The sequence below is a fragment of the Streptomyces sp. NBC_00690 genome (genome assembly GCF_036226685.1).
Lineage (GTDB): Bacteria > Actinomycetota > Actinomycetes > Streptomycetales > Streptomycetaceae > Streptomyces.
This window is the reverse complement of sequence record NZ_CP109009.1, coordinates 4023849-4485221: the sequence shown is the minus strand read 5'-3', so window position 1 is coordinate 4485221 and position 461373 is coordinate 4023849. Positions and strand designations below refer to the sequence as shown.

The following is a 461373-nucleotide window of genomic DNA, read 5'->3' as shown; positions in this document are numbered from 1 at the left end:
AGGCGCGTCGTCCCATCGCCTCGACGACTTCCCTGTTCGGCCCGGGTGCGATGACCCGCGCCAGTCCCGCCGCCTTGTCGGAGTCACGGAGGAAGAAGAAGATCAGCAGCAGGGCCAGCACGGCGATGGCGATCGATTCGCCCACCACGCTCAGCCCGCTGATCACACCGGAGGCAGCGGTCCCGCCGAACTTGGTGAGCAGGTCCTTCGCATTGGTCGCGAGGTCGTCGAGGGAAGTGCCCGCAGCCCCGAAGTGCTCAGCGAGGCCCTTCGCGGCCTCCCGCAGCGAGGAGACGATCTGGTCGCCGCTGTCGATGAGCGCGCTGACGACGATGTAGGTGGCCCCACCGACCACCGCGACGACGGCCGCACAGGTGAGCCCGGCTGCCAGTGAGCGGTGCATACCCATCCGTACGAGCCACCGGTACAGGGGCCCGAGCAGCGCGGTGCCCAGCAGCGCGAGCAGTACGGGGGTGACGGCGGTCCGCAGATACCCGATCAACCAAATCGCCACCGCCGCCACCCCGGCGACCAGCAACAACACGACACACCAGGCGGCAAGCCGGCGCACGGGCTCGGGCAGAAGTCTCGACCGCTCTGGGAACTGCACACGTCCAGCGGACCACGACCAGACGCGGCCGTCGCGCGCTCGGGGGCCGGGCGGGTGACACTCCATCAACGGTTCGCACCCTCGGGCAGGTGGCCCCTAACCCGTACAGATCATCTCGCCGGGAGTCGGTCCCGCATCGAACTCGGGGAAGCAGTCGGGGCACGCGTACAACGTCGTCCGTCCGGGCACACCGGCGCTCCCGACCGACCGAACAATGATCGGCGCCCAGGTGAGCCGGCCACAGTGACAACAGAAGGCGGACGGATCGGGGAAACCACCCTCAGGGCTCATGTGGTCACCCCCTGGATGGCCCGGGGGTCGACGTCGCTGGGCGAGTCCCACTGTTTCGTATAGCACTCGAAGAACAAGTAGCGACGGTGCCCGGTGCGTCTGAAGTGGACTTCCGTCCACGCTTCGGCATCGTCGACGCAGAAGTCCTCGGCACCTTCTGGGACCGCCCTGCACCCGGACTCGCCCGAGGCACACGCGACGTGCACGGAAGTCCCGTTGGCTTCATGGAGCTTGAGCGTCCAGATGACTTCCCTGAAGCGACGGGTCAGCTCCATGTCGACGCCTCCTGAACGCCGTTGTCGCTGACGATGACCTCCGCCACACCCGGACGATCACCACAACTCCAGACACTCAGGCTCTCGCCGCTCACACTCCACTCGCGCCCTCCCCCGAGAGGACGAAGGAAATAGCTCCTCAGGGAGAAGTCCATGACCACCCCCACCCTCTTCGCCTCGGCATCCCGAACCATGGCCCCGACCGCGAACTCCTGACTCATGCCGCCCTCACGATCCGGGCGGGTGGGTGAACACATGGACCACACCTCTCCGTAGTTGCTCAACTACCAAGTGAAGTCAGCGTGGTCTAGAGTCGAGAACCATTCAACTTGTCGGGAGAGAGGGAAAGGTTCGTGATCGACATTTGAACCGCAAGGAGTTGACCCCAGGGGCGTCGCCGCAAGCAGCATTCGGTGCAGAGATTCGCAGCTCGCGAGAGAGACATGGGTGGACACAGGAAGAGCTAGCCGATCGAATGGGATACTCCAGCACGCATATTTCATCGGTTGAAACTGGACGCAAATCCCCGACCTTGCGTCTTTCGCGAAGCGCTGACCTGGCCTTAAGCACGGGAGATCTGTTCGAGCGCAAGTGGCGCGAGATTCGCCATGGCGCGCTACTGGAGGGCTTCCCGGAGTACATCGGGTACGAGGCCCGGGCAGTAGAGATCAGACTGTTCGAGGTCGGGATCATTCCGGGGCTCCTTCAGACCCCCGACTACGCGAGAGTGCTGACAGACAGCGCTATACGACGGGGAGCCATCACACCCGAACAAGCAGGCGAGCGGATCGAGTTCTTGGCAGAACGGCAGGCTGGAGTACTAGAACGCCCGCGTCCGCCCATGCTGCTCGTGGTCATGGACGAGAGCTGCATCCGCCGCCCAATCGGAGGCGCCGAAATCATGGCCGCCCAACTCCAACACCTGGTGGATTTCGCGGCACTTCCCAACACCTGGCTGCACGTTGCGCCGTTCGACATAGGAGAACGCCGCACGTTCAATCGACCGGTCAACCTGCTAACGCTTGCCGACCGCTCCATGGTTGCCTACGTCGAGTCTCAGACTCAGGGGCACCTGGACCGCGAAACCACCTCTGTGGTGCCTCTACTGACGGCATACCATCAACTACAGGCCGAATCAGCTTCACAAACATCATCCGTGGACATGATCAATCAGGTACGAAAGGGCGCCCTGTGATGATCGAAACTCCTTCGCTCCGTTGGATCAAGTCCAGTTACAGCGACAACGGAGGCACCTGCGTCGAGTGGGCACCCTCCTACGCATCTGCCAACAGTGTCGTCCCCGTCCGTGACAGCAAGAACCCGACCGGCCCGACCCTCGTGGTCAGCACCTCCGCATGGTCAGGGCTCATCGCTCTCGCCCGCACCAGCGAGCTGTGAACGCATAGACACAAGTGACGCCTACGGGGCGGGTGCGGCCCCCCCGGCCGCACCCGCCCCGTTCGGGCACTTCCCGCTACCCGCGCCCCTCCGGCGCCGGGAACTGTTCGTCCAGTGTTGCGTTCAGCAGCGCCCGTACGTCCTCCCGTTCCATTCCCGTCGCGCGGGCGCTGTCCATCCAGGTGATCAGTTCGGCCGTCAGTCGCTCGCTGTCCTTGGAGGGCGGGCGGGCGAGGGACTGGCTGACGAAGGTGCCGACGCCCGGGCGGGGCTCCACCAGGCCCTCGCGCTCCAGTTCCCGGTACGCCTTGAGGGTGGTGTTGGGGTTGACCCGGGTGGTCGCGGCGACCTGGGCGGCGGTGGGGAGGCGGTCACCCTCCACCAGGACGCCCAGTCGCAGAGCCTGCTTGACCTGCTGCACGATCTGGAGGTACGTGGCCATCCCGCTGCGCCGGTCGATCCGGAACTCGACCACGGTCACTCCTTCGTTCTTCCTTCGGGCCGACTCACAGCGACTTGCGTCGCATCCACCACACCGTGGCGGCGAGCATGGCGACGGTCAGTGCCAGAAGTATCCCTGTCATGGACCACTGGATGGCCGGAAGCTGGTCGAGCTTCACGTACTCGACCACGTCGTTCACGATGCCGTGCTTCTTGACACAGGCCGTGCTCTCCGCCTCGGTCATACGGACGCAGGTGCCCCAGCCGTAAAGCTTTCCGTCCGCGGTGCCGACCCAGTTGTCGACCTGGACTTCACCGGGCTTCAGACCGGCGCCACTCTCGCCGCCCATCGGGTACGAGATCCGGTGGGGGGTGACGAAGAAGGATGCCATGCGGTCCTTCACCATCATCGCCCCAACGGTGAGGGTGATGAAGGTGACTCCCATGGCGGCCACGGAGCGCTTGAGGACCGCTCCGGCGAGGATGCCGAACGAGGTGGTGAAGAGGGAGAGCGCCACCAGCACCGGGCCGGTGGTGTAGATGACACTGTTGTTCCACCAGTCCCCTCCCGAGAAGTAGGTATCCACCGGTCGCCAGGTCCAGGTGAAGACCACCGTGATCAGGGTGGTGAGGGCCGCGATGACCAGCAGCGGCACGGCCAGTGTCGTCCCGATAACGCGCAGCCGGGCAAGGGACTGGGTGGTGGTGAGCCGCAGCGTGCTGTTCTCTTGCTCGGCCCCGAGCAGTGGGGCGCCGAGGAACACACCGAGGATGAGCGGCAGCGAGGAGAGTACGAAGAAGGCGTTCGCCAACTTGTCCTCGTCCTGGGGCAGGAGCTGGCTGAGTTCGGCGGCCTTCGGTGTGTCCAGGAAGTCGATGAGCAGACTGCGCTGGTAGACGCAGTACGCGATGAACAGTGTGGTGCCGCCGATCAGCAGCAGCAGGCTAGTGCGGTTGCGGCGCCAGGCCACCCAGCTCATCCCGCGCAGGAAGGTGCGACCGGGGGTGGCGGTCGAATCGCTCGGCGCCTCGGTCTTCGTCAAAACGTTCATGCGGCCATTCCCTCCTTCTGCGAGGCCGGCGCGGTGGCGGTGATGTCGGCTCCGGGAGTGATCAGGGCGGGTACATCGGCGGAGCGCAGATAGGCGAGCAGCACCTCTTCGAGGTTCGGCTCCACGCTCTCGTACGAGTCGCCCAGCTCCGCGCCGGGGCGGATCAGTGCGGTGAACTGCCGTCCGGTGACACGGGATTCGACGACGGCGTGGCGCTCGGTGAAGACGGCGGGAAGGACTCCGTTGTCGTTGGCGCCGGTGCCGGGGCCCGGGTCGGCGAGTCCGGTGACAAGTCGGTGGGCGGGGACCAGTTCGTCCACGTATCCGGCCATGCGGAGTCGGCCGCCGGAGAGGACGACCAGGTGGTCGCACATCTCTTCCAGTTCAGACAGGAGGTGGGACGACATCAGTACGGTCAGGCCGTGTTCGGCTGCCTCCGAGAGGAGCAGCGCGGAGAGTTCGTGCCGGGCCAGCGGGTCGAGGTCGGCCATCGGCTCGTCGAGGAGGAGGAGTTCGGCGCGCTTACCGAAGGCCAGGGACAGTGCCACGCGGGTGCGCTGGCCGGAGGAAAGGGTGCCGATCCGGGCGCCGAACGGCACCTTTCCCGCTTCCACGATCCGTTCGGCGGCGGCCTGGTCCCAGTGCGGGTTGAGTTCGCGGCCCAGTCGCAGGGTTTCGGCGACCGTGAACCCCTTGTAGAGCGGGCGTTCCTGGTCCACGAACGCCGCGCGCTGGAGTGCGGCCGGGTCGCTGACCTCCATGCCGAAGAGGCGGAGGCTGCCGGTGGTGGGGCGGAGCAGACGGGCGGCGATGCCGAGGAAGGTGGACTTTCCGGCGCCGTTCGGCCCGACGAGTGCGCTGACGCAGCCTGCGGGCAGTCGGAAGGAACATTCGCGCAGGGCCCAGCCCCGCCGGTACTTCTTGCCCAGATCCAGAGCCTCGACGGCGTACGGATGGGAATCGCCGCTCATCCAGATCCCCCCTTTCACTAGTTAGTTAGTGGAATGATGGTGAGTATGGGGGTGCGTCGGCCCGGGAGTCAAAGGCACTGTGCGGCGATTCGGAGCGGGGCGGCCCACAGACGGAGGCAAAGATGCAGGTCAAGTTGCCTGTACTGGGGCCTCGGACGCGTTTTCGCCAGCCGCAGGAAGCAGGGCAGCGGGAACCCCCGTACGGCTAGTGGAAGTCCCCTACAGGTAGGGAAAGGGCCCGTACAGGCAGGAGAAGTCCGGTCGGAGCGTGGAGAGATGGCCGCTGTGGAGTGCCGGGGGGAGCCGCTTGTTACGTCCCCACCATGTGCTCATTCAGCCGCCGTCACACAAGATCGCAACAGTGGCGCGCATGAACACGAGCACCCGTGTGAACAAGCCCCCGGACCGGGGTCGGCGAGCTCTGGCCGTACTCCTCGCCCTCTCCGCGTCCACCGTCGCCCTGGCCGTCCCCGGTCCGGCAGCCGCCCAGCAGCCTGCCGGTGTTGCCGCCGCCCCTCCCCCGTCGATCCGTTGGGGTGCCTGCCCCAAGGGCGATCCGCCCTATCCCGACCCCAGCCCGAAGGCGCAGTGCGCAACGATCAAGGTGCCGCTGGACTGGTCGAAGCCCAAGGGCGCGAAGATCGGTATCTTCGTGGCCCGCCACCGGGCCACCGATCCGGCGCGGCGCATCGGCGTGCTGATGTCGAACCCGGGCGGCCCCGGAGCGCCCGGAGCCGACGACGCCCTGTACGCGGACGACCCCCTCTCGGGCTACACCCCGGCGATGCTCCAACGCTTCGACATGATCGGCTTCGACCCGCGCGGCATCGGCCGCAGCCAGGGCGCCCGCTGCGATGAAGCGATCCTCGACAAGATCCCCAACCGCCCCCGCAACGCGGCCGAGTTCGAGCGGCTGCGCACCCTCAACGGTCGGCTCGCGGACAGTTGTCTGAAGCTGACGGGGCAGCTCGCCGCGCACATGGACGGGGAGAGCGTGGCCCGTGACATGGACGCGATCCGGGCCGCCCTCGGCGAACGCAAGATCAGCTTCATCGGCCACTCCTACGGCACCTTCCTCGGCGAACGCTATGCGCGCCTGTTCCCGAACAGGCTGCGCGCGCTGGCCCTCGACAGTGCGATGGACCCCGACCGCCCGAACGCGGAACGCTTTCTCACCGACGGCAGCACCACCATCAACAGTGCGCTGAAACGGCTCGCGACCTGGTGCGAGAAGGACCCGACCTGTGCGCTGAAGGGCAAGGACCTGACCGCCGTCACCAAGACCCTGTTCGCCCGCGCCGACGCGGGAACGCTCCGTGACCCGGGCCCGAACGGACCGACCCGGACCAAGGTCAGCGCCGACAGGCTGTCCGACTTCCTGACCTTCGCCCTCGGCAAGTCGGCCCCCGACATGGCAGCGGAACAGCTGGCCGCCCTCCACACCGGAAAGGGCGAGGTCCGCTGGATCCCCGTCGGCTCCAGCTTGGAGTCCCGGCTCGTGCTCTGCCGGGACTACGACTTTCGCATCCGCGACTACGCCCAGTACCGCGCCATCCGGGAGCGGGTCGCGAAGGCCGCCCCGCACGTCCGCTACAACTCCCAGGCACTGGACACCATCCTCGGCTGCCAGGGCTGGAGCATGCCGCCCAAGCCCCGACCCGCTCGGGCGAAAGGCGACCTCCCGCCCGTCCTCGTCGCCAATGCCACCCATGACCTCGCGACGCCCTTGCCAGGTGCACGGCGCATGGCACGCGCCTTCCCGGAAGCGACCCTGTTCACCATGGACGTCGTAGGCCACTGGCTCTACCGCAGGGGTGGGACGGAAGAGGCGATGCGTGTGATCGACGCCTACCTCACCCGCCCCCGAGGCAAGTAGCGACGCCTATCCCACCCGTCCCTGGGGAAAGCAGCGCAGGACACGACAGAGCCCCGCACTCACCGAGCTGAGTGCGGGGCTCTGTCGTGGGGTACTGCCAGCCCGTACGCCGAGGTCACATACCGTGCACGGCCGGAATCGTGCCCAGCCGGCCGGCCTGGAAGTCCTCGAACGCCTGGCGCAGCTCGTCCTGGGTGTTCATCACGAACGGCCCGTAGTGCGCCATCGGCTCACGGATCGGCTTGCCGCCGAGGAGCACGACCTCCAGATCGGGGGTGTTGGAGTCCTGGGACTCGTCCGCCCGAACCGTCAGTGCGCCGCCGTCGCCGAAGACGGCCGTCTGCCCCTTCTGGACGGGGCGGCGGTCCTCACCGACCGTGCCACGACCTGCGAGGACATAGGCGAGACCGTTGAAGTCACTGCGCCAGGGCAGTCTGATCTGTGCACCCGGCCGCAGCGTCGCATGGATCATCGTGATCGGGGTGTGCGTGATGCCCGGCCCCTCGTGCCCGTCGAGCTCTCCCGCGATGACACGCATCAGTGCGCCGCCGTCGGGCGAGGTCAGCAGCTGGACCTGGCCGCCACGGATGTCCTGGTAGCGCGGTGCCATCATCTTGTCCGCCGCCGGAAGGTTCACCCACAGCTGGAGTCCATGGAAGAGTCCGCCCGACATCACCAGCTGCTCCGGGGGAGCCTCGATGTGGAGCAGACCGGAGCCGGCCGTCATCCACTGGGTGTCACCGTTTTGAATGGTTCCACCGCCACCGTTGCTGTCCTGGTGGATGAAGGTTCCGTCAATGAGGTACGTGACGGTCTCGAAGCCGCGGTGCGGGTGCCACGGGGTGCCCTTCGGCTCTCCCGGCGCATACTCGATCTCGCCCATCTGATCCATCATGATGAACGGGTCGAGGTACTTGTAGTTGATCCCGGCGAACGCTCGGCGAACCGGGAATCCTTCCCCCTCGAATCCGGTGGGGGCGGTCGTCACGGCGAGCACCGGGCGGTTCGCGGCCTCAGCGGGCGCGGCGACGCGCGGCAGAGTGAGCGGGTTCTCGACAGTCACTGCGGGCATGGCAGTACCTCCTTGTGCGACCAGTTTAGTTGAATCCTGAACTTCCTGCTACTCGGGAAACGAGAAAGGCCCGGGAGGAATTCCTCCCGGGCACTCGCAGGAGCCGATTTCGGCAGCCGCACCTGACCTACATGCCTTGTGTGACGCACGATGCACGGCGCCGCACGCGCCACGCATCACGCATGACCCGCTACCCGTACATACGGCGCATGGCGAAGTCGACCATCTGCTCGACGGCCTTGGCGTCGAAGACCATGCGGTGCTCCCCCTCCATGTCGAGGACGAAGCCGTAACCCGTGGGAAGGAGGTCGATCATCTCGGCGCCGGTGATCACGAAGTACTTGGACTCCTTGCCCGCGTACCGCCGCAACTCCTTGAGCGAGGTGAACATGGGGATGACCGGCTGCTGGGTGTTGTGGAGCGCCAGGAAGCCGGGATTGTCGCCGCGCGGGCAGTAGACCTTCGAGGTCGCGAAGATCTGCTGGAAGTCCTCGGCGGACAGGGAACCGGTGGTGAAGGCCCGTACGGCATCGGCGAGCGACGGCGGCGACGGCTCCGGGTACAGCGGCTGCCCCTGCGTCTGGCCCCCGTATGGCTGCTGGGGTGCGTACTGCTGGTGAGCGCCCTGACTCTGGTCATAGCCGTACATGCCCGCAAGAGTAACCAGTCACAGTTAGCCCAAGAGGGGTTGCATCTTATTACCGACGGGTAGCATCATCGTAGCTACTTGCTGGTAGGTAAGAGCAAACTGACTCCCGATCCTTACGGAGCCGTCGCCATGGGGCACTACAAGTCGAATCTCCGCGACATCGAGTTCAACCTCTTCGAGGTCCTCGGTCGCGACCAGCTGTACGGCACCGGCCCGTTTGCGGAGATGGACGTCGAAACCGCCAAGAGCATCCTCGCCGAGATCACCCGCCTCGCGGAGAACGAGCTGGCGGAGTCCTTCGCCGACTCCGACCGCAACCCCCCGGTCTTCGATCCCACGACCGGCACCGCCCCGGTACCCGCGTCCTTCAAGAAGAGCTACCAGACCTTCATGGACTCCGAGTACTGGCGGCTCGGCCTGCCCGAGGAGATCGGCGGCACCACCGCGCCCCGCTCCCTGATCTGGGCCTACGCCGAAATGCTGCTGGGGTCCAACCCCGCGATCTGGATGTACTCGTCGGGCCCGTCCTTCGCCGGACTCCTCTACGAAGAGGGCACCGAGGAGCAGAAGAAGGTCGCCGAGATCGCCGTCGAGAAGCAGTGGGGCTCGACGATGGTCCTCACCGAGCCCGACGCGGGCTCCGACGTGGGCGCCGGTCGTTCCAAGGCGGTCCAGCAGGAGGACGGCTCCTGGCACATCGAGGGCGTGAAGCGGTTCATCACCTCGGGCGAGCACGACATGTCGGAGAACATCCTCCACTACGTCCTCGCCCGCCCCGAGGGCGCCGGCCCCGGCACCAAGGGCCTCTCCCTCTTCCTCGTACCGAAGTTCCACTTCGACTGGGAGACGGGCGAGCTCGGTGAGCGCAACGGCGTCTACGCCACGAACGTCGAGCACAAGATGGGTCTCAAGGCGTCCAACACCTGCGAGATCACCTTCGGCGACCGCCACCCGGCCAAGGGCTGGCTGATCGGCGACAAGCACGACGGCATCCGCCAGATGTTCATGATCATCGAGTTCGCCCGGATGATGGTCGGCACCAAGGCCATCGCCACCCTCTCCACCGGCTACCTCAATGCGCTGGAGTACGCCAAGGAGCGCGTCCAGGGCCAGGACCTGGTGAACTTCATGGACAAGACCGCTCCCAAGGTCACCATCACCCACCACCCCGACGTACGCCGCTCGCTGATGACACAGAAGGCGTACGCGGAGGGAATGCGCGCCCTCGTCCTCTACACCGCGTCCATCCAGGACGAGATCGCCGCCAAGCAAGCTACCGACAAGGCCGCTCAAGACGGCCAGGACACCGAGCACGCAGAGAGCACAGAGGACGCCAAGGCCCTCGTCGCCCTGAACGACCTGCTGCTGCCGATCGTCAAGGGCTACGGCTCGGAGAAGTCCTACGAGCAGCTCGCCCAGTCGCTCCAGATCTTCGGCGGCTCCGGGTACCTCCAGGAGTACCCCGTCGAGCAGTACATCCGGGACGCCAAGATCGACACCCTCTACGAGGGCACCACCGCCATCCAGGGCCAGGACTACTTCTTCCGGAAGATCGTCCGTGACCAGGGCCAGGCGCTGAACGCCCTCTCCGAGGAGATCAAGAAGTTCCTCGCCATCGGCACCGGCGGCGAGGACCTGGCACCCGCCCGGGACTCGCTCGCGCAGGCGACGGTGGACCTGGAAGCGATGGTCGGCGTCATGACGAACGACCTGATCGCCACCGGCGATGACGTCAAGAACATCTACAAGGTCGGGCTCAACACCACCCGGCTGCTGCTCGCCTCCGGCGATGTGGTCGTGGGCTATCTGCTGCTGCGCGGCGCCGCCGTCGCCGCCGAGAAGCTCCCCACCGCGACCCCGAAGGACGTGCCCTTCTACAACGGCAAGATCGCGGCGGCCAAGTTCTTCGCCGCCAACGTCCTGCCCGGCGTCTCCGCCGAGCGGCGGCTCGCCGAATCGGTGGACCTCGCCCTGATGGACCTCGACGAGGCCGCCTTCTAGACCATCCCCGTCCCCCATGGCCTGCTGCCCCCGGTGAGACCGCCGGGGGCAGCAGGTCGTCCAGGTGTCCGAGCCGAGCGTCGAGGGGTCAGTCGAGGGACGGGCAGGGGCATCAGACCCGCCCCTGCCCGCTGGAACCCCCGACGAACCGGCCCACGGCACCCCCGCCCCAGTGCCGCCGCAAGCACCTTCGTCCGAGCTTCCGACCACGGCCCACGAGCCCGTACGAGAACGGCGGTACTCAGCCACGAACGCCCCGCCCCGCCTCGTTACAGTGGCTCCATGAGCACCAACGCATCCCTCCGGTTCGATCGTGGGCACACCGACGACCTGATGACCTTCCTGGCTGCCGCGACCTCCCCGTACCACGTGGTGGCCGTAGCGGCGGAGCGCCTGGAGAAGGCCGGCTTCCGCCAGGTCAAGGAGACCGAGGCATGGGATGCGTCGACCGGTGGCCGATATGTCATCCGCGGGGGCGCGCTCATCGCCTGGTACGTGCCGGAGGAGGCCCCCACACACACTCCGTTCCGCATCGTGGGCGCCCACACCGACTCGCCCAACCTGCGGGTCAAGCCACTGCCCGACGCCGGCTCGCACGGCTGGCGACAGATCGCCGTCGAGGTCTACGGAGGCCCGCTGCTCAACAGCTGGCTCGACCGCGACCTCGGCATCTCCGGACGGCTCAGCCTGCGTGACGGAACGCATCGACTGGTCAAGATCGACCGTCCGCTGCTGCGGGTGCCGCAACTCGCGATCCACCTCGACCGCTCCGTACACGCCGACGGCCTCAAGCTCGACAAGCAGCGCCATATGCAGCCCATCTGGGGTCTGGGCGAGGTCCACGAGGGCGATCTGATCCGCTTCCTCGAACAGGAGAGCGGACTTCCGGAGGGCGAGGTCACCGGCTGGGACCTGATGACCCACTCCGTCGAGGCCCCCGCCTACCTCGGACGGGACGAAGAACTCCTCGCCGGGCCCCGCATGGACAACCTGCTCTCCGTCCACGCCGGCCTTGCCGCGCTCATCGCCGCTGCTGCCACCCCCGCACTGCCCTACATCCCGGTGCTGGCCGCCTTCGACCACGAGGAGAACGGCTCCCAGGCGGACACCGGTGCCGATGGACCGCTGCTCGGATCGGTGCTGGAACGCTCGCTGTTCGCCCGCGGCGGCGGGTACGAGGACAAGGCCCGGGCGTTCGCCGCGACCGTGTGCCTGTCGTCGGATGTCGGTCACGCCGTCCACCCCAACTACTCGGAGCGCCACGACCCCACGCACCACCCGCTCCCCAACCGCGGCCCGATCCTCAAGGTCAATGTGAACCAGCGGTACGCCACCGACGGCAGCGGCCGTGCGGTGTTCGCCGCGGCCTGTGAGAAGGCGGGGGTGCCGTGGCAGACGTTCGTCTCGAACAACTCCATGCCGTGCGGCACGACGATCGGACCGATCACGGCAGCCCGGCACGGCATCCAGACGGTGGACATCGGCGTCGCGTGCCTGTCGATGCACAGCGCCCGAGAGCTGTGCGGCGCCCAGGACCCCTATCTGCTGGCGAGCGCGTTGACCGCGTTCCTGGAAGGCGCCTGATCCGCGTGGCCGTGGGCGGCACCCGCCCACGGCCAGGGCCCCGCTCTCGCTGACCGCCCTTCGGCGATCTGACCGGAAACAGGCGGGAAACGGACGGTCCGTGAAGGTGGGGCCATGAAACGGAACAACGCCACCACTGCCGGTTCAGGATCCTTCCCCCGCGTGCCCGCCACCGTGTACGGAGCAGCCGTACGCGATCCGGAGTGGGACCCGGGGTGACCGAACACCGATCCCGGGGCCCGGCCGCAATGACGGCCGGGCCCCGGGATCGCTGCCAAACCAGTCAGTCCATACCCGCGAGGACGAGCGGCAGCCGGGAGACACCGTCCGCGCTCACCCGCACCGGCACCCCCCAGTCCTGCTGGTGCACATGGCAGGCCGGGTACTCCTGCGCCGGATCGTCGTCGCAGGACGCGGCCATCGCCGACACGTGCAGCACCCCTTCGCCCACCGCGGCATCGATCTCCACCTCACGGAACAGGTCCGTGCCCGCGCCGGCGCCGGACAGCAGCAACTCGGGCGGCGTGGAGGAGACCAACAGCCGGGTCGAGGGCCCGTAACGGGTGTCCAGCTTCTGACCGGCCGGCGCCTGGAAGACCACATCGATGCGCAGCGCGCCCGCCGCCACTTCGGTCGCGGCGCGCTGGGTGCGGTGGGCCACGGCCTCCACCCGCACCGCCTCATCGGGCAGCCGCAGCCGGGTCAACCGGTGTCGGGCGGACTCGACGACCACGATGTCCTCGCCGACGAGCACGGCGTCCGACGGTTCCCGCAGATCCGTGGCCAAGGTGGTGACCTGGCCGGTGGCGGGGTCGTAGCGGCGCAGCGCATGGTTGTAGGTGTCGCTCACGGCGACCGAACCGTCGGGCAGCGCGGTCACCCCCAGGGGATGCTGGAACAGGGCCTGCTCGGCGTCCCCGTCGCGGTGCCCGAAGTCGAAGAGGCCCGTACCGACGGCCGTGCGCACGGTGTGGGCGGGGTCGTCGGCTTCGATGTAGCGCAGGGACGACGACTCGGAGTCGGCGATCCACAGCCGCTCGTCGGTCGCGGCCAGACCGGAGGGCTGTGCGAACCACGCCTCGGTGGCCGGCCCGTCGACCAGGCCCTCATTGGTGGTGCCGGCCGCGAGCCGCACGGTCTGTGAGGCCGGGTCATAGGTCCACAGCTGGTGCACTCCGGCCATCGCGATCCACAGCCGCCCCTGCCACCAGGCCACGTCCCACGGCGACGAGAGGTCGACCTCGCGTGCGGGGCCCTCGCTGGGCGCCCCCTGCCACCACTGCTTCCCGGTCCCGGCGAGCGTCTCGATCACACCGGTCTCGGGGTCGTACGCCCGGATGGAGTGGTTGACGGTGTCGGCGACCGCGATCCGGCCGTCGGGCAGCGGCGCCAGGCCCTGCGGCTCCTTGAACGCACCATCCGCACCGCCGTCGATCCGCCGTACGACGGACTCGCCGTCGGGTGACAGCTCGACGAGTTGGTGCCGGGTGGTGTCGGAGACCAGGAAGTTCCCGGACGGCAGGACGACGGCCTTGCCGGGGAAGCGCAGATCGGTGGCGACGGGCTCGGGCGGCACATAGGGCCCGTCACCGCGACGCAGGGTGCCCTTGGCCGCGTGCTCGGTCTCCAACTCCGCGACGAGCCGCTCGATGGCGTGGGCGTGTCCCTCACCGGCGTGCTGGGCGACGACGTACCCCTCCGGGTCGATGACGACGAGGGTGGGCCAGGCCCGTACGGCGTACTGCTTCCAGGTCGCCAACTCGGGGTCGTCGAGGACGGGGTGGTGCACCTGGTAGCGCTCGACGGCATCGACCACGGCCCGGTGGTCGGCCTCGTGCACGAACTTCGGCGAGTGGACGCCGACGATCACTACGGTGTCGCGGTGCTTCTCCTCCAGCTCCCGCAGCTCGTCCAGGACGTGGAGGCAGTTGATGCAGCAGAAGGTCCAGAAGTCGAGGATCAGAATGCGGCCCCGAAAGTCCGCAAGCTTCAGATCCTTGCCACCGGTGTTCAGCCAGCCGCCCTTGCCGATCAGCTCGGGGGCACGGACACGGGCACGTCGGCGGGGCGCGGGCGCGGGGGTGGGCGCCGGGGCGGCATCGTTCATGGTTCAAGGGTGCCATCCCGGAGGAATCGGACGCTGCCCGTCGGGTGTGTGGACCCGGCCACTTCCACACCGTCGAAGCAGCGGTATCAGCCGGGCCGAAAGAGGTGTGAACCCGCCCCGTACGCCCTCACGACGGGCCGTCAGTCATTTCGTACGGATATGAGGTGACCTGGTGGGACAGCCTGCCCCCACCTGCGATGCCATGGTTTTCGGCCTTCGGACACGGGCCTACGATCGTCATAGGAAAGCACTGCCGACGCGCCGCGCGGCAGCGTAACTTAATCGCCGAACCTCCCACGCAGCCAAGCCGTCCGCCGCCAGCAGTAAGCAGCCAAGCCCGCGTCCACGCAGAACCGCCGAGGGGTCCCGTGACCGTCCATCCCAGCCTCCAGACCTACGCCGATGCCTGGACCCACGCCGTCGAGTCGATAGCCGAGCTGGTGCAGCCGCTCGTCGAGGGGGAGTGGAACCGCGCCACCCCGTGCCCTGCCTGGTCGATCCGCGACGTCGTCTCCCATGTCATCGGCATGGAGACCGAGATGCTCGGCGATCCACGGCCCATCCACACCCTCCCCCGTGATCTTTACCATGTGCAGAGCGACTTCGCCCGGTACATGGAGATGCAGGTCGATGTCCGTCGGCACCACACCGCTCCGGAGATGACATCGGAGCTGGAGTACACGATGATCCGGCGGGCGCGCCAGCTGCGCAACGAGAACCGTGCGCCCAACACCATGGTCCGCGCGCCCCTCGGCACCGAGCAGACCCTCGAAGTGGCCATGCGGATGCGGGCCTTCGACACCTGGGTGCACGAGCAGGACCTGCGGGTCGCCCTGAACCAGCCCGGCAACCTCGACTCCCCCGGCGCCCACATCACCCGTGACTACCTGTTGGAAGCCCTGGCGAAGGTCGTCGCCAAGGACGCGGGCGCACCGCCGAATTCGGCCATGGTGCTCGATGTGCACGGGCCGCTGGAGTTCCTGCGGACGGTCCGGGTGAACGCGGACGGCCGCGGTTCCGTCGACGGCTCGCCGTCGCTCGGGCCCTTGGTGAGCCTGGCGATGGACTGGGAGACGTACTACCGACTGGCCTGCGGCAGGGTCCGGGCAGCGGCCGTCGCCGACCGGATCAAGGTGGACGGCGACCAGGAGTTGGGGGCCTCGATCCTGCGGCACTTCGCCGTCACCCCCTGAGGCTTCGTACCGCCCGCCGTGTGACGTAGGGCCGGTGTCCGTGGGGCTCGTAGGTGGCCGCCGGTGCACCGGAGCTCGGTCCGCTCACGCCGGTACGTGTACCGCCTCCACCCGGCTCGCCACCAACCTCTCGCGCTCCAGTTGCGCCGTACGTCTGCGCAACCGCAGGATCTGGGCGATGCCCAGCGCCTCCAGTACGAACACGCAGGAGAAGGCGATCCGGTAGTTGCCGCCGGTGGCGTCGAGCAGGAGACCGATCGCCAGCAGGGTCGTCATCGAGGCGGTGAAGCCGCCCATGTTGACGATTCCCGATGCGGTGCCCTGCCGCTGGGGCGGGTTCGCCGGACGGGCGAAGTCGAAGCCGATCATCGAGGCCGGACCACCGGCGCCCAACACCACGCACAGGGTGACCAGGAGCCACATCGGGGCCTGTTCGCCGGGGTAGGCGAGGGTGATGGCCCAGATCAGCGCGGTCGCGGCGATCGAGCCCAGGGTGAGTGGCAGCCGGGCCGCGTGATGGCGTGCGATGACCTGCCCGTACACCAGTCCTATCACCATGCTGACCAGGACGTTCAGGGTGAGCAGGGCGCCTGCCGTCGCGCGGGTGAGGCCCTGTGCCTCGATCAGGAAGGGCATCCCCCACAGCAGCATGAAGACCATGCTGGGGAACTGCGTGGTGAAGTGCACCCACATGCCCAGCCGAGTGCCGGGTTCCCGCCAGGACAGGGTGATCTGCTTCCGTACGAAGGCGCCGCCGCGGTGGTGGGACGGCGGGGGTTCATGGCCCGGGGGGTGGTCCTTGAGGAACAGCAGCACCAGGGCGATCGCGACCACTCCGGCCACCGCACTGCCCGCGAAGGTGGTGGTCCAGCCCACACCGTGCAGCAGTCGTGCGATGACCAAGGTGGAGATCAGATTGCCGGCCATCCCGAACAGCGCGGCGACCTGCGCTATGAGCGGCCCGCGGCGGGCCGGGAACCAGCGGCTGCCGAGCCGCAGCACGCTGATGAAGGTCATCGCGTCCCCACAGCCGAGCAGGGCGCGGGCGGCGAGTGCGGTCTCGTACGAGGGGGAGAGCGCGAAGCCCAGCTGTCCCAGGGTGAAGAGGACGGCCCCGAGGGTCAGGACCTTCTTGGTGCCCAGTCGGTCGACCATCAGTCCGACGGGTATCTGCATGCCGGCATAGACGAGGAGTTGGACGATCGAGAAGGTCGAGAGCGCGGAGGCATTGATGTCGAAGCGGTCGGCGGCGTCGAGCCCGGCGACCCCGAGTGAGGTACGGAAGATGACGGCGACGAAGTAGACGGCGACGCCTATGGACCAGATCGCCGCGGCACGACGTCCGCCCGGCGGGTCTCCCGGTAGGGCGGCCGGTCGGTTCACCTGGCCTCACCCCGAGCCAGTGCCCTGACCCAGCTCACATGGCGGTGCACCAGTTCGGCGGCGAGGTCCGCGTCACCGGCGCGCAGGGCGTCGAGGATCTCGCCGTGCTCGGTGACGTTCTTCGCGATCCGGTCGGGGTGGGCGTGCATCACGGCGACTCCCATTCGCAACTGGCGGTCTCGTAGCTGGTCGTAGAGCCGGGAGAGGATCTCGTTGCCGCCGTTGCGGACGATCTCCGCGTGGAAGGCCCGGTCGGTGGCGGCGACGGCGGCCAGGTCTCCGTCCTTGCCCTGGCGCTTCTGCTGTTCCAGCAGCTCGGCAAGGCGGTCCAGCAGTCGCGGGGACGCGGGCACCGCCTTGCGGGCCGCGTGTTCCTCCACCAGGAGCCGGGTCTCCACCACATCGGCGATCTCCTGTGCCGACACCGCGAGCACCAGCGCGCCCTTCTTCGGGTAGAGCTTGATCAGCCCTTCGACCTCCAGCTTGAGCAGCGCCTCGCGCACGGGGGTGCGTGACACCCCCACGGCGTCGGCGAGTTCGCCCTCGGTGAGGAGGGTTCCGCCCTCGTAGCGGCGGTCGAGGACGGCTTGCTTGACATGGGTGTAGACGCGTTCGGCTGCGGGCGCGGTGACGGGAGCTGCGGCGGGCATGCACACAGCTTAGATACAACAGAGGTACATCAGAAGCGGGCGTCCACCATGCAGGACCGGACCGCCCGGGCGACCTCGATCCGGGGCCACCGCCACCCGGGCCAACCGCTATCACGGGGCGATGAGGGCACCGACTCCAGTTCGATGCGGTGCAGGGGAACCAACCACCGGGCCGCTGGAGTGTGAGTGGTCAGTGGGGCACCCGGATGCAGATGGGGCGGTCCGCCGAGTCAGGGCCGGCCCTGATGCCAAGACTGACCCCTTGGCACGGATGTGGGCCGGGAGACGCAAAAATCTCCCGAGATACTCCTGATTCGCGTACATCCTTTCCTGACTCTCGCGTGTCTCACTCCGGGGCCCTCGATCCTTCCTGGCGCCCCGTCCTGACTTCTCGATGGATGTGCGAACTCGGAGCGTTCCTTTGATACTCAACAACACGAGCGTGCGCAGAGCCGCCACGGTTGTCATCTCCGGTGGTCTCCTGCTCACCGTCTCCCCACTCGCCGCACCGGCGCAGGCCGCGGCCCGCCCGGTCCCGACGGTCAGCGCCAAGGGCGCCTTTCTGATGGACCAGGCGTCGGGCAAGGCGCTGTACGGCAAGGGCAACGACACCCGCCGTCAGATGGCGAGCACGACCAAGGTGGCGACCGCCATAACGGTCCTCACCATCCCGGGCGTCAGCCTCAGCAAGAAGGTGACGGTCAAGCAGACCTACCGCGACTACGTGACGCGGGAGAAGGGCAGCACCGCCGACCTCAAGACCGGCGACAAGGTGACGGTCCGCCAGCTCCTGTCGGGGCTGATGCTGCCGTCCGGGTGTGACGCCGCGTACGCGCTGGCCGACACCTTCGGCACCGGGACCACCACCGCCGCGCGGACCAAGTCGTTCATCGGCAAGATGAACGCGAAGGCCAAGTCCCTGGGTCTGAAGAACACCAACTTCGACTCGTTCGACGGCATCTCGCAGGGCGGGCGGAACTACACCACCCCGTCCGACCTGACCAAGATCGCCCGGCATGCGTTCTCCAGCGCGACCTTCCGCGAGGTCGTGAAGGCGCAGAAGTACGTCACCAAGGCGACCACCAGCACGGGTGGCACCCGCACCTACACCTGGTACAACACCAACAAGCTGCTGGGCACCTACAGCGGCGCCGTCGGCATGAAGACCGGTACCGGCAGCGTCGCAGGACCCTGCCTGATCTTCGCGGCCACCCGCGGTTCCAAGACGTACGTCGGGGTCATCCTGGGCGCATCCAGCGTGGACGCCCGCTTCAAGGACGCCGGCAAGCTGCTGGACTACGGCTTCGGCTCGTCGACCGCCAAGAGCATGAAGCTCCGGTCGCTGCCGGTCGGCGCCCAGCGGGACTGAGCACGTCAACCGCAGTACGCAGCAACTGAAGCGGGGGTCCGTGGCACTGTGCCGTGCCACGGACCCCCGCTTCATATTCGTCGCCCCGAAGGCCCTGCTTCACAGGCCCCGGTGATCAGCGCCAGGACATGTCCGACGATCTCCGGAGGCCCTCAGGCCCAGGTGATCAGTCGACGGGGGTTCTCCAGGACCGCCGCCACGTCCGCCAGCACCTTCGAGCCGAGTTCCCCGTCGACGAGGCGGTGGTCGAAGGACAGGGCCAAGGTGGTGACCTGGCGGGGCTTCACCTTGCCCTTGTGGACCCACGGTTGGAGCTTGATGGCCCCGACCGCGAGGATCGCCGATTCGCCCGGGTTGAGGATCGGCGTACCGGTGTCCACTCCGAAGACACCCACGTTGGTGATGGTCACCGTGCCGCCCTGCATGGCCGCGGGGGAGGTCTTGCCTTCCCTGGCGGTGGTCACCAACTCGCCCAGACTGCGGGCGAGCTGGGGCAGGGTCAGTTCGTGCGCGTCCTTGATGTTGGGCACGAGCAGACCGCGCGGGGTGGCCGCTGCGATGCCCAGATTGACGTAGTGCTTCTGGACGATCTCCTGGTTCACCTCGTCCCAGGCGGCATTGACCTCGGGGTTCCGCTTGATCGCGACCAGGAGTGCCTTGGCGATCAGCAACAGGGGGTTGACCCTGAGCCCGGCCAGGTCCGGATCGGCCTTCAATTCGCCGACGAGCTTCATCGTGCGCGTCACGTCGAGCGTGATGAACTCGGTGACGTGCGGTGCGGTGAACGCGCTGCCCACCATCGCCGCCGCCGTGGCCTTGCGGACGCCCTTGACCGGGACGCGGGTCTCCCGCGCACCCATCTGCACGGGTGCGGGAGCCTGCGGCTCGGTCTTCTTGCCCTCTTCCGAGTTGCTGCTGACCGATTCGGGCACGGTCACCGCGGCGTGGACGTCATCGCGGGTGATGACCCCGTCGGGGCCGGTGGCGACGACGGCCGCCAGATCGACGCCGAGGTCCTTGGCGAGCTTGCGCACGGGGGGCTTGGCGAGCGGGCGGGCCGCCGCCGGAGAGGCTGCCGGAGGCGCAGCCACGGGCTCGGGCGATGCAGCGGCGCTGCGGCCGTTCAGCTCGGACTGGATCGCCGCGGTGGGCTGCTCGGGCACCTGGGCACCCTTGCGCGGACGCCGCTTGGTGGAACTCTCGGCGACCCCATAGCCCACGAGCACCGGCTGTCGACCCTGAGGCTTCTCGTCCGCTTCCGGTTCGACGGCCGGGGCGGTCGGCGCCGTGGCGGACTCGACGGGTGCCGCATCGGGGGTGACGTCCACCGAGATGATCACCTGACCGACGTCGACGGTCGTCCCCTCCGGGAAGCGGAGTTCGTGCACCACCCCGTCGTAGGGGATCGGCAGTTCGACGGCGGCCTTCGCCGTCTCCACCTCGCAGACGACCTGTCCGTCCGTGACCGTGTCACCGGGCTGGACGAACCACTTGAGGATCTCGGCCTCGGTCAGGCCCTCGCCCACGTCGGGCATCTTGAACTCGCGGTAGCGGAGTGTCGTGTCGTGCGTCATGTTCTCGGCACCCCTTCAGTACGCGAGCGAGCGGTCTACGGCGTCCAGCACCCGGTCCAACCCGGGGAGGTACTCCTCCTCCAGCCGGGCCGGGGGATAGGGCGAGTGGAACCCGCCGACCCTCAGCACCGGGGACTCCAGGTGGTAGAAGGACCGCTCGGTGATGCGGGCGGCGATCTCCGCGCCGGAGCCGTAGAAGACGGGGGCCTCGTGCACCACGACCAACCGGCCCGTCTTCTCGACCGACTTCTGGATGGTGTCGAAGTCGATCGGGGACATCGAGCGCAGGTCCAGCACCTCAAGGGACTTGCCCTCTTCGGCCGCCGCGGCGGCGGCTTCCGTACACACCTTCACCATCGGCCCGTACGCGGCCAGCGTGAGGTCCGAGCCCTCCTTGACCACCCGTGCGGTGTGCAGGGGGCCGGGGATGGCCTCGGTGTCGACCTCGCTCTTGTCCCAGTAGCGCCGCTTGGGCTCGAAGAAGATGACCGGGTCGTCGCTCTGGATGGCCTGCTGGAGCATCCAGTACGCGTCGGACGAGTTGGAAGGTGAGATCACCTTGAGCCCGGCGACGTGTGCGAAGAGGGCTTCGGGGGACTCGCTGTGGTGCTCGACCGCGCCGATGCCACCGCCGTAGGGGATGCGGATGACGACGGGCATCTTGATCTTGCCGAGCGCCCGGGCGTGCATCTTGGCGAGTTGGGTGACGATCTGGTCGTACGCCGGGAAGACGAAACCGTCGAACTGGATCTCGGCGACCGGTCGGTAGCCGCGCAGCGCGAGGCCGATGGCCGTGCCGATGATGCCGGACTCGGCCAGGGGGGTGTCGATCACCCGCTCCTCGCCGAAGTCCTTCTGTAGTCCGTCGGTGACCCGGAAGACGCCGCCGAGCTTGCCGACGTCCTCGCCCATGATCAGTACCTTGGGGTCGGTCTCCAGGGCCTTGCGCAGCGACTCGTTGAGCGCCTTGGCGAGGGAGAGTTTCTGTGCGGCCATGGTCAGTTGCCCTCCTCGGCGAATGACGCCTGGTACGCGGCGAACTGCGCGCGCTCCTCGTCGACGAGCGCATGGCCGTCGGCATACACATGCTCGAAGATCGCCATGTGGTCGGGGTCGGGCATGGCCCGAACCGCCTCCCGCACCCGCTTGGCCAGTACGTCGCTCTCCTCGTCCAACGCGGTGAAGAACGCTTCATCGGCGTGCTCTTCGGCGGTCAGGAGGGTGCGCAGCCGCAGGATCGGGTCCTTGGCCTCCCAGGCGGCCCGCTCGTCGTCGTGGCGGTACTTCGTCGGGTCGTCCGAGGTGGTGTGGGCGCCCATGCGGTAGGTGAACGCCTCGACGAGCGTGGGTCCCTCTCCGTTGCGGGCCCGTTCCAGGGCCCACTTGGTGACCGCGAGACAGGCGAGGACGTCATTGCCGTCGACGCGGACGCCGGGGAAGCCGTAGCCCTGGGCGCGCTGGTAGAGCGGTACCCGGCTCTGGCGCTCGGTCGGCTCCGAGATCGCCCACTGGTTGTTCTGGCAGAAGAACACCACGGGTGCGTTGTAGACCGCCGAGAAGGTGAAGGACTCGGCCACGTCACCCTGGCTGGAGGCGCCGTCGCCGAAGTACGCGATCACCGCGGAATCGGCGCCGTCCTTGGCCACACCCATGGCGTAGCCGGTGGCGTGCAGCGTCTGGGAGCCGATGACGATGGTGTAGAGGTGGAAGTTGTTGCTGTTGGGGTCCCAGCCTCCGTGGTTCACCCCACGGAACATCCCGAGGAGATTGGTGGGATCGACCCCGCGACACCAGGCGACGCCGTGCTCACGGTAGGTGGGAAAGACGTAGTCGTCGTCGTCGAGGGCGCGGCCCGAGCCGATCTGCGCGGCCTCCTGGCCGAGCAGCGACGCCCACAGTCCCAGTTCGCCCTGTCGCTGGAGAGCGGTGGCCTCCGCGTCGAAGCGACGGGTGAGGACCATGTCCCGGTAGAGCCCGCGCAGCTCTTCCGAGGTCAGATCAATGCTGTAGTCAGGGTGCTCGACGCGCTGGCCTTCCGGCGACAGCAGCTGTACGAGTTGGGGCTCGGAACTGAGTGGCTTCTTCGCGGCGCTCACCCGCTTGCTGCTGCGTCGCGGCTTGCGCGCGGCAGTGCTCTCCACGGTCACGTGCGTGCTCCTCCGTCTATCCGGTCCCCCGGGTTCGCCGGGAGCCTGGGGTCGCCCCTGCCGAAGACAGGGGGAGGCTCGCCCCTTCGTCCGCTCCCGCACGGGGTGGGTGCGGCAGACGGTTGAACGGGCGTGACAGGTGCCCCGACGAGACCCTGTCAAAAGGCACGTTACCCAGTGCAGCACATTCCTGCGAAACCCCATTTGACCTGCGTTTTTGCTTGGATTTCCAAGTAAACGGAGAAAATGGTGAATCACTGCTGGCAGGAGCCCTGATCAGCACCGGTCACGACCCAGTGGGCCGCCGAGACATCGGCACGGTATACCGGCCACCCGGGGCACGGGAAGAGCTGGTGTGTGAGACTGCATTCGTGCGCGAAGAACGAAAAATCACCGTATTCCTCTTGGACGACCATGAAGTCGTCCGACGTGGCGTCCATGAGCTGCTTTCGGTCGAAGACGACATCGAGGTCGTCGGCGAAGCCGGTACGGCGGAGGACGCCATGGTCAGGATCCCCGCCACCCGACCCGATGTGGCCGTGCTGGACGTACGACTGCCGGACGGGAGCGGGGTCGAGGTCTGCCGGGAGATCCGTTCCCAGGACGAGAACATCAAATGCCTGATGTTGACGTCATTCGCGGATGACGAGGCGCTTTTTGACGCCATCATGGCCGGTGCATCCGGTTATGTCCTTAAGGCGATCCGTGGAAATGAGCTACTGGAGGCGGTGCGCGGAGTAGCGGCCGGAAAGTCCCTCCTCGACCCGGTGGCCACCGCCCGCGTACTGGAGCGACTGCGCGACGGGAACAACCCCAAGAGCAACGACAAGCTCGCCGGGCTGACCGAGCAGGAGCGCAAGATCCTCGACCTGATCGGGGAGGGGCTGACCAACCGGGTCATCGGCGAGCGGCTGCACCTCGCAGAGAAGACGATCAAGAACTACGTCTCCAGCCTGCTCTCCAAGCTGGGAATGGAACGCCGCTCGCAGGCCGCGGCCTACGTGGCCCGGATACAGGCCGAGCGTCAGCACCACTGACCCTTCGCGGTACGCATGGGAACGCGTACCGACCGGGGCGTCGAGGTCCATGAGTGCGCACCGATCCGATGGATCACGGGACCTTCGGCCCCCGTCGAGGAGGGGCGGCTGCCCCTTCCCCGCGACGGCAAAGTAATCGAAAGTGGACCTATGTCCACCGAGGAACTCCGCGCCATCGAGCTGCTCACCCGGGTCTCGTACGGCCGACTGGCGACGAGCATGCGGGCCATGCCCTTCGTGGCTCCGGCCCGACACATCGTGCAGGACGGCCGGGTGCTGCTCCGCATCCACCGCGGCTTCGGCTACCACCGCGCCTGCAACGGCAGTGTCGTGGCCTATGGCGCGGACAACTTCAACTCGGGCGGCACGACCTTGTGGTCCGTTCAGTTCACGGGCATGGCGGAGATCGTCCAGCCGGCGGACGAGGTGATCCGGCTCTTCGGCCATGAGCCGATCCAGGCCGACGGCGAGAACTTCGAGGCGGTCTTCATGCGGGTCGAGCCGCAGTTCGTGACCGTGCACACCCTCGATTATTGCGAAGAGCTGCACGACGGACACGCTGCGTGATCTATCATTTGGTGAGTGCTGCGCTCATCTGTCCTCGCGCCGCCGGTCGGTGCCCTGTTGCACCGCTACGAGGATCCCGGTGCACCGCTCTCCTGTGAGCGGGTCACCCAGGGCCTCCTGAACCGCGGCTACCGTCTCGTCACCACCAGGGGCACCTACTTCCTGAAGCATCATCTCGACGGCGATCACGAGGCCATAGCCCATCAGCACCGCGCCACACAGCGACTCCAGACGCTTGGCGTACCGGTCGCCCCGCCCGTCCAGGACGCGCACGGCGACACGGTCGCGGTGATCGGCGGCGACTGCTACGCCCTTCACCCCTGGGTCGAGGGGCGGCATCGCAACGGGGCACAGCTGAGCATGGTCCAGTCGCGGCGCCTCGGTTCCCTGCTCGGGCTCGTCCATGTCTGCCTCGAACGGGTGATGGACTCCACCCAGCGCCGGATGTGCGAGAGCGCCGACCCCGCCGAAACCTTCAACCAGATCGACGAGCTCCTCGCGCTCTCCCGGTCCGCCCGGCCTCACGACATCTTCGACACCCTCGCGGAACACCGTCTCCTGGAGCGCAGATCGCTCCTGGAACTCCACGCCGACCGCAGACCGCCGCCTGCTTCGGCGGGCGGCTGGGTGCACGGGGACTTCCACCCGCTGAACCTGCTCTACCGGGGCGCCGAGCCGGCGGCCATCGTGGACTGGGACCGGTTGGGGGTGCAGCCCCGCGCGGAGGAGGCGGTGCGGGCAGCCGCGATCTTCTTCGTCCAGCCGGCCGGAGAACTGGCTCTGCCGAAGGTACGGGCGTACGCCCGGGCGTATCGACGGGCGGCGGGAGCCGACGCGGCAGAGCTGGCGGCGGCGGTCCACCGGGTGTGGTGGGAACGCCTCAACGACTTCTGGATATTGCGTTGGCGGTACCAGTTGCACGACCGCAGGGCCGACCCGCAGTTCGGTGCGGTGTCAGCCCTGGCGGTGTGGTGGACGAGGGAGTACGAGGCGGTGCGGGACGCCTTCACCGCATAGCACCGGAGCCCGGCCCGTCCTACGGGCCGGGCTCCGGTCGTGCTCACTCCAGCGGATTCGTGCCGCCGGGGCCCTGATTGGCGCCACCGGGGTCGCCACCGGGCTCACCGCTCGTACCGGGATTGGGTTCATTGCTCGGACCGGGCGGCTCCTCCGACGGCGAGTTGCCCGGCTCGGGCTCACCCGTCCCGGTGTCCGTGTTCGACGGCTGCACGGAGTTCGTGGGCTCCGGGTCGTAGCTGGGCTCCCACGACTTGGACGGCTTGGGGTCCTTGGTGAACGGACGCGAGTACGACTGCTTGGGATTCTCGTCCGGCTCGTCGTCGGGCTCGTCCTCCTGCTCGGAGCTCTCCGCCGACGGCGAGTTGGAGACGGCCGGCGCGGACGGGCTCTGCGAGGTCTTGGTGTCGTCCTTGCCCTTGCCCGCGGGCGGATCGGTCTGGCTCAGCGCATAGGCGACCCCGGCCACCACGGCGACCAGTGCCAGCGCGGCCACGATCCATCCCTTGTTGCCGCCCCGGCCGTCGCGACGGCCACCGTCGTACGCCCCGTCGTCCGGGTTCATCGGCGGCAGGATCGGCGCCTGCGAGGTGTCCCCGTGGACGGGGTGGTGCATCGTGGTCGCCGCAGCGGCCATCCCGAGCCCCGGCCCCGTCGGACGGCTGTCCTGGGCGCGCACGGGCCCGGTGTTCCAACTGCCGTTGTGGCTGCCCTGCTGCTGGAGCATCTGCAAGCCGTACTGGACCAGTCCGCGCATCTCCTCGGCGCTCTGGAACCGGTCGTCCGGGTCCTTGGCGAGCGAACGCATCACCAGACCGTCGAGTTCGGGCGGCACCACGTCCGAAGCCTCGGACGGCGGCAGCGGAATGTCCTGGACGTGCTGGTAGACCACCGAGAGCGGGGTCTCCCCCGTGAACGGCGGACGCAGTGCGAGGAGTTCGTAGAGGAGACAGCCGGTGGCGTAGAGGTCGGAGCGGTGGTCGACGGCCTTGCCCAGCGCCTGCTCGGGCGAGAGGTACTGGGGCGTGCCCATGACCATGCCGGTCTGCGTCATCGTCGTGGAAGCGCCGTGCAGCGCCCGGGCGATGCCGAAGTCCATCACCTTGACGGCACCGGAGTTGGTGATGATGACGTTCGCGGGCTTGATGTCCCGGTGGACGATGCCGTGCTGGTGCGAGTAGGCCAGTGCCTCCAACACCCCGGACACGATGATCAACGCCTGCTCGGGCGGCGGTGCCTCGGCATTGATGAGGAGATCGCGGATCGTGCGGCCCTCGACCAACTCCATGACGATGTACGGCACCGGCTGGCCGCCCACCTGGTCCTCGCCGGAGTCGTACACGGCGACGATCGCGTGGTGGTTGAGTCCGGCGACCGACTGTGCCTCCCGGGTGAACCGGGCCTTGGCGATCGGGTCCTCGGCGAGGTCGGTGCGCAGGAGCTTCACTGCGACCGTACGACCCAGTCGTACGTCCTCCGCCGCGAAGACCTCGGCCATGCCGCCGCGCCCCAGGCGGTGCGTCATGCGGTAGCGGCCGTCACCGACCACTTTGCCGACACCCCAGGAGTCCGGTGCATCGGGCACGCCGCCGCCGGCTTCGGGTTCGGGTGCCATCAGTCCTCGCCGTCTCATCTGTGTATCCGTTGCGTGGCCTCACGCTACAGCCTTCACCGGACAGGGCTGGCTGGGATCGACCGGTCATCAAACCCGCTGTGAGCCAGACCACGCAAATTCCATGGATCTCTTGTAACGCTTGCAGGACGCTTCTTGTGCGTACGGTCACGGATCGGGCACCTGGCTTGACGTGCTGGACCCCTCGGGCAGACTTGCCCCGTAATGGGGATCACTGATCCCAGTTTCACAGGGCACCGGTCCTCATGGGAACGGGTCTTAAGGAACGAGACACCAGGAACCTGGGGTCATCGAACTTCAACGGGGGCACGGAACACGGATCGCCAGGAAATGAACACCTTTCGCACCAGTCTGCTGCGTAAGCCGAAATTTCCTGTTCTCCGTAGCGTCCGCGCCGAGGGGGAAGCACAGTCATGAGCCAGGACGGCGCGCAGGGCCGCTATGCGGGCGGTTCGCTGGCGGGTGGTCGGTACCAACTTCGCGATCTGCTCGGCGAGGGCGGCATGGCCTCCGTCTATCTGGCCTACGACTCGGCGCTCGATCGTCAGGTGGCGATCAAGACACTCCACACCGAACTGGGACGCGAGCAGTCGTTCCGCGAGCGGTTCCGGCGCGAGGCGCAATCCGTCGCCAAACTGTCACACCCCAACATCGTCTCCGTCTTCGACACCGGCGAGGACGAGTTGGGCGGCGCCCTGATGCCGTACATCGTCATGGAGTACGTCGAGGGGCAGCCGCTGGGCTCCGTACTGAACTCCGATGTCCAGCAGTACGGCGCGATGCCGGCCGACAAGGCGCTCAAGGTGACGGCCGATGTGCTGGCCGCGCTGGAGACCAGCCATGAGGTCGGGCTGGTCCACCGGGACATCAAGCCCGGCAATGTGATGATGACCAGGCGCGGTGTGGTCAAGGTGATGGACTTCGGCATCGCGCGGGCGATGCAGTCGGGCGTCACGTCGATGACGCAGACCGGCATGGTCGTGGGAACGCCCCAGTACCTCTCTCCGGAGCAGGCCCTCGGCCGCGGGGTGGACGCGCGCTCCGATCTGTACTCGGTCGGCATCATGCTCTTCCAGTTGCTCACCGGACGGCTTCCGTTCGAGGCGGACTCACCGCTGGCCATCGCATACGCACACGTACAGGAGGAGCCGGTCGCGCCCTCCACGATCAACCGGTCAGTCACGCCCGCGATGGACGCCCTGGTCGCACGGGCACTGAAGAAGAACCCGAACGAGCGGTTCCCCAGTGCCGCCGCGATGGCCGACGAGTGTGCCCGGGTGGCGAACGCCGGACAGAGCGCCGCACCGGTGATCGTCAGCGGGGCTCCCACGGCCCACGGAGCGGGGGTGTCCTCGACCGTCTTCCCGCCGCTGGACCAGTCGGCACCGCCGCCTCAGGGCGTACAGCCGTCCTACCAGCCGGGACCGTACGGCACTCCCACACCCCAGTACGGCTATCCCCAGGCGCCTCACACTCCCGCCCCACAACCGACCGGGCCGCCCACACCGGGCCCCGGATACTCGGCGAGCGGTCCGCTGGCGGGGGTCCCGCCGCACTCGTACACCATCTCGCCGGCGCAGAACGCGCCCGCGCCCCGCAACACCGGGCGCAAGGTCGTGATCACCCTGGCGTCGGTCTTCCTCGGACTGGTGATCCTCGGCGCAATCGTCTCGGCGATCGAGGACCGCACCAAGGGCGACGGGACCAACGGGACGACCACGAAAACCCCGTCTCCTTCCGCTTCGGCCGACACGGCGGGTACGGACACCGCCCTCCCACCGGACCGCACCCGGACCATCGAGACCAGCAAGTGCACCGACGCCTACGAGGACAGCGGGGACCCGAAGAAGGTGCAGGCGCCCGACCTCATCTACAAAGACGTGATGTCGGTGAAGGAGTGTCTGCGCGCCGCGGGATGGACCTGGACGGTGCGCGAGGAGAACAACCCCCAGTGGCCCAAGGACGCGGTGATCGACCAGTTCCCGCGGAAGGACTCCGCGGTGGAGCCGAAGAACCAGGAGTTCGAGTTGACGATCTCCACGGGCAAGTCCGACTGACCTCCTCGGGAGGCTCCCCGCGCCGCGGGTCCAGGTCCGCCGTCCGCGCGGGGGGTCATTGCCCGGCCGGTCGGACAGGTAGCCGCCCGAGATGCCGGATCCATCCCTGCATGTGACGCTGGCTTCACTGACTCAGCGGCTCGGCACGGGAGGGGTTCCGGGTGACTCCAAGGCTCCGCGGGCGGCGGTGTGTGATCGCCGCTGCCGCCGCGATGGTGCTCTACGCCCCACCCCTCGCCCAGGCGGTGGAGCAGGAACGGCCCGCAGAGCGCCCCACCCCCACCGCCTCACCCACCGCATCTCTCGCCGGGCGGGCGGCCGGCGAGGGACGGACCCGGCCGGGGCGCTCGGCGGCCGAGGAAAGCCCCCGTACGGACGAGACATCAGCTGCCGTCTCGGACTCTGACCCTGATTCAGCGACCCGCAATGGGTCCGCACCGCCTACGGACGCCGCGTCACAACATCGTCCCAACTCGTCGGCTCCCGATGCCCCTCCCGCGATATCCGCGGACCCGTCGGGCCCCCTTCCCGAGGAGGACATGGCACCTGAGGCGGAGGAGCCCGGCACGGCCATGGACGACCCGCGGGGTACGGGGGCGCCCGCAGCGGCACGTCAGCACCCCGGCCAGACCGTCCCCGCGCCGGCGGCGCAGCAGATCTCACCGCTCTCCCTGGGCATCGGGATGGCGCTGATGGGGTTGGGGATCGGCTTCCTCGGGGTGCGGATGCGCCGCCGATAGGCCCTGCCCGAGGCGGTGGCGCGGGGGTCCCACTCTCTGCAACGCCCCGGTGAACTACGCCGGGTCCCCCTTGAGATGGACCTCGCGGTTCCCACTATCGACGGTTGGCCCGCATGGGCATACCCGGTATACATACCGAGTATGTCCATCCGTCACGGGCTTCTCGCCCTTCTAGAGCACGGCCCTCGGTACGGCTCACAACTCCGTACCGAGTTCGAGTCGCGCACCGGGGCCACCTGGCCGCTCAACGTGGGCCAGGTGTACACGACCCTCAACCGTCTGGAACGCGACGGGATGGTCGAGCAGTCCGGCGAGGACGAAGCCGGCCATGCGCTGTACGGCATCACCGAAGCGGGGAAGACCGAACTGAGGAACTGGTTCGAGCGCCCGGTGGACCGCAGCAACCCACCGCGCAATGAACTGGCCATCAAGCTCGCGATGGCGATCGGGGCCCCCGGCGTGGACATCCGGGCCGTGATCCAGTCCCAGCGCCACCACACCGTGAAGGCGATGCAGGACTACACCCGGCTCAAGGCCCAGGCCCTGAAGGCCATCGAGCACGGCGGTACGGGGGAGCGGGACGACGTGGCCTGGCTGCTCGTACTGGAGCAGCTGATCTTCCAGACGGAGGCCGAGGCCCGTTGGCTCGACCACTGCGAAGTGCGGCTCATCAGACTCGCGGCCAAGACCGGACCGGGCACCGCACCCTCCGCGACGGGCTCGCCGAACACAGCGCACGGCACATCCGGGGCCGCTGATGCGGAACCTCACTCGGATGGACCAGCGCGACAGCCCAGCGACCGCACCGAACAGGCGAGGGCCTCCACCTGAGTACAGCGAACGCCAAGCCGTGAACCCCGCGCTCCGAGACGTACGGGGGAACTGACCGGCCTCAGAGGGTCTCGGAGCCGCCGACATCCGTCGCAGCCGACGGGTACCGGCCCTGGGCGCACCCCTCAAGGGTTTCGCTGCGCCACCTCTCACACCGTACGGAGCGACAGTCCCGGGCCCGGTTCGCGATCCGGACCCGACCATCGCGCCGGGGTCGGTCGATGCCCCGCTCTCGCGCCAGTCGGAGCGGACGGCCCGGACCCGTCTCCGCCTCCACAGCCCCGGTCCGCCCTCGGACCACTACCGCGGCACCGAACCCGCCGCCCCGCAGCAGCAGTCATCCGGCCGCGAAGACCGCTCGGTCGCCGGCCCACCGCTCGACCACCAGCCCTAGGGGGACGTTACCCATGTCCGCATCCGCACCACTTCAGCCACAACAGTCACGGCGACCCGTGCTGCAACTCCAGGACCTGACGCGCGTCCATGGATCCGGGGCCACCGAGGTACACGCCCTGCGCGGAATCAATCTCGACGTCTTCCCAGGTGAACTGGTGGCCGTGATGGGGCCGTCCGGCTCCGGAAAGTCCACCTTGCTCACCATCGCGGGTGGCCTCGACATGCCCACCTCGGGCCGGGTGATCGTTGAGGACACCGACATCACCAACGCCAACCGCAAGAAGCTCGCCGCACTGCGTCGGCGCAGCATCGGCTATGTCTTCCAGGACTACAACCTGATACCGGCGCTCACCGCGGCGGAAAACGTCTCCCTGCCCCGCGAGTTGGACGGGGTCTCCGCCCGCAAGGCCAAGGTCGAGGCCGTGGCCGCACTGGAGGAGATGGACCTCGGTCATCTCGCCGACCGCTTCCCGGACGAGATGTCCGGTGGTCAGCAACAGCGCGTGGCGATAGCCCGCGCACTGGTCGGTGACCGCCGTCTGGTTCTCGCGGATGAGCCGACCGGTGCACTCGACTCCGAGACGGGTGAATCCGTACTCGCCCTGCTGCGCTCCCGCTGTGATGCGGGTGCTGCCGGAATCCTGGTCACGCACGAACCCCGATTCGCCGCCTGGGCCGATCGTGTGGTCTTCCTCCGCGATGGCGCGGTCGTCGACCAGACGGTACGCAGCCAGGCCGACTCGCTGCTGTCGGGCGCCACGGCCGGCGCCCCTGGGCAGGACGGCTCGGGCCGAGGAGCGGACCAGCTGTGAAGAACTGGTACCACTCCTGGTGGGCTGCGATCCGCATCGCCCGCCGTGACGCCTGGCGCTCAAAGGGCCGCAGTTCGCTGGTCCTGGCGATGATCGCCCTCCCCATCCTCGGTGTGAGTGCGGCGAATGTGACGCTGCGCAGTTCGGACGTGTCCACCGAGCAGAGGATCGAGATCACCATGGGCGCCGCGGATGCCCTGGTGATCGACCCCGGTATGGGGGGTGAGCCCGTCCTCCAGACACCGGACGGCGAGGGCTACACCTCGACCAAGGACGAGTCGGACCCCTCCCTGCCGGGCGAGGGCGGGAGCGCGGACGTCAAGAAGGCTCTGCCTGCCGGTGCAAAGGTGCTGGCCGACAGGTCGGGCAACGCCAAACTGCGCACCAAGCACGGTCTGCTGGCCACCGAAGTGCGTGAGTTGAACGCCACGGACCCCATGGCCAAGGGCTTGTTGACCGTCCTTCAGGGACGGCCCGCGCAGAAGCCCGACGAAGTGATGGTGACCACGCACTTCCTGGAGGAGAGCAAGCTCAAGGTGGGGTCGAAGCTCAGCGCCAGGGGCTTCGACCGGGAGTACCGGATCGTGGGCTCCTATGAGCTGCCCGGAGCGTTGGAAACGGATCAGGTCACCCTGCTGCCCGGTGCTTTCCTCATGGCGTTCGACAAGGCCCAGGAGAAGGCCGGACTGCGCGGCAGCGGGTCCTCGACCAGCTATCTGGTGGACGTCGAGGGACGTTTCACGTGGAACATGGTCCAGCAGGCCAATGCCAAGGGTGCGGTGATCACCTCACGGGCAGTGCTGCTGGATCCGCCGCCCAAGTCCGAGGTGCCCATCTACGAGCGGGACGGCTGGGGCACGTTCGACATGAGCACGGCCGGCCAGGCAACGGCGATTGCGGCTATCGCCACCGTCGCGGGGCTGGCCATCCTGGAGATCTGTCTACTGGCGGGCCCCGCCTTCGCGGTCGGCGCCAGGCGCTCCCGTCGTCAGCTGGGTCTGGTCGGGGCCAACGGCGGAGACCGTAGCCACATCCGAGCCATCGTCCTCTCCGGCGGTCTGGTCATCGGCGTGGCCGCGGCCATCATCGGCACCACCCTCGGGCTGCTGCTCACCTTCGCGCTCCAGTCGACGCTGGAGGAGTGGATGGGCGCACGCTTCGGCGGTCTGGACATCCGGCCGTTGGAGCTGCTCGGTATTGCACTGCTCGCGGTCTTCACGGGTGTGATGGCGGCGCTGGTACCCGCCATCACCTCGTCCCGGCAGTCGGTCCTCTCCTCGCTCACCGGACGTCGCGGTGTCCGCAAGAGCAACCGGGTCCTTCCGTTGATCGGCCTGGTCGCGATCCTCATCGGCGGCGCGATCGCGCTCTACGGCTCCACCATGAGCGAGGAAGTGACGCTCGTCGGAGCTGGCAGCGGCCTCGCGGAGCTCGGCATCATCGCCCTGACCCCTGCACTGGTCGGACTGTTCGGCCGGGTGGGTCGCTTCATGCCGCTCTCTCCGAGGCTCGCCCTGCGGGACGCGGTCCGCAACCGGGGGCGTACGGCTCCGGCCGTGGCGGCGGTGCTGGCAGCCGTGGCGGGCACGGTGGCGGTGGCCACCTATGCCGCGAGTGAGGACGCCCAGATGAGGGCCCAGTACGCGCCCCAGCTGCCCACTGGCGCGGTCTCGCTGCAACTACACGAAGGCGGCGGCAAAGACGTTCCCTTGGCACGCGCCGCGGTGGTGCGGAACCTTCCGGTCGATGTGCAGGCCGATGTGGCACGGATCGTGGTCGGCAACATCAACTGCGACTTGTACAGCTATACGAAGGGTTGCGGCGAAATGCAGCTGCTGCTGCCGCCGGCTCATGAGTGCCCCCTGTGGAAGGTCGATCCGGCCAACCCTCAGGCGTCGCCCGAGGAGAAGTTCAGCAAGGCCGAACGACGCAAGCTCTCCAAGGACTGGCGCTGCGCCAACGGCGGCCCCTGGGGCGGCAGCGACAGCGTGCTGGTCGGTGACCACAAGCTGCTCACGGTCCTCGGCATCAAGGACGCCGCCGCGGAGCGCGCCCTCAAGGAGGGCAAGGTCGTCTCGTTCGACCGTCGCTTCATCGAGAGCGGCAAGGTCGGACCTGGCGGCAAGGTCAAGATGACCCTGATCACCGACCGCGAGGCGAGCGAGAAGGCCCGGCAGGTGGGCAAGCAGCCGCCCGGTGAAGTCAAGACCTTCGACGCCTACCAGGCGCCTCAGGCGACGAAGTCCTACGCCGTGATGATGATCATTCCGCCCGCCACCGCCAAGGCGTCGGGCCTCACGACCGTCCCCTTCGGCTCGTACTTCACCACGGAGAAGGCTCCCAGCAGCGAACAGAAGCAGCGGCTCGACGGGCAGCTGGACAGAACGGGCACCGACGTCGCTCTGTACGTCGAAGACGGCTACAAGAGCCCGAACGACATCGTCCTGCTCGCCCTGACCATCTTCGCGGGCCTGATCACCATTGGTGCCGCCGGTATCGCCACCGGTCTCGCCCAGGCGGACGCCGAAGCGGACCTGAAGACCCTCGCCGCCGTCGGAGCCCCGCCCAGGGTGCGCAGGACGCTCAGTGGGTTCCAGTGTGGGGTGGTGGCCGTGATGGGTGTGGTGCTCGGCTCGGCAGCGGGCATCCTCCCCGCGATCGGTCTGCGGCTGGCTGAGGAGCGCCAACAGATGAAGTGGTACCAGGAGGGGTTGGACTCGGGTTGGGATCCCGGTTCGGTGCCGCACCTCCCGCTGGTGCTGCCGTGGGGCACGTTCCTCCTGCTCCTGGTGGCCGTACCGCTCGGTGCCGCACTGCTGGCAGCGCTCGTCACCCGCTCCCGCGGCGCGCTGGCCCGCCGCGAAGCGACGTGATCAACGGCTGAGACACCGGCCGAAATACGCCTGCCCCGGTACCAGAGTGATCACTCTGGTACCGGGGCAGATCCTTGATGACGCACATGTGCGAGACAATGGCGACATGGAGATGCCGAGGAATGAACGGTCGCAGGACAGCCCCCACGTTCTTGTCGTGGGGCAGGACGGGATGGCACTCGGCGGCGGTGGCAGTGACGACGAGTCGCGCGAGATCCCAGTGACGGAGATGGTCGAGCAGCCCGCGAAGGTCATGCGGATCGGCAGCATGATCAAGCAGCTGCTGGAGGAAGTGCGGGCAGCCCCCCTGGACGAGGCGAGCCGAGTCAGGCTCAAGGAGATCCATTCGAGCTCGGTGAAGGAACTGGAGGACGGCCTCGCTCCGGAGCTGGTGGAGGAGCTGGAGCGGCTCTCCCTGCCCTTCACCGATGAGGCGATCCCCTCCGAGGCGGAGCTGCGCATCGCCCAGGCACAGCTGGTGGGCTGGCTCGAAGGGCTGTTCCACGGCATTCAGACGGCGCTGTTCGCCCAGCAGATGGCCGCGAGAGCGCAACTGGAGCAGATGCGCAGGGCGCTGCCGCCCGGTGCGTCCCACGATGACGACGACCACCCCGAGCACGGAGCGATCCGGTCCGGGCCCTATCTGTAGGTCTCGCACGCGGTGGATCCGTAGGTCCTCGCACCTGGTGGTTCCGTGGGGTTTCGCACGTGGTGGATCTGAAGGGTTTCGCTCGATGCCTGGTGAGCCGTTCGATGCCTGGTGACCCGATGTGTCGGCGCAGGCCGCACGGGTGATCTACGAAGACGGTGGGCGGCTGCCCGAGGAACAGCAGCAGGGCCGGTCGGGCGTTCAGCCCGACCGGCCGCTGTCGTTTCCGGGTGGCGCTCGCTCTGGTACTTGGTTCGCCGGTCGGGCCTTCACGCCGGTCGGGCGTTCAGTTCGACCGGCCCGTTCAGTTCGACCGGCCTTCCTGCGCCGGGAGGCGTTCCCCTCAGTTCGCCTCAGTCCCGAGAGGTGGTCCCCTCCGCGACGAGCAGGATCTTCCCCACATGTCCGCCGAGCTCCAGCACCCGGTGCGCCTCGACCGCCTCCGCAAGGGGCAACCGTCGATCGATCACAGGCCGCACCCGCCCTGATTCCACCAACGGCCACACGTGTTCCCGTACGGCAGCCACGATCGACGCCTTCTCGCCGAGCGGACGGCCGCGCAGGGAGGTCGCGGTCAACGCCGCACGCTTCCCGAGCAGGGTCGCCAAGTTGAGCTCACCCTTGACCCCGCCTTGGAGCCCGATCACCGCGAGCCGACCGTTGACCGCCAGCGCGCGCACGTTCCGGTCCAGATACTTGGCGCCCATGATGTCGAGGATCACATCGGCACCAGCACCGGCCGTGGCCTTGCGCAGCTCTTCGACGAAGTCCTGTTGGTGGTAGTCGATCAGTATGTCCGCGCCCAACTCGGCACAGCGCGCCAGCTTGTCGGGGCTGCCCGCGGTCACAGCGACCGTCGCCCCGACCGCCTTGGCGAGTTGGATGGCCATGGTGCCGATGCCGCTCGCACCGCCGTGGATCAGGATCGTCTCGCCAGGACGCAGATGCGCGATCATGAAGACGTTCGACCAGACGGTTGCCGTCACTTCCGGGAGCGCAGCCGCGGAGACCAGATCGAGGCCCTTGGGCACCGGAAGCAACTGCCCGACGGGTACGACGACCTGCTGCGCATAGCCACCGCCGGCGAGGAGTGCGCACACCTCATCGCCGACGGCCCAGCCGGACACTCCGCTGCCGAGTTCCACGATGCGTCCGGAGCACTCAAGCCCGGGATAGGGGGAGGCGCCAGGCGGCGGATCGTAGAAGCCCTGTCGCTGGAGGAGGTCAGCCCTGTTGACCGCACTGGCCGCGACCTCGACGAGGACTTCCCCCTCGCCCGGCTTTGGATCGGGCACCGCCGTCCACACCAGTGCCTCGGGACCACCGGGTTCGGGAATCGTGATCGCATACATGGCGGCGAGGGTACTCCCGGGTGATGGCCGGCACCGCAGGGCCCACGACACGCACGCCGAAGACCGCACCGTCCAGCCGAGACCGCCCGACCGTCAGCTACGAGTCCGGCCGTTTTACAGACATCGGGATCCACCGGGTATCCACCCTGTATCCACCCGGACGGGGCTCGATGACCCACGCCACGCCCAGCAACGCCCGACTCCGCTCCGACTCCGCTCCGGCTCCGGCTCCGGCTTCGGCTCCGGCTTCGGCTCCGGCTTCGGCTCCGGCTCCGGCTCCGGCTCCGGCTCCGGCTCCGGCTCCGGCTAAACGTCGCGTGCTGGCAGGACGTTGCTGGCGCGCACGATCGTGATCAGACGGTCCGTCAACTGGAGCGGACTGGCGGACGGGTCGTCGTAGCCGATCAATCGATGGCCCCGCAGCACGCTCACCACGAGATCGCTGGTCTCTCGCACGCTCAACCCCACTTCGGCCTTTATCACCGGCCGTTCGACGAGATCGAGCCCGCTGCCCTGCTGAATCAGATCCTCCATCACCGCACCGGCACTCGGACTGAGCACGGAAAGCCCCAACAGCCGGCCGGCCGCACTGGCGCTGGTGATGACCGCATCGGCACCCGACTGCCGCAGCAGGGGTGCATTCTCCTCCTCGCGGACCGCCGCGACGATCTTCGCTTCCCGGTTCAACTGCCGTGCGGTGAGGGCAACCAGGACGGCTGTGTCATCGCGCTGAGTGGCGATGATGATCCGTCCTGCCCGCTGGACCTCGGCCCGGATGAGCACATCACTGCGGGTGGCATCGCCCACGACACCGGCGAAGCCCTCGGCGGCGGCGGCCTCGATCACCTTCGTACTGGGATCGACAACAATGATCTTTTCCTTCTCCAGCCCCGTGGCGGTCAGCGTCAAAATCGCGGAGCGGCCCTTCGTACCGAATCCGACGATGACGGTGTGCTCTCGCAAGCCAAGCCTCCAACGGTTCTGGACCCCGCCCAGGAGCTGGCCGCTACGGTCTGCGCCAGGGGGCGGCCGGACCCCACGGCCCGAGTGACCGACGCTACCGCCAACGCGGCCACCGAGGACGCCTTCGTACGTCCCGCGCCGAGTGTCCCGCGCCGACAGCCGATCTCTGCCACCGAGATCTGACATTCGACGATCGGCCGATCCCCCGAAGCCCGCGGCTCGACTGCCATCCGCTCATTGCCCCGCAAGGGTTCAGGAGAAGAAGCGGCTGAAGAGGCTACGGGGTCATCCCTAGCGGGTCACTGTCCCGCTAGGCGCCCGCCCCGCGCCCACCCACTGGCCCCCCGACACGCACCACGGACAACGACCTTCCTTGCCCTGTGAGTGGCATCTCTTCCTCGACAGTGCTCGTAAGTGCTCGTGAGTACTCGTGAGGGGCACCGCGACAACCTCTCTCGTACCCCGGCGCGGTATCCAGAGTTACCGCCTCACCGCGCAAGATCGGGGACCATGGGCACATGCCTGAGCGATCGACCGGGCAACCGCCAGAGGGGAACACCGATGAGGGCCGAGAAACCGCCGACCAAGGCAGGGAGACTCTCGATCCTGCGATCCCTCTGGTACCGCTCGCGCAGTGAGGCCCGGGACGATGACGAGGCCGGGCGCGCCATCACCATGCCCGCACAGGCGAGTGTCCCGCCGCTCCAGCAGGTGCTGCGCCGGTTGGCCATGGCCCTGCTCGTCCTGATCGTCACCACACTGCTGGTCTGGTTCGACCGCGCCGGCTACAGCGACAACGCTGATGGAAAGGTCGACTTCCTCGACGCCGCGTACTACACGACCGTCACGCTCTCCACGACCGGCTACGGCGACATCGCCCCGGTCAGCGACGGGGCGCGACTGACGAACATCTTCATCATCACCCCGCTGCGCGTGCTGTTCCTGATCATCCTGGTCGGCACCACGCTGGAGGTGCTCACCGAGCGAACCCGTCAACAGGTCCGTGTCCACCGCTGGCGCTCCCGGATGCGGAACCACGTCATCGTGGTCGGTTACGGCACCAAGGGGCGGCACGCCATCGAGACGCTCCGGGGTCAGGGCATCCCCAAGGAGAAGATCGTCGTGGTCGATCCCCAGCAGAAGGCTGTCGACGCTGCGAGCGCCGATGGACTGGTGGCGGTCCTCGGGGACGCCACCCGCTCCCGAACCCTCCTCAAGGCGGAGCTCCAGACCGCGGCGCGGGTGATCATCGCCCCGCAGCGGGACGACACCGCAACCCTGGTCACTCTCACCGCGCGCCAGCTCAACAAGAGGGCCGCCATCGTGGTCGCGGTGCGCGAGGACGAGAACGTACCGCTGCTGAAACAGAGCGGCGCCGACACGGTGGTCACCAGTTCCAGTTCCGCGGGAAGGCTGTTGGGCGTCTCGATGGCGAGTCCCCATGTCGCCGACACACTGGAAGATCTGATGACGCGCGGCAGCGGGCTGAACCTCACGGAACGCTCCGTCACCAAAGGTGAAGTGGGGCGATCACCCCGTGAATGCACCGATCTCGTCGTGGCCGTGGTCCGTAGGAAGAAGATGCTCGACTATGCCGACCCCGAGTGCGCCCAACTGCAGTTCGGTGACCAACTGATCACGATCAGCCGGGAAGAGACCGACTTCTCCGCTGACTGACCATGCCCGCTGAGCCGCTAGGAGTGAGGCTCGGCCGTGAGTGCGTCGTCGGACATGCCCAGAGCGTCACGGAGGGCTGAGCGGCCGGCATCGGTGAGCGCGATGGCGCGTCCCGTTCCGATCCGTGTGATCCAGCCCGAGTCGAAGGCATGACGACATACGGCGGCACCGGCGGCACCGGCCAGATGGGGCCGACGCTCCGTCCAATCCACGCATGAGCGGACGGGGGAACGACGGGTGGCGGGCGGCAGTGTGATGCCAAGCTCGCCCAACCAAGCGGTTCCGTCGCCGGTGAGCCTCAGTCCGTGCTGCCAGTCCAGAAGTCCCCGCTCGGTCATGGCCCTGGTGATCGCGACCCCCAGGGCCCCGGCAAGGTGGTCGTAGCAGGTACGAGCACGGGCCAGGGCCCGGCTGCGGTTGACAGCCGGCAGCGATCGGGGCGGGGCGGTCTGCCGAGGGGCCATGGAGGCGAGGGTCTCGATCAGTTCCGCCGTGGCGGGATCGGCCAGCCGAACATAGCGATGGCGGCCCTGGCGCTCCTGGGTCAGCAATCCTCCGGCGACAAGGCGGTTCAAGTGCTCGGTCGCGGTCGAGGCGGCCACTCCGGCATGGCGAGCAAGCTCGATCGCGGTCCAGGCCCGGCCGTCCAAGAGGGCGAGACAGAAGCCCGCTCTGGTGCTGTCGGCCAGCAGGCCGGCCAGAGCTGCCAAATCCGGACCCTGAAGATATGCATCACGGCTGTTCATGGTCCTCCATCTTGCATCCGCGATCGTTCGGCATGGCCCGAAGAGTCCCCGCCCTACCGTCGAGCTCCATGAACACCACCGTGCCACCCAGCGCCAAGCCTGCCGACGTTCCTTCCACCGCGCCTTCCAATCACCTGACCATCACGCCGAGCGTCCTGTACTTCGGAACACCGGTCGTGCTGCTGTCCACCGAGAACGAGGACGGTTCCGTCAACCTTGCCCCGATGTCCTCGGCCTGGGCACTGGGACAGACGATCGTCCTCGGTCTGGGAGCCGAGGGGCAGACCGCGTACAACCTCCGCGATCGCCCAGAGCTCGTGATCAATCTGCCCGCGCCCCCTCAGTGGCAGGCGGTGGAGAGACTCGCACCCCTCACCGGCCGTTCCCCCGTGCCGGTGAACAAACGCGGCAGGTTCCGATTCGAGCGGGACAAGTTCGCGGCTGCCGACCTACGGTCCATGCCCTCCGAGCTGGTCCGGCCGCCCCGAGTTGCCGGCTGCCCCCTCCAGCTGGAAGCCCGTGCCGTCAGGGTCCAACCCGATGTCTCCGGCGGATTCCTCATCGTCGAAGCCCAAGTGCTCAGGGTCCACGCGGATCCACGCATCGTCGTCCCTGGTTCCCAGCACATCGACCCGGCCCGGTGGAGCCCGTTGATCTACAACTTCCGCCACTACTTCGGGCTCGGCCCCGAGCTGGGCCATAGTTTCCGTTCCCAGACGCCTCACTGAAGTTCAGGCAATCCAAAGCGAGCAGCGTGGACGGCCGGATCGAGGCAGCGTGGACGGCCGGCGCAGCCCAACGTCTCCCAGGGTTGATCGAAGCTCTCAGCCGGCGAACGACCGAGGCCCGTGCTGACTACCCAACGGCAGTGAGGGAACGGCGGAGTGGAGTGGCATGGGCGCAATACATGACCCATCTGGCACGTTTCACGTGAAACATGGCGACGCGGTCTGCGCTCCCAGGGCCCAGGGAAGACCCAAAAGCTCCACAACCTCTCCGGAGCGAACACCGCCCGGTGGCACCACGGCCAGGCCGTCAGCAGCGACCACACCACGCAGCATGGCGGGTCCGCCATAGCGCAGCGGTACCAGCTGGCCTTCGCGGAGGGCAGCGGGGACGAGTCGGGTGTCCTGTGGGTGGCCTGACAGTGGCTCCCTCATCGGTGCACGGTGGGGGTCGGTCAGGGGCAGCCCCATGAGTCCCCTCAGCAGCGGCTGGACAAGAGACAGCAGTCCAGAGACCGCGGCGAGCGGATTGCCGGGCAACCCCACCAGATAGCGCGGGCGACCACCATGCTTGCGGAGTCCCCAGGCCGCCAGCAGCATCGGATGCCCCGGACGGACGGCCACCGAATCGACGAGTAGCTCCGCGCCCGCCTTGTGGAGCACGGGGTGGACATGGTCGACCGGGCCTGCCGCAGTACCACCGGTCGTCAGGATGAGATCGGCTTCGGAGGTGGTGACGGCCTGGTAGAGCGCATCTGCGTCATCACCGATGAGCCGCGTACCGATCACATCGGCACCGAGCGCGGCAAGCCAGGGGCCGACCAACGGGCCCAGGGCGTCCCGGATCAACCCGTCGTGTGGCAGCCCCTCGGTCAACAGCTCGTCTCCGAGGATCAGCACCTCGGCACGTGGTCGCACGACGATCGAGAGTTCGTCGTATCCGGCGGCGGCAGCCATCCCCAGGACTGCGGGGGTGACCCGGGCGGAGGCAGGAAGCAACTGGTCGCCGGAGCGGCATTCCTGCCCTCGTGGCCTGATGTCCTGCCCGGGGCTGGTGGAACGGTCCGTGCTGAGCTGTCGGTGCTCTGCATGCGTGCGGGCGTGTTCGGTACGGATCACGGCGGTGGCCTCGGGGGGAATACGAGCACCGGTAGCGATCCTGACCGCTGACCCGTCCTCCAAGGGAGTCGTGGCGCCCTGTCCTGCCAGCAGAGAACCGCCTCCGATGATCTTCCAGGGCCCCGGTCCGGCAACCGCCCATCCGTCCATGGCGGAGGTGTCGAAGGGGGGCAGATCGCAGAGTGCGACAAGCGGAGCCGCAAGGAGGTGGCCCAACGACTGCTCCAGGGAGACCTGTCGGATCCGCGGCGGGCAGGCTCGGCCGGCACGTGCCGCCATGGTTCGAGCCGAGTCCCACGACATGGGTCGCGGTCCGCCTGTCGGATCAGCAGCGTCATTCCGGCTTCTCCCAAGAACAGCGGCGGAGGGCTGCTGGCGGCCCACGAGGGCGAGTGCCTCCGCAAAGCCATCGGGCTCGCCCACCGGCAGCTCGCCTTGCTCGGGCTCGGGGCGATGCACCGTGTTCCCACCGTCGTCGGAGCGATCCGCCGTGTCGTTGCCCTTGCCGTCAGGGGCTTCGGAAGGTTCGGGGGCCGCTGCTCGGAGAGATCGTCGGGCGGTGCTCCTGGTCGTCGGCCGAGGCTGAGACTCATGACTCTCGGTCGGCGATTCGTGCGCGGGCGGAGAGCTTCCGATGGTTTTTCCACCGGCTTGGGGTGCGGCACCGGCTCCTGGTGTACGCGCTCGGGGTGGGGCTTCGGTCCCTGACCTGACATCGGCTCCTGCCGCGGCACCGGCCTCTGGCGTGCTCACTTTGGGCGTGGCTTCAGTCGCTGGTGAGCCCGCTCCTGGAGTGGTCTTGCGAGGTCGACGATTCATCTGGCACCCGTCTCTCCCGGACCGGACTCGGAGGCAGGGGGAGCACCCCGGCCGTTGTCCTTGCCCTCACCCGGCGCCGGCTGATCAGCGGCAGGACGTGACTCGGCGGCCTGAGGTTGGCTCGCGGTACCAGTGGTGGTGGCCTCCTCGGCCCAGCGGCGAGCGAGCGCCTCGGCTTTCCGGGTGGCTTCCGCAACGGCCTCTTCGCCTCGATGTGCTGCTGCACCGGCCGCGTACCCGACCAGGAAGGTCGTCAGGGGCGCGGCAGGCCGTGCCACCCCATGGGCGGCGTCCCGGGCGAGGTCGAGCAGCCCGGAGACATCCACATCGAGTTCGATGTCGAGTTCATCCTTGACCGCGGCAATCCATTCATCGAGCACATGTCCATGCTCCCTGATGCGGGCCCTGGCAGCGGAGACGTCCTCCCAGGTGTCGCAGTCGAATGCGGCCGATGGCTCACCAGACAGCCGCCCGAGGTCCAGTTCTCCGGTGAGCAGCCGTAGTGACAGTCCGGACAGGCTCCCGTACTCGGTGGCCAGGAGCGCGATCTCCCGACGCAGCGATTCGGCCCGGTAGACGGCGACCAATGGCTGCTCACGCCCTGCGGCATCGGTGAGCAGCACTCCTTCTCGGCCGCTCCCTTCATCCTCCAGTGCGCGGATCAGGCCCTGGACGGTCGGTTCTCGCAGGAAGGGCAGATCCGCCGAGAGCACCAGGACGTTTCGAGGCTCGCCCGGCTCCTGGCCCCCGGCTCCGGCTCCGGCTCCGGCTGTCGAACGTGCACTGCCCGCCCCGCTCCGACCGCGTCCGTCCTCCTCGCTTCGGCTCCCCGCCACGGCTCGATCGTTGTCCCCCGTGCGGCGGGTATCGGCGGTCGACTGCTGCCACTCCCTGGCCAACTGTCGAAGCCCCGCGTCCAGAGCGGCCACCGGACCGCCACCCGGAGGGTTCTCCTGGGCCCAGACCACCGGACGCTCGGTACCCCTGCGCCCTCCGACGACCACCGTGCGCCGCGCACCCCGGCAGGCGGCGAGCACCCGGTCGAGCAAGGTGCGCCCACCCACACTGAGCCCTGGCTTGTCGGCCCCGCCCAGTCGTTGTGCCCTGCCTCCGGCCAGCACGATGGCGTCGAAGGCGTCCGTGGATGTCGTGTCGGTCATGGCTGAAGTATCGTGCGCCCGCCTCGGTCGGCGAAGCGGCCGGAGCCGCTGCCCGATCCGTAAGGCTAGAGACCGCGTCCGTATGGCTAGAGACCCCGTAGGAGGACCGCCGGCTGCTCCACACAGTCGGCCACGTAGCGCAGGAACCCTCCCGCAGTGCCTCCATCGCACACCCGGTGGTCGAAGGTGAGCGAGAGCTGAACCACCTGTCGTACGGCGAGCTCGCCCTGGTGCACCCATGGCTTCGGCACGATCCTTCCCACTCCGAGCATCGCGGCCTCGGGGTGGTTGATGATCGGGGTGGAGCCGTCGACGCCGAACACACCGTAGTTGTTGAGGGTGAAGGTGCCGCCGGTGAGCTCTGCGGGGGTGAGGGCACCTTCCCTGGCAGCTTCTGTCAGTCGCGCGAACTCCGTCGAGAGCGACTCGGCGGACCGCAGATGAGCGTCCCGAACCACCGGTACGAACAGTCCGCGCTCGGTCTGTGCGGCGAACCCCAGATGTACTTCGGGGAGGACCACGACCTCGCGGGCCTCCAGATCGACCGTGGAGTTGAGCTCCGGGTGTCGGGCCAGGGCAGCGGTGCAGATCCGGGCGAGGAGGGCCAGCAGTGAGACCTTGGGACCCCCGGCCGTGTTCATGGCGGCGCGGGCCGCCATGAGTTCGGTCGCATCAGCGTCCACCCAGCAGGTCGCGTCGGGGATCTCGCTACGGCTGCGGGACAGCTTGTCGGCGACCACCCCCCTGAGTCCGCGCAGCGGTATCCGCTCGCCGCGGGGAGCACTGTCGACCGAGGCCACGGCCACGGGGGCCGGCTGGGGGACCAGCTTGGGTGCGGGCGGGGCCGAAGCCGTGGCGGCACTGGCTGCCCGCAGGGCGTACTCGACATCGGCACGCAGGATCAGTCCATCGGGACCCGATCCGGGCAGTTGCCTCAGATCCAGCCCGTTGTCCCGGGCGAGGCGCCGCACCAGGGGTGAGATCACGGGCAGGGGCCCGCTCACTCCGTTCGGATCGGCGGAGTCGCGGTCCATGGCCCGACTTCCCGTGGTGGAACCCTGGGAACCGGGCTGTGAGGTCGCCATCGAATGGGCGGTTCCCGCACGGGTGGCGGTCAGTGCCGGTGTCGTGGCGTTCGTTCGAGCAGGCGCCACGGACCGATCCGGGCCGTGCGGCGCCGCTCCGGGAGCCGTCGGCCGGATCCTGCGGCGCCGTGCAACCGGCGCCCCCGTGCCATAACCGACCAGGACATTCCCCGAGCCCTCCGTACGCCCGTCCGATGCCGATCCGGTCGACCCCGATCCGGTCGACACGTCCTCCGACCGGGACCGGCCCGCATCCGCGGTCGTGCCGGCGACCTCGGCCGAACCCGTCGCGGTAGTGCCCCCGGCGGCAGGCGCGGCATGGTCCGCGGGCTGTCCCCCGGACGTCCCGGTAGCTTCCTCGCCGGCTGTCGCACCCACAGCGACCATCAGTAGGGGCGCCCCCACCGGCAGCTCGGAGCCCTCTTCACCGAACCGGGCGGTCACCACACCCCCGTAGGGACACGGCACCTCCACCATCGCCTTGGCCGTCTCCACCTCGACGACAGGCTGGTCGATCGCCACCACGTCACCCACGGCAACCAACCAGCGCACGATCTCCGCTTCGGTCAGTCCCTCGCCGAGATCCGGCAGCTTGAACTCCAGTACCTGCGCCATCAGCTCCCCGCCTCCCACTGCAATCGCGCCACCGCGTCCAGCACCCGGTCCACTCCAGGCAGATGGTGCCTCTCCAGCATCGGTGGTGGATAGGGAATGTCGAAACCGGTCACTCGCAGTACTGGCGCCTCCAGATGGTGGAAGCAGCGCTCGGTCACCCTGGCGACGATCTCTCCACCGGGTCCGCCGAACCCGGTGGCCTCGTGGACGACGACCGCGCGACCCGTGCGTCGAACGGACGCACAGACCGTTTCATCGTCGAACGGAACCAGCGACCGGAGGTCGACGACCTCAAGGTCCCAGCCCTCGGCCTCAGCAGCCTGTGCCGCCTCCAGACAGACCGGCAGGGAGGGGCCGTAAGTGATCAGAGTGGCGCTGCGGCCCGCCCGCCGGACCACAGCCTGGCCTATGGGCTCCACAGCAGCCGGCTCCTGCGGTGACCAGGCCGCCTTCGACCAGTACAGCCGCTTCGGCTCCAGGAAGACCACCGGATCGTCCGAGGCGATGGCGGCGCGAAGCAGCCCGTAGGCGTCCTCGACGGTCGCCGGGGTGACGACCTGGAGCCCCGGAGTGGCCATGTAGTAAGCCTCGGACGAGTCACTGTGGTGCTCGACCCCGCCGATGCCGCCGCCGTAGGGCACACGCACGGTGATGGGGAGCGCCAGCCCTCCCCGGGTGCGGTTGCGCATCCGTGAGACATGGCTGATCAACTGCTCGAACGCCGGATAGGCAAAGGCGTCGAACTGCATCTCGACCACCGGTCGCAGGCCGTACATCGCCATGCCGACCGCCGTGCCGAGGATCCCGGCCTCGGCCAACGGGGTGTCCGTACAACGGTCGTCGCCGAACTCCTTGGCGAGCCCGTCGGTGATCCGGAAGACACCGCCGAGGGTGCCGACGTCCTCACCGAGGACATGGACGGTCGGGTCCTCCGCCATGGCGTCGCGCATCGCACGCTGGAGCGCCAATGCCATGGTCGCCGGTTTGGCGGGGGCGGAGTGCGCCGCGGCCGTGGTCATCGCTGATCCCCCTCTGCTTCGAGCTCGGCGCGCAGCTGCGCCTCCTGCTCCCGTAGCTGACTGCTGCGTTCGGCATAGACATGGGCGAAGAGATCCATCGGATCGAGCACCGGATCGGCGTTCATCCGCTGCCGCAGATCGGCCGCCATGGCTTCGGCCGCCTCCGAGGCGGCCTCCTTGACCGTGTCGTCGAGGAGTCCGCGCCGGGTCAGCTCCTGCTCCATCAGACGGATGGGGTCATGCTCCCGCCAGGCGTCGATCTCGCCGGAAGCGCGGTAGCGGGTGGCGTCGTCGGCGTTCGTGTGTGCGTCGATGCGGTAGGTGATTGCTTCGATCAGCGTGGGACCGCCGCCCCGTCGGGCCCGCGCAACGGCTTCGGCCAGGACCTGGTGCACAGCGGGTGCGTCATTCCCGTCGACCAGACGGCCCGGCATTCCGTACCCGACGGCCTTGTGGGCGAGGGAGGGCGCCGCGGTCTGCTTGGCCAGCGGAACCGAGATCGCGAAGCCGTTGTTCTGGACGAGGAAGACGACGGGCGCCTGCCAGACCGCCGCGAAGTTCAGTGCCTCATGGAAATCACCCTCGCTGGTACCGCCGTCGCCGACCATGGCGAGCGCGACGACGTCGTCCCCCTTGAGCCTGGCCGCGTGAGCCAGCCCCACCGCATGGGGCAATTGGGTGGCCAGCGGGGTGCACAGGGGCGCTATCCGGCGCTCACGCGGGTCGTACCCGGTGTGCCAGTCACCCCTCAGCAGGGTGAGCGCATCCACCGGATCCAGGCCGCGCGCCACGGCCGCGAGCGTGTCCCGATAGCTGGGAAAGAGCCAGTCCCGCTCCTCCAGCGCGAGCGCGGCGGCGATCTCGCACGCCTCCTGCCCGGTGCTGGAGGGGTAGACCGCGAGCCGGCCCTGCTTGGTCAGCGCCGTCGCCTGGGTGTTGTAGCGACGGCCGCGAACCAGTTGCGCGTACAACGTCAGCAGCAGTTCCGGGTCGACATCCGCGGCGGCCTTCGTGCCGAGCACGCGATGCGGCTCCGGGTCGGGAAGCAGGGGGGCGGGGTCGATGCGGGGCTTCCACGCCGGGGGCGGGGTGGGTCGGTAGGCGGCGGCACCGGGCAGCTCCTGGACCGTCATGCTGCTCTTGCGCAATGCGAGCACCTCCTCGTGGGAGCGATGACGAAGCGGCCCGAATGTGGCGCGCCTCACCTACCGATTGTTCGGTCGTTGGCGCAATTTGGCTACAGGCACCTTCAGCCTGTGGACAAACGGTTCTCCACAACCTGTGATGGAAACCGGTCGTCCATGCTGGGGAGGCGGGGGGATATGGCAGCTGAACAAATGGCTGAAGGCGGGGACCACGGCGGACGGGTCCCTCCGTCTCGCGCGCTGGACCCCATCGACCGCGACATCCTGCGCATCCTTCAAACCGACGGCCGTGCCTCAATTCGTTCGGTCGCCGAACGCGTCCACGTCTCCCGCGCCAATGCGTACGCACGGATCAACAGGCTCATCCACGACGGCGTGATCCGCGGCTTCAGCGCCCGGGTCGATCATGAACGGGCGGGGCAGGGAGCATCCGCGTACATCACGCTCAAGATCGTCCAGAATTCGTGGCGTACGGTCCGCGAACAGTTGGAGGCCCTACCGGGCGCGGCGCACATCGCCCTGGTCAGCGGCGACTTCGATGTACTGCTCCTCGTACACGCCCCGGACAACCGCACCCTGCGCGAGCTGGTGCTCACCCGTCTCCAGGCCATCCCCGAGGTCCTGTCCACGCGTACCCTGCTGGTCTTCGAGGAGACGGACCTGCACCCGATGACGCCCACCCTCTCCACATCCGGCGAGGAGCCCGTCTGAGACCTCTCAGGGCAAGCGGGAGCGCTTTCAAGAGAGCCCTCGCACCTGCGGTCCGGCCCTGGACGACGCAGCAGCCAGCAGCGGACACTCCGCTGACCTGCGGAAAGTCATCTATGGAAAGCCATTCGCGCCCGGGCGCCACATCGGATCAGGCGTGGCCGGCGGTCCCGTCCGTACGCAGCCCGTCGAAGGCCAGCCGTACGACCGTCTCGGCGAGCTGGACATCATGACCGCCGCCCGGGTGGGGTCGATACCACTCCACCAGGGAGTTCACCATCCCGAAGAGCAGCCTGGTCGCCAGCCGCATGTCCACGTCCCCCCGCAGATCGCCCTCGGCTGCCGCCGCCTTCAGTAGATCGGCGACCCGCTGGTCGAACTCCCGGCGCCGTTCCAGGGCCCACCGCTCGGTCTTGGTGTTGCCCCGCACCCTCAGGAGCAGCGTCACATAGGGCAACTCCGCCATCAGCACCTCCACGGTACGGCGGGTCACGTACTCGACCCGCTCGATGGCCCGCCCCCGCTGGGCGCCCGGCTCCTCCAGCACGGCGAACAACGAGTCGAGCGCCCGGCTGACCGCCCTGCGCAACAACTCCTCCTTGCCCGACACATGGTGGTAGATGGAGGACTTGGAGATCCCGGCCGCCTGGGAGAGGTGCTCCATGGACGTGCCGTCGTAGCCGCGGTCGTTGAATATCCGTACGGCGACGGTCAGCAATGTCTCCGGGGTGTACGTGTCGCGCTTGGCCGTGGTCATCCGTTCGCTCCTCTGTTCCCGCTGCGCCCGGGACCTGTGTGGCCCGCTTCGTCCCCCCACCGGCCACCGGTCGTCGGGCCGCCCTCCGCATGCCTGCCGGCACCGGTGTGAAGGTGCTGGAAGAGTGCGAGACCCGGCCCGTAACGACCGCTGGGGATCCGGGTGTGCACATTCTGCAACAGGGTGTGCACCCAGTCCGGCGGGAGCCTTCGGTGCCAAGCGAGCGGGCCGAGTGGATAGTTGGCGCCGAGTTTCATCGCCGTGTCGACGGCGTCCTCGGTGGCGACCCCCTTGGTCACGGCGTCGGCGGCGAAATCGATCAGCATCGCCACCGTGCGGGCCACGATCATCCCAGGTGCGTCACCGATGACGCTGACCTGCTTCCCAAGGGCCTGGAAGAGGCCGATCGCCTCACGGAGGGTGCGTTCGGAGGTACGGGGAGAGGGTGCGAGCGCGACACGGGTGGCCGCGCGGTAGTCGAGGGCGAGGTCGAAGTGGACCAGATCGTCGAACTCTCCGGACATGGATCCATCGGTGAGCGCCAGTCGGCCCCCGCCGGGAAGCACCAGTTGGCTCCGTACGCTCTCGTCCTGCCGACGCAAGGGGACGTCCGACTCGGCGATCAGTTCCAGCAGTGCGGCAGCCGCACCCAGTCCGCCTTCGGCTATGACGTACGCGGGCGGCTGCGCGGACGCTGCCACCTGCGGCTCGGGGCTGGGCGCACCCTCCGTGTGGTCGTACCAACCACGGCCGGTCTTGCGCCCCAGCAGGCCGGCGTCCACCAACCGTCGTTGACTCAGCGAGGGCGTGAACTTCGGGCTCTGGAAGTTCGCTTCCCACACGGAACGGGTGACTGCCGCATTCACATCCTGACCGATCAGGTCCGTCAGCTCGAAGGGACCCATCCGGAATCCGCCCGACTCCCGCAGCACGGCATCGATGGTGGCGGGGTCCGCGATCCGGTCCTCATGGAGGGCGAACCCCTCCGCATAGAACGGCCGCGCCACCCGATTGACGATGAAGCCTGGTAGATCGGCGCAGCTCACAGGGTTTTTTCCCCAGGCTGCGACGGTTGCCAGGGCATCGGCGGCCGATTGCTGTGCCGTGGCGAAGCCGCTGACCACCTCGACCAGCGGAAGCAGCGGTGCCGGATTGAAGAAGTGGAGGCCCACGAAGCGGCCGGGGAGACGAAGAGCACCGGCGATGGCCGTCACGGAGAGGGAGGAGGTGTTCGTGGCGAGCAGACAGTCGTCCGCGACCACGTCCTCCAATGATCGGAACAACTCCTGCTTGACGGTGAGATCCTCGACGACCGCCTCGATGACCAGCCCCGCGCCGGCGAGTTCGGACGGTTCCGACGCCGCGGTGAGCCGGGGCAGGGCGGCATCCCGTTCGGAAGGGGCCATTCGCCCCTTGGCCACCAGCCGGTCGATTCGGGCGCCGATCGCGGTGGCGGCTTCGGCCGCTCGTCCCGGCGCGGTGTCGTAGAGGTGTACGGGATGACCTGCGGCAAGGGCGATCTGAGCGATTCCCTGTCCCATGGTCCCCGTACCCACGACGGCGACGGGGCGGGCGGGGTCCAGTGGGACGCCCACCGGGGCGCGGCCATCGCGCGAGGCGGTCGGGCGCGCAGCAGCCGGTTCCGAGCCCGCCGGGGGCAGGACCGTCTGTAGTGGGTCGGCGTTCGGCGTGCTCGGGGTCGTTCGGCCGAGATCGCCGGGCAGGGTGCGCCCCTCCGTAGGGACGGCACGTGCCGAAGGAGTTGCGCTCTGCTCGTCGGCAGTCATGGGAGTGATCCTCCCGGATGAGTTATCCACAGGTTTGACAGGCCCCCTTGTACCGACCGATCGTTCGGTTACTCTAACTCTGTCCTTCCGTTCCTGCCCAGCTCGACGAGGAGTTGGTCCGTCATGCAGCTGACCGAGACCCGGCTGACCGAGAGCCACCGGGCCACGCTCGACCAGGCCCTCGAAGCCATCCGCACCCGTGCCTATTGGTCCCCTCATCCGGAACACCCCAAGGCATACGGCGAGAGCGCGCCCGCCGATGGGATCGCGGCCTTCGAAGCGCTCCGCCACACCCGATTCGACCTGGACCAGCCGGGCACCGACGGCTGGACCGGCGCCGAGACCTCCCCCTATGGACCCGAGCTGGCCATCGAGTATCCCCATCCCGACATCGAGGTGCTCCTTCCTGCAATGCGCGCGGCGATGCCAGCCTGGCGGGCTGCCGGGCCCGAGATCCGGGCTCTGCTTTGTCTGGAGGTCCTGGCCCGCATCAGCGCCCGTACGCACGAGTTCGCCCACGCCGTGATGCACACGAGCGGCCAGGCGTTCATGATGGCGTTCCAGGCGGGCGGTCCCCATGCACAGGACCGTGGTCTGGAGGCGGTTGCGTATGCCTATGCGGAGCAGACCCGGACTCCAGCCGCGGCTGACTGGTCAAAGCCCCAGGGCAAGCGGGACCCCCTGAAGCTGGGCAAGACGTTCACCACGGCGGGTCGGGGCATCGCCCTGTTGGTCGGCTGCAACACCTTCCCCACGTGGAACGGCTATCCCGGGCTGTTTGCCTCGCTGGCCACCGGCAATCCCGTGCTGGTCAAACCACACCCCCGGGCGGTGCTGCCGCTCGCCCTCACCGTGCGCGTGGCTCGTGAGGTGCTCGCCGAGGCCGGGTTCGATCCGAATCTGGTCTGCCTCGCCGTGGAGCGACCCGGTGAGGGCATCGCCAAGACCCTGGCCACCCGCCCCGAGATCAAGATCATTGACTACACGGGGTCCAGTGCCTTCGGTGACTGGTTGGAGGCCAACGCCCGTCAGGCCCAGGTGTACACGGAGAAGGCGGGGGTCAACACCGTCCTCATCGACTCCACCGACGACTACAAGGGCATGTTGTCCAACCTGGCCTTCTCCCTGTCGCTCTACAGCGGCCAGATGTGCACCACCCCGCAGAATCTCCTCATCCCCCGAGAGGGGATCTCCACGGACGTCGGTCCCAAGTCCTACGACGACGTCGTCAGCGATCTCGCTGCCTCGGTGAGTGGCCTGCTCGGTGATGACGCCCGAGCGAACGCCCTGCTCGGTGCGTTGGTCAACGAGGACGTACGAGGGCGTCTGGAGGGCGCCGCCAAGCTGGGGGAAGTGGCGCTGGGCTCCCGGGCGATCGTGAATCCGGAGTTTCCCGAAGCGGTCGTGCGGACGCCCGCGATCGTGAAGCTCGACGGGGGCAAGCCCGAGACCGAATCCGTCTATCTCTCGGAGTGCTTCGGTCCGGTGTCATTCGCGGTGGCGATGGACTCGACCGCGGACGCGGTCGAACTGCTGCGGCGCACCATTCGCGACCAAGGCGCCATGACGGTGGGCGCCTACACCACCTCGCCGGAGGTGGAACGGGCGATCGAGGACGTCTGCCTGGAGGAGTCGGCGCAGCTTTCGCTGAATCTGACGGGCGGGGTGTATGTGAACCAGACCGCTGCGTTCTCGGATTTCCATGGATCGGGAGGCAACCCAGCGGCGAACGCCGCCCTGTGCGACGGGGCGTTCGTCTCGAATCGATTCCGCGTGGTGGAGGTCCGGCGGCAAGCCTGAGCATCGTGCGGGGCGGTCACCACTGCCCCGCACGACCTCTTGCGCCGGACTGCGCTCCCCCGTCGCCCAGCCCCTCCGCGAGCAGCCGGCCCCGTCTCACCGGCGCCATGGGTCGCCGCCGTGGGCACATCGGGGCCTCGGGGGCCTCACGGTCCCGGTACCTCGCTCAGTGGCCCGCTTCGGCGTCCGAAGTGGTCTGGAGTGCGGGGCCACCCCAGTGGAAGAGGGTCATGGCGACGCTGGTCGCGAGGTTGTAGCTGGACACCTGGGGCCGCATCGGCAGAGCGAGCAGTTCGGTGGCCTGGTCGCGGAGTTCGGGCGAGATGCCATGGCGTTCTGACCCGAAGGCAATCAGGGCGTCATCGGGAAGGGACACCGACCGGATGTCCTTTCCCTCCGGGTCGAGTACGTAGAGCGGACCAGGTGGAAGCCCGTCGGCGGGAAGGTGTTCGACGGCAGTGGCGTAGTGCAACCCGGCTCCGGCTCGGACGGCATTCGGGTGCCAGGGGTCCATGTCGCCGGTGGTGACGACCCCCGTGACGCCGAAGCCGGCGGCGAGTCGTACCACCGCGCCGACGTTCCCCAGATTGCGCGGATTGTCGAGGACGACCACGGGCGATGTCCGCGGAAGCCGCTCCAGGGCGCTCACGTTCATCGCACGGCTGGGCCGGGTCGCGAGCGCAGCGACCCGAGTGGGATGCACGCGTGGGAGGAGTTCCCGCAGGGTGGCGGCTGGGACTTCCCGTACCAAGTCCTGCACCCGTTCCCTGACGTCACCGGCCAGGTCCTCCGCGAGAGCGAGGACCGCGCCCTTGTCGCTGGAAAGGGCCATCTGCACCTCGGCACCGAAGCGCAGAGCGTGCTTCAGGGCGTGGAACCCATCGAGCAGCACTGCGTCCGGCAGGGTCTCCTGCCAGCGCCGTACCGCTTCGATGGTGTCGTCGTCGCTCATCCGCCCAGGTTACGGGGGTTGGGGCGATCGCTCAGGCGCCGCCTTGGCCATGACCTCGTGCCCCGCGGGGGGCGCCCCCTGCGGGCTGGGATGCTCCTGCCCCTCCCTGTGGTCGGGCACCCGGCCCTTCCCGAAGCGGGAGCTCACTCGGGACCGACCTCGGGCCGCCCTGGCCCCGAGCCACACCAGGAAGGCGGTGGGAAGGAACACCGCATCAGCGGCGATCATCGCGAGCGAGAAGAAGGGCAGCCCGAGCAGCACGGCGATGGCGGCGTGTTCCAGCATCATCACCGCGAGGAGCACGTTCTTCACCCGCCGGTTGAAGAGGGTGAAGGGAAAGGCGACCTGCACGATGACGGTGCCGTAGGTGAGCACCAGCACCATCACGCCCCCGGATGCCAGCAGATCGGAGAGGGCGGGCCAAGGCGTGAAGTAGTCGAGTTGGAGCGGGTAGTACAGCGCGGTGCCGTCCTGCCAGCGGGACCCCTGGACCTTGTACCAACCGGCGGTGGCGTAGATCAGGCACACCTCCGCCATGACGACGAGCAGCGCGGCGTTGTGGCAGAGGTTGGCGATGGCGTCCAGCAGGAGGCGCGGCTGACCGTTCGGGGCGTACCGCCCGAGCAGCCACCACACGCCCTGTACCGCCCACAGGGCCCACAGGAGCAGAAGGACGTGCCAGCCGGTCTGGTTGAGGAAGGTCCCGATGAGGAGGAAGGTGCCGAGGATCATCCACAGGGCGGGGCCGACGTCGTCGGAGGAGTGCTTGCCGGGCGGTGCCTCAGCCGTGCGGGCAGCGCGCCGGGCGTCCAAGGACCAGACCTGCCCACAGCGGGTGAAGACGAGGTAGATGGCCACGAGATGGATGACGTTGTCGCCGCCGTCGCCGATGAAGATCGAGCGGTTCTGCAGGGACAGCACGCCCACCATGAACACCGCGGACATGGTGCGGGTGCGCCAACCGACCATGAGCAGGGCGCTGGAGAGCACCGACATCACATAGACGGTCTCGAACCACAGTCCGCCGTCCGACCACATGAGGGTGGTGAAGGCGTCGTTGCCGGAAATGAGCTGGCGCCCCATCTCCCAACTCCAGGGCGCGTCCGGGCCGTACATCGCCTGGCGGTTGGGAAACTCGCGCAGGAGGAACAGCAACCAGGTGGCGGCGAACCCGATCCGGACGATGGCCGTCTGGTAGGGCCCTATCGCCTTAGAGGTCACCGTCTGCACGGCGTCGGCGATCCGGCTGCGGGAAGGGTAGGTCATCGGACCGCCTCCGTACGTTCGACGCTCTTCTCGCCGTCATCGCCCGGACGGTCATCGGCGGAGATCGTCCACCACGGCAGTTCTCGATGGGACGGCCGGGTGTCGGTCTGCTCGTCGCTCCATTTCGGCGCTTCGACCAGGACGGTCGTCGCACGGAAGCGGACGCGCTCGACCACTCCGCGGAGGTCGTGTGCTTCGAGGCGCACCAGGGCGATGCGTTTCAGATAGCTCTCGGAGAGCCGACCACGAAGCCCGTTGGGACGGTTCTGGTCATCGTGGGAGTTGGAGTAGAGGTCCCAGGCCCGCCGCAGCTTGTTCTGCTGGACATGGCTGGGCAGCAGATTTCCGCGTATCGACGCGCTGTCCTCGGCGGTGAGATCGATCCACTCGGTGACGATCCGTCCGCCGTCCGCCCTTCGTACTTCCGCCTTCACCTGTACGGAGACGTTCTGTTGGAGCGGGTTGGGAGCGAAGAGTTTCCAGTTCTGCTCGAATTCGGGGTAGATCCAGGCGTCGACGGCCTTGCCGTACTCCTTGGTCACCGTGTTCGAGGGTGCGACATGCAGAAAAACCATGGCCACGTGCGTGGAGGCGAGCAGGGCGATCAGCGCGAGAGCAGCACCGAGGACGGCCTGGTAGGGGCGGGAGAGGGCCGCCAGGCCACTGGTGCCGTCCATCGGCGGCTCAACGGCACCGGTTGTGCCGGGGGGAGGTATGGGGCTCTCAGGTACTGCGGAGCCTGGTGGAGGCGGACGGGTCGCCTCCAGTGACGGGACGGGTGCCTGCGCCTGCTGGGATGGGATTGCACTCCATGCCCCGACAGAGGGCGGCAGGGGGCGAGGAGCGCCGGGCGCCTCCCGCCAGGAGCCATCATCGATAGGGGCTGAGCGCTGCGGAGTGGTGGCGCCGCCGCTGAGGGACTCGGGCACAGCAGCCCCGCCCGAGGGGGCCCGTACGGTGTCGAGGTGGGCCGTGGAGCTGTCGGCCAGGTGGAGATCCGCCGCCGGTATCTGGGCCCCGGACTCGCCAGCGGACGGATCGGCAGGGAGCGGATCGGCAGAGACACCGCCCGGTCCGGCGCTGTCCGGGGGATCCACACCATCCGCGGCGCTCTCTTCCGGGGCGGCGGGGCTCCCCGGCTCCGACTCGGTGTTCACAGGGGGCTGGGGCTCCACAGGGCTCCCATGGGAGTCCAGGCGTCCATTCAGCGGGCGTTTGTGCTGCTCAGCAGGGCTCGAAGGGGGCCCGTCCACCCGATCGGCCGAATCTCGGGGCCGTTGGCCGTCGGCGCCCTTGGTGCCACCGCTGTCGTACGAGTGCATCCCGCCCCGATCCCGCGTCGCCCCACCCTCGGTCATCCACAGGGTTGACACCCTAAGGGGCAGCGACTCACCATTGAAGTCAATGAACCGAACGATCGGTCGGTAGGGGGTTCGGATGACCGCAGTGACGATGGATGCGGCAGACGGCTATGAGGCGGTTTTCGACCAAGCCGTCGCTGCCGACGAGCGCATCGAGCCACGCGACTGGATGCCGGACGCCTATCGGGCGACCTTGATCCGTCAGATGGCGCAGCACGCGCACTCCGAGATCATCGGCATGCAACCCGAGGCGAACTGGATCACGCGGGCGCCCTCCCTCCGCCGTAAGGCGATCCTGATAGCGAAGGTCCAGGACGAGGCAGGACACGGGCTGTACCTCTACAGCGCCGCGGAAACGCTGGGGGTCAGCCGCGACGAACTGCTGGACAAGCTCCACGCCGGCCGTCAGCGATACTCGTCCATCTTCAACTACCCCACGCTGACCTGGGCCGATGTCGGAGCGATCGGCTGGTTGGTGGACGGCGCGGCCATCACCAACCAGGTGCCGCTGTGCCGCTGTTCGTACGGCCCTTACGCCCGTGCGATGGTCCGCATCTGCAAGGAGGAGTCCTTCCACCAGCGCCAGGGCTACGAGTTGCTTCTCACGCTCTCCCGAGGGACTCCGGCACAGCACGAGATGGCGCAGGACGCGGTGAACCGCTGGTGGTGGCCCTCCCTCATGATGTTCGGCCCGCCGGACGACGAGTCCGCCCACTCGGCACAATCCATGGCGTGGAAGATCAAGCGCCACTCCAATGACGAGTTGCGCCAGCGCTTCGTGGACATAGCCGCCCCCCAGGCAGAGGCGCTCGGGCTCCGACTGCCCGACCCCGATCTGCGGTGGAACGAGCAGCGGGGACACCATGACTTCGGCCCGATCGACTGGGCGGAGTTCCAGGCCGTCCTCCGGGGAAACGGACCGTGCAACGAACAGCGCCTCGCACAGCGGCGCACGGCGCATGAGCAGGGCGCATGGGTCCGTGAGGCCGCTGCGGCCTACGCGGACAAGCACTCGCCCCGCGGTAGGGACTCCGTGCGCAGGCCCCAACCGCCGCAGATGCCTCAACCACAACAGGGCCAGGCAGACCGGCCCGTACAGGAGGCGACCCCATGAGCGGCTCGACCGAGTGGCCGATGTGGGAAGTCTTCGTCCGCCCCCGCCGCGGACTGTCCCACACCCACGCCGGCAGTCTCCACGCTCCCGATGCGGAGATGGCCCTGCGCAATGCCCGTGACCTTTACACCCGGCGTGGCGAGGGCGTCTCCCTCTGGGTGGTTCCCTCCGCCTCGATCACGGCCTCGTCCCCGGACGAGAAGGACCCGTTCTTCGAGCCCGCCGCCGACAAGGCGTACCGACACCCGACCTTCTACGAGATCCCGGACGGGGTGAAGCACCTGTGACCACCACGGTGAACGCCGCGGCACTCGCCCTCGGCGACGACGCGCTGGTGCTCTCCCAGCGGCTGGGGGAGTGGGCGGGTCACGCTCCGGTTCTCGAAGAGGACGTGGCACTGGCCAACATCGCACTCGACCTCCTGGGCCAGGCCAGGGTGTTGCTCTCTCTCGTGGGGGACGAGGACGAGTTGGCCTATCTGCGTGAGGAGCGCGACTTCCGCAATCTTCAACTCGTCGAGCAGCCGAACGGCGACTTCGCCGACACCATCGCCCGTCAGCTCTACTTCTCCGTCTGGCAGCACCAGTTGTACCGGCAGCTCGTCTCCGTGGAGGGAGAGTTGGGCGGCCTCGCCGCGAAAGCCGTCAAGGAGGTGGCGTACCACCAGGACCACGCCGAGCAGTGGACCCTGCGCCTCGGAGACGGCACGGCACACAGCCATGAGCGGATGCAGCAGGCGTGCACGGCGCTGTGGCGCTTCACCGGTGAGATGTTCGAGCCCCTTGAGGGGCTGGCCGTCGACTGGGACGCCCTGGAGACGGCTTGGCTGGGGTCGGTGTCGGCCACCCTGGAGCGGGCGACCCTCACCGTGCCGTCGGGCCCGCGGTCGGGGGGCTGGGCGGCAGGGGCAGGCCGTCAGGGTCTGCACACCGAGCCGTTCGGACGGATGATCGCGGAGATGCAGCATCTCCACCGAAGTCACCCGGGGGCGTCATGGTGACCGACACCCGGCTGGAGGCAGAGCTCCGCAGTCTGGCGGGCTCGGTACCGGATCCCGAGCTTCCGGTGGTGACACTGGGCGAGCTGGGAGTGGTGCGCACAGTACAGCTCACCGGCCCCGGCAAGGTCATGGTGGAGCTGACGCCCACCTACACGGGCTGCCCGGCGATCGAGGCGATGACGGCGGACATCGAGCGGGTCCTCCATGAGCACGGGATGGCGGAGGTCTCCGTGGTTCGGGTCCTCTCCCCCGCTTGGTCCACCGACGACATCAGTGCCGAAGGACGACGAAAGCTCGCCAAGTTCGGGATAGCGCCACCGCGGCCCCACGCCTTGGACGAGCCCGTTCCGCTCGTTCTCTCCGTGCGCTGTCCCCACTGTGGATCGGCCGACACCGAACTGCTCAGCAGGTTCTCCTCCACCGCCTGCAAGGCTCTGCGGCGCTGTGTCTCCTGCCGTGAACCCTTCGACCACTTCAAGGAGTTGTGAGATGTTCCATGCGCTCCGTGTCAGTGCGGTCGAGCAACTCACGGATGACTCGGCGGCCGTGACCTTCGCAGTGCCCCCGGAGCTGTCCGAGACCTTTCGCCACACCCCCGGGCAGCATGTGGCACTACGTCGTGTGGTCGACGGCGAAGAGATACGCCGCACCTACTCGATCTGTTCCCCAGCATCGACAGCAACTGCCGCACCGTGCCTGCGGGTGGGTATCCGCATGGTGGAAGGCGGGGAGTTCTCCACGTACGCACTGAAGGAACTGGCGGTCGGGGACACCGTCGAGGTGATGCCCCCGATGGGTCGCTTCCGTCTCACCCCGCGTCGTGGTCACTTCGCGGCGGTGGTCGGTGGCAGTGGAATCACGCCGGTGCTGTCGATGGCGGCAACGCTGTTGGATCGCGAACCCGAAGCCAGGTTCTGTCTGATCCGCAGCGACCGCACGGTGGGGTCGACGATGTTCCTCGACGAGGTCGCAGACCTCAAGGACCGTTTTCCCCAGCGCTTTCAGCTGGTCACCACGCTCTCCCGGGAGGAGCAGCAGTCGGGCTTGCCATCGGGGCGCCTTGATGAGGCACGACTCGCCGCGCTACTGCCCGCCCTGCTTCCGGTGGCCGACGTGGAGGGTTGGTTCCTCTGCGGACCCTTCGGGCTGGTCATGGGCGCCGAGCGAGCGCTACGCGGACTCGGAGTCGAGCGAGCCCGTATCCACCAGGAGATCTTCCATGTGGACGATGGTTCTTCGCCCGCTCGTACACCGGTAGCGACGCCCACTCATGCCTCCCTCACGGCGACCCTCGACGGTCGGTCGGGCACCTGGCCCGTGCGCGAAGGGGACTCGCTGCTGGAGACCGTCCTGCGCAGCCGCTCCGATGCGCCCTATGCCTGCAAGGGCGGAGTCTGCGGCACGTGCAGGGCATTCCTCGTCTCGGGCGAGGTCCAGATGGACCGCAACTTCGCCCTGGAGCCGGAGGAGACCGAGGCGGGCTATGTGCTGGCGTGCCAATCCCACCCGGCAACACCAGAGGTGGTGTTGGACTTCGATCGCTGACGTCCGGGGGACCCCTCGTAGTACTGAAACGCCTCAGGCTTGATCTGCTGACCCCGTCGTCCAAGCCAGTGCCTGCGGCACACGGCCCATGTGCTCGGACCTCTTGGGGCGCACCTCCGGAACCACCGCCACCGTCGTTCCGCAGCTCACAAGACGTGGGCCTCGGTCCCGTTGTCCGTGACCATCGGGCGGCCCGCGCCGTCCCAGGCGAGCATGCCGCCCTCGATGTTCACCGCATCGATCCCCTGCTGCACTAGGTACTGGGTGACCTGTGCGGAACGGCCTCCCACCCGACACATCACAAAGGCCCGGCGCCCGTCCGCAACGGCCTCGGTCACCTCACCGAAACGCGCCACGAAGTCGCTCATCGGCACATGCAGGGCTCCGTCGACATGTCCGGCAGCCCACTCCTCGGCTTCCCGGACATCCAGCACCAGCCCGTCGGACGGCACCGCCGCGACATCCACCGAGGGCAGCGGAGCGAAATTCATGGTCAAGCCTTCTCTCGTCGAAACGCAGCGAAATGAGAACACCACGCAAGGTGCCGAACGGACCGGCCACCTCTGGGAAAACTACTCCACCAGCCGCGACAGTTCCTTCTCCCGTTCAGCGACCTGTGCGAGGAGTTGCTCAGCGATCTCTTCCAGCAGTCGGTCCGGGTCATCGGGAGCCAGACGCAGCATTCCGCCGATCGCGCTCTCCTCCAACTCCTTGGCGACAGCGGTGAGCAATTCCTTGCGCTGCGACAGCCATTCCAGCCGGGCGTACAGTTCCTCGGCCTCGCTCTGCCGCTCCTCGACGGGGGCAGGACCTGCGTCCCACTCCTCGGAAAGCGTCCGCAGCGCCTCGGCATCGCCCAGCGCATAGGCGGCGTTCACCCGGGTGATGAATTCCTCCCGGCGCCCGCGCTCGGGCTCGTCCTGCGCAAGATCAGGGTGCGCCCTGCGTGCCAGCTCGCGGTAGAGCTTGCGGGCCTCCTCGCTGGGCCGTACCCGCTTGGGCGACCGCACAGGCTGGTCGTTGAGCATCGCCGCAGCCTCGGGGGGAATGCCCTCGGAGTCCATCCACCCGTGGAAGAGCTCGTCCACACCAGGCATCGGCATCACCCTGGCTCGGGCTTCCTGAGCCTTGCGTTGATCATCCGGGTCACCCGTGCGGGCAGCCTGAGCCTCGGCGATCAAGGCATCCAGCTCGTCCAGCCTGGTGTACATGGGGCCCAGCTTCTGATGATGCAGTCGAGAGAAGTTCTCGATCTCCACCCGGAACGTCTCCAACGCGATCTCAAATTCGATCAGCGCCTGTTCGGCAGCGCGCACCGCCTTCTCCAGCCGGTCTTCCGGCCGTGGTCGCGTGTCCTGCACTTCGTCATTCCGGGACGTCTGCCCCCCGGAGGCACCCTGGGTCACCCGCCCAGACTAGGGCCTCCCTTTCCGATCTTGCAGCGCTGCCCTTCTCACCCTCCGTCGAAAGACGCTCGGAACACCCCGATCCCCTTGCCGAGGGGGGACGAGAATTCCTCGGAACCGCTCCTCGCCGCCGCAGACCACCCAGTGCACTGGTGGCCGGCCACCTGTCGGGAGCCGGGTTCTCGCCCTGCCCCTGCTGCTGCCTCCACCCCGAGGCGCTCAACCATGGGCCCCAGCCTCAACACAGCGAACGTCGCGGGCAAGCCCATAGCCCCACGGGCTTGCCCCGACCACACCCTCAGCGCCGACTCCTCAGGACGCTCCCATGTGCCGGCTTCCCCACCGCGCCGATCCCTGGAGTCGCCCGGCCAGGTGCCGGCTTACTCACACACCCAACTCGGCGGCTATTCGTCCGCCCTTGATCGCCGTCAGCAGGTCCGCGTGATCCTCTTCCGTACGGTCCGCGTAGACCACCGCGAACCGAGCCAGCGCCTCGTCCAGTTCCTCGCTCTTCCCGCAGTAGCTGGCGATCAGCCGTGGGTCCGCGCTGTGGGCATGCGCGCGGGCCAGCAGGGCACCCGTCATCCGTCCGTAGTCATCGAGCTGAGCGGGGGTGAGCGCGGCGGGATCCACACTGCCCTTGCGGTTTCTGAACTGCCGCACCTGGAAGGGCCGCCCGTCGACCGTCGTCCAACCGAGCAGGATGTCGCTGACCACCTGCATGCGCTTCTGCCCACACACCACCCTGCGACCTTCATGGTCCACTTCAGGCGTCTGGAACCCGGAGGCGGCGAGGTGGGGGAGCAATGCCGAAGGCCGCGCTTCCTTCACCTGCAACACCAACGGATCACCGAGGTGGTCCAGGAGCAGGACCACATAGGACCGCGTACCAACACTGCCCGTGCCGACCACCCGGAACGCGACATCGTGGATCTCATAGCGGGCGAGGAGGGGAAGCCGATCCTCCGCGACCGTGGTCAGATACTGCTCCAGAGAGGACGCCACAGCCGCCGCCTCCGCGTCCGAAACCCTTCGCAGGACCGGTATCGCATCGACGAACCTTCTGGCCTCACCCGCGCGGTCGGTGACCACTTCCGTCGCCTTGGCTGCGAACCGTGCGCTCGTGTTGTTGCGCGCCTTCTCCGAGACTCGCTCCAACGTACCGAGCAGATCACGCGCATCGGTGTGGGAGACCAGTTCCTCATCGGCAATCGCGTTCCAGGCTTCCATCGCGGGAAGCTTCGCCAGCAGCCGCATGGTCCGTCGATAGGCACCCATGGCATCGAAGGCGGCATCACGGCAGACGCCCTCATTGGCCCCCGCGACCCGTCCGGCAAGAACGAGAGAGGCAGCGAGCCTCTTCACATCCCATTCCCAAGGGCCGACGACGGTCTCGTCGAAGTCGTTCAGATCCATGACCAGGCGCCCGCGAACATCCCCGTACAGACCGAAGTTCGCAGCATGGGCGTCGCCACAGAGCTGGGCGGATATACCGGTCATGGGCGTGCCCACGAGGTCATGGGCCATCAGACCGGCGGCCCCACGGAGAAAGGCGAAGGGGGAGGCAGCCATCCTCCCCACTCGTATCGGTGTCAGCTCGGGGACCCGCCCCTGGCTGGACTCCTCCACGGCCTTCACCGCATCAGGACGCCCCACGGCGAGCACCAGGGAATCATGTGACGCCCGAGGCACACGACTCCGCAGCCCCTTGCCCTCCTGCTTGGGCGATGGCCGAGCCTCCACTCCGGCCCCGTCGGTGGACGGCTCGCTACCGGTGCGCCACGAAAAGCCCGGGACCAGCGGAATGCGCCCATCTCCCACCACGGCAACACCCTGAGCATCGCCTTCCGCGACCCTCGCACCCTCGGTGGAGCCTGTCCGCTTCCCAGGAACGCCCTTGCCGTCGCCCATATCGTGCGATCCCCCCTATGTCGTCACACTGCCAACATCAATCGAGCTGACCGTACCCCCGGCGCCCGGGGACCGTCTCCCCCTGTGGATAACCATTGACAGGTCCCCTTCACCACGGTGATCAGCCGGCCAGAAGTCCATGTTCTCCACCCTCGATCCGTCAGCGTCGCTCTACGCCTCACATCCCGAGTGCCGATCCCACTGCCTTGGAGCGGCCAACAAACGTTTCACGTGAAACAGCCAGCATCCGCCCCAGAGAACCCAACGCGTCCCGAACCCAGTCAAACCCCGGATGAGGTTCTCCACCAGCCGTCCGTCCACAGCCGACCCACGGTGACACCGACCGGCTCCTGACGGTCGATCGAAGACCATGCAGCTCAGCTGGCCCCGCCAGAACCCCGCCCCGGGCGATGCGTGCCGACGGAACCGATCAGCGATCAGTCACCCAGTCCGGCGTCGCGCGCCAGCAAAGCGGCCTGCACCCGGTTGTCACAGTCCAGCTTCGCCAGAATCCGACTCACATAGGTCTTCACCGTGGCCTCACTCATATGGAGGCGCCTTCCCGCATCCGCATTGGAGAGTCCTTCTCCCAGCAACGCGAGGACATCCCGCTCCCGAACGCTGAGCCCGGCCACCCTCAACCGAGCCTGTTCACCGCGAGCCGCGGCCCGACCGGTGGCGAGTTGGTCCACCACATGCCGGGTTGCGCCAGGAGAGAGATACGCATCTCCCGCTACGGCCGCCCGGACGGCTCCGATCAGTTCGGCAGGCGCGGTGTCCTTCAGGAGGAAGCCCGCGCCGCCTGACTCCAGGGCCCGCAGTACGTTGTCCCGCTCGCCGAAGGTCGTCAGGATGATGACCCGGGTATCGGGAACCGCTCGCCGCAACTCGCCCATCGCCGTGAGCCCGTCCATGACCGGCATCTGGATGTCGAGCAGCACCACATCGGCGCTGTGCAGTCGGGCGAGGTCCACCGCCTCCCGCCCGTTCGACGCCTCGGCAACGACTTCGATCTCGCGGTCGGAGGTGAGGATCATTCGAATTCCGGCCCGGATGAGCGGCTCATCGTCAGCGATGACCACCCGGATCGGCGCCCCCGTCATATCCAACCCCGTACTCTCCGCCGGAACGCAGCAGCGCCGACCTTCTCCACGGATCCCCAGGGCATCGGCCAAGGGCACCCCTGCCGGCTGCTCCCAGGATCGCGGCAGGACCAACCGGGCCCCACGGTATGCCCCGGTCCCACCGGGCCCGCCCCGTGGGCCACCCCTCAGATCGACATCGTCAGCGATCGAGGAGGGTGATCCGCCACTTCCCACGCCACGACCCGAGCGGGTGCCCCACTAGCGTCCGACCTCGTACCCCTTCTTCTCCACGAGCTTGCCGTCCTTGAAGCAGAAGCGGAACACGGGCTCGGAATCGATGTTGTTGCCCACCTCGGACGACATCAGCACCAGACAGTCGGAGCCTTCCGGAGGCTTGGGTCCCTTGCCGTCCAGCCCCAAGGTCGCGATGGTGTCGCCACTCGGCAGCTGCTTCCGTACCGAGTCCTCGTCGTCCCCGACCCGGACCTGCTCGTACTGCTCGGGGTCGATCATTCCCTCGGTCACCGTGCTCAACAGGAAGAAGACCCCCACCACGGCCACGACCACCAGGACCAGAAGGGCTGCCAGGGATATCCCGCAGCCCAGCCCGATCCCCCCGGCGCGCCCCCTACCCACTCTGCCGTCCAGTTTGCTCATCATCGGCGCCATTCCCCCGGCGCTCCAGTCCTGGACCGGAACACCGTCCACGCCTACGGCCTTCGGCGCCTGCTGGTGGAAGTCGTCCTCCACCGCGACCAACGGTGTCGCCTCCACCACTCCGTACGGCAGGACACCTGCCACCCGGAACCCTCCGTCGTCGAGGGCGCCGGCGTGCACCATCCCCCCGACCAGCCGGGCCCGCTCGCGCAGACCGGTCAGCCCCTGCCCACCGCTGACCACCTCGTCGGGCTCCTGCGGTGCGGCGGCGCTGACAATCTCCACGACCAAAGAATCTGGCTCGTATCGCAGTTCCACGGCGATCGGCGCACCGGGGGCGTGCTTGTAGGCGTTCGTGAGCGCTTCCTGAACGATCCGATACGCCGCGTGATCTGCCGCGGCGGCGAGCGGGCGAAGCTCCCCCTTGGTCCGCAGCTTCACCGTGTTGCCCGCTGCCCGGGCCGCTTCCACCAGGCTTTCGATCCCCGCCGTGCCCCGTACGGCCCGCCCTGATTCATCCACGGGTTCGGTGGGAGCGTGCACCCCGTCCTGCAGGATTCCGACGACCTCCCGCAGTTCGTGCATGGCGGCCACCGAGGCCGTCCGCAGCACTCCGACCCCCTCACGCTGTCGCTCGGTGAGCTCCGGGTCCACCTCCAGCGCGCCCGCATGCACCGAGATCAACGCCAGTTGGTGCCCCAGGCTGTCGTGCATGTCCTGGGCGATCCGCTGGCGTTCCAGAAGCCGGGCCTGCCCCGCCACCATCTGGCGCTCCCAGAGCAGTTGCGCATTGCGTTCCTGTAGGGCGTGCAGCAGAGTCCGCCGCTGGCTCCAGTAGCGGCTGGCGAGGGCCGGTACGACCGCGGTGGCCAGGAAGTAGAGCGTAGTCAGCAGCGCCAGGGTCAGCGGCATCTTCTCCGACCAGGCGCCCAGGAGTGAGGAGCCGACGAACAGGACGTAGGCGATCGTGAAGGCCACCAGTGCCCGTCCCGCGCCCACGATCCGGCGCCCGGCCGACCAGGCGACCACTGTCAGGAGCAGCGCGAAGCCGGCCGCCAGGCCGCCCACGGCAGCCGTGATGATCAGCACGAGGGTGGGCAGCCGGCGGCGCAGCAGGCTGAGCGCAGCTGCCCCGACCGCGGTGAGCGCGAGCAGCAGCCCGTCGGTCTGGACCAGGTCCTCGATCCCGGCGGCCACGAGCGAGAGCACCACCGCGAGCACCACTTCGCCGGCGGTGCGTCGCCGGGTCACCGACGGTGCGCCTGTGGGCGGAGCGTGTAGATCGGGCCCGATGAGCCAGATCCAACCAGCCCTCAGGGTGGCCAGAACCTTTCCAAAGACAATCACCTCCGCACCATAGACAAGGGCCCGGATCGCCCTCGGCCGACTTTCGTCCCCTCCCCCATAGACGAACGTCGCGCTGCCGAGCCCTGATCATCGACGTGGATGTGTGCGGTCGGTGGAGCGGTCTTGGATCACGTGCCCCCACCGCGCTTCAGCCGCCTCGCCGCATGACGTGGCGCTGTTGTCAGCTGTTCATCCCGCCAGGTTGCCCCCGTACAATGGCGGCATACGAGAAACGGGCCTCCACCGCGACTTTCGTCACTGTGGAGACCCGTTTCATCGAATCTCATGGTGCGCGAGGGGGGAGTTGAACCCCCACGCCCTTTCGGGCACTGGAACCTGAATCCAGCGCGTCTGCCTATTCCGCCACCCGCGCATTGGGTGTTTGCCACTCGGATCTTCACCGGCCTGGTGTGTCCCCTGGCGACATGCAGAAGATTAGCACGGTGCACAGGGTGGATTCGAATCCGATTGTTTGACCTCCGGCATGGGCGAACAGGCGGTGGCGGAGTAGGCCAGCACCGGGCACCACCAGCGGTCGGGACGGTGCAGGCGCTGAGCAGAGCGCAAGGAAGTGAGGGCCTCGCACCCGCTCGCAGCCACTCGTGCACAAGACGAAAACGGCTCCTGGCGCAGGGCCCGCAGCTGGCGTGCACCGACGCCTGCGCGCAGCGGCGGACCCTGGTTGGAAGACTGATTCAGGAGAAGAGCGCCGTCGGCGCCAGCCCGAACCAAAAGCCGGAGACCGGGAGAGCCGGGGGAGCCAAGAGCCGGGAGCCGGGGGAGCCGGGGGAGCCGGAAACCGGGGGAGCCAAGAGCCGGGAGCAAAGCATGTGCGCAGCGGACCCGGGCGGTCCCCCGGAGCGGGAGAGCGCTCGGCGATCTTCGGCACCGAGCGCGCCGCATCGAGTGCGCTGCCCGGGGCACCTGGCAGGGCGACCGATTCGTCACGGTCCCCACAACCGGGGCACAACCGTGGCACGAACGGGAAACAAGGCGCGGGGGCGAACAGGTCCCCGACCACGGAACCCGTCCCCCAGAACGAGCTGGGCCCAGAGACCGGAGAGGTGAGAGAGGTGATCCCGCGGGCCGGACGGAGTGCGGGCGAGCGGTGCATCCGTGGCCCGACAACTACTGCCGGCAGCGGGCACCGAAAAGGCGCCGACTTCGACCGACACCCGCCCAGCAGGCTCTGACCAGCCTCTGAGCGGGCATACCGACGAAGGGGAACCGGGCGGGATCAGCGGCAGAGCAGTGGATGCATCGAGTACCGGACAACGGAGAGACTATGGAAGACGGCAAGCGACACCGACGCCGCGGAAGGTCGGGCACCCGCTCCTCCTCGGCGTACCCCGGGTGCGGGACACTGTCATAGAGCCGCCTCTACGATCCGTGTGAGAGGTGACACTCATCGACGGTGCAGACAAGGGGAACCAGCCGATTTCCCGACGCGTGGATACGATCAGTAAGCAGTATCAGGACGGCAGCAATGGAGGAGGTGCCCGATGGGAGTCCTGAAGCGTTTTGAGCAGCGGCTCGAAGGCATGGTCAACGGCACCTTCGCCAAGGTGTTCAAGTCCGAGGTCCAGCCCGTCGAGATCGCCGGTGCCCTCCAGCGCGAGTGCGACAACAACGCGACGATCTGGAACCGCGAGCGAACAGTCGTCCCCAATGACTTCATCGTCGAGCTGAGCACACCCGACTTCGAGCGGCTGAGTCCTTACTCGGGCCAGTTGGGCGACGAGCTCGCCGGACTCGTCCGCGACTACGCCAAGCAGCAGCGGTACACCTTCATGGGCCCCATCAAGGTCCATCTGGAGAAGGCCGACGATCTCGACACCGGCCTCTACCGGGTGCGCAGCCGCACCCTCGCGTCGAGCACCTCACAGACTCCCGGTGGGCCCGACACCGACGCTGGCGGCTATCCGCCCCGCGCGGTCGGCGGCGCCCCTGCCGGAGCACCGCCCATGCCGGACGCCCCGCCTCCGGGCGGCCGTCCAGGTCCCACGCCGATCGGGGACCGCCGCCCGGCGAGCAACCCCGGACCGCTGCCCGGGGGGCAGGTGCGGCGCTGGATCGAGATCAACGGCACCCGCCATCAGATTTCCCGCTCGACGCTGGTCCTCGGTCGCAGCACCGACGCCGATGTGCGCATCGACGACCCCGGCGTATCGCGTCGCCACTGTGAGATCCGGACCGGAACGCCCTCGACGATCCAGGATCTCGGGTCCACCAACGGCATCGTGGTAGACGGACAGCACACCACCCGCGCTACGCTCCGCGACGGCTCGCGGATCGTCGTGGGCAGCACCACCATCGTTTACCGGCAAGCCGAAGGGTGAAGCGGGGGCAATGTCAGAGCTGACCCTTACGGTCATGCGGCTAGGTTTTCTGGCCGTTCTGTGGCTTTTTGTGATCGTGGCCGTTCAGGTCATTCGTAGCGATCTGTTCGGTACGCGGGTCACGCAGCGCGGTTCACGCCGCAATGCCGACGCGCGACCGCAACAGGCGCGTCAAACCGCCGCGCCACCGCAGCAGCGGCAACAACCGAGTGGACGTCAGCGCCGCGGGGCACCGACCAAGCTGGTGGTGTCCGAAGGCACCCTCACCGGTACTACGGTGGCGCTACAGGGCCAGACCATCTCCCTGGGTCGGGCCCACGACTCAACAATCGTGCTGGACGACGACTACGCGTCCAGCCGGCATGCCAGGATCTACCCGGACCGTGACGGCCAGTGGATCGTCGAGGATCTCGGGTCCACCAACGGCACCTATCTCGACCGGACCCGGCTCACCACTCCGACGCCGATTCCGCTGGGCGCGCCGATCCGCATCGGCAAGACCGTCATCGAGCTGCGGAAGTAGTAGGACATATGACAGCGCGCGAGCGGAGCGAGCGAGCCGCCGCGGTCCCGAAAGCGGACCTGGATCGGCTCCCGACCGGAGGGTGGGCAGTGTGGCGCGAGACCGGCTGTACCCCGAGCCGACGGGCGAGGTGCGCATGAGTCTGTCTCTGCGCTTCGCCGCCGGATCGCACAAGGGCATGATCCGCGAGGGCAACGAGGACTCCGGCTATGCCGGGCCCCGGCTGCTGGCGATCGCCGACGGCATGGGCGGTCAGGCGGCGGGTGAAGTCGCCTCGTCGGAGGTGATCTCCACGCTGGTGACGCTCGACGACGACGTGCCCGGCTCCGATCTGCTGACGTCACTGGGGATGGCCGTACAGCGGGCCAATGACCAGCTGCGCCAGATGGTCGAGGAGGACCCCCAGCTCGAAGGCATGGGCACCACGCTCACCGCCTTGCTCTGGACGGGCCAGCGGCTCGGCCTGGTCCACGTCGGTGACTCGCGCGCCTATCTGCTGCGCGACGGTCTGCTGACGCAGATCACCCAGGACCACACCTGGGTGCAGCGGCTCGTCGACGAGGGCCGGATCACCGAGGAGGAGGCCACCACCCATCCGCAGCGTTCGCTGCTGATGCGTGCGCTCGGCAGCGGTGACCACGTCGAACCCGATCTGTCGATCCGTGAGGTCCGTGCGGGCGACCGCTATCTGATCTGCTCCGACGGCCTGTCAGGCGTGGTCTCCCACCAGACGATGGAAGAGACCCTCGCCAGCTACCAGGGCCCGCAGGAGACCATCCAGAACCTGATCCAGCTGGCCCTGCGGGGCGGCGGACCGGACAACATCACCTGCATCGTCGCCGATGTCCTCGACACCGACTCCAATGACACCCTGGCCGGTCAGCTCAGTGACACGCCGGTCGTCGTCGGTGCGGTCGCGGAGGTTCAGCACCAGCTGAACGACGGTGGAGCGATGCAGACCCCGGCGGGGCGCGCGGCAGGGCTTGGACGTCCCGTCCCACCGCAGAGCGGGGGATTCGGCCCGCCCGGCAGTGGTGACGACCCGGGATACGGCGGAATGCCTCCGGGTGGCTCGTACGACGCTTACAACGACGACGACTTCAACAAGCCCAACCGTGGGCGTTCCTGGTTGAAGAGATCGTTCTTCATCGGGCTCGCGCTCGCGGTGGTCGGCGGCGGTCTGTACGGCGGTTACCGCTGGACGCAGACGCAGTACTACGTCGGCACCGAGGGCGAGAATGTCGCCCTCTACCAGGGCATCAGCCAGGATCTGGCCTGGGTCTCGCTCTCCAAGGTGAAGAAGAACCACCCCGAGATCGAACTCAAGTACCTCCCGCCCTACCAGCGCAAGCAGGTCGAGGCCACGATCACCCAGAAGAGTCTCGGCAAGGCACGCTCCAAGATCAGTGAACTCGCCGCGCAAGCCTCCGCCTGCAAGAAGGAGGAGCAGCGTCGCGATGCGGCCGATCGTGTGAGTGCGGCGCCGCCCGGTGAGGGCGAGGCGGGCGGCACGACCGGAGTGCCCGCCACCCAGGCCAAGCAGAACACCGAGCAGAACGTCGACCAGACGAACGTCAGCACGCCGTCCACGGCCTCTCCGTCTCCTGCGCCGGGCCCCACCCTGTCGGAGGACGAGCAGAAGCTGGCCTCGAACTGCGGGAAGCAGTAATTCAGCCGTAGGGGGCCCTCTCCACCATGAGCGTTGTGACCAACACCACCACGATCGGCGCGATCGACGCACCAAGTCGCCGCAACACCGAGTTGATGCTGCTCGGTTTCGCGGTCGCCGTCCCGGTGCTCGCGTACATCAATGTGGGGCTCGCCCTCGACGGCAAGCTGCCCGCCGGTGTCCTCGGCTACGGGCTGGGGCTCGGGCTGCTCGCGGCCGTGGCCCACCTGGTGGTGAGAAAGTTCGCCAAGTACGCCGATCCCCTGCTGCTGCCGCTCGCGGTGCTGCTCAACGGGCTCGGGCTGGTGATGATCTGGCGGCTCGACCAGTCGCCCCGGTTGATCCAGCGCGCGGAGGGCGCCTTCGGTTCCTTCACTCCGGACGCCCCCAAGCAGATGCTGTACTCGGCGATCGGCATCGCCCTCTTCGTGGGCGTCCTGCTGCTGTTGAAGGACCACCGCATCCTCCAGCGCTACACGTACATCTCCATGGCCCTGGCGCTGGTCCTCCTGGTCCTGCCGATGTTCTTCCCCGCCCGCAACGGCGCGAAGATCTGGATCAGCCTCGGTCCGATCAACATCCAGCCCGGCGAGTTCGCGAAGATCATCATCGCGATCTTCTTCTCCGGCTATCTGATGGTGAAGCGCGATGCGCTGGCCCTCGCTAGCCGTCGGGTGATGGGCCTGTACCTGCCGCGCGGGCGAGACCTCGGTCCGATCCTGATGGTCTGGGCGATGTCCATCCTGATCCTCGTCTTCGAGACGGACCTCGGTACCTCGCTGCTGTTCTTCGGCCTCTTCGTGATCATGCTGTACGTGGCCACCGAGCGGACCAGTTGGATCGTCTTCGGTCTGCTGATGTCCGCGGCCGGTGCGGTCGGCGTCGCCACCTTCGAACGCCACGTCCAACAGCGCGTCGAGTTCTGGCTGAACCCCTTCGCGGACAAGACCTGGGCACAGAGCGAGCAGATCGGCCAGGCCCTGATGTCCTTCGGCGCGGGCGGCACCCTGGGCACGGGCCTGGGGCAGGGCAACTCCGACCTGATCATGTTCGCCGCCAACTCCGACTTCATCCTCTCCAGCTTCGGCGAGGAGTTGGGGCTGGCCGGGATGATGGCATTCCTGATGATCTACGGGCTGATCGTGGAGCGCGGCGTGCGTACGGCACTCGCCGCCCGTGACCCCTTCGGCAAGCTGCTGGCGATCGGCCTCTCCGGAGCCTTCGCCATCCAGGTCTTCGTCGTCGCCGGTGGAGTGATGGGCCTGATCCCGCTGACCGGTATGACGATGCCGTTCGTCGCAGCAGGTGGTTCATCGGTGATCGCCAACTGGGCGCTGATCGCGATCCTGATCCGCATCAGCGACACCGCCCGCCGGCCAGCGCCCGCACCCGCCCCGTCCCCCGATGCCGAGATGACCCAGGTGGTCCGACCGTGAACAAGCCCCTGCGCCGGATCGCGATCTTCTGTGGACTGCTGATCCTCGCGCTGCTCGTGCGCACGAACTGGCTCCAGTTCGTCGAAGCGGAGGAACTGAACACCCACGACCGCAACCGCCGTGTCCTGATCGACCGGTACGCCAGCGAGCGCGGCAACATCATCGTCGACGGCAAGCCCATCACCGGCTCGGCGAAGACCGACGACACGGACTTCGCCTTCAAGCGGACCTACGTCAACGGCCCCATGTGGGCGCCGGTGACCGGGTACGCGTCACAGGCGTTCGGCGCCAACCAGATCGAGAACCTTGAGGACGGCATCCTCACGGGCAACTCCGACCAGCTCTTCTTCGACCGCACGATGGCCATGTTCACCGGCGACAAGAAGAAGGGCGGCAATGTGGTCACCACCCTCAACGGAGCCGCCCAGCAGGCAGCCTTCAAGGGCCTCGGCTCCAAGAAGGGCGCGGTCGCGGCGATCGACCCCAAGACCGGCAAGATCCTGGCACTCGCCTCCACCCCTTCGTACGACCCCTCGGCCTTCGCCGGTTACGGCGCGGCCGACGAGAAGGCGTGGAACGCGCTGGAGAAGGACAAGGACAAGCCCACGCTGAACCGCGCGCTGCGCGAGGTGTATCCGCCCGGCTCGACGTTCAAGGTGGTCACGGCCGCGGCGGCGCTGGAGCACGGTGTGGTCAAGGACATCGACGAGCCCACGGACACCCCCGAGCCGTGGAAGATCCCGCTCTCCACCCAGCCGATGAAGAACCACGCCAGCGGATGCGAGAACGCGACCCTGAACCGGGCCATGGAGGTCTCCTGCAACTCCGTCTTCGCCAAGCTCGGCGATGAGGTGTCGCGGGACAAGATGCTGGAGACGGCCTCGAAGTTCGGCTTCAACGCCGAGCACTTTGTACCGGTTCGCGCTTCGTCCTCCACCTATGACAAGAACATGGACCGGGGTGGCAACGCCCTGTCCTCCATCGGCCAGTTCAACACCACGGCCACTCCCCTCCAGATGGCCATGGTCACCGCGGCGATCGCGAACGACGGCAAGCTGATGAAGCCGTACATGATCGACCAGCTGGAGGCTCCCAACCTCGATGTGATCGAGAAGACCGAGCCGCAGGAGCTCAGCCGCCCCGTCTCCCAGGAGAACGCCCAATTGCTCCAGAAGATGATGGAGAACGTCGTCCAGAAGGGCACGGGCGGCAATGCGCAGATCAACGGGGTGACGGTCGGCGGCAAGACCGGTACGGCGGAGAACGGTTTCAACAACGAGGGCACGCCGTACGCCTGGTTCATCTCGTACGCGAAGACGGGTGACGGCTCTCCGGTGGCGGTCGCGGTCGTGGTCGAGGACAGCGACGCCCGCGGCGGTGACATCTCCGGTGGCGGACTGGCGGCACCGATCGCCAAGGCGGTCATGAAGGCGGTCCTCGACAAGAAGTGATCGACCGGGGGTGCCCGTGGTTCTCGTCCCTTGGCCAGGAGCGATCTTCGGCGGCAGAGCGAGAACCCGGGCCCCTTCCGTCGGGGCCCGAACAGATCGGCCGAACCGAGCTGCTCTCCGGGCCGGCTTCGATGCCGCTCTGATCCGACCGCCCGTCCTGGCCGTCCCGGAGGCATTCACCCCTCGATTCCGTGGGCTACGTCACAGACGTGATCACCCGTGGAGAGCGTTCCGGCTCGATTCGGCTCGTTTCGGAGGGCAGTTTTCCGGGTGATTCACCACGGTCGGATTCCGAAGGCCCTCCCGCAGTTCCCCCACTCCCGCGTACGAGTGGTGAAGTGCGGTCCGCCGTCATCATTCCTGGCAGCCCGCCCGAAAAGGTCGGTTCGATCGGCTGGAGCACCCGGTTCTCGACCAGGGATTCACCATGGCCCGGTCAGCCCTGGTGAGCTGCTCGCAGAGGGATTCGGAACTCGTATACCGGTCGGATATCGGCTACCCGGGAGGGCCGGGTTACATCCGACGCGACGGGTACCGTATCCCAGGCAGCCACAACTGGTTCAGGGAGAGGTTCACCGCTATGGAAGAGCCGCGTCGCCTCGGCGGCCGGTACGAGCTGGGCTCGGTGCTCGGCCGTGGTGGCATGGCCGAGGTCTACCTCGCCCACGACACTCGGCTCGGCCGCACCGTCGCTGTCAAGACGCTGCGGGCGGACCTCGCCCGCGATCCGTCTTTCCAGGCCCGGTTCCGCCGCGAGGCCCAGTCGGCCGCCTCACTCAACCACCCGGCGATCGTCGCTGTCTACGACACCGGCGAGGACTACGTCGACGGTGTCTCCATCCCCTACATCGTGATGGAGTACGTCGACGGCTCCACACTCAGGGAGTTGCTGCACTCAGGACGCAAGCTGCTGCCCGAGCGCACGCTGGAGATGACCATCGGCATCCTCCAGGCACTCGAATACTCCCACCGCAACAACATCGTGCACCGGGACATCAAGCCGGCGAACGTCATGCTGACGCGCACCGGTCAGGTGAAGGTGATGGACTTCGGCATCGCCCGCGCCATGGGCGACGCCGGGATGACGATGACGCAGACCTCGGCCGTCATCGGAACGGCCCAGTACCTCTCCCCCGAGCAGGCCAAGGGCGAACAGGTCGACGCCCGTTCCGACTTGTACTCGACGGGCTGCCTGCTCTATGAGCTGCTCACCGTGCGTCCGCCGTTCATCGGCGACTCGCCGGTGGCCGTCGCCTACCAGCACGTGCGCGAGGAGCCGCAGGCCCCCAGCTCCTTCGACCCCGAGATCACGCCCGAGATGGACGCGATCGTCTTGAAGGCCCTGGTCAAGGATCCTGACTACCGGTACCAGTCCGCCGATGAGATGCGCGCGGACATCGAGGCGTGCCTCGACGGCCAGCCGGTCGCCGCGACCGCCTCCCTGGGCGCGGTCGGCTACGGCGGCTACGGCTCCGACGACCAGGCCACCACGGCCATGCGTCACCAGGACCCGGCCGCCGCCCAGACATCGATGCTGCCTCCGATGAACCCGGACGACGGCGGCTACGGCAGCTACGACGACCGCAGGGGTGATCGTCGCCGCCAGCAGAAGAAGTCCAACATGTCGACGATCCTGCTGGTCGCGGCGGGCATCCTGGTGCTCATCGGCGCGGTGCTCATCGGCCGGTTCATCTTCGACGACGACAAGAAGGTCGGGGACATCGCGGTGCCGACCTTCGTCGGCAAGACGGTGGAAGAGGCCCAGGGCCTCGCGACCAATGCCCGCGTCAAGATCGCCCAGTCCGGTTCTCAGCGCTGTGACCAGCCCAAGGACACCATCTGCAGCCAGACCCCGGCCAGTGGACGGATGCAACAGGGCGAGACCGTCCAGTACGTCCTGTCCGAGGGTGCGCCCAAGGTCGAGGTGCCCGACGTGACCGAGAAGTCACAGGAGAGCGCCGAGGAACAGCTGGGGCGCAAGGGCTTCGTGGTCGACGTGAAGCGGGTCGAGTCCGACCAGGAGCCCGGCACGGTCATCAAGCAGGACCCCCCGGCCAACAGCATGGCCGAGCAGAAGTCCACGGTCACCATCACGGTCTCCAAGAGGGCGCAGGTGACGGTGCCTCCGCTGGTGGGGAACCAGTTGGCGAGCGCTCGACAGCAGCTCACCACCTTGAAGTTCCAGGTCCGTGAGCAGTACGTGGACTCGGACAAGCCGAAGGACGAGGTTCTGGAGCAGGATCCGCCCGGCGGCACCACGGCGGACCCGAACAGCACCGTGACGCTGAAGGTGTCCAAGGGCCCCGCACAGCAGAACACGCCGGTGCCGAACCTGTTCGGCCAGACGCTCGCCCAGGCCAAGGTCATCCTGGAGCAGTCGGGCTTCCAACTCGGCGACATCGACGGCTCCGACGACGACAACGCGATCGTCATCTCCCAGGACCCGCAGGGCGGCGCCCAGGGCACTCCCGAGCAGCGGGTGAACCTGAAGACCGCGGGCGGCGGGGGCGATGGGAACGGCGGCAGCGAGGGAGCCATCGAAGGACTGGTCGGCGGGGGCATCGGCCGCAGCGACTGATCCACCGGAAGACCTCAGGACCGCATCGATCGAACGGTCTCCGTAGCGCCGAAGTCCCGGCCCCTGTCATCTGGGGGTCGGGACTTCCGTCGTCGCAGGGCCGCCGTTGCCCATGCGATCGGGGTGCTCTTCTCCCGAGGGGGCGGACGGACGGACGTGTGCCCTTGCCCTGAACGGTCAGACGTCAGGCGGGTCGACGGTCCGGGGGCGGTGGCAAGGGCTGGCAGGTGGAGGAGGCGCGGATCGTTCAGCGCAGCTCAGCGGGCCGGGTCCGGTCGTTGTCGACCTTGACCTCACGCACCAGTTCGCCCCACACGATGTACCGGAAGTCCGAGGTGAAGACGGGTGTGCAGGTGGTGAGCGTGATGTAGCGGCCCGGCTTGGTCTTCCCGGATTCCTTGGGCACCGGCTGGAGCACGTCCACATTGAACTTCGACGTCTTCGGCAGCGTCTTGTAGACCTTGTAGACGTACCAGGTGTCCCGGGTCTCGAAGACGACCGGGTCGCCGACCTTCATCTTGTGGATGTTGTGGAACTTCGCCCCATGGCCGTCCCGGTGGGCGGCGAGAGTGAAGTTGCCCTTCGTATCCGCCGGCAGCGCGGACTTGATCGGCTTGGTGTAGTAGCCGGCGGTGCCGTCGTTCAGGTCCTTGGATTCGGTGCCCTTCTTGACCAGCACCTCACCGTTCTTCATGGCGGGAACGTGCAGGAAGCCTATGCCGCCCTTGGTGTCGAGGTCGCCGGGTCCACGACCCTTCGCCCAGTCGTCGCGGATCTCGTTGCCCTGGCGGGAGGACTCACGCTCGGCGAGGACGTTGGTCCACCACAGCGAGTAGACGACGAAGAGTCCCAGCACCACGCCCGCGGTGATCAGCAGTTCGCCGAATACGCTGACGACACCGGCGATCCGGCTGCGAGCACGTGACACTGCTTCTCTTCCCGTCTGGCTGACTGGACACCTGGAGTCCCTAGCCTACGAGCGCGTCCGGCTTGCCCTTGCTGCGAGGTCGTTCCTCGACCATCTTGCCCCATACGATCATTCGGAAAGTACTCGTGAACTCCGGTGTACATGTGGTGAGCGTGATGTATCGCCCAGGTCCGGAGAAACCGGACCCCGGGGGTACGGGCCCGATCACGCTGACGTTGGACGGCGGCGTCTGCGGCAGGATGCTCGCCATCTCGTAGGTGTAGTAGGCGTCCTGCGTCTCGACCACGATGGGATCGCCCGGCTTCAGCCGGTTGACGTAGCGGAACGGCTCACCGTGGGTGTTGCGGTGGCCCGCGACGGCGAAGTTGCCCGTACGGGCCGACGGCAGCGCCGTCTTCAGCCCGCCCTCGTTGTAGTGGCCGACCATGCCCCGGTCGAGCACCTTCTCCTTGTCGATGCCGGCCGCCACCGGAACGACCACGTCCAGCTTGGGGATGTGCATGATGGCGAAGCCCTGACCCGGCTGGAAGGCATCGGGTTTGCGTCCCTCGGCCCAAGCGTCCTGGATCTTGCTCGTCTCGCGGTCGACTTCCTGACCGGCTCGGATGTTGGTCCACCAGAGCTGGTACGTAACGAAGAGCAGCATCAGCACGCCGAAGGTGATGAACAGCTCCCCAATGGCCCGGCTGGCGATCACGGCCGGGCTGTCCTTCGCCTCTCGTGCCGCACGACGGGCCTCGACACGGGTCATGGGACGACCGGGAGGCCCGGAGGCGGAGGCGCTCGCGGCTGGCGCTCCCGGGGGCGGAGCGGCCCGTTTGCGACCGCGGGACTTGGCGGCCCTCCTACGCTCGGCGCGGCCGGGCCCTGGAGGGCGTTCGGCCCCCGGGGCAGCCGTACCGGGCCGTGCGCCACCCGGGCCGTTGAAGTCGATGACGGGCATGGGGGCCGTGACCGGTTCCGCGGAGGACACCGGGCGGGCGCCGGGCGTACGGGGGAAGGCGGTCGTCGCGTCCATCGGTCCCACCGGCCGATGGCCCTGCGGAGCCCGTCCGCCCCGGGGTCGAGGGCCGCCGGCCGGCGCCGATCCTGGCAGCCCCGTGCCCGCTCGTCCATCGGCGGGCCCGGGCCGCCCTCCGGGTCCGGCCGGCCGTGTTGGTGGTTGCGGACGGTCGGACCAACCCTGTTGGTAGTTCTCCGTGTAGGCCCTGGCCCCTGGGGAGGGCTCTCCCGGATGTCCGTACTCCGCCCGCCCCGGCGGCTGCGACCCGTGGACCGGCCGCCCCCGCGGCCACGGCTCCACGGGGGGTTCCGGGTCCGCCAGGGGGTCGTACTCATCCCCGGGACGCCGGGCGGTCACGCCAGGGCCTTGCCCACCACTGGCGCGAGCCCTGCCGAACGGCCGACCGCCCCTGTGTCGCCGCACTGTTCCAGCCAGTTCGCGAGCATCAGATGGCCGTGCTCGGTGAGCACCGACTCCGGATGGAACTGCACTCCCTCGACGGGCAGTTCACGGTGGCGCAGCCCCATGATGATCCCGTCGGCGGTGTGTGCGGTGACCTCCAACTCGGCGGGCAGTTCCTTCGGCTCCGCGGCGAGCGAGTGGTAGCGGGTCGCGATGAACGGCGAGGGCAGCCCCGCGAACACGCCCTTGCCTCCATGGGTGACCAGGGAGGTCTTGCCGTGCAGCAACTCGGGCGCACGGTCCACGACCCCTCCGTACGCCACGGCCATCGACTGCATCCCCAGACAGACCCCGAACACGGGCACTCCGGTGGTGGCGCAGTGGCGCACCATCTCGATGCAGACACCCGCCTGCTCGGGGGCGCCGGGGCCGGGGGACAGGAGTACGCCGTCGAAGCCGTCCTGGGCGTGTGCGAGCTCGACCTCGTCGTTCCGTACGACCTCGCACTCGGCTCCGAGTTGGTAGAGGTACTGGACGAGGTTGAAGACGAAGCTGTCGTAGTTGTCGACGACCAGAATGCGTGCACTCACCGGGCCGCTCCCTCTCTTGCCGCCGTGTCCACTGCCGCTCCCGCTCCGTCGACCGTCACATCGTTGAAGGGAAGCAGCGGCTCCGCCCAGGGGAAGACGTACTGGAACAGCACATAGACGGCCATCAGGACCAGCGCGAGCGAGAGAAGCGCCCGCAACCACGCATTGCCCGGCAGATGCCGCCAGATCCAGCCGTACATGCCGTCCCTTTCCATTCGGTGCCCGCTCCAGACTAAAGGGCGGCAGGGGCCAGTGGGTCGGCTGCGCGAAGCTTGCGACCAGCGGTCCGTCACGGTCTGGGTGGTGCGCGCTCGTCCCGCGCCCAGGGCGGGGGCGCAGTTCAGGGTCGGTCGGAGCTCGAAATCCCGTCCCACCGCCGGGAGAATCGTTCCGTCCGAGCGGCGTCGGCTGCTACTCCGCGAGCTTCGCGTGGTGGAGGTCCACGGTGCCCGAGTAGCCGGGCAGGGTGACCGCCTTGCGCTCGTCGACCTTCCAGCCGAGGCCGTACGCCTTCACGTAAAGCTGGTAGTTCTGGAGCGCAGGGGACGCGTCCAGCGCCTTGCGTAGCCCGTCCTGGTCCCCGACGGCCGTGATCTTGTACGGCGGCGAGTAGACCCGGCCCTGGAGGATGAGGGTGTTGCCCACGCAGCGCACCGCGCTGGTGGAGATCAATCGCTGGTCCATGACCTGGATGCCCTTCGCGCCGCCCTGCCATAGGGCGTTCACCACGGCTTGCAGGTCCTGTTGGTGGATGACCAGGTCGTTGGCCTGCGGCTCGGGGTATCCGGGCGCGGCCTGGGCACCGGGGGGAGCGTCGTTCAAGGTGACGGTCAGTGCGCTGCCATCGACCTTCTGGGTCCCCGCGGCCCGCTCCAGGGCGCCGAGCCGCTTGTCCTCGGCATCGGTGAGATCGTGCTGGCGCTCGGCGAGACCGTCGACGTCGTGGCGCAGCGCGGCCGTGGACTCGTCCAGGTCGCCGTTGCGGGCGCTGCGCTCGCGGATGAGATCGGAGAGCTTCAGCAGCGAATCGTCGGTGCGGAGATTGGTGCCCTTGGCGGTGTTGAAGCTGGTCACGAAGATCACTCCGGCCAGGGCGAAGACGGCAGCGGTCAGCACCCGGCCCGTGCGCCGTTTCAGCGCGCGGACCGTCTCATGGCCATGACCAGCCCGGCTGTCTTCCGGCCCGTGCCGGGAGTCGGCAGAATTGCTCAACGTACCCTTATCTCCTCAGGCGCCGCGGAAGCACTACGCTAACGGACGCCCGGGGGAGGCAGTGATCCCCGTCGCTCCAGCCCCGGCGCCAGCCAAAGTTATCTGCGCGGTCACGCAGCGCATCGACAGGAGAGTCCCTCGTGCCGAAGTCACGTATCCGCAAGAAGTCGGAGTTCACGCCGCCCACGGCGACGAAGCAGGCGACCAGCATCAAGCTGACGAACCGGAGCTGGGTTGCTCCGATCATGCTGGCGCTGTTCCTGATCGGCCTCGCTTGGATCGTCATTTTCTATGTGACCGAGAGCAGGCTGCCGATCGAGTCCATCCACAACTGGAACATCGTCGTGGGCTTCGGCTTCATCGCCGCGGGCTTCGGCGTCTCCACTCAGTGGAAGTAGCTCCACGGAAGTCGCGTCACGGTGGGAGCACACGCGTGAGCGGGGCTGATGCCTGCGCGAGCGCCCTTGTGCGTGTTCGCGCCGTTTCGCTCGTCCGGCGGGCACGAAGGAGTGCCCCTCGGCGGCCCGTGAACGTCCGCGCGGACGGATTCCGCTCGGAGCCGTGTCCACAGGGCGTCTTCTCCCGTTAGGCGGCTGGGCAGCCCTTGGCGGCCGGGTTTCTCGACAGGTCCGAACGTCTGAACCTGTGAGGTATCCGCGTCGTGCGTCTTGAGCCGCCCGCGGCCTCTTCGTCATGCCCTGAAGCGGGTGGTGCGGTGGCCGCTCAGTGCCGTTGGCCCTTTGTCGTCGAGCTCTACCCCCAAGTTATCCACAGAGTTGTCCACAGTGGGGAAAAGGTCAGACGATCTGTGGATAACCTTCAATGTGTTGACGCCGGTGTGACTGCCGTGTGACCGACTGGGTCATCCTGGTGACGCCTCGGGACCCTTGTCCCTACTGGGGAAACACATCTGCGCGGGCGAGCGGCCGGCCCTGCCCGACCCCCTGCGCAGGATCGGGCACACACTGTGGACAACCGGTGGATCAGATGAGCGCAGCGGTCCTGCCGACCACGGTCACCACGAGCAGCAAGAGCACTGATGCACAGGTGGCCAGCTGGACCAGGGTGCGCCGATCCCTCGGTGCGTAGACCAGTCCGAGCGTGATCAGGACACCCGCGACCAGGCCGCCGATGTGCCCCTCCCAGGAGATGTCGGGCCGGGTGAAGGTCAGCACCAGGCTCACGGCCAGGATGATCAGGACCGGCCGCATATCGAGGTTCGTGCGACGCGCCAGGACGGCGAAGGCACCCATCAGACCGAAGATGGCACCGGACGCACCCAGCGAGGGCTGGTTGGGAGCCGCCAGCAGATAGGCGAGGGCGCTTCCTCCCAGGCCGGACAGCAGATAGACGGCGATGAACCGGCTCCGCCCGAGGGCCGGCTCCACGATCCGGCCGAGGAACCACAGCCCCAGCATGTTGAAGAGGATGTGCGGGAGCTCCTGGTGCAGGAAGACCGCGGTGATCAAGCGGTACCACTGGCCGTCCGCGACACCGACGACCTCACCGAGCTGGGGGCTGAAGGCCAGTCCGATCAGCTCGGTCTCGGCGAGGAAGCGCTCGCCGAGGGCCAGCACCAGCACGAAGACGGCGACGTTGATCCCGATCAGCACCTTGGTGACCAAGAACGAGTCCTCGGCGATGCTGCCGCCCGCTATGGTGCGCGGACGATTGGCGTCCGGCGCGTGTCCCGTACCGGAGCCGGTGCGCACACAGTCGGGGCAATGGAACCCCACCGAGGCGCTGATCATGCAGTCCGGGCAGATGGGACGCTCGCAGCGGGTGCAGCTGATGCCCGTCTCACGGTCCGGGTGCCGGTAGCAGGTGGGCAGGCTCGGACTGCCCTGTGGCCGCTGCGGACTGCCTGGCGCCTGGTCCATGAGATCCCTCAATCCTCCCGAAGCAACACACCGCCCCGTCCATCCAGACGGATGGGCGGGGCGGAATTGTTCCCCAGATCACCGGGAACACGTCCGACCGGGTCGCGGTGCTCAGCCGCGCTTGTCGATGACGACGGACTCGATCACCGCATCGCTGGTCGGGCGATCGGAGCGCGGATCGGTCTCGGTGGTCGCGATCAGGTCCACGACCTTCTTGCTGGCCGCATTGGTGACCTCACCGAAGATGGTGTGCTTGCGGTTCAGCAGGGCTGCGGGCACCACGGTGATGAAGAACTGCGAGCCGTTCGTCGCCGGGCCGGCGTTCGCCATGGCCAGCAGGTACGGCTTGTCGAAGACCAGCTCCGGATGGAACTCGTCCGCGAACTCGTAGCCCGGGCCGCCCATGCCGTTGCCCAGGGGATCTCCGCCCTGGATCATGAAGTCCCGGATGACGCGGTGGAAGATGGTGCCGTCGTACAGCGGGGTCTTCGTCTTCTCGCCGGTCGTCGGATTCGTCCACTCACGGGTACCGCTGGCGAGCTCGACGAAGTTTTTCACCGTCTTGGGTGCGTGGTTCGGCAGGAGCCTGATCTCGATGTCGCCGTGGTTGGTCTTCAGGGTGGCGAAAAGCTGCTCGGCCACGGTCACGTCCTTCGTCGATGAAGCTCGATGCGGCCTCGATCCTCGCACGAAGCGGACGCGCTCGGCCAAGTCCCGGGGTGTCCGTGCCACCCGAGCCGCCGACGCCCGGGCCGTCCCGTCCCAGCAGGGAAATGTGCGCACCCCGGATGGGCACCGAGGTCCCCGGGTAGGGGTGGGAGACATCGCTCCACCGCCCGGATTGACCCGGATGCCCGCCCCGCATGCCGGGACGCCGGTCAGCAGGCATGATTTCGGAACAGGCGGAAAGGCGAGAAATGCCGCGCTGGGGACTGCCCCAGGGCTAGGAACGCCACCGAGGAGGAGGATTCCCGTGACCCGCATGGACAGCGTGCGCGCCGCGACCGATTCGGCGAGGGAGAGCGTGCTGCACGCCGCGGAAGTGGTGGCGCCATACGCCGGAACGGCCAAAGACCAGGCTGCGCTCTACGCACACGAAACTCGCGTACGGATCGCACCCAAGGTCAACAAGGCCGCGAAGCAGGCCCGCTACCAGGCCCGTACTCAGTACGACGCACTCGTCGCACCGCATGTGCCGCCGAAGGTCGACGAGGCTGCACACCGAGCCGCACTGCAGACCCGGAAGGCCGCTCGTCAGGCGGCGGAATACACCAAGCCGCGCATCGAGCACGCGGTTGCAGCCGCAGGTCCCGTACGGGAAGAGGCTGCATCTCGCTCCGCTGCCGCGCTGGCCGCGCTACGCGGACAGGTGACGGCGAAGGAAGTTCATCGGCTGATCAGAAAGCACGAGCGACGTTCGAAGGCTGCACGCTTCGGCAAGGGGCTGGCGATCGTCGGAGTGGTCGCAGGGGGCGCCTTCGCCCTCTGGAAGTGGTGGGACCGGCAGGCCAATCCCGATTGGCTGGTGGAGCCGCCCGCGGCGACCGAGGTCTCGGAGCGCGATCCGCTGGCTGCCGTCGACGGCAGCCCGGAGGCGCTGGATCCCGAGGTCCAGGCGAAGCAGGACGAGGCGGAGGCCAAGGGCCAGGACGAACGCTGACCGCCGTGTGAGGTGCCGGGAGGGCAGAAGTTCTCCCGGTGCCTCATGCTGCCTTCAAGACGCTCGATGTGCCCGGGTCGTCCTCGTCGGTGCCTGCCTCGGCGTTCGGGGCACGGAACCGGTCCAACTCCAGGACCCTCTCCCGGCGCACGGACGCACGGTCCGAGCACTGGTCGATGCCACGGACGCGATCCGGACGAAGGGTGCCCCCGTGCGTCGAGTCCATGGCGCGGTGGCCGTTCTGGTCGAGCCAGTCGCCACAGCGGGCAGCGGGCGCGACGGCGGGTGACGGCTCGGCGGGCGAGGTCGCATCGATCGTCAGGGGTGCATCAGCGCCGACGCCAGTCGCCGGGTGGACACCGACACTGGCCGGGGCAGGGGCAGGGGCAGCGGAGGTCGAGCGGGGGGTGGCACCCGCATCGACGGCCGATCGGGCGTCGGCACCACGGCTGAGCCAGCGGGCCCTACCGAGGCCGAACAGCGAACCCAACCGGGATCCGGAGGTCGTCGCTGCGTCGGACTCCGCTTCGAGTACGGGCAGTTTGCGCACCGACGGGGACGAGCCGTGGGCTTCGGCTCTGATGCGCTGCTTGATGGTCGGCGGGAGCGACCGTTCGCGCACCGCCGGGCGCCAGCACCTCCGCTGGGCCGGGACCAGTGCCCGTGCGGCTTCGGTTTTGGTTCTGGTGCCGACAACGGCGGCGCTGTCGTCGGGGCGCTCCTGCTGCGGGAGCACCGGCAGCGCGGACGGCCGGGCGGTCGGCAGTACGGCGGCGGGGGCGTGCTTCTTGGTGAGTCCGATCGACGCGAGCAGCGCGAAGAATGCAGTGATGAAGGTGGTCCACAGATCTCTGACCTTGACGACGGCCATGATCCCTCACTTCCCATATTTCGTGTTGGGCGATCTACTACCTTCCTTATGATGTGTACGCATCCCGAGTTGCGAAGGACCGACGCAGCCGCTACGCAGTTCTTCTGATGAACACCACCCGGTCGGCTCAATCGAGGCCCGGGGACGGCCGCCGAGAACGGCGAATGACCGTGCGTCAGCCGAAAGCACCCACCGTCAGAAAGCACCGAGAGTAGTTGTCTTGCGATCGCCGGAACCGCTCTGGGAATGAGGGCTCCAGGCCATCTCTCCAGGGCTCTCCGGGGCACGGAGCACGGCCGTCCTCGCGTATCGCGCCCTGTCTCCGGGGCATAGCTGATCACTTTCGGTCATCCCCCGGACCGCTGCCATAGGGCCGCGCGGTACGCAACCGGAGCGAGCGCATGAAGTCCTGACTGCCTTCCGGGATCGCATCGCTCCCCTGAGCTCGATGGGCTCCGTGAGCGGCTCCGTACGGCCGAACTAGACCGGTTCGGGGTAATACCACCGACCACGACCGGAATGCCTTCTGGAATTCGACGGGTTCTCGGAAGGAACCGAGCCCGATCCCAGCGATCCCGTGCCGCCCCCGTCCGTCCGACCGATGGGCGCGCACCCGACCCGACCGATGCGTGCCCACCCGGAGAGCCGATCGCGGCATTTATCGGCGTCATTCTCAGGGTGCGGCTTTGCTCATTCTTCAGAGGTATTGGAAGTCATTCCCCGGTTGTACTCGCCATGCGCTATCAAGTCAGTTGCCAGAAATTCGGACAGCTGTCGGAACCGGCTCAACCCTGCGACTCCTCACAAGCTCCTCCTGGTCGAAAGGCAAGCGATCGAGGAGGAACCCTTGGGTATCCAAGGCTGGAGAACTGCCGCAGCGGTCACCGGTATTGCCGGTGTCCTCATCGGCACGGCCGTCATACCGGCCGTTGCTGCACCGACCGCCGCACCGAAAACGGATCTGCGAGCGGACGTCAACCGTGACGGCAACGTCGACACCACCGGAACGACCGACACCGCGGGCGAGGACGGCTGGACCCGCCACCGGGGCGCGGTGGTGCTGCCCAACATCGACGACGACACCAAGCGCTGTCCGATCCGCAACGCCGCGGGCAAGCCGCTGACGGACGCCCAGCTCGCCGCCTGCCACGATGCGGCGGACACCGTGCTGAACGGCGCGAGCGACGCCGCTGACCTGGCCCGGTTGAAGACCGTGCCGGCCCCTGACGTCTCCCGTCAGGCCACCGGCGCGGTCACGATCGTGGGCGGGGGCAAGGCCAGGCTGTTCGTCAACCGTGGCGGGAAGTGGCAGCACTTCAAGCCGTCCGACCGGCTCACTTCGGCGGAACTTCGCTCCGGCGTCGAGCTGGGCATCGAGGCGACCGACGTGGTGCGGGACGCCAAGGTGTGGGACGGCAAGGTCCGCGTCCGACTGAGCATCACCGACGGCACCACCACCGCTTCGGACGAGGTCCTGCTGAAGACCGCGCCCGTACTGACCCACCATCACCTCCAGAAGGCACAGGAGGTCCTGGTCACCAAGATCGGCCCGGACGTCACCTACCCGGAGCTGGTTGCCGAGCAGCACAAGTTCGTCGCGAACCTGGAGCGCGAGGTCAAGGCGGCGGGCATCACCAAGCCGGTGAAGAAGTTCACCAAGTACGGCGACCCGTGGGCACAGGACTTCGTCGAGCCCGGCTACGTCAGCATGACCGGCCCGGGCGGCAAGACCCACGCCATGCGGGTGCTGATCCGCTCCGCCCAACTGGACCGGGAGGCCGGACGCGAGCTGTTCGAGAAGCTGCGCGGCAGGGACGTCGGTGTGGTGCAGGTCGCCGACGCGCTGAGCAGCGAGGAATGGACGCTGAACTCCATGGGCAACCTGGAGACCGTTCCGCCCTACGCCCACCAGGGCAAGGAGTACCCGGCCGGCCGGATCATCATGGGGCACCGACCCGACTCCAAGTCGCTGCCCGCGAAGTCGATGCGGACCTTCCTCGCCTCGCAGGGCATGCAGTCGCCGCTGCTCCTCGACACCTCCTGGCTCGCGGTCGGCCACGTGGACGAGTTCGTGCAGTTCCTGCCAGCGAAGACGGCGCGCGGCTGGCGGATCGGCATCACGGACCCCCAGGCCGGGGTGGCTCTGCTGAAGAAGGCCAAGGCCGATGGCCACGGCAAGAAGAAGATGTTCTCGGTGCCCGGGAAGTTCGGTTCGCCCGCGCCCCCGGAGACCATCGCACAGGTGCTCGCCAGCAAGACCTTCCAGGCGGACAACAAGCTGGCCAGCGAGCGCATCGAGGCCAATCTGCGGACGCTGAAGGCCGAGACGGGTGTCACTGACGCCGAGGTCGTACGGGTGCCCGGCCTGTACTACCGCGGCTCGCTGGACGGCACGACCGCCGCGGGGCAGCGGGACAGGAAGCTCCAGCGGCTCGGCGGCGACTACTTCAGCAAGTCCAAGATGGGGCCGCAGGCCAAGCAGTCGGCCGCGGCCAAGGCGGCGCCGGGGGTCTGGCAGAACCTGGCCTATGTGCCGGGCGCGGTCAACGGCGTGGTCCTGAGCGACTCCCGCTATCTGTCGGCCAAGCAGTGGGGGCCGGTGATCGGCGGGAAGGACATCTTCGGCACGGCGGTCTCCGCCGCCTATGCGAAGGCTGGCTTCACGACGGCGTACATCGATGACTGGTACACGTACCACATGGGCGCCGGTGAGGTGCACTGTGGCACCAACACGCTGCGGGACATGTCCCGGGCCTGGTGGAAGCGTCCCTGACGCAGCCGCTCGCCCGGCTCCGAGGAATGTCGAGGCCCCCGCACCCGAAGGTGCGGGGGCCTCGGCCCGTAGCGGAACAGGTCACTTGGTGAGGGCGGCCTGGAGTTCGTCGAGGATCTTGTCGGCGCCGCTGTATCCGATGCCCTGGATCCACAGCTCGTCCTGGACGGAGAAGACCTTGCCGGCCTTCACCGCTGCGAGGTTCTTCCAGACCGGCCCGCCGAGCACCTCGGTCGCCTTGGCCTTCTTCGGGTCACCGATCGTGGAGTGGAAGATGACATCGGCATCGGCCATGTTGATCTTCTCGGGGCTCACATTGAGCATGAAGCCGTCCTCGGCCTTGTCGGTGACGGCCGGGCGACCGAGACCGACATCGGCGAGAACCGTACCGATGTAGTTCTCCTTGCCGTAGATGCGGATGTCCGCACCCTCGACGAAGCGAACCATGTTGACCTCGGTGGCGGCGGCCTTCTCCTTGCCGCCCAGCGCCTTGGTGACCTCGGCGACGTGGGCGGTGTAGTCCGCCACCGTCTTCTTCGCCTCGTCCTGCTTGTTCAGCGCCTCCGCGTGCACCAGGAAGTTCTCCTTCCAGGGCAGGCCGGTGCTCTCCGTCATCACGGTCGGTGCGATCTTCTTCAACTCGGCGTACTTGTCACCGTGGCGGAGCTTGCTGGTGAGGATCAGATCGGGCTTGAGCGCGGCGATGGCCTCCAGGTTGGGGGTCGTCATCTCGCCGACGAGCTTGACGTCCTTCAGCTGGTCAGCGGGCAGGTGGGCGGGGAAGCCGGTGGCCGAGTCCGTACGGGTGGTCCCGACAGGCTTCACCCCGAGGGTCATGACGGAGTCGAGCTCCGCGGTGTCCAAAACGACGACCCGCTGCGGCTCGGCAATGACCTGCACATCGCCCATGACCGTCTTCAGGGTGCGCTTCTCCGCGGCCTTGGCGTCCTTCTTCTCCTTGGTGGTGCCCGAGTCGGAGTCGGAGCCGCAGGCGGTGAGGGCGAGGGCGCCCGCGACCACGGTGGCCAGGGCGGCGGCGCGACGGCGCCGAAGGGAGTTGCTGATCATGGCCTTGCTTTCGGTTCGGGTGACAGAGGGTTGACGAGGGAGCAGCAGGGCTGACGGCGAGTCAGCCGGCGTCGGGATGCCGGGGTCGATCGGATCGAGGAGGCGCCTCTGACACCGGGGCGGGAACCGGGGCGAGGTCTCGGTCCGTTTGCGTACCGGCTCGGGCGCTGCGACGGCGCGGCGGTCCCGGCACCACCAGGGGCGAGCCGGTCACCGGGTCCGGCACCACAACCGCCTCCAGGCCGAAGACCTCCCGGACGAGGTCGGCGGTGACCACGTCGGACGGGGGTCCTTCGGCGACGATCCGGCCTGCCTTCATCGCCACGAGGTGGTCCGCGTAGCGGGCGGCCTGGTTGAGGTCATGGAGTACGGCCACGACGGTTCGCCCGCGTTCGTCGTTGAGTTGGCGCACCAGATCCAGCACCTCCACCTGGTGGGCGATGTCCAGGAAGGTCGTCGGCTCGTCCAGGAGCAGGAGTTCCGTCTCCTGGGCCAGGGCCATGGCGATCCAGACCCGCTGGCGCTGGCCGCCGGAGAGTTCGTCCACCGACCGGTCGGCCAGTTCGGTGACCGATGTGCGGTCCATGGCATCGGTGACGGCTCGCTCGTCCTCCTGGGACCACTGCTGCCACCAGTGCTGATGGGGTTGGCGACCGCGGGAGACCAGATCCGCGACGGTGATGGACTCCGGCGCGACGGGCGTCTGGGGGAGCAGTCCGATCGCCTGGGCGACCTTTCTGCTCGGGATGCGGGACAGTTCGCGACCGTCGAGGAGCACCGAGCCGCCGGCGGGCTTGAGCAGTCGGCCCAGCGCGCGCAGGGTTGTCGACTTGCCGCAGGCGTTGGGGCCGACGATCACGGTGACCCGACCGTCGGGAACGTCGAAGTCGAGCCCTTCGACGACGGTGCGGTCGTCGTAGGAGAGCGTCAGCCGGCGGGTGCTGAGCCTGCTGTCCTTCGACGCCTTCGCATCGAGGTCCGCACCACCCGGGCGGGCGCTCGCCGTGACGGGGGAACCGGTGCTGCCCATGCCCTACGCCTTTCCTGCCGCGGTACGCCCGCGAATGATCAGCCAGATCAGATACGGCGCGCCAACCGCTGCCGTGAGCACTCCCACCGGGAGCTCGGTGGGGGAGAACAACCGACGCGCGGCGAGGTCCGCGAGGACCACGACCAGCGCGCCGATCAGCGCCGAGCAGAGCAGCGGGATCTGTGCGGTGCGCGTCAACCGTCGGGCGGTCTGCGGGGCGAGGAGCGCCACAAAGTCCACCGGGCCCGCCGCACCCGTCGCCACCGAGGCCAGCAGCACTCCGACCGTGACCAGACCGAGTCGCACCCGTCCCAGCCGTACGCCGAGCGCGGTGGAGGTGCCGTCGTCGAGCGATACGGTCCGCTGTGCTCGGGCGGCCCAGAGCACGGCGGGGATGAGGGCGAGCAGCACCCAGGCGAGGGGTTGCACCTCTTCCCAGCCGCGGCCGTTGAGCGAGCCGGTCATCCAGATCTGGGCCTGCTGGGCGACGTGCTGGTCGGCCTTGGTCATGGCGAGTTGGGTGATGGAGCGCAGGGCCACCCCGATGCCGATGCCGATGAGCACAAAGCGGATGGCGTTGAGTCCGCCGCGCCAGGCGAAGAAGTACACGAGTACGGCCGCCGCCAGTCCACCCGCGACGGAGAAGTAGGGCAGCACGGTGTACGAGGTGACCCCGAAGGTCAGTCCGACGACGGTGACCGCGGTGGCGCCCTGGCTGATGCCGATGATGTCGGGGCTGGCGAGCGGGTTGCGGGCGACGGTCTGGATGAGCGCGCCGGCGATGCCGAACGCGGCGCCGATCAAGAGCCCGACGACGAGTCGGGGCAACCGAAGCGTGCCCACGACGAGTTCGTCGGGGGACGGCTGGCCGAGGAGTACGCGCAGGACTTCGGCCGGTGCGACGGTGCTCTCGCCCAGGGAGAGGTAGCAGACGCAGGCGGCGGCGAGCAGTAGGGCGAGGACGGTCGCGGTGATGACCGAGCGCCGGTGGATCAGGAAGGAGGCTCGGTGGCCGATGCGTACGAGGCTGTAGCCGGCCGGACGGACTCCCGACTTGCGAGAGGGGGACGTGAATGCCGGGTCCGGGTGGTCGGGTGCCCGGTGCGGCGGCGACTGGGTGGGGGAGATGCTCATGCCGGCACCTCCTTGCGCCGGACCAGGACCACGAGGAACGGCACGCCGATGAGGGCGGTCATGACTCCGGCGGGTATCTCTCCCGGCGGGAAAACGATTCTTCCCACCACGTCGGACGCCAGCAGCATCACGGGCCCGATCAGCGCCCCCAGCAGCATCACCCGGCCGTGGGAGGAGCCCACGAGCCGACGGGCCATGTGGGGTACGGCCAGTCCGATGAAGGCGAGCGGCCCGGCGACGGCCACCGCGGCCCCCGCCAGCAGGGTCGCGCCGACGCCGCCCACGATCCGTACGGCGGCGACATTCCGGCCGAGCCCCTTGGCCATGTCCTCACCGAGGGCAAGAGCGTCCAGCCCCCGGGCGACGGAGACCACCAACACCGCACCCACCAGCAGGAACGGCCAGATGCGGTGGATCACTTCGGCGTCCCGGCCGGCGATGCCGCCCACCTGCCAGAAGCGGAACTCGTCCAGGGTGGCGACCCGGGTGCTCAGCACCCCCATGGTCACGGACGCCAGCAGGGCACTGATCGCCGCACCTGCGAGCGCCAGTTTCACCGGGCTGGCCCCGCCTCGACTGCTGTGGGCGACGGCGTACACCGCCACGGTGGCCAGCGCCGCGCCCACCAGGGCGAACCAGACGTATCCCAGGATGGTGTGGATGCCGGCGAAGGTGATCGCGAAGACCACGCCCGCGGCGGCTCCCTGGCTGATGCCCAGGATGCTGGGGTCGGCTATGGGATTGCGGGTCAGTCCTTGGAGGACGGTGCCCGAGAGCGCGAACGCGGCACCGACCAGGACGCCGATGATCGTCCGCGGTATGCGCAGGTCCCGGACGACCTCGCCGTCCTCACCGCCACCGCCTTGGAAGAGTGCTTCGAAGACCACCATCGGGGAGATGTGACGGGCGCCGACGGCAAGGCTCAGCAGCACCGCGGCGCAGAGCGCGGCCAATGCCGCCAGGAGGACAACGGCCGTCACCGCACGGCTGCGCGTCGATTCCGGTCCGGCCGGTGCGGAGGATTCCTCACCGGTGGGCGCGGTACCGACCAGAAGCGGTACTGGGGCTGGCATCTGACACTCAATCGGACGGTGCGGCCGTCGACGCCCGGTGCCCAGGGGCGGTTTCCGGACGCCCGAACCAGCGCGCAAGGTTTGGTTAGGCTTGGCTAACCATAAACGTCCCATCGCAGGTCAGAGGCACAAAAGGCGCACACCAGACATAAAATTTGTATAACGCAACCGCTCTGTATGGCTGGTTCCATGCCTCGACCACTCCCGAACCCGGCGCGAACAGATCGCCCGACGGCCACCAGGAGTGCCATCGGAAGCTCCCTCCTCCCTGGTTGGGCCCCTCCTTGGATCGAGGTGCTCAGCCGGTCGCCGATCCACCGTTCGACGACCTGGAAGCGCGTTCCTTCAGTCCGAGCGCCAACTCGCGCCAGACGAGGTTGTGCAGGACGGGCACCTCATCGGAGGGGCAGTAGAGCAGGAGCGTGTCCAGGAACTCCGTCGGCAGCCAGTCCCGGGAGGCGGCCAACTGCCGCAGGAAGCGGCCTACGCGCTCCGCAACCGCATCGCCCGCCAGAGGCTTCTGCAGAGAACGGAACAGCCAGCAGGCCACCTTGATCACACGTTGGCCGTGCAAGGTCCAGAGGGATTCGTCGTCCGGTGGCGGCGCCTCCAACAGAAACCGGCGATCGAGCAGCAGTCCACACAGGGTCTCCGACTCGTCCTCCGTACGGGACATCTCGGCGAGCTTCCTCAGGACCATGTTCTGCGCCTGGTACGACAGGAGCGCGTGTTCGGCGATGACCGCGAGCAGATCCTCGTCGCTGCATCTCTCCAGGTCCTGGAGCACCTTCACCTTCAGGTCCCCGCCCTCATGGTCCCCCGCCGTGGCATAGCTGAGGTCCTGGTGCAGTTGACGGCGCTGGGGCGCGGTCAAGACCTGTCTGGGCTTGCGCTTTCCCACCCACTTGGTGGTGCGGGGGAAGGGGGAGGAGAAGCCCAGCAACTCCTCAGGTTTCACGTGAAACATCTGGTTCTGATGGCTTGGCTGGGGACCACTCTGGGGCGGTGGAGATGTCGGTCGTGGCGGGATGCTTGCTTCCGCATGCTCAGTGGCACCGACCGGGTCGGCCCCGACAGCCAGGTCGAAGCCCGATGGCGGCGCCGGGAGGGCCGCGGCGACCGACGGCGCATCGGATGCGTACTGCCTGGAAGCGTCCTGCTCGGGCGGATAGGAGCTCGCTGCGCCTGATGATGCGTCTGGTGCGTCTCGTGTGTCTGGTGCGTCGCGTACGGAGCCCTTGGCGAAGAACCCCCCGTCAGCGCCGGCGTCCCACTGCTGCCCGGTGGACGACGAGCGGGCCGAGGACGAGCCGTGCACCAGGGCGTCCGAGTTCCAACCGGCCGAGCCAGGGTCGGGCTCGGGCGCCGCCATCGAACCGGAACCCGTGGTCGACGCTCGGCCCGCATCGTGCCCACCCACATCGTGCCCACCCGCCGCGGACCCGATCGCGAAGGTTCCGGAAGCCGCCCCGTCGTCGAACCGGGTCGAGGTGCTACCACCGGCTGCCGCACCACCACTTTCGATGCCGGTCCGCGGCGACTCCACCGCACCGCTGCCGTCCACCTGAACAGGGAGGCCCCGATGGCCTCCCGTACCGGTGGACGAGCGGTTCGAGCCGGTCGCCGGCTCGGTACCGGTGACCGGCCGCCCACCCGTACCGGAGTGCGTCCCGGCATACCCGGCAGCCGGTCTCCCCTCGTCCGCCCGGGGCCCGGAGCCGGGCAACTGCCCGCCCGTGCTCCCCGATCGGGATGGTCCCGTGCTCCCCGATCCGGACGGTACGGAGTGCGTCCATGAACCCGAGTGCGAGCCCCCGCCCCGCTCGTACCCCTGCTCGTCGTCGTAGCCGGGGTGACCGTCACGCCGCGCCGCACCCGTCGACCGGCCCGATGGTCCCCCGGTGCGCCCTTCGCCGTGCGCACCCGCGGTAGTGCGCCGGTCCGTTCCCCGCTGGGGGCGTACCGTCCGGTCCCGGGGCGGCAACCCCCTCAGCGCACGGTCGACGGCCTCGTACCGCTCCTCGTCGTCCTCGATCTCCGCCAGCGCACCCCGCAACCGCTCCAGGGGCCGCTCGTACTTCTCCCGGGCGCCGTCCGCCGCCACTCCCCCCGCACCGATGTGGTCCAGGTAGTGCCGAACCAGTTCCCGTGCCAACTCGGCCGCCCGGTCGGAGCCCTGTTCGGTCAGATCGATGCGGCGCAGCCGGACGTCCTCCTCGTGGGACGCACGCCAACTGGGCACGAAGGTGACCCGCAGTGGATGGGAGTCCACCGTCGCGTACGAGGCATAGGTCCAGCCCTCCCCGCCGAGCGTCGCCCCGAACACCTCGCACAGCCCTCGTAGCGCCACGAGCGCCGGGTCGGGCGCCTGGTCGGAGCCGACCGTGCCGGCGCCTTCGAGGCCACGGGTCAGGGCGGAGATCCGTCCCGAAGGAGTGCGCAGCAACTGCGCTACGAGAGACTCCAGCGGCCCGACCAGCGAGAAGACCGCCTCGTCCAGCCGCGGTATGGCGTGGTTCGCCATCGCGTCAAGCCGGTCGTAGGGGATGGGGTTCAACGTTCCGGACGCCTGCGTCCAGGTGTCGTCGCCCCAGGGCGAGGCACCGAGCCCCAGACAGAAGCTCGCCGTGAGGAGCCTGGTCGGACTGATCAGGGCGTGACAGACCGTGCTGCCACGGCCCTGGGCGTCCGCCTTGGGCCGACGCCTGACCAACACCGCCCGGTCGTTCCAGATCACCCGGACGATGCTGCGCTGATCACCGCCGCGGACCCGCAGGATCGGGCCGAGTTGCTCCGCCATCTCGCGTGCGTCCCGCTCCCCGCAGGACTGGGCGACGGCGGAGATCCCCGCGCCGGCACCGCTTCGGTTGCCCGCCCATCGAAAGACGATCTGGTGGATCTGGGCGTCCCCCTCGTCGTGCGGCACGGTCACATCCCCACCGCTCCCGGGCCGTCGCCGCCGGCGTCACCGAGCACCCCGCACATCGACAGCACGGACACCAGCGGTTCGAGCACCCGCCGTGGCCGGGTGCCGTGCGGAAAGCTGTCCTTGTGACCGTGGCTGCCCGTGGCGGACGCGAAGTGCAGGGTGCAACGCAGTACGCCGTCGAAGGGCTGCACCCAGGCGGGCCCGCAGTGGTGCCGCAGGAAGGCGTAGGCGTCCCGGCTCTCGTCCCGCAGTTTGGTCGCGGACAGCCGGGCGGGGGGTGGCTCGGCCAACCAGCGGTCGACCGGTGGTTCGAAGCGCAGCAGATCGGACTTGTTGATCACGACGGCCGCCGCGACACCGTGGTAGGGCCCGCTGCGCGGCAGCCGGTCCAACACGGTCTGGAACGCGGGGTCGCCACCACTGGCGAGGCCCAGTTCGCCGCGCAGCGGGTCGAGATGGGGCAGGGGCACCGCCCGCAGCGGATCGACGACGAAGACCAGGGCGTCCACGCCCAGCATGAACCGGAGCATGGCGTCGGTACGCCGCAGGTCCTCACCGCTGAGGTCGAAGAAGGCCACCGGCCGGGTGCTGCCGTCGGGGCCACTCAGCAGCAGGGCCGCCACGAAGGAGGCGAACGACTCCGGCGGGGTGTGCTCCAGCATTCGACCGGAGCGCAGCCGGGTGACGTGCTCCTCGATGAAGACCCGGTGGTCCTGGGGATTGACGGACTGCCAGGTGATTCCGTAGCGCTCCAGACCGCCGTCGATGATCTCGGCGATCATCTGGGTCAGCAGATGCGTCTTGCCCGTCGCGGAGTCACCGACCATGGCGACCGTCAGCGGGTCACCGTGGGTGAGGTAGGGCGCCGGGATGTAGTGCTGCGGTACCCCGTCGGTGTTCCGGCAGCGCTGGTAGGCGGAGCGCAGGGTGTCGGCCCGGCGCAGCGGACTGTTCTGCGTGGACAGGTCCAGGGCCGCGTACTGCTGTCGATCGTCGCGGACGAACAACTGCCGCTCGTCGAAGCCGATGGGCTCCAGGCAGTACGGGCAGAGCGTCTCCCGGGAGGGTGCCTGGCCCGGGGGTGAGGCGGAGGTCGTCATCGGTGCTGGTCTCCTCGGGAGCCTGGGCCGGGGTTCTTGGGGGTGGCGCTACCGCCGACGTGCCAGGCGTCCTGCTCCCTGCGGTCTTCGACGCGTCGACTTCCGGTCCTGCGGCCACCGCCGGGCGGGTAGTCGGGCGGCGGCGGACCGCTGCTCGCGCCCCGGGCGGCCCGCACCAGCGAGGCGTGCTTGCGCCGCATGGCCTCGTCGAAGTCCCTGCGGTGCGGCTCCAGGGGGTCGGGGAGCGCGGTGGTGAGCGTCTGGGTGTCCGCGTCCGGCATCAGCCGGGAGAGCAGGGCAGCGGCGGACGGTCGATCGGCTGCGAGGGGGGCGAAGACGGGGGTGAGGGTCTGTGCGAGCGACCGGTGCCGGGCGAGGTCGGGCGAAGGTCCGTCCGCACTGCCCTGACGGCCCGTCACGATCTGGTGGAGCACCTGCCCCACGCTCCACAGCGCATCGCGCGCATCGACCTCGCCCACACCCGCCCGCTGCTCGGGCGAGGCGTAGGGAGGCACTCCACAGGGGGTGCGCGCCCGGCCGATGCGGGTGATCGAGCCGAGGTCCCAGAGTTGGGCGCCCTGCCCGTCCCAGCGCACGGCGGCCGGCACGATGCCCTGGTGCACCAGCCCCACGGCCTCCATCAGCCGCACCGCGAGCACCAGATCGCGTTCGATGATCCGCTGTTCGCCGGTGGACACACCCTGGTTGAGCCCGGACACGGGACGGCCCCGGGGGGCCGCGTAGAGGATGAAGGGCTCCGGCGCATTCATGTCGTAGCCCACGGGCATGGGGAACAGACCCCGAAAGCGCGTGCCGCCGTAGGCCCGGTTCAGGGCCAGTGCGGCGGCGGTCTCGGCCTCCAGCAGGCCGTACGCGGTGTGGTTGCCGTTCTCCGATGCGGGCAGCCGCACCTGTACGCCCTTCCAGTCCTCGCTCTGGACCGGGCGGGCGAGAACGGGCGGGCGCACCAGGCGCGGCCGGTCGGGGCCCAACTGCACCCGCAGGGTGTGGTGTCCCCCCTGAGGGGTGACGAAGCCCAACTCGTGGCGGACCCGGGCGCCGCCGCTCTGGCCCGCACCGTTGTCGCCGGGGCCGGCACGGCCGCCCCGGCCGACGGGGTCGTCGAAGCGTCGCTCCCCCGGTCCGCCTTCGTGGCCGCCCATGGGGCCCTCCGCCGAGGAGCGGCCCGGTGCGAACGGATCCCGCGGTCCGGCTCCCCTCGCCTCTCCGTACGCCCCGGGTGAGTGGTCAGTCGCCATGGCGAGGCCCCCTGTGTCGCTGGTCCGGCAGTTCCCGGGCGAACTCATCGGCCCGGGTCCACACCGTCTGTACCGTTCCCGCACGCAGCGGGGTGAGTTCCAGGACGCCCACGAACCGACCCGAGGACATCCACACCGCGTCGTCCAGCGCGGTTTCGCCGTCGCCGCCGAACTGGCCCGATCGACCCGACCGATCGGACTCCAGCACCGGCCGGACGGCTGCGGGGGCGAACCTCAACAGGCGCGCCGCCGACGGGTCGCGGCTGAGGAGCGCCAGTTGGGACGGTGAGCACAGCGGGCGCAGCCTTCGCCCCGCCAACTCCGGGATGAGCGCCTCCCACACCCGCTGGGGTCCCACCCCGAGCAGCGCCATCGAATCACCGCGGTCACGACCGCGGCGGGCGAACGCGGGCACGGGCAGGACGCCGTTGCTGCGCAGTTGGCGGTGCACCGATTCAATGCCCCTGCGGACGGCCTCGTCCGTGGTGGCCGGGTGGTCCTGTGGCGCGGGCACTCCCGGCACCACGGCGCCCCAGTGGCGGCGCAGGGCGTCGACGGTCGCGTCGGCGAGGTCGGTGAGGAGCGTCCGGTCCAGCTCGGGACCGCCTTCGCCGCCGCCCTGGTCGAGCCATGGGGGCGAGCAGCCGTCGGCGTACACGGCCTCCTGGTCGGCGAGGCCGTGGGGACGGCCGGTGCGCCTGCGCTGACCGGGTACGCCCGCGGGGTCGGCCTGCGGTGAGTCGTCCGGCCAGGGGTCGGCGGACCATTCGTCGTCGTCCCAGTCCTGGACGTCCCAGCCGTCGGCTCCCCAACCGTCCTCGGCTCCCCGTGCACCCCAGTGCGCCTCCGGGTCGCCCTCGCCCCACTCGTCCGACGCGCCCTCCTGGGAGGTGCTCGCCGGGGCGAGGCGGACGGCCGAACGCAGCGCACCGGCCAGGGCCCGTGCGCCGTCCGCGGTACGGGTCCGTTCCGCGGCGGCCCACCACTGCTGGCGGACGATCTCGGCGACCAACCGGTCCACGGTCTCCAATCCCACGTCGAGCCGCTCCACGCCGGTGGCGTCCCACCAGTCGTCGACCGCCCGGGCCCAGCGGATGCAGAGCAGCAGCAGGGTCCAGGAAGTGGCGAGCAACAGGGTGGTGAAGCCCAACCAGGACGGCGGTTGCAGTGTGTGACCGAGTGCGCCGCCGCCCGCCACACCGGTTGCGGCGGACATGATTTGAGTGCCCGTGGCCATCCGCAGGGCGCCACCGCGGGCCCGGTTGGGACGGGCGCGGGCGGCCAGCACATGCCCGACGAACAGGATCGACAGCGGCAACAGGGCCAGCAGCGTGCCGGGCCATGACCAGAGGGAGCCCAGGGATGACAGCGCGGCCACGGCGGTCCAGGCTCCGGGGCGGGCCCGGGCGAACCGGAACGGATTCGCGATGGTGACCGCCGCCACCTCGGGACTGCCCTGCTGCAACTCGGCGATCCGGCCCTCGGCAGGCAGGGGAGCGATCTGTTCGGAGAGGGCGGTGAGCCGCTCCGCGACGGTGTTCAGATCGAACCCGTCCTCCAGCATGGTGAGGGTGAAACGGTTGATCTCATCGTCGACCACGTCCCCACGTGGGCGTTTACCCACCGATCCCAGCCCGGCGTACCGCTGCCCCTCCCCTGGACGTCCTCGGTCCTCGGCGGGCGGGAGCGCAATACCCACTTCCGCCAGCAGTCCTTGGGCATCGCCCGGTGCCAGATGGGGTGAGGCGCTGGCGCGCAGTGCCCCCGCCACCAGGGTCCGGTAGCGGCGGAGCTCCTGTGCGGACTCCTCGATCGCGCGGCTCAGTTCCTGCGCCGGGCGTCGCCCCACGAGGATGCCCACCGGACGGGCCAGCTCAGAACGGAACCGTCTGGCCCGCATCAGGGCCTCCCCGTACGCCCGGTGAGCCCGCTCGGCGGGACCGCCCGGCACATGGATGCGAGCCGGGGCGGGCGGCGGCCCCTCGCCGGCGAGTTCGGCCAGCCGAGCCGGCAGGTTCTGGGCGCTCAGCCGTGGCCCGGTCGTGCCGGGCTGACCGGTGAACCGGGTGAGCGCACCGAGCCAGGCCCGTTCCAGCGCTGGTGCTGCCAGATCGTGTTCCAGGGCACGCAGCGCGGGTGCGGCGGTGGCGGACGGACAGTGACGCAGGGCGCCGAGGACGCGGTCGAAGAGCTCCCTCTTGCGCAACAGGTCGACGAGGATGCCGAGCGCCGCGGTCCGCGCGGTGTCCGAGCCCCCCTGGCCGTTGTCAGCCGCGGCACCGGCAAGGGGGTCGGCGGTCCAGAGCACGCCCACGCCCTCGGAGTTCAGGGCGGACACCAGACGGAGCCTGCTGGCCGAGCGATCCTCCTCCTGCCCGGCCGCCCATGATGTCTCGTCGTCCCACTCCGAGACCTTTGCGGAATCGTCCAGTTCACCGACGGCCAGGCACACCACCTCGACCGTGCCAAGGGTGGGGTAGCCCATGACGAGTTCATAGGCGTCGGCGTGGGCCGTGAGCCCCTGCGGGGTGTCCACGAGGAGGAAGCGCAGATCCCGCTCCGGCGCCACCTCCCCTTCCTGACGCCATTGATGGAGCACCAGGTCGCGCAATCGCGCCTGGTCGACGGGGCGTTCGTGCTCGGAGCGGAAGTCGAGTACGACGACGATGGAGCCGCTCACTCGGGGTCTCCGTCCCAGACGCCGCGGCCCTTGCCCTCGGAGTCCCGCTCGCCGTCCCACTCGGTCTCGCCGTCGCTGTCGGCGAGCCCCCAGGGAACGGGCGATTCACCACCGGGCCAGCCGGGGTCCTGGAGCGGTTCGTCCGGGTATGGGGCGTAGGCCGGCTCGGAGGACGCCTGGTCGGGGATGAAGGCCGCGGCCGAGGCCACTCGGCCCGCGGTGGGCGCGGTCACGGGTCCATCGGCCCGGGGCCCTCGGTTCCGGTCGGGCTCGACGGCCCCTGCGGGCTCGTCGGGATCTGCGTGGTCGGCGGGATCTGAGCGGTCGGCCGGGTCGGTCAACTGCCCGTTGGTGTGGTCCGCGCGGGCCTGTCGGGGCCGGCGGGCGGCTCCGGCAGGATCGGCGGGCGGCTGGCCGTGCCCCGCCCGGGGCGGTACGGGCCAGTCCGGATCGGCGCCGCCCGACCGGGGGCCTGGTTCCCGGCCCGCCCCGCTGTCGTACTCGTCCTCCCTGGCGCCCTGTTCCTCGCGTGCCGACTCCCTGCGTCGGCGCCCTTCGGGGGCTCGGGACGACCCCTCCGTCCGATCGTCGCGGCGGGCCCCGGCTCGACCGGCCTGCGGCCCGGACGGTGCCGAACCCCTGGCGCCCGCAGCGGAGCGCGGCGAACCGCGGTCAGGGCCTTGGCGCGGCACGTCTGCATACCGGTCGGCCGGCGACGGCTCGTCGTACCGCTCCCGACGCGGCCGGTCCGACGCATACCGCGCCTCACCGTCCGTGGTGTGCCGGTCCGCGCGGTCGTCAGCCTCTACCCGGTCGTCACTGTCGAGGCGGTCTTCGTACCGGTCCGCGTGGCCGCGTCCCGCCGGCCCTTCATGACGCTGACCGCCCGCCCGTTCACCGCCTGCCCGTTCACCGCCGTACCGATCGTCCCGTGAGCGCTCCTCGTACCGGCGTTCATGGGTCGCGGCGTCGGGCTCGGACCAGCCCTGGTCCCAGTCCTCGTCCCGACCGCGGGGGCTGCGCGCCGGTTCGCCGCGCCGGACCGGAGTGTGGTGATCGCGCACCCACTCCTCCAGCAGCCGCAGGTTCGGCTGCACCGGGCGCTTGCCCTCGGGGAAGGGGACTTCGAGTGCGCCGACGAGGGTCTCCTCCCAGAACTGGCGCAGGGGACGCACCCACTCGGCGACCCGGTCCCCGTACTGGTGCTCCCGCTCCTCCAGCAGCCGCAGTTGACGCGGCGCGATCTCGTTGACGAAGCGCCGGTACAGCTCAGACGGCTTGCTACCGGAGGTGGTCAGGTCCTGCGGCAGGACCCGCATCAGCTCCCGGCAGTAGTCCTCCACGATCGAGCCGTCGCCGTCCCCGTCGCCCTCGCTCAGCAGCGCCCAGTGCTCGTAGGCCCGCAGCAGGCTCGCCCAACTGGAGATCTCGTCGTGGTGCTCGTCGAGTTGCAGCGTCATGGCGGGCACGTCGTTGCCGACCCGGTCGTGCAGACGGATGCGGACCTTGCGCGGCGACGCCGGGTCGCCGAGGCAGTCGAGCTGCCCGTTCCACATGGCGCACAGCAACCGGTGCAGGATGTGCTCGCGGTCCTCCTCTGTACTGGCCAGCCAGTCGTCCTGGTAGCCGAGGCGCTGCCGCCAGCGCAACAGGTCATCGTCGCGCTGGTCGTCCTGTGCCCGGGCCCACTGGCGCAGCACGGCCCGCGCCTCCGGCACTTCGGTGACGCTCATCTCGCTGCGGAACAGCACGACCGTGATCGTGTCCGAGTCCACGCCGCGGCACTCGATGGTGCGCTGGCTGTCGCGCGGCAGATGCAGCGCGCGCTTGAGGTAGGTCTCCGCCGCGTCCTTGCTGTGCGCCTGCGGATAGGTGATGAGGATCTTGAGCGGCCCACTGCCCTCAGGGGTGAATCCCGCGGGCAGCAGCCCGGCCACCTTGAAGCCGAACTGACGCAGAGCACCGGAGCTGACCTGCTCCGCCGACTTGGAGTCACCCGCAGCCGCGGACAACAGGGTGCCGAGGCTCGGCATCAGTGGACGGGAGCGCTGCTGGCGCCCGCTCTCCGCGAACAGCTTCTGCACCCGCTCCTTCAGCACGCCCTTGACCCCGGACACCGCGGCGGCCGGATTGCGCCGCCCCTCCGCGAACGTGCTCTGCCAGTGGTCGGAGCTGACGAGGGTGAGCAGCAGCGCCGTCTCGTCGTCGCTCCCGCGCAGTGCCTCGCTCTCGATCAGACGCTCCATCAGGTCCTCGTAGAACTCGCCGAGGCTGGACTGCGGCGGCAGGAAGTACGAGACGCCCGTACGGTCGTCGTACAGCTCCTTGACCTTCGCCGCGTCCGCGGTGCGCTCCTCCTCGACGGCATCGCGGAAGGCGTCGATGAGCTGGCCTAGTTCGTCCTGGAGGTCATTGGCGGCGGACCGCCAGCGGGGCTCCTGCTCGTTCCAGGCGCGGTGCCAGACCGCCCGGGCGCTCAACTGGTACCAGTCGTTCTGTTCCTGGATGACCGTGGCGACTTCGTCGTCGGCCCAGCGCGGCCGGGACAGACCACCGATCCGGCCCCGGATGCGTGGCACGATCGGCGGCGGGAGCGCTCCGCTCTCCAGCCCGGCGGGCGCCTGCCGACGGTTCTCCAGCACTCCCAGGAAGCCGAGGCCCGCCACGGGGTCCGCGTCGTCCGGGATGCCGCGGATGACCCCCTCCAACTGGAAGAGGTCGATGTCGCGGAGCATCCGCTCGGCGGCGGCGCGGGGCTCGAATGCCTCCGCGAGGGTGATCACCTTGCGGCCCACCCGGCGTTCCAGATCTCCGAGTTGACGCCGCATCGTCTCCAGCCGGTCGCGCAGCGCCTGTTCGATGTCGCTGCTGCCCTTGGGGACCACCGTGGGCTCCGGTACGGGAATGGCCTCCCGCCGCCAGAGGTCACCCAGCCCCGCGGCCTCGAACATCTGACGCACCAGCGGGGCGTTCTCTGCGGTCCGGGGCACCCTGCGGTCCAGCAGCCGGGGCACCGCCCTGGCGAGCATCCGCGCGGACACCAACTCGGCCAGTTCGTCGAGGGGCGCGGTCATGGAGGCGACCAGACTGGTGGAGACCCCTCGGTGGCCGATTCCACTGGCGGCCCTGGTGCGTCGGGTCACGCCCCGGTTGATGAAGTTGGCGGCGAAGGTCTGGTAGTCGTCGTCCGCGTGGGCGGGGCCTTCGCGCAGTTCCGTGCCGATCAGGGACAGCACCAGCGAGACCATGGATCGACGCAGGTCGTCCGGCCTGATGCCGGCGGTCAGACTGAAGAGGAACCCCGTCGGTACGGTTCCGTTGTCCAGCCGGATCGGATGCATGTCCGGGTAGCGGATGCGCAGGGCGTTGAGCTGCTCGGTCGCCCCCAGGTCGGCTTCGGCGTCCGGTACGTTCTGCCGGTCGACGAGCCGGAACAGGTCCACCACGGCGCGCGCCGCGTTCAGCTTGGCCGCCCGCCCGCCGCCGTTGCCCTCGGGGAAGGCCGATGGCATCACCACCAGCGGATAGATCCTGGCGCCGGTGAAGTTCTTGTCCTTGAACGTCTGGCCGATCAGGTGCAGATAGTCCAGGAAGATGCCGGTACCGGTGCCGCCCGCGACGGAGAAGGCGACGAACACGTCGCAGCCGCTGATCGGACCGCCCTCCAGCTCCTCCAGTTCACTGCCCGACCGGCTGATGATGTCGATGGCCTCGCGCAGCGGCTCCACGACCGGGGCGGTGCCGTTGCGCAGGGTGCCGAACAGGGCGGCCCGGCCCACGGTCGGCCACTGGCCCGCGCCGTTGCGCAGCGGCACCACCTTGGGTTCGCCCTCGCGCGGCGGCAGCCAGTCGGACACCTCGTCACGGAGTACGGCGCGCAGCATCCGGGTCACGTCCGGGGAGCTGAGGTAGCTGGCGGGCAGCAGATCGTGCGTGGCGCGTGCGGTACGGGCGTACGCGTCGCGCAGGGTGCGGTCGGCGTTCATGTGGGGAAGCCTGGCGAGTTCGGACTCGCTGTAGTCGGCGTACACGAACTGGAGGCAGTCGGGCAGCTGGTGACGTTTGCGCTGGCTTCCCGCTGTGAGCGCATTTCCATCGGGCCCGCACAGTTCGGCGCGCAACCGCCGTTCCAGTTCAGCGCCGACCAGACCGCCGGTACCACCCAGGCCGACGAACAGCATCGGCTGGAAGATCCTCATGATTTCTTCTCTCCGCGAGGGCCGGAGCACCCGGCCGGTTGTGGGTGAGGGATGTGCAGTGCCGTGCTCGCGTGGGGGATGTGATGCCGGCGTGGCCCGGGCCCGCCGAGGCCCGGGCCGCGCCGGTCAACCGCTTCGGCTAGAGGTCCGGATGCGGCGAACCGCCGCCTGAGGAAGCCCCCACACCGCCCGATGAGGACGGATAGGCCGATCCATGGGTGGCGCCCGGGCGCTGTTGGCCGCTCCGGTCGCCCGACTGGCCGCCCGGCCCACGGCGTCCGCTGCCGTCCAGCAGCCGGACCAGGCGCCGCAACGCGCCACCGCCTGACGCACCCCGTCCGGATCCGGGCTCGATGCGCAACTGGACCGTGCTGCCCGGCAGCGTCACCGCGGTTCCGATCCGTACCGACTCCTCGGCCCGACCCGGCATCCGCAGCAGCCCGCCCCGGGGTCCGCGCCGCAGGTAGTAGCCACCGCTGGTGGGACGCGGCTCCAGCCGGGGATCGTCACTCTCCTCGTCGACCACTTCGAAGCGGTACGGGACCACCCCGCCCGTGCTGACGGGCAGCGAACTGCCCTCCCGGTGGCCACCTCCGTGGGGCACCAGCAGCCTCAGCACCAGCCCCGAGGGGTCGGCGCGCATCTTGCGGGCGCGCCAGGCCCAGATCACATAGGCGATCAGGGCGACCAGCAGGATCGCGCCCGGCACCACGGCCCACCAGTAGTCCCGCCACACGCGCTCGGGCAGGGACGGCACGGGCACCACCTTGATGGTGACCAGCTTCGCTTCCAAGACCTGTTCGTCCGCGGCCGTGTCGACGACGCGGATCTTCCCGGCCAGCGTGCGTCCCTCGGTGTTGTCGCCGACGCGGAGGGTGCCGTACTCGGTGATGGACTCCCCGGGATCCAGGGCGTATTCGCGGCGCGAGAGCGTCAGATCGCCGGGGGCGGCATCCTCGACGTTGAGGCTCAGTGTCCGGGCGGTGGTGGTGTGGTTCTCCGCCTTGAGGGTGAAGCGGGCTCCCTCGCCGGGGTGGACGGTGGTGTCGGAGACCTTGATGTCCGCCCGCACCAGTTCGTTGACGCCACCGATCCGGGTGGGGAAGGGCCGGTGGTCAGCTGTCAGGCCGACCGCACCGAGCACGCCCACGGCCTTCAGTGCGCCGGTCGCGGTCTCGGGGACCTTGACCGTGCCGGAGAAGATCCCGTCACGCGCCTTCGTGTCCTCGCCCTCGCCGTCGTCACTGAGGGAGATCGGTACGGGGTCGAAGCCGTCGCCGGTGAGGGTCGCCGAGACCCGTAGGCGATCGAGGTCCTCACGGTTGGTGATGGACTCGTGGTCGCGGGTCTGGAGTTGGAGTTCCACCACCGGGCTCTCGCCCGGACGCGGTGCCGTGGGCTTCATGCTGATGGAGGAACGCAGCGAACCGCGCCACTGCACACCGACGCTGGCGAGCTTGTCCCGGTGCCCTTCCGGGGCGTCGAGGTGCACCGTCCAGTTCCCCGGCCGTGGATCGGTGACCCGCAGCGCCTCCACGTTCTTGCCCTCGCCGGCGAGGGTGAAGGTCGACCCGTCGCGGTGCTTGCCCGGCTCGACCTTCTTGCCGAGCGGATCGATGTACGTGACGGTGACCTTGGGATCTCCCTTGGAGACAACGATGCTCGCGAGTGTGGCGAGCGGGGAGATCCGCAGCTTGACATCGGTCGGCGGGGTGCCCTTGACCGGCTTCTCCGAGACCAGGCAACGCGCGCCGGCGAAGGCGGCCTGAAGGGCATCCCCCACCGCCTCGGCGTCCGGCACCGTACGAGCCTGCGGCTTGGCCTGCGGCAGATTGACGCAGGAGCCCTGGTGGGCACCGGCGGCCATCTCCTTGAGCTTGGCGGGATCCGCCTTTCCGAACCCGAGCGGCCAGATCTGCACCTTGGCGGCCTTGGCCTCCGCGAGCGCTTCCGCCAGTTCGCGCTTCCCATTGGCCTCACGGTCCTTGGGGTCGCCGTATATCGGGCTGTCCTCGACGTCGAGGAGGCCGTCGGTGAGCAGGAACAGGACCCTGGGCACATTCGGTTCGCCCTCGCCGAGCCGGTCCACGGCCTGGCGGATGGCCGACGGGAAGTCGGTGCCGTTGCCCTCGTTCTGCTCACGGCTCTTGAGCTTGCCGATGCAGTCGCTGAGCTTTTCCCGGGCCACTCCGCTGAGAGTGGTGGCCGGGCAGACCTCGTCCACGGGCGACTGCCGGTCGTTGTCCGCGCTGGCGAACCCCAGCACGGTCATCCGGGAGAGGTCCGACATCTCACCGACGACGATGCGCTCGGCGGCGTCCCGCTCCCGCTCCACATCCTTCTGGGCCAAGGACCCGGAAACATCCACCACGATGGCGGCGTTGACCGGGTCCTGGGTCTCCGCCTTGGCGAGTGCCGCCGAGTCGAAACCGCTGCCCGCGCCCTGGACGGGCGACGGGGACAGCGTCAGGGCCGCCAGCACCAGGGCGCCGAGCGCCGCGCCACCGCCCAGAACCCGACGGCGACCCGCGGTGCGGGGCGAGTGACGGCGCGCACCGAGCCCATCCGAGGCGGGCCACCCAGCGGAATCCCCCGTATCGATCCCGCTGGGCGTGCCCACCCGGCCCCCCGGCTCATGGCCCGCGTCTCCCCGCAGGCCGGCTCCCGTCGGCGCCGGTGCGCCGCGGGCTGCGCGGCTCTGGTCGCCGCTTGGGTCTGTGCTCACGTCTCCACCCCGTCTTTCTTCCTGCCAACCACTCGTGCTCGTACCTGCCGCCGTCGCGCTCCGCTGCGCGTCTCCGGCCCCGTCCTCGGCCCCCGCCCGGGCCGCCCCCTGTCGCGGTCAGACCGTCAGCAATCCGGCCGTCACGCACACCACCCCCAGGAGCAGCCAGCCCACGCCCCAGCGGATGCACCGGTACTTCCGGGCGAGGATGCTGCTCAGGTCGACCGTCTGGGTGACCAGCCAGGCGGCCGGCTGCCCGCCCGCGTCCGTCACCGCGGTCAGGACTCCGGCGTGGCCCGACTCACGGTGGATCGCGAGCACATCCGCGTAGAAGGTGATGCCGGGCCCGTCCCGTTCAGTTCGAAAGCGGGGGAGTATCGCCCGAACGAGTGACATGGCACCGAACACCCATACGAGACCGCCCACCGCGAGCAGCCCCATGCCCGCGGTGGACGGCCGGTCAGAAAACCTCGCATTGCTCGCCACGAGTGCGGGCAGGGCGAGGACGAAGGAGAGCAGCACGGACGCCTTGGTGTCGGCGCGCGCCAGGTCCTCCCGTACGAAAGTCAGCAGACGGCTGGCCGCATAGCCGGCGCCGGAACTCTCGACGGTGTCGACGAGCGCGGGGGCGGTCATCCTCGACCCCGTTCGTCGTCGGAGACGGACCAGTAGTCGCCGCCGCGCTCCTGTCGGTCGTCGGAACGTCGGGAAGGCTCGTCCCGGTCACGATCCCGATCCCGATCCCGGTGTCGGTCGGCTGCGTCACGGCTGTCCCTGCCGCCGCCGTCCCTCGGGCGGTCGTCCCTTGTACGGTCGTCCCGGTACCGGTCCTGGCGTGAGGAACCATCACGCCCTCGGTCGACGTCGGACCGGCCGCTCCTGCCACCGTCCGCGCCCGGGCGACCCGAGCCCGGTCGGCTGTCGGGCCCGTCCCACGAGCGGTCGTCGCGCCTTCGGTCGTCCCGTCCCGCATCGTCGCGCGACCATTCCTCACGCCCCCGGTCACCGGCTCGCCGGAATCCGCCGGAACGGTCCCGCTCCTCGTCGTCCCACGACGGGTCGCGGTGTGTGCGCGCCCGCTCCGGCCGCTCGTCCCCGGCGCGGGCGGCCTCACCGCGGCCCCCCACCGGCCGTGGCCCACCGGGTCGACGTGATGCGTCCCGGCCGTCCTGAGGACGGTCGTCGCGACCCGCCCGAGCGGAACCGCCCCGGTCGCCCCGGTCCCGGCTGCTGTCGCTCCAGTCCCGATCACGGTCACGGTCGCGGTCGCGGTCGCGATGACGGTCCCGATCACGGTCGCCGTCACTGTCGCGAACAACTCGCGGGCGGCCCTGCCACCCCTGGTCGTCCGAGCGCCCGCGCTCCGATCGACCGGAGGAGGACCAGCGGTCCGCGGTACGGGAGTCGGCGTCCTGAGCGGCACCGGACCGACCGCGGGAGCCCCGATCCGATCCGAACCGATCCGAACCCGAGCGATCCGAACCCGACCAGCCTGAATCGGAGCGATCTGGTCCCGACCGGTCCGGTCCCGACCTATCCGAACCCGAGCGACCGGGCGAGCGCTCGCCATCGGACCGCCCGCCCTGCGGTCGACCACGGGAAGGACCGCCGTCCCCCGACCTTCCTCCGGACGAGGTTCGACCGCGCCCCGGTTCGTCCCCAGGCGGCTCAGCCCGAGCCGAACCGTAGGAATCGTCGTCGTCCCAGAGATCGCGCTCCGGACGCCGGCCTGATCCGGCCCGTCCGCCACCGGCGTCAGCGTCAGCGACGGACACCCCGTCCTCGTACTCGTCCACCCAGGAGCCGTCGTTCCAGACCCGCCCCTCGCGCGGCGGTCCGCCCCTCGATCCGGCATCCGCACTGGGCCACGGCGGCTCCTGCCGGCCCGTACCGCTCCGAGGCTGCTCGCCGCCACCACTCCCCGACGAACCCGGCGGCAGGGAGAGCCGAGGCGGCGGCGCGGGCGACAGTGCCCGCTCGGCGAGAGCCACGTACTGCGGGTCGGTCGACCGCTGCCCCGGCAGGATCAGCGAACGCAGATGCGCCTCCAACTCGGGGCTGGTGATCCGGTCCTGCTCCAGCATCCGGAGGAAGAAGTCCCTGGTGTCGCTGCGCCCTTGGGCGTCGTCTTCCTGCATCATCGTGATGACGCCCTTGACGTCCTGCTTCGTACCGGACGCCATCAGATAGGCGAGCCGGTCCGAGGCCGATCCGGCGGCCAGCTTCGAGTACGCGGCGAAGCGCCGCCCCACCCGCTGCTCCTCGCCCTCGTCCGTACGGGCCTCCCGGACCTGGTCGAGGATCACCTCATCGGTGCCCACGTCCACGAACAGCTCCGCGCTGAGCCCCACTTCGGCACCGAGGTCCCGCCAGCGCCCCGCCCGGATGTCGGCGCGGATCGCGGTGTTGGCCTGCTGGGCCTCCCGTACCGGATAGCGCTCAGACACCTCCCGCAGCCGGTCAACGATCTCCTCGCCGAGGTCCCTTTCCACACTGGCGAGTTGGTTCACGGCCACGCGTTCGTAGTCCGTCACCTGCCACCGCAGAGTGATCTTGGTGACAAAGAAGGTGGCCGCCCCCGCAGCGGGAAGCCTGACCTCGAAGGTGGTGATGTGCCGCCCGCACGCCACATGACACACACTCAGCGGACGTGCCCACCAACGCCGTTCCCGGACCTCGTGGGGTCCGTTCACCGTGTAGACGGTGCAGCCGCCGCCCTCGTAGAAGACCACCGACGCCGACTGGGCCCCGCCGTCGTGGCGATAGCCCCGGCCGGGGAGCGGTGTCTCCCGCAGGAACGGTCCCGGAATGCTCTCGGGAAGCCTTCGGCTGTTCTCCCCTGGCTTGTCGGGCAACTCCGCTCCGTTCTCCTGCCCCGGTTCAGCGACCGCTTCGGGCCATTCCGCTTCCATCTGCTGCCCGTCTTCTTCCGGGTACTGGGTCAACTCCGCTCCTCTCTCCGGCCGGGCAGCCCGGCCCCCACTACGTCCCGCACATGACTCGCGAAGGCTTCGTTCAGAGGTTCATCGGGGGCGTCCGCCATGGTTCGGAGCAGCCACAAGAGCCGGTCCCAGTCCCGCCTTTGACGCATCAACTGAGGCAGGAACCACAGCAGGGCACGCAGGACCTCACCGGGCACCGGATCGAGTTCCGCCCCCGTGGCGGCCTCATGGTCCTCGAAGACATAGATCCGCTGCCGTCGATCCGGCCCCGGCACCACGGCGTCCTCCTCGGCCACCCGCAGCCAGTCCCGAAGGGCGTCCATGGTCCCCTCGCTGGACAGATGGGTGTCCGCAGCCCGCCACAGCAGATCGGCCAGCGGGGCGTCCGCACCTGGGACCGCCACCGCGACGGCGAGCGCCAGCGGCCAGTGGGCCCGCAGCTCCAGTTCGCGATCGGTCTCCTCGGTGGACGCACGGGGAGCCGAAGAGAGCGTGGTGGAGCGCCAGCGCAATGAGGGAGAGCGCCGGTTCGGTCGTACCGCGGGCGGCAACCGGTGCACGGGCGGCCCCGACGACGAGGGTTCCGCACCGTGCAGGCCCGGGTCCTCGCCCTCCGTGGTCCCCGGAGCTCCGCTCTCCGGCTCCCACAGCTCGTCGGTACGCGCCCAGGCGATGCGCAGCGCACTCAGCAGGGCGAGATTGCGGAACTCGCCGGTGAGCTCCGCCGCCCACTCCTTCAGGACGGTGAGCACCTCCGTGGCCCTGCTGCCCGATGCGAGCCTGGCCAACGAGAACGACGCCACCTGGAGGTGCTTGCCCTCCTCCCGGCTTCCGATGTCGCCGAGCAACTCGACCGCGTGTCGGGTGTCATGCTCCGTACGTCCGTAACCGAGGACGATCGCGGCCGTCCAGCACAGCTCCGATTCCGTGGCCTCCGCCCAGTCCCGTACGACCGAGCGCACGGCTGCCCGGTGCGGCTCACGGCCGCCCATCTGGTCCAGGGCCGTGGCCGCGAAGAAGCGGCGCCGTGGGGCGTCCGCCGCGGCCAGTGGACGGATGAGTTCGGCGAAGCCGTACCCCACGTCGGCGGCGCAGAGTTCACCCGCGACGACGGCGGCCCGTGTCCACACCTGGGGACGGGGGTCGTCGGCGAGCGACCGCAGCCAGCGCACCACGGGCCCCCGAGCCGAGTGATGGCGCTCCCAGACCTCGGCCAGTACGGCTCCGGCCAGGGCCTCGCCCCGGTAGGCGACCGTGCGCACCGGCAACGGCACCCCGCCGAACGTGTCGTCCTCCTTGACCGAGAGGTCCGCCCGGCAGGCGGCTAACAGCCCCTCCAGGTTCTCGGTGAACACCGGCCTGCCCGGTGCCCTGGCGGGATCGCGGGCCTGCAAGAGCTCCCACGCCAGCAGGTCGGCGGCGTCGGCGACGGCACTGAACGCCTCCCCGTCCAACACGGCGAGCGCCACCCGGAAGGCCATCTCGCGCAGCCAGCCGTCCATGTTGTCCGCCGACTGCTCGCCGCCCCGGCCGGACTCGTCGGCGAGAACGGGTACGCGGGCACCTCCGCGTCCGGTGAACCACTCCCTCGCCTGCCCCCGGGCCACCTCTCCGCACGAGTTGAGGAGTTGTGCGCGGCTCAGCCCGCCGCTGACGTGCTGGACGACCAGCCGCGCGACGTGCTCCGTCTCCCCCGGCCGCAGGGAATCCAGTCGAATCCCCAACGCCTGCTGGAACAGGGCGTGATCGAGGATCTGGTTGCCGGCGTCGAGCGCGGACTCCGCCGCCGCCGACTCACGGGACAGTCCGCGTACGAGGTGCCAGGAGAGCAGTTCGCGCGCCGGCGCCGGCGGACACTGACGTCCGTAGCGGCCGGTGAGCAGGCCGCCGCCGGGTGAGGACGGCGATGCCACCAGTACCGCGTAGGCGGCTCGTTCGGCCAGGGCCGACGACAGGGCATCGAGGTGCAACTCCTGTGGAACGGGCCAGTCCCCCGCTTCCTCGGGCAGCTGGATGATCATGCCGCCGCCCTGCGGCACACCCGCGACGATGGCCGGGAGATCGCGTACGAGATGGGCGGCGGCCGAGGGATCGAGCCGGGTCACGCGCCCGCCGCTCGGTGTCCCGTCCGCGCCCTCCGCACCACGGGTCCTGCTGGCCGTGGTCAGCTCGTCGAGCAGGCACAGGGCCGTGGTCGACCGTCCGGTTCCGGGCGGTCCGCCGAGCAGCAGTACGCGTCGGTTGCGCAGGACGTCCTTGAGCAACTGGTAGCCGGTCGGTGCCCGATAGACCTGGCGGAGACGGGCCAGTTCCTCATCCGGAACGATGCCGAAGACGGGTGCCCTGGTCGTGCCGCTCCCGCCGACGTACACATCGCCGAAGTGGGCGTGACCGAACCTGCTGCGGTCGAAGACCCCGCTGTTGCCGCGGACCTCGAACCGGACCTGGGCCTCACGGCGGGCCCGGGTGGAGGCCCGGGTGCCACCGGACGCCCCCGTGTCGGCCAGGGGATCTCCCATGGCCTCCCGGAAGCGCTCGCCCTGTCGCTGTTCCCGTTCCGCGCGCTCATTGCGGGAGCCATCGGCATCGTCGTCCTGCCCACCTGCGCCGGGGGAGTCATCGCGGTCGCCGCGCTCCTCCCGCCCTCGATGGTCATCGCCCCGATCTCGATCCCGGTCCCGGTCCCGATCGCGGTCCCGGTCCCGATCGCGGTCTCGATCCCTGTCCCGGTCTCTGTCGCGGTCTCGATCGCGGTCCCTGTCCCGATCGCGGTCGCGCTGGCCTCGCTCTCGGTCCTGTTCCCGGTCACGCTGCCCACGCTCCCGGTTCTCCCGGTCCGGCCCCCGCTCCCGGCCCCGGTCGGCGTTACCTGCGTTTCCAGCGTTGCCGGGGTTACCAGCGTTTCCAGCGTTGCCGGGGTTGCCGGCGTTCGGGGCGGCGGGCGCCCGGACGGGTGCGGCCCCCGCACCAGGGGCTTCCGCACTCACCGCTCCTCCTTGGGCGGTGCCGTATGACGGCCACCGAAGTGGGTCGTCCCGTAGCGGAAGTCACCACGATCCACGAAGATGCTGTCCCCCTCGGCCTGCACCTCGAAGTGGGCGCCTTCCCGGTCCCGGTCGGACTCCCCCTCCACCGTCGGATCACCGACCAGCCAGGGGTCCGACGAGGCGCCGAACCCCTGTGCGTCCCCGTCCGCCCCCTGCTGTCCGTCCGGTCCGGCGGCGGCACCGGCAGCAACGGCCCGTGCGTCCGTACCGAGATCCGAACGGGACGGTGCCCGGGCCCCGTTCCGGGCACCCCGTCCCCCCTCGGGCGCGGCACCGGCGCCCCGAAACGCCCCGAACTCCGCGTCCCCCGGCACGGCAGGCCGCGTCTCACCGGGGATGTGGTACCAGGCGGTGAGGGGGCCTTCCTTGAGCATCAGCCGCGCCGGACGGTAGGTCGACGGCTCCATGAACCGACCGCCGTGCTTCACGATCGCCTGGTAGAGCGAGTCGGAGACCACACAGACGAGGTCGCGGCCGGAGTGGGCGAGCACATCGCGGGTCACATCGGATTCGGCCAACCGGCAGACCTGGTCGACGGCTTCGCCCGCCAACCCGTCGTCGTCGTGCTGAACGGGTCCCACGTGCATGCCGACCCGCAATCCGAGCGGTACGGAGAGTTCCTCGTTCCCATCGCGCAGCACCTGGTACAACTCGGCCAGCCAAGGGCCGATCAACTGTGCGGGTGGCACTCGGGCGTCCACGGCGGCGAGAAATCCGTCGCCCCGGTCCTCCCGATGGATCAACGACCTGCCCACCCCGCTGGAGTCGAAGGCATCGTCAGCACATGCGTAGATGCGCCGACGCATCCGCAGCTTGGCGTTGTCCAGATAACGACCTGACCCACGGGCATCCACACTCATCAGGAACTTGTAGACAGCCCCGGCACCCATTGCGCCTCCCCTGGTGTTCACGGATGCAGGTCAGCATCCCCGCCCCCAGGGCTTTGGCATGTGGTCGTTTACACATCGTTCTGAAGCATTGGGATCTCCTGGTGGAGGCGCACGCCCCCTGCGCACCACCCCACCACTGAGCGCACGCCCCCGCGCCCCCTGCTCAGAACCGCTGCTCCCACCGCCCGTCGGAACCGATGAACACCGATGGAACACCGATGAACATCGAGCTCAGAGAGCGAGAAGCCGCCACTCCAACGGGGTGCGTCACCCCTGGATACGGCCGCGACCGGAATCCGTCTCAGCGCCACACCGAGCCGAGGCACGACTACGTTCCATCAGCCCACACCGATACGGAGAAATCCTCAGGACGTTCGGCTGCGAAAGTCGAAACTGCCGCCGGAGGCGAGCAGCTGAAGCACCGTCGGGTCGACGAGTTCGATCCGACGCTGCCCGGTACGGACGACATCGGCGTCACGCAGCAACCGCAAAGCCTTGGCCACCGCCTCACGGGTGGCACCCACAGCATCGGCGAGATCGTGCTGCGCCAGATCGACCAGCACCACCTCGGCAGCCGTCTTCGCCCCACGCGAGACCGTGGCCGGACCAACCGCGGGCAGCTCCAACAGCCGTTCTGCCAAACGCTGGAGCACGGTCAGCGAAGCCAGTGATCTGCGCTCCTCATCGGCGCTGCGCAGCCGGGCCGCGAGTTGGGTCATCAGCAGGCCGTTCGCCTGTGGGGTGCCCGCGACGAAACGTCGAAACCGCTCGTTCATGATCACCCGAGCGGACACCGGACCGAGGGCGGTGACGGTGGCACTGCGTGGCGAGCCGTCCAGCATCGCCATTTCACCCACCAGCTCCCCGGGTCCGCGAAGGGCCAGAATCAGTCGGGAGGACGCCCGCTCGGTCGCGGTGGAGACGACGGCCCAGCCCGTGAGGATCACCAGTACATGGCTGCCCTCTTCGTTCTCCCGCAACAGATGTTCCTGAGCAGCGAACTTGCGTTCAGCGCCGAGGCCCAGCAGTTCTTCCCTGGCCTGCTTCCCCAGCCCATGGAGAAACGGCCGTCCTCGCCCCACCAGGCTCATTGCTCGCGCCACCCCTCGCCCTGTGCGTCGCCCATCGAGCGTAGTGACCCCCTGGAAGGGGCGGAAGCGATCGAGCGGATGGACATCAGCCGAACCACGGGCGCAACCGCCCTCTCCACCACCGGTCAGAGTGGCCGGGACCGTCCGCACCCGAGTGCAGCGATCTTCAACCAGGACACCGTGTCGGGGTCCCCGGTCGCCGAGTGGCCCGAACCCGTCGCCAGACTGCTACGAACCCTCTCTCCGCTCAACCACTTTCTCCGGCAGTCTGCGTCGAAACCACAGCATCCGCACACCGGCTCGACCATCCACCCGACCCATCCCCGATGGGCAGCTACCGGACCTCTGGCCGCTGGATGCCCGGGAAACCGAGAACGATCGCCCTGCGCCGGCACCGGGGACGATCGCCCGGCCACACTCGGCAACGGCGTACGGCGCCACTGCCCCGGAGCCCCCAGCCGGCTACGGGAGCCTGCGGGCGAGGTACGGAGACCACGTCTCTCTCTCAGAGGGAGACAGTCGTCCACCGCCCAGCCCAGCCCACACAGCCCAGCCCACACAGCAAAATGCCCTCCGACCGGCGATCACCAGGTCGAAGGGCATTCATCGTGTGGAGCCTAGGGGAGTCGAACCCCTGACATCTGCCATGCAAAGACAGCGCTCTACCAACTGAGCTAAGGCCCCTCATGGGAGGACAAGACCGATTGGACCATGGGCCCGGGCCACATCCGCAGACCCAGAGTACCGGGTGTTTCGGGTGATCCTGCAAAACGATTAGGACTCCCCGTGGGCGACCACTCTCCGTAAGATGCACGACGAGGTTCGCAGCAGCGAAGCCCGCTTTGGGGAAGCGATGGGGAGACGCACATGGACGCCGTGCAGCAGGAGACGACCGCAAGAGCCAGGGAGCTCCAGCGAAGCTGGTACGGGGAGCCATTGGGGGCGCTGTTTCGGCGGCTGATCGACGACCTGGGGCTGAACCAAGCCCGGCTCGCTGCCGTTCTCGGTCTGTCCGCTCCCATGCTCTCCCAGCTCATGAGCGGCCAGCGGGCGAAGATCGGCAATCCTGCGGTGGTCCAGCGGGTCCAGGCGCTCCAGGAGTTGGCGAGTCTGGTCGCCGACGGAAGCGTCAGTGCCGCCGAGGCCACCGATCGCATGGAAGAGGTCAAGAAGTCACAGGGAGGCTCCGTGTTGACCGGTACCAGCCAGACCACCAGCAGTTCGGGCGCCCCCACGGTGCGCCGGGTGGTGCGGGAGATCCAGTCCCTGCTGCGGTCCGTCTCCGCCGCGGGCGACATCATCGACGCCGCGGACACGCTCGCCCCGACCCATCCGGAACTGGCAGAGTTCCTCCGGGTCTACGGAGCCGGGCGCACGGCGGATGCCGTCGCACACTACGAGTCGCACCAGAACTGATCACCGAGGCTGAACCAGAGCACCACCTGACGCCTCACGAGGACGGGGAGCGGGCGCAGCGCCATGGGTGAGGTCTTCGCCGGTCGGTATGAGCTGGTCGACCCGATCGGACGCGGTGGCGTCGGCGCTGTGTGGCGCGCCTGGGACCACCGGCGCCGCCGCTATGTGGCGGCCAAGGTGCTCCAGCAGAGCGATGCGCACACCCTGCTGCGCTTCGTCCGCGAACAGGCCGTCCGCATCGATCATCCCCATGTCCTGGCCCCGGCCAGCTGGGCCGCGGACGACGACAAGGTTCTGTTCACCATGGATCTGGTGAGCGGCGGGTCGCTGGCGCATGTGATCGGCGACTATGGCCCGCTGCCTCCCCACTATGTCTGCGGTCTGCTCGACCAACTGCTGTCTGGACTGGCCGCGGTGCATGCCGAGGGGGTCGTGCACCGCGACATCAAGCCCGCGAACGTCCTGATGGAGGCCACCGGCACCGGACGTCCGCATCTGCGGCTGTCCGACTTCGGCATCTCGATGCGCAAGGGCGAGCCCAGGCTCACCGAGACCAACTATGTGGTCGGTACGCCCGGGTACTTCGCACCCGAGCAGATGACCGGTGCGGAACCGGACTTCACCGCGGACCTGTTCGCGGCCGGCCTGGTCGCCATATATCTCCTCGAAGGCCAGAAGCCCGACTCCAAGGCACTCGTCGACCACTTCGTCGCCCATGGCACTCCGGGGGCGCCCCAGAGCATCCCCGAGCCGCTCTGGCAGGTACTGGCCGGACTTCTCCAGCCGGACCCCGAGGACCGCTTCCGTAGCGCCACGGGAGCGCGCAAGGCGCTCGCGACTGCGGGCGAGATGCTTCCGGATCTCGGCCCCGACGACGAGCCCGTCGAGATCTTCGACCAGCTCGGTCCCCTGCCGATGGGGTTCGGCCCTGACGGCCCGGAGAGGCCGAAGGCGCTGGGACCGGCCCGCCGCCCGACCGGCTCGGTGCCATCCGCTCTCCCGGCAATCGACGGCAGCCCTCCCCACCCGACCGGAACCGAGCCCGGGGCTCCCCACATCGCCGCCCCACCGCTCGCCGGCTTCCCCACCGCGGGGCCGCCCTCTGGCCCATCGGTCGTCGAACGCCCCGGCGTGGCCCCGCCCCCCGCGGGACCCTCCACTCCGGCCGAGGCCGCCGAACCGCTGCCGCTGCCCCCGCAGCCACCCAGCACGCCACCACGGCCTCTCCAGCAGCAACCCGGCCTTCTCACCCACGGCTCCGAACCCGCTCCGGGCGCGCTCCCGGCGCCACACCCCCTCACACCACCGCAGTTGCCCCCGGTGCCCACGAACGGGCCGGTGCTGCCTCCACCGCCCACCCAGCCGCCGACTCCCACACCACAACCGATCCAGCAGCCGCCCGCACCTCCGGCCGCTGCCGAGTCCACCCCGCCCCCCGTATCGGACCTGCTGACGGATCACAGCGTCGCCCCCTTCTACGCCTACGCTCCCGAGCAGCTGCCGCAGTCCCACACCACGCAGACCGCGCCGACCTCACCGGTGCACTACCAGCCGCCCCTCACTCGTACATACACCGCTCAGAGCCCTCGGGTTCCCCTGACCCGAGCCGAAGCCCGGCGCGCGGCCAAACGCCCCGGGCCGCCACTGAAGGTCGCCGCCCCCGTGCTGTTCCTGGCCCTGATCTGCTACACCGTGGGCGTCTGGGCGCTTCTCCAGCTCTGAAACGAGCCCCCCACAGGCTTTTTGCTTGAGCAATTCAAATATTCACTTGAGTGAATGCAGGCCACCCCGATCACCGCGCCGAGCACGAGGTGAGGATGCCAGGGCAGCAGAAAGCCCCGGTCGCTTCGTGCGACCGGGGCTTCGACCAAGATTGCTGCGACTCACACACCCGAACCTGCGGGCACGGAGTCGGTCGCCTCCGTCCACAGATCCTGCTCGGCGCGATCCGCCTGGATCTGGCGGTACACGAGGAGCCCGCCGATGGCGGCCAGTGCGACCAGGAGAAGCTTCTTCACCGCGCGACCTCGTCTTTCCTTGACGTATGAGGACTTCTGCCGCCCGACTATACACACCGACCGATACCGATCGGTGACCTACGTGGACGCTCGCCCTCAGCTCAACTTCCGCAGTCAATAATGCGTTCGGCCCGTACGAAGTCACTCCGTACGGGCCGATTCAACACTGTGGGGCTAACAGGATTTGAACCTGTGGCCTCATCCTTATCAGGGATGCGCTCTAACCAACTGAGCTATAGCCCCGCCGCGCTGCGCGCTGACCTCTGAAGATTAGCGCACGTCGGGCGCAGCTCCCAAATCCCGGGGCCAAAGGCCCCGGACCTGGGACTACTCGTCCTCTGCGAGCGTCAATTCCACACCGCCGACGAAGCCGGCGGAGAGGTTGTAGATGAACGCTCCGAGGGTCGCCAACGCGGTGGCGAGCACAACGTCGATCACCGCGATGATCGAGGTGAAGATGAGCACCCGCGGCAGCGAAAGGAACGACTGCAAGTCGAACCCATTGCTGTCGGTCGAGCCCGTGGCTTCGCTGATCGTGCCGCCGACGGTGGAGAAGACGCCCATGGCGTCCATCACCATCCACAGCACCGCAGCAGCGATCACCGTACAAATGCCGAGCGCGATCGAGAGCAGAAAACTGACCTTCATCACGGACCACGGATCGGCCTTGGCCACCCGCAGTCGCGCCTTACGGGTGCGCGGTGTGGTCCGCGCACCCGTGCGGGGCAGCCGCACGCCGGCCTGCGTCCCCTCGTCGCCGTGCGGCGACGGGTAAGCCTGGGGCGGGCGGTAGGGCTGCCCGCCCTGGTGGGGCGCCGGCTGGTCGCCACTGAACGTCTCGTACGGGGGCTGCTTCCCCCGGGTGTCTGTCACCGTAACCCCCTGGGAGTCCGTGGCTGAGCCACGGGCACCGCTCGCTCCAGAAGCTCCGGCAGCGGCCGAACCGGCGCCCGTGGCTCCACTCACGCTCTACTCCTCGTGCTCCCCGGCCGAAGGCTCGGTGCCCTCGGCTGCCGCTTCGGCCGAAGCGGCGAAGGTCTCATCGGTCCCCACGGCCTCTTCGGCCCCTTCGACCTCTTCAGCCTCCCGACCAGCCTCGGCGTTACGAGCGATACCGACCACGGCATCGCGCTTGCCCAGGTTGATCAGTTGGACGCCCATGGTGTCACGGCCGGTCTCCCTGACTTCATTGACTCGCGTACGAATCACACCGCCGCCGAGGGTGATGGCGAGAATCTCGTCCGTCTTCTCGACCACCAGAGCGCCCACGAGCGATCCACGGTCCTCCACGATCTTGGCAGCCTTGATGCCGAGGCCGCCACGACCCTGGACGCGGTACTCGTCGACAGCGGTCCGCTTCGCGTAACCGCCATCAGTAGCAGTGAACACGAACGTACCGGGCCGCACCACATTCATCGACAGAAGCTCGTCTCCTTCGCGGAAACTCATCCCCTTGACACCCGATGTGGCACGCCCCATCGGGCGCAGGGCATCGTCCGTCGCGGTGAATCGGATCGATTGCGCCTTCTTGCTGATAAGTAGCAGATCGTCCTCGGCCGACACCAGTTCTGCGCCGATCAGCTCATCATCGGTTCCCGCCTCGGTCTCCCGGAGGTTGATCGCGATGACACCGCCGGAGCGAGGCGAGTCATAGTCCTTCAGCGGGGTCTTCTTGACCAGACCGCCCTTGGTAGCGAGCACCAGATAGGGCACGGCCTCGTAGTCGCGGATCGCCAGGATCTCCGCAATCTGCTCGTCCGGCTGGAAGGCGAGCAGATTGGCCACGTGCTGACCGCGTGCATCACGGCCGGCATCGGGGAGCTCGTACGCCTTGGCGCGGTAGACCCTGCCCTTGTTGGTGAAGAAGAGCAGCCAGTGGTGGGTGGTGGAAACGAAGAAGTGGTCGACGATGTCGTCTTCCTTGAGCTTCGTCCCCCGGACGCCCTTGCCGCCCCGCTTCTGCGACCGGTAGTCGTGGGTCTTCGTGCGCTTCACATAGCCGCCGCGGCTGATCGTGACGACGATGTCTTCCTCGGCGATCAGGTCTTCGATGGACATGTCACCGTCGAAGGGCACCAGCATCGAACGCCGGTCGTCGCCGAACTTATCCACGATGACCGCCAGCTCATCGCTGACGATCTGCCGCTGCTGGGCGGGGGAGGCGAGGATGGCGTTGTACTCGTTGATCTTGGCTTGCAGCTCGTCGTGCTCGGCAACGATCTTCTGGCGTTCCAGTGCGGCCAGTCGGCGCAGCTGCATCTCCAGGATGGCGTTGGCCTGGATCTCGTCGATGGTCAGCAGTTCCATCAGACCCGTGCGGGCGATGTCGACGGTGTCGCTGCGCCGGATCAGCGCGATGACCTCGTCGATGGAGTCCAGCGCCTTGAGCAGACCGCGCAGGATGTGCGCCCGCTCCTCCGCCTTGCGCAACCGGAAGCGTGTGCGCCGGACGATGACCTCGATCTGGTGGTGCACCCAGTGACGGATGAACGCGTCGATCGACAGCGTCCGCGGCACGCCGTCCACCAGCGCCAGCATGTTCGCGCCGAAGTTCGTCTGGAGGTCCGTGTGCTTGTACAGGTTGTTCAGGACGACCTTGGCGACGGCGTCGCGCTTGAGCACGATCACCAGCCGCTGACCCGTGCGGGACGAGGTCTCGTCCCGCACGTCGGCGATGCCGCCGACCTTGGCGTCCTTCACCAGGTCGGCAATCTTCTGCGCGAGATTGTCCGGGTTGACCTGGTACGGAAGCTCCGTGACCACCAGGCACTGACGGTTCTGGATCTCCTCGACCTCGACGACCGCGCGCATCGTGATGGAGCCGCGACCGGTCCGGTACGCCTCCTCGATGCCCTTGCGCCCCACGACCAGGGCGCCCGTCGGAAAGTCCGGGCCCTTGATCCGCTCGATGAGGGCGTCGAGCAGCTCCTCATGGGTGGCGTCGGGGTGCTCCAGCGCCCACTGGGCGCCCGCGGCGACTTCCCGCAGGTTGTGCGGGGGGATGTTGGTGGCCATGCCGACCGCGATGCCCGCGGATCCGTTGACCAGGAGGTTGGGGATACGGGCCGGCAGGACCGTCGGCTCCTGGTTGCGGCCGTCGTAGTTGTCCTGGAAGTCGACGGTCTCCTCGTCGATGTCCCGGAGCATCTCCATCGACAGCGGCTTGAGCTTGCACTCGGTGTACCGCATGGCGGCGGCCGGGTCGTTGCCGGGGGAACCGAAGTTTCCGTTGGAGTCCACCAGCGGCAAGCGCATCGACCACGGCTGGGCCAGCCGGACCAGGGCGTCGTAGATCGAGGAGTCGCCGTGCGGGTGGTAGGTGCCCATGACGTCGCCGACGACGCGGGCGCACTTGTAGAAGCCCTTCTCGGGCCGGTACCCGCCGTCGTACATCGCGTACAGCACTCGACGGTGGACCGGCTTCAGTCCGTCCCGCACGTCCGGCAGGGCGCGGGAGACGATGACGGACATCGCGTAGTCGAGGTAGGAGCGCTGCATCTCCGTTTCGAGCCCGACGGGCTCGATCCGCATGACCGGCTCTTCTTCGGTGGTGGCAGGGTTAGGTGTCTCGTCGGCCATTGCTGGTCTTCGGTCCTTTCGTACGGTCAGCTGAGACCGACTCAGATGTCGAGGAAGCGGACGTCCTTGGCATTGCGCTGGATGAAGGAGCGACGTGCTTCGACGTCCTCACCCATCAGCACGGAGAAGAGGTCGTCGGCCTGGGCCGCGTCGTCCAGGGTGACCTGGCCGAGGACGCGGTGCTCCACGTCCATGGTGGTGATGCGCAGTTCCTCGGCGTTCATCTCGCCCAGTCCCTTGAAGCGCTGGATCGAGTCTTCCCTGATCCGCTTGCCCTGCTGCTTGCCGAGCTCCACCAGTGCGTCGCGCTCACGGTCCGAGTACGCGTACTCGAAGTCGTCCCGACCCCACTTGATCTTGTAGAGCGGCGGGCGGGACAGGAACACGTGCCCCGCCTCGACCAGGGGGCGCATGAAGCGGAAGAGGAACGTCAGCAACAGCGTGTTGATGTGCTGACCGTCGACGTCGGCGTCCGCCATCAGAATGATCTTGTGATAGCGGAGCTTCGCGATGTCGAAGTCCTCGTGGACCCCGGTGCCGAAGGCCGAGATCAGCGCCTGGACCTCGGTGTTCTGGAGGATCTTGTCGATCCGGGCCTTCTCGACGTTCAGGATCTTGCCGCGGATGGGCAGGATCGCCTGGTACATCGGGTTCCGACCGGACTTCGCCGAACCACCGGCGGAGTCACCCTCGACGATGAAGATCTCGCACTTGATCGGGTCGTTCGACTGGCAGTCGCTGAGCTTGCCGGGCAGTGAGGCCGACTCCAGCAGGCCCTTGCGCCGGGTCAGATCGCGCGCCTTACGGGCGGCCACCCGGGCGGTCTGCGCCTGGATCGCCTTGCGGATGATGTCCGCGGCCTCGTTCGGGTTGCGGTCGAACCAGTCGGTGAGGTGCTCGTGCACGACCTTCTGGACGAACGTCTTCGCCTCGGTGTTGCCCAGCTTGGTCTTGGTCTGGCCCTCGAACTGGGGCTCGCCCAGCTTGACCGAGATGATCGCCGTCAGACCCTCGCGGATGTCCTCGCCGGAGAGGTTGTCGTCCTTCTCCCGCAGCAGCTTCTTGTCGCGCGCGTAGCGGTTGACCAGGCCCGTGAGCGCGGCGCGGAACCCTTCCTCATGCGTGCCCCCCTCATGCGTGTGAATGGTGTTCGCAAAGGAGTAAACGCCCTCGGTGTACTGGGAGTTCCACTGCATGGCGAGCTCGACCGAGAGCATCCGATCGCGGTCTTCGGCCTCGATGTCGATCACGGTCGGGTGGATCAACTCGCCCTTGCGCGAGTTGAGGTACTTCACGAAGTCGACGATGCCGCCCTCGTAGTAGTACGTGACCGTGCGGACCTGCTCCTGCTCGGCCTCCTCGGCGGTGTCGGCGCCGACCGTGGCCTTCGCGGACTCCCGCTCGTCGGTCAGCGTCAGGGTCAGGCCCTTGTTGAGGAAGGCCATCTCCTGGAAACGACGGGAGAGCGTCTCGAAGGAGTACTCGGTCGTCTCGAAGATCTCGCCGTCGGCCCAGAACGTCACCGAGGTGCCGCTCTCGTCCGTGGCCTCGTTCTTGGCGAGGGGCGCGGTCGGGACACCGAGCTTGTAGTCCTGCGTCCACCGGAAGCCGTCGGCCTTGACCTCGACGGCGACCTTGGAGGAGAGGGCGTTCACGACGGAGACACCCACGCCGTGCAGACCGCCGGAGACCGCGTAGCCCCCGCCGCCGAACTTGCCGCCGGCGTGGAGGACGGTCAGGACGACCTCGACCGCGGGCTTGTTCTCCGAGGGGACGATGCCCACCGGAATGCCTCGGCCGTTGTCGATGACGCGAACGCCACCGTCGGCGAGGATCGTGACCTCGATCAGGTCCGCGTGCCCGGCCAGGGCCTCGTCGACGGAGTTGTCGACGACCTCGTACACCAAGTGATGAAGCCCACGCTCACCGGTCGAGCCGATGTACATGCCGGGGCGCTTGCGAACCGCGTCCAGCCCCTCCAGGACGGTGATCGCACTGGCGTCGTACGAGGCAGTGACCTCTACGCCGCCATTGAGGGTGGACGGGGTGATCTCGTTGGGGTTGCCGGAATCGGCCACGAAGCGCCCTTTCTGGCACAGCACAAGCCGTTCTCCGGACAGGCGGGGACGGCTGCGTCGTTCGACATGTTCCGCAAGGTGGCGGGATTGTCCATCAGTCTACCGGTACCGCCGACACTCATGGGGGTTTGCCGGTGCTTGAGTCCGCATGTGCCGCCCTAAACACTGACGGTCCGACTCCCCATATGCGGGAAGGGGCTACAGGAGGCTGACACCGGCATTGAGCGCTTTGGACTGTCAGCGAACGGCTACGGTGAGGGACGGATCATGAAAGGCCCCATTCCGGGCGCTGGAACGGCCCCGCGATCAGGGCTGGGAAGCGGCGGGGGAACGACCCCAAAACCGGTGCGGGGACGAAGCAGGAGCGGGCGCGTCCCCGCCCTGCCGCCCGGCGCCCGCCCGGCCTCGGCACCCGGAGCGGCCGACCGCGTGGGCCGGGCGGGCGCCGGGCGTCCGGACACCCCCACTGCTCGGGCGCCGCATCCAGGAGGCCCTGAGCGGCGCCGGGTCGATCGGAAAGGCTGAGCCGTGGGCGGTGGAGCACACAAGGCGCACCACAGCGGTTCTGCACGGAATTTTCACAATCCAGGGCGGGGTCCACGACCGATCCGACAGTGGTACCGGAATCCGACGGTGGTACCCGAGATCGATCCGAACCGCCCTATCCGTAGGTGTCGCCCGGGCCGGTGCTCCCGGGCGCACGGAGCGGCCCGTACCCCTTCCAGGGGCCTCCCGGTCCCAACACCTTGATCAGCCTCACGGTGCCCTGCCCGAGGTCCTCGTTGAGCCGAGCCACCAGGCGTGGCGCGAGCAGCCTCAGCTGGGTCGCCCAGGCCGTGGAGTCGCACTGCACCGTGAGCACCCGTGCGTCAGGGGCCTCGTCATAGCGCAGCGGCACACAGTGATTGGCCAGGTGCTCACCCACGATCTGCGGCCAGCGACCCATCACTCCGCCCACCGCGGCCGGGGTCTCCCAGCCGCGCTCGGTGATCAGTCGATTGATCGCCGCCCCCAGGGGCAACGGGTCACGACCGTCGGCATGGGCTCCGGAACGAAGCCCCCCACCCCTTCTGGCCTGTTTCTTCTCCTGCGCGGCTGCACCGCGGGCCCGGGCTTGCTCCTTGGCCGCCCGCAGGGCTACGCGTGCCAGGTCCACGCCGGAGACCTCGGCCGGCGCAGGGAGCCCGGCAGCCACAGGGAGCGGCAGTTCCGCGCTCATGCCCGCTTCACCTCGCCACCGGCGACCTCGTAGCGCGTCCCGGCCAACACCCCGGGTACGTCGTCGTCGACGGCCGCGGTCACCAGGACCTGTTCGGCGGGAGCCACCAACTCGGCGAGCCGTTCCCGACGCCGGGCGTCCAGCTCGGCGAATACGTCGTCCAGGACGAGCACAGGTTCGTTTCCTTCGGTGCGCAGCAGATCGTAGGAGGCCAGCCGTAGGGCCAGGGCGTAGGACCAGCACTCGCCGTGACTGGCGTATCCCTTGGCGGGCAACTGGCCCAAGCCGAGCACCAGGTCGTCGCGGTGCGGTCCGACGAGTGTGACTCCCCGCTCGATCTCCTGTTTGCGGGTCTCGCCGAGCGCGGTGAGCAACTGTTCGTAGATCTCGGAACGGTCGGGGGACTCATCCGGGTGAGTCACGGTCAGTCCGGCGGAGGAACGGTACTCCAGGGCGATCGGGCCGCCACCGGGTGCGAGTGCCTCGTACGACTTCTCGGTGAGCGGCTGGAGGACCCGGATGAGCTCGAACCGCTGGGCCAGCAGTTCGGCGCCCGTGTGGGCCAGGTGCTGGTCCCACACGTCCAAGGTGGAGAGGTCCGCACCGGAGCCGCCGCGCGTGCCGGAGTCATCGGGCTCGCCCGGTGGTTCCGCAACCGCGCGGCTCGACGCGCGGCCCGGCTTGGTCACTCCGTAGCGACGGGCTATCGCCGCCGATTTGAGCAGGGAGTTTCGCTGCTTGAGCACGCGCTCGTAGTCGGCGCGCACCCCCGCCATGCGCGGTGAGCGGGCCGTGACCAGTTCGTCGAGGAAGCGACGGCGATCGCCGGGGTCGCCCTTCACCAGGGCCAGATCCTCGGGGGCGAACAGGACCGTACGGACGATCCCCATCACATCTCTGGGCCTGACCTGCGACGACCTATTGATCCGGGCCCGATTGGCGCGCCCCGGGTTGAGTTCGAGCTCCACCAGTTGCGAGCGTTCGCCCTGGGTGACGGCGCCCCGGATCACGGCGCGCTCAGCGCCGGCCCGCACGAGTGGGGCGTCGGAGGAGACCCGGTGGCTCGACAGCGTGGCCAGGTAGCCGATGGCCTCGACGAGGTTGGTCTTCCCCTGCCCGTTGGCGCCCACGAACGCGCTGACGCCCGGGTCGAGTGGGACCTCGACCCGGGCGTACGAGCGGAAGTCGGCCAGTGACAGATGCGTGACGTGCATGGATGTAGGCCGACCTCCCCCGGCTCAGGGCTTACTTCTTGCTCTCCACCGCGTGGCCACCGAACTGGTTGCGCAGTGCGGCGATCATCTTCATCTGCGGGGAGTCGTCCTGACGGGAGGCGAACCGGGCAAAGAGAGATGCGGTGATGGCGGGCAACGGTACGGCGTTGTCGATGGCGGCTTCCACCGTCCAGCGGCCTTCACCGCTGTCCTGGGCGAATCCACGCAGCTTGTCGAGGTGCTCGTCTTCGTCCAGCGCATTGACCGCGAGGTCCAGCAGCCAGGAACGGATGACCGTGCCTTCCTGCCAGGAGCGGAAGACCTCGCGCACGTCGGTGACCGAGTCGACCTTCTCCAGCAGCTCCCAGCCCTCGGCGTACGCCTGCATCATGGCGTACTCGATGCCGTTGTGAACCATCTTGGCGAAGTGACCTGCACCGACCTTGCCGGCGTGGACGGCTCCGAAGTCGCCCTCGGGCTTGAGCGCGTCGAAGACGGGCTGTACGCGGGCGACGTGCTCGGTGTCACCGCCGTACATGAGCGCGTAGCCGTTCTCCAGGCCCCACACGCCGCCGGAGACTCCGCAGTCGACGAAACCGATGCCCTTGATGCCCAACTCGACGGCGTGCTTCTCGTCGTCGGTCCAGCGGGAGTTCCCGCCGTCCACGACGATGTCGCCCGGGGAGAGCAGCTCAGCCAGCTCATCGATGGTGGACTGGGTCGCGGCTCCGGCCGGGACCATCACCCACACCACCCGCGGGCCCTTCAGCTTGTCCACAAGCTCCTGGAGGCTGTGGACATCGGCGAGGTCGGGGTTGCGGTCGTAGCCGATGACGGTGTGGCCTGCGCGGCGAATGCGCTCGCGCATGTTGCCACCCATTTTGCCGAGGCCGATGAGGCCGAGCTCCATCTTGACTGTCCTTAAGCGTCGAATGCCGATGCGTAACCGGTTCCGAGCCTACGCCGGAGTGACGTAGGCAGCCTGACGGGCCTGCTCGGGGTCTGAGCAGGCCCGTGGGAGGACACCGGGAGTGCCTGGCTACAAAGAGGCGGGAACTCAGCCCGAGAGCCGTACAGGCATGATCAAGTACTTGTACGCCTCGTCCGCCTCGGCATCAACGGCGGGCTTGCCACTCAGCAGCGCGGGCTTGGTGGATGTCGTGAACGACAGCTGGGCGACCGGTGAGTCGATCGCGCTCAGCCCGTCCAACAGGAAGTTGGGGTTGAAGGCGATCGAGATGTCATCGCCCTCCAACTGGGCGTCAACACGCTCCACAGCCTGTGCATCGTCGCTCGATCCGGCTTCCAGGATCAGGACGCCCTGCTCGAAGCTGAGTCGCACCGGGGTGTTCCGCTCGGCGACGAGCGCCACGCGCTTGACTGCCTCCACGAAGGGGGCGGTCTCGATCACGGCGACCGAGTTGAACTCGGTGGGGAACAGCGTCCGGTACTTCGGCAGATCGCCTTCAAGCAGCCGGGTCGTCGTCAGCCTGCCCGCGCCCTCGAAGCCGATGAGGCCCTCGCCCTTGCCCGAGCCGGCGAGTGCGAGCGTGACGGTGTCACCGCTGGTCAGGGCCTTTGCGGTGTCGAGGAGCGTCTTGGCGGGCACCAGCGCGACGGCAGAGGTGTCCGCGTTCTCCGGCTTCCACAGGAACTCGCGGACGGCGAAGCGATAGCGGTCGGTGGAGGCGAGGGTGACGGTGTCGCCCTCGATCTCGATCCGTACGCCGGTGAGGACGGGCAGGGTGTCGTCGCGCCCGGCGGCGATGGCGACCTGGGCGGCGGCGGAGGCGAAGACCTCACCGGGGACAGTCCCGGTCGCGGTCGGCATCTGCGGCAGGGCCGGGTACTCCTCCACCGGCAGGGTGTGGAGGGTGAAGCGCGAGGAGCCACAGACCACCGTCGCCCGTACACCGTCTGTGGAAATCTCCACCGGGCGATTGGGCAGGGCACGGCAGATGTCGGCGAGCAGACGGCCGGAAACGAGGACGGTGCCGTCCTCGTCGACCTCGGCTTCGACGGAGACCTTCGCGGAGACCTCGTAGTCGAAGCTGGAAAAGCTGAGCGCTCCGTCCTGGGCCTTCAGCAGAAGGCCAGCGAGTACGGGCGCCGGCGGACGGGCCGGGAGGCTTCTGGCCACCCAGGCCACCGCCTCCGCCAGTACATCGCGCTCAACCCGGATCTTCACCGGAACCGCCTCCTGCTGTTGCTGACTCGCCGTTGCTGGCCTCTGTCGTTGGCTGTGTTGCCGGGGACCAGTCTGACGCACGCCACCGACACTCGGTGCGGCTGCGGGTCAAGTCGTGACCACAGGTGTCGCGGGCTGCCGAGCCGAGTTGTGCACAGGGCCCACTTCCAAACCAATTCCCCGCTAACTATGTGTGGCAGTAGTAGTAGGGCCTGTGGAAACGGTGGATAACGTCGTTATTGCAGGTCAACGCCTGTTTTTTGTCCACCGTGCCTGTGGGTGGAACCGGTGGACAACTCCGTGTTCCTGTGGACACCGAAAAGTTCTGCACACCCCATGCACAGGTTGGGGTCAGTTCTCCCCAGGGCCGTCCCCAGCTTTACCCAGGTTCCCCACAGCCCAATCCGCCTCCTTGGTGTGACGGCTTTCACTCGACACGGTGAGAGGGGGCGTTCTGTTGCCGAACAGTGGACAGCGGTGTGGAGAAGCTGTGGGCAACCCACCTTTGCCTGTGGGGTGCCGGTGGACAAGTTTGATCAAAGCCTGTGGATGAGTTTTTCATCCACAGGCTGTGGATAACAGTTGACCACAATTCCACAACCGAGTGACCTGGGATGATCGTCTCCTGAGCCTCCAGCCTGTGGATGCAATCTGGACAACTTGGCAGTCCCCAGGCTGTGGACGGTGAATTCTCCCCTGATCTGTGGAGAACTCCCTGCGGAGCGGCGGTATTCGAACACTTCAGAGCCTGTCCGGTCGGGTCTCCACCGCCGCGAACGACCTCCCGAGAGCTCCGTACGGGCCGGGAAGCCCTCCACCCGCGGCTCAGGAGAACGCCACAGGGACCAGATTCCACGGCGATCGGCCCGCGGTATGCATCGCTGACCCCGCATCGCTGGCCCACTGGCGCCGGTCACTGGGCACCTAGATCCCTGGTGCTAGTCGCAGGTATGGAGAAGGGCCCTGGAGCATGCTCCAGGGCCCTTCTCCATCGATTGGCCGCTGTCCCGCCGGGGCGTGGCGCACCCCGCACTGCGCGGGTCGGCTAGCCGTTCTTGATGCGGTTGGTCAGTTCCGTCACCTGGTTATAGATCGACCGTCGCTCCGCCATCAGTGCCCGGATCTTCCGGTCCGCGTGCATCACGGTCGTATGGTCCCGTCCGCCGAACTGCGCGCCGATCTTCGGCAGAGAGAGATCCGTCAGCTCGCGGCAGAGATACATGGCGATCTGCCGGGCGGTGACCAGAACCCGGCTCCTGGAGGACCCGCACAGGTCTTCCACGGTCAGCCCGAAGTAGTCGGCCGTCGCGGCCATGATCGCGCTCGCCGTGATCTCCGGCGAGGAGTCCTCGCCGCCGGGGATCAGGTCCTTCAGCACGATCTCCGTCAGTCCGAGATCCACCGGTTGCCGATTGAGCGAGGCGAACGCTGTCACCCGGATCAGCGCACCTTCCAACTCGCGGATGTTGCGCGAGATGCGGGACGCGATGAACTCCAGTACCTCCGGCGGGGCGTTCAGCTGCTCCTGCACCGCCTTCTTGCGGAGGATGGCGATGCGGGTCTCCAACTCGGGTGGCTGCACATCCGTGGTCAGACCCCACTCGAAGCGGTTGCGGAGCCGGTCCTCCAGCGTGATCAGCTTCCTCGGCGGTCGGTCGGAGGAGAGCACGATCTGCTTGTTGGCGTTGTGGAGCGTGTTGAAGGTGTGGAAGAACTCCTCCTGCGTCGACTCCTTGCTCGCCAGGAACTGGATGTCGTCGACCAACAGGATGTCGACATCGCGGTAGCGCTTGCGGAAGGTGTCGCCCTTGCCGTCCCGGATCGAGTTGATGAACTCGTTGGTGAACTCCTCCGAGCTGACGTACCGCACGCGGGTCCCCGGATACAGGCTCCGCGCGTAGTGCCCGATGGCATGGAGGAGGTGGGTCTTGCCCAGCCCCGACTCGCCGTAGATGAAGAGAGGGTTGTACGCCTTCGCCGGGGCCTCGGCGACCGCGACGGCGGCGGCGTGGGCGAACCGGTTGGACGCGCCGATCACGAAGGTGTCGAAGAGGTACTTCGGATTCAGTCGGGCCTGCGGCTCACCCGGCCTCGCAGCCGGGGACGGCTGTGCCCCCAGTGGACCAGGGGCCCCCGTCGGGCCGCGGTGGGACTGGGGGGACTCGTTCCTCTCGTGGCGCTCCGGCCGACCCGACTCGTACGGCTGTCGCTCCGACGGCTGGGGCGAGCGGTAGTCGTGCGACGACTGGTGCGATCGCGGCGAGGCATAGGGGTCGCGGTCCTGGAAGCCACCGAGGCGCGGCTGTTGCCAGGACAGGTCCTCCTGTGAACGCGGCCAGGCGCCGGGTTCGGGCCGCTGCTGCTGCTGCTGATACTCCGGGTAGGCGGGCCGGATCTCCGGCAGCCCGTCCTCTCCAGAGCGGTGGCCGTATCCGCGATAGCGGTCGTTCTGATAGCGGTCGCCCGGTGCGTCGTCCCGCTGCGGGCCTGCGTACTCGTCCTGCTGTCCTTGGTACTCGTCGCGCTGCGGTCCTTGGTATCGCGGTGCCTGGGACTGCTGTGCCGAGGGCCGCGCGGCCGGCGGTTCGCCCACCGAGTCGTCGACCGTGATCGCGATCCGAATGGGACGTCCGCACTCCCGGCTCAACGTCTCACTGATCAGTGAAGCGAGCCTGCCTTCCAGAACCCGCTTGCTCCACTCATTGGGCGCGGCCAGTAGCGCGGTGTCGGAGACCAGCGCCAGCGGCTGGCAGCGTTCGACCCACTGCTTGTCCTTGGGCTCGATGCCTGGCTGGCCATCGGCGAGGAGTTGTTCCAGCACGCGTGGCCACACTGCGGCAAGATCGGCAGGTACGTCAGCCACAAGGCACGCTCTCTCACAGGTCCCACGAAGGTGTGGTTCTCGGGACGGGGATGGGAAGGACAGGCAAGGACAGAAAGGAAAAGGTTCGGAGTTCAGCCAAGGTAGTCAGGGCGACCCGCGCGGTTCAAGTTGTTGTCCACAGCCTGTGCATAGTGGCTGCGGGTGTGACCCTGGTTTGACCGGATGGCGTAGCCGCGCGTACCGTAAACAGGTCGAGTTGTCGATGGCTGCTGCCGCCTGCCTCCGATGGGCAAACCTCACACTCTGTGATGGTGAAGCGGTGCACTCGGGCGAAACGCGAGCTACTCGTGGGCGCACGGTGACAGCCAGGCGATGTCCCGCCATCTACGAATCATTTCTGGAGCCCCCGAGTGAGCAAGCGCACCTTCCAGCCGAACAACCGTCGTCGTGCGAAGACCCACGGTTTCCGTCTTCGCATGCGCACCCGTGCCGGCCGCGCGATTCTCGCGTCTCGCCGTGGCAAGGGTCGCGCAAGCCTGTCCGCCTAATCGCGTACAGGTCATGACGTGCTGCCTACCGAGAATCGGCTGAGGCGGCGCGAGGACTTCGCGACCGCGGTACGACGGGGTCGCCGGGCAGGTCGCCCGCTTCTCGTCGTCCATCTACGCAGCGGTTCAACGGACCCGCACGCGCCTGGGGAGAGCGCTCCCCCGACGTGTGCGGGTTTCGTCGTAAGCAAGGCTGTAGGCGGAGCGGTCGTGCGCAACAAGGTCAAGCGCAGACTGCGGCATCTCATGCGTGATCGGCTCGCCGAGCTGCCCCCCGGTAGCCTGGTGGTCGTACGGGCGCTGCCCGGCGCGGGTGACGCCGCTTATGAACAGCTGGCCCGAGACCTGGATGCCGCCTTCCAGCGGCTGCTGGGAGGGGGCGCGCGATGAAGTACCCGCTGCTGGCTCTGATCAAGCTGTACCAGTGGACGATCAGTCCCCTGCTGGGACCCGTCTGCCGGTACTACCCGTCGTGTTCCCACTACGGATACACGGCCATCGACCGACACGGTGCGGTGAAGGGCACGGCTCTCACCGCTTGGCGGATCCTGCGGTGCAATCCGTGGTCGCCGGGCGGTGTGGACCATGTGCCGCCCCGTAAGCGTCCGCGGTGGCACGAAATGCTGCGCGATGCCGTACGTGGCAACAAGGGCGGGCACTCCGCCGCCGAAGTGCCTTCCCAGGGGTCGACGTCCAAGCCCCTGGAACCGGCCGCAGAGACCTCGCCCAAAGCTCAAGGAGCCTGATTAGTGGACACGATTGCCAGTCTCTTCAGTTTTATCACCACACCTGTTTCGTGGATCATCGTCCAGTTCCACAAGCTCTACGGGGCGGCCTTCGGTCCTGACACGGGCTGGGCCTGGGGACTGTCCATCGTGTCGCTGGTGGTCCTGATCCGCATCTGTCTGATCCCGCTCTTCGTGAAGCAGATCAAGTCGATGCGGAACATGCAGGCGCTTCAGCCGAAGATGAAGGCGATCCAGGAGCGCTACAAGAGCGACAAGCAGCGTCAGTCCGAAGAGATGATGAAGCTGTACAAGGAGACGGGCACCAACCCGCTCTCCTCGTGCCTTCCGATCCTCGCGCAGTCGCCGTTCTTCTTCGCCCTGTACTACGTGCTCTCGAACATCGCATCCGGCAAGACCGTCGGTGTGATCAATGAGTCGCTGCTCAGCAGTGCCCGTGAGGCACACATCTTCGGTGCTCCGCTGGCGTCCAAGTTCACGGACAGCCCGGGCAAGGTCGAGGCTCTCAACGCCACCCTGCTCGATGTGCGGATCGTCACGGCAATCATGATCATCCTGATGTCGGCGTCGCAGTTCTACACCCAGCGCCAGCTGATGGCGAAGAACGTCGACCTGACGGTCAAGACGCCGTACATGCAGCAGCAGAAGATGCTGATGTACATCTTCCCGGTCATCTTCGCTGTCATGGGCATCAACTTCCCCGTCGGCGTCCTCGTCTACTGGCTGACCACCAACGTGTGGACCATGGGCCAGCAGATGTACGTGATCAACCAGAACCCCACCCCCGGCAGCAAGGCGCAGGACCAGTACCTGGGGCGTCTGCTGAAGAGCGCCACCACGCGCGGTGATGTGCGGTCCCGGCGCAAGCGCAATGTCGTGGCGGCCATCGTGGCCAAGGGTCCGGATCGCAATGACAACGAGCGTCGGTTCATCTCCGGTCTTGCCAAGGCAGGCTTCGCGGCCCAGGCCGACGGCAATGTGGCGAAGAGCGACACCGCAGTTGCCGACGTCGAGGGCGGCGGAGCACCGCACAAGCGCCAGCAGCCCAAGCGGCAGACCAAGGCCAAGCGGCATACGGCAGCCACCCAGCCGGGTGCCAAGACCAGCGATGCCGCTGAGCCCGATGCGAAGCTTTCGCTTCGGAAGGACACCCCGCAGGATTCAAAGCCGAAGACGGCTGGCAAGTCTGCCGCACGCCAGCAGCCCAAGGCGGGACAGCGCAAGGGCCAGCAGCGGCCCAAGCACCCGTCGTCCAAGAAGTAAGAAGGAGTCCATCCGTGACGGAAGGCACCATCCCCGCCGCCGCCGAGGAAGGCGACACCCTGACCCGCCTTGAGCAGGAAGGGGAGATCGCCGCCGACTACCTCGAAGGTCTGCTCGACATCGCCGATCTGGACGGTGATATCGACATGGACGTCGAGGCCGACCGGGCTGCGGTCTCGATCATCAGCGATTCGAGCGGTAGGGATCTTCAGAAGCTGGTCGGCCGGGACGGGGAGGTTCTGGAGGCACTCCAGGAACTGACTCGTTTGGCCGTGCACCGGGAGACCGGCGACCGCAGCCGGCTCATGTTGGACATCGCGGGATTCCGGGCGAAGAAGCGCACGGAGCTCGCCGAACTGGGTGCCAAGGCCGCCGCTGAGGTCAAGGGTTCCGGAGAGCCGGTCAAGCTCCAGCCCATGACACCCTTCGAGCGCAAGGTCGTCCACGACGCGGTCGCCGCCGCGGGGCTGCGCAGCGAGTCCGAGGGCGAGGAGCCGCAGCGCTTCGTCGTCGTGCTCCCTGCTTGACCTTTGTTGTTCCATCGGCCCCGTCTGTTTCGCAGGCGGGGCCGATCTTTGTCAGCCTGATAGTCAGCCACCACGGTCCATATTGCGACCCAGCGGTACGGAAGGACGGTCCCCGTGACGGAGGCAGCAGAGCTTCCCCTGGCGCCTGAAGCGGCCCGGAGGGTTTTCGGAGAGTTCTATCCGGAAGCCGTGCGGTATGCGGAACTGCTCGCTGATGCCGGAGTCAAGCGTGGCCTGATCGGTCCTCGCGAGGTGCCACGACTCTGGGAGCGCCATCTTCTGAATTGCGCCGTGCTCTCCGAGGTGGTCCCTGAGGGCGTCACGGTCTGTGATGTGGGCTCGGGGGCAGGGCTGCCAGGTATTCCTTTGGCATTGGTCCGACCGGATCTGAAGATCACGCTGCTGGAGCCTCTGCTGCGGCGTACCAACTTCCTTCAGGAAGTGGTCGAGCTGCTGGGGCTGGATCATGTGACGGTGGTGCGTGGTCGGGCGGAGGAGGTCTTGGGGACCCTTACGCCGGTTCATGTGGTGACGGCGCGTGCGGTGGCACCGCTGGACCGGCTTGCCGGCTGGGGTGTGCCGCTTCTCCGTCCCTATGGAGAGATGCTCGCCCTCAAGGGAGACACCGCCGAAGAGGAGCTTCAGGGGGCCCGGGCGGCCCTCAGTAAATTGGGTGTGGTGAGCAGCTCGGTGCTGCATGTCGGGGAAGGGCTGGTCGACCCGCTGGCCACCGTGGTGCGTGTTGAAGTCGGTGAGAGTCCGGGCGGAGTGCGATTCGCTGCGAAGCGAGCCAAGGCTGCACGGGTCAGCCGTACACGCCGGAGGCGATGACCGACACGTGACCGGCCGGTGGAACCTGCCCGCTGTGATGGATGTCTCCTGGGGTGGGCACTGGCTCCCGTTTGCTGCGAGATCGGCGAGCGGAGCTGCTCGACCGGGAGCGTTCGGGGGCGATGAGACCGCACCTTTCCTGGCTCCGAACCCTGCCCCGTCTTCTGCTCTGGGATCGGATGACTGTGTCTCCGATAGTTGCGAGGGCGCCCTGCTTCGGTTGAGTCGTCCCTGGATTCCTGGGCCAGATGCTCCATACAAGCTGCCATACGTACACATTTCGGAGTGTCGCCCTGGGGTCGACGCGGTACCCGATGCATCGTGTTTCACGTGAAACGTCGCTCACTGCTGCAGGGAATCATCAGCCGCGGGCGGGCAGCCGCCCCGATTCGTAGCCGTAAGCCCCTCGTTGGGGTTAGGGCGTTGTCCACAGAGGTGGATTCATCCACAGAAGCACGGGCCTCGCTGGTTCATGACCCCGAAAGCATGGCAGGCTCTGTTCATCGCGAGCCTGAAGTCGAGGAGAGTGAATCCTTGCGGTCCGACGCCAACATTGCGGGACCGATGACCGATCCGGTCCCCGGTCCCCGTACCGAGTCGGGGGGAGAAGATGTTTCACGTGAAACACCGCCCCCGATGGACGACACCCCCATTGGTCGAGCTGCCCAGCTGGCCGTGGAGGCGCTGGGGCGTGCCGGCGCGGGCCTGCCCCGACCTGAGCAGACCCGCGTCATGGTTGTCGCCAATCAGAAAGGTGGCGTTGGGAAAACCACCACCACCGTCAATCTCGCAGCCTCACTCGCCCTGCACGGTGCGCGTGTCCTCGTGGTCGACCTGGATCCTCAGGGCAATGCCTCAACGGCCTTGGGGATCGATCATCACGCGGAAGTTCCCTCGATCTACGACGTCCTCGTGGACAGCAGACCTCTCTCTGAGGTTGTGCAGCCGGTCCCCGATGTGGAAGGTCTCTTCTGTGCACCCGCCACAATCGATCTCGCCGGTGCGGAGATCGAGTTGGTGTCTCTGGTGGCTCGGGAGAGTCGGCTACAGCGAGCGATCCAGGCGTATGAGCAGCCTCTGGACTACATCCTGATCGACTGCCCTCCATCGTTGGGTCTACTGACCGTCAATGCGATGGTGGCTGGCGCGGAGGTCCTGATTCCCATCCAGTGCGAGTACTACGCACTGGAAGGGCTGGGGCAGCTGCTCAGGAATGTGGATCTGGTGCGTGGTCATCTCAACCCCACGCTCCATGTATCCACGATTCTCCTCACCATGTACGACGGCCGTACCCGCCTCGCCTCACAGGTGGCCGAGGAGGTCCGTACCCACTTCGGTGAGGAAGTGCTACGGACCAGCATTCCGCGTTCGGTCCGTATCTCGGAGGCTCCGAGCTATGGGCAGACGGTTTTGACTTACGATCCCGGTTCCAGTGGATCTCTGTCTTACCTTGAGGCAGCACGCGAGATTGCACTCCGCGGGGTCGGAGTCCACTACGACCCGCAGCACGCCCATGTGGGCGGCCAGAAAAGTCAGCAGAACGTCTCGGAGGGGATTCAGTGAGCGAGCGACGTAGAGGGTTGGGGCGTGGGCTCGGTGCCTTGATCCCTGCCGCTCCCCAGGAGAAGCAGCAGGCGTCTTCCAGTGTGTCCATGGGGCCTGTTGGAGCGCCACAAACGCCCACCACTGACCGTGGGGTGGCAGCCGCAAAGGTGACGGCGCTGGCAGCCGTACCCGAAGTTATGCTGCCCGCACAGTCTTCGGATCGTTCATCCGAGCAGGCTGAGTCAACGGGTGCGTACTTCGCTGAAGTGCCGATCGACGCCATCACCCCCAACCCGCGGCAGCCCCGTGAAGTCTTCGACGAGGACGCCCTCGCCGAGCTCGTCACTTCCATCAAGGAAGTCGGACTTCTTCAGCCGGTTGTCGTACGGCCGCTGGGCCCGGATCGCTTTGAACTGATCATGGGCGAGCGTCGCTGGCGGGCCTGCCGTGAGGCCGGACTGGAGCGGATCCCCACCATCGTTCGGGATACGGACGATGAAAAGCTTCTGCTGGATGCTTTGCTGGAGAACCTGCACCGCGCTCAGCTGAATCCGCTGGAAGAGGCAGCCGCTTACGACCAGTTGCTCAAGGACTTCAACTGCACTCATGACCAGTTGGCGGACCGTATCGGCCGCTCTCGGCCTCAAGTCTCCAATACCCTTCGGTTGCTGAGGTTGTCGGCGCCCGTTCAGCGCAGGGTCGCTGCTGGTGTGCTCTCCGCCGGCCATGCGAGGGCTCTGCTCTCTGTGGATGATTCCGCGGAGCAGGACCGCTTGGCGCATCGGATCGTGGCCGAGGGTCTGTCAGTCCGAGCGGTTGAAGAGATCGTGACCCTCCTCAACTCCAGCTCTGCGGCAACGGCCAAGCCCAAGAGCCCCAGGGCCGGAACACGTGTGTCGCCTGCCCTGGGCGATCTAGCAACCCGCCTTTCGGACCGCTTTGAGACTCGGGTGAGAGTCGACCTCGGTCAGAAGAAGGGCAAGATCGTCGTGGAGTTCGCCTCGATGGAGGATCTGGAGCGCATCTTGGGCACCCTGGCGCCGGGGGAGGGCAGGGTTCTGGAGAAGAGTCTTGATGACGAGGACTCCCACGACGCGAGCTGACTGAGGCTCTCTGCGGGAGTCATGAGGCGGGCCATGTTCGGGAGAACGACCGGACACGGTCCGCCTGTGTTTCTTTCTCCCCTTCCGCGTGGGGACGCGCTCGATACGATGCTGGTGGATGGTCACTGCGCCTCATTGCCTGACTGCGACCCTCTACCAGTGACCACTCTGGAGTTGCCAGGTAGCCGCAGTCTTCAGCTGAGGGAAGCAGGGTCTGTAGGGCCGGCGAACAGGGTGTCGTGCATCTTGCGAGCCAGGGCAGGAAGCGAGGAACAGCCTCCATGGGGCGTCGGCTTGTACCTCTCACATTGGACAATCTCTCGGACCTGCCCCGGCCTTGCCGGGCATGCGTCTTCTGGGAGCTCGACCCTGTCCGGGGAGACGCCGCAGTTCGAGCGGGGCGATCGGAGCTGGAGAAGGAGTCCTGGATCTCGGCGGTCCTGTTGGACTGGGGGTCCTGCGGCAGAGTGGTCTATGTGGACGATGTCCCTGCTGGGTTCGTTCTCTATGCGCCCCCTGCCTATGTTCCGCGATCCCAGGCATTTCCGACGAGCCCTGTTTCAGCGGATGCCGTGCAGCTGATGACCGCGTGGATCAGCCCCGGGTACCAAGGGCAGGGCTTGGGTCGTGTCATGGTGCAGACAGTCGTGAAGGATCTGCTGCGCAGAAGGTTCCGGGGGATAGAAGCATTCGGTGACGCCCGTTGGAAGGAACCTGCTTGTCTTCTACCAGCTGATCATCTTCTCGCAGTTGGCTTCAAGACCGTGCGGCCTCATCCCTCCTATCCACGGTTGAGGCTGGAGCTGCGGACTGCTCTCTCCTGGAAGGAAGACATGGAACTCGCGCTTGATCGATTGCTCGGCGCCGTTCAGAAGGAGCCGGTACTCAGACCGCTTTGACCATGGGGATGTCTATGAGCGCGAAAGAGGGGCTCATCCCGTACGGGATGAGCCCCTCTTTCGTTTCACATCCGATGTTTCACGTGAAACATCGGCCCATGTCACTTGTGGGTGAGGAACGGCTCCAGTTCACGAAGAATCGCAGCCTTGGGCTTGGCGCCGACGATCGTCTGCGCCACCTCGCCGTTCTGGTACACATTCAGCGTCGGGATGGACATGACGCCGTACTTCGCCGTGATGGTGGGGTTCTGATCGATGTTGAGCTTCACGATCTCGATCTTGTCGCCATGCTCGGCGGCAATGGCCTCCAGCGACGGCGCGATCTGACGGCACGGACCGCACCACTCGGCCCAAAAGTCCACGAGTACAGGCTTGTCGCTCTTGAGGACAACCTCTTCGAAGGTGTCGTCCGTAACGGTCTTCAGGGCGCCGGCCACGGCGGCCTCCTTAGCTTCTTCTGGGGGTGGGAAAGGACGGTCGAGGAATCAGACCGCAGGGGTCTTCTCGGGCTCGGCGACCTTCTCGCCATCGGCGAGGGCCGCGAGGAACCGCTCGGCGTCCAGAGCTGCGGAGCAGCCAGTACCAGCGGCAGTGATGGCCTGACGGTAGGTGTGGTCGACGACATCGCCCGCGGCGAAGACACCGGTGAGGTTGGTGCGGGTCGAAGGGGCAGCGACCTTCAGGTAGCCCTCGTCATCGAGGTCGAGCTGCCCCTTGAAGAGCTCCGTCCGAGGGTCGTGACCGACGGCGATAAAGAGACCAGTGGCCGCCAGCTCGGATGTCTCGCCCGACTTGGTGTTGCGCAGGGTCAGTCCGGTGAGCTTCTGGTCGCCATGGATCTCGGCAACCTCACTGTCCCAGGCGAACGAAATCTTGGGGTCGGCGAAGGCTCGGTCCTGCATGGCCTTCGAAGCCCGCAGCGTGTCGCGACGGTGGACGATCGTCACCGACTTTGCGAAGCGGGAGAGGAAGGTCGCTTCCTCCATCGCAGTGTCGCCACCACCGATCACCGCGATGTTCTGGTCCTTGAAGAAGAACCCATCACAGGTGGCGCACCAGGAGACGCCTCGCCCGGAGAGCGCATCTTCATTGGGCAGACCGAGCTTGCGGTGCTGGGAGCCGGTGGTCACGATCACGGCCTTGGCGCGGTGCACGGTGCCCGCAGTGTCGGTGACGGTCTTGATGTCACCGGTGAGGTCCACGGAGACCACATCGTCCGGAACGAGCTCGGCACCGAAGCGCTCCGCCTGGGCGCGCATGTTGTCCATAAGGTCCGGGCCCATGATGCCGTCACGGAAGCCCGGGAAGTTCTCCACATCGGTGGTGTTCATCAGTGCGCCGCCGGCCGTGACGGCACCTTCGAACACCAACGGGTTCAGCGAAGCCCGTGCGGTGTAGAGCGCCGCCGTGTACCCGGCTGGCCCGGAGCCAATGATGATCACGTTACGGACGTCGCTCACGGGTTCTTCCTCGTCTCTGAAGGCTGCGCTGCTGCCGGGGTGCCGGGTCAATGACTCCTCACCCCACCCAACGGATACTAAGGGGCTCGCATTCCCGGGACGGCATACAGCGCGAACCAATGCGTCAGCGACGAGAGTAGGTCTCTTCCAAGAGCAGCTTTCCAGCGGCCGGCGGTGAGCTGTTCACACAGACGGCATCGACGACATACGCCTGAACGAGCCCCGTGTCAGAGGAGTGGGGGAAGACCATCAGATAGGCGTTGCCGCCTTCGTACGTTCCCTGCTCCACGGCAATCGGAGAGTCGAGGCGTCCTGTTCCTTGCTGGATACAGGTCGGTGCCGCGGCGCCCTTCAGGGCCTGTGGCGAAGACGGTGCTTCATGGGTGCGGACGCCATTGCTGTTCTCCGGCACGGACCGCCTGGCGGAGGCGTTGCCCCCGACGAGCGACTGCACGGTGCTCTCCAGCGCTGGGCCCGCGAAGTCATCAGGCGAACCGAGGTCGGCTACGCCAGCGCTGGTGGAGCGTTTCTCCGAGGCGCCGTCATCGGTGGATCGAACCATTTGAAGGAGAAGCACGCTCATGCTGATGGCGGCGATGGTGAAGACGGCGCCCAGGGTGGCTGTGCGTCGCCGCCGCTTCGTCCGAGTGCGCCCGGGACCAGTGGTGCCGCGTGCATGACCTGAAGGGCGCTCCGCTGCGGGGTGGGTCTCCTGCTCTGACGAGACAAGCGTTGTTTCACGTGAAACATGCGTCGTGCGTTCGGGAGCTGTGGAATCGAGTAGCGCTTCGGCGGCGAGGGCTGCGTCAATGCGCTCGGCGATGTCTGCCGGCATGCGCGGCGTTCCGGGAAGCGTGCCGAGCATGCCCCGGATCTCTTCCAGGGAGGCATGGACATCTGCACACAGCGCGCAGTCGTCCAGATGCTGTCGGAGATCGCTGCTCTGGGCAGGGGAGAGCAACCCTTCGGTGAGATCGGAGATCTCCGAGACGTCCGGGTGCTGAGTCATATCGGCCGTGGATGTCACGCGCGCCCACCTCCGCCCTTCGCAGCAGCCGAGCCGTTTGGCTCTGTGTCTCGTGGTCCCGATGCCGATGGGACGGAATCCCCCGGCGTCCGGTTCCTTCCCCCGCTGGGCCCACGGCTATCCCCAGCATCAGCGCGCAGATGGGTGAGCATGGGCAGCAGTCTGGCCCGGCCTCGGGCGCATCTGCTCTTGACCGTTCCTACCGGCACATCGAGGACGAGAGCGGCCTCCGCCACCGGGTATCCCTGCATATCGACGAGGACGAGTGCGGCTCGCTGATCCGGGGGAAGCTTGGCCAGTGCCGCCAGGAGTTCTCGGTTGAGGTCCTGGCGCTCAGCCGGCGCTTCCGCCGATTCATGCGGTTCCAGTAGCTGCTCCAGGCGCTGTGCGTCATCGATGGGAGACGTTTTGCGGGTCGCTGCCTTACGCGCACGATCCAGACAAGCGTTCACCGTGATGCGATGAAGCCATGTGGTCACGGCGGACTGACCCCGAAAGGTGTGAGCTGCCCGGAAGGCGGAGACAAGAGCGTCCTGGACGGCGTCGGCCGCCTCTTCGCGATCCCCCAGGGTCCGTAGGGCGACGGCCCAGAGCCTGTCACGATGCCGACGCACCAGCTCACCAAAGGCGTGTGGGTCCCCCGCGACATGGCTGGCCAACAGGTCTTGGTCGCTGGTGTCGCGAGGTATCGCGTCGTCCAACGGTGCAGCCCCTCCCCTGGTGCCGTCAGGTGGTGATCTTGATTTCTGAGACCTTGCCTCGGAAATCGCCCTCGCCGGTTGACGGAAGATTGGTCAGCCAGACCAGAACGTACCGCGACTTCAATGGCTTGCCAGGCTTAAGGGAGACATTGGTTCCGGACCCCTCGGCGACCTTGGCGTATTCCTCGAACGTGTCGGGCTCCGATCCGGCCGATTCGGACGCGGCCCGCAGTTCCACGGAGGTGGTCCCTCCGAGGAAGGACACATCGACAGTGCCGATCGGCTGCACCTTGCCGAGGTCCAGAATGAGGCCGACACCGGCCTTCAGTCCGCCGAAGTCGGACTTGCCGCGGTAGCCGTCCGTGTTCCAGTAGGTGCTGCGGTCTCCGTCGAAGCTCTTCTGTATCCCCGCAGGCTTCTCCGACCTGTCCTGGCCGAAGGGGTCGAAGTCTCGCGCCGACTCGATGGTGATCGGCTTTCCGGTCTCGGGAAGGGGATTGGCGCCTTCGTTCTTGTTTCCGGTCTCTGACTGGGTGGTGCCCGGGTCGACTCGTTCCTTGCCGTGGTCGATCAACCTGTCGGCGACCTGCCAGCTACCAAGTCCCAGAGCGGCGATCAGCAGGGCGGCCACTCCCCATTTCAGCACCTTGCCCGTACGACTTTCGAGCGGTGCGGGAGGAGTGGGGATCGCCTGCGTGGTCATGACGCCGGGGCGAGGAGGACGCCCGTAGACGCCCTGTTGGTAGGTGGTCCGCTGGTAGTCGGGTGGCGAGGCGAAGGCCGGTTCTGGAGGGCGGATCCGTGGCATCGACGCGACTGCCTTGGCCAGTTCTTCCGGGGTGGTGCAAGGGGGCTCCTGTCGGGAAGCCGTTGCACCCTCGTTGACCAGTGCCCGCATGGCGAGTTCGGAGAGTCCTCGATGGACACCGGCCCTGACCTGGTCGGGTGGGAGGAGTCCGATGCCCTTGGGAAGCCCGGAGAGGCCGTACGCATTGCTCTCGTAGGGCCAGCGATGGGTCAGGGCGGCGTAGAGAAGGGCGCCGATCGCCTCGGTGTCGGCCCGCTGGGGACGGTCGGTGGTGATGCCCCGTAGCGCAGCATTCACCGCCAGCCCACGGATGCGGTACTGGCCGGACGAGGTCCGCAGTACGGCCCCCGGCGTGAGCCTGAGATGCGCCAGCCCTTCGCGGTGCGCGGCGGTCATGGCCTGGGAGAGCTGATCCACGAGGTGGTAGGCGTCATGCGGCTCCATGGGGCCGAGCGCCAGCACCGCCGTGAGCTCTGTGGCGTCCGGCAGCCACTCATGGACCACATAGACGAGGTCGTTCTCCTCGACCGCATCCAGCACCTGGACGAATCGCGGATCTCCGAGGAGGGCCGCGGAGCGCGCCGCAGCCAGGACCGAGCGGGCTCGTGGGTGGTCGGCGGGGAGGAGATGGACCCCGACAGCACGGCGCAGCTTCTCGTCCACGGCACGCCAGCTGCTGAAACCGTCCAGACGGGTGACGCACTCCTCCAGGCGGTAGCGTCTGGCGAGCTTGTGGCCGCTGTGCAGCTCGGGCGGGGCGATCGAAGGCTCGGCCCTCTGCCGCTCAGGGCCCGTCTCCGGCGTTTCGCCTTCCGCCGTGTTCTCCGTCTGGGCCGCCCCGTCGGTCGTGGCCTTGTCCGCCTGCGCGGTCAGCGGTTCGTCTCCGCTGTTGTCGGCCACGTCGACGGCAGCCGTGCTACGTTCCGCCACCGTCGTTCCTGCCTCCCCATCCGTTGCGCATGAACAAACAGCCATGCCAATTGTGCCCACAGTCCGCCGCTATGCACGACACACAGCGGACAGCGATGGTTGTGCGGTATTGCAGTCGACTAGCGGCCGAGACGCCCGCGAACCATTCCGACCATGGAGTTCAGCTCCTCGATGCGCATCCGCTTCGCCGCCAGGAAGAACACGGCCAGGAGCACGATTCCACCCGCCACCAGTGCGGCAAGGGAACCTACGGCTCCGCCACCGAGGGTCTTGAGGATGGCGTACGCGGCTGCCCCGCCCAGGGCTGCGGCGGGAAGAGAGGCCAAGCAGAGCCGGGCGTAGGTCCGCAGTACGTGCGGACCGTCGAGATCTCCGCCCAGGCGCTTGTTCAGCCTGGACCAGGCGACACCGACGCCGACCATGTAGGCGAGCCCGTACGAGGCCGCCATGCCGACGACCGCCCAGCGGGCTGGCAGTACGACAAAGCTGATCGCGGAGGCCAGCGCGTTGACGAAGGCCACGATCACCGTGTTGTAGAAGGGCGTCCTGGTGTCTTCGTAGGCGTAGAAGCCACGGAGTACGACGTACTGCACCGAGTACGGGATCAGCCCGAGACCGAATGCCATCAGGATGAAGCCGATGTTTCGGGCACCTTCCTCCCCCGATCCGGCGTACAGCAGGCTGGTCATCGGTACACCGAGCGCGAGGAAGGCGAAGGCACAGGGCACGATGGCGACGGCAGAGGTTCGTAGGCCGTGGGAGATGTCGTCGCGTACGGCCGCCGAGTCGCCATCGCTGGCGGAGCGGGAGATCCTCGGGAGGACGGCCGTCATGACCGATACGGTGATGATCGCCTGCGGCATTTGCCACAGGAGCAGGGCGTAGTTGTAGGCGGTGATGCCGGCGCCCGTGACGCCCTCTTCCCTCTCGGCCGTGCCTCCGGCCCAGGTGGCCAGCTGGGTCACGACGATCATGCCGAGCTGGTTCGCCAGCACGAAGAAGAAGGTCCACTTGGCGAGGCCGGCGGCCTTGCCCAGGCCCTGCCCCTTCCAGTCGAAGCGCAGCTTCATCTTGAAACCGGCTTCGCGCAGGTACGGGATCATTGCCAGCGCCTGAACGACCAGTCCGAGCAGGGTGCCGATGCCGAGCAGTCGGACACCTTCGGGAGTGATGGTCGAGCTGTCCACTCCGGTCTCGGTGAAGCTGCCGAACGCCCAGATGAAGGCACCGAAGGTAGCGATGATCACGATGTTGTTCAGGACCGGGGTCCACATCATCGCGCCGAATCGACCGCGTGCGTTGAGGATCTGCCCAAGCACCACGTGCACGCCCATGAAGAACAGGGTCGGCAGGCAGTAGCGGGCGAAGGTGACCGCCACCTCCATCTGCTGGGGGTTGGACGCGATCTCTTCCGACATGATCTGGATCAGGATCGGTGCCGCGAGAACGCCGAGCGTGGTGACACCCGCGAGCAGGACGATGACGAGGGTCAGCAGCCGGTTGGCGTACGCCTCTCCGCCGTCGTCGTCGTTCTTCATGGCCCGCACGAGCTGGGGGATGAAGACCGCGTTGAGGGCGCCACCGCCGACCAGGACGTAGATCATGGTCGGGAGGACGTTGGCGACCTGGTAGGAGTCGTTGAGCGTTCCCACGCCGATGGCCGCTGCCATGACCAAGGTCCGGAGGAAGCCGGTCAGCCGCGAGACGATGGTGCCCGCAGCCATGATGGCGCTGGACTTCAACAGCCCTGCGGTCTTGTTGGCCGGCTTCTGCGGCGGTGGCGCAGGCAGTGGTTCTGCCGCTGGTGCCGGGATCTGCTGGGGAGATGCCTGCTGGTCCCGGAAGAGATGGGCGAAGGCGTCCGGCTCCGGCTCCCGATCGCCCGCCCGGGTGACCAACTCGTCGACACCGGTGAACTGAGTGGTCCTCGCGTCGTCGCCGTAGGGCAGATGCCGGGAAGGGCCTTCGGGCTCGGGCGGCGGGGTCTGGGCCCAGACCCGGGGATCGGGTGCGTACTGCGCAACAGGCGGCTGCTGGTACAGCGGCTGCGGCTGCTGGTAGGTGCCAGGAGGGGGCGGTGGGTGGGCAGCCCGGTCGTAGAGGGCCTCGGCGACCGGATCCTGGGCGGACAGATCATGGGTCCGGTAGGGGTCCTGGGCATAGGCGTCCTGCGTATAGGGATCCTGCGCGTAGTGCTCCTGGCCGAATCCCTCCTGGCCATAGCCCGCAGGTCCGTACCCCTCGTGTCCATAGCCCTCTTGAGGGGCCGGGTGCTGTGCGCCGGGGTCAGGTTCAGGCTGCGGCGGAACCTGACCGTCTGGGCCCACGCCCGCGCCCTGACCGCGGTCACCGTCGTACGGCGCGTTCATTGCTACCCCACCTCATCGTCCCCGGCCGGCCGGCCACGACATCGCTCAACGGTCCACTTTCTCACCCGGGCCCGATGCGTTGCCGCTTTCCGGTTCGGTGTCCGGTGTCGGGTCACTCGCCTGCCCGGGATCGGGCTCGCGGATGTCGCCCTCAGGGCGCTCGGTGGCCCCTTCCCCTTCTCCTGCTGCTGCCTCGTTCTCGTTCTCGTTCACGGGCCGTGGCGTCTCGGCGTCGTCCTCGTCGGACGTCGCCTCAGCGGCGGCAGGGTCCAGCAGAGCCGCCCGCTTGCGCTGCGTGTACATCCGCACACCGGCGAGGACCAGCAGCAGCACCCCACCGGCGATGACGAGCATCACGGTGGGAGTGATCTCCGAGACCTTCACCGTGAACTGCATCTTCTCGCCGTATGGCTTGTTGTCCTGTGTATAGAGCTGGGCGGTCATGCGGACCTGGCCGTTGGCATTCGCCAGGGCGTCGAACTTCACCGACTGGCTGTGTCCGCCCTGCACGGTGACCGGCTGTTCAGCGGTGCCCTTGTCCTCGCCGAGGCTCAGTCGCGCTGCATTGTCCGAGCTGAGCCGGAGAACCAGATTGTCGACGCCCTGCACCAGCCGGTTCTGCACCGTGACCGGGATCGTCGCACTCCGTCCGGAAAGGGTGATCTGCGACTTGTCGATCAGCTCCACTTCCTCAGTGAGGGACTGGAGGTTCTTCTGTACGCCGTCCCGGTACGACTGGGCCCCGACCGGGTTCCCACGCCACGACGTGGACATCTCACGGTCGATGGCCCGCCCGAACGGCGTCTCCACCCGGTCCATCTGCGTCAGGATGACCGTGAACTTATCGAGGGCGTTCTGCGTGGCCCGGATGTCCTGGAACGCCCGCACGGGCAGCTCCTGCTTCCGCAGGCTCTTGGGGTACCGGGACGAAGGCGCGACCGTGGTCGTCGCCCCCGCATCGGGCTCGACCGCCGCGGCAGACACCAGGTCCAGCGGACGGGTCCAGCGCTGCGCGTCCAGGGCCGTGAGCGCGCGGGCCATGGACTGGGCCTGGGAAGCGCTCGGCATGCGCTGGGGGGCCACGACGATGCTGCGGGGGTTGCCCGGGTCCTGAAGTGTCACTGCCAAGGTCTGGGCGAGGAACTGCTGAATGGCGAGCGTCGAATCCCCGCTGTTCAGCATGGGGCCCTGGAAAGCCTTCGAGAGCCGGACGTCACTGACCACGGCGGTCGTTCCACCGCCGATCGGCCGGGCGGCCGTCGCGGTGTACTCCAGGTTGTCGCGCAGGCTGTCGCTGCGCGCGATCACCTTGCTGGCGCCCGCCGAGGTCGCCACATCGACGATCGACGAGTCCACGGCACCGTCGACAGGCCAGGCGAAGTCAGTGGACGGCTTCTCATGAATGATCGTTTCCACCGTCTTGGCGGCGACGTCCGTGGCTTGCTGAAGGTGACTGAGGGAACCGGACACATGCTTGCCGCGGTGTGCCAAAGAGGCGAGATCTGGATCGGCGAAGGGTAGCGCGACCACCTTGCGGCCCTCGACGGCTGCTTCGACAGAAGTCAGCCATTGGTTGGCGACCGCCTGGTTCCGCCCCGCGACCGTACGGTCCCCGCTCTTGACCCGGTAGTTTCCCGTCATCGCGTCCACGGTGGCCAGGAGGTCGGGATCCACCACCCAGGTGACCGGAAGCCCTTTGCCCAGGGCGACCATCTGGCCCAGCCGACCTTCGGGCGCCAGTTCCTTGGCCAGGGACTCATCAGCGAAGACCGGTGTCTGGCGTTCGTCCGAGCCCGTCTCCGTCTCTGACGTGAGGTGGGTCGAGGAGATCAGAGGCCAGAGGTAGGTGAGCTGGGTCCGCTTGTCCAGGGTGTCGGGTTGCCACGGCAGAAAGGTCCGCTCCATGCCCAGCACCTGGTCGATGGGCTCTGCCGGAGTCCTGCCCTGAAGCGCGACGCCCAGTTGGTAGACCCCTCCGTCCCCCAGGTCCAGTTCTTCCACCGGGACGGAGAGGGAGAAGTCCCTGCTGATGCCGGCGACGAGTTCGGGGAGCTTCAGGGTGTACTTGTCGTTGATGGGGCGCCCATCGACACCCGGGGTGTAGCCGGTCCGTTTGGCAGCTCGATCAATGGCCGTCCTGCCCTGCAACTGGGATCCGACGTACAGCTCAAGTTCGACATCGGTCACGGTCTGTTTGCCCTGGTTCAACACCGTGCCGGAGATCGTGAGGGTGTCGTCCTCAACCGGTGCGGCCGGTGTGAAGGAGGAGAGGGACACCGCGACCGTGCGCGAGCCCGAAGGCGCTTCGTCGGCATGGGCAAGGGAGGCTCCCGGCCCGCCGAGGAGACCTGCCACCAAGGGGAGGCCGGCCACCAGGGAGGCTGCACGACCCAGTCGTCGGCGGGCAGGGGAAGGGAGCGCCCCTTGGAAGTCTGCCGCCTCGGCCACGCGCACGTCCGTCCCTGTTGTCTGTCGCCATTGGTCGCTGTCGCATATCGCGTCCACGCATGGTAACGAGGCACGCTGTGCTGAAGTGCCGCGGAGTGTTTTACAAGATCGCAACGGTTAGCCGAATGTGCTCTTTCCGCGAGCTGGGATCTTGCTCCTGTTGTCTGTGTGGCCAGGCGGGCATCGTGGGGCGCAAGTAAAGACGGGCGCTTCCGTCGCCGGGGCCACGTACCCTCTTCTGTTGTGCCGAACGCCAACGAAGACATCTCCACCGCGCTGAATCAGGTGCAACACCGCGCGGTGACTCAACTACTGCGTGTAGCCCCCGTCGCCGACGATCTTGCCCGCCTCTTTCGGGATGCGGGATTCAGTCTTGCCCTCGTGGGAGGCTCGGTCCGGGACGCGCTACTCGGTAGGCTCGGTAACGATCTTGACTTTACGACGGACGCCCGCCCCGAGGACGTACTGAAGATCATCCGCCCCTGGGCTGATTCGGTATGGGACGTGGGCATCGCCTTCGGGACCGTCGGCGCTCAGAAGGACGGCTATCAGATCGAGGTCACGACCTATCGGTCCGAGGCGTACGACAGGACTTCGCGCAAGCCTGAGGTCTCCTACGGTGAATCCATCGAAGAGGACCTCATCCGCCGTGACTTCACGGTGAATGCGATGGCCGTTGCCCTGCCGGAGAAGGAGTTCATCGACCCTCACGGCGGTTTGGAAGATCTTGCGGTCCGAGTGCTGAGGACCCCGGGTACGCCGGAGGATTCCTTCTCGGATGATCCGCTGAGGATGATGAGGGCCGCACGGTTCGCGGCTCAATTGGACTTTGAGGTGGCCCCGGACGTCGTTTCCGCGATGAAGGACATGTCCGACCGTCTGGAGATCGTCTCGGCGGAGCGGGTTCGGGATGAACTCAACAAGTTGGTTCTCTCCGCGCATCCACGCAAGGGGCTAGCGCTCCTCGTCGATTCTGGTTTGGCCGACCGAATGCTGCCCGAGTTGCCTGCGCTGCGACTGGAGAGCGATGAGCACCACCGGCACAAGGACGTGTACGAGCACTCCCTGACCGTGCTGGAACAAGCCATTGATCTTGAGGAGGATGGGCCTGATCTGGTGCTCAGGCTGGCTGCCCTTCTGCATGACATCGGTAAGCCGCGGACTCGACGCTTCGAAGAGGACGGGCGGGTGTCTTTCCATCATCACGAGGTGGTGGGCGCCAAGATGACCAAGAAGCGGATGACCGCTCTGAAGTACTCCAATGAGATGGTCAGGGACGTCTCGCGGTTGGTGGAACTGCATCTGCGATTCCATGGATACGGTGCCGGCGAGTGGACGGATTCCGCAGTGCGTCGGTATGTCCGTGACGCTGGGCCTCAGCTGGCCCGACTGCACAAACTCACCCGCTCGGACTGCACCACCCGCAACAAGCGCAAGGCGAGCGCCCTGTCCCGCACATATGACGGGCTTGAAGAGCGGATCGCTCAGCTACAGGAGCAAGAAGAGCTCGACTCCATCAGGCCCGACCTCAACGGCAACCAGATCCAGGAGATCCTCGGCGTGGGGCCCGGGCCGGTGATCGGGCGCGCCTACAGCTTCCTGCTGGAGTTGCGCTTGGAGAACGGCCCAATGGATCAAGAGGCAGCCGTCGCCGCACTGAAGGACTGGTGGGCAAGTCAGGAGTAGTGGGGGTGGGGCTTGATGTTTCACGTGAAACACCAAGCCCCACCCTTGGGCTCACTTTCGGCAGGGCGATGTTTCACGTGAAACATCGCCCCGAGTGCTTGGCGATCCACGGCGTCCCTGTCATGCGGATCGCGTGTCCACTCGATTCCACCGGGCCAGGGTGATGGCGGTTGCCCCATAGATCAGTGCGACCAGTACGAGAAGCTGTAGCGATCGCCCGTCCGGGGGCAGTATGAGTGCGGCCACTCCGGCCGCCCCTACGAAGGCGACGTTGAACAGCACGTCATAGAGGGAGAAGACGCGCCCTCGATAGGCGTCATCCACCGAGGTCTGAACGACCGTATCGGTGGTGATCTTTGAGCCTTGAGTGATGAATCCCAGGATGAACGCAGCGGCCAGCGTGGGGCCCGGAGTGAAGGAGAGCCCCAACGCAGGGACGAGCAAGGCCGCCGCTCCCGAGCAGATGGCCATCCAGCCCACGCGGCCGAGTCGGTGAACTGCCCAGGGTGTCAGTACTGCCGCCGCGAAGAATCCGGCTCCGGAGATGCCTACGGCGACCCCCAGGAGGGCAAGGCCGTCCTGCTCGTTCTCGTACCAGGCATAGCGGCAGAGCATCAGGACCATGACGGTCAGTGCCCCGTAGTTGAAGCGCATCAAGGTCATCGCGGTCAGCACTCGGGCGGCTGCGGGACGTTCCACGAGATGGCGCAGCCCCGCCCTGAGTCCCCGCGCCGTCGAGGCGAGGGCGGCGCCCAGGCGGGGTTGGATCTGCTCTGGATCTGGGCCGAGGAGCTGTTTGTCCATACGGAGCGAGGCCAGTGCGGAGCAGAGGTAGAGCACCGCCCCTAGTGTCACCACAGCAGCATCGGAGTCTTCCGAGATCAGTCGGACAGCGAACGCCAGTCCGCCACCTGCCGTGGCCGCCAAAGTGCCCGCAGTCGGTGAAAGTGCGTTGGCCGTCACCAGACGCTCCTGATCGACCACCCGCGGAAGCGCCGCGGAGAGCCCGGCCAGAACAAAGCGATTGACCGCAGTGACGGACAAGGCGGACGCAAAAAAGATCCAGTCGGGCACCGACGCAAGGATCAGCACGGCGGTCACTCCTGCGAGGAGCGCTCGCAGGAGATTGCCGTAGAGAAAGATCTGCCGCCGCCGCCAGCGGTCGAGGAGTACTCCAGCGAACGGCCCGACGAGGGAGTAGGGCAGCAGGAGTACGGCCATCGCCGAGGCAATGGCCGCCGGAGAGGTCTGCTTCTCCGGGGAGAAGACCACGTATGTAGCGAGGGCAACCTGATAGACACCGTCGGCCGATTGGGAGAGCAGTCGCACGGCAAGCAGACGACGGAAGTTGGTCAGGCGGAGGAGTACGCGCAGATCACGTACGGCAGACATGCGATCAAGGGTCACACATGCGAAGGGTCCCCGAGTGGATGACCCGGGGACCCTTCACGGTCGTTCAGCTCAATGGAGAACGCTCAGCGAACTTCGCCGCATTCAAAAGGTGTCGACTGATCGGCGACACCGGGATCCCGTGCCATGGAGCGGCCGGGCTCTGAGCGATGCTGAGTGACGAGGAGCGTCTAGCGCTCGACCTCACCCGCGATGAACTTCTCGACGTTGTCACGGGCCTCGTCATCGAAGTACTGCACGGGCGGCGACTTCATGAAGTACGAGGAGGCGGAGAGGATCGGGCCGCCGATACCGCGGTCCTTGGCGATCTTCGCAGCCCGCACGGCGTCGATGATGACACCGGCGGAGTTCGGGGAGTCCCAGACCTCAAGCTTGTACTCAAGGTTCAGCGGAACGTCACCGAAGGCACGGCCCTCAAGGCGGACGTACGCCCACTTGCGGTCGTCCAGCCAGGCCACATAGTCCGACGGGCCGATGTGGACATTGTCCTCGCCCAACTCGCGGTCGCGGATCTGCGAGGTGACGGCCTGCGTCTTGGAGATTTTCTTCGACTCCAGACGCTCCCGCTCCAACATGTTCTTGAAGTCCATGTTGCCGCCGACGTTCAGCTGCATCGTGCGGTCCAGGATGACACCCCGGTCCTCGAAGAGCTTCGCCATCACCCGGTGGGTGATGGTGGCACCGACCTGGGACTTGATGTCGTCACCGACGATCGGGACGCCCGCCTCGGTGAACTTGTCCGCCCACTCCTTGGTGCCGGCGATGAAGACCGGGAGAGCGTTGACGAAGCCGACCTTGGCGTCGAGGGCGCACTGGGCGTAGAACTTCGCCGCAGCCTCGGAACCGACGGGCAGGTAACAGACCAGAACGTCGACCTGCTTGTCCTTGAGGATCTGGACAACATCGACCGGGGCCGCGTCGGACTCTTCGATGGTCTGGCGGTAGTACTTGCCCAGACCGTCCAAGGTGTGCCCACGCTGCACGGTGACGCCACTGTTCGGCACATCGCAGATCTTGATGGTGTTGTTCTCGCTGGCGCCGATGGCGTCCGCCAGGTCGAGGCCGACCTTCTTGGCGTCCACGTCGAAGGCGGCGACGAACTCGACGTCCTTGACGTGGTAGTCACCGAACTGGACGTGCATCAGACCCGGCACCTTGCCGGCCGGGTCGGCGTCCTTGTAGAACTCGACGCCCTGCACCAATGAGGCGGCGCAGTTGCCCACGCCGACGATGGCTACGCGAACCGAACCCATTCCGGTTGCTCCCTGTTTGTTCTCGGTATTCCGGATGAGACCCTGCGGACCGCGGGGTCTCAGTTGACGGTGTCGTTGGACGGATTCGGAGGGGTGTCCGGTCCTGAGGGCATGCCCTCGGTGGACTCGGAGCTCCCGAGCCGAGGCAGGCCGTCCGCCGACCCAGTTGTGTTGTCGTGTTGAGGCGAGCTGTCCAAGGAGGGCCGCCGTTGGTCCCGTCCCGCCCGCTCGCTCTCGATGAGCTCGTTCAACCAGCGCACTTCGCGTTCCACGGACTCCATGCCGTGCCGCTGGAGCTCAAGGGTGTAGTCGTCGAGACGCTCGCGGGTTCGTGCCAGGGAGGCGCGCATCTTCTCCAGCCGTTCCTCCAGCCGGCTGCGCCTACCTTCCAGCACGCGCATCCGCACCTCGCGCTCCGTCTGCCCGAAGAAGGCGAAGCGAGCCGCGAAGTGCTCGTCCTCCCAGCTGTCCGGGCCGGTGTGGGAGAGCAGTTCCTCGAAGTGGTCTTTACCTTCCGCCGTCAACCGGTAGACGATCTTGGCGCGGCGCCCTGAGAGTGAAGCGGCCAGGGCGTCCTCTAGAGCGCTTCCCGGTTCCTCGATCAACCAGCCGTTGGCGACCAGCGTCTTGAGGCAGGGGTAGAGGGTCCCGTAACTGAAGGCCCGGAAGATTCCCAGTGAGGTGTTGAGCCGTTTGCGCAGCTCATACCCGTGCATCGGGGCCTCGCGGAGCAAGCCGAGCACGGCGAACTCAAGGATGCCGGAGCGTCTGCTCATCATCCTCGCCTTCGTTCGCCCGGCTGCTTATGTCGTGCTGATGTATCGAGTCGATACATCAGCACGATATGACGAGGTCTGGCGTGCGACAAGGGGGCTCATGGTGAACGGCGTCACATCCCCAAATGATGTTGAGCAACTTGCCTGTTTTGGGATGAACTTCAGTGCTAGAGGAGCTTTGACCGTGCGTAGTCTGTGCGGATGCCGACCACCGGGAACCATGGGATGCCTGCAGACGTCAATGCCGTGGGTGCTCAGAGGATGAGACCTTTGTCTGGTCTGGTCCGTATCCATTCCGGGGGCCCGGAACACAACTGCCGCTTCCAGGCGTCTCGCCTGCCCGAGGAGTAGTCGTTCGATGAGCGAGCACCGTCGCAAACCGCCACAACCGCAGGGTGGCGGGCGGGCGGCTGCCAGGCGCGCCGCCCAGCAGCCATCCGGCCGTCGCGCAGCACCGCCACGGCGTAGCACTACGGAGCCACCTTCCGCCCCTTACGGGCAGGACTCTCCCCCCGGTTCCCCCGCGGAGCCCACGCCTCAGGGGGATGACCGCACATACACCAGCCGGGCCGAAGCCCGTCGTGCCGCCCAGCAGCGCGGCTCCGGCCGTCGGCGGGTCGACGGTGGCGCTGGTGGGGCTGCGGGTGGCCGTGGCGGTCGACGTGGTGGTGGAGGCGGCGGCGGTGCTCGGGGGTCAGGCCACGGCGGCGACCCCGGCAAGAGGCGGTTCATCGACTACCCGCGGGGTGGCAAGGACGGCTGGCGCCGTTGGGCGCCGTCCTGGAAGCTCGCCACCGGCGTCAGCCTGGGCGTCATCGGTCTCATGATGGTCGCGGGCGGAATCGGCTACGCGCTGGTGGGCATCCCCGACCCGGACAAGGGCGCGACCGCACAGAACAACGTCTACCTCTGGGACGACGGTTCTCAGATGGCCGCCACCGGCGGCGAGATCAACCGGCAGAACATCTCCTTCGAGCAGATCCCCCTGCACATGCAGAACGCGGTGATCTCCGCGGAGAACAAGACGTTCTGGGAGGACGAGGGCATCGACCCGATGGGCATCGGTCGAGCCCTGGTGAACATGGCCAAGGGCGGCCAGACCCAGGGCGGCTCCACCATCACCCAGCAGTACGTGAAGAACAACCGGCTCCGGGACCAGTCGCAGACCCTGAGCCGGAAGTTCAAAGAACTGTTCATCTCGATGAAGATCGATAACGAGGTGGACAAGCAGGACATCATGGCCGGCTATCTGAACACGTCGTACTACGGACGCGGCGCCTACGGCATCCAGGCCGCCGCCCGTACGTACTACGACAAGGACGCCAAGGACCTCGACGCCAGCCAGAGTGCGGTGCTCACGGCGCTGCTCAAGGGCCCGACGTACTACGACCCGGCCGGGGCCATCGACATCGACCCCGCGGCCACCCGGGAGAAGAACCTGAAGCGGGCCACCAAACGGTGGAAGTGGATCCTCGGCGAGATGGTCAAGGACGATCACCTTGACTCCGCCGATCGTGATAAGTACCTCCAAAAGGGCTATCCCATGCCCGAGTCCGTCAAGAAGGCCGCCAACCTCAGCGGACAGGTCGGCTATCTGGTCGACCTCGCCAAGGCCAGCTTCCTCAGCAAGAACGGCGGCAAGCCGACGGCCGACGAGCTCGCCCAGGGCGGGTACGAGATCCGCACGACCTTCAACCAGGACAAGGTCAACAAGCTCGCCAAGACGGTCAAGGACGTCTATGACGAGAACATCGACCCCAAGAAGCGCCCGGACACGGACACCTTCGTGCAGTTCGGCGGCGCTTCGGTGGAGCCCGCCACCGGGAAGATCGTGGCGATTTACGGTGGTGAGGACGCCACCAAGCACTTCATCAACAACGCCAATGAGACCGGCGCCCAGGTCGGATCGACGTTCAAGCCCTTCGTACTCGCATCTGCGATGACCGACGGGGTTCGCGATCCCGAGCTCAGCGAGAACCAGTCGCTGGAAGAGCGCAAGATCGTCGACCCCGACAAGAGCGTCTACAGCGGCAAGAACAAGCTGAAGATCAAGCGCTACGACGGATCGATCTGGCGGAACGAGGAGGGCAAGGAGTGGTTGCAGGTCAACGACCGGGACAAGTCCTACGAGGACCTCAATCTCCGTGAGTCGATGGTCGTCTCCGCGAACTCTCCCTTCGTCCAGCTCGGCATGGACATCGGCATCCCCCAGGTGCGGGATTCCGCGGTCAAGGCCGGTCTGCTGGAGACCTCTCTGGACAAGTCCAACGTGCCGTCGTTCTCCATCGGCATCTCCACCCCGAGCGCCATCCGGATGGCGGGCGCGTACGGAACCTTCGCGGCCAACGGCCAGCAGCGCGATCCGTACTCGGTGCAGGAGGTCAAGAAGGAGTCCGTCACCATCTACAAGCACAAGGACGAGCCGACGGGAGCGTTCCCCGCGAACGTCGCCCATACGGTGACCGACGTGCTGAGGGACGTGGTCGACGAGGAGGAGGGCACCGGTAGGAACGCCCGTCTCCCGGGGCGTCAGGTGGCGGGCAAGACCGGTACGACCGACGGCAACAAGTCGGCGTGGTTCGTGGGCTACACCCCTCAGCTGTCGACTGCGATCGACATGTTCCGCCTCGACTCGGACGAGAAGAACAAAGAGCGTTCCTTCGAGATGATGTACGGCACCGGTGGCAAGAAGAAGGTCCACGGATCGTCCTTCCCCTCGGAGATCTGGAAGCGCTACATGACCAAGGCGCTCAAGGGCGAGCCGAAGCTGACGTTCCCGAAGCCCGAACCCATCGGTGAGGCTGTCTGGGGCGGTGGCGCCGAGAGTCCGGCGCCGACCCCGCAGCCGGAACCGACCGAGTCGGAGTCCGAGAAGCCCGTCGAGAGCCCGTCCCCGTCGAAGACCCCGAAGCCTTCGCCTTCGCCGTCTCCTTCGGCGAGTGAATCGTGTGACCCGTGGGGACTGGACTGCGGTGAACCGGGTGGCTCCGAAGGCGGTGATCCGGGCGGTTCCGGCAACGGCGGTTCCGGAGACGGCGACAGCAGCGGAGGACCGGGTCCCAGCACCAGTCCCTCGCCATCGGGCTCGGGTGGGCCCGGTAGCAAGGGCGGTGGATGGCTCGGAGGACCGGACGGCTGATCGACGGTCGTCGGATGGCAGTGCCCCACACCGGTGGTGATCGGTGTGGGGCACTTCTGCGTGGTGTCATGGCCACGGGCGCCTGTCTTGGCGGACCGTGACGGCGCAGTCGGTGCCGTACGGCAGGATGAGCACCATGCCCAGCACAGAGAAGACCACCGTGCCCCAGGACCGGCCGGACGTACGTCCCACCCGGCGGGACTCCATCGCAGCCGCCGGCAGCGAACTGATCGGTGGTCCCCTCGGTCGCTGGGCCCAGCGCCGTAGCACCGGGCCGTTCACTCCCGTACGCGTTGTCGCGCTGGTCGCCCTGGGGATGTTCGCCCTGGGGATGGTGCAGAAGATGCCCTGCTACAACTGGGCCTGGTTCCGGGGAGCCAGTTCGCAGTACACCCACGCCTGCTACTCCGACATTCCGCATCTGTATCTGGGACGCGGCTTCTCGGAAGGGCTCATCCCCTACTTCGACCGGTTGCCCGGCGACATGGAGTTCCTGGAGTACCCCGTACTGACGGGGCTCTTTATGCAGGTCGCCTCCTGGCTGAATCTCGCCGAGGGGTCGATCCAGCACCAGGAGCAGGTGTACTGGATGATCAACGCCGGCATGTTGATGATCTGCACCGCGATCCTTGCGGTCTGCGTCGCCCGTACGCACCGCCGACGGCCCTGGGACGCACTGCTGGTGGCCCTGGCGCCGGCCTTCGCGCTGACCGCGACCATCAACTGGGACCTGCTGGCCGTGGCGCTCACCGCCGCGGCGATGCTCATGTGGTCGCGGAGCAGGCCGCTGGCCTTCGGCATCCTCATCGGGCTGGCGACCGCGGCCAAGCTCTATCCCGCACTGCTGCTCGGCCCGCTTTTCCTGCTGTGCTGGCGGACGGGGAAGTGGCGCGAGTTTGCCACTGCGACCCTGGGGGCGGCAGGGGCCTGGCTGGTGGTGAACGTCCCGGTGATGGTGTTGGCGCCCGAGGGGTGGAAGAAGTTCTATACGTTCAGTCAGGAGCGGCAGATCGACTTCGGCTCGTTCTGGCTGATCATCACCGAACGCACCAAGTCGCCCATCGCGGTCGAAACGGTCAACACCTACGCCACGCTGCTGATGCTGCTCGCGTGCGCCGGGATCGCAGCCCTCGCGCTGGCAGCTCCCCGCAGGCCCCGGTTCGCCCAGCTGGCCTTCCTGGTGGTGGCCGCGTTCATCCTCACCAACAAGGTCTACTCGCCGCAGTACGTGCTGTGGCTGATCCCGCTGGCAGCGCTCGCCAGGCCGCGCTGGCGCGACTTCCTGATCTGGCAGACGTGCGAGGTCATGTACTTCCTGGGGATCTGGATGTACCTCGCGTACACGACGGGCGACAAGCACCAGGGCCTGCCGCCCGAGGGATACCAGGTCGCCATCGCCCTGCATCTGTTGGGGACGCTGTATCTGTGTGCGCTGGTGGTCCGCGACATCCTGCTGCCGGAGCGGGACGGGGTGCGCCAGGACGGGTCGGACGATCCGTCCGGTGGAGTCCTGGACGGCGCTGCCGATGTCTTCGCGCTGGTCCGGGACACCGGGAAGGTCGAGGAACCGGTGGACGGCGTCAAGGTGGACTGGGGCGTGGCGCCCGAGCAGCCCAGCGGCTGGGGTGGCGGGGGCGGTTCGCGACTGCTCTAGGTCGTGTCCGACCAGGAGCGGCGTCCGTCCGCAGGGCGTCGCAGACCAGACGGGATGTGTCTGACAAGCCCGGTTCTGCCGGTGTTCTCGCCTGGACGGCACCGGCCCCGGGTCTCAGCGCCCGAGGCCGATGTGCCCTGGTCAGGGCAGGTACGAGGAGGTCAGCGGTCGACGATCCGGTCGAACTGGGTGGTGGTGTGCCGCAGATGGGCCACCAGTTCGTCGCCCACGCGGGGTTCCTGGGCGTCCGAGGGCACGAAGAGGATCGACACCTGCATGTGCGGAGGCTCGGCGAACCAGCGCTGCTTGCCCGCCCAGACGAAGGGGGCCAGGTTCCGGTTGACCGTCGCCAAGCCGGCCCGGGCGACACCCTTGGCGCGGGGCATCACACCGTGTAGGGCCTTGGGGGCCTCCAGCCCGACTCCATGGGACGTTCCGCCTGCGACGACGACCAACCAGCCGTCGGACGCCGCCTTCTGCTGCCGGTATCCAAAACGGTCACCCTTTGCGACGCGCGTGACGTCGAGTACGGAACCGCGGTACTCGGTCGAGTCATGGTCGCCGAGCCATAGCCGAGTGCCGATACGGGCGCGGAACCGGGTCTGCGGGAACTGTTGACGCAGCCGGGCGAGCTCTTCAGCGCGCAGATGGCTGACGAACATGGTGTGCAGCGGCAGCCGTGCAGCTCGGAGCCGGTCCATCCAGCCGATGACCTCTTCGACGGCGTCGGAGCCGTCCGTCCGGTCCAGCGGCAGATGGATCGCGAAACCCTCCAGCCGTACGTCCTCTATGGCGGCGGCCAGTTGCCCCAGGTCCTGCTCCAGGACGCCGTGGCGCTTCATGGAACTCATGCACTCGATGACGACGCGTGCTCCCACGAGGGCGTGCACGCCGTCAACGGAGGAGACCGAGCGGATGACCCGATCGGGTAGCGGAACGGGCTCCTCGCCGCGGCGGAACGGGGTCAGGACCAGCAGATCGCCGCTGAACCAGTCCTTGATCCGGGCGGCTTCGTAGGTGGTGCCGACGGCCAGCATGTCGGAGCCGAATCGGGATGCCTCTTCGGCGAGCCGCTCATGGCCGAAGCCATAGCCGTTTCCTTTGCAGACCGGCACCAGACCGGGGAACTGGTCGATCACAGACTTCTGGTGCGCCCGCCAGCGCGTGGTGTCGACGTAGAGGGAGAGCGCCATGTGCCGGCCCGGAACCTTTCTGGTGGCTGCGGTGTATCAGAGGTGTGGACAAGAACTACGAGGTTACGGCGTGGGTGCGCAGGACGTCTGCGGCGCGGGACGCGTCAGCGGCGCGACATATACATGTCGAGGGCCTTGTGCAGCAGTTTGTTGAGCGGGAAGTCCCATTCGCCGACGTATTCGACAGCCTCTCCGCCCGTGCCGACCTTGAACTGGATCAGACCGAAGAGGTGGTCGGTCTCATCGAGGGAATCGCTGATTCCACGCAGGTCGTAGACGGTCGCACCCATGGCGTAGGCGTCGCGCAGCATCCGCCACTGCATCGCGTTCGAGGGCCGGACCTCCCGCCCGATGTTGTCCGACGCGCCGTACGAGTACCAGACGTGGCCGCCGACGACGAGCATCGTCGCCGCGGACAGGTTCACACCGTTGTGGCGAGCGAAGTACAGCCGCATGCGGTTGGGGTCCTCGGTGTTGAGGACCTGCCACATGCGCTGGAAGTAGGACAGGGGGCGGGGGCGGAACCGGTCGCGGATCGCGGTGATCTCGTAGAGCCGCTGCCATTCCTCAAGGTCCTGGTAGCCGCCCTGGACGACCTCGACGCCGGCCTTCTCGGCCTTCTTGATGTTGCGACGCCACAACTGGTTGAAGCCCTTGAGGACATCGTCGAGGGACCGGTTCGCCAGCGGGACCTGATAGACGTACCGGGGCTGGACGTCGCCGAAGCCGGCCCCGCCGTCGTCGCCCTGCTGCCAGCCCATCTTCCGCAGCCGGTCGGCCACTTCGAAGGCCCGGGGCTCGATGTGCGTCGCGTCCACGTCCCGCAGCCGCTTCACATCCGGGTCCTGGATACCCGCCTTGATGGCCGGTGCGTCCCAACGCCGGATCACGACCGGTGGCCCCATCTTCACGGAGAACGCGCCCTGTTGCTTGAGGTGGGCGAGCATCGGCCGGAGCCAGTCGTCCAGATTGGGCGCGTACCAGTTGATGACCGGACCCTCGGGCAGATAAGCGAGATACCGCTTGATCTTGGGGAGCTGGCGGTACAGCACCAGACCGGCACCCACGAGCTGGCCGTTCTTGTCGAACCAACCGAGGTTCTCCGAGCGCCATTCCGTCTTCACATCGGCCCATGCCGGGACCTGGCAGTGACTTGCCGACGGCAGGGACTGGATGTACGCCAGATGCTGCTCTCGGCTGATGGTCCTCAGGGTCAGGCTCATGTGGGGCGCTCCTCAGCAGGTATGTCCCCATGGGTCAGGGGCTCCGGCTCTCGGGCCGAAGCCTACTGCGCTGGGGGAGCGCCCCGAATGGCCGTGTGCCGTCGCCTAGGAGGTGGCCGGCGGCTTTGCTCGCGGCTTGAGTCTCCTCTGCTCAGCCGTCGCTCACCCGAGGACTCCGCCGAAGAGGCCGCCGTGCGCCATTCCGAGGAAGAAGCCGAAGGCGGATGCGCCGAGTCCGATGATCAGTGCGGTCCGTTCACGCGTGGTGACGGAGATGAACTGTCCGTAGCCACCGGTCAGGATCCCCACCAGCCCGGCCCATGAGCTGAGCAGATGCAGGCTGTGGAACATCGCGGTGATGAAGGCGACGACCCCGAGGACCAGAGTCACCGCGACGAGGGTGTCCTGAAGGGGGTGGGGCTTGCCATCCGTGGCGAAGAGGGAATTCGTGGACGGATGGCGTCGCATTGCTTGTGCCATGGAGCACCTCCTGGCGTAGCCGGAGCGCGGCGCTTCGTAGCCCCGCGCACACCCGATGTGTACAGATTGCGTCTCCTCCCCACAGGATTTCAACCGGACGCACCTCTACGGGTACTCTGTACGGTCTGCACCAGTGTCTGTCGAGTCTCTGGCCAGTCCGGAGGACGATCGCCCGCGATTGTCAGTGGCGACTGGTTGACTCAGTCACTGTTGCAACGCATCACGACCCTCCTGCCACGGAACGACCGTGGCCGCTGAGTCCAAAGGAGGTGGGTTCTACATGCGTCACTACGAGGTGATGGTCATCCTCGACCCCGATCTGGAGGAGCGCTCTGTCTCCCCCCTGATCGAGAACTTCCTCTCCGTTGTCCGTGAGGGCAGTGGAAAGGTTGAGAAGGTCGACACCTGGGGCCGTCGTCGTCTCGCTTACGAGATCAAGAAGAAGCCCGAGGGCATCTACTCGGTCATCGACCTGCAGGCCGAGCCTGCGGTCGTCAAGGAGCTCGACCGCCAGATGAACCTGAACGAGTCGGTCCTCCGGACCAAGGTCCTTCGTCCCGAGACCCACTGAGCATCTAGCTCAGAGGTCATCGGGTTCGAGTAGCAGCAAGCAGCCAGAAGCAATCCCCGCCGAGAGGTTCACCCATGGCAGGCGAGACCGTCATCACGGTCGTCGGCAATCTCGTCGACGACCCCGAGCTGCGCTTCACCGCATCCGGTGCGGCGGTCGCGAAGTTCCGTATCGCGTCCACTCCCCGCATGTTCGACAAGCAGACCAATGAGTGGAAGGACGGCGACAGCCTGTTCCTGACCTGCTCGGTCTGGCGTCAGGCGGCGGAGAATGTCGCAGAGTCGCTGCAACGCGGTATGCGTGTTGTCGTGCAGGGCCGTTTGAAGCAGCGGTCCTACGACGACCGCGAAGGCGTCAAGCGCACGGTCTACGAGCTGGACGTCGAGGAAGTCGGCCCCAGTCTCAAGAACGCCACGGCCAAGGTCACCAAGACCACCGGTCGAGGTGGCCAGGGCGGCTACGGCGGTGGCGGCGGTCAGCAGCAGGGCGGCGGTAGCTGGGGTGGAAACTCTGGTGGCCAGCAGGGCGGCGGCGGGGCAGCACCCGCAGACGACCCGTGGGCCACGAGTGCTCCGGCCAGCGGCGGTCAGCAGCAGCAGGGCGGCGGCGGAGGCGGCTGGGGCGGAAGCTCCGGCGGTGCTTCCGGTGGCTCTGGCGGCGGCTACTCGGACGAGCCCCCCTTCTAGGGGATTCCTCCAGGGGAGCTCGTTCCCCACTTCTTGATCACACAGGAGATACACCATGGCGAAGCCGCCTGTGCGCAAGCCGAAGAAGAAGGTCTGCGCATTCTGCAAGGACAAGACCGTATACGTGGACTACAAGGACACGAACATGCTGCGGAAGTTCATTTCCGACCGTGGCAAGATCCGTGCCCGCCGCGTTACCGGCAACTGCACGCAGCATCAGCGTGACGTCGCCACGGCCGTGAAGAACAGCCGTGAGATGGCGCTGCTGCCCTACACGTCCACCGCGCGCTAAGGGAGGGTGACCGAATCATGAAGATCATCCTCACTCACGAGGTCACTGGCCTCGGTGCCGCCGGCGATGTCGTCGACGTCAAGGACGGATACGCCCGCAACTACCTGGTCCCGCGCGGTTTCGCGATCCGCTGGACCAAGGGCGGCGAGAAGGACGTGGCGCAGATCCGCCGCGCCCGCAAGATCCACGAGATCGCGACCATCGAGCAGGCCAATGAGGTCAAGGCCAAGCTTGAGGGCGTCAAGGTGCGTCTGGCTGTTCGCTCCGGCGACGCCGGCCGTCTCTTCGGTTCCGTGACTCCGGCTGACATCGCCACGGCGATCAAGTCCGCCGGTGGCCCGGAGGTCGACAAGCGTCGTGTGGAGCTCGGTGCGCCGATCAAGACCCTGGGCTCGCACCAGGTGTCCGTGCGTCTGCACCCCGAGGTCGCCGCGAAGCTTGGCGTCGAGGTCATCGCCGCCTGAACGCGGTAAGCGACTGAACAAGGAAGAGGGCCGCACCCCCTGGGTGCGGCCCTCTTCTACTGTCTGCGCTCCGGTGGGCTGCCGTGTTTCACGTGAAACCGTGAAACACGGCAATCCATGGGAGCATCCGGTCACGATCCGGACGGCCGCAGCTGGGGTCAGCGAGTCGCCCCGACCACAATCCACCGGCCGGATCGCATGCGCAGCCAGAGGGTCACCAAGCGCATGGTCATCATCAGAGTCATAGCCCACCACAGCGCGGTCAGTCCGCCGCCCAGGGACGGGACGAGCAGGGCGACGGGTGCGAACACTGCCAGAGTCGCGAGCATGGCCCAGGCCAGATACGGGCCGTCCCCCGCTCCCATCAATACGCCGTCGAGGACGAAGACCACACCGGCGATGGGTTGGGAGACGGCGATCACGAGCAGTGCGGGGAAGAGTGTGTCGTGTACGGCTTGGTCACCGCTGAAGAGCGGGACGAAGAGGGGACGCAGGGCCATCAGGAGAATGCCGAGGACCACGCCGGAGGCCACCCCCCACTGCACCATGCGACGACATACCTGGCGCGCTCCTTCGGCATCACCAGCCCCCAGGTAGCGGCCGACGATCGCTTGTCCGGCTATGGCTATCGCGTCGAGGGCGAAGGCCATCAAGCTCCATAGGGAGAGCACGATCTGATGGGCGGCGACGTCGGTGTCGCCGAGCCTGGCGGCCACGGCCGTGGCGATCATCAGAACCGCGCGCAGCGAGAGCGTACGGATGAGCAGAGGTGCTCCTGCTTGGGCGCTGGCCCGGATTCCTGCGGCGTCGGGCCTGAGCGAGGCGTTGTGGCGTCGGGCACCGCGTATCACGACGGCCAGATAGGCGATGGCCATACCGAACTGTGCGAGGACGGTGCCCCAGGCGGAGCCCGCGATGCCCCAGCCGGCTCCGTAGACCAAGACCACATTGAGGATCGCGTTGGCGGTGAAGCCTCCAATGGCGACATAGAGCGGGGTCTTGGTGTCCTGAAGCCCGCGGAGAACGCCTGTGGCGGCAAAGACGATCAACATCGCGGGGATGCCGAAGCTGGAGATCTGTAGATAGGTGATCGCGTAGGGGGCGGCCGTGTCGGAGGCGCCCAAGACGTCGATCAGCCAGGGAGCGGACGGGAAGGTGAGAGCGACCATGGCCAGGCCCAGGAACGCCGCGAGCCAGATGCCGTCCATGCCTTGTCGGATGGCAGCGGGGAGATCGCCCGAGCCGACCCTTCGGGCGACGGCGGCGGTTGTCGCATAGGCGAGGAAGACGAAGATGCTCACCGCGGTCAGGAGGAGCGATGCCGCAATGGCGAGACCGGCGAGTTGGTGCGTTCCCAGATGGCCCACGATGGCGCTGTCGACGATCACGAAGAGCGGTTCGGCGACGAGCGCTCCGAAGGCGGGGACGGCGAGGGCGACGATCTCTCGATCGTGCCGTCGGCGAAGCGCTTTCGGAGCCGTGGGTGCCTGTGTCATGCGCCCAATGTAATCTTCCACAGGTAAGAGCTGCAATATGACATTGATCCTTACTTTCGACCAGGAAGTCGACTTGGCTGTGCGTCGATTGTTCTGATCTTGGTCCGGTTGGAAAAGTTTTTCTCCCCCACAGCCGGTGGATGGAGAAGTCGCAGGTCAAGGTGTGTGCGTCGCGGCGAATGGGATGTTGTCCACAGTGCTGTCCCCCGGTCCGTGCACAGGTTACGACGAGTTCTCCACAGCATCTGGTCGGTCATCCACATGGCCTGTGGATAACCAGATTGGCTGACGGTGGTGAGGGGCCTACCGTGGACCGTCGCTCGACGCGCCGGAAGCGGGGCCGAGCCGCTCGTTTTGTCAGTGCCGTGCCGTAGAAAGAGAGGGCACGGCGAGGTCCGCTCAGCGGACGGGAGGAGGTGGCCCGGTGAGCATTTCCGAGCCCTTGGACGACCCGTGGGCGGCCGAAACCGGCCCCGGCGATCGTCTGCCCGTCTCCCGCCAACGCCGCAACGACCAGCGCGGCGGTGGCCGCGAGGACCAGCACGAGCGCGGGCGGGACAACGGCGGTTGGGACGGAGGCTCCTCCGGCTTCGAGCGGGTTCCCCCGCAGGACCTCGACGCGGAACAGTCCGTTCTCGGTGGCATGCTCCTCTCCAAGGACGCGATCGCCGATGTCGTGGAGATCATCAAGGGCCATGACTTCTATCGGCCCGCGCACGAGACCGTCTACACGGCCATCCTCGACCTCTATGCCAAGGGCGAGCCCGCGGACCCCATCACCGTGGCGGCGGAACTGGTCAAGCGGGGAGAGATCACCCGTGTCGGCGGTGCCCCCTATCTCCACACCCTCGTGCAGTCGGTGCCCACCGCAGCGAACGCCTCCTACTACGCGGAGATCGTCCATGAGCGGGCCGTGCTGCGGCGGCTGGTGGAGGCAGGCACCAAGATCACACAAATGGGATACGCGGCCGACGGTGACGTCGACGAGATCGTCAACTCCGCCCAGGCCGAGATCTACGCGGTCACCGAGCAGCGCACCAGCGAGGACTACCTCCCCCTCGGCGAGATCATGGAAGGTGCGCTCGACGAGATCGAGGCGATCGGGTCCCGTAGCGGTGAGATGACCGGTGTGCCCACGGGCTTCACCGATTTCGACTCGCTGACGAACGGACTGCACCCGGGCCAGATGATCGTGATCGCCGCGCGTCCGGCGATGGGCAAGTCGACCCTGGCACTGGACTTCGCCCGAGCCTGTTCGATCAAGAACAATCTGCCCAGCGTGATCTTCTCCCTGGAAATGGGACGCAACGAGATCGCGATGCGACTGCTCTCCGCCGAGGCCCGGGTGGCACTGCACCACATGCGGTCCGGCACCATGACCGACGACGACTGGACGCGCCTGGCGCGTCGGATGCCGGACGTCTCCCAGGCTCCCCTGTACATCGATGACTCCCCCAACCTCTCCATGATGGAGATCCGGGCGAAGTGCCGAAGGCTGAAGCAGCGCAACAACCTCAAACTGGTGGTCATCGACTACCTTCAGCTGATGCAGTCCGGCGGCTCCAAGCGAGCCGAGAGCCGACAGCAAGAGGTCTCGGACATGTCCCGTAACCTCAAGCTCCTCGCGAAGGAGCTAGAGGTCCCGGTCATCGCCCTCTCCCAGCTCAACCGTGGCCCTGAGCAGCGCACCGACAAGAAGCCCATGGTCTCCGACCTGCGTGAATCGGGATCCATCGAGCAGGACGCGGACATGGTGATCCTGCTGCACCGCGAGGACGCGTACGAGAAGGAGTCCCCCCGGGCGGGTGAGGCAGACCTGATCGTCGCCAAGCACCGTAATGGCCCCACAGCGACGATCACGGTTGCCTTCCAAGGGCACTATTCGCGGTTCGTGGACATGGCGCAGACCTGAGACGACGGTGAGACCAGCGCGTGGGTGCTGCTGCTCAGTGCCTTGTCTCGTACCTGGTCAAGATCACGCCGCCGGGAAGGGTGCGCGTCTCCACCAGGTTGAGGTTCACCCAGTTGTCCAGCACGGTGAAGAACGGCGTGCCGCCGCCCACCAGGACCGGCGCGGTGGCCAGCACGTACTCGTCGATCAGCCCGGCCCGCATGGCCGCCCCGGCGAGCGTCGCGCCGCCGATGTCCATCGGGCCGCCGTCCTCGGCCTTGAGCCGGGTGAGCTCGGCGACCGCGTCGCCGGTGACCAGGCGGGTGTTCCAGTCGACCTTGTCGATCGTCGAGGAGAACACCACCTTCGACATGTCCCGCCAGCGGCGCGCGAACTCGATCTCCGCCGGGGTGGCGCCCGGCTGCTGGTCGCCGGTCGGCCAGTAGGAGCTCATCGTCTGCCACAGCTTGCGCCCGTACAGCGTCAGGTCGGTCGCCTGCAACTGGTCGGACCAAAACTGGAACAGCTCGTCGCTCGGTACGCTCCAGCCGATGTCGTCGCCAGGCGCGGCGATGAAGCCGTCCAGCGTCAGGTTCATGCCGTAGATCAGTTTCCGCATGGCCTAGCCTTCCGTCCGTGGGTGTCCGGCCTATAGGACCTGCGTGGTGCGGGGAACTCATCGGTGCGCGATCTGGGCTCGCCGGCAGTCCTCGTGCTCGGGGCTCAGCGTGGTGTACTCGGCCGACACGGGCAAGCCGCCTGATCTCGACTTCGCCCTCGCGAGGAAGTGCCACGTATTTGAGGCTGATCATGGGTGACAAGGCCGTGAGACAGCCAAGAAGGCCCAGGTCGGGCAAGGTCGACATATCGCGAGCGGCGAGACCTTACAGACGCCCGCCGGCCAGGTCTCAGCATGCATGTCGGCATCCCACGGTTGGTGTCGGGGGCTGGGAGTCTGAGCCGCGGTGGGCTGGGACATAGCTGGGACGTACAGGTCGCGTCCGTACCTCGTTCGCGTTGAATGCCGACGTCCGAAAGGCCAGACGACCGCGCCGGGAACAGTCGGTTCGGCTGGAACCGTTGCATCGATTGACGGCCGGGCACCGCGGGGGCGGCGACACGGCGACCACCAGGCCATACGCCCCACCAGAACGCCAGAACGCCAGAACGCCAGAACGCCAGAGTCCGAGGCCCGGGATCGCGGTATGCCCGCCGCCCACTCGGACCAGCACTTACTTCTGTAGGAGGACAGTTTCATGACTGACCGGCCCTTGACGCTCATGGCCGTACACGCACACCCCGACGACGAGGCCACCGGAACCGGAGGGGTCCTCGCGCGGTACGCGGCGGAAGGCATCCGCACGGTTCTCGTGACCTGTACCGACGGCGGTTGCGGTGATGGACCGGGGGGTGTCAAGCCGGGCGATCCAGGGCACGATCCGGCGGCGGTCGCCTCGATGCGCCGTCAAGAACTCCAGGCGAGCTGTGACGTCCTGAAGATCAGCGATCTGGAGATGCTGGACTATGCCGACTCCGGAATGATGGGTTGGCCGAGCAACGAAGCCCCCGGATCCTTCTGGCAGACCCCCGTGCAGGAAGGCGCGGCCCGACTCGCGGAACTCATGCGGCACTACCGACCTGATGTGGTTGTCACCTACGACGAGAACGGCTTCTACGGCCATCCCGACCACATCCAGGCCCATCGCATCACGATGGCGGCGCTGGAGATGACCGAGCTGACACCGAAGGTGTACTGGACCACGATGCCCCGCTCGGGGATGCAGCGGTTCGGCGAGATCATGCACGAGTTCCATGAGGACATGCCGGAGCCGGATCCTGCCGAGGCCGCCGCGATGGCCGAGATTGGCCTCCCCGACGATGAGATCACCACCTGGGTGGACACCATCGCGTTCAGCAGTCAGAAGTTCGACGCGTTGGCCGCGCACGCCAGTCAGGGCGAGAACATCTTCTTCCTCAAGATGGGCAAGGAGAGGTTCGGCGAGCTGATGGGCATGGAGACCTTCCTACGCGTCCAGGACGCCACCGGCGCCGCCATACCCGAGAACGATCTCTTCGCCGGACTGCGCTGATCCGCCCACCGGCCCGGAGCCCGGGAAGCGCATCGACCGTGCGGCGCAATTGAGCCGGTCATGCTTTCCCGGGGCTTGTCCATGTGGGGGCCGCTCTGGCAGTCCGTGCCCAGGCCCTCGCCGGTGGCGTCGACGCAGGAGCCGGTCAGCTGGTGCGGGTCAGCCTCCACACGTTGTCCGCCCGGGTGCCGGGCTTGCCGTCGGGGGACGGAGAGGGTCTTTCCACGGTCTCCAGGGTCTCCACCCGCCAGCTGGGTGGGAGCGCGAGCGCGGCGAGTACGTCCTGGAGCGTGGGGAAGGCGGCGTCGAACGGGTACTCGTGCTCCTCCATCCACGTCGGCCATCCGGCGTGCATGACGACGAGGAGGGTACCGCCCGGTGCGACCGCTTCCGCGGCCTGCTTGAGCACGCCGTCCTGGTCCAGAGCCACAGGCGACTGAAGGAACTGTGCGCTGACCAGATCGAAGCTTCCCTCCGGGAAGGTCACTCCGAGTTCGTGGCGCTCGAACGTCACCCGCTCGGCGAGACCGGCCTCCGCGGCATGGTACGCCGCCCGCTCCAGTGCCGTGGGGGAGATGTCCACACCGGTCACCCGCCATCCGAGGGACGCCAGCCATACGGAGTCGGCGCCTTCACCACAGCCCAGATCCAGGGCGCTGCCCGGTTCCAGAGCACTGATCTCACGTACGAGGAGTGCGTTCGGGTTGCCGCTCCAGACACGCTCGCTGGAGCGGTAGCGCTCCTCCCAGAACTGTGTCGGGCCGGTGGGCAGCGGTATCGACATGGAGATCCCCTTCGCGACGACTGCGCGGTGCCAGCGGCACCTGGGCTCAGGGTCGCCGGGTGGGAAGAGTGCGTCAAACGTGGTTGCCGGTTCGGCAACAAGTGGAGGCCGAGCCATAGCCAGCCTCCATCTTGGGCCGTACGCCACCTGGGTTCCTCCCGGCTGACACCCTTTGACCTTCACGTTGGTTGAACGTCGACAATCGGCGACATGGACGAGATCGAAGGTCTGTTGAGCATCGGGACATTCGCCCGCCGGGTGGGATTGGCGCCGAGTGCCCTGAGGTTCTACGACGACTGCGGAGTGCTTCGGCCCACCCGGGTGGATGCGACGACCGGCTATCGCTACTACGACGCGGATCAGGAACCGCGCGCCGCTCTGGTCCGGCGCCTCCGGGAGGCCGGCCTGCCGCTCATGGATGCCTCACTGGTCCTGGACGGCACCGCCGAGGAGGCGCGGGACGTGCTGGAGAAGCATGCTCGGCGAACGCGCGTCACGGCGGCTGCCGCACAGTCGGCGATCGACGACATCCTCAGTGACCTTCCGTTGGGGCGGCGCAGGGCACAGGCGCTCGTCGGCGGGGCGGAGTTGTCGAGTGCCGTGCGACAAGTGGCGTTCGCGGTCGCCACGGCCGCGACCCGAGAGAGCTTTCCGGAACTCGGCTGTGTACTGCTCGAACTCGGCCATCAGGAGATTCGCTTGGTTGCCACCGACCGTCATCGAATGGCCGTGCGGGTGCTGCGCCCCCACTCCCAGCCCTTCGAGTGCGAGACCTGCCAGGTACTGATCGACCTGGCCGATCTGAGAGACGCTACCTCGTGGGCGCTGTCCCAGGCGCTTGTCACCGTTGAGGTCGACGGTTCGGTCGTACGGATGCGGGGCGAAGGCGAGGTCCGCCTCCTGAACGCCTTCGACGGGGTGTTTCCCGACTACCGGATGGTTCTGGACGGTCTTGCCGCAGCCCGGCACCGGCTGGTCATCGACCGGGAGGCCCTCCGGAGGGCCCTGGCCATGAGCTCGCCGGGGGAGACGATCACCCTGCACACGAATGAGCAGCAGCAACTGGTGCTCTCCAGCGCTGGCCCAAGCCCGCTCCCCGAGGCCGGGGGCCTCCGGGCCATCTGCACCGGGCCGCCCCTGCGCATCGCCTTCGATCCAGCGGTGCTACTACCTGCACTGGATGCCAGTGTGGGGCCCGATGTCCTGGTGGAAGTCTCGTCGGCGACAGAGCCGGTCGTGGTTCGCTCCGCCGACCAGGGCAGCTTCACGACCCTGGTCATGCCGGTCCGCGACACCGTCTCGGACGACTGAGCCACGACCCTGCGACCCCCGGGCGGGCCGAGCATTCCGCGGGTCGCGAAATGCCCAAGCGAACAGTCGACTTCTCACGATCACACCCGATAGACCTGCTCCATGACCGCACCTCTGACAGCACTTCTGCCCACCACCGAACGGGCGCTGCTCCACCGCATCGCCGCGGCACAGTCGGAGGGGCGAGCTCCTTCGTTGACCGGTGCTGTGGCCCGCGATGGCCAGCTCGTATGGACCGGGGAGCGCCCCTTTGCCGAAGGGGATGAGACGGGCGCCAACACCCAGTACCGGATCGGCTCGATCACCAAGACGTTCACGGCTGTTCTGGTGATGAGGCTGCGTGACGACGGGCTGATCGACCTTCAGGATCCATTGGAGAAGCATCTTCCCGGTACGGGGATCGGCGAGGTGACGATCGCCCAACTGCTCGCTCATAGCGCGGGCTTGGGTGCGGAGACTCCGTCGCCATGGTGGGAACGCTCGTCCGCTTCGCTTCGGCCCGGCCTCCCCGACGTCCTCGGGGAGCAGCCGCGCAAGCATCCTGTTGGCCGCCGCTTCCACTACTCCAACCCGGGATACACGGTTCTCGGTTCCCTTATCGAGGCGGTGAGGGGCGGTTCGTGGGAGGAGGTTCTCCAGCGGGAGATCCTGGAGCCACTCGCCTTGACCCGTACGAGCATGGAACCCCAAGCTCCCTCCGCCCAAGGGTGGGCGGTGCATCCGTGGGCCGATGTGCTTCTGCCCGAACCCGCAGAGGACCTTGGACTGATGGCTCCTGCGGGCCAGCTCTGGTCGACCGCCACCGACCTGTGTCGGTTCGGCGCATTTCTCGCCGAGGGAGACGACCGCGTACTCAGCGCGGCATCGGTACGGGAGATGCGGACGCCCGCCGTGCCTGCCGAGAGCGGGGAGTGGGATACCACCTATGGCTTTGGGCTTCAGATCATCAGGCGAGACGGTCGTACGTTGGTCGGTCACGGAGGCTCGCTCCCGGGATTCGTCGCCGGGCTCTGGGTTGGCGTCGACGACGGGGTGACCGCCGCGGTTCTCGCCAATGCGACCTCGGGCCCTCTCCCCAGCCTGGTTGCCACCGACCTCATTCAGATCGTGGCTGAGGCAGAACCGCGTCTTCCTCTGCCCTGGCGCCCGCTATCGGAGGTCGACCAAGAACAGCTGGAGATCACCGGCCCTTGGTACTGGGGGACCTATGCCTTTGGTCTGCAACTGCTCCCCGACCGTGTTCTCGCCCTTCAACCTCTGACCGGGCCTGGTCGTCGGGCGCGGTTCACTGATGCGGAGGACGGAACCTGGATCGGGCAGAACGGCTACTACGCGGGGGAGACCCTGCGCGTAGTGCGCCGGACGGACGGCTCGATTGCCCATCTCGACCTGGGGTCGTTTGTCTTTACCCGCGAGCCCTATGAGCCGGACACCGGGATCCCTGGTGGTGTGGACAAGCAGGGATGGCGCGGGCTTCCCAGCTGATTCTGCTGACGTCATGGGCTTCCCACTCAACGTGCCGACGAAATCGCTACGAGGAGCTACGAGGAGACATGAGGACTGTTTCACGTGAAACGTCACCTCCGATCAGCAGGAGGCTCAGCATGTTTCACGTGAAACAGTCGATGGAGCACGGGCGCGAATACCGAGGGTGGCAGCCTCGAACTACCCATCCCTGGCCCTGGGATCAAGATCGGGTACGAGAGCTGTCTAAGGGGCTGCTTCCGGTTCGGACTCCTGATCGTCAGGAGTCATGGTGGGCCCCATGGAAGGAACCTCGGATCAGAGCGGCAGTTTGAAGCCGATGTGAGAGGCGACAAAGCCCAACCGCTCATAGAAGCGATGGGCGTCAACGCGGGAGACATCCGATGTCAACTGGACCAGTTGGCAGTTCTGGCGGCGCGATTCTTCAATAGCCCACTCGATCAACTGCCTTCCGAGGCCGCTGCCGCGCTCATTGGCGTGTACCCGAACGCCTTCGATCAGAGCTCGGGTGGCGCCGCCTCGGGAGAGCCCCGGAATGATGGTGAGCTGGAGCGTCCCCACCACCGTGCCCCCGCGTACCGCAACGGTCGGGTGTTGATGTGGATCGGCCTTGAGTCGCTCGAACGCGCTCCTGTACGGAGTGAGGTCGTGGGGAGACTCCCGTGTGGCTCCCAGCACATCATCAGCGAGCATGGCCACGATCGACGGAAGGTCGGCGTCCTCGGCGGGGCGTATCTCAAGATCGCTCATGACTCACACTCTAGGCAGGGACTCGAAGCTCCTCGACGGTCCGTACCAGGGACGTCAGAGTGGGATCTGTGGCTGCCTGGTCGAGAGCCGCACGCAGCGCTGTGTCATGCGTGGGGCGGGCCGCAGCTAGCAGGGCCAGACCTGCGTCCGTCACATCCGTATAGATTCCACGGCGATCGGTGTCACAGAGATAGCGGCGCAGCAGCCCACGGCTCTCGAGACGGCTGACCAGGCGGGTGGTGGCGCTTTGGCTGAGGATGATCGCTTCAGCGACCTGCTTCATCTGAAGATGGCCGCGAACATCGCCATGCTGACGGCTCAGGACCTCCAGCAAGGAGAACTCCCGCACGCTCAGCCCATGGGCTCTCTCCAGAGCCCGTTCGATGTCGGCCTCGATTCTGCCGTGGAGCAAAGAGAAGGCGGACCAGCCCTGGGCGAGCCAGGTGTACGAGGGTTCGGTCTCGGCCATCGGTCTTCCTCCTTCGTGCCCAGCGACCTTTCCCCGATGGCGATGGTCAAGCACTGGCACCCCGGGGAAGGTGGGGGCCGCAATATACCGCGCCCGCAACCATCGGGTTCGCTTGGGGCGTGTCCCCGATCCTTCCGGGATGCCTGCGCAAGAGCCTTGCTCACAGCGGGAGTTGGGGGTCAGCCGGCTGCCACCGAGAGTGGTGCGAAGCGGCGGGACCAATCACCGGGCAGCTCGTCGATCCCATGGGTCATCACGGTGTTGAAAGCGACGGAGTGCAGACCATGTGCCTTCAACCAGGTCAGAAGTTCTTGATGACGATCGTCGATATCGGTGCGGAAGGGCCGGTCCGTGGCCGGGGCGAGCGAAGTGATCAGTGCCTGTGCGGTTCGGGTGTCCCGGGCGATCAGAGGTCCGATGACATGGGTTTCCATATTGGGCCAGGCTGCGGCGTAACCCGTCAGCTCGCCGTTCTCCTCGGCCACACGAAGATGGTCGGCGAAGGCCGGTAGGCGCGTGATCATATGGGTTCGGTCCGGACCGAACACTTCTGTGTCGAGACGTACGATGCTGGGCAGATCCTCGGCGGTTGCAGGCCGGGTGATGGAAGCAGCCCAGGCGACATCCGCCGGGGGCCGGAAGCGTCCGCGGACCATCTCTGCCCGTCCCACGGCCGTGAAGCCCAGCCCCTCATAGAGCAGTTGCCCTTGCGGGGTGGCATGCAGCGTGAGCGGTGTGCCGCTCGCCTCCTTGAGGACATGTTGCATCAAGCGTCGGCCGATGCCTTGGCGCGCATACTGCTCGGCCACCAACATCATGCCGATCGCAGCCAGTTCGGGACCGTAGGACATCACGGTGCAACAGGCGGCCAGTCCCTTGCCGGAGGGGTCATCGATGCCGTAGGCGGTTCCCGCGGTCAGCAGCAGGGACCACTTGTGCTCTTCCCTGGGCCATCCGCGATTCTCCGAGAGGTCGGCGCAGAAGAGCAGATCCTCCCTGGTGAGACGACGAATATGCGGTGAGTCTGGGAGTGAGGTCGGCATGGGGATCAGGCTGTCTGACGCAGTGATCGTTCGTCTAGTGCTTTCCGAGAAGTGACCCCGCCCCGCAGTCTTCGCCCACGGCGGGTCAATCCCCAAGGCTTGAGTACGGAGAGAGCCATCATCAAGAGGTAGGCACACAGGGAGACAGCGGGGCCCATCACCAGATCGAGAGGTGCGTTCAGCGATCCTCCCCCAGAGGTGATCTCCGCTGCTTCGTTCACCCCTGGACGGAGAGCGAACACCGAAGCCGTCGTAGTGGCGGCTGTCAGCAGGAGCTTGGTCAAGACCCAGCGATGCCGGGCAAGGCCCCATGCGGTACCCAAGGACAAGACCACGCCGGTGACGAAAGTCAGCAGTGCCGACGGAAGAACCAGCCAGTCCGTGAAGACCTTCATCGACTGGACGCTGGATTCGGTGGTGGCCAGAGACTTGGAGGTACTGGCATTCAGCGCCAGAGCCAACAGCCCCAGCGTGACCCCCAACCAAGATGCGGCTGCGCAGACATGGACGACAAGAAGTGCTCGCCGGGTTGGTCGCTTCAATGGTTTCACGTGAAACACCGTGCCGAACCAACCGCTTCGCCACATCTGACGGCGGGAGTAGCCGCTGCTACGCGCCATGGCGTACGAGCGCTGTCGGCGCCGCTCCACAGAGGGAGCGGCACTGTAAGGCAAGCGGCTTGAGATAGGAGGAGTTTCCTTGCTTTGAGCCACCCGAGGCCCACTCCCTGTAATGATACGACTACGGAGATGGCGAGTCGTGCCGGAGATTGTGGCTGACAGCAGTCCTGGGGCAGGAGCACTGAAGTGAGGCACGTTCCGAGCAGATGGAAGTGCGGAGACCGAACAAGAGATGTTCGAGGCGAGGCAGACAATGGACGCTCCGACAACTACCGTGTCGGCCAGCAGATCAGGTGACAACGGTTCCGACGAAGGCATAGCCATCCCGCCGGAGCCCTCCCCGGATGACCTCCGGACACCACCGGCCGAGGCCGCCCGGCGGCAAACCACTCAGCGCTCCGGGAGCATGGGTGGCGAACGGATCGGTGAGGAGCGCACGCAGCGTTCGATGGACGACCCGCCCCGCTTCTATCCCGTCCACCCGGCCGAAGGCCGCGCCCCGGCCCGAGATGAACTTCCCTGGCCGCGCGAGGCGGTCAGCCCCCTGGGCACCCCCACCCGACTGCGCCTACCCGGTCAGCACCAGGCCCTTGCCATCGAGCAGGGACCCGTAGCCGAACCGTCGAGGCCGACCCTGAGCCCCGCCTCGACATCCGAAGTGCCCTCCGACGCCGAACTTGTTCGACGCACGTTGGCCGAGATCGAGCCGACGGCCGACCGGGTCACCTCCTACTTCTACGCCCTGCTGTTCGTGGGGCACCCCGAACTACGCCCCCTCTTCCCGGTCGCGATGGACACTCAGCGCGACCGGCTGCTCAAAGCGCTGCTCACTGCCGCCGAGCATATGGACGATCCGGCCGTCCTCACCGAGTACCTTCAGCATCTGGGGCGTGGACACCGCAAGTACGGGACGCAGGCCGCCCACTACCCGGCCGTGGGCGAGGCCCTTCTCGGCGCCTTGAGTCGATATGCCACACAGACCTGGGGGCCCGATACCGAGGCTGCCTGGGTGCGTACATACACCACGATTTCGCAGATCATGATTGATGCCGCAGCGGAGAACCAGGTGCAGGCGCCTGCCTGGTGGCATGCCGAGGTGGTCTCCCACGATCTTCGAACGCCCGATATAGCCGTTGTCACGGTGCGCCCCGACCAGCCCTATCCCTTTGTCGCCGGGCAGTACACCAGCGTGGAGACGCCCTGGTGGCCACGGGTCTGGCGTCACTACTCCTTCGCCAGCGCACCGCGCCCCGACGGGCTTCTCTCGTTCCATGTGAAGGCGGTGCCCGCCGGCTGGGTCTCGGGGGCACTGGTTCGCCACGCCCGCCCCGGCGACATCCTGCGGCTGGGTCCACCGGCCGGCTCCATGACGGTCGACCACTCCACCGACAACGGTCTCCTCTGCCTCGGTGGAGGAACGGGAATCGCCCCCATCAAGGCGCTGGTCGAAGACGTTGCCCAACACGGCACCCGGCGGCCGGTCGAGGTCTTCTACGGGGCGCGCACGGACTTCGACCTCTATGACATCGACACCATGTTGCGGCTCCAGAAGACGCATCCCTGGCTGTCGGTGCGTCCCATTGTCGACGACCGGGCGCACTTTCCCGATGCGGTGAGGGAGTTCGGCCCCTGGCACGAGTACGACGGATATCTCTCCGGACCTCCCGGGATGATCCGTAGCGGAGTGCACGCCCTGCGGGGCATCGGCATACCGCCCAACCGCATCCGCCATGACTCCTTCGAGGACCTGATCACCGTCGGGAGCTAGCGGGCGGACCGACTGCACCAGGTACGTCGTCGGTGGGACAAGGTGACGACAGGAGGCCAGGGGCGGGCGCGGGTCGGTCCAGCAGTGGACCGGATCGTTCTGTTCGATCCATCAGCCCAGGTCATGGGCGTGCAATGCGCGCACTCCCTCGATGTTGCCGTCCAGATAGTGCCGCAACGAGAGCGGTACGAGATGGACCGCGGCGATCCCCACCCGGCTGAAGGGGACCCGGACGATCTCGTACTCCCCACATGGCTCGTCGATCTCCGGGCCGTGTCGGAGGGACGGGTCCATGGACTCCAGACGGCAGACGAAGAAGTGCTGCACCTTGACCCCGGCGATGCCACCGCCCGCGATGTGCTCCACGGTGTCGACGAAGCAAGGCACCACATCGGTGACCTTCGCACCCAGCTCCTCGTCCAGCTCTCGGTGCAGAGCAGCGATCACCGTGGTGTCCGTCGACTCGACCCCGCCGCCCGGCGTCAGCCAGTATGGATCGAGCCCTGGCTTGGTGCGCTTGATCAGAACGAGATCGTCGCCATCGAGCAGGACGGCACGTGCGGTGCGCTTGACCACGGGACGTTCGGTCATGGCTAGAAAATGGCCCACGACGGCGGTTCTGAAACTCCTGGGACGCGTTCGTTCACCAGTCGCCCGCTGCCCGCAGCAGCCACTCGTGCGCCCGGGCGATCGGAGGAAGCGCCAGCGTCCCCGTCCTCACCACGAGGAAGTACGTCCGCAACGGGGGTACCGGAGGGTCCAGCAATGCCACAAGGCGACCCCGCTCCAAGGCGTCCTCACAGAGGTATCGCGGCAGCACCGCGAGGCCGGCCCCGGCCGCCGCGCTCTCCAGCACCGCCCTGAGGTCCGGCGCGATGACGGCCCCTGCGGCGGCTGGACGCGAGTCGAAGACCGCGGCCCAGTAGCGGGCCACCAGGGGGAGCGACTCATGGACTTCCACCACGGGCAGTTGCTCCAGCACCACATGGCCGCGGCGTAACACCTCCGGGCCCAGTCGGGCCCCCCACCGCGGGGAGGCGACGAGGACATGCTCCTCGTCACAGAGCGGAGTCGCGGTGAGGAGGCCGCCGCGGGGACGGGCCGTGGTGATGGCCAGATCATGATGGCCGGCGGCCAATCCTTCGAGGGTCTCCTCGGCGTTCCCGAACGAGGCGCGCAGGGCCAGCCCCTGGGAGATCAGCGGGGTGAGGGCGGGCAGGGCGCGCAGGGATGTGAATTCGGGTGGTCCGGCCAGATGCAGGGTCCGTACGCCGGATGTCTCGTCCAGTCCGGTCTCGGCGATCTCGACCAGGGCGTCCAGGTGGGGAGCGGCGCGATGGGCGAGCTCGTCACCGATGGTGGTCGGGGTGACGCCACGTGCCTGTCGAAGGAAGAGCGGACGGCCCAGTTGGCGTTCCAGGGTGCGGATCTGGCCCGTCACCGCTGGCTGGGAGAGTCCCAGCAAGGCGGCGGCGCGGGTGAAGGAGCCTGCGCGGTGGACGGTGACGAATGTGCGTAGCAACGCCAGATCCATGTCGAGCGCCCCTCTCGACCGACGATGCTCGCGGATCGGACAACTATAAATAAGTCGATAGGTCGCTGTCGTTACTGTGATTGGACACTGACGCAGAGTCAACTAGCCTTGGTCACGAGGTTCTTCGGGGGGATGAACCGGGGCGGTCCGAGCCACGAGGGGGGAGGTTCGGACCGCCCACCAACGGCTTCGGACCTTCTGTCCTTGACGGGCGCGCCCGCTTTGACTGCCCGAGGATCTCCGTCCGTACCCATGGGTGCCCCCGTTCTCGCCGCCAAACCGCATTCACGTGTGACCGTCCTGTGGAGCCTTTCCGTCCGGGCCTTGATGTGCCGCCGTACGACGGATGGATCGCCGTCAGCGCAAGGGTCGTGTCGCCGGCTCGTCGACTGCCTCGTCCAGCGCTCGCAGCACATCGGCCACCAGGTCCTCCGTGTCCTCCGCGCCCGCCGAGAGCCGTACGAAGCCCTCGGGCACCGCATCCCCGCCCCAGCGGCCCCTGCGCTCCGCCGATGAGCGCACTCCACCGAAGCTCGTGGCGTCGTCCACGAGTCGCAGGGCGTCCAGGAACCTTTCCGCGTGGGCCCGGTCGGGCAGCACGAAGGAGACGATCCCGCCATAGCGCTTCATCTGGAGCGAAGCCATTGGGTACGAGGGATCGGTGGGAAGCCCCGGATACCGCAGCCCACCCACTTCGCCGCGCTCGCTCAGCGCCCGAGCCAGTGCCAGGGCGTTGGCGCAGCTGCGCTCGATCCGCAGCTGGAGCGTGGCGAGCGAGCGGTGTGCGAGCCAAGCCTCCATCGGCCCGGGAATCGCGCCGACCACCTTGCGCCAACGCCGTACGCCTTCCGCCAGGTCGGCATTGCGACAGCTCACATGGCCGAGGAGGAGATCGCCATGGCCGGTCAGGCCCTTGGTGTCACTGGCGACCGAGAAGTCCGCGCCCAGTTCCAGCGGGCGCTGTCCCAACGGGGTCGCCAGGGTGTTGTCGACGGCGACCAGTGCGCCCGCCCGGTGTGCCGCCTCCGTGAGCCGGCGGATGTCGCACACGTCGAGCCCGGGATTGGACGGGCTCTCGATCCAGAGGAGCCGTGCCCCGTCCAGGACCGACAGCTGGCGGTCCTCACGCGTGGGTGCCGTTCGCACCTCGATTCCGTACGCCTCCAACTGTTCCCGCACCAAGGGAAGCGCCTGGTAGCCGTCACTGGGCAACACCACCGCGTCCCCGGTTCTGAGCTGGGAGAAGAGCACGGCCGAGATCGCCGCCATCCCGGACGCGAAGGTCACGGTCTCGACCGGGACGCCCGGCGCCTCCAGCTCACCGATCGCCCTCTCCAGAAGGGTCCAGGTGGGATTGGAGTCCCGTCCGTAGGTGTACGGTCCGGTCGGTTCGCCCGGCAGATGGAAATGGGCGGCGAAGACCGGACCAGGCAGGGTCGGCTCGTGCTTCACCGGCTCGGGCAATCCGGCCCGTACCGCCCTCGTCCCGTCTCCCGGGCTCTGTGCGCTGTTCATCGTGTGGTTTCGATCCTCGTCGTGCTCGGCTGAGTCCTGCTCGGCTGTGGTGGGTGGTGGGCGGGTCCGGCTCCGAAGGAACCGAAAGCACCGAAGGGCCCGAAAGTCCTGAAAGTCCCGGAGCGCGGGGTCCGTGCGGCCTCAGTCCTTGTCGGGCAGGGCGACGCTGAGCGCCCAGGAGACCAGCGAGATGATCAGGCCGCCCAGTACGGCGGTCCAGAAGCCTTCGACGTGGAAGTTCAGATCGAGCTTGTCGGCGAACCAGGACGTCAGCAGCAGCATCAGCGCATTGACGATCAGTGTGATCAAGCCCAGTGTGAGAACGAACAGCGGCAGGGTCAGCAGTTTCACGATCGGCTTGACGACCGCGTTGACCAGCCCGAAGATCAGGGCGACCACGATCAGGGTCGTTGTTTTCTTGCCGGTGCTGTCACCGGTCAGCGTGATGTCCGAGAGCAACCAGATGGCGATGGCCAGGGCCACAGCATTGGCGATCGTCTTGACGAGAAGATTCATCATGCGTCTGATCGTGGCAGACGTGATCGGACCAATGGCAGGGGCGGATAGACGATGAAGGCATTCCGACTGGACGAACTGGAGGTCGAGAGGGCCGCCAACGACGGCGCCTACCTCCAGTTCTTGCGCGAGCGGAACATGTCCGTCGGCCTCTATGCGCTGGACTCCGGCGATCTCGATCCGCAACTTCCCCATGCCGAGGACGAGGTCTACTTCGTCGTCAGTGGCCGCGCGGCGATCACGGTCGGTATGGAGACGACCCAGGTCGGTCGCGGCAGTGTGGTCTACGTACCTGCCGGGGTGCCGCACAAGTTCCACCACATCACCGAGGACCTGCGGGTGATGGTGGTCTTCTCTCCTCCCGAGAGCTGAGGCCCCCGCCCAGGATTCCTGCTCCGAGCGGAGTCGGGTCCACCACGGTCCCTAGGGGGTCGGTCAGGGGAGAGCAAGGGCTGTCGGGGCCCCGCTCACCCCATGGGTCCGCCTAGCATCGAAGGCAGAGGTCAGGAGGTTCAGCAGACCCCTTCTGGGACACCTGGGGCGTCCGGTGGACCGATGATGCACAGAGGAGAAAGAGGTAAGGCGATGGCCATGCGGGAGATCTTCGCTGGACTGCCCTGGTGGGTGAAGTGGGTTGCCGTTCCGGTGGTCGTCCTGTCCGTCTTCGGAGGGCTGATCGCCAACGTCCTCGGATTCGTGGTCAGCCTGCTCTTCAACGTGCTGCTCTTCGTCGCCCTCGTCGCCGGACTCATCTTCGTCGTACGGAAGTTCACCGGTTCCCCCAGTTCGCGCGAGGATTGGTAGGCGCTCTCCGCAGGGGTGTTAACCCGGCCGGGGGAACGGCCGGCAAAGGCCAGGTCCCTCCAGTCTGACGGCCATTACAGTGGCAAGCCGTCCCTCGGCCCCCGGAACTTCTCCCTTCAGGTAGGTTCCGGGGCGGCCGTGCGGCGGGCGCGCGGGGGCGGCCCCCGCGGGCGGGCACGGCGCCCGTCACCATGCCTGGGGGTTGACCTATGGCCACAGCTCCGCACGCTGCCCCAACGCTGATCACTTCGGTGCAGCGGGCCCTTCGACTGCTGGAGGCCGCTGCCTCCCATCGGGACGGCGCGCCCGCGAAGCAACTGGCGAGGGAGGCGGGCATTCCCCTTCCCACCGCCTACCATCTGCTGCGCACCCTGACCCACGAGGGCTATCTGCTCCGGGAGAAGGGCGTCTTCGTCCTCGGTGGCGCGGTGGAACGACTCGCGGTCGGCGGCGCTGTGCAGAATCGTCGCAGCAGACTTGAAGAGTCCCTCCACCACTGGCGGGACGCGCTGGGCGTCCCCGTCTACTTCGCCCTGTACCGCGAGGGCGAGATTGAGCTGGTCGCCTATGCCGACAGCCCTCACGCCCCGGCCGTCGCGGAGTGGGCGAACTTCCGGGAGACCGGCCACGCCCACGCCGTGGGCCAGTGCCTACTGAGCCAACTCGACGACGCCGCGCTCGGGGACCACCTCGATCGTCATCCCGTGCAACCCGTCACGCGGTACTCCGTGTCCGATCGCCGCGCACTCGTGGAGCGGCTCGCCGCCACGGGTCGTACGCAACCGGTGGTCGAGCGCCAGGAGTACGCCTTGGGCACGGTGTGCGCTGCCATCCCCATGATGGTCGGCTCCAACGCAGCCGCGATGGCCATTTCTCTACCCCTCCACCAACAGGAGAGGTTGCTTCCCGCAGTCGAACAACTACGCAGCGGAGTTGCCGGGCTGCTCGACGCGCTGGCATTCTCTATCAGTATCTGAAAAATCACTCCTTGTAGTCCTCTAGCGTGTGCAGCACGATTACGGCAAGAGCGCCAGGGGGATCATTCCTGGCCGTTTTCGGCAGGCTTTCAGCGGGTTTCATTCACTGCGGGGTAGACGATGCGCGAGTCGGTCCAGGCCGAGGTCTTGATGAGTTTCCTTGTCTCCGAGGAGCTGTCGTTCCGGATTCCGGTGGAGCTCCGGTATGCGACGGACGATCCGTACGCTCTGCGGATGACCTTCCATCTACCTGGAGACGCGCCTGTGACCTGGGTCTTCAGTCGCGATCTCCTCCTGGACGGGGTGCTGGGGCCAAGCGGTGACGGTGATGTGCACATCGGCCCCACGGGCCCGGAGGAGCTGGCCGACATCGCCATTCGGCTCCAAGTCGGCGCGGACCGGGCCCTGTTCCACGTACGCACCGCACCGGTCGTGGCCTTCCTCGACCGCACCGACAAGCTGGTGCCACTGGGGCAGGAACGAACCTTCGGAGACTTCGAAGGGAATCTGGACAAGGCCCTCCAGGAGATCCTGGCCGAGGAGAACGCCGGCTGAGGCCGCGGTCACCTGCGGAGGGCGGCGACGGGGTCTCCCCCAACGCCTCCTCCACTCCGGGGCCGCACAGGCCACGGGCCCCCGGGCCGAAGCACGGGCCGAAGCACGGGCCGGAGGAGCTGCCCACCCCGCTCCGACGCTACTTCTTGCGGCGTCGCCCCTTGCCCCCACGCGTCAAGACCCCGCCGCCGCCCGGCAGTCCGCCCTCGCCGCGTCGCCCGGTGGGCTCCGCCGTGCCGTCCCCGGCCGTACGGGGAGCACCCAGCCCGCCGGGAGCGCCGCCTCTTCCCCTGCCCGCTTCGTCACCGGCTGCCGTGCGGTCGGCGGACACCACCAGAGCTGCGAGTGCCGTGGTGACCGGAACGGAGGCCACCAGACCGATCGAGCCGATCAGGGTCCGGACGATCTCCTCCGCCACCAGTTCGCTGTTGGCGACCGTGCCCACACTGCTCTGCGCGATCGAGAAGAGCAGCAGGAGGGGCAGCGCCGCGCCCGCGTAGGCCAGCACCAGCGTGTTGACCACGGAGGCGATGTGGTCGCGTCCGATCCGGATGCCGGCGCGATACAGCGCGCGGGGCCCCATCCTCGGGTCTGCCTGGTGCAACTCCCAGACCGCGGACGTCTGGGTCACGGTGACGTCGTCGAGCACTCCGAGCGAGCCGATGATGACACCGGCCAGCAGGAGGCCGCTCATATCGATGTTCGGGTACAGCCCGTGGATCAGACCGGTGTTGTCGTCCGTGTTGCCGCTCAGATGCGCCCAGCCGATGTAGAGCGAGCCGAGCAGACCGATCAGCAGAAGGGAGATCAGGGTGCCCAGAACGGCGACCGAGGTACGAGCGGTCAGTCCGTGGCACAGATAGAGGGCGACCAGCATGATCGCACTGGCCCCGACCACCGCGACGACCAGCGGATTGGACCCGTCCAAGATGGCGGGCAGGATGAACAGGGTCAGTACGGCGAAGGAGATGACCAGCGCGATCAGCGCCATCACCCCACGCATCCGTCCCACGAGCACCACGGCGAGGGCGAAGATCCCGGCGAGCAGGGTCATCGGGAAGCCACGGTTCACATCGATGACGGCGTACTGGAGGTCGCGCGGGGCGTCGGGAGCGTACGCGACCACCACTTCCTGGCCCTGTTGCAACTGCCGTGAGGCATCGGGCTGGATGACTTCGGTGAAGACGCGCCCCATGTCCTTGCCCGAGGTGAGCTGGACCTTCGCCTTCTTGCACTGGCCCTGCTGGGCGTTGACCGCCTCCCGGCCCTCCGGAGTGCTGGTGTCTCCCGTCGGCGGCACCTGGGCGACGTTCACGTCCTTGCAGTCGACCCGCTGCACGCTGGTCACCTTGCCCTGCTCGGTCTGCCGGTCGAACCCGACGCCGGTGCGTTCATGACCCGGCGCTGAGCCGGGCCAGAGCACGAGGAGGCCCACGACGACCGCGGTGGCGAAAGGAATCAGCACCGCGGCGATCACCTTGCGAAGGTGACGTGAGACGGGCATGGCGGGGCCATGACTGTGCGAGTGGGAGTGACCGGACGGGGCGGCGGGAGAGGGACGGCCCGGAGGATGGTCGTGGTCGTGGCCAGGGGCGGTGGAAGGGACGGGCGTGGCGAACTGCCCGTTGGGCTCGTGGCCCCGGGCGCCGTGTGGGACGGGCCGGTCCCGCAGCGCCGCGTCCGGAGGGCCGTGGTGGCCTTGAGGGCCGGGGGCGTACGGCGACTGGGCAGCGCCGTAGCCATGGGCCGGCGGATGCGCGGGGACGCTTCCCGAGTCGTCTGCGGGGCCCGGGGGTTGGCCCTGGGGCTCGGGCCACGCGGGCATCGGCCGCTGGCGCGGTGGGACGGGGTTGGGGGGAGAGTCCGGTGTCTCCTGCGAGCGCTCCAACGACTCCCGTGGCGGACGATGGGACTCCGGAGAGACAGGTCCCCACTGGGGATCGAGCCCTTGCTGGGGGTCGGACGGCGAAGAGGTCACCGACCGATCATCGCAAGAACGGCAGGGGGCCTCTGTTCAGCGCGCCAGAAAGGGCGCTAGCGTGGTGGCACCTTTGCACACGCGGGAGCTCGGAGCACCGGGCTGAGAGGGCGCTGACCTCCGTAGAGCCGACTGGCCTAAACCAGCACGGCAGTGACGGAAGCCGCTGCGTCGACCGCCGAACCTGTTACCGGGTAATGCCGGCGTAGGGAGTAGGTCTTATGACCGTTCAGGATGCACGCACGCCTGCCGTCGACCAGGTCGGATCCACCGAATCGGGCGACGCCATCGAATCCGCCGCTTCGACCGGACGGAAACCGGGCTGGCACAAGGGGTACGTCGAGGGCTCGCGTCCCGACCTCCGGGTGCCCGTTCGACAGGTGCACCTCACCAACGGGAAGGATGTGACGCTGTATGACACCTCCGGCCCGTACACCGATCCCGTCGTCGACACCGATGTACGGCGTGGGCTGGCGCCGCTGCGGGAGAACTGGATCATCGCTCGGGGGGACACCGAGGAGTACGCGGGCCGTCCGGCCCGTCCCGAGGACGACGGACTCAAGCACACCTCCCCGCGCGGCGGACTGAAGAATCTCGACGCGGTTTTCCCCGGCCGACCGCGTCAGCCCCGTCGAGGGCGCGACGGACAGCCGGTGACGCAACTGGCGTACGCGCGCCGTGGCGAGATCACTCCTGAGATGGAGTACGTCGCGATCCGCGAGAACGTCTCCCCCGAGGTCGTACGGGAGGAGATCGCCGCAGGTCGAGCCGTGCTGCCCGCCAACGTCAACCATCCGGAGATCGAGCCGATGATCATCGGCAAGCGATTTCTGGTGAAGGTCAACGCCAACATCGGCAACTCGGCGGTCACTTCCTCCATCGAGGAGGAGGTGGACAAGATGACCTGGGCGACGCGGTGGGGTGCCGACACGGTCATGGACCTGTCCACCGGACGCAACATCCACACGACCCGTGAGTGGGTGCTGCGCAACTCCCCGGTCCCGATCGGGACGGTTCCGCTCTACCAGGCGCTGGAGAAGGTGGACGGCCGGGCCGAGGAGCTGAACTGGGAGATCTACAAGGACACGGTCATCGAGCAGGCTGAGCAGGGCGTGGACTACATGACCGTCCATGCGGGGGTGCTGTTGCGGTACGTGCCCCTCACCGCGCGCCGCAAGACGGGCATCGTGTCCCGTGGCGGCTCGATCATGGCCGCCTGGTGTCTCGCCCACCATAAGGAATCGTTCCTCTACGAGAACTTCGAGGAACTGTGCGAGATCCTCGCCGCCTATGACGTCACCTACTCGCTCGGCGACGGGCTTCGGCCCGGGTCGATCGCCGACGCCAATGACGAGGCGCAGTTCGCCGAGTTGCACACCCTGGGGGAGCTCAACCGGATCGCCAAGCGGTTGCATGTGCAGACGATGATCGAGGGCCCCGGCCACGTTCCCATGCACAAGATCAAGGAGAACATCGACCTTCAGCAGGAGATCTGCGAGGAGGCCCCCTTCTACACGCTCGGCCCGCTCACGACCGATGTGGCGCCCGCCTATGACCACATCACCTCCGGCATCGGAGCGGCGATGATCGCCTGGTGGGGGACGGCGATGCTCTGCTACGTCACCCCCAAAGAGCACCTGGGGCTCCCCAATCGAGACGATGTGAAGACCGGTGTGATCACTTACAAGATCGCAGCGCACGCCGCCGATCTCGCCAAGGGCCATCCGGGTGCCCAGGAATGGGACGATGCGCTCTCCGATGCGCGTTTTGAGTTCCGCTGGGAAGACCAGTTCAATTTGGCGCTCGATCCGGATACCGCAAGGGAGTTCCACGACGAGACGCTGCCGGCGGAACCGGCGAAGACCGCCCATTTCTGTTCCATGTGCGGCCCCAAGTTCTGCTCGATGAAGATCAGTCGCAGCATCAATGAGCAGTTCGGTGGCGATCAAGCGCAAAAGTCCGACGAGGAGGTCTCGGCGGGCATGCTCCAGAAGTCGAAGGAGTTCGCAGCCAGCGGCAATCGGGTCTATCTGCCCATGGCCGACTGATCGGGCAGCGGGCTGACTTCCTCCCGAGCCGAGTCACGTCGGTACGGGGCCTGGGGTCGGCCCGCTCGGGCCGGGCGAATCCCCTGTGGGGTACTCGCGGGGCCGCGGGTGGACCAGGCTGGCGTGGGGGTTCCGGGGGCTCGATGCCAGTACCTCGGCGCGGCCACTGTGGGTGCTCGCGCGGTACCACGCCCACGTTGTCCCGCACTTCACCCGGACTCACGCTTCCTGCCCGTACCGCGTTCATCTGCCGGGCCCGGATCGTCTCCACGGCACCGGCGTTCGGCCGGACCGTGGAGACGACGGGTCCCGCGCCCGATGGTCGGCATCCCGCACGGACCATCGGACGGGATGGTCAGTCCGGCTGGTGCTCCGGACCGCCGAAATCAGGGCTGGAGAAGTCGGGGCTGGTGAAGGTGGGGCGCTGCCCCTTGGTCGCGCCCTTGCTGGGACTGGAGTAGTCCGGTCCGCTGTAGCCCACCTTGGGGATCCGGCCCAGAGGGCGCGGAGGAGTGGTGGAGGCGGGGTCGACGCTTGGGTCGTTCAAGGCCGTCTGGAGGAAGGGCAGGACGCCGCGCTCCACCAGGGCGTGTCGCCAGGCGTCCTTGGCGCGGGCCACCTCGTCGGGCAACTCGTCCGGCGCCTCCGCCGCGTGTACCTGTGTTGCCCCGTTGCGCAGGGCTGTCACCAGCAGTCCGATGCCCGCGGCGAGGATGGCGACGGCGGCGAGTGCGCCGAAGAACCAGCCGGCGGACACCAGTGAGCGGGCGATGGTGGGAACGGGCTCCAGCATTCTGAGGCTGTAGCCGATCAACAGGAAGATCACCGCTGCCGTGCCGGCGAGCACCGGTGCCAGGGCGCCGATCACGGCCGCGAGTCCCGCACCCCGTTCGGCCGGCCCGTCCGGTGCCTGTACGGAATCATGGGTGACCGCCGCCGCTGCGGATGCGCGGGTTTCCTCGCGGATCTTCACATAGTGCTCGTACTCGGCTGCGGCGGCGCCAGTGATCGACGCCGTCGCGTTCAAGGCCATCGTGCGTAGTTGTGCTGCATTCAGTCGTTGCCCTATGGCAGCGAGATCAGGTCGGTCCGGCGCATTGCGCAGTGCCTCTTCGAGGACCCGCTCATATTCGGCGCGGTCCTCGTTCAGCAGGTGCGGAGCGCTTTTCATCTGCATCCCCCGATGCTCCGTAGGGCCCGAATCGCCCGCTTTTGACGGACGGTTGGGCGGAAACGGAGGAGAGCCTGCTACGGATATGCAGATGGTAGAGCGGTTACCGCACGGCGTGACAGGGGGTTTCCATAAATCGGGGTCGCGCTTTGCTAATCGGGCAGGGGAAGTTGGACGACCAGTAGCTTTCCGGCCATGGTCACTCCGCCGTCCATGGCGATGGCGAGCCCGTCCGCGTACACATGGGGGCCGTCGATGACCGTGCGTTCGGTCTCTTCCCCGTCCTCGTTCCCGACCTCGCCCAGCAGATAGGGAATGGGGCTGTGACCGTGCACGATGCGCTGGCCGCCGTAGGCCGCGAGCAGGTCTCGCACGGCTTGGGCGCCTCCCTCGTCACGGAAGGCGAACCGCTTGGTGAGCTTGCGGAAGAGGTCCCAGCACTCGTCGGCGTCATTGCGGGTGAGGATCTCGTGAACGGCTTCGTTGACGTCCTCGATGGTGGAGCCGTAGTCGAGGTAGGCCGTGGTGTCCGAGTGCATCAGCAGATGCCGGTCCTCTTCGACCACGGCGTCGAGCCGGGCCATCCACTGCACATGGACGTCCTGGAGCCGGTCCATATCGACCTTCTGCCCGCCGTTGAGCAGCCAGGCGGCCTGGAAGGTGGCGGTGCCCGCGCCCGAGTTGACCGGGGTGTCGCCGAAGCGTTTGGCACCCAGCAGGAGCAGTTCGTGGTTGCCCATCAGGGCCTTGCAGTAGCCGCCGGCCGCTGCGGCCTCGGCGGAGAGCCGCATCACCAGGTCGATGACGCCGATCCCGTCGGGACCGCGGTCGGTGAAGTCGCCGAGGAACCAGAGACGGGCGTTGCCCGCGGCCCAGCCCCCGTCACCGTCGATCAGCCCCTGGGCGGTGAGTGCGTCGATCAGTTCGTCGAGGTATCCATGGACGTCGCCGACGACGTAGAGCGGGCCGAGGCCGTCGGAGGTGGCCGCGGCCCCCGACGTGGTCGGCATCTGGAGCGTGTCGTTCTCGGCACTGCGCCGGATCACCGGCAGGTCGCGCTCGGTGGGGGTGTAGTCCTCGGGCATTTCGTCCTCGGGAATGGCGTTCCCGGGGTGGGTGTCGTGCGGGGGCAGGCGGCTCGGCTGTTGGTGCAGGGGCTCCGGTGTGGAGGACGGCTGCGGTGGGACGGGAGCCGGGTGGGGCGAAGGGCGCTGCTCCGAGGCCGCGGACCGCTGGGGCATCGGTGACATGGGGTAACTCTGCGGTGCGTGGGGTGTCTCATGCTCTCGGGACACCTCAGGAACCTGAGCAGCCTGCTGTGCCTCCATCTGTGATGCGGATTCTGAGGCCGTGGAGGGCTGGGGAGCCGACGGGGGCTCCTGCTCCTCGGCCAGCTGCGACTGTACGGGCACCTGTGCATACGGTGGTACGCGGAAATCACGCAATGTTGCCGTCCGCACCACGGGTCCCTGACCGGCCCCCTGAGTCATCGACCCCTCCACCACCGTCGCGCCGCCGTTCACCTCTCGGCCCAGCCTGGTCAGGGTGGTCCGCGGTGTCGTGCGCCCATCATAGGAATGAGGTCCGCGCTCTGTGACGCACCAGGGGTGGTGAATCCGTCCCCACCCCTGACACGACGGTTGTTTCGTCCTGATTGAGGAGTTCTATTCCGAAGAAGGCGAGCGGGGGGCACTCACCGTCGTTCGGGGGGAGCGGCGCTGCGAGGAGGTCCGAACGATCAGTTCGGTCGGTATTACCTGCTCGACCGGTCGGTCCTCGTTGATTCCCTCGATGGCGTCGATGAGTAGCTGGACGACTGCTGTGCCGATTCTGCGCGGCTTGAGCGAGAGGGTGGTGATGGGTGGTTCGGTGGTGGCGTAGACGGTTGACTCGCTGCAACAGACGAGAAGAAGATCTTCGGGTACCCGCAGCCCGTAGCGACGGGCGGCGGCGAGCAGATCGGTGCCGTTGGGGTCGAAGAGCCCGTACACGGCGTCGGGGCGGTCCGGTCGGGCGAGCAGCCGATCGGCTGCGACGGCTCCGGCACACGGATCGTGTGCCGGGTAGGACTCGTAGACGGGATCCTGGCCCACCCGTTCGCACCAGTTCAGGTACGCGGTTGTGGAGAGGCGCGTGTACGTATCCGTGGTGGTACCGGTCAGAAGTCCGATCCGGCGGGCGCCTGCGTCCGCCAGATGGTCGAGTAGGTCGAGTACGGCGGCTTCATGGTCGTTGTCCACCCAGGCGGTGACGGGCAACGTACCCGCCGGGCGTCCGTCCGAGACGACGGGCAGGCCCTGGCGGACCAGCTCGGTCACGACGGGATCGTGGTCCGATGGATCGATGACGACGGTGCCGTCGAGGGCGACGTTCGACCAGACGTCGTGACGAGAGGTGGCGGGGAGGATCACCAAGGCGTATCCGCGTGCCAGAGCCGCCGAAGTGGCGGCTCTCGCCATCTCGGCGAAGTACGCGAACTCGGTGAAGGTGAAAGGTTCATCCCCGTACGTCGTCACCGTCAGGCCGATGAGCCCCGACTTTCCGGTGCGTAGAGTGCGGGCCGCTGCCGATGGGCGGTAACCCAGTCGATCGGCGACCTCTCGGACATGTCTGCGGGTGGCGTCCGGTAGTCGCCCTTTTCCGTTGAGCGCATCCGAGACAGTCGTGATGGAGACACCGGCTGCGGCGGCGACGTCTCGGATGCCCGCCCGACTTTGCCGGCTCCCCCGGCGGGATGTGTCCGTCCGGCTCACCTGGTGCTTCCCTGCTGCTGTCATGGCGAGCCGATAGTAGGGCTCGCGTGGGCGGTTGGACTGGTCGCATATTCAGTCGTTGACAGGCACGTTTATGCATGATCATAACGCATCAACTGCCTTGAAATGTAAGGAAGTTACACGTTGTGCCTACGCCATTTCGGGTGTCTTACGCTATTGACCTAGCGGGTGGTCGATGTTTCGAAGAGGTCTCAACTCACCTCTACGGGGGATGCGCGCCACGGAGTGAGCCACCGGCGTACGCCATGGAAGCGAGCGCTCCCCCCATTTCCGTACTCCGCCCATACGCTCCGGGCCGGAATCCTCATAGGGTGAGGAGCATTGGTTCCGGAGTATCCGAAATGCTGGTTCCGGAGTGTGGTCGCCGCGGTGACGGAAGGGCTGTTGCCCGCGGTGACGGACGGTCGAGGAGGACCTGCGGTGAGCGAGACGAGTCCCAAGCTGCGCGCCGAGCTGGACGGCATTCCCACCTACAAGCCCGGCAAGCCAGCCGCGGCCGGCGGCCCGGCCGCGTACAAGCTGTCGTCCAATGAGAACCCCTATCCGCCGCTGCCGGGAGTGATGGAGACGGCGATCGCCGCGGCACAGGGCTTCAACCGCTACCCCGACATGGCCTGTACCGGTCTGATGAACGAGTTGGCGGACCGTTTCGCCGTGCCGCTGGAGCATCTGGCCACCGGTACGGGGTCGGTGGGCGTCGCCCAGTCGCTGGTGCAGTCGACCTCGGGCCCGGGCGACGAGGTCATGTACGCCTGGCGGTCCTTCGAGGCTTATCCGATCATCACCCAGATCAGCGGTGCGAAGTCGGTGCAGGTGCCGCTGACCTCGGGCGATGTGCACGATCTGGAGGCGATGGCCGCTGCCGTCACCGAACGGACCAGGCTCATTTTCGTCTGCAACCCCAACAATCCGACCGGTACGGTCGTCCGCCGCGCGGAGCTGGAGCGGTTCTTGGACCGGGTGCCGTCCGATGTGCTGGTGGTTCTGGACGAGGCGTACCGGGAGTTCATCCGCGACGCCGATGTGCCCGACGGCATCGAGATCTACCGAGACCGCCCCAATGTGGCGGTGCTCCGGACGTTCTCCAAGGCGTACGGGCTGGCCGGGCTGCGCGTGGGGTTCGCCATCGCACATGAGCCGGTGGCCGCGGCGCTGCGGAAGACGGCGGTTCCGTTCGGCGTGAGCCAGTTGGCGCAGGACGCGGCCGTGGCGTCCCTGCGGGCCGAGGACGAGTTGCTCGGCCGGGTCGGCTCGCTGGTCTCGGAGCGTGCTCGGGTCCATGAGGGGCTGGTGGGGCAGGGGTGGACCGTTCCCGAGACCCAGGCGAACTTCGTGTGGTTGCGACTGGGGGATCGGACGCTCGACTTCGCCGCCGCGTGCGAGAAGGCCGGAGTGGTCGTGCGGCCGTTCGCGGGGGAGGGCACCCGCATCACCATTGGCGAATGCGAGGCCAATGACCTGCTGCTGCGGACGGCCGAGGAGTTCCGCAAGACTCTTTAGGGCCCGCTGCGGCCGGTGGTAGTACGTCGGGAAGGCGCTCGGCCTTGTGTGCCCCCGGTGTTGATTCCGCCCTCGCTCCTTGATCGTGCTGCCCCGGACCGGTTCTCGGTCCGGGGCAGTTCTTCGTCCGCAGCGCCCGCAGGAATGCCCTGGCGAACCCTCCGGTCGTGGCCCGCCCCGACGGTCCGCGCTGTGAGGTTGGAGACATCGACGGCACCTTCATGAGGCATTATCGGGTGATTTGCCAGGTCGAGGTGGGACTCATGTGCCGGGGTGCCCTGCTCCGCACGTGCCCCGGGTACACCTTGGGCCCCACCGGCCCCTCCCGCAGTCGGTGCGTATGGCCCCTCCTGAGCCGTTCGGCCCAGGCGCCCCAAGGGCTCCATTGGGGGGTCCGTATGGCGACCCGGCCGGATTGTCGGGAAGAGGACCCCCGGGCATTGGTGCGGTTTTCGTATGAGTCATAATCCTTGTGAATGTGAACGCGTTCACAAGCGTGTCCTGTTCATCCCGCGATAGATGGGATTAATCGGGCAAACTGCCGCACGACCTCGTCGATGTAAGGAGATGACGACGTGGACTTGGCTCTGGCGCCGGAGACGTTGGCGCGATGGCAGTTCGGCATCACCACCGTCTACCACTTTCTCTTCGTTCCCCTGACGATCTCCCTGGCCGCCCTCACGGCGGGCCTCCAGACCGCCTGGGTGCGGACGGAGAACGAGAAGTACCTCAAGGCCACGAAGTTCTGGGGGAAACTCTTCCTGATCAACATCGCCATGGGTGTCGTCACCGGCATCGTGCAGGAGTTCCAGTTCGGAATGAACTGGTCGGACTACTCCCGCTTCGTCGGCGATATCTTCGGCGCCCCGCTCGCCTTCGAAGCGCTGATCGCGTTCTTCTTCGAGTCCACCTTCATCGGGCTGTGGATCTTCGGTTGGGACAAGCTCCCGAAGAGGATCCATCTGGCCTGCATCTGGATGGTCTCCATCGGCACCGTCCTGTCCGCGTACTTCATCCTGGCCGCCAACTCCTGGATGCAGCACCCGGTCGGGTACCGCATCAACGAGGAGCGCGGACGGGCCGAACTGACCGACTTCTGGCGTGTCCTCAGCCAGGACACCGCCCTCGCCCAGTTCTTCCACACCATCACGGCGGCCTTCGTGGTCGGCGGTGCGTTCATGGTCGGCATCGCGGCCTACCACCTGGCACGCAAGAAGCACATCCCCGTGATGCGGACCTCGCTGCGCCTGGGACTGGTCACCCTGATCATCGCCGGTGTCTTCACCGCGATCAGCGGCGATGTCCTCGGCAAGGTCATGTTCCGGCAGCAGCCGATGAAGATGGCGGCGGCCGAGGCCCTGTGGGAGGGAGAGGCCCCCGCGCCCTTCTCGATCTTCGCCTACGGCGATGTGGACGAAGGCCACAACAAGGTCGCCATAGAGATCCCCGGGTTGCTGTCGTTCCTCGCCAACGGCGACTTCGACTCGTTCGTCCCCGGTATCAACGATGTGAACAAGGCGGAGCAGGAGAAGTTCGGGCCCGGCGACTACCGGCCCAACATCCCCATCGCGTACTGGGGATTCCGCTGGATGATCGGCTTCGGCATGGCGTCCGTCACCGTCGGACTGCTGGGGCTCTGGCTCACCCGCAAGCGGTTCCTGCTTCCCGAAGCACTGCGGACTGGTGAGGAGGAGGTGCCGAATCTGGTGCTCTTCCGCAAGAAGCCGCTGGGTGCCCGATTCAGCAACTGGTACTGGAAGATCGCGCTCTGGACCATGACCTTCCCGCTGATCGCCACGTCCTGGGGCTGGATCTTCACCGAGATGGGGCGTCAGCCCTGGGTCGTGTACGGAGTCCTGCGGACCAAGGACGCGGTCTCCCCCGGAGTGTCCCAGGGCGAGGTCCTCACCTCCATGATCGGCTTCACCCTGCTCTACGCGATCCTCGCCGTCATCGAGGTCAAGTTGTTGGTCAAGTACATCAAGCTCGGGCCGCCCGAGCTGACCGAGGCCGACCTCAACCCGCCCACCAAGATCGGCGGCGATGACCGTGACGCCGATCGTCCGATGGCCTTCTCGTACTGAGGCCCTGAGGAGCTGCTGAGGCATGGAACTCCACGACGTCTGGTTCGTCCTGATCGCCGTCCTTTGGATCGGCTACTTCTTCCTCGAAGGGTTCGATTTCGGGGTCGGGGTCCTCACCAAACTGCTGGCCCGCGATCGACGTGAGCGGCGGGTGCTGATCAACACCATCGGCCCCGTCTGGGACGGCAACGAGGTCTGGCTGCTGTCCGCGGGTGGTGCCACCTTCGCTGCCTTCCCGGATTGGTACGCCACCCTCTTCTCCGGCTTCTATCTACCGCTGTTGATCATCCTGGTCTGTCTGATCGTGCGCGGAGTGTCCTTCGAGTACCGGCACAAGCGGCCGGAGGACCGTTGGCAGACCAACTGGGAAAACGCCATCTTCTGGACCTCCCTGATCCCGGCCTTCCTCTGGGGCGTCGCCTTCGGCAACATCGTGCGGGGCGTCAAGATCGACGCCGAGATGGAGTACGTGGGCAACTTCTTCGATCTGCTCAACCCGTACTCGCTGCTCGGCGGGCTGGTGACCCTGTCCCTCTTCACCTTCCACGGGGCGGTCTTCGTCGCACTGAAGACGGTCGGGGACATCAGGACCAGGGCACGCGCCCTCGCCCTGAAGCTGGGTCTGGCCACCGCCGTACTGGCACTCGGGTTTCTGATCTGGACCCAGCTGAACCACGGCGACGGTACGAGCCTGGTGGCGATGGTCATTGCGGTGGTGGCGCTGGTAGCGGCCATCGCGGCGAACCAAAGGGGTCGCGAGGGCTGGTCGTTCGCCTTCTCGGGGGTGACGATCATCGCCGCGGTGGCGATGTTGTTCCTGACGCTGTTCCCGAACGTCATGCCCTCCACGCTGAACGACGCCTGGAGCCTGACGGTCACCAACGCTTCCTCGACCCCCTACACCCTCAAGATCATGACCTGGTGTGCGGGTATCGCCACCCCGGTCGTCCTGCTCTACCAGGGCTGGACGTACTGGGTGTTCCGCAAGCGCATCGGTACGCAGCACATCGCCGATGCCCACTAGTGGGGGATGTTTCACGTGAAACCGATCGATCCGCGCCTGCTCCGATATGCCCGGGCCACCCGGCTCTTCCTTCTCGCAGTCGTACTGCTGGGACTCGTTGGGGCGGCGCTGGTCGTCGCCCAGGCGATGCTCATCGCCGAAGTGGTGGTCGGAGCCTTCCAACAGGGGCTTTCCGTCTCCGATCTGACGACACCGCTGCTACTTCTGGCGGGGGTCGCCGTTGGTCGGGCGCTTGTCTCCTGGTTGACGGAACTCGCTGCCCACCGGGCCAGTGCAGCCGTGAAATCGGAGCTGCGAGGTCGACTGCTGGCCCGGGCCGTGGAACTCGGCCCGGGCTGGCTCAGCCGCCAACGCACGGGATCACTGGCCGCCCTCGCCACCCGTGGGGTTGATGCGCTGGATGACTACTTCTCCCGCTATCTCCCGCAGTTGGGGCTCGCGGTCGTGGTCCCCCTCGCGGTACTGGCGAGGATCGTCACCGAGGACTGGGTTTCCGCCGCCATCATCGTGGTGACCCTGCCGCTGATCCCGCTCTTCATGGTGCTGATCGGGATGGCGACCCAGACGCGGATGGATCGCCAGTGGCGGTTGCTGTCCCGGCTATCGGGCCACTTCCTCGACGTGGTCGCCGGGCTGCCCACCCTCAAGATCTTCGGTCGGGCCAAGGCCCAGGCCGAGTCCATCCGCACCATTACTTCCGAGTACCGCCGGGCCACCGTGCGAACCCTGCGGATCGCGTTCATCTCCTCCTTCGCCCTGGAACTGCTCGCCACCCTGTCGGTGGCCCTCGTTGCCGTCACCATCGGTATGCGGTTGGTCCACGGCGACATGGACCTCTACACCGGACTGGTCATCCTGGTCCTGGCCCCCGAGGCATATCTGCCGATCCGCATGGTGGGAACGCAGTACCACGCGGCTGCCGAAGGGCTCTCGGCTGCCGAGGAGATCTTCGAGGTCCTGGAAACCGACCCCGCGCGGTCCGCGAAGAGCGACTCACGGAAGGTGCCCGCCCAGACCCTGCGGGCAGCGCTCGGACCAGATGAACCCATCGGGGGCAGCCCAGCAGGGCAAGCGTCGATGGCTTCGGGCGGTGCCCGGCCCTCCGTGGGTCTGGCACCACGGCTGGAACTGGAGGCGGTGACCGTACGCCATCCCGGGCGCAGCGAACCGTCCCTGGATTCGACCTCGCTCGATGTCCACAGTGGTGAGACCGTCGCCATCGTGGGACCGAGCGGCATCGGGAAGTCCACGCTGCTCGATGTGGTGCTCGGGTTCCTGGAGCCGACCGAGGGCCGCGTACGGATCGATGGAACCGATCTCCAGGACCTGGACCTCTGCCGTTGGCGTGAGCAGATCGCTTGGGTGCCGCAGAGTCCCTACTTCTTTGCGGGCACGATCGCCGAGAACGTAAGGCTCGCCCGTCCGGACGCCGATGACCGTGCTGTGCGGGACGCCCTGAGGGACGCGGGCGCGGATGGTTTTGTGACCGCGCTGCCCCAGGGGATCGAGACCGCCTTGGGCGAGGACGGGGCCGGACTTTCGGCCGGTCAGCGTCAGCGGCTCGCTCTGGCCAGGGCGTTTCTCGCGGACAGGCCCCTGCTGCTGCTCGACGAGCCCACCGCGGCGCTCGACGGGGAGACGGAAGCCGCTGTTGTCGATGCGGTGAGGAGGCTGTCGATCGGCCGGACCGTGCTCCTCGTGGTGCACCGACCGGCCCTGCTCGCCGTGGCGGACCGGGTGGTCACCCTGACGCGCAGTGCAGAGCCCACCGTGGAGTGCCGTCGACCGGCGGTGACGAACGACCGCGACACCCAGCCGACCACTACCAGGACCGTGATCGGGGTCACGGACTGGGAAGCACTCGGAGCGTCGGCGGCCGACGACGGATATCGGCTCGCCGAGAGTTCTGGCCCCGGAGTCTCCGTCCTCACCCGGGTACGGCAGGCTGCCGGACGGCAGCGCGGGCGCTTCGGCCTCGCCCTGGTGCTGGGCAGTCTGGCCCTGGGCTCGGCGGTGGGGCTCATGGCTGTCTCCGGATGGCTCATCTCGCGGGCGTCCGAACAGCCTCCCGTGCTCTATCTGATGATGGCGGTGACGGCGACCCGCGCCTTCGGTATCGGTCGGGCGGTCTTCCGGTACGCCGAGCGGCTCATCTCGCACGACGCCGTCCTGCGCATGCTCGCCGAGCTGCGGATCTCGGTCTATCGAAGGCTGGAGGCGATCGCACCGGCCGGACTGCGGCGCAGCCGTCGCGGCGATCTCCTGTCCCGTCTGGTCACGGATGTGGACGCCCTCCAGGACTACTGGCTCCGCTGGCTGCTGCCCGCCGGTTCCGCGGTCCTCGTCTGTGTCGGGTCGGTGGGCTTCACCGCATGGTTGGTGCCGGAAGCGGGTGTGGCCCTGGCCGTGGGCCTTCTGTTCGCCGGCCTCGCGGTGCCACTGCTCAGCGGACTGATCGCACGGCGGGCGGAACGGCAACTCGCCCCGGTGCGCGGTGCGCTCGCCACCCGGGTGGTCGATCTCCTGCGCGGCACGGCCGAACTGACCGTTGCCGGTGCGGTGGACACCAGGCTCGCCGCGGTCAGGGAGATCGACGGGAAGCTCACTCGGATCGCTTCGCGCGGCGCAGCCGCCACTGCCGTCGGCGGTGGGCTCTCCGCGCTCGCCTGCGGATTGACCGTCGTCGTGGCCGCGATGGCCGGTGTACGGGCGGTCGGGGACGGCACGCTGAGCGGAGTGGCCCTGGCGGTCGTCGTCCTCACCCCGCTCGCCGCGTTCGAAGCGGTGACCGGACTGCCGCTCGCCGTGCAGTACCGACAGCGTGTCAAGCGCAGTGCGGAGCGGGTGTACGAGGTGCTGGACGCCCCCGTACCCGTAGTGGAACCGTCCTCACCCGTGACCGCGCCGACGACCGCCTTCCCTCTCGAAGTGCGTGGGCTGAGGGCACGGTACGCGGACGGGGACCACCCGGCGATCGACGGTCTCGACCTGACCCTCACACCGGGCAAGCGGGTCGCCGTCGTCGGACCGTCGGGGTCGGGCAAGACCACGCTCGCTCAGCTACTGCTCCGGTTCCTTGACGCCGAGGAGGGGACGTACACCCTCGGCGGTGTCGATGCCGGGACGATCGAAGGAGATGACGTCCGACGGCTGGTGGGGCTGTGTGCGCAGGACGCCCATGTCTTCGACAGCTCGGTACGCGAGAACCTTCGGCTCGCCCGTACGGACGCCGACGACGATGAACTGCGGCGGGCGCTGGCGCAGGCCCGACTGCTGGAGTGGGTCGACGGACTGCCCCAGGGGCTCGGCACCCTGGTGGGTGAGCACGGGGCGCAGCTCTCCGGAGGCCAGCGCCAGCGTCTGGCGTTGGCGAGGGCGCTGCTGGCCGACTTCCCGGTGCTGGTGCTCGACGAGCCTGCCGAGCACCTCGATCTGGCGACCGCGGACGCGCTGACGGCGGACCTGTTGGCGGCCACCGAGGGACGGACGGCGCGCGGATCGGCGACCGTACTGATCACCCATCGGCTGCGCGGGTTGGAAGAGGTCGACGAGATCATCGTCCTCGCGGAGGGGCGAGTGGTGCAGCGCGGGACCCATGCCGAACTGCTTTCGGTGGACGGGCCGCTGCTGCGGATGTCGGAGCGGGAGCGGGCCGCGGATCGGTTGGGGGCGCAGCTCGCCACGGCCAGCGGCTGATGGAAGCGACCCTGCCCGGACCCTGGAAACGGGTCCGGGCAGGGCCGTGCTCTGGTTAGCGGGCCGGGCGGACTCTCTGACGGGACCGGATGGATCGCAGCGCGGCGGAGGGAAAATGTCGCAGCGCGATGGAGGGAAAGGGGAGGTCCGCGCCAGGCGCATCCCCGTACCGTCACCACGGAGACGCTGCGCACGACGGGCCGCGATGAACGGGGTGCTGGAGGCCACCCCCAGCACAGCCGACTTTCCTCATGAATTAGGTATTACTAGTCTCAAAGGCATGAATGTGGATCCGGACGACTCCCACGACCCGCTCGAAGCCGCCACTCAGGCGACGCGAAGCCTCCAGGGTCTTTCCACGGAGTTGACCGCCCGTGTCCCCCAGCTGTTGGAAGCCATGCGTTCCGTGGGGACCGGTCTGGAACTCCACTCCACACTCGACCGGATCTGCGAGACCGCCGCGGAACTCGCGGATGCCCGCTACGCCGCCATCGGAGTCGTCGACGAGGAGGGCAAGGGGCTCTCCGACTTCGTCACCTACGGGGTGAGCGACAAGGTGGCCGACCGCATCGGACACCGTCCGGACGGCCACCGGGGACTCCTCGGAGCGCTCATTCACGACCCGGCACCCGTCAAGCTCGCCGATCTGACCTCCGATCCGCGGTTCGCCGGTTTCCCTCCCGGACATCCCCCGATGCGGACCTTCCTGGGAGTGCCGATTCGGGTGCAGGGCGAGATCTTCGGCAATCTCTATCTGACAGAGAAGAACGGCGGCGGCGATTTCAACGACTACGACCTCCACATGGTGCGGGTGCTCGCCACCGAAGCCGGGATCGCCATCGGCAACGCCCGGCTCTACGAGGCGGCCCGTCAGCGCGAGCGCTGGATCGACGGTTCGGTCGCGGTGACCACCGCGCTGCTCTCGGGCGGTGACGCGGATGACGCACTCACGGTCGTGGCCGAACAGGCGCGTCGACTCGCGGACGCGGCGGCAGGGATCGTGATGCTGCCCGCCGCGGAGGGCGGGCTGGAGATCGTCGCCGTCTCCTCCGCCCAACCGGTGACCTCGCTCGGTGCCGTCGCCCCACCGGAGAGCCCTGTCGTCGCCAAACTCCTGGCTGGCGAAGCGGTCTTCATGACGGACGCCGCCACCGACCCCCGAGTGATCACCAGGCTCGCCGCCCGGTACGGACCGAGCATGATGCTGCCGTTGCAGAGCGGAGGCAGGGTGCTCGGCGCTCTGGCCACCCCCCGGGCTCGTGGTGCCCGCCAGTTCAGCGAGGCCGAGCGGACCCTGGCCACCCAGTTCGCAGCACAGGCCGCGCTGGCCCTGATCATGGCGGAGGCGCAACGGGACCGAGAGCGCCTCGCCGTCTATGAAGACCGTGACCGTATCGCCCGTGACCTGCACGATCTGGTGATCCAGCGGTTGTTCGCCACGGGGATGATGTTGGAAGGCGCACAGCGCCGCTCGCTGGTACCCGCGGTTCAGGACGGGGTCGGCAAGGCCGTCGATGAACTCGACGTCACCATTCAGGAGATCCGCACCGCCATTTTCGCTCTCCAGCAAGGCCCCGCCGAGGCTCCCTCCGGGCTGCGGACGCGGGTGCTGCGGGAGATCAACATGGCGGCGGTCCCCCTTGGATTCAAGCCGGGGCACCGATTCCACGGGCCCGTGGACACCGTCGTCAGCGAACTCACCGGCAAGAACCTGATCGCAGCGCTGCGCGAGGCACTGTCCAACGCCTTCCGCCATGCGCAGGCGTCCCGCATCGACGTCGTCGTCGACGCCACCGTGAAACTGCCCGACGGAACGGACGGGGTACGGCTCACCGTCGCCGACGACGGGGTGGGCATCCCGGACGGCGGTCGGCGCAGCGGGCTGCGCAATCTGGCCCGGCGGGCCGAGTCCCTGGGCGGATCCAGTATCTGTGAGCCGGGCATCGGGGAGGACGGACAGGGGACGACCGTGCGCTGGGAAGCACCCCTCTGAAATGTCCGCTCTGTACGCCGCGGCAGTCGTGATGTCCACCGGTGACCCTCAGGTAGGCAGGTAGGCAGGTAGGCAGGTAGGCAGGTAGGCGGGTAGGCGGGCAGGCCGCTGCTCCTGCGCACGAGGGGCATCCGACGTCCGGCACGTTCTGGTCCAGGTGGCCGTACGACACACGGACGGTCCCCGGATTCGCCCCCGCTCCGGGTGACGATCCCGGCATGAGCTGGAAACGCTTGAGGTTCCCGGGTCGGTCATCGCTCGGTCCGGTGGCGGTGGGCGCGCTGCTGCTCACGGTGGTGCCCTCGGTCGCCAGTGCCTCCGAAGGGCCGGAGATCCCCGCTGGCGCCGAGGTGGTACGGCTCTATCAGGCGGCGGCCCGGGCTACCACCGCCTATGAACGGGGGCGGCGCGCGGCGAACGCACAAGAGGCGACGGCAACCACCCTCCAAGCCCGCCTCGGCCACCAGAGGCAGGAGCTCACCGCCCTTCAGGACGCCATGGGAGCGGTCGCCAGCGCTCAGTACCGTACGGGCGGTCCCTTGGCCCAACTGTCGCGGCTGCTCATGGCCCGGGACCCCGAGGAACTCCTGCGCGCCCGCCGCTACGCCCGGCAGGCCGAGGAGCACGTGGGGCGGTTGATCGAGCAGGCCCGACGGGTCGAACGGCGACTCTCCGCCGACGAACGGGAGGCGCGGGCTGCCTGGCGCGATCTGGAACGTCGTAGGGCGGAGTTGGCCGTGGCGAAGCGGCACATCGAGACGACGTTGGAGAAGGCGCAGCGGACGCTCCAGGAGGAGGCGGACCGCAGCGCCCTGGCCGGTTCCTGTCCGGGCGCGGTACGGCTCGACCAGCACGACACCGTGGCCCTGAAGGGCAAGAAGGCGCCTTGGGTGACGCCCGTCGAGCACTATGAACTGTCCGCGGGTTTCGCCAGCGCAGGGGAGCGGTGGGCGAGCCGGCATACCGGACAGGACTTCGCCGTGGGCATCGGGGAGCCGGTCCGCTCGGTCGGTGCGGGACGGGTGGTGTCGATCTCCTGTGGTGGCTCGTTCGGCATCGAGATCGTCGTACGGCACGCTGACGGCTACTACACCCAGTACGCGCATCTTGCGTCGATCACCGTCGAGGGCGGGGAGCGGGTCGGTGCGGGGCAGTGGATCGGTTTGGCGGGCACGACCGGGAACTCGACCGGTCCTCACCTCCACTTCGAATCGAGGCTCACGCCCCATCTGGGGTCAGGCGTCGACCCCGTCGCATGGCTGCGCGAACGCGGGGTGAAGGTGGCGGCCCCGGAGGTCGGCACCGGTGCGGCCGGTGAGAGCGGCTGATCCGGGTGCTTCCCGGACGGGGGCTACTGCCTCGCGTGGAGATCGCGCAGGATCTGCTCGATGACGATGGCCACACCGTCCTCGTTGTTCGCGGCGGTCCGCCCGGAGGCGGCTGCGATCACATCGGGGTGGGCGTTGCCCATGGCGTAGGAGGTCCCCGCCCAGGTCAGCATGTCCACGTCATTGGGCATGTCACCGAAGGCGACGACTTCGTCGGCGGAGATGCCGCGCTGGGCGCAGCACAGGGCCAGTGTGCTGGCCTTGCTCACACCGGGGCCACTGACCTCCAGCAGTGACGAGGGGCTGGAGCGGGTCAGGGAAGCCATTTCGCCGGCGACCGTACGCGCCAGGGTGAGGAAGGCGTCCGGCTCCAGTTCACGATGGCGGACGAGCAGTTTGATCACTGCGCTGGCGGGGTCCGAGGCGTCCTCGGAGAGCAGTTCCTCGGCGCTGCCGACCGTGGTTCCGGGGTCGTAGAAGTACGGGGGCGGATAGTCCGGTTCATGGTGGAAGCCGGTCGTCGTTTCGATGGCGAAGGTCACCCCGGGGGCGGCGGCGCGGAGTGCGTTGACGACGGCGAGGGCGGTGGGCCGCTCCAGCGGGCGGACGTCGAGCAGCTTTCCGCCGGCGCGGAGATCGACCACGGCCGCCCCATTAGCGCAGATGGCCAGGCCGTGACCGTGGACGTGTTCGCTGACGGCATCCATCCAACGAGCGGGGCGGCCGGTGACGAAGAAGACTTCGATCCCGGCCTCTTCCGCATCGGCGAGGGCGGCGATCGTGCGCTCCGAGACGGACTTGTCGTCCCGCAACAAGGTGCCGTCGAGATCGGTGGCGATCAACCGGACGGCTGCGGGCAGCTGACGGGCATCGGTAGCTGAAGTCACCGTTCCATTCTCCCGTACGACTCGCACGGGCGTGCGGAAGGGCGCACATTTGAGGGATTGACCGGGGGGTCAAGGTGGTAAACGGGTGGTCAGGTGAGTGAAGAGGGGCGCATGAGGGGCACGTGACACCTGCCTGGCGCTCTATGGCGGCGGGAAGCGGGCGGGAAGGCGACTGAATCCGACGCGTTGATCCAGGGCTCCCGAGCCGCTCCGAGGTGGGGTACCCCCCTTCGGAGCTCCCCCGTACGCTCAAGGCATGCGTCTGAGCACCGTGATTCTCCCGATCCGTCCCTGGCACGACGGTGGCCGTGACGAATGGCTGTGGGCCGAGCAGCTCGGTTTCCACACCGCGTACACCTATGACCATCTGTCGTGGCGCACCTTCCGTGACGGCCCCTGGTACGGCGCGCTGCCGACGCTCACCGCGGCTGCCGCCGCCACCTCCCGGATGCGCCTGGGCACCCTGGTCACCTCGCCGAACTTCCGCCACCCCGTGACCCTCGCCAAGGAACTGATGTCCCTGGACGACATCTCCGACGGTCGTTTCACCTTGGGCATCGGAGCAGGTGGCAAGGGTTTCGACGCCACGGCGCTGGGCCAGGAGGCATGGACCCCCACGCAGCGGGCGGATCGGTTCGACGAGTTCCTTCCGCTGTTGCACCGGCTGCTGACCGAGGAGTCCCTGACCGAGGAGGGGGCCTTCTACTCGGCGGTGGAGGCCCGCAACGTTCCGGGCTGTGTGCAGCGCCCGCGACTGCCGTTCGCGGTAGCCGCGACCGGGCCACGGGGGATGCGACTCGCAGCCCGGTACGGCCAGGCATGGGTGACGACGGGGGACCCCGCCATCTTCGAGACGGGGACGCCCGAGGACTCGCGTGTCGCGTTGAAGGGGCAGCTCGATCGATTGGGCAAGGCATGTGCCCAGATCGGACGGGACGCGGCGGAATTGGAGAAGGTCCTGCTCACGGGCTTCACACCGGACCGGGGGGCACCCCTGGAGTCGGTCGATGCATTCGTGGACTTCGCAGGGACCCACGGTGAGCTGGGCTTCACCGAGATCGTGATCCACGCCCCGATCCCGGACTCGGACTTCGCGTCGGACCGCGGGGTCTTCGAGCGGATCGCCACGGAAGCACTGGGTCAGCTGGGGATTCCCAGCCAGGGCGATGACTTCCCCGCTCGATCCGGTGAGCAGGAGCGGCAAGACCGATCGGCACCACTCGGCTCCTGAGAGCGCCGAGAGCGGCGAGGGTAGCGAAGGTGGTGAGCGCCGGCGGGTGAGAGGGCAGACACGGGTAGTCGCTATCAGCCGGGAAACCGTAGGTAATCCGGTGGGACCGTGTCGGTGAGCCACACCCCGTTGGCGCTGACGAAGAAGACATGGCCGGCCCGGTGCATGGCCCCGGAGTCCACGGAGAGCACCACCGGCCGCCCCCTTCTGGCGCCGACACGGGTGGCGGTCTCCCGGTCGGGCGACAGATGGACATGGTGACGGTTCATGGGCCGTAGCCCTTCCCCTCGAATCGCTGCCAGATGAGCGGCGACGGTGCCGTGGTAGAGGTACGCCGGTGGTTCGGCCGGCGGCAGTCCCAGGTCCACCTTGACGGTGTGTCCCTGGTTGGCGCGGATACGGGGGCCGTCGATGGTGAAGCGGCGCTTGTCATTGACGGCGACGACATGGTCCAACTCGGATCGGGTCAGCGGGAAACCATGCTCCGCCGCCGCCCGCATCAGCACGTCGATCGGCACCCAGCCCCCGGCGTCGAGCGTGATGCCGATGCGTTCAGGACTGTGGCGCAGATGCCGGGAAAGGTACTTCGATACTTTTACCGTACGCCGCTCGTCAGGGGTCTTCGGAAGGGCTTCCGCTGTGGGCGGCGGGGGTTGTGAAGCTCTACTCATGAGCACAGCGTGCCTCTCCTCTCCTGGTCATCGCCACGGAAATTTTCTCCCGTACCGAGGTTTGATCCACAGTCAACTTGATTTATCCACAGGTCAATTGAGAATCCTGTGGACAACTTCCCTGTGTATCAGTCGCTTTGGCCAAAATCCCTAGCTGGATGCTCCCTTGCAGCCAGAGCATCCAATGTCCTTGTGGAAAGCTCCCGTTCCGTGGCCACGGTGATGAATTCCGACGTCGCCTCCTCGCCGACAAGCCTCTGCACGGCCTGAATTGTGCGCGCGGGAAGGGCCACCGGACGGGTCTTCCTGCTCATGGGGAGGGCAGCGTCCGAGGTCAGATGATGCCGAAGGTGGCGGGCGGACAAAGTGCGCATGGCGCGGGCCAGTTCGGCATCAACGGTCTGCTGGGCCAGCGGGCGTAGTCGCCGTACCAGTTCGGCTGCCTCGACCGCATCCGCATCCGTGGGTGGACGACCGCCCAGATAGCGGGCGAAGACATGCTCGGTGGTGAACTCAAGGAAGCGCGCGGCCATGTTCTCCACCTGAATGCGAAGTTCCCTCAGCTGCTCAGATATTGCCGCCATGGGGACTCCGGCAGAGTGCAACTCCACCGCGACCGAGAGTTCCTGGGGGCTCGGCACCACGAACTCCCCTTCCCTGTCCGGTACGAGCTCCAGGACTCCCAACGCGACAGCCTCCGCGATCGTCGTGGTGTCCGCTGCGCCACCGAACCTCTCGACGAGTTCCTCTCGGGTGATGCGCCCGGCTTCCTCGTCCGACCAGGGCCCCTGCACCTCGGCGACGAGCCCCAACAGACCGCCGAGCCCTCGCCCGGCGTCCCACGCTTCGAGCAGTTCCTTGATCGAGGCGAGGGTGTAGCCGCGCTCCAGTAGATCCGCGATCTGACTCAGCCTGGTCAGGTGCGCAGAGCCGTAGACATTGGACCGCCCGCGCCGCTCGGGCTTCGGCAACAGTCCGCGGTCCTGATAGGCGCGGATCGTCCTCACCGTGGCACCGCTGTGGTGGGCCAGGTCCTCGATCCGGTACTCGGCTTCCTGCGGGGCGCGTTGGTCCACTCGGCTCGGTGACTGCGCCGACCGTGGTGGTTCCATCGAGAGGCTCCTTCCTTCGCTGGTGTTCGGATGCAGACATAGCGCCGGGCGCTTCCTTCCCGTCAGTACCGGGGCAGCCGTTCGGCGATCGTCGACCTGCCGAGCTGATCACTGGCCGATCTCGGTGTCCGTGCGATGCGCCGCACGGACACCGGACGAGATGAGACAAGACAAGACGGGAGGTGACGAGGAACGGGCCCGGGTCGGTGGGCCTACGAGCGCCCCCGCGCCCCCGATCTCGGTCAGAGTGGCGGATCGAGCCGGGCGAAGCGCCGCACCACACGGGGTGCCAACCGCGACAACAGCAGTCCGCTCCGGGCCTCCGGTGTCACCGGCACCACGGCCTCATTGCGCAGCGTCGCCCGCAGTACGGCATCGGCCACCTTCTCCGGTGGATAGTTCCGCAGCCCGTACAGTCGGTGCGACTTCTGGCGGCGGCGGCTCTCCTCGGCCTCGTCCACCCCGACGAAACGAGCGGTGGACGTGATGTTCGTGTGCACGAAGCCCGGGCAGATCGCCGAGACCCCGATGCCCTGCGTCGACAGTTCTGCCCTGAGGCACTCGCTCAGCATCAGCACCGCGGCCTTTGACGTGCTGTACGCGGGGAGCGTCCTCGAAGGCAGATAGGCCGCCGCGGAAGCGATGTTGACGATATGGCCACCCTGGTCCCGGTCCGCCATCTGCCGGCCGAAGAGCCGACATCCATGGATGACGCCCCAGAGGTTGACGTCCAACACGTCCTTCCACTCCTGGGCCGTGGTCTGGAGGAATGGTCCGGACATGCCGATGCCCGCATTGTTGACCAGGACGTCCACCACGCCATGTTCGCCGGCGACCTTCTCGGCGAGCTTCTCCATGGCATCCGCATCGCTGACGTCCACCACCTCGCTCCAGGCGCCGGAAGCACCGATCAGCCGTGCTTCATCTGCCGTGGCCAGCGCGCCCCGTTCATCCCGATCCACTGCCACGACCCGCGCTCCGGCCCGCGCGAACGCAAGGGCCGTGGCCCGTCCGATGCCGCTGGCGGCGCCGGTCACCAGGACCAACTGGCCACCGAACCGTTCGGCGTGAGGACTTCGAGAGCCGGTCTTCGACCGCGGCGCCCCGATGCCCGTGCCAGTCGGATCAGCCTTCTGAGCCTTATCAGTCGGCCCAGTCGGCCCAGTCGTGACAGTGCTGTCGACCGCCTTCTCATGGGTCAGTACGAAATCGGCGACCCACGCGGCCACTTGATCGGGTCGGGTGCGCGGAACCCAGTGCTTCGCCGGCAGAGTCCGCCTGGTCAACTGCGGCACCCACTGGGCGAGGTCGTCATAGAGCCGCTCGGAGAGAAAGCGGTCGTGGAGCGGAGTGATCAGCTGAACGGGCACGTGTGCGTGGGCGTCGGTGCGCGGACGCCTGCCGCGCGCACGAACGTTGTCCCGGTAGAGCCAGGTGCCGTGCGCCGCATCGGTGGGCAGCGACGCGCCCGGATAGTCCTCGTCGGATAGCCGCTCGGCCCGCCGGATCAGCGAGGGCCACCGCTTGCCCAGGGGACCCCGCCAGGCGAGTTCGGGGAGAACGGGGGTGTGCAGGAGATAGACGTACCAGGACCGGGCGCTCTGATCGATGAGTTGACCGATCCGCCCGGGCGTGGGCCTGGTGAGCCGCCGCTTGTACCAGAGCGCCAAGTGGTCCAGGGACGGCCCCGAGATCGAAGTGAAGGACGCGATGCGCCCCTCGGTCCGGCGTACGGTCGCGAACTCCCAGGACTGCACCGACCCCCAGTCGTGCCCGACCAGGTGCACGGGCCGGTCAGGGCTGACGGCGTCGGCCACGGCGAGGAAGTCGTCCGTCAGCTTCTCCAGGGTGAAGCCGCCCCGCAGCGGCTTGGGCGCCGAGGAGGCGCCGTGGCCCCGGACGTCGTACAACACCACGTGGAAGCGGTCCGCCAGCCGCTGGGCGACGGGGCCCCACATCTCCTTGGTGTCCGGATAGCCGTGGACGAGCACCACCGTCGGACGCTCGGGGTCGCCCAACTCGACCACGCACAGGTCGATCCCCCCGGTGCGGACCCGGCGCTCCCGTGCTTCTTCGAGACTCACGTCTGCTCCCATTCCTGCACTTCGGTGTCCGTCCGTCCCCGTCCCTCCGGTGGAGGGCCGACCATGTGCTGAAGTACCAGGGCGGTCCCTCTTCCCCGAGGACGGCGACGGGGCCGACGGAACCTCCTGCCTGCCCCGACCGTTCACCCACCGACAAGCATCGGCATCGACAGACACCGACAGACACCGACAGATATCGGCACCGACATCGCGCTCACCTATCGATCGCGGTACGCAGCCGTAACGTGACACTGATGAATGTGACAATGCCTGAAGGCTGCGTCAAGGGTCCCGTCCCCGCCTGTGGAAAACCCCGATTCACCTCCCGGAGCCCACAGAGCCGTACGAAGGTCCGGAGGTAGGTCCGGAGGTAGGTCCAGAAGGTCGACGTCGAGCCGGCTGGTTGTCCTCTTTCGTATGGACCCCTTACGGGCCCGTCACCCTGGAGTCGGACATCGATCCAGCCGCCAGGGTTGACGCTCGATGTGCGGCGCGCCACTACCGTCGAACTCGTGACTGTGATCGCGACCGAAAGCCTGAGCATGCGGTTCCCCAGGGTGACCGCTCTTGACCGGCTCTCTTTGGACATCGGACCGGGTGTGACCGGTTTGGTGGGTTCCAACGGAGCTGGCAAGTCCACATTGATCAAGATCCTGCTGGGTCTGTCGCCCGCCACGGAAGGCCGGGCCTCGGTGCTCGGGCTCGACGTCGCCACCAGCGGTGGCGCCATCCGCGAGCAGGTGGGCTACATGCCCGAGCACGACTGCCTGCCGCCCGATGTGTCGGCCACCGAGTTCGTCGTCCACATGGCGCGCATATCCGGGCTGCCGCCCGCCGCGGCCCGGGAACGGACCGCGGACACCCTGCGACACGTGGGCCTCTACGAGGAGCGGTACCGCCCCATCGGCGGCTACTCCACGGGCATGAAGCAGCGGGTCAAACTGGCCCAGGCTCTGGTCCACGACCCCAAACTGGTCTTCCTGGACGAGCCGACCAACGGCCTCGACCCGGTCGGCCGGGACGAGATGCTCGGCCTGATCCGCCGCATCTACGCCGACTTCGGCATTTCGGTCCTGGTCACCTCACATCTGCTGGGCGAGCTTGAGCGCACCTGCGACCACGTGGTCGTCATCGACGGTGGCACCCTGCTGCGGTCCAGCTCCACCAGCGACTTCACGCAGAGCACGGCCACCCTCGCGGTCGAGGTCACCGACACGGACGAGCACCCCGACGGCACCACCGCCCTGCGGAAACGACTCACCGACGCAGGACTCACCCTCCACCAGGGGGTCGAGGACGGGCTCCCCGGAGCCGGACACATCCTGCTCGTCGAGTCGACCGGTGAAGAGACCTACGACATCGTGCGCGACACCGTCGCGGACCTCGGGCTCGGACTCGTCCGCATGGAACAGCGGCGCCACCACATCGCCGAGGTCTTCCGTCCGAGCGGCAAGCAGACCGCCACGAACGGCACCGGGCAGGCCATGGAGGTGCAAGCCGGATGAACACCCAGAAGACACAGGCCCCCGCGGCCACGCGCATCCACAACATCGGATACCGGAACTACGAAGGGCAGCGCCTCGGCCGCGACTACGGTCGCCGTTCGCTGTACTCGCAGTCCCTGCGCGGTGCCTATGGACTCGGCCGTTCGGCCAAGTCCAAGGTGCTGCCGATGATCCTCTTCGGCGTGATGGTTCTGCCCGCGGCGATCATCGTCGCGGTCGCCGTCGCGACCAACGCCGGCAAGCTCCCCGTGGACTACACCGACTACGCGATCATGACCCAGCCCATCATCGGGCTGTACATCGCCTCGCAGGCACCGCAGTCCGTCTCCCGCGACCTGCGGTTCAAGACGATGTCGTTGTACCTCTCACGCCCCATCGAACGCTCCGACTATGTGCTCGCCAAGTACGCGGCGATGGCCTCGGCGCTGTTCATCCTCACCGCCGCTCCCCTGGTGGTCCTCTACCTGGGTTCCCTGCTCGCCAAGATGGACTTCTCCGACCAGTCGAAGGGGTTCGGCCAGGGCATGGTCTCTATCGCGATCCTCTCCGTGCTCTTCGGCGGGATCGGTCTGGTGCTCGCCGCGCTCACCCCGCGCCGCGGCTTCGGCGTCGCCGCCGTCATCGCCACGCTCACCATCAGCTACGGCGCCGTGTCCACCGTGCAGGAGATCGCCCGCGCCTCCGACTCGGAGGGCGTCATCCAGTGGTTCGGACTGTTCTCGCCCGCCTCGCTCATCGACGGCCTCCAGACGGCGTTCCTCGGCGCCACCTCCACCTTCCCCGGCGGGGCCGGTCCCGGCGCCGGCGTGGGCGTGGTCTATCTGCTGGTCATCTCCGCGCTCATCGTCGGTTCGTACGCCGTGCTGATGCGCCGCTACCGGAAGGTCGGGCTGTGACCACCATCAACATCGAGCACACCTCGCGGTGGTTCGGAAACGTCGTGGCCGTCAATGACGTCACGATGACCATCGGCCCGGGTGTCACCGGTCTCCTCGGCCCCAACGGCGCCGGCAAGTCCACCTTGATCAACATGATGGGTGGCTTCCTCGCTCCCTCGACCGGGCAGGTCACGCTTGACGGCCAGCCGATCTGGCGGAACGAGTCGGTCTACCGGCAGATCGGGGTCGTACCCGAGCGGGAGGGCATGTACGACTTCCTCACCGGCCGGGAATTCGTCGTCGCCAACGCCGAGTTGCATGGACTCGACGAACGGGCGGCCCAGCAGGCCCTCGCCACCGTGGAGATGGAGTACGCGCAGGACCGCAAGATCGCCACGTACAGCAAGGGCATGAGGCAGCGGGTCAAGATGGCGTCCGCGTTGGTCCACGACCCTGCCGTGCTGCTGTTGGACGAGCCCTTCAACGGTATGGACCCCCGTCAGCGGATGCAGTTGATGGATCTGCTGCGCCACATGGGGGCCACGGGACGGACGGTGCTGTTCTCCTCGCACATCCTGGAGGAGGTCGAGCAACTCGCTTCGCACATCGAGGTGATCGTCGCCGGTCGACACGCCGCTTCCGGCGACTTCCGCAAGATCCGTCGACTGATGACGGACCGCCCCCACCGCTATCTCGTGCGCTCAAGCGACGACCGTGCGCTCGCCGCCGCACTGATCGCCGACCCCTCCACGGCCGGAATCGAGGTGGACCTCGTCGAAGGCGCGCTGCGCATCCAGGCCGTCGACTTCGGCCGGTTCACCCAACTCCTGCCGCAGGTGGCCCGTGAGCACTCCATCCGGCTGCTCACCGTCTCACCGTCGGACGAATCCCTTGAATCGGTCTTCTCGTACCTCGTAGCGGCCTGAAAGGAGCTGTGACGTCATGTACAACCCCACAGTCGCCCGGCTCACCTATCGGGCCGTCCTCGGCAGGCGCCGGGCTGCGATCCTCTTCATCCTGCCCGCACTTCTGCTGTTCATCGCCATCGCCGTCCGCATGTTCAACGGTGTGGACGACCAGATCGCCGCCGACCTCCTGGGCGGGTTCGCCCTCGCCGCGATGGTGCCGCTGATCGGTGTCATCGCGGGAACCGGATCGATCGGCCCCGAGATCGACGACGGATCGATCGTCTACCTCCTCGCCAAGCCGGTGAAGCGCTCCACGATCATCTTCACCAAGTTGATCGTGGCGATCGCCGTGACGATGGCCTTCTCCGCCATACCGACCCTGATCGCCGGCTTCATCCTGAACGGCAACGGCCAGCAGGTCGCGATCGCCTACACCGTGGCGGCACTGGTCGCCTCCATCGCCTACAGCGCGCTGTTCCTGCTGCTCGGCACGGTGAGCAGGCACGCGGTCGTCATCGGACTGATCTACGCCCTGGTCTGGGAGGCCCTGTTCGGCAGCCTGGTGCCCGGGGCGCGCACCCTGAGCGTGCAGCAGTGGGCACTGTCGCTCGCCGAGCGGATCGCGGGCGATGGACTGATCGGCTCGGACGTGGGACTGCCGCTGGCGGCCTCGCTGCTGGCCGGGGTCACGGTGGTGGCCACCTGGTACGCGGGCCAGAAGCTTCGAGTGTTGAAGCTCGCCGGCGAGGAGTGAGCGCCGGCCGCGGCGGTGACCGCGGCACTTCGACACTGGATCGGCCCCCGTTCGGTACACCCGATGAACGGGGGCTGATCCATGTCCGGGAGCGGCGGTGGGTACGGGGGGTGAGTGCCCGAAGGGACGGTCGTCGAGGCGGCGTTGGCCCTGGAGCCCGTCGTTCGAGATGTATGTCAGGGGCACCCAACTCCTCGACGGCACATCACGATGGGGTAGATCATCGCTGCTCAGCAAGGTGGACGGCGGCCAACGCCCCGGCCCACCCCTGGTCCGTCGGGCTGCCCGGGCCATGTCCCGGACAGTCAGCCGGCGATCTGCATGGACCCACAGCCCTAGAACCTTTCGCCCCGGCAGTCTGGTCCTCCCGCCCGATCCGACACTCCGCCCCCGCCCCTAGCGTCATCCGCATGACCAGAATCGGATTCCTCGGTACCGGCAATGTCGCTCGGGCCGTAGCCGCTGGGGCAGCGGCTGCGGGCCATGACGTCGTGCTCGGCTCACGCGATCCCCGCACCAAACCGCCCGGCTCCCTGCCCGTGGTGTCGCTCGCCGACGCCGTCGATCACGGTGAGGTGGTCGTCAACGCGACCCCCGGCACCGAGTCCATAGCCCTCCTCACCCCCTTCGCGCCGCAGCTCGCGGGCAAGGTGCTGCTCGACATCGCCGTGGGGCTCACGGAGAGTTGGGAGCTCGCCCACCCCAACTCCAGCATCGGTGAACAGATCCAGGAGGCGTTCCCCGATGTCAGGGTCGTCAAGACCCTCTGCACCATGGATTCGACGGTCATGATCGCGCCCGAGAAGCTCGCCGGACCCAGCACGGTCTTCCTCTCCGGCGAGGACGCGGATGCGAAGGCGCAGGTCTCCGCCCTGCTCAAAGACCTTGGCTGGCCGGACGCCACCCAGCTGGACCTGGGGGGCATCGAGAGCTCCCGCGGGCAGGAGCACCTGGCGCTCCTCTTTATGTCCGTCGCCACGGCGCTCGACTCGCACCTGTTCAACTTCACCGTCGTACCCAGCCGGGGAGCCCCCTCGACGGCCTGACACCATGCCCCGGCAGGCCCGGCGCAGGGAAAGAAAACTCGGTGGCGCCGAACCGCGGGCAAAGGCAGAGTAGTTACATCGGACGTACACACGTACGACCGATGTCACCTACCGGGAGAGGAGCGCGACGATGTCGGGGTACATCAGTCCGAGTCCGTCGAGCTCCCCACAGGGCAGCGACGCGGGGCAGGCAGCGGAGTAGCCGGCAAGGCTCCGCGGAGCCGCTCGCGAGCAACTGCCCAGGGGGCGGTCGCTTCGAGCGCGCGAAAGCGCGGACCGCCCCCTCCCGGAGGATTGGCCGAGTGGTAAGGCACCGGCTTGCTAAGCCGTGGTCGGGGAATCCCCGCGCGCGTTCGATTCGCGCATCCTCCGCAGAACCCCGAAGGACGATCGACGGCTCTCCCCTTGCGTGCCCGCACGATCACCGAAGGGTTGGCCCGGGTGGCTCATCGGCGGCGGTCAGCCGACGAGCAGCTTCTCCAGTGTCTCCGCGATGCCGTCGTCCTCGTTGGAGGTCGTGACGTCGTCGGCGACGGCTTTGAGGGTGTCGTGTGCGTTCGCCATGGCCACCCCGTGGGCCGCCCAACCGAACATGGGGATGTCGTTGGGCATGTCACCGAAGGCGATGGTGTCGGCGGCGCGCAGCCCCAGCCGACGGGCGGCGATGGAAAGACCGCTCGCCTTGGAGAGCCCGAGCGGAAGGATCTCCACTATCCCCGGCCCCGCCATGACCACGTTCACCAGACCGCCGATCGTCTCCATCGCGATCGCGGCCAGCGCATCGTCGTCCAGCTCGGGATGCTGTATGTAGATCTTGTTCAGAGGTGCGGTCCACAGCTCGGCGACGGAGCCCAGGGGGATCACCGGAAGGGGCCCCTCCTGCACGGCGTAGCCGGCGCTGACCAGCACTTCCCCGGCCAGCCCATCCCGACTCGCGGCCAGTGCCAAGGGCCCGATCGCCCCTTCGAGCTTCGCCAGGGCGATCTCGGCGATCCGCCGGTCCAGGGTGAGGGAGGTCAGCAACCGGTGCTCCCCCGCGTGGTAGAGCTGGGCGCCCTGACCACAGACGGCCAGCCCCTCGTACCCCAGATCGTCCAGGATGTGCCGGGTCCAGGGCACGGAACGCCCGGTGACGACGATGTGCGCGGCGCCCGCCGCGGTGGCCGCGGCGAGCGCGTCCCGAGTCCGTCCCGATATGGTCTCGTCGCCGCGGAGCAGGGTGCCGTCGAGATCGGTGGCGATCAGGCGGTACGGGAATGGGGCAGCGGGGCTCACTTGGTGATCGGCTCCAGGATCTCCCGGCCACCGAGGTACGGCCGCAGCACGGGCGGCACTCGGACCGAACCGTCGGCCAGCTGGTGGTTCTCCAGGATGGCCACGATCGTGCGCGGTACGGCGCACAGGGTGCCGTTCAGCGTCGACAGGGGCTGGACCTTCTTGCCGTCGCGCATCCGGATGGAGAGCCGGCGGGCCTGGAAGCTGTCGCAGTTCGATGCGGAGGTCAGCTCGCGGTACTTGCCCTGGGTGGGGATCCACGCCTCGCAGTCGTACTTGCGGGCGGCGGAGGCGCCCAGATCGCCGGTGGCCACGTCGATCACCCGGAAGGGGAGCTCAAGAGCGGTCAGCCACTGCTTCTCCCACTCCAGCAGCCGCTGGTGCTCGGCCGCTGCCTCGTCGGGCGTGACGTAGGAGAACATCTCGACCTTGTCGAACTGGTGCACCCGGAAGATGCCGCGGGTGTCCTTGCCGTACGTCCCGGCCTCTCGGCGGTAGCAGGGCGAGAAGCCCGCGTACCGCAGGGGGAGCTTGTCTGCTTCCAGGATCTCGTCCATGTGGTACGCGGCGAGCGGCACCTCGGACGTGCCCACCAGGTAGTAGTCGTCCTTCTCCAGGTGGTAGACGTTCTCCGCGGCCTGCCCCAGGAAGCCGGTGCCCTCCATGGCCCGTGGGCGGACCAGGGTCGGGGTCAGCATCGGGATGAATCCGGCCTCGGTGGCCTGGGCGATCGAGGCGTTGACCAGGGCCAGCTCCAGCAGTGCGCCGACGCCGGTCAGGTAGTAGAAGCGCGAGCCGGAGACCTTTGCGCCGCGCTCGACGTCGATGGCGCCCAGCGCCTCGCCGAGCTCCAGGTGGTCCCTGGCCTCGAAGCCCTCGGCAGCGAAGTCGCGGACCGTGCCGTGGGTCTCCAGGACGACGAAGTCCTCTTCGCCGCCCACGGGCACGCCCTCGTGGACGATGTTGCCGAGCTGGAGGAGGAGGCGGCGGGCCTCTTCGTCCGCCTCGCCCTGTACGGCGTCCGCAGCTTTGACGTCGGCCTTCAGCTGTTCGGCCCGCTTCAGCAGCTCTGCCCGCTCTTCGGGGGTCGCCTTGGGGATGAGCTTGCCGAGGGACTTCTGCTCGGAGCGCAGCTCGTCGAAGCGGACCCCGGAGGACCTGCGTCGCTCATCGGCGGAGAGCAGGGCGTCGACGAGGGCGACGTCCTCTCCACGGGCGCGCTGGGAGGCGCGAACACGGTCGGGGTCCTCACGGAGCAGGCGAAGGTCAATCACCCCACCAGGCTACCGGTGCGGCGTCGCCGCTCGGCCACTGGATTACGGCACCGGCCGACCTTTTGTCGCTATTGGGTACTTTTTGGGGTAATTGCTACCTTTAGTGGAGAAAAATAGGCAACGCGTCACACAAGCGCATCCCATTCGCTGGAACGAGCTACCTGACCCGGCTGGCATTGACTCATATCCCTTCTGTGGTGTGCGACTTGACGTTCGGTTGTCCACAGGTATGTGCACTTCCGGAAAGTTATCCACAGGCTGTGCGTGTTTTCTGTGGATGGTCGTTCAGTTCTTTCCACGACGACCGTCGAAGCCGTGGGAGTCGCCTCTCAAACCCGCCTCATGCGCGCATTTAGGGGTTAATTGCTCCCCATTTAGAGTTGATCAATGGAATCAAGGTGACGTCTGGGTGATGTGGTGCGCGCGGTGTTCCCCGGGGTTGGGGCGGCAACGGTGGAGCGATCGGACCGATTTATCGACCGAGCGGGAGTGAGTTGTCGACTTGTCCCCAGGTCGAGAACGATGCCTGTGGATAACCCTGTGGATGATGAAAATCGGCAGGTAGGACTGTCCTCGACGGCGGGTTCCGAGCCGGTCCTGTGCCGGTCCGAGCCGGTTTCGTCCCAGATCTGAGCGGGCTCTGAGCCGGTTTTGACTCCGTCCCCTGCCGACCCTGCCGATACCAGCCGATCCGGCCCGTCCACCCGAGTGGCGCGGGAACCGATCCCGAGCCACCGCCCATGCTCGACCCCGGTCCCGTACCCCGCCCCCCGTACGCCGGCACGACGGAACCACCCCGTCGCCGATCGCAGACAGGGAACACCAACGGGAGCACCGACGAGAGCACCGACGGGAAGAACAACGCAACACCGACGGAGAAGAAGGGGAGAGGTCGGTCAGGACCGTCCGTCCTGACAGCGGGCCAGCCAGTCCGACGCCGCCGTGAAGTCGCCGTCAGAGGTCCCGGCCCGGGGCTCCTGCACCTGAGCGGGCGAGACCCCCGCCCGCGGGTACGAGCCGAGGAACCGCACCTTCGGACAGATGCGCTTGAGACCCATCAGGGCCTCGCCCACCCTCCGGTCGGAGATATGGCCCTCGGCGTCCACCGCGAAGCAGTAGTTCCCGATGCCGGCGCCCGTCGGCCTGGACTGGATCAACATCAGGTTGACCCCGCGCACGGCGAATTCCTGGAGCAGTTCCAGCAGCGCACCTGGGCGGTCGTCGCCCAACCAGATGACCACGGACGTCTTGTCCGCACCCGTCGGCGCGGCCGGCCTGGCGGGGCGTCCCACCAGCACGAAGCGCGTCTCGGCGTTCTCCGCGTCATGGATGTCCGTCACCAGCGGTTCAAGGCCGTACGTCTTCGCGGCGAACTCACCGGCGAACGCAGCGTCGAACCGTCCCTCCTGCACCAGCCGGGCGCCGTCCGCGTTCGACGCGGCGGACTCCCAGACCGCGTCCGGCAGATGCGCACGCAGCCACTGGCGCACCTGGGGCTGGGCGACCGGATGCCCGGTCACCGTCTTGATCGCGGACAGTTGGGTCCCCGGACGCACCAGCAGCGCGAAGGCGATCGGCAGCAGCACCTCGCGATAGATCATCAGCGGCTCGCCCGACGCCAGTTCGTCGAGGGTGGCGGTGACACCGCCCTCCACGGAGTTCTCGATGGGTACGAGGGCGGCGGCGGCTTCCCCGTTGCGCACCGCGTCGAGCGCGGCGGGCACGGACACCATCGGGACGAGCTCGCGGGTGGCTGCCTCGGGCAGCGTGCGCAGTGCGGCCTCGGTGAAGGTGCCCTCGGGACCCAGGTAGGTGTAGCGCGTGGCTGACATACCCGTCACCCTAATGCGCCGGGCCGGTGGCGCGGGCCGACCGAGGCGGGGCGCACACCCCGCCCGTACCGTCCCCACCGGGATCGGGCGGGGAGACGGTCATGACTCCAGCAGCCGCTGTCCCACGTACTCGCCCTTGCCCGCGCCGCCCGGCACCGCGTACAGGCCGCTCGCCTCGTGCCGGATGAAGTCCGACAGGGCGTCCCCCCGGTCGAGCTTGCGCTGCACCGGCACGAAGCCCCGCAACGGGTCAGCCTGCCAGCAGATGAACAGCAGCCCCGCGTCCGGAACACCGTCCGGCCCGATGCCGTCGTGGTACGAGAACGGGCGCCGCAGCATCGCCGCACCGCCGTTCTGTTCGGGGGCCGAGATACGGGCGTGCGCGTTGTCCGGGATCACCAGCTTTCCATCGGACCCCCGCGCATCCAGTACGAGCTTGGTGGTCTCCGTCCCTCCGGTGAGGGGGGCGCCGTCCGACTTGCGACGGCCGATGATCGCCTCCTGCTTCTTCAGCGGGAGCCCTTCCCAGCCGTCGAGGAGCATGCGGATGCGCCGTACGACCGCGTAGGAGCCGCCCGTCAGCCACTCCTGATCGGACCCGGCCGCCACGAAGATCCGCCGGTCGAAGTCCGCCTCGGCCGGTTTCGGGTTGTTGGTGCCGTCGACCTGCCCCATCAGATTGCGGGTGGTCATCGGTCGGGCGGTCGCACCCGCCGCACGGTTGAAGCCGTTCATCTGCCAACGCACCCGGGCGGTGCTCCCCGCCGCCCGCTGCACCGCGCGCAGCGCGTGGAAGGCGACCAGGGCGTCGTCCGCGCCGATCTGCACCCAGAGATCACCGTGTGATCGCCGGGGGTCCAGTTGGTCAGCCGAGAAGGCCGGCAGCGGATCGAGCCCTGCCGGGCGCCGTGCGACCAACCCCGTCCGGTCGAAGAAGCCATGGCCGAAACCGAAGGTCACGGTCAGCGAGGAGGGGCCGGCGTCCAGCGCGATGCCCGTGTCCCTGCCCGCCTGCTCGGCCGTGTCGCCCGCCATCAGCTCCGCAGCCAGCGCCGACCAGCGCCGCATCAGCGCCGCGGCCTGGCCGCGACCGGCACCGGCCGTCAGATCGAACGCGACCAGATGGCCGTGCGACTGCATCGGCGTTGTGATCCCGGGCTGATGGTCACCGTGGAAGGCGACCTCGGTCGAGCCGACCGTCGACAGGGCGGTCGGCCCGGGGCCTGCACTCGCGGCGTGGGCCATCGCCCCACCCGCCGCCCCCAGCGTCAGACCCGCGGCGCCCGCGGCACCGGCGGCGGTCAGCAGTCGCCGCCGCGAGACCCCGTCCGCAACGGCGTCTGCGGGGTCGGTGGTGGATACCTGGGCCGCGATGTCTGCTTCTACCGGTTTCACTGGCCTCAGCCGATCTTCACGTTCTCGTCGACGGTCACCTGGTCGAAGTCCGAAGTGCGCACGGTCACCTGGACCTTCCAGTCGCCGGGCATCGGGATCTGCACCGACGGCGCTGTCCAGTGTCCCGCGGCGAGCCGCTGCGGGGTCGTCGGCAGCGGACCGATCTGCTTGTCCTCAAGGGTGAAGGAGACCGAGATCTCCGGGGCGTCCAGCGGGGCGCCGGCCGGGTCGTCGATCCACAAGTGCAGGGCGTTGGCGCCCGGGCTGGCCGGATCGAGGGTGAGTCGTATGGTGCCCTTGCCGTTCGTCCCGCCGGTGTCGAACGGGATCTTGAGCTCGGCGGGCCCCTGTGCCACCGCACCCGCGGCAGAGCTGCCGGTCGACTTCGCGGCCTCTTCCTGGGTGCGCCCCGGCTCGGTGGTGGTGAGCACCGTCGTCACCGCGAGGAGCACGACGGCGATGGAGGCTTCGGCGAGCACCGATCGGCGCAGCCCCGATCGGAGCGGGTCGGCGTCCCGGGCCTTCTTCCGGCCGGCGCTGGCCACCGCGGACCGCTGGCGGGCCAACTGGGCCTCCCGTACCGGGTCGGCCGCGGCAACCGTTCCGCCGGCCGCCGTGGAGGCGCCGACCACCGCGGTCTCCGTCTCGGTTTCCTCTGCTGTCTCTTCTGTTGCGTCCGGTGCGTCGTCGGATTCGGTCTGCCGGCCCAGCCGCTGGGTCCAGCGTCGGGACAGCCAGGCGACGCCGAGCATCACGCCCACCAGCGCCACCTTCAGCAGCAGCAGTCGCCCGTACGAGGTACCCGTCAGCGCCGACCAGGAGCCGACCTGCCGCCAGGACTGGTACAGCCCGGTCGCGGCGAGGGCGACGACGCTGACGAAGGCCACCTGGGAGAACTTCCGTACCGCCCCTTCCTCGATCGAGGGGCCCCGGTACAGCGTGGTCAGCAGCGCGGCGAGCCCACCGAGCCAGGTCGCGACGGCCAGCAGGTGGATCACGTCGACGGGCATGGCGACGCCGGGCTGGATGCCGGTCGAGGCGTGTTCGGACAGGGCCCAGGTGGCGGCGATCCCGGCGGCGACGACCGTACCGCCGACAGCGAGTCCGAAGGTGAGGTCCTTGCGGGCGACGCCCGACGCGTCATCGCCACCGTCACCGGGCGTACCGTCCGGTTCCGCATCCCTTCGGGCGTACGACCCGAAGAGCACCGCGATGAACAGCGCAGCCGCCCCGAGCAGCAGCAGTCGGGAGACCAGCGCCGCGCCGGTCTTGGATTCCAGTACGTCCCTGAGCCCGCTCAGCTCGAAGGCGTCCGCGAGCTTCCCGGAACCGGTGTACGGCGAGCGCAGCAGCAGCATGGCCAAGGTGGCGGCGGTCAGGGTCACCCACCCGTGGATGATGAGCCGCTGCACCGGACGCACCCCCGCCCCGCGCTGCCAGCACAGAAGGATGAAGGAGGCGCCGCCGACCATCAGCACGAAACCGGTGTACGCGGCGTAGCGCGCGATGTCGTAGAGGACGCCGACCACCCCCGTGCCCGGCTCCTGCGCCGACAGCGACACCTCCGTGGAGGAGGGGGCGCCGATGGAGAAGGTGAACGCGCCCGAAATCGGGTGGCTGTCCGCCGAGACGGCCCGCCAGGCGACGGTGTAGGTGCCCTGGGGCAGGTCGGGGAGGAGTTCGACGCCGTAGGCGACCGTCCCGCCTGCGGAGAGATCGCGGACCGTCGCACGGTCCGCGCGCTTCCCACTGGGTTCCAGGACGCGGATCGAGTCCTTGCCCATGGCGATCTGTTCGGAGAAGGTGAGCTTCACCTCCGAGGGGGCGGTGGCGACCACCGCCCCGTCCTGCGGATTGCTCCCGGTGAGCGCGGCGTGTGCCGATGCCGGGGCCGCGCCGAAGAGCAGCAGGCCGAGGACCGTGCCGAGCAGTACGGTCGCGGCGAGCACGCGTCGGTGCAGCGGGCGCCGGGTCCCCGGGCCGGTGCGCGGGTGCAAAGGCCCGGACGGGAGCGCTCCGAGGAGCGGGGCGATGGCTGTCATGACTTAGTCAGTCCCCTCGGTACTCAGTGCTTCGCCGGGTTGTACGTGGGTTCCTTGACCGGGAGCTCGACCGTGATCGGGTCGGACTTCTCGAAGTGCAGCTTGATCGCCACCGTCTGGCCCTTCTTGGGCTGTTCCTTGAGCTGCATGAACATGATGTGGCTGCCGCCGCGCTCCAGGTTGAGCTCGCCGTCGGCCGGCACGGCGACGGATCGCAGCTGCCGCATCTTCTGGCCCTTCGACTCGTGGATCGTCACGTTGTCGGAGAGCGCACTGGTCACGGCGGTGAGCTCGTCGGCCGCCGAACCGCTGTTGTGCACGGTCAGAAAACCGGCGGCCATGTCGTTGACCGGCTGTGGCATAAAGGCGCCGTCGACCTTGAGCTCCGGCTCCTCAGGGGCGCTGGAACACCCGGTCAGGGCCACGGCCGTCCCGAGGGCGATGGCCCCCGCGACGGCCCTGAACCCGCGCGGTGCCCGGACGCTCGCACGACCCGGGCGCCGTGCCACCGCTGTCCGCTCCCTCATGCGCCTCGTACCCCTCACGGGTTCTCACCGCGTACGAGCTTGGGCAGATCCTTGGCGTACTCGTCGGCGCTGGTGTCCTCGCCGTACAGCACATAGCCCTCGTCGGTCTTCGGGGAGAACGAGATGACCTGGGCGCCGTGCATCGAGATGACCGTGCCGTCCTTCTCCTTCGTGGCCGGATCGATGCCGATGCCCATCTGCCGCGCCCCCGCCTGGATCGTCGGGAAGTCACCGCTGAGCCCGATGAACGACGGGTCACCCGCACTCGGCAGCCACTTGCCCAGCAAAGCGGGGGTGTCCCGCTCGGGGTCCGTGGTGATGAAGACGACCTGGAGTTTGTCCTGGTCGGCCTTGGGGAGCTGCTTCTTGGCGATGGCGATGTTGCTCATCGTCAACGGGCAGACGTCCGGGCACTTGGTGTAGCCGAAGAAGATCAACGTCGGCTTGCCCTTGGTCCGCTCCCGCAGATCGAACTTCTGCCCCTTGGTGTCCGTGAGCACCAGATCGGGCTTGGTGAACGGACGGTGCAGCACGGTCCCCGGCTTGGTGTCCCCTTCGGCCGATACCTCGGCGACGGAGGACTTCGACGTGGGCTTCTCGTCGGAGTCCCCGCTACAGGCGGACAGGGTGAGTGCGGCCACGACGGCCATGGCCGCCAGTGCGGTCTTCTTGCGCATGAGAGAGATCCCAGAGGTGGTGTACGGGTGTGTCAGGCGACGCGACGGCGGCCCGCGAGCACACCGAATGCGACTCCGGCAGCGCCGACGACGATGCCGATGACCGCGAGGACGCGAGCGGTGCCATCGGAGTCATCACCCGATGCTGCCTTGCTCTCGCTGCCGGCCGTCGAGCCCTTGTCGTGGTGCGCGTCCTTGGCTGTCTTGTCAGTTTGCTCGGCCTTCTCGTTCTTGGCGTCGCCGGTACCGCCGTGGTGGCCTTCCGCAGCCGCGGTGAGCTCCAGGACGGGGGCCGGCAGCGCGGCCTCCTTGCCTTCCTGCGGCACCTCGATCCAGCGCACGACCTCCTTGTTGTCGTAGGTCTGGATCGCCTTGAAGACGACCTGGTCGGCGTTCTCGGGCAACTGGCCCAGGGAGACGGGGAACTGCTGGAACTGACCGGGGCCGATCTTGCCGCCGGCCGCAGTCCAAGTGATCTTGGAGACTGCCTCAGTGATCTTGTTCCCGTGCACCTCAAGCGGCTTGGCCAGCTTGGACTTGGTCACCTGGACGGTCCAGCCCGGTACGGGCTGCGGCAGCACCGAGGCCAAGGGGTGCTCGGTCGGCAGATTGACCTCCAACTTCACCGTGGAGGCCGTGTCGCGCTCGTTGGGGACCTTGAAGTTGACGGTCGCATAGCCGCCCTTCGCGGCCTCGCCCTGCGGCTGGACCGACACATGCGCGAAGGCGGTGCCCGAGAGCAGCAGCACGGACAGGGCACCGGCACCGGCCAGGACCGTGACGGCACGCGAGACGCCCATGGAGGACGTACGGCGGGAAGCGGGGGCGGAAGAGGACGTACGGCGGGAAAGGCTCATGGCGAAACGCTCCACAGGGTGATGAGGAGAACGAGGGCGTGTCGGCGCAAACGGATGCGCGAACACCACGGCCCCGCTCCCGTCGAGTGGGCCGTGTCAGGCTGCGAGGACGAGTCGCGCCGGCGGCCCACGCCTGATCACCGTGTGCTGGAGCGTTTCTGCTGTGAGGTCCGCGGGACGGTCGTCCGCGGCCCGCGGTGCGCGAACCGCAGGTCCCTGCTCGCGTACGAGACCGGCGCACAGGGCCCGGACGAGCGCGAGGGCTGCCCGCAGCGGACACAGCCGGGCCACGCGAGCCATCTCCTGCGCCGCCCCGGACGACAGCCGGACCAACCGGCCCAGCGCCAGGTCTCCGTGTCGCAGCAGCCAACCGGTCACCAGGGCGGCCAGGAGATGGCCCAGCAACATGGCGAGCGACGGCAGCAACGACGGCTGGGCGACTGTGTTCTCCACCACATGGGAGCCGGCACCGTGCGACGGCGGGGCGAGACCCGCGGTGGTGACGATCCGGTGCGCGTCGGTGGGGCTGAGGGAGGCGCCGCCTGCCCCGCACACCAACTTCGCGGCCATCTTGACGAAGACGTCGTCGGCGGTCGGCGCGAGGCTCAGTCGGTGCTGGCCGACGCCGAAGAGCAGATGCAGGGCGAGTTGGCCGCCGCCCAGTGCGCCGGCGACCGCCGGCAGCGAGCGCACCCGGCCCGTGAACGGCATCACCAGGGCGAACACCCCGACGAGACCGGCGACCACGGTCCACCCGGGGACCGTCGCACCCGATGCGAGCGCATGTCCCGTCGCCGCCAACACCACGCAGACCGCGGTGAACACCGCAGCCCTCAGCAACCGCGGACCCGTTCCGGCAGGGACACCGGACAGGAGCGGCACGGGCGGCAGCGGCCTCGGGGACGACATGGCCGGCCCATCATCCCACTGGGCGCCCGACCGTGGTGAGGCAGGTCCGGAAGGTCCTCTTCGCGGGTGCGAAACGTCCCGCGAAGGGGGGTTTTCCTACACCCCGCTCATGACGGCGCGCGTCGGCCGAATGAGCGCAATCACATCCGCCCGGTGCTTACGGACCCCGTCCGGGGGCAATACGTAACGGTATGTCGAGCCGCAGCCAGGAGGCTGGAGCATGAGCATCTGGTGGTCACTCCACTTGCGGCGCGAAGCCGCGAGCATTCCGCTCGCACGGCGCCTGTTGCTCGGCACGATGGAGACCGCGGGAGTCGACCCCGACATCTCGTTCGACCTCTCCGTCGCGCTCAGCGAGGCGTGTGCGAACGCCGTCGAACACGGGGGCGGCCGTGGTCCCGGAGAGACTCCCGGGGCCTATCGGGTCACCGCGTATCTGGATGGCGAGAAGTGCCGTATCGAAGTAGCCGATTCGGGACCAGGCTTTCCGTCCCGTCAGGGCAGAGCCAGGATCCGCCCGCGCGTCCAGGCCCCCACGACGGCCGAGAACGGTCGCGGGCTGTGTCTGATCGAGCAACTTGCCGACCATGTGCATTTCGGCAACAGGCCCGGCCGGGGGGCCGTGGTCAGCTTCGACAAGGTCCTCAAATGGCGTGAGGGCGCGCTGCTCAAGGTCTCCTGAGCCCCTACGGGTCCCAGCAGCCTCGGCAGCGCGCCCTCAGGCTCCACCGGCCGGGGTCAGTCCCCCGATCCGGGCACGCATCGCGGTCCGTACGCACCAACCCCTGCCAGCACGTCAGGACCGGGCCGTTCGACTACGCGGTGAGCGCGGCCATCCATGCCTCGACCTCGTCGGCCTGACGCGGCAGCGCGGCGGAAAGGTTCCGGTTGCCGTCCTCGGTGACCAGGATGTCGTCCTCGATCCGGACGCCGATGCCCCGGTACCCCTCGGGCACGGTCAGGTCGTCCGCCTGGAAGTAGAGCCCGGGCTCCACGGTCAGGCACATGCCCGGCTCCAGCGTCCCGTCGACGTACGCCTCGTTCCGCGCGGCGGCGCAGTCGTGGACGTCCATGCCGAGCATGTGGCCGGTGCCGTGCAACGTCCAGCGGCGCTGGAGACCGAGTTCGAGCACCCGCTCCACCGGTCCCTCGACCAGACCCCACTCGACAAGCCGCTCGGCGAGCACCCGCTGGGAGGCGTCGTGGAAGTCGCGGTACTTGGCACCCGGCTTCACCGCGGCGATGCCGGCCTCCTGGGCGTCGTACACCGCGTCGTAGATCTTCCGCTGGAGCTCGGTGTACCGGCCGTTGACGGGCAGGGTGCGGGTGATGTCCGCGGTGTAGAGCGAGGCGGTCTCCACACCGGCGTCGAGCAGCAGCAGATCACCGGAGCGGACCGGGCCGTCGTTGCGCACCCAGTGCAGGGTGGTGGCGTGCGGGCCCGAGGCGCAGATGGAGCCGTAGCCGACGTCGTTGCCCTCGACGCGGGCCCTCAGGAAGAACGTTCCTTCGATATACCGCTCACTGGTGGCCTGAGCCCTGTCGAGGACCTTCACCACGTCCTCGAAACCGCGGGCCGTGGAATCGCACGCCTTCTGGAGCTCGGCGATCTCGAAGTCGTCCTTCACCGCGCGGGCCTCGGAGAGGTAGACGCGCAGTTCCTCGTCGCGCTCGGCGGTGACCTTGTCGGTGAGCGCGGTCTCGATGCCCGCGTCGTGCCCTCGTACGGCACGCACCGGACCCGTCGCCTCGCGCAGCTTCTCCGTCAGTTCGCGCACGTCCTTGGCGGGCAGCCCGAGCAGCTGCTCGGCCTCGGCCAGCGAGTGCCTGCGGCCCACCCACAGCTCACCCTGGCCGGACAGCCAGAACTCGCCGTTCTCCCGGTTGGAGCGCGGCAGCAGGTAGATCGACACCTCGTGGCCGTCGGCGGTGGGCTCGAAGACCAGCACACCGTCCTCGGTCTGGTCACCGGTGAGGTACGCGTACTCCGTCGAGGCACGGAAGGCGTACTCCGTGTCGTTGGAGCGCGTCTTCAGATTGCCCGAAGGGATCACCAGTCGCTCGCCCGGGAAGCGCTGCGACAGGGCGGCACGACGGGCGGCGGTGTGCGCAGCCTGAGCTATGGGCTTCAGATCGCTCTGCTCGGTGTCCGCCCAGCCGCCGGCCATGTTGGCCGCCAGTTCGTCGGACACGCCCGGATACAGGCCGTTCTTGCGCGGCTTGACCGTCTGCTCTTCTTCTTCCGGGGTACTCGGGGTGAGCTCCTCGGCCACGTCTGCCTCCTCGATACAACACTGGACCGGAGTCCATCGTATGTGGGACGTGAAGACCGCCCGGGGCTCTGTGAGAAGCACCCCAAAACGGGCAGGGCCAGATGGTGGACGAAAACCGACCCGTAGCCGAAAAACGGTGGTACCGGAATCAGCCGGCAAACTTGGCGAGGATCAGTCGAAACACACTGCGAGCAGCACGATGTCCTCCTCGCTCGCCCCTTGGTCCAGACCTTCCGGAAGGAGTTCTCGCAGTACGTGGTCGGCGATGGCCCCCGGGTTGCCCCGAGCCGCTTTGGGGACGCCCGCAGCCGCCGTGTGCAGTCTGGCGAAGGCCCGGTCCATGGTGCCCCCGGTGCGTCGCAGCAGGCCGTCGGTGTAGAGCAGCACCGTTTCTCCGGGTGCGGGGGAGATCTCCACACTCGGGGCCTCCCAGCAGGCGAGCATTCCCAGCGGCGCGGACAACGAGGTCTCCACGAACTCCGTGCGCCGCTCGCCGATCACCAGGGGCGGGGTGTGCCCCGCGCCCGCGAGCACCATCTTCCTGGCGGCGGGCTCGGCATAGGCGAAGAGCGCAGTTGCCGTACGGGCCGGTTCGGTCAGCCGGAGCAGCAGCTCAAGATCGGAGAGCACGGCAACGGGGTCCTCGCCCTCCATCACGGCGTACGCCCGCAAGGAGGCCCGCAGCCGCCCCATCGCCGCCAGTGCGCTCGGTCCCGAGCCGCTCACGGACCCGACGGCGAGCCCCAGCGCGCCTTCCGGCAGCGGTAGTGCGTCGTACCAGTCGCCACCGCCGAGCGGGCCCGTGCGGTGGCGGGCGGCCATGGTGACCCCGGGCAGCCGGGGAAGTCTGCTGGGCAGAAGCTCACGGGCGATGGTCGCCACCGTCTCGCGCGCCGCATCCAACTCCAGCAGCCGGGCCAGATGTGTCGTGGCGAAACGCAGATAGACGTCGATGAGCCGGCGCTGTCGTTCCTGCGGGGCGGCGGGCTCGTCGTACAGCCAGACGGTCGTGCCGAGGGTTCCGGCCGCGGGGGACGTCAGGGGCTGGGCGTAGCTGGCGGCAAAGCCGAGGTGGGCGGCGACCTCGCGGAGCCGCGGATCGAGCGAGGTGTCACCGAGGACGTCGGGGTGGCAGACGGGAGCCGGCTCGGGAGCGGGGCGATCCTCTCGGACGTTCGCCACGGCCGCTCGTGCTTCCCGCTGCTCCTGGCCCTGGTCGTGCTTCTGGTCCTGTTTCTGGTCGTGGTCCTGCTTCTGCTCTGACCGACCCCGTGCGGGCGCATCGCGGTCGTCCCATGGCGGAGGCAGCGATCCGTACGCATGGGCGGCGTACGGAATCGTCTGGAGGTGACCGAGTTCGGCATGGCTGAGCCCGTGGCCCCTGATCCGGCCTGGCCGGCGATGGGGGTCGAGGTCCGGGCCGGAGCGGCACGTCCGATCCAGTGGACCGGTTCCGAGGTCGACCGCGGTCGTCGGTGGTTCGAGCACCACCATTCCGCGCCGGGCGCCGAGCAGGGCGGCACCGGCTTCCAGCAGTTCCTCAAGTGCGGCGTCGAGCGTGTCGGTTCCGGCGAGCCGCTCGGTGAGCCCGTACAGCGCGGTCAGATCCGCCACTCGGCCGTTGAGTCGGTCCCGGAGTGCCGTATCGGGCGGGGCGGTGGATTCACGCGGTGCGCTGGTGCAGGAGTTCGGGCCGCAGTGCGGTCCTTCGCTGTGCCCGCTGTGGTGCCCGGGGTGCTGCCCCTCGTGCGCGCCGGGGCCGGAACAGCACTCCGTGCCTGAACCCCCCTCCGACAACGCCTCCCATGCCTCGGGGGGTTCTTCGAGAGGGGCGGGAACGGCAGGCATTCCCGAAAGCGCCGCCGGAGTGTCCGTGGAAGGGGAAAGTGCAGAGTCGATTCCAGCCACTTTCGGCACGTGAGGGGCGCTCATGGCAGTCGACTTTTTGACTGGTGCATTTCGCTCAATAGCATTGCAAACCCCCAGGTGATTCTGGGCCGCTACCCATGTATCCACATGTACACGCACGAGTAAGGGAATGTCCAGCATTGCACCAGTGGGATTGATGGTGTCTGGGGGAGCTTGAACGTTCCTTGAACAATTCTTGAACTTGGCCGAAAAATGCACCTGATGGAGGTCAATTGAGGTCGACTGAGGGCGTTCGGCAGTTGATCCCCTCGATGGATCGCTCCAGGGTGGGAACCCTGAAGGGTGCATCGGCGGAAGCGTCATACCAAGCGTGGTGGGTACGTAAACGGTGATGGCCAGGGGCAGTTGGCACCGCCCCGGAACCTTGCGACCGGCTTAGGCGTCTCTATCGACGCAGGGCGCGCCAGGAGTCCACGGCAGATCCCCACAGCGGTGGGGCTGATCCGTTATAACGGGACAGAACGGCAGGCGCTGACAGCGAGCGCCAGGCGCGCGCCATGCTTGGCCGCGCGTTCACGGAGCACAGCCCACGTTCGGCCCCCGGCGGCGATCCTGTCGCAGGCGAAGCGGGGGTGGCCCGTGCCACATCGGCAGCGGGCGGTGATACGCCGACCAGTTCTCTTCGTACACCCAATAGACATGTGTACGCCCGGTGAAGCTGCACACATGGTCTGATGTTTACCTCGGCGTTCAACGGAAAGGAACGAGCGCTCATGCGCGAGATCCTCGGAAGGCGACGCAGGCTCCGGTTTCGGCGCAAGAGGGGACCTGTACAGCCGGCACAGCTGGAAGCGGCGCTCACCTGCGCCACCGAGTGGCAGTGGCCCGTACTCCCCGGCGTGGGACCGAAGGCAACCACCACTCGCGGTGGCGGTGACGCCCGTGGCTGCGGCTGCCCTGACCCCGATTGCGTGGTGCCCGGTGCACACCCCTTCGAGCCCGGACTGCTCGCAGCGACGACGGACGAGCGGATGGTCCGTTGGTGGTGGACGAACCGTCCCACCGCCCCCCTCATCCTTGCCACCGGCAAGAACGCACCCTGTGCGGTGAGCCTGCCGGCAGTGGCCGGGGCCCGCGCGCTCTCGGTGCTCGATCGCATGGACCGGCGCTTGGGACCGGTGGTCGCCACCCCCACGCGATGGTCGCTGCTGGTCGCGCCCTACAGCCTGGAACAGCTCGGCGAGCTCCTCTACGCCAAGGACTGCGTGCCCAGCTCGCTGCGGTTCCATGGCGAGGGTGGCTACCTGGTCCTGCCTCCCTCGGAGACCGGGCTCGGCCAGGTCCGTTGGGAGCGGGCACCGCTGGCCGGTTCGGCCACTCCCTGGTTGCCTCCGGTGGAGGCTGTGGTGGACGCCCTGGTGGAAGCAAGCACCAGCGCGCCCGACGGTGGAAGCCGTCTCTCGTACTGATCCCGTTCGCCTTGCGTGACCCGCGCACAGTTGTCGTTGACATCGGCTCTGGCGGTGCGACGCAGTGGGAACGATCGGGTGCCGCAGTTGTACGGCCGCCAGTGCGTTGTGCGGGATGCGACATCGATCCGGCGCTCCGCCTGGGGCCGGCGGGCATATGGCCCCCGGCAGTCACCTCCCGTCGACGGGAATCGACCCGTCCCGGGCTCACCGGTGCGACGGAGTCGACAGCCGGCACACGGAGAACGGCCAGAAGGACCGGCACACCGAGAACGGCCGGAAGAAATCGACTTCGCAGCCGTCCGCCCGATGCGATGCGGGCAGTGGGGTTCTCTTCAGGACAGGCACCGCTGGGCCCTGCGGGGTGTGGGGCGGTGGCCTCTGGAGCCGTTCCGCCACTGCAATGCCATGGGCCGGAATTGCGTTCCGTAACGGCGTGGAACGTCACGCCCAGCAACAGCCTGGAACATCACCCGAGCGGCATGCCGTGCAGATCATCCACCGGTTCGACGCGGGCGACGGGCGCGGATCGAGTAACCGCGGAAACATTCCGGTGGTAGGGCCAACGGTAGGGCCATGCACTTTTGGTCCGTTGCGAAGTGCGAACGGTTCATGATCTCGACTTCGCCGGACTCCCCGCAGAGCGGGGCAGCAACTCCGTTGCACCACAGGGGCGTTGGCGTTTGCTGACGCACTGTCACTGGAGGTGATCCCTCCGTGGAAAGACAGACGCCCGGTCGCTGGCGACGGGGGATGCACCAGCGACCGGGCTTATAGAACGGTAACAAGAGATCTGCTGTTCGCAAATTCGATCTCGGGTATTCGGACAATGATTCAGTACGGCTTAGCGGGAGTTGTGACTGGAGTCACTACGCTTGTTCTGCCTCTTGACGAGGCAGAACCAAGCTCCTAAAGCGTCCGCTCTGAACGCGGTTTCCCGCCATGGCTCCCTCCCCGCCGAGGTGGCAAGGACGGGCACCGGCCGGGTGCGGTCCCGCCGAGCGGAGTGACTGCGGACGCTGCCGGGCCCGGCCGTGGTGTCAGGAACCTCAGCTCAAGGTGACCTGACGGTTGGTGAGTCCGCTGCGGGCCCGACGCTCGGCGGGCGACAGGGGCGCGTCCTCGGTGAGCGCCTTCGCCAGCCGGTCCGCGAACTCGGCCGCGGGCTTCTCGCACTCCTCGGCACTCATCGTGGTCGGCAGGTCCCAGACCGGGACCACCAGCCCGTGGGCGCGGAACGAACCGACGAGCCGGGTGTCCTCGCCGAGCGATGCCTCACCGGCCGCGTACAGCCGGGCGAGCGAGTCGAGCAGCTTCTCCTCCGGGTGCGGCATGACCCAGCGAAGGTGGTTCTTCTCCGGCGTCTCGCACCAGTACGCCGCATCCACACCGGAGAGCTTGATGGTGGGGATGGCGGCGGCGTTGGCCCGCTCCAGGGACGCGGCCACCTCGGGGGCGGACTCCTCCGACGACTGGGGCACCCAGAACTCGAAGCCGGAGTGGACCTTCGGCTCGAAGGGCGCGTCCAGGTCGAGGAGGTCCTGAAGCCGCGGAGCGTCCCCCTGGTCGACGGCCCTGGCCGCGGGGGCAACGGGGTTACCAGGCTCGATCGCCAACGCCCGATTGAGGGTGTCGGCGAGATCGCGGCTGAGGTCGCCGCTCGCCGTGTCGTTTTGGAGTCCCAGCAGCACCGAACCGTCATCGCGGCGCAGCGCCGGCCAGGCCATGGGCAGTACGGTCGCCAGGGTCACGGAGGGCACGCCGTCAGGCAGTCCGCCCTTGAGCGTGAGCTCGACCGTCGCGGCGGGCACCAGTTCGCGCAGGGCGACCCAGTCGCATTCGCCGGGGAGGCCGTCGAAGGGTCGCTGGACCAACTCGGTGACGGCATGGGCTGCGGCGCGACCGTGGCACGCCTTGTAGCGGCGCCCCGATCCGCAGGGGCAGGGCTCACGTGCTCCGACCACGGGCACGGGCTCGTTGCCACTGCGGCCCGAGTGGGGCTGAGGCTTCGATGCCTTGGTCTGGGGGCGCTTCTTGGCCATGGTGCGGCTTCTCCCGATAGCGGCGGAGGTGCTGTGTTTGCGCGAGCCTAGTCGTCCGCCGCTCTGGTGCCGGCAACCGGCCGCCCGCACACACGCCGCCGCGGGGTCTGGTGGTCCGAGTGCCGTACGAGCACCGAGTGGGCGCCGTACGACCACGGGCGAGTGCCGTACGACCACCGGGTGGTCCGGGAGACCGGTCGGGCAACGGGAGTGCCACCGCCCGGGCGTCGGATGCGCGAGTGCGCGCAGAGCATCAGGAGGGGCCGAGGAGCCGAGGGGCCGCAACGGAACCAGCAGAACCAGCAGAACCAGCAGAACTAACGGAACTAGCGGAACTACGGGAATGCCCCAAGAGAAAAGTAAAGGGAGAATAAGGGAAATGCCCTTGGGGGATTTTGGCGGGCCAAAGCCATGGGGCGGGGAGCGAACACCTGGTGATTCGCCCGTCGCCCTGCCCCTGAGAGGTCGGGCAGCTGGTTTTCGTCGCTCTCCGTCATCCTGGGTCAAGGGTGACGCTCGCACAGCGGGTGTCGGCTGACCGCCCATATCTGTCTTGCTCGTGTTTGGCCGACGGCGGGAACGCGGGGAGCACTCCTGTACCGCGTTGCCGCATATGCCAAGGATCTATGTCATAGGTCTGGCGCACCTCGCTCATCAGCTGAGATCGTCATAGACCTCCGAGAAGTTGAATCCGGGCCCAGTGACGCGCGTAGCAAAATCATCATGGCGGTGACCCTTAGTGACGACCACCCATACGGTGACTTCACCCGTGGAGCTGTCACGCACGCCCCACTCCTGGGCCAGGGCACTGATGATGTTGAGCCCGCGACCACCCCTGGCGGTGACCGAGGGCGTGGCGGGAACGGGACGGGTCGGACCGCCTCCGTCCGTCACCTCGACCGTCAGCCCACCGGTTCTGTCGAAGCGCCACGCGGCGCGAATGTTTCCGTCGCCCACCTCCGCATGTCCCAGTGGCCTGCCGTGTCGGCAGGCGTTGCTGAGCAACTCGGAAAGAATGAGAACCGCATCGTCGACGACCGATTCGGGCACCCCGCCGCGGCGCAACTGCTCCCGCATCCGGTGCCTTGCTTCACCCACGCCTGCAGGGCCATGGGGTACGGCCATGCTCGACGACGTGGGCACTTCTTGTGCCACCACCAACGCCACCCCCGAGACCTCCTTTGCCCCACGCCACCGTGTGGATGCCCCATTGGACTGGACCGGAAACCGGTCGGAGGCGGGCCTGTGGCGCACTCTTGGCTGGTGAGCACGGTCCGAACGCGCCGGGGCACACCCTGTGATGCAAGTGGCAGCTGCTGTCTCTGATGACAGGTGTCAGTTGGTTCGGCCCAGCTGGCTCAGCACCTGCCGCGGCCGGTTGGTGATGATCGCTTCGACGCCGAGTCGGGTGCAGAGCTCCACGTCCTCGGGCTCGTTCACGGTCCACACATGGGCACGGTGGCCCGCCTGGTGCAGCCGCTCCACATAGCCGGGATTGCCGCGCAGGATCCGGATGCTCGGACCCGCGATCCGCGCCCCGGCCGGAAGTCGACCGTCCCGCAGTCGGGGGCTGACGAACTGCATCAGATAGACCGTGGGGATCGTCGGTGCCGCCGCCGCGATCCGATGCAGCGAACGGGCGGAGAAGCTCATGATGCGTACGGGCGAATCCTCGGGTGCGCTCGGCCCGGCGAGGCCGAACCTGCCGAGCAACTGGAGCAGCTTCTCCTCCACCTGGCCCGCCCAACGGGTCGGGTGCTTGGTCTCGATCGCCAACTCGACCCTCCGCCCCGAGTCGGCGACCAGTTCGAGCAGCCGTTCCAGCGTGAGCACCGACGTGAGCGACGGATCGCCCCAGTCGGGGCTCTCCATGGAGTCCTCGCGGCCCTTCCAGGTACCGAAGTCGAGGGTGGCGAGGTCGGCGAGTTCCAGGGCGGAGACGGCGCCACGACCGTTGGAGGTGCGGTTGACGCGGCGGTCGTGAACGCAGACCAGGTGGCCGTCGGCAGTGAGGCGGACATCGCATTCGAGTGCGTCGGCGCCGTCGTCGATGGCCTTCATGTAGGCGGCAAGTGTGTGCTCCGGGGCGTCTTCGGACGCTCCTCGGTGAGCGACGACCTGAATGTGGTGCTGCCGTGCTTGAGTCACCTGGGTCATGGTGTCATCGAGAACGGGAAGGCGTGTGCAGGGGCCCGTCTCCGGCACTTGTCGACAGCCGGCGACGAGCTCGCTCGGCCGCCCCGCAGGTGCGCCCGCTTTGTCGGAAGTAAAGGATTGCTGGAATACGCACAGGTCCTGCTTACAGTGGCCTGACGAGCCGTGGGAAATGCTGACCTGGACAGACTGGGCCGGCTGCCTAAGCGGACACCCTGCTGAAGTGAGCAACCGCGGGCGACCGGGGCCGAGGGATCTCGTACATCCCGAGCATCTCGTCGATCTGCAAAACCTGAGGAGAAGAGAGCTGTGAGCACTGAGAACGAGGGCAACGAGGGCACTGCGCAGCCGGCCGCCCCGTCCGTACCTCCTGTGCCGGCAGTGGCTCCCGGTGGATCTCCCGCGTCGGCTGCGGCACCGGAACCCCCCGTGGCCGGGGGACCCCAGGGAGCACCTGCGGCACCCGTCTCCGACGGCCCGCCCGTTCAGCCACCTGCCGCCGCCCCGGCGAGCGTTGCCGGCCAAGGCGCCCCGAGCCCCGGCCATGAGCCGGGCGCCGGTGCCTTCGTGGCGCAGCCGGACTACCCGACCGCCGCACAGCACGGCGGGCCGACCCCAGGTCACGGTGGCCAGCCTCCTCAGGGGGCTGACTGGCCGCCCGCCCCGCCCACCCTGCCCTCGTACGGTGCCTACGGCGCGGCCCCCGCGGGCGGTTCCGGAGGCCATGACGGTTCCGGCTGGGGAACCCCGGTCCCGCCGAGTGGCGGACCCCGGCGCAAGAGGTCGGGCGGACTGGTCGCGGCGGTGCTGGTCGCGGCGCTGGTCGTGGGCGGAGTCGGCGGTGGCATCGGCTACTGGGCGGCCGAGCGCAACGACGACGGCATCAACTCCACGACCGTCTCCGCGGCGGACACCCCGAAGGACCTCAAGCGCGATCCTGGCACGGTGGCTTCCGTCGCCTCGAAGGCACTGCCGAGCGTGGTCACGATCGAGGCGAAGGCCAGCGGGGGTGGGGGCGGGGGCGACATCGAAGGCGGCCAGGAAGAGGGCGGTACCGGCACCGGCTTCGTCTATGACCAAGAGGGTCACATCCTCACCAACAACCATGTGGTGGCCTCCGCCGCGGACAGCGGCACGCTCTCGGTGACGTTCTCCAACGGCAAGGAGTACGACGCCGAGGTGGTCGGCCGGGCCCAGGGATACGACGTGGCCGTCCTCAAACTGAAGAACGCCCCCGCAGGATTGGCACCGCTGGCCCTCGGCGACTCCGAGAAGGTGGCGGTCGGGGACTCGACGATCGCCATCGGCGCCCCGTTCGGCCTGTCGAACACGGTCACCACGGGCATCATCAGCGCCAAGAACCGCCCGGTCGCCTCAGGGGACGGCTCCAGCGGCAAGAGCTCCTACATGAGCGCGCTCCAGACGGACGCCTCCATCAACCCGGGGAACTCGGGCGGCCCGCTGCTCGACTCCCGCGGCGCGGTGATCGGCATCAACTCCGCGATCCAGTCCACGGGGGGCGGCTTCGGCCAGACCCAGGCCGGCTCGATCGGTCTGGGCTTCGCGATCCCGATCAACCAGGCGAAGAACGTGGCGGAACAGCTGATCAAGTCCGGCGAGCCGGTCTACCCGGTCATCGGAGCGACGGTGGACATGGCGGGCAAGGGCGCCGGCGCCAAGATCGCCTCCCAGGGAGCCGGCGGCACGGCAGCGGTGGTCGCGGGCGGCCCTGCCGCGAAGGTGGGCCTCAAGTCGGGCGATGTGATCACCAGCTTCAACGACAAGCCGATCGACAGTGGCCCGACGTTGATCAGCGAGATCTGGAACCACAAGCCGGGCGACAAGGTGACGGTGACGTACGACAGGGCCGGCAAGGAGAACAAGGTCACGCTCACCCTCGGCCAACGCGAGGGCGACAGCTGACCCTGACCCTCCCACCAGCCGCCAAACGAAAGGCTGCTGCGTGCCTCACCCCGGGGCCGGTACTCTGTAGGCCGCTCCACGCCAGCCGGCAGGGGCACTGGTGGGTTGCCCGAGCGGCCTAAGGGAACGGTCTTGAAAACCGTCGTGGCAGCGATGTCACCGTGGGTTCAAATCCCACACCCACCGCAAGATGGATTTATGTGCAGGTCAGAAGGGGTGCCCCTCGATGAGGGGCACCCCTTCTGTGTTCGGCTTGTCTCACCCTGACTCGCCCGTATCCCACCTTTGACCAGTGCGTATGGGCCATGTGTGGGCCAGTCGGCTCACTCGTCGCCGTTGAGTCCCCTGGCAATGAGCTGATTGGTGCGCGACTGATCGCCGCTCAGGATCTTGGCGTAGAGCCGAAACAGCGTTCGCGATGCGGTGTCCGACCCGCTGCCGCCATGGCTGACGCCGTCCTCGTACCCGGGCGTTCGTGCCGTCGGGCGGGCCCTCAGTGGTGGGCCAACCGTGCCGTGTGTCGGTGTTCGTGTAGCGGTCGGTACCTGCCTCAGCTGCTGGAATGTCTCAGGCTTCCCGTTCGCATCCCTCGACAGCACGCGCTACTCTGCTCGAACAGAAGTTCGATGACACTTTTCGGGGTGATTCGTACGAGACTGGCAAAGGGGGTCAGGTTGGGAGGTGCGGCATGGAGGGTTTTACCCATCTGCATGTCGCGTCCGGCTACTCGACCCGCTATGGCGCCTCGCACCCCCGTGACCTGGTGGTACGCGCTGCCGAGCGTGGGATGGCGGCGCTCGCGCTGACCGATCGGGATGCGGTCACCGGGGCGGTTCGCTTTGCCAAGGCGGCGCTGGAGCACGGTGTGCGTCCCATCTTCGGGGTCGATCTCGCCGTGGAGCCGCTGGCCCCGGTGCGCCCCGACCGTTCGCCCCGTCGTCGTACCCCCGTACGCGGTGGAGCCCATGTCCCCGAGCCTCCCCTACGCGTCACCCTGCTCGCACAGGACCGGGTCGGGTGGGCGGCGCTGTGTCGGCTCACGTCCGCGGCCCATGCTCACCCCGTCGCCGGCAATCCCGTCGTGTCCTGGGAGGCGCTCAGGCAGTACGCGGGGGGTGGTACGGGACTGTTCGCCCTGCTGGGGCCCGTGTCCGAGCCCCTGCGGGCGCTCGCTGCTGGGCGTTCGGACCTTGCCGAACGGCTGCTCGTTCCCTGGCGCGAGGTCTTCGGTCCTTCGCTGCGGCTGGAAGCCGTCTGGCACGGTCATTCCGGAGCCGGAGCCGGAGCCGGAGCCGGAGCCGGAGCCGGAGCCGTGGCAGGAGCTGGGGCAGGGATCGGAGCCACGGCCGGCGCAGGGACCGGGGCGGGGTCGCTGCGGCTTGCCGCTCGGACGCTGGGGTTCGGCGGTCGGGTCGGGGTGCCGGTCGTCCTGGCCAATGCCGTCCGTTACGCCGATCCCGCCCAGCACCGCCTCGCCGACGTGCTGGACTCGGCCCGGTTGCTGCGCCCCATCGACCGCCGTCGGTTGGACTCCGGAGAGCGCTGGCTCAAGGGCCCCGATGCCATGAGGGCCGTTGCCGAGCGGATCGCCCGGGCCGCGGGTGAGGAGGGTGATGCCTCCCGACTGCTCGCCGTCACCGAGGACACCGCAGGGGCGTGCAGGTTGGACACCACCGCCGACCTCGGTCTGAAGCAGCGGCACTTTCCCGAGCCCGGGACCGTCGGGGCGAAGGATGCCGTCGATGCCGCGCGGGTGTTGCGGGAGCGCTGTGAGGCCGGGCTGGTTCGACGGGGGCTCGACGGTGACTCGGCCGCTCGCACTCGTCTCGAAGAAGAACTGGCCATTATCTCCGAACTGGAGTTCGATACGTACTTTCTGACCGTCGCTCAAGTGGTTTCCGATGTAAGGGAGATGGGCGTTCGGGTCGCCGCTCGGGGCTCCGGTGCCGGCAGCATGGTCAATCACGTGCTCCACATCGCCACGGCCAACCCCCTCGACCATCGACTGCTGTTCGAGCGCTTCATGTCGCGTCGCCGAGCGGATCTGCCCGACATCGATCTCGATGTGGAGTCCGCTCGTCGGCTCGATGTGTACGACCGGGTCATCGAGCGGTTCGGACGGGAGCGGGTGGCGATCACCGGGATGCCCGAGACCTATCGGGCCCGCCATGCGCTGCGTGACACGGGGCTCGCCCTCGGCATCGCCCCGGCCGAAGTCGACCGCATTGCAAAATCGTTTCCTCATATTCGAGCGTCCGACATCACGACCGCCCTCGCCGAGCTGCCCGAGCTACGCCAACTGGCCGCCGAAGCCGCCCCGTACCGACTGCTGTTCGAACTCGCCGAGGGTCTGGATGCGCTGCCCCGTGGGATCGCCATGCACCCCTGCGGAGTGATCCTCACCGACTCCTCGCTGCTCGACCGTCTCCCCGTCCAGCCCACCCCCACGGGCGGCTATCCGATGGTCCAGGCCGACAAGGAGGACGTCGAGGACCTCGGAATGATCAAGCTGGACATCCTCGGGGTGCGGATGCAGTCCGCGATGGCCCACGCCACCGCGGAGATCGAGCGGGTCACGGGTCGCCATATCGATCTGGACGACCCCCGCCAGGTGCCGCTGGACGACCACTTCGCCTTCAAACTGATCCAGGCGTCGGACACCCTCGGCATGTTCCAGTTGGAATCGCCGGGGCAGATGGACCTCCTCAGTCGGCTGCAACCCCGCGATCCGCAGGACGTGATCGCCGACATCAGCCTCTTCCGGCCCGGCCCGGTGGCCGGTGGGATGCCGGAGCAGTACGTTGCAGCCCGCCACGGCCGGCCCGTACCCAGTCCGCACAAGGATCTCGAACCGATCCTCTCTGACACCTACGGAGTGCTGATCTGGCATGAGCAGATCATCGAGATCTTCCACCGGTTCACCGGCTGCGACCGGGCGTTCGGCGATCTGGCCCGGCGGGCCCTGGGTACTCCGGGCCGGTTGCCCCGGGTCCGTGACTGGTTCCATCGGGAGGCGTCCGCCCGCGGCTACTCGTCCGATGTGCTCACCGCCGTGTGGAAGACCATCGAGGGCTTCGGCGCCTACGGCTTCGCCCGGGCCCACGCGGTCGCCTTCGCCGTGCCCGCCCTGCAATCGGCCTGGCTGAAGGCGCACTACCCCGCCGCCCTCTACGCGGGGCTGCTCGAACACGACCCCGGGATGTGGCCCAAGCGCGTCATCGTCGCCGATGCCCGACGCCACGGCATCGCCGTACTCCCCGTCGACATCAACCACTCCGGCGCGGACCACACTGTCGAAAAGGCACCCGACGACACCTGGGGCGTACGGCTGTCCCTGTCCGAGGTGCGGGGCATCAGCGGCGATGAGATCACCCGGATCGCCGCCGCCCGTCCCTACAGTTCGCTGTCCGACTTCTGGCAGCGGGCACGCCCCAGCCGGCCGACCGCCGAACGGCTCGCCGACATCGGTGCGTTCCATTCGGTTCGTGGTGAGATGACCCGCCGCGATCTGCTGCTCCAGATCGCCGAACTCCACCGCCAGTACCGTGGTCGCCCCCTCGACGACGGCCAACTCCCGCTGCGTACGGATGAACCGCAGGCCCAAGGCACGGGACTGCCGGAGATGACGAGCCGGGAGGAGTTGGGCGCCGAACTGCGGGTCCTCGGCATCGATGTCAGCAGGCATCTGATGGACCATCACCACCAGTTGCTGAGGGAGCTCGGCGCCACCGACGCCCGGCACCTCTCGGAGCTGAAGGCCGGTGAGAACGTCCTCGTCGCCGGTGTGCGGGCCGCCACCCAGACCCCGCCCATCGCGTCCGGCAAGCGGATCATCTTCGTCACACTCGACGACGGTTCGGGCATGGTCGACCTCGCCTTCTTCGAGGACAGCCATGACGACTGCGCCCATACGGTCTTCCACTCCGGACTGCTGCTGGTCCGCGGCACGGTCCAACGCCGGGGTGGACGCAGTACGGTCGTCGGGACGATGGCCTGGGACCTGGAGGCCCTTGCCGTGGCCCGTCGTGACCAGGGTCCGGAGGCGGTTTACCGGTTGCTCGGCCCTGCCGTCGCCCCCGTGACAGGAACGTCCGGAGCACGGGATTCCCGCGGTCGCCGCCCCCGGCGCACGATCGAGCAGGAGACCGGGGCGAGCCTCCATCCCTGGGCGGACCTTCAGCCCGCTGGTGATCTCAAGACGCCCGATCTGTCCTCGCTCGGATACACCAGTCCGGGGAGCGCGGGATGAGTGCCTGGGGTAGCGCGCCGTACACCGGACCCGTTCCGCGGGGCGGTCGATATGTGCTGCGCATCCACTACCACTTGGGGGACCGTTTCCACCATGCCGACGGCTGGGACGACTCCGAGCGTTACCTACGGCTCATCGAGCAGCTCCACAGGGTCACTCCCCGGGTCCAGGCGATTCCTCCCACCGCTGTCGACTGCGACATCTCCGGTGCGTTGCGGTACTTCCACCGCGGGCCCTATGAGCTCGCCCAGATGGTCCAGATGCGGATCAGGGCGCTCCATGATGTTGACACCACCATGGGCCTGGCCGGCAATCGGATGCTGGCTGCCATGGCTGCGGATGCCACCGCACCTGGTGAGCTCACCTGGCTCCGACCCGAACCGGAAGCCATTGCCGGGTTCCTTCGTCCGCGTCCGGTGGGGGCGCTGCACGGTGTGGGTCCGGCCATGGCGGGTCTTCTCGTACGGCACGGGCTGCACACCATCGGGGCGGTCGCCGACACACCCGTGGGCACTTTGCAGCGAATCCTCGGTCGTACGCAAGGCAGAAGGCTCCACGAACGGGCCCACGGTGTGGACGAGCGTCCCGTGATCCCGCAGGCCCCGGCCCGTTCGGCCAGCGCCGATCACGCTTTCGTCCGTGATGAACTCGATCCGGATCAGCACCGCCGGGCGGTTCTCGCGCTCACCGAGCAGTTGGGCGTCCGGTTGCGGTCCGAGGGGCAGATCACGGGGCGGATCACGCTGAGCGTGCGGTACGCCGACGGCTCCACCACCACGCGTACGCGCACATTGTCCGAGCCCACCCAGCACGGCGTCGCGCTGGTCCGGGTCGCGTACGACCTCTACGAGACGCTGGGACTGCAACGGGCCAGGGTCCGGGGGATCTCCCTGCGGGCCGAGGAGCTCCAGCCGGCCGAGTGCGCGATCACCCAACTCACCTTCGACCCCGTCGACGACCGGGCCCGACGCATCGAGGCGTCGGCCGACCGTGCCCGAGCCCGCTTCGGTCCGTGGGCGGTGCGGCCCGGGACGCTTGCGGATGTGTGAGCCACGGCCTCGGCACCCGGTCCGTGCACAGGGCCGATCCCGTGCGCAGGTCCGGTTCCATGCACGGGCGTCGTTCAGTGGCGGGGGCTCGATGTGAGTCGGGCGGCGGACGCGATGGTGGCCCGCGCCTCGCGTTCGGTCAGACCGGTGCGGACGGCCGCATGGGTGAGCGCCGGCGCCAGGGCATTGCCGATGCCGTTCTCGTACGCCCGACAGGCGGCCCAGAACAGCCGTGCGTTGCGCTGGCCTTCGGGTGCGGCGAGTACGAACTGGACCAGTCCGCGCCCGTGTTGTCGATGGGCCCCTGCGGGTGCGGTGGGCAAGGGACGTACGGGGGGTGCGATCAACTGGAGGAGTGCGGTGGGGCAGGGGGCGGGGGAGAGTCCGGCCGTACCGGGGGCGAGCCGATAGGTGCCCTGGGCGGTGACCGAACCGGGGCCGACCAGATAGCCGCCGGCCCCTCGGACGTCGATGCCGGGGGCGATCCTGCTGGCCGAGTTCGGTACGACGACGTCGGACGGACCGGTCAACCAGAGATGGCGGCCACCGCTCGGAGTGAGGACCGTGATCGTCTCCGGGATGGTGAAGAGGTGGCGCAGCGCCAGGTGATGGAGTGCGGCAAGGGAATCGGTGGTGGATTCCTGTGTCTCCATCGTGCCCAGCACCTCCATGGCGGCCAGGGCCGCCAGCGAGCGGGTGGAGTTCTGGGAGCGGCTCGGCGCACTGTTCGACGAGGCGGAGGCGGGGGCCCATGTGCTCAGTGGCCCGCGGGTCGGCGGATGTTCCCTCGCCCGCTCCGGTGGCCCGGTCGAATCCGGGGCGCCCGGTGGGTGGGTTCCCGCAGCCGGCGTCGCGTCCGAGCGGCGCTTCAGCGGCTTCACATCAAGGTCCACGCCGATCAGATGGTGTGGGGGTCTGCCGCAGGCGATGCCGTAGCCCGTCGCCCAGGGTGCGGCGGCGAACAGCGCTCGGATTCCGGCCGGGTCGACGGTGGCGTCATGGATTCCGTGTCCCGGCAGGCCGCATTCCCCGCGGCAGTGCGTCGGCTCGACGTCGTCCCGGTGCGGTGAGCGCAGGGCGGGCAGCTTGTTGGACGAGAGCGGGATGACCGGAAGTCCGCGCTCGGCGGCGAAGAGGGCATGGGCGAGGGCCAGGGCGGCGGTCTGCCGATCGATGGTGGCCATGGCTCTATTTTCGTACGAATGTTCGATGAAGGGAAGAGGGGGAGATTGTCCTTGGAGGTGTGGTGGTGCGGTGGTGCGGTGTCGATCCAAGCGGCGGAGGGATCTCTTCCGGGTCCCTTCCGGGTCCCTTCCGGGTCCCTTCCTGGTTCCCTTCCGGGTCTCCGAGGTGCGTTCGGGGAGGGAAAGCGGGTTTATCGAAGACTCCTCACGCTTGAGGGGGAATCAGTGGTTCTCAGATGGTTCGTCGGCAATCCCCTGGGCAACTCTGAGGTCGCGACGTCGTGACCGCGAAACCGGGACGGATGGCCATCCGCCCGGGACGAGCCGTACTTCTGTGTTCTGGTTCCTGGAGGAATTGAATGGCAAGCATCCGTACCGCCCGCATCACCGCCGTTGTTGCTGCCCTGCCCCTGACGTTCGCCCTTCTCTCGGGTGTCGCGGCGGCGGACAACGGCTCCTTCGCGGACAACGGATCGAATGCGACGGCGGCCTCGATCAGCGGTAGCGGCGTCGCCGGTGTGAACCTGGGCAATTCGACCACCAGTCAGCAGGTCGCGAGCGGACCTGGAGCGAACAACCAGAGCAACATCGCCAGTGCGAGCGGCTCCGCCTTCACCGCAGTCGAGCAGACGAACGCCGTGGTGAACTTCACGAACCTGTGGTGACGACCGGCCCGTAGGGGGGATCGATCGTGGGGTGAACGACCGCCTGTGCGGTGGCGCTTCGGTGCCACCGCACAGGCGGTTTCGCGTGTACGGGCGCGGCCGGGGCCTCGCCCGGGCCCATCAAGACGGTGATCAAACGGCCGGCCACCCCGTACACCTTCGGCTGTACGTCTCCACCGAGGTCCCCCCGGCCGGCACCGGGCACGGCTGCCGGGGATCGGAGCCGGGCGCGGACCGTACGACAGCCGCCCCTGGAGTCCTGGCTCCCGTAGCGCGCCTGCCCGCGAAGCCACACACCGCTGGCCCCTGTCGGCCGGCCGGTCCAAGAGCAACAACAGCGGAGGAAGACGAGGTCAGCCGGTGAGAGCAGGGGTGGTCCTCCGCCCACCCCTGCCCACTCGAAGCCTTCGGACCGCTCGCCGTCGAAGGGCCGCCCTCGATCCCACCCGCCGTGCCGGAACCTTCTCTTCCGAGGTGGCGGGGCATCGGCGCCCCCGTCCGCGGAGGCGGAACACCGCTGCGGCGGCCCTGAGAACCAGGTCATCGCCTCTGAGGGTCTCCTCCACCTACAGGAGGTGACCACGACCATCCCACTACAACCTGAGAGGGACATGTCTTCAGGACCTGTGGCCGATCCCCGCGGGTGCGCCCGCTCCTAGCGTGGAGCCATGACTACGCCAGTCTGCACAAGCGCTTCGAAGGCTGCCGTGCCGGTGCCTCCGTCGTACGGGGCCGACGCACGGTATGCAACCCATGCTCGCTACTCGTCGTTCTCGTCGTACGTACGGGCGCGGGGGCCCGTACTGCTGCGCACGGCACGTTCGCTCACCGCCAACCCGAGCGATGCGGAGGACCTGCTCCAAACCGCGCTCACCAAGACCTATGTCGCCTGGGAGCGGATCGAGGACCATCGTGCGCTCGACGGCTATGTCCGCCGGGCCCTCCTCAACACCCGCACCTCGCAGTGGCGCAAGCGCAAGGTGGACGAGTTCGCCTGCGATGAACTGCCCGAACCCGACACCGTGCCCGCGCCCGACCCCGCGGAGCAGCAGGCCCTGCGCGACGCGATGTGGCGAGCCGTGATGAAGCTGCCGGACAGACAACGGGCCATGGTCGTCCTTCGGTACTACGAGGACCTCAGCGAGGCCCAGACCGCCGAGGTGCTCGGGGTCTCGGTCGGCACGGTCAAGAGCGCGGTCTCCAGGGCGCTCGGCAAACTGCGCGAGGACGCGGAGTTGGCGCCGGTGCGCTGACCAGCGTCAGGGCACCTCGATCGGCTCGATGCGTCTCACTCCCATGGGTGAGCGCGTACGGCCGTCGACATCGTGCCCGGCCGTGCCCGCCAAGGCCCATCCGGCACCGCTGCGGTGCCCTGTCCTGCCACCCCGCACGTCCGTTCTGCGGCGGTGCGCGGGTTCTTGGCGCCGGCCCTTTGACATCACACCGGGAGGCCGCGGTAGAGCTCTTCGCCGTATCCTCCCGGTCGCGCGAGACCCTGCTCAGGCCGCACGGTGAAGGTCCCGTGGCGCTCATCGAGGGGCATGTCGATACTCCTCTGGCAGTAGTGACATACCACTTGGTATGTGCGCAGAATCTGCACACCGTTACTGCCACGTAGCGCCAGCGCCCATCAGGAGGACGCCGTGCTGAGCACCATGCAGGACATACCGTTGACCGTCACCAAAATCCTGCGCCATGGGATGACCATCCATGGGAAGTCGCAGGTCACGACGTGGACGGGGGAGTCCGAACCGCAGCGCCGCACCTTTGCCGAGGTAGGTGGACGAGCGACGCAGTTGGCCAATGCGCTCCGTGACCAACTGGGCGTCGACGCCGATCAGCGGGTGGCGACCCTGATGTGGAACAACTCCGAGCACGTCGAGGCGTATTTGGCGATTCCCTCGATGGGCGCAGTGCTCCACACCCTCAACCTTCGGCTGCCCCCCGAGCAGCTCGTCTGGATCGTCAACCACGCGGCCGACCGAGTCGTCATCGTCAACGGGTCGCTCATTCCCCTCCTCGCACCCCTCCTGCCGCACTTGCCGACGCTTGAGCACATCGTCGTCGCGGGCCAGGGTGACCGGTCCCCGCTCGCCGAGGCCGCTGCCCAGGTGCACGAGTACGAGGAACTCATCGCCGACCGGCCCACCACTTTCGACTGGCCCGAACTGGACGAGCGCACCGCCGCCGCCCTCTGCTACACCTCCGGCACCACGGGCGACCCCAAGGGCGTCGTCTACTCCCATCGGTCCATCTATCTGCACTCGATGCAGGTCAACATGACCGAGGCGATGGGTCTCACCGATCGCGACACCACCTTGGTCGTGGTGCCGCAGTTTCATGTGAACGCCTGGGGACTGCCGCACGCCACCTTTATGACCGGCATCAACATGCTGATGCCCGACCGCTTCCTCCAGCCCGCTCCCCTCGCCGAGATGATCGAGAAGGAACGGCCCACGCACGCCGCGGCCGTACCCACCATCTGGCAGGGCCTGCTGGCGGAGATCACGGCGAAGCCCCGTGACATCAGCTCCATGAAGCAGGTCACCATCGGCGGATCGGCCTGTCCGCCTGCGCTGATGGAGGCGTACGACCGGCTCGGCGTTCGGCTCTGTCACGCCTGGGGCATGACGGAGACCTCCCCGCTCGGGACCATGTCGCACCCTCCGGCCGGGCTGACCCCCGAGGAGGAGTGGCCCTACCGCATCAGCCAGGGCCGTTTCCCGGTCGGTGTGGAAGCCCGACTGATCGGCCCCGCCGGCGACCTCCTGCCGTGGGACGGCACATCCGCCGGTGAGCTGGAGGTCCGTGGACCCTGGATCGCCGGTGCGTACTACGGGGGCGCGGGCGGCGAGGACTTCAAGCCCGAGGACAAGTTCAGCGAGGACGGGTGGCTGAAGACGGGGGACGTGGGCGTCATCGCCCCCGGCGGGTATCTGACCCTGACCGATCGGGCCAAGGACGTGATCAAGTCCGGTGGTGAGTGGATCTCCAGCGTCGAATTGGAGAACGCCCTGATGGCCCACCCCGAGGTCGCCGAGGCGGCCGTCGTGGCGGTACCGGACGAGAAGTGGGGCGAGCGCCCGCTCGCGACGGTCGTCCTCAAGGAGGGGGCGACCGCGGGATACGCGGAGCTGAAGGAGTTCCTCGCCGAGAGCGTCCCCAAGTGGCAGCTGCCCGAGCGGTGGGCGGTGATCGCCGCGGTCCCCAAGACGAGCGTGGGCAAGTTCGACAAGAAGGTGATCCGCCGTCAGTACGCGGACGGCGCACTGGACGTCTCCGAGGCGTAGCCGTACGCCCGCGAGGGCCCGACCGGCCCTCGCGGGCACATCCGCGGGGGCCGTACGCCGAGTACCACGCGCGGCACTCGGTAGCCGGTCCGTTCGAAACCTTCTGAGGCACCCGGTCGAGCACCCCAGCCGATCCTGTCGGTCAGTTCGTGCCGATCTTCGCCAGCAGATCCACGATGCGCGCCTGCACCTCGCTGCTCGTGGACCGCTCCGCGAGGAAGAGCACCGTCTCGCCCGAGGAGAGACGCGGCAGATCGGCCCGGTTGAGGCCCGCCGAGGTGTAGACGACCAGAGGAGTGCGGTTCAGCTGGCCGTTCGCCCGAAGCCAGTCGATGATGCCCGCCCGGCGGCGCCGGACCTGCATCAGATCCATGACCACCAGATTCGGCCGCATCTGGGCCGCCAGCGTGACGGCGTCCGTGTCCGCCCCGGCCCGAGCCACCTGCATGCCCCGCCGCTCCAGCGTCCCGGTCAGCGCGAGGGCGATCTCCTCGTGCTCCTCGATCAACAGCACCCGCGGCGGGTGCTGCTCACTGTCCCGCGGCGCCAGGGCCTTGAGCAGGATGGCCGGATCGGCGCCGTAGGCGGCCTCCCGGGTCGCCTGCCCCAGCCCCGCCGTCACCAGCACAGGCACCTCGGCCGCAACGGCCGCTTGCCGCAGGGACTGGAGAGCGGTACGGGTGATGGGACCGGTCAGCGGGTCCACGAAGAGCGCTGCGGGGAAGGCCGCGATCTGGGCGTCAACCTCTTCTCGGGAATGCACCACGACCGGGCGGTAGCCCCGCTCGCTCAACGCCTGCTGGGTCGAGACGTCGGGGGCGGGCCACACCAACAGCCGGCGCGGGTTGTCCAGCGGCTCGGGCGGCAACTCATCGTCCACGGGATGCGGCTGCGGGCGGTTCGCCACCTCGACAGCGCCACCGGGACCGTCCAGCGGCTCGGGCCCTTCGGCCCCTTCGACCGGTGCGCCTATGGCGTAGGCCCGTCCCTCGGACCGCTCGACGGGCCGCCGGGCGCCCTGCTGAACAGTCGCGGGCGGCTGCGACGCGGGATGCGGCCGGGCGGCCGGTTCCGAGCGCTCACCATCCGGGGGCGTACCCAACTTGCGCCGCCGACCCGAACCGAGCCCCTGGCCGCCCTGCTTGTCGGGGTGGGACCTGGGCTCGCCCGGCTGCTGGTCCGCCTCGGGGGGCTGGGTGAAGGAAACGCCCTGCCCGAGCGTGCGCACGCTGAATGCCCGCCCCTGAGAGGAGTCAGCGGGCAACGGCTCCTCGGCGGGCAGCGGCTGTGCGATGGACTGCGGTCCCGCGGAGTGCGGCGCCACATGCTGTGAGCCGGACGACTGGGCCTCGCCCGGCTGCGCCGGCACGCTCGGCGGCTGTTCGGTGGCGGGTGCGCCCGGGGTGACGTTGTCAGGCGGGCCCGACTCTCCGAAGACGGGAATCGGCAGGGAGAGGGGCCCGGTGCCCGGCTCGGGCATCGGGCTCTGACCCGGCGCGGACTCGTCCGCAGCCGCCGTGTGCTGCCCGACCGCCTCCTCGGCGGGTACGGGAGTGAAGGCCGTGCCCATCGCACCGGGCTCATGCCAGCCCTGCGGCTGCGCCAACTCGGCGGCCCGGCGACGGCCCGTCGGCGTCGGATGCGGCTGCGGCGGGGTGTGTCCGGCACTGGGATCCGTACGGACCAGATCGTGTTGACCGGCCGGTGAGACGTCCGGCTGTCCGGGCCCGACGGGCGCGCGATCGGCATCGGCCGGCGGCAGGGCGAACGCCGTACGCCCGCCTTCCTGCGCCTGCGCTGGTGCGGGGCCGAGTGCCCGCCGCGCTCGGCGTCCGCCCGGCGCGGCCTCGGCACCACCGGACAACTGACGCGCCGGCACCGGTGCGCCCGTGGGCAGCTCGTGCCGCACGCCCTGTGGCCTGCGCTGGAGCCCCTGGGCGTCAACGGGCACGCCCTGCGGCGGCACGGTCTGGCCGAATGCGGGGCGCCCGGTCGACGCGGCACCCTCGGCGGCCGTGACCACGGAACCCTCGGTCGGCTTACCGCTGCCCGCGGTCACCGCCATGTGGCCCTCGCCGGAACTGGGACGCCCACGCCGCCGCCCGGTCCCGTCCCCGCCGTTCGTCTCATTGCCGTCCCCGGAGTCCTGCGCGGGGATCATGCTCCGCCCGGCCACAGCCGGCAGTTGAGGCTGGTCCAGATGGGCCCTGCGTCGACCCGTCGGCGGTGCGTCGGGCGACTCATCGGCGCCCTGGGCCACCAGCGGGCTCTCCAAGAACGCATCCGTCGAGCCCCTGCGAGCCCGTCGGCGCCCGCCCCCGGCTGTCTCCGGAGACAGCTGCTGTTCCGGCAGGGCGACTTCGCTCCCGGTCGCGGCGTCGTGAGGAGCGGCGGCAACGGGTTCGGCGACCGGCGGAACGTTCCCCGTACCCTCGCCCAGCGGCACTTCCAGAACGTATGCGCTACCGGTCATGCCCGGCACCTCGTGCGTCTGGAGCACACCGCTGTGCGCCTGCACGATCCCCCGCACGATCGGCTGGTGCACCGGATCGCCACCGGAGAACGGGCCCCGAACCTCGATCCGTACGACCTCGCCGCGCTGCGCCGCCGCGACGACGACCGTGGAGTCCACATAGCCGCCGTTGGGCAGCAGCCGGGCCTTGCCGGTGGAGTCCACCCCGGCGACATCCGCGATCAGATGGGCCAGAGCGGTCGCCAGCCGAACGGCGTCCACCTCGACCTCCATCGGCGGAGCGTGCACCGCGAACTGCACCCGCCCGGGGCCGATCAGCTCCACCGCACCCTCGACACCGGCGGCGACCACCCCGTCGAGCTGGACCGGGCCCTTGTAGAGCCGCTCCACACCCGCGTCCAGCCGCTGGAAGCCGAGGACGTTGTCGATGAGCGTCGTCATCCGGGCGTACCCGGCGGCCAGATGGTGCAGGATCTGGTTGGCCTCGGGCCACAGCTGACCCGCCGGGTCGGCGGCCAGCGTGCCCAGCTCGGAGCGGAGCTCCTCCAGAGGCCCGCGAAGCGAGCCGCCGAGCACCGCGGTCAGTTGCTCATGGCTGGCAGCCAGCTCCAGATAGCGCTCGTCCTGCCGCTCGATCTCCGAGGTGTAGCGCTCCGCCTTGTCCGCCAACTCGATGGTGAACTGCTCGGTGGTCTCGGCGAGCTCCTCGGTCAGCCTCTCGGTGGTCTCCGCGAGCTTCTTCTCCAGCCCCTCGGTGGTGCTCTCCAACTCGGCCGCGTGGGCCTTCTCCAGCTCCTCGTACGGCCGCCGGTCGGTGAAGGTCATGACCGCGCCGACCAACTGGTCCCCGTCGCGCACCGGTGCGGTGGTCAGGTCCACCGGCACCTGCGAACCGTCCTTCGCCCACAGCACTTGCCCCCGCACCCGGTGCTTGCGCCCCGACTTGAGGGTGTCCGCCAACGGCGACTCGGCGTACGGGAACGGCTTGCCGTCCTCGCGCGAGTGCAGGATCAGCGGATGCAGCTCCTGGCCGCCGAGGTCGCTGGCGCGGAAACCGAGGATCTGGGCAGCCGCCGGATTGACGAGCACCACCCGACCGTCGGTGTCCGTCCCGACCACGCCTTCGGCCGCGGCCCGCAGGATCATCTCGGTCTGCCGCTGAGAACGGGCCAGTTCGGCTTCCGTGTCCACGGTCCCCGAGAGATCGCGCACCACGAGCATCAGCAGTTCGTCGCCGGTGTAGCTGGCGCTGTGCATGTCGTACGCCTTGCGCCCGTCCTCAAGACTGGCGCTCGTCACCTCGACGGGGAACTCCCCGCCGTCGGTGCGCCGGGCGACCATGCGCGTCGGCTTGGTGCGCCCCCGCTCGTCCGCCGCTTCGGGGCGGCGCATCGAGCCGGGGATCAACCGCGAGTCGAACGCGGGCAGCAGATCGAGCAGCCCGCGCCCGACGAGCGCGGTGCCCGGAGTCTCGAAGAGCTCCAGGGCAATCGTGTTCGCGTTGACGACTGTGCCATTGCAGTTGACGAGCACCAAGCCGTCGGGAAGTGCGTCGAGTATTGCCGCGAGGCGAGCAGCGCCTCGGGATGGCCTGCTGCTCACGACGACGGTTCCTCCCTGACCTACAGCGTGTGTAAGGGACATTCGGTTCCCCTCGTGCTGCTTGGGTCTCCGCCTGTCACAGGAGGGAGTCTAAAGGCAGCAGATGAGAGTGGGGCGGTGGATCGGGGGGAGGGCTGCTCCAGGTTTCGTGTACATGCCGTGACCTAGGCACTGTCACCTGGTGCTGGGCAGTACCGGCTCCATGGTTCGCCAGCGGGAGATTTCACATCCGTCCGTCCGGCTGAACACGGCGTCCACGGGCCGTCCCTGCCAGGTTCCGGTCACCCGGGCGGTGGCGGGTCCGCCCGACTGCTGGGTGCACATCTGCCCTTGGGGCACCGCAGCGAAGGGGTTGCTCCCCTCCCGCGCGATCTCGTCGAGTCGGCTACAGGCCCGCTCGGCCGCGGGGTGGGTGCCGCCCGCGCCGCCCGATGAGCTGCACTCCAACTCATACCGTCCGTCCGCACGCGTGTACCCCGTCTCGGAGACGATCACAGTGAGCCGATCGGCCTCCGACGACAGCAGCGGGGAGGAGAGCAGCGGCAGCGGGAAGGGCAGCGTGGTGGCTCCCGCGACGGGGACCGCGGCGATGAGTGCGGCGGCCGACGTGGTTGCGGTGAGGATGATGCGACGCAGCATGGACGCTCCTGGATCTCGGTCGAGGGGCGGCGCCCGCGACGACCTGCGCCGCATTGGCGACGGGCTGACGCCCGCCCGCCGACCTCGGCGAGGGTCACCGCGCGGGAACCGCCCGCGACCTCCGCGCACGGTTCCCGGCCGGGGCGGGTGCCCCGGCGTCCCCAACGCTTCTAACGCTCAGCGCGCCCACGCGTTGCGCAACCCGACCGCAGCCAACCGTGCACGTCCACCTGCGCGGCCAGCGCTTTGCCCTGTGGCCGACCTGGCTAGTACCGTGGTCCGTGATTGGTGACACCGCGCTCGTCTGTGTCATCATCTGCACACCACTCGCGCGCTGTGAGTGTGCTGGAGGCGTCGCCTAGTCCGGTCTATGGCGCCGCACTGCTAATGCGGTTTGGGTCTTAAAGCCCATCGAGGGTTCAAATCCCTCCGCCTCCGCCAGCTTGATCACTGAAGCCCCGTCCGCATGGACGGGGCTTCTCTGCTGTTTACGAAGATCACCCAGACCGGCCCGCCCCGCTCCTCGCGGCCTGCCACTAGCTCACTCGATCGACACGTTTCCGCAGGTCAGAGTGCGTTTGCTCAATGGATTTCACCTGACGGCGCAGGTCATGTAATGTTGTTCCCGCAACGCCGACCGGCCGAAAAGAACCGGAAAGCCAAGCACTCGTAGCTTAACGGATAGAGCATCTGACTACGGATCAGAAGGTTGCAGGTTCGAATCCTGCCGAGTGCACACAGGTGAGAGCCCCGCTGGATCATTCCGGCGGGGCTCTTTCGTGTGTCGCCCCCCGTGTGGTGAAGCGTCCGTGGGCACTCGGGTCGGTCGGGGTGTCAGCGGAGGCTCGCCGTTGGGTCTGATCGAGACGTGCGCTGCGACCCTCGGTAGAAGCGCTCGGCCATGGCGTGGGGGTCAGACGGTCGCCGTGAACAGGACTGCTCGACGGGTCCTCGACGCCAGGGTGAAGAGTTCCCGTACCTCCGTCAGGCCCTCGCGTGCCCAGTGGAAGTCGCCCCGCAGGCCCAGGCCGGAGAACTTCCCCCACAGCCAACCCTCTTCCACCTCCGCCAGCGCGTCCGCGGTCAGGGACACCTGGCCCGGGGTGACCAGGCGGGTCAGATAGTCGCTGCCGTCGGTGAGGGAGTGGCCGCCGAGGATCGCGTACCGCAGGGGTGTCGGGCCGGTCAGCAGGCAGCGGTGCAGTGGCTCCCAGGTCCTGTCGGTGTCCGCAAGCCAGGGGGGCTCCCACTCGGCTTCGATGTGCGACACGTACGACGTGACTTCCGGCCCGTCCGCATGTGTCAGTCGGTATGCGTCCTCGGCGGGGATGGCGAAGTGGCGGCCCAGACCGGTCACTCGGAATCGTCGGATGCCGCTGTCGGACGTGGCCACTTCGTCCAGCATCGCCCGGCAGAGCTCCCTGATCAGCAGGTCCGTGCCGTGCGGTTCAGTGGACATGGACTCCCCCGGTCAGTTGCGGCTTTCCGCGCGGGACCAGGGCGACGCAGAGGGCCGCGCTGATCGCCGCGGTCACGGCGAGCAGGGTGTACGCGCCGGTGAATCCGGCGGACGTGCCCTGGGCTATGCCGGTCGCCGCGGCCGTCGACACCATGGCCACACCGACCGAACCGCCTACCTCGTGGAAGGTGTTGACCACTCCGGAAGCGAGCCCGGCTTCCTCCTGGGCGACCATCGCGAGCGCGGTCGTGGTCGCGGTCACGAACACCGCGCCGATGCCGAGCGAGGCGACGGCGAGGCCCGGCAGCAGGGTGATGTACACGTTCGCGGCCGTCGGGGCGAACGTCAGCAGGGTGCTGCCGGCCGCCGCGACGGTCAGGCTGCCCACCGCGCTGGCCCGGCTGCCGATCCGGCCGACCAGGCGTGACCCGAGATGGGCGCCCAGGGCGACGGCCACCGCCACCGGGAGGAAGATCAGTCCGGTCTCCATCGGGCTGAAGCCCCGGATGTGCTGGAGGTGGACGGAGCTGAGGAAGAAGTACGAGATCAACAGGGCGGTGGCGATCAGCATTAGAAACGATCCGGCCACCACCGGACGGCGGGTCAGCATCGTCAGGTCCATCAGCGGTTCCCGGGTTGACCGTTCGACCGCTGCGAACCCTCCGTACAGGGCGACGGCTCCGATGAGCGCCAGCAGTGTCAGCGGGTCGCTCCAGCCGCTGTCGCCCGCTCTGACCAGGCCGTAGATCAGTGTTCCCGTTGCGGTGGTGACCAGGAGCGCGCCGGGGACGTCCAGTCGGACGGGCCAGGGTGCCCTGGCCGGTACCAGCGCGGGCAGGGCGGCGAGCAGGGCGAGGCCGACGGGGACGTTGACGTAGAAGACCCAGGGCCAGCCCGGCCCTGCGGTCAGTGCGCCGCCGAGGAGTACGCCCGCTGCCGAGCCGGTGCCGCCGATCGCCGCCCAGACCCCGAGGGCCTTGTTGCGCTCGGCGCCGTGGAATCCGGTGGTCACGATCGCGAGGGCGGCGGGGGAGAGCAGGGCCGCGCCCACTCCTTGGGCGACCCGTCCGCCGATCAGTGCGGGGGCGTTCTGGGCGAGCCCGGTGAACAAGGAGGCGGCGGTGAAGATCGCCAATCCCGCGAGCAGGGTGCGGCGCGCACCGAGGGCGTCGGCGAGTCGGCCGCCGAGGAGCATCAGTCCGCCGAAGCACAGGGTGTACGAGGCGACGACCCAGGTGAGCGTCGCCCGGTCGAGTGCGAGGTCCGCGGCCATGTCGGGCAGGGCCACGTTCACCACGGTGACATCGAGGACCAGCATGAACTGGGCGACGCAGATGAGGGCGAGCACCGTCCAGCGCCGGGGGTCCGGGGGCGGGTGGTCGTGGTGGGGGTGCGTGGGGTGGACGGGCGCACAGGGCACGGTTGCTCCTCGCTCGGCGGTGGGCCGCGGGTGCGGCTCGACGAATAACTGAACCGTACAGTTCAGTACAGATGAACTCAACAGTTCAGTTCAGATGTGGACTAGGCTCGCTTTCCATGAGCGTGGACAAGGAGATGAGCCCGCAGCGGCCCGCACCCAGCGGCCCCCGGGCCGAACGTAAGCGCGAGGCCATCGTCAAGGCGGCCCGGGACCTGTTCCTCAGTGAGGGGTTCGGGGTCGGCATGGATGCCATCGCGGCCGAGGCGGGCGTTTCCAAGGTCACCGTCTACAACCACTTCGGGAGCAAGGAATCCCTGTTCACCGCCGTGGTCGCAGGCGCGCTCGACAGGCCCGTACAGCAGGACTCAGCCGCTCCGCTGGCCCGGCTCGCCGATGCGGAAGACCTTCGCCCGGCATTCGTCGATGCCGCGCGGGCCTGGATCGAAGCCGTACGCAACGACCGCGAGGTCGCCGCCCTGCGCATCCTCGTCGCCGCGGAGCTGCACCGCTTCCCGGAGCTGGGGAGGGCCTGGCACCGCGACACCCCCAGTGGTCATCACCCCGTGGTCGCGAACACCCTCCGGGCGCTCGCAGACCAGGGAAGGCTCGTCATCCCCGATCTGGAGGTCGCCACGCTCCAGCTGTACGCCCTCCTGGTCCATCCGCACATGGTGTTCGGCCACTACGGCACGGTCATGGACGACGACCTCACCGAGCGACTGCTGATCAGCGGCGTCGATATGTTCCTGGGCCAGTACGCTCCGCACTGATCACCCCGCGCCGGGCGGCCTGAAGGCCGGCCTGGAAGCGCGTACGGGCACCCAGTACGTCCATGATCCGCCGCATCCTGCGTTCCACCGTGCGCTGGGCCACTCCCAGTCGGCGGGCGATGGCCTGATCCGTCAGGCCCGAGGCCGACAGTGCCAGCAGGCGTTCGTCGTCGTAGGACAAGTCATCGAGCGGGCGGTACTCCTGCGGACCCTGGGGCACCGCGCGTTCCCACAGCAGCGTGTGCAGGGCGACCAGTCCGTCCAGCAGGGTGGACGGCGGGACGACCAGCGCATCGCCTGACCGGTCCAGGGCGACGACCGCGATCCGACGGTCCGCGATCACCAGGTTCAACGGCGCGTCCAGCAGCGCACGGCTCTCCTCGCCCCCGTCGGAGCGCAGGTCCGCAATGCGGCGATCATGGATCGTACGTCGGCGGACACCCGCCGGTGCCGTCTCGCACGGTACGGCGTACGGCGGGCGGTCCACGATGAGCAACTCCTTCCGGGCGGACCGCTGCACCAGGGCCACCTGCTGCGCCACCTGCTCCGACTCGCTGAGCAGTTGTAGGGCGGGCAGGCCGTCGACCTGGTGCCGCGCGGCTGATCGGAACGCGTCGCCGAGCGCAGCGGCCGACAACCTGGCCCGTTCGAGCTCTCCTCGGCGCTGGAGAGCCAGTACCTCGATCGCCGCGTCGGGGGGTGCGGGACGGAACCGCACCGGGCGACCGGGAAGCCTGGTCAACAAGCCGCGCTTCTCCAGCGCGCGGGTGCGGCGGCGCACCCGCGCCGCGTCCCAGCCGGTAGCGGTGACCAGTTCGGCGATGGTGGCGCGGGAGCGGGTCAACAGCGCCCGGTAGAGCCGCTCCTCATCCGCGGGAACACCGAGGGCGGCCAGCAGTCGATCCGGAACGCCGACGATGTCCGCGCTGCCCGTCACTGCGCCTCCTGAGGCTGATGGGGTACTGACGGTAGGGCGGTCACCCATGACAGGTACAGACCTCTGCCGGACCTTGGACGGATGCGGCGACGGGCCGGTGTGGGCGGGTGCCGGGTTGGTGTGTGGCCGGTGCGGACGGGGGCTGGCAGGTGCCGATGGGGCGGGTGGTGAACGGTTCGGTCGGCGAGCGGGCTCGTCGCGATCGGGGTGTCGGGAAGGCGACAGTGGCGGACATCCGGCGTCCGGACCCCTTCCGCTTTGGTCCAGACCAAATACCGTCGAAGTTTGTCATGTACGCCGCGCTGTAGGGCCCCGCCGCCACATATCCAGCCCCCCACACCCCCCACGCCCTTCCCCCCACCAGTTCATCCCCCCACGGCTCGCCCCCCACGAGTCCCCCCACTGCCCGAACACCCCGTAGGTGCCCGCAAGTCCCTGTCACTCCCGCCGCAGACCAACAACCGGACCCCACTCACCCACCGGCCACCCACCCGCCGCCGACCGCCTAGAACGCCCACCTAGCACCCCCACCCCCACCCAGCCCCGACAGAGATCAACGGCCGGGGCAGACAGCCGCCCCGGCCTTCAGAGCACCCAGCACGGACTGAGCACGGCCACGCACCCCCTACCCCCTCAGGGAGAGCCATGTTCAACCGACGCAAGATCACCCCAAGACGCACCCGGCACAGACTCGTCGCCCTCCTCGCCGTACTCCTCCTCCCGCTCGCCACCCTGACCGGCCTGGCCTCCCCCGCCCAGGCAGCGGGCACACTCACCGCGAGCTTCACCACGCAGAACCACGGTTCCTGGTGGCGTGGTTCGTTCGTCATCCGCAACAGCGCGCCCACCCCCGTCACCGGCTGGACACTGGCCTTCGATCTGCCTCCTGGGACCACGCTCGGTGGCCACTACCACGGTGACGCGACCGTCAGCGGCAACCGGGTGACCGTCACGAACGCCTACTACAACGCCACCGTCCCGGCCAACGGCACCACCGAGCCGTGGAGTTACTGGTTCCTGGCCACCGGCGCTGCCTTCACCCCGACCAACTGCACCGTCAACGGGGACAAGTGCGACGGCACGCCGGATGTGCCGCCGGGTCTGCCCGGCCAGCCACAAGCGACGACGGTGACCGCCCGCACCATCTCGCTGAGCTGGGCGCCCTCGCCCGTCGGCGACTATCCGGTCGCCTCGTACGACGTGCTCAACGGCAGCGCCGTGGTGGCGACGACGGCCGGGCTGAGCGCCACCGTGAAGGGTCTGACCCCGGCGACCAGCTACACCTTCACCGTCCGGGCCAAGGACAGCCGCGGCAATGTGAGCGCAACGGGCCCACCGCGGACCGTGCAGACCGTCGACCCGGCCAGTGATCCGGTGCCGCCGACCGCCCCCGGAAACCTCCGCTCCACCGGCAAGAGCGCATCCACCGTGGCCCTGGCCTGGAACGCATCGACCGACAATGTGGCCGTGGCCGCGTACGACGTGTTCCAGGGAACGACCCTGGTCGCCACGGTGGCCACGACCTCGACGACCGTGACCGGACTGTCGCCGGCCACTGCGTACACCTTCACCGTCAAGGCGAGGGACACCGCGGACAACTCGTCGCCCGCCTCCAACGCGCTCCCCGTCACGACGGATGACGTGGCCGGCCCCGGCAACTACTACAAGGTCGGCTACTTCATCCAATGGGGGCTCTACGGCCGCCAATACTTCGTCAAGAACCTCGACACCTCGGGGGCCGCGGCCAAGCTCGACGTCATCAACTACGCCTTCGAGAACGTGGACCCGGTGAACCTCACCTGCCAGGCCGGGGTCACCAAGGGCATCTCCGGCAACCCGCAGGACCCGAACGAGGGCACCGGCGCCGGTGACGCGGACGCGGACTACGCCCGTCCGATCTCCGCGGCACAGTCGGTGGACGGGGTCGCCGACGACGGTTGGGGCAAGCTCCGCGGCAACTTCAACCAGATCAAGAAGCTCAAGGCCAAGCACCCGCACCTGAAGTTCGTGGTGTCGCTCGGCGGCTGGACCTTCTCCAAGTACTTCGCCGACGCGGCGGCCACCCCGGCGTCCCGGGAGAAGTTCGTCAAGTCCTGCATCGACGTCTGGATCAAGGGCAATCTGCCCGTCTACAACGGCGCGGGCGGCCCCGGGACCGGCGCTGGCGTCTTCGACGGCATTGACATCGACTGGGAGTGGCCCGGCTCCGAAGGCCACCTGGGCAACCACTGGGGGCCGGCCGACAAGAACAATCTGACCGCCCTGCTGGCCGAGTTCCGTGCGCAGTTGGACGCGCTCGGCGGCGAACACAAACTCCTGACCGCCTTCACCCCCGCCGACCCCGTGAAGATCGAGGCCGGCTGGGACATCTCCAAGATCTTCAACTATCTGGACTTCGCCAACGTCCAGGGGTACGACTTCCACGGCGCTGGCAGTGACAACTCCTGGGAGCCTCTGCGCGCCGGGCACCAGGCCAATCTCCGCCGCGATGCCCAGGACCCGTACACCTTCGACTTCAGCGTGGAGAAGGCGATCCAGACCTATCTCGACGCCGGAGTGCACCCAAGAAAGTTGACGATCGGCTTCCCGTTCTACGGGAGGGGCTGGAAGGAGGTCGCGAGCGGTCCCGCCGGCACCAACGGCGAGTGGCAGAGCGCGAACGGCGCGGCACCCGGGCAGTTCCCGGAAGAGGCCGGGACCAGGGGCTACCACAACCTGCTCAGCAGCTTCCCGAGCATGACCGTCTACCACGACGAACAGTCCATCTCCACCTACGGCTACACCGGCCCTGGTGGGCAGTGGTGGAGCTTCGACGACGCCTGGTCCATCGGCAAGAAGGCCGAGTGGGTCAGATCGAAGGGGCTGCTGGGGGCGATGGTGTGGGAGATGTCCGGAGACACACCCAGCGGTACGTTGATGAACGCCCTGCACACGGGGCTGCCTTAGAACGGCCCGGTGTCGATCGGCCGAGCGACTGAACAACTGAGCAGTTGACCGGGTGTGGGGGCGGCGAGTCGGTGGCCGCCCCCACACGCGCGTGTCTCTGAGACCCATCAACACAAGGCAGCGAGCGCGCGTCAGGGGTTCAGGGCGTCTCCCAGTGGGCATCGACGAACCCCAGCGCCCGGTTCATCGCGATGGCGCGGGTGTTGGCCGGGTGGTGGACGGTGCGAACGATGTGGACGCCGTGCAGCCGGGCGAAGTCCAGACCGAAGGTCTTCATGGCGATGGAGAGGCCCCGGCGCCGGTGGGGCGCGGTCACCCCCGTCATCTCGTTGAACACGAACCGCCCGTGGTGGGAGGTCGCCGCCATCCCGATCCAGGTGTCTCCGTCGAGGGCGATCACCACCCCGCGCGGGTCGAAGGAGGCCACTTCCAGGCGCTGCTTGACGTACTCCTCGTAGGAGTAGAACTCGCCCCGACCCGGTATGTCGGCAGAGCATTCCCTGTTCAGCTCGTACAGCGTCCGGCGGTGCTCCGGCGTATCCCCCAACTCGGCCAAGGTGGTCAGAACGAGACCCTCTTTCCGACACTTATCCACCCGGCCGTTGAAGCGTTCCCTGTCGAAAGCGCGCACATCGAGTTCGAGTCGCACCCACTGCTGGACCATGCATTGCCTCCGTCTTGCCCTGATCGTTTCACCGCCATCCTCCTGGGGCGCGAACGACAAGGGCAACGAGGTCCCCCGACGGCTCGATGGAATCGACAACGGGATGCTGCGGTGGGGGAGAAGTCCGCTCATATGGGTGGAGTACATGCGGACAAGCCCGGCAGATGGGTGCGGGACAGCAATCTCTCAGTCATGACCCATCACCTTGGACGCGTCCTCGCCGTACTGACCCTCGCCGTCATCCCCATCGTCCCCGGAATTCCGGTCCTCTCCGGGGTCCCTGGCATTCCCGGAACCCCTTCGGTGCTCGCTCAACCCGCTTTCGCCGCTGCCGCAGAGGTGGCACAACTGGAAGACGCCATCTCGATCATCCCGACCGAGGACGAGAACCGCGCCGGATATCACCCCAGTTCCTTTCGGCACTGGAACAAGGGCAGAGACACCGCGGACGGTTGTGCCACCCGGGAGGAAGTGCTGATTGCGGAGGCGGTCGAGGCGCCGGAGGTCGGCGCCGGCTGCAAGCTGACCGGAGGCCGCTGGGTCTCGTACTACGACGAGCAGTCGGTGACCAAGCTGGCCAGCGTGGAAGTCGATCACGTCGTGCCGCTCGCGGAGGCTTGGGGCTCGGGTGCATCCGCCTGGACTGCGCAACGCCGGGAGGCATTCGCCAACGACCAGGGCGCCCCGGGCACGTTGGCCGCGGTCACGGTCCGTAGCAAGCGCGAGAAGGCGGATCAGGATCTCACCGGCTGGCTCCCCGCCGCCCCCTCCCAGCAGTGCCGATACATCGGCGACTGGGTGGCCACCAAGCTCCGCTGGGGGCTCACGACCGACAAGGCGGAACTCGAAGTGCTGAAGCTGTTCGCGGACGGGCCGTGCGAGACCATCGTCATCTACTACACACGAGTGCCGGAGTAACCCACATGGGGGAATGATCTGCTGAATGGCCCGGTAGCCGTGACCATCGGGTCGGTTTCGTGGATACACCGTTCGTCGACGTACACAACGAACAGGTGGACGAAACGGATATGAAGGTCAAATTCCCCCTTACGGTGCTGGGCGCGACGGTTCTGGCATCGGTACTCCCGGTAACCGCGGCAATGGCCGACGAGACCAATATCGACTCCCACAACGGGCCTCGGATCTCGGTCATCCACATCGGGCAGATCGATGACCCGATGGAAGACGTGCTGGAACACGCCACGATCTTCGGCACCAACGACGTCCTGGACACCACGCACGTCCTCAACTGAGACCCAGCGGGCGATCGTCACATTCCGTATCCGCGTCGGCGAGCAGAGGTGCTCCGCCGGCGCGGTTTCGTCTGCCCGGGCCCGGCCATGCGCATCCGCCCCGGGGCCGGTGCCGCTCGGAACCCCTCGATTGCGGAGAGTGACCCTCATGGTGGAGAAGCGCTCTCCCGCCCGCGCTGCCCGGTTCACTGGCGGGCTCGCCGCGGCCGGGTGATCATCGAGCTATGAGTCCCAACGGTCCCACCATTCACCTCGCCCAGCAGCCCGAAGCCGATGAGCTGCTCGCGCGCAGTCCGCTGGCCGCACTCGTCGGGATGCTGCTCGACCAGCAGGTTCCCATGGAGTGGGCGTTCTCGGGCCCGTACACGATCGCCGGCCGGCTGGGTGGTGATGACCTCGACGCGGCCGAGATCGCCGCGTACGACCCCGATGCGTTCGCCGAACTGCTGAAGCAGAAGCCCGCCGTCCACCGCTACCCAGGCAGCATGGCCAAGCGGGTGCAGGTGCTGTGCCAGCACCTCGTGGACGAGTACGGCGGCGAGGCGAGCGCCGTGTGGCAGGGCGTCGACAGCGGTGCCGAACTGCTGGCCCGCCTCAAGGCGCTGCCCGGCTTCGGCGAGCAGAAGGCCAAGATCTTTCTCGCTCTGCTGGGCAAGCAGTACGGGGTCCAGCCCAAGGGGTGGCGTGAAGCCGCCGGTGCATATGGCGAAAAGAACTCCTTTCGCTCGGCGGCGGATATTACGGGACCAGAATCACTGGCCAAGGTGCGCGCCCACAAACAGGAAATGAAGCAGGCCGCGAAAGAGGCGAAATCCGCCAAGGGTGGCTGACATTGGGTGTTTTTACGGCTGCCGCCGCAGCTCATCCGATGGCAATGAGATGAAATTCGGCGTGAGTTGGGGCACAAGCATTCCCAGATACCCGGCATTGTCGCTAGCTTCCCTTCGACCCAGTCCATTCCGGGAAGGAACTCTGTGAAGGCATCCCGTCGCAGAGCCGTGGCCACCCTGGCCGCCGCCACACTCGCGACCCCGCTCCTGCTGGCATCTGCCTCCCCCTCTGCCGCCCATCGCCAGGACCCGGGCGGGCAGGCGGCGCAGAAGGCCGCGAAGCTGGCAAAGAAGTTGGTGGCCAAATCGGACGTCGACGACGCCCATGACCACCTGGAGAAATTCCAGCAGATAGCCGACACGACCGGCGGCCACCGGGCCGCGGGCACGCTCGGTTATGACGCTTCCGCCGCGTATGTCTACCAGCAGTTGAAGAAGTACGGCGGCTATGACGTCCGGTACGAGTCTTTCGACTTCATCTACACCGAAACCCTCGCCGAGAAGCTCTCGGTCGTCACGCCCACGCCGCGTGACATAGCCATCAAGGCCATGACGTACACCAAGTCCACTGCGGTGGGCGGCGTCAAGGCCGATCTGGCTGCCGTTCCGGCGGACGCGACCACCGGTTGCGAGGCCACCGACTACGCATCCGGGACCTTCACCGGCAAGATCGCGCTGATCAAGCGCGGTGGCTGCACCTTCGCCGAGAAGCAGGCGGCGGCAGCGGTGGCGGGCGCCACCGGAGCGATCATCTACAACAACACCGCGGGCACACTCGGCGGCACCCTCAGCGATCTGACCTCGGCCAAGATCCCCACGGGTGGAGTCAGCCAGGACGAGGGCGAGAAGCTGGTCGCAGACCTCGCCGCCGGACCGGTGAACGTCTCCTTCGAGATCCGCCAGCTCCAGCAGAAGCGCACCACCAACAACGTCATCGCGGAGACTCGCTCCGGCAACGCGGCCAACACCGTGATGCTCGGCTCGCACCTCGACTCGGTGATCGAGGGCCCCGGCATCAACGACAACGGCTCCGGTTCCGCCGGTCTGCTGGAGGTTGCCGAACAGCTGGCCAAGGCGGAGAAGCGGCCCACCAACAAGATTCGCTTCGCCTGGTGGGGCGCGGAGGAGAGCGGCCTGCTCGGCTCGAAGGCGTACGTCGCCGGCCTGAGCTCCCTCGGCAAGAAGGAGATCAAGCTCTATCTGAACTTCGACATGATCGCCTCGCCGAACTACGGGCTGTTCGTGTACGACGGCGACAACTCCGACGGCGTCGGCGCCGGCCCCGGGCCTGAGGGCTCGGCGCAGCTGGAGCGCGACATCAACGAGTTCCTCGACAAGCGCGGCACCCCGCACGAGGGAACCGACTTCAGCGGTCGTTCGGACTACGGCCCGTTCATCGAGGTCGGCATCCCGTCCGGTGGCACGTTCACCGGTGCTGAGGGCATCAAGTCCGCCGCTCAGGCAGCGAAGTTCGGTGGTACGGCCGGTGTGGCCTACGACCCGAACTACCACGCCAAGGGCGACGACATCAACAACATCAGCCTGAAGGCGTTCAAGGTCAACATCGGCATCATCGCCAACGCGGTGGGCACCTACGCCCACGACCTGAGCTCCCTGCGGAAGCCCGTCGTCTCGGTCCCGACCGAGCCCGGCACCGGTAGCGGTGGTGGACTGCACGACGGCCACGAGGACGTCACCGAGTAGCCTCACCCGCTGATACGTTCCGGCTCCGCCCGACGCATGACGTGCGCCGTGCGGAGCCGGAGTGCGTTCGGGCCCTCATCCACCAGGGCGCCACTGGGGGTGAGTGAGCTCGAACCCCAACCCGACCAGGGCGGCCGTACGCAGACGTTCCCGTACGACCGGGAGCTGAAGGGTGGTCTCGGCCCGGGCGTAGGGCCGCACGATGGCACTGTCCTCGCCGCGTAGCAGCTCTTGCCGCTCCCGTACGTGCGGTGGAGGCGGGGTGGGCCAGGCGATGGTTGCCCGCGCCAGGTGGAGGCTGCCGCGGTGGGTCCGGGTGGGCCCGACGGCCGGCGGGGCCTCGCGGCGACATCCGCCGCCCACCCGCAGCAGTTGCATGGTCCGGGCGAGCACCCGAGTGATGGCGTCGAGCATGGATGGCTCCGATCCTTCCGTGCTGGTGTGGTTGCTCAGGGGGCGATCATCTTGACCGCGCGCTCGCGCTGTAGAAGGCCCCAGCTGTCCTCCGGATGCTCGTCGAGCGGGAGCAGTCGCCCCTTCTTCCGACACCGCGGGCAGGCGTACAGGGTCCTGCCGGGACCGGAGTTGGCGTGCTCGATCGCTACGGCGATGGCGTTGTCGGTGCACTCGTCACACCATGCGCAGTGATGGTTCGTCCGTCTCAGGGGCTTCCCTTCGGTGATTTCCGCCCAGATTGCGTTGCTGTCTTCGGTGCGGACATGGCCGTAGCGGTCAGCTGCTGCGAGAGCGACGAGGGTCGCGGTCCGAGCCGTGGGACTCAGCACGTCCGGTAGGTCCGCCTCGATGCGTACGCCGTGTTCGGTCGTTTCGATCCGCGGCCGGTTGCCGGTGGTGGCCGCGATCATGCCGGCCAGTGCTGCGACCCGCGCGTGCATAGCGAACAAGCAACCTCTCGGTAGGCATGTGATCACCCTTAGTAAAGCTGAGTATTCAGCTTCAACCTGATGGGTTAGCTTTGTCAATGTCGACGTACAACCCCGGAGTGGCCCATATGCCTCGTGAGACGCCGTACTTGCAGGTGGCCGACGCTCTGCGCGTCCGCATCAAGGCGGGTGAGTGGGTGGTCGGCGACAAGTTGCCGTCCCGGGCCCGGTTCGCCGAGGAGTACGGGGTCGGTCAGAGCGTTGCGCAGCGCGCCATGGAGCGGCTCATCATCGAGGGGCTGCTCGAAGGCCGCGCAGGTTCGGGCACCTATGTCCGGCGCCCGCGCGAACGGCTGCGGATGGTTCGTTCTCGCCACCGGGAGCGCCGTGGTGGTTCGCCGTTCCGGGCAGACATGCGCGAGCACGGTCGCGCCGGTGGTTGGGAATCCCGGAGCGAGGCCCGCACACCGGCACCGGATCACATTGCGGAGCGCCTGGCGATCGACCCCGGTGAGTCGTGCGTCCTCACCCGGTACGAGTTCTTGGCCGATGGCCTGCCCGTTCAGCTGTCTGAGTCGTGGGAGCCCATGGCGATCACGGGTGACACCCCGATCGTGCTGCCCGAGATGGGCCCGCTCGCGGGTGCCGGAGTGGTGGACCGGATGCGGTCCATCGGGGTCGACGTCGAGACGGCGGTGGAAGTGCCGCGGCCTGCCCGTGCAACACAGGAGCAGGCGAATCTGCTCGGCATCTCCGTGGGCGACCTGATCACGATCATCGAGCGCACCTACTACGACGCTCAGGGCCGCCCGGTGGAGACCGCGGACGTCGTGGTCGCCGACGTGCGGTGGGAGATCGCGTACGAGATCGCCATCGAGCAGCCCGACGACTGAGCGAACCGGCTCAGCGCCGGGTGGCTTTCATCGCCGCTTGCGGGAGGTTCCGAACAGCGAACGGGTGATCTCGCGTCCCAGTTGGGTCCCCACCGAACGGGCGAGTGAGCGGAACACTCCGCTCCCCACCACCTGTTCCACCAGGGAGTCATCGCTCCGGGGCGGCTCCTTCGGTGCGGCCCGTCCTTCTGCCTCTGCGGCCGGCGCTGTCTCGGCCGTCTCCGCTGTCAGCTTCTCGTACGCGGACTCCCGGTCGATCGCCTCCGCGTACCGCTCGTACGACGGCGACGACTTCACCGCCGACTCCAGCGCCGCCGCGTCGATCGGCCCCATCAGGGACCGGGGCGCCCGCAGTCGGGTCGCGGCCACCGGGGTCGGTGCGCCCCGGTCGCTCAGTACGGTGATCACCGCCTCGCCCGTACCGAGCCCGGTGAGCACCTCCTCCAGGTCGTACGGGGACTTGGGGAAGGTCCGTACGGTCGCCTTGAGCGCCTTGGCGTCCTCGGGGGTGAAGGCCCGCAGGGCGTGCTGTACCCGGTTGCCGAGTTGCGCCAGCACATCGGACGGCACGTCCTTGGGCGTCTGGGTCACCAGGAAGACCCCGACGCCCTTCGAGCGGATCAGTCGCACGGTCTGGGTGATGGACTCCAAGAACGCCTTGCTGGCCCCTGTGAACAGCAGATGCGCCTCGTCGAGGAAGAAGACCAGCTTGGGCTTCTCCGCGTCCCCGACCTCCGGCAGATCGTGGAAGAGGTCGGCGAGCAGCCACATCAGGAAGGTCGAGAACAGCTGCGGCTTGTCGCGTACGGCGGCCAGCTCCAGTACGGAGACGAGTCCGCGGCCGTCCGGTGCCGTGCGCAGGAACTCGGCAGTGTCGAACTCCGGCTCCCCGAAGAAGTCCCCCGCCCCCTGCTGTTCGAACGCCGTGAGCGAGCGCAGGATCACCCCGGCCGTGGCCGTGGAGAGGCCGCCGATCGTCTTCAACTCCGCCTTGCCCGCATCGGACACCAGGAACGCGGCCACCGCCCGGAGGTCCTTGAGGTCCACCAGTTCAAGGCCCTTGGCGTCGGCGTAGTGGAAGATCAGCCCCAGTGACTGCTCCTGAGTGTGGTTCAGCTGGAGCACCTTCGACAGCAGCACCGGGCCGAAGCTGGTGACCGTCGCCCGTAGCGGGATGCCGGGGCCGATGCCACCGAGAGCGTAGAACTCGGTGGGGAAGCCCTCCGCAGTCCAGGTCTGGCCGACCTGTTCGGCACGCTCCCGCACCCGGTCGTCCGCCGTGCCGGGCGCGGAGATCCCGGAGACGTCCCCCTTGATGTCGGCGAGGAAGACCGGGACCCCGTTCGCCGACAACTGCTCGGCGAGCAGCTGGAGCGTCTTCGTTTTGCCGGTACCGGTGGCTCCTGCGACCAGACCGTGGCGGTTGAGCATGGCGAGCGGAATGCGAATGGGAGCCTCGGGCAAGCACTTTCCCTCCCAGAGAAGTGCGCCCAGATCGAGTGCCGCACCGTCGAAGGAGTACCCAGAGGCGATGTTCTGCACGGGTTGCGCCGTACTCTCGGCCATAAGGGACCCCTGATTCTCCAGCGTTGGGCGTTTTGTCCAGGATCGCACTCGGCTGTCATGGCTGCGCCCGGAGCCGCTTGCCCGGTAGGCTTTCCGTGTGATCTTCAAGCGCATCGGAAACGGCCGGCCTTATCCCGACCATGGCCGGGAAAGCACCCGGGCATGGGCGGACGTCGCGCCGCGCCCGGTCCGCCTCGACCAGCTCGTCACCACCAAGGGGCAGCTGGATCTCGAAACGCTGCTCGCCGAGGACTCCACGTTCTACGGTGACCTCTTCGCGCACGTCGTGAAGTGGCAGGGCGACCTCTATCTGGAGGACGGTCTGCACCGTGCCGTGCGGGCGGCGCTCCAGCAGCGCCAGGTCCTGCACGCCAGGGTGCTTGAGCTGGGCTGAACCGGCCCCTCCTGGCCGCGGCCCGAATGCCGGCCCGACAGTCGCCGATGACCCTTTCGGGGTTTTTCAGAGGCCGTACGGACGCAAACGGTTGATCGTTTTGTAGGCTTGGGCGCCGGGTCGCATTACGCTGCGCCCATGAGCATGCTGACTCCTCCCGGCATGGGTGGAAAGTACCGCATCACGGGCGATAGATATCCCCGGATGCGACGGCCCCGCAATCGCCGCAGGATCGTGGTGGCCGCGATTGCCGCTGTGGTCGCCCTCGGGCTGGCCGGCTGGGGAACGGTCCAGCTCATCGATGTGTTCAGCGGTGACGGCGAGACGACGACCGCCGGACGCAAGACGGACTGCAAGCCCGTCCCCGGGGCTTCGGCGCAACCGGTGGTGATGCTCAGACCGGCGCAGATCACGGTCAACGTCTACAACGCCACACCGCGAGGCGGTTTGGCCAAGACGGCGGCCGATGAGCTGAAGGCGCGGGGCTTCACGATCGGCAAGGTCGGCAACGCGACAGCGGCGTACGACAAGAAGGTGCCGAGCGCGGGTCTGCTGTTGGGATCCCCCACCGCGGTCAAGGGCTCGTTCCAGGTGCTTGGCACCCAGGTGAAGGGCACCACGAGCAAGACCGATGCGCGTAAGACCGCCGATGTGGATCTGATCCTCGGCACCGCGTTCACCACGCTCGCGCCGAAGCCGGCGGCGGACGCCGCACTCGCCGCGCTGGCCAAGCCGGCCCCCGTACCGTCCGGGAAGTGCTGACGGGACGACCCTCTGCGACGAGGCCACCGCGTACTCCCACCGGACACAACCGTGCCCCGGACCTGGCTTCCACCAGCTGCGGGGCACGTGTCGGCTTGGGGCCCTCGGCCCTTCGTCGCTCTGGCGGGTGGCTAATCGGCCGTCCCGTACATGCGGTCTCCCGCGTCGCCGAGGCCGGGCACGATGTAGCCCTGCTCATTGAGGCGCTCGTCGACCGAGGCCGTCACCACGGTCACCGGAGCTCCCGCGAGCTCCCGTTCCATCAGCTCGACGCCCTCGGGCGCTGCCAACAGCACGACAGCCGTCACATCGTCGGCACCGCGCTTGATCAGTTCCTGGATCGCCGCCACCAACGTGCCGCCGGTCGCGAGCATGGGGTCGAGGACGTAGACCTGGCGGCCTGAGAGGTCCTCGGGCATCCGGGTGGCGTACGTCGACGCCTCCAAGGTCTCCTCATTGCGGATCATGCCGAGGAATCCCACCTCGGCCGTCGGCAGGAGCCGCACCATGCCGTCGAGCATGCCGAGGCCGGCCCGGAGGATCGGCACCACCAGCGGACGGGGGTGCGAGAGCTTCACGCCCGTCGTTCCCGTCACCGGGGTCTCGATGTCCACCTGCTCGGTGCGCACGTCCCTCGTGGCCTCGTAGGCGAGCAGGGTGACCAGCTCGTCGGCGAGCCGCCGGAAGGTCGGGGAATCGGTGCGCCGATCGCGCAGCGTGGTGAGTTTGTGCGCCACCAGCGGGTGGTCGACGACGTGAATCCGCATGTTCCCCACAGTAGCCCGGTTCGCATCAAGGAAGGTTCGAGAGGGAAGGTGGAGGCAGACGTCCAGCCCAGGGGTGGTGTGGCCGATGCCGGAACCGGAGCATCCGGAGCGGGAGCGCGAGTGGCGCCTGAAGCAGGGAACGGAGGGCAGGGAAGGCGAAGAGGCCAGGAAACACGAGGGCGAGAGCGAGATCGACACGGAGCGTAGGAAGCGCCGGGCCCAGTTCCTCCGTGAACTGAATGAGGCCAAGGCGCTCCGCGACCGGGTGCAGCCCCGACGGGCCCGGGCGGCTCGGATGCGTCAGCAGATGCGGATGCGAACGTTTCGCTGGTAGATCGTTCCCCCTCCCCCGGCGTAACCGCTCGAATGAGCAGCCGGCATAGGCCCGTGAGCCCGTGTGCCCGGTGGGCCCGTGGTCAACGGGCTTGAGACAGACGTCTGCGCAAGGCCCCGCCGTCTTCGCTGATCGGGAGCCCGCCCCTCGGCAGGTCGTGCAGTGCGTTCGCGGCACCAGGCGTGGTGGCCGGGCGCGCGGTGCTCGGGCGTTCTCACCGTGTGGGCCACTCGGTCCGTTCGCCCCTTTGCCCCATCGTCCGGCTCCGCCCATGGGGTGATGTGTGCCCCGGGCGCCCTTCCTCGGCGGGGGCCCGTGTTCGCTCCCGGGTCGTCGGGCTGACGTCCTCGGCCAGGACGGTGTGCATCGCCGCCGCTTCCCGTCCCCGCAGGATGCCCACCCGGCCTTCGCCCCGGTCGGGGCGCCTTTTCAACGGCTCGTTCATGCCTCCGGTCGGGCCGGCACGACCGAAGCGGGCCGTCCCGCAGACCCCTTGCGACACACCGGTGAACACGCTCTCAGTGAGGTCCGCGGCGCTTCTGCGAAAAGGCCCAGTTGAGAACTGGTGGCCGACGCAACGACCGAAGACCTCTCGCAAAGCTCAGCTTTCTGCCACGATTCCGAGTGGGTGGGGCACGAACCGAGGCCCTGCCCAATCGTCACACCTCTGATCAGTGGGAGAGTCACGGTGTACTTCGCCGCACTGCTCGCGCGCACTCAAGACGGGTGGGAAGCGAGCGACACAGAGCTCGACGATGTGGAGACCCTGTCCGATTTGGCCGATCTGGCCCGCGAGGCATCGGTGGACGAGGAGACGGTTCTCCTCTTCATCGAGCAGGAGGACGCCTGGTTCGGCGTCGTCCGGGTGGAGGGCGAGGACGATCCTCGTATCTTCATCTCGGACGCGGCGGCTGCGGCTCGCTCCTCCTACGGAGAGATCCTCACCAATGAACTTCTCGGCAGGGACGAGGACGACCCTGCCGACGACCTCGACGCACTCGACCTCGACGGAACCGAGGACGGGGAGCCCGACGACCACGATGGCGCCCGCACCGCCGCGGAGCCTTCGGCGACGGGGGACGCGGTGCCGCCCGGGCCCGTGGGCGATCGGGACATCCTGTCGGACCTCGGCCTCTCGGATAAGGAGCTGCTGGCGCTGGAGACGGATGTACTGCCGGAGATCGCGGACGCCCTGGGCGTCGCCGATGTGCTGGAGACCGTCCGGTAGTGACGGAAGCAGCATCTGAACGGGACCCCGTACGGGGTCCGTGGGAGGCGTCGATGCGCCTCGCCCTGGCGGAGGCCGAGCGGGCGGCGCTGTCCGGTGATGTGCCGGTCGGTGCAGTCGTGCTCGGCCCGAGCGGCGCGCTCCTCGCCGTCGGGCACAACGAACGTGAGCTGACGGGCGATCCGACCGCCCATGCCGAGGTGCTGGCCATCCGCCGGGCGGCCGAGCAGCTGGGCGGTTGGCGCCTGACGGACTGCACCCTGGTGGTCACCTTGGAGCCGTGCACGATGTGCGCGGGTGCGATCGTGCAGTCCCGGGTGGATCGGGTGGTCTACGGGGCGGTGGACGAGAAGGCGGGAGCGGCCGGTTCGCTCTGGGACGTCCTACGGGACCGTCGACTCAACCACCGGCCCGAGGTGATCAGCGGTGTGTTGGCCGCCACGTGTGCCGCGCAGTTGACGTCCTTCTTCCGCGACCGCTGATCGGATCCGGGCGCCACCGGGCATCGGTCGAGGGGGCGTCCCGCACCTCGTGCACGCTCCGCCGAGTTGTGCCCGGCCCCTGTTCGAGCAGGCCCCGGCGCGCGCTCATTGCTGGCCTCCCGGGCGGTCCCGTGCCTGTCCCGGCCCTCGTGGGAGCCCGATCCGGCAACGGGTGGGCACCTCGCTCCGATCGGTTCGGATAAGGATTTCAGAGCACGGGCCACTTTGGGCTAAGCTCTCTCCCGGTAGCGTGTCCGAGCGGCCGAAGGAGCTCGCCTCGAAAGCGAGTGTGGCGTAACCCGTCACCGAGGGTTCAAATCCCTCCGCTACCGCTGGTGAAAGGCAGGGGTGGACCTCATGAGGTCCACCCCTTTCTGGTGCCTCCGTCTCAGTTTCCGTCTCAGTTGGTCGGCTGATCACCCTGCCGCAGGCAGCCGCAGTGGAGCAGGGCTTCGCCGAGCAGGTATGGCGGCAGGCCGCTCCCACCTTCAACTCCAAGATCCTCGGCCCGCATTTCGAAGACCTCGCCCGCGACTTCACCCGTCGCCACGCCCACACCCTGTTGCCCGGTGGACTGACCGGTCCGGTGGGTACCACCGAGGTCGCCGACCAGGCCGCCCGGACGAAGCACGAGGTCGATGTCATCGCCTTGGCCGCCGGTGAGCGTCCGCAGGTGCCCCGGGCGAGGATCGCGCTCCTCGGTGAGGCCAAGGCGACCGCCGCCCGCCGGGGAACCGGCGACCTGCAACGCCTGGAACACATCCGTACCCTCCTCGCCGAGCAGGGGTACGACATCGAGGGCACCACTCTGGCCCTGTACTCCCTGCACGGTTTCCATCCCGATCTGGTCGAGTCCGCCGTCGAGCGCGACGACGTCCTCCTGGTTGATCTGCCCACCCTCTACGGGGAGTGATGCCCGACGGCCCGGGCCGCCGTCGGCTGCCCCACGACCTGCTCACGCCGGCAGACGGGTTCAAGAAGCCCCGGCGCGGGTGAGGTCGGCCGGGGCTCTGGGACGGGGGTGGGTCGGGGGGAGCAGCATCGGGGGATACCGCTCCCCCCGGCGTGGGATGCCGGCTCCACAAGCCCGGTGCCGCGGAACGGGGGAAACACGCGGCGGTGGGCCCCGCAGCGTGGGGCCGGTCCCTCGCCCGCCGGATTCCTGCCAGATCCAAGCGGGCTCATGACCATGGTGCTCCGTCGCCCGGCGCAAAGGTGTCGGCAAAGGGCCTCGATCGCAGGGCCCTTGGTCCATAAAGCCTCGGTTAGACTTCCGCGACTCTCCACGATGATCAGATGATCGGAGAGCCGCAGCGGGCCGTAGGGGGCCACAGAGGTCCGTCGGGGAGACAGGGGCTGATGGTGCAGGCGAAGAAGGTTGCTCTCTATATCGTGGTCGTCTTCGTGCTCTACACGATCATTACGTCTCCGGACAAGGCTGCCGAGCTGGTGCAGATATGGTTCGAGGGCATATCGGACGCCGCGAAGGGCGTGGGCGAGTTTATGACCCAACTGGTCAACTAGGACCGCCGCCCGTTCGGACACACGAGGAGTGCCCCTTGATCCGCCACCTGGTCCTCTTCAAGCTCAATGAGGGCGTCCAGCGCGACGAGCCGCGCGTGGTCGCCGGCGCGGAAGCCTTCCGGAAGCTGGGCGGGGTCATCCCCGAGCTGGAGTTCTGGGAGTGCGCCTGGAACATCACCGACCGACCGATCGCCTATGACTTCGCGATCAACTCGGCCGTCGTCGACGTCGATGCGCTGAAGCGCTATGTCGAGCACCCCGATCATCAGGCTGCCGCCGCGCAGTGGCGCGAGTTCGCCACGTGGGTGATCGCCGACTACGAGTTCTGATCTCCGCGAGCGCCGCTGCTCGTACGGCGGTGGTTGCACGGGTCGGTTGCGGTTGATCCGCGAATGACTTCTCATGGCCCTCATTTGGCCCCTCACCTCTCCGGGTGAGGGGTTTTTGAGGTTTAAATCCCAACTTGCCTTCAACACGTCGATATCTGGTGCTTGCACACAGTGGACATGTCTTGTGATGCTATGACCGCTTTTGACGGATGAGTTGACCGTGGTTGACCGCAAAGGGGTGGCGTAACGTGCCGGCCAGTACCGCACCTCAGGCGCTGCCCCAGAACGAGCGTCCCGACGACCGCCCGCCGTGGGCCCGTACCCCGGAGTCGGGGGTGAGCGGCCCACTGCCAGGACCGACCCCAGATCCACGCCCGACCCCAGATCCACGCCCGGGCACGCCCACCGCCCGGGGCGCCGTGACCGTGGAGTCAGTCGGCGCGACTTCGGAGACGACCGCCCCGGCGGACGGAATCCTGTTGGTCGAGACCGAGGACGACACCCCGAGGACCCGCGCCCAGAGCAGGGGGGCGGACACCCGAGCGCTCACCCAGGTCCTCTTCGGCGAGCTGAAGGGGCTTGAGGTCGGAACTCCCGAACACTCACGGGTGCGCGGAGCGCTGATCGAGGCCAATCTGCCCCTCGTGCGGTACGCGGCAGCCCGCTTCCGCAGTCGCAACGAGCCGATGGAAGACGTGATCCAGGTCGGCACGATCGGTCTCATCAATGCGATCGACCGCTTCGACCCCGATCGAGGTGTCCAATTTCCTACGTTTGCGATGCCTACCGTCGTAGGGGAAATCAAGCGGTACTTCCGAGACAACGTTCGCACGGTCCATGTGCCACGACGACTCCATGAGCTATGGGTCCAGGTGAATGGGGCGACCGAGGACCTCACCACCTTGCATGGACGCATCCCGACGACCGCCGAGATCGCCGAGCGGCTGAAGATCGGCGAGGACGAGGTGCTCGCCTGTATCGAGGCCGGGCGCTCCTACCACGCGACCTCCTTGGAGGCGGCTCAGGAGGGTGATGGGCTGCCGGGTCTGCTGGATCGACTCGGGTACGAGGATCCGGCGCTGGCCGGGGTCGAACATCGGGATCTCGTTCGCCATCTGCTGGTGCAACTGCCCGAGAGGGAGCAGCGGATTCTGATGCTCCGTTACTACAGCAATCTGACGCAGTCCCAGATCAGTCAGGAACTGGGTGTGTCCCAGATGCATGTGTCAAGGCTGCTGGCCCGCAGCTTCGCCCGATTGCGATCCGCAAATAGGATCGAGGCTTAGCTGTAACGGGTAGAACCCATTCAGGCAACTTTCAGCCAAACCGGAATGCGCATACCCCTTGCTTCCTGCGGGGATTCATCAAACTCGTATCGACAAATCGCTTCGACGCGTTGCCGACATGTGACATTCTGCGGGAGACGCGTTTGCCGCAGCCTCGCCGCCGGTATCTCAGGTGCAGGCTGCGTTCCTCCGTTGGTCGCGGCCACCGCGACCGTCCGCGACCTCAAGGGGGTGGCATGTCCGCAGAACAGGGCAGCTCGAAGGTGCTTACGCTCACCAAGAGCGCTCCCGCACCTGTCACGCCTGACAGCTCGGAAGTCATCGACACTCGTACTCTCTCCCGTTCCTTGTTCCTTCGCCTGAGGGCGCTGGACAACGAAGGGACGAGCGAGAGCCCCGAGCGCACCTATGTGCGTGACACGCTCATCGAGCTGAACCTCCCACTCGTGCGCTATGCGGCAGCCCGCTTCCGCAGCCGCAACGAGCCGATGGAGGACATCGTCCAGGTCGGCACGATCGGGCTGATCAAGGCGATCGACCGCTTCGACTGCGAACGGGGCGTGGAATTCCCCACGTTCGCGATGCCGACGGTCGTGGGCGAGATCAAGCGCTTCTTCCGAGACACGTCATGGTCGGTGCGGGTGCCGCGCCGACTCCAGGAGCTGCGGCTCGCGCTCACCAAGGCCAGCGACGAGCTGGCGCAGCGCCTCGACCGCTCGCCCACCGTGCCCGAACTGGCCGCCGTACTGGGCGTGTCGGAGGAGGACGTCGTCGACGGCCTCGCCGTGGGCAACGCCTACACCGCCTCCTCGCTGGACTCTCCGTCCCCCGAGGACGACGGCAACGAAGGCTCCCTTGCCGACCGCTTGGGGTACGAGGACACCGCGCTGGAAGGCGTGGAGTACCGCGAGTCCCTCAAGCCCCTGCTCGCCAAACTCCCCCCGCGGGAGCGGCAGATCATCATGCTGCGCTTCTTCGCGAACATGACGCAGTCGCAGATCGGCGAAGAGGTCGGCATCTCCCAGATGCACGTCTCCCGCCTGCTGACGCGCACGCTCGCGCAGTTGCGTGAAGGTCTGATCTCCGACTGACGACGGTGTGGAGGTCTGCACTCCGGCGGGCGATCGCCGTCCGTTGGTCGGCAGACCTCACGAAGCGCGGTTGGGGCACCCGATGAAATGGTCTCGGGTGCCGATCGCCACTTCGGATATGACCCCGCGGCCGGGTGCCTTTCGAGAATGCCCCGTCGACCGCTGGTGGCGGCCCGCCCTGATGGACGGTCAGCCCTCAGATGCGTGGAGCGCGACCACCGCGCAATTTCGCTGGTGCCCACTCCCCGGGCCAACTCAGCTGCGCCGCCGCTGACTTCAGGATGCGCACCCTTCGCGAGCACCGCAGCGCTGACGGGCGATGCACCGATCCGGCGGCGCCGTATGGCGTTTCATCGACCCGGCTGATCCCGACTGATCCCGACGGGTTCCGGCTGCCCCCGACGGATCCCGTCTGGCCGCGGCTGATTCTGGCTGATGCGGAGTCGATGACCAGGGGCGCCGCCGACATCCGGAGCCGTGCTTCCGGGCGGCTGGAGCGAGCCGGCCGGCCCGGTGGGCGCGCGAGCTGTGCGGCCGGTGTTACCTGACCGCCAGCCAGGTCACCACGGCGAGGACGATCACGCCGCCCACTACGCCGAGGATCAAGCCGATCTTGGGTCCTGAGCGGGGGGCTGCTGCCCGTCGGCGGCTGCCGCCGCCCGTCGGCGCAGCCTCATCGACGAACGCGCGGAACATCTGAGTGCTGCCCGCGGGGTCGTGGTTGCCCTCGGGGCCCTGGCCTTGGGGAGCATGCGGGTTGTGTGCCATGGGCCACGACCCTAGCGAATCCCGTGTTTCGTCCCCAACCCCGGGTGCGCCGCCGTCCGCAGCGGACGGGGGCGGAGTTTTTGACTTCCTTTACTCCCATCCGGGGATTTTCGTTTGCCTGCGGCAACCAACCACTTCTATGGTTGCCCTAAGCAATAAATCTTTGGGAGGGCTGGGCGTCGTGGCCGCAGACAGTCAGTACGCCGAGTTGGCGCGCCAGATCAGTGCCATCGGCGCACTTCGGAGGGGCCTCGCCCGAACCCTGCCCGCCGAATGCCCTTCCGCCTTGGCCGCCGTGCTCTCCCTCCTGCACCGCCATGGCCCGATGCGCATCAGCACACTGGCCGACCTGCTCGCCGTCGATATATCCGTCACCAGCAGACATGTGGCGCACGCGGCGGACTGCGGCTGGGTCGAACGCCTTCAGGACCCCGGTGATCGAAGGTCGCGCATCCTGCGACTCACCCCCGACGGCCGGGTGATGATCGACGAGCTCGCACGGCGGACGACCGAGATGTTCGCCAAGACCCTCCACGACTGGTCAGACGACGATCTGGGCCAACTCAACACCCTCCTCGCCCGGCTGCGGGACTCCTTCGGTGACGGCCGGTCGCTGCTCCATCCGCGCGATGCCGTCGGGAGCGCCGCCGCGCAGCCCGCCGTGGAGCCGCGCACGCCGGCCCGGTGACCGCCTTCGTCCCCACCGATCGACCGCCTTTCCCGCACGCCAGACAGAGCAGAAGCAGAGGACACCCATGGCCACGACCGCACCAGCCGGTGTACGAGGGGGACACAGCTCGTACGACGCACCGCCGATGACCCACCGCCAGATAGTGGAGGCGCTCTCCGGGCTGCTGCTCGGCATGTTCGTCGCCATCCTGTCGTCGACGGTCGTCACCAATGCCCTGCCGCAGATCATCGGTGATCTCGGCGGTGGCCAGAGCGCGTACACCTGGGTCGTGACGGCGACGCTGCTCTCCATGACCGCGACCACTCCGCTGTGGGGCAAGCTCGCCGATCTGTTCAGCAAGAAGCTGCTGGTCCAGATATCCCTGCTGGTCTACTCGGCGGGCTCGATACTCGCCGGCCTGGCGCAGAGCCCCGAGTCCTTGATCGCCGCACGGGTGGTCCAGGGAGTCGGGGTCGGGGGATTGTCGGCCCTGGCGCAGATCGTGATGGCGGCGATGATCTCCCCGCGCGAGCGCGGCCGATACAGCGGCTATCTGGGGGCGACATTCGCGCTGGCGACGGTCGGCGGTCCGCTGCTCGGTGGAGTCATCACCGATACGGAGTGGCTCGGTTGGCGCTGGTGCTTCTTTGTGGGGGTGCCGTTTGCGCTGTTCGCGATGGTCGTCCTGCATAAGACCCTGAGCCTGCCCGTGATCAAGCGGAAGGTGAAGATCGACTGGACCGGCGCATTCCTGGTCAGCGCCGCGGTCTCGCTCCTGCTGGTCTGGGTGACCTTCGCCGGCGATCGGTACGCCTGGGCGTCCTGGCAGACCGCCGCCATGATCGGGGGCGCGGTGGCCCTGGGCGCGGCCTTCGTCCTTGTGGAGTCCCGGGCGAGCGAGCCGATCATGCCGCTGCGGCTCTTCAAGGACCGTACGATCGCGCTCGCTTCGCTCGCCTCCCTCTTCGTGGGCGTCTCGATGTTCAGCGGCACGGTCTTCTTCAGCCAGTACTTCCAACTGGCCCGGGGCGAGTCCCCAACCATGTCGGGCGTGATGACCTTCCCGATGATCGGTGGTCTGTTCCTCTCCTCGACCGTCTCCGGCTGGCTCATCACCAAAACAGGCCGGTGGAAGTCATGGCTGGTGGCGGGGGGTGCGCTGGTCACCGCGGGACTGACCCTGTTGGGGACGATGCGCTACGACACCGACTACTGGATCGTCGCGCTCTCCATGGCCGTCGTCGGTCTCGGCCTCGGCATGGTCATGCAGAACCTGGTGCTGTGCACGCAGAACCAGGTCAGCATGGAGGATCTGGGATCGGTGTCCTCGACGGTGACCTTCTTCCGTTCGCTGGGCGGGGCGATCGGAGTCTCGGCGCTCGGTGCGATCCTCGGCAGCCGGGTCACCCACCATGTGGAGACCGGGGTCGCGGAGTTGGGCCCACGCGGTGCGGCGTTGGGCGACAGCGGTACGGGCGGTGGTGGCATCCCCGATCTGACGGCCGTGCCCGAGCCGCTGCGCACCGTGCTGGAAGCGGCGTACGGCCACGGGGTGGCGGACGTCTTCCTGTACTCGGCGCCCTGTGCGCTGGTGGCTCTGGTGCTGACGGTCTTCATCAAGGAGGTCGCGCTGCGGAACCACTCGACGCCGAAGGCGGCGGCACAGGAGTCCTGAGCCGTTGTCGTGAGGCCAAGGCCAAGGCCAAGGACGGCGATGGCGGTCCGGTGTGGAGCAGCGGACCGTCCCTCGGGTGACCCGCTGCCTAGCCGTCGACGCCCTCCCGGGCCACCATCGCCTCGATCCCCGCCAGCACGATCTCCAGCGCGAAGTCGAAGTCCCGGTCCCTCATCTGCGCCACCGTCTCGGCACCGTGTGCCTCCATCAGATCGGCCAGGCTCGCGAAGTTGCCCTTGAGCCGGGGCTCCTCCTCGACGGTGGCCATCGCCTCCCGTACGAATTCGTCCTGGCTCATGCCGAGCGCCTTGCAGCGCTGGATGAAGTGTCCTTCGACGGTGCCGAACCCATAGACGAACTGGAGTACGGAGGCCAGGGCGCCCCGCTGTCCGTGGGGTGGCAGTCCCGTGTGCCCCACGACCCGTTGGAGGGAGCGGGCGAAGGCCACGGAGTGCGGCCCGATGTTCAGGAACGTACCGATCAGGGAGGACGCCCAGGGGTGGCGCACCAGGGCCGTCCGATAGGCGCTGGCGAGGGCTCGCAGTTGCTCCCGCCACTCCTGCGGGTCGGACACATCGGGCACCCGTACGGTGGCGAACACCGCGTCGAGGGCCAGTTCCAGCAGGTCGTCCTTGGTGTCCACGTACCAGTAGACCGACATCGCCGTGACGTCCAGCTCCGCGGCGAGCCGGCGCATGGAGAAGCGGGTGGCGCCTTCGGAGTCGAGGAGTCGTACCGTCGCCTCGACGATCTTCGCGCGGTCGAGGCCGGCGGGCTGGGCCTGCCGACGGCTGCGGTCCCGCTTGTCGCCCAGCCACACACTGGACCGTGCGGGCCCCTTCGCACGGTCGGCCGCACTCACCATCGCGCCGTCCTCCTCAGTCGTGTCAGCGTGCCCCTCGGTGGACCGACGGGTCCGACCGCGGGGCTTCGGTGTCCGGTGGGGAGTACTGGTCCCGTCCGGTGATCTATGTGGTCTGCTGAAGTGAGTCTGCCCGTTCCGCTCGTCTTAGCAGCAGGGCGGCCAGCAGTCCACCTGCCAGCACGGCGACGGCTCCGACCAACTGGCTCGTCTGGAGGCCCGAGGCGAAGGCGTCCGAGATCTCGGCCCGTTCGCCTTCGCTGCCCGCCGCAGCGAGTGCAGCCGGCAGGGAGGTGGCCCCGACGAGGGCGGGCACGAGTGCGGCGAACCGGGAGTTGAGGACGGCACCGAGGACGGCGACCCCCAGACCGTTGCCGAACTCCGCGAGGGTGCCGTTGACCCCGGCTCCGACACCGGCCTTCTCGGGCGGAATCGCGCTCATGATCGCATTGGCCATCGCGGGCATCGCCAGGGCCACGCCCGAGCCCATCGTCACCAGGCCGAGCATCATGCCGCCGTAGCCGTTGCTGCCGAGCAGTGCGACGGCGGACAGCCCCGATGACACCAGGATCATGCCCAGGGCGATCGTGGCGGGGGTGCCGATCCGGGCCACCAGCCGTGCCCCCACACCGGTGAGGTTGAGGGCGACGACGGCGAGTGCGAAGGGCGCCGTGCGCAGTCCGGCGTCCAAGGGGCCGTATCCCAGGACGAACTGGAGGTGCTGGGTGAGGAGGAAGAGGGAGCCGCCCATGCCGAACGCGACGAGAATCGAACCCGCCACGGCGCCGATGAAGCGCTGGTTGCGGAAGAAGTGCATGTCGAGCATGGGGTGGGGGATGCGGAGTTCCCAGGTGATGAAGAGCCCCAGCACCAGCGTGCCCACGCCGGCCGCGAGAAGTACCTCGGTGGAGGTCCAGCCGTGTTCGGGACCGGAGATGATCGCGTAGACGAGGGTGGTCATGCCGATCGTGGAGAGCACGGCGCCGAGGAGGTCGGGGCGCTCGCCGCGGGGGTTCTTCGACTCCGGGACGAGGACGATGGCGGCGAAGAGGCCGAGCGCCACCACCGGAAGGTTGATCAGGAAGATCGAGCCCCACCAGAAGTGGTCGAGCATGATGCCGCCGATGAGCGGGCCGGTGGCGAAGCCGAGGGAGTTGACGGTGGCCCACAGGCCGATGGCCTTCACCCGCTCGGTGTCGTCGAAGACATTGACCACGACGGCGAGGGTCGTGGTCATCAGCAGGGCGCCGCCGATGCCCATGCCCGCCCGTGCGGCGATCAACTGGTCGGAGGTCTGGGCGAGGCCGCCGGCGAGCGAGCCGATGCCGAACAGCGCCAGACCGCTGATCAGCATCTTCTTGCGGCCGTAGCGGTCGGCCGCATTGCCCGCGGTGAGCAGCAGCCCCGATTGCACCAGCGAGTAGGCGTTGATCATCCACTGGATGTCCGTGGCGGATGCGTCCAACTCCCGGGTGAGCGAGGGGATCGCCACGCTCAGCACCGTGTTGTCGAGGAGGACGACGAGTTGGGCGAGGCAGATCACGCCGAGGATCAGCCAGCGTTGGGGGTGGCGTCCGGTGATCGCCGGTTCGGATTCGACGGTGGCCGTCATGCCAGCTCCTTATGCGGTGCATGAATGTCTCATACACCGTACAAGGATTCCCATACGCCGTATAGGCGAGGGTCGGCACTGTCGAACCGGTGGCTCCTACTCTCCGGGCTTGATCAGATAGCCCGCGCCCCTACGGGTGTGGATCATGGGGGGCCGGCCGGCGTCGATCTTCTTGCGGAGGTAGGAGATGTAGAGCTCGACCACGTTCGCCTGGCCGCCGAAGTCGTATGACCAGACGCGGTCGAGGATCTGCGCCTTGCTCAGCACCCGGCGGGGGTTGCGCATCAGATACCGCAGCAACTCGAACTCGGTGGCCGTCAGATGGATCGACAGCCCAGTACGGCTGACCTCATGACTGTCCTCGTCGAGGAGGAGGTCGCCCACGCAGAGCAGGGACTCCGGGCGCGCGGTTGTGGTGCCCGACCGTCTGATCAGCCCGCGGAGCCTGGCCACCAGGTCCTCCAACGAGAAGGGCTTGGCGACGACGTCGTCGCCGCCCGCCGTCAGTCCCGCGATGCGCTCGACGGCGGCGTTCTCCGGGGTGAGGAAGAGTACGGGCACATCGGGAACCTCCCTGCGCACTTGCCGCAGGGCCGAGAGCCCGTCCATGTCGGGCAGTTGTGCGTTGAGGACCACGGCGTCCGGCCGGAACTCCCGTACCGAACGGATCGCGTCGGCGCCGTCATCGGCGCTGTGCACCTCCCACCCCTCATAGCGCAGGGCCATCGACAAGAGCTCGCTCAGTGCTGCCTCGTCGTCCACGATGAGCACGCGGACGGGGGTGCCGTCCGGCCTGAGCATCTCGGTACGTCTCCGGGGCGAAGTCGTGGTCATGGCGGTCAGTGTGTGAGCCCGCTCTGAGAACGCCCTTGCGCGAGTCTGTGATTTCTCTGAGAAAGGTGTCCCTGAGCAACCGACACCCGTCAGGTCTTCTGCGGGGCCGCGGTACGGGCGCTCGACACCGTCGCCGTACGCCTCCGGGGCCGCCCGCCCAGGGCTCCACGCACAGCCGTCAGAAAAGACCGTCCTGGAGCGGGTCGTCCCCGCCACCGGTGGTGGTGCTCGTGGTGGGTACGGAGACGCCGGCCAGGGCATTGGCCCCGATCAAGGACCAACCGGGCAGCAACCTGGTGTCGAGGACCACCGCGCTGCCCCCGGCCGTCCTCAGATGCAGATCGGGACCGGCGACCGCGACCAGGGTGCCCGCCACCGCCCCGCCGTCGACGAGTTCGCGCACCGCGGTCGCCGGAGCGGGCAGCCCCTGCAGGGCGAACACCTCGGTGTGGTCGACGATCTCGCAGCCCAACGGTTCCAGCGTCTCGTCCCACAGACCGAGGTCGACGGCGCGTCGATGCAGTTCTTCTACCTCGGTCGCACGTTCCCGGGCGGAGTCGGGCAGCGAGGCGCGCACGGCGCGTTTGGCGGCGTACGGGATACGGTCGGGCACTCCGAAGGCGCCGCGCAACAGCTCTTCGGCCCGTCGGGCGGCCATCAAGGGGCCGCGCCCCAGCCAGCTGAAGACGATCGCCCCCTGCTCCAGCAGGCGGGCGCTCCCGCGCTCCTCGCCCGTGATCCCCACCTTCACCAGTCCGGGGCCGAACCAGGCGAGATAGACGCGATAGGTCCTCGGGTCGTCGGCGAGGGTGTCCGCGGCCACCGAATGGGCCCGCTCCAACCGGGCGCAATCGGCACAGCGCGCCTGGGTGAGGTGGCCTGCGACCTCGGTGAGCAGCGGGCAGGCGGTGCCCCGCGCCCCGACGCACGAGCGGATGCCTTCGGCGCGAAAGCCGATCGCCTTGCCGGGGACGAGCGGGCTGACCCGCCCGCCCTCCCAGCGCAGGACCGCCATCCGCGCGCCCTGGGGCCAGCTGAGCCCGGTGCAGCGCCATGCCATGTACACCTCCGGGTGCCCGCCGCCGATCCAAGACGCGGAGATTACCGGACCGCACCGACAGCGGCTGACCCCGCGCCGCCCCCGCCGATGGCCGCCGACGGGCGTCCGGAGGCGGGCGCCGGGGGCGGATGGATGGCGGTGACCGCTGCTCCCGGGCCGTGTCCGAGCGCCATGGGGTGGAAGAACCCCGGCCGGTGCGGCAACACCCCATGGGCAGTGCCTTGTTGTCAGAGCCTCGTTGTCAGTGCCGCGCACTACCGTGGGAGGCATCCCATCCGCGCTTGCTGGCTGCTGCGCGCTACGGACCGGAGCCCCGTCGACCGCATCGCGCTCGGCGGGGCTTCGTCGGGAGCGCACACACATGGGGCGGACACACATGGGGCGGACCGGGCGGGCGCATACATGGGGCGGACCGGGCGGGCCGCGGCCAAGGCGTTGCCCGCTCATGATTCGGCCCGCCACCAATGGGCGTCGGACGGCTCGGCGAGCAGGATCGGCGATCTGGCGAGGATCTTGACGTCCAACTGCCGTACCAGGGCGCTCAGCTCACGGGCGGATCGTTTGGGAAGCGCCCGGAGGACTTCGTCCAGGTGGTCACGGGGGAAGAAGATCGTCCCGCAGCACTCAGGTACGCAGTGGTCGTCCGCCGTGCGCCAGTATTCGGCCGGGATGAACCAGCGCCGGGAGTGATGGGCCAGTTCCCACCAGGCGCGAAAGGCCCTGGCGGTTTCGCCCGGGTAGGAGCGGGTTCGTTCGAGCCGCACGATCTGGGCCGTGCAGCCTCCGGAGAGCCCGTTGATCGTCGAGTAGCGGTGACGGTCGTTCGCACGGCTGGGGATGTCGTCCCTCAGGACGGAAGGGCGCCTACGCGGCATGGCCCTTTCTGTACTCGGTCATGTCGGTCATGGGGGCAACGTAACAGCCTCCTCCCGGCGCCGCCAGCGCCATTTCTCAAGGGGCGCCTTCGTCGAAAAATACCCCCGGGGGTACTTCTGTTACGGTGAAGTGCATACCCCCGGGGGTAAGTGCCACACGAAAGGATCAGGCCCGTGTTCTTCATCGACACCATCGAGGTGCCCGGCCTCGGCAACCGCAGCTATCTCGCGGGCGACGCGACCAGCGCCGTGGTGGTCGATCCGGCCCGCGATATCGATCGCGTCCTGGCCGCAGCCGCCCGGCGCGGGGTGCGCATCAGCCATGTCGTGGAGACCCATGTCCACAACGACTACGTGACCGGCGGTCTGGAGCTCGCTCGCACCACCGGTGCCGAGTACCTCGTACCGGCCGGTGCGAACGTCTCGTACCAGCGGGTGCCCATAGCCGACGGTGACCGCGCCGAGATAGGCCCCGAGCTGACCCTGCGCGCGGTCGCGACCCCCGGACACACCCCGCACCACACGGCGTACGTCCTGGAAGAGGGTGGCCGGCCCGTCGCCGCCTTCACCGGGGGATCGCTGCTGATCGGCACCGTCGGACGCCCCGACCTGGTGGAACCGCGACTGACCGAGCAGCTGGCGCGGGCGCAGCACGCATCCGCGCACCGGCTCGCCCGGGAGCTCCCCGACGAGACCGCGGTCCTGCCCACCCACGGCTTCGGCAGCTTCTGCTCGTCCTCGCAGGCCACGGGTGATGCGACCACTATCGGCACGGAACGTCACGCCAACGAGGCGCTGACGCGGGACGCCGACACGTTCGTCGCGGAACTCCTCGCGGGCCTCGACGACATCCCCGCCTACTACACCCACATGGGCCCGATGAACGCCCGTGGCCCGGCCCCCGCCGACCTCGCGCCGCCCGCCGTCGCGGACGCCGACGAGATCTCCCGGCGCCTCGCCGAGGGGGAGTGGGTCGTCGATCTGCGCAGCCGCATCGCCTTCGCCGCCGGCCACGTCGCCGGTTCGCTGAACTTCGAGGCGGACGGACAGCTCGCCACCTACCTCGCCTGGTTGATTCCCTGGGGCAAGCCGATCACGCTCCTCGCCGAATCGACCGAGCAGCTCGCGGACGCCCAGCGCGAACTCGTCCGCGTGGGCATCGACCGGCCCGCCGCTGCCGCCACCGGCACGCCCGAGGAGTGGGTGCGCGCCGGGGACCGGCCGCGGTCCTTCCCCCGGGCCACCTTCGCCGATCTGGCCGGCGCCGACGGCACACAGGTGATCCTCGACGTGCGCCGGGACTCCGAGCGCACGGGCGCTTACATCGAGGGCTCGGTCCACATCCCGGTGCACCAGCTGCGGGCCAGGCTCGCCGAGGTGCCGCCCGGCACGGTCTGGGTGCACTGCGCCGGCGGAATGCGCGCCGCCATCGCCGCCTCGATGCTCGATGCGGCGGGGCGTGACGTGGTCGCCGTCGACGACGGGTTCGATGCGGCCCGGGCCGCCGGTCTGCCCCTGCGGGAGGGCTGACGGATGTCCGTCTTCGCACAGCCGCGCCTCACGGTGGCCGAAGCCCGCCGATGTACGACCGGTACGTTCCCGTACGTCGACGACACCGGCCGCCTACCCGGCACCGCCGTACTCCTCGATGTGCGCGAACCGCACGAGTGGGCTGACGGGCACGCATCCGATGCCGTGCCCCTGTCGCTCTCCGCCCTCGCCGTGGGCGCTCCGCTGCCCGCAGCCGCCAAGGGGCGTCCGCTCGTGGTCGTCTGCCGCTCCGGGCACCGCTCCCGCACCGCGGTGCGGCTGCTCACCGCCCGAGGGGTGGACGCAGTCGACCTCATCGGAGGGATGCGGGCCTGGGCGACGGCCGGCCTTCCGGTCGTCGACGTTCACGGCGAGCACGGCTCGATCGCGTGAGTGCCCTGCTTCTCGCGCTCGCCGCAGGCGGCGTGGTCGGGCTGGTGCTGGGCGCGCTCGGCGGCGGCGGCAGCGTGCTCGCCGTCCCCGCGCTGATCTACCTCCTGGGCTTCAGCCCGCTCGCGGCCACCACCGCCAGTCTGATCATCGTCACCATCACCTCGGCCACCGCGCTGTTCGCCCACGCCCGTGAGGGACAGGTGCGCTGGGGTACGGGCGCGGTCTTCGCCGCCGCGGGAATCGTTCCCGCGGCGCTCGGCGGGGTGCTCGCAGGGCAACTGCCCGCAGCGCTGCTGACCGCCGCCTTCGCGGTGATCGCGGCACTCGCCGCGGTCGCGATGCTCCGCCCATCGGCCCAGGTCGAGCTGGAAGGGGTCAGGGCGCGTTGGCCCGTCACCGTCGGCACGGGCGGGGGGCTCGGGGCGCTGACCGGAGTCCTCGGTGTCGGCGGTGGCTTCCTCGCCGTGCCCGCCCTGGTGAAACCGGTCGGTCTACGGATGCGCGCGGCGGTCGCCACCAGCCTGTTGGTGATCACGGTGAACTCGCTGGCCGCCCTCGCGACCCGTGCGGGGACCGCCGAGGGGCTTGACTGGGCGGTCATAGCGCCGTTCACGGGGGCCGCGGTGCTCGGTGCCTGGGACGGGAAGCGGCTCGCGGCGAAGGTGTCGGGGCGACTGCTCCAGCGGATCTTTGCGTACGTCCTGCTCGCCGTCGCGGCGCTGATGCTCGTGGACAGCCTGATATGAACCGGAACTGCGCTGATGTGAACCGGGGCCGCGCTGATATGAACCGGAAGCTCGTGGGCACCCGTAGGGGCACGGGCGCAGCCACGGGTGTGGACTTCGGGGCCGGGCACCCCGTGCAGGGGCGGCCCGGGAGCCTAGGCCAGCGAGAGGAAGAGCTTCTCCAGCTTGCCCATCATCTCGGCCCGGTCCTCTTCGGTCTTCTGACCCGACTCGACGTCGGCCAGACACTGCTGAAGACCGGTGGCGATGATCGAGAAGCCCGCCCGGTCCAGGGCTCGCGAGGCGGCGGCGAGCTGCATCACGACCTCCGCGCAGTCGCGGCCCTCCTCCAGCATCCGGATCACACCGGAGATCTGGCCCTGCACCCGGCGCAGCCGGTTGAGAACGGCCTTCAGTTCGGCACCAGCGAGATCCAGCTCCACGACAACTCCTTGATCGATACCCCTAGGGGTATTTTACCCCCTAGGCGCGCATCCCCGAATTTCCTCTGAGTCCCCCATGCGTAGCAGCTCAAGAAAGGCACACAGCAATGAACGCCACCCCCGCACTCGACGTCGACCAGGCACGCACCCGACTCGGCGAACTGACCGTGATCGACGTCCGCACCCCCGGAGAGTACGCATCGGGCCATCTGCCCGGCGCGCTGAACATCCCCCTCGACCAGCTCCGCAAGGCGCTGCCAGAGCTCACCGAGGCCGGCCACCGCGGTGAGATCCTTGTGGTCTGCGCCTCGGGCACCCGCTCCGAGAGCGCCTGCGCGCTGCTGGCCGACAAGGGGATCACCACCGCGACGCTCATCGGCGGCACCAGCGCCTGGACGGCCGGTGGTCACGACCTGGACCGGCCCACCGCGGGCTCGGCCGGCGGCACCCGCAGCACCTGGGCGATGGAGCGGCAGGTGCGGTTCACCGCGGGCACGATCGTGCTGCTCGGCATCCTGCTCAGCCTGCTGCACCCGCTCTGGTTGCTGCTCTCCGCGGGAATCGCCGGCGGGCTGGTCTTCTCGGCCCTGACCAACACCTGTGGCATGGCCCTGATGCTCGCCAAGCTGCCGCACAACCGGCCCAAGGCGGCCGATCTGGGCGCCACCCTGGAGCGGCTGCGTCGCGGCTGACCGCGTCCGTGACCGTCAGGGCAGCGCCCCGTCGTCAGCACAAGAGGCCCGGTGCCGCCCAACGGCGGCACCGGGCCTCTTCATGAATGCACCAGGTCAGCTCGTGGCCGAACGGCGTGCCGCGAGCCCGTCCAGTACGGCCGACAGCCCGCCGAATTCCCGAAGGCCATGGGTGGGGGAGCGCCGGACGGGCGGGACGCCTTGGCGGGTTCCGAAGCCCCTGTCGTGCAGGACCGCGATGCCGAAGCGGTCGCGAACCGCTGATGTTCGCCGTTGAGGTGGGGCGGGGCCAGACGGCCCCGCCCCACCTCAACGACTCGCGTGCGCCCGCGGTGGCGGACCGATGGTCGCCCGGGTCCGAAGGCCCGGGCGATGCCGGTGCCCCGCGGGGTGCGCAGGGTGCGACATGAGTGGAAGGTCGAGGTCGGTGGGGTGGGGGACCTCAGCACCGGGCGACGGGGTGACCGTGCTCCGGCGGTCGGACAGACGGGCCGGGGAAGGGACGACGGCTGCGGACTTGAGCCGGGATCGCAGCCGAACACATCACCGGGGCCGGGTGGTCAGACCGTGACCGGTTCCCAGACCGGCAGCCAGACGTCGTTCTCCTCACCCGCGCTCGAACAGGTGTACTGGATCAGCCGGTTGCCCTGACCCGTACCGCCGCGGACATTCAGGCACTTGCCGCTGTGCCGGGCCACGATCTGGTAGCCGTTCCCCTTGGCGACGAACCGCCACTGCTGATTGGCCCCGCCGTTGCACGTGTACTGGATGACGTCCGTGTCATCGGCCGTGGACACGCCCCGCACGTCGATGCACTTGCCGCTGTGCACGGCGGCGAAGCGTACATAGCCCCCGCCCACGTCCTCGGCGGTCCAGCGGGCGTTGCGACCGGTGGACCAGGCCCACTGGATGACCTCGGCGCCGTCTGCCTGAGAGGCGCCCCGCACATCGGCGATCTGGCCGGGGTCGTCGGCCAGGCGAAGGGTCAACTGCTGGAGCGCGGGCGGTGCGGCCTGCTGGGCCGCCGTAGCGCCGGCAGGTGCGGCAGGGACCGCGGCCAGCGCCAGGGTCGCCACGGCAACACCCAGTCCGGCCAGCCATTTTCCACGTACGGGCATGGTCAACTCCTCGCGAACGAAAGGTCGTACCTATCGGCATGATCATTTCCATGGGAAGTGCCATCCGGGGGAGCGGAACCGTTCCCGCAGTCACGGAGAGGTGAAAAAGCCCCCCGTATGGCCCGCTGTTGGATGCTCCGGGTTGACCGCCCGCGTCCTCACCACCGCAACGGCCCCGCCGCCTCAAGGGCAAGGGCAACGGCGCCCGCTTCACCCGGTGAGCGGTATCTGAGCAGACCTGTTTCGGGAGGACGCGGCGCGCATTCTCATCGAACGGGACGGAGCTGGATCGAACGGCTGGGGGCGTGGCCCGGCTGTGAGGTCGATTCGGTGGGGTTGGCCGTCCATGACCAACAGGTGCGTCGATGAAATCGATGAAAGGTCATGTAAGTTGATGAAACTTGTACCGACTTGCCCACGTTTGCAGGGGTTTCGATGTCCAGTGTTGGCGGGTAGACCTGGCGGCGTTGACGTTCGCGGCTTGGAGGCAGAGCACGATGGCGGTACAGGGCAATGTGAAGTGGTTCAACGGCGAGAAGGGTTTCGGGTTCATCTCGCAGGACGAAGGGCCTGATGTCTTCGTCCACTTCTCCGAGATCCAGGGCTCCGGATACCGCCAGCTGGAGGAAGCCCAGCGCGTGGAATTCGAACTGGTGCAGGGCCCCAAGGGGCCGCAGGCGGGCAGCGTACGAGTCATCCAGAGCTGATCCCCTCCCGCCCGTACGCGTACCCGATGGGGTGACGATCGGGCGGTGCCGCGAAGGTCCCGACGGTGTTCCGTCGGGGCCTTCGCCGTGCTGTCGGAGGGGCGACCGGTCAGCCGTTCCAGCTCGTCAGTGACCCACGCGGACGGCGCATCAACGTGCAGCGCATCGGACCCGGTCGTTGGTCCTACTGGGGGAAGACCGGCTCCAAGGGCAACTCGCGTGCGGAGGCGGTCGCCAGACCCTGCCGGCCGGCACTCGGGATCAGCACACTCGGCTTGTCCTGGGCGCCTACCAGTACATCGCTGTCGCCGTCCCGGTCGAAGTCCCGCAGCCGGAGCTCACCTCCGAAGAAGTCGTACTCGGTGACGCTGCCGGGAATCCCCGAGGTCCCACGGGTGATCCACTGGGAACCCGTACCGCTGAGCCCCTGCTTCCCGCCGTACAGGACATGTGCGCCGCCCGCGAGCGGGGCGCTCCCGACCTTCTCGCCGGGCACGCCCACGGCGAGATCGGGGTGTCCGTCGCGGTTGACGTCCCCTGCGGAGAGCGCAAATCCGAACCACTCGTAGGGGGCGGGACCGGTTGCCACACCGGCGCTGGACTGGGAGAGGCGGTACCAGGTGCTGGGCCCGGTGCTCCCGCCGCGGAGCACGAAGACGCTTCCCGCCTCCTTGTTGTACATGGGGTCGCTCACGGCCAGATCGCCGTAGCCGTTCTTGTCGAAGTCGGCGATCGCCGCGGCGGGCTGGTACCAGGAGCCGAGGGCGTTGTACGTCTCCGTCTTGCCCGGCTTGAGCGTGGAGCCGCCCCGGATGAACCAGGCAGCCGAGGTGTCCCGCCCCTTCGACGTGCCCCGGCCCAGGACGTACAGATCGGTGAACTTGTCCTTGTCGACCTTCCCCGCGACCAGGGAGGACGCCTGCTCCATGTGCTTGTTCGCGCCGGTGACCGCGAAACCGGTGACCTTCCCGGTGGCCCCGGACGTACTGAAGCCGCCGTGGTAGACGGTGACGGCGGTGGGCTGTGAAACGGCCAGGTCCGCTTTGCCGTCGCCGTTGAAGTCGCCGGTTGCGAGGGACTCGCCGAACCACTGGCCCGATACGGGCGAGTCGTTGCGGAGCGTCGAGACCTTGCCGGTGAGACCGGACTTCGATCCCCACAGGATGACGACCATGCCCTGTCGGTCCCGCTTGCCCACCTTCTGGAGGGGGTCGCCGACGGCGAGATCGGCATAGCCGTCGCGGTTGTAGTCGGCGGGGGCCAAGGAGATGCCGAAGGCTTCGTTCTCCTCGACGGAGCCGGGTATGCCGGCGGTGTTCTGCGTGAACGTCCGCTTCTGCGTGCCCGGTCCGCTCGCGGTCCCGTAGGTCACGGTGACCTTGCCCGCCAGGCTCTCCGCCGTGGCGTAGTCGCGGAAGCCGTCGCCGTTGTAGTCGTCGGCGTGTTTCGCGGGCGCGGTCGCGGCGGATGCCGCAACCGTCGTCAGGCTGATGAACCCTCCGGCGAGCGCGACGGACAGCGCGGTCGCGACTGCGGCACGGAGGTTCTTGCTCATGGGCATTCGGGTCTCCTGGGCGTACGAGGGCCACTGCGGCCACCCGCGCTGGTGTGGGGCATCCCGTCCGGCTCTGCGAACCGGCCGACGAGCGGCGGGAGTACAGACAGGACTCGCCGCGAGGCCGAACGGTTGTACGGGGAACGGAATCACCGGGCGTTCCCCGGACCTGGGGCGTGGGCGAACCCGGACCACGGGCTGTGGGTGAACCGAGCCGCGCCGGTGTTCGACCTACCGTCCGACGGGCTGAGGCCCCGGACCCGCACCTGGTCGCCGCCGTGGCCTGCGCGGACATCACGACCGGTACTCATGGCCGACACATTCACCCTGGGGCGGAAACGTGCCAAGGTGGCCGAATGATATGTCTGGGGTGTTGGTGATGGGAGAGCTCAGCAAGGGTGCGAACGCCCCGATCGCGGGGGTGCCGATCACGGTCGAACTGCATCGGACCGGGGATCCGGTGGACCTCACCGCCCTGCTGCTCCATGAGGACGGCAAGGTCGCATCCGACGCGGACATGGTGTTCTTCAACCAACCGACCGCGGGTGACGGGGCGGTTCGGCACGAAACTGCCGACGGGGATGCACCCGAGCGGATCACGGTGGAGCCCGCGGCCCTGCCCGATTCGGTGGTACGCGTGGTCCTGGTGGGCAGTTGCGATCCGGACGACGAGAGCCGCACTCTCGCAGGCGTGACGGAGTTGACCGTACGGGCGGTGCAGACCGGCGCGGAGCCCGTGGTGTTCCCGGTGCCCCCGATGACGGAGGGGGAACGGGCCGCCGTACTGCTGGAGCTCTACCGCAGGGGCCCGGACTGGAAGGTGCGCGCCATCGGACAGGGGTATCGCTCGGGTCTGGCGGGTGTGGCCGGCGACTTCGGCATCCAGGTCGCCGACGAGCCCGCGCTATCGCAGCCGGACCAGCCCGCGCCACCGCAGCCGGACCAGCCCTCCGTGCCGCGGTCAGACGGGCCTGCCGTACCCCAGCCGGGCGGGCCCGCTGATCAAGCGCCGACACTGACCCCCGCCCTAGCCGTTCCTCCTCCAGCCGCCCCCTCGCCCATGACCCCGGACCCGACCCCCGCACCACGCGCCGAGAGCCCGTCGGCACCCGCCACCACAACACTCGGCCGACTCAGCCTCGACAAGGGCGCCCAGGCCGTCGTCAGCCTCGACAAGAACGATCGCGAGGTGGAGATCGTCGCCACGCTCGTATGGGACGGCGGTAGCGAGGACCGACGGACGCGCGGCGCTGACCTCGACTTCTACGCCCTCTTCGTCCCGGCCGAAACGGCCCTGTTGGGCGCCGTGCAGGCCGGCACCAAGGTGGGCGTGGGCCACACCCCCAAGGGCAACCCCTACCGTCCCGCAGACATCGCCCCGGACTCCGGCCAAGAACCCGACGAGGTGTCCGACGAGGAGCCGGGCCGCGGAAGGTGGCTGCGCCGCAAGAAGCGCACCCTGAGCACGCTGGGCGGCCAGGACGAACGCAACGCCGTCTATTACAAGAACCTCGGGTCGGTGCAGGGCGAGCCGTACATCCGGTTGGACGGGGACTCCCAGACCCCGGGCCGTGAAGTGATCCGGATGGTGCGCCCCGACGAGCAGGGGTACGTACTCCTGTGCGCCTACTCCGCGCTGAGCAACGGCGCCGGCTCCTTCCGCAGCTTCGGCGCCCATGTCGTGATCGACGACGGCCGTGGCTCGATGGTCACCGTCCCGCTGTACGAGGAGAGCGAGACCTCGTACTGGGTGGCGATAGCGCTGGTGGACTTCACCGCTCCCGCGGGGGCGGCCGTGCGGCACATCGAGAAGTACAGCTCCGAGGGGACCGAGCGCAGGCCGGTGCTCCATCGCGACGGGACGATCACGATGGACGCGGGGCCCGTGGAGTTCAAGGACTTCTAGGAGCCCCGAGGCAATCCCGCAAGCGCGTCCCGGGAATTCCGCAAGCGAGCCCGCTGAGCCTGGGAAGCGAGCCATGGGGTCGAGGAGCAAGCCGGGGCTTCGGGGTCGAGGAGCAAGCCGGGGCTTCAGGGAGTGACGATGGGGAACGACGGATCGGGAGTGGTGACCCGGGACAGCAGGTGTTCAAGGAGCGTCTTGTCCCCTTCCGTCCACACCCCGTCGAGCCCCTTGCCGGACAGGATGCCGAACAGTTGGGCCCGGCTCAGCCGCAGTGTGAGTCCTGCATCCCGCTTGGGCTTCCCCCGGAGCTGACGATGGGTCAGGGCGCCGTGGTGCAGGGTGAGCCGGTGCCGGCTCTGCTCGTCGGTCAGGACGAGGTCGATGGTCAGGTCGTCGTCCCAGGCGGCGGGCCCGTCGATGCGGATGGCGATCGAGTCCAGCAGCATCGTGGTGGTCAGGGCGGCGATCATCTCGGCCCCACCGGTGTCGATGTGCGCGGGCGCCACCCCGTGGCGCAGTTCCGCTGCGGAGGCGAGGTAGAAGTTGCGCCAGGGGCCGTTCTCCGCACCCCGTCCGAGTCGGTCGTAGACATCGGCCAGCGCCTCCCGGGCCGCGGCTGCGGTCGCGGTGTCCCGGTCGTTCCCTGGTGTGGCGAAGACGATGTGGTTGAGGAGGGTGGCCGCGAACCGCAGATCGCCTTCGTCGACGTACGCGCGTGCCTTGGTCAACGCCTGCTCGGGCCCACCGGCCACATCGACGTACCGCCTGGCGAGTTCCACGGGCGGGTGCTCCCAGAGATGGGCGACGTTGCCGTCGAACCACCCCAGGTAGCGCTGGTAGATGGCCTTCACATTGTGGGAGAGCGATCCGTAGTAGCCGCGTGCGTGCCAGGCGCGTTCCAGTGCGGGCGGCAGTTGGAGGACTTCGGCGATCTCCGGGCCGGTGAGTCCGTCGTTGAGCAGCCGTAGCGTCTGGTCGTGCAGATAGGCGTAGAGGTCGCGCTGTGCGTGCAGGAAGGTGACGACCTCGTCGTGTCCCCAGGTGGGCCAGTGGTGGGAGGCGAAGGCGACGTCGTAGCGGCCGTCGAAGTAGTTGACGGTCTCGTCCAGGTAGCGGGCCCAGATGCGGGCGTCACGGACGACGGCACCGCGCAGGGTCAGGATGTTGTGCATGTTGTGGGTGGCGTTCTCAGCCAGGCACAGCGCGCGCAACTCCGGGAACAGGAAGTTCATCTCGGCCGGCGCTTCGGTGCCCGGTGTCAGCTGGAAGACGATCCGGACGCCGTCCACGGTCTCCTCCTGCCCGGTCTCCGTGATGTCCACGGTCGGCGGGATCAGGGTGATGGTCCCGGTGGAGGTCGTCATGCCGAGGCCGGCGCCGATCTGCCCGTCGGGTGCCTTGGGCAGCCGGTCGCCGTACATGAAGACGGCACGGCGGGTCATGGCGTTGCCGGCGTAGACGTTCTCGCTGACGGCGTGCTCCAGGAAGCCGGCAGGGGCGAGGATGGGGACGCCCGCCTCGGTGCCGTGGGGCAGGACTCCGCGGCCACCGCCGAAGTGGTCGCCGTGCGAGTGGGTGTAGATGAGACCGGTGACCGGGCGATCGCCGCGGTGCGCCCGGTAGAGCGCGAGCGCCGCGGAGGCGGTCTCCGCGGAGATCAGCGGGTCGATGACGATGACTCCCCGCTCCCCCTCGACCAGGGTCATGTTGGAGAGGTCGAGCCCGCGCACCTGGTAGATGCCCGTGGTGACCTCGTAGAGGCCCTGTCGGGCGCAGAGTTGAGCCTGCCGCCACAGGCTCGGGTGTGCGGTGTCGGGGCACTGACCGGCGAGGAAGGCGTAGGCGTCGTTGTCGTAGACGACCTCTCCTTGCGCGTCCTTGACCACGGCGGGGCTGAGGGCGGCGATGAACCCGCGGTCGGCGTTGTCGAAGTCGGTGGTGTCGTCGAAGGCGAGGGCCGTCGGGTCCGACATGGCTGCTCCGTTCCGCGGTGGTCGATGCTCCGGTCGGCGCCGGTTCTTGCGCGTCCACGACCCGTGGGCTTCGGCATCCGGCTCGTCCGGGACCGGCCCGGTCGCCGTCTGCCCATCTCAGCACCAAGCGTCGAGGCCCGCATTCTGGACGGATCACCTGCGCGTTCATGGGTTCCGTTGCCGCTGTTGTAAAGAATCCTTGACTTGATGTAAAGAGAGTCGTACCTTTCCAATGTCAGGTTTGCTTTACATGGAGGGGGAGGCGTGGCCCACGAGGAGAAACGCGCTTGGATCATGGGAGGGATCGCGATCGTCGGCTACGCCGTCTATCTGGCCATCGTCCTCCCACGGGCGGGCAGCGAACCCCTGACCGAGGTGTCGTACGCGGCACCGCTGCTGTGGGTCGTGGGTGCGGCGATCGGCGTGGCCATCGCGCTCGACATCGCCCTCGGAATCACCTCCCGGCGCGGCACCGCCAGGGTGGACCAACGCGACCGGGAGATCAGCCGGTTCGTCGACCACGTCGGACAGTCCTTCGTCATCCTCGGCGCGGTCGCCGTCCTCGCGATGGCCCTTGCCGAACTGGACCACTTCTGGATCGCCAACACCATCTACCTGGCATTCGTCCTCTCCGCCGCGCTGGGTTCCACCGCCCGGATCGTCGCCTACCGACGGGGCTTCCACCCGTGGTGAAACCGACCCGAATCACCAATTCCATCCGCTCCCTGCGCTTCGCACGGGACGAGATGACCCAGGCCGAACTGGCCGACCGCATCGGGGTCACCCGCCAGACGGTCATCGCCATCGAGAAGGGCCGCTACTCGCCCTCGCTGGAGATGGCCTTCCAGATCGCCCGGGTGTTCGCCGTCCCGCTCGACCAGGTCTTCCAGTATCCGGACGACGCAGAGGAATCCTCGTGAAAGCAGTGCTACAGGACGAGTACGGACCCTCCGACGTGCTGAAACTCCAAGACGTCGAACGGCCCACCCCTAAACCGGGCGAAGTCCTCATCCGGGTCCGCGCCGCCGCCCTCGACGCGGGCGTCTGGCACCTGATGACGGGCCGACCCCAACTGCTGCGGCTGATGGGCTTCGGAGTGCGTCGCCCCGCCGTCCGCGTCCGCGGCCGGGAAGTCGCCGGACATGTGGAGGCCGTCGGCGCCGGAGTCACCCGCCACCGAGCGGGGGACGAGGTGTTCGGCTTCTGCGAAGGCGCGTTCGCAGAATACGTCAGCGCACCGCAGGACAGGTTCGTCAGCAAACCGCCGAACCTCCCGCTCGACCAGGCCGCAGCCCTCCCCATCTCCGGCGTCACGGCACTCCAGGCGCTGCGTGACAGCGGACGCGTACGACCGGGCCAACAGGTCCTGATCATCGGAGCGGCAGGGGGAGTCGGGACCTTCGCCGTACAACTGGCGAAAACGATGGGCGCCACCGTCACCGGAGTGTGCAGCACCGCGAAGATGGACCTGGTCCGCTCGCTCGGCGCGTCCGAGGTCATCGACTACACCCGCGAGGACTTCGCCGAACGATCCGAGCGCTACGACCTGATCATCGACACCGCGGGCGGCCGCCCCCTGTCCGTGCTCCGCCGAGCCCTCACCCCGCGCGGCACCCTCGTCATCGTGGGCAGCGAAACCGAAGGACGCCTGCTCGGCGGTACGGACCGGGTCCTGCGCGCCCTGCTCGTCTCCCCCTTCGTACGCCACTCGCTGCGCGGTCTGTTCTCCGTGGAGCGCTCGTCAGACCTACAGATCCTGGCCGACTCGGTGGCCGCGGGCGATCTCGTCCCCGTCATCGACCGCACCTTCCCGCTGCACCAGGTGCCCGAGGCCATCGCCCACCTCAGGGACGGTCACGCCCGCGGCAAGGTGCTCATCGCCCCGGCCTCCTGACCGCGGCCGTCCGCACCTCAGGTCGCCGCGGCCCCTGACCGCGCTCATCCGCACCTCAGGTCGCCGCGGCCGTCACCCTGCCCACGCGGATCGCCTCCACCAGGGCCGCATGGTCCCGCTCGTTCTGGTCCGCGTACACCTCCGCGAACTCGGCCACCGCACGGTCGAAGACGTCCCCGCCGCCGAGATAGCCGGCGATGGCGATCCGGTCACCGGATCTGGCGTGGGCGCGCGCCAACGTCTGCCCGCAGAGCTCGCCGAACAACCGCATACCGCGCGGCACCATCACCTGCGGCGTGACGATCCCCTTCCAGTCATGCAACTGCCTGATGTAGAAATCCCGTTGCTTCCCGTCCATGCCCTTGACCCGGTCCCACCCCAGGAACACATCACCCACCGCCTGCATAAGCCGCTGCCCCGCGACGACCCGCTGCCCCTGGTTCTCGTACGCGCTCTCGCCCACGTGCGCGGCCAACACCGAACGATCCGCCTCCTTCGCCTGAAGGATCAACGGGTCCTCGGCGTCCTTGCCCAGGAGCAGCAGGATCCAACAACGCGTCCCCACACTGCCCACACCGACCACCTTCCGGGCGATGTCGACCAGGTGGTACTGGCGCAACAGATGTCGGCGCTCGGTGGACAGGCTCCGGGCGTAGCGGTCCACCAACGCATGCAGTTCGCCGCTGAGGTCATCGCGCCTCGCCCCCTGCAACAGATCGTCGATGGGCACGATCAACGGCGGATCCGGGGTGAACCGGCGCTCGATGCCCTGGAGCCGGGTGAGCTTCTCGAACGCCTGGAGGCTGTCGCGGGTCCGCGCCTTCGCCATGACCTTGCGCAGACGCTCCCGGCCCCGCGCATCGAGCCGCTGATCCGCCAGCGACTGGAGCTGCTCCATGTCACCGTGCGCGTACCAGACGTCGAGGTTGCCCATGCCGGCGAGGAACCGCATCCGCTCCCGGTACGAACGCACCGCTGCCCGCACCACGTCCGACCGGACCTTCGCGGAGTAGCCGTTCTCCCGACCGGCGATCACCAGACTTGTGGCCAACCGCTTGACGTCCCACTCCCACGGGCCCGGCAGGGTCTCGTCGAAGTCATTGATGTCGAAGACCAATCGTCGCTCGGGCGACCCCAACAGTCTGAAGTTCATCAGGTGCGCATCCCCGCACAGCTGGGCGAGGAGACCGGAACGGGGCGTGTCGGCCAGGTCCTGGGCCATGATCGCGGCTGCGCCCCGATAGAAGCGGAACGGCGACTCGGCCATCCGCCCATAGCGAATGGGGATCAACTCCCCCACCCGGGAAGCCGACTGCTCCTCGATCACATCTAGTGGGTCCGTGCGTCCGGCACCAGGGTCGAACCCGGCATGGCTCGACCTCGGCACCTTCTGCCGGGCCGCCCTGCCCAGATCCGCCCGTTCGCGGGGCGACAACCGCATGGACGGACGCAACACGTCCGCGACGGAATTCCCACTGCCCTTGGCCATGGAGCGCTCCTCCGGTCCGAGCGCGAACCGGTGGGAACACTGCCAGTCCGGCCGCCCCACCCATTATCCGTCGCCGGCCCCGCTCCGCACCTCGACGCCGGGCCGGGGAGCCTGGCTGACCTCGTGCGATGCCCTCCGATATCAGTGGGCGCCCCGCTGATCGGTGCCTGGCATCTTGCCGTGCTCAGGGCGACACGGTTCCAGGTGTTGATGGTGAAGATCAGCGTCAGCAGCCGCGCCAACTCCTCCTCGGCACAGTGCGTGGCCGCCCGGCCGTAGACGGCATCAGGCACCCCTCCCTGCCCCAACGAAGTCACGGCCTGGGTGAGGGGCCAGCGCGGCCTGCTCCTTGGCAGAGAAGAAGTGAGGACCATGCCTACACGGCAGCGCTGACGACCTTGCTCTCGGCCCTACCTCCAGGATGACGACCCTTGGAGGGTGCACCTGGCCCGGAACACGCCTTCCCATGTCCCCAATACTGCTCAGGCGCATGCATACATGTCCCGAACTCTGGCGGATCGGGGTGCTGAGGTATCTGCGGACCGTGCTGAACACCGTTGGATGCGACCAGAACTGAGTTCAGGTAGGAGGCGGTTTACTTGCCCGCCTCGGGACCGAACCATTGCAGAGCCTGACCGGTGACAGCGGCGATGCAGTCGAAATCGCGATCACGGTGCAGGAGGGTCAGCCCCTGCAACTCCGCCGTAGCTGCTACGACGAGGTCCACCGCGCCTGCGCTGCGGTGCTGCCCGCGCCCGGTCAGCAGTTCCTGAACCTGCCAGGCGCGATTGTAGGCGCGATCGTCGACGGGGACCCAGCCGAAGATCATCCGCATGTCCTCGATGCCCCGGGCGCGATCCTCGGCCGATCGTGCGCTGTAGAAGAACTCCAGCTCGGTGATCGGACAGGTCGCGATGAGCCCGGCTGCGGCTGCCTGGTCCCAGCCGTACTGTTCGGCGTCCCCGCGAAGGAATCGGGCGAGTGCGCTGGTGTCGATCAGAAACTGAGCTGCGCTCACCGTCGGTAGTTTCCCTTGTCGTCAAAGACGTCCAGGTCGAAGCCCCCGTCGACCGCCGCTGCGCGCAGCCTGGCCAGAGCGAGAGCCCGGCGCCGGTTCTCCAACACCTCGCGCAGGGCGGTGTTGACCGTCTCCTTCTTGGTGCTGGTCCCCAGCGCCTGCGCCACGTCGGCCAGCAGCTCGTCGTCCAGGTCGATCACTGTGCGACTCATCCATGCACCTCCGAAGATATCAACTCGTGTATCGAGTATATCTTGCACTGGCCTGTCGTGCAGCCTTGCCCGAGATCACAGAAAGCGTCTACATGGACGCTGACTTCGATCTTTGAAGTGGCGAGCATGGTCGGTGAAAGGGCGCGGGGCAGGAGGTGTCGAAATGGGCTGGATCACCATCTTGGTGGGTGTCGTCGCGGCCGTAGGGCTTGCGAGGCTTCTGCTCCCGCAGGTCCGGAAGCTGATGGTGGAGCCTGCCGAGGCGATTCGAGCGTGGCGCGAGGTCCGGCTGCTGCTGCAATGCCGACAGGCTGATCCGCCCCGTAGAAGGAGGATGCCTGGAGTGGAGCGCAGGCGCGGGACTGGGGCGACGCTTCTCACCAGACGGGACGTGACGGAGAAACGTTGAAGGCCCCCATCTTGCGATGGGGGCCTTCAACGTTAGTGCCCGGTGAGGCACTGGCGGAGGATACGAGATTCGAACTCGTGAGGGGTTGCCCCCAACACGCTTTCCAACTGTTCGTACGGGGGTCCAGGGGTGTGCGGGAGCGTTCTGACCTGCGGTGCGGCCGGTCCGGGCGGGGGTTCTGAACGGTGCTGTACGCCGGTGAATGCAACCAGAACTGCAACCACGGAGGGTTCTCGTTCTGGCCTCCATGCTGCGGTTTACTCCTCGGACAGGCCGGGTCGCCATTCCCGGATCGCTCCGTCGAAGTCGCCGTCGCGTACGTCTTGCAGCGCCGTCGCGTAACCGATCTCGATGGCCTCTGTGATCAGCTGCTGCAGCTCCGTCGACGCGTACAAAAGCCGATGTCCGGCGCCCGAGCAGAGGTTGGCCGCAGCATGGCCGGCGACACGGGCATGCTCGCCGGGAACCGTGGCGATATGCATGTCTGAGATGGCTTGTGCAGCGTTCTTGATCTCTTCCTGCGGAGACGAAGTCATGGCGGCCAGTATCCGCATGCTGGCGACGGTGGGGAATGCCGCCTTCGGTCCCGCCGCCGCGGATCATCGATGGAGTATCGGGGGCGCGGTCGGAGTGATCTGGGTCCCGGTGCTTCGGCATTGGTGCGCCTCGACGGCTTACGTGTTCCGGCTGGGTGCCGGGGTCTCACGCAGCGGGGCCACAGTGCCAGACACGCGCGCGGCATGGCCCTCCGGTAGGAGGATCGGGCCCCTTGGCTTCGGAGATCCCTCTCAGCGAGTCTCGATGTTGTCCTGCGGACGCACCACCCCGGTTTCCGCAGGGGTGGTTTCGTGCCTGTTGTCAGTCCCGATGATCGCCGGGTCGGTGTAGATGTCGACGATGTCCGGCTGAGGCGCTGGGGCCGGGGCAGGAGAGGCCGGTGGAGGAGTGGGCTGGCCAGTCCCCCTGGTTCTGTCCGTTGCTCATGGGCTCAAGTGGGCAGCAGCAGGGCGACAGTCGACAGGCCAAGGCCGACGATCAGCGACCAGAGACTCGCCGTCCAGCACCTGGCCCTTTTCTGGTGGCGCCGCTGGTTTTCCTCGAAGAGTGACGCCCGAGACGAGGCCAGCCGGATCAGAGCCAGTTCCTTGGTCAAGCGCGCGTAGTTGACGACCAGGGGACGCGGCTCCAGGTCCTTGTACTCAGCTACCCAGAAGGTCTGCACCCCTGCCAGCAGAGAGACCGCGTACGCGGCGAAGGCACAATAGGCGAGGAGGTCGTGGTGCTTGTGCGTCGCCAGGAACTGGGCAGCGGTAGCCGCGAACCCGATCAGGAACACCGCCTTGGTGTCGATCTTCGCCAGCGAGTCTGACTGGCGTGCCAGACGCGAGGCCGCCTCATTGTTGAGGAGCTCCAGCGTCGGTTCCTGAGCTGCCAGCTCAGCTGGTGTCATCGTCATGCCGAGAGCCTAGGAGCCTCGGGCGGCGACGGCAGGCCGGCTGCCGAAGCCAGCCCGCCAACCCTGGGGACGCCACACTCCGCCTGCTCAGGCGTTGCTTCGTTTCACGGCGTTTTTTTGCCGCCTCGCAGGTCCAGGTCGCTTCCCGTCCTGGAGGCGGGTGCTTGATGAGGTCGAACCGGTCCGGATGGCCGGCGAGGATGGCGTGCACCGACCACGAGGTATGCGAATCGCGTTTGTTCCGGGGCCAGGCAGCTGCAACTCTGCGATACCTCGCGAGAGCAGCCGGTGATATCCCGAGAGCCTCAGCGAATTTTTCCAGCGGCTGGAATCCCTGGTCTTGCTTCTCGTGCGGTGGCATTGCCTCAAGGATGAGATCGCCCAACTTGAATTGGACCTCACTGGCACTTCGTACCATCTCCCTCCCGGCCCTTACGAGTTCGGGGTGATGCTCATCGGTCGTCCCGGCCCGTGCAGGCGGGTCTACTTGGGGTGCCCTGTGAGCGGTCCGAAGCGCGGCGACGCGTTCTCCTGGGGTGTGGTTGCAGTAGGGGCAGCCGCCGACCGATTCGAAGGTTTTCCGAGCCGCCAAGTGGCCGAAGTGGCACTTCACGATTTCGGCCGTGCGTCCCTCCTGGCTCCAGAAGAGAGGGATGTTGTTTCCTGGCTCCGGCACGGCGCAACCGCCTCCTGTCCCTATTCGGCGGGGCCCTCGCCGCGGAGTGCGAGGTCCACCGAGAAGCCGGCGTCGCGCATCCGCTGCGTCGCCCGGACGATGCCGTTCACCGCCTGGCTGGCCACGATGATCTGAGGGCTCTGCTGGTCAGCCGGAGTGAGGGGCGCGATGGCGCTGCGGTGCAGTCGTACGGCTCGCCGGTGAAGTTGGGCGATTTCGCGGCTGATGGCGAGCAGGGCGAGCTGGGGGTCGCGGGTGCGCATGTAGAGGGTGAAGAGGTACAGCAGACACTCCTGCTCCACGATGCACTTGTTGTCCTTGTCCCAGGCTTTGGCGATCTCGAACTGCCCCTCGGTCATCTTTTCCAGCGCGACCTCGCGCGGCATGCCGTCGCCACCGAAGTCACCAATGGCCTCCCACAGTTCCTCCCCAAGGTCATGCGGTGACCTGCGGCGCGTTGTCATCAGCCTTCCCCTCCCGCCTCATCGCGCAGCATCTCGGCCAGGGCGGCGTCCATGTCAGTCTTCCCGGTGGTCGCGACGTGGTCGCACCAGTCGCAGATCGCGCGGACCTTCCGCATGCTGTCGGTCACGGCTTCGATGGCGGTTTCGTCGCAGTTTTCGGTCTGCAGCAGGACGACAGCGTTCTGCATGGAGACGCAGAAGCTGGTGGCCAGGCCGAGGATCTTCAGCACAGCTGAGGGCGTATCCCGGTAGTCGACGGCAGGCGCCTGTCGGGCCAGGGGCCCTTCCTGCGACGTTGCCTGGGAGGGCGGTTCGGACAGTCCTGCCAGCGCGCGGGCCTCACCGGCGCGTTCCTCAAGCTTCTTGCCACGCTGGCGATTTGCCTCTCGTACGGCATGACGGAAGCGAGGGTTTTCGACGACCGCTTCGATCACCTCAGTCCGCTCTGCCAGCTGGGCGATGGCCGCCGCGGCCTCGTCGGTGTCGCGCAGGATGTGCTTGGCCTTGTCGATCCGTTCGTCGGGAGTCTTGGGGTGGACGGGCATGAGCTGCCGGGCACGCAGCGCCTCGTCTTGGGTCCACGGCACGGTCTCGTCGGGGTCGGTGGGGTCCGGTGGTTCCTCGCGGATCATGTGAAACCGGTCGGGTTCCGCGGCCAGCCGCGCGTGCACAGACCAGGAAACGTCGGACCGCCGCATGCTTGGCGGCCACGCCCGGGAGACATAACGGTAGTTCAGAAGCGTGCTCGGCCTTGCGCCGATCTGCTCGGCATAGACCTCGACAATCCTCTCCACGTCGCCTTGGCGCTCCGAGGAGTCGAGCATTTCGACGAGCGTGTCGCCCAGCTCGAACTTCGCATCGCCGATCTGCTTCACGAGCCGGCGCCCCTTCTCTACGTACGCCTGCCACTCGTCTTCCTTGAACACCGACGGAGGGATGACATCGACCATGGCAGCCTCCAGCTGTCTCATCCGGATCGGCCGCCGGGAAGCGCAGGAGGGCCGCATGTCTCGCGGTCGCAGCACTGCCGGGTGGTGTGTCCGGCCGCTGTTCCAAAAGCATCGTGACGTTTCACGGGCAGGCGGAGGGAGTGCGAACTAGCTGCGCATAGAGGCACTCACGTTCGCTCTCGGGCGACCGTCTGACCACGCAAGCGCTGGGGAGTGCCAGAGGGCGTGAGGGATGACCGTGCGCCTATGCGTGAGGCAGCTGAGACCCGGGTGTGCATGTGCTGCAGCCGGGCCGTGCTGTGTAAACTGCCGGTCTGTCGGCGGTACAACAGGCGGTACGCGCGACGGTAGTACGGTCCGGGATAGACCTCACCCTGCTCGTGCTGCCACAGCGTCTGGAATTTGGCGGCCAGCACCGTGAGCCCTGCGGCCCGGGCCATCTCGCACAGCTACTCGCCCGCGCCTTCGAGCGTCAGACTGTGGGCTTCGCGCTGCTGCCGCAGTTTGTCCGGGCGCCGCCCCCGCCGGCTCTTCGCCACTTCGTTTACCGCCTACCCATCCCTGGCCGTGATCCGTAGGCCAGATCTGCCTCGTCTTGCTCTCCGAGCAGTGCGTCGATGGCGGTCGCGGGGGTGGCGCAGCGGAACCCCGTGTCGTCGTCGAGCATCTCCGCGGATGCGTCGTTGAAGACGGCGGGGATGACGCGGGGGAAGGGGCTGGTCCAGGCGCCGGCCTTCAGTTCGTAGCGGCCGGGCTCGGAGCGGGTGGAACACCACTCCCAGGTGTTGCCGCACAAGTCGTAGACCCCGTATGGGGAGACACCGCTGTGGTAGCGGCTCACGGGGGTGGTGGAGCCGATGCGGCTCTCCCGCGAGTTGCACTTGGCCGGCGTGGACTGGTTGCCCCAGGGATAGGTGTCGCCATGGGCACCTCGGGCGGCCTTCTCCCACAGCTGTGCGGTCGGCAGCTCCTTGTCGGCCCACTCCGCGTACGCCGCGGCGTCGTGCCAGGTGACGAAGACGACGGGGTGGTCGAGGACGGCCTCGGGGCATTTGCCGCGGTGCCAGTGTTGGGGCGGCTGGTGTCCGGTGGCGGCCATGAAGCGTGCGTAGTCGTTATTGGTGACCGGGAAGACGTCGATGTAGAAGGACGGGAGCCAGACCGGCTTGTTCTCCTTGCCGCACAGGAAGGTGCCGGCCTCGACGAGGCTCATCATCTTGCCGTCGCGGGGATGGCGGACCTGGCGCTGCTGGAGTTGCGGCCCGGGAGGCGGCGGTTGCTGGGCGGGTAGGACGGTGCCCAGGGGGCGGGCGAGACTGGCGAACCGTTCGTGGATGTCAGGGGCGGACTGGGCGAGGAGTGTGTCCAGGGCTGCCTGGTTCACCTGCCTGAGTCGGATCGTGTCCTTGCGCGCTTCCCATTTCGACACCATGCGGTCGCTGACACCGAGTCGCGCGGCGAACTCCTCGGTGCTCATCCGCGATGCCTCGCGTAAGGCCCGGACTTCCAGTCCGGACCACCGTTCAACTGTGGCCACTCCAGGACTCCTTGTTGCAGGCTGTTCCTGGTCAGCCTAGTCAGTAGGAGTCCGGCTTCGGAGCGTTACAACAAGTCGTCTTCGATCTCCATGTACTCCTTCCGCAGCGCGTCGATGATTGCGTGGGACTCGGGCAGTTCGGTTCCGTCGATGGCGCGGATCGCGCGGACACCGATGGCTGCGTTGGTGGCGAAGGCGGCCCGCATGCTCGGCAGGTCGCTCAGCCGGATTGTCCGCGTGTCATGGGCGTGGGCACTCTTCAGAAGCTCCATGGTCACGCCGACGAGGCAGTCGGCGTCCGGCCAGATCACCTGGCTGCCGTCGAAGAACCCGATGTTCCAGGTGCCTCCCTCCGAGACGATCTGATCCTGGTCAGCGAAGAGGGCGTCGTCGAACCCGCTCAGCTGGGCCTGGCGGCGGTGATGGAGGCTAGCGAAGAGCCCGACGCTCTTCACGCTCGGTACGTCGCGTACATATGTCGTGGACCGCACCCTGAGCGGCGGAAGCGGGAGGGTGCCCGCCGGCCGGGAAGTCACCAGCACGTGTGGATCGTTGGCCGCGCTGGGGTGCCCGAGGTCGAGCCTCGGGTCGAAGACAGTGACGCGGACCGTGATGGATCCGGCGGCGGGAGCGGCACGGCGGGTCAGCTCGCGGACGCGCTGCGGGTCGAGGTCGGTGCCGAAGAGCGTTCGGCAGTCGCGCCGAAGCCGGTCCATGTGCAGAGACAGGCCGCGTACGCGGCCGTCGTCGACCCGCATGGACGTGAAGTGGCCGTAGTTGGTCAGGGCCAGGTTCTGGAGCTGATCCGGCTCGACCGGTTCTCCATTGAGTTCTGCCATGCGGCCAGCGTGCCACCCAGCTCGGGCCTCTCAGCCGTGAACCTTCTGGGAGGGCGCCTAAGTTCGGTGAAAGTTCGGTCCCGGGGCGGTGGGAGGACGTTCCGGCGGAACGGTGGTTGCCAGCACTCTGGTGGTGCAAGGGAGAACGGCGAGACCCCGGCGACAGGAGGTGACTTGTGCCCAGCGATGACGAGACGATGCGAGAGATCGAGTTCAAGCACGGCCCGTTCGGCCAGGCGATCACGAAGCCGTTCGCCAGTACGCGGCGGGCAGTCGACGAACGTTTCCTGCTCAAGGTCTACATAGGAATTGATCCCGAGGGCCGCCGTAAGCGGGAGGTGGAGACGGTGCAGCGCGCCGCTCACTGGGGTCTGTCGGTCCCTGAAGTCTTGGCCACGGGCACGGGAGAGGACGGATCCTGGACGGTGTTCCGCATCTCGTGACCCGGCTGCCGTTCAGGGGTCCTGTGCTGGCCTGGCGCCTGCTTCTCTGGGTCGATCGCCGTCGCCCTGAGGACATCGACCTCGTGACGGCCCGCGACGTCGGCCGCCTTGCGGCCGAGGAACAGGCTTCAGCCGCCTGCGCGGCGTTGACTCAGGCCGTCTCGCTCCTGCGTGCCGCCGGCGTACCTCGCTGATTCCTTCGCGTATCGCTCGTCCAGGCGTGCTGACGCCTGCGTTCATTCACCTTCTGCCCACCCTGAACGGGAGTTCGTCATGCCTCGTACGAGCACGATCATCAACAACAGTCACCTCGTCATCGACACCGCCATGGCCGGGCCGGACACGACGACCATCGTCGAGCGGAAGGGCCTCGGCCATCCGGACACCCTGGCCGACCACCTCGCCGAGCGGCTATCCCGCGCCTACAGCCACTACACCGTCGCGCGCTTCGGCGCCGTGCTGCACCACAACTTCGACAAGCTCGCCCTCCTCGGCGGGGCCAGCGAGGTCCGATACGGCGCCGGCAGGATGACGGACCCGGTGCGTGTCCTGGTCAATGGGCGGGCAGCGCCCATGTGCGGGGGCGAGGAGATCCCGGTCCAGGAGATCGTCGAGACTGAGGTCAGGGCGTTCTTCGCCGAGCGGCTCCCTGAGGTGTCAGACCACCTCGACATCGTCTTCAACATCACCAGCAACTCCAGTCCGGGCGCGGTCCTCACCGGCGACGGGGTCCCGGACCGTACACGCTGGTTCAATCCGCGCTCCGTCGATGACCTGCGGGAACGGCGGGTCCGGCTGTCGAACGACACGTCCCTCGGCACAGGCTGGGCTCCGGAGAACGTCTTTGAGTCGTTCGTTCGCGAGCTGGTTGATCACTTTTCCGGCGCGAGCGAGTTCACCCGCGCCCACCCATGGTGTGGGGCCGACGTCAAGCTCATGGGCTACTGGGACGGCGGCCAGGCCGACGTCGTGCTGTGCGTCCCGCAGAAGTCGCGCCACGTCGCCAGCCGGGCCGAATACATCCGCAACGCGGAGACCGTATTGGCCGAGTGCTACCGCCTGGCCGGTCTCCGGCTGTCCGGTGCGCAGGCGCGCTTCCGGCTCAACGCCCGCGACGTCCCGGAGAAGGACGAGCTGTACCTGACCTACACCGGAAGCTCGATCGAGTCGGGGGACGAGGGCGTCGTCGGTCGCGGCAACCGGGTCAACGGCCTGATCACGCCATTGCGGCCGATGAACCTGGAGGGAGCCAACGGCAAGAACCCCGTGTACCACGTGGGCAAGCTCTACAACATCGCTGCACAGCGTCTGGCCGAGCGCCTGCACGAGACCACGGACGGGCACGCGGAAGTGCACTTGGTCAGCACCACCGGCCAGCGTCTGGATCAGCCATGGCGAATACTGGTCCGCCTCTCGGCTCCGGACGCCGAGATTGACAAGGTGCAGGCCCTCGTCATGGAGACGCTGAGCGAGTTCCCGGCGCTGACCGACGAGCTGGTCTCCGACGGGATCGTGCTGAGCTGATGACGAAGCCGACGCTCGGAGAGATCCCTGCCGGGTGCCGACGGCGATTGCTCGCGCACTACGGGCCTGCCACCCAGCAGTGGCTCGATGCCGTCCCGGGGCGGCTGGCACGCGCGGCGGAAGGCTGGAAGCTGTCGCTCGCGGCCTATCACGACGCCGGACACGCCTCGGTGATCGCGACAGCGGCCTGCCTTGACGGTCGTCCCCTGCTCCTCAAAGCGTGGTTCGATCCCTCCCGCTACCGCCGTGAGGTGGACGCGCTGCGACTCTGGGCCGGCGGACCGACAGTCGGCGTTGTGGAGGCCACGGACGACCTGGCTGTGGCCGCACTCGAACTCGTTGGAGGGCAGCCCGGTGGTGCGGACCGGCCAAGGCGAGAGATTCAGATGGTGGCTGCGGCCATCCAAGGGCTGCACACCTTTGGGCAGCACAGGCGCCGGCCAGACGGGCTTCCACGCCTTGCTGACCACCTCGCGCAGGAAATCCGGCCCCGGACCGAACAGCGGCTACAGAAGCTCGATCTCGGCGGCTGGCGCTCCCTGGCCGAAGTCGGTATCTCTGCTGCCATCGATCTGGAGGAGGTCCCCCGCCAGGCGACGGTGCTACACGCGGACCTGTATCGGGAGAACGTGCTGTTCGACTGGCAGGGGCACCCCCGGCTGATCGATCCGCTTCCCATGGTGGGAGACCCGGCGTTCGACTGGGCCTTCTGGACCGTCTACTACGACCTGGGGCGCGGTACCGACGAGAGGCTGGCCACCGCCTCACGCGTCTCCCGGATTCCTGTCCCGGTGCTCGCGCCCTGGTGTCGCCTGCTCGCCGTCGACGGCCTCCTTTTCTACGTGGAGTCCGGAGACCCGCGAACGCATCTGATGGCCGAAGTGCTCACCCACCTTTTGGCATCGACGTCTCGGAGCGGATCGTGACGACGTACATCCTCCGCCACGGCCAGACGAACTACAGCAAGCGATACCTCGTCAACGGCGACCCGTCCCAACCCATCCACCTGACCGCCGAGGGTCGGCAATCGCTGAGCCTGGGCTGGTCCACCCTCCCACTCCACACCGTGCGGACGTGGCTGACCAGCGAATTCCCGCGTGCCCAGCAGACGGCTTGTCTGCTGATGGGTGTGCCGGCGGCGGACCTGGTCATCGACCCTCGGCTGAACGAACTCGACTATGGGGAGTTCGAGGGCCGCCCGTTCCTGGAGTACGCGGTCTGGCTTGACGGCCAGGGTCCGGGCGAGCGGCCGACGGGTGGCACCGAGTCACAGCGCGACGGCATTCGGAGGATGCTCACGGGAGTACTGGCCGCCGTGGAGCACCCAGGTCCCCGTGTTCTGGTAGGCCACGGCCTTTTGGCCTCCGTGCTCCTCTGGCAGCAGAGCCGATCGCCGAAAGAGGCCATGCCGCTCTTTTTCCCGGAGGCTCCGTACGTCGAGCCGATTGCCATACCCGACGACGAGCTGCCGGACTGGATCACGGCGCTGATGAGTCATCTCGACAGAGACGTTCCCGGAGGTCGCGCCGACCGCGGAGGCGCGGACATATTCCGGATCGGCGAGGGCTCGGCGGTTGCTACCGTCGATCTCGTATCCCACTCGCCGGATCAGAAGGATCTTCCTCATGCATGATGCCCGCGCCCTAATCGAAATGGGTGCCGAAGCGGTTCGTCGGCTCGCTCGTCGCGGCTACTCTCTGGACCTGTCCGAGCTGGAGTCCCTCCAGTCTCGGCGCAACCAGAACATCCGCTCGGCCGACGAGTTGCGGGCAGAGTCCAAGCGGACGGCGAGTGAGGTCCAGCAGACGGCCAAGCAGGGCGGCGACATCTCCAAGCTGAAGGAGCGCGCCCGCGAACTGAAGGACCAGATCCGGGACATCGAGGTCGGCCAGGATCAGGTCGAGGGGCAGCTCCGCGACCTCCTTCTCAGCATCCCGAACCTGCCGGACGACGCGGCCCCGGACGGCGACTCCGAGGACTTCGCGGTCGAGGTCCGGCGGGTCGGCACTCCGCCGGCCTTCCCGTTCGAGCCGAAGGACCACGTCGACCTCGGTGAGGCCACCGGCATCCTCGACTTCGCTCGGGCGACGAAGCTGTCCGGCCCGCGCTTCGCGGTCTCGCGCGGCGCCGGAGCAGCGCTGGAGCGTGCCCTGGCCACACTCTTCCTCGACCTGCACACCCGTCGGCACGGGTACATCGAGCACGCCGTCCCGTACCTGGTCACCCGTAAGACGATGACCGGCACGGGGCAGCTGCCGAAGTTCGAGGAGGACCTGTTCAAGACCGGCGTCGCCGACCGCGAGCTGTTCCTGATCCCGACGGCCGAGGTGCCGCTGACCAACCTCTACGCGGACGAGATCATCCCGCCGGCCGAGCTGCCGCTGGCGCTCACCGCGCACACTCCGTGCTTCCGGTCCGAAGCAGGCTCGTACGGCCGCGACACCCGGGGGCTGATCCGCCAGCACCAGTTCGCCAAGGTCGAGATCGTCCAGATGGTCGACCCTGCGAACGCGGACGCCACGCTGGAGACGATGGTCGGCCATGCCGAGGCATGCCTGAAGGAACTCGGCCTCGCCTACCGCGTCGTCAAGCTGGCCGCCGGTGACACGGGCTTCTCCGCCCAGCTCACCTACGACATCGAGGTCTGGATCCCGAGCCAGAACACGTACCGCGAGATCTCCTCGGTCTCCAACTTCGGCACCTTCCAGGCCCGCCGGGCCAACATCCGGACCCGCGGCGAGGACGGCAAGCCCAAGCTCGTCGCCACCCTCAACGGCTCCGGTCTCCCCGTCGGCCGCACCTTGGCCGCTCTCCTTGAGCAGGGCCAGCAGCAGGACGGATCCATCGTCCTGCCCGAATCTCTCGTCCCTTACCTCGGCTTCCGCCGTATCTCGGCGGACGGAACACCGGAGGCATAACGTGCTCGTCGGCGTCTGCGACTTCCCTGGTAGCTACGCCTTCCCACCTGCCGGCTACGGCGGGATCGAACGATGGCTGTGGGCGGTCGCCGTAGGCGCCCGAGCCGCAGGCGCCGACTTACACCTCCTCGGGCCGGGCTGGCTCACGGACCTGGAACACGACTGGGTCCGTAAGCCGGTCCGCCTGGAGGACATCACTCCCGGAACGCTCGCCGAGCGCGAGCTGCGCGACAGCGGGTACGACCTCCTGGTCGTGGGGCACGAGTACCCGTCGCTTCCGGCCTGGACCCGCACGTGGAGTGAGCTGGACTGCGACGTCGCCACGTTCCAGCACTCGCCCGTTTTCCAGCACGCCGACGCGGCCTTCGACGGCAAACGGTCGCGGCTCTACTGCTACTCACCCGAAATGATCGAGCGGTACGCAGACCACCGGCCGATACCTGAACTCGCCGTCCACCTCGGTCTGGACGAGGAGGAGCCGCCGGCCGTCGCCGGTGACGACCTCGTCTGGCTCGGCCGTATAGATGAGGAGAAGGCGCCGCACATCGCAGTCCGAGCCGCCCAGATCCTCGGCCGCCGGATACGGATCGTCGGCCCCGTCTTCGATGAGGCATACGTGCGACGCCACGAGCGACTCTTCAGCGCAGGCCACGTGAAGCGGGCCGGCGAACTCGGCGGCCCCGCCAAGACCGCTGCCATCCGCGACGCCTCCGTCTTCGTCTACACCTATGCCCGTACGTACGTGGAGGCCGGCGCCGCCGTCTTCGGCGAGTCTCTCCGCGCCGGCACCCCTATGGCTGCGCTCACGTGGCGCGAGGGAACCTGCGCCGAGGCGGCCCTGTGCGATCAGACAGGCGTGATCACGGTGGCCGACCCCGACGAAGACGACGAGGCAGCAGCGGAGCTTCTCGCGCTTGCGATCGAGCAGGCCGAGGGCCTCAAGCACACGGAGGTCCAGGAGGTCGGGATGCATCGCTTCGATCCGGCCCGCCACTTCACCGCGATGTCGACGCGGTCATGCTGACGGGCGGTTCCAGAGAGCTCGTACTGGGGCCGTCGGCCTGTTCGGAGGTCCGCTTGCCTGCGGTCCTACGTCAAGTCTTCGGAGCACAATGGGAGTTCACCGTCTCCGACAGACGGATCGCGATCGAGCATGTGCACAGAGGATCGCCGTACTGTCCGCCTCGTCGGGCTCCGTCGTGGGAACAGCTGCTGGCAGGGCTGAAGGCGGGTTTCGCGGCCCAGGGCGTCCCGCAGGACACCTGCCTGCCAATTCGGTGGGGCCGCGAGACCGAGCTGACGATCTCGGCCGTCCAAGCCCTTGACCCCCTCCTCAAGGACGGGCGTCCGCTGACCTACCGCAGCGGCTTCCTGCCCCAGCCTGTTGTCCGTTTCACCGGGCAGCGTGACGCATCGGGCGACCTCCGGGAAGGATTTCTGACCTCGTTCGTCAACGTTTCCCGTGTCCAGCCGATTCAGCGCATCGACGAATACGGTGTGATCCTGGACGGCTGGCTCAGTGTGCTGTCGCGACTGGGTTTCCATGCGCGCCACATCAGCGTCCAGGGCAAACTGGCAACATGGAGGCGCCGACAAGTCGAAGGCATCACCCTTCGCTTCAGCCACCTCAACCTGACTCTCGGGGACGTCGTCCTCCTTTGGAATACCGACAACCCTGAGCGCATGGCGGTAGACCTCGGCGCCGGACTGGAACGGCTGGCCTGGGCACGTACGCAACTGGGGTGGAGAGACCTCGTCTTCGGCAGGTTCGCGACCCTGGCTCCCCCCGCAACCCTGGACGCCGTTCGCACCGCCACTCTCCTCCTTGGACATGGCGTCCGTCCCGCCGCGCGGGGGGCCGGCGGAATCACACGCCGGGTGATCGGAACGATCGACCCTGATTCGGCGCGGCTGGGTGTCAGCTCTCTGGTCCGCGCCTCGTATCGCTATTGGCGACTGTTCGGCGAGCCGAATGTCCCATGGCCAGCCGTGGCCATGGCGATCGAGAAGGAACTGGGCATCTGAAGGAAGAATTCTGGAGCGATCGAGCTCGCTTGCCGGGACAAATCTGTCCACCTTTACACCAGTTCGCCGGAGGCAGACGGGAAAGATCCAGAAGGGACTGGTGCTCTGCGGCGAAGGATGCGAACGTACAACGCCCTGCCGGAAAAACACCCTGAGCCCACGGAGGCGCCCCTGCACCCGCACCACCTCAACGACCCTTCCCGTCCGGACTCGCCGGACCCGGTGTACTGGGTCACCCCTCGCCACCTGGCCGGTGACGACGGCGTACTCGCCGAGCGGATCGGCGACAGCCTGGCCGGCCTCGGCTGGCGCATGTGGCCCACGGCCCGCCACACCCTGCTGTACGTGAGCCCGGACGGGCCGTGCGGCGCCGAGTGGATCCTGGCCGCGCACCCGTTCGAGCTGGGTGGGCTGCCCGTTGCCTGGCAGTTGAGCGCCCGCCCGCATGCCGCCTCCGCAATGGCGGAGTGGAATGCGTACTTCACCAGCGGCGTCCCGTACGAGGCGCTCGCCGATCTCCTCGTCGCGCTCGACGCCCGTGAGGCGCCGGACGTCGGTTGTGCGGGGCCCGACACGGTCGTCAACGCACTCAGCGCGCGGGGCTGGGTCCGCGACGTGGACCGGCCCCACACCACCGCCATCGACCCAGGGTTCTCCTCCAGCGTCTCCCTGGAGATGTTGCCGCCGCTGATCGAGGACGCAGATCCGCGTCCCGACCTGGCGGGTTGGCAGGCATGGGCGCAACCCGTTCTCCGCGCCCCGTATTTGTGGTGCGCCAGCTTCAGCGCCAGCGTCCCGCATGACCTGGTCGCCGCCTTCGCCTACTCGCTCGCCTCACCGGACCCGGTGCCCCGCCGCACGCTGCCCGAGAGCGCCGAGGGCCGGCTCAGCGTCGTCCGCAGCAGCTGACGATCCGCGCACCGGAGTGGCACCGACAGCTCGTCGCCGATTGGCCCGAGTCGCACGTTTCCTATGCCCGTCCGATGACAGAGATGGAGACTCCGTGTTCCGACGACGTGCCCGCGCCGACTGTGGACTCCGTGAGGCCCAGCGTGAGGCGCTCGCGCTGATCCAGATGCACGCGCGAGCCGCTACCGTTCGACACGGTGCAGGCACCGGCGTCGGCTGGGTCGAGTTCGGAAGCGGTTATGCCGGACTTGCCGTCGGCAGATCTGGGGGCGCCGTCCCGGCAGGATGCCGAGGGAGTGATGATGCGCTGGATGCAGCCGCTCGTCATCGAGGGCGAGGTCCGTACGTGCCCCGAGTGCGATGTGTACCGGGACTGGATCGTCTTCTGCCTGCGCGACGACTCGGTGTGGCTACGCTGCCCGGCCGGTCACCAGGTACAGGAGCCGCATCTGGACGCCGCCTGGTTCAACCGCAACTCCGGCCCGGTCGACCACTGGCACCCCACCCTTGAGGACGGGCTGCGTCACCTCGGCCACTGACCCCCGAAATCCCTCGTCCCTACCCCTCCACATCACCGGCGCAGGAGGCCCGGCTGGTCAGACCGTCCGCTCCGCAGCCACTTTGGGGTTTCGCATGCGCCTTAACACCACGACCGCCCTCAGCCTGAGCACCCTCACCGTCCTGGCCCTGGCGGGCTGCTCCACCAGAAGCACCCCCGCCGACGATCCGGCCTCCTCCGCGCCCGCACCCGCGCGTCAGGAGGGCAAGAGCGCCTCGGTGTCCTCGAACTGGGGGTCGTCCAGGTCGATGTTCTCCAGGTCGGCGAAGCCGTCGATGGAGTTCCCCTCGTTCCCCGTTGCCTCGTAGGCGTCGATGCTGGCGATCGCGCTGTCGATGGTGGCGAGGATCTTGCCGAGGGTCTTGCCCAGGGAGTTGACCGAGGACTCCAGACGCTTGAGCAGACCCACCCGCAGCAGGTGAACCACGTTGTTCTCGCGGTCCGTTTGCTTCCACACGCGCTGACCGCCCGTGCGGACCTTCTGGTCGTACATGGCGGCGTACTTGCTCTCGTACTTCGTGCTGACGTAAGAGGTGGGCTTGTAGGCCGCCAGGTTCAAGCGCAGGATCGACTGGTTGATCTGCTCCAGCGGGATCATGGTGTTGGCCGCGTCAATGGGCGGGATGAGGTTGATCGGGACCAGTCGGTCGGGGAACTTTCCTACGTCCTTCGTGCCGTAGTACTTCTGGATGTGCTTGCGCGAGCGGGCGATCGTGACCAGGTCCAGCAGGCGGATGTAGTCCATGCCGAGCGTTCCGACCAGGGACTTCGTGCTCTGGGTGGCCGCAGGCGTGCGCTGCCATTCGTTGAAGCGCTTCTGCGCCTTGGCCAGGGTCGCTGGGGATGCTCTTGATCCCGTCTGTGGCCAGGGCCTGGTCGTCACCCTCCGTGGCAAACAGGACCTGGTTCTTGAGGTCGGCCAGGCGGGTGTTCACGGGCGTGGCGCTGAGCATGAGGACCTTGGTCTTGACGCCGTTCTTGAAGACCTCGTTCATGAGGCGTTCGTAGCGGGTCATCCGGCCCTTGACCTGCGGGTTGTTGCGGAAGTTGTGGGACTCGTCAATCACGACAAGGTCGTAGTTGCCCCAGTTGGTGTTGGCCAGGTCGATGTCCCCGGACAACCCGCTGGTTCGGCTGAGGTCGGTGTGGTTGAGGACGTCGTAGTGGAACCGATCCTCGGCCAGCGGGTTGCGGTTGTCGTTGCCGCGGTAGACGGTCCAGTTCTCCCGCAGCCGCTTGGGTGCCAGGACAAGGACGCGGTCGTTGCGCAGCTCGTAGTACTTGATCACCGCAAGGGCCTCGAAGGTCTCCCCCAGGCCCACGCTGTCGGCGATTATGCAGCCGTTGTGGCGCTCAAGCTTCTCGATCGCGCCGAGTACACCGTCGCGCTGGAACTTGTAGAGCTTGTTCCACACGACCGAGTCGTAGAAGCCGGTCTTGCCGCGCTCGGCAGTCTCCTCACCGGCCTCCTCGACGAAGTCCTTGAACAGGGAGGTCAGGACGCGCAGGTAGACGGACTCGGGGGCCCTGTCCTCGAAGAGAGCCCGGGCCGCGGCGAGGAACTCCTCCTGGATGGAGCCGGTGGTCGCACCGTCGCACCACATCCGCTCGAAGTTGACGACGGTCTGTGCCACCTTGTCTGCGTCCGTGGTCTCCAGGGGGGAAGTACAGGTCCTGGGATGCCACCAGGCCAAGGCTCTCGGCCTCGAGACCCACGCCGTCGACCACGTAGGGGAACGGGCCGTCGACGCTCGTCCAGGTGCCGCGAGTGCGCCGCTTGAGCGTTCTTGCCCGGAGGTGTTCTTCGGCCCAGGTCACGAACGCGTAGGCGATGCGGTGCTGGTCCAGCCGTGCACGCTTGAGGTTCTCCTCCTCAAGTCCGTTGAGAGGGAACTCTTCGAGGCTGTGGCCGTGCAGGAGCAGGCGCAGTTCGACGTCGGTCAGCTCGTCCTGGAGCGCCTCGTAGACAAAGAGGGAGAACGACTCCGACAGCGAGTCCAGGCGCGTGGCGCCGGTCAGGTGCTTGCGCAACCGGTCGATCGCATTGCCTGCGTCGCTGGGGACCATGAAGCTGAACCTCCGGGGTGGACGTGGATCCGTTGCTCCGGTATGCGGGGCATGAGCCGTTCTGATGCTATGACGCTGTTGCGCCTGGCCGGGGCCCCTTGGCTGAGGTCCCGCAGCTGCCCACCCTGCGCGACTGAGACCAAAACTGAGACCACACATGTCGAAGGGCCCCACCGCAAGCGGTGGGGCCCTTCGACATCGTGCCCGGTGAGGCACTGGCGGAGGATACGAGATTCGAACTCGTGAGGGGTTGCCCCCAACACGCTTTCCAAGCGTGCGCCCTAGGCCACTAGGCGAATCCTCCGCGGCAAACAATACAAGACGCCGGGGGATGCTCGCGAACTCGTTCCCACCCCGGCGATCGGGTACTGTGTGCGGAGCCCCTCACGTGGCGCTATCTGACTGAACTCCCCCAGGGCCGGAAGGCAGCAAGGGTAGGTTGGCTCTGGCGGGTGCGTGGGGGGCGCTTGCGTTTGCCCAGGTGGGGGCGGGTGGGCTTCGGTTGTCAGCGGGCCCCGATAACCTCGTAGGCGTGTCGTCCCTTGCGCTGTATCGCCGCTATCGTCCCGAGTCCTTCGCCGAGGTCATCGGGCAGGAGCATGTCACTGACCCGTTGCAGCAGGCCCTGCGGAATAACCGGGTCAATCACGCCTACCTGTTCAGCGGACCGCGGGGTTGTGGCAAGACGACGAGTGCGCGCATCCTCGCCCGCTGTCTGAACTGCGAGCAGGGGCCCACCCCCACGCCCTGCGGTAAGTGCCAGTCCTGTCAGGACCTCGCCCGGAACGGCCCGGGATCGATCGACGTCATCGAGATCGATGCCGCTTCCCACGGTGGTGTGGACGACGCCCGTGATCTGAGGGAGAAGGCGTTCTTCGGCCCGGCCAGCAGTCGGTACAAGATCTACATCATCGACGAGGCCCACATGGTCACCCCGCAGGGCTTCAACGCCCTGCTGAAGGTCGTCGAAGAGCCGCCCGAGCACCTCAAGTTCATCTTCGCGACGACCGAGCCCGAGAAGGTCATCGGCACCATCCGTTCGCGTACGCACCACTACCCCTTCCGGTTGGTGCCTCCCGGGACCCTCCGTGACTACCTCGGTGAGGTCTGCGGCAAGGAGGACATCCCGGTCGCTGATGGCGTGCTGCCCCTGGTCGTGCGGGCCGGCGCCGGATCCGTGCGGGACTCCATGTCCGTCATGGACCAGTTGCTCGCCGGGGCCACCGAAGAGGGTGTGACCTACGCCATGGCCACCGGCCTGCTCGGATACACGGACGGTTCCCTGCTCGATGCCGTGGTGGACGCCTTCGCCTCCGGGGACGGGGCCGCCGCGTTCGAGATCGTCGACCGGATCATCGAGGGTGGGAACGACCCCCGGCGCTTCGTCGCCGACCTGTTGGAGCGGCTGCGGGACCTGGTGATCCTCGCCGCGGTGCCCGACGCGGGGGAGAAGGGATTGATCGACGCCCCCGCCGATGTCGTGGAGCGAATGGTGGCCCAGGCGTCCGTGTTCGGTGCGGCCGAACTGAGTCGCGCCGCCGATCTGGTCAACACCGGCCTCACCGAGATGCGCGGTTCGACTTCGCCGAGGCTCCAGTTGGAGTTGATCTGTGCGCGGGTGCTGCTTCCCGCCGCGTACGACGACGAGCGTTCCACTCAGGCCCGGCTCGATCGTCTGGAGCGCGGGGCCGCCGCTGTGGGCTCCGCCGGTGCCGGTGGTGGACCGCCCGTGGGCTATGTCCCCGGCCCGCAGATGCACGCCCATATGCCCGGTCCGGACGGTCCGGTGTCCCGACCCGCCGCACCCGTGCAGCCGGCACCCCCGGCGCAGACGGCGCCTCCCGCGCACGCCACCCCTCCGCCGGCCCCAGTCGCCCCGTCCCCGCCCGCCGAGGCGCAGCCCGCCCAGCCGTCGGCGGCCGGGGCCCGCCCCGGTGCCTGGCCCACCGCGTCCGCCCCCGGGCAGGGGCCCCGACCGGCCGCAGCTCCGGCCCCCGCCCCGCAGGTTTCCGCGCCCGCCCGGGCCGCCGCAGCGCCACCATCCGCTCCCGTCATGGCTCAGGGCGCCGGCCAGGTGCGCAACATGTGGCCCGAGATCCTGGAAGCGGTCAAGAACCGCCGTCGCTTCACCTGGATCCTCCTCAGCCAGAACGCACAGGTGGCAGGCTTCGACGGCACCACGCTCCAACTCGGCTTCCTCAACGCCGGCGCGCGGGACAACTTCGCGAGCAGTGGGAGCGAGGAAGTGCTCCGACAGGCGCTCTCGGAGCAGTTCCACGTGCAGTGGAAGATCGAAGCGATCATCGACCCCTCAGGCGGTACGGGGGGTCCCGGCACCTCCGGTCCCGCCGGTGGCGGTTCCGGGTTCGGCGGAGGCCGTCCCGCTCCGGCCGGATACGGGTCGGGGTCGGGTGCGCCCGCGCAGCGTCCCGCTCCCGCGCCTTCGGCGGCGCCCCAGAGCGGCTCCGGCGGTCCGTCATCCGGGTCGGCCGGACCTTCGAGTCAACCTCCTGCCGCGCAGGAGCAGCGTCCGAGCCAGCCCGCGCCGTCCAGACCGGTGGCCTCCGAGCCCCCGCGTCCTGCTCCCGTGCACACTCCGCCGCCGGTCTCGCCCGAGGACGACGTCCCCGAGGACGACGATCCGGATCTGGTGGAGTCCGCACTCTCGGGCCATGACCTCATCGTGCGTGAGCTGGGGGCCACTGTCGTGGAGGAATACACGAACGAATAGGACGCCTCTGCTCGGAGGGCCGTACGAGAGCACGGTCCGCGGCGGTTAGGCTGACGGGCGTGAAGGTCCTCGTCATCGGCGGCGGCGCCCGCGAACACGCCCTGTGCCGCTCTCTCTCCCTCGACCCCGACGTCACCGCTGTGCACTGCGCGCCCGGAAACGCCGGCATCGGCGAGATCGCGGAGCTGCACCCGGTCGACGCCCTCGACGGCGACGCAGTCGCCCGACTCGCTGTCCGACTGGAGGTCGGACTCGTCGTCGTCGGCCCGGAGGCACCGCTGGTCGCCGGTGTCGCCGATGCCGTGCGCACCGCTGGCATCCCCTGCTTCGGACCGTCTCGCGAGGCTGCGGAGCTGGAAGGCTCCAAGGCGTTCGCGAAGGACGTCATGGCCGCCGCGGGAGTGCCCACGGCCCGTAGCTACGTCTGTACGAACACACAGGAGATCGACGCCGCGTTGGACGCCTTCGGGCCTCCTTACGTGGTGAAGGACGACGGTCTCGCCGCTGGTAAGGGCGTCGTCGTCACCTCTGATCTGACCGAGGCCCGTGACCACGCCATCGCCTGCGGCGGCGCGGTCGTCATCGAGGAGTACCTCGACGGCCCCGAGGTCTCCCTGTTCGCCATCACCGATGGCAAGACGGTCCTTCCGCTGACCCCCGCCCAGGACTTCAAGCGTGCTCTGGACGGTGACGAAGGCCCCAACACCGGTGGCATGGGCGCGTACTCACCGCTGCCCTGGGCCGATCCCAAGCTGGTGGACGAGGTCATGACGACGGTGCTCCAGCCCACCGTCGACGAGATGCGCCGCCGCGGTACACCGTTCTCGGGGCTGCTGTACGCGGGTCTTGCGATCACCTCCCGTGGCGTACGGGTGATCGAGTTCAACGCCCGCTTCGGTGACCCCGAGACCCAGGTGGTGCTGGCACGGCTGCGCACTCCGCTCGCGGGGGTGCTGCTGCACGCGGCCAAGGGCACGCTCGTCGACGAGCCTCCGCTGCGCTGGCACGACGAGGCGGCGGTGACCGTGGTCATCGCTTCCCACAACTACCCGGACACCCCGCGCACCGGCGACCCCATCGAGGGGCTGGACGAGGTCGCGGCGCAGGATGCGCCCCATGCGTATGTCCTGCACGCCGGTACCAAGCATGACGGCGATGCGGTCGTGAGTGCGGGCGGGCGGGTGCTGTCAGTCACCGCGACCGGCAAGGATCTCAGCGAGGCCCGCGAGCGGGCCTACCGGGCCGTCGCCCGGATCAGGCTCGACGGCTCCCAGCACCGGACGGACATCGCCCGCGCGGTCGCCGAGGGCTGATCGAGGGCTGATGCAGCGGGGCGGCGGCACTCCTCGGGGTGTTGCCGCCGACCTCCGCGAGACCGAACCCTGTGCCTCGTCTGGATGCGTGCGTGCGTGCGGGCGTGACGGAACAAGCGACCGTCCGCGACGCGTGCGCCGTCGATGGGCCCATTGAGGGCGAACGGTGACGGTGCCTGCCCGTCTCCGCACTCCGCATGCGAGCCCGCGCCCACTACGGAGCGACTCCGGGCGAGCGCGGAGGGTGGGAGAAACCGTGCGATCCGGGAGCGAACCCAGCGCCTTCTCAGCCCGTCCTCACCTTTGCCCAAGGCCATTCCATCGAGTGACGACTGAGCCATCTGGATGACGACCGCCGGCACCCCAACTATGGTGCGGCGCAAGCGTTCCGGCACTTGGCTCATCGGCATTGCGATGTCAGTGACGGGTGTCACAGTGGGGGAGTGACCTTCACCGTCGCCATGCAGAGGGGGTGAGGACCGGCGTGTCCGGTACCGGTATGGGCGAGTCGATCGGCTCGCAGGCCGCGCGATTGCGCGCGCTCGCCGTATTGCGCATCCGCAGCAGGGCAGTGGCGGTCGCCCTGCTGCCCGCCGCGGTGGCCGTGGTGTTGTTCGCCGGCGGTGTGACCGGTCATATGAGCGGGAGCGGCTGGGACACCGCACGCTGGGTCAGCTCGGTGTGCGCGCTGGTCGTGCTGGTGCTCGCCGTGGCGGTCGCAGCGGTGATCGTGCGCGCCGAGCCCGCGCTGAGCCCCACCGTCGAGCTCCCCGAGAGATCCGCCCCCGACCTCTACCGCCTGGTGCGGGACCTGGCCGAGCGGCTCGATGTGCCCCCGCCCTCCGCGCTGGCGCTCACCCCCGACTGCGACAGCTGGCTGGAGGACCGCACACACCCGGCGCACTCCCTTCGACATGTGGTGCGCAGCGGCCCCCGTGTACGGCGTTCGACGGAGGCGCCGGTGCTGGTCATCGGCTCCCCCTTCCTGTGGTGGATGCGCGTGGCCGAGTTGCGGGCCGTGCTGGCTCCCGTCGTCGCGGGGACCGCGCCGTCCGCGCACCCGGACATAGCCGCCGCCCGACGTTTCGTACGAGGGTTGGACGCTGCGGTCGCACTGGCGTCGGACTCCGCGCAACGAGCCGTCCGATCGACCCCGCGGCGACTGCTGGGACGGCTGGCCTTCGCTTTCATCGGCCCCATATCCCGCATGCTGCTGCGCAGTTGTCACACCTACGCGGGGGAGATGGAACGGGGGGTGGCCGTAGCCGCGTCCGAGCGGGCCCAAGCGGTGGACTACGGTCTGCGGATCGTCGCCCAGGAGCAGGTCGGACTGGCCTACGCGGGCTGGGACAGACTCCTGACCAGGGTTGCCCTGCCGGCCTGGCGGATGGGCCGCTGGCCCTCCCGGTTGGATGCCGGAGTGGTCTCCGCGCTCACCGAACTGTCCCGGCGCGACCGGCTCGCCGAGGGCTTCACCTCCCGACTCGGGGAGCGCCCCGCCTGCGATCTGCTGGAAGAGCCCGGTGCCGTGGACGAGGCCGCGTCCCTCCTGGCGGCCCGCCTCTTCCACGGAGGCCCTGCGGAGACCGGCGTCAACTGGTCACCGGTTGGTTGGCAGGAGTATCCGGAGGAGGTCGTGGACCGGAAGTGGCGTACGGAGGCGGCCCGGCTCCATCGCGTGCTGGACGGTCTCGGTGTGACGCCTTCGGAAGGCCCCCACGGTCCGACGCTCGCCCGGGTGATCACCCACCTGGGGCGGCCGGCCCCCGAAGTCGGGGAGAACCTCGCGGCCGGCATCAGCGCCGAGGTCGCGCGGGAGGAGGCGGCGGCCAGTCTTCCCGTGGTGCGGAGCCAGGGCGACGCGTTGAACGGCTGGGGTGCCGACCCGCTACCGCTCTTCCCCCTACAGCCCCCGCGCACGGGGCGGGAACTGCTCGCCGACCATGTCACCGCGATGGTCTGCTGTGCCGCTGTGGACACCGCGGGTGCTGCTCCCGGGCTGGACTGGTTGGACGGGCCGGCCCTGCTGATACGGGGCGAGCGCTCGGCCGATCTGATGTCGCCGGTGCTGAGCCTGACGGAGGACGGCGATCCCGGACCGCTGCGGGCCTGGCTGACCAGGACGGGCGTTCGCCCCGAGAAGCCCGTCCGGCTCGTCTGACCGCGCCGTCCTGCCGGCTTCCTGCCTCTTTCTGGCCGCCGTTCTGTCCGGCGTACGACGTTCTCCCCGCCCGCGCACCCCGCACCCGCGCACCCCGCCCGCGCGCACTCCCCGTGCCGGGGCACTCCTGGCGCCCGGAGGCACGGCGTCCCCCTGCCGTCAGGCCGGGATCGTTCCCGTACGGCCGTTGCGGATGACGGCGTCCCGTGTGCAACGGCACCCTCGGACGTCGAGCTCGCTGATCCACATCCGTGGCGCACCCCATCCATGTGCACCCCATCCGTGCGTACCCCATGCATGTACACCGGGTTCGCGCGCACCACATGCGTCCACCGCGGCAGAAAGCTCACTCCCTCAACAATTCGCGACGAAGGGTGACGGTCCGCATGCGTTATGTGATGTGCTGGGGATCGGCGCCGACCATTCGGCGTAGCGCAGTTGTCCGGGGGCATTGAGGGAGGGCGCATGGGGGCGGAGCAGATCCGGCGGTGGGAGTCGGGTGCGCTCGCTCATGCCGTGACGGACCCCTTCGGGCAGGGCCCCCTCCCCTGGCTGCGCGGTTCCGAGAAGTACGTGGACTCCAGCGGCCAGGTCGTCGCCTGGTACGCCGAGCCCGATCGGGGCCGTAGCGCCAGGGCACCCCGTACCGCCGATGATGTGCGTCGTCAGATCAAGGGGTTCGCCTCGACCGGTGCCGTGGCCCCCGGTGAGGCGATCGACTTCCACATCACCGTGGACCCGCCGCAACAGTTCTCCGTCGACATCTATCGGATCGGGCACTACGCCGGGGCCGGGGCATCCAAGATCGCCACCAGTCCACGGCTCTCCGGGATCGTGCAACTCCCGCCGCTGACCGCCGACCGCACGGTCTCCTGCCACCACTGGTGGCTCTCCTGGCGGCTCCAGGTCCCCTCGTCCTGGTCGGTCGGCGCACATGTCGCCGTCCTCACCACGGTGGACGGCTACCGCTCCCACATCCCCTTCACCGTGCGCGACAACAAGCCGGCGGATCTGCTGCTCGTCCTGCCGGACATCACCTGGCAGGCGTACAACCTCTACCCCGAGGACGGTCGTACCGGCGCGAGTTTCTACCACGCCTGGGACGACAAGGGTCGGCTTCTCGGCGAGCGGGACGCCGCCGTCACCGTGTCCTTCGACCGCCCCTACGCCGGTGCCGGGCTCCCCCTCCACGTCGGCCACGCCTACGACTTCATCCGGTGGGCCGAGCGGTACGGCTACGACGTCGCCTACGCCGACGCCCGCGATCTCCACGCCGGCCGCGTCGATGCGACCCGCTATCGCGGGCTGGTCTTCCCCGGCCATGACGAGTACTGGTCCGTGCCCATGCGCCGCACCGTCGAGGCGGCCCGCGACCAGGGCACTTCGCTGGTCTTCCTCTCCGCGAACTCCCTCTACTGGCAGGTCGAGCTCGGCCCGTCCCCCTCCGGCGTGCCCGACCGGCTCCTCACCTGCCGCAAACGCCGAGGCCCCGGGAAGGCCGCACTCTGGCGTGAGATCGACCGGCCCGAACAGCAACTGCTCGGCATCCAGTACGCGGGCCGTGTCCCCGAGCCGCACCCCTTGGTCGTACGGAACGCCGATCACTGGCTCTGGGAGGCGACCGGCGCCGGCGAGGGCGACGAGTTGGCCGGCCTGGTCGCCGGTGAGGCGGACCGATACTTCCCGCGCACCGCGCTCCCTGAGCACCAGCGCCGCATCCTCCTCGCCCACTCCCCTTACCGGGACGGCAAGGGGGCCCTTCGGCATCAGGAGACCTCCCTCTATCGGGCGCCTTCCGGCGGGCTCGTCTTCGCTTCGGGCACCTTCGCCTGGGCGCCCGCCCTCGACCGTCCGGGCCATGTGGACAGCCGTATCCAGCGCGCGACTGCCAATCTGCTGGACCGCATCTGCAAGCGGGACTGAGAGCGGGGCTAGAGCGGGACGGAGAATGGCTGTGGCTTTTCCTTCCCCGACGAGCCCATACAGACGAGCCCATACAGATGAGCCCAGACAGCTCCCTCACGACTGTTTGCGTGCCCCCGCGATGGGGCTTCCATCCTCCGGGTACGACGACCTGCGCCGCTGAGCTGCGCCCCTACACCGGACTCCGTCGTTCCATACGGGAGAATCGAAGCTGTCAGTCAGAGCTACGGGGAGGAACCATGTCCGGTTTTGTGGAAAAGCCCGAACCGCTTCAGGTGCCAGGGCTGGTGCATCTGCACACCGGCAAGGTGCGGGAGCTGTACCGGAACGAGGCGGGCGACCTCGTCATGGTCGCCAGCGACCGCATCTCCGCGTACGACTGGGTGCTGCCGACGGAGATCCCCGACAAGGGGCGGGTCCTCACCCAGCTCTCCCTGTGGTGGTTCGAGCGCCTCACGGACCTCGTCCCGAACCACGTCCTGAGCACAGAGCTCCCCGAGGGCGCCCCCGCCGACTGGGCCGGACGCACCCTGGTCTGCAAGTCGCTGCGGATGGTCCCCGTCGAGTGCGTCGCCCGCGGCTATCTCGCCGGCTCCGGCCTGGCCGAGTACGAGGAGTCCCGCACGGTCTGCGGAATCGGCCTCCCCGAGGGGCTCAGCGACGGCTCCGAGCTGCCCGGGCCCATCTTCACCCCCGCCACCAAGGCCGCGGTCGGCGACCACGACGAGAACGTCAGCTACGAGGAGGTCGCCCGACAGGTCGGTGTCGAGACCGCCGCCCTCCTGCGGCAGACGACCCTCGCCGTCTACGGCCGGGCCCGCGACATCGCCCGGGACCGGGGCATCATCCTCGCCGACACGAAGTTCGAGTTCGGTTTTGACGCGGACGGCGGACTGGTCATCGCCGACGAGGTGCTGACGCCCGATTCCTCGCGCTTCTGGCCCGCCGCCGACTGGCAGCCGGGCCACGCCCAGCCCTCGTACGACAAGCAGTACGTGAGGGACTGGCTGACCTCGCCGGCGTCCGGCTGGGACCGCCGCAGCGAGCAGCCGCCGCCCGCCCTGCCGCAGGAGGTCGTCGACGCGACCCGGGCGAAGTACCTGGACGCGTACGAGCTGCTCACCGGTACGCCCTGGTCCTAGGACGCGTCGGACCCAGCCCGTCTGGTCTGTGTGTGATGCCCCGCCTTGTCGAGAGTCGCCCGAGTACATCTCGTACGAGCCCAGTACGAGTCCAGTACGAGGGCGATTCTCCGTCTCGCGATCTGACGCGCATCTCCCAGGACCGGGCGGGTCGGCGCATCGGCCTCTGCGCACAGGCGTGCACGGGCGGGGCGGGCATGAACAGGTGGGAACAGGTGGGAACAGCACGAAGGCCCCGATCCTGGAGGATCGGGGCCTTCACCTGAGCGGACGACCAGGTTCGAACTGGCGACCTCAACCTTGGCAAGGTTGCGCTCTACCAACTGAGCTACGTCCGCATGCGCCGTGGCGCGCAGCCCACTATACCCAACCGCGCTCCCGTGCGAGACGGGCGGCTGCGTGCCGGTTCTCCGCCCCCAGTTTCATGGCGGCCGACGACAGGTAGTTCCGTACCGTCCCCTGCGACAGCGAAGCCCGTTCCGCGATCTCCGCGATGGGTGCGCCGTCCGCCGCCAGGTCCAGCACCTCCGCCTCCCGAGCGGTCAGCGGCGAGTCACCGGCCGAGATCGCGTCCGCCGCCAACTCCGGGTCCACGTAGCGGTGTCCGGCGTGCACGGTACGGATGATCTCGGCGAGCCGCTGGGCGCTGACCGTCTTGGGGACGAACCCCCGCACCCCCGCGGTCAGGGCCCGCTTGAGGTGGCCCGGCAGACCATGGCTGGTCACGATCATGGTTCTGCACCGGGGCAGCTCCGCCTTGAGGGATGTGGCCACACTCACACCGTCCGCTCCCGGCATCTGGAGATCGAGCACGGCGACGTCCGGACGGTGCGCGAGGGCCATGGCGAGCGCCTCGGTTCCCGATGCGGCCTCCGCGACCACGACCAGGTCGTCTTCGAGCGCCAACAGTGCCGCCAGCGCGCCCCTGATCAGATGCTCGTCGTCGGCGAGCAGTACCCGTACGGTCATCCGGTGCCTCTTCTCGATCGGTGCGGGCGCAGCCAGGCCGGGCGCTCGGGCCAGGCGCTGCCGACTGTGGTCATCCGGAGTCCCGCGGGTCGCTTCCACCGGCCTTGACCGCCGCTTCCACCGAGACGCCCGCGGTGCTCTGGTCGGACGCGCACAGGTGCTGGTCGGACGCGTACGGCCCTTCGCCGAGCTGCGATGGATCCGCCCCGACGCCGTCCCGCGACAAACCTGCCCCGAGTCCACCTCGCGACGAACCCGTCCCTGCGGTGTCGACGCCCGTGGGGCCGATGCCGCGGTCGCCCGGTCCGTCGGCGGATTCCTGCCCGCCCTCGGGTCCCGTACGCCCACGGGCCCCCTGCTCGACCTCGCCATGCCCTGCGCGCCCCTCCACGGGCACCCGGGCCGTCAGCCGGAAGCAGTCCCGAGGGGCAGCACCCGCCTCCAGCGTGCCGTCCACCGCCAAGAGCCGCTCCCTGAGGCCCGTGAGCCCGGAACCCGGCCGCCGGGACCGGTCCCGCCGTGGGTTCGGAGGGAGGTCGGCAGTCGTGGTGGTCAGCGGTACGGCGGCTGCTCCACCGTCGGTGGCCGTCGCATCCCCGGCCGCCGAGGACCTGCCCGCGCCGTTGTGCGCTCCGTCGTTCTCCACCACCAACACGGCCTCGCCGTCCGTGAGCCCCACCGAGATCCGGCAGCGGCGGGCGTCCCCGTGGCGGAGCACGTTGGTGGTCGCCTCCCGCACCACCCAGGCCAGCGCCGACTGCACGTCCGCGGGCAGGTCCAGCTCCGGGGCCACCACCGTGCAGTGGATCCCGGCCGCGCCCAGGACCCCTCGGGCGCCTTCCAACTCCACCCGCAGATCGGCCTCGCGATAGCCGCGGACCACATCCCGCACCTCGCGTTGTGACTCCTGCGCGATCTGCTGGACCTCCGACATCTGGTCGACCGCCTCGGGCCTGCCCCGGCGGGCCAACTGCACCGCCAACTCGCTCTTCAGGGCGATGACGGCCAGATTGCGGCCCAACACGTCATGGAGGTCCCGGCCGAAGCGCAGGCGCTCCTCGGCGACGGCGAGCCGTGCTTCCACATCGCGGGCCTCACGCAATTGCCACAACACCCCGAGGATCCACATGGAGGCCCGCCCGGTGAACGCGGCCCAGCCGGTGGTGAACCCCACGGCGATGAAGACGGCCAGCACCGTGTCCGCCGTGTGCCCGGTCACGACCAGCAGCCCGGCCAGCAGGCTCAGTACGGACAACTGGACCAGCGCCGTGACCCGGTTGGGCACGAAGAGGCAGTGTGCCGTCAAGAAGGGGGCCAGGGAGGCCATCAGCATCCCCGCCAGCATCCCGTCGTCGTCGGGGAGGGCCTCCAGCGATGACAGGGTCAGCACCACGCCGACGGCGCCGGCCGTCACGGCCGCAGCCCAGGCCATCAGCCGCCAAGGTGCCTGGGCCCGCTGGAGGTAGAAGTCCATTCCGCGGTAGCTGAGCTTTCCGCAGAGCACGCCCGTCGCCACCGCGAGGGGCGGCCCGACGACGGCGAGTGCCAGGGGGCCTTCGACCCGTATGGGAGGGGTCAGCAGCATCAGGGTCAACCCGATCGGCCCCATCCACACGATCACATAGAGCGTGCCGCGGGTGTAGAGATCCACTTTGGCCAGCCCGCTGCGACCGCTCCAACCCTTCACCCGCACGAGCCACCTCCGTCGATTCGCACACTCACTGATGATCCGGGCCGTCGGCCCGGCAGGCACCCTGCCGTGATCAGCAGGGCGGGCGATCAGCGGCGCGGCTCCCAGCGGAACCACTTCGAAACAGCAAACACCGACAACGCCATCCAGACCAGGCTGATCAGCACGGCACGCATCACATCGGTGGAATCCGCGCCGCCGAGCCAGCCGGCCCGTACCAGCGTCATCACCCCCGTCACGGGAAGCAGCTCGCACACCGACGCCATCTTCTCGGGCATCACTTCCAGCGGTACGAGCAGGCCCGATCCCGCGACCGAGACCAGGAACATCGGCATGGTGGTGATCTGTGTGCTCTCCACCGTGCGGGTCACCGTCGCCGTCACCGCGGCCAGTGCCGTCAGCAGGACGACACCGATGATGATGCCCCCGATCAGGAGGTCGGGGCGGCGGGGCCAGCTCAGATCCATCCCGACGACCCCGCCCACCACCAGCAGGACGCACTGCGTCAGCGCGAGGCCGATCGCGGGGAGCGCGGTCCCCACCAGGATCTCGTGGTCGGGGACCTCTCCCGTACGCAGCCGCTTGAGGACCAACTCCTCGCGCCTGGCCACATAGGCGGAGACCAGATTGAGATGGACCACCAGGAGCAGGACCATTCCGACGCCGGCGGTCAGCGCCGCCTCCACGACGCTCATCCCGGCCTTGTCGAGATCCACTCCGTCCAGCGAGGACTTCGTCACGACCACCATGAGCAACGGCATCAGCAGGGCCACGAAGAGGGCGGTCCGGTTTCTGATGAGCAGGGTCCATTCGGCCCGGCCGAGTGCGGCGAGCCGCCGGCGCGGGGAGGAAGCCGAGGACTTGCCCGCCGTGGACGTACGGGTGGTCCTGTCGCCGTTCAAGGTCGTCGGCATGTCACACACCCACCGTTTCGGTCTGCGCGATGTCGAGGAACGCCTCTTCGAGGGAGGCTGAGCGGGCGTCGAGCCCTTCCAACCGGATCTGCGACTCCCGTGCCCAGCGCAGCAGTTCTTCCAGGGACTCCTGGAGCTGATGGGTACGGATCTCGATGCGCTGACCGTCGGCCCCGGCCTGGAGGGAGAGCGGCAACCGTGCGGCCGGTACTCCCTCGGGCAGTTGGAAGCGGATGCGTGCGGGCCGCTCGGCGGTCACCGTGGCCGGTGTGCCGGTGGTGACGATGCGCCCCCGGTGCATGATCGCCAGCCGATCGGCGAGTGACTCGGCTTCCTCCAGGTAGTGCGTGGTCAGGAGGACCGTGGTGCCGGAGTCCCGGAGCGCCCGCACCAGGTCCCAGGTGTCACGGCGCCCCTCCGCGTCCAATCCGGTGGTCGGTTCGTCGAGGAAGAGCACCTCGGGTCGGCCCAGGAGCGCGAGTGCCAGGTCGAGCCGTCGGCGTTCGCCGCCCGAGAGCTGTTTGACCCGCACCGCGGCTCGTTCACCGAGGCCGACCAGCCCCAGTGCCTCCGCCACCGGGCGGGCACCGGTGGTGCAGCCGGCCCACATCCGGGCGGTCTCGGCCACGGTCAGATCGGAGGGGAAGCCGCCTTCCTGGAGCATCACGCCGATCCGGGGCCGTACGGCTGCCCGCTCGCGGTAGGGGTCATGGCCGAGTACGCGGACGCTGCCGGCCGTGGGGGCGTCGAGCCCCTCCAACAGTTCGACGGTGGAGGTCTTTCCTGCGCCGTTGGTGCCGAGGAGGGCGAAGACCTCGCCCCGGGCCACGGAGAAGGAAATTCCGCCCACCGCCTCGAAGCCCCCCGAGTAGCTGCGCCGCAGCCCGTCCACCGTGATCACGTACTGGTCTGTGGTCATGGGAACAGCGTCCCGCCGCTTTGGGAACGGGATCAGTGCGCGGCGTCACCGATGGCGATGACATTTGTCATGGGAGCGCTGCGCGGGATGCCGACATCCGGAACCGGGATGTTCTCCGTGTGCTTTCCGACGGCATGACAAAGGCCCCGGTCTAGATGACCAGGGCCTTTTTGCACTGAGCGGACGACGAGATTCGAACTCGCGACCCTCACCTTGGCAAGGTGATGCTCTACCAACTGAGCCACGTCCGCATTGCTTCCGCCCGGCTCTCACCGGTCGGCGCGGGCACCACTCTACCTGATCGAAATCGATGAGCTGGTAAAGCGATGAGAGCGGGTGACAGGAATTGCACACTGCGCCTTCCCCCTGGAAGGGGGATGTTCTACTACTGAACTACACCCGCACGCTGCTGAGGTGGGGCCTTTTTGGCCTTGCCCCTCGGCGTGACTCAAACTCTAGCCGACGTTTGGGGGTGCTGCGCAACTCGGCATCGGCGCAGGGGTGTCGGGGGCTCGTGAGGCGCTGACCTGAGGCAGTGCCGTGAGTGGATCTTCCGGGGCCGAAGAAGTGGATCTTCAGGGTGGGAGCGGCTCGGGGTGGAGTTGTCCGCCGGGCGCCAAGGGTTCGGAGCCGACCGTTGAGGAGTGGGTCACATCCGCCACAGGGGGCACAGTGGTCATGTCGGCCCCGGTCCGGGCGGGGATGACCACTACCAGGTCCGCAGGGACTCGACCCTTGGGGAACCAACGCCGATGGCCGTGGAACGGGGCAGTGCCTGCCCACTGCCAGTCGGTGCGGGAGCCGAGTGCTCCCCGGCGAGCCAGAGACGGCGCCGAGCCCCGCGCCGAGAGCGGTGCCGTCTGTCTCCTGTCCCCACCCCACCGTTCCGGTCCGTGGGGGCCCGACGCAGGACGCGCAACACAACGCAGCAGGCCCATGGGTCCACTTCGGACACCCATGGGCCAACTTCGCTTCTACCGATTCGATTCGGCCACTGCTGCTGGAGCCCCGCCGTCGGTGGCGGACCCGTTTCGCCGTGGTCACCGCGTTGGGGACGCCCTCCCGGGCAGACTTCAACTCGCCTCTCGGAACGCTTCGTAGACCGCCTTGGGGATGCGCCCCCTGGCCGGTACGTCCATCTTGTTCGACTGTGCCCAGGCGCGCACCGCGGCGGGTGCCGGCTCAAGGGTCGTGTGCTTGTACGTGCCGGTCCGGGGCTTGTCGCGCTTCCCGCCGCCGAGTTGCTTTCGTCCTGCCGCCACGTACGGCGCCAGCGCCTTGCGCAGTTTCTTTGCATTGGCGTTATTGAGGTCGATCTCGTACGACTTCCCGTCCAGGGCGAACCTGACCGTTTCCGCCGCTTCCCCGCCGTCGATGTCGTCGGAGAGTGTGACCACTACTCGCTGAGCCACGGATATCGGTCCTTTCCCGCGGTGCCCCGCACGGCACCGATTCTGACGTGCGGTGATACCGGCTTTCCGGCTGTCGAGGGGCCATACTGCTTTCCTGTGTATTCCTTTGTACAGCGACCGGTAGTGCATTGTGAAGCCCACCCAATTATGTGCGCGCGTCAGGAGCAATGAGGATCGGGTTATTTTCCCTGGATTTCTGCTTCTGGTTACTCGGGCCGTTCCGCCTGGTGAGTGTCGGATTTCTCCAGATATCTACGCGAGTAGATTCCTGAGCCGGGTACGCTGAGGGAACCGCCCTCGCAACACATCAATCCGGGAGTGCCCGTGGCACGCGTCGTAGTCGACGTCATGCTCAAGCCCGAGATCCTCGACCCGCAGGGACAGGCGGTGCAGCGTGCACTACCTCGCCTCGGGTTCGATGGAATCGCGGACGTCCGTCAGGGAAAGCGCTTTGAGCTGGAGGTGGAGGGTCCGGTCGACGATGCCGCCCTCGCCCGCATCCATGAGATGGCCGAAACGTTCCTCGCCAACACCGTCATTGAGGACTTCATCGTCAAGGTGGAGTCGTGACTGCTCGTATTGGAGTCGTCACTTTTCCCGGCACGCTGGATGACCGGGACAGTCTGCGGGCGGTACGCCTAGCGGGCGCGGAGCCCGTCTCCCTCTGGCACCGTGACAAAGACATCAAGCAGGTCGACGCGGTCGTGCTCGCCGGAGGGTTCTCCTACGGCGACTACCTGCGCGCCGGAGCCATCTCCCGGTTCTCGCCGGTGATGGAGACGATCATCGACCAGGCCAGGGCAGGGCTGCCGGTCCTCGGTATCTGCAACGGCTTCCAGATCCTCACCGAGTCGCATCTGCTGCCCGGTGCGATGTTGCGCAACAACCACCTGCACTTCATCTGCCGTGACCAGCGGCTGCGCGTGGAGAACGCGACGACCGCCTGGACCAGCGACTACGAGCAGGGCCAGGAGATCTCCGTACCCCTGAAGAACATCGACGGCCGCTATGTCGCCGATGAGCGGGTGCTGGACGAACTGGAGGCCGAGGGTCGGGTTGCCTTCCGCTACCTGGACGGCAATCCCAATGGCTCGCTCCGCGACATCGCCGGCATCACCAACGCCGAGGGCAATGTCGTCGGTCTGATGCCGCACCCGGAGCACGCCGTCGAGCCACTGATCGGCACCGGCCGCACCGATGGGCTTGCCTTCTTCACCTCGATCCTCAAGAAGCTGGTCACCGCATGAGCCTCGATACCGTGAAGCACGCCTCGGGGACCCCCGAGACCGAGCAGCCCTGGGCCGAGCTCGGTCTGAAGGCGGACGAGTACGCGCGGATCCGGGAGATCCTCGGTCGCCGTCCCACCGGTGCCGAACTGGCGATGTACTCGGTCATGTGGTCCGAGCACTGCTCGTACAAGTCGAGCAAGGTGCATCTGAAGCAGTTCGGTGAGAAGGCTCCCGAGAACGACGCAATGCTCGTCGGCATCGGGGAGAACGCGGGCGTCGTCGACGTCGGCCAGGGCTATGCGGTGACCTTCAAGGTCGAGTCGCACAACCACCCCTCGTACATCGAGCCCTACCAGGGCGCTGCCACCGGCGTCGGCGGCATCGTGCGCGACATCCTCGCGATGGGCGCCCGGCCGATCGCGGTGGTGGACCCGCTGCGCTTCGGTGCGGCGGATCACCCCGACACCAAGCGCGTACTGCCCGGTGTCGTCGCGGGCATCGGTGGCTACGGCAACTGCCTGGGTCTGCCGAACATCGGTGGCGAGGTCGTCTTCGACCCCTGTTACCAGGGGAACCCGCTGGTCAACGCCGGTTGCATTGGTGTGATGAAGCACGAGGACATCCACCTCGCACAGGCGTCCGGACCCGGCAACAAGGTCATTCTGTACGGTGCGCGCACCGGCGGCGACGGCATCGGCGGAGTCTCCGTCCTGGCCTCCGAGACCTTCGACGCCACCGGCCCGGCCAAGCGCCCGGCCGTCCAGGTCGGCGACCCGTTCCAGGAGAAGCTGCTGATCGAGTGCACCTTGGAGATCTTCAAGGAGAAGCTGGTCGCGGGCATCCAGGACCTCGGCGGCGCCGGTCTCTCCTGTGCGACCAGTGAGCTGGCGAGCGCCGGCTCGGGCGGCATGCGCGTCGAGTTGGACTCGGTCCCCCTGCGGGACGCGACCCTCTCGCCCGAGGAAATCCTCATGAGCGAGTCGCAGGAACGCATGTGCGCGATCGTCGAGCCCGACAAGGTCGAGCGCTTCTTGGAGATCTGCGAGAAGTGGGACGTCATCGCCACCGTCATCGGTGAGGTCACCGAGGGCGAACGGCTGGAGATCTTCTGGCACGGTGAGCAGATCGTCGACGTACCGCCGCGCACGGTCGCCCACGAGGGCCCGGTGTACGAGCGTCCCTACGCCCGCCCCGAGTGGCAGGACGCCCTCCAGGCCGACGACGCCAACAAGCTGCCCCGCCCCCAGGACGCGGCGGAGCTGCGCGAGCAGGTCCTCCAGCTGGTCTCGTCGCCGAACCAGGCGTCGAAGGCGTGGATCACCGACCAGTACGACCGGTTCGTCCAGGGCAACACCGTCCTCGCCCAGCCCGAGGACGCGGGCATGGTCCGCATCGACGAGAACACCAACCTCGGCGTGGCCCTGGCGACCGACGGCAACGGCCGGTACACCAAGCTCGACCCCTACACCGGTGCTCAGCTCGCACTGGCGGAGTCGTACCGCAATGTCGCCGCCTCCGGTGCCACTCCGCTGGCGATCTCCGACTGCCTGAACTTCGGTTCGCCGGAGGACCCGGGTGTGATGTGGCAGTTCGCGGAGGCCACGCGCGGTCTCGCGGACGGCTGCCTGGTGCTGGGCACCCCGGTCACCGGCGGCAATGTGTCGCTGTACAACCAGACCGGTGAGACCGCCATCCACCCGACGCCCGTCGTCGCGGTCCTCGGCGTGATCGACGACGTGAACCGTCGTACGCCGATCGCCTTCGCCGAGGAGGGGCAGTTGGTCTACCTCCTCGGGGACACGAAGGAGGAGCTCGGCGGCTCGGCCTGGTCCCAGGTGGTCCATGACCATCTGGGCGGGCTGCCCCCGGCCGTGGACCTGGAGCGGGAGAAGCTGCTCGGGGAGATCCTGATCTCCGCCTCCCGTGACGGGATGATCGACGCGGCGCACGACCTGTCCGACGGCGGTCTGGTGCAGGCGGTCGTGGAGTCCTGTCTCCGCGGCGGCAAGGGCGCACGGCTGGTCGTCCCGGACGGTCTCGACGCGTTCATCTTCCTCTTCAGCGAGTCGGCGGGGCGCGCGGTCGTCTCGGTGCCCCGCAGCGAGGAGCTCCGCTTCACCGACATGTGCGGCGCTCGCGGACTGCCCGCGACCCGTATCGGTGTGGTCGACGGGGACGAGATCGAGGTCCAGGGTCAGTTCACCCTCTCGCTGGCCGAGCTGCGTACGGCCCACGAAGAGACGATTCCCGCGCTGCTGGTCTGACGTACCGCGGAATCACCGAGCCCCTGTCCGGCACCTGCCGGGCGGGGGCTCTCTTCGTTCCCCGTTGCGCGAGATTACGTAATTACGTATGTTCATCTCATGGAGCTGGAGGAGCGGGTCGCCGAGTTGGAACGCAGGCTCGCCGCGCTGGAGGAGCGAGACGGCCAGGAGGAGCCCGTACGGGCCGGTGGCCGAGGGGACTTCTGGGCGCTGGAGGGGTTCAAGGACCGGCTCGCGCAGGCGGGAGCGGGCGACGGCGGTGTGATGTTCACCGGGGCGGTGCGCCTGCCGACGGACGAACGGTACGAGTGGCAGTACGGCACCCTCACCGAGTCCCTGTGGGAGCAGGACTGGAACCGGGCCGCCGACTCCTTCGCCGCGCTGGGACATCCGGTGCGACTGAGACTGCTGCGCGAGATCCTCGGCGGCCGTCGTACGGCGGCCGAACTTACCGAACTGGACGGGCTCGGCACCACCGGCCAGATCTACCACCACCTACGCCAGTTGACCGCCGTCGGGTGGCTGCACACCGCGGGCAGGGGGCGCTACGAAGTGCCTCCGGTACGGGTGGTGCCGCTGCTGGTGGCCCTGACCGCGGCCCAACCCTGACCGGAGCCCGGCCCCAGCCCGGCCCCGACCCGGCCCCGTCCCGCCCTGACCGCGGCCCGACTCGGACCGGAGCCCAGCCGTGACCGCAGAACGACCCCTGGGGGAGAACACCATGCCCGCTCGAACGAACGCACCCGCAGCCCGGCGACGAAAACTCCTGCTCGCCGCCTATCGGACGTCCTGGCTGGCGTTCGTCGCACTCCTGCTGGTCAGCGTGGTGCTCGACCCCTTCCACTGGGCGTGGGTCTTTCCGCCCGCCGCACTGGCGATCGCCGTGATGACGGTGCTGAACCGTACGGCCGGCGCGGCGCACTCGGCGGCGCGCCCCGACGCCGTCGAAGTGGCTGCGCCCGTGACCGGACGTTGGCTGGCGCTCAACAGCCCCGCGGACAAGGTGCCCAGCCACGGGACGCACGCCTACGGACAGACGTACGCCATCGACATCGTCGCCGAGGGCCCGGATCCCGCAATCAAGGCAGCGGACCCCGCAATCGAGGCCCGGCCCACCACCCGACCCGAATTCACCTGGTTCTGGCCGCTCCTGCGCCGGAACAGTGCCTTCCCCGCCTTCGGTGCCCCGCTGCTGGCCGTCGCCGACGCCACCGTGGTGGCCGTCCGGGACCGCCAGCGCGACCACCACAGCCGGACCTCACTGCCCATGCTGGTCTATCTGATGCTGATCGAGGCGTTCTTCCGGGATGTCTTCGGCCCCTCGCGCATCATCGGCAATCGTGTGGTCCTCGACCTCGGGGACGGTACGTACGCCCTGTACGCCCATGTGCAGCGCGGCTCGATCAGCGTCCGGGAGGGGGAGCGGGTCCACGCCGGGCAGGAGATCGCGCGCTGCGGGAACTCCGGCAACTCCACCGAACCGCACGTCCACTTCCAACTCATGGACGACCCCGACCCGGACATCGCCCGCGGTGTGCCGTTCCGATGGCGCGGTATCGGCATCCCGGCCAACAACGAGTCCTTCACCGCGGGCCCCGGTACCGACGACGCCTCGACTGATGCCGCGGCGCCCGCGGACGGCGGCGAGTGGAAGTTCACCGTGACTGACTAGTCTCGCTCCCATGCCACCGGCCAGAAGGCGCGCACGCGCCTACGACGACACCACGATCCGTGCCGCGGTCACCTCCCAGTTCGCCCACCTCGGACGGGCGGTCGGGACACTCACCGCGGAGCAGTTGGCGCTGCCCACCCGGCTTGGCGACTGGACCGTACGGGAACTGGTCGCGCACACGGCTCTGATGGTCGATGCGATCCCCGACCTCCTCGACCGGCCGGCACCACCGCGCGTTGAATTGGCCCTGCTGGACTGGCCCGCCGCCACCGCCTCCCTGGGCCCCCGAGTCGACGAGGCGGCCAGGTCCCTCGCAGCTGCTGAGCCCGATCTTGAGGCCCGCTACGCCCGTGCGGCCGACCGCCTCACCCGTGCCCTCGACGGCGCCGCGCCCGATCGGCTGCTGGGCATCTCGCCCGGCGCCATGCGACTGGCTGACTTCCTCGTCACGCGTACCGTCGAACTCACCGTCCACACCGACGACCTCAACGACGCACTCGGACTGCACATCCCCCACGAGCGTCAGACGCTCGCCGCCTGCACCCGACTGCTCGCCGACGTACTCGCACAAAAGGCCCCTGGCGGGTCGGTCGAGGTGAGGGTGCCGCCGCATGCCGTCGTGCAGTGCGTCGAAGGACCCCGTCACACCCGGGGCACTCCGCCCAACGTCGTCGAGACCGATCCCCTGACCTGGCTCCGACTCGCCACCGGTCGTACGTCCTGGGCCGAAGCCCGCGACGCGGGAAAGGTCAGTGCCAGCGGGGAGCGGGCTGATCTCGCGGCCTTCCTTCCGCTTCTGGGCTGATCCCCGGCACTCGGTGTCAGGCTGCAACGAGTGGGCGGTGCAGGGGAACCGGACCCGGGGGCCGTCCGTCCCAAGGGCATGCGTACTCAGCTGAGCGTTCCCGTCACCGTTCTGGCCCTTCTCGCGCTGGCCGCGTGCGGTGCGGATTCTGGGTCCGAGGCGGACTCCGGAACCCGCACCCCCGGTGGGAAACCAGCCGTGGCCGACGTGCCCCTCACCGGAGTGTTCTGGACCGTCGACACCGTCACGGTCGACGGCAAGAAGACCACGTCCCCGGGCGACGCCTATGTCGAGGTGACCACCAAGGACCGCGCCCAGGGCAACTTCGGCTGCAATCAGTTCGGAGCCAAAGCCGCGCTCGACGGGGAGACCCTTACGGTCGGATCGGCCAATATGACCGAAATCGGATGCGAGAAGCCCATCCAGGACTTCGAGAACTCCCTGAGGGAAGCCTTCACCGGAAGGCTCAAGGCGGAGCTCGTGGACAAGAAGCTCACCCTCACCAATGAAAAGGGCGACGTCATCGGGCTCGTCTCCGAACCGCCGGCCCCGTTCATCGGCACCAAGTGGACGGTGAACTCGCTCCAGCAGCAGGACACCGTCGAATCCCTGCCCCCGGGTACGGACAAGAACGCGCACCTGACCTTCGCCAAGGACGGCACGGTCACGGGGAATCTCGGCTGCAACGACTTCAATGCCACCGTCAAGGTCAGCGGCACCCAGCTCACCTTCGGATCCATCTCCAGCACCCGGAAGATGTGTGCGGGGACATCGGGCCAGGTGGAGGCACATCTCCTCAAGGCCCTGGCGGGGCAGGCGACGTACGAGATCCATCAGCGCGGCCTCTTCCTCAAGGGCCCCGATGGCACGGGTTTCTCGGCCGTGAAGGCCGCAAGGTGAGTCCGGCGGTCGGTGCGTAGTTGCGGCTGCGGTCGTGGCCGCCGAGGGGCCCGTTGCATCCGTACGCGTTCCGCGCCGCACCACGGCATCGAAGTCCAGCGCGCCCGAAGGCGCGTACCCCTTCGCGCGAGGGTCGGGTTTCGCGCTCCGGGAACCCGCCCGCGGTACCTCCGTCCCGCTCCCGGGCGGTGACCTTGCTCACCGCCCGGTCGGGGTGCCGACCGGTGAAAGCGACCTCCGGCCGCGATGACACGACGGCCCTGTGGGGCCCGGCGCACCCGCTCTCATCCACTCCATCGAGCCCGCTTGGCCCGCCAGGAGTAGGAATCCGCCCTTCCGCCCGCCGCCCGGGCAACCGCGCCCAGGACACGATTCGACGCCCACCCCAGACCGCCCGTGAAGGCTCGGCCATCCGGTGACCGAACCGTCACCCAGAGCCTTGACCCCCTCCCCAATTCGGACCGGTGGTCGATCTCGCCTACACTCGGTGCCGTGCCACGTGGTGACGGTCGACTCAATCACGATCTACTCCCCGGCGAGAAAGGCCCCCAAGACGCATGTGGCGTCTTCGGTGTCTGGGCCCCGGGTGAAGAGGTCGCCAAGCTCACTTACTTCGGGCTCTACGCCCTCCAGCATCGGGGCCAGGAATCCGCGGGAATCGCGGTCAGCAACGGCTCCCAGATTCTCGTCTTCAAGGACATGGGCCTGGTGTCCCAGGTTTTCGACGAGACCTCCCTAGGTTCTCTGCGCGGCCACATCGCTGTGGGCCACGCCCGATACTCCACCACCGGCGCCTCCGTCTGGGAGAATGCCCAGCCGACCTTCCGCGCCACCGCCCACGGATCGATCGCCCTCGGCCACAACGGCAATCTGGTGAACACTGCCCAGCTCGCCGAGATGGTCGCCGATCTGCCCCGCAAGGACGGCCGCGCCACCCAGGTCGCCGCCACCAATGACACCGATCTCGTCACTGCGCTGCTCGCCGGCCAGACCGACGCCGACGGCAAGCCGCTGACCATCGAGGAAGCCGCCACCAAGGTGCTCCCATCGGTCCAGGGCGCGTTCTCACTCGTCTTCATGAACGAGAGCACCCTGTACGCGGCCCGTGACCCCCAGGGCATCCGCCCGCTGGTCCTCGGACGCCTCGATCGCGGTTGGGTCGTCGCCAGCGAGTCCGCGGCCCTCGACATCTGCGGTGCGACCTACGTCCGCGAAATCGAGCCCGGCGAGCTGATCGCCATCGATGAGAACGGCATCCGCACCTCAAAGTTTGCAGAAGCGAAGCCCAAGGGCTGTGTCTTCGAGTATGTCTATCTGGCCCGCCCGGACACGGACATCGCCGGACGCAACGTCTATCTCTCCCGAGTGGAGATGGGACGGAAACTGGCCAAGGAAGCGCCCGCCGATGCGGATCTGGTCATAGCGACGCCGGAATCCGGCACCCCCGCCGCGATCGGCTACGCGGAAGCGAGCGGCATCCCCTACGGCTCGGGCCTCGTCAAGAACGCCTATGTCGGCCGGACCTTCATCCAGCCGTCCCAGACGATCCGACAGCTCGGCATCCGACTCAAGCTCAACCCCCTGAAGGAAGTCATCAGGGGCAAGCGCCTGGTCGTCGTGGACGACTCCATCGTCCGCGGGAACACCCAGCGCGCCCTGGTCAAGATGTTGCGCGAGGCCGGAGCTGTCGAGATCCACATCCGGATCTCGTCCCCGCCGGTGAAATGGCCCTGCTTCTTCGGTATCGACTTCGCCACCCGCGCGGAACTGATCGCGAACGGAATGACGATCGAGGAGATCGGTGCCTCGCTGGGCGCCGACTCACTGTCGTACATCTCCATCGACGGCATGATCGAGGCGACCACCATCGCCAAGCCGAATCTCTGCCGCGCCTGCTTCGACGGCGAGTACCCGATGGACCTGCCCGATCCGGAACTGCTCGGCAAGCAGCTCCTTGAGACCGAGCTGGCGGGCGGTGCGGACGCTGCCGACGCGCTGCGTCGCCCCTAGGCAATCGCCGTGATCTCCCCGCAGGTCCTTTTCCCACCCCGAGAGACCCCTCCGCGCACGGCGGTGCGAACCCTCTCGGGGCCACCGAACCCGCTCTCGGCAGCAACGACACGAAAGCTCTCTTTGTCATGACAGAGAACACAGGAGCCAGTTACGCAAGTGCGGGCGTCGACATCGAGGCGGGCGACCGCGCCGTCGAGCTGATGAAGGAGTGGGTCAAGAAGACCCGCCGCCCCGAGGTGCTCGGTGGTCTCGGCGGCTTCGCCGGACTCTTCGACGCTTCCGCACTCAAGCGCTACGAGCGTCCCCTGCTGGCCACCGCCACCGACGGCGTCGGCACGAAGGTGGACCTCGCGCGCCGGCTGGGCGTGTACGACACGATCGGCCACGACCTGGTCGGCATGGTCGTCGACGACCTGGTCGTCTGCGGGGCCGAGCCGCTGTTCATGACCGACTACATCTGCGTGGGCAAGGTCCACCCGGAGCGGGTCGCCGCCATCGTCAAGGGCATCGCCGAGGGATGTGTCCTGGCCGGTTGCGCGCTCATCGGCGGCGAGACCGCCGAGCACCCCGGGCTTCTGGGCGAGGACGACTTCGATGTCGCCGGTGCCGGAACCGGAGTGGTGGAAGCCGACCAGCTGTTGGGGCCCGACCGCATCCGCGGTGGAGACGTGGTCATCGCCATGGCCTCCTCGGGACTGCACTCCAACGGGTACTCGCTGGTCCGCCATGTGTTGTTCGACCGCGCAGGCATGGCCCTTGAGCAGCACGTGGACGAGCTGGGACGGACCCTGGGCGAGGAACTGCTCGAACCCACCAAGATCTACTCCCTGGACTGTCTGGCGCTCGCCAGGACGGCCGAGGTCCATGCCTTCAGCCATGTCACCGGTGGCGGCCTCGCCAACAATCTGGCGCGGGTCATCCCCGATGGTCTGCACGCGATCGTCGACCGTTCGACCTGGACTCCGGGACCGGTCTTCGACCTGGTGGGCAAGGCCGGACAGGTCGAACGCCTGGAGTTGGAGAAGACGCTCAACATGGGCGTCGGCATGATCGCGATCGTCCCCGAGCAGTCGGCCGACGTGGCGATGGAACTCTTCGCCGACCGCGGGGTGGACGCATGGGTCGCCGGGGAGATTGTGGACCGCGGCGATCACACCGTGGGCGCTGCCCTCACGGGCGACTACGCACGGTGAATGAGTCGCATCGGGCGTCGGTTCCCTGCGCCCGATGGACTCGTCGTCCGAACCGGACGGTCTGGACAGCACGGACGAGCTGAACAGCACGGAACCCGGTCCGGGTGAGCCGGACCGGGTCGGTGATCACTGCAACGTCAAGCGCCGCGGCGGTGTTGCGATGACGGACCGGACTCATCGTCCTCGTCGTCGTCATCGTTATACAAGTCCGCGTACTGTGCGTACGGGTCGTCTTCCTCGTCGTCATCCTCGAACGGCTCGCCGTTCGGAGGTTGGCTCGAAGTCGAAGCGCCCAGCTCGCTGGCCAGACGCGACAGGTCAGTCCCGCCGCTGTTGTACTTCAGCTGGCGGGCGACCTTTGTCTGCTTGGCCTTGGCCCGGCCGCGCCCCATGGCTCGACCCCCTCGGTGACGGGGCTCGACGGCCCCAGAGTCTTGACACGCGTTCATGATTCGGAACGGACTCTCCATGGAGAGACCGGCCCGTAGGGCTTCAACGGTACCTGCTTCCGCGGCCATACGGTACGCCGCCCGCATGACGTGCCACTTCACAGAACCCGCAAGGAGCCCCGTCCTCGCTGGTCAACTGCGATATTAACCTCTTCTTGGCGGCCGACCCGCCGACCGGGGTGAGTCTTGTCTCCCGAAACGGCGGGTCGAGGGGTCCGTACCGATCCCCGCGGGGGCCGGGCCACGGGGAGCGGATGGGCTTCGTCCTCAGGTCGGACGCGCCTCCGCCATGCGCTGTTCGGCGATCCGGTCCGCCGCCGCTGCTGGCGGAATACCGTCTTCATTTGCGCGTGCGAAGATCTCCAGGGTGGTGTCGTAGATCTTTGCCGCCTTCGCCTTGCAGCGGTCGAAGTCGAATCCGTGCAACTCGTCCGCGACCTGGATGACACCGCCGGCGTTCACCACGTAATCGGGTGCGTAGAGGATGCCCCGGTCGGCGAGGTCCTTCTCCACGCCCGGGTGGTCGAGTTGGTTGTTGGCCGCCCCGCAGACCACCTTGGCCGTGAGCACCGGGACGGTCGCGTCGCTCAGCGCACCCCCGAGTGCGCAGGGCGCGTACACGTCCAACCCCTCGGTGCGGATCAGCGCACCCGTGTCCGGGACGGCCGTGACCTGCGGATGACGGTCCAGAATGCGTCGTACCGACTCCGCGCGGACATCGGTGATCACGACTTCGGCGCCGTCCTGGAGGAGGTGTTCCACCAGGTGGTGGCCGACCTTCCCGACGCCGGCGATGCCGACGCGGCGGCCCTGGAGCGAGTCCCGGCCCCAGAGGTGGCGGGCGGACGCCCGCATTCCCTGGAAGACCCCGTAGGCGGTGAGGACCGAGGAGTCCCCGGCGCCGCCGTTCTCCGGGGAGCGGCCGGTGGCCCAACGGGTGGCGCGGGCTACGACGTCCATGTCCGCCACGTAGGTGCCCACGTCGCAGGCGGTCACGTACCGTCCGCCGAGCGAGTCCACGAACCGGCCGTAGGCGAGCAGCAGCTCGTCGCTCTTGAGGCTCTCGGGGTCACCGATGATGACGGCCTTGCCGCCGCCGTGGTCGAGGCCGGCCATGGCGTTCTTGTAGGACATCCCGCGTGCGAGGTTCAGCGCGTCCGTGACGGCCTCCTCCTCGGAGGCGTACGGATAGAAGCGGGTGCCGCCCAGGGCGGGGCCGAGGGCGGTGGAGTGGATGGCGATGACGGCCTTCAGGCCGGAAGCGCGGTCCTGGCACAGCACGACTTGCTCGTGGCCTCCCTGGTCCGATCGGAACAGGGTGTGCAGTACGCCGGGTACGTCAGGTACACGGACAGGAGCGCCGGGCAGATCGGTCACGGTGGTGACTCCCAGATACGAGGCGGCGGGCGGGGGCTTTCCCGGTTCTCCCTTTCGCTTGTGGCAGGGGGAGAGCGGGCAAGGTACCAGCTGGGCAAGAGGGTAAGTCCTACGTGCCCGTAGTTCTCCAGCAGTGCCGAGTATCACCCCCGAGAGGGGTAGTGCCGGGCGTCAGCGTGGAAGGATTCACGACATGCCAGCCGTGTCCTCGGTTCTCGTTCCTTACACCTCCTATCTGCGGGTCTATGAGCCGCTGACCGCCTTTCCGGCGCCGGAGCGGGAGCACTGGGAGCAGTACGCGCGGCGTGCGGACGCTCCGACCGTGCAGGACGAACTGAGGCGGTCGCTGGCCGACTTGGTGTCGACTCCGCCGGTCCCGGTGCCCGTCCATGAGAGCGGGGATGCCTTCGTCGCGGTCGTCGACGGGGTGGTGTGCGTCTGTCCGTGGCAGACCAGGCTCCGCGGCTGGCTCGCACTCGAAGAGCTGACCGAGCGATTTCCGGCCAGTTTGCTCGATGCGGTGCTGCCGCCTGTAGTACGGGGACAGGCCGCCGCCGACTGGGAGCGGTGGCGCAAGCGGAACCCCGACGCCCGGCCGTGGATCAGGACGGCGGTCTGGCAGGTTCCGGTGCGCTGGTTCGTGCTGTTCGCGGACGACGAGCGGGAGTACGAGCCGGCGGGAACCGGTGCGGCGGTGCTGCGCTACCGCACCCCCATGGCCCAGGCGCGTCGGCGTATCGCCCGGGCGCTGAAGGCGCTGCGGGAGTCCGAGGACTCGGGCGGTTTGGCGGAGGGGTTGGTCGACGTGGGGAAGTGGCTGGAGGAGTTCCATCCGCGTTCCCTGGTCGAGCTGGACTACGGCGGCCTGGTGCACGCGCTGGGGCCGAGCCTCGCGGACGATCACTCGGCGGCCGATGTGGCGGCCGGGATCGCGGCTCTGCGGGCCGACGACGGCGAGGCGGCGCAGGTGGCATATGCCCGTCTGGCGGACCGCTGGCGGGCCGTACGCGATCTTCGGTTCGCCAATTGAGCGATCCTGTGGATGATTGGGTTCCGTTGTTGAAGGGTCCTTGGTCCCGATCCGGGCCTTTGCCTCAAGCGTGACGGACTGCACTAACTGGGCTCTTGCGTCGATCGCCCACCCTCGTGTCAAAATAGGACAAGGAGTCCGGGGAGGGTTCCTTCCGCCCAAGTAAGGGTGGAATGCTCGGCATTGCGCTCTATGGGGGGTCTGGTGGCTCCTGATTGCGGTGTGACTGATCGTTACCGTCATGTGACTGTCCGCTATGGCATGGTCCATCGTCGTTCAGCCACTGATGAACACCTCAGAGGGCAATTCCGTCGGTTTGGCCGACGTGGCTGGACAGATGGTGTAGTTGTAGTGCCGAGGACAAGCCGTTCGTCCTATAACCGACTCGGCCTGCGTCTGCCATTTCGGGCAACGTGGGTCAAGGTGCAGAATTTAGAGGAATGAACCGAGAAGGTTCGGTTCTCCGAGGAGGCCGCTCATGACCGCTCGCACCCCTGATGCCGAGCCGCTGTTGACCCCGGCTGAGGTAGCCACGATGTTCCGCGTGGACCCTAAGACGGTCACCCGCTGGGCGAAGGCAGGCAAGCTCACGTCGATTCGTACGCTCGGCGGGCATCGCCGTTACCGCGAAGCAGAGGTACGTGCTCTGCTCGCGGGCATTCCGCAGCAGCGCAGCGAGGCATAACCAACCTTGCTGCTCGGGCTCGCGCTGGGACCCCCATCCCGGTAAGGCCCACCTATAGCTCCATTTGACGGGCGTCTGCCCCAACAGACCTCTGTCGTCGATCGCGCTGGACTCCGCCGAGTCCAGCGCGATTTTTCTTTCTGCGGTACTGCCGGGGCTCGTGGTGCGGATGGTGGCGGTGGCACTCCAGCGGTCGATTTTGCGGAGTGGAGGGAGGGGCGCATAGAAGATGGGGGAGGTGTTCCAGAGGTAGTGCAATTGCACATATTAAATTGGTCGATTAGGTGTAGGGGCTAAGCGGCGAGGTTCCAAAAACCTATACGGTGACACCCGTCACACCGCGCAACCCTTGCCAACCTCCAGCGTGTCACTTCGGCGAAGCGGATTCTTCGGGCTGAAGTCACTCAGTGAGAGGACCTTCGGCCCCGGCTCGGGCCGGCGCTCAGGACCTCAGGGGCGCCGTGGGCACCGCAGCTGCGGAATCCGCGGCCCTCTGCACCGGCACCCGCTCCGCATTGATTCCCGCGAGAGGGCTGGTGGCGACGGCCGGTTCGACGACGGCCCGTGCCGTGGCAGGTGCGTCCGCCGCCCCTGGCGGGCCTTCCGGCGGCACTGCGACACCGGATTTCGTCGTGCTCACCGACCGTGGGCCTGCGTCCGCCCCGGGCGCCGCCGCCGGCGCCGATGTCGTCTCGGGTCGAAGTGCCGCGGTAGGCCCTGGCGGGACGTCAGATGGGCCTTCAGGCTCCATGGCGAGCCGATGCAGGCGATGGCAGATCGGGCAGTGCCGTGTCAGGTGTCGATAGCCGGATGCCGCGGCGAGATGCGCCCGCAGTAGTGCCCTGGTCTCGTGCCGCCTCGCTGTGGACGCCGCCATGCGCGCCACCTCCGCGTCCGTTAGAGCCCTGCCCCCTAAAGAGTGGGTACCCGCGGGGAGGAGGGCCGTCAAGACGATGCGCGGAGCGGGGTGCATTGCTCTGGCGCCCAAGAGGGCATTGGGGACAAAGTGGCGAGCCTTGGGCGAGTTGATGCCGGAGCACGCACGTCTGACGGTCTCGAAAGGGGCAGGGACGGCGATCCGGGACGCGTTGCTGGGGTGTGAGTCTCAGCCATTCTTGGGTACTCCCGGCTTTCTCTCCCGCGTCCCCGAATTACGGCCGGCAGCCGGCGATCGGGCCCCGAACGGCCTTGAATCCTCCTCTGTGAGGGCGTTGCGGCCGGTGCCGGCGTGGAGCGCCGGGCCCACATCGGCACCTCGGCGGTGGGAACGGCCATACGAATCGGCGAGCTACCTCACTCTTTGCCTGGTTCACCGCCTATGTGCGAAAAGGCGGGTGAGGGATGGTCTGGGGGCATGAGGAGAGCGCGGGGAAGATCGGCTGGCGGACTCCCGTATGGGGCTCCGAGGTCTCAGCGCGTGACCAGCCGCCCTCGGCGCGCCCCGGAGGGGTAGGGTCTACGGCCCCAACGGGCAGACTGCAGAGGTCCGGAGAGCAGCCGGGGGTGGTCCGGAGGTCGGGTCCGGAGGTCGGGTCCGCAGACAAGAAGAAGGCCCGCACCTCGAAAGGTACGGGCCTCGATCGTTCAGCTGTGCGGTCCTGACGGGATTTGAACCCGCGGCCTCCACCTTGACAGGGTGGCGAGCACTCCAAGCTGCTCCACAGGACCAAGCTTCGCAGTCCGATTGTTGCGCTGGGCTGCGATAAGAGACTCTACAGCAGGGCGCCCCCGGTGGTCGAACTCACTGTGGGCGACAGGCCCGTCACGGCACCAGGGCGTCGATCGCCTTCACGATCCGCTTGTCGGAGACCGGATAGGCCGTGCCCAACGCATGGGCGAAGTAGCTCACCCGAAGCTCCTCCAGCATCCACCGGACGTCCAGCACATCCTGGGGAACGGGCCGTCCCTGGGGAAGCTGCTCCAGCAGCCAGGCGTACTCGTCCTGCATCTCCTGGACCTTCTCCATCCGTGTGGTGTCCCTCTGCACGGAAGTCGGCATCTGCTGGAGCCGACGGTCGGCCGCCAGCAGATAGCGCATGAGATCGGGCAGTCGCCGCAGACCGGTCCGGGTGACGAAGCCAGCCGGCATCAACGCCGTCAACTGCCCGCGGACGTCCTGGACATTGCGCAGCAACGTCGGGCTGGTGGTCGACTTCAACCGCCGCTCGCACGCCTGCCACGCGGCCAGGATCTGCTGGACCTGGTCCACGGTCCGTACCGTCGTGTCCACGAGGTCGGCACGGACCTTGTCGTACAGCTTCCGGTAGGACTCCTCGTCCCAGGCGGGGCCGCCGTGGTCCGCGATCAACTTGTCGGCCGCCGCCATCGCGCAGTCGTCGAAGAGCGCCTGTATCGATCCGTGCGGATTGCCCGAGAGGGCGAGCTTCTGCTGATTGGTCAGCTTGTCCGCGGCGAACTTCGCCGGATTCACCTGGATGTTGAGCAGGATGAGCTTCCGGGTGCCCCGCCACATCGCCTGCCGCTGTTCCGCCTCCGAGTCGAAGAGCCGTACGGAGACGGTGTCGCCCGCGTCCACGAGCGCGGGATACGCCTTGACCGGCTGGCCGGCCCGACGGGTCTCGAAGACCTTGGTGAGCGTGCCGATGGTCCAGTCGGTCAGCCCGGTCCGCTCGATGGACTCGCCCGATGGTCCGACGCTCGCCGCGGCGGCCTGGGAGAGCGCCTGCCGGGCCCGAGGTCTCAGCTTCAGTTGGAGCGCTGTGAGGTCCTTGTCTTCCGCGAGATTGCGGCGACGCTCGTCAACGATCCGGAACGTGATCTTCAGGTGGTCGGGGACCCTGGACCAGTCGAAGTCGTCCGCGGTCACCGGGACGCCCACCATGGACTTGAGCTCGCGCGCCAAGGTCACCGGCAGTGGCTCCTGGAGCGGCACAGCCCGTTGGAGGAACTTGCCCGCGTAGTCCGGCGCGGGCACGTAGTGGCGGCGCACCGGCTTGGGCAGCGAGCGGATCAGCTCCGTCACCACCTCGGTCCGCAGCCCGGGGATCTGCCAGTCGAAGCCCTCGTCGGTGACCTGGTTCAGCACCTGGAGGGGAATGTGCACGGTCACCCCGTCGGCGTCCGCACCCGGTTCGAACTGGTACGTCACCCGGAACTTCAGCCGTCCCTGGCGCCAGGAGTCCGGATAGTCGTCCTTGGTGACGGCCCCGGCCTTCTCGTTGATGAGCATCTCGCGCTCGAAGTCGAGCAGGTCCGGCTCGTCGTGGCGGGTCTTCTTCCACCAGGAGTCGAAGTGCGCGCCCGAGACCACATCGGCCGGGACGCGCTGGTCGTAGAAGTCGAAGAGGGTCTCGTCGTCCACGAGGATGTCGCGCCGACGGGCCCGGTGTTCCAACTCCTCGACCTCGGTGAGCAGCTTGCGGTTGTCCGCGAAGAACTTGTGGTGAGTGCGCCAGTCCCCTTCGACCAGGGCGCGCCGGATGAACAGGTCGCGTGAGGTCTCGGGGTCGATCCGGCCGTAGTTGACCTTGCGCTGGGCGACGATCGGTACGCCGTACAGCGTGACCTTCTCGTACGCCATCACCGCGGCCTGGTCCTTCTCCCAGTGCGGCTCGCTGTAGGTCCGCTTGATCAGGTGCTGGGCGAGCGGTTCGACCCACTCCGGTTCGATCTTGGCGTTGACGCGGGCCCAGAGCCGGGAGGTCTCCACCAACTCGGCGGACATCACCAGTCGCGGGGGCTTCTTGAAGAGCGCCGACCCGGGGAAGACGGCGAACTTCGCGCCCCGCGCCCCGAGGTACTCGTTCTTGTTGTCCGTGTCCTTGAGGCCGACGTGGGAGAGCAGCCCCGACAGCAAGGAGATGTGGACGCTCGTCTCCGGCGCGTCCTCCTCGTTGACGTGGACGCCCAGGGACTTGGCCACCTGGCGGAGCTGGGCGTAGATGTCCTGCCACTCGCGGATGCGGAGGAAGTTCAGATACTCCTGCTTGCACATCCGCCGGAAGCTGGAGGAGCCGCGCTCCTTCTGCTGTTCGCGGACGTAGCGCCAGAGGTTGAGGAAGGCCAGGAAGTCGGACGTCTCGTCCTTGAAGCGGGCGTGCTGCTGGTCGGCCTGCGTCTGCTTCTCTGCGGGCCGCTCGCGCGGGTCCTGGATGGAGAGCGCCGCGGCGATCACCATGACCTCGCGTACGCAGCCGTTCTTGTCGGCTTCGAGGACCATGCGGGCGAGGCGGGGGTCCACCGGCAGTTGGGCGAGCTTTCGTCCGAGCGGGGTGAGCCTCTTGCGGGGGTCCTTCTGCGCGGTGTCGAAGGCGCCGAGCTCCTGGAGCAACTGCACGCCGTCGCGGATGTTGCGGTGGTCCGGCGGGTCGATGAAGGGGAACTTCTCGATCTCGCCCAGGCCGGCCGCCGTCATCTGGAGGATGACCGAGGCCAGGTTCGTCCGCAGGATCTCCGCATCGGTGAACTCGGGCCTGGCCTCGAAGTCGTCCTCGGAGTAGAGCCGGATGCAGATGCCGTCCGAGGTACGGCCGCAGCGGCCCTTGCGCTGGTTGGCGCTGGCCTGGCTGACCCGCTCGATCGGCAGCCGTTGGACCTTGGTGCGATGGCTGTAGCGCGAGATCCGGGCGGTGCCCGGGTCGATGACGTACTTGATGCCGGGAACGGTCAGCGAGGTCTCCGCCACATTGGTCGCCAGAACGATCCTGCGGCCGGTGTGCTGCTGGAAGACCCGGTGCTGTTCGGCGTGCGAGAGCCGGGCGTACAGCGGCAGGACCTCGGTGAACCGGTACTTCCGCTTGTCGAGCGCATCTGCCGTGTCCCGGATCTCGCGCTCACCGGACAAGAAGACGAGGATGTCCCCCTTGCCCTCGCCCTGGAGTTCCTCGACCGCCTCGCAGATCGCGGTGATCTGGTCGCGGTCGCTCTCCTCGCTGTCGTCCTCCAGCAGCGGGCGGTAGCGCAGCTCCACCGGATACGTACGCCCGCTGACCTCGACGATCGGCGCATCGCCGAAGTGCCGGGAGAAGCGCTCGGGGTCGATCGTGGCCGAGGTGATGATGACCTTGAGATCGGGGCGCTTGGGCAGCAGCTGGGCGAGGTAGCCCAGCAGGAAGTCGATGTTGAGCGACCGCTCGTGGGCCTCGTCGATGATGATCGTGTCGTACGCGCGCAGCTCGCGGTCCGTCTGGATCTCGGCGAGCAGGATGCCGTCCGTCATCAGCTTGACGAAGGTGTCGCCGCCGACCTGGTCGGTGAAGCGGACCTTCCAGCCGACCGCCTCCCCGAGGGGAGTGTCCAGCTCGTCGGCGACGCGTTCGGCGACCGTGCGCGCGGCGAGCCTGCGCGGCTGGGTGTGCCCGATCATGCCGCGCACGCCCCGCCCCAGCTCCAGACAGATCTTGGGGATCTGGGTTGTCTTGCCGGACCCGGTCTCACCCGCGACGATCACGACCTGGTGGTCCCGTATCGCCTCCAGGATCGTGTCCTTCTTCTGGCTGACCGGCAGCTGCTCGGGATAGCTGACCTGCGGGACCCGGGCGGCACGTCGACTCAGCCGCGCGGCGCACTGCTCGGTCTCGGCGGCGATCTCGTCCAGCACGGCCTGCCGCGCCTCGGGCTTACGGATGCGGCGGGCGCCTTCCAGACGGCGGCCCAGCCGATGGGCGTCGCGCAGCGATACCCCGGCCAGCTGTGTCTGGAGGTCGGCGAAGGAAGTAGACATACGGTCCCCAGGATCGCACCCCGAGGAAAGCACTGGCGAACGCATTTCACCGGTGTGCGGGTGGCGTCGCGGTGGGTGAGCGGGTTGCGGGTGGCTGCGGGGGGTCGTCGAGGGCTTCTCGACGGCTCCTCGCGGGCGCTTCGGAGCCGGGGCGCAGGGTCCGCAGCACCGGAGTACGACCCGGCGTCGACCCGTGGGCGGATGCGGACGGCGGGTGGGACTGGTGCAGTATGGAGCAGATCATTCCGACTGTTCCGCCGTTTCCTGTTCATTCCTCCTCGTGCTGAAGGGACAGCGCCGCCATGTCGCACAGCCGCGCCGATCGGTACCGCCTGCCGGCGACCGCGTCCGTGCTGCTGGCCATGGTCTGTGCGCTGCTGCTCGCACTGTGCGCGCCCGCGTCGGCGGACTTCTCCCCCTCTTCCACCGACGGCACGGGGACGGTCGTCACCGCACAGGGCAAGTCGACCGGCTGCGGCAGGGGACCCCTGAAATTCACCGACGACCGAGGGGCCCATCCGCTGGCCCCCTCACGGAGTGCCGCCGCCGAGCAGCCGACCGCCCCTTGCGGGACGGTCTGCGCAGACAGCGCCCTGGACGACTCCCCGCTCTGCGCTGTGAGGTCACCGGATCGCGGCCCGCCGCCGCTCGCTCCCCCCACCCCGGTCGATCTGTCGGTCCTTCGCGTGTAGGCGACTCCACTCCCCAGCGCGCCTGTTCTCCTTCACCTTTCGCCCAGGAGTGATGCACCACCATGCCTGCCCCTTCCTCACGCCCAGCCTCGTCCGCACGTCCCATCGCCATCGGGGCGGGTGTGGTCGTCGCGGCTCTCCTGCTCGGGTTCGCCTCGTACACCGCGACCAAGCCCACGGACCCGCGGGGAGCCTCCGCCGGTGCGGAGGTCTCCACGGACGGGGGCGCCCACGACGGCACCGCGAAGCTCGCCCGTCGCGATCCGAAGGACCCGCTGGCCATGGGCCGCGCGGACGCCCCCGTCGTGATGATCGAGTACGCGGACTTCCTCTGCGGCTACTGCGGACAGTTCGCCCGGGAGACCGAGCCAGAACTGGTGGACAAGTATGTGAAGTCGGGCGTACTGCGCATCGAGTGGCGCAACTTCCCGATCTTCGGCGAGGAGTCCGAGGACGCGGCCCGCGCGGCCTGGGCTGCCGGACAGCAGGGCCGGTTCTGGCAGTTCCACACCGCCGCGTACGCCGAGGGCGCCAAGGAGAAGGGCTTCGGCAAGGACCAATTGAAGGCACTGGCCGAAGAGGCCGGCGTCCTTGATCTGGACCGCTTCGCCAAGGACCTGGACAGCAAGGCCGCGCGGGCCGCCGTCGCCCGGGACGAGAAGGAGGCCCAGGACCTGGGTGTGGCCTCCACCCCGTCCTTCCTGATCAACGGCCGACCCATCTCCGGTGCCCAACCCCTGGAGAGCTTCGGCAGGGCCATCGAAACGGCCCGGGAGACGGCGGAATGGCTCGGTGACGGCGCCAAGGGCGACACATCGGCCGAAACACCCTCCCGATGACGGACATCGGCTATCTGGCCGCGTTCCTCGGCGGTCTGTTGGCGCTGGTCAGCCCGTGCAGCGCCCTGCTCCTCCCGGCGTTCTTCGCCTACTCCCTCGACTCCGCCGGTCGGCTCCTGCTGCGCACCGGGATCTTCTACGCGGGCCTCGCGACCACCCTCGTACCGCTGGGGGTGGCAGGTTCCTACGCCAGTCGGTTCTTCTACGGCCATCGCGATCTGCTGGTCACGACCGGTGGATGGTTGATCATCGTGCTCGGCGTGGCGCAGATCCTGGGGCTCGGTTTCGCCTCCCGCAAGATGGCGGAACTGTCCGGCCGTATCCGTCCCACGACGGCAGCCCCGGTCTATGCGCTCGGTCTGGTCTACGGCCTGGCCGGGTTCTGCGCGGGGCCCATCCTCGGCAGCGTGCTCACCGTGTCCGCACTCTCCGGCAGCCCCGTGTACGGCGGTCTGCTGCTGGCCGTCTACGCCCTGGGGATGGCGGTGCCGCTCTTTGTGCTGGCACTCCTGTGGAACCGCTTCGACCTGGGCCGTCGCAGTTGGCTCAGGGGTCGTTCCCTGAGCCTGGGCAGGCTTCGACTGCATACGACGTCACTGTTCTCGGGGCTGTTCTTCATCACCCTCGGCACGGTCTTCCTGGCCTTCGACGGCACCACCACCCTGCCGGGACTCCTCAGGCCCGAGGACTCCTTTGCCGCCGAACAGTGGGCCGGCCGGGTCGGCGCGGCCGTGCCGGACTGGGCGCTGCTGCTCGGCGTGGTGGCGGCGGTCGCGCTGGTGTGGGGCTGGTCATCGAGGAGGCCGGGGCGCAGGCAGGAGGCAACTGAGCCTCACCCGACCGGCGGTCGCCCGTTGGAGCGGGAGAGCGAGGGGGCGTAGCGGGAAGGACGATGGCCCCAACCGGTGGTTGGGGCCATCAGAGGTCCGCTGACGTATGCGTTGGCGTACGAAAGCAAGAACAGCCCCGCCGAAAACCTTCGGTGGGGCTGTTTGCCCAGATGGGCTACGGTGGCTGGGGCCGGGATCGAACCGGCGACCTATCGCTTTTCAGGCGATCGCTCGTACCAACTGAGCTACCCAGCCACGCAGTTCACCTAAGTGACCTGCAAGCGGTCCTGACGGGATTTGAACCCGCGGCCTCCACCTTGACAGGGTGGCGAGCACTCCAAGCTGCTCCACAGGACCAAAGTTGTGCGAGCACAAGTCTCGCACAGCTAAAGCGTGCCCCCAACGGGATTCGAACCCGTGCTACCGCCTTGAAAGGGCGGCGTCCTGGGCCACTAGACGATGAGGGCTAAGGGCCCGCCTGGGCGCTTTGCAGCGCGTCGGGGACGTGAGAAGCATATGGGATGCAGGGAGGTATCGCCAAAACGCTTTACGGGACGGGCGGGGGGACTTGGTCCGGGCCGCCCCAAGGGACGGTCGAAGCGGGATAAATGCGCAGGTCAGGGCTGGGGGGAGCGGCCTGGGGCGGAGGACGGTCGATCACCGGGAGCGGGCGTCTGCCGCCCCGCCGGGCCGCTCGGCGCCCCGGGCGAAGCGGGTGAGGTGGGCGACGGGGAGGCCGTCTCCTCCGGTCGGCGTTCCGGATCGCTCCCCTTCGGGAGCCGACGACTGATCTCCGCGGTGGTCAGCCCCAGCCCGCCCAGCGTGATCTCGTCCCATGCCTGGAGCCTCTTGGTCGTCCGGTCCAGATAGAGCACCGACGCCCGTACCTTCTCCGGCTTGTCCTGTTCCAGGGCCCGCAGGCCACCGCCGCCCGTGGAGCCCTCGATCTTGAGCCGGGTGCCGTCCTGAAGGATCTCGCTGGCGCGGTTGTGGAGGTGTCCGGCGAGGACGAGCGGGACCGCGCCGTCCGTCTCACGGGCGGCGACGGGGTTGTGCACCACGGCGATGTCGGCCGGGGTGCCGGCGTGGATCTGACCGCGCAGCGCCGAGGCCAGCCGGATGCCCGCCATCCGGTGCGCGTCCTTGCCCTCGTCGGCCGCGGTGCGGTCGGGGGTGAACTGCGCGTCGCCCATGCCCGCGATCCGCAGTCCCCCCACCGTGACCGTCCTGCCGTCATCGAGGACATGGGTGTTCTTCAAGCGGGAGAAGTACTTCTGCGTGATCTGCGAGTCGTGGTTGCCCCGCACCCAGACGTACGGCGCGCCCAGATCGCTGATGGGGTCCAGAAAGCCGTTCTCGGCGGCGGTGCCGTGGTCCATGGTGTCGCCGGAGTCGATGATCACGTCGATGTCGTACTGCTCCACGAGTGAGCTGATGACATGCCAGGACGCCGGGTTGAGGTGGATGTCGGACACGTGCAGCACCCGCATGGTGAGCGGATCGGGCTGGTAGGTCGGCAGGGTCGAGGTGGCGTCATAGAGCTTGGTCACATTGGTGACCAGGCGGGCCAACTCCTTCTGGTAGACGTCGAAGTCCGAGACGATCGAGCGGGCGTCGCCGACCACGGACGGTGCGCTGGTGAGCAGTCCGGAGAACTTCGGCTCCAACACCGACTCGGGGTCCCAGGTGGCCACGGCCGCGCCGCCCGAAGTGGCGAGGAGGCCCAGTGCCAGCCCACCGGCGGCCAGTGCGCGGCGGGGGCGGCGATAGGCGACGAGCCCGAGCGCGGTGGCACCGGACACGACGGCGACGCAGGAGCGGACGGCCAGTTCGGTGGTGCCGTTCGCGACGTCCTTCGCCACCTCGTCCTGGAGGCCCGCGAGCCGTTCAGGGTGTTCGACCAGTGCGGTGGAACGGACGGGGTCGAGTTGGTCGACGTCCACGTCGAGCCGGACGGGCGCGGTGTGGGAGTCGAGTTCGAGCGCACCCAGCGGAGAGACATTGATCTTGGTGCCGCCCGATAGGTCGGGCCGCAGGGTCATGCTCGTCTCCATCGGCCCGATCGTGGTGTGCACACTGCCCACGACGAGCAGTCCGAGCCACGCTCCGACGATCACGACGGCCGTCATGCCCAGCCCGCGGGCCCATGGGTGGGGGTGGTGCACCAGAGCATGGGTGGGGTCGCCGCGGCGGGAGCGGTGACGCTGTTGGAGCCGGTGGAGCGTGGAACGGATCGGTTCCGGGACTGCACGTGCCATTGGTCCCGTATGCCCCCGGCGGTGTGTTGCCATGCGATCAAGGCGCTGCCGCCTGGCGACACGTGCCAACACGGCATCGCTCCACCGACTGGGACACGGGCCGGGACGGGGAGCGGAGAGGAGGCGGTGGCGGTGGTCGTGCGGGCGGTGCCCGCCCGGGGGACCAACGGCCGGATGTACGTGACAATGGCCGGGTGCTGGAGATGACGCGTGAGGAGTTCGAGGAACTGGTCGCCGAGGCCCTGGACCGGATCCCGCCCGAGCTGACACGGCTGATGGACAACGTCGCGGTGTTCGTCGAGGACGAACCCGCCGCTGACGACCCGGAGCTGCTCGGGCTGTACGAAGGGACTCCACTGACGGATCGCGGGGAGTGGTACGCGGGGGTGCTGCCGGACCGCATCACCATCTATCGCGGGCCGACGCTGCGCATGTGCGAGAGCCGCGAGGAAGTGGTGGAGGAGACGGAGATCACAGTGGTCCATGAGATCGCGCACCACTTCGGGATCGACGACGAACGGCTGCACGCACTGGGCTACGGGTGAGCCATGGGGCATCGGGGGAGCAGGGGGCTGGTGCCAACCCTGCGCCCGATGAGGATCCGGCCGGGCGGGGTGCCGACCGCGGCCAGTGGCGCGCACACCCTTCCGCCCCGCAGGAACCGGTCGACCCCGATGTCGATCTGCACCGGGCGGCACAGCGCGCGGAGACCGCCGGTGCCGGACTCGCGCAGGTCCTCGGAGCCGTCGCGGCGGGCGGGGTGATCGGCGCGCTCGCCCGATATGCGATCTTCCTGGCCTGGCCGGTCGCAGACGACGGCTTCCCCTGGGCCACCCTGGTGGTCAATGTCCTCGGTTCGGGACTCATCGGCGTACTGCTGCCGCTCGTGTCCGAGGACGGGCATGAGGAACGTCCGCTCGTCCGACTCTTCGCCGGGACCGGGGTGCTCGGCGGATTCACCACCTTCTCGGCGTACGCGTACGACCTGCGCGTACTTCTGGTGGACGGCCGCGTCCCGCTCGCGCTGGCGTACGCGGTCGGCACGGTGCTCGGCTGTATGGCCGCGGTGTGGCTCACCGCCACGGTGACCAGGCGGGCCGTGGTGCACCGCCGTCGGGCGGTTACGTCATGACCTGGCTGTTGGTGGCGCTCGGTGCCGCGGTCGGGGCGCCGGTGCGCTATCTGACCGATCGTGCCGTGCAGGCCCGCCATGACGCGCTGTTCCCCTGGGGAACGCTGACGGTCAACGCCGTCGGATGTCTCGTCCTGGGCGGGCTCGCCGGGGCGGCGGTCAGCTCCCCGACCTCTGCGTTGCTGGGCACGGGTCTGTGCGGCGCGCTCAGCACCTACTCCACGTTCTCGTACGAAACGCTCAGGCTGGCCGAACGCGAGCGTCAGGGGCTGATGGCGGCCAATGTGGGTGTTTCCGTGTTGGTGGGGCTGGGATCGCTGGTCCTGGGCGTGGAGTTGGCGCAGTCGCTCACGGGATGATCCGTCCCGTCAGGAACTGCGCCGCACGGGGCGTGTACTCGTCAGGCGCTGGGCGTGTCCCTCCTAGGGCGGCGGGAGTTGGGCAGTGAAACCCGTGTTCTGCCCACCGGAGGTGCCCTCGTGCGCCAATTGCCCACCCCTGGCCGTCTTGCTGTCGCGTTCGCCGCCTCTTTGGCGATCGCGGCCTCGGCGGGCTGTATGAGCGTGAGCGACGACAAGGACGAGGCCCCCGAGCCCCGCAAGACGTCCGCGCCGTCCGGTGGGGTGATCGAACCCGAGGGCGGGCAGGCCGGCCCCGGGCGACACCACGCCGGCGGAGGCCGGGCGGATTCGGGCAGGTCAGCGCGGCGGTCCGTGGTCCCGGATGCGACCCCGAGCCCCCGCAGCCCCACCACCCCGCCCGCTCCCAAGCCCACGCTCGGAGTGAGCCGACCGCAACCGCCCAAGGCCCCCGAGCCCACCGTGCCCGCGCCGACCCCGACGGTGCCGCTGCCCACGCCGACCCAGGAGCAGCCGCCGGAGCCGCCGAAGGAGACCCCCAGCGAACAGCCCACCGAACCCACGGAGCCGCCAGTCGCTTCCCCGCCGCCCGAGGTGCAGGCCGGCGCGCTGAGGATGGCCGAGGCGGCACGGCGGAAGGTGGGTCGCGAGCCCGAGTCCTCCCCCCAGGTCGGGGCCGAGGTTGGCCCTGCATGAGGCCGTGTAGCGGGGGTCACCAGGAGGCGGTTTGCCTTCGGCGGGGGAGGGTGCGTATGGTGGTAGATCGTTTGATCCCATTGCCCGGCGCCGAAACAGAAGCGCGCCGTGTGGCGCGTACTCTCCCTAGCCGTGGCTGACCGCATAGAGGCGGTCGAATTGCGAAATCACGGAGTTTGGGCGCGTGCCGAGACTCCGGAAGGTTTCGCATTTCGCATGTCCAATTTCAGCACTGATCACGCCGTCCTGCCCGAGAACGAGGCAGTCGTCGACGCCGTCGAGACCGTGACCCCCGAGGTCACCGAGATCATCACCGACGTCACCATCCTCGCCGACGTCGACACTTCCGCCGAGGTCGCGGACCTGATTGACGCTGGTGACGCCGTCGACGAGATCGAGGCCACCGAGACCCCTGAGGTCCCCGAGGTCCCCGAGGTCACCTTCGCGACGCTGGGACTGCCTGACGGCGTCGTCCGCAAGCTCGCACAGAACGGCGTGACCGCGCCCTTCCCGATCCAGGCCGCGACCATCCCGGACGCGCTGGCGGGCAAGGACATCCTGGGCCGTGGCCGTACCGGCTCCGGCAAGACGCTCTCCTTCGGTCTGCCCCTGCTGACGACCCTGAGCAGCGGTCACACCGACAAGAAGAAGCCCCGCGGCATCATCCTCACCCCGACCCGCGAACTTGCGATGCAGGTCGCCGATGCCCTCCAGCCGTACGGCGATGTGCTCGGCCTGAAGATGAAGGTCGTCTGCGGCGGTACGTCGATGGGCAACCAGATCTACGCCCTGGAGCGCGGTGTCGACATCCTCGTCGCCACTCCGGGTCGTCTGCGCGACATCATCAACCGCGGCGCCTGCTCCCTGGAGAACGTCCAGGTCGCGATCCTCGACGAGGCCGACCAGATGTCCGACCTGGGCTTCCTGCCCGAGGTCACCGAGCTGCTCGACCAGGTGCCGAGCGGCGGTCAGCGCATGCTGTTCTCCGCCACCATGGAGAACGAGATCAGCACGCTGGTCAAGCGTTACCTGACCAACCCGGTCAGCCACGAGGTCGACAGCGCCCAGGGCAACGTCACCACGATGACCCACCACGTCCTCGTCGTGAAGCCGAAGGACAAGGCCCCGGTCACGGCCGCGATCGCCGCCCGCAAGGGCCGCACGATCATCTTCGTCCGCACCCAGCTGGGTGCCGACCGCATCGCGGAGCAGCTGCGCGACTCGGGCGTGAAGGCCGATGCGCTGCACGGCGGCATGACGCAGGGTGCGCGCACCCGGACGCTGGCCGACTTCAAGGACGGCTACGTCAACGCGCTCGTCGCCACTGACGTGGCCGCCCGAGGCATCCACGTGGATGGCATCGACCTGGTCCTCAACGTGGACCCGGCCGGTGACCACAAGGACTACCTGCACCGTTCGGGGCGTACCGCCCGTGCCGGCAAGTCCGGTGTGGTCGTCTCCCTGTCGCTGCCGCACCAGCGGCGCCAGATCTTCCGTCTGATGGAGGACGCGGGCGTCGACGCCTCGCGTCACATCGTCGGCGGTGCGGGCGCGTTCGACCCGGAGGTCGCTGAGATCACCGGTGCTCGTTCGCTGACCGAGGTCCAGGCCGACTCCGCGAACAACGCGGCCAAGCAGGCCGAGCGCGAGGCAGCCGATCTGACCAAGCAGCTTGAGCGGGTTCAGCGTCGTGCCGTCGAACTCCGCGAGGAGGCCGACCGTCTGGTGGCCCGTGCGGCGCGCGAGCGTGGCGACGACCCCGAGACCGCTGTCGCCGAGGTGACCGAGGCCGCCGAGGCCGAGCTGGAAGCCGCGGTTGCTGCTGCTGCCATCCCCGAGCAGCCTTCGGAGCGCCGCGACGACCGCGGCAACTTCGACCGCCGCAATGACCGTGGTGGTGACCGTGGTGGGTTCCGTCGTGACGACCGGCCTTCGGGTGGGTTCCGTCGTGACGATCGCCGCGATGACCGTGGTGGTGACCGTGGTGGCCGTTCGTTCGAGCGTCGTGATGACCGCGGCGGTGACCGTGGTGGTGACCGTGGTGGGTTCCGTCGCGATGACCGGCCTTCGGGTGGGTTCCGTCGTGACGATCGCCGCGATGACCGTGGTGGCCGTTCGTTCGAGCGTCGTGATGACCGCGGCGGTGACCGTGGTGGTGACCGTGGTGGGTTCCGTCGCGATGACCGGCCTTCGGGTGGGTTCCGTCGTGACGACCGTCCCAGCGCCCACCGGGGCAGCGACCGTCCGTTCAACCGTGACCGTCGTGACGACCGCCCGGCGGGCACCGGCTTCCGTGCCGGCTCGACGGACCGTCCCTACGCCCGTCGTGACGACCACCGGGGCACCGGAACCGGCACCAACACCGGCTCCTCCTTCGGTCGCCGCGACGACAAGCCGCGCTGGAAGCGCAACGGCTGACGCACCGTCTGACTGATCGCCGGGCGAACGACTGACTCGGCACCAGGGCCCGTACCCCTCCAGGGGTGCGGGCCCTGTTCGTACTCATGGCCAGAGGCGCGCCACCGGGTGATCCATCGACAGACGGGCGGGCAACGACCGTACGAAGTGGTCCATCTCACAGTCGGACCCCGCGAATGCCTACCGGCCGGTCACATCAGCGGACTTCACCACACCGGTGATCCGATACCCGATCGGCGCACGGGCCTGATCGGGCTATGCTCAGTGGTGACTCGTCGAGGGCCGTTAGCTCAATTGGCAGAGCAGCGGACTTTTAATCCGTTGGTTGTGGGTTCGAGTCCCACACGGCCTACGAATCGCGGGGCAGCGGCTCTCAGCTGCTGACCTGCAAAGATGCGCCTTGCCTGGTTCGATCGGGCAGGGCGCATCTTTGGGTCGTGGCCGGGAGCTCGGGACGTGGCGGGTTGCTGATGAGGAGTGCCCGCTAAGCGTCGCAGTGCATCAGCCCAGTGCCGTAGCTCCGTAGTGCCCGGAGGAAGTCGATCTCGCCGAACGCAGGCCAGTTCGCCTCGCAGAAGCGGAGTTCGGCGTGGGCGCTCTGCCAGAGCAGGAAGTTGGACATGCGCTGCTCGCCGCTGGTGCGGATGATCAGGTCGGGGTCGGGTTGCCCGGCCGTGTACAGATTCCGGGTGATGTCGTCGACGGTGAGCCGTTCGGCGATGCCGGTGAGTCCGGCGCCGGTCGCGGCCTGTTCGGACAGGAGGTTCCGTACGGCGTCGACGAGTTCCTGACGCCCGCCGTAGCCGATGGCCAGGGTGATGTGCGGGCCGTCGGTGCGACCCGCGGTCGATTCCACGGCCGTTGCCAACGCCCGTGCGGTCGTCGTCGGCAGGGCCTCCAGCGTGCCTGCGATCCGTACCCGCCAAGGGCTGCCCGGTCGCGCGAGGTGGGTGGTCACCATCTCTTCGATGGTGCGCATCAGCAGGGCGACTTCGGCCTTTTCGCGGCGGGCGAGGTTCTCCGTGGAGCAGACGAAGACGGTCACGTGCCGGATGCCGAGCGACTCGCACCAACCGAGGACCTTGAGGGCCCGCTCGGCGCCGTAGCGGTGTCCGACGCCGAGTTCGGCGAGACCCATCTGTCGGGCCCAGCGACGGTTGCCGTCCATGATCAGCCCGATGTGCCGGGGCAGGGGGCCGTTTGCCGTGCGCTGCCGCAGTCGACGGGTGTACAGGGCCTGGCAACTCCGCCGCACCAGAGGGAACATGGCCTTCATGGGGGCATAGTACGGGGTACGTACTTCGTGACACGTACTATGGCGCGGAGCATGGGCATGAGCTTCTGGCATCCGGGTGCCAGAGGCCCGGTTCATGGTGAACCAGGTATCGGTGAGTGGATTCGGACAGAACGCGACCCCCCTGCACCGCACCGATCCCGGATCGCGATACGAATACGGGCAAGGCCCCCTCTGATCCGGGGACGGCCCTTCTGATCCGGGGCACGGCAGGACCGGGATTCGGATTCAAGGCACAGGAGCCGCATGCGCACCAACGACGCCCAGATGCTGGTGCTCTGCACCCTCGCCGACGGGCCGCTCCACGGATACGCCATCAACACCGCCATCGAGAAGCTGTCCGGCAAGCGCCTCGGAGCGGGCAGCCTGTACGGGGCACTGGCACGGCTCGAAGCCAAGGAGTTGGTGGAGCCACTCGAAGAGCAGGGCCGCCAGCGACCGGTGCGCCTGACGCCACAAGGGCGCGCCGTGCTGGAGCGCGAGGCCCAGTCCATGGCCCGGGTGACCGAGCACGTCTTCGAAACGGCCGTACCCGACCGCATCGGCTATCTCGATCGACTGGCTGCGACCGACATCGCCCGTTCCTATAAGCACGTCATGCTGAAGCAGTTGGACCTCCGCCCGGGTCACTTCGCACTTGACCTCGGCTGCGGACCCGGAACCGATCTGACGACGCTCGTGCAGGCAGTTGGCCCGGCCGGGTCCGTGATGGGCGTCGACTTCGATACGGAGATGGTGCGACGGGCCCGTGAACGCAGCGAAGACGTTGCGGGGCTGACGGTCCAGCAGGCCGACGTCCAATCGCTGCCGTTGCGCGATGCGACCGTGGACCGTGCCCGAGTCGATCGGACCCTTCAGCATGTGGAGCACCCCGCGCGGGCACTCCGGGAGGCCCGTCGGGTGCTCCGGCCCGGCGGCAGGCTCGTGATGGGCGAGCCCGACTGGGACTCGCTCGCGATCGACTTCCCCCGTCTGGAGACCGCGCGTGCCTATACCCGCCACCTCACGGACCGGGTGGTGCGCAACGGGGTCATCGGCCGTGAACTGCCCCGGCTCGCGCTGGCCGCGGGCTTCACCGTGAGCGAGGTCATTCCGGTCACTTCGGTGTTCCGTGAGGTCAGGGCAGCCGACGATGTGCTGGGGCTGCGCCGCAACACGGATCGCGCGGTGGCGGCCGGCTATCTCGCGGCGAAGGATGCGCGGGAGTGGCTCGACCACCTTGCTGAGGGGCCGTTCTTCGCCGCGGTGACGCTGTATGTGGTGGTCGCCGATGTGCCTTAGGGCCCGGCCCCGCCTGCTGCCGATGTGCCATAGGGCCCGGCCCGAACGACGGGGGATCGCCCGACGATCGGACCGAGCCCGTTGTGCCAGTGCCTAGGGAGCCGGCTCGTACGTCACCGTGGTCTCCGTACAGCCCGCAGCGATGAAGTACAGCCGGTCCTGCTCCGACTCGTCGATGGCGAGGTTCCAACGCAGTTTCGTCGCAGTCCACTCCGCCGTGTAACGGCACAGCGCATCAGCCGAAGGCGGCAGCCATTCGGCAGGGTCCTGGTCCGACTTGGACCGGTTCGACCGGGCCGTCACCGCCACCAAGGACGCATGGGCCCCTTGGTCATTGGCGTACGCCTCCCTGCGGGCCGCCGTCCAACCCGAGGCCCCGCTGTCCCACGCCTCCGCGAGGGGAACCATGTGGTCGATGTCCAGGGCGGATGCGGAAGTGACCGTGGCATCGTCGTAGTACGACCACCAGGAGCCACCTGTCAGCGCACAACGCGCACCGACCGTCGGCGCGATGACCGCCTCGGCGATCAGGACCTCCGCCCGGGTGTTGCACCCATCGGTCGCATTGAGACCGGTGTTCCAGTGTCTGAACAGATCGCGGTCGTACCCTTCCCTGCTCTCGGTCTCGACGGCCAGACGGCTGACTCCGACGGCGATCGGCACGGTCTCGGCCGCATGGGCGTTCGGGGTGGAGAGGACGAGGGGAGCCAGGGCGAGTGCGGCAGCCGTGGCGGCGCGCAACAGGTTCTTGATCACGTCAACTGGGATACGGGCACTTCACCCTTGGGGGAGGGAGTGAACCGAACGGCTGCGCCATATGGGCCCGTGGGTTCACCCCGGAAGGCCGGTCACTCCGAACCGGCCCCGCCCCGCCCACCGACCCGTGAAGGGAAGGCAGCCGCCGCTCGGTACGACCTTGACGGCCCTCGCCGGCCACGGGTCCGAACGTGCCGCTCCTTGCGGGTTGTCCCTGGCTCCGTCCCGTGACCCCTGTGCCGTACGCCCGTTGTGTTCGGCATGACGAAGACTCAGCGCATCCTCACCGCAGTTGCCCTCGCCGCCGGTGCCTCCGCCATGGCCGTGTCCGGTGCGTCAGCCGCGGTCGCTGTCGACGAGCAGACGACCGGCGGCTCCACCTCGCTGGGGCAGCTCGACCAGCTCAACGAGCTCAACCAGCTGAACCAGCTGATGACGGTGCCCCAGCACCTCGCTCCCCTGCTGGACCCGGTCGCCCAGGTCGCCGGCGCTATCCAGTAGCGGGGCACTCGGCCCCTCCCACCGCACCCTTCGCGCCCTTTGCGGACGGGCTGCCAGGTGGGTGGCCGAGTAGCCGGGGAAAGTTCTTCGAACTTCTTTCCTGGGACCTGTCGAGAACCCGTAGTCGGCTCCGACGTCTCCTACGAGAGTCGCCCGGCCAGGGCGGCCCGGTCCCCCAAGGAGTGGCGTCATGAAGTATCTGGTGATGGTCCAAGGTGCCCAGGTCGACTACGAGGCCATGGGGGGCAAGGCATCCCCGCACAGCCCGGCCTGGAACGAGCAGGATCTCCAGGCGATGTTCGAGTACATGGGCGCCATCAGCAACGATCTGTCCGAATCCGGCGAGCTGGTCGACTCCCAGGGACTGACCGAGCCGGCCCAGACCCGACACGTCAGCCTCGGTGCCGACGGGCGCCCCGTCATCACCGATGGCCCGTACGGTGAGACGAAGGAGGTCCTCGCCGGCTACTGGGTGGTGGACTGCGAGAGCCTTGAGCGGGTGACCGAGATCGCCGAGCGGGTGGCCCGCTGTCCCGAGCCCGCGGGCATTCCGGTCTACCCCGTGGTCATTCGCCCCATCCAGGACGCCGGCGGAGGCGATGTGTGCTAGTCACAACGGGATGAGACGTTCCCCGGATACCGAGGACCTGCTGCGCCTCAACGCGCCGCAGGTCCTCGGTGCGTTGGTACGGCGGTACGGGCACTTCGACCTGGCGGAGGACTCCGTACAGGAGGCGTTGTTGGCCGCCGCGATCCAGTGGCCCAGGACGGGCCCGCCGGACAATCCGCGCGGCTGGTTGATCAAGGTCGCCTCCCGTAAGTTGACCGACCTCCTCCGGGCCGACGAAGCCCGTCGGCGACGTGAGGAGACCGCGGCGAGCCTCACTCCGCGCGATGCGTTCACCACCGCTCCCCCCGACGAGAGCCTGGCTCCCGCCGAGGACGACACGCTCACCCTGCTCTTCCTCTGCTGCCATCCCGTGCTGAGCCCCACGGCACAGGTGGCCCTCACACTGCGGGCCGTCGGCGGACTGACCACCGCGGAGATCGCCCGGGCGCATCTGGTGCCCGAGGCGACGATGGCCCAGCGCATCAGCCGGGCGAAGCAGAAGATCAAGGGCGTGCCCTTTCGTCAGCCGGGCCCCCAAGACCGCGGCCAGCGGCTCGCGGTCGTTCTGCAAGTGCTCTATCTGATCTTCAACGAGGGGTACACGGCCACGTCGGGCAGCACCCTGCACCGCGCCGACCTCGCCCGGGAGGCGATCCGGCTCACCCGTGCCGTGCGTGCGCTGCTGCCCAGGGAGGGGGCGGTCACCGGACTGCTGGCCCTGATGCTGCTGACCGAGGCCCGCAGCGCTGCCCGTACCGGACGGCACGGTGACCTCATTCCACTGGCCGAGCAGGACCGTTCGCTGTGGGACGGGCGGATCGTCGAGGAAGGCATCGCCCTGGTCGAGGAGGCCCTGTCGCAGGGGCCCGCCGGGCCCTACCAACTCCAGGCGGCGATCGCCGCCCTGCACGACGAGGCCGAGAGCTCGGACGCGACCGACTGGCCGCAGATCCTCGCTCTGTACGACGTCCTCGTACGGCTCGCCCCCGAACCCATGGCGGAACTCGGGCGTGCGGTGGCGGTGGCCATGGTGCACGGACCCGAGGCGGGGCTGCGCGAGGTGGCCGTGCTGGAGGACCGGCTGACCGGGCACCACCGGCTGGAGTCCGTGCGCGCCCATCTCTTGGAGCGGTCAGGTGACGTCGAAGAGGCCAGGGCCGCCTATCTGCGCGCGGCGGGCCGCACCCTCAGCGAGCCCGAGGCCCGCTATCTGCTCACCAGGGCGTCCCGGCTCCCGTCCTGACGCCCGTCCCTACTGCCGTCCTGGCTTCCATCCTGAGGTGCGGATCGCGCACTTTCGGGTATCCGGGCGGACGGCGGGATGTCCGGCTTGACCTTTACGTAACGTCAAGTTCTACCGTTCAGGGCATGGAGTGGTCGATCCAAGAGATCGCCCGGCGCGCCGGGACGACGAGCCGCACCCTGCGGCACTACGGCGAGCTGGGCCTGCTGGAACCCACCCGCGTGGGCAGCAACGGCTACCGCTACTACGGTCCGGACGCGCTCATTCGGCTCCAGCGGATCCTGCTGCTGCGCGAACTGGGGCTCGGGCTGCCGGCCATCGCCGAGGTGTTGGAGGGCCAGCGGGACACCGCAGCCGCCCTGCGGACGCATCTGCGGCTGCTGGAGCGGGAACGTGAACGCATCGGGCGACAGATCGCCTCGGTGCGGACCACTCTCCACAAGACCGAGTCAGGGGAGGAGCTCATGGCCGAGGAAGTGCTCGACGGCTTTGACCACACGCAGTACGAGCAGGAGGTGTCCGAGCGCTGGGGACGGGACGCGTACCGCAAGGGTGATCAGTGGTGGCGTTCCCTGACCGATGCGGAGCGGCGGGAGTTCATGGCGCAGCAGACGACGATCGCCAAGGACTTCGCGCGGGCGCTCCAGGACGGAATCGCCGCTGATAGCGCGGCGGCGCAGACGATTGCCCGACGGCAGTACGACTGGCTCTCGGTGCTGGAGGCGCCGTCGAAGTCCCACTTCATCGGGCTGGGCGACATGTATGTGGCGGACGAGCGGTTCACCGCCGTCTATGACCAGCATGGGGTGGGGACCGCGGCGTTCGTTCGCGATGCGATGCGGGTGTACGGGGAGCGGCATCTCGACGACTGATCACCGCCCACGGATCACTGGTCGCCGCCCCCTGTGGTGGGCGGCTGCTCCTGCCGGTGGACTCAGAAGGGCGCGGGACACCGTCCGTACCACCGCAAGGCGTCTCTGCCCGGTATGTATACCCGGGCAGACCGGTGGACCTCGGGCGGAATCTCACCGTCCCCAACGGCCCCGTCCGGGGCGTCGGAGAACCCTCGGCGCAATTGGAGTTGATCTTGCTCCGGATAGCGTAAGGTTGTGTTCAACGGCGCGGGGTGGAGCAGCTCGGTAGCTCGCTGGGCTCATAACCCAGAGGTCGCAGGTTCAAATCCTGTCCCCGCTACTAGTAAGACATTAGCCCGGCACTCTTTTGAGTGTCGGGCTAATGCGTTTTCTCGTAGCCGTCGCCATCTCCTGACTTTCTTTACCTCTCCTCTGCACCGCCTTCGTCGTCTCTCGGGGCGGCCGTCTTTCCGACCGGTCGAATTGGGCGGGGCTTAGCCCGGTTGGACGGTGGTGGCTCGCCACCTGTCCCCGTTGCAGCCAGCCTGAGGGGGGCGCGGGAGCCGTGTCCGCAGCCGTGGGCGGACCGGGCAGGAGAACAGTCTTGGGGCAGCAGGAGCAACAGCACCTCGGATTGGGCACCTGGCGCTTCGTCCGTACGCTGCCCGTCCTGATGATCGTCGGCGGTGTGGTCTTCGATGCCCTGACCCCGCCGATGTTCACCGCCGCACCCATGTTCGCGGCGGCGCCCCTGTTCGCCGCACCCTTCTTCTCCTGGATCGCGACCCTGCTGACGGGGATCGCGGCCCTGGCCGGAGTGATCGGGCTCCACTACGCCAAGCGCACCCTGTTCGAGCCCACCACCTACACCGAGGTGATCACGGTGGTCACGGTCTCCGGGCTCGCGCTGCTGATCAACTGGGTCATCCAGCGGAGCAGCGAACGGTTGGCGTCCGCCCGGGTGATCGCCGAAGCCGCCCAGCGGGCGGTGCTGCCCACGCCCGCCGAGGACATCGGCGGCCTACGGGTCGCCGCGCGGTACGAGGCCGCAGTCGCGGACGCCTTCATCGGCGGTGACCTCTTCGCCGTACAGGAGACGCCACACGGTGTACGGCTGGTGGTGGGCGATGTCCGGGGCAAGGGGTTGGGCGCCGTGGAGACGGTCGCCGTGGCCATCGGCGCCTTCCGGGAGGCGGCGGAGCAGGAGAGTTCGTTGGAGGGCGTCACTCAGCGGCTGGAGCGCGCGCTCACCCGCGAGGCGAACCGCCGGGAGAGCCTCGATGCCAAGGAGACGTTCACCACGGCGGTGCTGGCGGAGATCCCGCGCGGGGGCGGCATCGTCCGGATGGTGAACCGAGGGCACCCCGAGCCGTTGATGCTGTACGCCGACGGCCTGCTGGAAGGGCTCCCGCCGACCGAGCCGGCCCTTCCGCTGTCGATGGGCGATCTGGGGTCCTGGCCCGATCGGGCGGAGGAGTACCCGTTGCCGCCGGGGGCGACCCTGCTGCTCTACACCGACGGTCTCTCCGAGGCACGAAACGGGGCAGGAACGTTCTACGACCCCGCCGTATGGCTGGCGGGACGGCAGTTCGTCGGCCCGGGGGAACTGCTCGACGCGCTCCTCGACGACGTCCGTAGACACACCGGAGGCGGCAGCTTCGACGATATGGCCCTGCTGGCGCTGGCCCGGCCGGCGGAAGGCGGCGCGGTACGGCGGGGGCGTGGCCCCTGAGGCCCGGGGCCAGGGCCGAGGGGCCCGGGGCCACGGCTGAGGGCCGGGTGGCTGTGGAAGCCCCCTCTCGGCCCTTGGACGCGACCGGCGCGTCGGTTCGGTCAGGGTGACCGCTCGGCGCGACTCGGTTCTACCCGGTGTCGCCGGTCGCGCGTCGCTGCTCGGTGTGGCTTGATGTGGCTCGGTTTCGACTTGCTGACGGGTCGCCCGTTGGGTTGTTTCCGGTGACTCTGGGAAGAGGCACCACGAGCCCACGCACTCTCCGTAGTTGAAGGGGAGCCCTGCGCATAACATTTGACGAACCGTCAGGGGTGTGACGCACGCCTTGTCCCGTTCAAGTCGCCCGAATCCGGCCGCTTGTGTCCGGGTAAGTCTGTGGCAAAGAGATTAAAGATCACTCAGAACAGCTTGGAATAAAGTCCTGGTGTCTATTAACGTTCGATAACGCAGCGCGGTCGTCCCAGCCGTCGTCAGGACGGCGCCGTGCTCATGCGCCGAATTCCGCAAGGGAACCGGGGAACCACTAATTGGGGTGAATCGGGCATATTCTGCCGTGCAGTTCGCGGTCGATGACGCTCGTAGGAGACCTTCCTGCTCCGAACCCGTCAGCTAACCCGGTAGGCGAGAAGGAAGGAAAGGAGCACGCCTCAGTGGCGTCTAATAGTCCTGCCCCGGAAGCACCGTTCAAATCCGGAATCTTCAGCGAAGAGGGTGCAGCCCGCTCCACCGGCGAGTGGAACCCCACCGCGGAGACCATCCGGCCGCGCGGTCGCCACAAGCACCGGGTCATGAAGCAGCGGGGCGGATTCGCCCGTAGCTCCACGGTGCTCGGGGTCGGTGTGATCGCGGCTGTCGGTGCCGGTGGCATGGCCACCGCCCAGAACAAGCCCGCGGTCTCCATATCGCTTCCCGACGCCATCACCGAGAGCCTTCCCGACTCCCTGAGCTCCGAGGACGCTCCGGAGGTCGATGAGTCCGCCTCCTACGCGGCGATGGGGCTCGCAGGCCAGGAGGTCAGCACAGGGCAGGCCGGTGCCGGAGAGGCACTGCGCTCCCGCATCCTCCAGCAGGCCGAGCAGCAGCAGGCGAGCGCCGATGCTGCGGCCAAGCTCGCCGCCGAGAAGGCCGCCGCGGCGAAGGCCGCACAGGATGCGAAGAAGGCCGAGGAACTCGCGGAGAAGAAGGCCGCGAAGAAGGCGGCTGATGCGAAGAAGAAGGCCGAAGCAGAAGCCAAGGAGAAGGCCGAGGCCGAGCGCCTGGCCAAGTTGGCCAAGAGTTTCTCGCTCCCCCTCTCCTCGTACACGATCACGGCCCGCTACGGCCAGTCCGGTCCGATGTGGTCCTCGGGCCAGCACACCGGCCTTGACCTCGCGGCCTCGACGGGCACTCCCCTCAAGGCTGTCACCAGCGGAACCATCAAGTCGGCCGGCTGGTCCAACTCGTACGGCTACAACGTCATCCTCAAGCTGAACGACGGCACCGAGGTCATGTACGCGCACATGTCGTCCATGAGCGTGAGCGCCGGCGCGAAGGTGAGCACGGGCCAGATGATCGGCCGGGTCGGCGCGACCGGCAATGCCAGCGCCGCGCATCTGCACCTTGAGGTCAAGACCCCCGGTGGGTCGGGTATCGACCCGCTGTCCTGGCTGCGCGGCAAGGGCCTGACGATCTGAGCCAGCGCTTGCGGTGACCATGTCCGTGTCCGTGTCGGTGTCTACGGGGGAACGCCCCGTGGACACCGACAGGTTCGAAGATCTGACCTGGTGCCGAGCCGCCCGGTGGGCGCTGTCAGCCCTAGTGGGGCACTAGGTCCTCTCAAGCTCCCTGCGCCATCCTGAAGGCGCACACACCGGCTTGCCCAGCCGGTACCCAAACTCCGGCAGCCCTGGCGCACACCCCCCGACGCCAGGGCTGCCGGTCTTTTCGTCAGCGGGCACTGGCACCGCACCTCTTCTTCCGAGCGGACGGTCTGGCTCCCTTGGTGCCCGAGCCGGTTGGCCACAGCGGCGTCATCGTCGGCGTCGGCATTGTCGGACGCGGTGTCAGTGGAGTTGGCAGTGCCAGTGGCAGCCGCAATGGCGGGGCGCGCGTTGCCATCAGCCGCGATAGGGGTTGTAGCCCTCGTAGTCGCGGTGCGGCGGTGGCACCCACACCTTGCCCGTCGCCCGCGCCGCATGGGTCAGCGCCGGACTCGCCACCGCCTTGCGCTCCCACATGTGGTGCAACAACTCCTGTTCACGGGCGATGAAGTCGGCACCCGCCGTGCCCCGCCTCGCCCGATGGCGCAAGAACGCCAACGATGTCGCGAACCGCTGGTACTCCGCGACCGCATGTGCCGCAGCCGGGCCTTGAGCACGTCGGGCGACGTTCCGTGCCATGCCGCGCGCCTTCATGGAAGCCAGTGCGAGCGGTTCAGCGGGCGCGAGCCAACCGGCCGTCGCATAGGCGGGCAGTTCGGTGGCGATGGTGCGCAGTTCCCGTTGACGCGTCCAGATCGTCAGCCAGGTCAGCAACCCGAAGGCGGGCACCATGAACGCGCCGTAGACGGCGTAGAAGCCCCACGGTCCGAAGAGGGAGGCCGAACCGTTCCACAGGGCGTGCACTCCCATCGAGAGGGCGAGTCCCACCAGGGGCAGCGCGATGCGCCGTATTCGCTGGCGGCGGGTGGCGAGGGCGGCCATGCCGAAGCCGATGCCGGTCAGCACCGTGAACAGGGGATGGGCGAAGGGCGACATGACGATCCGTACGAAGAAGGTCGCCGCGGTCACCGAGGTGAAGCCCGAGGAGCCGAGGGCCTGGTCCTCCCCGAAGGCGTTGCCGAGGTAGAGGATGTTCTCAGTGAAGGCGAACCCCGTCGACGTGAAGCCGGCCACGACCACACCGTCGACGATCCCGGTGAAGTCGCGGCGGCGGAAGATGAAGATCAGCAGGATCGCCACGGCCTTCGCGCTCTCCTCCACCACCGGCGCCACGACGGTCGCCCCCCAGGTGTCCGCGCTGGCGGGGTCCGCGGTGGCGGTCGCGATCCAGCGGGTGGCGAAGGTGTTCGCGGTGATGGCGACGAGCGCGGCGGCGAAGGCGCCCCAGGCGAAGGCGAAGAGCAGATTCCGCCAGGGCCCAGGCTCCACCCGGTCCAGCCAGCGGAAGGCGGCGATCAGCAGGGGTACGGGAAGGGTGGCGAGCCCGAGTCCGACCAGGAAGCCTTCCGTTCCGGTCTGTTCGCGGACCAGCGCCAGGATGACGAGTGCGCAGAGAGCGAGCAGGGTGATCAGGATCCCGGCTCGGACCGCCTTGCTCTGCCACAGCCGGGAGGCGTTGCGCGGCTTGTACCGCCACCGTGCACGATCGGGTACGGCGTCGAACACGGGCTGCCGCGGGTCGTAGGCTGGCACCGCGGGCCCTTGCCCGATGGGGTGCGCAGCGCGCGGACCGGGCGCGTACGGGGTGTCGGTCGGCGCAGGGGCGGTGTACGGGGGTGCGGGAGCCGCTCCGGGCGGCCCTGACCCCGGCCCCCATCGCGGCGGCGGATGGGCGGTGGGGTGGGGCTGTTGATGTGGTTGCTGGTGCTGGGGGAGCGGCTCGGACACCCAACGACCCTAACGACGGGCGGTGACACCTGGCGATGCTGTTTCAGGAACCGGCAACCAGGTCCCGAGAATCAGCTGATCCGAAAGGGAGTACCCTCCGTGCTCCAGCCGTGGATGTGGATCTTGGTGAGCTGCCGTCGATGAGGAGGCGAGCACCGAGAATCCGACGGAGTGAGCCCTCACTCATTGACGGAGTGAGGGCTCACTCCGTACTCTTGCTGGTATGACAGCACCCAAGGAAAACCAGACCACCCGCCGTCGCGCACCCGGTATGTTGCCGGAGCAGCGGCGCGCGATGATCATCCAGACCGCGATCCCGCTGATCACCGAGTACGGCGACGCCGTGACGACCGCGAAGATCGCCCGCGCCGCGGGGATCGGCGAGGGCACGATCTTCCGGGTCTTCGCCGATAAGGACGAGTTGCTCCAGGCATGCCTGGCTGAGGCGTTCTCCCCCGAGCACGCGATCCGTGAACTCGGGGCCGTCGACGTGTCCCAGCCGCTGCCCGACCGGCTCGCAGAGGCGGCCGAGGCGCTACAGGCGCACCTGGACCGGATGGGAGCGATCGCCGGCTCACTCGGGCACCGAGGCGGCAAGCACCCCGGCACGGTCCGCGGCGCGGCCCGCAATGAGTCGACGACCCGTATCTGCGAGGCGCTCGCGGATCTCCTGGAGCCCGACGAGGCCACGCTGCGCCGGCCGCCGACGCAGATCGCGGCCCTCTTCTTCGGGCTGCTCTTCACTCAGCCGCGTACGGACGGCGAGCCGGACCTGGCCACGCAGGAACTGGTGGAGGTCTTCCTCCACGGCGCACTCGGGGGTGGCGCCAAGTGAGTGCGCGCAGAGGGCGCTTGGGGGTCATGGGCCTCACCGTCCTGGCACCACTCCTGGTGTGGCTGGTCGCGGACCCGGTGCTGGGGCACCGGCTGCGGATCGTCAACGGCGAGCAGACACTCGACATCGGCGCGGTGGCGGTGGTGTTGGCCGCTTTACTGGCGGCCCTCGCCGGCTGGGGACTACGGGCAGCCCTGGAGCGGTTCTGGGTGCGGCGCGCCCGCGCCCTCTGGACCGGGGTGGCCGTCGCCGTACTGGCCTTGTCCTTCCTGCCGTTGACCGGCGACGGCACGGACGGCGGCACCCGGGCAGCGCTGGCCCTGATGCATCTGGCGGTGGCGGCTGCGCTGATCGTGGGCCTGCGCACGAAGGACGCCGCCGCGGCGCGGTCAGCACCGAGCACACCGCGACCGACAGCACCGGAGGGGGAGAGTCCCGCCAGGCAGTCGCGCGGCCCGGGATGAGCGTCGAAGCGCCAGCACGGTCGCGATGAAACCCGGTACCTGACGGTTCGGGCCGATGCCCAGCAGGACGGCGGCTAGACGACCCGGGACGCGATCCGTTCGACCCGGCGGAACATCAGGTCGTGGACCGCATGACCCTTGTTCAGCCCTTGCGACTCGAAACGGGTCAACGGCCGGAACGCGGGCCGGGGCGTGTACCCGCCGTCCTGCTGGGTGTTCTCGAAGTCCGGGTGCGCCGAGAGCACTTCCAGCATCTGCTCGGCGTAGGGCTCCCAGTCCGTGGCGCAGTGGAGCACCGCGCCGGGCTTGAGCCGTTGGGCCGCCAAGGAGAGGAACTCCGGCTGGATCAGACGCCGCTTGTGGTGCCGTGACTTGGGCCAGGGGTCGGGGAAGTAGACGCGCACCCCGTCGAGGGCGTCCGGGGCGAGCATCTCCCGCAGGAGGATGATCGCGTCACCGTTGGCCACTCGGATGTTGGACAGACCGTTCCGCTCCGCGAGACCCAGTAGATTTCCCTGTCCGGGGGTGTGCACATCGACGGCGAGTATCCCGGTCCCGGGGTCGGCGGCGGCCATCTGTGCGGTCGCCTCGCCCATCCCGAAGCCGATCTCCAGGACCACCGGCAGTCCGTCGAAGACCTCCACCAGATCGAGGACGCGGAGTCCGTCGATCTCCAGGCCCCAGTCGGGCCAGAGCCGCTTCAGCGCATCGCCCTGGCCGGTGGTGACCCGGCTGCGCCGCGGTTGGAAGCTACGGATGCGCCGTTCGTGGTGGGAGCCGGCGGGGTCGGCGATGGGCCCACCGGGGAATCGCGGCGCGCTGCGGTCGCGAAGGGGGGTGGGAGCGCTGGGGTTCTGGTGGCGAAGCTCGGACACAATGAGCCGATTCTACGTGCCCGTGCCCGGCTGCCCACTGCCCTCGGCCACTCCCCACCGGGCCCGCAGTGCCCGTCCAGCGTCGCCGTGGTGGACATCACAGCTGCGCCAGCACCCTTCGGGCCACCTCCCGGCCGATGGGCAGGGAGGCGGTCGCCGCCGGGGAGGGGGCGTTGAGCACATGGACGATACGGACGGATTCCTTGATCAGGAAGTCGTCCACCAGGGTGCCGTCGCGGAGTACCGCTTGGGCCCTGACCCCCGCCGCGGCGGGGCGCAGCCCGGCTTCGGTGATCGCCGGCAGGAGTCTGCGGACCGCCGTGGTGAAGGCCGAGGTCGACCAGGAGCGGTGCAGCTCGCCCGCTCCGTACCGCCAGTGCCTGCCCGCTATCCGCCAGGAGCCCGGCCAGGCCAGGGTCTGGGCCAGTTCTCGCGGCCGTACCGTCGACCAGTCGTACCCCTCACGGGCCAGTGCCGGCACCGCATTGGGTCCCACGTGGACCCCTCCGTCGACGCCGCGTGTCAGATGGACTCCCAGGAACGGAAAGGCCGGGTCCGGCACCGGGTACACCAGACCGCGGACGAGTGAGGGGTCGGTCAGCTCGTAGTACTCACCTCGGAAGGGGACGATCCGCATCTCCGGGTCGTCGCCCGCGAGCTGTGCCAACCGGTCGCAGTACAGCCCCGCACAGTTCACCATCGCCCGTGCTCGCAGAATGGATCCCGATGAGGTCTTCACCGCCACCCCCCACGGTCGGCGGTCGATCGCCACGACCTCTTCGCCGCAGCGGACTTCCGCGCCGTTCTGCGACGCTTCGTGTGCCAGCCGGTCAGCCACCCCGACGAAGTCGCAGATCCCCGTCGTCTCCACATGGATCGCGGCGAGCCCGCGGACCTCCGGTTCGTACTCGGTGATCTGGGCCGGACCGAGCTCCCGTACCGGAATGCCGTTCTCCCGGCCGCGCTGGACCAGGGCGTGCAACCGGGGCAGCTCATCGCGACCGGTGGCCACGATCAACTTGCCGGTGACCTGGTGATCGATGTCGTGCGTGGCGCAGAACGACACCATCTCGGCCGCGCCCTGCACCGCAAAGCGCGCCTTCAGGGATCCGGGCCGGTAGTAGATGCCGCTGTGGATCACGCCGCTGTTCCGCCCGGTCTGATGGCGGGCCGTCCCGGGCTCCTTCTCCAGGACGATCACCGTGGTGCCCGGTGCGGCGCGGGTCACGGCGTACGCGGTGGACAGGCCGACGATTCCGCCGCCGACCACCAGCACATCGCAGTCGAAGTCCCGCTCGGACAACACCATCACCACGCCACCTCCCACCCCGATAGGGCACCCGTCAGCCTCGGGGAGCCGCCGTCATGGGCGGCTGGCTCCCCGCGGTCGCCCACGAGGAATGCACCGAACCTTGACCGGGCACCCGCGCCCACGTCGATCCTGGGCCGATCCGTCCGTCGCGTCCAGATGGCCCTAGCCTTGGTCACTGGACCATACGGACCAGAACCCCGGAGTCCCAAGACCTGAGCGAGCCATGTGATCGACTCGATCGGTTCGGTGCGAACGGTGATCGTGCGATTGACCGTCCTGACCGTTCGTACCTTCTGGTCGTACTTGCTGGCCGTGCTTGCTGGCTGTACTTGCTGGTCCGACGCCCGATTCGCCCTTGCCCGAGCAGGCCCGAGCGCGTCCGAAGGACCCGACCGGATCGTTCCAACAGATCACACCAGATCGAACCGGCAGAACCAGTAGAAGGTGATCCGACCGTCCCGAACCAAGGCGATCTTCACATCCGGAGGTTCAAGAGTGCGGTGGACGACCCGAAAGTCGGTCCTCCGCGCAACCGTTCCCTCAGCCGAATTGTGCAGGAGCCTTGCGTAAGACGCTCAGGCAGGGGCCACCAACAGCGGACGGGCCCGCTCGCGCAACTCCGCCACGCGCGGTTCGTCCCCGTACGGTTCGAGCCGGTGCAGCAGGTCCCGTACGTACTCGGTGGTCCGCGCCGATGAGATGCGGCCGGCGACCTCCACGGCTCGGGTGCCCGCCGCACAGGCGGCGTCCAGGTTCCCCGACTCCAACTCGGCGACCGCGCTGACCACGAGCCGCAGCCCGTGGGAGCGGACGTACTCCTCGGTCGGTCTGGACAGCGCTTGCTCGGTGAAGCGCCGCACCTGACGGGGGGCCTTGAGATCCCGGTAACACTCGGCGGCGTCCGCGCAGAAGCGGTCGTAGGAGTAGAAACCCAGCCAGGACGGATCCGGATCGCCGTCCCGGGATCGCTCCAACCAGCCTTCCGCAGCCTTCAGCGCCGCCCCGGCCGCCGCCGCGTCATTCGCCTTGGCATGGGCCCTCGCCTCGACCAGCCGGAAGAAGCTCATGGTGCGCGCGGTGGCCAGCCCGCGATTGCGCTCCAGGGCGGCTTGGGCGAGGTCCACACCCTCGTCGGCGAAGCCACGGTAGATGGATTGAAGTGACATCGATGCCAGCACATAGCCGCCGAGCGGCACGTCCGCCGCGGCTCTGGCCAGCCGCAACGCCTGGATGTAGTAGCGCTGGGCCGCTTCCTGCTGACCGGTGTCGAAGGCCATCCAGCCGGCGAGTCGGGTCAGCTCGGCGGTGGCCCCGAACAGGGCCCGGCCCACCTCGTCCGAGTACGAGCCGAGCAGTAAGGGGGCGGCGTCCACCCGCAGACACTCGGGAACCATCGACGAACGCCAGTCGCCGCCGCCGTACTTGGAGTCCCAGCGGCGGGCGTCCTGCGCGGCCTCCCGCAGTTTGGCGACGTCGCTGTGGCCCACGCGGGCGACGGGGTCCTCCAAGGGAACCTCCACACCGCCCGCCGCTGCTCCGGCCGTCGTACCGGGCAGCCGCTCCACCGACGGGTCCGCGGGCGTTATCAGCCAACGGGAGGCGGGAGTGGCGTAGGCGCTCACCGCAAAGGAACCGGCCAGCGACTGCCAGATGCCCCCGCCGCCGGCCCGCCGCCCCGCGAGATCCAGCCGGTAGAGCTCGGTCGCCGACTTCACGGCCGCGCCGATGTCACGCGGGAAGGCAAGCCCGACCTCGGGAGCCGGATCGGCGTCCGCGAGACCGATCTCGTGCAGGGGTACGGGACGCCCCAGTTTGGCGCCGATCGCCGCCGCGATGAGATGAGGGGCGGCGCCCTGCGGCACCATGCCCTTGGACACCCACCGGGCGACGGACGTCTTGTCGTAGCGAAGGGTCAGACCCCGTTGCGCTCCGAGGTCGTTGACGCGCCGGGCGAGGCCGGCGTTGCTGATTCCCGCGAGGGCGAGAACGGTGCCGAGCTTTTCGTTCGGCCCGCGTTGCTCCCTGGACATGCGCCCCACCCCTCGACACGCAGACGGCCGCCGTGTCGCTGCTCGGCGCACGGCATTCGTACTGAGTCCTTCCCCGGTGGGCTGCCCTTCGCCCCCGGCACATGACGCGGCCGACACGCGGTTCTTGGTGCATGTCGATCGCGGCGCTGCGCACGGATCCCGTCAGCGGCACTGCTCGTCCCGCGTACGATCCCGGTTGCAAAAGTGCCTGGCGGAGCCTGTTGGGTTGTGCCCCTCGGGTGAGGACATCAGTAAACCCAGCGTAGTTCGCTGCATCCCGACCGTTAAGGGGCGGTGTTCCGGATGGCGAGATTGTTGTGCGTTGGAGCAGCGCCGTCGCGCTACCGGTGGGCGCCGGTAGCGCGCAGTGTGCTCTCGCTGTGCCCCGGCCGTGTGGCCGTGCGCCTGTGCGTGCGCTCTGGCCGCGGTACCGGCGGGAGCGATTCCATGAGTGCTGCGTGGGTCGGCCCGCTGCGTACTGGAACCAGCGGGCTGGGGGACACTGCCGCCTTCAATCCCCGCGGGCGGCGGAGCGGTCCGGGAGGCGAACACCGCCTCCCGGACTTGCATATCCGGGCCTTCGGCGATGTCGGAACATGCAGTGTCATATGCCGCTAGATAGCGACACTGTCATGAGACCGATTTTCTAGGGCTCGACGGCCTCGACAGGACGTCTTCTGCTGCCTTCCACCTCGGAGAAGTTGGCCGAATGTCGACTGTCGGACTTGTCTAATTTGTCAAGTCATGGGAATGACGTGAGCATTCCGCTTCCCACTGAACTGGCGTCAAATCCACTCTTTCAGGCGCCCGTTCGCATTTGCTGGTGCTACCTGGAGCCGTTTCCTTGCGCCGTCTCGTGGCAGCATGTTCCCGAACGGGCGGATGTGACATGGTCCTGGTGCAGGTGTGACATGGTCCTGGACCGGGTATGGCGCGAACCCGAGGGCCGGATCTGGCCCATCCGTTCACTGCCGGGCGGCACGTCCGTCGGGTCGTTGTCCCTGGCAGACACCTCGACCCGGGCGTAGCGTGCTCCGGTGCGGCCGGGCCCGACCGGGCCTGACGGATCATGATTTGTCCACAGCCTGTGGAGGCGGCGATGCGGTGGTTGGTGGGATGGAGCAGTATCGCCGCTAACTTCGGTACGGCAGGGGCGGTCGGACCGTCCCACGAAGGCCGATCCGTGCACCCCGTCGGCTCCCAACTGCTCTGGGGCGATCCGGACCCGCTCTGGGCCGTCGGCGACTGGCGCCCCGACGAGGTGCGCATCGTCACCATCGAGGCGCCGCCGGGCTTCAGCGAAGCACCCATCGCCAGACTCGCCATCCTCGGCTGCTGCGCCGCCAGCGACAACGAGTTGCGCGCCGGACTGATCTCCGCCCGCGGCGGTGCACTCCGCCACCTCACCGCCTGGCCCGGTAGCTACACCGCCGTCGTCCAGGCCGGCCGACGCATCACCATCGTCGGGGACCTCGCTGGAGCGAGACCCGTCTTCTACACACCGTGGGCCAACGGCACCGCCTACGCCACCGCCGCCCTCCCGCTCGCCGACCTCATCGAGGCCCAACTCGACATCGGCCACCTCGCGGCGCTCCTCGCCTGCCCCGAAACCCCCGAAGCCCTGCGCGACTCCACCCCGTACGAAGGGGTCAAGCGCATTCCGCCCGGGCACGCCCTGATCCTGCGCGAAGGCTCCCGTGAGATCACCGGATACGAGCCCGTCGCCTCGCTCGCCGTCGCCGGTCCGCAGATCGACCCGGAGCGTGCGGTCGACGGTGTGCGCGACGCCCTGGTCGAAGCGGTACGCGCCCGACTGACCGCTCCCCGCCACGCCCCCGAAATGCTCCCGCAGGACCCAGGACCCGTGCCGGGGATGGGGCCCGCCGACCGTCGCGCCCGCCGCGGCGCGCCCGCACCCGGAATCGGTGCCGATCTCTCCGGCGGCAGCGCGTCCAGCACACTGGCCCTGCTCGCTGCCGGACTGCCAGGGGTCCCGGGCACCGTCATCGGCCACGGGGCGGGCGCGGGCGAACGACTGCTCGCCCTCACGTACAACGACCTCACCGAGCAAGGCCGGGAAGCCGAACTGGAGCGCGCCCGGGCCATCGCCGAGAACCCCCGTCTGCACCACGTCGTGGTCGCCGCGGGGGAGGAGAGCCTGCCCTACGCCGGTCTGGAGAACGGCCCGTTGACGGACGAGCCCGCACCTTCTCTGGTGACGGCCGAACGACACCGCGGACGCCTCGCTTCGGGCAGCGCCGACCACTTCACCGGCGCGGGCGCGCGCCAGGTACTCGACGCCCACCCCGCCCGCCTCGCCGATCTGCTGCTGGACAGACAACGACGCCATCTGCTGCGGCCGGTGACGGCGCTCGCCCGCGCCGAAGGCCCCTCGCCGAGGTCGATCTTCATCCCCCTGACGATCTATCGAGCGGCCAGACGACTCGCCCGCACCCCGTACCGGACCGGGCTTGAGACCGCGGCCGACCGGTTGGTCGAAGCCAACCGCCAAGGATCGCGCGGCAAGAACGGCATCGGTCCGCTCGGCGCCTCCCTCGACGCGCTGACCTGGTCCCGCCCCGGGCCCGCCGCGCGTTGGCTGACGGGTGAGGCGCTCGCTGAAGTATCGGTTCGTCTGATGGAGGCGGCGACCCGCCCCATATCGGTGCAGCGTCCCGGTGAGGCGAGGGCACGGGCGGCGCTCACCCGGCACGCCAACGACCAACGCATCCTGGAACAGGCGGCGGAGGTCCGCAGCCAGCGCCTCCACGCCCCCTATCTGGACAACCAGGTCGTACGGGCCTGCCGCGACCTCCCCGAGTCACTGAGGGTCCGCCCCGGGGCCCGGGCCGAGATCCTCCGTACGGTCCTCGCCAGCACCGGCATCCACGATCTGCCCGCAGGCTGGGGAGCGACCACCCAGGCCACTTCGGCGGAGACGGCCCGCAAGGGCCTCAGGGTCTCGCTGCACCAGCTGATGGCCCTCTTCGACGCACCCCTCCTCGCCGATGCGGGACTGGTGGAGGCGCGAGTGGTCCGCAAGGCGCTGCGCGCCGCGTCCGAAGGCGAACCCGTGCCGCTCGACGGTCTGGCCGACCTGGTCTCGACGGAACTGTGGCTGCGCCGTCTGCTGTCACGGCGCGGCACCTGCTGGACGGGTACGGCGGCACCCAAACAGCGCGCGGTCGCGGGTGGTGTCCCCCCACGACCGACGCTGCGCTCGTAGCCTGCTGCCCTGCTGCCCCGCCGAACCTGTTGCACTGCTGCACTGCCGAACCTGCTGTACCGGGCCCGGGCCGACCGCGCGGGTACGGCACTGACCGTGCGGGTACGGCACCGCTTGACAGTCCGGACTGTTCAGCGACAACTGATTCGGGACATCGCCCAATTGGCGAGCGTCACCGAGTCGAACTCCGTCTGCGGCTCCACGACCAGTCGCATCGTCTTTCGACCAGTGAGCGAAACCCGCACCGGCACGGCGGCGTCACCACCACGGACCACCGAGGAACGCCACAGCCGCACCCCGTCCCCGTAGACGGAGAACCGCACCGCGCCCAGCTTCATGGTCATGTCGTCGACCCCCACCGACGCCGCATAGCTGGAACAGCTGCGATTGAGGTCGATGAGCACGGAAGACCTGCCGTGGACCGTCGCCCCATGGCCGTACCAGGTGCCTCCGATCTTCATGCTCTTGCGCTGCCAAAGCCAACTGCTCTCGCTCAGCCGCACCTCGGGGCCGCTCCGGTCGCCGACCACCCCGTACTCCAGCTCATTGAGCTGGTACACCTCCGGTTCAGGCGGCGCACTGGGGGTGGGGCTCGGCCGGGGCGTCGGTGACTGCGTCGGGCGTGGGGCCGGGCTGCGCGACGGTGTCGGACTCGGCTTCTCGGGCGAGGGCCGGGGAGGCGTCACCTTCACGGGGGCGGGCGGCTCGGGGGTGGGGGAAGTCGGTTTGGGCTCGGGCTTGAGCGATGCCTTCACCGGTGGCTTGGGAGCGGGTCGGGGCGATGCCGACGGCGCTGGCCGGGGTGCTGCCGGTGGCGGGGGTGCGACCGGCCGCACGGCTGGTGGCTTCGCCTTCTGGGCGACGGGTTCGGGGTCGCCCGCGAACGCCCACACCAGCCCGGCGGTGGCGGCCACCGCCACCGCTGCTGCGATCGCCGCCTTGGCCGGCGCGCCCAAACCCTCGGAGAGCACCGCGCCACCGGAAGCAGCACCGGAGCCACCGCTCGTCGCACCACCGGTCGCGGCAGCCGCGGCACCGGCTCCCACGGCTCCTGCTGCTCCACCCGCCACGACTCCGGCCGCCTTGACCGAGTACCCGGCGGCGATCCAACCGATGACCGCGATCGGGAGCAGCGCGGGAATCCCGGCGTTCACATGCGCCAACTCGCCGGCTGCGAGACGACATTTGACGCAGTCGTCCAGATGTTTGCGCAACCCCAGCTCGGCGCGCATCCGCAGCCCACCACGGGCGTACGCACCGAGGCGGTCCGCATAGCGTGCGCAATCCCCGCCGGACGTCAGCGCGGAACTCACATGCGCCTGGAGGTACGCCTGCTTGAGCCCTTCGCGCGCCCGACTCGCCAGCACTGCGGTGGCATTCGCGGTGAGTCCGAACAGCGGCGCGACCTCGCTCGGCGACTCCTCCTCGACGGTGGTGTGCCACAGGACCGCCTGCCAACGCTCGGGCAGTGAGCGGAACGCCTGCATGGCCAGCGACTGCTCGGCCTCGTGCATGGCGCGGACATCGGCACCGAGATCGAGGGCGGCGTCGGCCGTGACGACGGCGCTGCGCGCCGCCTCGGCCGCGAACACCGCGAAATCGTCGACCAGCTGCTCTCGCTTCGCGCTCCTCATCCAGGTCGCGGCGACGCGCCGAACCGTGGTGAGCAGATACGCCCGGACCGCGTGCTCCGGTCCGGCACCTCCACGGACGGCCTGGAGCGTCCGCGCGAACACCTCGGCGGTGAGGTCGTCGGCGGTGTGGGCGTCCCGGCAGCAGGTGCGCGCGTACCGCCTGACCGCAGCTGAGTGGCGCCGGAACAGTTCCGCATAGGACCCGTCGTCGCCCTCGCGCATCCGTTGGATCAGATCGGCGTCGGACGGCGGTGTTTCGCGCGGCGGCGGCAGTACGGAACCGAATCCGCTGCTACCACCCTCGCGTTGGCTGGGCACGGCATGGATCTCACCGTCCGTGCCGGACCGAGGGGCGTCCCCCTCGACCGCCGAGTCGGAGGGCGAATCAGGGACCGGAGCCGAACCGTGTCCAGACGGGGAGTCGGTGGGCGGGCCGGAGTGCGGGGGAGCGCCAGGGGCGGGGGGTGTGTGGGGAGGGAAATGCGGACCGGGTACGGAACTGAAGGCGGTTGAATCGTCCGGCATGGGCCCGCTCGGCCCTTGGTTGGGTACGACGTGTCCGTGCTCCCCCGCTTCGACGGAACCCGGAACGCCCACAGCACCCGGAACGTCGACGGAACCCGGAACGTCGACAGGGCTCGGAATGTTGGCAGAGCTCGGAACGTCGACAGGGCTCGGAGTATCGACAGCTCCCGGATCTGGCTGGTGCCCTGCGGAGTTCGAAGCGTTGGGACCGGTTGCGCCGGGGATATCAGCCGCCCCGCCGCCAGCCGGGGCAGCCGGTGTCATCGGGATAGAGCTGCTGGACGCTCCGGACGTGCTTCGCCTGCGCCCACCCTGTTCGGGAACCTGGCCCGAGGGCGGTCCCCCGCGTTCGGCTTCTTCGCTACCGCCGTCCGGCTCGTCCCGCGCGCTCCGACTGTCACCACTCATCGCGGAAGCCCTTATTCGTCACGGAAGCCCCCGTCAGCACCCTCAGACCCGAACACCGGGCAAGCGTGCCATACGGCGAGAGCACACCAAGCCCGCATGGTGCTCAACCACTCATCCGGGGAGATCTGACCGAATTCATGCTCTAACCAGGGCGCCTGGAGGAATGGAGCACAGACCCTGGGTCGAGCCATGGGGGCAACAGCCAGCCCAGACCCTGATGGCGAGATGGGGGATGGCGGGATGGCGGGATGGCAGAGCGTTCTGATGACTTAGAGGAGCTAACAGAAAGCTGTGGTGGAAGCCATGTCCTCTTCCCCTGGCGGATCGTTGGGCGGGGTATGGGGAAGGGGAATGGTCCGCCGTGGGTGGTGTCGGACGACCTGTGGATGCGGGTCGAGCCGCTGCTGCCGGTCAGGCAGCGCCGGTCGTGCAACCCGGGGCGGCTGCCGCTTGATGACCGCGGTTGCCTGCAGGGCATCTTGTTCGTGCTGCACACCGGGATCCAGTGGGAGTGGCTGCCGCAGGAGCTCGGGTTCGGCTCCGGAATGACGTGCTGGCGGAGGCTGCGGGACTGGCACGAGGCCGGTGTCTGGGACCGGCTGCACCAGCTGCTTCTCACCGAACTGCATCGCGCGGGGAAGCTGGACTGGTCCCGGGCGGTGATCGACGGCTCGCACCGCCAAGCCCGTCGGGGCGGCCCAAAACCGGGCCGAGCCCGGTCGACCGCGCCCGGCCCGGCTCGAAGCACCACATCATCACCGATGCCGTCGGCACACCGCTTGCCATCACCCTGACCGGCGGAAACCGCCACGACGTCACCCAGCTACTGCCCCTACTCGACGCGATCCCCCGCATCCGCGGGACCACCGGCCGGCCACGCCACCGTCCCCGGCAGCTGTTCGCCGACCGAGGCTACGACTACGACAAGTACCGCCGACTGCTGTGGAAGCGCGGCATCAAACCAGTCATCGCTCGCCGGGGCGTGCCCCACGGCTCCGGCCTAGGCACTGTTCGGTGGGTCGTCGAGCGCACGAACGCTTGGATTCATGGCTTCCGACGGCTACGGATCCGCTGGGACATCCGCGACGACATCCACGAAGCGTTCCTGAAACTCGCCTGCTGCGTGATCACCTACAGACGAGTCCAGGCATTGTGTTAGCTCCTCTTAGTGGTCCGCGTCCATGGCTGCCGAGAGCCGGACAAGTCCCCTCGGGCCTCGAAGAGGCGAACAACCCTGAGGCCATCAGCTGGGTGTCGAGGAATCAGAAGCCCAGGAAAATCCGCGAGATCCGCGAGATCCGCGAGATCCGCGAGATCCGCGAGATCCGCGAGATCCAGAAGATTTGGGGTTCATGGTGATGCGATGAACCATCAGATCGACGGGGGGTCATCTCATCGTCGACCGGGACCGGGTCAGACCGAACCCAAGGCCCGTGTCTAGCTGACCACGCGACCCTTGACCCACTCCGGACCCCGTGCCGAGTCACCCGACCCGAGCGGATGTGCCCGCTCGCAGGGCCCGTCCCGTTCCTGATGGCCTTGCTGGAAGCCCCATCGTGTGCGCGTCATCCCGCTAGCAGGCGGTGATGCTCCGGAAGGCGTCCACCCATGCCCCCGGTGTGCCCCGGTTGAGGTCAAACACCCCTCAACCGGGTCCATCACACTCGGAAGCCACCATGGACGGGATGCCATGCAGGGCCGACAGCGTCTCCACCGCGCCCCCGAATGCCAGCGGTTCGTCCTACCGAGGCCGCAGCCCCTCCAGCAGGATGTCCAGCAGCCGGGCGGAGGCCGCCGCCTGCTGAGCCGCATCCGGTAGTGAGGGCGCGGCCGTGGCTATCACCAACAGCACGTCTGCCACGGTCACATCTCCGCGCAGCTCACCTGCCGCCCGTGCCCTGTCGACCAGTTGGCCGACGACCTCCAGAAGGTCGGCGGCCCCGCCGTCCTCCCGCTCGCCGGCCGGAACGGAACGCTGTCCGACGACGCGCAGGTCGGGCTGTGTCAGCCCGCTCCGCTCGATCGCCGGTATCGGCTCCTCGGCCCCGGAACGCTGGTGAGGCACCCGAGCCTCGTCCCGCAGGGCCGCGGTCGCCGCTGGGGCAGCTTCATCTGACGCCGCCTCAACCGAGTCCTCCGCGTCGACACCGACCCGCAGCACCTGGGGCGGCAACAGCCGCCCCGCACCCGACGCCACCGACGTACGAAGGAAGCGAGCCAGGGCGGACCAGGGCTCCTCCTCCTGCCCAAGTGCCGTGCGCGCCTGCTCGGTCAGCCGGGAGGTCTCCTCCGCGGCTATGCGGCGCACCAGCACGTCCTTGCTGGGGAACCGGCGGTAGACCGTGCCGACGCCGACTCTCGCCCGGCGCGCCACGTCCTCCATCGGCGCCCCGTAGCCCAACTCGCCGAAGACCTCGCGAGCGGCTCGCAACACGTGCTCCAGATTGCGCTGTGCATCCACCCGGAGCGGCGCCGAGCGGCTGCTACCGCCCGCTGCCAACCGTCCGTTCCCGCTGTTCGCTCCGTGCAGTTCGGCCTGATGTCCGCCGTGTACATGGCCGTCCGCGGTCTGCGGGACGGCTGCCTGCCAATGTGAATCCTGAATGGTCATACATGTTCCCCCGGTCACTGAGTCTCCCCCCGGAGACCTCCCCGCCTGGTCTGTCGGACGAGCCTTGGCCAAGCACCCCGACGAGGTACGAACATAGTTGAGCCCGGGTCAATTCAGAAGAGGGTAGTTCCGCACGGAGCGCCCCCCGATCGGAGCAAGGACCGGAAGCCTCCGGTTTACGCCCCCTCGCACCACCCCTTGCGCCCTCCCTGACCTGCGCTCCTTTCCCCTCATTCGACACCCTTCCGGAGCACGCGCCCCCCAAGCTTCCGGTCACACAATTTGCCGCGCCTGTGGACAAACGCCGGGGACCGTTGCGTCATGGGATGGTGAAGGCTCCAGACTCCCAGGACCCGGCCCCCGGTTCCCCGCCGGCCGCGCGAACCAACCGCACGCGCATTCTCGTCATCGGCGGTGGTTATGTCGGGATGTATACGGCACTCCATCTCCAGCGAAAGCTGAAACGGGAGCTTGCACGTGGCGACGTCGAAATCATGGTGATTACACCCGAGCCATATATGACGTATCAGCCCTTTCTCCCAGAAGCGGCTGCCGGGTCCATCTCCCCGCGGCACGTCGTTGTTCCGCTGCGTCGGGTTCTGAACAGGTGCACCGTCCTCATCGGCGAGGCCACCGCCGTCGACCACGCCAAGCGCACCGCGACCGTCACGACCCTGGCCAGCGCCGAGGAGGGCACGGGCGCCGTCGCAGTCCCCTACGACGAACTCGTCATCGCGCCCGGATCGGTGTCCCGCACGCTCCCGGTGCCCGGCCTTGCCGACTACGCGATCGGATTCAAGACCGTCGAAGAGGCCATCGGACTGCGCAACCATGTGATCGAGCAGATGGATATCGCCTCGTCCACCCGCGATCCGGCAATCCGGGACGCCGCACTCACCTTTGTCTTCGTCGGCGGCGGCTATGCCGGTGTCGAGGCATTGGGTGAACTAGAGGACATGGCGCGCTATACCTCGCGTTACTACCACAACATCAAGCCAGAAGACCTCAGGTGGATTCTGGTCGAGGCCAGTGATCGAATCCTTCCCGAGGTGGGCGAGGAGATGGGCAAGTACGCCATTCGTGAGCTGCGCTCGCGCAATATCGACGTACGTCTTCGGACCCGACTGGATTCCTGCTCGAACCGTGTCGCCGTACTGAGCGACGGCAGCCGATTTCCGACCCGTACCGTCGTATGGACCGCGGGTGTGAAACCGGCCCCCTTGCTCGCCGCCACCGATCTGCCGCGCAATGCCCGCGGGCGGCTCCAGTGCACCGCGCAGCTCACTATCGCCGGCACCGAACACGCCTGGGCCGCCGGCGACGCAGCCGCAGTCCCCGACGTCACCGCGAAGGCACCGGACGCCGAGTGCGCGCCCAACGCCCAGCACGCGGTTCGTCAGACCAAGGTCCTCGCCGAGAACCTGGTGGCGTCACTGCGCGGCGAACCGTTGAAGGAGTACGCGCACGCGTACGTCGGCTCCGTCGCCTCGCTCGGTCTCCACCGGGGCGTGGCCCATGTCTACGGCCGCAAGCTCAAGGGATACCCGGCCTGGCTGATGCATCGGATGTACCACCTCAGTCGGGTGCCGACCTTCAACCGCAAAGCCCGCGTACTGGCGGAATGGACCCTGTCCGGACTCTTCAAACGGGAAATCGTCTCCCTCGGCTCACTGGAGCACCCCCGCGCCGAATTCGAGGTGGCCGCCGGAGGAAGGCGACCCGGCCACGGCCCGGACCACCCCCCGCGCGGATCGCACGACGGCGACCGATCGGGCCCGACCCTCGGCACTGGCAGCACCCGGGGCACCCCGCCAGCCCCGGGCTCAGCTTCCGACCGCAGAAACGGAGCCGGACGAGGAGCGGACCCCGACCCGTCGCCGGGCTCCGCGCAGAACCGGCCACGACGTCCTGCCGACGACCACGGCCAGTCTTCCCGCCCCTCGGACGAGCCCCCGCCGGCCACCGACCGGGACGACTGACCCGCAGCTCACCCGCCCGATCCGACACTCAGGCGTCGGCTCGCCGTCAGGGAATTCTGGCACTGGCCGGAACCATATGGACGGCTGGCCGACACCCCCGGTCAGTCCGTCCGGACACACGGGACGTGTGACCATAGGTGGGCTCACATCTGCACAGAGTGACCCCGTGACCCTTGCCGACAACCATTGAGGCCAGAAAGTCAGTGAACTTCACGCGTTGGAGCGCAAGGCTCCCCGGTACGCAGCGCCGCGCCGCCTCGCGGAGGAACGACCGCGGGATCTCCACGGCGCCTCCGCGCCCTGCCCAGCGCACCGAGAGCAGGGGTGAGAGCCGTGGCGAAGGATCGGTCCCGGCCGCCCGCGGGGACAGTGATCAACAACCGGACTCCCTCCCCTCCCTCCCGGCCCTGGAGGACTTCCCCGCCCGGGAGATCTTCGGCCGACTGCCCGCGCTGGTCGCCCTGACCCATGGCCCGGAGCACCGCGTCGCCTATGTGAACGACGCGTACACCACCGCATTCGGCCCGCGCCCGATCGGCAGTCCCGCGGTCGACGTCTGCCCCGAGCTGACCGAACTGGGCCTGCCCCCACTTATGGACCAGGTGCTGCGCAGCGGTACGCCGCGCACGATCAAATCGCGCAGGGTCCACACCGGCGGCTCGTACACGGTCACCTGTCTGCCCATCGAGCACCCGGATCGGGCTGGTGAGATCACCGGAGTCTGTGTCTTCGCCGCCGACGTCACCGACCACGCCGAAGCCGCCGAGCGACTGAGGGCCAGCGAGCGCCGCCAGCGCGAGATGGCGGTGACGCTCCAACGCTCCCTCCTTCCCCAGGACCTCGAACAGCCCGACGACCTGCGCATCGCCGCGACCTACCAACCCGGTGGCGAGGACGCCGCGGTCGGCGGTGACTGGTACGACGTGATCACGCTCGGCGCCGGGCGCACCGCGCTCGTCATCGGCGATGTGATGGGACGCGGGGTCCGTGCCGCTGCCGTGATGGGCCAGCTCCGCACCGCGGTACGCGCCTACGCCCGGCTCGACCTCCCACCGCACGAAGTCCTCCAACTGCTCGACGGCCTGGCCGCCGAGATCGACGCCAGCCAGATCGCCACCTGCGTGTACGCGGTCCACGACCCGAACGAGGGGCAACTGGTCTATGCGTCGGCTGGCCATCTGCCCGTACTGGTCCGCGATGAGGACGGTACGGTCCGTCGCGCGGCAGATCCGACCGGGCCGCCGCTCGGCACCGGGGGCTGGCTTCACACATCGGGCACGATCGCGCTGCCGCCCGGTTCCACCGCCGTCCTCTATACCGACGGGCTAGTCGAACGTCGCGACGAGGACATCGACGAAGGGGTGGCGGCGCTGGAGCGCGCCCTGTCCGGAGCGAGCGGCACACCTCAGGTCATGTGCGACCGGCTGTTCCGGGCGATGGGGGTGACCGCGGAACACGACGACGACGCCGCCGTTCTCGTCGTTCAGCACCCTGCGCGCAAGGGAGTCTCCGCGGAGCTGTTCCACAATGCGGCCCTCGATCTGCTCGGGGGGAACGAGGCGGCGCCCCGGGCCCGGGCGTTCGCCTCCGGAGTGCTCGCGTCCTGGCGGTTCTCCTCCGAACTGCACGACCTCGGCGTCCTCGCCACCAGCGAACTCGTCGCGAACTCCCTCCAGCACGGCACCCCGCCCATGCGGCTGCGGCTCCGTCGGACCGATCGCCGATTGATCATCGAAGTGACCGACGGCGATGACCACCTCCCGCGCCGCCGTCGGGCCGAAACCGAGGACGAGGCGGGCCGCGGGATTTCCATCATCGCGACGATCGCCTCGTCCTGGGGGAGCCGCCGTACGCCCGGCGGCGGCAAAGCCGTCTGGTGCGAGTTCGCACTGCCCCGCTAACGTGCGGCAGTCGACGGACACCCCTCTAGGCCACAACCTCCACCGGCTCGGCCGCCTTGTGCTGCGCCACGACCCGCGACTTCACGGCCAGCGACGGCTGGTTCTGTACGGGAGTCAGTTCGCGACCCAGTCGTACGGCCAGCACGGAGATTCCCAGCGAGAACAGTACGAACGTCACGATGTACGGCCCGTGCAGCGCGGCTCCCATGGGGCCGCCCACGGCCGGGCCTAGCGCCAGGGCGAGCTGCTTGACCAGGGCGAAGGCCGAGTTGTACTGCCCGACCATCGACTCCGGCGCCAGATCGGCGACCAACGGTGCCACGGTGGGCGACAACATCGCCTCACCCAGCCCGAAGAGTGCATAGGTGGTGATGAAGGCCGCGGTCGCCATCGTCTGGCTGTTCGTCCCCAGCCCTGCGTAGCCGGCGATGACCCAGGCGACCGCCCACACCAACCCGACCGCTGCGATCACGCGGGACCGCTTGCGCTGCTCGACGAACTTCAACACCACGAACTGGGCGATCACGATCACCGCGGTGTTGGCGGCCAGTGCCGATCCCAGGGTGGACGGCTCAATTCCGGCCGCCTCCGTGCCGTACGCAGCCAGACCGGACTCGAACTGTCCGTAGCAGGCGAAGAACAGGACGAAGCCCAGGACGGAGAGCTGAACCATCGCCTTGTGCCCCAGCAGGGCACGCATTCCACCCTTGGCCTGCGCCGTGGGGTCGACCTGGGGCGCTCCCGACATGGGCGCCGGACGGGGGATCCGCACGGTCAAGGCGATTCCGGCGAGCACCAGGAACATCACCGACTCGATGCCGAACAGCAGAAGGAAGCTGTCAGGTCGGCTCTTGTCGACGAGCTGCCCGCCGATCAGACCACCGAGACCGAGGCCCAGGTTCTGCAGGAAGAACTGCATGGCGAAGGCGCGCGTACGACTGGAGGCATCGGAGCACCACACGAGCATTGTCGCGAGCGCCGGCTGGATGACGGCCGTACCGGCACCCAGTAGTGCAGCCGAGAGCACGACGGTGGTCACGTTGTTCGCGAGGCCGATGGACAGGGCCCCGACGGAAGCGAGCAGCGAGCCGGCGACCAGCACCGGCAGTGGACCTCGCCGGTCGATGGTCCGCCCGGTGAAGGGGAGTGCGACGAGTGCGGCCATGGCGAAGGTCGCCAGGACGATGCCCGCCGTCGTCGCCCCCAGATCCCGCACCTGCGCCACATAGACGTAGAGGTACGGAACCGTAAAACCGAGTCCGAACGCGCTCAGCGCGCTGCCTGCCTGGATTCGGCGCATCGCTGCACCCATCACCCTGGTCACACTCACCTGCCTCAACACTCGTAGGCCCAAAGCCTGAAGACTTCAACAATAAAGTTCGACAGTGAAGAGTACACAGAGAAGGACTTCAATGCCAACGAGGCGCATGCGATACTGCGGCGTATGCCTAACGCGAGCCCCGAAGGCCCAGCAGCGACCGGCCCGACCCTTGAGCCGACCCTCGACGAGCAGATCGCCGCGTACCAACGCGAGTACGGAGACCTGGACCCACAGGTCGAGAAAGTGGTCTCGGCGCTCGGCCGACTCAATCGGCGGATGAACGTCGCCTACGGGCGGCAGGTCGCCGCCCTCGGCATCAGCAATGCCGAGTGGGAGGTCCTCAAGAGCCTGGTGCTCGCCGGCGCCCCCTATCGAATGGGCCCGGGGGAACTCGCCAAGCGGCTGGGTCTCACCCCTGCCGCCATGACCCATCGCATCGACCGCATGGCGAACGAAGGGCTGGTCACTCGCGATCGGGACGAGAACAACCGCGTCCGGGTGATCGTCGAACTGACCGACGAGGGGCGGACCAAGTGGCTGGAGGCGATGCGCATGGCATCCAGCTTTGAAGAGGACCTACTCCAAGACCTCTCGGCGGACGAGCGGGGAGTTCTCGGGGAGCTCCTGATCCGCGTACTGCGCAGGGTCGAACACACCCAGCCGGACGCGGGCGGTCGACTCACCGATCTGGACTAGCGAGCCGACACTCGCGGGGTCACGTGTCGAACCCCGCGCTGCCGGTCCTGCGCCTCACTCCCCGAGCTTTTGGACGGGGTACGAGGGGTCAGGCTGGCGAAGATCCGCAGGTGAGAACGTTGATACGGCTGGGTCGCAGGGGGAAGTTGACACGGACTTCATCCTTCCGTAAGGTTCTTCGAGTTGTCGCGGGGCCGTAACGGTTCTTCGATAGCCACTCCAGCCGCGCACGCGGCAACCAAACTCAGCAACACTCTCCTCAAACGGGAGCGATTTCGGCATGCCGGAATCAATTTCGCAGACTCGATTATGAGTCGCCGAGGAAATCCGCTAGAGTTTGAAACGTCGGAACGGCCGAAGGGCCGGAAAGACAATCCCGATTTCGACCGGGAATCAGGCCCGAAAGGATCTGATAGAGTCGGAAACGCAAGACCGGAGGGAAAAGCCCGGAGAGTCCTGAGAGGGACTTGAAGGAAGCGTCCGTTCCTTGAGAACTCAACAGCGTGCCAAAAGTCAACGCCAGATATGTTGATACCCCGTCTCTTAGGAGATGTGGTTCCTTTGAAAAAAGTCCTCATGCCATTGGTTTGGTGTGGGGCGCACTACAGCGAGGACGCTGTGAACCGTTCCGAATATTCCTTCGGATGGTTCCGCTCTTGTGTGGTGTTTGACCCGGTTTCGGGTAGACATTCACGGAGAGTTTGATCCTGGCTCAGGACGAACGCTGGCGGCGTGCTTAACACATGCAAGTCGAACGATGAAGCCTTTCGGGGTGGATTAGTGGCGAACGGGTGAGTAACACGTGGGCAATCTGCCCTGCACTCTGGGACAAGCCCTGGAAACGGGGTCTAATACCGGATACCACCTGAAGGGGCATCTCTTCGGGTTGAAAGCTCCGGCGGTGCAGGATGAGCCCGCGGCCTATCAGCTTGTTGGTGGGGTGATGGCCTACCAAGGCGACGACGGGTAGCCGGCCTGAGAGGGCGACCGGCCACACTGGGACTGAGACACGGCCCAGACTCCTACGGGAGGCAGCAGTGGGGAATATTGCACAATGGGCGAAAGCCTGATGCAGCGACGCCGCGTGAGGGATGACGGCCTTCGGGTTGTAAACCTCTTTCAGCAGGGAAGAAGCGAAAGTGACGGTACCTGCAGAAGAAGCGCCGGCTAACTACGTGCCAGCAGCCGCGGTAATACGTAGGGCGCAAGCGTTGTCCGGAATTATTGGGCGTAAAGAGCTCGTAGGCGGCTTGTCGCGTCGGATGTGAAAGCCCGGAGCTTAACTCCGGGTCTGCATTCGATACGGGCAGGCTAGAGTGTGGTAGGGGAGATCGGAATTCCTGGTGTAGCGGTGAAATGCGCAGATATCAGGAGGAACACCGGTGGCGAAGGCGGATCTCTGGGCCATTACTGACGCTGAGGAGCGAAAGCGTGGGGAGCGAACAGGATTAGATACCCTGGTAGTCCACGCCGTAAACGTTGGGAACTAGGTGTTGGCGACATTCCACGTCGTCGGTGCCGCAGCTAACGCATTAAGTTCCCCGCCTGGGGAGTACGGCCGCAAGGCTAAAACTCAAAGGAATTGACGGGGGCCCGCACAAGCAGCGGAGCATGTGGCTTAATTCGACGCAACGCGAAGAACCTTACCAAGGCTTGACATATGCCGGAAAGCATCAGAGATGGTGCCCCCCTTGTGGTCGGTATACAGGTGGTGCATGGCTGTCGTCAGCTCGTGTCGTGAGATGTTGGGTTAAGTCCCGCAACGAGCGCAACCCTTGTTCTGTGTTGCCAGCATGCCTTTCGGGGTGATGGGGACTCACAGGAGACTGCCGGGGTCAACTCGGAGGAAGGTGGGGACGACGTCAAGTCATCATGCCCCTTATGTCTTGGGCTGCACACGTGCTACAATGGCCGGTACAATGAGCTGCGATACCGTGAGGTTGAGCGAATCTCAAAAAGCCGGTCTCAGTTCGGATTGGGGTCTGCAACTCGACCCCATGAAGTCGGAGTTGCTAGTAATCGCAGATCAGCATTGCTGCGGTGAATACGTTCCCGGGCCTTGTACACACCGCCCGTCACGTCACGAAAGTCGGTAACACCCGAAGCCGGTGGCCCAACCCCTTGTGGGAGGGAGCTGTCGAAGGTGGGACTGGCGATTGGGACGAAGTCGTAACAAGGTAGCCGTACCGGAAGGTGCGGCTGGATCACCTCCTTTCTAAGGAGCACTTCTTAACCAGTCTTTCGGGGTTGGTTCAGAGGCCAGTACATCGGCGAATGTTCGATGCTGGTTGCTCATGGGTGGAACGTTGACTATTCAGTGAGCTTGCTTGCTGGTTCATCACGAGTACTACTGCTTGATTTATTGAGTGGTGTGGAAAGTGGTGGCTGGTGGGTGGGTTTGTTGGGCGCGCTGTTGGGTGTCTGAGGGCATGGGCGATTTTTGCTTGTGTTCCTTCTGCCGGTCCCGGTGTACTCGCTCAGGTTTGGGTGGGGTGATGGGTGGCTGGTCGTTGTTTGAGAACTGCACAGTGGACGCGAGCATCTGTGGCCAAGTTTTTAAGGGCGCACGGTGGATGCCTTGGCACCAGGAACCGATGAAGGACGTGGGAGGCCACGATAGTCCCCGGGGAGTCGTCAACCAGGCTTTGATCCGGGGGTTTCCGAATGGGGAAACCCGGCAGTCGTCATGGGCTGTCACCCATGCCTGAACACATAGGGCATGTGGAGGGAACGAGGGGAAGTGAAACATCTCAGTACCCTCAGGAAGAGAAAACAACCGTGATTCCGGGAGTAGTGGCGAGCGAAACTGGATGAGGCCAAACCGTATATGTGTGATACCCGGCAGGGGTTGCGTATGCGGGGTTGTGGGATCTCTCTTTTACGGTCTGCCGGCCGTGAGACGAGTCAGAAACCGTAGTCATAGGCGAAGGACATGCGAAAGGTCCGGCGTAGAGGGTAAGACCCCCGTAGCTGAAATGATTGCGGCTCGTTTGAGAGACACCCAAGTAGCACGGGGCCCGAGAAATCCCGTGTGAATCTGGCGGGACCACCCGTTAAGCCTAAATATTCCCTGGTGACCGATAGCGGATAGTACCGTGAGGGAATGGTGAAAAGTACCGCGGGAGCGGAGTGAAATAGTACCTGAAACCGTGTGCCTACAAGCCGTGGGAGCGTCGCATATCAAGCTTTTGTTTGGTATGTCGTGACTGCGTGCCTTTTGAAGAATGAGCCTGCGAGTTTGCGGTGTGTTGCGAGGTTAACCCGTGTGGGGGAGCCGTAGCGAAAGCGAGTCCGAATAGGGCGTTTTAGTAGCATGCTCAAGACCCGAAGCGGAGTGATCTAGCCATGGGCAGGTTGAAGCGGCTGTAAGAGGTCGTGGAGGACCGAACCCACCAGGGTTGAAAACCTGGGGGATGACCTGTGGTTAGGGGTGAAAGGCCAATCAAACTCCGTGATAGCTGGTTCTCCCCGAAATGCATTTAGGTGCAGCGTCGTGTGTTTCTTGCCGGAGGTAGAGCACTGGATAGGCGATGGGCCCTACCGGGTTACTGACCTTAGCCAAACTCCGAATGCCGGTAAGTGAGAGCACGGCAGTGAGACTGTGGGGGATAAGCTCCATGGTCGAGAGGGAAACAGCCCAGAGCATCGACTAAGGCCCCTAAGCGTACGCTAAGTGGGAAAGGATGTGGAGTCGCAGAGACAACCAGGAGGTTGGCTTAGAAGCAGCCACCCTTGAAAGAGTGCGTAATAGCTCACTGGTCAAGTGATTCCGCGCCGACAATGTAGCGGGGCTCAAGCGTACCGCCGAAGTCGTGTCATTGCAGCATATAGGGCTAACGCCTGTTGTGATGGGTAGGGGAGCGTCGTGTGCCGGGTGAAGCCGCCGCGTAAGCGAGTGGTGGACGGTTCACGAGTGAGAATGCAGGCATGAGTAGCGATACACACGTGGGAAACGTGTGCGCCGATTGACTAAGGGTTCCTGGGTCAAGCTGATCTGCCCAGGGTAAGTCGGGACCTAAGGCGAGGCCGACAGGCGTAGTCGATGGACAACCGGTTGATATTCCGGTACCCGCTTTGAAACGCCCAATATCGAGCCCATTAATGCTAAGGCCGTGAAGCCGCCCTTGATCTCTTCGGAGTGAGGGGGAGTGGTGGAGCCGCTGATCCAAGGTGGTAGTAGGTAAGTGATGGGGTGACGCAGGAAGGTAGTCCAGCCCGGGCGGTGGTTGTCCCGGGGTAAGGGTGTAGGCCGTGTGGTAGGTAAATCCGTCACACATTAAGGCTGAGACCTGATGCCGAGCCGATTGTGGTGAAGTGGATGATCCTATGCTGTCGAGAAAAGCCTCTAGCGAGTTTCATGGCGGCCCGTACCCTAAACCGACTCAGGTGGTCAGGTAGAGAATACCGAGGCGTTCGGGTGAACTATGGTTAAGGAACTCGGCAAAATGCCCCCGTAACTTCGGGAGAAGGGGGCCATTCTTGGTGATCCGATTTACTCGGTGAGCTGGGGGTGGCCGCAGAGACCAGCGAGAAGCGACTGTTTACTAAAAACACAGGTCCGTGCGAAGCCGTAAGGCGATGTATACGGACTGACGCCTGCCCGGTGCTGGAACGTTAAGGGGACCGGTTAGCTCCATTTCGGTGGGGCGAAGCTGAGAACTTAAGCGCCAGTAAACGGCGGTGGTAACTATAACCATCCTAAGGTAGCGAAATTCCTTGTCGGGTAAGTTCCGACCTGCACGAATGGCGTAACGACTTCTCGACTGTCTCAACCATAGGCCCGGTGAAATTGCACTACGAGTAAAGATGCTCGTTTCGCGCAGCAGGACGGAAAGACCCCGGGACCTTTACTATAGTTTGATATTGGTGTTCGGTTCGGCTTGTGTAGGATAGGTGGGAGACTGTGAACAGCACACGCCAGTGTGTTGGGAGTCGCTGTTGAAATACCACTCTGGTCGTGCTGGATGTCTAACCTGGGTCCGTGATCCGGATCAGGGACAGTGTCTGATGGGTAGTTTAACTGGGGCGGTTGCCTCCTAAAGAGTAACGGAGGCGCCCAAAGGTTCCCTCAGCCTGGTTGGTAATCAGGTGTTGAGTGTAAGTGCACAAGGGAGCTTGACTGTGAGACCGACGGGTCGAGCAGGGACGAAAGTCGGGACTAGTGATCCGGCGGTGGCTTGTGGAAGCGCCGTCGCTCAACGGATAAAAGGTACCCCGGGGATAACAGGCTGATCTTCCCCAAGAGTCCATATCGACGGGATGGTTTGGCACCTCGATGTCGGCTCGTCGCATCCTGGGGCTGGAGTCGGTCCCAAGGGTTGGGCTGTTCGCCCATTAAAGCGGTACGCGAGCTGGGTTTAGAACGTCGTGAGACAGTTCGGTCCCTATCCGCTGTGCGCGTAGGAGTCTTGAGAAGGGCTGTCCCTAGTACGAGAGGACCGGGACGGACGAACCTCTGGTGTGCCAGTTGTCCTGCCAAGGGCATGGCTGGTTGGCTACGTTCGGAAAGGATAACCGCTGAAAGCATCTAAGCGGGAAGCCTGCTTCGAGATGAGGACTCCCACCCCCTTTGAGGGGTTAAGGCTCCCAGGAGACTACTGGGTTGATAGGCCAGATCTGGAAGGCGGGTAACCGCTGGAGGTGACTGGTACTAATAAGCCGAGGGCTTGTCCATAGAGGCTCGCGTCCACTGTGTTGGTTCTGAAACCACGACCGTGACATTTCCGGTTGGTTTTATAGTGTTTCGGTGGTTATTGCGTTAGGGAAACGCCCGGTTACATTCCGAACCCGGAAGCTAAGCCTTTCAGCGCCGATGGTACTGCAGGGGGGACCCTGTGGGAGAGTAGGACACCGCCGAACAATCATTGTGATAAGGGCCCTGTACCGGGTAGGTACAGGGCCCTTTCGCATTCCCCGACACATTTTCCCCATCTGGACTTCGTGGTCATTTCCGAAGTGCCCTGAACGGGAGCACAGCACAAGGGCTGCCACTTGCGGCATCTGATGGCCGTCGCAGATCTCGAAGAGTGACTCTGTGTACTTGCCTCGTTGCGCTGAAGTCGAACTGGGGCATGTCCACCAGAATGCGGATCAGGAAAACGGGTCAGAAAAGTCGTCGGGGGATGTCGAGAACCCGTGACTGGCTCCGTCCCTGTAGTGAACGCGACCACGATGGGTCGTACAGCATCGAGGAGAAGCACCATGGCCAAGTACCTGCTGCTCAAGCACTACCGTGGCGCCCCGGCTGCCGTCAACGACGTGCCGATGGACCAGTGGACGCCGCAGGAGATCTCAGCCCATGTACAGTACATGAACGATTTCGCCGCCCGGCTTGAGAAGACCGGCGAGTTCATCGACGGTCAGGCGCTCGCCCCCGAGGGCACATTCGTCCGGTACGACGGAGAGGGTCGCCCACCGGTCACCGACGGGCCGTTCGCCGAGACCAAGGACCTCATCGCCGGCTGGATGGTGATCGACGTCGACAGCTATGAGCGCGCCGTCGAACTGGCCGGTGAACTCTCGGCCGCCCCCGGGGCCGGCGGGAAGCCGATCCATGAGTGGCTTGAGCTGCGTCCGTTCCTGTCCGCGCCGCCCACCATCACCGAATGACGTCTCCGATGAATGAGGCTCTGCTCCGGAGTCTCACACCGAGCGTGCTCGGAATCCTCGTCCGCCGCGGAGCAGACTTTGCGGCGGCCGAGGATGCGGTGCAAGACGCGCTGATCGAGGCGGTCCGCCACTGGCCGACAGAACCCTCTCCGAGCTCCTCCCCCGAGACCCCGGTGCGGGATCCGAAGGGCTGGTTGGTCACCGTCGCCTGGCGCAAGTTCCTCGACGCGACCAGGGCGGACGCTGCCCGTCGACGGCGCGAAGGGCTTGTCGACGATGAGCCTGCACCGGGGCCCGCCCCCGCCGTGGACGACACTCTCCAGCTCTACTTCCTGTGCGCGCACCCCTCGCTGACACCGTCGTCAGCGGTCGCACTCACCCTGCGCGCCGTGGGTGGGCTGACCACCCGCCAGATCGCTCAGGCATATCTGGTCCCCGAGGCGACCATGGCGCAGCGCATCGGCCGGGCCAAGCGCACCGTCTCCGACGTACGGTTCGAGCAGCCAGGGGAGGTGGCGACCGTTCTGCGCGTCCTCTACCTGGTCTTCAACGAGGGTTACTCCGGCGATGTGGACCTCGCCGCCGAGGCCATCCGGCTCACCCGGCAGCTTGCCGCCGCGATCGACCATCCCGAGGTGGCGGGGCTGCTTGCTCTGATGCTGCTGCACCACGCCCGGCGTGCTGCCCGGACCGCACAGGACGGCAGCCTGGTTCCGCTCGCCGAGCAGGACCGCGGTCGGTGGGACACCGGGTCGATCGCCGAGGGCGTCGAGATCCTTCAGGCGGCGCTCGCCCGCGATCGACTGGGGGAGTTCCAGGCCCAGGCCGCTATCGCCGCACTGCACGCCGACGCGCTCACCGCCGAGGAGACCGACTGGGTGCAGATCGTCGAGTGGTACGACGAACTGGTGCGGTTGACGGACAGTCCGGTCGTCCGGCTCAACCGTGCGGTGGCCGTCGGCGAGGCCGACGGGCCGCGGGCCGGACTGGCGGAACTCGCGGTGCTGGATGACACCCTGCCCCGCCATGCGGCGGTGGCCGCGTACCTCCATGAACGAGACGGGGACCCGGTGACGGCGGCACGGCTGTACGCCCAGGCGGCCCGAAAGGCCCCCAACCTTGCCGAGCGCGACCATTTGACGCGTCAGGCGGCCCGACTCAACGCCCAACCGTGAAACGGGCCGCCGAGGCAAACGGGTTCTGGGGACAGGCGCTACTGCGGTAGCGGTTCCGGCCAGCGGGCCCGGGCCTGTTCGGCCGAGCGCAGCAGCACCAGAGTGATCATGCCTTGTTCCTCACCGTGCGCCAGGAGCGCTGGGAGATGGGGAACGGGAGCCACGGCCGCGACATCGTCGAGGACGAGGGTCATTGGTGGGTCGAGCCGGCCGGCGGATGACCGTGCGGCCATGCGGCGGCCGTGCTCGACCACGTGTGAGGCCAGAGCGGTGAGCAGTGGCATTGCCCCCGGGGCGGAGCGGGGGTCTTCGATGGGTTCCCCCACCAGGTACAGAGTTCCCCCTTCGTCCAAGAATGATTCCAAGGCGAGCGAATCATTTCGATTTGGGGTGCACGCCTCACGGATGTGGACCGACGACAGTGCGGAGAGCGCGCGGTGCGTCAACTGCTGGGCGATGTCTCGGCGTTCGGGGTGACCCGTGAGCGCGGATTCCAACAGCCCCGCCTGGCCGGCTGCGGCCTTGGGATGCGTACGGAGGATGCGTACGGCCTCCTGGGTGCCACCGCCCTGGGCCCAGCGGAGGACCTGTTTGAACGGGCGGCTATCGATCGCCGCGGCGTGCAGCCAGCAGCGCAGGAGGGTTTCCGCGGTGTCGGCCATGGCCGTGTCGAGCAGGGCACGCGGACGCACGGGGGCCAGGAGCGCGGTGGCACGTGCGGCGGCGGTGTCGGCGTGGTCGCAACCGGTCAGCGGAGACCAGTGGAGGCGGGCCGGGGTGTCGCAGAGGTGCCCTGGGTCATAGATGTGCACGGGTCCCAACTTGGATCGTGCGTCCTTGGTGTCCGCCCACACGGTGGGGTCGGATGTGATGACGAGTACCGGTCCCGCTGCCTCCAGGACGGCCTGGACCGCGCTGGGGCGCCGGGTGGCGGCATCTCCGTAGAGCAGTCGCGGAGTGCGGGGCATCGGTACGGGTACGGGGACTGGCGGCGCCACGGCGGTGGCCGGTGGGGTTGGTGCCGCGGGCTCCATGGACTGTTCCACCGGGTTCGGTGCTGTGGTGGCGTTCTCCCGACTTGCGGACGTAGGGCCGTAGGGGTCCCAGACGCCGAGGGCCGGGCCCTGGTCGGGTTCGGTCTCCTGGCCGTCCTTGGTCTGCCGCTGGTCCGGATCTGCTGCCTGCGCCGGTTGTCCGTCGCGCCGGGCCGCCGCCCGTACAGACTTCCAACGGGCCAGGGTGCCCACGGCGAAGACCGTCAGGACTCCCAGCGCCATCAGTTGGCCGATGAGGATGCCCCAGAACATCCCGTATCCGGAGAGTTCTTCCGCAGGGGTGGCGGGCCAGGCGGCGGCGAGATCCTGGGGAGCGGAGATCAGGGAACGCAATGCCTGTGGGGTGTTCTTGAAGGTCACTCCGGTCGGCCAGGCGCCGTGCGCGAAGAGCCCGGCCAGCCCGGTCGCCGTCCATGCCATGACCAGTGATCCGAGGAAGAGGCCGAGCAGGCCCACCAGGAGACCGTCGGGGACTCCACCGGTCCGTTGGGGCTGCTCGTGCGTTCTCATCTCACTCCTTCGGCTCGGACACCCCCATCAGGCGACGGTCGACTCGGAGGATTCGGTCGCCTCGTTGAGGCGTTGCTGCTCGATGCGGGCGGCGCGTTGCTCGGTTTCCCACTCCGCGGCTGCGAGGTCCTCGGGGAGCGTCGGTCCCGAGGACTCCGTCATGGCCCGGTCGGTGAAGACCAGCGGCCGTTCCGCCTCGGTGATCAGGTGTTTGACGACCTGCACATTGCCGTTCACGTCCCAGACGGCGATGCCCGGTGTGAGGGTGGGGATGATCTCCACCGCCCATCGCGGCAGACCGAGGACCCGGCCGGTGGCTCGGGCTTCGTCCGCCTTCTGTGCGTAGATGGTTCGGGTGGACGCCATCTTGAGGATCGCTGCCGCTTCTCTGGCCGCCGCCCCGTCGACGACGTCCGAGAGGTGGTGGACGACGGCGACGAACGAGAGGCCGAGCCGACGGCCGAACTTCAGGAGGCGCTGGAAGAGTTGGGCCACGAACGGCGAATTGATGATGTGCCATGCCTCTTCGACCAGGAAGATGCGCTTCTTCCGGTCGGGGCGGATCCAGGTGTGCTCCAGCCACACGCCGACGATCGCCATCAGGATCGGCATGGCGATGGAGTTGCGGTCGATGTGGGAGAGGTCGAAGACGATCAGCGGCGCGTCGAGGTCGATGCCCACGGACGTGGGACCGTCGAACATGCCCCTGAGGTCACCGTCGACGAGCCGGTCGAGTACCAGGGCGACATCGAGACCCCAGGCGCGTACGTCGTCTATGTCGACGTTCATCGCTTCCGCCGACTCCGCTTCCGGGTGGCGCAACTGCTCGACGATGTCGGTGAGGACCGGCTGGCGGTTGGTGATGGTCTCGTTGACGAAGGCGTGGGCGACCTTGAGGGCGAAGCCGGAGCGTTCGTCGAGACCGTGGCCCATGGCGACCTCGATGATCGTGCGCAGCAGGGCGAGCTGGCCCGTGGAGGCGATCGCGGGGTCCAGCGGGTTCAGTCGGATGCCGTCGTCCATGGCGGTCATCGGGTCGAGCCGGATGGGGGTTATTCCCAGCTCCTGCGCGATGAGGTTCCATTCGCCGACGCCGTCTTCGCCCTGCGCGTCGAGCACGACGACCTGGCGGTCCCGGAACCGCAGTTGCCGTAGGACGTACGTCTTCTCCAGCGCCGACTTTCCGTTCCCGGACTCGCCGAGCACGAGCCAGTGCGGGGCGGGGAGCTGCTGACCGTACAGCTGGAACGGGTCGTAGATGTAGCCCTTTCCGCTGTAGACCTCGCGGCCGATGATGACGCCCGAGTCGCCGAGGCCGGGGGCCGCGGTCGGGAGGTAGACGGCCTGGGCCTGTCCGGTGGAGGTGCGGACGGGCATCCGGGTCGTTTCCACCTTCCCGAAGACGAAGGAGGTGAACGCCTCGGTGAGGACGGTCATCGGATCTCGCACAAGGGCCCCTAACGCCGGATGCCGGTCGCGAACGGCAAGGTGTTCACAAAGGCCCGGTGGTGCTCGCGGTCGCACCACTCCAGCTTGAGGTACGACTTGCCGGCTGAGGCCCTGATCGTCCGCTTGTCCCTGGCCAGGGCCTCGGGCGAACGGGACGACACAGTGATGTACCCGACCAGGTTGACGCCCGCCGCACCGCTGGCGAGATCTTCACCCCGCTGGTCGAGTCGTCCGTGGGCGGCGATGTCCCGCGGGTCGACCGTGCGGTTCATCTTGGCGGCGCGGCTGGCGTCGGCCTCGTCGTTGGTCTTCTCGGTGAGCATCCGTTCGATGGCGACTTCGGTGGGTTCGAGGTCCATGGTGACCGCGACCGTACGGATCACATCAGGGGTGTGGACGAGCAGCGGGGCGAGGAAGTTCACGCCGACCGGTGTCATCGGCCATTCCTTCACCCAGGCGGTGGAGTGGCACCAGGGTGCGCGGGTGGAGGACTCGCGGGTCTTGGCCTGGAGGTAGGTGGGCTGCATGGCGTCGAGTTCCGCGGGCCAGGCGTTGCGCTTGGTCATGGCCTGGATGTGGTCGATGGGGTGGTCGGGGTCGTACATGGAGTGCACGAGGGAGGCCAGCCGGCTCTGGCCGAGCGGTTGGCGGACGCGGATGTCGGCTTCGGCGAGCCGGGCGCAGATGTCGGTGAGTTCGCGGGCCATGACGACGGCGAGTCCGGCGTCCTTGTCCAGCTTGCGGGACTTGGTGGCCGCGCGGGCGGCACGGGCCATGGCTTGGGCCTCGGCGGCGAGGTCGCGGGTGTAGTGCATGCAGGCGACCAGGTAGGCGCGGTGCTGTTCGCTCGATGTGGAGACCATCGACTGGAGCTGGTCGTAGGAGTCGCGCAGCCAGACCGGCGAGTGGATGTCGCCGCGCTGGGCGACGTCCTTGGCGTGGGCGTCCGGATCGGCGGGCAGCGTACGGGCGAGCATCTGGATGCGGGTGACGAATCCGTCGCCGTTGGCGACGTGCTTCAGCAGGGTGCCGAAGCGGTCGACGAGCGCCTCCTGGTCCTCGCTGTCGCGCAGACCGACTCCGGGGCCCTCGATCTCGATGGCGGCGGTGACGGTGCGTCGGTCGGCGTGGAGGAGGACGGCGATCTCGTCGGGGCCGAAGGGCGCGGCGAGCCAGTTGATCCTGCCGATGCCTGGCGGCGGCCCGACTTCGACCTCACGTCCGTCGAGCCGGGTGCCCGCTTCGACGGCGGTGGAGCGGTAGACGGTGTTGGCTCGGACGGTTCGCTTGAAGCTGCGGTTGATCTCGAACCACTTGTAGAACGTCCGGTGCTTGTACGGCACGTAGACCGCGGCCAGTGCGATCATCGGGAAGCCCATCAGCAGCACGATCCGCAGGGTGAGGAGGGGGACCAGTAGCCCGCTCATCATGCCGAGGAACGCGCCGGCGATGATCAGGGCGATCTCGCCGGTCTCGCGGTTCTTGCCGATGATCGCGTTCGGCCGGGCCCGGCCGATGAGATACGTACGGCGGGGCGTGATGGGGTGGGCCTGGGTGCTCAACGCCCTGAACCTCCTGTGCTGTTGCGGTTGCCGTGCGGGGAGCCGGTGCCGGGGGGTGCGCTACGGGGCGGCGGTGCGGCTCCGCCGGAACCTCCGGTGGGGCGGCTGCTGTGGGCGGCCATGCCCCCGCCGACGGCGTTCGCGGGACGGGCGGCGCTGCTGCTGTTGCTTTCGCTGCCGGGGTTGCCGCGGGCGCTGTGGGTCTTGATGCCCTGTGACACGAGGGCGGCGGGGGAGCTGATGACGGCGGCGGCCCGGTTCTCGACCCCGCCCTGGAGGCGGTTGTTCCGGGAGGCCGCGATCTCGTCGCCGAAGCCGGGGACGAACCGGTAGATCATCGCGGAGGCGACGATGGCCAGGATGATGATGGCGAGTCCGGAGACCACGGCGGAGAAGGAGTCGGGTCCGTCGTCGGCGGACAGCGCGCCCGCCAGTCCCAGGACGATCACGATGACCGGTTTGACCAGGATGATCGCGATCATGATGCCGACCCAGCGGCGGGCGTTGCCCCACATGTTCTTGTCGACAAGTCCTGAGTAGACGACGACGCCGAGGAGGGCGCCGACGTACAGCAGGATCGCGCGGATGAAGAGCTCCAGGTACAGGACTCCCGCGGCGACGATGGTGACCAGGGAGACCACGATGAGCATGATCGGGCCGCCACCGATGCCCTCGCCCTTCTTCAGGGCCTCGGAGAAGGTCCCGAAGAACACATCCGTGTCCCTGCTGGTGCCGCCCGCGATGACGTCGGTGACCCCGTCGGTGGCCGAGACCAAGGTGTAGAGGATCAGCGGGGTGAACGCCGAGGCGAGGACGGTCAGCCAGAGGAATCCGATGGCCTCGGAGACGGCGGTCATCAGCGGAACGCCGCGGATGGCGCGCTTGGCGACGGCGAGCAGCCAGAGGATGAGCGTGAGGATCGTGGCGGCGGCGAAGACGATCGCGTACTGGGAGAGGAACGTGGTGTTGGTGAAGTCGACGGTCGCGGTGGACTTCACGGCCTTGGAGAGGGTCTCCACGGTCCACGAGGCGGCGTCGGCGCAGCCGCGGGCGAGGGCGCCGAGGGGGTCGGCGGCGTTGGCGGGGTCGTCGAGGGGACTGCTCCGACGGGCTCCACCCGGTTCGCCGCTGTCACAGAAGTCGCGGGCCGGACCGCGCACCAGCTCACAGGAGTCGCTGCTCTTGCTCGGGCTGGGCGACGGGCTCGGAGTCGGAGTCGGTGCGGCGGTCGCTCGGGAGGCAAGGAGGACCACCGCGGTCTGGATGCTGGCGAACGCGGTGGCGACGGAGAGAGTGCGGCGACTAGCGTGCATAGGTGAACCCTCCGAACTGTTCGACGGCATCGGCCATCTCCTTGGCGCCGGAAGCGGTCTGATCGCGGCCGACGGGAACTGGGCCGTCCTTCTGTGTGAAGTCGGCGACCTTCCAGTCACCGTTGACCCACTTCAGTTCGAACGTGTTCGTGTACCAGCTCTGGGTGACCGGAGTCTTGGAGGATTCGCCGGCTAGCCCGAACAGTTCGGAGTACCAGACGGAGACCTTCGCGGTGTCGGCGCTGAAGTTCTCCACCTTGGAGCCCATCGGGTTGGTGCGGGTGACGAAGGTCATTCCCTCAGGTGCTGATCCGTCTGGCTTCAACCCGATGCCGCTGAGGAACTTCTCGTCCGAGTACACCTTGTCGAGATCGCCTCTGCGGGCTTCGGCGACCTCGGGGGCGTACACGGTGTTCACGATGTCGACGCGGCTGGTTTGGGAATACATCCCGTCAGACCCCAGTGCCACCGCGTAGTTCGCCGCCGCGCTCTGGGCGCCCTGTTCGTCGCGTGCGTAGCCGGTGGGGATGTTCGCGGTCTTGCCCTTGACGGGGTCCACGCCCGTGGCCGATGTCGGTTGGGCGTCGGCGCCCTTCGGTGAGCTGTCGGGTTCGTCACCGTCGTCGCCCCGGTTGACGAAGGCGATGGCGGCGATCAGGAGCACCACGATGCCGATCACGGTGATCAGTGAGCGGGAGCTGCGGGCGGGGCGGCGGGCCACTCCGTACTCGTCGGTGTCGCCGGCGCCTGGCAGCCGGGTGCGGGTCTGGCCCGTACCCCCGAAGTCGTCGTCGGTACGGCTGCCGGGGTCGCCGCGGTATCCGTGTTCGTCCCCGTGGCTCATCGTGTGCCCGTCCCCTCGCTCCGCTGCGGGAGACGTCCTCCCCCAACCGTGTGCAGATCCGCGGAGGCCGACTCCGTGCCGCACTGCCTGTCGTAATCCGAGTCGTACTCCGTGTCGTACGACGACGGTAGTCGCGCTGGGTTCCGCGTGGGCGCGGTGTGGTGACTCGACATCAGGGAGACGCAACCTCTGAGGAGAGGGGAGGAATGGGTGCGGGGCGTGGACGAATGAGGTCGGGGCGGACGGGGCGGGTCAGACGGCCATCCCGTACACGATGGTGAAGACGGTCCCCAGTGATCCGATGATGAAGACGCCGGTCAGACCGGCGACGATCAGGCCCTTGCCCTGCTCGGCGCTGAAGGTGTCGCGGAGCGCGGTCGCGCCGATGCGCTGCTTGGCCGCGCCCCAGATCGCGATGCCCAGGCAGAGCAAGATGGCCACGGCCATCACTACCTCGATCATCACCCGGGCTTCTTGGCCCAGGTCGCCGAAAGGCCCCCAATTTGGAGCGATTCCGCCGATGATGGTGTTGATGTCGCCCTTTTCGGCTGCCAGGATCATGTGTAAGTCACCGCCCCTGTCGGGTTGTTAGCCGCCCGTGCCCCTCGGCATGGGTCATCGCTCTATCTTCGCTGATGAAACCGTCCGCGTATGCCGACTTGGCTGGTCTCTTTACCCGATCTCCGCACGTATGACCGATCCCACCCGCCCTGACCTGCGGAGAGGTGGACCAATCCGCTGCGAGGAGCCCGTACCGTCACTCTGTGTATCACGGAGAGTGACTCCGGGCAATGACTGTCGTTGTTCCACCTTTGGGGCGTTCCTCACGTTTCCGGCGCGCGCTGTCCGCTTTGAGGCCGACTGCGTCACGTCTGTCCCGGTGGTGCGGTGGTGGATACAGACGGGGCTCCCGCGCTGCGCCGGGGTGAGGGTGACCCGTCCTCCCGGGCCCCGGTTCTGGGGGGAAGTCCCTGCCTTCCGCAACGCCTGTCTGAGAGTGGCTACTTGGATACGGTGGGTCGTGTGACGGAATATCAGGACAGCCTCGTCCGGATCGACACCACACGGCCCCACACCGCCCGGATCTGGAACTACTGGTTGGGCGGCAAGGACCACTACCCCGTCGATCGTGAGGCGGGCGATCGCATCCGATCGATCCATCCCGGTATCGGGGAGTACGCCCTCGCCGACCGGCTCTTCCTCGGACGGTCCGTGAACCATCTGGTCACGACGGCAGGGGTGCGCCAGTTCCTCGACATCGGGACGGGACTGCCCAGCGGCGACAACACCCATGAGGTCGCCCAGCGGGTGGCACCCGAGTCGCGGATCGTCTACGTGGACAACGACCCCCTGGTCCTCACCCATGCCCGTGCGCTGCTCAAGAGCACCCCGGAGGGCCGTACCGACTACCTCGACGCCGATCTGCGCGACACGGACCTGATCCTGGAGCGCGCGGCCAAGACGCTCGACCTGTCCCAGCCGGTCGCGCTGATGCTGCTGGGTGTCGTCATCTTCGTCGAGGACCATGAGGAGACGTACGACCTCGTACGGCGACTGATGTCTGCGCTGGCGCCTGGCAGCCACCTCGTGCTGTCGCACACGATCACCAGTGCTTCGATGCCCGAGGTCGATGCCGCGGTCGCCTTCTGGAACGAGCACGGGACACCCCGACTCACCCAGCGCAACCCGACCCAGATCGAGCGGTACTTCGACGGTCTGGAACTGCTCGAACCCGGCGTGGTCCCGTGTTCGCGCTGGCGCCCGGGCGCCAGCGGCGAGGGGGCGGCCGAGGTGGCCATGTACGCGGGGGTGGGGCGCAAACCGTGAAGGGGGCGGGTGAGGCGTGAGATGCGCGAAGACGCCGGACCGTTCGGGAAGGGCTCATGTCGTGAAGGGGTGGGTGCGGCCCTCGGGCGAGGGGTGACGTCCGGCTGCGGCGGCCGGAATCCGGCCGCCGAACACCCCCGTACCGCCCTCTTGGGCCATCTCCTGAAATGCCCCTGCGCCGCCTACACTGGCGCAGGGCGTACTCCCATGGGGTGAAGGGTGGTTGACGGTGCGTAAGGCATGGCTGATCGCGGGAATGTCCGTCGGGGCCTGCCTTCTGTTCATCGCCCTGCTGGTCGTGGGCACCTTCTCCGCCGCTTCGGGACTCTTCGGGGGCGGCGTCAACGGCAAGTCAGGAGCCGTGGGGCTGGCCAAGGGTGCCGTGCCCGCGCGCTACCAGGCGCTGGTGCAGACGTGGGGCAACCTCTGCCCCGCGATCAACCCCGCGCTCCTCGCCGCCCAGCTGTACCAGGAGAGCGGTTGGAACCCCCGGGCGCAGAGCCACGCAGCCGCCCAGGGCATCGCCCAGTTCATCCCCGGCACCTGGGCCGCGCACGGAGTTGACGGCGACAAGGACGGCGACCGCGATGTGTGGGACCCGGCCGACGCCATTCCGTCGGCAGCCACCTACGACTGCAAACTGGCCGGATATGTGAAGAAGGCCGGCGGCGATCCCACCAACAACATGCTCGCCGCCTACAACGCCGGTGCCTACGCGGTGATCCGGTACGGCGGTGTTCCCCCGTACAAGGAAACCCAGAACTACGTGAAGGTCATCCGTACGTTGGAGAAGAGCTTCGCCCGGCCCATCGGGCGGGTGGACCCTTCCCGGCAGGCCGCGGGAGCCATCGACTTCGCGCAGCGGCAGTTGGGAACCAAGTACCTCTGGGGCGGCAACGGCACACCGGAACAGGACGGGCGGTTCGACTGTTCCGGGCTGACTCAGGCCGCTTTCAAAACGGTTGGCATCGATCTCCCCCGCGTCGCCAACGACCAGTACAACGCGGGCCCGCACCCTTCACGCGGTGAACTGCTCCCCGGTGACCTGGTCTTCTTCTCCGACGACCTCACCAACTCACGGGCGATCCGGCATGTGGGTCTGTACGTCGGCGGCGGCTACATGATCAACGCGCCGCGGCCGGGCGCCGTGATTCGTTTCGACAAAATCGACACCCCAGACTATTTTGGCGCGACCCGGGTTACCGAGGACGGCGCGAATTCGCTTCCCACGCACCCTCCGACGGCCTGACAGGGCTGTCGCGTGGCCGGAACTCTCCGTTAAGCCAAGGCGCTGAGCTGCGGCGATGTATTTCTCTTCGGTAACGTCATGGTGATCGTTCGGTGGAGTGTGGAACCTCTGCGGGGAACAGGCCGTTCCCTGGACTGAGCAGCCGCACTGACCATGCAGCAGTCACATGACACTGATCACGGGGGTGGCAGAAAGCGGTGCACCACTGTGTGCCGCGGCGGACACAGGGCACTACAGGGCAACAGAAGGCAGGGGCCGCAGCAGATGGCTGGACTCGCATCGGGGATTCCCCTGGCGGAGCCAAGGACGGGACTTCCCACCGCGGAGACGAGTACCCACCTCGCGGAGTCGGGCGGTGGGGCCAGTCCCGACGTCGCCCTGCTCTACGACATCAACGACCTCTCCAAGGCCGCGCCCCCCTGGTTCGATCGCATCATGGGATTCGTCGGCGAGTACGGGATCATGTTCGGCCTGGTCGCCGTCGGTCTGCTGAGCTGGTGGGCGATGCGCCGCCGCGGTACTGCGGAGGACTCGATCACCGGCGTCGCAGCCCTTGCCTGGGCGCCGCTCGCTGCCGCGTTGGCGATCGTTGTCAACATCCCCATCCGGGGGTTCGTCGAGCGCCCCAGACCCTTCGTGGACCACAAGGACCTGGAAGTTCTCGTCCTGGGCAAGACGGACTACTCGTTCGTCAGTGACCACTCGACCATGGCCATGGCGATCGCCGTCGGGATCTTCCTCGCCCACCGTTCGCTGGGATACGCCGCGCTGGGGCTCGCGCTGGCCGAAGGCTTCCTGCGCGTCTACATGGGCGTGCACTACCCCACGGACGTGATCGGCGGCTTCGCCCTCGGTACGGCGATCACGCTGTTGCTGGCGCCCCTCGCCATGGCACTGCTGACCCCGTTGGTCGGCGCGATCGCCGCATCAAGAGCCGGCTGGCTCGTCCGCTCGCCGCTCCTTGACCGGGACGGCGGACGGGCCGAGGCGCTCGGCATCCCGGAGCCCCGGGCCGAGGGCACCGGAGAGAAGGATCTAGCCGCCTAGGTCTGTGCCCCCTGATCGGTGACGGTCATCGCGATGTGCCCCACGGGCTCATGCGATGGCCGTTCGTCGTATGTGGGTCTTTTGGTCCTGCGCGCAGTGCGGGACGGCCCCGCGGTATACGGGACGGGCAGCACGGGGGCGGTGGGGTCGTACGGGGAGTTCCTAGCGGCGGCCGTTGCGGCTGCGACGTTGGTGGCGGCGGACGATCATCACGGTCGCAGCCCCGGCCACCACTCCCGTACCCATGACGGAGAGCGACGACTCGATGGGGCCGTCCGGCTTCGATGCGCTGGGTGGCGCGGTGTTGGCTTGCTCGGCCGACTCCTGCTCGGCCGCTTCTCGTTCGGCTGACGCGGGCCGGCTGTTCTGCGGGCCGGCCAGGCCGCTCGGAGGGTCGCCACCGGGCGGGGGAGAGGTGGCGGTGCCGCACAGGGGCAGGGCGACGGCGAGAGCGGTGGTCGCGGTGACGGCGGCTATTCGTCCGCCGCGGCTGAGGGAACCCTTCATGCTGGGACGTCCTTGCTGGCTGGTGTCGGCTGCCGGTTGGCTCGGGAGGCGGTTGGCTCGGGGATCGGCATCGGCGGTACAGGGCGTACTGCTGGTGCGCTGGCTGTCGCTGGCTGAGCGGAAGTTCCGTTCGGCGCGGGCGGCTGGAGGGCGTTGGAGCAACACGGAGCCGTCACAGGGCGCGGGGCCGCTGGACTCGTCATCGCGGTGGATGCTCCGGAACCCTTCGGAACGCCGGGAGGGACCTTCTAGGACCAGGGCACCCCGCGCCGGCCCTCATGGCCATTCAGCCGCCGCCGTTCGGGGTAGTGACGTCGGTTCCGGGAACGGGTGGTGCGGGGACAGCCGTCAGAAGGCGTGCGGGAAGTCCAGCAGGCGGTCGGGGTCGTACCGCCGCCTCAGCTCCGTGAGCCGTCCCGTCGCCGGGCCGTAGTAGGCCCGCCGCCAGTCCGTCAGCAGGGGGTCGGTGTAGTTCTGATACGCGGCCCCGGACGCATGGCCGCGCATCGCCCCGTGCGTCCGTTGCAGCCAGGACTGTTCGGCCCGGCCGGAGGTGCCCGCCCGCCAGGAGGCGTTGTACTGCGCCAGTACCCGGGAGCGGCGGTGTACGAAGGCGGTCGACAGCGGCTGTATCCGGTTGATGGCGCCCCCGAGCGCGGTCAGTGAGATGGAGCCCTTGCCCTGTCCGTCCGGAAGCCTCCTGAACGCCTCCGCCGCGTTCAGCAGCGAGCGGATGCCCGCCGCTGGGATCTCGCGGTGGAAGAAGTCGGATGCGGCCGTGTAGGTGGCGCGGTTCAGCGTGCCCTCGCTGCTGCGGCCGGGCACCGAGCCCGGTAGTCGGCATTCGTCGGCGGTGAGGGAGGAGCAGCCCGCGTAGTCGAGCATGGCGTCGAGGTAGTCGCGCGATCGCAGGGAGTCGGAGTCGGCCGGGGAGCCCACTGCGTCCACGAGCCGGTCCACGGCGTTCTGGGTGTCGCCTTTCGTGGCGAGCGAGAACAGGTTGATCGCGCAGGTCGGGTTGCCGCCGCCGGGGTCCGCTGCCAGGAGAGCGGCCGACCAGATCTCGTCCCCTTGGTCCGGGCCCCAGCGCTGCCAGGCCGTGAGCACGGCAGCCGCCTTCGACCAGGGCCACTGGAGGCGGCCGAGGACGACCGGTGGGGCGGGGTGGGTACGGAACTCCAGGGAGGTCACCACGCCGAAGGTTCCGTTGCCCGCGCCGCGCAGCGCCCAGAAGAGGTCCTTCTCGCGTTCGGCGCTGGCGGTCCGCACGGTGCCGTCCGCGGTCACGATGGTTGCTGCCGTGAGGTTGTCGCAGGTCAGCCCGTACGCCCTTGATGCAACGCCATGTCCACCGCCGAGGGTGAGACCGGAGATGCCGACGGAGGGGCAGGAGCCTGCGGGGAGGGTGCGACCGGCTGCGCCCAGGGTTCGGTAGACGTCGATGAGCTGGGCGCCGGCGCCGATGGGGCCGTCGGGGGTGACACGGTTCAGGGTCGACACATCGATGACGAGGCGGCCGTTGCCGGAGGACCAGCCCGCGTAGGAGTGGCCGCCGCTGCGGATGGAGACGGGGACGCGGTGGGCCCTGGCGAAGGCCAGGCACTCCTGGATGTCGGCTTCGCCGCTGACGTAGACGACGGCGGCGGGGCGCTGGTCGTCGAACCGGGTGTTGAAGAGTTGACGCGCGCTTCGGTAGTCGGCGTCGTCCGGGGATATCAGTCGGCCGTCGAGACCGGCGGCCAGGGAACGCCAGTTCCGTGGAGAGCGCGTGGCGGTGGGGGTGGGCGTGCGGGCCGACGGGCTGCCGGGTGTGGTCGGGCGGCTGGCCGAGGGGGAAGGGGGCGGATCGGTGTCTCCTCGACCGCAGGCCGCGGTCGAGGCCAGGGCGACCGCGGTGGTGAGCAGTGCGCGCCGGTCCATCCGACCTCCCCGGGGCGTGGCCTGTCGTCGGGGCAGAGTGTTCCGGTCGGCGGGCTCGATGTCACCGGGTTGTGCGGATCGGGTTGCGAGGGATCGGGAATTCGCCGCCCGGAGTGGCCCGGAGCCGCTTGGCGCGGCGATGCGATGCGACGGATTGGGTCTTCAGGCGCTCGGCACGCTCTCGTCTGCTGGTGCTGGTGCTGGTGCTGGCGTGGGGCGGGGTACGGCGGGGGAGGTACAACCGTGCTCCCGGGCGTCGGTACGGGCGCGGTCGCGCGAGCGGCGGGCCGGACCCGTCCAGCCGCAGACGCAGTGGGCCAGGGCGAAGGAACCGCGCTCGACGGTGGTCGTCTGCCCGTTGCCGGGGTGGTCTTGCTGGGGCACGTCACCACGGTACTGGGGGCGCTTCGGCGGCGGTCCTCGCGTGACGGCGGACCGCGGCACTCGTTAGGCGGGACGGGCTGTGGTCTCGCCCCGAACGCCCTCCAGGGGCCTCAAGCAGTAGAAGCAGCGGTTCCGGTTGTTGGGGGTTGGCAGCGATGGTGGTGCGACAGCACGGGCGGAGCGGCGGGGTGGTCGCGGTCGCCGCCGTACTCGCAGTGGTGACCGTGACCGGTGGCTGCTCGGTCAACGAGGGCGTTGGCAGCGATGGGAGCAGTGCGGATCGCGATCCGGGCCTGGCGAACGCCCAGGGGCACCTTGGCGGAGGCCAGGCGCAGCCGGACCGCTCAGGGACACCCGCCGAGCGCGGGGGCCCGAGCGCCAGCGCACCCGGCGATGGTGACGGGCCATCGGGTGCCGTATCCGATCGGGGCCCCGGGATCGCCGCGGCGGATGCGGTGAGGTCTGCCGCCGATGCGCTGTTGGCGGCGCGGAGCGCTCGGGCGCGCACGTCCATGGAGACGGCGACCGGGGGAACCCGGGTGACGCTCCACGGCGAGGGGCGGTACGACTTCGCCCGTGGGATGGGGCGGCTGACGGTCACGCTCCCGGAGGACCTCGCGGGCGCCGAGGAACACCGTCCCGTGGTCGAGTTGCTGGCGCCGGGGGCGCTCTATATGAAGAACAGGGGTGCCGGGGTGCCCGCCGACAAGTGGGTGCGCATCGACACGTCCACCCTGGCGGACGGCAATCTGGTGACCGGAGGGGCGACCGATCCGCTGACCGCGGCCGAGTTGCTGAGGGGTGCCGGCGAAGTGATCTACCTGGGGGAGAAGGTCTTCGAAGGTGGGGCGGTACGACATTTCCGCGGCAGCACCGACCTCTCGCGGGCGGCCCGGGTGGCGCGGCCCGCCGCGCGTCCGGCGCTGGCGGCTGCGGCGAAAGGGTTCGCCAGGGACCGAGTCGCTTTTGACGTCTACCTGGACGACGAGGGACGCATGCGCAAGGTGCGGCACCGCTTCACCTTCGCCAACGGGGACGGCACGGTCACCGTCACCTCGATCACGGTGCTCGACGGCTTCGGGTTGCCGGTGGCCGTGCGACTGCCAGCTGAACGTGACATTTATGCCGGGAGGATCAGGGGCTAAATGGTCCGGACGTGCCATGCGCGGCGCGTGCATCACTCCCTACGCTAGGAAGCCGGTACCGGCAGGAAGAGGTGAATGCACGTGGCTCCGCCCAGTACGACATTGGTCCAGGACTACGTGGCCCTCGCCGAGATCGAACTGTGCGGCGAGTTGATCATCGCTGCTTCGGCCGCTGATGGGGAGCGGCTCAGTTCGGACCGCATCGACGAGGTACTCAAGGTAGTGACCGAGCGCCCGCCCCACCAGGGGTGATCGCGGGCGGGGTCGGGGCGATGTTGCGCCCCGACCCGTACGCCTGCGGGGCGCGAGCAGGTGGAGGCGAAGCGCTGGCCCGGTCGGCAGGGGGCGGAGTCGCTCAGGTGCGCAGCAGTCGGGCGATGGCCTTGGTGGCTTCTTCGACCTTGGCGTCCACTTCGGTGCCGCCCTTGACCGCTGCGTCGGCGACACAGTGGCGCAGGTGCTCCTCCAGCAGTTGGAGGGCGAAGGACTGGAGCGCCTTGGTGGAGGCGGAGACCTGGGTCAGTATGTCGATGCAGTAGACGTCCTCGTCGACCATCCGCTGGAGGCCGCGGACCTGGCCCTCGATCCGGCGCAGCCGCTTGAGGTGCTCGTCCTTCTGGTGGTGGTAGCCGTGCACGCCCCTGTCGTGGTCGGTGAGAGGGGTGGCTTCGGTGACCGGGGGGCCGGCCGCCTCGGTGGTCGTCATCGGGTCCTCCCGTTGGTCCTGGCCGTACTGATCCGCGCCATGCATATCCGAATGGTGCTGACTTAAGAGGGGCGCTATACCCCTCATGGGTATATGGTACCCAATCTCCGAGCGGGAGGTCGGGGCCCATGATCCTCACTGTGCCCGATGGGCGACACTGAAGAACGATGGTTGGCCGTGGCCGGAAGAATGCGCCTAGCATCAGCCTGTCCGAATCCACAGCACCCCGAGGACCCCACGTGCGCTTTCGTCTGACCCCCAGGGAGACGAGCTTCTACGACATGTTCGCCGCGTCGGCGGACAACATCGTCACGGGCTCCAAGCTCCTCATGGAACTGCTCGGGGCCGATGCATCTTCCCGGGCCGAGATCGCGGAACGGATGAGGGCGGCGGAGCACGCGGGCGACGACGCCACCCATGCCATTTTCCACCAGCTGAACTCCTCGTTCATCACGCCCTTCGACCGCGAGGACATCTACAACCTCGCATCCTCCCTCGACGACATCATGGACTTCATGGAGGAGGCCGTCGACCTGGTGGTGCTGTACCAGGTGCAGGAGCTGCCCAAGGGCGTCGAGCAGCAGATCGAGGTGCTGGCGCGTGCGGCTGAGTTGACCGCCGAGGCGATGCCGCACCTGCGGACCATGGAGAACCTCACCGAGTACTGGATCGAGGTCAACCGGCTGGAGAACCAGGCCGACCAGATCCACCGCAAGCTCCTGGCCCAGCTCTTCAACGGCAAGTACGACGCGATGGAGGTGCTGAAGCTCAAGCAGATCGTGGATGTGCTGGAAGAGGCGGCCGACGCCTTCGAGCACGTGGCGAACACCGTGGAGACCATCGCGGTCAAGGAGTCCTGAACCTCGTGGACACCTTCGCTCTGATCGTGACCATCGGTGTCGCGCTCGGATTCACGTACACCAACGGCTTCCACGACTCGGCGAACGCGATCGCCACCTCCGTCTCCACCAGGGCTCTGACGCCGCGCGCCGCGCTGGCGATGGCGGCCGTGATGAACCTGGTGGGCGCGTTCCTCGGGCAGGGCGTCGCCAAGACCGTCAGCGAGGGACTGATCGCCACCCCGCAGGGCAGCAAGGGGATGGGAATCCTCTTCGCCGCACTGATCGGGGCGATCGTCTGGAACCTGGTGACCTGGTACTTCGGTCTGCCGTCCTCGTCCTCGCACGCTTTGTTCGGCGGAATGGTGGGCGCTGCGCTCGCCGGCGGTACGGAGGTGATCTGGTCGGGGGTGCTGGAGAAGGTCGTCATCCCCATGTTCATCTCGCCCGTCGTCGGCCTGGTCGCCGGCTATCTGGTGATGGTCGCGATCATGTGGATCTTCCGGAAGTCCAATCCGCACAAGGCCAAGCGCGGGTTCCGCATCGCCCAGACGGTCTCGGCGGCGGCGATGGCCCTGGGCCACGGCCTCCAGGACGCGCAGAAGACCATGGGCATCGTGGTGATGGCCCTGGTCATCGCGGACGTGGAGGACCAGGGCGACGCGATCCCGGTCTGGGTGAAGATCGCGTGTGCGGTGATGCTCTCGCTCGGGACGTACGCGGGCGGCTGGCGCATCATGCGCACCCTCGGCCGCAAGATCATCGAACTGGACCCGCCGCAGGGCTTCGCGGCGGAGACGACGGGCGCGTCGATCATGTTCGGCTCCGCCTTCCTGTTCCACGCCCCCATCTCGACAACCCATGTGATCACCTCGGCGATCATGGGTGTGGGGGCCACGAAGCGGGTGAACGCGGTCCGCTGGGGGGTCGCCAAGAACATCGTCATGGGGTGGTTCATCACCATGCCCGCGGCAGCCGCGGTGGCGGCGATGAGCTACGGGGTCGTCTACCTCGTCTTCGGCTGAGCCTTGTGAGGGCTCCCACCACTGTCGGTGCCCTCGCCTACAGTCTTCGCCATGGGGCGGACAGACATCACGCACACCGCGGTCCTGCAGGCGATCGAGGAGTTCGACCGGCTCGGTCGGGACACCTTCCTCCAGAAGTACGGCTTCCGACCGGCCCGGAGCTACTTCCTCGTTCATGAAGGTCGGCACTACGACTCCAAGGCGATCTTCGGCGCCGCCCATGGGTTTCTGCCGGGGCTGGCCCCGCTGCGGCCGGATAACTTCTCGGGAGGCGCCCAACACGCTGCCCGACTGCTCCGCGAGCTCGGTTTCACCGTCGTGGGGGAAGATCACGACCCGGTGGAAGCCGAACCGCTGCCCGTTTTGAGCTCCCTCTCCCACGACGAACTCGTCCGGCTGGTGTCCCGACTGAAGGTGAGTCGCGCCAACGGTGCCCCCGCACTCCACCAGCCCATCACCCTGTTGTGGGCCATGGGGCGCGCCCTGCGGGGTGAGGACCGGCTGCTGTCCTGGAGTGAGACGGAAGCCGCGGTGCGCGCGCTGGTTGAGCGGCACGGCGTTCGTGGTGAACGGCCGCGGGTGGACTACCCCGTGGCGGCCCTGAGCCGTGCCGGGCTCTGGGCGTTGCCCGCGCACCAGGATGCGGTGCCGACCGCACACGGTGATGCCGGACTTCGACGGTGGTTCGCAGGGAATCAACCCGTCGGCGGTCTCAGCGAGCCCGTCTACGAACGGTTGCGGCGCTTCGGCGAAACCCGTCTCGCCGTGTTGGAGGTCGTGCTCGGTACCTACTTCGTCGGGCTCGACTGCGAGCCGCTGCTCCGGGATGTCGGCCTCTTCGTCGAGGACCTCGGGCTGGGCGAGGTCGATCCCGCGGTCGTCCGGGCCGCCCAGTACGAGTTGTTGTGCGCACGCGCCGAGGGCCAGGAGGCGGGGAGTCGTGGCAGACGGGTGGAGCGCATTGTCAACAACCCGATCCGGCTGGCGTCCGCACGCATGGCCGTGCTGTATCGCAGCGAGGGCAACTGCGAGCACGTGCACTGCGGTGGTCAGCCGAATGACGTGACCGATGCCGGGCAACCGATACTGGAAGTCGACCACATCGTGGAGATCACCCGCGGCGGGCGGGACCATCCCAGTCAGATGGCGGCCCTGTGCCCCAACTGCCATGCCGTCAAGACACGTGGCAGTACGCGGGAGGCCATGCGGGACGTGCTGTTGGCGAGCACGCGGGAGCGGCATGACCGATTGATGGGCGGGGCTGACGCAGGCCCGGGCGGCGGGGATTCGTAGCGCGGCTGAGTGGGGCCGTGGCGAGGGTTTCGGCACGGTACCCGGTCCCGCTGGCGGTGGCGTGGGGTGCAGGCTTGAGGCCGCTGCGGCGGGGTGCCTGGGGATGCGGATGGGCCCGCCCCGGGGAGTGGGGCGGGCCCGTGTCTTGCGGTGGCACCGCCAGGCAGCACCGCGAGACGGACTGGTGGGGCGGGCTCAGCCGAAGCGGCCCGAGATGTAGTCCTCCGTGGCCTGGACCGAGGGGTTGGCGAAGATCCGCTCGGTTTCGTCTATTTCGATGAGCCTCCCCGGCTGGCCCACCGCTGACAGGTTGAAGAACGCCGTCCGGTCCGAGACCCGCGCCGCCTGCTGCATGTTGTGCGTCACGATCACGATCGTGAAGCGCTCCTTCAGTTCGCCGATCAGATCCTCGATCGCCAGCGTGGAGATGGGGTCAAGCGCCGAGCAGGGCTCGTCCATCAGCAGCACCTGGGGTTCGACCGCGATCGCGCGGGCGATGCACAGCCGCTGCTGCTGGCCGCCCGAGAGGCCCGAGCCGGGCTTGTGGAGGCGGTCCTTGACCTCGTTCCAGAGGTTCGCGCCCCGCAGTGACTTCTCGACGACGTCGGGGAGCTGGCCCTTCTTGACGGAGCCGTTCAGCCGTAGACCCGCCGCCACATTGTCGAAGATCGACATGGTGGGGAAGGGGTTGGGCCGTTGGAAGACCATGCCGACCGTGCGGCGCACCGCGACCGGGTCCACCTGGGCCCCGTACAGGTTCTCGTCGTCCAGGAGCACCTTGCCCTCGACACGTCCGCCGGGGGTGACCTCGTGCATGCGGTTCAGGGTGCGCAAGAAGGTGGACTTGCCGCAGCCGGAGGGGCCGATGAACGCCGTCACCGAGCGGGGCTCCACGGTCATCGAGATGTCCTCGATCGCCTTGTGGGAGCCGTAGTAGGCGGTCAGTCCGCTGACGTCGATTCGCTTGGCCATCTTTGTGTTCACTTCCCGTGGGCCGCTCAGCGGCCGGTCTTCGGTGCCTTCCAGCGGGCGATGCCGCGGGCCACCAGGTTGAGGATCATGACGAAGGCGATCAGGACCAGTGCGGCGGCCCAGGCGCGGTCGTACGACGCCTCGCTGCCGACCCGGTACTGCTCCCAGATGTAGAACGGAAGCGAGGACTGCGCACCTTCGAACGGATTGGTGTTGATCAGCTGGCTGCCGAAGACCAGCAGCATGATCGGGGCGGTCTCGCCGGCGATCCGGGCGATCGCGAGCATCACGCCCGTGGTGATGCCGCCGAGGGCGGTCGGGATGACGACCTTCAGGATCGTTCGCCACTTGGGCACGCCCAGCGCAAGTGCCGCCTCACGCAACTCGTTCGGCACGAGCTTGAGCATCTCCTCCGTGGAGCGCACCACGACGGGCAGCATCAGGATCGCCAGTGCCAGCGCGCCCATCAGCCCCGACGGGCTGAGTTCGAACATCAACATGACCGAGAGGAGGAAGAGGCCCGCCACGATGGACGGGATGCCGGTCATCACGTCGACGAAGAAGGTGACGGCCTTCGCCAGCGCCCCGCCGCCGTACTCGACGAGGTAGACGGCGGTCAGCAGTCCGATCGGTACGGACACCAGGGTGGCGAGTCCGACCTGTTGGAGGGTGCCGACGATGGCGTGGTAGACGCCACCGCCCGCTTCGAAGCCGGGGACGCCCGCCATCGAGTGGGTGAGGAAGTAGCCGTCGAGGACCTTCACGCCCCGGCTGACGGTCACCCAGATCAGCGAGAACAGCGGTACGACGGCCAGGATGAAGCACACCCAGACGACGCTGGTGGCCAGTCGGTCCTTGGCCTGGCGGCGGTTCTCCACCAGGGAGGTCGCCACGTAGGAGAAGGTCAGGAAGAGGAGGGCGGAGACCATCCCCCACTGGATCTTGCTCTGCCAGCCCGCGAGTGCGCCGAGGCCACAGCCCAGGGCGGTGGCGATGGCGGCGAATCCGAGCGGTGCCCAGCGGGGGAGCTTTTGGCCGTTGAGGCTGTCCGGGCTGGGCGGGGCGGGGCTGGCGGGCCGGTCCTGTACTGCGGTGTGGCTCATGCGTTGGCCCCCGAATACTCCTTGCGGCGGGCGATGATCAGCCGCGCCGCGCCGTTGACCAGCAGGGTGAGGACAAACAGCACCAGACCGGATGCGATCAGCGCGTCCCGTCCGAGTTCATTGGCCTCGTCGAACTTCGCCGCGATGTTCTGGGCGAAGGTGCCGCCGCCCGGGTTGAGCAGATGGAGCGAGATCACGAAGCTCGGGGAGAGGACGGTCGCCACCGCCATCGTTTCGCCGAGTGCGCGGCCCAGTCCCAGCATCGAGGCGGAGATGACACCGGAGCGGCCGAAGGGGAGCACCGACATCCGGATGACTTCCCAGCGGGTCGCGCCGAGCGCGAGCGCGGCCTCCTCGTTCATCTTCGGGACCTGGAGGAAGACCTCCCGGCTGACGCTGGTCACGATCGGCAGGATCATGATCGCGAGCAGGATGCCCACGGTGAACAGCGAACGGGCCACCCCGACCTCGGTCTTTTCGAAGAGGTACGTCCAGCCGAAGAAGTCGTCCAGCCAGAGGTTGAGCCCTTCGAGGTAAGGCACGAGGAACAGGGCGCCCCAGATGCCGTAGATGATCGACGGCACGGCGGCCAGCAGATCGACCACGTACGACAGCGGGCCGGCGAGCCGGCGGGGCGCGTAGTGGGAGATGAACAGGGCGATGCCCACTGCGATCGGGACGGCGATCATCATCGCGATCAGTGAGCTGACGACCGTGCCGAAGAGGAGGACCGCGATGCCGAACACGGGCGGGTTCCCGGCCGGGTTCCAGTCGAAGGTGGTGAAGAAGTTGCCCTCGTCCTTCGAGATGGCGATGGCCGCGCGATAGGTCAGGAACGCGGCGATCGACGCCATGACGAGCAGCAGCAGGATGCCCGAGCCGCGGGAGAGGCCCAGGAAGATCTTGTCGCCCGCCCGCCCGGTGGAGCCGTTCTTCGCGTCGAGGGGGGCGATCGGGGCGAGAGGGGGTGGGGGTGTGTCTATGGGTGTCGTCGATGCCATGGTCTTTCCGGTCTGTGTGGGGGAGTCGCCTGGTGGGGGCTCCCCTGGCGGCGGTGCACCGGATGGGTTTGGTGGGCGGGCTTCTCGGGTTCTGGCGGGGTTCTGGTTCCGGCCGGGCCCGTTCGGCCGGGTTCGGGCCGGGTTTCGGTTCCGGCTTCGGGCCGGTTCCGGTTCAGGCCGGGCTCGGGGTGATCCGCCCGACCGGTGGTCGCTGCCACCGGTCGGGACGGAGCCGGGTCGTGACTACTTCAGGCCCGCCACGGTCTCGCGCACCTTGGCGTTGATCTCGGCGGGGATCGGGGCGTACCCGGCGCTGGACAGGACCTGCTGGCCCTCGTCGCTCGCCGCGTAGGTGAGGAAGGACTTGACCGTGCCGAGCGTCTCGGGCTTGTTGCCGGTGTCGCAGACGACCTCGTAGGTCACCAGGACGATGGGGTAGGCGCCGTCGGCCTTGGTCGCGTAGTCCAGCTCCAGGGCGAGGTCCTTGCCCGTGCCCTTGACCTTGGCGGCGGCGATCGCCTTGGAGGCGTTCGCCGAGGTGGCCTGGACGGGGGCGGCGGCACCGGTGTCGATCTGGACGGTGGGGATCGACTGCGAGGTGGCGTACGACAGCTCGAAGTAGCCGATCGCGCCGTCGACCTGCTTCACCTGTGCTGCGACGCCGGAGGAGCCGGAGGCGGCCTGGCCGCCGGGTGCGGGCCACTTCTTCTCGGCCTCGTACGGCCAGTCGCTCGCGGCTGTGGCGCCGAGGTACTTGCCCAGGTTCTGGGTGGTGCCGGAGTCCTCGGAGCGGTGGAACGCCTGGATCGGCTTGTCCGGGAGGGATGCGCCGTCGTTCAGCTTGGCGATCGCCGGGTCGTTCCACTTCTTGATCTTGCCGTTGAAGATCTTGGCGATCGTGGGGGCGTCCAGGGTCAGATCGTCGACGCCGGAGAGGTTGTAGCCGAGTGCGACGGGTCCGCCGACCATCGGCAGGTTGATGCCCTGGCCGCTCTGGCACGTCTTCTTGGACTCGGCGACCTCCTCCGGCTTCAGGGCCGAGTCGGAGCCGGCGAAGCCCACCGTGCCCTGGTTGAAGGCGACGATGCCCTCACCGGACGACGAGGACTTGTAGTTGATCTCCACGCCCGAGCAGGCCGCCATGTAGTTCTTGACCCAGAGGTCCATGGCGTTCTTCTGCGCGCTGGAACCGGAGGCGAGGAGCTTGCCCTGGGCGCCGTCGCACGCGATGTTCGACGCCGCGCTGGTCTGGCCGCTGTTACCGCCCGTGCTGCCGGAGTTGTCGTCCGAACCACACGCGGTGAGCACCAGGGCGCCGGAGACGGCGAGGGCGCCGAGCGCCGTGGCGCGAAGCCCGTTCTTGCGCTGAAGCTTCACTTTCGGGTGTTCCTTCCAGAGTCCGCCGGGGTGCCGACCGGAGCCGGGTGTCCGCCTGGCGGCGTATGTCGGGGGTGCGAGTGCGCCGGCCTGTTTGCCGGATACCGCGTAAGACCGAAATTAGGCAGATCAGATGAAGCCGCCCATGGGGGTGAGTGAACAGGAGGTGAACCGTGTCGGGCGGCTGGGTGCCCGGGTTCCCGATCCCGCTTCAGGGGTGGTGCGGGTGGTCCGGGAGCATCCGTACACCTGCTGCGACCAGGGATGTTGAGCGGGTGTTCGACGGCGTGGGGGTCAGCGGTCGAGCGGTGCGCGGTCCGCTCGAACGGGCGGTATCGCGGTGCGCACCCGCCCGTTGTTCCGGCGGGATGCGGCAGGTGTTCCGGGCTGCCCGGACCGGAGGGGACCCGTCGCCGAGGCGCGGGCGATTGCTCCATCTGCCTGTTGCCCCACCCTGGTCACCTTCCCCTGACGCCCTTCCCCCGGTGGTGTGTGCCGCCTGCGGTACCCGCTGGCAGGACCCGGTCCCCGCCCCGGGCGCGAGGGGTGTGCGCCTGCGTTCGGGCCCTTTACGCAAAGTAGCGCGCGCCCGCCGGCGAAGCGCCGGAAACACTCGGGTGGGTGATCACTCGATCGAGCGTGAACCAGCGGGGTGTACTGGCAGTACGCTCTAGTTATGCGTACCATCATTCTGAGGGTTGTGGGCACCGCCCTGGTCACGGTCCTGCTGATGTATCCGTTCTGGGCTCCCGGCTGGGGGCGCGGCATCCTCGGTGAAATCGAGAACCAGGGGCCGCTGGGAGCGCTGCTGACCATCGCCGTCTTCTTCGGCCTCGTGGCCCTCTACTGCCGGTCCCTGCAACGGACCCTGGCCCTGCTGCCCCCGACGGCGAGAGCAGCCGCACCGGCATCCGTGTGGTGGATGTTCGCCATCCCCTACAACTTCACCGAGGACTTCTTCATCGTCCGCAACGTCGCCGCCTCACTGGCCGCCGATCCCGCCACCCCGTCCCGGGCGGTCCGGCGCTGGGCGGCCGTCGGATACGGCTGGTGCGCGGCGCAGATCCTCTCCCTCTTCCCCGGAGTGGCCGGGTATCTGGGGGGCGCGGTCGCCCTTGTCCTCTGGGCGGCACACTGGATCATGACGGCCCGGTTCAATCGGCGGCTCGCCCGTCCGCGGTCGCTCGCCCCGCTCGCCCACCACTCCTAGGGAACCCATGCCCCTGCCTCGCTACCACCGGCTCCCGGCCGACACCCGGGCCGCCATCCTCGGCGTCGCCCGCGCCCACTTCGCCCGGGACGGCAAGGAAGCGGCCTCGTTCAACCAGATCATCGCCGAGGCCAACATCTCCAAGACGTCCGCCTACCACTACTTCGACGGGAAGGACGATCTGTTCGGGGAGGTCGTCGCGGATGCTGCGCGGCGGACGCTCGGCGCGCTCGGCCCCTGGACGGACGTCCATGCGGCGGACGAGTTGTGGGAGCAGTTGGCGACCGGAGCCCGGCGGCTGCGGGCCCAACTGCGCGAGCACCCCGACGACAGGGCCGTCCTCGCCGAACAGCAGCGCGTCGGCGGGAGCCAGGACGAGGAAGGGGGCGGTGACGACTGGGTCGGCCAGTTGGTCGCCAACGGTCTGCGGATCGGGGTGATCGATCCCGGGCCGGACGCCCTCCTGGTCGCCACCGCCACCCGCGGGATCTTCGACGTACTCGACCGCTGGGCACTTGATCACCCCGAAGCCTCCGAGCAGTCGGTGACGGAGGCGCTCACCACCCTGCTCGCCCGGCTCTGGGGTGCGCCGCCGCCCGGCTAGGTCACCGCCGGTCTGTCAGGGCAGGTCCGCCAGCAGGGCGTCCAGCACTTCGCGGTCCCGTTCCTGGGTGAGCCGGGCACGCGCCGCGTCCGGAGCGAGCCAGGCGAGGCGGTCGACCTCGCTGTTCGCCGCGAACGTGCCCCCGCGTGCCTCCGCGGCCCAGTAGCGGACCTCTTTGGGGTGTCCGTCGACGAGATAGTGGGCCGTGGGCAGTTCGATCCCGGGCGCACAGTCGCACCCGGTCTCCTCCTTGACCTCGCGCAGTGCGCCGGCGAGCGCGCCCTCACCGCGTTTGAGCTTGCCCTTGGGATGCGACCAGTCATCGTATTTCGGGCGGTGCACCAGACAGACCTCCAAGGTCGCCCGGCCCGACGGGCCGGCTTCCCGGCGCCGCCAGAGCACGCATCCGGCCGCCAGCACCGGCGCGGGTGCTTCCGGCGCCGGCTCCCCGGCCGGTCCGCCCTCGACCCGCCCATTCCTGATCTCTTCGTCAGTCATCGGCCCACCTCCACCGGGCAGCACTTCTGCCACACCTCGTGGAAGGCGAACCGGGCCGCCTCCACCTCATGTCGCTGGTCCGCGTGGAGCACCCCGAGCGCATAGGCGGTGGCCGGCGCGATGCGTGGGGTGCGGGCCGCGGCGGCTGCGGCGCCGGCGGCCTCGGCCGCATCGCGGTGCAGGTCCAACAGCAGACCGGCCCGATGCAGTGGTTGGGGGAGTCCCCGAGCGGCCGGCGCATCACCGTTCGCCGGCGCGAGCACCTCCGCCGCGTACCGGTGCAGCCTCAGCAGGACCCGGACCTGGTGCCACGGGGCGTCCTGGGCGTCCTCGGCCGAGGACGCGGCCAGATCGTTGACGAGGGCGTCCGCGTTGTACGGGTGGCCGGCCCGGGCCAGCGGCAGCAGGGCGACCGCCTGCCCCAACCGCTCCTCGGCCACCTGTGTCATCCCTTCGAGCACTTCGAGGGAGCCGGGTCCGGTCAACAGACCCGGGCTGCCGTTGCGATGGGTCCTGGCGGCGGGGCCCAGCGGGAGTTCCGAGGCGAGCAGCGCCACTGCGTCGGCCACCGCGTGCAGCCGGGCCGATCCCAGGGCCTGGAGCGTGGTGGAGTGCGCCCGGGTCCTGGCGAGGGTCAGTTGACGCTCCAACAGTGCCGCAGCCCGGGCGGCGCCCACCGCCAGCGTCCCCGTGCCGATGGCTCGTTGTGCCTGGCCGCGCGGAGCGGGCACGGTGTCCGTCTGGCCTACATGATCCGTGCGGTCCGGGTGTTGTTGCACGGGCGGGTGCGCGCGGGTCGGCGGGCCGGTGCCCGACAGTCGGCCCAGCGCGGAGTGCAGCCGCTCCAGCCGTGCCGTACAGGCGTGTTCCTGCGCCAGCGTGCCGGAGATCCAGGCCAGTTCCGTACGCAGTCCGTCTGCCCACTCCACGTCCAGGAGCGGGCGGAAGGTGTGCAGGGTGCCGCCGATGCGGCGGGCCGCCGTCCGCAGCGATAGCGCGGCCCGTGCACCTCCGGCAGCACCCGCGGCTTCGCTCCCGGGCTCCCCGTACAGGCGCAGCCCGCGTAGGAAGTCCCCCGCCCGTTCGTGGAGATACGCGGCGAGGAGGTGGCCCCCCGGAGCCTCCCGGTCGGTGGACGCACGGTCCACGGGCGCGGGTCGGGGGGCCGGGGTCGATTCAGTTCTTGACACGCCTGCGCCTCCGCGCATCGATCAACATCTCTTGGACATGCTTCAACGGCTGTCCTTCCGCGTCCGTGGAGTGCCTGGTCCATGCCCCGTCGGGGCCCAGGTGCCAGGACGAGACGGAGTCGGACATGCCGCTCTCCATGAAGCGGGTCAGGGCCGCACGGTGGGCCGGGTCGGTGACCCGTACCAGTGCTTCGATCCGTCGGTCGAGGTTGCGGTGCATCATGTCGGCGCTGCCGAGCCACACTTCGGGCTCTCCGCCGTTGCCGAAGGCGAAGAGACGGGAGTGCTCCAGGAAGCGGCCCAGGACGGACCGCACCCGGATGTTCTCGGAGAGCCCCGCGACCCCGGGTCGGATGGCGCAGATTCCGCGTACCCATATGTCCACGGGGACACCGGCCATGGACGCCCGGTAGCAGGCGTCGATGATGGCCTCGTCCACCATGGAGTTGACCTTGATGCGGACATAGGCGGGCCGGCCGGCGCGGTGGTGCGCGGCCTCCTTGTTTATCCGTGAGACCAGTCCGTCGCGCAGGGACTTGGGGGCGACCAGCAGCCGGCGGTAGGTCTCGCGGCGGGAGTAGCCGGAGAGCCGGTTGAACAGGTCGGACAGGTCGGCGCCGACCTGCGGGTCGGCCGTCAGCAGCCCCAGGTCCTCGTACAGCCGTGCGGTCTTGGGGTGGTAGTTGCCGGTGCCGACGTGGGAGTAGCGCCGCAGGGTGTCGCCCTCCTGGCGCACCACCAGTGAGAGCTTGCAGTGGGTCTTGAGGCCGACGAGTCCGTAGACGACGTGGCAGCCCGATTCCTCCAGCTTGCGCGCCCACTTGATGTTGGCCTGCTCGTCGAAGCGGGCCTTGATCTCGACGAGGACGAGGACCTGCTTGCCGGATTCGGCCGCGTCGATGAGGGCGTCGACTATGGGGGAGTCGCCGGAGGTCCGGTAGAGGGTCTGCTTGATGGCCAGTACGTCGGGGTCCGCCGCAGCCTGTTCGAGGAATGCCTGTACGGAGGTGGAGAAGCTGTCGTACGGGTGGTGCAGCAGGACGTCCCGTTCGCGCAGTGCCATGAATATGTCCGGCGCGGAGGAGGACTCGACCTCGGCCAGGTCCCGGTGGGTGCCCGCGATGAACTTCTGGTACTTCAACTCGGGCCGGTCCTGGGCGGCGATGCCGAACAGTCCGGTCAGGTCGAGCGGGCCGGGCAGCGGATAGACCTCGGCGTCGGTGATCTTGAGCTCGCGGACCAGCAGGTCCAGGACGTAGGGGTCGATCGACTCCTCGACCTCAAGCCGCACCGGAGGGCCGAAGCGCCGCCGCATCAGTTCCTTCTCCAGGGCCTGGAGGAGGTTCTCGGCGTCGTCCTCCTCGACCTCCAGGTCCTCGTTCCTGGTGACCCGGAACATGTGGTGTGCCAGCACCTCCATGCCCGGGAACAGCTCCTCCAGATGGGCCGCGATGACGTCCTCCAGCGGCACGTAGCGCTGGGGGGACGCCTCCAGGAAGCGGGAGAGCAGCGGCGGCACCTTCACCCGGGCGAAGTGCCGGTGTCCGCTGACCGGGTTGCGGACGACGACGGCGAGGTTGAGGGAGAGCCCGGAGATGTACGGGAACGGGTGCGCCGGGTCCACCGCCAGCGGGGTCAGCACCGGGAAGATCTGGTGCCGGAAGAGGGTGAAGAGGCGGGCCTGCTCCTTCTCGGTCAGATCGGGCCACCGGATCAGATGGATGCCCTCGTCGGCCAGGGCGGGGGAGACGTCCTGCTGGAAGGTGGCGGCGTGCCGGGCCATGAGTTCGCGGGAGCGGGTCCAGATCAGGTCGAGGACCTCACGGGGCTGGAGCCCGGACGCGGAACGGGTGGCGACGCCGGTGGCGATGCGGCGCTTGAGGCCGGCGACGCGGACCATGAAGAACTCGTCGAGGTTCGACGCGAAGATGGCGAGGAAGTTAGCCCGTTCGAGTAGCGGGGTCGCCGGGTCCTCTGCCAGTTCCAGTACGCGTTCGTTGAAGGCAAGCCAGCTTCGCTCCCGGTCGAGGAACCGTCCTTGCGGCAGTTCGTCCCCGGAGCCGGTGCGATCGTCCTCTTCGTAGCCGTCGAGGTCCGCATCGAGGTCGGGCTCCAGATCGGAGACCGTGGCTGCGACGGTGTGCGGTCGGTGGGCGGCTATCGAACCGACGGACGGCTGGGGGTGCTGGACCGAGGCATCGGCAGGCTGCTGACTCATGAACCCATTCTTCCGCGTGAAAGGCCCGACAGGCGCGTCGGAGCGGACCGAGATGAGGTGGATTCTCCCGGCCGGCGGTGACGGCACAGAGCGTACGGAGTCAGACGCGGGGCGCTGCATGGGGTGAGGCTCCCAGGGCAGTCTGAATGCCGGGTGACGCCAGGGTGGCCTGTGGGGGCCGGTGAGGTGCCTGGTGGGGGCCTGGGGCGGGGGCGGCGGGGCTCTCGACGGCGGCGGTACGGGCCCGGGCGCCCTGTGAGGGTTCGCTCTGGCGGGGGACACGGTGATGCCCGGTGACATCCGCGGGCCTCGCTCGGCCCGGGCGGCAATCGGAACAGATGTGGCCCTACCCCGGCGGGGTAGGGCCACTGTTTCGCGGGTGACAGGGCTCAGGACTCCGTGCGGTACATCAGGTCCACCTCGTGCGTGGTGAAGCCGAGCCGCTCGTACACCTGGACCGCGGCCTTGTTGTCCGCGTCGACGTACAGCATCGCCGTGGTCAGTTGCTGCGCGGCGAGATGCCGCAGTCCCGTCGCGGTGAGGGCCTTGCCGAGGCCGCCGCCCTGGGCGTCGGGCAGCACTCCGACCACGTACACCTCGCCGAGTTGTTCGGCGGCGTGGACCTTCGTCCAGTGGAAGCCGATGAGCCGGCCTTCGCGTTCGGCGAGGAAGAAGCCCTGTGGGTCGAACCAGGACTCGCTCGTACGGTCGTCGAGGTCGCGCTGGGTGAGGGAGCCCTGCTCGGGGTGGTGGGCGAATGCGGCGGCGTTCACGGCGAGCCAGGCGGCGTCGTCCTGCCCGGGGACGAAGGTGCGCACGGTGACCCCGGGCGGGAACACCGGCTCCGGGATCTCGGAGAGGTCGGTCAGGGGCCGACGCATCTGGCGCAGTTCACGAAAGAGGGTCAGTCCCAGCACCTGGGCCAGGTGTCGGGCGGCTGATTTGCCGCCGTGTGCCCACACCCGGAGCCGTTTGCCGGATGCGGCGAGGAGTGCGTTCCCGAGGGCCCTGCCGTGGCCGCGTCCACGGCGTGAGGGGTGGACGACCAGTTCGGCGGCGGGGGCTTCGACGGGATCGGTGTCCTCCAGTTGTGCGTAGCCCGTCAGTTCTCCGCCGACGGTGAGCAGCAGGTGCGTCACTCCCTCGCGCCTGCCGCCGCGCAGTTGGAGTCGCCCCTGTTCGGAGACGGCCTGGGTGCCGTCGATGGCCGCGGCATCGGCGAGCAGGGTGGATACGGCCTCCGCCTGTTCCTGGGTCAGCTCGTCATGGGTGTGGATCTGGCGGCCGGGCTCCGGGATCACTGCGTCAGTCGTCATGCAAAAAGGGTACGGCGGCTGCCGTGGGCTCCGGCGAGCCACGAGCGTCGGCGGCTGGGCGAGACCTTGTCCGCAGGCGGGCGTGGCCCGGGGCGGGTGCCTGAGCACTGGGTTCGGACCGCCCCGGGGTTGATCGTCCACCGGCTCGTCCGGGCCGGTGGACGACGTCGGGGCGGATCAGCGTCGGGGCGCTGTCCGGTCGAGCTTCGCGGTGCCCTGCGCGGGTCCGCCGACCCCGCAGAACTCGCCCTCTTCGATGTAGGAGGACCAGCCCCAGTCGCCGTTGAGGTTGTAGGCGAGCGTGTGGCTGCCGTCCTCCGTGGTCAGGGCGTGCGACAGGGAGCCCAGCCAGCCGCCGCTGTGGCCCCACAGCTTGATGCCGCAGCTGGTGGTGAAGGTGGCGATGCCCAGGCCGTAGCCGGTGCGGGGGTCGTCGGAGTCCCGGACCGTCGTCTTCATCGCGTTCAGCTGCTTCTTGGACAGCAGCTTGCCGCGCATCAGGGCGCTGTAGAAACGGTTGAGGTCGGCCGTGGTGGAGATGATGTCGCCGTCCGCCCAGGACTGCGAGGCGTTCTGGAGGGTGACGTCGTAGACCTTGGTCGCGGTCGGGTCGTTGGAGAGCAGGGAGTACGCCCTGCTGTGCGGGCCGGGTACGTGGGAGGTGTTCTCGGGCATGGTCGTGCCGTGCAGTCCGAGCGGTCGGATGATGCGTTTCCGGACCTCGTCCTCGTACGTCTTGCCGCCGACGGCCTCGATGATCAGCGCGGACAGGACGTAGTTGGTGTTGGAGTAGCTGAAGCGTGTGCCGGGCTTGAACTCGGGCCGGTGGGACAGGGCGGTCCGCACGGCGAGGTCCGGGGTCACCGTGTCGTAGCGGTGCTTGAGGAAGCCGGGGGCCTCCATGTACTTCTTCACGTACGCGGCGTCCCCGAGGTAGTCGAACAGCCCGCTGGTGTGGTTCAGCAGCTGACGCACGGTGATCTTCCGGCCGTCGTTGCCGTTGCCCCTGACGACCCCGGGCAGATGTCGGTCCACCGTGTCGTCGAGGTCGAGTCTGCCCTCGGCCTCCATCTGGAGCAGCACGGTGGCCACGAAGGTCTTGGTGATGCTCGCGACCCGGAAGCGGTCGTTCACACCGCGCGGTGCGCCCGTGTTGAGGTTGCCGATGCCGGAGGTGCTCCGCCAGGTGCCGTGCTTGTCCCTGGCGCCGGCGACGATCCCGGGGATACCGGCGGCGACCAGGTCGTCCATGGCGCGCTGGGTCTCCGTGTGCCCCTTGGTGGGCGGGGCCTTGTACTCCGATGCCTGGACCGGGGCCGTGAAGGCGGTGGCGGCCAGAGCAACCGCGATCAGGCCCACTACGCCGGTGCGCGTCGTCCGTCGTGCTGTCATGTGTTGCTCCTCGATCGTCCCCTGACGGGGGTTGCGATGGGGGTGACGAGCGTCGGTGCACCGGGCCCGGCCGCTGCGCGGGCGTTTCGGTCGACCTAGCCGCCCTAGCCGATCCCGCCGACCCCAACCGATCCCGCCGACCCCAGCCGACACTGTGGAGGATGACGATGGACAGACATGCATGGGTTGATGCATGTCGTACGGTTGTCTGGATTTCGCCCCCTTGAGGGATATTCAGGACAGGTCGTCGAATCGAAACGGTCTTGTCGAGGGGTGGGAGCGCGCACTGAAGGCGGGCCCTTTCCGGTGGCTGAAAATGGGGCGCCGAAGTGGGTTTGGGGGCCGGCCTCGGCTCGGTGGCCGGCCGAGGTCCCCAACGGTCCGCTCGCTGGCGAATCGACGCGGGTTCGGCGTACTTCGTCAGTCGGGGCTCTTGCTGCCCGAGGCCGCCGCTGGATGGTCGCGCCTGCTCCTGGGCAGTCGGATACGGGTGAAAATTGCAGCTCAGAGGGGCTGTTGGGGCTTTCGCTCAAGAGAGCTGCCCGGTTCGGCGGGAGCTCTTGCGGGGAGGTGGATTCCGTAGAAGGCAATCAGCTCGTAACCCTCAACCCCTGTCGCGCTACGCGCGTTGACTCTAGGCTGCCGCTCGCAGCAGTACCGCCACGGCCGAGTTGCAAGGGGACTAAGGGGACACATGACAGCAAGATCGCGTCAGACGAGACCGCACCGGAACCGGCGCCGCCTGCTCACCGCGGTCGCCGCGCTCACCACGGTCGGCGCACTGGTCGCCGCCGTGCCCGCAGGGGCCAAGGAGCGCGACGATCGACACGGCAAGGGCGGTGGACACGGACACGGCCATGGGCACGGCCGCACGGTGGATGTCCAGTTGCTCTCCTTCAACGACATCCACGGCCATCTGGAGCCGCCGTCCGGTTCCTCCGGGCGTGTCACCCACACCAACCCGGACGGCACCACCCGCACGATCGACGCGGGCGGTGTGGAGTACCTCGCCACCCATCTGCGCGAGGCGCGCAAGGGCAACCAGTACTCCGTCACGGCAGCCGCGGGTGACCTCATCGGTGCCACCCCGCTGCTCTCCGGCCTCTTCCACGACGAGCCCATCGTCGAGGCATTGAACAAGCTGGACCTGGACGTCTCGTCCGTCGGCAACCATGAGTTCGACGAGGGCGCGCGCGAGTTGGCCCGCATCCAGGACGGCGGTTGCCACCCCACCGAGGGCTGCTACGAGCGCGGCAAGAAGTTCAAGGGCGCCGAGTTCCCCTATCTGACCGCGAACGTCACCCATGAGAAGAACGGCCGTCCGCTGCTGGACCCGTACTTCATCTGGGAACGCAAGGGCGTGAAGATCGGCTTCATCGGCGTGACCCTGGAGGGCACTCCGGACATCGTCAACGCCGCGGGCATCAAGGGCCTGAAGTTCGGTGACGAGGCCGAGGCCATCAACAAGTACACCCGCATCCTGGAGCGCAAGGGCGTCAAGTCCATCGTCGCGCTGCTGCACGAGGGCGGTGCCCCCGCTTCGACCTCGTACAACTACAACTGCGACAGCCCCGGCCCCGGTGACGGCATCTCCGGACCGATCGTGGACATCGCCAAGCGGATCAGCCCGCAGGTCGACGCCCTGGTCACCGGCCACACCCACCAGGCGTACGCGTGCACCATCCCCGACCCGGCCGGCAAGCCGCGCACGGTCACGTCGGCCGCCTCCTTCGGTCGGCTGTACACCGACACGACTCTGACGTACGACCGGCGCACCAAGGACATCGTCCGTACGGCGGTCACCTCGGCGAACCACGTCGTCACCCGTGATGTCCCCAAGGCTCCGGACATGACCCAGTTGATCCAGCGCTGGAACGCTCTGGCGGCACCCATCGCGAGCCGTCCGGTCGGCTATATCTCGGCGGACATCGAGAACTCGACCACCCATGAACGGCCGTTGGGCAATCTGATCGCCGATGCCCAACTCGCCGCTTTCGCACCAGCCGACAAGGGCGGGGCACAACTCGCCCTGATGAATCCGGGCGGTATCCGGGCCGGTCTGGTGCACAAGAGCACCGGGACCGAAGGCGACGGTGTGGTGACCTATGGCGAGGCGTTCACCGTCCAGCCGTTCACCAACATGATGAACGTCGTCGATCTGACCGGTGCCCAGTTGATCACCACGCTCCAGCAGCAGGTGAGCGGCACCAACCAGGCCGCCCCGCGGATCCTCCAGGTGTCGAAGGGCTTCACGTACACCCTGGATCTGACGAAGGCGGGTGCGGATCGGATCGTCACCGGCTCGATCAAGCTGAACGGTGAGCCGATCGACCCGGCGAAGACCTACCGGGTGGCGATGAACGAGTTCCTCACCGGTGGCGGTGACGGCTTCTCCGTCCTGAAGGAGCACACCAACAAGCTGGTCGGCGCGTCCGACCTCGATGTGCTGCTCGACTACTTCACGGCGAACTCCAGCGCGGGCACCCCGCTGGCGCCGCCTGCGCTCGGCCGGATCACGGTCGTGCAGTAGTCGCCCGAACGGCAATTGCTTGACAGGTAGTCGCTCGAACGGTCGGGGGCGGTGGGTCCGGGAGGGACCCGCCGCCCCCTTCCGCGTACCGTTTCAGTGCCGTCAGTGCCGTCAGTGCCGTCAGTGCCGTCAACGCCTGCCCGTCGGCACGGCAGCCGTCAGTTCCAGCCGCTGTCCTGTGAAGGACTCCCGCAGTCGGCGATCGTGGGTGACGACCACGAGCGTTCCGTCGTAGTCACGGAGCGCCGACTCCAACTCCTCTACCAGCGCGGGTGAGAGATGGTTGGTCGGTTCGTCGAGCAGCAGCAGATCGGCGGGTGCGGCGAGCACCCGTGCCAATTCCAGTCTGCGCCGCTGGCCGACGGAGAGCGACCGTACGGGGGTGGTGAGGTCCTCGGTGCGGAATAGGCCCATCTCGGTGAGAAGGGCGGCCCGCTCGATGCCGAAGGCGATGGCGAGCGGCCGGGGATCGTCACCGATCGCGATGTTCTGGCGCAGCAGTCCTACGCGATCGGGCCGCTCGACCCGACCGCGGACCGGGCTTAGACGGCCCCCGAGGACGTCGAGGAGGGTGGACTTGCCGGCCCCGTTGGCGCCGGTGACCAGGAGCCGGTCACCCGGTGTCAGGGTGAGGGCGTCCAGATGGAGCCGCCCGGGCACGTCGACCCCGCTCAACTCCACCGGCCGTACTGTCTCGTCCGGCCCGCTGGCGATGCGGGCGGCGAACCGCAGTGGCTCGGGGGGCGGTGGCACCGGATCGGCGGTGAGCCGCTGGATGTGTTCCTTGGCGTTGCGGATGCGACTCATCGCACCGTGGGTGCGGGAGCGGGCCCGGAACTGCCCTGCGCCGCTGAAGGCGTACGGGGCGCTGCGCGGGATGGCGGCGAGCCGGCCGATCGACGACTCGGCGAGTGCCTGGTGCCGGTCGAGGTCCGCGCGCCACTGTTCGTGCTCCCTGATCCAGCGGGCCCGGGCGGCGGCCTTGCCGGTGAGGAAGCCGCGGTAGCCGTTTCCGTACCGCCTCACGGTCTTTCGGTCCGGGTCCACTTCGAGGACGGTGGTGGTGACCCGGTCCAGGAAGGCCCGGTCATGGGTGACGGCGATGACCGTTCCCCGGTGGTTGCGCAGCCGTTCCTCCAGCCAGTGCACCGCCTGGTCGTCGAGGTCGTTGGTGGGCTCGTCGAGCAGTAGCAGTTCGGGTGCCGAGGCCAGGGTGGCGGCGAGGGCGAGCCTGGAGCGCCGGCCTCCGGAGAGGGTGCCCAGGGGGCGGGTGGGGTCGAGGGGTTCGCGTTCGCCGAGGGAGCGGAGTGCGATCGCCACCCGTCGGTCGGCGTCGACGCCGCCGCGCGCTGCGAACTCGGCGGTGGCCCGTTCATAGGCGGCGAGCGCACCGGGCTCGGTGAGCCGGTGTTCCAGTTCTCGGATATGTCGCTCGATGGCGCGCACCTCGGCGAGGGCGAGATCGACGGCGTCGGAGACGAGTGCGGAGTCGGGGAGCTCCAGCGTCTGGGCGAGATGGCCCGTGCCTCCGGGGGAGATGACGGTGACCGAGCCGTTGTCGGGCTCCTCGCGCCGGGCGAGCAGTCGCAGCAGGGTGGATTTCCCCGAGCCGTTCTCGCCGACGATGCCGACGCGTTCACCGGGGCGGACGGTGAGGGAGATACGGTCGAGCACGGTGTGGTCGTCATAGCGCTTGGTGACATCGGTCAGGGTGAGTTGGGCGACTGGGAACAAGCGGTGACTCCTTGGGCTGGACGGCAGGGATGGCGATCGAGAGTGAGAGACGATACGGTTCGTCTCCCGCTCTCACGGTAGATCACCCCAGCGCTTATCGCAAGACGTTACGTCTCGCTGGTCCGGTTCGGTCTGGTCTGGTCCGGTTCGGTCCGGCCAGGTCAGGTCCGTCGGTCAGGCCGCCCACGGCCACGTCGCCAGCCTCTGTTGCACCAAGATTGTTCGGCGCGCTGGTCGGATCACTCTTGGGGCGCGGCCTGGGAGTACCGGCGTTGCCACTGCGGCAGCAGTCGCCACAGCTGTCCGCCGACGACGAAGGCGATCACCGAGACCAGGTAGACGAGCGGCGTCCAGGAGCCGCCGACCGTGGCGCTTGTCGCGCCGTCGCGGAGGGTGATGGTGGCCTCGTTGATCACGTAGCGCACGCCGGGCCAGTGGAAGTCTCCGGTGGCATGGGGTTTGGCGGCGCGGACGCCGGTGATGAAGGCGGCCTTCCCGGCCACTGCGAGAAGTCCGGCGATCACATGCACCATGATCAGCCAGATGGCGCCCATGGTGTAGGAGGGCCGCGGACCGTGCTCCCCGTACTCGGCGGCCAGGTAGCCGGCGGCAAGGGTCCGCAGGTTCCCCAGTCGGCGGATGGCCTCGGCGGTACCGACGTCGGCCGCCGCGGCGTGCAGGTTGGCCCGCGTCTCGCGTCGCTTGGCGCGCTTGGACCGAAGGGGCAGGTTGTCGAGGTGTGAGTCGAGGGTCCACACGGCGCGTTCGATGCGCAGCCGGTCGCCCAGGGCCAGCTCTGAGTCACTCGTGCGGTTCATATCAGCTCTCCTCGGAGGGCGGGGCGGGTTCGGCGGGTACGGGACGGGACAGCACCGGGGTGACCAGCTCGGCCAGGGACAGCCAGTTGCGCGCGCCTTCGGCCAGCGCCCGGTACCCCTCCTCGGTGGGGCGGTAGTACTTGCGGGCGGGGCCCGAACGGGATGCGACCAGCCGGGCGCTGATCCGGCCTTCCCGCTCCAGACGGGCCAATGCCGGGTACACGGTGCCGTCCGTGATCTCGGACAGTCCGGTCACTCGCAGACGCTGCACCAGTTCGTAGCCGTAGGACTCTCGTTCGGCGACGAGCCGCAGAAGCAGGAGCGACAGGACGCCCTTGAGGAGTTGGGGGTCTGGTGTCGATGTCACGGTATTAAGCTAAGGCCAGTACCTGGCAATGTCTAGTAGCCCCGCGACCGTGCTCGCCACCAGCCGTACGACTGCGTGACACCGAACACCACTCACTGCGGGAGATCGCCTACCGGCTCGTGATCCGCATCTATCCGCATCTATCAAGAAGCACGGCCGGGCGTTTTCGCTGCTCCTGGCTCGCGCGGCCCGGCGCTCTTCGCCGAGGCAAGCGCTGCTGGGGGCGGAATCGGTCGATTGCGGCCCCCGGTGGAGGGTCGATTCATTCGCGCGAGGCGGAAACTCCGGGGCGTTCCGGAGGCAATCGATTCCGGTCCGGTCCGAAATTCCGCCTCACGCCGGTCAGCCAGCTGATCAGTCGCTTGGTTCAGTCGCTTGGTTCAGTCGCTCGGTTCAGTCCGTCAGCTGGAGTCACCGTTCGCCGTCAGGCTCACGCCCTGATGCTCCAACTGCCGACCTCGCGGTACTCCGAATCGCTCACCGCGGCCCCGTCGCCCGGCTGCAACGCGTAGTGGCGGAGGTTTCCGGCCCAGTACCGCAGGATCCGACCCAACTCCTCCGTCTTCTCCTCGGTGCTCGCGAACCCGTCCATATCCACTTCCAGCATGAATCTCATGCCTCCATGGTTTCACTGACATACCCTGTGAGACTTTTCGCAGATGTACCTGGAGAGAGTTCATCAAAGCCTCAAAGGCTGATTCACGCGATGAAGTGCGCGAGGTGCGCTCAGTCCAACGAGGGCGGCGGATGGGCGGCACCCGGGAGCCGGATCACCGCCTGCGTCCCACCACCCGGTGCCGGACGCAGTTTGACCTCGCCGCCCGCCTGCTGCACCGTGCGGGCCACGATCGACAGCCCGAGCCCCGACCCCGGCAGGGCCCGCGCCGAGGGCGAGCGCCAGAACCGTTCGAACACATGCGGAAGCTCATCTGCGCCCACACCGGGCCCGTGATCGCGCACGATCAGTTCACCCGCGGTCAGCCGTACTTCGACGACCCCGCCCGACGGGGAGAACTTCACCGCGTTGTCCAGGACGTTGACGAGGGCACGCTCCAGCGCCGACGGCTCCGCCCGTACGTACCAGGGGTCCAATCGGGTCTCGAACGACAACTCCGGTCCGCGCAACCGGGCCCGACCCAGTGCGGATTCCACGATCTCGTGCAGGGCCACCACCGTCAGTGGCTCGCTCTGCACCGCATCGGGACGTGACAGCTCCTGGAGGTCGCCGATGAGCGCCGCCAACTCCGACATCTGTGCCTTCACCGAGGCCATCAGCGCCCGACGGTCCGCCGGCGGGATCTCCCGACCGGTCTGCTCGCTGCGCGCCAGCAGTTCGATGTTCGTCCGCAGCGAGGTCAACGGGGTACGCAGTTCATGGCCCGCGTCCCCGATCAGCCGGGCCTGCCGGTCCCGCGAGGAGGCCAGCGCGGCGGTCATCGAGTTGAACGACCGCGACAGCCTGGCGATCTCGTCCTCACCCTCGACCGGAATGCGTACGGTCAGGTCTTCCGTGCGCGCCACGTGCTCGACCGCGCCGGTCAGCTGATCCACCGGCCGCAGACCGGCACGCGCCACCCACAACCCGGCCGCGCCAGCGCCGAGCACACCGACACCCGCGAGCCCGCTGAGCAGAAGGGCGAGCCGGTTCAACGAGGTGCTGATCTCATCCAGCGGTCGGGACACCGAGACCGCGAGCACCACCTGCCGTCCGTGCAGCACCTGCGCGGTGGTGTGGACCCGTACCGCGTCCCCGTCGTCGGTGGTGCTGTCGTGCAGGGTGCTCTCGCGCAGCCCCCCGGCCACGGCGATGTCCGGCGACTTGATCTTGACCGCCTTGGACCCCGACGCCACACAGCGGTTGCCCGCCGCATCGATGATCTGGAGGTAGGCGAAACGCGGATACTCCTCGGTCGCGCTGCCCTTGCTGAAGCACTGGTCCCACGCCGCCTGCACCGAACCCTCGGAGGCGACGGTGTTCTCCAGCGTGGTGTTCAACTCATCGTTCAACTGGGCCCGGGTCAGCAGCCAGCAGGCGACCGAAACCGCCGCCACGGCGATCGCGACGGCGGTCGCCACCAGCAGTGCGAGCCGGGATCTGAGCGCCAGCCCGTGGAAGCGGTCGACCAGCGAGGTCATGTCTCACCGCCGCCGGACCGCAACACGTACCCGACTCCGCGCACGGTGTGCACGAGCCGCGGCTCGCCGCCGGCCTCGGTCTTCCGCCGTAGATACATCACGTAGACGTCCAGTGAATTGGAGCTGGGTTCGAAGTCGAAGCCCCAGACGGACTTGAGGATCTGTTCCCGGGTCAGCACCTGCCGGGGATGGGCCAGCAGGAGTTCCAACAGGGTGAACTCGGTACGCGTCAGATCCACCGCGCGGGTGCCGCGGTGCACCTCGCGGGTCGCCAGGTCCATCCGCAGATCGCCGAAGTACAGCACGTCATGACCCCCGTCCTGCTCGGCGTCGGGCGGGGCCTGGTAGGCGCTGCGCCGCAGCAGTGCGCGAATGCGGGCGAAGAGTTCGTCCAACTCGAACGGCTTCACCAGATAGTCGTCCGCGCCCGCGTCGAGCCCCGTCACCCGGTCGCCGACGGTGTCCCTGGCGGTCAGCATCAGGATCGGCACGGTCGATCCGGCACCGCGGATGCGTCGCGCGGCCGTCAGCCCGTCCATCCTCGGCATCTGGATGTCGAGGATGATCAGATCGGGTGCGTACGACTCCGTCTTCGCCAATGCATCGAGGCCGTCGACGGCCACTTCGGTGCCGTAGCCCTCGAAGGCGAGGGAGCGCTGCAAAGCCTCGCGCACGGCCGGTTCGTCATCGACGATGAGGATGCGTTCGCCGTCACGGGGGATCGTCATGGGGTCAGCCTTGCACGCACTCAGATGCTCTCGCCGGACCGCAGGTCGCCCAGTACACCCTTCATGGTGTTCACGGGGATGGCGAAGCCGAGTCCGACACTGCCGGCCGCGGAACCGTTCGCCGCGCTCGGTGCGTACATGGCCGAGTTGATGCCGATGATCTCGCCGCGCATATTGATCAGCGCGCCACCCGAGTTGCCCGGGTTGAGGGAGGCGTCCGTCTGGATGGCCTTGTAGGTGGTCTTGGAGTCACCGGTGTCGCCGTTGAACTCCTGGCCGCCGAACTCGAACGGCCACTCCTGCTGCTGGCTCTCGCGCTCCTTGCCGACAGTGACGTCGCGATCGAGCGCCGAGACGATACCGCTGGTCACGGTCCCGGTCAGTCCCTCGGGGGAACCGATCGCCACCACGTCTTCGCCGACCCTGAGCTTGCTGGAGTCACCGAGTGCGGCGGGCTTGAGCCCGCTGGCCCCCTTGATCTTGATCAGTGCGAGGTCCTTGCTGGCGTCGGTCCCGGTGACCTCGGCCTCGTAGGACTTGCCATCACTGAGCTGCACCTTGACCGCAGCCGCGCCCGAGACCACGTGATTGTTGGTGATGACCTCGCCGTCCTCGGAGATGATCACCCCCGAGCCGGTGGACGCGCCCGCCCCCGTGTTCGCGGCGATCTCGACGATGCTCGGCGACACGGCCTGGGCGACACCGGCGACGGTCCCCGCACTGCTGGTGGACACGGTGGTGCCGCTCACTCCCTGGCTTGCCGGGGCGCTCTGCTGGCCGGTGACTCCGTCCAACAGGGTGGCCGCCCCGCCACCGATGGCCGCCGCGGCGATCGCGACGGCGACGATCAGCGCAACGGGTCGCCGCGCACGACGGTGCTGCTGGGGCTCGGGGGGCTGGGGCGGGAACGGGGGCCAGGAGGAGTGGGGCGGAGTCTGAGGGAAGTCCGTCATGTCATTGACTGTCGCCGCCGTAGATGAGAGGAGTCTGAGTCCCCGCTGAGAAGGGGCGAAGAACCCCGTATGCCCGAGATAAAGGTCCGGCCGACCCCGAGTACTCCTCCGGTTGAGGCCCTGGCCGATCGCCGTTCCCGGTGGGCGGCCCATGGGTACGGTTTCGGTGTCGACTCACCGAACGGAGATGCCAGCATGTCCGGTGGCACTGACGAACACATCGGCGCGCGCATCGCGTCCTACCGCAAGCTCAGTGGGTACACCCAGCGTGGATTCGCCGAGGCCGCCTATCTCTCGCTCGGGGCGGTCCGCAAGGTCGAGCGGGGCGAGCGTCTGCCCACACAGGGCTTCTTGATCGCAGCCTCGCGCGCACTGCATGTGGCCGTGGAGGAGCTGACGGGGCAGCCGTACCGTGGTGAGAACCGCTCCGACGAGCGCGTTCACGCCCCGATCCAGGGAATTCGCGCTGCGGTCAGGCGCTACGACCTTCCTGCGGACTGGTACTCGCATCCCAGGCCGATGCGCGAACTGACCGCGGACGTCCGTACTGCCTCGGCCCACCGTGCCGGTGCCCGCTATGGCCGTCTCGGCACCATGCTCCCGGGGCTGCTCGAAGAGCTGACGGCTGCGGTCCAGCTCAACTCAGGCGAACCACAGCGCACCTCTGCCCGGCTCCTGGCCTCCTCGTACTACATGGCGCACGGCCTGGCCTATCGACTCGGATACTCCGACCTGATCGGGCAACTGGAGGACCGAATGCGCTGGGCAGCGGGCCTCTCCGGAGATCCGCTGACGCGCGCCCTGGCCGAGTGGACACACTCCTACTCCTTCGACGCCCACGGTGACTACGCGGGCGGTCTGCGTGTTCTCGCCGCCGCGCGGCAGGAGTTGGAAGAGGACGACCCGAGCCGGACGCCGGAGCGCCTCACGATGCTGGGGAGTCTGCATCTGCGGGAGTCCACCATCGCCTCCCTCGCCCGGGACGGCGATGCAGCAGCGCACCACATCGACGCGGCGTCCCGGCTTGCCACGGAACTCCCCGGAGACAGCGATCACCTGCACAACCACATGACGTTCGGCCCGGCGAACGTCGCTGTTCACGATGTGGCGGCCTCGGTCGAGTTGAAGAACCCGACGGAAGCAGTCGGCAAGGCGGCGGGCATCCGCTTCCCGGCAGACATGGCTCGTACGCGACAGGGCCACCACTTCGTCGCCGTGGCACGTGCTCATTTCGACCTGGACCGCAGGGACGACGCGCTCAGGTATCTCCAGAAGGCACGGAAGATCGCTCCCGAACAGACGAAGTTCCATCCCACGGCCCGTGAGACGGCCCGTCTGCTGACCACGAAGTACCGACGCTCCACCGAGGAACTGCGGACCCTGACCACTTGGCTCGGCGTCAGGACGTAGGGCGAATGAGGTCACGGCCGGAAGTACCCCGACGTGGGGTACTTCCGGCCTTTGCCTGTAGGCATTCTGACGGTCAGTAGGTCAATGGTGACCGTGAGATCGCCCCCATGCGATCGCTCTGATCAAGGAGCCGTGTATGAACCCGGATGTCCCAGTACAGGAGGAAGGGCCACTCATCTGCGGAGTGCGGGCCGTGCTGCCCATGCGGCTGGTCGCGCTCATGCTGCACACCGCTCCCGATGCCGGTGATCCGATGTACATCGAGACGACGCTGAGCTGCAAACTGGAGGCGCACCCCATCGGTCTGCACTACGACCTGGTCTGGCAGTTGGACGACACGACCCGCGGGGAGATGTGGGCGGCGTGGGTGACTGAGCATCCGCCCCAGACCGTGTTGCTGCTTCCGGACTGCTCCGCGGACAACGGCGAACCCGCAGGTCTCAACGAAGCGTGCACCCTCTTCGCCTGTCATCCCGGAGTCCACAGCTTCGGCTACCGCGACCCCGAGGCGGAGGCGATCGTCGGCAGCCCCGAGCACGATCAACTCCTGGCCGAGATCAACGCCCTGTTTCCGCGGCGCCCCTGAGACGCAAAGCGCCCCGGTGGACCGTTGCGACCGGTCCACCGAGGCTGCGCCGCACAGCCTTCGAGGAGCTGAACCACGTATGCGCAATGCTATCCGCCATGCCCTGACCCGGATGCTGAACCGCTTGCTTCCGGCACGAGGGCGCCACTGTGCGCATCCGCCGCGGCCTCCGGTCCAGCCGGCCGGCCCCTGGGCGAAGCCCTGGCCCACCGCCGTCCCGGCCCATGTCGTGGAGCGACACACTCCGTTGCGGGGGGAGGACCTCCCGGCCGCCCGCCCGTACGCACCTCGTCACCGCCCCTCGCGGGCGCTGCACTACGCCTCCCACGGGCTGAGCATCACCGACCTGCGGACCATGCGAGCCGGGGCGGTCCGATGAACCACGACGGCATCACTGTTCCCGTACCACTTCCGCGCTCTGCCCACTGCTGCTCATGCGGACGTCACACCACGGCACCCATCACCATCCGCTGGAGCCCCGTCGTAGAGCACGCATGCCCCACCTGTGCACCTCATCTGCCGCCAGCGCCCAGCCCCGATGAACTCCTCACCCGTGCCATCGCTCCTTCGGGTGGATCGTCGTCGGGACAGGCCACGGCCTCTGTTCGTGCCCCTAGGGTGGCCGATCCGTGCCGAGTGAAAGAGATCATGGATGCGACCCGGTAGGTTCCAGGAATTCGTGATCGGCCTGGCCGAGGCGGATCACACCGCGATCACGGCGAAGACGCTCGCCGAGACGGGGGAGTCCTCCGTTCCCTGCGGCTTCGCGATCACGGTCGCCGATATCTCGCGCTGGGGTGTCGTCGGTCAACTCCCCGATGGCGCCAAGCACACGGACTTCGAAGACACCCCCGTCCACGGAGACCCGATCAAACCCCAGGACCCGCCGCAGGCGACCGATCCTCCCGAGCAGTGGTTGGCCGCGCTGCTCGCCCAGTCCGGCTCAGCGGAGATCGCGGAGGTCGAACGCTGGTCGACCCGAGAAGAGGCCCGCCCCGGCTACTTCGGTGTGACCGTGCGCTTCCACAACGCCGCCAGGGTGTTCGTGCGCCTTCTCTGACCCCGGACAGTTCCGGAGTCAGAGAAGGACGGCACGCAGTTGAAGACACAGGCGCCTTCTCGCTTGGACGCCTGAGAGCGGGCCGTGTGACTACTCGCATCCGCAGGATCTGCGGATCACCAGCCCCGACGGGAACTGCTTCACCCGTTCCCGGCGTGAGCCCGTCAGGCGCAGGCTTTCGTCCAGGACGAGGTCCACCGCGGCTCGGGCCATCGCCGGGCGGTCGGAGGAGACCGTGGTCAGGGGCGGGTCCGTGAGGTGGGCTTCCTTCACGTCGTCGAAGCCGGCCACAGCGAGTTCCTGCGGTACGTCGATCCGCAGTTCGCGGGCCGCCCGAAGCACGCCGAATGCCTGGTCGTCGGTGGAGCAGAAGATCGCGGGCGGTCTGTCGGGGCCCGCGAGCAGCTTGAGAGCGACCCGGTAGGCGTCGTACCGGTTGAACGGCGCCTCGAAGAGTCGACCCTCCACCGAGCGTCCGGACTCCAGCATCGCCCGGCGCCAACCCTCGACGTGGTCGGTGACCGGGTCGCCCACCGAGGGCAGGGGCTCCGGTCCGCCGAGGCACGCCACGTACTCGTAGCCGTGTTCCAACAGATGGCGCGTCGCCATCTGGGCGCCGCCGATGTCATCGGTGACGACGGCAACGTCGTCGATCGCCTCGGGCCGCTCGTGCAGCAGCACTACCCGGGCGTCCCAGGCTTCGATCTCGGCCGCGGCCTTCTCGTCGAGTCCCTGGCTCACCAGGATCAGTCCCGAGACCCGCATCCCGAGGAACGCCCGCAGATAGTGGACCTCGCGCTCACGCCGATAGTCGGAGTTCCCGACGAGCACCATCTTTCCGCGCTCGGCCGCCGCCTGCTCCACCGCGTGCGCCATCTCCGCGAAGAAGGGCTGACGGGCATCGGGAACGATCATGCCTATGAGATCGGTGCGTCGCGAAGCCATGGCTTGCGCGACCCGGTCCGGCCGGTACCCCAACTCCTTGATTGCTGCGAGCACACGCTCTCGGGTGGCCGGTGCGACCGGCCGGGGTCCGTTGTTGATGACATAGCTCACGACGGCGGTCGAAGTCCCCGCCAGTCGCGCAACGTCGTCCCGCGTCACCTTGGCCACGAGCGGAGTCTACGCGCGGTGTCCTACCTCCGGGCAGGCCGTCCGGCTGCTTCTTCAACTCCGGAGGTTTCCTCCGTTCGAGTGACCGCAGAAGCAGCGGCTTCCTCGGCCGCCCGCTCAACTTTTTCCGGTACAACGAAGCGATATCCGACATTACGTACGGTTCCGATGAGGGATTCGTGTTCCGGTCCCAGTTTTGCGCGCAGTCGCCGTACATGGACGTCGACCGTGCGGGTGCCGCCGAAGTAGTCGTAGCCCCAGACCTCCTGGAGCAACTGGGCGCGGGTGAAGACCCGGCCGGGGTGCTGCGCCAGATACTTCAGCAGCTCGAACTCCTTGAAGGTCAGATCCAGCACTCTGCCCTTGAGCTTGGCGCTGTACGTGGCCTCGTCGACGGAGAGGTCGCCGTTGCGGATCTCCATGGGGGAGTCGTCGGTGGAGATCTGCTGGCGGCCCATGGCGAGCCGCAGCCGGGCCTCGACCTCGGCCGGACCTGCCGTGTCGAGCAGTACGTCGTCGACGCCCCAGTCCGCGGTGACAGCCGCGAGCCCGCCCTCGGTGACCACGAGGATCAGGGGACAGCCGGGGCCGGTGGACCGCAGCAGTTGACACAGGGATCGCACCTGCGGCAGCTCGCGGCGGCCGTCGATGAGGATCACATCGGCGCCGGGGGTGTTCACAAGGGCTGAGCCCTCGGCCGGGGCCACGCGCACACCGTGCAGCAGCAGTCCGAGCGCGGGAAGTACTTCTGCCGATGGTTGGAGTGCATTGGTCAACAGCAGGAGTGAACTCATCGCGTCTCACCTGCCGGCTTCGTCGTTGTCTGGTGGTGCACGGTTCGCTCGCCCATAACGTCGGTTCCTCCTCGGTCCCTGCGAGGACGTATCGCGGCCCTGCTGCTTCCATATTGCGCGTGGTGCTGGTCCCGCTCCTGGTGGCGTCAGCCGTGATCCGAGCCGTGGATCACCGTTGACTCCTTGCGTTCACCTACCTGTAACAACGGCGGGAAAACGCAAAAGGACCCGGGGGCTGCATCGCCCGGGTCTCTTCCCAGCAGAATAGCCCAGATGACTTCTGAGCCAAGGGGCCGATTTCACACTGTGGATGTTCTTCAGGTCACTCACGGCTCCCGGCGTCCCGTCCTTCGTATCGCGGACGCGGTACGGATCGAGGCGTTTTACCAGCCCTGTACCGGTGGTGTGAGCCATGTCGCCGCGCGGGGCAGCGTCTGCGGCGTCGAGTTTGCGCCGTGCCGTCGAGCGTGGGGCCGTGCGACGTGCGACGGACGACATGAGCGGCAGTCGCGTACGTGATCTCGTTCTCCTCGCGCGGACACGACCATTCGGGTGGCCGCTCCCGCCTTCCCTGACCGGGGAGCGCGGCCGGATCGCACACCTACTGATCCCCGAGCCGCCGGGCCGATGGACGATGATGGACGGCGACGAGAGGAGTGGCACATGGCGGCGGGCACGATCCGCTACTGGGCCGCGGCGAAGGCGGCGGCCGGCACCGCGGAGGAGCCCTATGCGGCGGGAACGCTCGCCGAGGCCCTGGCCGTGGTGCGACAGCGGCACCCCGGCGAGTTGACCCGTGTGCTCCAACGCTGTTCGTTCCTCGTGGACGGCGCGCCCGTGGGTACCCGTGGCCATGAGACGGTACGGCTTGCCGAGGGCGGCACGGTCGAGGTGCTCCCGCCGTTCGCAGGAGGGTGAACCCCACAGCATGAGCAGTGACCAGCAGTACCCGTACGCTCCGCAGCCCGGACAGCAGGGGCAACCGTACGACCCGTACGCGCCACAGTCGCAGCAGGAGCAGCAGGGACGGGTCCAGGGGCAGTACGGCGAGAGCCCTGCTCAACAGCAGCCCTACCCCCCTGCTCAGTCGGCCCACGCCACCCATCCGCAGGCGGGGGCCGTGCAGTACCCCCAGGATCCGGCGCAGCCGTACGCACAGGGGCAGCAGCCCTATCCACAGCCGAACCCGGTCGCCTCGGCGCAGACCTGGCAGGGCGAGACGTGGGACACGACGTACCAGCCTGCGGTCCCGCCCCACGACCCGAGCGGCGCGATGCCCCCCGAGGCCGCCGAGACCGCCTACCTTCCCCCCGTACGGGACGAGCGCCCGGCACCTGCGGCGGCTGAGACCGCGTACCTCCCGCCCGTACGGGACGACAGTCCTGCTCCGGCAGCCGCCGAGACCGCTTATCTGCCGCCCGTGCGCGACGCTCGTTCCGCCGGACCCGGAGGTGGCGGGGCGCCACTGCCTCCCGAGGCAGCCCAGCGTCCGGCCGGTCCGGGCTCCCCGCGTGCGGCCGGCTCCGGACGGCGTGCCGCGCAGGCTCGACCCACTGCCGTGCCGGCACCGACCCCGGACAGCTACAGCACCCCCACCACCGGCGGAAACACCCGGATCACCGATGCCCAGCGCGCTCGGGCCGAAGGGCGTTCGCCGATCATCGCCCCCGGGATTCAGCCCGCGGCGCTGACCGCCGTACTCGGACTGCTCCTCGCCGGTGGCGCCGCCATCGGCTCCTACGGTCTGCTGTTGCCGCTCATCGCGCTCCAGGCGGTCACCGCGGCCGGTTGGTTCCGGTTGAACGGCATGTGGCCCGCGCGTCAGGGCATCGCGCTCGCGTTTGCGGGCGGGCTCGCCGCGGATGCCGCCCTGCTGTGGGCGGGACGGGAGAACGCGCTCACCGCGATCCTCGGCACACTCGGCGTCTGGGTGCTGCTCACCATCGTGCTCCAACTCCGCAGCCGTGCCGGTGCGGACGAGCGGATGTCCGGACTGATGGCGACCGTGGCATCGGCCGCGCTGGCGATCCTGGCCGCCGGGTACTTCGCGGCGTCCGACGATGCGGTGGTGGTCGGTGGCATCGCCGTCGCGGTCGCCGTGTTCGTCCGGGCGCTGCCCCTGCCGGCTGTGGCGTCCATCGGGGCGGCCCTGCTGGCGGCTGCGGGTGCCGGTGCGGTCGCAGGCCCACTGACCGACCTCGGTACGGGCGCTGCGCTGCTCGGTGTGGCGGCTGGCGGGTTGGCGCTGGTCGGTCTGCGGGTCGCGAGCTACGACTATCCTTCCCGCTTCGTCCACTTCACCGCTGGTGTGGCGCTGCCCCTGACCGCGGCTGCTCCGGCGGTCTATCTGATCGGGCGGGTCCTGGCCTAGACCTTCCGGTTCGAACAACGGAACCAAAGCCAGCGCTCATACGTCGTTCGCTCATGACAGGGCGTCGTCCGGAACCCAGCCAGTCCCTCGGGCGTCACGCGGAGGGACGAACCAGGGTGGGGGACACCGGGCCATGCGTGCAGTGCGAATACTTCTGATCATCGGCGTCATCCTCGGCGGGCTCTTCGTCGCAGCTGACCGACTCGCGCTCTCCATGGCGGAGTCGGAAGCCGCGGAGAAGATCAGGTCTTCCCAAGGGCTGCGCTCGACGCCGGAGGTATCCATCAAGGGCTTCCCCTTCCTGACGCAGGTCATGGCCAAGGAACTCGACGAGGTCGGCATCAGCCTCCAGGGGATCACCGCGACCGCCAGCGGCCGTACGGTCAATGTCACCGAGGTCAGGGCCGAGCTCGTCGAGGTGAAGATCAAGGACAACTACTCGTCCGCCGTCGCGGCACGTGCCGAGGGCTCCGCCCGGATCTCGTACGCGGATCTCGGCAAGGCCGCCCCCGCCGGTGCCAAGGTCGGTTATGCGGGTGCCGAACGGGCGGCGAAGGGGCAGGTCAAGGTCGTCGGTCCGCTGCTCGAAGTGCTGGAGGGCGCCGGTATCCAGGTGCCCCGCACCTTCGAGAGCCTGCTCAAGGGACGCGAGGCCACCGTCTACAGCACGGTCGAGTTGGAAGGCGGGAACACCGTCAAGCTCAAGGCCGACTCCCTGCCGAAGCTGCCCGTGCCGGGCTTCGACGACGAGATCCGGCGTGCCCTGGACTACGACCTGAAGATCGAGGGGATGCCCGCGGGGCTCAAGCTCGACCGGGCGGAAGTCACCGAGGACGGGCTGAAGTTCACGGGGACGGGCACGAACGTCTCCCTGGTCGGCTGAGCGCTGCTGTCGCACCACGCGAGGCCGGATGCGGCACCCGGTGCGACCGGGTTGAGAACCGGCCATCCTTGAACCCTCCCCGTGTGGTTGGTGCGGGTCGCCCACCCTGCTGTACCCGGTCGTCCACCGGCGCCCGTCGTGGTGTGCAGACACCGACGATGAGCGGCATCCGGCGCGCTGATCTGTGCGGACGACCTTGCGCGGTGCCGATACGAGGGCCCGGTATGGGGCCACGGGCCACTTCGAGCCGTGCGGTGTCGAGCCGGGTGTCGGCGGCCATCGCCCGGTGATGGCCGGGTGGAATTCGGCCGATGGATTAACCGGCCGCACTCCCTTCTCCGGGCATGCGATCGGTACTCCTACGGAATAAACATCGCACCGTGATTGCCGATGTTCTTCGTGATTGAGTTCTCCGGATATGGAAATCACCTCCGTGATTTTATCCGCCGCTTACCCGATTGCTTCTCCCTGAGTAGAGTCTCGCCTTCGATGGTCGGCCCACCGGGCTGACCTGACCACAAGGGGGAGGCGGGTCCCGCCGGCAAGCCGGGAAAGAAGCGTGCGCAGTGGAAAGTGCTCCCATGGGCTGCGGCACGCAGAATTCCCCACGTCGGGTCCAGTCGGATTAGTCCCTCTGAATTCCTATGAGGAGGAACCTGTGAAATCGCGTCTGCTCAGTGCTGCCGCCGTATCGGCCCTCGCTGTCGTGCCCCTCATGGTCTCCGCGCCTCCGGCTGCCGCGACGGTGACCGCGGTGAGTTGCAGTGTGTGGCAGGACAAGGCTGTTCCCACCAGCGGCACCAACACCAGACTCGATGTGAAGCTGTGCGTCGAGCGCAATTCGGCGGGAAACTACCGGGCCAAGGCTGACTTCGGCTGGGACTACGGCGGAAGCAACAAGTTCAACAACCTGGACCTCATTATTCGCCTGGAGAAGTTCGACGGTATCGTTCAGGAGCACATATGCGACTTCACTGCCGAGGTCAATAAGGACCCCTTCGGCTACGGATTCACCTGTATCTCGTCGTGGAAGGCGCTCTCCAGTCCGGTGACGACTGACGGAACATTCTTCTATGACATCGCCAACGACGGCGTGAGCGGCTTCGAATGGAACCTCGGGGGCAGCCCGTCCCTGTAGCCGTTCACGGGGCCGCGAGAGGGGTGGGCGGAAGGTCGGATGTCCGTCCGTCAAGGCTTCTACCGCCGTGATGTGCGGTGGCCCCGGGACCGTTCGTGGTGTCCGACCTCTGGAACCTACGACCACCCGTGCACCCCTTGTTGTTCATCCCCTTGTTGTTCATCCCCTCATGCACATCCCGTACCGCTCGTCTCAGAGGCCGGGTCACCGGTCGGCGCGGACTTCCGCGTCGGCCCGGGGCCCGGCCTTCGTGCTGTCCGGCCTGCGCGTCCGGGTGCTGCTCCCTGACGTCCGACCCCTGAGGCGAATCTTCCGCATCGTGAGACGGGTGTGTCCGCTGTGTAGAAGGTGGGCAGACACAACCCGTCGCGGGGTGCCCGAAGGTGGATTCGACCCGATAAGCGTCTCGAATGATGGATGATCGTGTCTCATTATTTGACACACCGGTGACATCCCGCCCGGATCGTCCCTACGATCGGACCCATGAAGCGACAGGCGGACCTCACGAAGCGGCGGGCAGTAGACCTGTGCCGCGTCGCCGCCATGCTCTGTCGCGCCGTCTGAGCTGGAGCTCCGCTCCGGCATCCCTGGCCCCTCGACCTCTGATCAGGGCCGCCCCGTGCGGTACGCCCGCCTCCCCGCGTTTGTTGCGTACCCACATCGCCCTTCATTGCAAAGCCCGCCGCACACTGCCCCGGAGGAGAAAAAGCATGAGCCGCAGCGACGTCCTGGTAGATGCCGACTGGGTCGAGGCCCACATCGACGACCCGCAGGTCGCCATTGTCGAGGTCGACGAGGACACCTCGGCCTACGAGAAGAACCACATCAAGAACGCGATCCGGATCGACTGGACCCAGGACCTCCAGGACCCGGTGCGTCGGGACTTCATCGACCAGGAGGGCTTCGAGAAGCTCCTGTCGGCCAAGGGCATCGGGAACGACACCACCGTCATCCTCTACGGCGGCAACAACAACTGGTTCGCGTCCTACGCCTACTGGTACTTCAAGCTCTACGGCCACGACAGCGTCAAGCTCCTCGACGGTGGCCGCAAGAAGTGGGAGCTCGACTCCCGCGACCTCGTCGACGGCGCCCAGGTGCCGTCCCGCCCGGTCACCGAGTACAAGGCCAAGCCGCAGAACAGCGCGATCCGCGCCTTCCGTGACGACGTCGTCTCCGCGATCGGTGTGCAGAACCTGGTCGACGTGCGGTCGCCCGACGAGTTCAGCGGCAAGCTGCTCGCCCCGGCGCACCTGCCCCAGGAGCAGTCGCAGCGTCCCGGCCACGTTCCCTCGGCGCGCAACATCCCGTGGTCCAAGAACGCCAACGACGACGGCACCTTCAAGTCGGACGACGAGCTGAAGGCCCTCTACGAGGCCGAGCAGGTCGACCTGGCCAAGGACACCATCGCGTACTGCCGCATCGGTGAGCGTTCCGCCCTGACCTGGTTCGTGCTGCACGAGCTGCTCGGTGTCGAGAACGTCAAGAACTACGACGGCTCGTGGACCGAGTACGGCTCCCTCGTCGGCGTGCCGATCGAGCTCGGCGCGGCCAAGTAATTCCCGACCTTTCGACTTCTCGAATTCCGGATCTTTGGAGAGCTGTATGTGTGGAGCGAAGGCGGGCGGCCCCGACGCCTCGACGATCAAGCCTGGTGAGACCACGATCCAGGGCCAGGTGACCCGCGACGGCGAGCCCGTCACCGGCTACGTCCGACTGCTGGACTCGACGGGCGAGTTCACCGCCGAGGTCCCGACCTCGGCGACCGGACAGTTCCGCTTCTATGCGGCCGAGGGCACTTGGACGCTGCGTGCGCTGGTGCCCGGCGGCACCGCGGACCGTACGGTCGTCGCCCAGACGGGCGGGCTGGCCGAGGTCGCGATCGCCGTCTGACGGATCGCATGCGAACGGATCGCGGTCGACAACCGCGTTGATTGACTGGCCGAAGGGCCGCACCCCCGGGGGTTGGACGCCACTGGGAAACGGGGTGCGGCCCTTCGGTCGTTCATGCGTGCATGCGTGCATGGTGGCGGGGCCCGCTCGACGTGCGATGGGTGCCCTTGCGCACCCATCAGCCCGGGCCTTGCTCTGTGGCGGCCAGAAAACACCCACTGGCCAGGGCGGAGACTGCCCGGGCGCCGCACTGCGGCCGTACGCTGGAGTCATGTACGCACGGCGTCGGCGTGCCTATTTCGTCCTGATGGGCGGATGCCTCGTTCTCTTCGTATCCGCCTGGGCCTTCGTGCGGCTGTGGTCGGTCCCCGCCGCGGTCGCCATGTGCGTGGTCGCGATGGTCATTCCGCCGATCGCGGCGATGGTCGCCAACCGGCGCGGCCCCGAGGACCGCTGGTGGGATGACCCGAGCGGGGACCCCAAATCAGACGAGTGGTGGGACGAACTGGACGGTAAACGCCGCCCTGAACCGCCCTCGGACTCGGACCGGGACAAGAGCCCCTGACGCACGTTTCGGCGCCCAGCGCCGAGGAGTGTCAGTAGACGAGCGCCTGAACGCCCTCCGGCATGATCTCGCTGACGAACACCTGGGCCCCGGCGATCCGCACACCGTCCAGCACGTCCTTCTCCGTGATGTTCCGGCGAGTCGCGCACTGGGTGCACAACGTGATGGTTCCGGCCGCCTGGATGGAGGCGATCAGCTCCGGCAGCGGCGCCGCATGGGGCAACTCGAACTCCGCGGCCCGTCCCGGCAGTGCGAACCACGCCGACTCCCCGGTCAGCCAGAGCGACACCTCCACACCGCTGGCCACGGCGACTGCCGCCACGGTGAATGCCTGCGAGCAGCGTTCGGGCGCGTCCGCGCCGGAGGTCACCTTGATCACGAGCTTCTTCGCCATGTCCGAACTGTAATGCGCGGCACCACAACCTCATTCCTCGCCCGGGTGTCACTTGGGTGCATACGGAACGGAACGCGTACGTCAGGTCTCGTGGAGGGACCCCCTTGAGCACGCAGGATTCGCAGGAATCACTGGTCGGACTGTTGAAGCAGCCGGTCACATCACAGCAGGAACGCTTCGCCTCGCAGCGGGAGGAGGAGCTTACGGAGACGAGTACGGGCATGGGTGCAACGACGGACACCGACGACGGGGAGCATCGGGAGCCGATCACCGGGACGGTGTCGACTTCCCCGCCGGGAGCGCCGGACGCCCCTCTGCCGACGCAGGGAACGGACGCGGCAACCGGAACGGCAGCTGAACCGGACGAGGAGGCTGCGGCCGATACAGCAGCCGACACAGCGGCGAAGAGCGGAACTCCCGTACCCGAGGCGCCGGTTGCCGATGCCGATGCCGATGCCGATGCCGAGACGGTGACGGTGACGGTCGCCCTCCTCGACATCCCATCGCAGCCCGCTCCGGGCGCGACGGCACCGGCACCGGCACGGGCCGACCGCGAAGCCGCACTCACGGTGCTGCCCGAGACCGAACCGGCCGCGGACCCCGTACCCGTACCCGTACCGGATTCCATCGGCGCAGCCGGTTCCCCCGCGGTGCCGGCCGGGCGTCGCGGCGGACTCGTCAAGCTGCTCGCCGTCGCCGCCGTGATCGGCATAGCCGTGGGAGCCACCGTCGGCTACGGCATCCAGGCCGACCGGGACCCCTCCCCACTGCCCCCGCTCAGCCAGTCGGGCCTGTCCCACCCGGACAAACCGCTCCCCGCGAGCCAGCAGCCGGCCGCGCTCTCTGCGGCCGAGGACAGCAAGGTGAAGGTCGACGGCGATCTGCGCCGGCTGCTGATCCCCAAGCCGGCCGGTGCTCGGGTCAACGACCAAGCCTGGTGGATCCAAGACGGCTGGACGAACCTGGAGAACTTCGCCCTGGACTTCGACCAGCCGGACTACATCTACGAGAGCATCCTGGAAGCCGACTTCCGTCGGGCAGCGGCAGCGTCCTGGTACCAGGGCGACAAGGACATCCACGTACGGCTCGTCCAGTTCGGCCAGACCCGTCAGGCCCAGGACTTCGCCGAAGAACAGCACGCTTACATGCCGTGGGACGACGAGTTCGGCGCCGGCAACGACGGCGACGTGATCCATGGCAGCGGCAACGGGCGCTACTACGTCTACAAGCCCTTCAAAGAGGCCGGCTATGAGCCGCTCTACCAGGCCAGGGCACTCGTACAGCGTGGTTCCACCGTGGCCGACATCAACATTCTCGACAGCAAGCCCATCGGCAAGAACGAGATTCGCACGCTGGCCGAGCAACAGCTGGAGCGCTTGTGAGCACCCCGAACTCCCCCGTGCAGCCGACGTCTTCGGCGCCCGCTGCGTCTTCAGTCCCCACGACGGGCACGACGGGTACGACGAGTGATGGCCCGGCCGCGTCGGCAGGGGCCGGCGGACTTGTCTCCGACGTGGAACTCACCTCCAGCAGCAGCCCCGTCGCAGCCACAGACATAGCCACAGACACAGACGAAGCCGCTGCCCCGGGCAGGCCCGCCCGGTCGCTGCGTTCCGTGCTGGTGCGCACGGTGCTGCCCGTCGCGCTCGTCCTCGCGGTGATCGGCGGTGGCGCCACCTATGCCACCGTCGCCGCGCAGGACGCCGACCGCACCGTACCCACGGTGACCTGGGGCAGCTTGACTCCCGCAGGGGACGACCCCGCCGCCGACGCCCACCGCGGTCGTACCTCCACCCCGCTCAGCAAACTGCTGCTACCGGTCCCCGAGGGCTATCGACTCGGCCCGGACGTCGAGGAGTACGGCAACGACGATGAGATCAGCGGTGCTCGCGCCGCGACCGTGCTGAAAGGGGCCGCGCGCCGCGAACTGACCAGCAAGGAACGCCGGGTGTTCGACCGTCTCGTCGACTCGCTGGGCCTTGAGGGGCTCGCCGCGCGTTCCTATGCCTCCGACGACAACGACCTCGTGGTCGGGATCGAGATCGTCCGGGCGAAGAACAAGCGGCAACTCCGCGCCATGTATCAGCAGCGGATGCAGTACGGCGAGCTGACGAAGGCGCGCAAGGGCCCCAAGATAGAAGGGCATCCGCAGTCCTTCTGCCAACTGGCGCCCAAGGACAGCGTGGTGGACGAGGACGGCAAGGCGACCGGGCTCGACGGCATGCTCTGCGCGGCGTACACGGGCGAGGTCCTGGTGAATTTCCGGATCAGCGGGACCGTGCCCTTCAAGAAGTCTGCGGCGACCGCGCTGGTCAAGCAGCAGTTGGATCACATCGCGTCCCCGGGGGAGTACGTATGACCGAGTCGACCACCCACCCTGCACCCCAGGCCGCTGAACCCGCATCCGCGCCGACCGCCCCCGTGGAACCACAGACCCAGCCCGTGGCACCGGGGACGACGCCCGCCGCGCCCCGGAGCCGTCGGGTCCTGCGCACCGCGGGCCGGTGGAGCGTCGCCCTGCTGCTGTGTGCCGGACTCGCGACGGGAACGGCGTACGGCATCACCGCCATGGAGCGCACCGACGTCCCCGGTCTCGCCACCGAGAGCGACGGCCGATGGGAGTACCCGAAGCTCACCCTTCCCGCCCTCCCCCAGGGCAGCCCGCGCCCCTTCACCCACACCAATGCGGGCGAGATCCACCATGCCGATCTGCGAAAGCTTCTGCTCCCGGCACCGAAGGGCGCCCGCCCGGACCAGAAGCTGCCCGGTGGATGGGTCACTCCCGACCGGTTCGCGGACGAGTTGGAGTCCGTCCACCAGGCCGAGCTGAAGACCGCACTCGTCGACTACGGCCTGCGGCACATCGCGGGTCGCGGCTGGACCATGCCCGACGGCACCTCGGCACGGACCTATCTGCTGAGGTTCGACTCGGGCGACACGGCGGCGGCATTCAAGATGGACCACTTCGGCGGCACCGACTACCCGTCGGTGCGGCTCGCCGAGGAGACCCTGTCGGAGCCGGACCTCAGCTGGAAGGACCCCGGGCAGAACAGCCCGCTCTCGGAGCTGGTGGACGTCTTCGTGGAGATGAAGCCGGCCGCAGGCGTCCATGTCCGCCAGGCGTACGTCCTGGCGGGCGACACCATCGGGCTCGTCGTCCACGCCAAGGAGGGCAACGCCGCGGCGGTCCCCTTCCACCAGACGGTGGCGCTCCAGATGCAGCTGCTGAGCTGATCCGGAGCGGCGGCCGGCACCCGGCCGGCACCCGGCCGGCACCCGGCCGGCGCCCGGCCGCGATGGGGCCCGCGTCACGTCGGGCGACCTCACACATCTGACCGGGCCCCAACCCATTAGGCTGGGGCCCGGTCCGATTCCCGTCGGCCCACCGCTCACCACAGCTCATGTCGAGTCACCGCGAGGAGCACACTGTGCTTGAGGCATTCTTCGAAGCCCTGCTGGTCCTGGTCTGCGTCGGCGTCGGTGCCTTCGCGTGGCTGACCGTGAAGAAGCTCTACCAGGGGCAGCGCTAGCGTCCAGTCGGTGGATCTTGCCTCCTGGCTGGATCTAAGCCCTATGGCTCGATCCGTCAGCAAGGCCCCGACCGCTTCGTGCTCCCGTACCGCACCTTCCCCTACAGATCGCCAGAGCCCTCATGATCGAGATTCCGTCCGACCTGAACCCGGACCTCGTCCCCCTCGCCTTTCTCCTCGGTACCTGGGAGGGCGCTGGAGTCTCCGACTTCCCCGGCGCCGAGAAGTGCAACTTCGGCCAGTCGGTCACCTTCAGCCATGACGGTCGGGACTTCGTCGAGTACACCTCGCGCTCCTGGGTCCTCGACGCCGAGGGCAACAAGGTCAAGCCGCTGGAGAGCGAGCACGGCTACTGGCGCATCGACAAGGACCGCAAGATCGAAGCGGTCATGGTCCGTGACCAGGGCATCGTCGAGGTCTGGTACGGCGAGCTCGCCGACCAGAAGCCGCAGATCGACCTGGTCACCGACGCGGTCGCCCGCACTGCCGCATCCGGCCCCTACAGCGGTGGCAAGCGGCTCTACGGCTACGTCAAGGGCGATCTGATGTGGGTGGGCGAGAAGACCACCCCGGACGTGCCCCTGCGCCCGTACATGTCCGCGCACCTGAAGAAGGTCGTCACTCCGGACCAGGTCGAGAACTGGGCCAAGGACCTCGGCGACCTCCCGGACGACGGCATCGCCTTCTTCCGGTAGGCCGCTCCGGCACTTCCGGTAGGACCCGCTCCGGCGGTCTCCACGGGGACCGCCGGGCTCGGAGCCCGAGCACACCCCGCGCCCCTGCCTACACTGGGGGCGTGGTGAGCACCGATTGGAAGAGCGACCTACGGCGGCGTGGCTACCGGCTGACCCCGCAGCGCCAGCTTGTCCTCGAAGCCGTCGACACGCTGGAACACGCGACGCCCGACGACATCCTCTGCGAGGTGCGCAGGACCGCGTCGGGCGTGAACATCTCCACCGTCTACCGGACGCTGGAGCTGCTCGAAGAGCTGGGGCTCGTCTCCCATGCGCACCTGGGGCACGGCGCTCCCACCTATCACCTCGCCGATCGCCACCACCACATGCATCTGGTCTGCCGTGACTGCACCGGTGTGATCGAGGCGGACATCGAGGTCGCCGCGGAGTTCACCGCGAAGCTCCGGGAGACCTTCGGGTTCGACACGGACATGAAGCACTTCGCGATCTTCGGCCGCTGTCAGAGCTGTGCGGCCAAGACGCCCACCCGGCCCGCCACGACCGAGTCGTAGGCTTGCTCCCATGAAGAGCCCACTGCTGTCCCTTCCCGGTGCCGTCCCCGCAGAAGGAGTCGACGAAGGCGTCGCCGCGCACTACGGCGACATCTTCCGCGAACAACGCACCCTCGTGGACGGCAAGGGACTGGTCGACCTGTCCCACCGGGGAGTCCTCACCGTCACCGGGGAAGACCGGTTGACCTGGCTGCATCTGCTGGTGACCCAGCATCTGACCGACTTGCGTCCCGGTCAGGCCACCGAGGCCCTGATCCTCTCCTCCAACGGCCACATCGAACACGGGCTCTCCCTGGTCGACACCGGTGACACCCTCTGGGCCCATGTGGAGCCGGGTAGCCAGGAGGCGCTGATCGCCTATCTGGAATCGATGAAGTTCTTCTACCGGGTCGAGGTCGCTGACCGCACCGAGGACATCGCGTTGATCCAGCTGCCCGCCGGGTCCATCGCGGAAGTCCCCGAGAACGTGGCCGTGCGGGAGACCCCGTACGGACGGGATGTGTTCCTGCCCCGGGCCGAACTGGAGTCCTATGCCGCCGCCCACGGCCCGCTGGCGGGAGTGCTGGCCCATGAGGCGCTGCGCGTGGAGGCCCACCGTCCCCGGGTCGGCTTCGAGACGGACCACCGCACCATCCCGCACGAGGTGGGTCTGATCGGTAGCGCGGTCCATCTCCAGAAGGGGTGCTACCGCGGTCAGGAGACCGTGGCGCGCGTCGAGAACCTGGGTAAGCCGCCGCGGCGGCTGGTCTTCCTGCACCTCGACGGCAGCGAGGTCCATCTGCCGACCCCGGGCACCCCGGTGCGGCTGGCTTCGGACGGCGGCGAGGACGGTCGCAAACTCGGCTTCATCACCACGTCCGTACGCCACCACGAGCTCGGTCCGATCGCCCTCGCGCTGGTGAAGCGGAACGTGCCCGTGGACGCCGAACTGCTGGCGGGCGACACCGCCGCGGCCCAAGAGACCGTGGTGGAGCCGTAGGGGCGCCTGTGTGCTGTACGGGGACGGGGCCGGGGGCTCCGGGCCCGTACAGCGCCCGGTACGGACGAGGTGCCCGCACAAGCGTCGGGTACGGGGGCGCCCGGACGGCGTTTGGTACGTCCGGGACATCCGGTACTTACGGGGTGCCCGTACGGCAGCCGGTCGGCTACATCTCTACCAGCACTGTGAACGGTCCCTGGTTGGTGAGCGTGACCCGCATGTCCGCCCCGAAGCGGCCCGTCTCCACACGTGCGCCCAGGCTTCTGAGCTGGGCCACCACCTCGTCCACGAGGGGCTCAGCGACCGGGCCGGGCGCGGCGGCGTTCCAGGTCGGGCGGCGGCCCTTGCGGGCGTCCCCGTAGAGAGTGAACTGGGAAATCACCAGCAAGGGCGCATTTACGTCCGAGCAGGACTTCTCATCCGTAAGAATCCGCAGCGACCAGAGCTTGCGGGCCAGTTGGGCCGCCTTCTCCGGGGTGTCCTCATGGGTGACCCCCACCAGCACACACAGCCCCTCGCCGATGATCTCGCCGACCGTCTCGGTCCCGGACCCGTCCGTCACGACGACGCTCGCGCCGTCCACCCTCTGCACCACCGCACGCATACAGACCAACCTATCTGGGGCTGAACGGGTGCAGAGCACCTGCGTCGGACGGTAGCGGAATGGCACGATGCACTCAGAGGCGGTGCTTCCCCTCGATCCCGCGCCCGGGGAGAGCCGTCCCGGGCCCGTCCGGTCGTGGGAGGCCCCACATCCGGCCCCTGCGGCCGGGTGCGGCCTCACCTTCGGCCCTCGGGGCCCGGGGAGACCCCATGCACCGGTCGAGGTCGAGGAGACGGAATGCGTGACTGACGCACTCCTCCCTGAGGGGAGGGGATCACACGGCTCGTGCCGTGCCGTTTCTGCTTCGTTGCCGGCCGCCCGCCCGGAGTGCTCCGTTGAGGTCTTACACCAGCTCCACCGCCCGTCACCGCCCGTACGGCGGCCAACAGGTCCCCCGACGCGGCTCGGGCCTTCGGGGCTCGGGCAGCGCGCAGACGCCCCGGTGCGGGTGGCCAGTCGACGGGGACCACCGGATGGCGGCCGTACCCCACGGCCGCGCCCTGCCACCGCCCCCGCATCCCACGCCATGCGCCGCCGCCACCGCCACCGAACTCAACGGCGCCGACAGGGCTCCGGTACCCGATTGCGCCCCGCCGCGCCGGGCCCGCCACCACGGGCTCCCGGTCCTCGCGTACGAGTCGCCGCTCCTGCCCCGCTCCGCACGCGTCGCTCCCACCGAGCTCCGCAGGAGTCCTTCCCCCTTCCGCCCCGTCGGGCGGAGCACCCACGGAGGTATCCGATGAATACATCTGGCACGGGACAGCCTGCCGGTCCTGCATCGAACCCCACCTCTCCCCTGGCGATGGCGACGGCCCGACCGGCCCTCCCACCCCAACAACGCGCCGTGGACGCCACCGTGCGAACCGACCAGGCCCCCACGGACGGCGCCCGGCCCGACACCGATCCGCTCTCCCGCACCGAAGTCCTGCCCGATGCGGTGCGGCACGAACTGCCGGCGTTGCGGCTGCCCGAACTGCGCACCCTGCGCCGCGACTCCCAGCGCGACGAGGCCGATCTGAGCTACGTACGACGCCTGCTGCAAGGGCGGATCGACATCCTCCGGGCGGAACTGGCCCGGCGCAGCGCTCCCGACACCCCCATCGACCCCGAAGCCGCGGTCGTCGACCGGCTCTCCGAGATCCTCACCGACACGCCCTCGCGGCACCGCACCTCCGCCCGTCATGTGACGCTGTCGACGCCCCACACCGAGGAGTACCGACGGCTGGCGGCCGACATGCTCGCCGATGTGGAACTGTCCGACCTCGATGCCCGCACGGGCGATGAGCTCCGGGCAGGACTCGGCCGGCTCAGCCGCTATGAGCAGCAGGTTTCCCATCGGCGCCAGGCGCTGCAACGCACGGCGGACGAATGCAGCGCGGAGATCGCCCGCAGGTACCGTGAGGGCGAAGCCCAAGTTGATGACCTGCTGACCTGAAGCGATCCTTCGGGGGTGGGTCGCCGTTGTGGAGGAACGACGATGAGCACCACTCCTGCCGTACCCCCCGTGCTGGCCGAGGTCGTACGCTCCGGATTCATCGAGGGGCACCACCGCGGCTCCCTGGTGGCCCTCACGGCGGACGGCGAGGTCGAGTTCGCGCTCGGGGACCCCTTCGCGCCGGTCTTCCCCCGGTCCAGCAGCAAGCCGTTCCAGGCCGCGGCGGTGCTGCGTGCGGGGCTCGATCTGTCCGGGGAGCGGTTGGCGCTGGCCGCCGCGAGCCACTCCGGTGAGGGATTCCACCTCGACCTGGTCCGCACGATGCTCGCCGAGCACTCCATCTCCGTCGACGAACTCCGTACGCCCCCCGATCTGCCGCTCGACCCGGTCGAAGCCGAGGCGTACCTCGCCGCGGGCGGGATACGCGACCGGATCACCATGAACTGCTCCGGGAAGCATGCGGCGATGCTGGCGGCCTGTGCGCACAACGGCTGGGACCGTGCGGGCTATCTCGACCCCGCGCACCCGCTGCAACTCCTGGTGCGTGAGGTGGTGGAGGAGGCCGCGGGCGAGCGGGTCGCGGCCGTCGGTACGGACGGGTGCGGTGCGCCGCTGATGGCGATCAGTCTGGTGGGGCTGGCCCGGGCCTTCTCCTCGCTGGTCCGGGCCGACCTCGGCACGGTGGGGCGGCGGGTGGCGGACGCGATGCGCGCGCACCCCGAGTACGTGGCCGGCACGCGGCGCGCCGACACCTGGCTGATGCGGGAGGTGCCGGGGACGCTCGCGAAGATGGGCGCCGAGGCGGTGCAGGCGATCGCGCTCGCCGACGGCCGCGCCCTCGCCTTCAAGATCGACGACGGTGGGGGCAGGGCGCTCGGGCCGGTGTTGGCACGGGCGGTGGAGCGGATGGGCGTGCACGCTCCGGTGCTGACCAGGATCGGGCGGGCACCACTCCTCGGCGGCGGTCGTGAGGTCGGCGAAATCCGCGCGACATTCTGAGCGCACTCTGCCTAGCTTGGATGGCATGACCATCGAATCCCGTGCTGTCATGGAATCCGAGTTCCCCGACTGGCTCAGGGCTGTGGCCACCGGGTTCCTGCAACCCCCGACGCCCTCCGCCGAAGAGATCGCGGCCCGCCGTACCGGAGTGGACCTCGCCCGGACGCTCGGTGCCTTCGACGACGGGCGCTGTGTGGCGACGTACCGCACCTTCGCCCAGCGGCTCACCGTGGTCGGCGGCGCCACCGTGCCGTCGAACGCGATCACCAATGTCACGGTATCCCCGACCCACCGCCGTCGCGGGCTGCTCAGCAGGCTGATGACCGCGGACCTCGCGGTGGCCAAGGAGCGCGGTGATGCGGTGGCCTCCTTGATCTCGGCCGAGTACCCGATCTACGGGCGCTACGGGTTCGGCCCGGCGACCTGGATGACCGAATGGGAGATCGATCTGCCGCGCACGGGCCTGGACCGCCGATGGGCGGGGCCCACGGATGGTGGCCGCATCGACCTGGTGGACCCGGCGGACGTCCGGGTGCTCGGTCCGCAACTGCATGAGCGCCTCGCGGCCGACCGGCCGGGCACGGTGAGCCGCACCGAGCGCTGGTGGCAGGTGAGCACCGGTGCGCTGAAGGTCCCGAGCCAGCCGTTGAAGGAACAGTTCTACGCCGTCCACCGCACGGCCGAAGGCCAGGTAGACGGGCTGCTCGCCTAC

Annotated in this window: 382 protein-coding genes, 18 tRNA genes, 3 rRNA genes, 1 other RNA gene, 4 pseudogenes and 1 riboswitch (2 of these 409 running past the window's edge); of the genes and pseudogenes, 203 read left to right on the top strand and 205 right to left on the bottom strand. The window is 68.1% G+C overall.

The window, feature by feature from the left end; translation table 11 throughout:
- The 3 genes from OID54_RS19675 to OID54_RS19665 form a co-directional block, all read right to left on the bottom strand.
- Window positions 1-610 carry the 5' portion of an AI-2E family transporter gene (locus OID54_RS19675; protein ID WP_329021348.1) on the bottom strand. The gene continues 482 nt to the left of window position 1, outside the view, so only the first 610 of its 1092 coding nucleotides appear in the window; it begins with the start codon at window positions 608-610; its stop codon lies off the left edge, out of view.
- Between the two features lie 287 nt (window positions 611-897).
- Entirely contained in the window at window positions 898-1176 is a 279-nt protein-coding gene (locus tag OID54_RS19670; protein WP_329021346.1) for a hypothetical protein, read from the bottom strand.
- Complete coding sequence (locus OID54_RS19665) at window positions 1167-1433, bottom strand: hypothetical protein (RefSeq protein ID WP_329021345.1); 267 nt, start codon at window positions 1431-1433, stop codon at window positions 1167-1169. Before OID54_RS19665 ends, OID54_RS19670 begins: the two co-directional genes overlap by 10 nt.
- Window positions 1434-1540: 107 nt before the next feature.
- Here OID54_RS19665 and OID54_RS19660 point away from each other — a divergent pair, with 107 nt between their 5' ends.
- Together OID54_RS19660 and OID54_RS19655 are read left to right on the top strand one after the other, a co-directional pair.
- On the top strand, window positions 1541-2371 hold the full coding sequence (locus OID54_RS19660; RefSeq protein ID WP_329021344.1) for a helix-turn-helix domain-containing protein: 831 nt from the start codon (window positions 1541-1543) through the stop codon (window positions 2369-2371).
- Window positions 2371-2574 (top strand): DUF397 domain-containing protein, encoded by a 204-nt coding sequence (locus tag OID54_RS19655; RefSeq protein WP_329021343.1) that lies wholly within the window; start codon window positions 2371-2373, stop codon window positions 2572-2574. The genes OID54_RS19660 and OID54_RS19655 overlap by 1 nt, the downstream gene beginning before the upstream one ends.
- 76 nt (window positions 2575-2650) lie before the next feature.
- On the opposite strand, the gene OID54_RS19650 is transcribed toward OID54_RS19655, so the two are convergent.
- The 3 genes from OID54_RS19650 to OID54_RS19640 form a co-directional block, all read right to left on the bottom strand.
- Window positions 2651-3016 (bottom strand): GntR family transcriptional regulator, encoded by a 366-nt coding sequence (locus OID54_RS19650; protein WP_329027647.1) that lies wholly within the window; start codon window positions 3014-3016, stop codon window positions 2651-2653.
- A gap of 64 nt (window positions 3017-3080) precedes the next feature.
- A complete protein-coding gene (locus tag OID54_RS19645) occupies window positions 3081-4067 on the bottom strand; it encodes an ABC transporter permease (RefSeq protein WP_329021342.1) in 987 nt (328 codons plus the stop codon).
- Complete coding sequence (locus OID54_RS19640) at window positions 4064-5038, bottom strand: ABC transporter ATP-binding protein (protein WP_329021341.1); 975 nt, start codon at window positions 5036-5038, stop codon at window positions 4064-4066. Before OID54_RS19640 ends, OID54_RS19645 begins: the two co-directional genes overlap by 4 nt.
- A 370-nt stretch (window positions 5039-5408) precedes the next feature.
- Here OID54_RS19640 and OID54_RS19635 point away from each other — a divergent pair, with 370 nt between their 5' ends.
- Window positions 5409-6914, top strand: a complete 1506-nt coding sequence (locus tag OID54_RS19635) for an alpha/beta hydrolase (protein WP_329021340.1) — start codon at window positions 5409-5411, stop codon at window positions 6912-6914.
- 115 nt (window positions 6915-7029) lie between these two features.
- Here the strand turns inward: OID54_RS19635 and OID54_RS19630 are convergent, their stop codons facing one another.
- Window positions 7030-7986 carry a pirin family protein gene (locus tag OID54_RS19630; protein WP_329021339.1) on the bottom strand — a complete coding sequence of 319 codons (957 nt, stop codon included), beginning with the start codon at window positions 7984-7986 and terminating at the stop codon, window positions 7030-7032.
- A gap of 190 nt (window positions 7987-8176) precedes the next feature.
- Window positions 8177-8635 carry an SseB family protein gene (locus OID54_RS19625; RefSeq protein WP_329021338.1) on the bottom strand — a complete coding sequence of 153 codons (459 nt, stop codon included), beginning with the start codon at window positions 8633-8635 and terminating at the stop codon, window positions 8177-8179.
- A gap of 129 nt (window positions 8636-8764) precedes the next feature.
- Here OID54_RS19625 and OID54_RS19620 point away from each other — a divergent pair, with 129 nt between their 5' ends.
- Both OID54_RS19620 and OID54_RS19615 read left to right on the top strand, forming a co-directional pair.
- Window positions 8765-10636: an acyl-CoA dehydrogenase gene (locus OID54_RS19620; RefSeq protein WP_329027644.1), complete on the top strand. Its 1872-nt coding sequence runs from the start codon at window positions 8765-8767 to the stop codon at window positions 10634-10636.
- Window positions 10637-10918: 282 nt separating this feature from the next.
- Window positions 10919-12220: a M18 family aminopeptidase gene (locus OID54_RS19615; protein ID WP_329021337.1), complete on the top strand. Its 1302-nt coding sequence runs from the start codon at window positions 10919-10921 to the stop codon at window positions 12218-12220.
- Between the two features lie 283 nt (window positions 12221-12503).
- On the opposite strand, the gene OID54_RS19610 is transcribed toward OID54_RS19615, so the two are convergent.
- Window positions 12504-14327, bottom strand: coding sequence for an NHL domain-containing thioredoxin family protein (locus OID54_RS19610; RefSeq protein WP_329021336.1), 1824 nt, complete (start codon window positions 14325-14327; stop codon window positions 12504-12506).
- A 368-nt stretch (window positions 14328-14695) separates the two neighbouring features.
- On the opposite strand from OID54_RS19610, the gene OID54_RS19605 reads away from it, so the two are divergent.
- Window positions 14696-15520, top strand: coding sequence for a maleylpyruvate isomerase family mycothiol-dependent enzyme (locus OID54_RS19605; RefSeq protein ID WP_329021335.1), 825 nt, complete (start codon window positions 14696-14698; stop codon window positions 15518-15520).
- Between the two features lie 84 nt (window positions 15521-15604).
- Here the strand turns inward: OID54_RS19605 and OID54_RS19600 are convergent, their stop codons facing one another.
- Together OID54_RS19600 and OID54_RS19595 are read right to left on the bottom strand one after the other, a co-directional pair.
- The gene (locus OID54_RS19600) at window positions 15605-16903 is read right to left on the bottom strand and encodes an MFS transporter (protein ID WP_329021334.1); all 1299 of its coding nucleotides are present in this window, start codon (window positions 16901-16903) and stop codon (window positions 15605-15607) included.
- The gene (locus OID54_RS19595; RefSeq protein ID WP_329021333.1) at window positions 16900-17553 is read right to left on the bottom strand and encodes a GntR family transcriptional regulator; all 654 of its coding nucleotides are present in this window, start codon (window positions 17551-17553) and stop codon (window positions 16900-16902) included. The genes OID54_RS19600 and OID54_RS19595 overlap by 4 nt, the downstream gene beginning before the upstream one ends.
- A 394-nt stretch (window positions 17554-17947) precedes the next feature.
- Here OID54_RS19595 and OID54_RS19590 point away from each other — a divergent pair, with 394 nt between their 5' ends.
- Complete coding sequence (locus OID54_RS19590; RefSeq protein ID WP_329021332.1) at window positions 17948-18922, top strand: D-alanyl-D-alanine carboxypeptidase family protein; 975 nt, start codon at window positions 17948-17950, stop codon at window positions 18920-18922.
- Between the two features lie 152 nt (window positions 18923-19074).
- Here OID54_RS19590 and OID54_RS19585 read toward each other — a convergent pair whose 3' ends face one another.
- From OID54_RS19585 to pdhA (OID54_RS19575), 3 genes are read right to left on the bottom strand one after another with little or no spacing between them, the layout of a single operon-like run.
- Window positions 19075-20496: a dihydrolipoamide acetyltransferase family protein gene (locus tag OID54_RS19585; protein ID WP_329021331.1), complete on the bottom strand. Its 1422-nt coding sequence runs from the start codon at window positions 20494-20496 to the stop codon at window positions 19075-19077.
- Window positions 20497-20511: 15 nt separating this feature from the next.
- Window positions 20512-21492 carry an alpha-ketoacid dehydrogenase subunit beta gene (locus OID54_RS19580; RefSeq protein WP_329021330.1) on the bottom strand — a complete coding sequence of 327 codons (981 nt, stop codon included), beginning with the start codon at window positions 21490-21492 and terminating at the stop codon, window positions 20512-20514.
- Between the two features lie 2 nt (window positions 21493-21494).
- A complete protein-coding gene (gene pdhA, locus OID54_RS19575) occupies window positions 21495-22643 on the bottom strand; it encodes a pyruvate dehydrogenase (acetyl-transferring) E1 component subunit alpha (RefSeq protein WP_329021329.1) in 1149 nt (382 codons plus the stop codon).
- A 371-nt stretch (window positions 22644-23014) separates the two neighbouring features.
- Between pdhA (OID54_RS19575) and OID54_RS19570 the strand changes: the two genes are divergently transcribed.
- The 3 genes from OID54_RS19570 to OID54_RS19560 all read left to right on the top strand — a co-directional run bounded on the left by OID54_RS19570 (window position 23015) and on the right by OID54_RS19560 (window position 25264).
- Window positions 23015-23680, top strand: a complete 666-nt coding sequence (locus tag OID54_RS19570; RefSeq protein WP_329021328.1) for a response regulator transcription factor — start codon at window positions 23015-23017, stop codon at window positions 23678-23680.
- Between the two features lie 150 nt (window positions 23681-23830).
- Window positions 23831-24247 (top strand): pyridoxamine 5'-phosphate oxidase family protein, encoded by a 417-nt coding sequence (locus tag OID54_RS19565; RefSeq protein WP_329021327.1) that lies wholly within the window; start codon window positions 23831-23833, stop codon window positions 24245-24247.
- Between the two features lie 15 nt (window positions 24248-24262).
- Window positions 24263-25264, top strand: coding sequence for a phosphotransferase (locus OID54_RS19560; protein ID WP_329021326.1), 1002 nt, complete (start codon window positions 24263-24265; stop codon window positions 25262-25264).
- 43 nt (window positions 25265-25307) lie between these two features.
- Here the strand turns inward: OID54_RS19560 and OID54_RS19555 are convergent, their stop codons facing one another.
- On the bottom strand, window positions 25308-26879 hold the full coding sequence (locus tag OID54_RS19555; RefSeq protein ID WP_329021325.1) for a protein kinase domain-containing protein: 1572 nt from the start codon (window positions 26877-26879) through the stop codon (window positions 25308-25310).
- Window positions 26880-27310: 431 nt separating this feature from the next.
- Between OID54_RS19555 and OID54_RS19550 the strand changes: the two genes are divergently transcribed.
- The 6 genes from OID54_RS19550 (at window position 27311) to OID54_RS19525 (ending at window position 35255) form a co-directional block, all read left to right on the top strand.
- Window positions 27311-28954 (top strand): protein kinase domain-containing protein, encoded by a 1644-nt coding sequence (locus OID54_RS19550; RefSeq protein WP_329021324.1) that lies wholly within the window; start codon window positions 27311-27313, stop codon window positions 28952-28954.
- A 161-nt stretch (window positions 28955-29115) separates the two neighbouring features.
- Window positions 29116-29694 (top strand): hypothetical protein, encoded by a 579-nt coding sequence (locus OID54_RS19545; protein WP_329021322.1) that lies wholly within the window; start codon window positions 29116-29118, stop codon window positions 29692-29694.
- A 141-nt stretch (window positions 29695-29835) separates the two neighbouring features.
- Window positions 29836-30525, top strand: a complete 690-nt coding sequence (locus OID54_RS19540; RefSeq protein WP_329021321.1) for a PadR family transcriptional regulator — start codon at window positions 29836-29838, stop codon at window positions 30523-30525.
- A gap of 407 nt (window positions 30526-30932) precedes the next feature.
- On the top strand, window positions 30933-31733 hold the full coding sequence (locus OID54_RS19535; protein ID WP_329021320.1) for an ABC transporter ATP-binding protein: 801 nt from the start codon (window positions 30933-30935) through the stop codon (window positions 31731-31733).
- Window positions 31730-34606: an ABC transporter permease gene (locus OID54_RS19530; protein WP_329021318.1), complete on the top strand. Its 2877-nt coding sequence runs from the start codon at window positions 31730-31732 to the stop codon at window positions 34604-34606. Before OID54_RS19535 ends, OID54_RS19530 begins: the two co-directional genes overlap by 4 nt.
- Before the next feature lie 106 nt (window positions 34607-34712).
- Entirely contained in the window at window positions 34713-35255 is a 543-nt protein-coding gene (locus OID54_RS19525; RefSeq protein ID WP_329021316.1) for a bacterial proteasome activator family protein, read from the top strand.
- 353 nt (window positions 35256-35608) lie between these two features.
- Here the strand turns inward: OID54_RS19525 and OID54_RS19520 are convergent, their stop codons facing one another.
- Window positions 35609-36607: an NAD(P)H-quinone oxidoreductase gene (locus OID54_RS19520; RefSeq protein ID WP_329021314.1), complete on the bottom strand. Its 999-nt coding sequence runs from the start codon at window positions 36605-36607 to the stop codon at window positions 35609-35611.
- A 306-nt stretch (window positions 36608-36913) separates the two neighbouring features.
- A pseudogene (locus tag OID54_RS19515) lies at window positions 36914-37585 on the bottom strand (potassium channel family protein); the annotation flags it as partial.
- On the opposite strand from OID54_RS19515, the gene OID54_RS19510 reads away from it, so the two are divergent.
- Window positions 37559-37753 carry a hypothetical protein gene (locus OID54_RS19510; RefSeq protein ID WP_329028034.1) on the top strand — a complete coding sequence of 65 codons (195 nt, stop codon included), beginning with the start codon at window positions 37559-37561 and terminating at the stop codon, window positions 37751-37753. The pseudogene OID54_RS19515 and the gene OID54_RS19510 overlap by 27 nt on opposite strands.
- Window positions 37754-38131: 378 nt before the next feature.
- Window positions 38132-39247, top strand: a complete 1116-nt coding sequence (locus OID54_RS19505; RefSeq protein WP_329021313.1) for a potassium channel family protein — start codon at window positions 38132-38134, stop codon at window positions 39245-39247.
- A 17-nt stretch (window positions 39248-39264) separates the two neighbouring features.
- Here the strand turns inward: OID54_RS19505 and OID54_RS19500 are convergent, their stop codons facing one another.
- Window positions 39265-39993 carry an ArsR/SmtB family transcription factor gene (locus OID54_RS19500; RefSeq protein ID WP_329021312.1) on the bottom strand — a complete coding sequence of 243 codons (729 nt, stop codon included), beginning with the start codon at window positions 39991-39993 and terminating at the stop codon, window positions 39265-39267.
- Window positions 39994-40061: 68 nt separating this feature from the next.
- Between OID54_RS19500 and OID54_RS19495 the strand changes: the two genes are divergently transcribed.
- A complete protein-coding gene (locus tag OID54_RS19495) occupies window positions 40062-40721 on the top strand; it encodes a flavin reductase family protein (protein WP_329021311.1) in 660 nt (219 codons plus the stop codon).
- Window positions 40722-40919: 198 nt separating this feature from the next.
- Here OID54_RS19495 and OID54_RS19490 read toward each other — a convergent pair whose 3' ends face one another.
- From OID54_RS19490 to pdhA (OID54_RS19470), 5 genes are all read right to left on the bottom strand, one after another.
- Entirely contained in the window at window positions 40920-42296 is a 1377-nt protein-coding gene (locus tag OID54_RS19490; RefSeq protein WP_329021310.1) for a molybdopterin molybdotransferase MoeA, read from the bottom strand.
- A gap of 356 nt (window positions 42297-42652) precedes the next feature.
- Window positions 42653-43816, bottom strand: coding sequence for a DUF6457 domain-containing protein (locus OID54_RS19485; RefSeq protein WP_329021309.1), 1164 nt, complete (start codon window positions 43814-43816; stop codon window positions 42653-42655).
- Between the two features lie 86 nt (window positions 43817-43902).
- Entirely contained in the window at window positions 43903-45516 is a 1614-nt protein-coding gene (locus tag OID54_RS19480; RefSeq protein WP_329021308.1) for a dihydrolipoamide acetyltransferase family protein, read from the bottom strand.
- Window positions 45516-46535: an alpha-ketoacid dehydrogenase subunit beta gene (locus OID54_RS19475; protein ID WP_329021306.1), complete on the bottom strand. Its 1020-nt coding sequence runs from the start codon at window positions 46533-46535 to the stop codon at window positions 45516-45518. The genes OID54_RS19480 and OID54_RS19475 overlap by 1 nt, the downstream gene beginning before the upstream one ends.
- A complete protein-coding gene (gene pdhA, locus OID54_RS19470) occupies window positions 46532-47668 on the bottom strand; it encodes a pyruvate dehydrogenase (acetyl-transferring) E1 component subunit alpha (protein WP_329027642.1) in 1137 nt (378 codons plus the stop codon). Before pdhA (OID54_RS19470) ends, OID54_RS19475 begins: the two co-directional genes overlap by 4 nt.
- A gap of 189 nt (window positions 47669-47857) precedes the next feature.
- Here pdhA (OID54_RS19470) and OID54_RS19465 point away from each other — a divergent pair, with 189 nt between their 5' ends.
- A complete protein-coding gene (locus OID54_RS19465) occupies window positions 47858-48391 on the top strand; it encodes an Lrp/AsnC family transcriptional regulator (protein ID WP_383532014.1) in 534 nt (177 codons plus the stop codon).
- 148 nt (window positions 48392-48539) lie between these two features.
- Here OID54_RS19465 and OID54_RS19460 read toward each other — a convergent pair whose 3' ends face one another.
- Window positions 48540-49145, bottom strand: coding sequence for a TetR/AcrR family transcriptional regulator (locus OID54_RS19460; RefSeq protein WP_329021305.1), 606 nt, complete (start codon window positions 49143-49145; stop codon window positions 48540-48542).
- Window positions 49142-50932, bottom strand: a complete 1791-nt coding sequence (locus OID54_RS19455; protein ID WP_329021304.1) for a 3-hydroxyacyl-CoA dehydrogenase — start codon at window positions 50930-50932, stop codon at window positions 49142-49144. The genes OID54_RS19460 and OID54_RS19455 overlap by 4 nt, the downstream gene beginning before the upstream one ends.
- Before the next feature lie 123 nt (window positions 50933-51055).
- Between OID54_RS19455 and paaN the strand changes: the two genes are divergently transcribed.
- Complete coding sequence (gene paaN / locus OID54_RS19450; RefSeq protein WP_329021303.1) at window positions 51056-52732, top strand: phenylacetic acid degradation protein PaaN; 1677 nt, start codon at window positions 51056-51058, stop codon at window positions 52730-52732.
- A 166-nt stretch (window positions 52733-52898) separates the two neighbouring features.
- Here the strand turns inward: paaN and OID54_RS19445 are convergent, their stop codons facing one another.
- The 3 genes from OID54_RS19445 to OID54_RS19435 are packed head-to-tail and all read right to left on the bottom strand — an operon-like array spanning window position 52899 to window position 55627.
- Window positions 52899-53684, bottom strand: coding sequence for a TrmH family RNA methyltransferase (locus OID54_RS19445; RefSeq protein WP_329021301.1), 786 nt, complete (start codon window positions 53682-53684; stop codon window positions 52899-52901).
- Between the two features lie 9 nt (window positions 53685-53693).
- Complete coding sequence (locus tag OID54_RS19440; RefSeq protein ID WP_329021300.1) at window positions 53694-54950, bottom strand: HTTM domain-containing protein; 1257 nt, start codon at window positions 54948-54950, stop codon at window positions 53694-53696.
- Complete coding sequence (locus tag OID54_RS19435; protein ID WP_329021298.1) at window positions 54947-55627, bottom strand: DUF5819 family protein; 681 nt, start codon at window positions 55625-55627, stop codon at window positions 54947-54949. The genes OID54_RS19440 and OID54_RS19435 overlap by 4 nt, the downstream gene beginning before the upstream one ends.
- Window positions 55628-56387: 760 nt before the next feature.
- Between OID54_RS19435 and paaA the strand changes: the two genes are divergently transcribed.
- From paaA to OID54_RS19410, 5 genes are read left to right on the top strand one after another with little or no spacing between them, the layout of a single operon-like run.
- Window positions 56388-57425, top strand: a complete 1038-nt coding sequence (gene paaA / locus OID54_RS19430) for a 1,2-phenylacetyl-CoA epoxidase subunit PaaA (RefSeq protein WP_329021297.1) — start codon at window positions 56388-56390, stop codon at window positions 57423-57425.
- Window positions 57422-57712: a 1,2-phenylacetyl-CoA epoxidase subunit PaaB gene (gene paaB, locus OID54_RS19425; protein WP_329021296.1), complete on the top strand. Its 291-nt coding sequence runs from the start codon at window positions 57422-57424 to the stop codon at window positions 57710-57712. The genes paaA and paaB overlap by 4 nt, the downstream gene beginning before the upstream one ends.
- Entirely contained in the window at window positions 57709-58425 is a 717-nt protein-coding gene (gene paaC, locus OID54_RS19420) for a 1,2-phenylacetyl-CoA epoxidase subunit PaaC (protein ID WP_329021294.1), read from the top strand. The genes paaB and paaC overlap by 4 nt, the downstream gene beginning before the upstream one ends.
- The gene (gene paaD, locus OID54_RS19415; RefSeq protein ID WP_329021293.1) at window positions 58419-58913 is read left to right on the top strand and encodes a 1,2-phenylacetyl-CoA epoxidase subunit PaaD; all 495 of its coding nucleotides are present in this window, start codon (window positions 58419-58421) and stop codon (window positions 58911-58913) included. The genes paaC and paaD overlap by 7 nt, the downstream gene beginning before the upstream one ends.
- A 1-nt stretch (window position 58914) precedes the next feature.
- Complete coding sequence (locus OID54_RS19410) at window positions 58915-59970, top strand: 2Fe-2S iron-sulfur cluster-binding protein (protein ID WP_329021292.1); 1056 nt, start codon at window positions 58915-58917, stop codon at window positions 59968-59970.
- A 146-nt stretch (window positions 59971-60116) separates the two neighbouring features.
- Here the strand turns inward: OID54_RS19410 and OID54_RS19405 are convergent, their stop codons facing one another.
- The 6 genes from OID54_RS19405 to OID54_RS19380 form a co-directional block, all read right to left on the bottom strand.
- Window positions 60117-60461, bottom strand: a complete 345-nt coding sequence (locus OID54_RS19405) for a rhodanese-like domain-containing protein (protein WP_329021291.1) — start codon at window positions 60459-60461, stop codon at window positions 60117-60119.
- Window positions 60462-60542: 81 nt separating this feature from the next.
- The gene (locus OID54_RS19400) at window positions 60543-61376 is read right to left on the bottom strand and encodes a J domain-containing protein (protein WP_443055630.1); all 834 of its coding nucleotides are present in this window, start codon (window positions 61374-61376) and stop codon (window positions 60543-60545) included.
- A 384-nt stretch (window positions 61377-61760) separates the two neighbouring features.
- Window positions 61761-63287: a DUF2252 domain-containing protein gene (locus OID54_RS19395; protein WP_329021289.1), complete on the bottom strand. Its 1527-nt coding sequence runs from the start codon at window positions 63285-63287 to the stop codon at window positions 61761-61763.
- Window positions 63288-63724: 437 nt separating this feature from the next.
- On the bottom strand, window positions 63725-64390 hold the full coding sequence (locus OID54_RS19390; RefSeq protein ID WP_329021288.1) for a response regulator transcription factor: 666 nt from the start codon (window positions 64388-64390) through the stop codon (window positions 63725-63727).
- Window positions 64391-64630: 240 nt separating this feature from the next.
- Complete coding sequence (locus OID54_RS19385; RefSeq protein ID WP_329021286.1) at window positions 64631-66376, bottom strand: sensor histidine kinase; 1746 nt, start codon at window positions 66374-66376, stop codon at window positions 64631-64633.
- Between the two features lie 286 nt (window positions 66377-66662).
- A tRNA-Leu gene (locus OID54_RS19380) sits at window positions 66663-66749 on the bottom strand.
- A 1129-nt stretch (window positions 66750-67878) separates the two neighbouring features.
- Here OID54_RS19380 and OID54_RS19375 point away from each other — a divergent pair.
- The 6 genes from OID54_RS19375 (at window position 67879) to pknB (ending at window position 76372) form a co-directional block, all read left to right on the top strand.
- Window positions 67879-68715, top strand: coding sequence for a DUF3662 and FHA domain-containing protein (locus OID54_RS19375; protein ID WP_329021285.1), 837 nt, complete (start codon window positions 67879-67881; stop codon window positions 68713-68715).
- 10 nt (window positions 68716-68725) lie between these two features.
- A complete protein-coding gene (locus tag OID54_RS19370) occupies window positions 68726-69238 on the top strand; it encodes an FHA domain-containing protein FhaB/FipA (RefSeq protein WP_329021284.1) in 513 nt (170 codons plus the stop codon).
- Between the two features lie 136 nt (window positions 69239-69374).
- A complete protein-coding gene (locus OID54_RS19365; RefSeq protein ID WP_329021283.1) occupies window positions 69375-70907 on the top strand; it encodes a PP2C family protein-serine/threonine phosphatase in 1533 nt (510 codons plus the stop codon).
- Window positions 70908-70933: 26 nt separating this feature from the next.
- Window positions 70934-72343, top strand: a complete 1410-nt coding sequence (locus OID54_RS19360; RefSeq protein ID WP_329021282.1) for an FtsW/RodA/SpoVE family cell cycle protein — start codon at window positions 70934-70936, stop codon at window positions 72341-72343.
- On the top strand, window positions 72340-73794 hold the full coding sequence (locus OID54_RS19355; RefSeq protein ID WP_329021281.1) for a peptidoglycan D,D-transpeptidase FtsI family protein: 1455 nt from the start codon (window positions 72340-72342) through the stop codon (window positions 73792-73794). Before OID54_RS19360 ends, OID54_RS19355 begins: the two co-directional genes overlap by 4 nt.
- A gap of 580 nt (window positions 73795-74374) precedes the next feature.
- The gene (gene pknB, locus OID54_RS19350; protein WP_329021280.1) at window positions 74375-76372 is read left to right on the top strand and encodes a Stk1 family PASTA domain-containing Ser/Thr kinase; all 1998 of its coding nucleotides are present in this window, start codon (window positions 74375-74377) and stop codon (window positions 76370-76372) included.
- Between the two features lie 247 nt (window positions 76373-76619).
- On the opposite strand, the gene OID54_RS19345 is transcribed toward pknB, so the two are convergent.
- The 5 genes from OID54_RS19345 to OID54_RS19325 form a co-directional block, all read right to left on the bottom strand.
- Window positions 76620-77300 (bottom strand): class E sortase, encoded by a 681-nt coding sequence (locus OID54_RS19345; protein WP_329021279.1) that lies wholly within the window; start codon window positions 77298-77300, stop codon window positions 76620-76622.
- 40 nt (window positions 77301-77340) lie between these two features.
- Window positions 77341-78660, bottom strand: a complete 1320-nt coding sequence (locus OID54_RS19340; protein WP_443055629.1) for a class E sortase — start codon at window positions 78658-78660, stop codon at window positions 77341-77343.
- Entirely contained in the window at window positions 78657-79295 is a 639-nt protein-coding gene (locus tag OID54_RS19335; RefSeq protein WP_329021277.1) for an aminodeoxychorismate/anthranilate synthase component II, read from the bottom strand. Before OID54_RS19335 ends, OID54_RS19340 begins: the two co-directional genes overlap by 4 nt.
- Entirely contained in the window at window positions 79292-79510 is a 219-nt protein-coding gene (locus OID54_RS19330; protein ID WP_329021275.1) for a hypothetical protein, read from the bottom strand. Before OID54_RS19330 ends, OID54_RS19335 begins: the two co-directional genes overlap by 4 nt.
- A 196-nt stretch (window positions 79511-79706) precedes the next feature.
- On the bottom strand, window positions 79707-80507 hold the full coding sequence (locus OID54_RS19325) for a DUF881 domain-containing protein (protein ID WP_443055628.1): 801 nt from the start codon (window positions 80505-80507) through the stop codon (window positions 79707-79709).
- 140 nt (window positions 80508-80647) lie between these two features.
- Between OID54_RS19325 and crgA the strand changes: the two genes are divergently transcribed.
- Complete coding sequence (gene crgA, locus OID54_RS19320) at window positions 80648-80905, top strand: cell division protein CrgA (protein ID WP_329021272.1); 258 nt, start codon at window positions 80648-80650, stop codon at window positions 80903-80905.
- Between the two features lie 585 nt (window positions 80906-81490).
- On the opposite strand, the gene OID54_RS19315 is transcribed toward crgA, so the two are convergent.
- The gene (locus OID54_RS19315; RefSeq protein ID WP_329021271.1) at window positions 81491-82387 is read right to left on the bottom strand and encodes a rhomboid family intramembrane serine protease; all 897 of its coding nucleotides are present in this window, start codon (window positions 82385-82387) and stop codon (window positions 81491-81493) included.
- A gap of 111 nt (window positions 82388-82498) precedes the next feature.
- Window positions 82499-83029 (bottom strand): peptidylprolyl isomerase, encoded by a 531-nt coding sequence (locus OID54_RS19310; protein WP_329021270.1) that lies wholly within the window; start codon window positions 83027-83029, stop codon window positions 82499-82501.
- A 331-nt stretch (window positions 83030-83360) separates the two neighbouring features.
- On the opposite strand from OID54_RS19310, the gene OID54_RS19305 reads away from it, so the two are divergent.
- Entirely contained in the window at window positions 83361-84047 is a 687-nt protein-coding gene (locus OID54_RS19305; protein WP_329021269.1) for a DUF5324 family protein, read from the top strand.
- Between the two features lie 43 nt (window positions 84048-84090).
- Here the strand turns inward: OID54_RS19305 and OID54_RS19300 are convergent, their stop codons facing one another.
- The gene (locus OID54_RS19300) at window positions 84091-84918 is read right to left on the bottom strand and encodes a DUF6344 domain-containing protein (RefSeq protein ID WP_329021268.1); all 828 of its coding nucleotides are present in this window, start codon (window positions 84916-84918) and stop codon (window positions 84091-84093) included.
- Between the two features lie 847 nt (window positions 84919-85765).
- Here OID54_RS19300 and OID54_RS19295 point away from each other — a divergent pair.
- Window positions 85766-87691 carry a protein-arginine deiminase domain-containing protein gene (locus tag OID54_RS19295; RefSeq protein ID WP_443055627.1) on the top strand — a complete coding sequence of 642 codons (1926 nt, stop codon included), beginning with the start codon at window positions 85766-85768 and terminating at the stop codon, window positions 87689-87691.
- An 81-nt stretch (window positions 87692-87772) separates the two neighbouring features.
- On the opposite strand, the gene OID54_RS19290 is transcribed toward OID54_RS19295, so the two are convergent.
- The 16 genes from OID54_RS19290 to OID54_RS19215 form a co-directional block, all read right to left on the bottom strand.
- On the bottom strand, window positions 87773-88759 hold the full coding sequence (locus OID54_RS19290) for an ABC transporter substrate-binding protein (protein WP_329021267.1): 987 nt from the start codon (window positions 88757-88759) through the stop codon (window positions 87773-87775).
- 61 nt (window positions 88760-88820) lie between these two features.
- Window positions 88821-89789, bottom strand: coding sequence for an ABC transporter ATP-binding protein (locus OID54_RS19285; protein WP_329021266.1), 969 nt, complete (start codon window positions 89787-89789; stop codon window positions 88821-88823).
- A 3-nt stretch (window positions 89790-89792) separates the two neighbouring features.
- Window positions 89793-90923: a FecCD family ABC transporter permease gene (locus OID54_RS19280; RefSeq protein ID WP_329021265.1), complete on the bottom strand. Its 1131-nt coding sequence runs from the start codon at window positions 90921-90923 to the stop codon at window positions 89793-89795.
- The gene (locus OID54_RS19275; protein ID WP_329021264.1) at window positions 90920-91996 is read right to left on the bottom strand and encodes a FecCD family ABC transporter permease; all 1077 of its coding nucleotides are present in this window, start codon (window positions 91994-91996) and stop codon (window positions 90920-90922) included. The genes OID54_RS19280 and OID54_RS19275 overlap by 4 nt, the downstream gene beginning before the upstream one ends.
- A 298-nt stretch (window positions 91997-92294) precedes the next feature.
- Window positions 92295-94928 carry a hypothetical protein gene (locus OID54_RS19270; protein WP_329021262.1) on the bottom strand — a complete coding sequence of 878 codons (2634 nt, stop codon included), beginning with the start codon at window positions 94926-94928 and terminating at the stop codon, window positions 92295-92297.
- The gene (locus tag OID54_RS19265) at window positions 94925-96025 is read right to left on the bottom strand and encodes a hypothetical protein (RefSeq protein WP_329021261.1); all 1101 of its coding nucleotides are present in this window, start codon (window positions 96023-96025) and stop codon (window positions 94925-94927) included. The genes OID54_RS19270 and OID54_RS19265 overlap by 4 nt, the downstream gene beginning before the upstream one ends.
- Window positions 96022-97284, bottom strand: a complete 1263-nt coding sequence (locus OID54_RS19260) for a hypothetical protein (protein ID WP_329021260.1) — start codon at window positions 97282-97284, stop codon at window positions 96022-96024. The genes OID54_RS19265 and OID54_RS19260 overlap by 4 nt, the downstream gene beginning before the upstream one ends.
- Window positions 97274-99964 carry a hypothetical protein gene (locus OID54_RS19255; protein ID WP_329021258.1) on the bottom strand — a complete coding sequence of 897 codons (2691 nt, stop codon included), beginning with the start codon at window positions 99962-99964 and terminating at the stop codon, window positions 97274-97276. The genes OID54_RS19260 and OID54_RS19255 overlap by 11 nt, the downstream gene beginning before the upstream one ends.
- Window positions 99961-104163, bottom strand: a complete 4203-nt coding sequence (locus OID54_RS19250) for a tubulin-like doman-containing protein (RefSeq protein ID WP_329021257.1) — start codon at window positions 104161-104163, stop codon at window positions 99961-99963. The genes OID54_RS19255 and OID54_RS19250 overlap by 4 nt, the downstream gene beginning before the upstream one ends.
- A gap of 139 nt (window positions 104164-104302) precedes the next feature.
- The gene (locus OID54_RS19245; protein ID WP_329021256.1) at window positions 104303-106888 is read right to left on the bottom strand and encodes a vWA domain-containing protein; all 2586 of its coding nucleotides are present in this window, start codon (window positions 106886-106888) and stop codon (window positions 104303-104305) included.
- 117 nt (window positions 106889-107005) lie between these two features.
- Window positions 107006-107524, bottom strand: coding sequence for a Pycsar system effector family protein (locus OID54_RS19240; protein WP_329021255.1), 519 nt, complete (start codon window positions 107522-107524; stop codon window positions 107006-107008).
- The gene (locus tag OID54_RS19235; RefSeq protein WP_329021254.1) at window positions 107521-109833 is read right to left on the bottom strand and encodes a hypothetical protein; all 2313 of its coding nucleotides are present in this window, start codon (window positions 109831-109833) and stop codon (window positions 107521-107523) included. Before OID54_RS19235 ends, OID54_RS19240 begins: the two co-directional genes overlap by 4 nt.
- Entirely contained in the window at window positions 109830-112817 is a 2988-nt protein-coding gene (locus tag OID54_RS19230; protein ID WP_329021253.1) for a hypothetical protein, read from the bottom strand. The genes OID54_RS19235 and OID54_RS19230 overlap by 4 nt, the downstream gene beginning before the upstream one ends.
- Window positions 112814-113767 carry a hypothetical protein gene (locus tag OID54_RS19225; protein ID WP_329021251.1) on the bottom strand — a complete coding sequence of 318 codons (954 nt, stop codon included), beginning with the start codon at window positions 113765-113767 and terminating at the stop codon, window positions 112814-112816. The genes OID54_RS19230 and OID54_RS19225 overlap by 4 nt, the downstream gene beginning before the upstream one ends.
- A gap of 365 nt (window positions 113768-114132) precedes the next feature.
- Window positions 114133-114858 carry a Crp/Fnr family transcriptional regulator gene (locus OID54_RS19220; protein WP_329021250.1) on the bottom strand — a complete coding sequence of 242 codons (726 nt, stop codon included), beginning with the start codon at window positions 114856-114858 and terminating at the stop codon, window positions 114133-114135.
- Between the two features lie 611 nt (window positions 114859-115469).
- Window positions 115470-115542, bottom strand: a tRNA-Ala gene (locus tag OID54_RS19215).
- A gap of 183 nt (window positions 115543-115725) precedes the next feature.
- Here OID54_RS19215 and OID54_RS19210 point away from each other — a divergent pair.
- Together OID54_RS19210 and OID54_RS19205 are read left to right on the top strand one after the other, a co-directional pair.
- The gene (locus OID54_RS19210; RefSeq protein WP_329021249.1) at window positions 115726-116274 is read left to right on the top strand and encodes a DNA-binding protein; all 549 of its coding nucleotides are present in this window, start codon (window positions 115726-115728) and stop codon (window positions 116272-116274) included.
- Window positions 116275-116337: 63 nt separating this feature from the next.
- Window positions 116338-117996, top strand: coding sequence for a serine/threonine-protein kinase (locus tag OID54_RS19205; protein WP_329021248.1), 1659 nt, complete (start codon window positions 116338-116340; stop codon window positions 117994-117996).
- Between the two features lie 161 nt (window positions 117997-118157).
- On the opposite strand, the gene OID54_RS19200 is transcribed toward OID54_RS19205, so the two are convergent.
- From OID54_RS19200 to dnaA, 10 genes are all read right to left on the bottom strand, one after another.
- Window positions 118158-118292, bottom strand: a complete 135-nt coding sequence (locus tag OID54_RS19200) for a DLW-39 family protein (protein ID WP_003958712.1) — start codon at window positions 118290-118292, stop codon at window positions 118158-118160.
- 169 nt (window positions 118293-118461) lie between these two features.
- Window positions 118462-118535, bottom strand: a tRNA-Ile gene (locus OID54_RS19195).
- 84 nt (window positions 118536-118619) lie between these two features.
- Complete coding sequence (locus OID54_RS19190) at window positions 118620-119258, bottom strand: DUF3566 domain-containing protein (RefSeq protein ID WP_329021247.1); 639 nt, start codon at window positions 119256-119258, stop codon at window positions 118620-118622.
- Window positions 119259-119261: 3 nt separating this feature from the next.
- A complete protein-coding gene (gyrA, locus tag OID54_RS19185; protein WP_329021246.1) occupies window positions 119262-121871 on the bottom strand; it encodes a DNA gyrase subunit A in 2610 nt (869 codons plus the stop codon).
- A 41-nt stretch (window positions 121872-121912) separates the two neighbouring features.
- Entirely contained in the window at window positions 121913-123973 is a 2061-nt protein-coding gene (gene gyrB / locus OID54_RS19180) for a DNA topoisomerase (ATP-hydrolyzing) subunit B (RefSeq protein WP_329021245.1), read from the bottom strand.
- A gap of 637 nt (window positions 123974-124610) precedes the next feature.
- Window positions 124611-125168: a DUF721 domain-containing protein gene (locus tag OID54_RS19175; RefSeq protein ID WP_329021244.1), complete on the bottom strand. Its 558-nt coding sequence runs from the start codon at window positions 125166-125168 to the stop codon at window positions 124611-124613.
- Window positions 125165-126382 carry a DNA replication/repair protein RecF gene (locus tag OID54_RS19170; RefSeq protein ID WP_329021243.1) on the bottom strand — a complete coding sequence of 406 codons (1218 nt, stop codon included), beginning with the start codon at window positions 126380-126382 and terminating at the stop codon, window positions 125165-125167. The genes OID54_RS19175 and OID54_RS19170 overlap by 4 nt, the downstream gene beginning before the upstream one ends.
- A 31-nt stretch (window positions 126383-126413) precedes the next feature.
- Window positions 126414-127292, bottom strand: coding sequence for a phosphogluconate dehydrogenase (NAD(+)-dependent, decarboxylating) (gnd, locus tag OID54_RS19165; protein WP_329021242.1), 879 nt, complete (start codon window positions 127290-127292; stop codon window positions 126414-126416).
- 147 nt (window positions 127293-127439) lie between these two features.
- Window positions 127440-128570, bottom strand: a complete 1131-nt coding sequence (dnaN, locus tag OID54_RS19160) for a DNA polymerase III subunit beta (protein WP_329021241.1) — start codon at window positions 128568-128570, stop codon at window positions 127440-127442.
- Between the two features lie 1045 nt (window positions 128571-129615).
- Window positions 129616-131433: a chromosomal replication initiator protein DnaA gene (gene dnaA, locus OID54_RS19155; protein WP_329021240.1), complete on the bottom strand. Its 1818-nt coding sequence runs from the start codon at window positions 131431-131433 to the stop codon at window positions 129616-129618.
- A 371-nt stretch (window positions 131434-131804) separates the two neighbouring features.
- On the opposite strand from dnaA, the gene rpmH reads away from it, so the two are divergent.
- From rpmH to OID54_RS19110, 9 genes are all read left to right on the top strand, one after another.
- Window positions 131805-131942 carry a 50S ribosomal protein L34 gene (gene rpmH, locus OID54_RS19150; protein ID WP_010985740.1) on the top strand — a complete coding sequence of 46 codons (138 nt, stop codon included), beginning with the start codon at window positions 131805-131807 and terminating at the stop codon, window positions 131940-131942.
- A gap of 18 nt (window positions 131943-131960) precedes the next feature.
- Complete coding sequence (gene rnpA / locus OID54_RS19145; protein ID WP_329021239.1) at window positions 131961-132332, top strand: ribonuclease P protein component; 372 nt, start codon at window positions 131961-131963, stop codon at window positions 132330-132332.
- Window positions 132329-132688, top strand: coding sequence for a membrane protein insertion efficiency factor YidD (yidD, locus tag OID54_RS19140; protein WP_329021238.1), 360 nt, complete (start codon window positions 132329-132331; stop codon window positions 132686-132688). The genes rnpA and yidD overlap by 4 nt, the downstream gene beginning before the upstream one ends.
- Before the next feature lie 3 nt (window positions 132689-132691).
- A complete protein-coding gene (gene yidC / locus OID54_RS19135) occupies window positions 132692-133951 on the top strand; it encodes a membrane protein insertase YidC (protein ID WP_329021237.1) in 1260 nt (419 codons plus the stop codon).
- 14 nt (window positions 133952-133965) lie between these two features.
- Entirely contained in the window at window positions 133966-134478 is a 513-nt protein-coding gene (locus OID54_RS19130) for a Jag family protein (protein ID WP_329021236.1), read from the top strand.
- A gap of 114 nt (window positions 134479-134592) precedes the next feature.
- Window positions 134593-135309 carry a 16S rRNA (guanine(527)-N(7))-methyltransferase RsmG gene (rsmG, locus tag OID54_RS19125; RefSeq protein ID WP_329021235.1) on the top strand — a complete coding sequence of 239 codons (717 nt, stop codon included), beginning with the start codon at window positions 134593-134595 and terminating at the stop codon, window positions 135307-135309.
- A 486-nt stretch (window positions 135310-135795) separates the two neighbouring features.
- On the top strand, window positions 135796-136872 hold the full coding sequence (locus tag OID54_RS19120; protein WP_329021234.1) for a ParA family protein: 1077 nt from the start codon (window positions 135796-135798) through the stop codon (window positions 136870-136872).
- Window positions 136869-137957 (top strand): ParB/RepB/Spo0J family partition protein, encoded by a 1089-nt coding sequence (locus OID54_RS19115; RefSeq protein WP_329021233.1) that lies wholly within the window; start codon window positions 136869-136871, stop codon window positions 137955-137957. Before OID54_RS19120 ends, OID54_RS19115 begins: the two co-directional genes overlap by 4 nt.
- A gap of 281 nt (window positions 137958-138238) precedes the next feature.
- On the top strand, window positions 138239-138856 hold the full coding sequence (locus OID54_RS19110) for a GNAT family N-acetyltransferase (protein ID WP_329021232.1): 618 nt from the start codon (window positions 138239-138241) through the stop codon (window positions 138854-138856).
- Window positions 138857-138957: 101 nt separating this feature from the next.
- Here the strand turns inward: OID54_RS19110 and trxA are convergent, their stop codons facing one another.
- The 7 genes from trxA to OID54_RS19075 all read right to left on the bottom strand — a co-directional run bounded on the left by trxA (window position 138958) and on the right by OID54_RS19075 (window position 148599).
- Complete coding sequence (trxA, locus tag OID54_RS19105) at window positions 138958-139293, bottom strand: thioredoxin (protein ID WP_329021231.1); 336 nt, start codon at window positions 139291-139293, stop codon at window positions 138958-138960.
- 48 nt (window positions 139294-139341) lie between these two features.
- Window positions 139342-140316 carry a thioredoxin-disulfide reductase gene (trxB, locus tag OID54_RS19100; RefSeq protein WP_329021230.1) on the bottom strand — a complete coding sequence of 325 codons (975 nt, stop codon included), beginning with the start codon at window positions 140314-140316 and terminating at the stop codon, window positions 139342-139344.
- A gap of 124 nt (window positions 140317-140440) precedes the next feature.
- Complete coding sequence (locus OID54_RS19095; protein WP_329021229.1) at window positions 140441-141343, bottom strand: anti-sigma factor family protein; 903 nt, start codon at window positions 141341-141343, stop codon at window positions 140441-140443.
- Complete coding sequence (sigM, locus tag OID54_RS19090) at window positions 141340-142044, bottom strand: RNA polymerase sigma factor SigM (RefSeq protein WP_329021228.1); 705 nt, start codon at window positions 142042-142044, stop codon at window positions 141340-141342. Before sigM ends, OID54_RS19095 begins: the two co-directional genes overlap by 4 nt.
- A 25-nt stretch (window positions 142045-142069) precedes the next feature.
- The gene (locus OID54_RS19085; protein WP_329021227.1) at window positions 142070-143782 is read right to left on the bottom strand and encodes a protein kinase family protein; all 1713 of its coding nucleotides are present in this window, start codon (window positions 143780-143782) and stop codon (window positions 142070-142072) included.
- A 119-nt stretch (window positions 143783-143901) separates the two neighbouring features.
- Window positions 143902-146151 carry a murein biosynthesis integral membrane protein MurJ gene (gene murJ, locus OID54_RS19080; RefSeq protein ID WP_329021226.1) on the bottom strand — a complete coding sequence of 750 codons (2250 nt, stop codon included), beginning with the start codon at window positions 146149-146151 and terminating at the stop codon, window positions 143902-143904.
- 45 nt (window positions 146152-146196) lie between these two features.
- Entirely contained in the window at window positions 146197-148599 is a 2403-nt protein-coding gene (locus OID54_RS19075) for a DUF6049 family protein (RefSeq protein WP_329021225.1), read from the bottom strand.
- A 243-nt stretch (window positions 148600-148842) separates the two neighbouring features.
- On the opposite strand from OID54_RS19075, the gene OID54_RS19070 reads away from it, so the two are divergent.
- Window positions 148843-150285: a CCA tRNA nucleotidyltransferase gene (locus OID54_RS19070; protein WP_329021224.1), complete on the top strand. Its 1443-nt coding sequence runs from the start codon at window positions 148843-148845 to the stop codon at window positions 150283-150285.
- Window positions 150286-150405: 120 nt separating this feature from the next.
- Here OID54_RS19070 and OID54_RS19065 read toward each other — a convergent pair whose 3' ends face one another.
- From OID54_RS19065 to OID54_RS19055, 3 genes are all read right to left on the bottom strand, one after another.
- Window positions 150406-151677 carry an MFS transporter gene (locus OID54_RS19065; protein WP_329021222.1) on the bottom strand — a complete coding sequence of 424 codons (1272 nt, stop codon included), beginning with the start codon at window positions 151675-151677 and terminating at the stop codon, window positions 150406-150408.
- Between the two features lie 188 nt (window positions 151678-151865).
- Entirely contained in the window at window positions 151866-152948 is a 1083-nt protein-coding gene (locus tag OID54_RS19060) for an inositol-3-phosphate synthase (RefSeq protein WP_329021221.1), read from the bottom strand.
- 59 nt (window positions 152949-153007) lie between these two features.
- Complete coding sequence (locus tag OID54_RS19055; RefSeq protein WP_329021219.1) at window positions 153008-153724, bottom strand: PadR family transcriptional regulator; 717 nt, start codon at window positions 153722-153724, stop codon at window positions 153008-153010.
- Window positions 153725-154082: 358 nt separating this feature from the next.
- Here OID54_RS19055 and OID54_RS19050 point away from each other — a divergent pair, with 358 nt between their 5' ends.
- Entirely contained in the window at window positions 154083-156863 is a 2781-nt protein-coding gene (locus OID54_RS19050) for a transglycosylase domain-containing protein (protein WP_329021218.1), read from the top strand.
- 136 nt (window positions 156864-156999) lie between these two features.
- Window positions 157000-158517, top strand: coding sequence for a glycosyltransferase family 87 protein (locus tag OID54_RS19045; RefSeq protein ID WP_329021217.1), 1518 nt, complete (start codon window positions 157000-157002; stop codon window positions 158515-158517).
- A gap of 161 nt (window positions 158518-158678) precedes the next feature.
- On the opposite strand, the gene OID54_RS19040 is transcribed toward OID54_RS19045, so the two are convergent.
- From OID54_RS19040 to OID54_RS19030, 3 genes are all read right to left on the bottom strand, one after another.
- Window positions 158679-159710, bottom strand: coding sequence for an alanine racemase (locus tag OID54_RS19040; protein ID WP_329021216.1), 1032 nt, complete (start codon window positions 159708-159710; stop codon window positions 158679-158681).
- 104 nt (window positions 159711-159814) lie between these two features.
- A complete protein-coding gene (locus tag OID54_RS19035) occupies window positions 159815-160933 on the bottom strand; it encodes a lipid II:glycine glycyltransferase FemX (RefSeq protein WP_329021215.1) in 1119 nt (372 codons plus the stop codon).
- A 162-nt stretch (window positions 160934-161095) separates the two neighbouring features.
- A complete protein-coding gene (locus OID54_RS19030) occupies window positions 161096-161413 on the bottom strand; it encodes a hypothetical protein (protein WP_329021214.1) in 318 nt (105 codons plus the stop codon).
- 280 nt (window positions 161414-161693) lie between these two features.
- On the opposite strand from OID54_RS19030, the gene rpsF reads away from it, so the two are divergent.
- The 4 genes from rpsF (at window position 161694) to rplI (ending at window position 163426) form a co-directional block, all read left to right on the top strand.
- Window positions 161694-161984 carry a 30S ribosomal protein S6 gene (gene rpsF / locus OID54_RS19025; RefSeq protein WP_329021213.1) on the top strand — a complete coding sequence of 97 codons (291 nt, stop codon included), beginning with the start codon at window positions 161694-161696 and terminating at the stop codon, window positions 161982-161984.
- A 74-nt stretch (window positions 161985-162058) separates the two neighbouring features.
- A complete protein-coding gene (locus OID54_RS19020; RefSeq protein ID WP_329021211.1) occupies window positions 162059-162670 on the top strand; it encodes a single-stranded DNA-binding protein in 612 nt (203 codons plus the stop codon).
- A 55-nt stretch (window positions 162671-162725) separates the two neighbouring features.
- Window positions 162726-162962 (top strand): 30S ribosomal protein S18, encoded by a 237-nt coding sequence (gene rpsR, locus OID54_RS19015; RefSeq protein WP_003956534.1) that lies wholly within the window; start codon window positions 162726-162728, stop codon window positions 162960-162962.
- Between the two features lie 17 nt (window positions 162963-162979).
- On the top strand, window positions 162980-163426 hold the full coding sequence (gene rplI / locus OID54_RS19010; RefSeq protein ID WP_329021210.1) for a 50S ribosomal protein L9: 447 nt from the start codon (window positions 162980-162982) through the stop codon (window positions 163424-163426).
- A 158-nt stretch (window positions 163427-163584) separates the two neighbouring features.
- On the opposite strand, the gene OID54_RS19005 is transcribed toward rplI, so the two are convergent.
- Window positions 163585-164922 (bottom strand): MATE family efflux transporter, encoded by a 1338-nt coding sequence (locus OID54_RS19005; RefSeq protein ID WP_329021209.1) that lies wholly within the window; start codon window positions 164920-164922, stop codon window positions 163585-163587.
- Window positions 164923-165364: 442 nt separating this feature from the next.
- Here OID54_RS19005 and dnaB point away from each other — a divergent pair, with 442 nt between their 5' ends.
- Entirely contained in the window at window positions 165365-166834 is a 1470-nt protein-coding gene (dnaB, locus tag OID54_RS19000) for a replicative DNA helicase (protein ID WP_329027634.1), read from the top strand.
- A gap of 34 nt (window positions 166835-166868) precedes the next feature.
- Here dnaB and OID54_RS18995 read toward each other — a convergent pair whose 3' ends face one another.
- Window positions 166869-167432, bottom strand: coding sequence for a dihydrofolate reductase family protein (locus OID54_RS18995; RefSeq protein ID WP_329021208.1), 564 nt, complete (start codon window positions 167430-167432; stop codon window positions 166869-166871).
- A 637-nt stretch (window positions 167433-168069) separates the two neighbouring features.
- Between OID54_RS18995 and OID54_RS18990 the strand changes: the two genes are divergently transcribed.
- On the top strand, window positions 168070-168903 hold the full coding sequence (locus OID54_RS18990) for a PIG-L family deacetylase (protein ID WP_329021207.1): 834 nt from the start codon (window positions 168070-168072) through the stop codon (window positions 168901-168903).
- Between the two features lie 145 nt (window positions 168904-169048).
- On the opposite strand, the gene OID54_RS18985 is transcribed toward OID54_RS18990, so the two are convergent.
- Window positions 169049-169687, bottom strand: coding sequence for a class I SAM-dependent methyltransferase (locus OID54_RS18985; RefSeq protein WP_329021206.1), 639 nt, complete (start codon window positions 169685-169687; stop codon window positions 169049-169051).
- A 210-nt stretch (window positions 169688-169897) separates the two neighbouring features.
- Here OID54_RS18985 and OID54_RS18980 point away from each other — a divergent pair, with 210 nt between their 5' ends.
- Together OID54_RS18980 and OID54_RS18975 are read left to right on the top strand one after the other, a co-directional pair.
- Window positions 169898-170998 carry a DNA polymerase III subunit beta family protein gene (locus OID54_RS18980; RefSeq protein ID WP_329021205.1) on the top strand — a complete coding sequence of 367 codons (1101 nt, stop codon included), beginning with the start codon at window positions 169898-169900 and terminating at the stop codon, window positions 170996-170998.
- 102 nt (window positions 170999-171100) lie between these two features.
- Complete coding sequence (locus OID54_RS18975; RefSeq protein ID WP_329021204.1) at window positions 171101-172483, top strand: serine hydrolase domain-containing protein; 1383 nt, start codon at window positions 171101-171103, stop codon at window positions 172481-172483.
- Window positions 172484-172780: 297 nt separating this feature from the next.
- Here OID54_RS18975 and OID54_RS18970 read toward each other — a convergent pair whose 3' ends face one another.
- The 4 genes from OID54_RS18970 to OID54_RS18955 all read right to left on the bottom strand — a co-directional run bounded on the left by OID54_RS18970 (window position 172781) and on the right by OID54_RS18955 (window position 175296).
- Window positions 172781-173233, bottom strand: coding sequence for a GNAT family N-acetyltransferase (locus OID54_RS18970; RefSeq protein WP_329021203.1), 453 nt, complete (start codon window positions 173231-173233; stop codon window positions 172781-172783).
- A gap of 10 nt (window positions 173234-173243) precedes the next feature.
- Window positions 173244-173702 carry a MarR family winged helix-turn-helix transcriptional regulator gene (locus OID54_RS18965; protein WP_329021201.1) on the bottom strand — a complete coding sequence of 153 codons (459 nt, stop codon included), beginning with the start codon at window positions 173700-173702 and terminating at the stop codon, window positions 173244-173246.
- Window positions 173703-173881: 179 nt separating this feature from the next.
- Window positions 173882-174745, bottom strand: a complete 864-nt coding sequence (locus OID54_RS18960) for a GNAT family N-acetyltransferase (RefSeq protein ID WP_329021200.1) — start codon at window positions 174743-174745, stop codon at window positions 173882-173884.
- A 5-nt stretch (window positions 174746-174750) separates the two neighbouring features.
- The gene (locus tag OID54_RS18955; protein WP_329021199.1) at window positions 174751-175296 is read right to left on the bottom strand and encodes a DUF2269 family protein; all 546 of its coding nucleotides are present in this window, start codon (window positions 175294-175296) and stop codon (window positions 174751-174753) included.
- A 301-nt stretch (window positions 175297-175597) separates the two neighbouring features.
- On the opposite strand from OID54_RS18955, the gene OID54_RS18950 reads away from it, so the two are divergent.
- Window positions 175598-177133 carry a globin domain-containing protein gene (locus OID54_RS18950; protein ID WP_329021198.1) on the top strand — a complete coding sequence of 512 codons (1536 nt, stop codon included), beginning with the start codon at window positions 175598-175600 and terminating at the stop codon, window positions 177131-177133.
- Window positions 177134-177244: 111 nt separating this feature from the next.
- Here OID54_RS18950 and OID54_RS18945 read toward each other — a convergent pair whose 3' ends face one another.
- The 4 genes from OID54_RS18945 to OID54_RS18930 all read right to left on the bottom strand — a co-directional run bounded on the left by OID54_RS18945 (window position 177245) and on the right by OID54_RS18930 (window position 180701).
- Window positions 177245-177724 carry an NUDIX hydrolase gene (locus OID54_RS18945; protein ID WP_329021197.1) on the bottom strand — a complete coding sequence of 160 codons (480 nt, stop codon included), beginning with the start codon at window positions 177722-177724 and terminating at the stop codon, window positions 177245-177247.
- Between the two features lie 52 nt (window positions 177725-177776).
- The gene (locus tag OID54_RS18940; RefSeq protein ID WP_329021196.1) at window positions 177777-178667 is read right to left on the bottom strand and encodes a LysR family transcriptional regulator; all 891 of its coding nucleotides are present in this window, start codon (window positions 178665-178667) and stop codon (window positions 177777-177779) included.
- A gap of 357 nt (window positions 178668-179024) precedes the next feature.
- The gene (locus OID54_RS18935) at window positions 179025-180182 is read right to left on the bottom strand and encodes a cystathionine gamma-lyase (RefSeq protein ID WP_329021195.1); all 1158 of its coding nucleotides are present in this window, start codon (window positions 180180-180182) and stop codon (window positions 179025-179027) included.
- Window positions 180183-180323: 141 nt separating this feature from the next.
- A complete protein-coding gene (locus OID54_RS18930) occupies window positions 180324-180701 on the bottom strand; it encodes a phage holin family protein (RefSeq protein WP_329021193.1) in 378 nt (125 codons plus the stop codon).
- A 51-nt stretch (window positions 180702-180752) separates the two neighbouring features.
- Between OID54_RS18930 and OID54_RS18925 the strand changes: the two genes are divergently transcribed.
- From OID54_RS18925 to OID54_RS18910, 4 genes are all read left to right on the top strand, one after another.
- Window positions 180753-181070 carry a cupin domain-containing protein gene (locus OID54_RS18925; RefSeq protein ID WP_329021191.1) on the top strand — a complete coding sequence of 106 codons (318 nt, stop codon included), beginning with the start codon at window positions 180753-180755 and terminating at the stop codon, window positions 181068-181070.
- A 219-nt stretch (window positions 181071-181289) separates the two neighbouring features.
- Entirely contained in the window at window positions 181290-181502 is a 213-nt protein-coding gene (locus tag OID54_RS18920) for a DUF5326 family protein (protein ID WP_329021189.1), read from the top strand.
- A gap of 209 nt (window positions 181503-181711) precedes the next feature.
- Window positions 181712-182479, top strand: a complete 768-nt coding sequence (locus OID54_RS18915; protein WP_329021187.1) for an IclR family transcriptional regulator — start codon at window positions 181712-181714, stop codon at window positions 182477-182479.
- A 120-nt stretch (window positions 182480-182599) separates the two neighbouring features.
- On the top strand, window positions 182600-183034 hold the full coding sequence (locus OID54_RS18910) for an SsgA family sporulation/cell division regulator (RefSeq protein ID WP_329021185.1): 435 nt from the start codon (window positions 182600-182602) through the stop codon (window positions 183032-183034).
- Between the two features lie 139 nt (window positions 183035-183173).
- Here OID54_RS18910 and OID54_RS18905 read toward each other — a convergent pair whose 3' ends face one another.
- Window positions 183174-184538: a YibE/F family protein gene (locus tag OID54_RS18905; protein ID WP_329021183.1), complete on the bottom strand. Its 1365-nt coding sequence runs from the start codon at window positions 184536-184538 to the stop codon at window positions 183174-183176.
- A gap of 695 nt (window positions 184539-185233) precedes the next feature.
- Here OID54_RS18905 and thiC point away from each other — a divergent pair.
- Window positions 185234-187060 (top strand): phosphomethylpyrimidine synthase ThiC, encoded by a 1827-nt coding sequence (thiC, locus tag OID54_RS18900; RefSeq protein WP_329021181.1) that lies wholly within the window; start codon window positions 185234-185236, stop codon window positions 187058-187060.
- Between the two features lie 355 nt (window positions 187061-187415).
- Here the strand turns inward: thiC and OID54_RS18895 are convergent, their stop codons facing one another.
- The 3 genes from OID54_RS18895 to OID54_RS18885 all read right to left on the bottom strand — a co-directional run bounded on the left by OID54_RS18895 (window position 187416) and on the right by OID54_RS18885 (window position 191008).
- On the bottom strand, window positions 187416-188237 hold the full coding sequence (locus OID54_RS18895) for a hypothetical protein (protein ID WP_329021179.1): 822 nt from the start codon (window positions 188235-188237) through the stop codon (window positions 187416-187418).
- A 146-nt stretch (window positions 188238-188383) separates the two neighbouring features.
- Complete coding sequence (locus OID54_RS18890) at window positions 188384-189736, bottom strand: metallophosphoesterase (protein ID WP_443055783.1); 1353 nt, start codon at window positions 189734-189736, stop codon at window positions 188384-188386.
- A 159-nt stretch (window positions 189737-189895) separates the two neighbouring features.
- Window positions 189896-191008 carry a LacI family DNA-binding transcriptional regulator gene (locus tag OID54_RS18885; RefSeq protein ID WP_329021175.1) on the bottom strand — a complete coding sequence of 371 codons (1113 nt, stop codon included), beginning with the start codon at window positions 191006-191008 and terminating at the stop codon, window positions 189896-189898.
- A gap of 417 nt (window positions 191009-191425) precedes the next feature.
- Here OID54_RS18885 and hisC point away from each other — a divergent pair, with 417 nt between their 5' ends.
- The 6 genes from hisC (at window position 191426) to OID54_RS18855 (ending at window position 202630) form a co-directional block, all read left to right on the top strand.
- Window positions 191426-192505, top strand: coding sequence for a histidinol-phosphate transaminase (gene hisC / locus OID54_RS18880; RefSeq protein ID WP_329021173.1), 1080 nt, complete (start codon window positions 191426-191428; stop codon window positions 192503-192505).
- 575 nt (window positions 192506-193080) lie between these two features.
- Window positions 193081-194589, top strand: coding sequence for a cytochrome ubiquinol oxidase subunit I (locus OID54_RS18875; protein ID WP_329021171.1), 1509 nt, complete (start codon window positions 193081-193083; stop codon window positions 194587-194589).
- Window positions 194590-194611: 22 nt separating this feature from the next.
- Window positions 194612-195613: a cytochrome d ubiquinol oxidase subunit II gene (cydB, locus tag OID54_RS18870; protein WP_329021169.1), complete on the top strand. Its 1002-nt coding sequence runs from the start codon at window positions 194612-194614 to the stop codon at window positions 195611-195613.
- A gap of 6 nt (window positions 195614-195619) precedes the next feature.
- On the top strand, window positions 195620-199309 hold the full coding sequence (cydD, locus tag OID54_RS18865; RefSeq protein WP_329021167.1) for a thiol reductant ABC exporter subunit CydD: 3690 nt from the start codon (window positions 195620-195622) through the stop codon (window positions 199307-199309).
- A 280-nt stretch (window positions 199310-199589) separates the two neighbouring features.
- Complete coding sequence (locus OID54_RS18860; protein ID WP_329021163.1) at window positions 199590-201302, top strand: GAF domain-containing sensor histidine kinase; 1713 nt, start codon at window positions 199590-199592, stop codon at window positions 201300-201302.
- A 218-nt stretch (window positions 201303-201520) separates the two neighbouring features.
- A complete protein-coding gene (locus OID54_RS18855) occupies window positions 201521-202630 on the top strand; it encodes a M23 family metallopeptidase (RefSeq protein WP_329021161.1) in 1110 nt (369 codons plus the stop codon).
- A 23-nt stretch (window positions 202631-202653) separates the two neighbouring features.
- Here the strand turns inward: OID54_RS18855 and OID54_RS18850 are convergent, their stop codons facing one another.
- On the bottom strand, window positions 202654-203517 hold the full coding sequence (locus tag OID54_RS18850) for a Cof-type HAD-IIB family hydrolase (RefSeq protein ID WP_329021159.1): 864 nt from the start codon (window positions 203515-203517) through the stop codon (window positions 202654-202656).
- Window positions 203518-203773: 256 nt separating this feature from the next.
- On the opposite strand from OID54_RS18850, the gene OID54_RS18845 reads away from it, so the two are divergent.
- Window positions 203774-204748 carry an LLM class flavin-dependent oxidoreductase gene (locus tag OID54_RS18845; RefSeq protein WP_329021158.1) on the top strand — a complete coding sequence of 325 codons (975 nt, stop codon included), beginning with the start codon at window positions 203774-203776 and terminating at the stop codon, window positions 204746-204748.
- Window positions 204749-204822: 74 nt separating this feature from the next.
- On the opposite strand, the gene OID54_RS18840 is transcribed toward OID54_RS18845, so the two are convergent.
- From OID54_RS18840 to OID54_RS18830, 3 genes are all read right to left on the bottom strand, one after another.
- Window positions 204823-205419 carry an RNA 2'-phosphotransferase gene (locus OID54_RS18840; protein ID WP_329021156.1) on the bottom strand — a complete coding sequence of 199 codons (597 nt, stop codon included), beginning with the start codon at window positions 205417-205419 and terminating at the stop codon, window positions 204823-204825.
- Between the two features lie 128 nt (window positions 205420-205547).
- Window positions 205548-206531: a MerR family transcriptional regulator gene (locus OID54_RS18835; protein WP_329021154.1), complete on the bottom strand. Its 984-nt coding sequence runs from the start codon at window positions 206529-206531 to the stop codon at window positions 205548-205550.
- Window positions 206532-206773: 242 nt separating this feature from the next.
- Window positions 206774-208627 carry an SDR family oxidoreductase gene (locus OID54_RS18830; protein WP_329021152.1) on the bottom strand — a complete coding sequence of 618 codons (1854 nt, stop codon included), beginning with the start codon at window positions 208625-208627 and terminating at the stop codon, window positions 206774-206776.
- A 530-nt stretch (window positions 208628-209157) separates the two neighbouring features.
- Between OID54_RS18830 and OID54_RS18825 the strand changes: the two genes are divergently transcribed.
- The 6 genes from OID54_RS18825 (at window position 209158) to OID54_RS18800 (ending at window position 214078) form a co-directional block, all read left to right on the top strand.
- Window positions 209158-210120, top strand: coding sequence for an ABC transporter ATP-binding protein (locus OID54_RS18825; protein ID WP_329027632.1), 963 nt, complete (start codon window positions 209158-209160; stop codon window positions 210118-210120).
- A complete protein-coding gene (locus OID54_RS18820; RefSeq protein WP_329021150.1) occupies window positions 210117-211016 on the top strand; it encodes an ABC transporter permease in 900 nt (299 codons plus the stop codon). Before OID54_RS18825 ends, OID54_RS18820 begins: the two co-directional genes overlap by 4 nt.
- Entirely contained in the window at window positions 211013-211924 is a 912-nt protein-coding gene (locus OID54_RS18815) for an ABC transporter ATP-binding protein (protein WP_329021148.1), read from the top strand. Before OID54_RS18820 ends, OID54_RS18815 begins: the two co-directional genes overlap by 4 nt.
- A gap of 16 nt (window positions 211925-211940) precedes the next feature.
- Entirely contained in the window at window positions 211941-212660 is a 720-nt protein-coding gene (locus OID54_RS18810) for an ABC transporter permease (protein WP_329021145.1), read from the top strand.
- A gap of 410 nt (window positions 212661-213070) precedes the next feature.
- Window positions 213071-213706 (top strand): NADPH-dependent F420 reductase, encoded by a 636-nt coding sequence (locus OID54_RS18805; protein WP_329021142.1) that lies wholly within the window; start codon window positions 213071-213073, stop codon window positions 213704-213706.
- Window positions 213707-213994: 288 nt separating this feature from the next.
- A tRNA-Ser gene (locus tag OID54_RS18800) sits at window positions 213995-214078 on the top strand.
- A gap of 87 nt (window positions 214079-214165) precedes the next feature.
- On the opposite strand, the gene OID54_RS18795 is transcribed toward OID54_RS18800, so the two are convergent.
- The 9 genes from OID54_RS18795 to OID54_RS18755 all read right to left on the bottom strand — a co-directional run bounded on the left by OID54_RS18795 (window position 214166) and on the right by OID54_RS18755 (window position 224494).
- Complete coding sequence (locus OID54_RS18795) at window positions 214166-214981, bottom strand: HAD family hydrolase (protein ID WP_329021140.1); 816 nt, start codon at window positions 214979-214981, stop codon at window positions 214166-214168.
- Window positions 214978-216255: a serine--tRNA ligase gene (serS, locus tag OID54_RS18790; RefSeq protein ID WP_329021137.1), complete on the bottom strand. Its 1278-nt coding sequence runs from the start codon at window positions 216253-216255 to the stop codon at window positions 214978-214980. Before serS (OID54_RS18790) ends, OID54_RS18795 begins: the two co-directional genes overlap by 4 nt.
- An 896-nt stretch (window positions 216256-217151) precedes the next feature.
- Complete coding sequence (pheA, locus tag OID54_RS18785; protein ID WP_329021134.1) at window positions 217152-218087, bottom strand: prephenate dehydratase; 936 nt, start codon at window positions 218085-218087, stop codon at window positions 217152-217154.
- A 99-nt stretch (window positions 218088-218186) separates the two neighbouring features.
- Window positions 218187-219461: an iron uptake transporter deferrochelatase/peroxidase subunit gene (efeB, locus tag OID54_RS18780; RefSeq protein ID WP_329027630.1), complete on the bottom strand. Its 1275-nt coding sequence runs from the start codon at window positions 219459-219461 to the stop codon at window positions 218187-218189.
- A gap of 26 nt (window positions 219462-219487) precedes the next feature.
- Window positions 219488-221524 (bottom strand): copper resistance CopC/CopD family protein, encoded by a 2037-nt coding sequence (locus OID54_RS18775; RefSeq protein WP_329021131.1) that lies wholly within the window; start codon window positions 221522-221524, stop codon window positions 219488-219490.
- Window positions 221525-221547: 23 nt separating this feature from the next.
- Entirely contained in the window at window positions 221548-222051 is a 504-nt protein-coding gene (locus OID54_RS18770) for a copper chaperone PCu(A)C (protein WP_329021129.1), read from the bottom strand.
- Window positions 222052-222065: 14 nt separating this feature from the next.
- Window positions 222066-222728 (bottom strand): SCO family protein, encoded by a 663-nt coding sequence (locus OID54_RS18765; RefSeq protein WP_329021127.1) that lies wholly within the window; start codon window positions 222726-222728, stop codon window positions 222066-222068.
- Between the two features lie 32 nt (window positions 222729-222760).
- Window positions 222761-223585 carry a YcnI family copper-binding membrane protein gene (locus OID54_RS18760; RefSeq protein ID WP_443055622.1) on the bottom strand — a complete coding sequence of 275 codons (825 nt, stop codon included), beginning with the start codon at window positions 223583-223585 and terminating at the stop codon, window positions 222761-222763.
- A 96-nt stretch (window positions 223586-223681) separates the two neighbouring features.
- Complete coding sequence (locus tag OID54_RS18755) at window positions 223682-224494, bottom strand: hypothetical protein (protein WP_329021125.1); 813 nt, start codon at window positions 224492-224494, stop codon at window positions 223682-223684.
- Between the two features lie 220 nt (window positions 224495-224714).
- Between OID54_RS18755 and OID54_RS18750 the strand changes: the two genes are divergently transcribed.
- Window positions 224715-225176 carry an ATP-binding protein gene (locus OID54_RS18750; protein WP_329021123.1) on the top strand — a complete coding sequence of 154 codons (462 nt, stop codon included), beginning with the start codon at window positions 224715-224717 and terminating at the stop codon, window positions 225174-225176.
- A 133-nt stretch (window positions 225177-225309) separates the two neighbouring features.
- Here the strand turns inward: OID54_RS18750 and OID54_RS18745 are convergent, their stop codons facing one another.
- Complete coding sequence (locus tag OID54_RS18745) at window positions 225310-226767, bottom strand: aminopeptidase P family protein (protein WP_329021121.1); 1458 nt, start codon at window positions 226765-226767, stop codon at window positions 225310-225312.
- Window positions 226768-226938: 171 nt separating this feature from the next.
- The gene (locus OID54_RS18740) at window positions 226939-228615 is read right to left on the bottom strand and encodes a PP2C family protein-serine/threonine phosphatase (protein WP_329021119.1); all 1677 of its coding nucleotides are present in this window, start codon (window positions 228613-228615) and stop codon (window positions 226939-226941) included.
- 794 nt (window positions 228616-229409) lie between these two features.
- Here OID54_RS18740 and OID54_RS18735 point away from each other — a divergent pair.
- Window positions 229410-230105, top strand: coding sequence for a bifunctional DNA primase/polymerase (locus OID54_RS18735; protein ID WP_329021117.1), 696 nt, complete (start codon window positions 229410-229412; stop codon window positions 230103-230105).
- Between the two features lie 1049 nt (window positions 230106-231154).
- Here the strand turns inward: OID54_RS18735 and OID54_RS18730 are convergent.
- The 3 genes from OID54_RS18730 to OID54_RS18720 form a co-directional block, all read right to left on the bottom strand.
- Window positions 231155-232147 carry a DUF5926 family protein gene (locus tag OID54_RS18730; protein WP_329021115.1) on the bottom strand — a complete coding sequence of 331 codons (993 nt, stop codon included), beginning with the start codon at window positions 232145-232147 and terminating at the stop codon, window positions 231155-231157.
- Between the two features lie 654 nt (window positions 232148-232801).
- A complete protein-coding gene (locus tag OID54_RS18725; RefSeq protein WP_329021113.1) occupies window positions 232802-233401 on the bottom strand; it encodes an ATP-binding protein in 600 nt (199 codons plus the stop codon).
- A gap of 81 nt (window positions 233402-233482) precedes the next feature.
- Window positions 233483-234304, bottom strand: coding sequence for a glycerophosphodiester phosphodiesterase (locus tag OID54_RS18720; protein ID WP_329021111.1), 822 nt, complete (start codon window positions 234302-234304; stop codon window positions 233483-233485).
- Between the two features lie 306 nt (window positions 234305-234610).
- On the opposite strand from OID54_RS18720, the gene OID54_RS18715 reads away from it, so the two are divergent.
- The 4 genes from OID54_RS18715 to OID54_RS18700 all read left to right on the top strand — a co-directional run bounded on the left by OID54_RS18715 (window position 234611) and on the right by OID54_RS18700 (window position 241522).
- Window positions 234611-236224, top strand: a complete 1614-nt coding sequence (locus tag OID54_RS18715) for a S1C family serine protease (protein WP_329021109.1) — start codon at window positions 234611-234613, stop codon at window positions 236222-236224.
- A 99-nt stretch (window positions 236225-236323) separates the two neighbouring features.
- Window positions 236324-236410 (top strand) — tRNA-Ser (locus OID54_RS18710).
- A 502-nt stretch (window positions 236411-236912) separates the two neighbouring features.
- Window positions 236913-240473 (top strand): DNA polymerase III subunit alpha, encoded by a 3561-nt coding sequence (locus OID54_RS18705; protein WP_329021107.1) that lies wholly within the window; start codon window positions 236913-236915, stop codon window positions 240471-240473.
- Window positions 240470-241522 (top strand): DNA polymerase Y family protein, encoded by a 1053-nt coding sequence (locus OID54_RS18700; RefSeq protein WP_329021105.1) that lies wholly within the window; start codon window positions 240470-240472, stop codon window positions 241520-241522. Before OID54_RS18705 ends, OID54_RS18700 begins: the two co-directional genes overlap by 4 nt.
- 74 nt (window positions 241523-241596) lie before the next feature.
- Here OID54_RS18700 and OID54_RS18695 read toward each other — a convergent pair whose 3' ends face one another.
- Window positions 241597-242706: a bifunctional DNA primase/polymerase gene (locus OID54_RS18695; protein ID WP_329021103.1), complete on the bottom strand. Its 1110-nt coding sequence runs from the start codon at window positions 242704-242706 to the stop codon at window positions 241597-241599.
- Between the two features lie 359 nt (window positions 242707-243065).
- Here OID54_RS18695 and OID54_RS18690 point away from each other — a divergent pair, with 359 nt between their 5' ends.
- The 3 genes from OID54_RS18690 (at window position 243066) to OID54_RS18680 (ending at window position 246661) form a co-directional block, all read left to right on the top strand.
- Window positions 243066-243371 (top strand): hypothetical protein, encoded by a 306-nt coding sequence (locus OID54_RS18690; protein ID WP_329021101.1) that lies wholly within the window; start codon window positions 243066-243068, stop codon window positions 243369-243371.
- 668 nt (window positions 243372-244039) lie between these two features.
- Window positions 244040-244624, top strand: coding sequence for a SigE family RNA polymerase sigma factor (locus OID54_RS18685; protein WP_329021098.1), 585 nt, complete (start codon window positions 244040-244042; stop codon window positions 244622-244624).
- A gap of 390 nt (window positions 244625-245014) precedes the next feature.
- Window positions 245015-246661 carry a long-chain fatty acid--CoA ligase gene (locus OID54_RS18680; protein ID WP_329021096.1) on the top strand — a complete coding sequence of 549 codons (1647 nt, stop codon included), beginning with the start codon at window positions 245015-245017 and terminating at the stop codon, window positions 246659-246661.
- A 142-nt stretch (window positions 246662-246803) separates the two neighbouring features.
- Here the strand turns inward: OID54_RS18680 and OID54_RS18675 are convergent, their stop codons facing one another.
- Both OID54_RS18675 and OID54_RS18670 read right to left on the bottom strand, forming a co-directional pair.
- Window positions 246804-250736, bottom strand: a complete 3933-nt coding sequence (locus tag OID54_RS18675; RefSeq protein WP_329021093.1) for a PAS domain-containing protein — start codon at window positions 250734-250736, stop codon at window positions 246804-246806.
- Window positions 250737-250910: 174 nt separating this feature from the next.
- A complete protein-coding gene (locus tag OID54_RS18670) occupies window positions 250911-251375 on the bottom strand; it encodes an SSI family serine proteinase inhibitor (protein WP_329021091.1) in 465 nt (154 codons plus the stop codon).
- A gap of 347 nt (window positions 251376-251722) precedes the next feature.
- On the opposite strand from OID54_RS18670, the gene OID54_RS18665 reads away from it, so the two are divergent.
- Together OID54_RS18665 and OID54_RS18660 are read left to right on the top strand one after the other, a co-directional pair.
- Window positions 251723-251816 (top strand) — tRNA-Ser (locus OID54_RS18665).
- A 222-nt stretch (window positions 251817-252038) separates the two neighbouring features.
- Window positions 252039-252111, top strand: a tRNA-Arg gene (locus tag OID54_RS18660).
- Between the two features lie 177 nt (window positions 252112-252288).
- On the opposite strand, the gene OID54_RS18655 is transcribed toward OID54_RS18660, so the two are convergent.
- Together OID54_RS18655 and OID54_RS18650 are read right to left on the bottom strand one after the other, a co-directional pair.
- The gene (locus OID54_RS18655) at window positions 252289-252834 is read right to left on the bottom strand and encodes a DUF1877 family protein (protein ID WP_329021090.1); all 546 of its coding nucleotides are present in this window, start codon (window positions 252832-252834) and stop codon (window positions 252289-252291) included.
- Window positions 252824-254254, bottom strand: a complete 1431-nt coding sequence (locus tag OID54_RS18650; RefSeq protein ID WP_329021086.1) for an MFS transporter — start codon at window positions 254252-254254, stop codon at window positions 252824-252826. The genes OID54_RS18655 and OID54_RS18650 overlap by 11 nt, the downstream gene beginning before the upstream one ends.
- 116 nt (window positions 254255-254370) lie before the next feature.
- On the opposite strand from OID54_RS18650, the gene OID54_RS18645 reads away from it, so the two are divergent.
- Window positions 254371-255024 (top strand): TetR/AcrR family transcriptional regulator, encoded by a 654-nt coding sequence (locus OID54_RS18645; protein WP_329021084.1) that lies wholly within the window; start codon window positions 254371-254373, stop codon window positions 255022-255024.
- On the opposite strand, the gene OID54_RS18640 is transcribed toward OID54_RS18645, so the two are convergent.
- Window positions 254981-255961: a helix-turn-helix transcriptional regulator gene (locus tag OID54_RS18640; protein ID WP_329021082.1), complete on the bottom strand. Its 981-nt coding sequence runs from the start codon at window positions 255959-255961 to the stop codon at window positions 254981-254983. The genes OID54_RS18645 and OID54_RS18640 overlap by 44 nt on opposite strands.
- Window positions 255962-256606: 645 nt before the next feature.
- Here OID54_RS18640 and OID54_RS18635 point away from each other — a divergent pair.
- Complete coding sequence (locus OID54_RS18635) at window positions 256607-258907, top strand: glycosyl hydrolase family 18 protein (protein WP_329021080.1); 2301 nt, start codon at window positions 256607-256609, stop codon at window positions 258905-258907.
- A 139-nt stretch (window positions 258908-259046) separates the two neighbouring features.
- On the opposite strand, the gene OID54_RS18630 is transcribed toward OID54_RS18635, so the two are convergent.
- Window positions 259047-259571 (bottom strand): GNAT family N-acetyltransferase, encoded by a 525-nt coding sequence (locus tag OID54_RS18630; protein WP_329021079.1) that lies wholly within the window; start codon window positions 259569-259571, stop codon window positions 259047-259049.
- A 192-nt stretch (window positions 259572-259763) separates the two neighbouring features.
- On the opposite strand from OID54_RS18630, the gene OID54_RS18625 reads away from it, so the two are divergent.
- From OID54_RS18625 to OID54_RS18610, 4 genes are all read left to right on the top strand, one after another.
- Window positions 259764-260489 carry an HNH endonuclease family protein gene (locus OID54_RS18625; protein WP_329021077.1) on the top strand — a complete coding sequence of 242 codons (726 nt, stop codon included), beginning with the start codon at window positions 259764-259766 and terminating at the stop codon, window positions 260487-260489.
- Between the two features lie 59 nt (window positions 260490-260548).
- Window positions 260549-260824 carry a hypothetical protein gene (locus OID54_RS18620; RefSeq protein WP_329021074.1) on the top strand — a complete coding sequence of 92 codons (276 nt, stop codon included), beginning with the start codon at window positions 260549-260551 and terminating at the stop codon, window positions 260822-260824.
- Window positions 260825-261048: 224 nt separating this feature from the next.
- Window positions 261049-261654 (top strand): HhH-GPD-type base excision DNA repair protein, encoded by a 606-nt coding sequence (locus tag OID54_RS18615; RefSeq protein ID WP_329021072.1) that lies wholly within the window; start codon window positions 261049-261051, stop codon window positions 261652-261654.
- 144 nt (window positions 261655-261798) lie between these two features.
- On the top strand, window positions 261799-263358 hold the full coding sequence (locus tag OID54_RS18610; protein ID WP_329021070.1) for a M28 family metallopeptidase: 1560 nt from the start codon (window positions 261799-261801) through the stop codon (window positions 263356-263358).
- 75 nt (window positions 263359-263433) lie between these two features.
- Here the strand turns inward: OID54_RS18610 and OID54_RS18605 are convergent, their stop codons facing one another.
- Together OID54_RS18605 and OID54_RS18600 are read right to left on the bottom strand one after the other, a co-directional pair.
- Window positions 263434-263772: a hypothetical protein gene (locus OID54_RS18605; protein WP_329021068.1), complete on the bottom strand. Its 339-nt coding sequence runs from the start codon at window positions 263770-263772 to the stop codon at window positions 263434-263436.
- 35 nt (window positions 263773-263807) lie between these two features.
- Window positions 263808-264254 (bottom strand): hypothetical protein, encoded by a 447-nt coding sequence (locus OID54_RS18600; protein WP_329021065.1) that lies wholly within the window; start codon window positions 264252-264254, stop codon window positions 263808-263810.
- A 116-nt stretch (window positions 264255-264370) separates the two neighbouring features.
- On the opposite strand from OID54_RS18600, the gene OID54_RS18595 reads away from it, so the two are divergent.
- Window positions 264371-265135 carry a GntR family transcriptional regulator gene (locus tag OID54_RS18595; RefSeq protein ID WP_329027624.1) on the top strand — a complete coding sequence of 255 codons (765 nt, stop codon included), beginning with the start codon at window positions 264371-264373 and terminating at the stop codon, window positions 265133-265135.
- Window positions 265136-265162: 27 nt separating this feature from the next.
- Here OID54_RS18595 and OID54_RS18590 read toward each other — a convergent pair whose 3' ends face one another.
- Entirely contained in the window at window positions 265163-266701 is a 1539-nt protein-coding gene (locus tag OID54_RS18590) for a helicase HerA-like domain-containing protein (RefSeq protein WP_329021063.1), read from the bottom strand.
- Between the two features lie 97 nt (window positions 266702-266798).
- Between OID54_RS18590 and OID54_RS18585 the strand changes: the two genes are divergently transcribed.
- Complete coding sequence (locus OID54_RS18585; RefSeq protein ID WP_250921721.1) at window positions 266799-267095, top strand: type II toxin-antitoxin system VapB family antitoxin; 297 nt, start codon at window positions 266799-266801, stop codon at window positions 267093-267095.
- A gap of 138 nt (window positions 267096-267233) precedes the next feature.
- The gene (locus OID54_RS18580; protein WP_329021060.1) at window positions 267234-267857 is read left to right on the top strand and encodes a LytR C-terminal domain-containing protein; all 624 of its coding nucleotides are present in this window, start codon (window positions 267234-267236) and stop codon (window positions 267855-267857) included.
- A 131-nt stretch (window positions 267858-267988) separates the two neighbouring features.
- Here the strand turns inward: OID54_RS18580 and upp are convergent, their stop codons facing one another.
- Window positions 267989-268624, bottom strand: coding sequence for a uracil phosphoribosyltransferase (upp, locus tag OID54_RS18575; RefSeq protein WP_329021058.1), 636 nt, complete (start codon window positions 268622-268624; stop codon window positions 267989-267991).
- Window positions 268625-268709: 85 nt separating this feature from the next.
- Between upp and OID54_RS18570 the strand changes: the two genes are divergently transcribed.
- From OID54_RS18570 to OID54_RS18530, 9 genes and pseudogenes are all read left to right on the top strand, one after another.
- The gene (locus OID54_RS18570) at window positions 268710-268958 is read left to right on the top strand and encodes a hypothetical protein (protein WP_329021056.1); all 249 of its coding nucleotides are present in this window, start codon (window positions 268710-268712) and stop codon (window positions 268956-268958) included.
- A 688-nt stretch (window positions 268959-269646) separates the two neighbouring features.
- On the top strand, window positions 269647-270186 hold the full coding sequence (locus OID54_RS18565) for a tRNA adenosine deaminase-associated protein (RefSeq protein ID WP_329021054.1): 540 nt from the start codon (window positions 269647-269649) through the stop codon (window positions 270184-270186).
- 53 nt (window positions 270187-270239) lie between these two features.
- The gene (tadA, locus tag OID54_RS18560; protein ID WP_329027622.1) at window positions 270240-270668 is read left to right on the top strand and encodes a tRNA adenosine(34) deaminase TadA; all 429 of its coding nucleotides are present in this window, start codon (window positions 270240-270242) and stop codon (window positions 270666-270668) included.
- A gap of 244 nt (window positions 270669-270912) precedes the next feature.
- Window positions 270913-271000: transfer RNA gene (locus OID54_RS18555), tRNA-Ser, on the top strand.
- Between the two features lie 77 nt (window positions 271001-271077).
- A pseudogene (locus OID54_RS18550) lies at window positions 271078-271581 on the top strand (ATP-binding protein); the annotation flags it as partial.
- Between the two features lie 446 nt (window positions 271582-272027).
- Window positions 272028-272192 (top strand): hypothetical protein, encoded by a 165-nt coding sequence (locus OID54_RS18545; protein WP_329021052.1) that lies wholly within the window; start codon window positions 272028-272030, stop codon window positions 272190-272192.
- 35 nt (window positions 272193-272227) lie between these two features.
- The gene (locus OID54_RS18540) at window positions 272228-272521 is read left to right on the top strand and encodes a Dabb family protein (RefSeq protein ID WP_329021050.1); all 294 of its coding nucleotides are present in this window, start codon (window positions 272228-272230) and stop codon (window positions 272519-272521) included.
- A gap of 419 nt (window positions 272522-272940) precedes the next feature.
- Entirely contained in the window at window positions 272941-273807 is an 867-nt protein-coding gene (locus OID54_RS18535; RefSeq protein WP_443055621.1) for an RNA polymerase sigma factor SigF, read from the top strand.
- 236 nt (window positions 273808-274043) lie between these two features.
- Window positions 274044-274898 (top strand): RNA polymerase sigma factor SigF, encoded by an 855-nt coding sequence (locus tag OID54_RS18530; protein ID WP_329021048.1) that lies wholly within the window; start codon window positions 274044-274046, stop codon window positions 274896-274898.
- Between the two features lie 540 nt (window positions 274899-275438).
- Here the strand turns inward: OID54_RS18530 and OID54_RS18525 are convergent.
- Window positions 275439-275666: a hypothetical protein gene (locus OID54_RS18525; protein WP_329021046.1), complete on the bottom strand. Its 228-nt coding sequence runs from the start codon at window positions 275664-275666 to the stop codon at window positions 275439-275441.
- Window positions 275667-275847: 181 nt separating this feature from the next.
- Here OID54_RS18525 and OID54_RS18520 point away from each other — a divergent pair, with 181 nt between their 5' ends.
- Together OID54_RS18520 and OID54_RS18515 are read left to right on the top strand one after the other, a co-directional pair.
- The gene (locus OID54_RS18520; RefSeq protein ID WP_329021044.1) at window positions 275848-276354 is read left to right on the top strand and encodes a MarR family winged helix-turn-helix transcriptional regulator; all 507 of its coding nucleotides are present in this window, start codon (window positions 275848-275850) and stop codon (window positions 276352-276354) included.
- A gap of 67 nt (window positions 276355-276421) precedes the next feature.
- A complete protein-coding gene (locus OID54_RS18515) occupies window positions 276422-278011 on the top strand; it encodes an MDR family MFS transporter (RefSeq protein WP_329021042.1) in 1590 nt (529 codons plus the stop codon).
- A gap of 88 nt (window positions 278012-278099) precedes the next feature.
- Here the strand turns inward: OID54_RS18515 and OID54_RS18510 are convergent, their stop codons facing one another.
- From OID54_RS18510 to OID54_RS18490, 5 genes are all read right to left on the bottom strand, one after another.
- Window positions 278100-278876 (bottom strand): TetR/AcrR family transcriptional regulator, encoded by a 777-nt coding sequence (locus tag OID54_RS18510; protein WP_329021040.1) that lies wholly within the window; start codon window positions 278874-278876, stop codon window positions 278100-278102.
- 103 nt (window positions 278877-278979) lie between these two features.
- Complete coding sequence (locus OID54_RS18505) at window positions 278980-280485, bottom strand: MFS transporter (RefSeq protein WP_329021037.1); 1506 nt, start codon at window positions 280483-280485, stop codon at window positions 278980-278982.
- Between the two features lie 96 nt (window positions 280486-280581).
- Complete coding sequence (locus tag OID54_RS18500; RefSeq protein WP_329021035.1) at window positions 280582-281319, bottom strand: response regulator transcription factor; 738 nt, start codon at window positions 281317-281319, stop codon at window positions 280582-280584.
- 178 nt (window positions 281320-281497) lie between these two features.
- Entirely contained in the window at window positions 281498-282379 is an 882-nt protein-coding gene (locus tag OID54_RS18495) for a DUF2797 domain-containing protein (protein ID WP_329021033.1), read from the bottom strand.
- Between the two features lie 443 nt (window positions 282380-282822).
- Window positions 282823-283254 (bottom strand): hypothetical protein, encoded by a 432-nt coding sequence (locus OID54_RS18490; RefSeq protein ID WP_329021031.1) that lies wholly within the window; start codon window positions 283252-283254, stop codon window positions 282823-282825.
- Between the two features lie 174 nt (window positions 283255-283428).
- On the opposite strand from OID54_RS18490, the gene OID54_RS18485 reads away from it, so the two are divergent.
- From OID54_RS18485 to OID54_RS18475, 3 genes are read left to right on the top strand one after another with little or no spacing between them, the layout of a single operon-like run.
- Window positions 283429-284784 carry an MBL fold metallo-hydrolase gene (locus tag OID54_RS18485; protein WP_329021029.1) on the top strand — a complete coding sequence of 452 codons (1356 nt, stop codon included), beginning with the start codon at window positions 283429-283431 and terminating at the stop codon, window positions 284782-284784.
- Between the two features lie 3 nt (window positions 284785-284787).
- Complete coding sequence (locus OID54_RS18480) at window positions 284788-285177, top strand: rhodanese-like domain-containing protein (RefSeq protein ID WP_329021027.1); 390 nt, start codon at window positions 284788-284790, stop codon at window positions 285175-285177.
- On the top strand, window positions 285174-285923 hold the full coding sequence (locus OID54_RS18475; protein ID WP_329021025.1) for a sulfite exporter TauE/SafE family protein: 750 nt from the start codon (window positions 285174-285176) through the stop codon (window positions 285921-285923). The genes OID54_RS18480 and OID54_RS18475 overlap by 4 nt, the downstream gene beginning before the upstream one ends.
- 134 nt (window positions 285924-286057) lie before the next feature.
- Here the strand turns inward: OID54_RS18475 and OID54_RS18470 are convergent, their stop codons facing one another.
- Entirely contained in the window at window positions 286058-286345 is a 288-nt protein-coding gene (locus OID54_RS18470; protein WP_329021023.1) for a metal-sensitive transcriptional regulator, read from the bottom strand.
- 107 nt (window positions 286346-286452) lie between these two features.
- Between OID54_RS18470 and OID54_RS18465 the strand changes: the two genes are divergently transcribed.
- Entirely contained in the window at window positions 286453-287037 is a 585-nt protein-coding gene (locus OID54_RS18465) for a rhodanese-like domain-containing protein (RefSeq protein WP_329021021.1), read from the top strand.
- 560 nt (window positions 287038-287597) lie between these two features.
- Here the strand turns inward: OID54_RS18465 and OID54_RS18460 are convergent.
- Window positions 287598-288155 carry an RICIN domain-containing protein gene (locus OID54_RS18460; protein WP_329021019.1) on the bottom strand — a complete coding sequence of 186 codons (558 nt, stop codon included), beginning with the start codon at window positions 288153-288155 and terminating at the stop codon, window positions 287598-287600.
- Window positions 288156-288652: 497 nt separating this feature from the next.
- Here OID54_RS18460 and OID54_RS18455 point away from each other — a divergent pair, with 497 nt between their 5' ends.
- Window positions 288653-288862 carry a cold-shock protein gene (locus tag OID54_RS18455; RefSeq protein WP_329021017.1) on the top strand — a complete coding sequence of 70 codons (210 nt, stop codon included), beginning with the start codon at window positions 288653-288655 and terminating at the stop codon, window positions 288860-288862.
- 184 nt (window positions 288863-289046) lie between these two features.
- Here the strand turns inward: OID54_RS18455 and OID54_RS18450 are convergent, their stop codons facing one another.
- The gene (locus OID54_RS18450) at window positions 289047-290417 is read right to left on the bottom strand and encodes an FG-GAP and VCBS repeat-containing protein (RefSeq protein ID WP_329021015.1); all 1371 of its coding nucleotides are present in this window, start codon (window positions 290415-290417) and stop codon (window positions 289047-289049) included.
- A 361-nt stretch (window positions 290418-290778) separates the two neighbouring features.
- Here OID54_RS18450 and OID54_RS18445 point away from each other — a divergent pair, with 361 nt between their 5' ends.
- Window positions 290779-292323, top strand: coding sequence for a TerD family protein (locus OID54_RS18445; RefSeq protein ID WP_329021013.1), 1545 nt, complete (start codon window positions 290779-290781; stop codon window positions 292321-292323).
- Window positions 292324-292448: 125 nt separating this feature from the next.
- On the opposite strand, the gene OID54_RS18440 is transcribed toward OID54_RS18445, so the two are convergent.
- Window positions 292449-294296: an alkyl/aryl-sulfatase gene (locus OID54_RS18440; protein WP_329021010.1), complete on the bottom strand. Its 1848-nt coding sequence runs from the start codon at window positions 294294-294296 to the stop codon at window positions 292449-292451.
- Window positions 294297-294560: 264 nt separating this feature from the next.
- On the opposite strand from OID54_RS18440, the gene OID54_RS18435 reads away from it, so the two are divergent.
- From OID54_RS18435 to OID54_RS18425, 3 genes are read left to right on the top strand one after another with little or no spacing between them, the layout of a single operon-like run.
- Window positions 294561-294989: a hypothetical protein gene (locus OID54_RS18435; RefSeq protein ID WP_329021008.1), complete on the top strand. Its 429-nt coding sequence runs from the start codon at window positions 294561-294563 to the stop codon at window positions 294987-294989.
- Window positions 294986-295216, top strand: a complete 231-nt coding sequence (locus tag OID54_RS18430) for a helix-turn-helix transcriptional regulator (protein ID WP_443055620.1) — start codon at window positions 294986-294988, stop codon at window positions 295214-295216. Before OID54_RS18435 ends, OID54_RS18430 begins: the two co-directional genes overlap by 4 nt.
- Window positions 295213-296190, top strand: coding sequence for an NAD(P)-dependent alcohol dehydrogenase (locus OID54_RS18425; protein ID WP_329021006.1), 978 nt, complete (start codon window positions 295213-295215; stop codon window positions 296188-296190). The genes OID54_RS18430 and OID54_RS18425 overlap by 4 nt, the downstream gene beginning before the upstream one ends.
- A 55-nt stretch (window positions 296191-296245) precedes the next feature.
- On the opposite strand, the gene OID54_RS18420 is transcribed toward OID54_RS18425, so the two are convergent.
- The 11 genes and pseudogenes from OID54_RS18420 to OID54_RS18375 form a co-directional block, all read right to left on the bottom strand.
- Window positions 296246-297679, bottom strand: coding sequence for a DUF2252 domain-containing protein (locus OID54_RS18420; RefSeq protein WP_329021004.1), 1434 nt, complete (start codon window positions 297677-297679; stop codon window positions 296246-296248).
- Between the two features lie 141 nt (window positions 297680-297820).
- Window positions 297821-298057, bottom strand: a pseudogene (locus OID54_RS18415) (carboxymuconolactone decarboxylase family protein); the annotation flags it as partial.
- A gap of 217 nt (window positions 298058-298274) precedes the next feature.
- On the bottom strand, window positions 298275-298697 hold the full coding sequence (locus OID54_RS18410) for a PIN domain nuclease (protein WP_329021003.1): 423 nt from the start codon (window positions 298695-298697) through the stop codon (window positions 298275-298277).
- Window positions 298694-298909: a type II toxin-antitoxin system VapB family antitoxin gene (locus tag OID54_RS18405; RefSeq protein WP_329021001.1), complete on the bottom strand. Its 216-nt coding sequence runs from the start codon at window positions 298907-298909 to the stop codon at window positions 298694-298696. The genes OID54_RS18410 and OID54_RS18405 overlap by 4 nt, the downstream gene beginning before the upstream one ends.
- 666 nt (window positions 298910-299575) lie before the next feature.
- Entirely contained in the window at window positions 299576-299872 is a 297-nt protein-coding gene (locus OID54_RS18400; RefSeq protein WP_329020999.1) for a hypothetical protein, read from the bottom strand.
- Window positions 299873-300306: 434 nt separating this feature from the next.
- Window positions 300307-300774: a hypothetical protein gene (locus OID54_RS18395; RefSeq protein ID WP_329020997.1), complete on the bottom strand. Its 468-nt coding sequence runs from the start codon at window positions 300772-300774 to the stop codon at window positions 300307-300309.
- Window positions 300755-301135, bottom strand: coding sequence for a DUF6192 family protein (locus OID54_RS39230; protein ID WP_443055782.1), 381 nt, complete (start codon window positions 301133-301135; stop codon window positions 300755-300757). The genes OID54_RS18395 and OID54_RS39230 overlap by 20 nt, the downstream gene beginning before the upstream one ends.
- A gap of 335 nt (window positions 301136-301470) precedes the next feature.
- Window positions 301471-301914, bottom strand: coding sequence for a hypothetical protein (locus OID54_RS18390; protein ID WP_129767446.1), 444 nt, complete (start codon window positions 301912-301914; stop codon window positions 301471-301473).
- Window positions 301914-302864 carry a DUF6192 family protein gene (locus OID54_RS18385; RefSeq protein WP_329020995.1) on the bottom strand — a complete coding sequence of 317 codons (951 nt, stop codon included), beginning with the start codon at window positions 302862-302864 and terminating at the stop codon, window positions 301914-301916. The genes OID54_RS18390 and OID54_RS18385 overlap by 1 nt, the downstream gene beginning before the upstream one ends.
- Before the next feature lie 544 nt (window positions 302865-303408).
- Window positions 303409-304401 (bottom strand): SUMF1/EgtB/PvdO family nonheme iron enzyme, encoded by a 993-nt coding sequence (locus tag OID54_RS18380; RefSeq protein WP_329020992.1) that lies wholly within the window; start codon window positions 304399-304401, stop codon window positions 303409-303411.
- A 65-nt stretch (window positions 304402-304466) separates the two neighbouring features.
- A complete protein-coding gene (locus OID54_RS18375) occupies window positions 304467-305240 on the bottom strand; it encodes an aminotransferase class IV family protein (protein WP_329020990.1) in 774 nt (257 codons plus the stop codon).
- 176 nt (window positions 305241-305416) lie between these two features.
- Here OID54_RS18375 and OID54_RS18370 point away from each other — a divergent pair, with 176 nt between their 5' ends.
- From OID54_RS18370 to OID54_RS18330, 9 genes are all read left to right on the top strand, one after another.
- On the top strand, window positions 305417-305683 hold the full coding sequence (locus OID54_RS18370) for a hypothetical protein (protein WP_329020988.1): 267 nt from the start codon (window positions 305417-305419) through the stop codon (window positions 305681-305683).
- Window positions 305684-305956: 273 nt separating this feature from the next.
- The gene (locus tag OID54_RS18365; protein WP_329020986.1) at window positions 305957-307207 is read left to right on the top strand and encodes a methionine adenosyltransferase; all 1251 of its coding nucleotides are present in this window, start codon (window positions 305957-305959) and stop codon (window positions 307205-307207) included.
- On the top strand, window positions 307207-308133 hold the full coding sequence (locus tag OID54_RS18360; protein ID WP_329020983.1) for an aminoglycoside phosphotransferase family protein: 927 nt from the start codon (window positions 307207-307209) through the stop codon (window positions 308131-308133). Before OID54_RS18365 ends, OID54_RS18360 begins: the two co-directional genes overlap by 1 nt.
- Window positions 308130-308840 carry a histidine phosphatase family protein gene (locus tag OID54_RS18355; RefSeq protein WP_329020981.1) on the top strand — a complete coding sequence of 237 codons (711 nt, stop codon included), beginning with the start codon at window positions 308130-308132 and terminating at the stop codon, window positions 308838-308840. The genes OID54_RS18360 and OID54_RS18355 overlap by 4 nt, the downstream gene beginning before the upstream one ends.
- Window positions 308833-310125 (top strand): serine--tRNA ligase, encoded by a 1293-nt coding sequence (serS, locus tag OID54_RS18350; protein ID WP_329020979.1) that lies wholly within the window; start codon window positions 308833-308835, stop codon window positions 310123-310125. Before OID54_RS18355 ends, serS (OID54_RS18350) begins: the two co-directional genes overlap by 8 nt.
- A 1-nt stretch (window position 310126) precedes the next feature.
- Window positions 310127-311149, top strand: coding sequence for a glycosyltransferase (locus tag OID54_RS18345; protein WP_329020977.1), 1023 nt, complete (start codon window positions 310127-310129; stop codon window positions 311147-311149).
- 53 nt (window positions 311150-311202) lie between these two features.
- The gene (locus OID54_RS18340; protein WP_329020975.1) at window positions 311203-312150 is read left to right on the top strand and encodes a hypothetical protein; all 948 of its coding nucleotides are present in this window, start codon (window positions 311203-311205) and stop codon (window positions 312148-312150) included.
- A 117-nt stretch (window positions 312151-312267) separates the two neighbouring features.
- Entirely contained in the window at window positions 312268-313059 is a 792-nt protein-coding gene (locus OID54_RS18335) for a DUF317 domain-containing protein (RefSeq protein WP_443055619.1), read from the top strand.
- A 239-nt stretch (window positions 313060-313298) separates the two neighbouring features.
- Window positions 313299-313598 (top strand): hypothetical protein, encoded by a 300-nt coding sequence (locus tag OID54_RS18330; RefSeq protein ID WP_329020973.1) that lies wholly within the window; start codon window positions 313299-313301, stop codon window positions 313596-313598.
- A 631-nt stretch (window positions 313599-314229) separates the two neighbouring features.
- Here OID54_RS18330 and OID54_RS18325 read toward each other — a convergent pair.
- Entirely contained in the window at window positions 314230-315252 is a 1023-nt protein-coding gene (locus OID54_RS18325) for a DEAD/DEAH box helicase family protein (protein WP_329020971.1), read from the bottom strand.
- Window positions 315253-315901: 649 nt separating this feature from the next.
- Window positions 315902-315989 (bottom strand) — tRNA-Ser (locus OID54_RS18320).
- Window positions 315990-316060: 71 nt separating this feature from the next.
- Here OID54_RS18320 and ffs point away from each other — a divergent pair.
- The 6 genes from ffs (at window position 316061) to OID54_RS18290 (ending at window position 324955) form a co-directional block, all read left to right on the top strand.
- An RNA gene (gene ffs / locus OID54_RS18315) (signal recognition particle sRNA small type) lies at window positions 316061-316159 on the top strand.
- Window positions 316160-316217: 58 nt separating this feature from the next.
- Entirely contained in the window at window positions 316218-318416 is a 2199-nt protein-coding gene (locus OID54_RS18310) for a DNA polymerase III subunit gamma and tau (RefSeq protein ID WP_329020969.1), read from the top strand.
- Window positions 318417-318475: 59 nt separating this feature from the next.
- On the top strand, window positions 318476-319729 hold the full coding sequence (purD, locus tag OID54_RS18305; protein ID WP_329020967.1) for a phosphoribosylamine--glycine ligase: 1254 nt from the start codon (window positions 318476-318478) through the stop codon (window positions 319727-319729).
- A gap of 484 nt (window positions 319730-320213) precedes the next feature.
- Complete coding sequence (locus OID54_RS18300) at window positions 320214-321890, top strand: hypothetical protein (protein ID WP_329020965.1); 1677 nt, start codon at window positions 320214-320216, stop codon at window positions 321888-321890.
- A 465-nt stretch (window positions 321891-322355) separates the two neighbouring features.
- Window positions 322356-323813 (top strand): N,N-dimethylformamidase beta subunit family domain-containing protein, encoded by a 1458-nt coding sequence (locus OID54_RS18295; protein WP_329020963.1) that lies wholly within the window; start codon window positions 322356-322358, stop codon window positions 323811-323813.
- Between the two features lie 239 nt (window positions 323814-324052).
- Window positions 324053-324955, top strand: coding sequence for a phosphoribosylaminoimidazolesuccinocarboxamide synthase (locus OID54_RS18290; RefSeq protein WP_329020961.1), 903 nt, complete (start codon window positions 324053-324055; stop codon window positions 324953-324955).
- 265 nt (window positions 324956-325220) lie between these two features.
- Here OID54_RS18290 and OID54_RS18285 read toward each other — a convergent pair.
- From OID54_RS18285 to OID54_RS18250, 8 genes are all read right to left on the bottom strand, one after another.
- Window positions 325221-325293, bottom strand: a tRNA-Gly gene (locus OID54_RS18285).
- A 22-nt stretch (window positions 325294-325315) separates the two neighbouring features.
- On the bottom strand, window positions 325316-325924 hold the full coding sequence (locus OID54_RS18280; RefSeq protein WP_329020959.1) for a response regulator transcription factor: 609 nt from the start codon (window positions 325922-325924) through the stop codon (window positions 325316-325318).
- A gap of 70 nt (window positions 325925-325994) precedes the next feature.
- Window positions 325995-327617 carry a sensor histidine kinase gene (locus OID54_RS18275; protein WP_329020956.1) on the bottom strand — a complete coding sequence of 541 codons (1623 nt, stop codon included), beginning with the start codon at window positions 327615-327617 and terminating at the stop codon, window positions 325995-325997.
- Window positions 327618-327703: 86 nt separating this feature from the next.
- The gene (locus OID54_RS18270) at window positions 327704-328528 is read right to left on the bottom strand and encodes an ABC transporter permease (protein ID WP_329020954.1); all 825 of its coding nucleotides are present in this window, start codon (window positions 328526-328528) and stop codon (window positions 327704-327706) included.
- 1 nt (window position 328529) lies between these two features.
- Window positions 328530-329447 carry an ABC transporter ATP-binding protein gene (locus tag OID54_RS18265; protein ID WP_329020953.1) on the bottom strand — a complete coding sequence of 306 codons (918 nt, stop codon included), beginning with the start codon at window positions 329445-329447 and terminating at the stop codon, window positions 328530-328532.
- A gap of 178 nt (window positions 329448-329625) precedes the next feature.
- Window positions 329626-329698: transfer RNA gene (locus OID54_RS18260), tRNA-Gly, on the bottom strand.
- A gap of 80 nt (window positions 329699-329778) precedes the next feature.
- A tRNA-Gly gene (locus OID54_RS18255) sits at window positions 329779-329850 on the bottom strand.
- A 670-nt stretch (window positions 329851-330520) separates the two neighbouring features.
- Window positions 330521-330859 carry a histone-like nucleoid-structuring protein Lsr2 gene (locus tag OID54_RS18250; protein WP_329020951.1) on the bottom strand — a complete coding sequence of 113 codons (339 nt, stop codon included), beginning with the start codon at window positions 330857-330859 and terminating at the stop codon, window positions 330521-330523.
- Between the two features lie 324 nt (window positions 330860-331183).
- On the opposite strand from OID54_RS18250, the gene purS reads away from it, so the two are divergent.
- The 9 genes from purS to purM all read left to right on the top strand — a co-directional run bounded on the left by purS (window position 331184) and on the right by purM (window position 340935).
- Window positions 331184-331429: a phosphoribosylformylglycinamidine synthase subunit PurS gene (purS, locus tag OID54_RS18245; protein WP_250921286.1), complete on the top strand. Its 246-nt coding sequence runs from the start codon at window positions 331184-331186 to the stop codon at window positions 331427-331429.
- Entirely contained in the window at window positions 331426-332106 is a 681-nt protein-coding gene (gene purQ / locus OID54_RS18240; protein WP_329020949.1) for a phosphoribosylformylglycinamidine synthase subunit PurQ, read from the top strand. The genes purS and purQ overlap by 4 nt, the downstream gene beginning before the upstream one ends.
- On the top strand, window positions 332103-334352 hold the full coding sequence (purL, locus tag OID54_RS18235) for a phosphoribosylformylglycinamidine synthase subunit PurL (RefSeq protein WP_329020947.1): 2250 nt from the start codon (window positions 332103-332105) through the stop codon (window positions 334350-334352). The genes purQ and purL overlap by 4 nt, the downstream gene beginning before the upstream one ends.
- A gap of 99 nt (window positions 334353-334451) precedes the next feature.
- Window positions 334452-334961, top strand: coding sequence for an ArsR/SmtB family transcription factor (locus OID54_RS18230; protein ID WP_329020944.1), 510 nt, complete (start codon window positions 334452-334454; stop codon window positions 334959-334961).
- Between the two features lie 112 nt (window positions 334962-335073).
- Window positions 335074-336024, top strand: coding sequence for a M23 family metallopeptidase (locus OID54_RS18225; RefSeq protein ID WP_329020942.1), 951 nt, complete (start codon window positions 335074-335076; stop codon window positions 336022-336024).
- 10 nt (window positions 336025-336034) lie between these two features.
- A complete protein-coding gene (locus OID54_RS18220) occupies window positions 336035-336829 on the top strand; it encodes a maleylpyruvate isomerase family mycothiol-dependent enzyme (RefSeq protein ID WP_329020940.1) in 795 nt (264 codons plus the stop codon).
- 78 nt (window positions 336830-336907) lie between these two features.
- Entirely contained in the window at window positions 336908-337729 is an 822-nt protein-coding gene (locus OID54_RS18215) for an META domain-containing protein (RefSeq protein ID WP_329020938.1), read from the top strand.
- 492 nt (window positions 337730-338221) lie between these two features.
- Complete coding sequence (gene purF, locus OID54_RS18210; protein WP_329020936.1) at window positions 338222-339739, top strand: amidophosphoribosyltransferase; 1518 nt, start codon at window positions 338222-338224, stop codon at window positions 339737-339739.
- Between the two features lie 128 nt (window positions 339740-339867).
- Window positions 339868-340935 (top strand): phosphoribosylformylglycinamidine cyclo-ligase, encoded by a 1068-nt coding sequence (gene purM / locus OID54_RS18205; protein ID WP_329020934.1) that lies wholly within the window; start codon window positions 339868-339870, stop codon window positions 340933-340935.
- 137 nt (window positions 340936-341072) lie between these two features.
- On the opposite strand, the gene OID54_RS18200 is transcribed toward purM, so the two are convergent.
- Together OID54_RS18200 and OID54_RS18195 are read right to left on the bottom strand one after the other, a co-directional pair.
- Window positions 341073-341327, bottom strand: a complete 255-nt coding sequence (locus OID54_RS18200) for a DUF3073 domain-containing protein (protein WP_329020932.1) — start codon at window positions 341325-341327, stop codon at window positions 341073-341075.
- 324 nt (window positions 341328-341651) lie between these two features.
- Window positions 341652-342776 (bottom strand): Leu/Phe/Val dehydrogenase, encoded by a 1125-nt coding sequence (locus tag OID54_RS18195; RefSeq protein WP_329027614.1) that lies wholly within the window; start codon window positions 342774-342776, stop codon window positions 341652-341654.
- A gap of 178 nt (window positions 342777-342954) precedes the next feature.
- Here OID54_RS18195 and OID54_RS18190 point away from each other — a divergent pair, with 178 nt between their 5' ends.
- Both OID54_RS18190 and bldC read left to right on the top strand, forming a co-directional pair.
- Window positions 342955-343791 carry a hypothetical protein gene (locus OID54_RS18190; protein ID WP_329020929.1) on the top strand — a complete coding sequence of 279 codons (837 nt, stop codon included), beginning with the start codon at window positions 342955-342957 and terminating at the stop codon, window positions 343789-343791.
- A gap of 478 nt (window positions 343792-344269) precedes the next feature.
- Entirely contained in the window at window positions 344270-344476 is a 207-nt protein-coding gene (bldC, locus tag OID54_RS18185) for a developmental transcriptional regulator BldC (protein WP_003949541.1), read from the top strand.
- Between the two features lie 442 nt (window positions 344477-344918).
- Here the strand turns inward: bldC and OID54_RS39225 are convergent, their stop codons facing one another.
- The 4 genes and pseudogenes from OID54_RS39225 to hrpA form a co-directional block, all read right to left on the bottom strand.
- Window positions 344919-345116 carry a hypothetical protein gene (locus OID54_RS39225; RefSeq protein WP_443055828.1) on the bottom strand — a complete coding sequence of 66 codons (198 nt, stop codon included), beginning with the start codon at window positions 345114-345116 and terminating at the stop codon, window positions 344919-344921.
- Between the two features lie 93 nt (window positions 345117-345209).
- Window positions 345210-345353, bottom strand: a pseudogene (locus OID54_RS39220) (DUF6274 family protein); the annotation flags it as partial.
- Window positions 345354-346069: 716 nt separating this feature from the next.
- Window positions 346070-346144 (bottom strand) — tRNA-Asp (locus OID54_RS18175).
- A gap of 94 nt (window positions 346145-346238) precedes the next feature.
- Window positions 346239-350159 carry an ATP-dependent RNA helicase HrpA gene (gene hrpA, locus OID54_RS18170; RefSeq protein WP_329020924.1) on the bottom strand — a complete coding sequence of 1307 codons (3921 nt, stop codon included), beginning with the start codon at window positions 350157-350159 and terminating at the stop codon, window positions 346239-346241.
- Between the two features lie 302 nt (window positions 350160-350461).
- Between hrpA and OID54_RS18165 the strand changes: the two genes are divergently transcribed.
- The 3 genes from OID54_RS18165 (at window position 350462) to OID54_RS18155 (ending at window position 352571) form a co-directional block, all read left to right on the top strand.
- Window positions 350462-350851 carry a hypothetical protein gene (locus tag OID54_RS18165; protein ID WP_329020922.1) on the top strand — a complete coding sequence of 130 codons (390 nt, stop codon included), beginning with the start codon at window positions 350462-350464 and terminating at the stop codon, window positions 350849-350851.
- 62 nt (window positions 350852-350913) lie between these two features.
- On the top strand, window positions 350914-351690 hold the full coding sequence (locus OID54_RS18160) for a DsbA family protein (protein WP_329020920.1): 777 nt from the start codon (window positions 350914-350916) through the stop codon (window positions 351688-351690).
- Window positions 351687-352571, top strand: a complete 885-nt coding sequence (locus OID54_RS18155; protein ID WP_329020918.1) for a cytochrome c biogenesis CcdA family protein — start codon at window positions 351687-351689, stop codon at window positions 352569-352571. Before OID54_RS18160 ends, OID54_RS18155 begins: the two co-directional genes overlap by 4 nt.
- Before the next feature lie 130 nt (window positions 352572-352701).
- Here OID54_RS18155 and OID54_RS18150 read toward each other — a convergent pair.
- The 4 genes from OID54_RS18150 to OID54_RS18135 form a co-directional block, all read right to left on the bottom strand.
- A tRNA-Phe gene (locus OID54_RS18150) sits at window positions 352702-352775 on the bottom strand.
- 27 nt (window positions 352776-352802) lie between these two features.
- A tRNA-Asp gene (locus OID54_RS18145) sits at window positions 352803-352877 on the bottom strand.
- Between the two features lie 37 nt (window positions 352878-352914).
- Window positions 352915-352987, bottom strand: a tRNA-Glu gene (locus OID54_RS18140).
- A 150-nt stretch (window positions 352988-353137) separates the two neighbouring features.
- Entirely contained in the window at window positions 353138-354778 is a 1641-nt protein-coding gene (locus OID54_RS18135) for a metallophosphoesterase family protein (protein WP_329020916.1), read from the bottom strand.
- 194 nt (window positions 354779-354972) lie between these two features.
- On the opposite strand from OID54_RS18135, the gene OID54_RS18130 reads away from it, so the two are divergent.
- From OID54_RS18130 to OID54_RS18105, 6 genes are all read left to right on the top strand, one after another.
- Window positions 354973-355323: a metallopeptidase family protein gene (locus OID54_RS18130; RefSeq protein WP_329020913.1), complete on the top strand. Its 351-nt coding sequence runs from the start codon at window positions 354973-354975 to the stop codon at window positions 355321-355323.
- On the top strand, window positions 355320-355910 hold the full coding sequence (locus tag OID54_RS18125) for a fluoride efflux transporter FluC (protein WP_329020911.1): 591 nt from the start codon (window positions 355320-355322) through the stop codon (window positions 355908-355910). The genes OID54_RS18130 and OID54_RS18125 overlap by 4 nt, the downstream gene beginning before the upstream one ends.
- Window positions 355907-356269 (top strand): fluoride efflux transporter FluC, encoded by a 363-nt coding sequence (locus tag OID54_RS18120; RefSeq protein WP_329020908.1) that lies wholly within the window; start codon window positions 355907-355909, stop codon window positions 356267-356269. The genes OID54_RS18125 and OID54_RS18120 overlap by 4 nt, the downstream gene beginning before the upstream one ends.
- Window positions 356270-356389: 120 nt before the next feature.
- On the top strand, window positions 356390-356965 hold the full coding sequence (locus OID54_RS18115; protein ID WP_329020907.1) for a hypothetical protein: 576 nt from the start codon (window positions 356390-356392) through the stop codon (window positions 356963-356965).
- Between the two features lie 216 nt (window positions 356966-357181).
- A complete protein-coding gene (locus OID54_RS18110) occupies window positions 357182-359383 on the top strand; it encodes a DEAD/DEAH box helicase (RefSeq protein WP_329020905.1) in 2202 nt (733 codons plus the stop codon).
- Between the two features lie 279 nt (window positions 359384-359662).
- Window positions 359663-359735: transfer RNA gene (locus tag OID54_RS18105), tRNA-Lys, on the top strand.
- 132 nt (window positions 359736-359867) lie between these two features.
- On the opposite strand, the gene uppS is transcribed toward OID54_RS18105, so the two are convergent.
- Window positions 359868-360659 (bottom strand): polyprenyl diphosphate synthase, encoded by a 792-nt coding sequence (gene uppS, locus OID54_RS18100; protein WP_329020902.1) that lies wholly within the window; start codon window positions 360657-360659, stop codon window positions 359868-359870.
- 264 nt (window positions 360660-360923) lie between these two features.
- On the opposite strand from uppS, the gene OID54_RS18095 reads away from it, so the two are divergent.
- Complete coding sequence (locus tag OID54_RS18095; RefSeq protein ID WP_329020900.1) at window positions 360924-361958, top strand: methyltransferase domain-containing protein; 1035 nt, start codon at window positions 360924-360926, stop codon at window positions 361956-361958.
- A 93-nt stretch (window positions 361959-362051) separates the two neighbouring features.
- On the opposite strand, the gene OID54_RS18090 is transcribed toward OID54_RS18095, so the two are convergent.
- Window positions 362052-362714, bottom strand: coding sequence for an HNH endonuclease family protein (locus OID54_RS18090; RefSeq protein WP_329020898.1), 663 nt, complete (start codon window positions 362712-362714; stop codon window positions 362052-362054).
- Window positions 362715-362975: 261 nt separating this feature from the next.
- Between OID54_RS18090 and OID54_RS18085 the strand changes: the two genes are divergently transcribed.
- The 7 genes from OID54_RS18085 (at window position 362976) to OID54_RS18055 (ending at window position 369327) form a co-directional block, all read left to right on the top strand.
- The gene (locus tag OID54_RS18085; RefSeq protein WP_329020895.1) at window positions 362976-363215 is read left to right on the top strand and encodes a hypothetical protein; all 240 of its coding nucleotides are present in this window, start codon (window positions 362976-362978) and stop codon (window positions 363213-363215) included.
- Window positions 363216-363405: 190 nt separating this feature from the next.
- Window positions 363406-363825 carry a YciI family protein gene (locus tag OID54_RS18080; RefSeq protein WP_329020893.1) on the top strand — a complete coding sequence of 140 codons (420 nt, stop codon included), beginning with the start codon at window positions 363406-363408 and terminating at the stop codon, window positions 363823-363825.
- Window positions 363826-363835: 10 nt separating this feature from the next.
- On the top strand, window positions 363836-365068 hold the full coding sequence (locus OID54_RS18075; protein WP_329020891.1) for an RNA polymerase sigma factor: 1233 nt from the start codon (window positions 363836-363838) through the stop codon (window positions 365066-365068).
- 125 nt (window positions 365069-365193) lie between these two features.
- The gene (locus tag OID54_RS18070) at window positions 365194-365940 is read left to right on the top strand and encodes a MerR family transcriptional regulator (protein ID WP_329020890.1); all 747 of its coding nucleotides are present in this window, start codon (window positions 365194-365196) and stop codon (window positions 365938-365940) included.
- Between the two features lie 248 nt (window positions 365941-366188).
- Window positions 366189-366262: transfer RNA gene (locus tag OID54_RS18065), tRNA-Met, on the top strand.
- Between the two features lie 264 nt (window positions 366263-366526).
- Window positions 366527-367654: a PP2C family protein-serine/threonine phosphatase gene (locus OID54_RS18060; protein WP_329020888.1), complete on the top strand. Its 1128-nt coding sequence runs from the start codon at window positions 366527-366529 to the stop codon at window positions 367652-367654.
- 482 nt (window positions 367655-368136) lie between these two features.
- A riboswitch (cyclic di-AMP (ydaO/yuaA leader) is annotated at window positions 368137-368293 on the top strand.
- Window positions 368294-368304: 11 nt separating this feature from the next.
- Window positions 368305-369327 (top strand): M23 family metallopeptidase, encoded by a 1023-nt coding sequence (locus OID54_RS18055; protein WP_329020886.1) that lies wholly within the window; start codon window positions 368305-368307, stop codon window positions 369325-369327.
- A gap of 423 nt (window positions 369328-369750) precedes the next feature.
- On the opposite strand, the gene OID54_RS18050 is transcribed toward OID54_RS18055, so the two are convergent.
- Window positions 369751-371046 carry a PrsW family intramembrane metalloprotease gene (locus tag OID54_RS18050; protein ID WP_443055617.1) on the bottom strand — a complete coding sequence of 432 codons (1296 nt, stop codon included), beginning with the start codon at window positions 371044-371046 and terminating at the stop codon, window positions 369751-369753.
- Window positions 371047-371464: 418 nt separating this feature from the next.
- Here OID54_RS18050 and OID54_RS18045 point away from each other — a divergent pair, with 418 nt between their 5' ends.
- Window positions 371465-372076, top strand: a complete 612-nt coding sequence (locus OID54_RS18045; protein ID WP_329020884.1) for a TetR/AcrR family transcriptional regulator — start codon at window positions 371465-371467, stop codon at window positions 372074-372076.
- Entirely contained in the window at window positions 372073-372540 is a 468-nt protein-coding gene (locus tag OID54_RS18040) for a DUF6069 family protein (protein WP_329020882.1), read from the top strand. The genes OID54_RS18045 and OID54_RS18040 overlap by 4 nt, the downstream gene beginning before the upstream one ends.
- 74 nt (window positions 372541-372614) lie before the next feature.
- Here OID54_RS18040 and trmB read toward each other — a convergent pair whose 3' ends face one another.
- The 3 genes from trmB to OID54_RS18025 form a co-directional block, all read right to left on the bottom strand.
- The gene (gene trmB / locus OID54_RS18035; protein ID WP_329020881.1) at window positions 372615-373415 is read right to left on the bottom strand and encodes a tRNA (guanosine(46)-N7)-methyltransferase TrmB; all 801 of its coding nucleotides are present in this window, start codon (window positions 373413-373415) and stop codon (window positions 372615-372617) included.
- Between the two features lie 97 nt (window positions 373416-373512).
- Window positions 373513-374724: an L-2-hydroxyglutarate oxidase gene (gene lhgO / locus OID54_RS18030; protein ID WP_329020879.1), complete on the bottom strand. Its 1212-nt coding sequence runs from the start codon at window positions 374722-374724 to the stop codon at window positions 373513-373515.
- Between the two features lie 578 nt (window positions 374725-375302).
- Window positions 375303-376757 carry an MFS transporter gene (locus OID54_RS18025; protein ID WP_329020877.1) on the bottom strand — a complete coding sequence of 485 codons (1455 nt, stop codon included), beginning with the start codon at window positions 376755-376757 and terminating at the stop codon, window positions 375303-375305.
- A 1099-nt stretch (window positions 376758-377856) separates the two neighbouring features.
- On the opposite strand from OID54_RS18025, the gene OID54_RS18020 reads away from it, so the two are divergent.
- Entirely contained in the window at window positions 377857-379983 is a 2127-nt protein-coding gene (locus OID54_RS18020; RefSeq protein ID WP_329020874.1) for an asparagine synthase-related protein, read from the top strand.
- 131 nt (window positions 379984-380114) lie between these two features.
- Here OID54_RS18020 and OID54_RS18015 read toward each other — a convergent pair whose 3' ends face one another.
- Entirely contained in the window at window positions 380115-381935 is a 1821-nt protein-coding gene (locus OID54_RS18015) for a sigma-70 family RNA polymerase sigma factor (protein ID WP_443055616.1), read from the bottom strand.
- Between the two features lie 953 nt (window positions 381936-382888).
- On the opposite strand from OID54_RS18015, the gene OID54_RS18010 reads away from it, so the two are divergent.
- Window positions 382889-383709, top strand: a protein-coding gene (locus OID54_RS18010; RefSeq protein ID WP_329013717.1) for an IS5 family transposase whose coding sequence is annotated in 2 segments (ribosomal slippage) — window positions 382889-383249 and window positions 383249-383709 — 822 coding nt in all. Because the reading frame shifts where the segments join, the coding sequence is not laid out codon by codon here.
- Between the two features lie 582 nt (window positions 383710-384291).
- Here the strand turns inward: OID54_RS18010 and OID54_RS18005 are convergent.
- Window positions 384292-385161 (bottom strand): TetR/AcrR family transcriptional regulator, encoded by an 870-nt coding sequence (locus tag OID54_RS18005; protein WP_329020870.1) that lies wholly within the window; start codon window positions 385159-385161, stop codon window positions 384292-384294.
- A gap of 326 nt (window positions 385162-385487) precedes the next feature.
- On the opposite strand from OID54_RS18005, the gene OID54_RS18000 reads away from it, so the two are divergent.
- Both OID54_RS18000 and OID54_RS17995 read left to right on the top strand, forming a co-directional pair.
- The gene (locus OID54_RS18000) at window positions 385488-387140 is read left to right on the top strand and encodes an NAD(P)/FAD-dependent oxidoreductase (RefSeq protein WP_329020868.1); all 1653 of its coding nucleotides are present in this window, start codon (window positions 385488-385490) and stop codon (window positions 387138-387140) included.
- A gap of 203 nt (window positions 387141-387343) precedes the next feature.
- A complete protein-coding gene (locus OID54_RS17995) occupies window positions 387344-389041 on the top strand; it encodes an ATP-binding SpoIIE family protein phosphatase (protein WP_329020866.1) in 1698 nt (565 codons plus the stop codon).
- Window positions 389042-389066: 25 nt separating this feature from the next.
- Here the strand turns inward: OID54_RS17995 and OID54_RS17990 are convergent, their stop codons facing one another.
- On the bottom strand, window positions 389067-390341 hold the full coding sequence (locus OID54_RS17990; protein ID WP_329020864.1) for an MFS transporter: 1275 nt from the start codon (window positions 390339-390341) through the stop codon (window positions 389067-389069).
- 144 nt (window positions 390342-390485) lie between these two features.
- On the opposite strand from OID54_RS17990, the gene OID54_RS17985 reads away from it, so the two are divergent.
- From OID54_RS17985 to OID54_RS17960, 6 genes are all read left to right on the top strand, one after another.
- Window positions 390486-391058: a MarR family winged helix-turn-helix transcriptional regulator gene (locus OID54_RS17985; RefSeq protein ID WP_329020862.1), complete on the top strand. Its 573-nt coding sequence runs from the start codon at window positions 390486-390488 to the stop codon at window positions 391056-391058.
- 689 nt (window positions 391059-391747) lie between these two features.
- Window positions 391748-393273: ribosomal RNA gene (locus OID54_RS17980) — 16S ribosomal RNA — on the top strand.
- A gap of 331 nt (window positions 393274-393604) precedes the next feature.
- Window positions 393605-396732 (top strand): 23S ribosomal RNA (locus tag OID54_RS17975).
- 68 nt (window positions 396733-396800) lie between these two features.
- Window positions 396801-396917: ribosomal RNA gene (gene rrf / locus OID54_RS17970) — 5S ribosomal RNA — on the top strand.
- The 16S, 23S and 5S rRNA genes sit together here, the layout of an rRNA operon.
- A 342-nt stretch (window positions 396918-397259) precedes the next feature.
- Window positions 397260-397667, top strand: a complete 408-nt coding sequence (locus OID54_RS17965; protein WP_329020859.1) for a YciI family protein — start codon at window positions 397260-397262, stop codon at window positions 397665-397667.
- An 8-nt stretch (window positions 397668-397675) separates the two neighbouring features.
- Entirely contained in the window at window positions 397676-398842 is a 1167-nt protein-coding gene (locus OID54_RS17960) for an RNA polymerase sigma factor (RefSeq protein ID WP_329027610.1), read from the top strand.
- A gap of 38 nt (window positions 398843-398880) precedes the next feature.
- Here OID54_RS17960 and OID54_RS17955 read toward each other — a convergent pair whose 3' ends face one another.
- The 6 genes from OID54_RS17955 to OID54_RS17930 all read right to left on the bottom strand — a co-directional run bounded on the left by OID54_RS17955 (window position 398881) and on the right by OID54_RS17930 (window position 406136).
- Window positions 398881-400407: a type VI secretion protein gene (locus OID54_RS17955; protein WP_329020858.1), complete on the bottom strand. Its 1527-nt coding sequence runs from the start codon at window positions 400405-400407 to the stop codon at window positions 398881-398883.
- Between the two features lie 27 nt (window positions 400408-400434).
- Complete coding sequence (locus OID54_RS17950) at window positions 400435-401856, bottom strand: ATP-binding protein (RefSeq protein ID WP_329020855.1); 1422 nt, start codon at window positions 401854-401856, stop codon at window positions 400435-400437.
- 8 nt (window positions 401857-401864) lie between these two features.
- On the bottom strand, window positions 401865-403418 hold the full coding sequence (locus tag OID54_RS17945) for an SCO6880 family protein (RefSeq protein ID WP_329020853.1): 1554 nt from the start codon (window positions 403416-403418) through the stop codon (window positions 401865-401867).
- The gene (locus tag OID54_RS17940; RefSeq protein ID WP_329020851.1) at window positions 403415-404731 is read right to left on the bottom strand and encodes a hypothetical protein; all 1317 of its coding nucleotides are present in this window, start codon (window positions 404729-404731) and stop codon (window positions 403415-403417) included. Before OID54_RS17940 ends, OID54_RS17945 begins: the two co-directional genes overlap by 4 nt.
- Complete coding sequence (locus tag OID54_RS17935) at window positions 404721-405575, bottom strand: hypothetical protein (protein ID WP_329020848.1); 855 nt, start codon at window positions 405573-405575, stop codon at window positions 404721-404723. The genes OID54_RS17940 and OID54_RS17935 overlap by 11 nt, the downstream gene beginning before the upstream one ends.
- A 252-nt stretch (window positions 405576-405827) precedes the next feature.
- Complete coding sequence (locus tag OID54_RS17930) at window positions 405828-406136, bottom strand: hypothetical protein (RefSeq protein ID WP_329020846.1); 309 nt, start codon at window positions 406134-406136, stop codon at window positions 405828-405830.
- Window positions 406137-406589: 453 nt separating this feature from the next.
- Here OID54_RS17930 and OID54_RS17925 point away from each other — a divergent pair, with 453 nt between their 5' ends.
- The 3 genes from OID54_RS17925 to OID54_RS17915 all read left to right on the top strand — a co-directional run bounded on the left by OID54_RS17925 (window position 406590) and on the right by OID54_RS17915 (window position 409698).
- A complete protein-coding gene (locus OID54_RS17925; protein WP_329027608.1) occupies window positions 406590-407402 on the top strand; it encodes an SAM-dependent methyltransferase in 813 nt (270 codons plus the stop codon).
- A 229-nt stretch (window positions 407403-407631) separates the two neighbouring features.
- Window positions 407632-408651: a C40 family peptidase gene (locus tag OID54_RS17920; protein ID WP_329020844.1), complete on the top strand. Its 1020-nt coding sequence runs from the start codon at window positions 407632-407634 to the stop codon at window positions 408649-408651.
- A 264-nt stretch (window positions 408652-408915) separates the two neighbouring features.
- On the top strand, window positions 408916-409698 hold the full coding sequence (locus OID54_RS17915) for a phosphatase PAP2 family protein (RefSeq protein ID WP_329020842.1): 783 nt from the start codon (window positions 408916-408918) through the stop codon (window positions 409696-409698).
- 162 nt (window positions 409699-409860) lie between these two features.
- Here the strand turns inward: OID54_RS17915 and OID54_RS17910 are convergent, their stop codons facing one another.
- From OID54_RS17910 to OID54_RS17900, 3 genes are all read right to left on the bottom strand, one after another.
- Window positions 409861-410205 carry a hypothetical protein gene (locus OID54_RS17910; RefSeq protein WP_329020840.1) on the bottom strand — a complete coding sequence of 115 codons (345 nt, stop codon included), beginning with the start codon at window positions 410203-410205 and terminating at the stop codon, window positions 409861-409863.
- Window positions 410206-410553: 348 nt separating this feature from the next.
- On the bottom strand, window positions 410554-412125 hold the full coding sequence (locus OID54_RS17905) for an FAD-binding oxidoreductase (protein WP_329020838.1): 1572 nt from the start codon (window positions 412123-412125) through the stop codon (window positions 410554-410556).
- A gap of 162 nt (window positions 412126-412287) precedes the next feature.
- Window positions 412288-412509, bottom strand: coding sequence for a hypothetical protein (locus OID54_RS17900; RefSeq protein ID WP_329020836.1), 222 nt, complete (start codon window positions 412507-412509; stop codon window positions 412288-412290).
- Window positions 412510-412664: 155 nt separating this feature from the next.
- Between OID54_RS17900 and OID54_RS17895 the strand changes: the two genes are divergently transcribed.
- Complete coding sequence (locus tag OID54_RS17895; RefSeq protein ID WP_329020834.1) at window positions 412665-413654, top strand: hypothetical protein; 990 nt, start codon at window positions 412665-412667, stop codon at window positions 413652-413654.
- 81 nt (window positions 413655-413735) lie between these two features.
- Window positions 413736-413906 carry a hypothetical protein gene (locus tag OID54_RS17890; protein ID WP_329028032.1) on the top strand — a complete coding sequence of 57 codons (171 nt, stop codon included), beginning with the start codon at window positions 413736-413738 and terminating at the stop codon, window positions 413904-413906.
- Window positions 413907-414009: 103 nt separating this feature from the next.
- Here the strand turns inward: OID54_RS17890 and OID54_RS17885 are convergent, their stop codons facing one another.
- A complete protein-coding gene (locus tag OID54_RS17885; RefSeq protein WP_329027606.1) occupies window positions 414010-414360 on the bottom strand; it encodes a metal-sensitive transcriptional regulator in 351 nt (116 codons plus the stop codon).
- A gap of 239 nt (window positions 414361-414599) precedes the next feature.
- On the opposite strand from OID54_RS17885, the gene OID54_RS17880 reads away from it, so the two are divergent.
- From OID54_RS17880 to OID54_RS17870, 3 genes are read left to right on the top strand one after another with little or no spacing between them, the layout of a single operon-like run.
- Window positions 414600-415220: a DUF47 domain-containing protein gene (locus tag OID54_RS17880; protein ID WP_329020832.1), complete on the top strand. Its 621-nt coding sequence runs from the start codon at window positions 414600-414602 to the stop codon at window positions 415218-415220.
- 5 nt (window positions 415221-415225) lie between these two features.
- A complete protein-coding gene (locus OID54_RS17875) occupies window positions 415226-416224 on the top strand; it encodes an inorganic phosphate transporter (RefSeq protein WP_329020830.1) in 999 nt (332 codons plus the stop codon).
- A 51-nt stretch (window positions 416225-416275) separates the two neighbouring features.
- The gene (locus OID54_RS17870; protein ID WP_329020828.1) at window positions 416276-417517 is read left to right on the top strand and encodes an HNH endonuclease; all 1242 of its coding nucleotides are present in this window, start codon (window positions 416276-416278) and stop codon (window positions 417515-417517) included.
- A gap of 195 nt (window positions 417518-417712) precedes the next feature.
- Here the strand turns inward: OID54_RS17870 and pstB are convergent, their stop codons facing one another.
- From pstB to pstS, 4 genes are all read right to left on the bottom strand, one after another.
- Window positions 417713-418489: a phosphate ABC transporter ATP-binding protein PstB gene (gene pstB, locus OID54_RS17865; RefSeq protein WP_329020826.1), complete on the bottom strand. Its 777-nt coding sequence runs from the start codon at window positions 418487-418489 to the stop codon at window positions 417713-417715.
- Between the two features lie 26 nt (window positions 418490-418515).
- Window positions 418516-419592, bottom strand: a complete 1077-nt coding sequence (pstA, locus tag OID54_RS17860; RefSeq protein WP_329020824.1) for a phosphate ABC transporter permease PstA — start codon at window positions 419590-419592, stop codon at window positions 418516-418518.
- Complete coding sequence (pstC, locus tag OID54_RS17855; RefSeq protein ID WP_329020822.1) at window positions 419589-420593, bottom strand: phosphate ABC transporter permease subunit PstC; 1005 nt, start codon at window positions 420591-420593, stop codon at window positions 419589-419591. Before pstC ends, pstA begins: the two co-directional genes overlap by 4 nt.
- Before the next feature lie 243 nt (window positions 420594-420836).
- The gene (gene pstS / locus OID54_RS17850; RefSeq protein WP_329020819.1) at window positions 420837-421970 is read right to left on the bottom strand and encodes a phosphate ABC transporter substrate-binding protein PstS; all 1134 of its coding nucleotides are present in this window, start codon (window positions 421968-421970) and stop codon (window positions 420837-420839) included.
- A 676-nt stretch (window positions 421971-422646) separates the two neighbouring features.
- Between pstS and OID54_RS17845 the strand changes: the two genes are divergently transcribed.
- Complete coding sequence (locus OID54_RS17845; protein ID WP_329020817.1) at window positions 422647-423180, top strand: hypothetical protein; 534 nt, start codon at window positions 422647-422649, stop codon at window positions 423178-423180.
- Window positions 423181-423187: 7 nt separating this feature from the next.
- Entirely contained in the window at window positions 423188-423784 is a 597-nt protein-coding gene (locus tag OID54_RS17840) for a TetR/AcrR family transcriptional regulator (RefSeq protein WP_329020815.1), read from the top strand.
- A 15-nt stretch (window positions 423785-423799) separates the two neighbouring features.
- On the opposite strand, the gene OID54_RS17835 is transcribed toward OID54_RS17840, so the two are convergent.
- From OID54_RS17835 to OID54_RS17815, 5 genes are all read right to left on the bottom strand, one after another.
- Window positions 423800-424282, bottom strand: a complete 483-nt coding sequence (locus OID54_RS17835; RefSeq protein ID WP_329020813.1) for an NUDIX hydrolase — start codon at window positions 424280-424282, stop codon at window positions 423800-423802.
- Entirely contained in the window at window positions 424279-425472 is a 1194-nt protein-coding gene (locus tag OID54_RS17830) for a CHAD domain-containing protein (protein ID WP_443055614.1), read from the bottom strand. Before OID54_RS17830 ends, OID54_RS17835 begins: the two co-directional genes overlap by 4 nt.
- A complete protein-coding gene (locus tag OID54_RS17825; RefSeq protein ID WP_329020811.1) occupies window positions 425459-427690 on the bottom strand; it encodes an RNA degradosome polyphosphate kinase in 2232 nt (743 codons plus the stop codon). The genes OID54_RS17830 and OID54_RS17825 overlap by 14 nt, the downstream gene beginning before the upstream one ends.
- Before the next feature lie 389 nt (window positions 427691-428079).
- Window positions 428080-429006: a mycothiol synthase gene (gene mshD, locus OID54_RS17820; RefSeq protein ID WP_329020809.1), complete on the bottom strand. Its 927-nt coding sequence runs from the start codon at window positions 429004-429006 to the stop codon at window positions 428080-428082.
- Window positions 429007-429183: 177 nt separating this feature from the next.
- On the bottom strand, window positions 429184-430398 hold the full coding sequence (locus OID54_RS17815; protein WP_329020806.1) for a serine hydrolase domain-containing protein: 1215 nt from the start codon (window positions 430396-430398) through the stop codon (window positions 429184-429186).
- Window positions 430399-431092: 694 nt separating this feature from the next.
- On the opposite strand from OID54_RS17815, the gene OID54_RS17810 reads away from it, so the two are divergent.
- Window positions 431093-432928, top strand: coding sequence for a bifunctional metallophosphatase/5'-nucleotidase (locus OID54_RS17810; RefSeq protein ID WP_329020804.1), 1836 nt, complete (start codon window positions 431093-431095; stop codon window positions 432926-432928).
- A gap of 129 nt (window positions 432929-433057) precedes the next feature.
- Here OID54_RS17810 and OID54_RS17805 read toward each other — a convergent pair whose 3' ends face one another.
- From OID54_RS17805 to OID54_RS17775, 7 genes are all read right to left on the bottom strand, one after another.
- Window positions 433058-434662 carry an ABC-F family ATP-binding cassette domain-containing protein gene (locus OID54_RS17805; RefSeq protein ID WP_329020802.1) on the bottom strand — a complete coding sequence of 535 codons (1605 nt, stop codon included), beginning with the start codon at window positions 434660-434662 and terminating at the stop codon, window positions 433058-433060.
- 239 nt (window positions 434663-434901) lie between these two features.
- On the bottom strand, window positions 434902-435480 hold the full coding sequence (locus OID54_RS17800) for a hypothetical protein (RefSeq protein ID WP_329020800.1): 579 nt from the start codon (window positions 435478-435480) through the stop codon (window positions 434902-434904).
- Between the two features lies 1 nt (window position 435481).
- Window positions 435482-435847 carry a PadR family transcriptional regulator gene (locus OID54_RS17795; RefSeq protein WP_329020797.1) on the bottom strand — a complete coding sequence of 122 codons (366 nt, stop codon included), beginning with the start codon at window positions 435845-435847 and terminating at the stop codon, window positions 435482-435484.
- A gap of 430 nt (window positions 435848-436277) precedes the next feature.
- Window positions 436278-436463, bottom strand: coding sequence for a hypothetical protein (locus tag OID54_RS17790; protein WP_329020795.1), 186 nt, complete (start codon window positions 436461-436463; stop codon window positions 436278-436280).
- 110 nt (window positions 436464-436573) lie between these two features.
- Window positions 436574-437983 (bottom strand): sensor histidine kinase, encoded by a 1410-nt coding sequence (locus tag OID54_RS17785; protein ID WP_329020793.1) that lies wholly within the window; start codon window positions 437981-437983, stop codon window positions 436574-436576.
- On the bottom strand, window positions 437980-438711 hold the full coding sequence (locus OID54_RS17780; RefSeq protein WP_329020791.1) for a response regulator transcription factor: 732 nt from the start codon (window positions 438709-438711) through the stop codon (window positions 437980-437982). The genes OID54_RS17785 and OID54_RS17780 overlap by 4 nt, the downstream gene beginning before the upstream one ends.
- 20 nt (window positions 438712-438731) lie before the next feature.
- Entirely contained in the window at window positions 438732-439664 is a 933-nt protein-coding gene (locus OID54_RS17775; protein ID WP_329020790.1) for a S1C family serine protease, read from the bottom strand.
- A gap of 195 nt (window positions 439665-439859) precedes the next feature.
- Between OID54_RS17775 and OID54_RS17770 the strand changes: the two genes are divergently transcribed.
- The 4 genes from OID54_RS17770 to OID54_RS17755 all read left to right on the top strand — a co-directional run bounded on the left by OID54_RS17770 (window position 439860) and on the right by OID54_RS17755 (window position 442720).
- Window positions 439860-441074 carry a helix-turn-helix domain-containing protein gene (locus OID54_RS17770; RefSeq protein WP_329020788.1) on the top strand — a complete coding sequence of 405 codons (1215 nt, stop codon included), beginning with the start codon at window positions 439860-439862 and terminating at the stop codon, window positions 441072-441074.
- Between the two features lie 136 nt (window positions 441075-441210).
- Window positions 441211-441660, top strand: coding sequence for a hypothetical protein (locus OID54_RS17765; protein ID WP_329020786.1), 450 nt, complete (start codon window positions 441211-441213; stop codon window positions 441658-441660).
- Window positions 441661-441739: 79 nt separating this feature from the next.
- On the top strand, window positions 441740-442039 hold the full coding sequence (locus OID54_RS17760) for a hypothetical protein (protein ID WP_329020784.1): 300 nt from the start codon (window positions 441740-441742) through the stop codon (window positions 442037-442039).
- A gap of 273 nt (window positions 442040-442312) precedes the next feature.
- Entirely contained in the window at window positions 442313-442720 is a 408-nt protein-coding gene (locus tag OID54_RS17755; RefSeq protein ID WP_329020782.1) for a hypothetical protein, read from the top strand.
- Window positions 442721-442810: 90 nt separating this feature from the next.
- Here the strand turns inward: OID54_RS17755 and OID54_RS17750 are convergent, their stop codons facing one another.
- Together OID54_RS17750 and OID54_RS17745 are read right to left on the bottom strand one after the other, a co-directional pair.
- Window positions 442811-443833 carry a LacI family DNA-binding transcriptional regulator gene (locus OID54_RS17750; protein WP_329020780.1) on the bottom strand — a complete coding sequence of 341 codons (1023 nt, stop codon included), beginning with the start codon at window positions 443831-443833 and terminating at the stop codon, window positions 442811-442813.
- 23 nt (window positions 443834-443856) lie between these two features.
- Complete coding sequence (locus OID54_RS17745) at window positions 443857-444627, bottom strand: response regulator transcription factor (RefSeq protein ID WP_329020778.1); 771 nt, start codon at window positions 444625-444627, stop codon at window positions 443857-443859.
- Window positions 444628-445290: 663 nt separating this feature from the next.
- On the opposite strand from OID54_RS17745, the gene OID54_RS17740 reads away from it, so the two are divergent.
- The 8 genes from OID54_RS17740 (at window position 445291) to OID54_RS17710 (ending at window position 451474) form a co-directional block, all read left to right on the top strand.
- Window positions 445291-445545 (top strand): MoaD/ThiS family protein, encoded by a 255-nt coding sequence (locus tag OID54_RS17740; RefSeq protein WP_329020775.1) that lies wholly within the window; start codon window positions 445291-445293, stop codon window positions 445543-445545.
- Window positions 445546-445555: 10 nt separating this feature from the next.
- Complete coding sequence (locus OID54_RS17735) at window positions 445556-446998, top strand: hypothetical protein (protein ID WP_329020773.1); 1443 nt, start codon at window positions 445556-445558, stop codon at window positions 446996-446998.
- A gap of 133 nt (window positions 446999-447131) precedes the next feature.
- On the top strand, window positions 447132-447881 hold the full coding sequence (locus OID54_RS17730) for an LmeA family phospholipid-binding protein (RefSeq protein ID WP_329020771.1): 750 nt from the start codon (window positions 447132-447134) through the stop codon (window positions 447879-447881).
- Window positions 447882-448539: 658 nt separating this feature from the next.
- A complete protein-coding gene (locus OID54_RS17725; RefSeq protein ID WP_329020769.1) occupies window positions 448540-449019 on the top strand; it encodes a hypothetical protein in 480 nt (159 codons plus the stop codon).
- Between the two features lie 483 nt (window positions 449020-449502).
- Window positions 449503-449583 (top strand): putative leader peptide, encoded by an 81-nt coding sequence (locus OID54_RS39215; RefSeq protein WP_350962106.1) that lies wholly within the window; start codon window positions 449503-449505, stop codon window positions 449581-449583.
- 146 nt (window positions 449584-449729) lie between these two features.
- A complete protein-coding gene (locus OID54_RS17720; protein WP_329020767.1) occupies window positions 449730-450575 on the top strand; it encodes a sulfurtransferase in 846 nt (281 codons plus the stop codon).
- Window positions 450576-450621: 46 nt separating this feature from the next.
- Window positions 450622-450909, top strand: coding sequence for a DUF1416 domain-containing protein (locus tag OID54_RS17715; RefSeq protein ID WP_127832476.1), 288 nt, complete (start codon window positions 450622-450624; stop codon window positions 450907-450909).
- Between the two features lie 271 nt (window positions 450910-451180).
- On the top strand, window positions 451181-451474 hold the full coding sequence (locus OID54_RS17710; RefSeq protein WP_329020764.1) for a DUF3099 domain-containing protein: 294 nt from the start codon (window positions 451181-451183) through the stop codon (window positions 451472-451474).
- Between the two features lie 31 nt (window positions 451475-451505).
- On the opposite strand, the gene OID54_RS17705 is transcribed toward OID54_RS17710, so the two are convergent.
- Entirely contained in the window at window positions 451506-451868 is a 363-nt protein-coding gene (locus OID54_RS17705) for a DsrE family protein (protein WP_329020762.1), read from the bottom strand.
- 104 nt (window positions 451869-451972) lie between these two features.
- Here OID54_RS17705 and OID54_RS17700 point away from each other — a divergent pair, with 104 nt between their 5' ends.
- The 6 genes from OID54_RS17700 to ygfZ all read left to right on the top strand — a co-directional run bounded on the left by OID54_RS17700 (window position 451973) and on the right by ygfZ (window position 457623).
- The gene (locus OID54_RS17700) at window positions 451973-453250 is read left to right on the top strand and encodes a hypothetical protein (protein ID WP_329020760.1); all 1278 of its coding nucleotides are present in this window, start codon (window positions 451973-451975) and stop codon (window positions 453248-453250) included.
- Window positions 453247-454227, top strand: coding sequence for a hypothetical protein (locus tag OID54_RS17695; protein ID WP_329020758.1), 981 nt, complete (start codon window positions 453247-453249; stop codon window positions 454225-454227). The genes OID54_RS17700 and OID54_RS17695 overlap by 4 nt, the downstream gene beginning before the upstream one ends.
- The gene (locus OID54_RS17690; RefSeq protein WP_329020757.1) at window positions 454224-455102 is read left to right on the top strand and encodes a hypothetical protein; all 879 of its coding nucleotides are present in this window, start codon (window positions 454224-454226) and stop codon (window positions 455100-455102) included. Before OID54_RS17695 ends, OID54_RS17690 begins: the two co-directional genes overlap by 4 nt.
- Window positions 455103-455520: 418 nt before the next feature.
- Window positions 455521-456093 (top strand): FABP family protein, encoded by a 573-nt coding sequence (locus tag OID54_RS17685; RefSeq protein ID WP_329020755.1) that lies wholly within the window; start codon window positions 455521-455523, stop codon window positions 456091-456093.
- 101 nt (window positions 456094-456194) lie between these two features.
- Window positions 456195-456644, top strand: a complete 450-nt coding sequence (locus tag OID54_RS17680; protein WP_329020752.1) for a Fur family transcriptional regulator — start codon at window positions 456195-456197, stop codon at window positions 456642-456644.
- A 10-nt stretch (window positions 456645-456654) separates the two neighbouring features.
- A complete protein-coding gene (ygfZ, locus tag OID54_RS17675) occupies window positions 456655-457623 on the top strand; it encodes a CAF17-like 4Fe-4S cluster assembly/insertion protein YgfZ (RefSeq protein WP_329020750.1) in 969 nt (322 codons plus the stop codon).
- Window positions 457624-457789: 166 nt separating this feature from the next.
- Here ygfZ and dtd read toward each other — a convergent pair whose 3' ends face one another.
- The gene (gene dtd / locus OID54_RS17670) at window positions 457790-458227 is read right to left on the bottom strand and encodes a D-aminoacyl-tRNA deacylase (RefSeq protein ID WP_329020748.1); all 438 of its coding nucleotides are present in this window, start codon (window positions 458225-458227) and stop codon (window positions 457790-457792) included.
- Window positions 458228-458966: 739 nt separating this feature from the next.
- Between dtd and OID54_RS17665 the strand changes: the two genes are divergently transcribed.
- The 3 genes in view from OID54_RS17665 to OID54_RS17655 are tightly spaced (at most 42 nt apart) and all read left to right on the top strand, a layout consistent with a single transcriptional unit that may run on beyond the window.
- Window positions 458967-459662: an RsiG family protein gene (locus OID54_RS17665; protein ID WP_329020746.1), complete on the top strand. Its 696-nt coding sequence runs from the start codon at window positions 458967-458969 to the stop codon at window positions 459660-459662.
- Between the two features lie 42 nt (window positions 459663-459704).
- The gene (locus OID54_RS17660) at window positions 459705-460661 is read left to right on the top strand and encodes an asparaginase (RefSeq protein ID WP_329020744.1); all 957 of its coding nucleotides are present in this window, start codon (window positions 459705-459707) and stop codon (window positions 460659-460661) included.
- A gap of 25 nt (window positions 460662-460686) precedes the next feature.
- Window positions 460687-461373 carry the 5' portion of a GNAT family N-acetyltransferase gene (locus OID54_RS17655; RefSeq protein ID WP_329020742.1) on the top strand. 558 nt of this gene lie beyond the right edge of the window, so only the first 687 of its 1245 coding nucleotides appear in the window; it begins with the start codon at window positions 460687-460689; the stop codon falls past the right edge of the window.

Bases quoted from the DNA above. Each gene is read 5' to 3' on its own strand.
- OID54_RS19670 (WP_329021346.1), bottom strand. From the start codon at position 1,176: ATGGAGCTGACCCGTCGCTTCAGGGAAGTCATCTGGACGCTCAAGCTC.
- OID54_RS19665 (WP_329021345.1), bottom strand. From the start codon at position 1,433: ATGTGTTCACCCACCCGCCCGGATCGTGAGGGCGGCATGAGTCAGGAG.
- OID54_RS19655 (WP_329021343.1), top strand. From the start codon at position 2,371: ATGATCGAAACTCCTTCGCTCCGTTGGATCAAGTCCAGTTACAGCGAC.
- OID54_RS19650 (WP_329027647.1), bottom strand. From the start codon at position 3,016: ATGGCCACGTACCTCCAGATCGTGCAGCAGGTCAAGCAGGCTCTGCGA.
- OID54_RS19645 (WP_329021342.1), bottom strand. From the start codon at position 4,067: ATGAACGTTTTGACGAAGACCGAGGCGCCGAGCGATTCGACCGCCACC.
- OID54_RS19640 (WP_329021341.1), bottom strand. From the start codon at position 5,038: ATGAGCGGCGATTCCCATCCGTACGCCGTCGAGGCTCTGGATCTGGGC.
- OID54_RS19635 (WP_329021340.1), top strand. From the start codon at position 5,409: ATGAACACGAGCACCCGTGTGAACAAGCCCCCGGACCGGGGTCGGCGA.
- OID54_RS19630 (WP_329021339.1), bottom strand. From the start codon at position 7,986: ATGCCCGCAGTGACTGTCGAGAACCCGCTCACTCTGCCGCGCGTCGCC.
- OID54_RS19625 (WP_329021338.1), bottom strand. From the start codon at position 8,635: ATGTACGGCTATGACCAGAGTCAGGGCGCTCACCAGCAGTACGCACCC.
- OID54_RS19620 (WP_329027644.1), top strand. From the start codon at position 8,765: ATGGGGCACTACAAGTCGAATCTCCGCGACATCGAGTTCAACCTCTTC.
- OID54_RS19615 (WP_329021337.1), top strand. From the start codon at position 10,919: ATGAGCACCAACGCATCCCTCCGGTTCGATCGTGGGCACACCGACGAC.
- OID54_RS19610 (WP_329021336.1), bottom strand. From the start codon at position 14,327: ATGAACGATGCCGCCCCGGCGCCCACCCCCGCGCCCGCGCCCCGCCGA.
- OID54_RS19595 (WP_329021333.1), bottom strand. From the start codon at position 17,553: ATGCCCGCCGCAGCTCCCGTCACCGCGCCCGCAGCCGAACGCGTCTAC.
- OID54_RS19590 (WP_329021332.1), top strand. From the start codon at position 17,948: ATGGATGTGCGAACTCGGAGCGTTCCTTTGATACTCAACAACACGAGC.
- OID54_RS19585 (WP_329021331.1), bottom strand. From the start codon at position 20,496: ATGACGCACGACACGACACTCCGCTACCGCGAGTTCAAGATGCCCGAC.
- OID54_RS19580 (WP_329021330.1), bottom strand. From the start codon at position 21,492: ATGGCCGCACAGAAACTCTCCCTCGCCAAGGCGCTCAACGAGTCGCTG.
- OID54_RS19565 (WP_329021327.1), top strand. From the start codon at position 23,831: ATGTCCACCGAGGAACTCCGCGCCATCGAGCTGCTCACCCGGGTCTCG.
- OID54_RS19555 (WP_329021325.1), bottom strand. From the start codon at position 26,879: ATGGCACCCGAACCCGAAGCCGGCGGCGGCGTGCCCGATGCACCGGAC.
- OID54_RS19550 (WP_329021324.1), top strand. From the start codon at position 27,311: ATGAGCCAGGACGGCGCGCAGGGCCGCTATGCGGGCGGTTCGCTGGCG.
- OID54_RS19540 (WP_329021321.1), top strand. From the start codon at position 29,836: ATGTCCATCCGTCACGGGCTTCTCGCCCTTCTAGAGCACGGCCCTCGG.
- OID54_RS19535 (WP_329021320.1), top strand. From the start codon at position 30,933: ATGTCCGCATCCGCACCACTTCAGCCACAACAGTCACGGCGACCCGTG.
- OID54_RS19525 (WP_329021316.1), top strand. From the start codon at position 34,713: ATGGAGATGCCGAGGAATGAACGGTCGCAGGACAGCCCCCACGTTCTT.
- OID54_RS19520 (WP_329021314.1), bottom strand. From the start codon at position 36,607: ATGTATGCGATCACGATTCCCGAACCCGGTGGTCCCGAGGCACTGGTG.
- OID54_RS19505 (WP_329021313.1), top strand. From the start codon at position 38,132: ATGAGGGCCGAGAAACCGCCGACCAAGGCAGGGAGACTCTCGATCCTG.
- OID54_RS19500 (WP_329021312.1), bottom strand. From the start codon at position 39,993: ATGAACAGCCGTGATGCATATCTTCAGGGTCCGGATTTGGCAGCTCTG.
- OID54_RS19495 (WP_329021311.1), top strand. From the start codon at position 40,062: ATGAACACCACCGTGCCACCCAGCGCCAAGCCTGCCGACGTTCCTTCC.
- OID54_RS19485 (WP_329021309.1), bottom strand. From the start codon at position 43,816: ATGACCGACACGACATCCACGGACGCCTTCGACGCCATCGTGCTGGCC.
- OID54_RS19480 (WP_329021308.1), bottom strand. From the start codon at position 45,516: ATGGCGCAGGTACTGGAGTTCAAGCTGCCGGATCTCGGCGAGGGACTG.
- OID54_RS19475 (WP_329021306.1), bottom strand. From the start codon at position 46,535: ATGACCACGGCCGCGGCGCACTCCGCCCCCGCCAAACCGGCGACCATG.
- pdhA (WP_329027642.1), bottom strand. From the start codon at position 47,668: ATGACGGTCCAGGAGCTGCCCGGTGCCGCCGCCTACCGACCCACCCCG.
- OID54_RS19465 (WP_383532014.1), top strand. From the start codon at position 47,858: ATGGCAGCTGAACAAATGGCTGAAGGCGGGGACCACGGCGGACGGGTC.
- OID54_RS19460 (WP_329021305.1), bottom strand. From the start codon at position 49,145: ATGACCACGGCCAAGCGCGACACGTACACCCCGGAGACATTGCTGACC.
- OID54_RS19455 (WP_329021304.1), bottom strand. From the start codon at position 50,932: ATGACTGCCGACGAGCAGAGCGCAACTCCTTCGGCACGTGCCGTCCCT.
- paaN (WP_329021303.1), top strand. From the start codon at position 51,056: ATGCAGCTGACCGAGACCCGGCTGACCGAGAGCCACCGGGCCACGCTC.
- OID54_RS19445 (WP_329021301.1), bottom strand. From the start codon at position 53,684: ATGAGCGACGACGACACCATCGAAGCGGTACGGCGCTGGCAGGAGACC.
- OID54_RS19440 (WP_329021300.1), bottom strand. From the start codon at position 54,950: ATGACCTACCCTTCCCGCAGCCGGATCGCCGACGCCGTGCAGACGGTG.
- OID54_RS19435 (WP_329021298.1), bottom strand. From the start codon at position 55,627: ATGGACGGCACCAGTGGCCTGGCGGCCCTCTCCCGCCCCTACCAGGCC.
- paaA (WP_329021297.1), top strand. From the start codon at position 56,388: ATGACCGCAGTGACGATGGATGCGGCAGACGGCTATGAGGCGGTTTTC.
- paaB (WP_329021296.1), top strand. From the start codon at position 57,422: ATGAGCGGCTCGACCGAGTGGCCGATGTGGGAAGTCTTCGTCCGCCCC.
- paaD (WP_329021293.1), top strand. From the start codon at position 58,419: ATGGTGACCGACACCCGGCTGGAGGCAGAGCTCCGCAGTCTGGCGGGC.
- OID54_RS19410 (WP_329021292.1), top strand. From the start codon at position 58,915: ATGTTCCATGCGCTCCGTGTCAGTGCGGTCGAGCAACTCACGGATGAC.
- OID54_RS19405 (WP_329021291.1), bottom strand. From the start codon at position 60,461: ATGAATTTCGCTCCGCTGCCCTCGGTGGATGTCGCGGCGGTGCCGTCC.
- OID54_RS19395 (WP_329021289.1), bottom strand. From the start codon at position 63,287: ATGGGCGACGGCAAGGGCGTTCCTGGGAAGCGGACAGGCTCCACCGAG.
- OID54_RS19390 (WP_329021288.1), bottom strand. From the start codon at position 64,390: ATGACGGGGGCGCCGATCCGGGTGGTCATCGCTGACGATGAGCCGCTC.
- OID54_RS19375 (WP_329021285.1), top strand. From the start codon at position 67,879: ATGGGAGTCCTGAAGCGTTTTGAGCAGCGGCTCGAAGGCATGGTCAAC.
- OID54_RS19370 (WP_329021284.1), top strand. From the start codon at position 68,726: ATGTCAGAGCTGACCCTTACGGTCATGCGGCTAGGTTTTCTGGCCGTT.
- OID54_RS19365 (WP_329021283.1), top strand. From the start codon at position 69,375: ATGAGTCTGTCTCTGCGCTTCGCCGCCGGATCGCACAAGGGCATGATC.
- OID54_RS19360 (WP_329021282.1), top strand. From the start codon at position 70,934: ATGAGCGTTGTGACCAACACCACCACGATCGGCGCGATCGACGCACCA.
- pknB (WP_329021280.1), top strand. From the start codon at position 74,375: ATGGAAGAGCCGCGTCGCCTCGGCGGCCGGTACGAGCTGGGCTCGGTG.
- OID54_RS19330 (WP_329021275.1), bottom strand. From the start codon at position 79,510: ATGGAAAGGGACGGCATGTACGGCTGGATCTGGCGGCATCTGCCGGGC.
- OID54_RS19315 (WP_329021271.1), bottom strand. From the start codon at position 82,387: ATGGACCAGGCGCCAGGCAGTCCGCAGCGGCCACAGGGCAGTCCGAGC.
- OID54_RS19300 (WP_329021268.1), bottom strand. From the start codon at position 84,918: ATGGCCGTCGTCAAGGTCAGAGATCTGTGGACCACCTTCATCACTGCA.
- OID54_RS19290 (WP_329021267.1), bottom strand. From the start codon at position 88,759: ATGATCAGCAACTCCCTTCGGCGCCGTCGCGCCGCCGCCCTGGCCACC.
- OID54_RS19285 (WP_329021266.1), bottom strand. From the start codon at position 89,789: ATGGGCAGCACCGGTTCCCCCGTCACGGCGAGCGCCCGCCCGGGTGGT.
- OID54_RS19280 (WP_329021265.1), bottom strand. From the start codon at position 90,923: ATGAGCATCTCCCCCACCCAGTCGCCGCCGCACCGGGCACCCGACCAC.
- OID54_RS19275 (WP_329021264.1), bottom strand. From the start codon at position 91,996: ATGCCAGCCCCAGTACCGCTTCTGGTCGGTACCGCGCCCACCGGTGAG.
- OID54_RS19265 (WP_329021261.1), bottom strand. From the start codon at position 96,025: ATGACGACCTCCGCCTCACCCCCGGGCCAGGCACCCTCCCGGGAGACG.
- OID54_RS19260 (WP_329021260.1), bottom strand. From the start codon at position 97,284: ATGGCGACTGACCACTCACCCGGGGCGTACGGAGAGGCGAGGGGAGCC.
- OID54_RS19250 (WP_329021257.1), bottom strand. From the start codon at position 104,163: ATGAGGATCTTCCAGCCGATGCTGTTCGTCGGCCTGGGTGGTACCGGC.
- OID54_RS19240 (WP_329021255.1), bottom strand. From the start codon at position 107,524: ATGACCGCCCCCGCGCTCGTCGACACCGTCGAGAGTTCCGGCGCCGGC.
- OID54_RS19225 (WP_329021251.1), bottom strand. From the start codon at position 113,767: ATGGGTGCCGGGGCTGTCTACAAGTTCCTGATGAGTGTGGATGCCCGT.
- OID54_RS19220 (WP_329021250.1), bottom strand. From the start codon at position 114,858: ATGAGCCTGGTGGGGCGAGGACGGCCGTTTCTCCATGGGCTGGGGAAG.
- OID54_RS19210 (WP_329021249.1), top strand. From the start codon at position 115,726: ATGGACGCCGTGCAGCAGGAGACGACCGCAAGAGCCAGGGAGCTCCAG.
- OID54_RS19205 (WP_329021248.1), top strand. From the start codon at position 116,338: ATGGGTGAGGTCTTCGCCGGTCGGTATGAGCTGGTCGACCCGATCGGA.
- gyrA (WP_329021246.1), bottom strand. From the start codon at position 121,871: ATGGCCGACGAGACACCTAACCCTGCCACCACCGAAGAAGAGCCGGTC.
- OID54_RS19175 (WP_329021244.1), bottom strand. From the start codon at position 125,168: ATGAGCGCGGAACTGCCGCTCCCTGTGGCTGCCGGGCTCCCTGCGCCG.
- OID54_RS19170 (WP_329021243.1), bottom strand. From the start codon at position 126,382: ATGCACGTCACGCATCTGTCACTGGCCGACTTCCGCTCGTACGCCCGG.
- gnd (WP_329021242.1), bottom strand. From the start codon at position 127,292: ATGGAGCTCGGCCTCATCGGCCTCGGCAAAATGGGTGGCAACATGCGC.
- yidD (WP_329021238.1), top strand. From the start codon at position 132,329: ATGAAGTACCCGCTGCTGGCTCTGATCAAGCTGTACCAGTGGACGATC.
- OID54_RS19120 (WP_329021234.1), top strand. From the start codon at position 135,796: ATGGCAGGCTCTGTTCATCGCGAGCCTGAAGTCGAGGAGAGTGAATCC.
- OID54_RS19110 (WP_329021232.1), top strand. From the start codon at position 138,239: ATGGGGCGTCGGCTTGTACCTCTCACATTGGACAATCTCTCGGACCTG.
- murJ (WP_329021226.1), bottom strand. From the start codon at position 146,151: ATGAACGCGCCGTACGACGGTGACCGCGGTCAGGGCGCGGGCGTGGGC.
- OID54_RS19065 (WP_329021222.1), bottom strand. From the start codon at position 151,677: ATGTCTGCCGTACGTGATCTGCGCGTACTCCTCCGCCTGACCAACTTC.
- OID54_RS19060 (WP_329021221.1), bottom strand. From the start codon at position 152,948: ATGGGTTCGGTTCGCGTAGCCATCGTCGGCGTGGGCAACTGCGCCGCC.
- OID54_RS19055 (WP_329021219.1), bottom strand. From the start codon at position 153,724: ATGAGCAGACGCTCCGGCATCCTTGAGTTCGCCGTGCTCGGCTTGCTC.
- OID54_RS19050 (WP_329021218.1), top strand. From the start codon at position 154,083: ATGAGCGAGCACCGTCGCAAACCGCCACAACCGCAGGGTGGCGGGCGG.
- OID54_RS19045 (WP_329021217.1), top strand. From the start codon at position 157,000: ATGCCCAGCACAGAGAAGACCACCGTGCCCCAGGACCGGCCGGACGTA.
- OID54_RS19040 (WP_329021216.1), bottom strand. From the start codon at position 159,710: ATGGCGCTCTCCCTCTACGTCGACACCACGCGCTGGCGGGCGCACCAG.
- OID54_RS19035 (WP_329021215.1), bottom strand. From the start codon at position 160,933: ATGAGCCTGACCCTGAGGACCATCAGCCGAGAGCAGCATCTGGCGTAC.
- OID54_RS19030 (WP_329021214.1), bottom strand. From the start codon at position 161,413: ATGGCACAAGCAATGCGACGCCATCCGTCCACGAATTCCCTCTTCGCC.
- rpsF (WP_329021213.1), top strand. From the start codon at position 161,694: ATGCGTCACTACGAGGTGATGGTCATCCTCGACCCCGATCTGGAGGAG.
- OID54_RS19020 (WP_329021211.1), top strand. From the start codon at position 162,059: ATGGCAGGCGAGACCGTCATCACGGTCGTCGGCAATCTCGTCGACGAC.
- rpsR (WP_003956534.1), top strand. From the start codon at position 162,726: ATGGCGAAGCCGCCTGTGCGCAAGCCGAAGAAGAAGGTCTGCGCATTC.
- rplI (WP_329021210.1), top strand. From the start codon at position 162,980: ATGAAGATCATCCTCACTCACGAGGTCACTGGCCTCGGTGCCGCCGGC.
- OID54_RS19005 (WP_329021209.1), bottom strand. From the start codon at position 164,922: ATGACACAGGCACCCACGGCTCCGAAAGCGCTTCGCCGACGGCACGAT.
- OID54_RS18995 (WP_329021208.1), bottom strand. From the start codon at position 167,432: ATGCGGAAACTGATCTACGGCATGAACCTGACGCTGGACGGCTTCATC.
- OID54_RS18990 (WP_329021207.1), top strand. From the start codon at position 168,070: ATGACTGACCGGCCCTTGACGCTCATGGCCGTACACGCACACCCCGAC.
- OID54_RS18985 (WP_329021206.1), bottom strand. From the start codon at position 169,687: ATGTCGATACCGCTGCCCACCGGCCCGACACAGTTCTGGGAGGAGCGC.
- OID54_RS18980 (WP_329021205.1), top strand. From the start codon at position 169,898: ATGGACGAGATCGAAGGTCTGTTGAGCATCGGGACATTCGCCCGCCGG.
- OID54_RS18975 (WP_329021204.1), top strand. From the start codon at position 171,101: ATGACCGCACCTCTGACAGCACTTCTGCCCACCACCGAACGGGCGCTG.
- OID54_RS18970 (WP_329021203.1), bottom strand. From the start codon at position 173,233: ATGAGCGATCTTGAGATACGCCCCGCCGAGGACGCCGACCTTCCGTCG.
- OID54_RS18965 (WP_329021201.1), bottom strand. From the start codon at position 173,702: ATGGCCGAGACCGAACCCTCGTACACCTGGCTCGCCCAGGGCTGGTCC.
- OID54_RS18960 (WP_329021200.1), bottom strand. From the start codon at position 174,745: ATGCCGACCTCACTCCCAGACTCACCGCATATTCGTCGTCTCACCAGG.
- OID54_RS18950 (WP_329021198.1), top strand. From the start codon at position 175,598: ATGTTCGAGGCGAGGCAGACAATGGACGCTCCGACAACTACCGTGTCG.
- OID54_RS18945 (WP_329021197.1), bottom strand. From the start codon at position 177,724: ATGACCGAACGTCCCGTGGTCAAGCGCACCGCACGTGCCGTCCTGCTC.
- OID54_RS18940 (WP_329021196.1), bottom strand. From the start codon at position 178,667: ATGGATCTGGCGTTGCTACGCACATTCGTCACCGTCCACCGCGCAGGC.
- OID54_RS18935 (WP_329021195.1), bottom strand. From the start codon at position 180,182: ATGAACAGCGCACAGAGCCCGGGAGACGGGACGAGGGCGGTACGGGCC.
- OID54_RS18930 (WP_329021193.1), bottom strand. From the start codon at position 180,701: ATGATGAATCTTCTCGTCAAGACGATCGCCAATGCTGTGGCCCTGGCC.
- OID54_RS18925 (WP_329021191.1), top strand. From the start codon at position 180,753: ATGAAGGCATTCCGACTGGACGAACTGGAGGTCGAGAGGGCCGCCAAC.
- OID54_RS18920 (WP_329021189.1), top strand. From the start codon at position 181,290: ATGCGGGAGATCTTCGCTGGACTGCCCTGGTGGGTGAAGTGGGTTGCC.
- OID54_RS18915 (WP_329021187.1), top strand. From the start codon at position 181,712: ATGGCCACAGCTCCGCACGCTGCCCCAACGCTGATCACTTCGGTGCAG.
- OID54_RS18910 (WP_329021185.1), top strand. From the start codon at position 182,600: ATGCGCGAGTCGGTCCAGGCCGAGGTCTTGATGAGTTTCCTTGTCTCC.
- OID54_RS18905 (WP_329021183.1), bottom strand. From the start codon at position 184,538: ATGCCCGTCTCACGTCACCTTCGCAAGGTGATCGCCGCGGTGCTGATT.
- thiC (WP_329021181.1), top strand. From the start codon at position 185,234: ATGACCGTTCAGGATGCACGCACGCCTGCCGTCGACCAGGTCGGATCC.
- OID54_RS18895 (WP_329021179.1), bottom strand. From the start codon at position 188,237: ATGCAGATGAAAAGCGCTCCGCACCTGCTGAACGAGGACCGCGCCGAA.
- OID54_RS18885 (WP_329021175.1), bottom strand. From the start codon at position 191,008: ATGACAGCAGCAGGGAAGCACCAGGTGAGCCGGACGGACACATCCCGC.
- cydB (WP_329021169.1), top strand. From the start codon at position 194,612: ATGGAACTCCACGACGTCTGGTTCGTCCTGATCGCCGTCCTTTGGATC.
- cydD (WP_329021167.1), top strand. From the start codon at position 195,620: ATGTTTCACGTGAAACCGATCGATCCGCGCCTGCTCCGATATGCCCGG.
- OID54_RS18860 (WP_329021163.1), top strand. From the start codon at position 199,590: ATGAATGTGGATCCGGACGACTCCCACGACCCGCTCGAAGCCGCCACT.
- OID54_RS18855 (WP_329021161.1), top strand. From the start codon at position 201,521: ATGAGCTGGAAACGCTTGAGGTTCCCGGGTCGGTCATCGCTCGGTCCG.
- OID54_RS18845 (WP_329021158.1), top strand. From the start codon at position 203,774: ATGCGTCTGAGCACCGTGATTCTCCCGATCCGTCCCTGGCACGACGGT.
- OID54_RS18840 (WP_329021156.1), bottom strand. From the start codon at position 205,419: ATGAGTAGAGCTTCACAACCCCCGCCGCCCACAGCGGAAGCCCTTCCG.
- OID54_RS18835 (WP_329021154.1), bottom strand. From the start codon at position 206,531: ATGGAACCACCACGGTCGGCGCAGTCACCGAGCCGAGTGGACCAACGC.
- OID54_RS18830 (WP_329021152.1), bottom strand. From the start codon at position 208,627: ATGGGAGCAGACGTGAGTCTCGAAGAAGCACGGGAGCGCCGGGTCCGC.
- OID54_RS18825 (WP_329027632.1), top strand. From the start codon at position 209,158: ATGCGGTTCCCCAGGGTGACCGCTCTTGACCGGCTCTCTTTGGACATC.
- OID54_RS18820 (WP_329021150.1), top strand. From the start codon at position 210,117: ATGAACACCCAGAAGACACAGGCCCCCGCGGCCACGCGCATCCACAAC.
- OID54_RS18810 (WP_329021145.1), top strand. From the start codon at position 211,941: ATGTACAACCCCACAGTCGCCCGGCTCACCTATCGGGCCGTCCTCGGC.
- OID54_RS18805 (WP_329021142.1), top strand. From the start codon at position 213,071: ATGACCAGAATCGGATTCCTCGGTACCGGCAATGTCGCTCGGGCCGTA.
- pheA (WP_329021134.1), bottom strand. From the start codon at position 218,087: ATGTCAGCCACGCGCTACACCTACCTGGGTCCCGAGGGCACCTTCACC.
- OID54_RS18775 (WP_329021131.1), bottom strand. From the start codon at position 221,524: ATGACAGCCATCGCCCCGCTCCTCGGAGCGCTCCCGTCCGGGCCTTTG.
- OID54_RS18770 (WP_329021129.1), bottom strand. From the start codon at position 222,051: ATGAGGGAGCGGACAGCGGTGGCACGGCGCCCGGGTCGTGCGAGCGTC.
- OID54_RS18765 (WP_329021127.1), bottom strand. From the start codon at position 222,728: ATGCGCAAGAAGACCGCACTGGCGGCCATGGCCGTCGTGGCCGCACTC.
- OID54_RS18760 (WP_443055622.1), bottom strand. From the start codon at position 223,585: ATGAGCCTTTCCCGCCGTACGTCCTCTTCCGCCCCCGCTTCCCGCCGT.
- OID54_RS18755 (WP_329021125.1), bottom strand. From the start codon at position 224,494: ATGTCGTCCCCGAGGCCGCTGCCGCCCGTGCCGCTCCTGTCCGGTGTC.
- OID54_RS18750 (WP_329021123.1), top strand. From the start codon at position 224,715: ATGAGCATCTGGTGGTCACTCCACTTGCGGCGCGAAGCCGCGAGCATT.
- OID54_RS18740 (WP_329021119.1), bottom strand. From the start codon at position 228,615: ATGCCTGCCGTTCCCGCCCCTCTCGAAGAACCCCCCGAGGCATGGGAG.
- OID54_RS18735 (WP_329021117.1), top strand. From the start codon at position 229,410: ATGCGCGAGATCCTCGGAAGGCGACGCAGGCTCCGGTTTCGGCGCAAG.
- OID54_RS18730 (WP_329021115.1), bottom strand. From the start codon at position 232,147: ATGGCCAAGAAGCGCCCCCAGACCAAGGCATCGAAGCCTCAGCCCCAC.
- OID54_RS18720 (WP_329021111.1), bottom strand. From the start codon at position 234,304: ATGACCCAGGTGACTCAAGCACGGCAGCACCACATTCAGGTCGTCGCT.
- OID54_RS18705 (WP_329021107.1), top strand. From the start codon at position 236,913: ATGGAGGGTTTTACCCATCTGCATGTCGCGTCCGGCTACTCGACCCGC.
- OID54_RS18700 (WP_329021105.1), top strand. From the start codon at position 240,470: ATGAGTGCCTGGGGTAGCGCGCCGTACACCGGACCCGTTCCGCGGGGC.
- OID54_RS18695 (WP_329021103.1), bottom strand. From the start codon at position 242,706: ATGGCCACCATCGATCGGCAGACCGCCGCCCTGGCCCTCGCCCATGCC.
- OID54_RS18690 (WP_329021101.1), top strand. From the start codon at position 243,066: ATGGCAAGCATCCGTACCGCCCGCATCACCGCCGTTGTTGCTGCCCTG.
- OID54_RS18685 (WP_329021098.1), top strand. From the start codon at position 244,040: ATGACTACGCCAGTCTGCACAAGCGCTTCGAAGGCTGCCGTGCCGGTG.
- OID54_RS18670 (WP_329021091.1), bottom strand. From the start codon at position 251,375: ATGCTGCGTCGCATCATCCTCACCGCAACCACGTCGGCCGCCGCACTC.
- OID54_RS18655 (WP_329021090.1), bottom strand. From the start codon at position 252,834: ATGTCCACTGAACCGCACGGCACGGACCTGCTGATCAGGGAGCTCTGC.
- OID54_RS18645 (WP_329021084.1), top strand. From the start codon at position 254,371: ATGAGCGTGGACAAGGAGATGAGCCCGCAGCGGCCCGCACCCAGCGGC.
- OID54_RS18635 (WP_329021080.1), top strand. From the start codon at position 256,607: ATGTTCAACCGACGCAAGATCACCCCAAGACGCACCCGGCACAGACTC.
- OID54_RS18630 (WP_329021079.1), bottom strand. From the start codon at position 259,571: ATGGTCCAGCAGTGGGTGCGACTCGAACTCGATGTGCGCGCTTTCGAC.
- OID54_RS18625 (WP_329021077.1), top strand. From the start codon at position 259,764: ATGACCCATCACCTTGGACGCGTCCTCGCCGTACTGACCCTCGCCGTC.
- OID54_RS18615 (WP_329021072.1), top strand. From the start codon at position 261,049: ATGAGTCCCAACGGTCCCACCATTCACCTCGCCCAGCAGCCCGAAGCC.
- OID54_RS18605 (WP_329021068.1), bottom strand. From the start codon at position 263,772: ATGCTCGACGCCATCACTCGGGTGCTCGCCCGGACCATGCAACTGCTG.
- OID54_RS18600 (WP_329021065.1), bottom strand. From the start codon at position 264,254: ATGCACGCGCGGGTCGCAGCACTGGCCGGCATGATCGCGGCCACCACC.
- OID54_RS18595 (WP_329027624.1), top strand. From the start codon at position 264,371: ATGCCTCGTGAGACGCCGTACTTGCAGGTGGCCGACGCTCTGCGCGTC.
- OID54_RS18590 (WP_329021063.1), bottom strand. From the start codon at position 266,701: ATGGCCGAGAGTACGGCGCAACCCGTGCAGAACATCGCCTCTGGGTAC.
- OID54_RS18580 (WP_329021060.1), top strand. From the start codon at position 267,234: ATGAGCATGCTGACTCCTCCCGGCATGGGTGGAAAGTACCGCATCACG.
- upp (WP_329021058.1), bottom strand. From the start codon at position 268,624: ATGCGGATTCACGTCGTCGACCACCCGCTGGTGGCGCACAAACTCACC.
- OID54_RS18570 (WP_329021056.1), top strand. From the start codon at position 268,710: ATGCCGGAACCGGAGCATCCGGAGCGGGAGCGCGAGTGGCGCCTGAAG.
- tadA (WP_329027622.1), top strand. From the start codon at position 270,240: ATGCGCCTCGCCCTGGCGGAGGCCGAGCGGGCGGCGCTGTCCGGTGAT.
- OID54_RS18545 (WP_329021052.1), top strand. From the start codon at position 272,028: ATGGTGCAGGCGAAGAAGGTTGCTCTCTATATCGTGGTCGTCTTCGTG.
- OID54_RS18530 (WP_329021048.1), top strand. From the start codon at position 274,044: ATGTCCGCAGAACAGGGCAGCTCGAAGGTGCTTACGCTCACCAAGAGC.
- OID54_RS18525 (WP_329021046.1), bottom strand. From the start codon at position 275,666: ATGGCACACAACCCGCATGCTCCCCAAGGCCAGGGCCCCGAGGGCAAC.
- OID54_RS18515 (WP_329021042.1), top strand. From the start codon at position 276,422: ATGGCCACGACCGCACCAGCCGGTGTACGAGGGGGACACAGCTCGTAC.
- OID54_RS18510 (WP_329021040.1), bottom strand. From the start codon at position 278,876: ATGGTGAGTGCGGCCGACCGTGCGAAGGGGCCCGCACGGTCCAGTGTG.
- OID54_RS18505 (WP_329021037.1), bottom strand. From the start codon at position 280,485: ATGACGGCCACCGTCGAATCCGAACCGGCGATCACCGGACGCCACCCC.
- OID54_RS18500 (WP_329021035.1), bottom strand. From the start codon at position 281,319: ATGACCACGACTTCGCCCCGGAGACGTACCGAGATGCTCAGGCCGGAC.
- OID54_RS18495 (WP_329021033.1), bottom strand. From the start codon at position 282,379: ATGGCATGGCGCTGCACCGGGCTCAGCTGGCCCCAGGGCGCGCGGATG.
- OID54_RS18490 (WP_329021031.1), bottom strand. From the start codon at position 283,254: ATGCCGCGTAGGCGCCCTTCCGTCCTGAGGGACGACATCCCCAGCCGT.
- OID54_RS18480 (WP_329021027.1), top strand. From the start codon at position 284,788: ATGTCCGTCTTCGCACAGCCGCGCCTCACGGTGGCCGAAGCCCGCCGA.
- OID54_RS18465 (WP_329021021.1), top strand. From the start codon at position 286,453: ATGAACGCCACCCCCGCACTCGACGTCGACCAGGCACGCACCCGACTC.
- OID54_RS18460 (WP_329021019.1), bottom strand. From the start codon at position 288,155: ATGCCCGTACGTGGAAAATGGCTGGCCGGACTGGGTGTTGCCGTGGCG.
- OID54_RS18455 (WP_329021017.1), top strand. From the start codon at position 288,653: ATGGCGGTACAGGGCAATGTGAAGTGGTTCAACGGCGAGAAGGGTTTC.
- OID54_RS18450 (WP_329021015.1), bottom strand. From the start codon at position 290,417: ATGAGCAAGAACCTCCGTGCCGCAGTCGCGACCGCGCTGTCCGTCGCG.
- OID54_RS18445 (WP_329021013.1), top strand. From the start codon at position 290,779: ATGTCTGGGGTGTTGGTGATGGGAGAGCTCAGCAAGGGTGCGAACGCC.
- OID54_RS18440 (WP_329021010.1), bottom strand. From the start codon at position 294,296: ATGTCGGACCCGACGGCCCTCGCCTTCGACGACACCACCGACTTCGAC.
- OID54_RS18420 (WP_329021004.1), bottom strand. From the start codon at position 297,679: ATGGCCAAGGGCAGTGGGAATTCCGTCGCGGACGTGTTGCGTCCGTCC.
- OID54_RS18405 (WP_329021001.1), bottom strand. From the start codon at position 298,909: ATGAGTCGCACAGTGATCGACCTGGACGACGAGCTGCTGGCCGACGTG.
- OID54_RS18400 (WP_329020999.1), bottom strand. From the start codon at position 299,872: ATGCGGATACTGGCCGCCATGACTTCGTCTCCGCAGGAAGAGATCAAG.
- OID54_RS18395 (WP_329020997.1), bottom strand. From the start codon at position 300,774: ATGACGATGACACCAGCTGAGCTGGCAGCTCAGGAACCGACGCTGGAG.
- OID54_RS39230 (WP_443055782.1), bottom strand. From the start codon at position 301,135: ATGCCACCGCACGAGAAGCAAGACCAGGGATTCCAGCCGCTGGAAAAA.
- OID54_RS18390 (WP_129767446.1), bottom strand. From the start codon at position 301,914: ATGACAACGCGCCGCAGGTCACCGCATGACCTTGGGGAGGAACTGTGG.
- OID54_RS18385 (WP_329020995.1), bottom strand. From the start codon at position 302,864: ATGGTCGATGTCATCCCTCCGTCGGTGTTCAAGGAAGACGAGTGGCAG.
- OID54_RS18375 (WP_329020990.1), bottom strand. From the start codon at position 305,240: ATGGCAGAACTCAATGGAGAACCGGTCGAGCCGGATCAGCTCCAGAAC.
- OID54_RS18365 (WP_329020986.1), top strand. From the start codon at position 305,957: ATGCCTCGTACGAGCACGATCATCAACAACAGTCACCTCGTCATCGAC.
- OID54_RS18360 (WP_329020983.1), top strand. From the start codon at position 307,207: ATGACGAAGCCGACGCTCGGAGAGATCCCTGCCGGGTGCCGACGGCGA.
- serS (WP_329020979.1), top strand. From the start codon at position 308,833: ATGCATGATGCCCGCGCCCTAATCGAAATGGGTGCCGAAGCGGTTCGT.
- OID54_RS18335 (WP_443055619.1), top strand. From the start codon at position 312,268: ATGCGAACGTACAACGCCCTGCCGGAAAAACACCCTGAGCCCACGGAG.
- OID54_RS18330 (WP_329020973.1), top strand. From the start codon at position 313,299: ATGCCGGACTTGCCGTCGGCAGATCTGGGGGCGCCGTCCCGGCAGGAT.
- OID54_RS18295 (WP_329020963.1), top strand. From the start codon at position 322,356: ATGGGGGCGGAGCAGATCCGGCGGTGGGAGTCGGGTGCGCTCGCTCAT.
- OID54_RS18290 (WP_329020961.1), top strand. From the start codon at position 324,053: ATGTCCGGTTTTGTGGAAAAGCCCGAACCGCTTCAGGTGCCAGGGCTG.
- OID54_RS18280 (WP_329020959.1), bottom strand. From the start codon at position 325,924: ATGACCGTACGGGTACTGCTCGCCGACGACGAGCATCTGATCAGGGGC.
- OID54_RS18270 (WP_329020954.1), bottom strand. From the start codon at position 328,528: ATGCCGACGACCTTGAACGGCGACAGGACCACCCGTACGTCCACGGCG.
- OID54_RS18265 (WP_329020953.1), bottom strand. From the start codon at position 329,447: ATGACCACAGACCAGTACGTGATCACGGTGGACGGGCTGCGGCGCAGC.
- purL (WP_329020947.1), top strand. From the start codon at position 332,103: ATGAGCCTCGATACCGTGAAGCACGCCTCGGGGACCCCCGAGACCGAG.
- OID54_RS18230 (WP_329020944.1), top strand. From the start codon at position 334,452: ATGGAGCTGGAGGAGCGGGTCGCCGAGTTGGAACGCAGGCTCGCCGCG.
- OID54_RS18225 (WP_329020942.1), top strand. From the start codon at position 335,074: ATGCCCGCTCGAACGAACGCACCCGCAGCCCGGCGACGAAAACTCCTG.
- OID54_RS18220 (WP_329020940.1), top strand. From the start codon at position 336,035: ATGCCACCGGCCAGAAGGCGCGCACGCGCCTACGACGACACCACGATC.
- OID54_RS18215 (WP_329020938.1), top strand. From the start codon at position 336,908: ATGCGTACTCAGCTGAGCGTTCCCGTCACCGTTCTGGCCCTTCTCGCG.
- purM (WP_329020934.1), top strand. From the start codon at position 339,868: ATGACAGAGAACACAGGAGCCAGTTACGCAAGTGCGGGCGTCGACATC.
- OID54_RS18200 (WP_329020932.1), bottom strand. From the start codon at position 341,327: ATGGGGCGCGGCCGGGCCAAGGCCAAGCAGACAAAGGTCGCCCGCCAG.
- OID54_RS18190 (WP_329020929.1), top strand. From the start codon at position 342,955: ATGCCAGCCGTGTCCTCGGTTCTCGTTCCTTACACCTCCTATCTGCGG.
- bldC (WP_003949541.1), top strand. From the start codon at position 344,270: ATGACCGCTCGCACCCCTGATGCCGAGCCGCTGTTGACCCCGGCTGAG.
- hrpA (WP_329020924.1), bottom strand. From the start codon at position 350,159: ATGTCTACTTCCTTCGCCGACCTCCAGACACAGCTGGCCGGGGTATCG.
- OID54_RS18165 (WP_329020922.1), top strand. From the start codon at position 350,462: ATGTCGCACAGCCGCGCCGATCGGTACCGCCTGCCGGCGACCGCGTCC.
- OID54_RS18160 (WP_329020920.1), top strand. From the start codon at position 350,914: ATGCCTGCCCCTTCCTCACGCCCAGCCTCGTCCGCACGTCCCATCGCC.
- OID54_RS18155 (WP_329020918.1), top strand. From the start codon at position 351,687: ATGACGGACATCGGCTATCTGGCCGCGTTCCTCGGCGGTCTGTTGGCG.
- OID54_RS18135 (WP_329020916.1), bottom strand. From the start codon at position 354,778: ATGGCACGTGCAGTCCCGGAACCGATCCGTTCCACGCTCCACCGGCTC.
- OID54_RS18120 (WP_329020908.1), top strand. From the start codon at position 355,907: ATGACCTGGCTGTTGGTGGCGCTCGGTGCCGCGGTCGGGGCGCCGGTG.
- OID54_RS18110 (WP_329020905.1), top strand. From the start codon at position 357,182: ATGTCCAATTTCAGCACTGATCACGCCGTCCTGCCCGAGAACGAGGCA.
- uppS (WP_329020902.1), bottom strand. From the start codon at position 360,659: ATGAAGGCCATGTTCCCTCTGGTGCGGCGGAGTTGCCAGGCCCTGTAC.
- OID54_RS18095 (WP_329020900.1), top strand. From the start codon at position 360,924: ATGCGCACCAACGACGCCCAGATGCTGGTGCTCTGCACCCTCGCCGAC.
- OID54_RS18085 (WP_329020895.1), top strand. From the start codon at position 362,976: ATGACGAAGACTCAGCGCATCCTCACCGCAGTTGCCCTCGCCGCCGGT.
- OID54_RS18080 (WP_329020893.1), top strand. From the start codon at position 363,406: ATGAAGTATCTGGTGATGGTCCAAGGTGCCCAGGTCGACTACGAGGCC.
- OID54_RS18075 (WP_329020891.1), top strand. From the start codon at position 363,836: ATGAGACGTTCCCCGGATACCGAGGACCTGCTGCGCCTCAACGCGCCG.
- OID54_RS18070 (WP_329020890.1), top strand. From the start codon at position 365,194: ATGGAGTGGTCGATCCAAGAGATCGCCCGGCGCGCCGGGACGACGAGC.
- OID54_RS18045 (WP_329020884.1), top strand. From the start codon at position 371,465: ATGACAGCACCCAAGGAAAACCAGACCACCCGCCGTCGCGCACCCGGT.
- lhgO (WP_329020879.1), bottom strand. From the start codon at position 374,724: ATGGTGTTGTCCGAGCGGGACTTCGACTGCGATGTGCTGGTGGTCGGC.
- OID54_RS18025 (WP_329020877.1), bottom strand. From the start codon at position 376,757: ATGTCCAGGGAGCAACGCGGGCCGAACGAAAAGCTCGGCACCGTTCTC.
- OID54_RS18020 (WP_329020874.1), top strand. From the start codon at position 377,857: ATGCGGTGGTTGGTGGGATGGAGCAGTATCGCCGCTAACTTCGGTACG.
- OID54_RS18005 (WP_329020870.1), bottom strand. From the start codon at position 385,161: ATGACCATTCAGGATTCACATTGGCAGGCAGCCGTCCCGCAGACCGCG.
- OID54_RS18000 (WP_329020868.1), top strand. From the start codon at position 385,488: ATGGTGAAGGCTCCAGACTCCCAGGACCCGGCCCCCGGTTCCCCGCCG.
- OID54_RS17990 (WP_329020864.1), bottom strand. From the start codon at position 390,341: ATGCGCCGAATCCAGGCAGGCAGCGCGCTGAGCGCGTTCGGACTCGGT.
- OID54_RS17985 (WP_329020862.1), top strand. From the start codon at position 390,486: ATGCCTAACGCGAGCCCCGAAGGCCCAGCAGCGACCGGCCCGACCCTT.
- OID54_RS17965 (WP_329020859.1), top strand. From the start codon at position 397,260: ATGGCCAAGTACCTGCTGCTCAAGCACTACCGTGGCGCCCCGGCTGCC.
- OID54_RS17960 (WP_329027610.1), top strand. From the start codon at position 397,676: ATGAATGAGGCTCTGCTCCGGAGTCTCACACCGAGCGTGCTCGGAATC.
- OID54_RS17955 (WP_329020858.1), bottom strand. From the start codon at position 400,407: ATGAGAACGCACGAGCAGCCCCAACGGACCGGTGGAGTCCCCGACGGT.
- OID54_RS17940 (WP_329020851.1), bottom strand. From the start codon at position 404,731: ATGCACGCTAGTCGCCGCACTCTCTCCGTCGCCACCGCGTTCGCCAGC.
- OID54_RS17935 (WP_329020848.1), bottom strand. From the start codon at position 405,575: ATGAGCCACGGGGACGAACACGGATACCGCGGCGACCCCGGCAGCCGT.
- OID54_RS17930 (WP_329020846.1), bottom strand. From the start codon at position 406,136: ATGATCCTGGCAGCCGAAAAGGGCGACATCAACACCATCATCGGCGGA.
- OID54_RS17915 (WP_329020842.1), top strand. From the start codon at position 408,916: ATGGCTGGACTCGCATCGGGGATTCCCCTGGCGGAGCCAAGGACGGGA.
- OID54_RS17910 (WP_329020840.1), bottom strand. From the start codon at position 410,205: ATGAAGGGTTCCCTCAGCCGCGGCGGACGAATAGCCGCCGTCACCGCG.
- OID54_RS17905 (WP_329020838.1), bottom strand. From the start codon at position 412,125: ATGGACCGGCGCGCACTGCTCACCACCGCGGTCGCCCTGGCCTCGACC.
- OID54_RS17895 (WP_329020834.1), top strand. From the start codon at position 412,665: ATGGTGGTGCGACAGCACGGGCGGAGCGGCGGGGTGGTCGCGGTCGCC.
- OID54_RS17885 (WP_329027606.1), bottom strand. From the start codon at position 414,360: ATGACGACCACCGAGGCGGCCGGCCCCCCGGTCACCGAAGCCACCCCT.
- OID54_RS17870 (WP_329020828.1), top strand. From the start codon at position 416,276: ATGGGGCGGACAGACATCACGCACACCGCGGTCCTGCAGGCGATCGAG.
- pstB (WP_329020826.1), bottom strand. From the start codon at position 418,489: ATGGCCAAGCGAATCGACGTCAGCGGACTGACCGCCTACTACGGCTCC.
- pstA (WP_329020824.1), bottom strand. From the start codon at position 419,592: ATGAGCCACACCGCAGTACAGGACCGGCCCGCCAGCCCCGCCCCGCCC.
- pstC (WP_329020822.1), bottom strand. From the start codon at position 420,593: ATGGCATCGACGACACCCATAGACACACCCCCACCCCCTCTCGCCCCG.
- OID54_RS17845 (WP_329020817.1), top strand. From the start codon at position 422,647: ATGCGTACCATCATTCTGAGGGTTGTGGGCACCGCCCTGGTCACGGTC.
- OID54_RS17840 (WP_329020815.1), top strand. From the start codon at position 423,188: ATGCCCCTGCCTCGCTACCACCGGCTCCCGGCCGACACCCGGGCCGCC.
- OID54_RS17835 (WP_329020813.1), bottom strand. From the start codon at position 424,282: ATGACTGACGAAGAGATCAGGAATGGGCGGGTCGAGGGCGGACCGGCC.
- OID54_RS17825 (WP_329020811.1), bottom strand. From the start codon at position 427,690: ATGAGTCAGCAGCCTGCCGATGCCTCGGTCCAGCACCCCCAGCCGTCC.
- mshD (WP_329020809.1), bottom strand. From the start codon at position 429,006: ATGACGACTGACGCAGTGATCCCGGAGCCCGGCCGCCAGATCCACACC.
- OID54_RS17815 (WP_329020806.1), bottom strand. From the start codon at position 430,398: ATGACAGCACGACGGACGACGCGCACCGGCGTAGTGGGCCTGATCGCG.
- OID54_RS17810 (WP_329020804.1), top strand. From the start codon at position 431,093: ATGACAGCAAGATCGCGTCAGACGAGACCGCACCGGAACCGGCGCCGC.
- OID54_RS17800 (WP_329020800.1), bottom strand. From the start codon at position 435,480: ATGAACCGCACGAGTGACTCAGAGCTGGCCCTGGGCGACCGGCTGCGC.
- OID54_RS17790 (WP_329020795.1), bottom strand. From the start codon at position 436,463: ATGAGATTCATGCTGGAAGTGGATATGGACGGGTTCGCGAGCACCGAG.
- OID54_RS17785 (WP_329020793.1), bottom strand. From the start codon at position 437,983: ATGACCTCGCTGGTCGACCGCTTCCACGGGCTGGCGCTCAGATCCCGG.
- OID54_RS17780 (WP_329020791.1), bottom strand. From the start codon at position 438,711: ATGACGATCCCCCGTGACGGCGAACGCATCCTCATCGTCGATGACGAA.
- OID54_RS17775 (WP_329020790.1), bottom strand. From the start codon at position 439,664: ATGACGGACTTCCCTCAGACTCCGCCCCACTCCTCCTGGCCCCCGTTC.
- OID54_RS17770 (WP_329020788.1), top strand. From the start codon at position 439,860: ATGTCCGGTGGCACTGACGAACACATCGGCGCGCGCATCGCGTCCTAC.
- OID54_RS17765 (WP_329020786.1), top strand. From the start codon at position 441,211: ATGAACCCGGATGTCCCAGTACAGGAGGAAGGGCCACTCATCTGCGGA.
- OID54_RS17760 (WP_329020784.1), top strand. From the start codon at position 441,740: ATGCGCAATGCTATCCGCCATGCCCTGACCCGGATGCTGAACCGCTTG.
- OID54_RS17755 (WP_329020782.1), top strand. From the start codon at position 442,313: ATGCGACCCGGTAGGTTCCAGGAATTCGTGATCGGCCTGGCCGAGGCG.
- OID54_RS17745 (WP_329020778.1), bottom strand. From the start codon at position 444,627: ATGAGTTCACTCCTGCTGTTGACCAATGCACTCCAACCATCGGCAGAA.
- OID54_RS17740 (WP_329020775.1), top strand. From the start codon at position 445,291: ATGGCGGCGGGCACGATCCGCTACTGGGCCGCGGCGAAGGCGGCGGCC.
- OID54_RS17735 (WP_329020773.1), top strand. From the start codon at position 445,556: ATGAGCAGTGACCAGCAGTACCCGTACGCTCCGCAGCCCGGACAGCAG.
- OID54_RS17730 (WP_329020771.1), top strand. From the start codon at position 447,132: ATGCGTGCAGTGCGAATACTTCTGATCATCGGCGTCATCCTCGGCGGG.
- OID54_RS39215 (WP_350962106.1), top strand. From the start codon at position 449,503: ATGAAGCGACAGGCGGACCTCACGAAGCGGCGGGCAGTAGACCTGTGC.
- OID54_RS17720 (WP_329020767.1), top strand. From the start codon at position 449,730: ATGAGCCGCAGCGACGTCCTGGTAGATGCCGACTGGGTCGAGGCCCAC.
- OID54_RS17715 (WP_127832476.1), top strand. From the start codon at position 450,622: ATGTGTGGAGCGAAGGCGGGCGGCCCCGACGCCTCGACGATCAAGCCT.
- OID54_RS17710 (WP_329020764.1), top strand. From the start codon at position 451,181: ATGTACGCACGGCGTCGGCGTGCCTATTTCGTCCTGATGGGCGGATGC.
- OID54_RS17705 (WP_329020762.1), bottom strand. From the start codon at position 451,868: ATGGCGAAGAAGCTCGTGATCAAGGTGACCTCCGGCGCGGACGCGCCC.
- OID54_RS17690 (WP_329020757.1), top strand. From the start codon at position 454,224: ATGACCGAGTCGACCACCCACCCTGCACCCCAGGCCGCTGAACCCGCA.
- OID54_RS17685 (WP_329020755.1), top strand. From the start codon at position 455,521: ATGATCGAGATTCCGTCCGACCTGAACCCGGACCTCGTCCCCCTCGCC.
- ygfZ (WP_329020750.1), top strand. From the start codon at position 456,655: ATGAAGAGCCCACTGCTGTCCCTTCCCGGTGCCGTCCCCGCAGAAGGA.
- dtd (WP_329020748.1), bottom strand. From the start codon at position 458,227: ATGCGTGCGGTGGTGCAGAGGGTGGACGGCGCGAGCGTCGTCGTGACG.
- OID54_RS17665 (WP_329020746.1), top strand. From the start codon at position 458,967: ATGAATACATCTGGCACGGGACAGCCTGCCGGTCCTGCATCGAACCCC.
- OID54_RS17660 (WP_329020744.1), top strand. From the start codon at position 459,705: ATGAGCACCACTCCTGCCGTACCCCCCGTGCTGGCCGAGGTCGTACGC.